A 331,597-nucleotide genomic window follows, 5' to 3' on the forward strand; every position below is an offset into this window, starting at 1 on the left:
TCGTGTCGATGGAGGCGCATTATAGGGGGCCGCCGAGGAATGACAAGCGGAAAAATGCATTTTTATTTCAACCGCTCATCTTTTCGCCAAAAAGGCTATTTTTGGTGCTTTTTAATCTCTTTTGGTAGATCGGCCAGACTATTAATCACCCAATCCGCTGCACTCTCTGCTTCTGGCGTCACTGGCTTACCGGTGCGAACTAATATTTTGGTCCCTACACCCGCTGCTGCTGCTGCCTGCATATCTTCCAGTTTATCGCCCACCATATAAGAAGCAGCCATATCAATGTGCAGGAACTCCTGTGCAGAGATGAACATCCCAGGATGCGGCTTACGGCAATCACAGGTCTGGCGATACTCTTCTACTGTTCCTTGCGGATGGTGCGGACAATAGTAGATGCCATCAAGATCCACACCGCGGTCAGCCAGCGACCAGTCCATCCATTCCGTCAGCGTCTCGAACTGCGCTTCAGTGAATTTACCGCGTGCAATACCGGACTGGTTCGTCACAACCACCAGCGCATAGCCCATCTCTTTCAGCTGGCGCATGGCATCAATTGCGCCCTCGATAAACTCGAACTCATCAATCTCATGGACATAACCGTGATCCACATTAATAGTGCCGTCACGATCGAGAAAAATTGCGGGTACTGATTTTGCCACCGGTTTGCTCCTGAAAAAGGCATGTTCGACTAGTATCTCATGAATTGCAGCGCAATAAAGTGCTCATCGTACAGAGTTGGATTGATTTAGACGTCTGGATGCCTTAACATCCGTTTTGTTTACGGTCATCACCCGTATCTGGCAGAAGAAAATGCCACGGCTAACTTACATACGATAAAAATAATCTAATGATTAAACTTTCCAATATCACCAAAGTGTTCCAGCAGGGGAACCGAACCATTCAGGCGCTGAACAACGTCAGCCTGCATGTTCCTGCTGGTCAAATTTATGGCGTCATTGGCGCATCGGGTGCAGGTAAAAGCACGCTGATTCGTTGTGTTAACCTGCTTGAGCGCCCAACCCAGGGCAGCGTAGAAGTTGGCGGCCAGGAACTTACCGCCCTCTCAGAGAAAGAACTCACCAAAGCGCGTCGTCAGATTGGCATGATCTTCCAGCACTTTAACCTGCTGGCCTCCCGCACCGTGTTCGGCAACGTTGCCTTGCCGCTTGAGCTGGATAACACGCCAAAAGAAGAAGTGAAGCGTCGCGTCACCGAGCTGCTCGACCTTGTGGGTCTGGGCGACAAACATGATAGCTACCCGGCAAACCTGTCCGGTGGGCAAAAACAGCGTGTGGCCATTGCCCGCGCGCTGGCAAGCAATCCTAAGGTGCTGCTGTGTGATGAAGCCACCAGCGCTCTGGATCCGGCAACCACACGTTCGATTCTGGAACTGCTGAAAGATATTAACCGTCGTCTGGGCCTGACGATCCTCCTTATTACACACGAGATGGATGTGGTGAAACGCATCTGCGACTGTGTGGCGGTCATCAGCAACGGTGAGCTGATCGAGCAGGACACGGTAAGTGAAGTGTTCTCGCACCCGAAAACCCCGCTGGCGCAGCAGTTCATCCAGTCCACCCTGCATCTGGATATCCCGGAAGATTATCTGGAACGCCTGAAAACCGAACCAACGGCAGACAGCGTCCCGATGCTGCGCATGGAGTTCACCGGTCAGTCCGTTGACGCTCCCCTGCTTTCCGAAACCGCGCGTCGCTTTAACGTGAACAACAACATCATCAGCGCGCAGATGGATTACGCCGGTGGCGTGAAGTTCGGCATCATGCTGACAGAAATGCACGGTACACAAGAAGAAACCCAGGCCGCGATTGCCTGGCTGCAAGAACACCATGTAAAAGTAGAGGTACTGGGTTATGTCTGAGCCGATGATGTGGCTGCTGGTTCGCGGCGTTTGGGAAACGCTGGCAATGACCTTTGTCTCTGGCTTCTTTGGTTTTGTGATTGGCCTGCCGGTCGGCGTATTGCTGTACGTGACGCGTCCGGGTCAAATCATTGAGAACGCGAAGCTGTACCGTACGCTTTCTGCGCTGGTGAACATATTCCGTTCTATTCCCTTCATTATTTTGCTGGTGTGGATGATTCCGTTTACCCGCGTGATCGTCGGAACGTCTATCGGTCTGCAGGCGGCCATCGTTCCGCTGACCGTAGGGGCTGCGCCGTTTATCGCCCGTATGGTGGAAAACGCCCTGCTGGAAATTCCAACCGGTTTGATCGAAGCCTCACGTGCGATGGGCGCCACGCCGATGCAGATCGTGCGCAAAGTCCTGCTCCCGGAAGCACTGCCAGGCCTGGTGAACGCGGCAACTATCACGCTCATCACGCTGGTCGGTTATTCCGCAATGGGCGGTGCTGTTGGCGCTGGCGGTTTAGGTCAGATTGGTTACCAGTACGGCTATATTGGATATAACGCTACCGTGATGAATACCGTTCTGGTATTGCTGGTTGTTCTGGTTTATCTAATCCAGTTCTCTGGCGATCGCATCGTCCGGACCGTTACTCACAAATAACGTTACACACAACACAAACTCTACGAGTTAAGGATAAAACATGGCGTTTAAATTAAAGACCTTTGCAGCAGTAGGCGCGCTGATCGGCTCTCTGGCACTGGTGGGTTGCGGTCAGGATGAAAAAGATCCAAACCACATTAAAGTGGGCGTTATCGTGGGTGCAGAACAACAGGTTGCTGAAGTTGCCCAGAAAGTGGCGAAAGAAAAATACGGTCTGGACGTTGAGCTGGTGACCTTCAACGATTACGTTCTGCCGAACGAAGCGCTGAGCAAAGGCGATATCGACGCCAACGCCTTCCAGCATAAGCCATACCTGGATCAGCAGATCAAAGATCGCGGCTATAAACTGGTGGGCGTGGGTAACACCTTCGTTTATCCAATCGCCGGTTACTCTAAGAAAATTAAATCGCTGGACGAACTGCAGCCGGGCTCTCAGGTTGCCGTCCCTAACGACCCAACTAACCTTGGCCGCTCCCTGCTGCTGCTGCAGAAAGTGGGCCTGATCAAACTGAAAGATGGTGTTGGACTGCTGCCAACCGTTCTGGATGTCACCGAGAACCCGAAAAATCTGAAAATTGTTGAACTGGAAGCACCGCAGCTGCCACGTTCTCTGGACGATGCGCAGATTGCCCTGGCCGTTATCAACACCACTTACGCCAGCCAGATTGGCCTGACGCCAGCCAAAGACGGTATCTTCGTTGAAGATAAAGACTCCCCGTACGTGAACCTGATCGTGACTCGCGAAGACAACAAAGACGCGGAAAACGTGAAGAAATTCGTTCAGGCTTATCAGTCTGATGAAGTTTACCAGGAAGCCAACAAAGTGTTTAACGGCGGCGCTGTTAAAGGCTGGTAATCTCACCTCAGTGTAATATCATCAGGACGGGCTTATGCCCGTCTTGTCATTTGTGCAGTCAACTGATTCAATATCTGACGTTTTGATTATCCATTGAGGAAATATTATGCGTGCTTTACCGATCTGTCTTTTAGCACTCATGCTGGGCGGCTGTTCTATGCTAAGCAGATCTCCCGTTGAACCTGTTCAAAGCACGGCAACCCCGCCAAAAACCGAGCCTGCGAAACCGAAAGTGGTTCGCCCTGCGCCGGTTCGTATTATCACTAAAGCAGACGAACTCGTCGGTAAACCGTTCCGTGAACTGGGCGAAGTGAGCGGCGAATCCTGTCAGGCGACCAATCAGGACTCACCACCGAATATTCCGACAGCGCGTAAACGTATGCAGATTAATGCCGCAAAAATGAAAGCCAACGCGGTTCTGCTGCACAGCTGCGAAGTCACCAGCGGCACGCCGGGCTGCTATCGTCAGGCGGTTTGCATCGGTTCTGCGCTGAACATCACGGCGAAATGAGTGCATTTCAGTTCGAGCAGATAGGCGTCATCCACTCGCCTTATAAAGAGAAATTCGCCGTCCCCCGCCAGCCCGGTCTTGTGACCAGCGCAAGCGGTGAGCTTCACCTGATAGCGCCATACAATCAGGCGGATGCAGTACGCGGGCTTGAGGCTTTCAGCCATTTATGGGTGGTGTTCGTGTTTCACCAGACGATGGAAGGCGGCTGGCGTCCTACCGTGCGTCCTCCTCGTCTTGGCGGAAATGCGAGAATGGGCGTGTTTGCAACGCGCTCGACCTTCCGCCCAAACCCGGTTGGCATGTCGCTGGTTGAACTGAAAGGCATACGCTGCCAGAAAGATCGGGTGATACTGGAGTTAGGTAGTCTGGACCTGGTAGACGGCACGCCGGTAATCGACATTAAACCCTATTTGCCTTTCGCTGAAGCGCTCCCGGACGCGCGTGCAAGCTATGCTCAGGACGCACCGCAGGCGGACATGCCTGTTTATTTTACGCCTGAGATAACCGCGCAGCTCGGTCAACTGGAGAAACGCTATCCTCGCTTACGGAATTTCATCACTGAAGTTCTGGCACAGGACCCTCGTCCGGCCTACCGTAAAGAAGAGGAAGCAGGAAAAACGTACGCCGTCTGGCTGCTCGATTTCAACGTTCGCTGGCGCGTCACTGAGGCAGGTTTTGAAGTGTTTGCCCTTGAACCCAGGTAATTTTGTTCTCCTCTCTTTTGGCATCTTTGCCACACTGGTAAACTAAACCACTTTTTTTGTGTCAGGCTGGTGTTTCAGCCTGTTCCAATCGTCGAAATGGAACCGTAACAACATGCGTACTAGCCAATATCTGCTCTCCACTCTGAAGGAGACGCCTGCCGACGCCGAAGTGATCAGCCATCAGCTGATGCTGCGCGCCGGGATGATCCGCAAGCTGGCCTCCGGGTTATACACCTGGCTGCCGACCGGCGTGCGCGTCCTGAAAAAAGTCGAAAACATCGTGCGTGAAGAGATGAACAACGCCGGTGCTATCGAGGTGTCCATGCCCGTGGTTCAGCCCGCTGACCTGTGGCAGGAGAGCGGCCGTTGGGAACAATATGGTCCTGAACTGCTGCGCTTCGTCGATCGCGGCGAGCGTCCGTTCGTTCTCGGCCCAACGCATGAAGAAGTCATTACCGACCTGATTCGTAATGAGCTGAGCTCTTACAAACAGCTGCCGCTGAACTTCTTCCAGATCCAGACCAAGTTCCGTGACGAAGTTCGCCCACGTTTCGGCGTCATGCGCTCTCGCGAATTCCTGATGAAAGACGCCTACTCTTTCCATACTTCTCAGGAGTCGCTGCAAGAGACTTACGACGCAATGTACGCGGCCTACAGCAAAATCTTCTCCCGCATGGGTCTGGATTTCCGTGCTGTGCAGGCTGATACCGGCTCCATCGGCGGTAGCGCATCCCATGAGTTCCAGGTACTGGCGCAGAGCGGTGAAGACGATGTGATCTTCTCTGACTCTTCAGACTACGCGGCGAACATCGAATTTGCAGAAGCGCTGGCGCCAAAAGAACCACGCGGTGCGGCAACGCAAGAGATGACGCTGGTTGATACGCCAAACGCGAAAACCATTGCCGAGCTGGTTGAGCAGTTCAATTTGCCCGTTGAAAAAACGGTTAAAACGCTGCTGGTGAAATCCGCCGAAGGGAGCGCTTACCCGCTGGTTGCCCTGCTGGTGCGTGGCGACCACGAACTGAACGAAGTGAAAGCCGAGAAGCTGCCGCAGGTAGCCAGCCCGCTGACGTTCGCGACGGAAGCGGAAATCCGCGCCGTGGTCAATGCCGGCCCTGGTTCACTGGGGCCAGTTAACCTGCCGGTGCCGGTTGTCATTGACCGCACGGTAGCCGCGATGAGCGACTTCTCTGCAGGTGCGAACATCGACGGTAAACATTACTTCGGCATCAACTGGGATCGCGACGTGGCGACGCCGGAAGTGGCTGACATCCGTAACGTGGTTGCAGGCGATCCAAGCCCGGACGGTCAGGGTACCCTGATGATTAAGCGCGGCATCGAAGTGGGTCACATCTTCCAGTTGGGCGATAAATACTCTCGCGCGCTGAACGCCGCTGTTCAGGGTGAAGACGGCCGTAACCAGATCCTGACCATGGGTTGCTATGGTATCGGGGTGACGCGCGTGGTGGCTGCGGCAATTGAGCAGAACTACGACGAGCGCGGCATCGTCTGGCCGGACAATATTGCGCCGTTCCAGGTGGCTATTCTGCCAATGAACATGCACAAGTCTTACCGCGTGCAGGAGCTGGCCGAGAAGCTGTATGCCGAGCTGCGCGCTCAGGGTATCGTAGTGCTGATGGATGACCGTAAAGAGCGTCCAGGCGTGATGTTCGCCGATATGGAACTGATCGGTATCCCGCACACCGTCGTCATCGGCGACCGTAACCTCGACAGCGATGAGATTGAATACAAATACCGTCGCAGCGGCGAAAAACAGATGATCAAGACCGGCGACATTCTTGATTACCTGGTGAAAGCCATCAAAGGCTAAAAAAAAACCCCGCTCAGGCGGGGTTTTTTAATGGCTCAGCGTCAGCTTATTTACTGTTACAGTCTTTACCCGCGACAAACTTCGCGTCTTTATCTGCCACCAGAGTTTTCACCATCTCTCCGCTATCCGGGTTTGGCTCCAGCGTAAAATGACCGTCAACCGTCAGCAATACCGGCTTGCTGTCATTGCCGCGTGCCACAGCGTAATCACGTTCAAGCTGCGCATTGTTTGCCACGCTGACCTTCCTGCCGGTTGCGCAGTCGGTAAAGATCGCCGCATCCGCCATATAGAAGTACATCCCCCGCATTGCCATCGGCGTTGCGGGCAGGGCCGCTTTCACCGGTGCCAGCGTGTAGTTGAACTGGGACTGAATAGGGTTGCCTTCGCGGTCGAGCATCTCCATCCCTTCGCCTTTGGCGCGGAAATAAGTTTTCTCGCCGGAGGTATCCGTCAGGACCAGCTTCTCTGCCGTTCGCGCCCATGTTCCGTAAGTCGCAAACGAAGAAGGCTCTTGAGCGCCCTGATAGCGCTGATTCATCACCCAGGTGCCATCTTTTTGCAGGAACAGAGACGTTTCAATACCTTCGCAGTCAGCGCAAGGCAATACGCCGCGCCAGCTTTGCTGCATCGGTTTCAACTCTTCCGTTTTCGAGGGTTGTAAAACCTGCGTTTCGGAGCGGTTGTTACACCCGAAAAGCGCAAACAGCGTACTTACTGCCAGCGCTGACCATAATACTTTTTTCACAATGAATTCCTTATGAAAAGTGTGTTCCCTTTCGTCACTCTGTCGGGCGACGAACTTTACCGCGTAGTGCTTTCACTGTGGATTTTTGGGCCTTAGAGGACAACCGACGCTCTTTCGATGCGCGGGTTGGCCGCGTTGCCCGGCGGCTTTTTTGTACTGTCGTTAACTCTTTGATGACCGCCACCAGCCTGGCTATCGCCGCTTCCCGGTTGAGCTCCTGGCTGCGGTACTCCTGGGCTTTGATCACCATCACGCCATCGCTGGTGATCAGGTGATGACTGGCGGCAAGCAGGCTTTCTTTATAATACTCTGGCAGGCTTGAGGCCCGAATGTCAAAACGCAAATGGATAGCCGTCGACGCCTTGTTGACGTGCTGTCCACCAGCCCCCTGCGCACGGATGGCGGTGATCTCCAGCTCGCTGTCAGGGATGCTGACGTTTCGGGACAAGACGATCATGACGCGGGTTGCCACGCCGTTAAATGAATTTCCAGATTATTCTGAGAATCAGAGAGCCAGATGGCGCCATCCTGAATCGTCGCCTGCAAAATCATGGTCCGGCTGGCAAACTCGCTCAACTGCGCCAGCTGCTCATCATCCAGATACCAGACCGTGAGATTTTTAAACTGTCCGCACTTGCTCTTGTTTTGCTGCCACCAGATCTCCGCAGCGCGCTGATTATACGCGAATAAGGCCACTTCAGCGGACTGGGTGCAGGCCTTTTTAATTCTGCGCTCGTCAGGCAGGCCGAGTTCGATCCACAAATCGATACCCAGATGATCGTTGCGCAGCCAGGCTTCAGGCTCGTCTTCTGCGCTTAACCCACGGGTAAACTGCAGTCGCTCGTCGGCATACTTAATCCACGCCAGCAGGCGCAGCATCATACGCTCCTGGGTTTCGGAGGGGTGGCGTGCCAGCGTAAGCGACGCGTCGAGGAACTGGTTGCGATCCAGATCGGCCACATTGACCACTGCTTTATAAATTGTCGCTTTCAGCGCCATGAGAGAACTCCATTCGAATCAGGCGCACATTGTAGCGAAAACCGCGGCAAAAGGCTGTTACAGGGTGTTAAATACACCGCTATCAAGGCTCTGATATTGCTTAAATGAGTATGGTATAGTCACCTTGCTAAACCGAGTTTATCTTCGTAGGCTTAATGATATCTCACAGTAAGTCAGTGCGCTGGCGGGAGGGGATGTGAATAATTATTGTGAGTTAATTCGCAAACGGTATGCGGAAATCGCCAGCGGAGATCTGGGGTATGTCCCGGACGCGTTGGGCTGTGTATTGAAAGTGCTTAATGAAGTGGCCTCTGATGAGAGCCTTTCAGAGTCGGTCAGGGAAAAAGCAGCGTATGCTGCGGCGAATTTACTGGTGAGCGATTATGTCGATGAATGATACTTATCAACCCATCAATTGTGATGACTATGACAACCTCGAACTCGCCTGCCAGCATCATTTATTACTGACGCTGGAGCTAAAAGATGGCGAAGTGTTGAAGGCGAAAGCCAGCGATCTGGTTTCACGAAAGAATGTGGAATACCTGATAGTGGAAGACGCCGGTGCGACGCGTGAGCTGCGTCTGGACAAAATAGCCAGCTTCAGCCACCCGCAAATCGGCACCGTTGTGGTGAGCGAATCCTGATGACACTAACGGGCAGCCTGGCTGCCCGTTACGCTTTCTGCCACTCAAAACGCCCCCCCTCTTCTGACCACCCCTCTTCCGTGATGAACACCCCCGCCGCAGCGATAAGCGTTTCACCGTAGAACAGTAGCGGCGTGGTGTCACGCAGCCACGGCGGCACGTTACACTCCTGCCATATTTTCTTCAGCTTCCGTCCCCCGTTGCGCCCGACGATATGCAGCATGCCGCCGGCCTTAAAGCGCACGGTGACCGGTTCGCCGGGCTTCGGCAGCCGCACATGACCAGACGACAGGAGAGAGACGCGTCCTGCCTCACAGGGCAATATCAGCGGTGCGTAAGGAGAAAGCCAGTCGAGCACCACATCGGTCAGCGAGGGCATGGATTTTATCCACCAGAGCTCCTCTTTATAGCGTCTCACCTCAAACCCGTTCAGGTGGACGCACGGGGAAGCATCATCCCGCGCCAGAGCGACTTCGTCCCAGATACGGCTCAGCATCGCCCGCGACGGCATCGCGGCGCGATGAGAGGCCAGCCAGCGTCGTAGCAGCGCGGCCCGACGTACCGGGCTCATCGCTTTCATCGGTGCGATCGCCAGCGCCCCGTCTTTAGAAATCAGTTCAGCCAGCTCTTCGCTCAGCAGCTCATCCAGCAACGACTCCTGTTCGGCGCACAGCATGGCGCTTCTTGCCGTCGCGTCGGCGAAATGCGGCCAGCGCTCGCCTAAAAGCGGGAGGACGCGCAGGCGCAGGAAGTTACGGTCATAGCCGTCATCCTGGTTACTCTCATCTTCGATCCAGTTCAGCTGATGTTCTCGCGCCCAGGCTTCCAGTGAGGCACGCGTCTCGCCAAGCAGCGGACGCAGTAGCGTTGTGCCGGCAAATTCAGAACGCGCCGGCATGGCAGAAAGCCCCGCCGGGCCGCTGCCCCGCTTAAGCGCCAGCAGAAAGGTTTCACACTGATCGTCCAGATGCTGGGCCGTGACCAGCGCTTCTCCAGTACGTAATGCCCCGGAAAACGCGGCATAGCGGGCTTTACGCGCCTGCGCCTCGATGCCCAGCCCTTCCTCCATAATCGCAACGCGCTCAACGATGAGCGGGATCGCCCAGGCCGCACACAAGGCTTCGCAGTGTGCCACCCACGCCTCTGCGTGAGGACTTAATCCGTGGTGGATGTGTATAGCCCGAAGCTGGACGTCAGGTTCCCGATCGCGCCAGCACTTGAGGCGATGCAGCAACACGGTGGAATCCAGGCCACCACTAAACCCCACCAGCAGCTGGCGGTACGGTGAAACGGCTTGTGCGATAGCGGGTGAGGTCATAGGAGATTACACATAAAAAATGCCCGAACTGAGCGGGCATTATCACACAGGACAACTATTACTGCTGATAAAGCTCCAGCGGCAGGCCGTCCGGGTCGTTGAAAAAGGTAAACCGCTTGTCGGTGAACGGATCGACGCGTATCGCTTCGCACGTCACGTCGTGCGCTTCCAGATGCTTTACTGCACTATCCAGGTCATCGACGCTGAAGGCAAGATGACGCAGGCCACAGGCTTCCGGGCGGGACGGACGCGCAGGCGGAAAAGGAAAAGAGAACAGCTCAATCACATATTGCCCGTTTAACGCCAGGTCGCCCTTCCAGGAGTCGCGCTCCTCGCGGTACGCCTCGCTCAACAGCGTAAAGCCGAGAATGTCGCAGTAGAAGGCCTTACTTTTTGCGTAATCGGTGGCAATGATCGCAATATGATGAACAGCTTTTAAACCCAGCATAGCTTCTCCTTTTTATGATGCCTGAACGTTACAACCGAAAACCCGCGCCTGGCAAGCGGTCCCCCTTATTTTAGGACTCGCACCCAGTAAACGCCGTTCTCGTCGCGCTTCGCACCGTGGATATCCGTCTCAAAGCCCGGATAATGGCGCCCGACAGAGCAGAGCATCAGCAGGAAATCGAGCACGGCCCGACTCTCTTCGGTGATCATCTCTCCCGGCATAAGGAGCGGTACGCCAGGCGGGTAAGGCAGGATCATGTTGGCCGATACGCGCCCGACCAGGTTTTCCAGCTCGACGGTTTCGACCTCCCCTTTCACCTGGCGCTGCCATGCCTTGTGCGGGGTAAACTTCATCTCCGGTAATACATCGAAAGCCTGAAGCATCAGGCGCGGCAGATCGTGCTGACGGATCAGCCTGTGGATCCCCTGGGCCAGATCCTGAATGCGCATATTACGGTAGAAGTCAGGATCCTCCGCGTAGAGATCCGGCAGCATGTTTTTCACCCGCAGGTTGAGATCGTAGGCGCGCTTAAACTCCATCAGGCCGCGCAACAACCCCATCGCCCGGGTTTTGTCGATCCCGATGCTGAACAGGAACAGCAGGTTATAGGGACCGGTTTTCTCCACCACCACGCCACGTTCATCCAGGAATTTCGCCACCAGCGCGGCCGGAATGCCCGCATCGCCCATCTTGCCCTGCTCATCCATGCCCGGCGTCAGGATCGTCACTTTGACCGGATCGAGGAACATATGGCCGGCATCGGCATCCCGGAAGCCATGCCAGTCTTCGCCGGGGGAGACGGGCCAGCATTCGGCTTCATCAATCTCTTCCGGCTGCCAGATATCAAAGAACCAGCCGTCGGCTTCATCTTTCAGCCGCTGAACTTCTTTGCGGAAATGCAGCGCGCGTTCTACCGAACGATTAATGAGGCGTTTGCCCGGATTGCCGCGCAGCATCGCCGCGGCCGTTTCAATGGAGGCCACCAGCGGATAGCTCGGTGAGGTGGTGGTATGCATCATAAAGGCTTCGTTGAACGTGTCTTCGTCGTACTCGCCTTTGATGTGAATAAGCGAAGCCTGAGAAAACGCCGCCAGCATTTTATGCGTCGACTGCGTTTCGAAGAACACTTTACCCGGCACGCGTTCACCGCTCATGCCGCTTTTACCCGCGTAAATCGGGTGGAAATTGGTGTACGGCACCCATGCGGAGTCGAAGTGGATCGACGGCACGTCCAGCGTCTCTTTGATCCAGTTCGTGTTGTACAGCAAACCGTCATAGGTCGAGTTGGTGATCACCGCATGGACAGGCCAGCTTGCGCCAGGAATTGCCGCGACCTTACTTTCAATGGCGTCATGGGTGAACTCCCGGCGCGGAATGCCGCCCAGAATACCGAGCGCGTTACGCGTGGGCGATAGCCAGAGCGGTACGACGTCGCTCATCATCAGCAGGTGTGCCAGCGACTTATGGCAGTTACGATCAATCAACAAGGTGCTGCCAGCGGGCGCAGCGTACATCCCGACGATTTTGTTCGAGGTCGAGGTGCCGTTGGTCACCATATAGCTCTGCTCGGCGCCAAAGGTACGGGCAATATACTCTTCGGCCTCCAGGTGCGGGCCGGTGTGATCCAGCAGAGAGCCTAATTCGGTGACTGAAATCGACACGTCCGCTTTCAGCGTGTTGCCACCGAAGAAATCATAGAACAGGCAGCCCACCGGACTTTTTTGATAGGCCGTTCCCGCCATATGACCCGGCGTACAGAAGGTATATTTGCCTTCCTTCACGTAGGTGAAGAGCGCCCGGGTAAACGGTGGGGTAATGTTATCGAGATATTCGCCGGTATACTGCTGAATGCGGGTCGCAATATCTTCCGCCACGCCGAGGGAATATTCAAAAAACCACAGCGCCATACGCATATCATTGGCGCTGACGTCCATGGTGGAGTGGGTATTAATAAAGGCGTACAGCGGGAGGTATTCGTTCAGCTTGTTGATATCGCTGCACAGTTCGAGATCATATTCGTCCCAGTCGAAGATCACGCCGCAGATACGCGGGTTATGCTCGATGAACTTCAGCAGGTCGGCGCTGTTGTGCGGCCAGATTAGCTGATACCCGCGCGACTGCAGGGCTTGCTCCAGCTCCTTAATCGGCTCATCTTTATAAAAGACGCCGTGCGGCCCCATAACGGCAATGATATTCATGGGCTTCCTCCTTAAAAAACATTAGCTAAGCATAGTCCGGCTAAACCGCAGGTATAAAAAAAGCCGCAACAGTGTGCGGCTTTTCAGATAATTGTGAAGCTTACGCGTAACCGTAGGTCATCAGACGCTGGTAACGGCGGTTGAGCAGATCGTCTTTGCTCAGCGCGTCCAGATCCGCCAGGTCAGCCAGCAGCTGCGCTTTCAGAGAAGCCGCCATCGCTTCCGGCTTACGATGCGCACCGCCCAGCGGTTCCGGGATGATGGAGTCGATCAGCTTAAGCTCTTTCAGGCGTGGCGCAATGATGCCCATTGCTTCTGCTGCCAGCGGCGCTTTGTCGGCGCTTTTCCACAGAATGGACGCACAGCCTTCCGGGGAGATAACGGAATAGGTGCTGTACTGCAGCATATTCACTTTATCGCCCACGCCAATCGCCAGCGCACCGCCGGAACCACCCTCACCGATAACGGTACAGATAACCGGCACCTTCAGACGAGACATCTCGCGCAGGTTGCGCGCGATGGCTTCAGACTGACCGCGCTCTTCCGCGCCCACGCCTGGGTATGCACCCGGGGTGTCGATGAAGGTGATGATTGGCATGTTGAAACGCTCAGCCATCTCCATCAGACGCAGGGCTTTACGGTAGCCTTCTGGTGCTGGCATACCAAAGTTACGACGGATTTTCTCTTTGGTTTCACGACCTTTCTGATGACCAATGATCATCACCGGGCGTCCGTCCAGACGCGCGATACCGCCAACGATAGCTTTATCGTCAGCATATGCGCGATCGCCTGCCAGTTCGTCAAATTCGTCAAACGCCAAGCGGACATAATCCAGGGTGTACGGACGCTGTGGATGGCGAGCCAGCTGGGCCACCTGCCATGCGCCGAGATCGGCAAAGATTTTGCGCGTCAGCTCTACGCTTTTCTCGCGCAGACGATGCACTTCTTCGTCGATGTTAATATCCAGTTTTTCATCCTGACGGCTTACCGCTGTCAGAGAATCGATTTTCGCTTCCAGCTCAGCAATCGGCTGTTCGAAATCAAGGAAATTCAGACTCATAGTATTCCTGTATTAGTCAAACTCCAGTTCCACCTGCTCCGAACCAATGAGGCCACGGAGATCGTTCAGTAAACGATCGCTCGGAGAGACACGCCACGTTGCACCAAAGCGCAACCGCGCACGTGCATCCGCCCTCTGATAGTAGAGATGTACTGGAATTGTCCCCGAGCGGTGGGGTTCCAGAGACTGACGGAGTCGGTTTAAAAGCTGGTCATCAATTTGCCTGTCCGTCAGCGAGATAGCAAGCCCGCGAGCATATTTTTCCCGGGCTTCGTCAATGTCCATCACTTCGCGGGCGGTCATTTTAAGCCCCCCACTGAAGTCATCAAAGCTGACCTGTCCGCTGACGATAAGTATGCGGTCTTTTTCCAGCAATTGCTGGTATTTATCCAGCGCGTCGGTGAACAACATCACCTCCAGACGCCCGGAACGGTCATCCAACGTACAGATGCCGATACGATTGCCGCGCTTGGTGACCATAACCCTTGCGGCAATCACGAGCCCCGCAGCCGTGGTGATTTTACCACGTTCTGTCGGATGCATGTCTTTAAGCCTGTGGCCGCCGACATAGCGCTCAATTTCTTTGATGTACTGGTTGATCGGGTGCCCCGTCAGGTACAAGCCTAACGTCTCACGCTCCCCATCCAGTACCACCTGTTCTGGCCACGGCTGGCAGTTGGAATACGACTGCTCGATCTGCTCTGGCTCTTCCGCCAGCACCCCGAACATATCCGCCTGACCAATGGCTTCCGCTTTTGCATGCTGATCCGCCGCTTTCAGCGCGTCGCCGAGGGAATTCATCAGCGCGGCGCGGTGCGGCCCCAGCCTGTCAAACGCGCCGGACATGATCAGTTTTTCCAGCACGCGGCGGTTCAGTTTTTTGGTATCGGTACGGGCGCAAAGATCGAACAGCTCGCGGAAATACCCGCCGTTGTTACGCGCTTCGATGATCGCCTCGATCGGACCTTCACCCACGCCTTTGATCGCACCGATCCCGTAAACGATCTCTCCATCGTCGTTGACGTGGAAATGGTAGAGCCCTGAGTTAATATCCGGCGGCAGGATCTTAAGCCCCATGCGCCAGCACTCGTCCACCAGGCCCACCACCTTCTCGGTGTTGTCCATATCGGCCGTCATTACCGCCGCCATAAACTCAGCAGGATAGTGCGCCTTCAGCCACAGCGTTTGATACGAGACCAAAGCATAGGCGGCAGAGTGGGATTTGTTAAACCCGTACCCGGCGAATTTTTCTACCAGGTCAAAGATCTTGATCGCCAGTTCACCATCAATGCCGTTTTTTCTCGCACCCTCTTCGAAGGTGCCGCGCTGCTTGGCCATCTCCTCGGGCTTTTTCTTACCCATCGCACGACGCAGCATGTCCGCGCCGCCGAGGGTATAGCCAGAGAGCACCTGCGCAATCTGCATGACCTGTTCCTGGTACAGGATGATGCCGTAGGTTGGCTCCAGTACCGGCTTCAGGCTTTCATGCTGCCACTGCACGTCCGGGTACGAAATCTCTTCGCGCCCGTGCTTACGGTCGATAAAGTTATCTACCATCCCTGACTGCAGTGGGCCCGGACGGAACAGGGCCACCAGTGCGATCATATCTTCGAAGCAGTCGGGCTGCAGACGTTTAATCAGATCTTTCATGCCGCGGGATTCAAGCTGGAAGACGGCTGTCGTCTCCGAGCGCTGCAGCATGTCGAAACTTTTCTTGTCATCCAGCGGGATGGCGGCAATGTCTATCGGCTCAAGGCCCTGCTTCTCCCGGCGCGGGTTGATCATCTTCAGCGCCCAGTCGATGATCGTCAGCGTACGCAGGCCGAGGAAGTCAAACTTCACCAGCCCGGCGTATTCCACGTCGTTCTTATCAAACTGAGTAACCGGATGCTCACCCGCTTCATCGCAGTAGAGCGGCGCGAAATCGGTAATTTTGGTCGGCGCGATAACTACGCCCCCCGCATGCTTACCGGCATTACGCGTGACGCCTTCCAGCTTGCGCGCCATGTCTATCAGCGCTTTCACTTCTTCGTCAGCTTCGTAGATTTCCGGCAGCTGAGGTTCGGCTTCAAACGCTTTTGCCAGCGTCATTCCCGGATCGGGCGGCACCAGCTTAGAAATACGATCGACAAACCCGTACGGATGGCCCAGCACGCGGCCGACGTCACGGATAACCGCTTTCGCCGCCATCGTACCGAACGTAATAATCTGCGATACCGCATCACGGCCGTACATATCGGCGACGTGCTCGATCACCTGGTCGCGTTTCTCCATGCAGAAGTCGACGTCAAAGTCGGGCATGGAAACACGTTCCGGGTTAAGGAAACGTTCGAACAGCAGGTCAAACTCCAGCGGATCGAGGTCGGTAATTTTAAGCGCATAGGCCACAAGCGATCCTGCACCGGAGCCACGCCCCGGTCCGACCGGTACGCCGTTATCCTTCGACCACTGGATAAACTCCATTACGATCAGGAAGTAGCCCGGGAAGCCCATCTGGTTGATGACCTGGAGTTCAATATCCAGGCGCTCATCGTACGGCGGGCGCTTCTCTTTGCGGACAGCCTCATCCGGGAACAGGAATTCCAGACGCTCTTCCAGACCTTCTTTTGATTTCATGACCAGGAAATCTTCCGTGGTCATATCACCCGTCGGGAACTGCGGCAGGAAATATTCGCCGAGACGGACGGTAACGTTACAGCGCTTGGCAATCTCTACGCTGTTTTCCAGCGCTTCAGGGATATCGGAGAAGAGTTCACACATCTCCTCCTCACTGCGCATGTACTGTTGAGCGGAGTAGTTACGCGGCCGTTTAGGATCGTCCAGCGTGAAGCCATCGTGGATCGCCACGCGAATTTCGTGGGCGTCAAAATCACCCGGCTCGAGGAAACGCACATCGTTTGTCGCGACGACGGGCAGGCCGCGTTCTTCTGCAAGTGCGACCGCCGCATGCAGATAACTCTCTTCATCCTGGCGACCGGTGCGGATCAGCTCCAGATAATAACGATCCGGGAAATACTCTTCATAGAACGAGACGCATTGATCCACCAGCGCGCTGTTACCGCGCAGCAGGCATTTGCCGACATCGCCCATACGGCCGCCAGAGATCAGCAGCAGCCCTTCGTTGAGCTCAGCCAGCCAGTCTCTGTCGATCCACGGGCCCAACGCACCGTATCCGCGCTGATAGGCTTTTGAAATAAGCAGAGTGAGGTTTTGATAGCCCGTGTTGTTCATCGCCAGCACGGAGATTTGCGTCATTTCATCGCCGATGAGATCGCTCTGCACATGAAAATCTGCGCCGACGATAGGCTTCATCCCCGCGCCGTGCGCCGTTCCGTAGAACTTCACCAGGCCACACAGATTGGTAAAATCGGTGATCGCCAGCGCGGGCATGCCAAGGGAGGCCGCCTTTTTTACCAGCGGCCCGGTCTTCGCCAGCCCATCGATCATGGAGTAGTCGCTATGCACCCGCAGGTGTACGAAACGTGGTTCAGCCATCTTCAGATTCCGCGTTACTTAATTGCTTGCGTATTGATTCAGGACACCCGTCCCAGCGCGCGTTTCACCGGGCCAAAACTGCGCCGGTGGTGTTCGGTTGCGCCATGTTCAGCCAGCCTTTCCAGATGGAAAGGGGTGGGATACCCCTTATGCTGGGCGAAACCATACTGAGGGTAAGTGAGGTCCAGCGCGGCCATTTCAGCGTCGCGCGTCACTTTGGCAATAATAGAAGCTGCGCTAATTTCTGCGACCCGGCTATCGCCTTTGACGACCGCCATTGCAGGCATGGGCAATGCAGGACAGCGGTTGCCGTCAATCAGAACATATTCCGGGGAAATTTTCAGACCCGCTACCGCACGCTGCATCGCCAGCATCGTGGCATGCAAAATATTCAGCTCGTCTATTTCATGCGGTTCAGCGCGCCCCAGGCTCCAGGCCAGCGCCTTCTCCTGAATCTCACCAAACAGCGCCAGCCGGCGCTTTTCAGATAATTTTTTTGAGTCGTTCAGCCCGATAATCGGGCGAGCCGGATCGAGGATCACCGCGGCGGTCACCACGGCCCCGACCAACGGGCCACGACCCACTTCGTCCACGCCCGCCACAAGGCGAGTGTGAGGATAAACAAATTCCATCATTTTGCTAACTCCAGCACCGCATCAGCCGCTTGCTCATCAGCATTACAGCGGATCAGTTGATGCAGTTCGCGGAAGGTATCGTGCATCTGGTGGCTGGTCTTGCCGTTGGCGAGCAGCGGCAGCAGTGCATCGGCAAGCGCCTGCGGCTGGCACTCATCCTGCAGCAACTCTTTCACCAGCTCGCGCCCGGCAAGCAGGTTTGGCAGGGAGACATAATCCGTTTTCACCAGACGTTTTGCCAGCCAGAAGGTGAACGGCTTCATGCGATAACCGACCACCATCGGGCATTTCGCCAGCATACATTCCAGCGCCGCCGTACCGGAGGCTAAAAGCGCGGCATCACTCGCATACATCGCTTCCCGTCCTTTACCGTCCAGAAGACGCACGTGGAGATCCGGGGCAACTTCCGCTTTGATGCGCTCAAACTGCTCGCGGCGTTTGGCATTCACCAGCGGAACAACCACTTCAAGGTCAGGATAGGTCTGGCGAAGAATTTGCGCTGTTTTAAGGAAATCGGCGCTCAGCATCTCCACTTCTGCGCCACGGCTGCCTGGCAGCAGTGCCAGACAGTGCACATCATGCGGGATGCCCAGCGCGTCGCGCGCCGCGTTTTTATCCGGATCCAATGGCATCGCATCCGCCATGGTATGACCGATAAAACGGCACGGAACATTAAATCTGTCGTAAAACGCTTTTTCGAAAGGCAGAAAAGCCAGCACCAGGTTGGTGGACCGTCCAATTTTGAAAACGCGTTTCTGTCGCCACGCCCAGACGGACGGACTGACGTAGTGAATGGTTTTTATGCCCTGCTTTTTCAGATTCCCTTCGAGGGTAATGTTGAAATCAGGTGCATCAATACCGACAAACACATCGGGTTTAAGTTCGGTAAAGCGGCGGGTGAGATCGGCACGGATGTGCAGCAAACGGCGTAGCCGTCCCAGCACCTCAACGATGCCCATCACGGCGAGCTCTTCCATTTCATACCAGGCTTCACAGCCTTCCGCCTGCATCAGCGGGCCAGCAACGCCGACAAAGCGAGCATTGGGTACACGCGCCTTAAGCGCGCGGATGAGACCGGCACCAAGAATATCGCCGGAGGTTTCTCCGGCGACCAGGGCTATCGTAAGCGGACGACTGTCGACCATTAACGAATCAGACCCCTTGTTGAACGGTCAAAGAATTCCATGAACGCGTTCACTTCCGGGTGCTTATTCGCCAGCTCGGCAATTTCCGGCTTCGCCTCTTCCAGCGTTTTACCGCTACGGTACAGCAGTTTGTACGCGTTGCGGATGGCAGTAATCGCTTCGCGACTAAAACCACGACGCTTGAGACCTTCGATGTTCACGCCAAACGGCGTGGCATGGTTGCCCTGCGCAATCACATACGGTGGAACGTCCTGCGCCACACCGGAGCATCCGCCAACCATCACGTGCGCACCAATGATGCAGAACTGATGGACTGCGGTCATGCCGCCAATAATGGCGAAGTCATCAACCGATACGTGTCCTGCCAGCGTTGCGTTGTTGGCAAGAATACAGCGGTCACCCACGGTACAGTCGTGCGCGATATGCGCATTAACCATGAACAGGTTATCGCTGCCCACCTTCGTCAACCCACCACCTTGTACTGTTCCACGATGAATGGTGACGCTTTCGCGAATACGGTTACGATCGCCAATTTCCAGACGGGTCGACTCACCAGCATATTTCAGATCCTGGTTAACTTCGCCGATGGAGGCGAACTGATAGATCTCGTTATTGCAGCCAATGGTCGTGTGACCATTCACGACAACGTGAGATTTCAGTACTGTACCCTCACCAATTTCGACATGGGGTCCAACAATACAAAACGGGCCAATGTGGACGTTAGCGCCAATGATGGCACCGGTTTCCACAATAGCGGTAGGATGAATAAAGGCGGATTTATCAATCACGTATCAGGACTCCCGGCTACGAGCACACATCATCGTCGCTTCGCAAACAACTTTGCCGTCAACCAGCGCTACGCCTTTGAAGCGAGTCAGGCCACGACGCGTTTTTTCAAAAGTGACTTCCATGATCATCTGATCACCAGGCACGACAGGGCGCTTAAAGCGCGCTTCATCAATACCCGCGAAGTAATAGAGCTCACCTGGCTCCAGTTTGCCGACGCTTTTAAACGCCAGAATACCGGTAGCCTGAGCCATCGCTTCCAGAATCAACACACCCGGGAAGATAGGCTTACCAGGGAAGTGCCCCTGGAAGAACGGCTCGTTCACGGAAACATTTTTCACTGCGCGCAGAAAACGACCTTCTTCAAAATCCAGCACACGGTCTACCAGCAGAAACGGGTAGCGGTGCGGCAGAAGTTCTAAAATCTCTTCAATATGCAGAGTATGAGTGTCAGTAGTCAAAATACTCTTCCTGTCAAAATGTACTGATAACAATAATAACACGGCCTGCCGGTTTATTAGAAAGCCGACAGGCCGGGAAAAATAGCGTTAAACGGATGACGCTTAATCTTGTTGATCGATTTTGCGCTCAAGAGACTTGAGGCGCTTGCTCATATCATCAATGTTCATCACCAGAGCTGCTGTTTTACGCCATACCTTGTTGGGCTGTAGCGGAATGCCGGAGGAATAGACGCCAGGTTCAGTGATAGGACGCATTACCATGCCCATGCCCGTCACCGTTACCTTGTCGCATATTTCCATATGGCCATTAATCACGCTCGCGCCGCCAATCATGCAATAACGACCAATTTTCAGGCTGCCCGCCATGATGACGCCCCCCGCAACCGCGGTATTGTCGCCAATCACAACGTTATGCGCAATCTGGCACTGGTTATCGATGATAACACCATTGCCAATGATCGTGTCGTCAAGTGCACCACGGTCAATCGTGGTACAGGCGCCGATCTCCACGCGATCGCCAATAATAACGCGACCAAGCTGCGGGATCTTAACCCAGTTACCGCGATCGTTCGCGTAACCAAAGCCATCAGAACCGATCACGGTACTGGACTGGACGAGGCAATTTTCACCGATTTCAACTTCATGATAAACGGACACATTGGCCCATAAACGGGTTCCAGCGCCGATTTTCGTATTTTTCCCAACGAAGCAACCAGGGCCAATAACGACGTTATCGCCCAGCACAACGCCAGATTCGATAACCGCATTTGCGCCAATAGCGACGTTGTTACCCAGCTTAGCCGTCGAGTCAATCGCTGCACTGGCAGCAATGTTCTGCGCCGGCTGCGGCGTGGTATCAAGAATTTGAGCCATGCGTGCATACGTCAGGTAGGGATTTTTCACTACCAGCGCGCTTCCAGTGGCAAAGGGAAGATCGTCCTGCGTCAGAACAACAGCTGACGCCTGGCATTGAGCCAGTTGTTCACGGTACTTAGGGCTTACCATGAAGGTTATCGTGCCAGCTTTAGCAGATTGCATGGACGCAACAGCGGTGATGACGATATCGCCATCACCGTGTAATTCTGCATCCAACTGCTGAGCTAAATCAGCCAGTCGAATTGAAGGCATTACTTATTTAACCTGTTTCAGAACGTCAGCGGTGATGTCTTTAACATCGCTGCTGTTGAAAGCTACGGCGTTCGCATCAACAACCAGATCGATGCTCTGATCGGCAGCCACTGCTTTAACAGCGGTCTGAATGCGAGTCACCAGCTTGCCGCGTTCTTCGTTAGAACGACGCTGACGATCCTGCTCGAAAGCCTGTGCTTTCTGGGAGAACGCCTGGCGCTGAGCCATTACGTCTTTTTCCAGCTTGCTGCGGTCGCTTGCTTTCATGGTAGAACCATCACGCTGCAGACGCTGCATTTTGGACTGAAGATCGTTTTCCATACCCTGCAGTTCGCTTGCACGGCCTTTGAATTCGTTTTCCAGAGTCGCAGAAACACCCGTTTTCTGTGCAACCTGCTGGAACAAATTACCCATGTTGACGATTGCAATTTTGTCTGCTGCCTGAGCAGAAGTTGCCATCGCTAAACCGAGACCTGCAGCTAATAACCACTTTTTCACAATTAACTCCTTACCATCCCATTGGCACCAGAAGGTACCGTTCTTTGCGTGGCAAGGCGACCGTGTTACCGATCGCCAGTTGTCAGCGCTACACTGCCAACGCATTCCATTGCAGCGGATTATTACCAGGTTTTACCAATGTTAAACTGGAATTGCTCCGCTTTGTCTCCATCGTATTTCTTAAACGGCTGGGCGTAAGAGAAGACCAACGGCCCCAGCGGTGACATCCATTGTAATGCGATACCGGCAGACATGCGAATATTGCTCGGATCGCTGTAGTCTGGAACGCCAGCTGCACGCATCTGGGCAGTGTTCTCCCAGTTGGTATCCCACACCGTACCTGCATCCCAGAAGAAGGATGTACGCACGGAGTTTGCGTATTTATCACTGATAAACGGCGTTGGCGTGATGAACTCCAGGCTGGCAACGGCCATGGCGTTACCGCCCACCGCGTCATCAGAGCTACAGACTTCGGATGAAGAAGACTTATTACAGTTATCTTTGTCGTTCCCGCCGTAGTAAACCGCTTTCGGACCAATGTTATTGGACTGGAAACCACGAACGGTGCTGGAGCCACCCGCATAGAAGTTTTCATAGAACGGCAGTTCTTTGCCACCCAAGCCGTCGCCATAGCCCCAACGGGTACGACCCAGAACCACCCACTTATGGTCGTCATCGATTGGGAAGTAGGACGCGGTATCCAGCGTCACCTTATAGAACTCGTTATCGGAACCCGGCACGGTAACTTTACCGTTCAGGTTGACGCGAGAACCTTCCGTTGGGAAGTAACCACGGTCGAGACGGTTATAGGTCCAGCCGTAGTTGAAGGTGAAGTCATCCGCAGCGAAACCGTTGTTATCGCTGTTTTTGCTCGCCGACTGACCGATTGAGTCCAGATAACGCCACATGGCCACCTGCGGTTGCATATTGGACAGGTCGTTATGCACGTAACCTAAGCCCGCACGCAGGGTGTTGTATTCGTTAACCGGGAAGCCAAGCGTACCGTCGACACCGTAACTCTTGTTAGTGTAAGAAGACAGGTCCGCGTCGTCTGCTTTAAAGTCGTTATAGAAGATACGACCGCCCAGGCTCACACCGTCAACGGTGAAGTATGGGTTAGTCACAGATAACTCAGAGTAGGTCTGGTAGTCGTTTTTGGTGCCGTTAATACCGACAGAGTAACCCGTACCCAGCCAGTTATCCTGCTGCACGCCAACCTGGAAGCTGACGCCGCTTTCAGTACCGTAGCCCACACCGAAGTTGAAGCTACCGGTGTTACGCTCTTTAACTTTATAAACGACATCAACCTGATCCGGGCTGCCCGGCACGCGCTGGGTATCGGTATCCACCGTTTCAAAATAGCCCAGACGGTTCAGACGCTCTTTACCCTGATCAACGAGGTCGCTACCCAACCATGCGCCTTCCATCTGACGCATTTCGCGACGCAGAACGGAATCTTTGGAGGTGTCGTTACCGACGAAGCGGATCTTACGCACGTAGAAGCGGTTGCCCGCGTCAACATTCACGTGCAGCTTAACGGTTTTATCCGCATCGTTGATTTCAGGCTGAGTCTGTACGCGCGGATAAGCATAACCATAGCGGCCGAGCAGCTTTTTAATGCTGTCTTCCATTTTGGTTACCTTGGAACCGCTATACAGGTCGCCTGGCTGAATTTTGGTCAGAGATTCGATTTCAGCAGAATGCCCCGCCAGGTTGCCACTCACCTCAACACCCGAAAGCTTGTACTGCTCGCCTTCAGTAATGTTGACCGTAATGTAGATCCCTTTCTTGTCCGGCGTCAGGCTTACCTGAGTCGAGTCAATGTTGAAGCGCGCATAGCCACGATCGAGATAGTAGCTGCGCAGGGTTTCAAGATCGCCCGCCAGTTTCTGTTTCTGATATTTGCGATCGCCTACCACGTTCCACCATGGCACTTCATCGCGCAGCTGGAAGGTGGAGATCAGTTCGTCGGTGCTGAACGCGTGGTTGCCGACAATGTTGATCTGTTGGATCTTCGCAGAAACACCTTCCTGGAAGACCAGCTTCAGGTCAACACGGTTACGCGGCAGCGGAGTGACAACCGCTTTCACGCTGGCGCTGTATTTACCGACGCTGTAGTAGAAGTCTTCCAGACCTTTTTCAATGTCTGAAAGGGTTGTGCGGTCCAGGGATTCACCCACACGAACACCGGATGCTTCAAGGTTCTGCTTGAGCATGTCATCTTTCACCGACTTGTTACCGGAGAAAGTGATACTGGCGATCGTTGGACGTTCTTTTACCTGTACCAGCAGCGTATCACCATCGCGCAGAACGCGAACGTCCTCAAAGTTGCCAGTGGCAAACAGAGCACGGATGGTGTTACTGATATCTTCATCATTAACCGTATCGCCGGGGCGTACAGGCATACTGAGGAGGGCCGCACCAACGGCGACACGCTGGAGGCCTTCGAAATGAATGTCTTTCACTACGAACCCGTCAGCACCGTATACGGTGGCGCTGCTAAACAGCAGCGACGCTATGAGCAACTTTTTCATCGCCATCGTTATTATGCGTTCTTCCTAACACTCTCTTACAACCGAGAGAAATCATTGAAAAGTGCAAGCCCCATTAACAGCACCAGCAAAATCGAGCCAATGCGATAACTAAAGTCTTGAACTCGCTCGGATACCGGTCCGCCTTTTAGCTTTTCAATCGCTAAAAACAGCAGATGACCCCCGTCTAAAACGGGAAGCGGGAACAGGTTGATTATCCCAAGGTTCACGCTAATGAGCGCGAGGAACATGAGATAGTAAATCACCCCGAATTCCGCTGACATCCCAGCCCCCTGAGCAATCGAAATTGGCCCACTGAGGTTGTTCAGTTTCACATCACCGGTTATCAATTTCCCCAACATGTTGACCGTCAGCTTCATCAGTTGCCATGTTTTATCCGTGGCTTCAAGGATGGCGCTGAACGGCCCATACTGGCGTATTGTCTTGTACTCATCTGGCAGCGGGATCACTTTTGGCACAACGCCTGCAAACCCTTCTGCCTTTTTGCCGACCGACTTCGTATCCGGGATCAGCGTCAGCGAAAGCGGACTGCCTTGCCTTTCAACTTCCAGCGCGAGAGACGTTCCCGGATTATCGCGCACCAGAGTAACAAAGGTCATCCACTCTGTTAATGGTTGACCATCGACTTTAACGATCCTGTCGCCCGCTTGCAAACCCGCTTTGCTCGCCGCCGAATTTGCCTGTACTTCGGCCAATACCGGCTCGATCTGCGCGCCGCGTGGACGAATACCCAGCGCAGCGACGGGATCTTCTTTGTCTGGCTCGAAACGCCAGTGACGTAAATCGAGTACTTTGTCCTGACGCGTATCTGAACCAAACGGCGATACGCTGATGGTGGTCTGCGGATCGCCGATTTTGGCTACCAGCTGCAGTCGCACGGCATCCCAATCAGGGGTTTCGATGCCATCAATCGCTTTAAGTTCCATCCCGGATGTAATTTGCGCACTCGCCGCGATGGAGTTGGGGGCAATTTCTCCCACCACCGGACGCACGCCAGGGACGCCGATGATAAACACCAGCCAGTAAGCGAAAATCGCAAAGATGAAGTTGGCTACCGGTCCGGCAGCAATGATGGCGGCGCGTTGTCCAACGGTTTTATTGTTGAATGCGCTGTGTCGCAGCTCAGGAGCGACAGGCTCGACGCGTTCGTCGAGCATTTTGACGTAGCCGCCCAGCGGGATAAGGGCGATGACAAATTCCGTGCCGTGACGGTCGGTGCGCGTCCAGAGTGATTTACCAAAACCGATGGAAAACCGCTCCACGCGCACGCCACAGCGGCGAGCAACCCAGAAATGGCCAAATTCATGCACGGTAATCAGTACACCCAGTGCAACAATGAACGCCGCCAGATTCCAGAGAATGCTCAGCATAAAACCTTCCGTTAAATCGTCCCGAATACCAGTAAAAGCAAACACGCAAACACTGGAACAGCCGCTGTCAGGCTATCAATGCGATCCAGTATACCGCCATGCCCTGGAATCAGGTGTCCGCTGTCCTTAATCCCTGCTTCACGCTTAAACATACTTTCGGTTAAATCACCGAGCACGGAGGCAAGCGCAGCAAAAATTGAGCACACCAGCAGTATTGACGGTGCCACTTCAAGATTCGCCCAGACGCCGTAGCCCCAGGAGATGATCGCTGCCGTAAACAGGCCGCCGATGAATCCTTGCCAGGTTTTGCCCGGAGAAACCTTCGGTGCCAGCTTATGTTTGCCAAACAGTTTACCAAACATATAGGCCCCGGAGTCAGCCCCCCAGACCAGAATCATCACATAAAGCAGCCAGATCGCACCGCTGTAGTGGTTTTCGTCGTAGTGCCAGGCGCGCAGCGCAACCATACCCCAGAAAAAAGGAATAATTGTGAGCAAACCAAAAATCAGTCGCAGCACTTTTGAATTACGCCATAACGCCGCGGAACCTGGATAAAAAAGAACCAGCAACAGCGCGGCAACCCACCAGGCCAACGATATCCACAAGGAACCGGCAACCAGGGGCTGATGAATATCATGGTGATATTCAGGCAACGTAAACAGCATTATGGCCAGGATAAAGCCACAAAGTACCGCAAGCCATACTCGCTGAGTGCGCGAGGTAAAGCCGCTAAACTGTCCCCATTCCCACGCGGCGAGCATGCACACCACCAGCGTGACAATAGCGAATCCCACCGGGGGCAGTAAAAACAGCGCCGCAATGACAATGGGTATTAATACAAAAGCGGAAATCAGGCGATACTTCAGCAAAAGCTACCCCCATCAGGCTTTGTCGCCACCAGGCTCGGTGCCGCCGAAACGACGCTCTCGATTGGCAAAGGCATGCAGCGCACCTTCAAAGTCTTGTTCATCAAAATCGGGCCAAAGAACATCCGTAAAGTAAAGTTCGGCATAGGCAATTTGCCATATCAAAAAGTTACTTATGCGATGTTCCCCCCCTGTCCTAATTACCAAATCCACAGGTGCCTGTTCATTCATGCAGATTTGCTTGCTCAGCGCCTCTTCATCAATTTGGTCGGGTCTCAACAGCCCTTCCTGAACCTGTTCGGCCAGATGCCGAACGCCCTGGATAATATCCCAGCGTCCGCCGTAATTCGCCGCGATATTCAGCGTCAGACCGGTGTTATTTTCCGTCAGCGCTTCTGCTTTGCGAATCCGTTCCTGCAAACGTGAGTTAAAACGACTGGTATCGCCAATGATACGCAGGCGGACGTTGTGGCGGTGCAGGCTTTTTACTTCGCTGTCTAGCGCCCACACAAACAATTCCATCAACGCAGTCACTTCCTGCAGAGGCCGATTCCAGTTTTCACTGCTAAAAGCATAGAGCGTTAACGCATCAATGCCGTTGTTGGCGGCAAAAGAAACGGCGCGGCGAACGGATTTCGCCCCCGCTTTATGCCCAAAGGCTCGTATCTTCCCTTGTCTTTTCGCCCAGCGGCCATTGCCATCCATAATGATTGCTACATGACGGCAGCCATGAGCTGGCAAATTTTCGCTTATTGGTTGATTCGCAGACAACATAACGCGTTTTTTGTCCCTGAAAAGGATTTAACGGTACTCAGGAATACTGAAGCCTATACATAAAAAAGCCGTGTCAAACCACGGCTCACCTGACCACATTAAGTCAAATACCTGCGATCAGGTGGCGCAGACTATATCACTGAAGCCCAACGCTAACAAATAGCACGACGACTAGTGCTTGCTTTATCACCAGCTTGCGAGACGTGTCACCTGTTGGCGCGCAATATTACGCGCAGCTGCATCCACCGCCAGCACCTCTTCCACGCTCTGTGGTTCGCGCAAATCCATCATCTCCAGTACCGATAAATTTAACGACGCAATATCGGTAAAACGAATTTGCTGATTCAGAAATGCCTCAACGGTAATTTCATTGGCTGCATTAAGTGCCGTCGTCGCCGCCTGCCCCTGGTCAAAGGCATTCATCGCAAGCTTCAGACAAGGATAGCGCTCGTAGTCTGGTTCACTGAACGTCAGGGAACTTAGCTTGCAGAAATCAAGCGGCTTCACGCCGGATTTCACTCGATTTGGCCACGCCATTGAATGGGCAATCGGCGTACGCATGTCCGGCTCGCCCAGCTGTGCCAGCACGCTGCCATCCTGATAACGCACCATCGAGTGAATCACCGATTGCGGGTGAATCAGTACTTCCATCTGTTTCGCTGACGCATTAAACAGCCAGCGCGCTTCAATGTATTCCAGACCTTTGTTCATCATGGTGGCAGAATCAACGGAGATTTTACGCCCCATCGACCAGTTCGGATGACGGCACGCCTGATCCGGCGTCATGGCGCGCAGTTCAGACAGTGGTGTTTCACGGAACGGGCCACCAGACCCGGTAAGCAGAATAGACACTACGCCATTCTGCTCCAGATCAGCGTACCCCAGGTTCTGTTGAAAAGGTTGCGGTAAACTCTGAAAAATCGCGTTGTGCTCGCTGTCGACCGGCAAAAGGCGCGCGCCGCGCTGCTTCACCGCATCCATAAACAGGCGTCCGCAGGTGACCAGCGACTCTTTATTGGCCAGCAGGACATCCTTACCGGCGTCAATCGCGGCAAGCGTCGGCAATAATCCTGCCGCCCCGACGATGGCCGCCATCACCTGATCCACCTCATCCAGCGCCGCCATCTCGCAGGCCGCCTGCTGGCCACACAGCACCTCGGTTCGACTGCCCCTTTCACGCAGCTGTGCTTTCAGCAGACGCGCGCTCTCTTCGTCATCCATCACCGCATAGCGGGGCGCAAACTCCAGGCACTGCTCGACCATTCGCTGCACATTCTTTCCGGCCACCAGCGCTGTCACGGTGTAAAGTTCAGGATTATGGCGAACAACGTCGAGAGTGCTGCAACCGATAGAGCCGGTCGAGCCGAGGAGTGTTAAATGCTTCATGAGATGCCCGAAAAAAGTTAGACCAGATAAAAGCAAAACGCCGCCAGCAAGACCCGAAGTCCCTCTGAACGGCGTTTATCAGTGTACGACAGAAATCAGAACTGCATCAGTTCCGCTTCTTTATCTGCCAGCGCCGCATCAATTTTCTTGATGGCAGCGTCGGTCATTTTCTGAATGTCGTCCTGAGAACGACGATCGTCATCTTCACTGATCTCTTTTTCTTTCAGCAGCGCTTTTACTTTATCGTTCGCGTCGCGACGGACGTTACGCACGGATACACGACCCTGCTCAGCTTCGCCACGAACCACTTTGATCAGATCTTTACGACGCTCTTCCGTCAGTGGAGGCAGTGGAACGCGGATGTCAGCGCCCGCAGAGCTTGGGTTCAGTCCGAGGTCAGAGGCCATGATCGCTTTCTCAACGGCCGGGCTCATAGAACGATCGAACACGTTGATTTTCAGCGTACGGGTATCTTCTACCGTTACGCTCGCCAGCTGACGCAGAGGGGTTGGCGTACCGTAGTATTCTACGATGATGCCATCCAGCAGGCTTGGAGAAGCACGGCCAGTACGGATTTTGCTGATTTGGGTTTTGAACGCTTCTACGCATTTTTCCATGCGTACTTCAGCATCTTTTCTGATGTCGTTAATCACGTTACGAATCCTTGAAAACTTGTCTCAGGCAGACTATCCGCCAGCACAGCGCTACAGGTGTGCTAAGTATAGTCGCGTTTAATTCATGACAACGCCAAAGGCGCGTCCGGGTAAGATACCACTACAAAATAAAGCGGAATCTTACCTGTATTTATCGTCAACGGAAATTATTCCGTGATCAAAGTGCCTTCTTTTTCGCCCATGACCACGCGACGCAGTGCGCCAGGCTTGTTCATGTTGAAGACACGGATCGGCAGTTTGTGGTCGCGAGCCAGCGTGAAGGCGGCAAGATCCATCACTTTCAGCTCTTTATCCAGCACTTCACTGTAGCTCAGCTGATCGTACATGGTGGCAGAAGGATCTTTTGCCGGGTCGGCAGTAAACACGCCGTCTACTTTGGTCGCTTTCAGTACCACATCGGCTTCGATCTCGATACCGCGCAGGCAGGCAGCGGAATCGGTTGTAAAGAACGGGTTACCCGTACCGGCGGAGAGGATCACCACGCGGTTGTTGCGCAGCAGGCTGATGGCTTCTGCCCAGCTGTAGTTATCGCAAACGCCATTCAGGGGAATCGCGGACATCAGGCGGGCATTCACATAGGCGCGATGCAGTGCATCACGCATTGCCAGGCCATTCATGACGGTTGCCAGCATACCCATGTGGTCGCCCACAACGCGGTTCATCCCCGCTTTCGCCAGACCAGCACCACGGAAAAGGTTGCCACCGCCAATGACCACGCCAACCTGGATACCCAGTTCGACCAGTTCTTTGATTTCCTGTGCCATGCGATCAAGGATGCTTGCGTCAATACCGAAGCCTTCCGTTCCCTGCAGTGCTTCGCCACTCAGCTTAAGCAGAATGCGTTTGTACACGGGTTTTGCATTGGTAGCCATGTTTCTTTCCTGAGACTGTCAACGATTAAGATGGGGGTTAATTCTGGCGACATGATATGCCGCAAATCAGCACAGCGATACTGGAGCCTGTCTGATTTCCTGTGACGGGTGACAAAAAGAAGCCGCCCTCAGGCGGCTCCTTTTCAATCATTAAGACTGCTTGGACATTGCAGCAACTTCTGCTGCGAAGTCAGTCTCAACTTTCTCGATGCCTTCGCCCACTTCGAAGCGGATGAAGCCAGTTACGTCAGCGTTGTGCTCTTTCAGCAGCTGAGCAACAGACTTGCTTGGGTCCATTACGAATGGCTGGCCAGTCAGAGAAACTTCGCCGGTGAATTTCTTCATGCGGCCTTCAACCATTTTCTCTGCGATTTCTTTTGGCTTACCAGACTGCATCGCGATGTCCAGCTGTACCTGGTACTCTTTCTCTACCACTTCAGCAGACACGTCTTCTGGCTTAACGAATTCTGGTTTGCTTGCAGCGATGTGCATAGCCAGCTGTTTAACCAGCTCTTCGTCAGCGCCTTTAGCCGCAACCAGAACACCGATACGTGCGCCGTGCTGGTAAGAACCCAGTACTTCGCCTTCCAGAGAAGAAACGCGACGAATGTTGATGTTCTCACCGATTTTAGCAACCAGCGCAACACGCTCTTCTTCGAACTGTGCTTTCAGAACTTCAACGTCAGTGATTTTACCCGCAACAGCTGCGTCCAGAACTTTGTTAGCAAATGCCTGGAAACCGCCATCTTTAGCAACGAAGTCAGTCTGGCAGTTAACTTCCAGAATGATGCCGTAGTTGCCGTCGATTTTAGTGATGATCACGCCGTCAGCAGCAACGTTGCCTGCTTTTTTAGCTGCTTTGATCGCACCGGATTTACGCATGTTTTCGATTGCCAGCTCGATGTCGCCGTTCGCTTCAGTCAGCGCTTTTTTGCAATCCATCATGCCTGCGCCAGTACGCTCGCGCAGCTCTTTTACCAGGGATGCGGTAATTTCAGCCATTCTTAAATCCTCGGGAGATGTGAACTGCCCGGCCGGGGGCCAAACAGTGTAAATTGAAAAAAGGGGCCGGTAATGGGCCCCTATTCATACACGGTACTAATAAGGGGTAAAACCTTATTATTCAGCTTCTACGAAGCTTTCTTCCGCCTGAGAAGCCAGATCCTGGGAACGGCCTTCACGAACGGTAGCAGCTACAGCGCTCAGGTACAGGCTAACAGCACGGATTGCGTCGTCGTTACCCGGGATAACGAAGTCAACACCGTCCGGATCGGAGTTGGTATCAACGATAGCGAATACCGGGATACCCAGGTTGTTAGCTTCTTTGATAGCGATGTGCTCGTGGTCTGCATCGATTACGAACAGCGCGTCTGGCAGGCCGCCCATATCTTTGATACCGCCCAGGCTGTTTTCCAGCTTGTCCAGTTCACGAGTGCGCATCAGCGCTTCTTTCTTAGTCAGCTTGTCGAAAGTACCGTCCTGAGACTGGGTTTCCAGATCTTTCAGGCGTTTGATGGACTGACGAACAGTTTTCCAGTTGGTCAGCATGCCGCCCAACCAGCGATGGTTCACGAAGAACTGGTCGCAGCTGTTAGCAGCATCTTTCACAGCTTCGCTTGCAGCGCGCTTAGTACCAACGAACAGAATCTTACCTTTACGGGAAGAGATCTTGTTCAGCTCAGCCAGGGCTTCGTTGAACATTGGTACAGTTTTCTCAAGGTTGATGATGTGAACTTTGTTACGCGCGCCGAAGATGAAAGGCTTCATTTTCGGGTTCCAGTAACGGGTCTGGTGACCGAAGTGAACACCAGCCTTGAGCATGTCGCGCATGGAAACAGTTGCCATGTTTAAAACCTCTATATTGAAAGTTGGGGTTATGCCTCCACGTATCCCATATTACCGACCCCGAAGGGCACCCCGGAATATGTGCCGATACGTGTGTGTTGTTACACAAAGTGAGATTTGTCGCTTCCGTCCAGCCTGTGTATCTGAGATGGATCGGAAGTCCGGCGCGCTTTATACCACAAAACACGACCAGAAACCAACAGTTGTTGGCGGAGTGTGCTGTTAATGATTCTCAATTTGGCACGGAGCGTGCCTGACTGATACCATTGACGACACTTAGACTAGTATTGTCGAAAAAATCGACACCGATGGACAGATTACATGGCTATCTCTATTAAGACACCTGAAGAAATTGAAAAGATGCGCGTCGCCGGTCGTCTGGCCGCGGAAGTGCTGGAAATGATTGAGCCGTTCGTGAAGCCGGGCGTTAGCACCGGTGAACTTGACCGTATCTGTAACGACTATATCGTGAACGAGCAGCACGCGGTTTCCGCCTGCCTCGGCTACCACGGTTTCCCGAAATCCGTCTGCATCTCTATTAATGAAGTGGTGTGTCACGGCATCCCGGACGACGAAAAACTGCTGAAAGATGGCGACATCGTCAACATCGACGTGACCGTCATTAAAGACGAGTACCACGGTGACACCTCAAAAATGTTCATCGTTGGCAAGCCGACGATTCTTGGCGAGCGTCTGTGCAAAGTGACGCAAGAGAGTCTCTATCTGGCGCTGAAAATGGTTAAACCGGGTATTCGCCTGCGTACCATCGGTGCAGCAATCCAGAAATTTGTGGAAGCAGAAGGTTTCTCCGTGGTGCGCGAGTACTGCGGCCACGGCATTGGTCGCGTCTTCCATGAAGAGCCGCAGGTCCTGCACTATGATGCCGATGACGGCGGCGTGGTGCTGCAAAAAGGCATGACCTTTACCATTGAGCCGATGGTCAACGCAGGTGATTACCGCATCCGCACCATGAAAGACGGCTGGACGGTGAAAACCAAAGACAGAAGCTTGTCTGCGCAGTACGAGCATACTATTGTGGTAACAGACAACGGCTGCGAAATTATGACGTTGCGCAAGGATGACACCATCCCGGCGATACTGACGCACGATGAATGATAAAAAAGCCGGCGAATGCCGGCTTTTTTAATGGCTATAGCTTTTTCTTATGGGTGGCGCACGATGAGTAATCTTTTACCCGAACAGTATGCTAACACAGCACTTCCCACCCTTCCCGACCAGCCCGATAACCCGGGCGTCTGGCCGTCGCACGAGCTGACCTGCGCGCATATTAAAGCCCATATGGATGTCTTCCATCGCTGGCTGGGCAGCGCGTTCGACGCGGGCGTATCGGCCGAGCAGCTCATTGAAGCGCGCACCGAATTTATCGACCAGTTGCTGCAGCGTCTGTGGATTGATTACGGGTTTGGGCAAGTCAGCGATGTTGCGCTGGTTGCCGTCGGGGGCTATGGCCGCGGTGAGCTGCATCCGCTTTCCGATATCGATCTGCTGATCTTAAGCCGCAAAAAGCTGCCGGACGAACAGGCGCAAAAAATTGGCGAACTGCTGACGCTGCTCTGGGACGTGAAGCTGGAGGTCGGCCACAGCGTGCGCACCCTGGAAGAGTGCCTGCTGGAAGGGTTATCGGACCTGACCGTTGCCACTAACCTGATTGAAACCCGCCTGCTGATTGGCGACGTCGCCCTGTTCCTGGAGCTGCAAAAGCACATCTTCAGCGACGGCTTCTGGCCGTCAGAAAAGTTCTTCGCCGCGAAGGTCGAGGAGCAAAACCAGCGCCACCAGCGCTACCACGGCACCAGCTATAATCTTGAGCCCGATATTAAAAGCAGCCCCGGCGGCCTGCGCGACATCCATACCCTGCAGTGGGTCGCCCGCCGCCATTTTGGCGCCACCTCGATGGACGAGATGGTCGGCTTCGGCTTCTTAACCGAGGCAGAGCGTAACGAGCTGAACGAGTGCCTGCACCTGCTGTGGCGCATCCGGTTTGCCCTGCATCTGGAAGTCACCCGCTATGACAACCGCCTGCTGTTTGATCGCCAGCTCAGCGTGGCGCAGCGCCTGAATTATCAGGGCGAAGGCAACGAGCCGGTTGAGCACATGATGAAGGATTTCTTCCGCGTCACCCGCCGGGTGACCGAGCTGAACCAGATGCTGCTGCAGCTGTTCGACGAGGCCATTCTGGCCCTGACGGCGGACGAGAAACCGCGCCCGATTGATGATGAGTTCCAGCTGCGCGGGACGCTTATCGATCTGCGCGACGAAACGCTATTCATCCGCGAGCCGGAAGCGATTCTGCGGATGTTCTATACCATGGTGCGCAACAGCACCATCACCGGGATCTACTCCACCACCCTGCGTCATCTGCGCCATGCGCGCCGTCATCTGACGCAGCCGCTGTGCTATATCCCGGAAGCGCGCTCGCTGTTCCTGAGCATGCTCCGCCACCCGGGCGCCGTCAGCCGCGGGCTGCTGCCGATGCACCGCCACAGCGTGCTGTGGGCCTATATGCCACAGTGGTCCCACATTGTCGGGCAAATGCAGTTCGATCTGTTCCATGCCTACACGGTGGATGAACACACGATCCGCGTGATGCTCAAGCTGGAAAGCTTTGCGAAAGAAGAGACGCGCTCCCGCCACCCGCTGTGCGTGGAGCTGTGGCCGCGCCTGACCCATCCGGAACTGATCCTGATTGCCGCTCTGTTCCACGATATCGCCAAAGGTCGCGGCGGTGACCATTCGGTGCTTGGCGCGCAGGACGTGCTGAAATTTGCCGAGCTGCACGGCCTGAACTCGCGTGAAACGCAGCTGGTGGCCTGGCTGGTACGCCATCACCTGCTGATGTCGGTCACCGCGCAGCGTCGTGACATTCAGGATCCTGAAGTGATCAAGCAGTTCGCGGAAGTGGTTCAGACGGAAAACCGTCTGCGCTATCTGGTTTGCCTGACGGTGGCCGATATCTGCGCCACCAACGAGACCCTGTGGAACAGCTGGAAGCAGAGCCTGCTGCGCGAGCTGTACTTCGCCACTGAAAAACAGCTGCGTCGTGGGATGCAAAACACCCCGGACATGCGCGAGCGCGTGCGTCATCACCAGCTCCAGGCGCTGGCGCTGCTGCGGATGGACAACATTGATGAAGAGGCACTGCATCAGATTTGGGCCCGCTGCCGTGCCAACTATTTTGTCCGCCATAGCCCAAACCAGCTTGCGTGGCACGCGCGGCACCTGCTGAAGCACGATCTGTCCCAGCCGATGATCCTCCTGAGCCCGCAGGCTACCCGCGGCGGGACGGAGATTTTCATCTGGAGCCCGGACCGACCTTATCTGTTTGCTGCGGTCTGCGCCGAGCTGGACAGGCGTAACCTGAGCGTTCACGACGCGCAGATTTTCACCACCCGCGACGGCATGGCGATGGACACCTTTATCGTGCTTGAGCCGGACGGCAGCCCGCTCTCGTCGGACAGGCATGAAGGGATACGTTTTGGTCTGGAACAGGCGATTACCCAGCGCAGCTGGCAGCCCCCGCAGCCGCGCCGCCAGCCGGCGAAATTGCGCCACTTTACCGTCGATACCGAGGTCAATTTCCTGCCGACCCACACCGACCGTAAATCGTTCCTGGAGCTGATCGCGCTCGACCAGCCGGGGCTGCTCGCCCGCGTCGGCCAGGTTTTTGCCGATCTGGGAATTTCGCTCCATGGGGCCCGAATTACAACGATTGGCGAGCGAGTAGAAGATTTATTTATAATCGCGACAGCGGACCGGCGTGCCCTTAATAATGACCTGCAGCTTGAAGTGCAACAACGGTTGACAGCAGCCCTCAATCCAAACGATAAAGGGTGATATGTTTTTTAGTGAAATGGAAAGAGTAAACAATGCAGCAGTTACAGAACGTTATTGAGTCCGCTTTTGAGCGTCGCGCCGAGATTACCCCGGCAAATGTGGATACCGTGACCCGTGAAGCGGTAAACCAGGTGATTTCCCTTCTGGATTCCGGCGCGCTGCGCGTGGCAGAAAAAATCGACGGTCAGTGGGTCACTCATCAATGGCTGAAGAAAGCCGTGCTGCTCTCTTTCCGTATCAACGATAACCAGGTTATCGACGGAGCTGAAAGCCGCTACTTCGATAAAGTCCCTATGAAATTCGCTGACTACGACGAAGCGCGTTTCCAGAAAGAAGGGTTCCGCGTGGTACCGCCTGCGGCAGTACGTCAGGGCGCATTCATCGCACGCAACACCGTGCTGATGCCATCCTACGTGAACATCGGTGCCTACGTTGACGAAGGCACCATGGTTGACACCTGGGCGACTGTCGGTTCATGCGCGCAGATCGGTAAAAACGTTCACCTGTCCGGCGGCGTGGGCATCGGTGGCGTTCTGGAGCCACTGCAGGCTAACCCGACCATCATCGAAGACAACTGCTTCATCGGCGCGCGCTCTGAAGTAGTCGAAGGCGTGATCGTGGAAGAAGGCTCCGTGATCTCCATGGGCGTTTACATCGGTCAGAGCACCCGTATTTACGATCGTGAAACCGGCGAAGTTCACTACGGTCGCGTACCGGCGGGTTCCGTGGTGGTTTCCGGCAACCTGCCGTCAAAAGATGGCAAATACAGCCTGTACTGTGCGGTTATCGTGAAGAAAGTGGATGCGAAAACGCGCGGTAAAGTGGGCATCAACGAATTGCTGCGCACCATCGATTAATCGGGTATAACAAAAAGCGGGGGCAACCCCGCTTTTTTTATATCTGAGGGTGGCGAAAATAGATTTTTTCGTTAATTATTCAAAGGTTATGTTGAGATCAAGGGTACCGCTATGTACGATAATCTGAAAAGTCTGGGCATTACCAATCCTGATGAAATTGATCGTTACAGCCTCCGTCAGGAAGCCAATAACGATATTCTGAAAATCTATTTTCACAAGGACAAAGGAGAGTTTTTCGCCAAAAGCGTGAAGTTTAAATATCCGCGCCAGCGTAAGACCGTTGTTGCTGACGGTGTAGGACAGGGATACAAAGAAGTACAGGAAATCAGCCCTAACCTGCGCTATGTGATCGATGAACTCGATCAGATCTGCCAGCGCGACCGCACCGAAGTCGATCTTAAACGTAAGATCCTTGACGATCTGCGTCACCTTGAAAGCGTTGTAACGAATAAGATCAGCGAGATTGAAGCGGATCTTGAGAAATTAACTCGCAACAAATAAGTTGGGTGCGGCCTGATGCCCTCACCCCGGCCCTCTCCCCATGGGAGAGGGAGAAAACCATCATGTAGGCCGGGTAAGGCGAAGCCGCCACCCGGCAAACAACATCATCGCTGCTCATCCAGCTGCAGCGCCACATACAGCAGCAGCCTGTCGTCAAAGTTTCCCAGGTCCAGCCCCGTCAGCTCCGAAATCCGGTTTAACCGATACTCCAGCGTATTGCGGTGAATAAACAGCGCCTTTGAGGTCGCCAGCGGCTGCACGTTATGGCGGAACCACGCCTGCAGCGTCCGGCGCAGCAGGCCGTTGTTATCCATGGCTTTCAGACGCGCTAATGGCCGCGCCAGCTCATTGGCCTGCCAGCCCCCGCGCAGGCTGTCGAGCAGCACCGGCAGCATCAGATCCTGATAGAAATAGCTGCGGCTCTCCGGCATGCGCTGCTTGCCCACCATCATGGTGGTGCGCGCGGTACGCCAGGAGCGAGCGATACTGCCCGGCCCGGTAAAGTAGTTGCCCAGCGCAACGCGAAAACGCAGCTGACCATTCTCCTTCATCCGGGAAATCAGCAGCTCCACGCGACGACGATGATCTTCCGCATCCCAGCGGCCGAACGCGTTAAGCGCCGGTTTGAGCACCACCATTTCCGTCAGAGAAACGATCGCCACCAGGTTGTCGCGCTCCGGCGTCGCCAGCGCGTTTTGCAGCTGCTGCAGTTCGGCCATCGCGCTGTCTACGCCAAGCTGGCCGCTATCGACCTCAATGACCGCCACCACGCGCGGCTGGTTCAGATCGATCCCCAGACGCTGCGCCCATTCGCTGAGCGCAGGCGTATGATCTTCCGCCTGAATAAGGTTCATCACCAGCTCTTCACGCAGGCGGCTGTCCTGGGCAAGCAGGTGCATCAGGCGCGACTGCTCCAGCATCATCTCTGCCGTCATACAGACCAGCTCACCGTATTTTCGCAGTGACTCGGGCTCGCCGGTCAGGCCGATTACCCCCACAATTTCGCCTTCAAGGCGCAGCGGTAAATTGATGCCCTGACGTACGCCGTGCAGGTGTTTCGCTACCGCATCGTCGATATCCACGACCCGCCCCTGGGAGAGCACCAGCAGCGCACCTTCGTGCAATTCCCCAATACGCTCGCGATCGCCGCTGCCAATAATGCGCCCGCGGGCATCCATTACGTTGATATTGGTATCAATGATGCGCATAGTGCGCGCCACGATATCCTGCGCCATTTTGGTATCAAGATGCCAGCCAGCCATAGAATCCTCCCGTGAGCAGAGCTCAAGCATAGGGAAGTTCAGCGACGGCTGCATTGTGCGAATGCACAAAGAGAGAGGGAGAAGTATGGAGTTGTGGCAAGAATCACAGAAACGAGAAAGCCCCTGCGAACAGGGGCTTCAGAGGATTACTGCATCAGCAGATAAAGCGAAGTATCACCACGCTGGATATTCAGCGCCAGCACGGAAGGCTTGCTGTCGAGGATCTTGCGCAGTTCAGCGATGTTTTTCACTGGTTGCTGGTTAGCGCCCATAATCACATCGCCTTTTTTCAGGCCGATACGGGCTGCCGGTGAATTCGCTTTCACGTTGTTCACCACCACGCCTTTGTCTGCGCCTTTATTGCTCATCTCGGCACCTTCAATACCGCTGAAGATGGTGCTGGAATCCACCTGATTCTGGCTGCTCTGCTGCAGTTCCAGGCTCACGTTAACCGGCTTACCGTCGCGCAGCAGGCCGAGGGTCACTTTGCTGCCAATCGGCATTGAGCCCACTTCGGCACGCAGGGCGGCAAAGCTGCTGATCGGCTTACCGTTCAGGGAGGTGATCACATCACCCGCTTTAATGCCCGCTTTCGCCGCAGAGGAATTTGGCATCACCTGGCTGACGAATGCCCCGCGCTGGGCGTCAACTTTCATCGCCTTCGCCAGTTCGGAGTTCAGCTCAGTCCCGAGGATACCCAGCTCGCCGCGTTTCACCTGGCCATACTGCACCATCTGCGAGGTCAGGTTTTTCACCATGTTACTTGGGATAGCAAAGCCGATCCCGATGTTGCCGCCGTCCGGTGCCAGGATCGCGGTGTTGATACCGATCAGCTCACCGTTCAGGTTCACCAGCGCACCGCCGGAGTTACCGCGGTTGATCGCCGCATCCGTCTGGATGAAGTTTTCATAGTTCTCGGCATTGAGGCCGCTACGGCCCAGCGCAGAGACGATACCCGAGGTCACGGTTTCACCCAGACCGAATGGGTTACCGATCGCCACGGTATAGTCGCCCACGCGCAGCGCGTCGGAGTCGGCAATTTTAATCGCCGTCAGGTTTTTCGGATCCTGAATTTGAATCAGCGCGATGTCGGAGCGCGGGTCTTTACCCACCACTTTGGCGTCGAACTTGCGGCCATCGCTCAGCTGAACCTTAATGCTGTTAGCGTTATCAACCACGTGGTTGTTGGTGACGACGTAGCCTTTCGCGGCATCAATAATCACCCCCGAGCCAAGCGCCATGAATTTCTGCTGCTGGCCGCCGCCCTGGCTGTCATCCCCGGCACCGCCGCCCTGACAGAACGGTGAACTCTGGAATGGCGAACCGTCCTGGCAGAACGGTGAGTTATCACCGAAGAACTGCTGGAAGTTACGCGGCATACGCGGCGTATTGACGGTCGTGCTGCCCTCAACGTTAATACTCACCACCGATGGCATCACTTTTTCGAGCATCGGTGCCAGGCTTGGCATCTGCTGCGCGGTTGCTGCCGACGACGCGGTCTCGGCTGCAGTAGCAGTCAGAGGAGACAGCGCTAAACCTAAACTCAGAGCCAGTGCACTCATTGCTAATGTGGTTTTTTTCATGTTTCTCAATCTCGATTTACAGGTAACGCAAAATTGCTGTGTAACTCAGATTCGTTTTATACCGCTTAGTTCCGGTGATAAGTTTATGGAAAAGGTAAAAATTTATTGGCCGTCTTTACAAAACTCAGGGATTATTCCACCGCCATCAGCTTGCGGTATTCATCCCAGGCATACAAATCCGTCATGCCGCTGATATAGTCCTGGATAAGACGGCAGCGATAATAATATTCCATCACCGGCCATTGGGAAGCGTGGCGATCCAGCTTGCCAATCGCTTCGACATACGCCAGACGATGCCGGGTAGAGAGTTTCTGATAAAGCCGCGATTCGATAGGTATTCGGCGCACGCGCTCATGTTCCACCAGCTCGCTGAACTCGTCGAACGACAGCTGGAGCAACGGGGAATAAATTTCCAGTAACCCACTGATTACCCGATAGCCCTGCAGTTCCAGCTGCTCAACATCCGGATGGCTAAATACATGCCGCATCGCCACCTGTTTATAAAGCTCAAGGAGTTGACTGAAACTGCTGTCATCTTCCAGCAGCGCGTGGTTGAATTCCCCGCTGAAGATCAGCGGTAAATTATCAATAAAGCGCGACGCCGCATACGGCACCAGTTTATTTAATGTATTGACCCGCAAATACATAAAGAATTGGTCTTCCGTACTGCGGCTTAACGTATTTGAGCGCGATTTTTCCCAGGCATTTTCGACAACCTGCGCAAACAGCGAGCCTTTTTCATGAGTCCCCCAGGCCGCATAAAGATGCTGATAAAGCTCCTCGACGCTGAAGATTCTTTTCTCAACGGCATCCTCCAGATCGGCTACGCAATAGGAAATATCATCGGCGGCTTCCATAATCCAGGTCAATGGGAAGCGGCCGTTTGGCGTCAATGAAAGTTCTTTACGTAACCGTTCAATATAGGCCTCTTCAGAAAGGTAATAGCCCGGTTTTTTCATTAAATAGCTGTGGGACGCAGGCGTATCCCCCATCCACCACGCGGGGCGCGTATATTTCAGAATGCAGCCGACCTGTGCCCAGGTCAGGTTCATGCGCATCAGGGAATGGACCAGCCGGATCCCCTGCGCGTTGCCTTCGAAGTGACACAAATCCTGGCGCACTTTGCGGCGCAGGTCGTTCAGCCGCTCTTCACCTTCACGCAGGCGTAAATCGCGTACGATGCAGCGGTCATCGCTGAGGGGCTGGCTTACCGCATCCGAAGGATAAAGCCGCTGCTTAAACCAGTCATTGATAGCCGCCTCACCAAAGTGACCGAAAGGCGGGTTGCCGATGTCATGCATCAGGCAGGCCATCTCAACGATGCTCTCGAAGGGCCCCGTCAGTTCGTCCAGACCGTAGGTTTCCAGTAAACGCTGCTCTTTGAGACGGCTTAAAATCTCTTTGGCAATATAGCGCCCGACCTGCTGCACTTCCATTGAGTGGGTTAAGCGGGTGCGCACCGCGGCGTTACGCTCCAGCGGGAATACCTGGGTCTTTTGCTGCAGACGGCGAATGGCGGGCGAGTTAATAATCCTCCCGCGATCGCTCTCGAAGATACGCAGGATCTCATGCTCGCTCTTGTCGCCCTGCGGCGAACGGAAACGTCGGTGCCAGTTAATTTTGGTGCGAAAATCGATTGGTGCCATGTGCTCCCCCGCGTGAGAATGCGTTTCCCCTTAACCGCATGATAGACTATGCATCTTAACAAGGCACATCGCGAGTAAATCTATGAAAATCGGCATTATTGGTGCAATGGAAGAAGAAGTTACGCTGCTGCGTGACAAAATTGAGAACCGTCAGACACTCTCTCTGGGTGGTTGTGAGATCTACACCGGCCAGCTGAACGGCGTTGACGTGGCTCTGCTGAAATCAGGCATCGGTAAAGTAGCTGCTGCGCTGGGTGCAACCCTGCTGCTCGAGCGCTGCAAGCCGGACGTGATCGTGAATACCGGCTCTGCGGGCGGCCTGGCGCCGACGCTGAAAGTGGGTGATATCGTTGTCTCCGACGAAGCGCGTTACCACGATGCCGACGTCACCGCGTTCGGTTACGAGTACGGTCAGCTTCCGGGCTGCCCTGCGGGTTTTAAAGCTGACGACAAACTGATTGCGGCGGCAGAGGCCTGCATCGCAGAACTCAACCTCAACGCGGTACGCGGTCTGATTGTCAGCGGTGATGCCTTCATCAACGGCTCCGTTGGGCTGGCGAAAATCCGTCATAACTTCCCTCAGGCGGTTGCCGTTGAGATGGAAGCGACCGCGATCGCTCATGTTTGCCATAACTTCAGCGTACCGTTCGTGGTGGTTCGCGCCATCTCTGACGTGGCAGACCAGCAGTCCCACATCAGCTTCGACGAGTTCCTGACCGTTGCGGCAAAACAGTCCACCGTGATGGTGGAACGCCTGGTGCAGAATCTGGCACGTGGCTAAACATACCGTCAGGGCGCTGGCCGCCCTGCTTCTTCTCGCTCCGCTGTGGCTCTATGCTGTGCCGCGTGTGATTACGCTCTCTCCCGCGAATACGGAACTGGCATTTGCCGCCGGGATCACCCCGGTTGGCGTGAGTAGCTATTCGGATTACCCACCACAAGCCGCGGATATTGAACAGGTGGTAACCTGGCAGGGGATGAACGTTGAGCGCATCGTGGCGCTTAAACCCGATCTCGTGCTGGCCTGGCGAGGCGGCAACGCCGAGCGGCAGGTCAACCAGCTCACCTCGCTTGGCATAAAAGTGATGTGGATTGATGCCGTCAGCATTGAGCAGGTCGCTCAGTCGCTGCGCGCCCTGGCACCCTATAGCCCTACCCCCAAAAAAGCCGAGGCTGTGGCGAAGCAAATGCTAAGCGACTATGCCGCGCTGAAATCCCGGTACGATACCCCAGTTAAAAAGCGCATCTTCCTGCAGTTTGGCAGCCAGCCGCTGTTCACCACCGGAAAAGGGTCGATTCAGAACCAGGTGCTGGAGGTCTGCGGCGGGGAAAATATCTTTGCTGCCAGCCGGGTACCGTGGCCTCAGGTGAGCCGTGAGCAGGTTCTGGCGCGCCAGCCGCAGGCCATCGTCGTGGTCGGAAATGCGAGCGAAATTCCCAAAATTGAGCAATTCTGGCAAAAGCAGCTAAAAATACCGGTAATACCCCTCAACAGCGACTGGTTTGAACGCGCCAGCCCGCGTATTATCCTCGCCGCAAAACAGCTCTGTGCCGCGCTGGCAGAGAGTCACTAACATAAGACCCTTTTCGAGGATTTAACGATGCTCGTTTATTGGCTGGATATTCTTGGCACAGCCGTTTTTGCTATCTCCGGCGTCCTGCTCGCCGGAAAACTGCGCATGGATCCGTTTGGCGTGCTGGTACTGGGCGTCGTGACCGCCGTCGGCGGCGGGACTATCCGTGATATGGCGCTGGCAAATGGCCCGGTGTTTTGGGTCAAAGATCCTACCGATCTGGTGGTGGCGATGGTCACCTGCCTGTTGACCATCGTACTGGTTCGCCAGCCCCGCAGATTACCCAAATGGATATTGCCGGTACTGGATGCCGTCGGTCTGGCCGTGTTTGTCGGTATTGGCGTCAATAAGGCGTTTAATGCGGGTACCGGTCCGATGGTGGCAATCTGTATGGGCGTATTAACCGGCGTAGGCGGTGGGATCATTCGCGATATTCTGGCGCGTGAAGTGCCGATGATCCTGCGTACTGAAATTTACGCAACGGCCTGCATTGTGGGCGGGATTGTTCACGCGACCGCGTACTACACCTTTGCCCTACCGCTGGAAAATGCCGCGATGCTGGGGATGGTCGTGACGCTGGTGATACGTTTAGCGGCGATACGCTGGCACCTGAAGCTGCCGACGTTTGCGCTGGATGAGAATGGCAGGTAAATGCAAAACGGTAACCATCAGGTTACCGTTTTTAGCGTTTTGCCGGGGTGAGGGCATCAGCCCGCACCCTCTTAAATACTGAACGACGAACCACACCCGCAGGTGCTTGTCGCATTTGGGTTGGTGACCACAAAGCGCGAACCTTCCAGACCTTCGGTGTAATCAACCGAACCACCCACCAGATACTGCAGGCTCATCGGGTCAACCACCAGCGCGACGCCCTGTTTCTCGATAGTCATATCGCCATCGTTAACCTGATCGTCAAAGGTAAAACCATACTGGAAGCCGCTGCAGCCGCCACCGGTAATATAGACACGCAGTTTCAGATCCGGATTGTCTTCGTCGGCAATCAGGACTTTCACTTTGTTGGCTGCTGCTTCGGTAAATTCGAGCGGTACAGCTACTACGTCATCACTCATCTTATGCTCCCATGAATACTGCCATTGGGTAAAATTCACCCAATTCTTTGTGTCATTATCTAATACCCTGGTAATTCATTCAAGTATTCTGCGCGGCGGCCCGCTCCGCCTCTTGTTTTGCCAGGGTACGCGCAAGGATGGTGGAGTATAGCGGTTTTCCACCCAAGAACTGGGCTAATAGTGTCGCCCCGAGACAGGTAATGATCATTGGCAAAATGAGCTGGTAATTGTCCGTCATCTCCAGCACCAGCACGATCCCGGTCAACGGCGCACGCAGTGACGCGGCCAGCAGCGCCCCCATTCCGGCGACGGCAAAGGTCCCGGCGTCAAGATGATAGGCGGGAAACCCCACTTCAGCCGCCATACCAAACGCGGTGCCCAGCAATGTCCCCAGCGCCAGCATTGGGGCGAAAATCCCGCCGGGTGCGCCGGACGAGAAGCACAGCACCGTCGTGATGACTCTAGAAATAAACATAAACAGCAGCAGACCCACGCTGAAATTCCCCGCCGCCGCTATGGGAATCAGCCCGAACCCGCCACCTGCGGCATTCGGCTCAATAAACCCGAGTACGCCACACATGCCGCCCAGCAGCCCCCCCATCAGCACCCATTTCGTGGTGTTCCCGCCGTGAATGCGCTGGAACATATCCTGAGTTCGCAGGATAAAGGTGTTAAACAGCGGCCCCACCACGCCAAAAATCATCCCGAGGATCAGGTAAAGCCACAGGGTGTTGACCGGCGCGTTGGTCAGTTTACCCACCTCTATGACCGCGCCCTCGCCATTAAAGAGGCGAAACACGATGCTCGACATAATAACGCCGGTAAACACCGCTTTAATCGAGATCAGGTTGTAGCGAAACTGCGCGCGCATCTCTTCGATTATGAACAAAATGCCCGCCAGCGGCGCGTTAAATGCGGCGGAAAGCCCCGCCGCCGCGCCGGTTGCCAGCAGCGTATGGCGTGCTTCGGCGCTTCGCATCCGAAACAGATCGCCCACCATGCGGCCGACGTTTCCCCCCAGCTGTACCGTAGGCCCTTCCCGGCCAAGCACCATGCCCGCGCCCAGGGTACCCATGCCGCCGATAAATTTAACCGGAATCACCCGCCACCAGCGCACCGGACGCAGCTCCTCCAGCGCACCTTCAATTTCCGGGATGCCCGAGCCCCCCGCCTCCGGCGCGAATTTACGCACCAGAAAATACCCCACCATCGCAAACAGCGCAGACAGCCCGAATGCCCAAACCCAAACCAGCCATTCGCTATCGGCGAAACCGGCCACGGTGCCCACTCGCCAGTTGAGTACGGCATTAACCGCTTTTTCAAACGCCACGCCAACCAGACCCGCGAGAGTCCCCACCACGGCAGCGGCCAGCAGGATCGCCAGCGGCGTTTTATCGCGATTGAGCAGCCGCCGGATACTGATTCGGTGCTGGGCGCGCGTAAACTGTTGTTCTTCAAAAGACGGAGAATCTGATTTCATGTTCTGTTCTTATTCGTCATACAAAAACCGCAAGGATTTTACCAGAGACTGCCCTACCGTCTCCTGAAAATTACTTTACAAATCTTAAAGCATTACCCGGCTAAAAATTTCATAACCTTCCCCGAATCACTTAGAATAGTGGGCTTAATCATTTTATACGAACCAGGAACGACGCCATGAGCAAGTCTGAAAACCTCTACAGTGCAGCCCGCGAGCTTATTCCGGGTGGCGTGAACTCACCTGTGCGCGCCTTCACCGGCGTGGGCGGTACGCCGCTGTTTATCGAACGTGCTGACGGCGCGTATCTGTATGATGTCGATGGCAAAGCCTATATCGATTATGTGGGTTCCTGGGGTCCGATGGTGCTGGGGCACAACCACCCGGCGATTCGTAACGCGGTAATCGAAGCCGCCCAGCGCGGCCTGAGCTTCGGCGCGCCAACCGAAATGGAAGTGAAAATGGCGGAGCTGGTGACCGAACTGGTGCCCACCATGGACATGGTACGCATGGTGAACTCCGGCACCGAAGCCACCATGAGCGCTATCCGCCTGGCGCGCGGTTTTACGGGTCGCGATAAAATCATCAAATTCGAAGGCTGTTACCACGGTCATGCGGACTGCCTGCTGGTGAAAGCCGGTTCCGGCGCGCTGACGCTCGGCCAGCCTAACTCGCCTGGCGTACCGGCAGATTTCGCGAAGCACACCCTGACCTGCACCTACAACGATCTTGCTACCGTTCGCGCGGCGTTCGAGCAGTATCCGCAGGAGATCGCCTGCATCATCGTTGAGCCGGTGGCGGGCAACATGAACTGCATCCCACCGCAGCCTGAGTTCCTGCCGGGCCTGCGTGCCCTGTGTGACGAGTTCGGCGCACTGTTAATCATTGATGAAGTCATGACCGGCTTCCGCGTAGCGCTGGCGGGTGCCCAGTCTTACTACGACGTTGAACCGGACCTGACCTGCCTCGGCAAAATCATCGGCGGCGGCATGCCGGTCGGCGCATTCGGCGGGCGTAAGGACGTGATGGAAGCCCTGGCACCAACCGGTCCGGTTTACCAGGCGGGCACGCTCTCCGGTAACCCTATTGCCATGGCGGCGGGCTTTGCCTGCCTGACCGAAGTGGCACAGCCTGGCATTCACGAAACCCTGACCGACCTGACCTCGCAGCTGGCAAACGGTCTGCTGGAGGCCGCAGAAGAGGCCGGTATCCCTCTGGTGGTCAACCACGTGGGCGGCATGTTCGGGATTTTCTTCACCGATGCGAAAACCGTGACCAGCTATCAGGACGTGGTGAAGTGCGACGTTGAACGCTTCAAACGCTTCTTCCACCTGATGCTGGACGAAGGTGTATACCTCGCGCCGTCCGCGTTCGAAGCGGGCTTTATGTCCGTGGCGCACAGCGAAGAAGATATCAATAACACCATCGACGCGGCGCGTAAGGTGTTTGCGAAGCTGTAAGGGCATTGCCGGGTGGCGCTAACGCTTACCCGGCCTACGATGCTCTCCCTCTCCCCGTGGGAGAGGGCCGGGGTGAGGGCATCAGCCCGCACCTGACTACCGGCTCTGCTTTCTCAACAGATAAATAAAGTACGGCGCACCGATAAAGGTCGACAGCAGACCCGCCGGGATCTGATACGGGAACAGCACCATTCTTCCGCACCAGTCCGCGAACACCAGCATCACCCCGCCCGTCAGAGCCGACATCAAAATATGCGGCATCGTCCGGCGAAATCCCATCATTCTGGCAATGTGCGGGGCCATTAATCCGACAAAACTCAGCGGTCCAATCGTCAGGGTTGCCACAGCCGTCAGGCACGCCGCCAGCAGCAGCAAGGCTACGCGCGCTGGCGTCAGCGCCATTCCTACCGCACGCGCGGTTTCACCGCCAAGCGGCAGAATGGTCATCCAGCGACGGCACAGCGGCACCATCGCCAGCAGCACGATCATCACGAGCCCGGACCAGACCACCTGGCTGCCTGTGGCGCCGTACGTTGAGCCGGAAATCCAGGTCAGGATCTTCGCCATACGCGGATCGCCGCTGGCCTGCAGCATCATCAGCAGCATCGTGAACGCGGTACTGAGCGCCATGCCGGCCAGCAGCATGCGGTGGGGTGAAAACCCGCCGCGACCGGCGGCTATCAGAATAATCATCAGCGTGACTGCCGCGCCAATACTGCCGGCAGGCATCAGCCAGCCAAACGCATTGCCCGGCACGAAGAACAGCATCAGCACCACGCCAAAGGCGGCGCCAGAGCTGATCCCAAGCACTTCCGGGCTTGCCATCGGGTTGCCGGTCAGACGCTGAATAATGCACCCGGCCACCGCCAGCATTACCCCTGCGATTAGCGCAGCAAAGATACGCGGCCAGCGCCACTGCAGCAGTTCGTTGAGTAAATCACCCGTTGCCCAGTGCCAGCCCGAGGCATCGCGTCCGAATGAGAGCGCCGCGAACGAGGCAATCATCAGCACCGCCAGACCGGCAAGGCTACACCACAGCACCGACCGACGTTCAGCGTAGACTTTATCGCCCGCGTCCATCGCCGGTGCGCTCATGCTGCGCAGGCGCGGGAGCAGCCACAGCAGCAGCGGTGCTCCGATAAGCGCGGTCACAGAGCCGGTGGAGACTTCCCTCCAGACCTGCGCCAGCCAGAGAATAAGCTGATCGGAAAGCCAGAGGATCAGCGCCCCAATCAGCGGCGCCAGCATCAGACGCGTCAGTAAACGACGCGCCCCGAGCATTTTTGCCAGCAGCGGCGCAAACAGGCCGATAAACCCGATGATGCCGACCGCGTTCACCAGCAGGGCACTTAATACAATCGCCAGCGTCAGCGCCGCCAGGCGAGCCAGCGACAGCGCCAGCCCCAGGTTACGGGCCACGCCATCATCCAGCCCCATGAGCGTCAGAGGCCGCAAGAGCAGCAGCGTCAGCACAACGCCGCCAGCCAGCTGCGGCCAAAGGCGTTGCACAATGCTCCAGTCGGTCTGGGTGAGCGTGCCGGTACTCCACAGGAACATGCTTTGCAGCTGATCGTGGTGGAACAGCACCAGCAGCTGGTTAATCGCGCCACAGTAGAGGCTCACCACCAGCCCGGCCAGAATAAGCGTTACCGGAGAAAGGCGCTTGCCCCAGGCCACGCCAAAGACCAGCGCGCCCACCACGCACGCCCCCGCAAGAGCCGCAAACTGCGAGGTTAACGCTCCCGGCAGCGCCCACAGCGTGGTGACGGTGATCCCAAGCTGTGCGCCGGTCGCGACGCCGAGCGTGGTTGGCTCTGCCAGCGGGTTACGCAAAACCTGCTGGAACAGCACGCCCACCAGCCCTAAACCGGCGCCGACTAAAAGGGAAACTGCCAGACGCGGCAGCAGGCTGTAGTGGAACAGCATCTGCTGAATATTGTCGATATCCGGCGAGGCCAGAGCGGTCCCCCACTGCGCGCGGGGTAATGCCGTCGAGAGGTTGAACCCGGTTAATACCAGCGCAACCAGAAAAAGCAGGGATAACAGCAGCGCCGGGAAGCGGGCGATACGCGTACTCATGCTTTACCTCCCAGGGCGTTATCCAGCACGCGGGCAAAATGCATGGCCGACAGCGTCGCACCGTAGAACCAGACCGCCGGGGCGCGCTGGAAGCGTTGCTCACGCACAAACGGCATCGCCTGCCAGAGCGGCGTCACCATCAGGGTTTGCATGGCGCGTTCGTTGCCGTGGTCGAAACACAGCACATCGACATCGCGAAACGCCGCCAGACGATCGATACCCACGGCGGTACTGCCCCAGAACGACATTTCCCCTTCCCAGGCATTGCGAATGCCGAAGCTGTCCAGCACTTCCTGGAACAGGCAGTTTTTACCGAAAACCAGCATATGGCGGGCATCCAGCAGCGTCACCATCAGCAGCGGACGATCGCCCCGGTGAGCAAACCGCGGCTTCAGAGCGTCAATCAGGGCATCAAATTCGTCGAGATGTTTTTTGGCCTCGACCTCGCGGTTGAGGAAATGCGCCATCTCGTTAATCGAGTTTTTCGCCATCGCCAGCGGTTGTTTACCGTCGCTGAAGGCGAATCCACGTCCTGGTGCAATGCGCGCCATGATCTCCTCTGACGGACCGTAGCCCGCTGACCAGAACAGGAATGACGGTTTCATCTGGGTCAGCAGCTCAAGGTTTGGCTCCGTACGCAGACCGATGTCGATCACCGAGTCCGGCAGCTTCGGCTCGTTTACCCAGAGGTTATAGTTAGGGATGTCCGCCACGCCGTAGGGCGTGACGCCGAGCGCCATCATCAGCTCGACCGGCAGCCACTCTAGGGCCACAATACGGTGCGGATCGACGGCGGCGGCACGCGCCGTATTCATTTTGAACAGCAGCGGTGAGAGCGCCATCGCCGTCAGCAGGCGACGGCGGCTAATGCGTGTGTTATCCAGCATCAGTAGACAAAGCTCACCGGTGCAGCCCCGGCAGGGTGAGGCAGAATACCCATCGGAATACCGTAAATATGTTCCAGCGTTTCGCTGCGCATCAGCTCTGCCGGTGTGCCCTGGGCAATCATCTCGCCCCCGCGCAGCGCGACGAGGTAGTCACAGTAACGCGCGGCCATGTTGATATCGTGCAGGACCGCAATGACCGTCAGACCACGCTGCTGGCTCAAGCGATGCACCAGCGCCAGGACGTCGACCTGATGCGCGATATCCAGCGCAGAGGTCGGTTCATCCAGAAGCAGACAGCGGCTGTCCTGCGCCACCAGCATCGCAATCCACGCGCGCTGACGTTCGCCGCCGGACAGGCTATCCACCAGACGGTGCGCCAGCGGTTTTAGCCCGACCAGCGCAATCGCCTCTTCCACCTTCTCTCTGTCGGCGACGCCGAAGCGCCCAAGCGCCCCGTGCCACGGATAACGCCCAATCGCCACCAGCTCACGCACCGTCATCCCTTCCGCCTGCGGCAGTTGCTGCGGCAGATAGGCCACTTTGCGGGCAAAGGCTTTGCTGCTCCAGCTCTCCAGCGGTTGGTCATCCAGCAGAATATCGCCTTCTGAAGGCGGCTGATGGCGCCCCAGCATCTTGAGCAGCGTGGATTTACCGGAACCGTTGTGACCAATCAGGCCCGTCACTTTACCGGCGGGGAACGTCAATGAGAGCGGATGCAGCAGAGTGCGCCCGGGTACGCGAAAGGAGAGATGATTGAGCGTAAAGGTGGTGTCGGGTTGCGTTTGAGTATCCTGCATATCAGCCAACTTAAATAAAAAGGGCACGGCGAACCGTGCCCGAAGAGAGATTAGAAGCGGAAGGTCGCGGTGGCAACAACCTGACGTCCAGCTCCCCAGTAGCATGCATATTCGCTATAGCAGCTGGAAACGTACTCGCGGTCAAAGATGTTGTTCACGTTGACGCCGACTGAAGAGCCTGGCATTCCGAAGCGCGCCAGATCGTATTTAACCGTCGCATCTGCCAGCGCGTAACCCGCCACATTAAACGACTCGTAGGCTTTCGGCGACGCGGCGGAGTAGTAGGACACGGTATTGCCGATATAACGGGTACCCGCGCCGACAGTCAGCCCGCTTAGCGCCGTTTCGTGGAAGGTGTAATCTGCCCACAGAGAGGCCATGTTGCGAGGTACTTCTGCCGGGCGACGGCCTTCATACCAGGTATCGTGCGTATATTCCGCATCGGTGTAGCTGTAGGATGCCGTCACGTTCACGTTGGCAGACACGGCCGCTTTTGCTTCAAGTTCGAAGCCACGGGAACGGATTTCTCCACCCTGTACGCTAAAGCCGCTGGTCGGGTTCGCAGGATCGGCGGTCAGATTGTTATTTTTGGTCAGCTGGTACACCGCGGCAGTGACAACAACAGGCAGATCTTTCGGGACATACTTCACGCCCGCCTCGTACTGCTTGCCGCGAGCCGGATCGAACGGCTTACCGCTCTGGGTCGTTCCGGAAACCGGTTCGTAAGATTCGCTGTAGCTAAAGTACGGCGTGATACCGTTGTCGAACAGGTAGTTAATGCCCCCGCGCCAGGTGAATGCCTGGTCGTTAATTTCCGCGGTGGTTCCGCTAGCGCGGTTCAGAGCTGACGTTTTTGCAAAATCATAGCGTCCCCCCATCGTGAGCACCCACTTATCCCACTCGGCCTGATCCTGAGCGTACAGGCCCGTTTGCTCCTGACGGTTAAGCATCTGATACAGGTAGTAAACATCGACGTTCGGATTACCGTACTCAGGCTTCGTCATGCTGATAGGATCGGCTGTGCCATAGTCAGCATTAATGTCATTACGCATGCGGAGGTAATCGACACCCGTCAACAGAGTATGATCAACTGCACCGGTCGCAAATTTGGACTGAAGCTGCGTATCAACGGTGAAAGAATTCAGATTTTCATCAGAACGGACATAGGCGCGGCTGATCTGTCCCGGAGCGATATAGCCATTGCCGTAGACTGAGCGGTAAAGGGTATTGATTTTGCTGTAGCGCAGATTTTGACGCACGGTGAAGGTGTCATCGAATTGATGCGAAAAGCTATATCCCACCATCTTCTGACGACGGGAGATCTTATTATCTTCCTCGCCTTCATTGAAGTCTGTCGGCAGTTTATGCGCTTTGCCGTTTACGTCGTAGTAAGGCACAACGGTGCCTTCCCGCGGCAGCCAGCCGTAATAGCCTGCATCCGGATCGCTCTGGAAGTTGCTCAGGAAAGTAAAATCGGTTTTATCATCAGGACGCCAGCTGAAGGAAGGCGCAATCGCGTAGCGGGTAGACTTCACCATTTCCTGCTGCGCATTTTCGCTGCGCCCCAGACCGGTGAGGCGATATGCCCATACGCCGTCATCGTCAATCGCATCGCTGAAGTCAAACCCGGTTTGCCACAGGTTATCCGTTCCCATTTTGAACTGGACTTCTTTCAACGGCTCCGTGGTTGGGCGCTTGCTCACCATACTCACCACTCCGCCCGGATGGCTTTTACCATACAGCACGGACGTTGGGCCACGCAGCAGTTCAACGCGCTCAAGGAAATAGGGATCCATAGAGGCTTCAGAATAGTTATCACCCTGCAGCTTCATGCCATCCAGATACTGGTTGGTGTTTACGGTGCTGGAGGTGGTGAAGCCACGAATAGAAACTACATCATAGGTCGTTGATGCGCCGCGCGTTGAAAATACGCTCGGCGTATAGGCCAGAGCCTGTTTAACCGTACCCGGCTGTTTCATGTCCATTTCTTCACGTGTTACCACGGAAATGGACTGCGGGGTTTTCTCAATGGGAGTATCGGTTTTGGTCGCTGTCGCGGTCCGTTTTGCTGCAATTGTCGGCGCTGGTCCCCAGGCACTTTCTTGCGCAGCAGGTGCGGCAGTAACGGTGATAGTTTCTTCTTTTTTCGGGGTTTCGGCAGCCTGTGCGTAAGTAGACATGCCAGCAACCGCTGTGGCTACGACAACCGCGATTTTACGCAGCGACGTGTTAATTGGCTGAGCAGTATTGGAAAGCGCCATGTTGTTCTCTGATGGAAAAGTGAATGATAACGTAAACGAGAATTATTATTATGAGCGCCAGAATAATATGCGAAACGCTGGTTGCATAGCAAGCAGTAAGCGGCCCTACAAGATTTAAGGGTTTAAGAATTAACCAGATGAAAAGAGAGGGTTAATGAGGTTAGCGAAATGATCGCTAAAGCCCGCCGAAACGGGCAGAGGGGATTAACGGTAAAACACTTCGAACGTGGCGACGGAATCGACTTTGCCCGCTTTAACCTCCCCCGTTTTGACGTAGCGCGCCTTGAGGGGAATTTCGACGGGGACTTTGTCCTGCGTGCTGGCTATCGCCGTGTAGTTCTGGTCAAACTGCAGCACCGTATCGTTCTTGTCGAGAATTTGGATGCCGACACCCGCAGCGGCGGCATCTCCTGCGGCAATGCCGAGGATATTACCGTTCGTCACCCCCGTCGAACCCGCGCTGGTGAACTGATAATCGACCTTTGTCCCCGCCGCGCAGTCGGTGATTTCAATCTTAAAACTGCCGTCGGTGAGAATGTCTGAGTATTGTCCGTTGAAATCCTGCACATTAACCATTTTTAGGGGCACATAGATGTTACGGTCGACCAGATTACAGGTGTTGGTGGTGATATGAACGCTGGTGGGCGAAAAACGCATTTCACCGATCACGACTCCCCCTAACGTATCCTGAGCGGTTAACCGCGAGGTATCGAGATACCCCTCCTGGACATCGCCTATGACGATGAGCTGCGCAGCGGCACGAAAAACGGATGTGGAATGAGAATAGCCGTGAATCGATCCAACGCTATGCCACGGGCGAGTCAGGTTTTCTTCAGTATAATCAGGGGATTGCTCGGAAGAAGAGGCCGCGCGGATCCCAATCCCCGGCACGTTCGTTTTATACACTCCCGGCAACACATCTTCGCGAGCATCCCCCTCCGTTAGCGTCAAATACCCTCGTCGAATCTGGGCGTCAGCGCCGCCGCAATCTACTCTGACTTCGCCGCTTTCCACATTGTTGTCATAAATCACCGTCCCCACCGGCGTATCGGGATCGAGAACGATCGCGGGCGGGATTTGGAACGTAACCACCCCGTCCTTTCCCCCCTCTCCTGTGAAGGTGCAGTTAGCATACGCCGGATGCAGAAAAACGGTGGCGATCAGCAGTGCAACCCCTGCGCACAAGGAGTGTATCGTCATACGTTGGCTCATCGGGTTTCCTTATTCACCTGCACGTTACCGTTGCCTTAACCATGTCAGTCACGCCGTCGTCGGGCATGTCGATTTCCCCCTGACACTGTTGTTCAGCCTCTTCTCCCCACTGCACGCTGAACGTCGTTTTGTCATGAAGCCCCGTCAGATAGGCTTCTCCGCCATCTCCGACAATGGCAGTGGTGGTATCCAGCGCAACCACTGCGCCAAACGGAACAGGCTTGCCCGCAAAGAGCAGGGTCACCAGCGCGCGCCGTCCAACGCGTGCATCGAACGAGACCTTTATGGCTGCCCCTTTCGTCGGCACGCGATCCTGTGTTGCCGCGTCAATATCAATATCCTGCCGATCCTGAGTATTCACCGTGATGGCGTTGTGTCGATAGGCCGTCAGAGAGGGGACAATCGCATTGCCAAATAGGTCGGTATAAATACCTCTCCCGTTTTGTACTTTGACGTTATCGCCCTTATTGATGTGCACAATGGCGAAGGCGTCACGCACCGGTTGCCCCAGCGTCACGCCATGCTCATGGGCAACAACCGAGCCCTGCGCGCTGTAGTTCCACTGTCGGTTATCGCCACCGTAGCTGTACCCCATCCCGACCTCACCGGAAGCACCACGGTAACGCCCGGACAGGCTGCCGCCGTAACCAGTGTTCTGATTGGCATAGCTCTGCTGGAGGTTGTAGCTCAGCTTGTTGTCCTCCAGCGCGGTGCCGCCAAGCCCGGCCTGATGCGAGACAAACCCACCGCTGGCGGTATTCGCGCTGTAGGTTGCCCAGGTATCAGGCAGCCACTTTGAGAACGGAATATTGACCGTCAACGCCATTTGCCGGTCGGTATCGGCATCCGGCGTGCGGGTCAGGTTGTAGCTTATCGACCAGGTGATATCGCGCCAGCTGGAGCTCAGCCCGGCGCTGACGCTACGCTCATGGCCGTCCATATCCCAGTAATCCTGCTGATAGCCGTTGAGATACGCCGAGCCCCAGTCTGAAATACGCTGAGAAAGGTTTAGCTGCATGCGGCTACGGCGGTTGTTGGTTCTGCGGTAGGTATAAATGCCGTCATCGATCTCGCTGTCACGCCGATCGATAGCCTCCTGAAAGGTATAAAACCCCGAGGTAGAGTAGCGGTAGCTGGCAAGCGTGACGGTCGTATCCGTGTCGGGAATATCTTTTGCGTACTGAGCCCGCCACGATAAACCGCTGGCATCGTCACGCCCATCGTGGAACGCGGTACGCGCGGTCGTTAGATCGACGGATGCGGAGCCGAAGTGCCCCAGGTCGGCACCCAGCCCCAGCAACAGCGCATGATACAGTGATGCTCCCAGCGCGCCGGTATAGGCGGTAACACCGTAAGGCAGACCATAGATAGCCGTGCCTTGCGCAAAGATAGGTTCATCTTCACCTTCGTTACCACGATAGCGCCCTGCGGCCAGCGAGTACTTAAAACCGCCTTCTCGCTGTAATACCGGCACCGACGCGCTGGCCTGTATGAAGCTGTGCTCGCTACCATCCGCCTCTTCGACGGTCACTTCCAGATCGGCGCCGGATGTTACCTGGCTCAAGTCGCGGATCTCAAAAGGACCCGGCGAGACGTTTGTTTGATAGATGATGTAGCCGTTTTGCTTGATGGTGACTTTCGCGTCGCTATTAGCAATACCCCGCACAACAGGCGCAAAGCCTTGCTGGCTGACGGGCAGCATAGCGGTGTCCGTTTCCAGCTTAACGCCGGTCATCTGGACGCTGTCAAAAAGCTCGCCATTGGTATAGGTCTGCCCCATCTCAAGCTGGCTTTTCAACGCTTTGATGTCACGCTGCAACGTGCTGGCGATAGCCTCCCAGCCGGAAGCGTCGCTCCAGGTGCTGTTATTGCGCAGTCGCCACGCCCCAAGGTTAATCCCCGACTCCAGACCGAGCCAGGTTGAAGAGGTATTGCCCGAGCTATAGTGCTGCTGAGAACCGCTGAGCTGATAGCTTGTCCAGGCGGCAGGCGCACCGTCATCCCAGAATTTCGGGTTAATCGCCCCGGCGGCGGCGCGATCGCGATAGATCTGCGGAATGACCAGCTTCAGGGTCTGGTTATCCTGATCGTAATCGTAGCGTGCATTTTCAATGAAATGAGAGATGTCCCGAACGTAAGCCTGGTCGTCCAGTTCTTTCAAATCCGGGATCGTGTCGACTTTCACGCCGTATTCACGCAGGTCCGCTTTGGTCAGTTCCGGCAGCAGATGCTGTTTATCGACAGAAAGCACATAGGTGAGCGTACGTATATCCAGCACGTCCCGATCCCACATAATCGTCGTGGGGTAGCTCCCCGCAAGTAACCCGTTATCATTGATGAAGTTTTTGAGCGTGGAGGTATTTTCGAGAGGGGTATCCAGTTCAAGGATCCGCAGGTTGAATTCGTCATCCGCATTTGCAGGCTGGATCGCGGCGAGCAGCGCCAGCGCGATCCCGGACAGTACCTGTTTGTGAAGTAAAGATGACGACATAACTTACCAACATGATCGATTTAAAGAGCCTGCTTGCGTTGAGGAGTCTGGGCGCCGAAATCATTAATAGCCGTCCAGGTCACCGCGCCATTTGTCGCTTTTGGTAGCGCGAAACTCTGCTTGCTAAACGGCGCAACCATCATTGAAATGGCACCCGGCGTGGTTTTGGTCTCTTTCACCGGTACACTTTTTCCGCCAACGGACAGTTCGCCAAAAGAGACGTAAAAAGGCGTAGGGTTGTTTGCGATTAGCGTGTCACCCTGACGATGGAACGTGATTTTTTCATAGGCGCCCAGGGCATCAGCTTCCTTCAACTGAGCGGGACGCCAGAAAAGCTTCAGGCGCGTTTTCATAGCGAACTGCAGGGTATTCTTCTCTTTCAGATCGGGAGACAGAGCAGAGACAGATTTCACATTCGCCAGAAACAGTGATTCGCGATCTGCCGGCAGGCTGTTTTTATCACCGGTAAAAATAACGTGTAACAGCGTCTGACGATTTTCCTGCAACTTATAGACAGGCGGCGTAATAATAAAGGGGGCTTTTGCATCATTGGGATAACTGACCCAGCTTTGCACCAGATAACGCGTATGAGGATCTTTATTTTTAAGTGCGATTTGTACTTCAGATTTATTCGATGAATAAATAATTCGCGTACCACCGAGAACAACGCTTGCCTGCACTGAACAGCAAGAAGCAATTAAACAACCACATAACAATTTAAATAACGTCTTCATACAGCTTTCCAGAAGGCAGCCATTCAGGCTGCCAATAATTGCTTAGCGATAGACAACCTCAAATGTGGCCGAGGAAGAGTAATGACCCGCGGTTGGCGCGGTATCACCAACCTGAATCACTTTCGCGGTGTAGTTAAAGACAGATGCCGCTGCGCCGGTCGCATCGTTAGCCACGTCGGTGCCCGCATCCGGTACTGAACCGTCGAAGACCACATCGCCTTTGGAGCCGTTGTCATTGCTGACAATGATGCCAACGTTAGTGGCGTTGCCTGCACCGGAGAGATCGTTCTTCAAACGCTTGTACGCAGCGTCTGTTGTTGTGCCGCTGAACTTGAGGTTCAGTTTGGCGACCAGCGGGTCACATTTTTTCACTTCAATCTTAAACGCTTTAGACGTCCCGACCTGGCCGTCGATGCCAAAATCTGAAGGGTAAGTATCTGCAAATGTAACGGTGGATGTATTGGTCCCCGTACCATCAACATTGATCTCGCATGTATCCGCCACAATTTTTCCGGCGAAATTTACCGTACCTGAATCATTTGCCGCAAAGACCGGCAGCGATAAAGCCGCCATAATGCTTCCGGCCAATAAAGAGGAAATAAATGTCTTATTCATAACAACATCCTTATATGCTTATAATGGAATCCATTCCTGGAAAAAATACTTTTCGCCAGAATGCTTTGTAAAACGAGACATCACTTAGACCCGAGAGACCATTAATAAGAACATCCCATGAGGAAAGTGAAATTCACGAACTTAATTACATCAGATTAATCTTTATCGTGTCCAGCGGGCTGGCGAGTAAAAGAGTTTAAAGTGGCACCAACACACTGATTAAACTAATAAAACTTACGCATTAATAATTCTTAATTAGACATTTACTAAAATTAAAATAAGAACAAATGTAAAGACAAAAAAAAGCCGCTTATTACTAAGCGGCTTTTTTATTCAGGAAACTAATCAGTTTCCGCCAAACATGTCCTTAATCCAGCCGGCTACGCCATCGCTGTCTTTCTTCTCATTCTGCTGCTGCGGCTGCTGTTGCTGTTGCTGCTGCGGCTGAGAAGACTGATCGAACGGATTGCCCGTCGGCTGTTCAGGCTGGCTTTGCTGGCACAGCGAGTCCGGATTGGCCGTCCAGACCGGCAGGGTACGCATCCCGCCGCCGCAGACAAAGTTACCGGAACTGTCCACGCCCATATCGACGATATCTTCCGGCGCGACCAGGTTCAGCGGCACCGGGGACTGATTGGCCAGATAGCGCTGGTAAATCGACATCGCCCCGCTCGCCCCGTACAGCTTGGTCGGCTGGTTGTTATCGCGGCCTACCCAGGTGATCACCACTTCACGGCCATCAATACCGGCAAACCAGGTATCGACGTTGTTGTTGGTGGTACCAGTTTTACCCGCCAGATGCAGACCCGGATACTTCGCACCCAGCTGGCGCCCGGTACCGCGCTGAACAACCTGCTGCATCGTCCACAGCGTCATATAGGCGGCCTGAGCTGGAACGGCACGCTCCGCCTGCGGGAAGCTCTGATACAGCACGGAGCCATCTTCGGCAATCACCGAGCGCAGGGCAGACAGCGGTGCGCGGTTGCCCCCGCTGGCAATGGTCTGGAACGCCTGCGCCACTTCGATTGGCGTCAGGTTAAGCGCCCCGAGGATCATCGCCGGCACCGGGTGCAGCTGATCTTTCGACACGCCCAGTTTTTGCCAGGTATCGACAATCGCCGGCAGTCCCAGCGACATGCCCAGGTTCACCGTTGGCACGTTCATGGAACGCGTTAACGCGTCCACCAGCATCACCTGGCCGCTGAACTGTTTATCATCGTTCTGCGGCGACCAGACCTGGCCGTTAGGCTGGCGCAGGGAGATCGGCGCATCCGCAATCCAGGTATTCAGGCGATACTGATTTGGCTGACTCAGGGCAGTGAGGTAGGTTGCCGGTTTTGCCAGAGAGCCGATTGAGCGACGCGCCTGCATGGCGCGGTTGTAGCCTGCATACTGCGGCTCGGCACCGCCCACCATGGCGCGAACCTCGCCGGAGTTACGGTCAACCACCACCATCGCGGTTTCAAGATCGGAGAGCTTACGCTGTTTCTTCAGCGCCGGAATGCCTTCCACCGCCGCTTTTTCTGCTGCATCCTGCGCCACGGAGTCAAAGGTGGTAAAGATCTTCACGCCGGAGAGATCTTTCACCTTATCGCCGAGCTTGCTTTGTAGCTCCTGACGCACCATCTGCATAAACGCAGGCTGCGGGGAGATCACGCCGCCGCGCGGCTGAACGCCGAGTGGACGCGCGCTCAGCATGTCGTACAGTTCCTGGTCGATCACCTGCTGTTGTTGCAGCAGACGCAGCACCAGGTTACGACGCTCCAGCGCCAGTTTCGGGTTACGCCACGGGTTATAGATGGACGCCCCTTTCACCATGCCCACCAGCAGCGCCTGCTGGTCAAGGCTCAGCTCTTCCACCGGACGGCCAAAGTAGTACAGGCTCGCCAGCGGGAAGCCGCGGATTTCGTTATCGCCGCTCTGACCGAGGTACACCTCGTTCATGTAGAGCTCAAGGATACGATCCTTGCTGTAGCGCGCATCCATCAGCACGGCCATGTAGGCTTCGTTCGCTTTACGCCAGTAAGAGCGTTCGCTGGAGAGGAACAGGTTTTTCACCAGCTGCTGGGTCAGCGTACTCGCTCCCTGCACGGTGCGACCGGCCGTCAGGTTAGCCAGTACCGCACGGCCAATCGAGTAGAGGCTGATGCCATCGTGCTCGTAGAAGTGACGGTCTTCGGTTGCCAGCAGGGTATCTACCAGCAGATCCGGGAAGCCGTTACGCGCCACGAACAGGCGCTGCTCGCCGTTAGCCGACGAAAGCATGGTGATCAGACGCGGATCGAGACGGAAGAAACCGAACTGACGGTTGTTATCCATGTTCTCGATGGTGTCCAGACGATCGCCGTCAAAGGTCAGACGCGCGCGCACCTGCCCCTCTTTGCTGTCCGGGAAATCAAACGGACGACGGATCATCTCAATGCTGTTGGACTGCACGGTAAATTCGCCAGGACGCGTCATTTTTGACACCTGACGATACTGGGTGGCTTCCAGCAGTTTAACCATCTCGTTCTTCGTGATGGACATATCTGGCTCAAGGTTCACCATACGGCCATACACTGCCGCAGGTAGCTGCCAGACTTTACCGTCGATACGGCTGCGGATCTTCTGATCCAGATACACGCCGTAAATCGCCATCAGCACAACAAAAACAATAAACAGCTTCAGCAGCAGCCAGAACCAGCCGCGCTTGCCCCGAGGCTTACGCCCTTTGCCTTTTCCATTACGCGGCATCGGTTCTTCATCCTCATAATCGTCTTCATAGTCATCGTCATAGTCCTCATCTCTGAGGCGACGACGGCTTACCTTTTCTTTCGCCGGACGCGTGGGTTTTCCCTTACGTCCTATTGGCTCGCGGTCATTCCCCGCCATGCTTTTTCTCCGCAACTTTCAGGCGCAAAGGCCAGATTTTCTTTTCTTTCACAGGCCTGTGAAAGAAGAAATCTCTCAAAATTTGTTTTCTCCCTCTCCCCGTGGGAGAGGGCTGGGGTGAGGGCATCAGGCCGCACTCCCCTTTTACGAATATTTCTTCGTTCGCCGCGTCGGCGCCGTATTCGCCGGATCGTCCGGCCAGACGTGTTTGGGATATCGCCCCTTCATCTCTTTTTGCACTTCACGGTAGCTTCCCGCCCAGAACGCCCCCAAATCTCGGGTGATTTGTAATGGACGGTGCGCAGGCGACAGCAGCTCAAGCACTAACGGCACACGCCCTTCCGCAATGGACGGCGTGGTGGCCTCACCAAACATCTCCTGCATCCGAACCGCCAGCGCCGGCGGATTATCCTCATGATAACGGATGGCAATCCGGCTTCCGGTCGGCACAGTGTAATGCCCAGGCAGTTCACTATCCAGACGTTGACGTAATGACCAGTCCAGTAAATTCTGTAACGCGGTCTTAACATCAAGCGCCTTAAGGGCTCGCAGGGAGTGCACGCCGCTCATTTGCGGCAATAACCAGTGCTCAAGCGTAGCAAGCAGCGTCTCGTCATCCACCGCAGGCCAACCGTATTCCGGAAGCCACTTCGCGGCGCAGTGCAGACGAATGCGGTACTGCTCGGCTTCCGGCGTCCAGTTAAGGGCGCTCAGTCCTTTTTCCCGAATGCCGTTCAGCATGGCCTGATGGAGCTCTTCTTCCGACGGCTTCGCCAGCGGCTTCGTCCCTAACGTCAACTTTCCAATCTGGCTGCGACGAAACGCCTTCAGCGTGCCCTGGGCGTCATCCCATTCCACGGTATCAGATTGCTGAAGCAGCTGCGGACAGGTACGCGTCAGGGCGTCAATCTCTACGGCAATCGCCTGCAGGATACGCGCATCCGGGGAATGACTCCCCTGCAGCAACAGCGGCGCAATCAGCCACTCATGACGCGTCAGCGCATCATCGCTGTCCAGCATCGCCCCCATGCCGTTTGCCAGCTGGTAGCGACCGTCCAGCCCGCGCCGACGCGCAATCCTGTCCGGGAAGGCCTGTGCCAGCAGGAAGGCAATCTTATCGCTGTCAGGCGCTCCCCCCCGGCTATTCAGGCGTTTGCACAGCTGCAGCGCCCGCTGCTGCCAGTTCCCCTGGCTGCGCGAAAACGCCTGCCCCAGATCGCTGCTGCCACCGCGAGGCGGCTCCTCAAGAATAGCCGCCAGTTTTGCCGCCGTGGCAATTTCATCTTCCCCCTGCGCGGCCACCAGCATCGCGGCCAGACGCGGATCGTTGCCCAGCGCCGCCATTTTCTGGCCGCGCGCCGTCAGACGCTCGCCTTCCAGCGCGCCAAGCTGCGTCAGCAACGTGCGCGCAGCGGTGAGGTTTACGACGGGCGGAGGATTAAGCCAGGTGAGCTGCTCAGGGTTCGGGCAGCCCCACTGGAGCAGATCCATCACCAGGCCAGACAAATCGCTTTGTAAAATTTCCGGCGTGCTTTGCTGTGCGGCGCGTTCTGCCTGTTCCGCGCTGGTCAAATGCAGGCAGATACCCGGCTCAAGACGCCCCGCACGGCCCGCGCGCTGCACCATCGACGCCTGGCTAATGCGCTGCGTCAGGAGTTTAGTCAGCCCGGTACGCGGGTCAAAGCTTGCCACCCTCTCCTGCGCGCTATCCACCACCAGCCGAATCCCTTCAATGGTCAAACTGGTTTCAGCAATGTTGGTTGCCAGCACCACCTTGCGCTGCCCCACCGGGGCCGGAAGGATAGCTTTACGCTGCTCCTGTAGCGACAACGCGCCGTAGAGCGGGCAAAGCAGCACATCGCCGCCTACGCGGGCAGAAAGCTGCTCCTGCACGCGCTGAATTTCACCGACGCCCGGCAAAAACAGCAGCAGGGAACCGGCCTCCTGGCGCAGCAGCTCAGCCGTAGCAATGGCGACGGCCTCGTCAAAACGCTGATGGGTGGGAAGCGGTTGATAGAGGCGTTCAACCGGAAACGCCCGCCCCTCTGAGCTGATGACCGGCGCATCGGGTAACGCCTGTCGTAGCCGCTCGTTATCCAGCGTGGCCGACATAATAAGCAGACGGAGATCGTCGCGCAGCCCCTGCTGCACATCCAGCAACAGCGCGAGGGCCAGATCCGCCTGCAGGCTGCGCTCGTGGAACTCATCGAGGATCACCAGCCCGACGCCGGTCAGCTCCGGATCGTTTTGCAGCATGCGGGTGAGAATGCCCTCGGTGACCACTTCAAGACGCGTGGTCGGGCCAACGCAGGTCTCGGCGCGCATCCGGTAACCTACCGTTTCGCCCGGTTTTTCATTCAGCAGTTCCGCCAGACGCTGTGCAACGTTGCGCGCGGCCAGCCTGCGCGGCTCCAGCAGGATAATTTTCCCGCTGATGTTTCCGTCTTTCAGAATCTGCAGCGGCAGCCAGGTGGACTTACCCGCGCCCGTAGGGGCATTCAGCAAAACCTGCGGGGCATGGTGTAAGGCAGCGAGAAGTTCAGGAAGGACAACGGCGACCGGCAATGAGGACACTAACAGCTCCAGAGGGTTAACATTAGTCGGCGTACATTGTAGCATCGGCGCATATCATTACCGAGTCCTCCGTATGCCTGAGTCGAAACGGCTGTTTTTTGCCATTGAAGTGCCCACCGCGATACAGCGTCAAATTGTTCGCTGGCGCGCCGATTGCTTCCCGCCGGAGGCAGGCCGTCCCGTAGCGGCGGCCAACCTGCACCTGACGCTGGCCTTTTTGGGCGACGTCAGCGCCGAAAAGCAGCGGGCGTTAGCCGCAATGGCCGGGCGTATTGCCCAGCCGGAATTCACGCTGCACCTCGACGACGCGGGCCAGTGGCTGCGTTCGCGCGTGGTCTGGCTGGGAACGCGCCAGCCACCGCGCGGATTATTGCAGCTAGCGAATATGCTGCGCGCGCAGGCGGCGCGCAGCGGCTGTTATCAGAGCCCACAGCCGTTTCATCCTCATATCACGCTGCTGCGCGATGCCGGTCAGGCCGTTACCATCCCGCCGCCGGGCTTTCACTGGGCCTTTCCGGTCAACGGATTCGCGCTTTACGAATCCGTCTTTGCACAGGGACGCACCCGCTATACGCCGCTACAGCGCTGGACGCTGGGCAACACCGAAAGGAATTCTGATGAAGTTTAGTCCTCCCCTGCAGCACGCTACGCTTGTCCAACGCTACAAACGCTTCCTCGCCGACGTGATCACCCCAGAAGGGGTACAGCTCACCCTGCACTGCCCCAATACCGGTGCTATGACGGGCTGTGCGACGCCGGGTGACAGGGTCTGGTATTCGACATCAGAAAATACTAAACGCAAATATGCCCATACCTGGGAAATGACTGAAACCCAAAATGGGGCATTTATTTGCGTTAACACTCTGCGCGCAAATCAACTGGTTAAGGAAGCGCTGACCCATGGCACAATTCCTGAACTGGTAGGATATGGCACGCATAAAAGTGAAGTGAAATATGGCGATGAAAGCAGCAGAATTGACTTCATGTTACAGGCGGAAGACAGGCCTGAGTGCTATATTGAAGTGAAATCAGTGACGTTAGCGGAGCAGGAAAATGGCTACTTCCCGGATGCGGTAACGCTACGTGGCCAAAAGCATCTGCGAGAGCTAATGAGTGTTGCGGCGGCGGGCAAACGCGCCGTATTGCTGTTTGCGGTGTTGCATTCAGCCATTGAACGTTTCTCCCCTGCCCGCCATATTGATCCTAAATACGCGCAATTGTTGAATGAGGCACAAAAGCAGGGGGTAGAGGTTTTCGCTTATAAAGCGGAACTTTCTGCCGATAATATGACTCTGAGATCCTCTCTTCCCATTGTCTTATAAGGGATTAGACGATTGACGATTAAGTGTTCTGGCCGCGTGCGCAAATACGCTTTTCCTCACAGGCTTGTCAAGTGTTACGTTTAGATAATTGCCATCCGGAAAAGCATCTGCTATTTATAGCGACCTGATTTTTCCCCCAACACGGGGATCGATAGTGCGTGTTAAGGAGAAGCAACATGCAAGAAGGGCAAAACCGTAAAACATCGTCCCTGAGTATTCTCGCCATCGCTGGGGTGGAGCCGTATCAAGAGAAGCCGGGCGAAGAGTATATGAACGAAGCCCAGCTGTCGCACTTCAAGCGTATTCTTGAAGCATGGCGTAATCAACTCAGGGATGAAGTCGATCGCACCGTTACTCATATGCAGGATGAAGCTGCTAACTTCCCGGATCCGGTAGACCGTGCCGCTCAGGAAGAAGAGTTCAGCCTCGAACTGCGTAACCGTGACCGCGAACGCAAACTGATCAAAAAGATCGAGAAAACGCTGAAAAAAGTCGAAGACGAAGATTTTGGCTACTGCGAATCCTGCGGTGTTGAAATCGGTATTCGTCGCCTGGAAGCGCGTCCAACTGCCGATCTGTGCATCGACTGTAAAACGCTGGCCGAAATCCGCGAAAAACAGATGGCCGGTTAATACCAGCGCTGTTTACACACTCCAAAGGCGGGAGTCTCTCCCGCCTTGTTACTGTTGATATGTCTGAATCACACTATATTGGGCGCTTCGCGCCATCTCCTTCCGGTGAATTACACTTCGGCTCATTAATTGCCGCGCTCGGCAGCTACCTGCAGGCTCGCGCCCGCCTGGGAAAATGGCTCGTACGCATTGAAGATATTGACCCTCCACGTGAAGTTCCCGGTGCTGCAGAGACGATTCTGCGTCAGCTGGAACATTACGGTCTTCACTGGGATGACGAGGTTCTCTGGCAGTCAAAACGTCACGAGGCTTATCGTGAACGTCTGGCCTGGCTTCGCGATCGGGGGCTTTCCTATAACTGCACCTGCACCCGCGCGCGTATCCAGAGCGTGGGTGGCGTCTATGACGGCCATTGCCGCACGCTTAATCTTCCCCCGGAAAATGCGGCCGTACGTATAAAGCAGCGCTCCCCGGTGACGCGCTTTACCGATCTCCTCTCCGGTGAGATTCATGCCGATGAACGTCTGGCGCGTGAGGATTTTATTATTCACCGCCGTGACGGCCTGTTTGCCTATAACCTGGCGGTGGTCGTCGACGATCGTTTTCAGGGCGTGACGGAAATTGTGCGCGGGGCGGATCTGGTCGAACCGACCGTTCGACAAATATCGCTTTATCATCAGTTTGGCTGGACGGCACCGGACTACATTCATCTGCCGCTGGCGGTCAATGCGCAGGGCTTTAAATTGTCAAAGCAGAACCATGCCCCGGCCCTGCCAGACGGCGATCCGCGTCCTGTTTTGATCGACGCGCTGCGATTTCTCAACCAGAATGTAACCAACGAATGGCAGGATCTGCGTATTGACGAACTGCTGAAAATGGCCGTTGCCAACTGGACGCTCGCGGCAGTGCCAAAAATCCAGCATTCTCAAATGCGTTGCGCTGAGCTATGATTAGCCGCTTTTTTCATAACAAAACACACTACGAGGTGTACCATTTTTACCCGAGTCGCTAATTTTTGCCGTAAAGTGCTAAGCCGCGAAGAGAGCATGGCGAACGATGCTATTGCGCAGCCACACATGTCGGTTATTCCGCGTGAGCAGCACACTATTTCCCGCAAAGATATCAGTGAAAATGCCCTCAAGGTGCTCTATCGTCTGAATAAAGCGGGCTACGAGGCCTATCTCGTGGGCGGTGGAGTGCGTGATTTACTGCTGGGCAAAAAACCAAAAGATTTCGACGTGACGACCAGCGCCACGCCTGAGCAGGTGCGCAAATTATTCCGCAACTGCCGTCTCGTTGGCCGTCGTTTCCGTCTGGCTCACGTGATGTTCGGGCCGGAAATTATCGAAGTGGCGACCTTCCGCGGCCACCACGAAGCGGGCGCATCCGATCGCACGACGTCACAGCGCGGCCAGAACGGCATGCTGCTGCGCGACAATATCTTCGGCTCTATCGAAGAAGATGCCCAGCGTCGCGACTTCACTATCAACAGCCTTTATTACAGCGTGGCGGATTTCACCGTGCGCGATTACGTCGGCGGCATGCAGGACCTGAAAGAAGGTCTGATCCGTCTGATTGGCACGCCGGAAACGCGCTACCGTGAAGATCCCGTGCGTATGCTGCGCGCCGTGCGTTTCGCCGCCAAGCTTAACATGCGCATCAGCCCGGAAACGGCAGAGCCGATTCCGCGTCTGGCGACGCTGATTAACGACGTACCGCCTGCCCGCCTGTTCGAAGAGGCGCTGAAGCTGCTGCAGGCTGGCCACGGCTTTGAAACCTACAATCTGCTGCGCGAATACAACCTGTTCCAGCCCCTGTTCCCGACCATTACCCGCTACTTCACCGAAAGCGGTGACAGCCCAATGGAGCGGATGATTGCGCAGGTGCTGAAAAATACCGATACCCGTATTCGCAACGACATGCGCGTCAATCCGGCGTTCCTGTTTGCGGCGATGTTCTGGTATCCGCTGCTGGAAACGGCCCAGCGTATTACCCAGGAAAGCGGGCTCGCCTATTATGATGCCTTCGCGCTGGCCGCAAACGACGTGCTGGACGAAGGGTGCCGTACGCTCGCTATTCCGAAACGTATAACCACCCTGGTGCGCGACATCTGGCAGCTTCAACTGCGCATGTCCCGTCGTCAGGGCAAACGCGCCTGGAAGCTGATGGAGCATCCAAAATTCCGCGCCGCCTTCGATCTGCTGTCGCTGCGTGCGGAAATTGAACGCAATCAGGAGCTGCAGCGCCTGTCCCAGTGGTGGGCCGAATTCCAGGTTTCCGCTCCACCAGAGCAAAAAGATATGCTTACCGGGCTGGATGAAGAGCCGGAACCGCGTCGCCGTCATCGACGTCCGCGCAAACGCGCGCCACGTCGTGAAGGGACAGCATGACCCTCGCGTACATCGCCATCGGCAGCAATTTAGCCTCTCCGCTGGAACAGGTTAACGCTGCCGTACAGGCGCTGGGCGAGATCCCGCTGACCCGGATCGTAGCGGTCTCCTCGTTCTACCGCACCCCGCCGCTGGGTCCGCAGGATCAGCCTGATTATCTGAACGCCGCCGTGGTGCTTGAAACCGCTCTTAGTGCCGAAACGCTGCTGGATAACACCCAGCGCATTGAACTGCAGCAGGGGCGCGTACGCAAAGCCGAGCGCTGGGGACCACGCACGCTGGACCTCGACATTATGCTGTTTGGTCACGAGATCATTAACACTGAACGTCTCACCGTTCCGCATTACGACATGAAAAATCGCGGGTTTATGCTCTGGCCGCTCTTTGAAGTCGCTCCCGATCTCACCTTCCCGGACGGCACACCACTCAAGTCCATTCTGGACGGCCTCAACGCGGAAAGACCCGCTCGCTGGTGATCCTGTTCCCCTGCTGATTAGCCTCAAAATAATTGTGGCTAATCGATTGCCTAAAATCATTGTTCCCTCGAATGTTACTGTTAGAATGCGCAAAGATTCGCTTTTGGGCTATCAGGAAACAGTATGAAACCAACCACCATCTCCTTACTGCAGAAATGCAAACAGGAAAAAAAACGCTTCGCCACCATCACCGCGTATGACTACAGCTTCGCCAAACTCTTTGCCGAAGAGGGGATCAACGTCATGCTGGTCGGAGATTCGTTAGGGATGACGGTACAAGGACATGATTCCACCCTGCCGGTGACGGTTGAGGATATCGCTTACCATACCCGCGCCGTGCGCCGTGGCGCCCCAGCCTGCCTGCTGCTTTCCGATCTGCCGTTTATGGCCTACGCCACGCCGGAACAGGCATTCGAAAACGCGGCGGCAGTGATGCGCGCCGGTGCCAATATGGTCAAAATTGAAGGCGGCGCCTGGCTGGTTGATACGGTGAAGATGCTCACCGAGCGCGCCGTGCCGGTCTGCGGCCATTTAGGCCTGACGCCGCAGTCCGTGAATATCTTCGGCGGCTATAAGGTGCAGGGTCGCGGTGATGCCGCCCAGACGCTGTTTGATGATGCCCTGGCGCTGGAAGCCGCAGGCGCGCAGCTGCTGGTGCTGGAGTGCGTGCCGGTTGAGCTGGCGAAGCGTATTACTGAAGCCCTGTCCATTCCGGTGATTGGTATTGGCGCAGGCAACGTGACCGACGGTCAGATTCTGGTGATGCACGACGCCTTTGGCATCACCGGCGGGCATATTCCGAAGTTTGCCAAAAATTTCCTCACCGAAGCGGGCGACATGCGCGCTGCGGTCAGGCAGTATATTGCCGACGTTGAATCCGGTGTTTATCCGGGTGAAGAACACAGTTTCCATTAAGGAGTCTCGTTGTGCTAATCATTGAAACCCTGCCGCTGCTGCGCCAGCATATTCGTCGCGCGCGTCAGGAAGGTAAACGTATCGCACTGGTCCCGACCATGGGCAACCTGCATGACGGCCATATGAAGCTGGTCGATGAAGCCAGGGCTCGTGCAGATATCGTAGTGGTCAGTATCTTCGTTAACCCAATGCAGTTTGACCGCGCCGACGATCTGGCACGCTATCCTCGCACCCTGCAGGAAGATTGCGAGAAGCTCAAAAAACGCCATGCGGATATTGTCTTCTCTCCGGCGCCGTCGGACGTGTATCCGCAGGGTACGGAAGAGGCTACTTACGTTGACGTACCGGGCATTTCCACCATGCTGGAAGGCGCGAGCCGTCCGGGTCATTTCCGCGGCGTATCGACCATCGTCAGCAAGCTCTTTAACCTGGTGCAGCCAGACGTTGCTTGCTTCGGTGAGAAAGATTTCCAGCAGCTGGCGCTGATCCGCAAGATGGTGGCGGATATGGGTTACGATATCGAGATTGTCGGCGTACCGATTGTACGCGCCAAAGACGGTCTGGCGCTCAGCTCACGAAATGGCTACCTAACCGCGGACCAGCGCAAAATCGCGCCGGGCTTAAGCAAGGTGATGAACGCTATGGCGGAACAACTCCTGGCGAAAGAGTTAAGCGCAGAAGAGATTGTTGCCCTTGCAGAGCAGGCCCTGAATGATAAAGGATTCCGCGCTGACGATATTCAAATACGCGACGCAGATACCCTGCTTGAACTGACGGAGACCAGCAAACGTGCGGTCATCCTCGTGGCGGCATGGCTCGGTCAGGCTCGCCTAATCGACAATAAAGTGGTTGAGCTGGTGTAGTTCTTCACCCTTGATAATTAAAGGTAAACGTAATGATTCGCAAAATGCTGCAAGGTAAACTTCACCGTGTGAAAGTCACCCAGGCCGACCTGCACTATGAAGGCTCCTGCGCCATCGACCAGGATTTCCTTGATGCTGCGGGCATCCTTGAAAACGAAGCGATTGATATCTGGAACGTTAACAACGGCAAACGTTTCTCAACCTACGCGATTGCCGCCGAGCGCGGGTCTAAAATCATTTCCGTTAACGGTGCTGCCGCACATTGCGCGGACGTAGGTGATATCGTCATTATCGCCAGCTTTGTCATGATGTCTGACGAAGAAGCGCGTCGCTGGCAGCCAAAAGTCGCTTATTTCGACGGTGACAATGACATGAAACGCACCGCGAAGGCGATTCCGGTTCAGGTGGCGTAAGCGTATCTAAGATATAATTAAATTACCCGGAGAGCACTTCGGGTAATGAATTCATAATTCCAAGAAATAAATAAAACACATTAATATAAATTTATTATTGTTATACCACTAATCTCTATTCACGCCATACCTCACCTATAATTGATAATTATCAGCTACCTATAAATACATTTTTTAACTAAAAAATCGTTTAAGTAATTCTAATGGCAAATGACTTTCCATCGCCATCCCCCCTCAATTAGAATCCTTTTCCCGAAACATGAGTTCGGAACAAACATAGGCTTTGCGTATGTTTAATTTCTAGCATTTAATATGGATATAAAAAATGTCTTTTAATAAATTAGGTCTGGCAACTGTAGTAGCAATGGTTCTGAGCGCGGGTTCTGCAATGGCGGCTGATCCAATTCCTTCAGATACAGGTACCATTACTTTCCACGGTATGGTTTCTAACAACACCTGTAAAGTATCCCTGGATCAGAAAATTGACCAGGACGGTAACGATTTCGACGTTAACCTGGATACCGTGTTTGTAAAAGATTTCGCCAATCCACTGAGCACCGACAGCACCCTGGGCGAGAAGAAATTCGCTCTGACGCTGACTGGCTGTGATTCTGCTACCGTTTCTCAGGCATCTGCTCAGTTCGATTCATGGGCGGGTTCTTCTTCCACTTCCGGCGGCCTGCTGGTTCCACCAACAAACACCCAGGGCGCAGCTAAAAACGTCAACCTGGTTCTGTCAAACGATGGCAACTCCGCTACCGATCAGATCAAACTTGATCAGACCAACAATACCCAGAAAGCCACTATTGATAGCAATGGCGCAGGCGCACTGTACTACCGTGTAGCTTACACCCAGGGTCAGGGCTGGGACGCAAGCAGCAACCCAGTAACTGCGGGTGTTGTTCAGGCTCAAGCTGCTTTCACAATGATCTACGAATAATTCATAAAACGTAGTTCAAGAGTACTATTCATCCCCTGACATTCGTCGGGGGATTATTTGATATCATTCCAACAGGAAGTGGAAAAATGTTAAGTACATCATTTTATAAGGGATTAAAAGTAGCCTGCCTTGCTGCTGCTGTTTTTGCATCATTCCAGGCAAGTGCAGATATCGTTATTTCAGGTACGCGTATTGTTTATCAGCAATCGCAGAAAGATGTGATTGTTTCTTTAGATAACCGTGGTAAAAAACCGCTATTGGTACAGTCATGGCTCGATGATGGCCGCGATGATACTAACCCACAAGAATTAAAATTACCGTTTATTATCACTCCACCTGTATCCAGAATTGATCCGCAAAAAGGTCAATCCGTTCGTATTTCTTATCTGGGCGGTTCATTGCCTAAAGATCGAGAATCCTTATTCTGGTTCAATGTGCTTGAAATCCCACCAAAATCAAAAGTAAAAGACGGTGAAAGCCCAAACCAGCTTCAGTTAGCATTCCGCACGCGTATTAAACTCTTTTTCCGTCCTGACGGCCTGAAAGGTACGCCAGGAGATGCCGCAGCCAAAGTAACATGGTCGCAGCAAAAACAAGGCAGTACGGTTAACCTGGTCGCCCACAATGATTCACCTTTTAACGTTTCAATTTCGAACGTCACATTGAAATCCGCAGGCAAAGTATACCAGGTTGATCATAAATCAATTTTACCTTTTAGTACTCAAGCCATGCAGATAAAAGGCCTCAGCAATACGACTGCCGGTACTGTTGCTTACGACACGATTAACGACAATGGCGGCTCTGATAATTTCGAAGCCAAAGTCAATTAATCAATACAACACCGCCACATTATAAAAATAAAACGTTTGAATGTTGTGAAGCATTCGAACGGCGACCTGTCTGGATGAAGCATGCTATTTCAACGTTCACTTTTATGCCTCGCTATCTGTGCAGCACTACCGCTGCACGCCAGCGAGAATGGAAAAAATAATGTAGACACCGCTTCCGAATCAGAATCGGCCATTGAATTTAATGACCAGTTCCTTATCGATAATGGTGGAAGTATCAACGTTGAGCGTTACGCTTACGGCAACCCGGTATTGCCGGGCACCTACCGTGTAAAAGTGAATTTGAATGGCAATTCAAAATCCACGGTTGAGATGACATTCGTTGATAATAAAACGCCTCGCGCCTCAGCATGTCTGACAAAACTCATCTTGGCTCAATCAGGTATAGATACCAGCAAATTAGGCGATGACGTCAAGAAGGATGACGCGGCCTGTGTGGATATTAAGAAATATTATCCTGGTGCATCCGAGCATTTTGACAGCAGTAAGCAGGAAATGGATCTCGATTTCCCGCAGATCTATGTGCTTAAACTCCCTGCGGGGTATGTCGATCCCTCATTATGGGATGACGGCGTTACCGCTGGATTGCTCTCATACGATCTCAATACCTGGCACAGCGAATCTAACGGAACAAACTCGGATACTGCCTATGCAGGGCTGCGCTATGGCCTGAACATGGGGGCATGGCGTTTACGTTCTCGCGGCAGCATGAACTGGGACAGCGATAACGGTTCGCACTATTCAAGCCAGGATATCTATCTTCAGCGAGACATTACACCGCTTAACGCACAGATGGTTTTGGGTGATTCCTACACCCGCGGCGATATCTTTGACTCGGTGAGCCTGCGTGGTACGCGGATGTTTAACGATGACCGCAGGCTCCCACAAGGTGCTACTGGCTATGCGCCCGTGATTCGCGGCGTGGCAAACAGCAACGCTAAAGTCAGCGTAATGCAAAGCGGTAACAAGATTTATGAAACGACCGTTCCACCGGGTGCTTTTGAGATCAATGACCTCAGTACGACAGGCTATGGCAATGATTTGATTGTTACCGTTGAAGAAGCTGATGGAAGTAAACGGACGTTTACCGTTCCGTTCTCTTCGGTCACGCAAATGCTCCGCCCGGGTTCCAGCCGGTGGGATGTCGGTTTAGGCGAGCTGAACGATGATTCGCTGCATGACAAACCCAAAGTCGGTTATGCAACCTATGCGTATGGCCTGAATAATACCTTTACCGGCTACGTTGGCGCGCAATATACAGATATGGATTTCTATGCCGGCCTGCTTGGTCTGGCAATGAACACCCGTATTGGTGCATTTGCATTCGACGTGACGCAGTCCTATGCCGATATCGATGGGCTCGACACGCTTAAAGGACAGAGTTACCGGCTGACCTACAGCAAAATGCTGGAAGCGACTAATACCTCCCTGAACGTGGCAGCCTATCGCTTCTCAACGGAGGATTACCTTAGCCTGAATGATGCCGCCTCTTTGCAGGACAGTATCCATCATCAGGAATACGGTAACCGTTCCTATGACAGCAATGCGCAACTGTATGCTGACTATCAGCGTACAAAAAACCAGGTTCAGGTCAGTCTTAACCAGCCGTTAAATGTAAGCGGTGAGGAATACGGTTCTCTCTATATTAGCGGCACCTGGGAGGATTACTGGAACGATAGCAGTTCAACTTCTGACTACAGCGTGGGCTACAACAATAGCTTCGCTTACGGCAGCTATAGCGTTTCACTCCAGCGTACCTATAACGAATCGGGTGAGAAGGATGACAGCGTATACGTCAACCTCAGCGTCCCGTTCAGCGTTTTTGATAAAGACCATACGCAGTCAGGCGGGTTTAACAACGTCAACATGAGCCTGCGCTCAGATTTGAAAGGCGGTACCAGCTTCAACTCTACGGCGAGCGGTAACACCAAAAACAGTGACGTCAGTTACTCCGTCAGCGCCTCTTCAAGCGGCGGAAATTACGGCAATCTCAACCAGATCAGCGGTTTTAGCTCATGGAACAGTCCTTACGGCCCGCTCGGCGTCTCGGCGTCCTTTGGTGATGACAACAGTAAGCAATATTCCGCGAGCTACAACGGTGGGATGGTTGTTCACTCAGGTGGCGTTGTATTTACGCCAGGCAGTATCGGCGAAACGGATTCACTGGCGCTGGTTAAAGCGAGTGGCGCGACGGGGGCTCGCCTGGGTTATGGCCAGAGCCGTATTGATAGCTCCGGATACGGCATTATGCCGTATATGTCTGCCTACAGAGAGAACCGGGTTTCAATTGATATCAGCACCCTCGAAGCGGATGTCGAAATTAAAAACACAAGCGCAGTTGCTGTTCCGCGTAATGGCTCCGTTGTATTAGTGAATTTTGAAACGGACGAAGGCCGTTCGCTTGTTCTGGAATTACAACGTTCTGATAAGGGCTTTATTCCGCTGGGCGCAGATGTGCTGAACGAGAAGAATGAACCAATTGGAACAGTAGGACAAGCTGGGCAAGCGTATGTTCGCGGTGTGGAAGATAAAGGTGTCCTGAGAGTGGTATGGGGCAGCGATAGTACCAGTTCTTGTACCGTACATTATCAGATCCCAGCGAATGCGCAAAAAGCGGGTCTCACGACCCTTCTGAGTAATCAGCAGTGCCAAATGCAATGATATTTACAACAGGGAATCACACCCATGGGAAATAATATGAAGAAACAACGTTGCGGTTATTCATTAATCGCATTAGCAATGTTAGCGATGACAGGATCTGCTGCGGCAACCGATCTGAATGTTAATTTCACGGCCAATATTCGCGAAACCACCTGCGATATGAAGCTAGTTGGCGGAGAAGGTTCAGATACGCAGCAAACGCTGACTCTCGGTACTAACGGTCAGGTGCGTTTGGATGATGTCAAAGCCGGAACGGCGAATGCCGCATTCAAAATCGTGATGGTTGAATGCCCAGCATCGCTGACCTCATTAAAAACAACCGTAAAAGGAACTAAATCAGGTTATTTGGCGAGCGGCCTTGTTAACCAGATAGCAAAAACTAACGGCGGCTCTGATTTCTCTGCGGCCGAAATTGCCAGAGCGGATGCTCCGGATGCGCCATTTATCGTTAACTCTACCGTAGATGCAGAACGCCTGGTCTGGAGCCCATCAGAAATCCAGAATAAGGAAGTTAATCTGGTAGCCACCTTACGTGAAACCAAAGAAAACAGCATGACAATTGGCGATTTTCAAACCGTAGCAACCTTTGAATTCAGCTACGAGTGATTGGTGCAGGAAAACGGAGCAACATTATGAAAATGAAATCAACTTTTATCGCCCTGTCCGTTTCTACCCTTCTGTTCTCTGGAATGGCAAGTGCAGCAATTACAGGTACCGGCAGCGTCGAACTGACGATTAAAACAAAAGTGGTGTCTGGCACCTGTACAGCAAAAGTGCTTAACGGTGCAGGAACTGCATCCAGTGAGATTGCTTTTGGCGACGTATATAAGTCCGATCTGGTGAATAAAACCCGCGTCGAGCCGTTAAAAATTGCCTTTACAAACTGTTCTGGAGTAAGCAAGGCGACGGTATCCGCGGCGAGTGGTGCTGGTGCTGGTAAGGGATGCTCAGGTCTCAATGCGGACGGAGATTCTTATGCCGCAGGGTTGGCGACAGGTTTCGAAATTTGGTCAGGATCTGTCGATACAGGCGTAATGCTGAGCTGCAAAAGACCTCCGGCGGCACAGGAAGTCACCATTGCTGACGGTGCAGCGGAATTCCCGATGAGCTCGCGTATCGTGATTGCGAAAGACAAAAAGATTGCTGATGTTGGCACAGGTGCCGTTACCGCACCGGTAACCTTCACTGTCACCTACCCATAATTCCAGGAACCATCATGCAACAATCACCGTTTACATTATACCAGCCCGGTCTTGTGTTGCTTATGGCTCTGGCTGGCAGCATCCTGCCTGGCGTAAGCCAGGCAGGCTCTGGGCTCGACGTCAATCTTACGGCCAATATTGTTAATAGCACCTGTAAGTTAAGCGTTGAGAATGGCGGAGAGATCTATCTCCCCAACGTGATGCGGAATTGGTTTTATAACGCTGATGGTAGCGATCGCTATACGGCTACCGATGATGCAGGCGGCACCCCTTTTAAGATCCATGTTGATGATTGCTACGGAGACAGCAGCACCGCTAAAAAGCTGAATTTTAGCTTCTCGCCACAATCAGGATTCTGGCCGGGGCAAAACCAGGTATTTAAAAGTGAAGAGACTGCTGCCGGGGCTGCCAAAAATGTTGGCGTTGTCCTTTTCTCTGAGAAATATAAAACGAATGTGTTAAACAACGACGGTACGTCAAAAGTCATTTATGACGTAAGCGACCAGGGTACTGCATTTTTAACGGATTATCAGTTCTATGCCCGCTATCAGAACACTGGCGTAGTGGCTGGCGGTATCGTCACCAGTAAAGTACGGGTTGACGTCACTTACGAATAATAACCAGAACAGGAAAAGGATGAGAATGTTCAACGCTTTCAGAAAGGGTTTCACTTTTAAAGGCCCAATGGCATTTGCCATGGCGAGCTTATTGTTATCCCTTAGCCAGACAGGCTGGGCAGGGGAGTGCCGAATGAACGATGGGCATGGCGGCACCACTACCCTGATCAACGCCGAGTACTCAGGCGGCCCCATCCGCCTTCCACCACCAGGGAATTACATCAGCGCCCTTTTTAACGTTAACCTCACACCGGGCATTCAGGCCCAGTGTGGTGCAGGAAACGATGGCTATAACCTCATGTCGCAAACAGACCCGTCCGTGTACGTGGGGAGCCACTATGGCGAGGCCATGTTTGAAACGAATATTCCCGGCATTCATTATTCCGTGAGGGTTCACACTGCCGAAAGCGATGGTGGCATGGGAGCCTATTTCGGAACGAATACCACCGGCTGGGCCATGGTTTCTCATTCCGATAATGCTGACCCCTGGGATGGCAAATGGATTAATACCTCAGTTCATATTTATATTGATGATGGCTATCAAGGCAACCCGAATAAAGAAACCTTCATCAAACCCAAACCAGGGACCCTGGGTAGAATGTCGATTGGCGATCCAAATGACAGTAACAACCAGCCATGGACATTTATGGTCAATGAGAGCTCATTCCAGATCCCTATCGTTCTTCCAACCTGCGACATTGCCATGCTTTCGGATGGGACTAACGATGTTGACCTGGGAGAATATTATGTCTCAGACATCAGAAACAATCGGGTCAAGGATGTGCCGTTTTCCATCAGGCTGGATAACTGCACCAGCGTGGCAAACTTCACAACCAAGCTGACCACGACAAAATTAACCGGAACTAACAACGACCTTCTTGGTAACACATTGTCGTCCGGAGCTGAGGGGGCTGGCGTAAGAATAATGTATAACGGGACGTCCCAGCTTATGCCGAATAATCCTAACTCAACCTATGTCGTAACCGACTACTCCACGCCGGTTTCAAAGCAAATTGATTATGTTGCCCAGCTGGTAGCCAATGGCAGCACGGTGAAGCCGGGCTCGTTTAAAGCCACTGGCGTGTTCACCCTTTCTTACGATTGACCCCTACCCCTGCGGCTGATTGCTGATCAGCCGCGACATCGTCTCCAGCGAATCCGTTCTTAAGATATACAGGCGTTTTAGCAAGAACGGATTATCCCCCGGCTTCACCTTCCCTTTCACCGTTGTTACCGCCAGGTGAAAACCGGCATCGTTCGCCGCCTTTATCGCCTTATTGTCGTACCCGCCAAAGGGATAAGAGACATACAGCACGTGCGGGTTGAACTGCGCCAGCGCGCGTCGCGAGCGTTCAAAATCAAACAGGATCACGTGGTAGCTGCGGCTCAGTAAAATCGGATGCTTGTTACCATCAACGCGGTGCAGGAAGTGCGTGTGGGACTGAATATCAAACACATCCTGAATGCCCTTAATCTCATGAACGCTCATAAACTGCAGCGATTTCGGGTCCCACTTCTGCGCATGGCCTTTAATACGTGACGATATGATAAACGCCGTCGCGTTAAAGCCGTACTCTTTCAGAATGGGATACGCATAGCGGCTGACCGATTTCAGGCCATCATCAAAGGTGATCACCACCGCCTTCGCGGGCAGGTTCATCTTGTTACGCACGTACCCTTCCAGCTGGTACATCGTCAGCGTGGCATAGCCCTGATCGCGCAGCCAGGCCATCTGGTTGTTGAACGCGCGCACACTGGTGGTCGTGGAGGTATGACGAAAACGCGTGTTCTCTTCATCACGCAAAATATGATGGTAGGTCAGGACCGGCAGGCCGTTATCTTCCTGTGCATCCAGACTACTGACCCACGCCAGACGGTTGCCGATGCGGATCTGATACCAGGTCTGGTTCAGACGATCTTTGAGCTTGTTCAGAATCGGATAGCGGAGATTGGCGCTTAATGTGCCGAAGGGCGCGCTCCCGCTATTGGGGGCGTTATACACCGGCGTGTCTTTCCAGGTGATCAGATTCTGATTGCTCAGCGGTTTGTTGAGATCGCCAAGGCTGTCTTCTACACGCTGCTTGCCCTGCACATTTTCAAGGTGCTCTTTGTCAATAAACCCCGTGCCAAAGCCAAAACGAAACTCGTAGTAGTCCGCAGAGGTCGGCACAACGGCAAGGATCTGCCCCGCGCGCACGTTACCCACGTTGATCACGCTGTTCCCCACCTGCGCCCAGATCGCTGCATCTTCGGTGGTTTGCATATAGCGGGCCGGTAGCCCTTGTTGGCTAATCAAACTGGCAGATGTACCGCCGGAAATCAGCAGCAATAGCAGGAACAGAACGCGCATAAACATGGGATTTAAATCGATACCAGGAATGAGTCGCCATTGTAGCAAAAGCGACACCAATACCAATGTTTAATTCTTATACAAATCATGGAGCAAGACAAAAGGCGGATTTTTCTGCTGCTGATGCCAAAGGCTGCTTACGCCGGGTATGTGCTTATCAACGATAGTATTGCGAAATTCGGCACTGCTTAAAGTTTCACGAAATGGGATCATTAATTCCAGCAACGCATAATTAATGCCTGAGATCACCTCACAATTCTCATGCTTGTGACTCAGTAACGCCGCAGAACGATAAGGTGCTGCCCCGGATTTATCAGTGAGAAAGATAACGCCATCACCGGTGTCGGTTTCATGCAGGGCATCGCACATCATTCGACTGAGCATGTTGGTACTCAATCCGCGCCAGTAGTTCACCGCGCGGCACTGCGCCAGCGGACCAAATTTGGCCTCAAGTTTCTCCAGCATATCCTGCGCATGTTCATCGTGGCAGGTGATAACCCATCCCAGCATCACTCCCTCCTTAGCAGGCGAGTAGTTTAGCGGAGTGAAGGTTAGCTTACGGTGATAACTGTCAAAGAAAAGTGCCCGGCAAACAGATTGTCGCCGGGCAGAGGATTAGCTGCGCAGACCGCGTCCGCGCTGGATCAGATACCAGCACAGCAGGTAGAAGGCGATGATGAACACCACCAGCACCGCCACCGTAGTGAACAACGGCACATCGGTAATGCCAAGGAAGCCAAAGCGGAAGCCGCTGATCATGTAGACAATCGGGTTCAGGTGCGACAGCGCCTGCCAGAACGGCGGCAGCAGCGTCAGGGAGTAGAACACCCCGCCGAGATAGGTCAGCGGCGTCAGCACGAAGGTCGGGATCAGGCTGATGTCGTCGAACGTTTTGGCGAACACCGCGTTCAGCAGGCCCGCCAGCGAGAACAGGATCGCGGTCAGCAGGAGCGTCAGCGCGACAAACAGCCAGGAATGCACCTGGAACGGCACAAAGAACAGCGAAATGGCCGTGACCAGGATCCCCACGCACAGCCCGCGCGCCACGCCGCCGCCAACATAGCCAGCGATAATGACGTGCGTCGGCACAGGCGCGACCAGCAACTCTTCAATATTGCGCTGGAACTTGGCGCTGAAGAATGACGACGCTACGTTGGCGTAGGCGTTAGTAATCACCGCCATCATGATCAGGCCCGGCACAATAAACTGCATATAGGTAAAGCCGTGCATTTCACCAATCCGGGAACCGATCAGGTTACCGAAAATAATGAAGTACAGCGTCATGGTGATCACCGGCGGCACCAGGGTTTGCACCCAGATGCGCATAAAGCGGTTAATCTCTTTCGCCCAGATACTTTTCAGCGCGACCCAGTAAAGATGCGTCATGCCTTGTCTCCTTGTTTGTCCTGTACCAGAGAGACAAACAGCTCTTCCAGTCGGTTCGCTTTGTTACGCATGCTTAAAACCTGAATCCCCTGCGCGCTCAGCTGCGAGAAAACGCTGTTAATTCCCTGCTCGCGCAGCACTTCCACTTCCAGCGTCGAGGTATCGACAAGACGATACTGATACCCTTCGAGCTTCGGTAACGGGCTTTTCGCCGCCAGATCGAGAATAAAGGTTTCGGATTTCAGCTTGGAGAGCAGATTCTTCATCGAGGTGTTCTCCACCAGCTCACCGTGCTGAATAATGCCGATGTTGCGGCACAGCATCTCAGCTTCTTCGAGATAGTGGGTGGTCAGAATAATGGTAGTGCCTTTGTCGTTGAGATCTTTCAGGAAGCCCCACATGGAACGACGAAGTTCGATATCAACACCCGCAGTCGGTTCATCGAGGATCAGCAGCTTTGGCTCGTGCATCAGCGCACGGGCAATCATCAGGCGACGCTTCATCCCGCCGGACAACATGCGCGCACGTTCGTTACGCTTTTCCCACAGGTCGAGCTGCTTGAGGTATTTTTCGCTACGCTCCAGGGCCTCTTTACGCTCAACGCCGTAATAGCCCGCCTGGTTAACGACGATCTGCTGCACCGTCTCAAACGGGTTGAAGTTGAACTCCTGCGGTACCAGCCCCAGCTGACGCTTGGCGTTCACCACATCTTTTTGCAGGTCGTACCCAAAGACGCTCACCCGGCCGGACGTTTTATTGACCAGCGAGCTAATAATCCCAATGGTGGTCGATTTCCCCGCCCCGTTCGGCCCCAGAAGCGCGTAAAAATCGCCGGCCTCTACCTTAAGATTTATTCCGCGTAGCGCCTGAACGCCACCCGAATAGGTTTTTTTAAGCTGCTCAAGCTCCAGTGCAATTGCCATGAAATTAACTTACCTTCAGTTCTTACACACGTTGTGTGGTTTCATTAAAAGTCGGGTTACCCTATAGTAGCGCAACGCAATAACTCGGTTACAGGTCGCTAACCTCCATGAACAACATAGATACACTCATCAGCAATAATGCACTATGGTCAAAAATGCTGGTGGAGGAAGACCCCGGATTTTTTGGAAAACTCGCGCAGGCTCAGAATCCACGCTTTCTCTGGATTGGATGTTCCGACAGCCGCGTACCGGCGGAGCGCCTGACCGGCCTTGAACCCGGCGAACTGTTTGTTCACCGTAATGTCGCCAATCTCGTCATCCACACCGATCTCAACTGTCTTTCTGTTGTTCAGTATGCCGTGGACGTTCTGCAAGTCGAGCACATCATCATTTGCGGCCATTATGGCTGCGGCGGCGTGCAGGCGGCGGTTGAAAACACGGAACTGGGGCTCATTGATAACTGGCTGCTGCACATCCGCGATATCTGGTTCAAACATAGCTCACTGCTGGGCGAAATGCCGCAGGAGCGTCGCATGGATACCCTTTGCGAACTCAACGTGATGGAGCAGGTATATAACCTGGGCCACTCAACAATCATGCAATCAGCGTGGAAACGCGGGCAGAAGGTCTCTATCCACGGCTGGGCGTACGGTATTCACGATGGCCTGCTGCGCAATCTGGAAGTGACCGCCACCAACCGCGAAACGCTGGAGCAGCGTTACCGTTCGGGGATTGCCAACCTTCAGCTTAAGCATGTGAATCATAAATAAAGCCGGGGATGTTCTCCCTCTCCCTGTGGGAGAGGGCCGGGGTGAGGGCATCAGCCCGCAACTACTCGTCCAGCAATACTACTTTCCCAACATACGGCAGATGACGATAACGCTGCGCGTAGTCAATGCCGTAACCGACGACGAATTCGTCCGGAATCGAGAAGCCCACGAACTCTACCGGCACCTGCACTTCACGACGGTCAGGTTTATCCAGCAGCGTACAAATCGCCAGCGATTTTGGCTCACGCAGGCTCAGGATCTCGCGCACTTTTGACAGCGTGTTGCCGGAGTCAATAATGTCTTCAACGATCAACACATCTTTGCCACGAATATCTTCATCCAGATCTTTCAGGATTTTCACATCACGGGTGGTGGACATGCCGCTGCCGTAGCTGGAGGCGGTCATAAAATCGACCTCATGGGGCACATGCACTTCACGGCACAGGTCTGCCATGAACATGAAAGAGCCGCGCAACAGACCGACCAGCACCATTTCGCTGCCGCTGTCCTTGTAATGTTCGGTGATTTGACGACCCAGTTCGGCGATACGCGCTTTGATCTCGGCTTCCGGGATCATCACTTCAACAGTATGTTTCATATTACTAACCAAATGATTTTAATGAAAATCTCTCAATGCAGGTGAATGTATTTCCGGCATCGATACGCAAGCCCGCCATTATATCAGCAAATGGATAAGCCTGGCGTATGAGTTATAAAAAGCAAATATTGTGATTCCGATCACACTTGTTAATACCTATAATTAGTTGCTAGCAAATTATTAACAAAAACTGACGAGTACACTTTCTATGGCTGAAACAAACGCTAAACAGCCGCGTCTACTGGTGACATTAACAGCCGCTTTCGCAGCCTTCTGCGCGCTGTATCTGTTAATCGGTGGCGTCTGGTTGGTCGCTTTAGGCGGCTCCTGGTACTACCCGATTGCGGGTCTGGTTATGGTTGCCGTAACCGTCCTGCTGTTACGTAGAAAACAATCTGCACTGTGGCTGTATGCCGCACTCCTTCTTGCCACCATGATCTGGGGCGTCTGGGAAGTCGGGTTCGACTTCTGGGCACTGACGCCGCGCAGCGACATCCTGGTCTTCTTCGGTATCTGGCTGATCCTGCCGTTCGTGTGGCGTCGCCTGATTGTGCCTTCAAGCGGTGCTGTGGCGGGCCTGGTAGTTGCTCTGCTGATTACCGGCGGCATTCTGACCTGGGCCGGTTTTAACGACCCACAGGAGATCAACGGTACGCTGAACGCGGAATCCACGCCTGCTGCGGCTATCTCGCAGGTGGCGGACGGCGACTGGCCTGCGTACGGTCGTAATCAGGAAGGTCAACGCTACTCTCCGCTGAAGCAGATCAACGCGGATAACGTTAAGAACCTGAAAGAAGCCTGGGTATTCCGTACCGGCGACCTGAAGATGCCGAACGATCCGGGCGAGTTAACCAACGAAGTGACGCCAATTAAAGTTGGCAACATGCTCTACCTGTGTACGGCGCACCAGCGTCTGTTCGCGCTCGACGCGGCCACCGGTAAAGAGAAATGGCACTTCGATCCGCAGCTGAACTCCAACCCGTCCTTCCAGCACGTTACCTGCCGCGGTGTCTCTTACCACGAAGCGCGTGCCGATAATGCCAGCCCGGAAGTCATCGCCGACTGCCCGCGCCGCATTATGCTGCCGGTGAACGATGGCCGTCTGTTCGCCATCAATGCCGAAACGGGCAAGCTGTGCGAAACCTTTGCCAACAAAGGTATCCTGAACCTGCAGACCAACATGCCGGACACCACGCCGGGTCTGTATGAGCCCACCTCACCGCCAATCATCACCGATAAAACCATCGTGATTGCCGGTTCGGTAACGGATAACTTCTCCACGCGTGAAACCTCCGGCGTCATCCGTGGTTTCGACGTGAACACCGGTAAACTGCTGTGGGCCTTTGACCCGGGTGCGAAAGATCCAAACGCGATCCCGTCGGATGAACACACCTTTACCTTTAACTCGCCAAACTCCTGGGCGCCAGCGGCGTATGACGCGAAGCTGGACCTGGTCTACCTGCCAATGGGTGTGACCACGCCAGATATCTGGGGCGGTAACCGCACGCCGGAGCAGGAGCGCTATGCGAGCGCTATCGTGGCGCTGAACGCGACCACCGGTAAGCTGGCGTGGAGCTACCAGACGGTCCACCACGATCTGTGGGATATGGATATGCCGTCCCAGCCGACGCTGGCGGACATTACCGTTGACGGCAAAACCGTGCCGGTGATTTACGCTCCGGCCAAGACGGGCAACATCTTCGTCCTGGATCGCAGCAACGGTAAGCTGGTTGTGCCTGCACCGGAAAAACCGGTTCCGCAGGGCGCCGCAAAAGGCGACTACGTCAGCAAAACCCAGCCGTTCTCTGACCTGAGCTTCCGTCCGAAGAAAGACCTCAGCGGTGCAGACATGTGGGGTGCCACCATGTTTGACCAGCTGGTGTGCCGCGTGATGTTCCATCAGCTGCGCTACGAAGGCATCTTCACGCCGCCGTCTGAGCAGGGCACGCTGGTCTTCCCGGGTAACCTGGGGATGTTCGAGTGGGGCGGGATCTCCGTCGACCCGAACCGTCAGGTGGCAATTGCCAACCCAATGGCGCTGCCGTTCGTTTCCCGTCTGATCCCACGCGGTCCGGGTAACCCAATGGAGCAGCCGAAAGACGCGAAAGGTTCTGGCACCGAAGCTGGCATTCAGCCGCAGTACGGCGTGCCGTTTGGTGTAACCCTGAACCCGTTCCTGTCTCCGTTTGGTCTGCCGTGTAAACAGCCAGCCTGGGGTTATATCTCCGGTCTGGATCTGAAAACTAACCAGATCGTATGGAAAAAACGTATTGGTACGCCACAGGACAGCATGCCGTTCCCGATGCCGGTTCCGGTGCCGTTCAATATGGGTATGCCGATGCTGGGTGGCCCAATTTCCACCGCCGGTAACGTGCTGTTCATCGCGGCAACCGCAGATAACTACCTGCGCGCGTACAACATGACCAACGGTGAAAAACTGTGGCAAGGCCGTCTGCCAGCGGGTGGACAGGCCACGCCGATGACCTATGAAGTGAATGGCAAGCAGTACGTTGTCATCTCTGCGGGCGGTCACGGTTCGTTTGGCACGAAGATGGGCGACTATATCGTCGCGTATGCACTGCCTGACGAAAACAAGTAACTGATAAGCCCGGTGGCGCTGCGCTTACCGGGCCTACGGGTGCCCTATGTAGGCCGGGTAAGGCGAAGCCGCCACCCGGCTTTTTTTATACGGTAAAGCCCAGCATCATCCCCGTATCCTCATGTTCCAGCAGGTGACAGTGCGCCATATAGGCAAACTCCTTCGGCGCGTCGTGGTCAAACTTCACGAGCACCTCGCTGACGCCGCCCTCCACTCTCACCGTATCTTTCCAGCCCGCGCGATGCGCATCCGGCGCTTTGCCGTTCTCTGAAAGAATGCGGAACTGGGTACCGTGGATATGGAACGGGTGCAGCATCATGTCCCCTTCGCCCGAAATCACCCAGCGCTCAAACTGCCCTTTCGCGGCAGCAAACATCGGCGTGTTCATGTCAAACGCTTTGCCATTGATCATATTGGCGTTGTGGAAATCAAAGCCATGGTCGCCGTGATCCATGTTCCCCATGCCGCCCATTTTGCCGTGATCCATATTCATGTGGCCCATCATCTGGCCGTGGTGCATCCCCGCCATCGCCTTATCGCCATATTTCGCCATCAGCGCCTGCATGCCCATCATATCGAGCATGGGGTTCATGGAGAGCTGGAGCTTGCGCTGGGTAAGCCCGTCAAGCGACGGGAGTGCTGGCAGCGTGGTTAACGTATCAGGCAGCGTGCCGGAAGCGGCCACCAGCAATGGCTGAATACGCAGCACCGGATGCGGCTTATCAAACGGCGCAACCGCCATCCCCATCTGGCTCACCGGCAGGGTTACGAGGTCAAACGGCTTGCCGTCGCTGATATCCACCAGCACCTCAAAGCGTTCGCCCATGAGCATCGGCAGCTCGCTCACTTTCACCGGCTCCGGCAGCAGGCCGCCGTCGCTCGCGACCACGTACAGCGGGCGTTTATCGCTGGCGGCGAAATTCAGCGAGCGTGCGTTACAACCGTTGAGCAGGCGCAGGCGCAGCCAGCCTTTCGGCGCGGCATGCTGAGGGTAAATGGCGCCGTTGGTCAGCAGCGTGTCGCCAAACCAGCCTACCGCCGCGCTCATCACGTCCAGCTGGTAGTCAATTTGACCGTCAGCGTTGAATTTCTTGTCCTGCACAATCACCGGCACATCGTCGATGCCCCACTGTTTCGGCAGGCGCAGCAGGCGGCTTTCGTCGTCTTCAATCAGCACCAGCCCCGCCAGCCCCATCGCCACCTGATGGCCCGTTTTGCCATGCTGATGCGGATGGAACCAGCAGGTCGCCGCGCGCTGGTCAGGCGTAAAGGTGACGCTGCGCGTGCCGCCCGCTTTGATGATGCCCTGCGGCCCGCCGTCCACCTCACCCGGCACTTCCAGCCCGTGCCAGTGCAGCGTCGTCTCTTCGGCGAGCGTGTTGTGGATATCCACCGTCACCGCTTTCCCTTTCCGTAGCTGAAGCGCCGGACCGAGCAAATTGCCGTTATAGCCCCACGTCGTGGCGTTGTGCTCGCCGAACGTCGTTTTGCCGGCCTGTACAACAAGCTGGATACGGCTGCGGGCGTCAGCGGTCAGTAAGTCAGGGATGGGTAAGGCAGGCCTGTCAGCCGCGAACACCGCGCGGCTCCAGAGAGGTAATGCGCTGGCAGCCCCCAGCACAGCGGAATATTTTAAAAAATCACGACGTTGCATGTTCATTTCCTTATTTCCAGCAGGCGATCTTTTGAGCATAAACCCTCCCCTTACCGGAAGGTCAAGTCAAGCGGCAATAATAAAGATCGTCGCACCGGCATCAAGTATGCTAACGTTAATTTTCCGTGAAGAAGTGGTAGAAGCAATGAAGACGTTTTTCAGGACAATTTTGTTCGGTAGCCTGATGGCAATGTGTGCGAACAGCTATGCGCTAAGTGAAAATGAAGCGGAAGATATGGCCGATTTAACGGCGGTTTTTGTATTCCTGAAAAATGATTGTGGCTACCAGAATTTACCCAACGGGCAGATTCGCCGCGCGCTGGTCTTTTTTGCCCAGCAGAACCAGTGGGATCTCAGCAACTACGACAGCTTCGACATGAAGGCGCTCGGCGAAGACAGCTACCGTGACCTAAGCGGTATTGGTATTCCCACTGCCAAAAAATGCAAAGCGCTGGCTCGTGATTCACTCAGCCTGCTCGCCTACGTGAAATAACCTTCCCGACGCCCCTGTTGAACCTCTGGCCGTGCAACCACGGTTAGAGTTAGCTATCATGTTTCGCTCATTTTTTGTGAGCGTAATGGATGTTTACACAGGAGGAGTTCGCTATGGCCGACCACACGTTGTGGCATGAAACACTGCATGACCAGTTTGGTCAGTACTTTGCCGTTGATAACGTGCTCTATCATGAGAAAACCGATCACCAGGATCTGATCATCTTCGAGAATGCCGCCTTTGGCCGCGTGATGGCGCTGGACGGCGTCGTGCAAACGACCGAACGGGATGAGTTTATCTATCATGAGATGATGACCCACGTCCCGCTGCTGGCGCACGGTCACGCAAAGCATGTCCTGATTATCGGCGGTGGCGACGGCGCAATGCTGCGTGAAGTGTCCCGCCATCGTTCCATTGAAACCATCACCATGGTGGAAATTGATGCAGGCGTCGTCTCTTTCTGCCGCCAGTACCTGCCCAACCACAATGCCGGTAGCTATGACGATCCGCGCTTTAGCCTGGTGATTGACGACGGCGTTAATTTTGTTAACCAGACCTCGCAAACCTTTGACGTTATTATCTCCGACTGCACCGATCCTATCGGCCCTGGCGCGTCGCTGTTTACCTCCTCCTTCTACGAAGGCTGCAAGCGCTGCCTGAACCCAGGCGGGATCTTCGTCGCACAAAATGGCGTCTGCTTCCTGCAGCAGGATGAAGCGCTCGACAGCCATCGTAAGCTCAGCACCTATTTCGATGATGTCAGCTTCTATCAGGCGGCCATTCCGACGTACTACGGCGGGATCATGACCTTTGCCTGGGCAACGGATAACGACGTATTACGCCATCTCTCTACCGAAATTATTCAGGCCCGCTTCCATCAGGCCGGTCTTCAGTGCCGATACTACAATCCGGCAATTCATACCGCAGCGTTTGCTCTGCCGCAGTACCTGCAAGACGCATTATCCACTAAGGGGGTGAGCTAATTGAAAAAGCTTAAACTGCATGGCTTTAACAACCTGACGAAAAGCCTGAGTTTTTGTATTTACGATATCTGCTATGCCAAAACAGCGGAAGAACGCGATGGTTACATCGCCTATATCGACGAACTCTACAACGCCAACCGTCTGACCGAGATCCTGTCAGAAACCTGTTCCATTATTGGCGCAAATATCCTGAACATCGCCCGACAGGATTATGAACCTCAGGGCGCCAGCGTGACCATTCTGGTCAGCGAAGAGCCGGTCGACCCGAAGCTTATCGACAAAACGGAACACCCGGGCCCGCTGCCGGAAGTGGTGGTTGCCCACCTGGATAAAAGCCATATCTGCGTGCACACCTACCCGGAGAGTCACCCGGAAGGCGGATTGTGTACGTTCCGCGCCGATATCGAAGTGTCGACCTGCGGCGTGATTTCCCCGCTGAACGCGCTGAACTATTTAATCCACCAGCTGGAATCGGACATCGTCACCATTGATTATCGCGTGCGTGGTTTTACCCGCGATATCAACGGCATGAAGCACTTCATCGACCACGAGATCAATTCTATTCAGAACTTTATGTCCGACGACATGAAATCGCTGTACGACATGATGGACGTGAACGTGTACCAGGAAAATATCTTCCATACCAAGATGTTACTGAAGGAATTCGACCTTAAGCACTACATGTTCCACACGAAGCCGGAAGATTTAAGCGAAGAAGAGCGTAAGGCGATTACTGACCTGCTCTGGAAAGAGATGCGCGAGATTTACTACGGCCGTAATATTCCGGCCGTGTAAGAGCAAGCCGGAGCAGGGATGCTCCGGCCTGTTATTTCTGTTTCATGAAGTCTCGGTAGGCGTTCACGACCTGAAGGAAGTCTTCCACGCCGCACATCGACAAGCTCTCTTCGTCATAGTAGCTCATCCCCTCTTCCATCTCGTCGCCTGAAAACTCGAGCTGGTTGGCGCGCACCATCACCTCTTCACCATCCATCCACAGCGTATATTCATGCCCGGCGCGCTGCCAGGATCGTTCACTGCCTTTCACCGTATTTGCCGCCTGTTCAACCTCATCAAGAAGTGCGAGATTTTCTTTCACCTCTTCGTTAAACCAGTGTCCAACGGCTTCGTGGCCCATCGACATACGCACTTTCACCACTCCGGTGATGTCGCGCAGAAATTCGTAATCCATAGTGTTTTCCTCTGCAAAGCCATTAGGGTAATTATCGCAGCAGCGAGGAAGAAAAAAAGCGTGAGAGGTGGGAGGAATGAAAATAAAAAACCCACCGACGTTGCGGTGGGTTTTGTAGGCCCGGTAAGCGTAGCGCCACCGGGCAATGGGTCAGGTGCGGTCTGGTGCCCTCACCCCCAGCCCCTCTCCCACGGGAGAGGGTAGCATTTATACTGCCGTCTGGAAGATAACCCCGTCAGCCTTCTCGGTGTACTGAGAGAGCTGGTCAAAGTTCAGATAGCGATAGGTATCCACCGCCGTCTTATCAACCTGCGCCACAAAGGTCTGGTACTCTTCCGGCGTTGGCAGTTTGCCAATCAGCGCCGCAACCGCCGCCAGCTCCGCAGAGGCCAGGAAGACGTTTGCACCGGTACCTAAACGGTTCGGGAAGTTACGGGTAGAGGTGGAGACCACCGTCGCACCGTCGGCTACGCGCGCCTGGTTGCCCATACACAGGGAACAGCCAGGGATTTCAATACGCGCACCGCTCTTACCAAACACGCTGTAGTAGCCCTCTTCTGTCAGCTGAGCCGCGTCCATACGGGTTGGCGGCGCCACCCACAGACGGGTTGGCAGCTGGCCTTTATGGGTATCCAGCAGTTTACCGGCTGCACGGAAGTGACCGATGTTGGTCATGCAGGATCCGATAAACACTTCGTCGATCTTCTCGCCCTGAACCTCAGACAGCGGACGCGCGTCGTCCGGATCGTTCGGTGCACACAGGATTGGCTCTTTGATATCCGCCAGATCGATGTCGATCACCGCCGCGTAGTCTGCGTCAGCATCGGCTTCAAGCAGTTGCGGATCGGCCAGCCATTTTTCCATGCCCTGGATACGACGCTCCAGCGTACGACGATCGCCGTAGCCTTCTGCAATCATCCACTTCAGCAGCACGATGTTAGAGTTCAGATACTCAATAATCGGCTCTTTGTTCAGCTTGATGGTACAGCCCGCCGCAGAACGCTCGGCGGAGGCATCGGTCAGCTCGAACGCCTGCTCAACCTTCAGATCCGGCAGACCTTCAATTTCCAGGATGCGGCCAGAGAAGATGTTTTTCTTCCCTTTCTTCTCAACGGTCAGAAGGCCCTGTTTAATCGCATACAGCGGGATCGCGTGAACCAGGTCGCGCAGGGTGATACCCGGCTGCATTTTACCTTTGAAGCGCACCAGCACCGATTCCGGCATATCCAGCGGCATCACGCCGGTCGCAGCAGCAAACGCCACCAGACCGGAGCCCGCCGGGAAGGAGATACCGATTGGGAAACGGGTATGGGAGTCTCCGCCGGTACCCACAGTATCCGGCAGCAGCATGCGGTTCAGCCAGGAGTGAATGACGCCGTCACCCGGACGCAGAGAAACGCCGCCGCGGTTCATGATGAAGTCTGGCAGCGTGTGGTGCGTGGTCACGTCAACCGGCTTCGGATAGGCCGCCGTGTGGCAGAAGGACTGCATTACCAGGTCAGACGAGAAGCCCAGGCACGCCAGGTCTTTCAGTTCATCACGGGTCATTGGGCCAGTGGTGTCCTGAGAGCCTACTGAGGTCATTTTCGGCTCGCAGTACGCGCCCGGACGAACGCCGGCGACGCCGCAAGCGCGACCGACCATTTTCTGCGCCAGAGAGTAACCGCGGCTGCTTTCCGCCACGTCTTTCGCCTGACGGAACACGTCGGAGTGCGGCAGACCGAGCGCTTCACGCGCTTTGGTGGTCAGGCCACGGCCGATGATCAGCGGGATACGGCCACCGGCACGCACTTCGTCGATCAGCACGTCGGTTTTCAGCTCGAAGCTTGCCAGCAGCTCGTTGGTTTCGTGGTTACGCACTTCACCTTTGTACGGGTAAACGTCAATCACGTCGCCCATGTTCAGGTTGGAGACGTCCACTTCGATCGGCAGTGCGCCCGCATCTTCCATGGTGTTGAAGAAGATTGGCGCAATTTTGCCGCCGAGGCACAGGCCGCCACCGCGCTTGTTTGGCACATGCGGGATATCGTCACCCATGAACCACAGCACGGAGTTGGTCGCGGACTTACGGGAAGAACCGGTACCCACAACGTCACCCACGTAGGCCAGCGGGAACCCTTTTTTCTGCAGGGCTTCAATCTGTTTGATCGGGCCGACGCTGCCCGGCTGATCCGGCTCAATGCCTTCACGGGCGTTTTTCAGCATCGCCAGGGCGTGCAGAGGGATATCCGGGCGAGACCACGCGTCCGGTGCCGGAGAGAGGTCGTCGGTGTTGGTTTCACCGGTCACTTTAAAGACGGTAACGGTGATTTTTTCAGCCAGAGCAGGACGGTTCAGGAACCATTCGGCATCAGCCCAGGACTGCATCACCTGCTTCGCATAGACGTTGCCTGCTTTGGCTTTTTCTTCTACGTCGTAGAAGTTATCGAACATCAGCAGCGTGGAAGAGAGCGCTTTAGCGGCAATCGGTGCCAGCTTGTCGTTATCCAGCGCGTCGATCAGCGGATGAATGTTATAACCACCCTGCATGGTGCCGAGCAGTTCAATGGCTTTTTCAGGAGTAACCAGTGGGGAGGTGGCTTCGCCTTTGGCGATAGCAGCAAGGAATCCGGCTTTTACGTAGGCAGCTTCATCTACGCCAGGCGGTACGCGGTTGATCAGCAGATCTAACAGGAATTCTTCTTCGCCCTTAGGCGGGTTCTTCAGCAGCTCGACGAGCGCGGCCATTTGGGTTGCATCTAAAGGTTTGGGTACAATTCCCTCGGCGGCACGTTCTGCTACGTGCTTACGGTATTCTTCTAGCACGACGGTTCTCCTCGCTCTCATTGTCATATGCGGCGGGCGTTCTCTTCACGCTCCTGTGAGACAGCAGTTTGTAGGGTAAATGCCCGATACCGCGTCGGGCAGCATAGCAGGATTTCTGCACAGTGTTAATCCGTTTACAAAAAAGCAACATTAAAAAATTTGCTGAATCGTTAAGCATGGTGTAGCGGGGATTCAGGGCATCATTTTGCGACATCTTCTGCACCGTGACGCTTCAGTTTTTTCTTCATCAGATATAATTGTGTAATAAATACTCACACTCTTTATCCGGACGTACCGGACGCTTCCCAAGAAAAGTCAAAACAGTAAAAGACGGGTGAATAATACTCACGCCAACCGTAACGCCTCACGGCACAGCGCTTGTCTCGTTGGAGTCATTTTATGAAGTTGCCCTTTAAGCCACATCTGCTCGTCCTTCTGTGCAGTGCCGGGCTGTTTGCCGCCTCAGGCGTCATGTTTGTCAAAGGCCGCGCTACGGAGCCTGCTGCACCGGCCCCCGTCGCACAACAACCGGTTGCACCAGCGGCGCCTGCCGCAGCCCAGCCCGCCCCTGTTGTCGCGCCAGCCTACACTGCCGCGCAAATCGATCAATGGGTTGCTCCCATCGCGCTCTACCCGGATGCCCTGCTGTCGCAAATTTTAATGGCGTCGACCTATCCGGCCAACGTGATTCAGGCGGCGCAGTGGTCCAAAGACAACCCGAAGATGGAGGGAGACGCCGCCATTCAGGCCGTTGCCAGCCAGCCCTGGGATCCCAGCGTAAAATCGCTGGTTGCGTTTCCTCAGCTGATGTCCCTGATGGGCGAAAACCCGCCGTGGGTACAAAATCTGGGTGATGCGTTTCTCGCGCAGCCGAAGGACGTAATGGATTCTGTTCAGCGCCTGCGCGCGCTGGCACAGAAGACGGGCGCTTTACAATCCACTCCTCAGCAAACGGTCACCACCGTAACAAAAACGGCGCCAGCGAAAACCAGCACCACCGAGACAACGACAACGACGACGGCCGCGCCCGCCCCAACGGTAATCAAAATTGAATCTGCCGATCCGCAGGTTGTTTACGTCCCCACCTATAATCCCAATACGGTTTACGGGACCTGGCCAAACACCGCCTATCCGCCCACCTATCTCCCGCCTACACTCGGGGAGCAGTTTGGCAACAGCTTCGTAAACGGTTTAGGCTTCAGCCTGGGCGTCGCCACAACCTATGCCATCTTCAGCAACATCGACTGGGATGATGACGATGACTGGGATCATCACCATGGCGACGGGGATAATCACGGCGGCTATAACCGCAACGGTGATAACAACATCAATATCAACGTTGAGAACTTCAATAAAATCAGCGGACAGCGCCTGACGGACGCCAACCGCACCTGGCAGCACAACCCGGCCTATCGGGAAGGCGTGCCCTACCCGACCAACCAGCTCAACACTCGCTTCCACTCCACCAACACGGCGACAGGGCTCAGCTCAACGCAGCAAAAACCGGTTAACCGCGATAGCCAGCGTCAGGCCGCTCTGAGCCAGATGGAGAAATCCACGGGCAAAACCTTCCCCCAAACGGCGCGCACCGGAACGAAAGATGTGCAGCGCCAGGCCTCAAGCGAACAGCTGAAGCAGATTTCGCAGCGCAATAACTACCGTGGCTACGACACCAAACCGCAGACGGCGAAGCGCAGCAGCGCTCAGCAACGAGAAAACCGCCAGACCACCGCGCAGAGACAAGAGAAGCGGGCTTCACAGCCCGCGCAGCAACGCCCTCTCCAGCAGCGAAACAGCCAGCCGCGGGCCAATGCGCTGAGCGGTAACGACAGCCGCTCCGCGAACTGGCAGGCGCAGCAGCAGCGTGGCGCGCAAAGCAGACAGCTCGCTGCTCGCCAGCAGCAGCCGCGTCAGCCGTCTGGTGGACGTGCTGAACGCCGTGAAATTCGACATCGCTAAGGGAACCGACATGAAAAGTAAACTACTCAGTGGAATGGTGTTGTTCATGCTTTCGGCCCCGGTGATGGCGCAGCAGTCCTTTAGCACACCCGATCGGGCAACCGATGCGCTGACCAAAGCCATTAGTGAGCAAAATGAGAGTGCAATGACCAACCTGCTCGGAGAGAACTGGCGTGATTTTCTGCCCCCTGAAGGCGTTGACCCTGATGCTGTCGATCGCTTCCTGCGCGACTGGAACGTCCGGCACAACACGGTTGTCGAAGGGGATACGGCGCATCTGGTTGTCGGAGACAGCGGCTGGCAGCTCCCCATCCCGGTGATCAAAACCTCTGCCGGCTGGCAGTTCGATATCAAAGAAGGGGCTGAAGAGATCCTCACCCGCGAAATCGGGCGTAACGAGCTCGCCGCCATTGAAGCCTTACATGCCTATGTTGATGCGCAGCGAAGCTATTTTGCGCTGAACCAGCAATACGCGCAGAAGATTGTCAGCTCGAAAGGCAAAAAAGACGGCTTGTACTGGCCAGCCTCGCCCGGCGAAGCGCCCAGCCCGCTCGGCCCGGCATTTAGCCCGAAAGAGCCAGGGACCGGCTATCACGGCTATCGCTTTCGAATTTTGCCGGATAATCACGGTTTCGCGATGGTTGCCTGGCCGGTCAGCTATGGCCAGACGGGCGTAATGAGCTTTTTGATAAACCAGGACGACAAGGTGTACCAGAGCGATCTCGGCAGTGATTCGGAGCAAAAAGCCCGGGCGTTAACCGCATATCACCCTGATAAAACCTGGCAGCCCGTCGCGCCCTGAATAGCGTCAACGGACCACGTTTTGCAAGCCGGGTATAGCGAAGCCGCCACCCGGCTTTTTAACTTACAGAATATTTGCGACAGATTTTGCCAGCTGAGCTTCCAGAACCGGTTTGGCTTCTTCAAACTTCAGGTTTACTTTGTTAGCGTTCGACACCACGCGGGTTTGATACTTCGCGCGGTCACCCTGCTCGGAGCTGGTTTGGAGCTTCACGCCAGACGTTCCCTGACGCAGCGCCGCGATGTTGTCCGTGGTCACCTTCGCCTTGCTGCGCTCGGAGATCTGCAGGTCGGTCACCATGGTATAGTTTACGTCTTCCACCATCGCATCTGCCGCCATGCCGATCAGCCCCGCAGCCAGCCCCACGCCCAGCGCTGCGCCGGAGGAGTTGCTGTTGTAGGCCGTAATACCGGCCCCCAGCGCGGCACCCACAGCGGCACCTTCATAGCCCGTTTTCAGGTAGCCCTGAGTTTCACGCAGGTCCATTTTGTCTGCTTTCAGAACGTTAGCCTGCACCCAGTAGTATGCGCTGTCAGGTGAGCTGGTGACCTTGTATCCCTTGGCACTCAGATCGTTTGCCAGCAGCGTCTGCAGGTTGCTCATATCTTTATCAGAGGTGTTTTTAACCTGAATGTAGACCGTTTTTTCACTGGATGGCTCAAGCCAGATGGTTTCACTCATCTGCGTTTTTACTTCCAGGTTGCGCTTTTTCACCGCCGTCGTCATCGCACCGCACCCGGTCAGCGTCATCACTGCCGCTAATAAGCCAATCCCCATCACTTTCTTCAAAGACATGTTATTTCCTTTTTGTGTGTAATCAAAAGTCCAGAATCGTTAACCGTGCGGCCAGTAGCTACACAATGGTGCAAAAGGTATCGGCAGACAGATGAAAATTTTTAGGGGAAATAACAATAAGTTACCTACCATAACGGGTAGTTTTCAGGCAAAAAAAACGCCTCCAGAGGAGGCGTTAGCAATCAGGGAAGAAACTTATTTCTTCTTCGCTTTCGCGTTTGGCAGGTCAGTGATGCTACCCTCAAACACTTCTGCCGCCAGGCCCACGGACTCGTGCAGAGTCGGGTGAGCGTGGATGGTCAGCGCGATGTCTTCAGCGTCACAGCCCATTTCGATAGCCAGACCGATTTCACCCAGCAGCTCGCCGCCGTTGGTACCGACAATCGCACCACCGATCACGCGGTGAGTCTCTTTGTCGAAGATCAGTTTGGTCATACCGTCAGCGCAGTCGGACGCGATAGCACGGCCAGAAGCAGCCCACGGGAAGGTGGCGGTTTCGTAGCTGATGCCTTTCTCTTTCGCTTCTTTCTCGGTCAGACCCACCCATGCCACTTCTGGCTCGGTGTACGCGATAGATGGAATGACTTTCGGATCGAAGTAGTGCTTCATGCCGGCGATAACTTCAGCGGCAACGTGACCTTCGTGAACACCTTTGTGTGCCAGCATTGGCTGACCGACGATATCGCCGATAGCAAAGATGTGCGGCACGTTAGTGCGCAGCTGTTTGTCAACGCGGATAAAGCCACGGTCGTCCACTTCCACGCCAGCTTTGCCCGCGTCGAGGTTTTTACCGTTCGGCACGCGGCCGATAGCCACCAGCACGGCGTCGTAACGCTGTGGTTCGGATGGGGCTTTTTTGCCTTCCATGGAAACGTAAATACCGTCTTCTTTTGCTTCAACGGCAGTCACTTTGGTTTCCAGCATCAGGTTGAATTTCTTGCTGATGCGTTTGGTGAAGACTTTAACGATGTCTTTGTCGGCAGCCGGTATAACCTGGTCGAACATTTCAACCACGTCGATCTCTGAACCCAGCGCATGGTACACGGTACCCATTTCCAGACCGATGATACCGCCGCCCATGACCAGCAGACGCTTAGGAACGGTTTTCAGCTCCAGGGCATCGGTGGAATCCCACACGCGTGGATCTTCATGCGGAATGAATGGCAGTTCGATTGGGCGAGAGCCTGCCGCGATGATCGCGTTGTCGAAGTTGATCACGGTTTTGCCGTTTTCGCCTTCCACTTCCAGGGTGTTCGCACCGGTGAATTTACCCAGACCGTTTACCACTTTCACTTTACGGCCTTTGGCCATACCCGCCAGACCGCCGGTCAGCTGAGTGATAACTTTCTCTTTCCAGGTACGAATTTTGTCGATATCGGTTTTCGGCTCGCCGAAGACGATACCGTGTTCAGCCAGCGCTTTGGCTTCTTCGATAACTTTCGCTACGTGCAGCAGCGCTTTAGAAGGGATACAGCCGACGTTCAGACAAACACCGCCGAGGGTGCTGTAACGTTCTACGATGACGGTTTCCAGACCTAAATCCGCTGCACGGAATGCTGCGGAGTAACCTGCCGGGCCTGCCCCAAGTACTACGACCTGAGTTTTGATTTCTGTGCTCATCATGACCTCTTAATTTATACCCGTCGTCCACCGGGTCGTTCTATCCGCCCGCAGTTTACAAAATTGTTAACAATTTTGAAACAACAAACGGCTCACGAATTGTCGCTTTCGCCAATAACCTCACAAACACCGTGAGATTATCAGAAAAAAGCCGGCCGACTGGCCGGCTTTTCGATTACATCACCAGGCGGCGAATGTCGCTCAGGGTGTTGTTGATGATGGTGATGAAGCGCGCACCATCAGCACCGTCGATCACGCGGTGGTCGAAGGACAGAGAGATTGGCATCATCAGACGCGGCACGAACTCTTTGCCGTTCCACACCGGCTCCATCGCGGACTTGGACACACCGAGGATAGCCACTTCCGGCGCGTTAACAATCGGCGCGAAGTGGGTGGTACCCAGGCCGCCGATGCTGGAGATAGTGAAGCAGCCGCCCTGCATTTCGCCGGCAGTCAGCTTACCATCACGCGCTTTCTTGGAGATGGTGGTCAGTTCACGGGACAGCTCAGTGATGCTCTTCTTGTTCACGTCTTTGAAGACCGGAACAACCAGACCATTTGGCGTATCAACCGCAACACCGATGTTGATATATTTCTTCAGCGTCAGCTTCTGGCCGTCTTCAGACAGAGAGCTGTTGAAGCGTGGCATCTGCTCAAGGGCAGCGGCAACGGCTTTCATGATGAAGACGACTGGGGTGAATTTCACGTCCAGCTTACGCTTCTCAGCTTCGGCGTTCTGCTGTTTACGGAACGCTTCCAGATCGGTGATATCGGTTTTGTCGAAGTGCGTAACGTGCGGGATCATCACCCAGTTACGGCTCAGGTTAGCACCAGAGATTTTCTGGATGCGGCCCAGCTCCACTTCTTCGATTTCGCCGAACTTGCTGAAGTCCACTTTCGGCCATGGCAGCATGCCCGGGATACCGCCGCCAGCGGCTGCAGCTGGTGCAGCTTCGGCGCGTTTCACCGCGTCTTTCACGTAGGTCTGAACGTCTTCGCGCAGGATACGACCCTTACGGCCCGTTCCTTTCACTTTCGCCAGGTTCACACCGAACTCGCGCGCCAGGCGACGAATCAGCGGAGTCGCGTGGACGTAAGCGTCGTTTTCAGCGAACTCAGATTTTTCTGCTTTAGCAGCAGGGGCAGCAGCTGGTTTAGCCGCCTGAGCCGGTGCAGCAGCCGGTGCTGGAGCAGCCGCGGCAGCCGGAGCTGCGGCAGGCGCAGCGCCTTCCACTTCGAAGACCATGATCAGGGAGCCGGTAGACACTTTGTCGCCGGTGCTGATTTTGATCTCTTTAACGGTGCCCGCGAACGGCGCAGGGACTTCCATGGAAGCCTTGTCGCCTTCAACGGTGATCAGTGACTGTTCAGCGGCAACTTTGTCGCCCACTTTAACCATCACTTCGGTCACTTCAACTTCGTCACCGCCGATGTCCGGTACGTTAACGTCTTTCGCACCGCCGGCAGCGGCTGGTGCAGCGGCCGGAGCCGGAGCAGCGGCCTGCGCTGGCGCGGCAGCAGGTGCAGCACCCGCCACTTCGAAGATCATGATAAGCGACCCGGTAGACACTTTGTCGCCGGTGTTGATCTTGATCTCTTTAACGGTACCGGCGAACGGAGCCGGCACTTCCATAGAGGCTTTGTCGCCTTCTACGGTGATCAGTGACTGCTCGGCCGCAACGGTGTCGCCCACTTTCACCAGGATTTCAGTGACTTCTACTTCGTCACCGCCGATGTCAGGCACGTTGACTTCTTTCGCGCTCGCGGCAGCGGCTGGAGCAGCGGCGGCCGGAGCGGCTTCTTTCTTCTCTTCCTGCGCAGGTGCAGCAGCTGCTGCACCGTCGGCGGAATCGAAAATCATGATCAGTTTGCCGGTCTCGGTTTTATCGCCAACAGAGACTTTGATCTCTTTAACGATGCCAGCCTGAGGAGACGGGACTTCCATAGAGGCTTTATCGCCTTCTACGGTGATCAGCGACTGTTCAGCTTCAACTTTGTCGCCTACTTTGACCAGGATCTCGGTGATTTCAACTTCATCAGCCCCGATGTCCGGTACATTGATTTCGATAGCCATTATTCTTTTACCTCTTACGCCAGACGCGGGTTAACTTTTTCTGCATCGATGTTGAATTTGGTGATTGCGTCCGCAACCACTTTCTTATCGATTTCGCCACGTTTAGCCAGTTCGCCCAGTGCTGCTACAACCACGTAAGAAGCATCAACTTCGAAGTGGTGACGCAGGTTTTCGCGGCTGTCAGAACGACCGAAGCCGTCAGTACCCAGTACGCGATAATCATCCGCTGGAACGTAAGTACGAACCTGCTCAGCGAACAGTTTCATATAGTCAGTAGACGCCACCGCTGGCGCGTCGTTCATCACCTGAGCGATGTACGGAACGCGTGGAGTTTCCAGTGGGTGCAGCATGTTCCAGCGCTCACAATCCTGGCCATCACGCGCCAGTTCAGTGAAGGAAGTCACAGAGTACACGTCGGAACCCACACCGTAGTCTTTCGCCAGGATCTGCGCTGCTTCACGGACGTGACGCAGGATAGAGCCGGAGCCCAGCAGCTGAACTTTACCTTTGCTACCTTCGAGGGTTTCGAGTTTGTAGATACCTTTACGGATACCTTCCTCGGCACCTGCTGGCATTGCCGGCATGTGGTAGTTTTCGTTCAGGGTGGTGATGTAGTAGTAAATGTTCTCTTGCGCTTCACCGTACATGCGCTGCAGACCGTCATGCATGATGACTGCTACTTCGTACGCGTAAGACGGGTCGTAAGAGATACAGTTAGGGATAGTCAGAGACTGAATGTGGCTGTGGCCATCTTCGTGCTGCAGACCTTCACCGTTCAGAGTCGTACGACCGGAGGTACCGCCTACCAGGAAGCCGCGAGCCTGCTGGTCGCCTGCCTGCCAGCACAGGTCACCGATACGCTGGAACCCGAACATGGAGTAGTAGATGTAGAACGGGATCATCGGCAGGTTGTTGGTGCTGTAAGAGGTCGCAGCAGCCAGCCAGGATGCGCCTGCGCCCAGCTCGTTGATACCTTCCTGCAGGATCTGACCTTTCTCGTCTTCTTTGTAGTATGCAACCTGCTCACGGTCCTGCGGGGTGTACTGCTGGCCGTTCGGGCTGTAGATACCGATCTGACGGAACAGACCTTCCATACCGAAAGTACGCGCTTCGTCAGCGATGATTGGAACCAGACGATCTTTGATCGACTTGTTCTTCAGCATCACGTTCAGGGCACGAACGAAAGCGATAGTGGTAGAGATCTCTTTATTCTGCTCTTCCAGCAGCTGAGAGAAGTCTTCCAGCGCTGGCAGTTCCAGCTTCTCGGTGAAGTTAGGCTGACGGGCTGGCAGGTAGCCTTTCAGCGCCTGACGACGTTCGTGCAGGTACTTGTGCTCTTCAGACCCTTCCGGGAAGGTGATGTAAGACAGGTTTTCTACCTGCTCATCGGTCACTGGAACGTTGAAACGGTCGCGGATATAACGCACGCCGTCCATGTTCATTTTCTTAACCTGGTGAGCGATGTTTTTACCTTCTGCGGTATCACCCATGCCGTAACCTTTGATGGTATGGGCCAGGATGACAGTCGCTTTACCTTTGGTTTCGCGCGCTTTTTTCAGTGCAGCGTAAACTTTCTTCGGATCGTGACCACCGCGGTTCAGAGCCCAGATCTGCTCATCAGTCCAGTCTGCAACCAGTGCTGCGGTTTCAGGATATTTGCCGAAGAAGTGCTCACGCACGTAGGCACCGTCTTTGGATTTGAAGGTCTGGTAGTCACCGTCAACGGTTTCGTTCATCAGCTGGATCAGTTTACCGCTGGTGTCTTTACGCAGCAGCTCATCCCAACGACCGCCCCACATGACTTTGATCACGTTCCAGCCAGCACCTGCGAAGATGCCTTCCAGTTCGTTGATGATCTTGCCGTTACCGGTTACCGGACCATCCAGACGCTGCAGGTTACAGTTGATGATGAAGCACAGGTTGTCCAGCTTCTCACGGGTAGCGATGGTGATCGCACCTTTGGATTCTGGCTCATCCATTTCGCCGTCGCCCAGGAAGGCGTAAACGGTCTGCTCAGAGGTGTCTTTCAGACCACGGTGTTCCAGGTATTTCAGGAATTTAGCCTGATAGATCGCACCGATTGGGCCCAGACCCATAGATACGGTCGGGAACTGCCAGAATTCAGGCATCAGTTTAGGGTGCGGGTAAGAAGACAGACCTTTACCGTGAACTTCCTGACGGAAGTTGTTCATCTGCTCTTCAGTCAGACGACCTTCCAGGAATGCACGTGCATAGATGCCCGGAGAGATGTGGCCCTGGAAGTACACCAGATCGCCGCCGTCTTTCTCGTTCGCTGCACGGAAGAAGTGGTTGAAGCACACTTCGTAAACGGTTGCAGAAGACTGGAAGGATGCCATGTGGCCACCCAGTTCCAGGTCTTTCTTGGATGCGCGCAGAACGGTCATGATGGCGTTCCAGCGGATTGCAGAACGGATACGACGTTCCAGATCCAGATTGCCCGGGTATTCCGGTTCGTCTTCGACGGCAATCGTGTTTACGTAGTTGCTAGCCCCTGCACCTGAAGCAACCTTCACGCCGCCTTTGCGGGCTTCAGAAAGCAGCTGATCAATCAGATACTGAGCGCGCTCAACACCTTCTTCACGGATGACCGATTCGATCGCCTGTAGCCAGTCGCGAGTTTCGATCGGATCCACGTCATTTTGGAGACGTTCTGACATGGGGGTATTCCTTATCTATCTAATACGTTGATTTGTCTGGAACCTGTCCCATTGTGCTCTTGGGCAAGAACACAATAAGACAGGTTCTGCGTTTAGTTGCCGCGCTCTAAAAGTACCTGGCGCTTAATCCTTTCGTTGCTGTATGCGGCGTAATGAACGTTCGCGACGCGATTGTTCACGGCTGCGGTCCAGCAAGATTTCCTCAATGAAAGCCAGATGTCGGTGCGACGCTTCACGCGCCTGCTCCGGTTCCCCGGCCATTATCGCCTCGAATACTCGGGTGCGATGGTTGCTTACCAGTGGGAGCATGTCCCGACGGGCATACAACAATTCAAAATTCTGACGAACGTTCTGGGCCAGCATGGGCTCCATGCAGCGTAGCAGATGGAGGAGCACCACGTTGTGGGCCGCTTCGGTGACGGCGATTTGATACTGGACGACGGCGCTGGACTCGGCGTCTAAATCGCCGGACTGCTGTGCCCGTTCAATGGCCTGATGCAGTTCGCGGATACGCACGCGATCTTCATCAGTGCTGCGAAGGGCGGCGTAATAGGCCGCAATACCTTCAAGCGCGTGACGGGTCTCAAGCAGGTCAAACTGGGATTCTGGGTGGTCAGAGAGAAGTTCTACCAGCGGATCGCTGAAGCTCTGCCACAGGCTGTTTTGCACAAAGGTTCCGCCGCCCTGGCGACGAAGCAGCAAGCCCTTTGCTTCGAGACGTTGAATCGCCTCACGCAGAGAGGGACGTGAAACGTCGAACTGTTTTGCCAGCTCGCGTTCTGGCGGAAGTTTCTCACCCGGGCGCAGAGTCCCTTCGAGGATTAAAAACTCCAGCTGCTGCTCAATCACATCAGATAGTTTTGGTTGGCGAATTTTGCTGTAGGCCATATTCCCTGTCTTACGCCTTTTTGCCCGGAGTCAATTGGTCTTACCAATTTCTATTTCGTATCGCTAAAGTAACAAAGTATTCACCTTCTGTCCATATTGGTTTTGATTGAAATCAGTAAACCCTGCACATTTTAACAACCTTACAGAAATAACGTTTCAGAAATGTAACTTTGCACAAATGAGTTGATTACTCCCAAAGAGGGAGTTTTAACCATAATGAAACGAGGGTTTTTGCAATCTGAAGCGATTCAACAAGGCAAATAATGAAAAATCGCCCACTTAAGGCGCATTTCTATTCTATAGGTTGGGTTAGGAAGAATGAGCGGGCCGATTTACAAATGCTTTCTTTTTATTCAAGTCGTCATCACCCCTTCATAAAGCAGGTGCATTCGCAGGCGCTTACCACTATTCTTGCGCTTACGGAAGCCATCTCCGCTTTTTTCGGTCTCGTTAACCGTAAAGAAATAAATACAGAATATGGATTTTCATAATTACACACGCACAGCGTGAACATAACAACCACACACGAGGTTTCAAATGGAAGCTCAACAGCACGGCGATCAGCTAAAGCGCGGGCTTAAAAACCGCCATATACAGCTCATCGCACTGGGCGGTGCGATTGGTACCGGCCTGTTTCTGGGCAGCGCATCCGTTATCCAGTCAGCCGGTCCCGGCATTATTTTGGGTTACGCGATAGCCGGTTTTATTGCCTTTCTGATTATGCGCCAGCTGGGTGAAATGGTCGTTGAAGAGCCGGTCGCTGGCTCCTTCAGCCACTTTGCCTATAAATACTGGGGCAGCTTTGCCGGTTTCGCCTCGGGCTGGAACTACTGGGTGCTGTACGTTCTGGTTGCCATGGCTGAGCTTACCGCCGTCGGGAAGTACATTCAGTTCTGGTATCCTGAGATCCCAACCTGGGCCTCCGCAGCGGCGTTCTTCGTCATTATTAACGCCATTAACCTGACCAACGTAAAAGTGTTCGGTGAGATGGAGTTCTGGTTTGCCATCATTAAGGTTATTGCCGTGGTGGCGATGATTATCTTTGGCGGCTGGCTGCTGTTCAGCGGCAACGGCGGCCCGCAGGCAACCGTGCGCAACCTCTGGGAACAGGGTGGATTCCTGCCTCACGGCATGACGGGCCTGGTGATGATGATGGCCATCATCATGTTCTCCTTCGGTGGTCTGGAGCTGGTGGGCATCACCGCCGCTGAAGCCGACAACCCGGAGCAGAGCATTCCAAAAGCCACTAACCAGGTTATCTACCGCATTCTGATCTTCTATGTGGGCTCGCTGGCCGTGCTGCTCTCCCTGCTGCCGTGGACCCGCGTGACCGCTGACACCAGCCCGTTTGTATTGATCTTCCACGAGCTGGGCGACACCTTTGTGGCCAACGCCCTGAACATCGTGGTACTGACCGCAGCGCTCTCCGTTTACAACAGCTGCGTATACTGCAACAGCCGCATGCTGTTCGGCCTGGCCCAGCAGGGGAACGCGCCAAAAGCGCTGCTCAACGTCGATAAGCGCGGCGTGCCGGTAAACACGATTCTGGTTTCGGCGGTTGTGACCGCGCTGTGCGTGCTCATTAACTACATGGCGCCGGAATCGGCGTTTGGCCTGCTGATGGCACTGGTGGTCTCTGCCCTGGTCATCAACTGGGCGATGATCAGCCTGGCACACATGAAGTTCCGCCGCGCGAAACAGCAGCAGGGCGTGACTACGCGCTTCCCTGCCCTGCTCTATCCCCTGGGTAACTGGGTGTGCCTGCTGTTTATGGCAGCCGTGCTGGTGATCATGCTGATCACGCCGGGCATGGCGATTTCCGTCTACCTGATCCCGGTCTGGATTGCGATCCTGGGCGTTGGCTATCTCTTCAGCCAGAAAAGCCGTAATGCGATGAAAGCACACTAAGCCTCTCTCCGCGGCGCCTGCTTTTGCGGGTGCCGCGCGTTGTTACCTCCCTCACACTTTCACGCCAACAGCGCATTTATCCATATCACCGCCCTGATACTGCAACGCATATATTCCTTTGCCAGCGAATAATTCTCTCCATACCGTAAACCGGAGAGCTGTCGATGGATAACAACACACTGTCAGTAAAAGAAAAGATCGGCTATGGGATGGGCGACGCGGGATGCAACATCATCTTCGGTGCCATCATGCTGTTTGTTAACTATTTTTATACGGATATCTTTGGCCTCGCCCCTGCGCTGGTCGGCGTGCTGCTGCTTTCCGTGCGCGTCATTGACGCCGTAACGGACCCGATCATGGGCGCGATTGCCGATCGTACCCGCAGTAAATATGGCCGGTTTCGTCCATGGCTGCTGTGGATTGCCTTCCCCTACGCGCTGTTTAGCATCCTGATGTTCACCACGCCGGAGTGGAGCTATAACAGCAAAGTTATCTATGCGTTTGTCACTTACTTCCTGCTCTCTTTGACCTATACGGCAATCAACATCCCTTACTGCTCCTTAGGCGGGGTGATCACCAACGATCCAAAAGAACGCGTGGCCTGCCAGTCGTATCGCTTCGTGCTGGTCGGCATCGCCACGCTGCTGCTCTCATTAACGCTGCTGCCGATGGCCGACTGGTTTGGCGGGGATGACAAAGCCAAAGGCTATCAGATGGCGATGACCGTCCTGGCGCTAATTGGAGCCTGCATGTTCCTGTTCTGCTTCGCCACCGTGCGCGAGCGCGTGCGCCCGGCGGTACAGACCAACGACGAGCTGAAAAACGATCTGAAAGACGTGTGGAAGAACGACCAGTGGGTACGCATTTTGCTCCTGACCCTGTGCAACGTCTGCCCAGGCTTTATCCGTATGGCGGCCACCATGTATTACGTCACCTGGGTGATGGGCCAGAGCACCCACTTCGCCACGCTGTTTATCAGCCTGGGCGTGGTCGGTATGATGCTCGGCAGCGTGCTGGCAAAAGTGCTGACCGACCGCTGGTGCAAGCTGAAGGTCTTCTTCTGGACCAATATTGTGCTGGCGATTTTCTCAACCGCCTTTTATTTCCTCGACCCGAAAGCCACCGTCACCATCGTGGTGCTCTACTTCCTGCTGAACATCCTGCACCAGATCCCGTCTCCGCTTCACTGGTCGCTGATGGCCGACGTGGACGACTACGGCGAGTGGAAGACCGGGAAACGCATCACCGGGATCAGCTTCTCCGGCAACATCTTCTTCCTGAAGCTAGGGCTGGCGATTGCCGGGGCGATGGTTGGTTTCCTGCTCTCCTGGTACGGTTATGACGCAGGTGCAAAATCGCAAAGCGCGGACGCCATTAACGGCATTGTGCTGCTGTTTACCGTTATTCCCGGCGTTGGATACTTAATTACCGCTGGCGTGGTACGTCTGCTGAAGGTTGACCGTGAAACGATGAAACGCATTCAGGAAGACCTGGAGAAGCGTCGCGCTAACTACCGCGAGCTGAATGATTTACAGGAACTCAAAGCCGCTGAGACTAAATAAGGAAAGCCGAATGCAAACCTGGCCAAACCCGTTTATCGAACAACGTGCCGATCCGTACATTTTACGTCATGAGGGGCAGTACTACTTTATTGCCTCCGTGCCGGAGTACGACAGGCTGGCACTCCGCCGCGCGGACTCGCTGGAAGGCTTACGTAATGCCCAAGAAGTCGTGGTCTGGCGCAAACCCGACACCGGCCCAATGAGTCAGCTGATCTGGGCACCAGAACTGCACCACATTGACGGGAAGTGGTACATCTATTTTGCCGCGACGCACACCCAGGCGCTCGACGCGCTCGGGATGTTCCAGCACCGTATGTTCGCCATCGAATGCACCGGCGGCGATCCGCTCACCGGCGCGTGGGTGGAAAAAGGGCAGATCAAAACGCCTTTCGACACCTTCGCCCTGGACGCCACCACCTTTGTTCATCAGGGGAAACGCTGGTATCTGTGGGCGCAAAAAGCGCCGGATATCACCGGAAACTCCAATCTTTATCTGTGCGAAATGGAGAACCCCTGGACGCTGAAAGGCGAGCCGGTGATGCTCAGCAAGCCGGAGTATGACTGGGAGTGTCGCGGATTTTGGGTCAACGAAGGCCCGGCGGTGCTGGTTCACGGCGATAAGCTGTTTATCAGCTATTCCGCCAGCGCCACCGACGAGAACTACTGCATGGGGCTACTGTGGATAGACCTGAATGCCGATCCGCAAAACCCGGCAAACTGGCACAAATCCCCGCATCCGGTGTTCGTTACCAGCTATGAGAACCGCCAGTTCGGCCCGGGCCACAACAGCTTTACGCAAACGCCGGAAGGGGAAGATGTGCTGGTGTATCACGCGCGTAATTACACCGAAATTGAGGGCGACCCGCTGTACGATCCGAATCGCCATACCCGCCTGAAGCTTGTCCGCTGGAATGAAAACGGGATGCCTGATTTCGGCATCCCGCCCGCGGATACGCTGTAGCCTTTGCGGCGCGCTGGCTTACACCAGCGTGCCGTAAATCGTCAGCAGCGCCACGATAACCACCACCACAAACGAGGTTTTTTTCGCCATCGAAACTGCGGCTTTCGGCGTCTCAATCTTGTCGGTATGCGGCTCACGCGCCAGCGAGAACTGCGCCAGGCGCGTTAGCACCTGGTACTGCGACGTATGGCGATCGGCAAGAGACGCGAACCATGCGGGCAGCGCTTTTTCACCGTGACCAATTAACGCGTACACCACGCCCACCAGACGCACCGGGAGCCAGTCGAGCACGTGCAGGATGGCATCAATGCCGGACTGCAGGCGTTCGTGCGGCGTCAGATACCGGGCAAGCCAGGTCTGCCAGGCGCGCAGAAACGCATACCCCATCAGCAGCACCGGCCCCCACGGACCGCCCACCACAAACCAGAACAGCGGTGCCAGGTAGTAACGGAAGTTAATCCACAGCAGCGCGTTTTGCAGCTCGCGCAGAAACTCGCGCTCGTCGCAGTCCGGCGGCACGCCGTGGATCATGGTCAGCTCGCTCGCCATGGCACCGCGCGCATGGGCATCGTCACGGGAAGCGGCTTTCAGGTATGCGTGATAGTGTAAACGCACCTTGCCCGCACCAATGCACAGCACGCCGAGCAGGATCCACACCACCAGCAGCGGCACGTTGAAAAAGAGTCCGTGCAGCGCGCGCAGGAGCAGGAACGTAATGACCATCACCCCCGCCATCATCAGCAGCGTACGCAGCATAGAAAAATGCTTAATCCGGCGGAATAACACCTCCAGCCTGTGATCCAGATGCCAGTGCTCGCCGAGCTTGAACAGGCGTTCAGCGATGATAACCAGCAGCATGGTAAACAACGTCATGGTATCTCCTTATTCTGACGACGCGGCGAGCATGGCGCGAAAACGGGGCCAGTCAAAGGCCGGACCGGGATCGGTTTTTCTCTCCGGGGCTATATCACTGTGTCCCGTGATATTGTCGGCGATAGCCGGGTAGAGTCCGATAAGCGTGCGGGTCACTGCCGCTAGCTGTTGATACTGTGAATCGGTGTAGGGCGTCGTATCCGTGCCTTCCAGTTCGATCCCGATAGAAAAATCGTTGCACCGTTCGCGCCCGTGATACATCGACACGCCGGCATGCCAGGCGCGCTTGTCAAAGGGAACATACTGAACCACTTCACCATCGCGACGGATCAGGCAGTGAGCCGATACGCGCAAATGTGCAATTTCAGCAAAAAAGGGATGAGCATCGGGATCAATCGTTCCCGTGAATAACGCATCGATCCACGGACCGCCAAACTCACCCGGCGGGAGACTAATATTATGAACCACCAGCAGTGTGGGCTTTTCATCCTCCGGGCGGCAATCGTGGTGCGGCGAGGGCACACGCCGCGCATCCACCAGCCATCCGTTTTCTAACAACATGCTGGAACTCCTTCTTTATGGTGCAATGACTCGGTTCAGAGTAGCATGTTTCAATATTATGATTCGTTACCAATTTGGAGTTTTATCATGCCGCCTCGCCGCTACAACCCCGACCACCGACGTGAAGCGCTTCTGGAACGTATTAATATGGATATTCCGGCAAGCGTCTCCCATGCTTTGAAAGAAGATCTGGGCGGTGACGTTAATGCTGAAAAGGATATTACCGCACAATTGTTGCCAAAAGAGACACGCTCCCACGCGGTCATTATCACCCGTGAAGACGGCGTCTTTTGCGGAAAACGTTGGGTTGAAGAGGTCTTTACCCAGCTGGCGGGCGATGATGTACAGGTCACCTGGCATGTTGAAGACGGCGATGCAGTCACGGCCAACCAGCCGTTGTTCGAACTGGACGGTCCTTCCCGCGTCTTGCTGACCGGCGAACGTACCGCGCTCAATTTTGTACAAACGCTCTCAGGCGTGGCCAGTGAAGTGCGTCGCTACGTTGACCTGCTGGCCGGCACCCGGACCCAGCTGCTGGATACCCGCAAAACGCTGCCGGGCCTGCGCACCGCGCTGAAGTATGCGGTGCTCTGCGGCGGCGGCGCAAACCATCGCCTGGGTCTGTCCGACGCCTTCCTGATTAAAGAGAACCACATTATTGCCTCTGGCTCCGTGCGTCAGGCGGTGGAGAAAGCCTTCTGGCTGCACCCGGATGTGCCCGTGGAGGTGGAAGTCGAAAGCCTGGAGGAGCTGGAGCAGGCGATTAAGGCCGGGGCCGATATCATCATGCTCGATAACTTCGAAACGGAGCAGATGCGCGAGGCGGTAAAACTGACAAACGGCCGGGCCCAGCTTGAAGTGTCCGGGAACGTCACTTTCGAAACGATCCGTGAATTCGCCGAAACCGGCGTGGATTACATCTCCGTCGGCGCGCTGACCAAACACGTTCGCGCCCTCGACCTCTCAATGCGCTTCAAGTAACGCATTCTCCCCTCTCCACCCGGAGAGGGGAATTTCAGCCCCGCTCGCATATCCGCTGTTCTTCCCTGCAACACTGAATAAATTCTCTGAAGCCCCCTTCCCGTTCCTTTTTTTGCCCCTCGTTTCTGCACTTTCCCGCTGACAAAGTAGCACCACTTTGCACAAGGAGCAGATATGGACAGACAACAAGGCTTCACACTCATTGAGCTGATGGTGGTCATTGGCATCATTGCGATTCTGAGCGCCATCGGGATTCCCGCCTATCAGAACTACCTGCGCAAGGCGGCGCTGACCGATATGCTGCAAACCTTCGTTCCCTACCGTACGGCCATCGAGCTATGCGCGCTGGATCACGGTGGCGTGGAGAGCTGCGATGCCGGCAGTAACGGTATCCCTTCCCCCACCACGACACGCTACGTTTCAGGAATGAGCGTGGCGAAAGGGATTGTGACCTTAACAGGACAGGAGAGTCTTACCGGGCTGACGGTAACCATGACGCCACGGTGGAGCGACGGCAACGGTATGACGGGCTGGACGCGTGACTGCAACATCAGTGCTGACAGCGCCCTGAAGCAGGCCTGCGAAGACGTTTTCCGCTTCGACAATAACTGAGGAGCGGATGATGAATACCGATCAACTCGTGGCGCTTTGTCTGCGCCATCACGCTCTGCTGCTCACCAGCGACAGTGACATGGTCAGCATCGCCGTCGTGGGCAGTCCCGCGGCTGAACTTATGGAGGCACTGCGCTTCGCGACCCAGAAACGGATTGATATTGAGTGCTGGAGCGCCGAGCGCATGGAAAAACACCGGCAGCTAACGTCACAATCGCATCTGCCCGTCGTTTCGCAAACACACTCAACGGTGGATATCCTCAACCACACGCTGCAGCAGGCAATCAACCAGCGCGCCTCCGACATTCATATCGAACCGATGGAGCACGCGTGCCAGATCCGTTTACGCATCGACGGGGTTCTTTGTCCCCAGCCTCCGCTTGCCGCCTCGCTGGCAAGCCTGTTCAGCGCACGTTTAAAAGTGCTGGGTAACCTGGATATTGCAGAACGTCGTTTACCTCAGGACGGCCAGTTTACGATTGAGCTGGCAAACGAGCCGGTCTCGTTTCGAATTGCGACGCTTCCCTGCAGCGGTGGCGAGAAAATTGTGCTGCGTCTTCTGCATCAGGTTCAGCAGGCACTCGAGCCAAAAGCGCTTGGCATGAGTGCTGAACAGCTGGCCTGTTTTAATGAAGTCCTCCACCAGCCGCAGGGGCTAATTCTGGTCACCGGCCCTACCGGCAGTGGCAAAACCGTGACGCTGTATAGCGCACTGCAGGTACGTAACACCCCTGACGTCAACATCTGCAGCGTGGAGGATCCCATTGAGATCCCCCTTGCGGGATTAAACCAGACGCAGATTAATCCCCGGGCGGGTTTAACATTCCAGAGCGTGCTGCGGGCATTGCTGCGTCAGGATCCAGACATCATTATGGTCGGTGAAATCCGTGACGGTGAAACGGCAGACATTGCCATTAATGCCGCCCAGACCGGGCATCTGGTGCTGTCGACGCTGCACACCAACTCGACGACGGAAACCCTGATTCGCCTGGAGCAGATGGGCGTGGCGCGCTGGATGATATCTTCCGCGCTGTCGATGGTGATTGCCCAGCGGCTGGTCCGGCGTCTGTGCCCACATTGTCATCGGGAAGCCAGCGAACATGCTGAATTACCGCGCGCCGTATGGCCCAGACCGCTTCCACGCTGGCAGCCCACCGGCTGCGATCGCTGTTATCACGGTTTTTATGGCCGCGTGGCCATTTTTGAAGTACTCGCGATCGACAATGTCCTGCGGCAGGCCATTGCCAGCGGGGCAGGAACAGAAGTAATAGAGTCGGGCGCCCGGCAGGCGGGAATGATTTCTCTTTTTGAGCACGGCTGCATGGCCGTCGAACAAGGGCTGACCACGATCGAAGAGCTGGTGCGCGTCCTGGGTATGCCGGATGGCTGCTAATCAACTCTGGCGCTGGCGAGCGCTCACCCAGGAAGGAGAACCCCGAAGCGGGACGCTCTGGGCCACAGACCATGCAGCCGCCTTCACCAGGCTGATGCGTAGCGACCTCCATCCACTGACGCTGACCCGATGCGCTCAGCGACACCGCTGGCGGCCACAGCACTGCTACGAGATGTTTCGCCAGCTCGCAACGCTTCTGCAGGCCGGGCTGACACTGTCCCACAGCCTGCAGATGCTGGCAGAGCAACATCCGTTAAAACCGTGGCAGGCGCTGCTGCAAAGCATTGCCGATGAGCTCAGTGAGGGAGCCCCCTTTTCTGAGTCGCTAACTAAGTGGCCAGCCGTTTTTAGCCCACTGCATGTCTCGATGGTGAAAACCGGTGAGCTAACAGGGAAGCTGGAGGAGTGCTGTCGTCAGCTCGCAAAGCAGCAAAAAGCGCAGCAGCAGCTCAGTGCGAAGGTGAGAAAGGCGCTGCGCTACCCGGCGATCGTCCTGACCCTGGCCGTGCTCGTGGTGCTGGCGATGGTCACCCTGGTCTTGCCCGAGTTTGCCGCTATCTACAAAACGTTTAACACTCCGCTTCCGCTACTGACGCAAATGGTCATGGGGATGGCCGCATTTATGCAGTCATATGCCCTCACGTTGTTCGCCGCGTTATTAGCGCCCTTAGCCGCCGCCTGGGCTCTGCGACAGAACCCTCGCTGGCAGCGCATGCTGATGCAGACACCCGTGTTGGGCGCACTGGCAAAAGGTCAAAAGCTGGGACACATCTTTACCGTGCTGTCACTCACGCAGCAGGCAGGTATTCCCTTTTTACAGGGCCTGGAGAGCGCAGAGGAGACCGTTGAAAGTTGTTACTGGCGGGGAATACTTCGCAGCGTTCGGGAGGAGATTGAAAAAGGTCTCCCCGTCTGGTCATCCTTTCAGAAAGCGGCCATCTTTACCCCGCTGTGCATTCAGCTTTTACGAACCGGCGAAATGTCAGGTGCGCTGGACATCATGCTGGCAAACCTCGCCCGGCATCACACGGAACAGACCTTCCAGCGGGCAGATAATCTGGCGGCACTTCTCGAGCCGGTGCTTCTGATTGTGACAGGGGTCATCATCGGCACGCTGGTGGTGGCAATGTACCTGCCGATTTTCCATCTGGGGGATGCGATGAGCGCGGGTTAGTGCAGAACAGTGCTGGCGCACGGGCATGCGCCAGCTGAAGCCATTACAGGCTATTGAATACGCGGTTTTCCTGTTCCTGAACGCGAATAAACGTTGTACGTTTCGTCAGCTCTTTCAGGCGGGATGCCCCAACGTAGGTGCAGGCCGAGCGCAGGCCGCCGAGGATATCGCGCGCGGTGTATTCAACCGGGCCGCGCAGAGGCAGCTTCACGGTTTTGCCTTCTGCCGCACGGTATTTTGCCACGCCACCGACGTGACGGGTCATCGCGGATTCAGAACTCATGCCGTAGAACAGCATAAATTTCTCGCCGTTTTCTTCAACAACGGTACCACCGCTCTCTTCGTGGCCTGCCAGCATACCGCCGAGCATCACGAAGTCCGCGCCGCCGCCGAAGGCTTTTGCAACGTCGCCCGGCATGGTACAGCCGCCATCGCTGATGATCTGGCCGCCCAGACCGTGCGCCGCATCGGCACATTCAATGACTGCGGAGAGCTGCGGATAACCGACGCCGGTTTTGACGCGTGTGGTGCACACGGAGCCCGGGCCAATACCCACCTTCACGATATCTGCACCGGAGAGGATCAGCTCTTCACACATTTCGCCGGTCACCACGTTGCCCGCGATGATGGTTTTCGTCGGCCAGGCCTCACGCGCCTTGCTGACAAACTGCACGAAGTGTTCGGAGTAACCATTCGCCACGTCAATACAAACGAAGTTGAGCGCCGGGTTAGCGTTCAGGATCTGTTTGGTCTTCTCGAAATCCGCATCGGAGGTACCGGTGGAGACCATCACATGCTTCACCACGTCAGCAGACGCGGACGCAACAAACGCATTCCACTCTTCAGGGCTGTAGTGTTTGTGAACGGCGGTGAGAATGTCGAACTGTGCCAGGGCGGTTGCCATCTCAAAGGTTCCCACAGTATCCATGTTGGCAGCGATGATCGGCACGCCAGACCAGGTCTGACCCGAATGCTTAAAGGTGAATTGACGTTCGAGTTCAACGTCTGAGCGACTTTTCAGTGTAGAGCGTTTAGGGCGGATAAGAACGTCTTTGAAACCTAACTTCAGATCTTCTTCGATACGCATGTGCGGATTCCTGGGGTTAGAGGCAAATATGTTAAAAGCACAACTCCAGTGACGTTATCATACGCACTAATACCTGCTCCGCAAGACTGCGAAATTCTCTTTTTTTACGCTACAATCCTATAAATTTACCTGGTAAAAAGCCGGTAAACGGGGCTAAACAGTTGCTGGCGCACCTAAGAGTTTTAATCAACTGATTTTAATAATGAATAATTCCCAGGATTTGATTTAATGGGGTATATCGTCGCATTAACCGGCGGCATCGGTAGTGGCAAAAGTACCGTTGCGGACGCGTTCTCTCGTCTGGGCATCACGATTATTGATGCCGATATCATTGCCCGCCAGGTGGTAGAGCCCAATACACCCGCGCTAAAGGCCATCGCAGAACATTTTGGTTCGGCCATCATCAATACTGATGGCACACTGAATCGCCGCCAGCTTCGTGAATGCATTTTTTCCGATTCTGCAGAAAAAGTCTGGCTTAATGCCCTGCTCCACCCCATCATCCACCAGGAAACTCAGCGTCAGATTGCCGCAGCCCGCTCGCCCTATGTCCTGTGGGTAGTTCCGCTACTGGTTGAAAATCAGCTGCAGAAGAAAGCCGATCGGGTGCTGGTGATTGATGTCTCTCCCGAAACGCAAATTCAGCGAACCATGACGCGCGATCGCGTCTCGCGGGAGCATGCTGAAAAAATTCTTGCCGCTCAGGCTACGCGCGCTCAGCGCCTTGCCGTGGCGGATGATGTCATTGATAATAACGGCGCACCAGATGCCATTGCATCGGATGTTGCCCGTCTGCACGCGCAGTATCTGACGTTCGCCGCGCAGGCCGTTGCACAGGAAAAACCATAATGTCGACACACATCCTTTTTGAGCATCCGCTCAACGAAAAAATGCGCACCTGGCTGCGCATCGAATTTCTTATTCAACAGCTTTCACAACATCTGCCTGTTAACGATCATGCCACGGCGCTGCATTTCTTCCGCAACGTGGGCGATCTGCTGGATGTGATTGAACGCGGCGATGTCCGCACAGAATTACTCAAAGAGCTGGAGCGCCAGCAGCGTAAATTGCAGGCATGGACAGAGGTCCCCGGCGTAGATCAGAGCCGTATCGATGCGCTCCGCCAGCAGTTGAAAAGCAGTAGCGCCATCCTGATGGCCGCGCCGCGCGTCGGGCAGTTCTTGCGTGAAGATCGTCTGATCGGCCTGGTGCGCCAGCGTCTTAGCATCCCTGGCGGCTGCTGTAGCTTCGACCTGCCGACGCTGCACATGTGGCTACATATGCCACAGGCGCAGCGTGACGCGCAGGTGAACAGCTGGCTGGCAAGCCTGGAGCCAATGCACCAGACGCTGTCGCTGATCCTCGATCTGATCCGTAACTCTGCGCCGTTCCGCAAGCAAACCAGCCTGAATGGTTTCTTCCAGGATAACGGTGATGATGCCGATCTTCTGCGTCTCAATCTGTCTCTTGGCGAACAGCTTTACCCGCAGATTTCCGGGCATAAGAGCCGCTTTGCGATTCGCTTTATGCCGCTGGACAGTGAAAATGGCACCGTGCCGGAACGTCTCGATTTTGAACTGGCCTGTTGTTAAGGAGTGCCGATGTCTGATGTCACCACCGTAAGCTGCCCGACCTGTGGCAAAACCGTTGTCTGGGGCGAAGTGAGTCCGTTCCGCCCATTCTGCAGCAAGCGCTGTCAGCTCATTGACCTGGGCGAATGGGCGGCGGAAGAGAAACGCATTCCAAGCGAAGGCGATCTCTCGGACAGCGATGACTGGAGTGAAACCCAGCAGTAATCTGTAAAGCCTGCTGGCGCTTCGCTCAGCAGGCCTACGGTTGCGCGACTAACCGCAGGATCACGGGCTCATTGGCTGGCGGGAATTTTTCGGCATCACTTGCCTGAAGTTCCACCCAGTTACCCGGCTGTCCCTCTTTTCCCCAGGGTTCACCTTCCCAGTTTTCCACCAGCCAGAACCACAGCGTGATGTGCCTGTCCGGGAACTGGTATTCAAGCTTATCAAACAGCGTTGCGCCAAGCGGAGTGATCCCCACCTCTTCCTGAAGCTCCCGAACCAGCGCCTCTTCCGGCGTTTCACCTGACTCGATTTTACCGCCCGGAAACTCCCACTTGTTCGCCATATGGGCGTCGGCAGCGCGCTGGGTGATGAAGATTTGGTTTTGCGGGTTGCGAATAATCCCAACGGCAATTTGCAGTATTTTCATATTGTCACTTCCATAAAAAAGGCGCAGAAATCTGCGCCTTTTTGTTTTTTTTATGAATTTAGCTCAGACGGCCGTGGCACGCCTTGTACTTTTTACCGGAACCACACGGGCACGGATCGTTACGACCCACTTTACGATCGCCGGTCTGCGCGGCGATCGCCGCTGCGGCTTCGCTGTCGTCGGTCTGATGACTCAGCTGCTGCATTTGTGCCAGACGCTCTGCTTCTTCACGACGCTGCTGTTCCATCGCTTCCACTTCTTCCGGCATACGCACCTGAACCTTGCTCAGGGTGCTGATCACTTCATACTTCAGTGATTCCAGCATAGAGGCAAACATGGAGAAGGATTCACGCTTGTATTCCTGCTTCGGATCTTTCTGCGCATAGCCACGCAGGTGGATACCCTGACGCAGGTAGTCCATCGCCGCCAGGTGCTCTTTCCACAGGGAGTCCAGGGTCTGCAGCATCACGCCTTTTTCGAAGTGACGCATCATCTCAGCGCCAACGACCTCTTCCTTACGCTTGTAAACGTCCAGCGCGGTTTCAAAGATACGTTCACGCAGGGTCTCTTCGTGCAGCTCAGGCTCTTTATCCAGCCACTCTTTGATTGGCAGATCGAGATCGAAGTCGTTCTTCAGGCGTTCCTGCAGGCCTTCAACATCCCACATCTCTTCCAGAGACTGCGGCGGAATATGCGCGTCGATAGTGGCTTTAAACACATCTTCGCGGATGCTGTTGATGGTTTCGCTCACGTCGGACACGTCCAGCAGTTCGTTACGCTGGGTGTAAATCGCGCGACGCTGATCGTTAGCCACATCATCATATTCCAGCAGCTGCTTACGAATATCAAAGTTGCGGCTTTCCACTTTACGCTGTGCGTTAGCGATCGCTTTAGTCACCCACGGGTGCTCAATCGCTTCGCCAGGCTTCATGCCCAGCTTACGCATCATGCCGGATACGCGGTCGGAGGCGAAAATACGCATCAGCGCATCTTCCATAGACAGGTAGAAGCGGGATGAACCGGCATCACCCTGACGACCTGCACGGCCACGCAGCTGGTTATCGATACGACGGGATTCATGACGCTCTGTACCAATGATGTGCAGACCGCCGGAAGCCAGAACGGCGTCATGACGAACCTGCCAGTCGGCTTTGATCTGCGCAATCTGTTCTGGCGTTGGGTTTTCCAGCTCCGCCACTTCAGCCTGCCAGCTACCGCCCAGCATAATATCGGTACCACGACCCGCCATGTTGGTGGCGATAGTCACGGCAGCCGGATAACCCGCCTGCGCAACAATGTCTGCTTCTTTGGCGTGGAATTTGGCGTTAAGAACGTTGTGTTTGATACCCGCTTTAGTCAGCTCGTGCGAAACCACTTCGGATTTCTCGATGGAGATGGTCCCCACCAGAACCGGCTGGCCATTGGCAGTACGGTCGCGAATATCTTCGATGATCGCCTGAATTTTTTCCGCTTCGGTCATATACACCAGGTCCGGCATATCCTTACGGATCATCGGACGGTTGGTTGGAACAACCACGGTATCCAGCTTGTAGATTGAGCTGAATTCAAACGCTTCGGTATCAGCAGTACCGGTCATGCCCGCCAGCTTCTCGTACAGACGGAAGTAGTTCTGGAAGGTGATAGACGCCAGCGTCTGGTTTTCATTCTGAATATCCACACCTTCTTTGGCTTCCACAGCCTGGTGCAGACCGTCAGACCAGCGACGTCCCTGCATGGTACGGCCGGTGTGTTCATCGACGATGATCACTTCGCCATCTTTTACGATGTAATCGACGTCGCGGGTGAACAGCGCGTGGGCGCGCAGTGCAGCGGTCACGTGGTGCATCAGCATAATGTTGCTTGGGGAGTAAAGGGACTCGCCCTCTTCCATGATGCCTTCAGCGACCAGCAGCTCTTCAATTTTCACCAGACCGCGTTCGGTCAGGTTCACCTGACGCGCTTTTTCATCCACGGAGAAGTGGCCTTCACCCTGGAAGGTATCCGAGTCCTCTTTCTCCTGACGCAGCAGGTGTGGAATAATTTTGTCGACCTTACGGTACATCTCGGAGCTGTCTTCAGCCGGGCCGGAGATGATCAGCGGGGTACGCGCTTCATCGATCAGGATGGAGTCCACCTCATCCACCAGCGCATAGTGCAGTTTACGCTGTACGCGCTCTTCCGGGCTGAACGCCATGTTGTCACGCAGGTAGTCGAAGCCGTATTCGTTGTTGGTGCCGTAGGTAATGTCCGCGTTGTACGCTTCGCGCTTGGCTGGCGCAGGCAGGCCGGACATGTTGATGCCGACGGTCATACCGAGGAATTCGAACAGTGGACGGTTGTTTTCGGCGTCACGCTGCGCCAGATAGTCGTTGACGGTAACGACGTGAACGCCTTTACCGGTCAGCGCGTTCAGGTAAGCCGGCAGCGTTGCGGTCAGGGTTTTACCTTCACCGGTACGCATTTCCGCGATGCAGCGCTCGTTAAGCACCATACCACCCAGCAGCTGAACGTCGAAGTGACGCATGCCGAATACGCGCTTACTCGCTTCGCGCACGACAGCAAACGCTTCCGGGATCAGGCTTTCTAAGGTTTCGCCTTTTTCCAGACGCGCACGGAATTCCGCCGTTTTCGCTTTAAGCTCGTCATCAGAGAGCTTCTCCATCGCCGGTTCCATACCGTTGATGACGGCAACTGCTTTACGCATACGGCGCAGGGTACGATCGTTACGACTACCAAACACTTTAGTTAACAATTTGATTAGCATAATAAATTCTCAAACGCCCCATCGTGGGCAGATAAATTAAGGTATTGAAAAAGTTAATTTAGCTGAGGCGTTGCGGCCCGGCGCGAATGCCGTGGGCCTGGCTAATCCAGGTTGAAACAGCGAATGAAACAGGTGAAACAAACGCACGTTGCGTCGTCTGGCGAACCATGACCGGCGGCTGGCTGTCCTGCGTGAGCAGCGCGTTGAGCGTGTCCAGCAGGGCAAGATGCTGAGCCTGCACCGGCAGCGTCTCTTCCGCAACAGGCATGGCCTGCGGCGCCATCGCGAAGGACAGATGGCGGATAACCGTGCGGATAGCGTGCTGGTGCCAGTAATCAACGGAGAAGTTTGGGCGGCGGTTGGCTTCAAGCCACGCGAGGTTAGTAAAGTTAACCCGCGTGTTGAGATCGTGTTTGGTGGTAGAGGTTTTTGCGGGCGTCGCCGCTTCGGCACTGCTGCAGAGCGCAGGCAAGCCGAAACTCGCCGCGACCATCCCTAATAAGAGATGCGGCCAGAAGTAACGTCTGCCAAATTGTCGCCAGCGCGTCAGTATTCCGCTCACCTGCTCCACCCAATAAGCCAGCCTTGCAGAGGCTGAGTTCAGTTATTCTTTTTAGCGCCCAGATAGTACCACTAAAGCCACTATACATCAGCAGGAATGAGGTGCCGCCGCGTGGAAAAACGGTCAAGAATGCAGCTAACGCACACATTTTCTGCGTAAGACAAACGAGAGATAACGCTGGGGCAAACGAAGAAGGGTAAAAATAAAAACGACTGGTCTTCCTGGTCGGAGAGAGTACCAGGTTAACCAGTCGATTTTTTTACGAAACGGTTTGAACCGTTACGCCAGAACCATGCTTGGTGCTTTGAAAGCCAGCGGCAGTTCAGCTTCGTCTTCGAAAGTCACATATTCCCAGGCTTCCTGTTTCGCCAGGACGGCCTGCAACAGTTTGTTGTTCAGCGCATGACCGGATTTAAACGCGGTAAATGCACCAATGATGTTGTGACCACACATGAACAGGTCGCCGATAGCATCCAGCATTTTGTGACGAACGAATTCATCTTCGAAACGCAGGCCGTCTTCGTTCAGTACGCGATAATCGTCAACAACGATGGCACAATCGAAGCTGCCGCCCAGGCACAGGCCGCGGGACTGCAGATATTCGATATCACGCATGAAGCCAAATGTACGGGCTCGGCTGATCTGGCGCATAAACGCATCGGCAGAGAAGTTCATCGCATAGCGTTGGGTGCTGGAATCAATCGCCGGATGGTTAAAGTCGATGGTAAAGTCCAACGAGAAACCATTGTACGGTTTGAATTCAGCCCACTTGTCGCCATCTTCGACGCGAACGGTCTCTTTGATGCGAACAAATTTCTTCGCGCAGTTCAGTTCTTCGATGCCGGCATCCAGCAACAGATAGACGAACGGTGCAGCACTGCCATCCATAATCGGGATTTCTGGCGCATCGACTTCAACAATAATGTTGTCGATACCCAGACCCGCCAGGGCGGCGTTCAGGTGCTCTACGGTAGAAATCCGCACGTCATGCTCGTTCACCAGACAAGTACAGAGCATAGTATCACGCACAGATTTGGCATCGGCCGGAAAATCTACCGGTGGATTCAAGTCGGTGCGACGATAGATGACCCCGGTATTGGCCGGCGCAGGGCGTAACGTCAGCGTGACTTTCTTGCCGGTATGTAAACCGACACCCGTCGCCTGAACGATACGTTTAAGTGTCCTTTGTTTGATCATCGTATAATCTCGCCAAATTAACTATCCAACCGAGAGTGTATATCACTAACGGTGGGCCAGTTTAGCACAAAGAGCGCAAATCCCCTAATTCCAGCCAATTCTTAGTCAGCTTGCTTACGCAGGAACGCCGGGATATCCAGATAATCTGGCTCTTTCGCCGTTTGCGGCGTTGGATCGTTCACTACTTTCGCGGCAGGTTTCTGCTCCTGAGTCAAAGGAGACATACCGTGCTGCTGGTAGCGATCCATTACCGGTTGCTGAGTCTGCTTGTTGGTCACTAAGGTGATCTCAGGACGCTTGTCCATACCGATACCGGTCGCAACAACGGTAACACGCAGCTCGTCGTTCATTTCAGGGTCAAGGGAAGTACCGATCACCACGGTAGCGTTGTCGGAGGCGAACGCACGGATAGTGTTACCCACGGTTTCGAACTCATCCAGACGCAGGTCAAAGCCAGCGGTAATGTTGACCAGCACGCCGCGCGCACCAGACAGATCGATATCTTCCAGCAGTGGAGAAGAGATAGCCATTTCAGCCGCTTCTTCTGCACGATCTTCACCGCTCGCCACGCCAGAGCCCATCATCGCGTAGCCCATTTCGGACATCACGGTGCGAACGTCTGCAAAGTCAACGTTCATCAGGCCAGGACGGGTAATCAGTTCAGCGATACCCTGAACCGCGCCTTTCAGCACGTCGTTTGCTGCACCGAATGCGTCCAGCAGGGAGATACCGCGACCCAGAACTTTCAACAGTTTGTCGTTCGGGATGGTGATCAGCGAGTCCACATGCTTGGACAGCTCGGTGATACCCTGCTCCGCGAAGGCCATACGCTTCTTGCCTTCAAAGTTGAAAGGCTTGGTCACGACAGCAACGGTCAGGATACCTAAATCTTTTGCCACTTCAGCCACAACAGGTGCTGCGCCGGTACCCGTACCGCCACCCATACCTGCTGCGATGAAGACCATGTCCGCACCTTCCAGTGCAGCGCGCAGGGCTTCACGATCTTCTTCAGCCGCATTGCGACCGACTTCCGGGTTAGCCCCTGCTCCCAGCCCTTTGGTGATACCACCGCCGATCTGGATAGTCTGGCCTACAGCCGTCTTACGCAGTGCCTGCGCATCGGTGTTAACTGCGAAGAATTCAACACCTTCAATGCGTTCACGCACCATATGCTCTACGGCGTTACCGCCGCCGCCACCGACGCCGATGACTTTAATCACCGCGTCGTTGGTCAGTTCCATAGGTTCAAACATAATTTCTCTCTCCGTTGTGCCTGTCGCCCGAGACCGCTAATTCTCTCCGGTCTCTTAAAAAAATTAAAACTCTTTTCGCAACCAGTTGTTCAGTCGTTTGACCCACGACCCCACTGAGACGCGTTTTTCCACTTCCGCTTCACCACTGAGATGAGATTCCTTCCCGTAGTGGAGCAGGCCCACAGCCGTTGAATAATACGGCTCCTGAGCATAATCCGTTAAACCGGTGATATTCAGCGGCGCACCAATACGCACTTGCGTATGGAACACGCGCTGTGCACAGGCCGCAAGACCTTCAATTTGCGCTGCACCGCCGGTTAATACAATCCCCGCCGCAAGATGATGCTTAACGCCCTGCTGACGAAGCTGTTCCTGTAACTGTAAAATCTCTTCGTTGACCAGGTTGAGCAGCTCGGTATAGCGCGGCTCAATCACCTCTGCCAACGTCTGGCGCTGCAGGCTACGCGGTGGACGACCACCAACGCTCGGCACTTCAACGCTCTCATCTTTGCCAACGATAGACCCCAGCGCACAGCCGTGGCGCACTTTAATCGCTTCTGCATCGCTCGGCGGCGTACCAAAAGCGTAAGCAATATCGCTGGTCACAACGTTCCCGGCATAAGGGATCACTTTAGTGTGGCGCAACGCACCGCCGGTATACACGGCGATATCCATTGTACCACCACCAATATCGACCACACAGACACCCAGTTCACGTTCATCTTCGGTCAGCACGGAATAACTTGCCGCCAGACCGGCGAAAATAAGTTGGTCAACTTTCAGGCCACAACGTTCAACGGCTTTTACAATGTTCTTCGCCATATCGTTGTGACATGTGATCAGGTGCACTTTTGCCTGCATACGTACGCCAGAAAGACCGACCGGGTTTTTGATCCCTTCCTGGTAGTCAATCGCATATTCCTGCGGGATGACATGCAGCACGCGATGTTCGTCGCGGACGCGCACGGATTTCGCCGTGTGCACGACGTTTTCAACGTCTTCCTGCGTCACTTCTTCTTCAGAAATCGGCACCATACCGATTTCGTTCTGGCAGCTAATGTGCTTACCAGAAAGGGCCAGATAGACAGAAGAAATCTGGCAATCTGCCATCAATTCAGCCTGATCGATGGCGCGCTGAACGCATTTCACCACCGACTCAAGATCGTTTACCCCACCTTTATCCATACCACGGGACGGGCAACTGCCTACGCCAATGATATTGACCATACCGTCGGGCAGAACTTCCCCTACTAAAGCGGCAACCTTCGCGGTGCCAATCTCCAGTCCAACTACCAGTTTTCTGTCCGTCGCCTTGATCATTGTTGTTCTGCCTGTACCTGTGCCTGATTCTGTTGCTGATTAGGTTCCTCGACCGGAGCCGGTACCCAACCGACTGCTGCGCCTGAGTCATAGCGCAAATCAACGTAGCTTATCCGTTTGCCGTCAGTCTGTGCCTGCTGCTGTAAAACCGGGTAAAGTTCGACAAAACGCGCCAGACGCTTCATTGTGTCGCCGCGTCCCAGGTTGAGCTTAATGCCGTTCGTTAACGTCAGCTGCCAGGAACGGCGCGCCGTCATGGCTGCATCTTTTAACGTAAACCTGTCCTTCGCCAGCACCTGACCCATTTCACGAAAACCTTGTAACACTTCGTTTTCGCTGCCTTCAGGGCCATACAACATCGGTAAATTTTGCTTGTTGACACGATCGGCCGGGACGCTGAAGGAATTTCCGTCGACGTCAACCATGTGCTGATCATTCCAACGCGCAATGGGCACATATTCAACCAGATGAATCTTCAATTCATCAGGCCATTGCTTTCTTACGCTCGCCTGTTTTATCCATGGCAGACGTTCTATCTGACTCTGGATAATATTGACGTCCTGCGTCATAAAGGTGCCAGGCGAGCCCAGCGCCAGAATTGACTGGCGAATATCGTCGTTACGCGTGTAGTGACGCTCACCGGTGACCACCAGCTTAGAAAGCGGCAACCGCTGCGCATCTTCCATCCAGCCCAGGACCATCCAGCCGCTGATAAACACGGTGCACAGCACCCCGAGCAGGAAAATGATGCCTGCAAGACGCGTTCCATTACTGCGGCGTGAAGAGGTGTATTCGTCCTCGTCATCGCGGTTGCGCGTGTTCAATGCAGCCTGAGACATATCAGCCCGCCTGGTCCAGAATGCGTACGACTAACTGCGAGAAACTCATCCCCGCCTGACGCGCTGCCATCGGCACAAGGCTGTGGCTGGTCATTCCCGGAGAGGTATTCGCTTCCAGCAGATAAAATTGTCCATCACTGTCCTGCATCACGTCGATGCGTCCCCAGCCGCGGCAACCCAGAACATGCCAGGCTTTAAGCACCAGGGACTGTAAATCTGCTTCACGCTCAGCTTCCAGACCACAAGGGCAGAAATATTGCGTCTCATCAGAGAGATACTTTGCCTCATAATCATAGAAGGTTCCGGCCGGTTGGATACGGATTGACGGTAAAATTTCTTCGCCAAGCATCGCGACGGTAAATTCCGGCCCGCTGAGCCATTTTTCAATCAGAACTTCTTCATCATGTTGAAATGCCAGTGCTAAAGCGGACGAGAGATCGTCAGCTTTGTCGACTTTGGACATTCCCACGCTGGAGCCTTCCCGGCTGGGCTTTACAATAACCGGTAAGCCCAGTTCAGCAATGCGTGCATTAACGCTATCCGGCAGGCCCAATTCAAATTCGCGACGCGTCAGCGCAACCCATGGCGCAACGGGTAACCCCGCGCCCTGCCACAGAAGCTTGCTGCGCAGTTTATCCATAGAGATAGCGGAGGCCATCACGCCGCTGCCGGTGTATGGCATGCCGATCAGATCCAGGAGGCCCTGCAGGGTGCCGTCTTCACCGCCGCGACCATGCAAGGCGATAAAGACTTTATCGAAGCCCATGGCTTTTAATTGCGTCACGTCAACCTCTTTTGGGTCGACCAGGTGAGCATTGAGGCCGCCTTCGCGCAGGCCAGCCAGCACGGCCGCGCCGGAGTTCAGGGAAACCTCGCGCTCGGCGGAGGTGCCGCCAGACAGGACAGCAATCTTATCAGCCATGATGCTCATCCTCCTGATTTTGCGGCTTCAGTTTGATTTCAGCTAAGGTACGGGCGATTTTGCCGATATTTCCCGCACCCTGAATCAGAATCAAATCGTTACCCGTCAGGACCGGCGCCAGAATCTCCGCCACCTGCACAGGGTCAGAAACCAGAATAGGGTCCACTTTACCGCGTCCACGGATGGTGCGACATAAAGAACGACTGTCTGCGCCTGGAATCGGAGTTTCGCCTGCTGAATAAACATCCAGCATTAACAGGGTATCGACCTGGGACAGGACGCTGGCGAAATCGTCATACAGATCGCGAGTACGCGTGAAGCGGTGCGGCTGGAAGACCATCACCAGATTTTTGTCAGGCCAGCCTGCACGTGCGGCTTTAATGGTGGCGTCCACTTCGGTCGGATGGTGACCGTAGTCGTCCACCAGCATCGCTGTGCCGGCTTTACCGTTCACGGCGTCCAGCGGGAATTCACCGAGGAAGTCGAAACGACGGCCGGTGCCCTGGAAGCTTTCCAGCGCGCGCAGAATCGCATCATCATCAATGCCTTCTTCCGTCGCAACGGCTACTGCCGCTGCGGCATTGAGGGCGTTATGGCGACCTGGCGCATTCAGCGTGACGTGCAGCAGTTCTTTGTCCTGACGCGCCAGGGTGAAGTGCCCCTGCGCACCAATCTGTTTGTACTCTTCCACGCGGACGTCAGCGTCTTCGCTGAAGCCGTAAGTGGTGATTTGACGGCCCACGCGCGGCAGCAGCTCGCGGATCACCGGATCGTCTACGCACATCACCGCGCGTCCATAGAACGGCAGATTGTGCAGGAAGTTGATGAAGGTCTGCTTTAAGTTCTCGAAGTCACCCTGGTAGGTATCCATATGGTCAGCTTCGATGTTAGTGACAATCGCAACCATCGGCTGCAGGTGCAGGAACGACGCGTCGCTCTCATCCGCTTCGGCAATCAGATAACGGCTGTGGCCCAGACGCGCATGTACGCCTGCGGCTTTGACCAGACCGCCGTTGACGAACGTCGGATCGAGACCCGCTTCTGCATAAATACTGGAAACCATCGCCGTGGTCGTGGTTTTACCGTGGGTCCCGGCAATGGCGATGCCGTGACGGAAACGCATCAGTTCCGCCAGCATTTCTGCACGGCGGATCACCGGAATGCGCGCTTCATGCGCGGCAACGATTTCCGGGTTGTCAGAGGAGATGGCGCTGGAGACCACCACCACGCTCGCATCGCGCACGTTTTCCGGACGATGGTTGAAATAAATAGTCGCCCCAAGCGACGCCAGCTGCTGCGTAACAGGGTTTGGCGCCAGGTCAGACCCGCTGATCTGATAGCCTTCGTTAGCTAACACTTCGGCAATACCGCCCATGCCAGCACCACCGATGCCAACAAAGTGAATGTGCCGGACGCGACGCATCTCGGGCACGATTGAACGCAGTTTTGCCAGTTGTTGTGTATTCATTCTCTAAACGCCATCGACTACTTAAAATTCATGCAGCGCAACACGCGCTGCGAGGGTTAAGCCTGGGCTGCCAGGCTCACTTCTTTTGCCACCCGTTCCGTCGCATCAGGGATAGCGGCCGCGCGCGCGCGTTGCGCCATCTCCAGCAGTGCGTCTCTGTTCCAGCCCGCCAGGGTGGTGGCGACCGCGTCGGCGGTAAATTGTGGCTGCTCAAAAATTTTCGCGGCACCGGCTTTCTCAAGCGGCAGCGCATTCCAGTACTGCTGCCTGTCTTTGTGCTGGAACGGCACAAACAGGGCCGGCAGACCGGCGGCGGCGATCTCGCTCACCGTCAGCGCGCCTGAACGACAGACCACGACATCGGCCCAGGCATACGCTGCCGCCATGTCGTCGATAAACTCTGTGACTTTATGCTGCGGCTGACCTTCGTCTGCGTAAGCCTGCTCAACGGTCTGCTGAGCGCCTTTTCCGCTCTGATGCCAGATGGTCACGGCATCCCCCAGCTTTGCGGCAACCTGCGGCATCGTCTGGTTTAAGATGCGCGCGCCCTGAGAGCCGCCGACGACCAGTACACGCACCGGCCCTTCACGGCCCGTCAGGCGAGCGTCCGGCAGCGGGAGCGCCAGCACGTCCACACGCACCGGGTTACCCACCACGTCCGCTTTCGGGAACGCGCCGGGAAACGCCTGCATGACTTTGGTGGCAATTTTCGCCAGCCATTTGTTGGTCAGACCGGCAATACCGTTCTGCTCATGCAGCACGACGGGAATACCTAACGACCACGCCGCCAGCCCGCCAGGACCCGAGACATAGCCGCCCATGCCCAGCACCACATCGGGCTTAAAGCGCTTCATGATGGTGCGGGCCTGACGCCAGGCGTTAAAAATACGCACCGGTGCCAGCAGCATTGCCTTGAGGCCTTTGCCCCGAAGGCCGGAAATACGAATAAAGTCGATCTCGATACCGTGCTTCGGTACCAGATCTGCTTCCATGCGGTCTGCGGTTCCCAGCCAGCGTACCTGCCAGCCCTGATCCATTAAATGGTGCGCAACCGCCAGTCCCGGGAACACGTGTCCGCCGGTACCGCCTGCCATCACCATTAACCGCTTCGGTTGATTCATCGTGAACCTCGTGTAAACGCCTGGGCTTTTTCCAGACGCGTTTCATAATCTATGCGCAACAAAAACATGATGGCTGTCGACATAATCAACAGACTCGAACCACCATAACTGATCAACGGCAACGTCAGACCTTTGGTCGGCAGCATACCCGCTGCGGCCCCGACGTTAACCAATGCCTGGAAGCTAAACCAGATACCAATTGAACAGGCTAAGAATCCTGAGAAGCGGTGATCGATCTCCAGCGCTTTCCGGCCGATGGACATGGCGCGGAAAGCGACGAAGAATACCATTAATAGCGCTAATACCACACCGATATAACCCAGTTCTTCCGCAATAATGGAGAAGATGAAGTCAGTGTGCGCTTCCGGTAAATACTCCAGTTTCTGTACCGAGTTACCCAGACCCTGCCCCCAGACTTCACCGCGACCAAAGGCCATCAGCGACTGCGTCAGCTGGTAACCGCTGCCGAACGGATCTTCCCACGGGTTCCAGAACGAGGTTACACGGCGAATACGGTAAGGCTCGGCGAGGATCAGCAGCACAACCGCCGAAATCCCCATCCCGATGATAGCGATGAACTGCCACAGCTTCGCGCCCGCCAGGAACAGCATGGCCAGGGTAGTAACGAACAGCACGACAACGGTACCGAGGTCAGGCTGCGCCAGCAGTAATACCGCCAGCACCAGAATCACGCCCATCGGTTTTAAGAAGCCGCGCAGGTTGTTACGCACTTCATCTACCTTACGCACCAGGTAGTTAGCCAGGTAGCAGAACAGGGAGAGCTTGGTAAATTCCGCAGGCTGAATACGCAGCGGGCCAAAGGCGATCCAGCGTGATGCCCCGTTAACAGAGCTCCCCACCACCAGGACGATCAGCAGCATAATAATCGAGGCGATCAGCATCGCCGTACTGTGCCGCTGCCAGAACTCCATCGGTAGACGCAAGGTCACCAGCGCCAGACAGAACGCCAGGATGATGTAAAGACCATCACGCTTGGCAAACAGGAAAGGATCGTTCGCCAGACGCTGCCCGACAGGCATTGAGGCTGACGTCACCATAATAAAGCCCACCGCCGCCAGCCCCATCGTGAGCCAGAACAGCGTGCGATCGTACATGACCAGGCTGTCGTTATCTTTTTGACGAGAGCCCATCACCCAGCCTTTGAGCGCCGCAAACACCCATGCCAGGATCCCAAATCCTGGCAGGCGCGGCATTTTCAGGCGAGGGAGAGATAAACGCATTAGCCTAACTCCTTCGCCAGGCGGGTAAAGACATCACCACGCTGTTCGAAATTCTTGAATTGATCGAGGCTGGCACAGGCCGGAGAGAGCAGCACCATATCGCCAGGCTTCACGCGAGGAGCAATCAGCCGCATCGCCTGTTCCATGGTTTCGGTTTGCTCAGCAACCTCAGGGCGCAGTTCAGCCAGCTCGCTGCCGTCACGGCCGAAGCAGTACAGACGGACGTTATCTCCGGAGAGATACGGCTTCAGGGAGGAGAAATCAGCGGATTTACCGTCGCCGCCCAGCAGCAAATGCAGCGTGCCGTCAACGTGCAGGCCGTTCAGTGCGGCCTCCGTGCTTCCTACGTTGGTGGCTTTGGAGTCGTTGATCCAGCGCACGCCGTTGTGCTCCAGCGCCAGCTGGAAACGGTGTGCCAGGCCGGAAAACGTGGTTAACGCTTTCAGGCTGGAAGAGCGCGGCAGCCCGACTGCATCCGCCAGCGCCAGCGCCGCCAGGGCATTGGTATAGTTGTGCTGACCAGTGAGCTTCATCTCTTTCACGTTCAGCACTTTCTCACCCTTCACGCGCAGCCAGGTTTCGCCCAGCTGGCGGTTCAGGTGGTAATCCCCCATCGTGATACCGAAGCTGATACAGCGATCGTCTGCACCACGCACAGGCATAGTCAGCGCGTCATCGGCGTTAACCACGCAGACTTTGGCATTTTCATAAACGCGCAGCTTGGCGGCACGGTACTGCTGCAGGCCAAATGGATACCTGTCCATATGATCTTCAGTCACGTTGAGGATCGTCGCAGCCGCAGCGTGCAGGCTGGAGGTTGTTTCCAGCTGGAAGCTGGAAAGCTCGAGAACATACAGCTCGCAGCCTTTATCCAGCAGCATCAGAGCGGGTAAACCAATGTTACCGCCAACGCCGACGTTCACGCCCGCCGCTTTCGCCATTTCACCCACCAGAGTGGTGACGGTGCTTTTACCGTTAGAACCGGTAATGGCGATAACGGGTGCCTGCGCTTCGCGGCAGAACAGCTCGATATCGCCGACAATCTCAACGCCCGCATCCGCGGCAGCGCTCAGCGAAGGGTGCGCCAGCGCCATACCTGGGCTGGCGACAATCAGATCGGCTGCAAGCAGCCAGTCATCATTCAGACCACCAAGGTGGCGTTCAACCTGTTCCGGCAGTTTGTCCAGACCCGGCGGAGAGACACGCGTATCCATCACGCGTGGCGTCACGCCGCGTGCGAGGAAAAAGTCCACGCAGGAGAGCCCCGTGAGGCCCAACCCGATGATAACGACTTTTTTGCCCTGGTAATCTGCCATGATTAACGTACCTTCAGCGTTGCCAGGCCAATCAGCACCAGCATCAGCGAAATAATCCAGAAGCGCACAATCACGCGCGGCTCCGGCCAGCCTTTCAGTTCATAGTGGTGGTGAATCGGCGCCATACGGAAGATACGCTGACCGCGCAGCTTGAAGGAACCGACCTGCAAAATCACCGACAGGGTTTCAACCACAAACACGCCGCCCATGATCACCAGCAGGAACTCCTGACGCAGCAGTACGGCGATAATGCCGAGCGCACCGCCCAAAGCCAGAGAACCAACGTCACCCATAAAGACCTGCGCCGGATAGGTGTTGAACCACAGGAAGCCCAGCCCCGCGCCGACAATTGCCGTACAGACGATCACCAGTTCACCCGCGTGACGCAGATAAGGGATATGCAGGTAGTTCGCGAAGTTCATGTTACCGGTCGCCCACGCCACCAGCGCAAAACCGGCGGCCACAAAGACGGTTGGCATAATGGCCAGGCCATCCAGACCGTCGGTCAGGTTAACGGCGTTGCCGGTACCGACAATCACAAAGTAGGCCAGCAGGATGTAGAACAGCCCCAGCTGTGGCATCACATCCTTAAAGAACGGCACGACCAGCTCGGTGGCTGGCGTGTCTTTCCCGGCCAGATACAGCGCGAAGGCAACGCCCAGCGCGATCACCGACATCCAGAAATATTTCCAGCGCGCGATCAGGCCCTTAGTATCTTTACGAACGACTTTGCGGTAATCATCAACAAAACCGATGATCCCGTAACCCACCAGTACCGTCAGAACGCACCAGACGTACGGGTTGGAGGGATAGGCCCACAGCAGCACGGAAACGACGATGGCGGTCAGGATCATGATCCCGCCCATGGTCGGCGTGCCGCGCTTGCTGAAGTGCGATTCCGGACCGTCGTTACGTACAACCTGGCCGAAAGAGAGTTTTTGCAGACGGGCAATCATGCGCGGGCCCATCCACAGCGAGATGAACAGCGCAGTCAGCAGGCTGACGATGGCGCGAAACGTCAGATAGGAAAAGACGTTAAAGCCTGAATAATATTTGACCAAATGTTCGGCCAGCCAAACTAACATGTCCCGTTCTCCTGTAATGCGTGCACAACCTCTTCCATGGCGGCACTACGTGAACCTTTCACTAACACAGTCACAATTTGTTTTTCTGTAATCAACGCCTTAAGGCGCGCTATCAACGCGGCTTTGTCAGCAAAATGCTCGCCAACGCCGCTGGCATGGCTAATCGCCTGGCTCAGTTTTCCCGCGCTCAGCACGCAGTCCAGCCCCGCCGCTTTCGCCGCTTCACCGACCTGGGTATGACAGGCTTCGCTTTCGTCGCCCAGCTCTGCCATATCGCCAACCACCATGATGCGGTAGCCCGGCATTTCAGATAACACCTGCACCGCCGCCGTCATCGAGCCAACGTTCGCGTTGTAGGAGTCATCCAGCAGCAGCTTGTTTTCCGAAAGCTGAATCGGGAACAGGCGTCCCGGTACGGCTTTCAGGTTCGCCAGCCCGGTTTTAATCGCCTCATGCGACGCGCCCACCGCCGTCGACAACGCCGCCGCCGCAAGCGCATTAGCGATATTATGGCGGCCCGGCAGCGGCAGCAGCACATCAACGCCACCCGTTGGGGTGGTGAGGGTGAACTCCGTGCCGTGCGACGTCACATGGATATTGGTCGCGGTAAAATCACTGTTGGCCGCATTCGGCGAGAAACGCCAGGTTTTGCGCGAACCAATGATGCTCTGCCAGTTCAGCCAGTCGTTGTTGTCGGCGTTCAGGATGGCGATACCGTCATCCGGTAGACCGGTGTAAATCTCACCTTTGGCTTTCGCTACGCCTTCCAGCGAGCCAAAGCCTTCCAGATGCGCAGCCGCGAGGTTATTCACCAGCGCGGCTTCCGGGCGAGTCAGGCTCACGGTCCAGGCGATTTCGCCCTGGTGGTTTGCTCCTAACTCGATCACCGCAAACTCATGTTCTTTGGTCAGGCGGAGTAATGTCATCGGCACGCCGATGTCATTATTGAGGTTGCCCGCGGTATAAAGCGTATTGCCGCACTGGCTGAGGATCGCCGCCGTCATCTCTTTCACCGACGTCTTGCCTGATGATCCGGTCAAGGCGACAACGCGCGTAGGGACCTGCTGGCGAACCCAGGCGGCCAGCTCACCGAACGCGAGACGCGTATCTTTCACCACAATTTGCGGCAGATTGAGATTGAGCTTGCGGCTGACCAGCAGCGCACCGGCGCCGTTCTCTTTGGCCTGTTCAGCAAAATCATGCGCGTCAAAACGCTCGCCTTTCAGCGCCACAAACAGACAGCCAGCGGTGATTTTGCGGGTGTCCGTCGTGACGGCATCAATCGTCAGGTCTTGCCCGTGCAGGTCGCCCTGCAGGACGGCAGCGGCCTGGCTTAACGTGATGCTAATCATGCCACGACTCCCAGCAGACGCGCTGCCGTTACGCGATCCGAGTAGTCCAGACGGCGATTGCCAACGATCTGATAATCTTCATGGCCTTTACCCGCCAGCAGGACAACATCATTCTCCCGCGCCTGCATGATGGTGTTGGTCACGGCTTCCGCACGCCCTTCCACCACGCGAGCGCGGCCCGCGTCCAGCATGCCCGCCAGAATGTCATTGATGATGGCGCGCGGCTCTTCGGTACGCGGGTTGTCATCGGTCACAACTGGAATATCCGCGAACTGCTCGGCAATAGCCCCCATCAGCGGGCGTTTGCCTTTATCGCGATCGCCGCCGCAGCCAAACACGCACCAGAGCTTACCGGTGCAGTGCAGACGCGCCGCCTCCAGCGCTTTTTCCAGCGCATCCGGCGTGTGGGCATAATCAACCACAACGGTCGGTTTGCCCGGCGCGCTGAACACTTCCATACGGCCGCAAACCGGCTGCAGACGCGCTGAGGTTTTCAGCAGTTCAGCCATCGGATAACCCAGCGCCAGCAGCGTTGCCAGCGCCAGCAGCAGGTTGCTGACGTTAAAGGCGCCCATCAGGCGGCTTTCAATTTCACCTTCACCCCAGGAAGAGGCAAAGCGGATTGTCGCCCCGCTGTCGTGGTAATTCACCTCAACCGCCTTCAGCCAGCGGCCGTGGCAGTTTGGATTGATATGGTCTTCCATCGACACCGCAACCGCATCCGGCAGTTTCGCCAGCCAGCGGCGGCCCACTTCGTCGTCGGCGTTGATGATGGCTTGTCCGTAATGGTGAGTAGAGAACAGCAGCCATTTCGCGGCTTCGTAATGCTCCATATCACCGTGATAATCAAGATGATCGCGGCTCAGGTTGGTAAACACGGAAGCGGCAAATTTCAGCGCCGCGACGCGGTGCTGTACCAGACCGTGGGAAGAGACTTCCATCGCAGCAAAGGTTGCCCCCTGCCCTGCCAGACCGGCAAGCACGTGCTGTACATCTACCGCCGAGCCGGTGGTGTTTTCCGTCGGGCTCACTTTGCCCAGCAGGCCGTTGCCCACGGTTCCCATCACCGCACCGGTTTCACCCAGCAGCTGGGCCCACTGCGCCATCAACTGCGTAGTAGTGGTTTTACCGTTGGTACCCGTCACGCCAACCAGACGCAGCTGGTCGGAAGGTTCGTGATAAAAACGTCCCGCCAGCGCGGAAAGACGCTCGTTTAACTGGCTGAGATAGATAACAGGCACCCCGTGCATTTCACGGATCTCCCCGTCGGTTGCCTCATCTTTCGCCTCAGCAATAATGGCAGCCACACCTTGCGCAATCGCCTGCGGGATATAACGACGCCCGTCCGCCTGATGACCGACCACCGCCACAAAAAGATCGCCAGAAGCAGCCACGCGGCTGTCCAGTACCATCTCTCGCAGTGCTCGCTCCGGTGCATTTGGCACCCACGGAGCGAGAAGGTCGCGCAAATTACGATCTGCCACCTGTACCCTCGCCTTGATTAATTACAAATTCACTTTTTTCGCCCGTCGCCAGCGCATCCGGTTCAATGTTCATGGTGCGTAACACGCCGCCCATGATAGCCCCGAACACAGGCGCGGAGACGGCGCCGCCGTAGTATTTACCCGCCTGTGGATCGTTTATTACGACCACCAGCGCAAAACGCGGATTGCTTGCAGGCGCAACGCCTGCGGTATAGGCAATGTATTTGTTGATATAGCGGCCGTCCGGCCCCACTTTCTTCGCCGTACCGGTCTTGATGGCGATGCGATAACCTTTGATTGCCGCCTTCACGCCGCCGCCGCCAGGCAGCGCCACGCTTTCCATCATATGAACAACCGTACGGACGGTCGATTCCGGGAAGATACGCTCACCGGGAACCGGTGGATCAACTTTGGTGATCGACAGCGGACGATAAACGCCATAGCTGCCGATCGTTGCGTAGACTCGCGCTAACTGTAACGGTGTCACCATTAGCCCGTAGCCGAAAGAGAAGGTGGCCCTCTCTATGTCAGACCACCGTTGTTTTTGAGGATATAAGCCACTGCGTTCTCCGACCAACCCCAAATTGGTCGCCTTTCCAAGCCCAAAACGTGAGTAAGTCTCTACTAACGCTGAGGACGGCATCGCTAACGCCAGCTTTGAAACACCGACGTTACTCGACTTCTGTAACACCCCGGTCAGGGTCAATTCGCTATAACGCGCCACGTCTTTGATTTCGTGACCGTTAATACGGTAAGGAATGGTATTCAGAACGGTATTTTCATTAACGATACCGCGCTGAAGTGCAGTCATAACCACCATCGGCTTAACGGTCGAACCCGGTTCGAACACGTCGGTGATGGTACGGTTACGCATAACATCCTTCTGCGTACCGGTGAGATTATTAGGGTTGTAGGACGGGCTATTGGCCATCGCCAGCACTTCACCCGTGTTGACGTCGACTAACACGGCACTGCCCGATTCCGCTTTGTTGAAGGCCACGGCGTTGTTCAGCTCGCGGTAGACCAGCGCCTGTAAGCGCTCATCGATACTCAGCGCAAGGTTGTGCGCGGCCTGACTGTCCGTTGAGGAAATGTCCTCGATCACGCGACCATAGCGGTCTTTACGCACAATGCGCTCGCCGGGCTGGCCGGTGAGCCATTTATCAAAGCTTTTTTCAACACCTTCAATCCCCTGGCTATCAACGTTAGTAAAGCCAATGAGGTGAGCAGTCACTTCGCCGGATGGATAGTAACGACGGGATTCTTCACGCAGATGGATCCCCGGCAGCTTTAATTTTTTAATGTAATCAGCCATATCAGGGTTCACCTGACGCGCCAGATAGATAAAACGCCCTCTCGGGTTGCTATTCACGCGTGAAGCTAACTGGTCCAGCGGCATCTTCAGCGCGTCCGCAAGCGCCTTCCAGCGGTTATCAAGCGTGATACCGCCAGCGTCGTGCAGCTCTTTCGGATCGGCCCAGATCGCCTTCACCGGCACGCTCACCGCCAGTGGACGACCCGAGCGGTCGGTGATCATCCCGCGGGAGGTCGACACTTCCTGGACGCGCAGAGAGCGCATATCGCCCTGGCGTACCAGCATGTCAGGGGCGATGATTTGCAGCCAGGCCACGCGTCCCAGCAGAAAACCCAGCGCGAGTAAAATGCAGCCGCAAAGCAACGCAAAACGCCAACTGACAAAGTTGGCCTGTTCTTCCTGACGTTTTGGTTTTAGCGTTTTTGCCGCTGCTTTCATGCGTCGCGTTTTCCCTTATTTTTGTACTACGATATTTTCCTGCGAAGGATCAACATGCTGCAGCTGCAGCTTTTCCGTTGCGATCCGTTCAACCCGGCTGTGATCGCCGAGCGCGTTTTCTTCAAGGATCAAATTTCGCCATTCAATATCCAGCGCATCGCGTTCCAGTACCATCTGCTCGCGTTGCGCAGTCAATAAACGTGTATGGTGGGCGGTGGTCACCACCGTAACTGCCGTGACAATGATGCAAATGAACAGACAGAGTGGCAGTTTCCCAAACCGCAAAAGATCGTCGCCGATCACGCCAGGCAAGGCATGGCGCTCGTTGCTTCCTAACGAATCCTTAACTTTGCTTAGGGTCTCTGTCACTCTGCCGATCATGCGTTCGTCCTCTCTGCAACACGCAGCACTGAACTACGGGCGCGTGGATTCTCTGCCACTTCTTCTTCGCCCGGCATCAACTTGCCTAATGCTCGCAACTGACGGCCACCCAGCTTCCTGAGTTGTTCTTCCGTCATCGGCAGCCCCGCTGGCACCTGAGGACCGCGGCTTTGTTCACGCATAAAGCGTTTCACAATACGGTCTTCCAGCGAATGGAAGCTGATGATGGATAACCGCCCACCCGGGGCCAGCACGTCGAGCGAGCTTTTTAGCGCCAGCTCTATTTCCTCCAGTTCACTGTTTACCCAGATGCGAACCGCCTGGAAGGTACGGGTCGCGGGATGTTTGTGCTTATCCTTCACCGGCGTCGCCGCCGCGATCACTTCGGCCAACTCTTTGGTGCGGGTCATTGGCTCAATGCGATTGCGCTCAACGATGGCGCGCGCAATGCGTTTGCCAAAGCGCTCTTCGCCGAACGTTTTGATGACCCATGCAATATCTGCTTCGTCAGCGGTCTGTAACCACTCAGCGGCAGACTGGCCGCGCGTCGGGTCCATCCGCATGTCCAGCGGACCATCACGCATAAAGGAGAAACCACGTTCAGCATCATCGAGTTGGGGTGAAGAGACGCCAAGATCGAGAAGAATCCCGTCGATCTTGCCCGTCAGGCCGCGCTCAGCGACATAGTCCGCGAGCGCAGAGAAAGGTCCATGCACGATGGAAAAGCGTGGATCATTGATGGTCTGTGCAACGGCAATAGCCTGCGGATCGCGATCGATTGCCAGCAGACGTCCTTCCTCTCCAAGCTGGGAGAGAATCAAACGCGAGTGACCACCGCGACCAAACGTGCCATCAATGTAGATGCCATCCGGACGAATATTCAGGCCGTTAACGGCCTCGTCCAGTAACACCGTTTTATGTTTATAATTTTCCATCATATTTATAGAGACAAGTCCTGCAGCCGTTCCGATAATGTCGCGGAATCAGACTGCTCAGCGTCGATATCTTCCTTGACCTGTTGATACCAGGTCGTTTCATCCCACAGTTCAAACTTGTTGAACTGCCCGACCAGCATCACTTCTTTGGTCAGACCGGCATGTTGCCGCAACACAGGGGCAATCAGTAACCGCCCTGCGTTATCCATCTGACATTCACTGGCATGTCCCAATAACAGCCGCTGTACGCGGCGTTCCTGCGGGTTCATGCTCGACAGTCGCGACAGCTTTTGCTCAATAATTTCCCATTCAGGCAAGGGGTAAAGCAGCAGGCAGGGGGAGTTAATGTCAATGGTGCAAACCATTTGACCCGCAGCGTTCTCAATCAGCCGATCGCGGTATCGGGTTGGTACCGATAAACGCCCTTTGCTGTCGAGATTGACTAACGTAGCTCCACGGAACATGCCAGTCTCACCCCTCCTCACCACTTTAACCCACAAATTCCCACCTAAAGGAGTTTACGGAGCGAGGGAAAAGCTTGTCAAGCCAGGACTCTCCGTATAAGGACTCGAAAGCCCTCTATTTACAGAGATAAACAGTCCTGGTTAATAACTGCACAACTGGCGAGGCAAAATTAACGTTATGAATATTTGTAAGAAAAAAACCGAATATGCACACTAGCGTTAAAGCTCACTCAATATCATCGCAGATAAATATAAAGTGTCAGTTTGCGACGCGGGCAGCATTTTATGACAGATTCACAGGGGATAACAGCGCCAGATTCACCCAGATACACGGTAAGCACGGCGGTTGCCACGTAAGCTGGCAAAGGAGAAGGAAAAACGTCTGAATATTCATCGACCGAAGAGGGTTTGTAACAAAATAATACAAAGAATACTGTTTAAAATCGCCCGGGCGTTCTTTAAAGGAACAATTTAAAAGCCAGAATGAATTATCAAAAATAGGTGATTATGATCCCTCAAGAATTATCCTAATTTCTCTCCGGGAATTATCTGCACGAATTAACGCAACACAATGGGGCAGATTTCTCCGCCCCAGTCATTTCATTTTTGGCGGCTTAAAATTCCGCGATGGTAGAGATTACGTTTGATACGCGTCAGGCCCGGCTTCGGCTTGCGCGGCTCATCCAGGCTTGCCAGCACAATCTCAAGCACGCGTTCAGCGACATCGCGGTGACGCTGTGCTACCGCCAACACCGGACACTGGAGGAAGTCGAGCAGCTCGTTATCCCCGAACGTGGCAATCGCCAGGTCGGAGGGCAGTTTCCCTTCACGGCGTAAGGTCACATCCATAACGCCCTGCAAGAGCGCGAACGAGGTGGTGAAAAGCGCCTGAGGCATCGGGTGCGTTTCCAGCCATTTCTCGAACAGCTGCGCGGCGGCTTCACGCTCGTAGCTGTTAGCATAAAGGTAATGAACCTCGCGCGGATCGTCTTTCCAGGCGGTTCTGAACCCCTGCTCGCGCAGGAAGCTCACGGAAAGCTCGGGCAGCGCGCCAAGATACAGCACCGTTTCAGCGGGGAATGTTCTCAGCTCTGCGGCCAGCATTTCTGCATCATCCTGATCCGCACCCACGACGCTGGTGAAATGCTCGCGATCGAGCGCACGATCCAGCGCAACAATTGGGAACGGGTCGTTCGCCCAGCGCTGGTAGAACGGATGTTCTGGCGGCAAGGAGGTCGACACGATGATGGCATCCACCTGGCGCTGGAGAAGATGCTCAATGCAGCGCATCTCGTTGTCGGGCTGGTCTTCAGAGCAGGCAATCAGCAACTGATAGCCGCGCTGACGCGCCTGACGTTCAAGATAGTTGGCGATACGGGTATAGCTGGTGTTTTCCAGGTCAGGGATCACCAGACCAATAGAGCGGGTACGCCCGGCACGCAGACCGGCTGCGACAGCATTCGGATGGTAGTTATGCTCACGAACCACCGCCATAACTTTTTCAACGGTCTTGTCGCTGACACGGTACTGCTTTGCTTTACCGTTAATCACATAGCTGGCCGTTGTTCGTGACACGCCGGCTAGCCGGGCGATTTCATCCAGTTTCACAATTGCCCCTTAAAAAAAGAAAAGAGTCCATGGCCCTGTCAAGGTTATGGTTAAATCTTTTAACATCTAAACGCAGAAAAGCCTTCGCGGCAACCGCTTTTATCTGCGTTGTCGGCTGATTACACAAAAAAAAGCCCGGCTTTGGCGACCGGGCAGAAAGAGGCGAACCTTTTTGACAACTAACGCATGATTTTCTCGCCGCGTGACAGACCAACTACACCCGATCTCGCTACCTCGACAATTTTTGCGACATCCCGCACGGACGCCAGGAAAGCATCCAGCTTGTCGCTCGTCCCGGCCAGCTGAACCGTATAAAGAGAAGGCGTGACGTCGATAATCTGTCCGCGGAAAATATCCGCATTGCGTTTGACTTCATCACGCCCGTAGCCGCTGGCCTGGATTTTCACCAACATGACCTCACGTTCAACGTAGGCCCCCTGCCCCAGCTCGCTCACGCGCAGTACGTCGACCAGCTTATGCAGCTGTTTCTCAATCTGCTCAAGCACTTTGGCATCGCCGACGGTTTGGATCGTCATGCGCGACAGCGTGGGGTCTTCCGTCGGGGCAACGGTCAGGCTTTCAATGTTATAGCCGCGCTGCGCAAAAAGGCCAATGACGCGCGACAGTGCGCCAGACTCGTTTTCCAGTAAAACAGATAATATCCGGCGCATATCAGGTTCTCTCCGTTTTGCTTAACCACATTTCATCCATACCACCACCACGAATATGCATCGGATAAACGTGCTCGGTTCCATCAACAATCACATCCATAAAGACGAGGCGGTTGTTTTTAACGTGCTCAAGCGCTTGTGCGAGCTTCGTTTCCAGCTCAGCCGGATCGGTCACCCGCATGCCTACATGTCCGTAAGCTTCAGCAAGACGAACAAAGTCCGGCAGCGATTTCATATATGACTGAGAATGACGGCCGGAGTAGATCATATCCTGCCACTGCTTCACCATACCGAGATACCCGTTATTCAGGTTCAGTACCAGTACCGGCAGTTCATACTGCAGCGCGGTAGACAGCTCCTGAATGTTCATCTGAATACTGCCATCTCCGGTCACGCAGACGACGGTTTCATTCGGCAGCGCCAGCTTCACGCCCAGCGCGGCAGGCAGACCAAAGCCCATGGTTCCTAAACCACCGGAGTTGATCCAGTGTCGCGGTTTATCAAATGGGTAATACAGGGCAGCAAACATCTGGTGCTGCCCCACGTCTGAGGTCACGTAAGCCTCACCTTTCGTCAGTCGCCACACCGCTTCAATGACCGCCTGCGGCTTTATGTTTTCACTTTGGGTGTCATATTTCAGGCACTGACGCGCGCGCCACTGTTCAATCTGCTGCCACCAGTCGCGGATCTCATCCAGCGGCTGGGTTGTACTCTCCTGGGTCAGCAGGTCCAGCATTTGCTCCAGAACCTGACGGGCATCGCCGACGATTGGCACATCAGCCGACACCGTTTTTGAAATTGACGTAGGATCGATATCAATGTGCAGCACGGTGGCGTTTGGGCAATACTTCGCCAGGTTGTTGGTGGTGCGATCGTCGAAACGCACGCCGACGGCAAAGATGACATCGGAATGATGCATCGTCATGTTGGCTTCATAGGTACCGTGCATACCCAGCATCCCCAGCGCCTGACGATGGGTGGCAGGAAACGCCCCCAGCCCCATCAGCGACGACGCAACGGGAAGGTTAAGCTTTTCAATCAGTTCACGAAGCTGGACTTCACAGGCAGCGTTGATCGCCCCGCCACCGACATAGACCACCGGTTTTTTGGCTGCCAGAAGCGTTTGCAATGCCCGCTTGATCTGCCCTTTATGCCCCTGCGTTGTGGGGTTATAAGAGCGCATACTGACCGATTCCGGCCAGACATAAGGAAGCTTGTTTGCCGGGTTCAGAATATCTTTAGGCAGATCGACCACCACCGGTCCAGGGCGTCCACTTGCCGCCAGCCAGAAGGCTTTTTTCAGTACGCCGGGAATGTCTTCTGTTTGCTTGACCAGGAAGCTGTGCTTCACAACGGGACGCGAAATCCCGACCATGTCGCACTCCTGAAACGCATCGTAGCCAATCAGTGAGGTTGCCACCTGCCCGGAGAGGATCACCAGCGGGATAGAGTCCATGTAGGCCGTCGCAATACCGGTAATGGCGTTTGTCGCGCCGGGGCCAGACGTAACTAACACCACGCCCACTTCACCCGTCGCACGCGCCAGGCCGTCAGCCATGTGCACCGCCGCCTGCTCGTGACGTACCAGAACATGGTCAATGCCCCCTACCGTATGCAGCGCATCATAAATATCGAGGACCGCACCGCCAGGGTAGCCGAACACTTGCTTTACGCCCTGATCGATCAGCGACCGAACGACCATTTCCGCGCCAGACAACATCTCCATGCTTTGCCTCCAGGCATTTTGTTATAGACGGACTGCCGAATTCATTTCCGCACCGTCTTACGATTGGGATAAACCAATCTTATATTTTGCAGAGTGTTCTTTACCTTAACCGCTCGTTATGAGGCAGGCAATTAGCAAACCCGGGGAGATAAACGGCACGCAAAGCAGAAAAAGCAGCCGTTAACAGAAGATATGGTTAATTCCTCTGGGAATAGAGGATGGGGTGATAAATCATCGCTGAAAAGCACGACAATGCAGGAAATCATCTATTTTTGCGTGCCGTAGAGCAGCCTGAAAAAAATCACAGAAGAACAAAATAGCAATTATCCAAAAGAAATCAGGATAAATCACATAAACCGATGCAATTTATCCTGATGCGTTTATCGGCGACAGATGCCAACCAGCAGCTCTTCCATCCACTGATGTCCTTTATCCCGGCCCGCAGCTTCATGCCAGGAAAGATAACAGGTACGGCTGTTTAGCTTGAGCGGTAGAGGCAAAATTTGCAGATTTAAAGGGTCAGAAAACTCTTCTGCCAGCCAGCGCGGCGCAATCGCCACCAGATGCGTCTGGGAGACCACGTTTAATACGCTGACCATGGCCATGCCCTGATAAGCCACGCTTGCCTGTTTATCCGCAGTGTCATACCACGGCAGGCTAAAGGACGCATATCTGTCTAGCGCAACAACGGCGTGCTGCTCGTTATAAACATCGTTTTCTCGCAGCGGAGAATTAAGGCGCGGGTGTTTTTTACTGGCGACCAGAACCATTTCATCTTTAAACAGCGGCACGCAGGAAAATTCTGGACGACGGAACTCTTCATATCCCAGAACAAATTCGATCTCCTGATAGCGTAACTGATGTTCCGTGTTTTGATTCAGGGATGATTTAAAAACCAGATTGATATTGGGTGCGATCTCTTCAACTTTATTATAAATAATCGATGTTAAATAATTATCTAAGGGGCTACAGACGCAAAGATGGAATACGCGCTCGCTGCTTAAGGGTTCAAAGCCCGATCCCGGCAGCTCGTTTTGTACCAACTGCAACGCCTGGCGGATAGAGCCAAACAGTTGAAATGCGCGCGCTGTAGGCTGAATCCCCCTCCCGTAACGGACAAATAACTCGTCGTTAAACATGACCTTAAGTCTGGCAACGGCATTACTTACGGCAGGTTGAGACATCCCCAACGTTTGGGCCGCGCGGGTGATATTCTGTTCCTGCATGACAGCATCAAACACCGTCAGAAGATTAAGATCCACCGTGCGTAACTGCGGTTTAATCCCATCAGTAACTTGAGGTTGTTTAATATTATTTTCTGACACTTCTGACTCCACTGTCACGCTACACTCCCTTTGCCATCGTACGGTAATAATCTCGAAAAATATGATTTATCATGCAAATACGAACAGCGAAAGAGAATTATTTAAAATTCGGAATATATAAAGACTCAATATAAACGAAAATTAATGAGCGCAAATGATATGTTTGACTTTAGGATTTGAATGAAACCATAAACCAAACAAATATACAATTGCCGTCAGGTTAATGATGACTTAAGTATTATTAAACTGTTATTGCTATCCCCCCACAATTAGTTAACAACCTGTTATCTCTGTTCGCTTTTCAACATTATGGAATAGATTCACAGCATTTATAACTTGATGATATCAAAACCTTTTAATCATAAAGGATCGTCTTCAGGGCATTTTACGCATTTTAAACAATAATATTTATTTGTTTATGCAACGCTTTTCTTAAGTCCAAAATTAGACAATTAGTCTGGTCGAGAAAGCTAAAACCAGCACAATTAGCTAAAGCGGTCACCCTGTCAATTCCGTCTGTCGGGCGCGTTTTCATCGTCAGGGGTTGACATGAACGGGCGTATCCAGTACCACTAAAAGCATATTGAATTTAACGGAGCACGATTCATGATTCGCACCATTCGTTTCACCGGTCTACTACTACTAAACGCATTCACTGTGCGCGGTAGACTGGCGGGCGAAATTCAGCGTTGAATCGTCACCAGTAAGACTAAAAACCCGCGCCACTGCGCGGGTTTTTTTATGCTCGTAGCAAGGCGCCCTAAGACTGACAAGGACCTAACCCATGAGCCAGCAAGTCATTATTTTCGATACTACTTTACGTGACGGTGAACAGGCATTACAGGCAAGCCTGAGTGTAAAAGAGAAACTGCAGATCGCGCTGGCTCTCGAACGTATGGGTGTCGACGTGATGGAGGTCGGTTTCCCGGTCTCGTCTCCGGGTGATTTCGAATCCGTCCAGACTATCGCTCGCACGATTAAAAACAGCCGCGTATGTGCCCTGGCGCGCTGCGTAGAGAAAGACATCGACGTTGCTGCCGAGTCATTGAAAGTGGCCGAAGCATTCCGTATCCACACCTTTATTGCGACCTCGCCTATGCACATCGCAACCAAGCTGCGCAGCACGCTGGATGAGGTGATTGAGCGCGCGGTCTACATGGTTAAGCGCGCACGCAACTATACCGATGACGTTGAATTCTCCTGTGAAGATGCGGGCCGTACGCCAATCGAAGATCTGGCGCGCGTCGTAGAAGCCGCCATCAACGCGGGCGCGAAAACCATCAACATCCCGGACACCGTCGGCTACACCATGCCGTTTGAGTTCTCCAACATCATCACCGGTCTGTATGACCGCGTACCAAATATTGATAAGGCAATTATCTCCGTCCACACCCACGATGATTTGGGTCTGGCCGTGGGTAATGCCATCGCTGCCGTCCACGCCGGGGCGCGTCAGGTTGAAGGCGCGATGAACGGTATCGGCGAACGCGCGGGCAACTGCTCGCTGGAAGAAGTGATCATGGCGATTAAAGTGCGCAAAGACATCATGGACGTGCACACCCGCATCAATCACAACGAAATCTGGCGCACCAGCCAGACCGTCAGCCAGATTTGCAACATGCCTATCCCGGCTAACAAAGCGATTGTCGGTACCGGTGCCTTCGCACACTCCTCCGGTATTCACCAGGATGGCGTGCTGAAGAACCGTGAAAACTACGAAATCATGACCCCGGAATCCATCGGCCTGAATCAGGTGCAGTTGAACCTGACCTCCCGTTCCGGCCGTGCAGCGGTTAAGCATCGTATGGAAGAGATGGGCTATAAGGACAGCGATTACAACATGGATCAGCTGTACGACGCGTTCCTGAAGCTGGCCGACAAAAAAGGCCAGGTGTTCGACTATGACCTGGAAGCGCTGGCCTTTATTAACAAGCAGCAGGAAGAACCGGAGCACTTCCGTCTGGATTACTTCAACGTGCAGTCCGGCTCCAGCGACATCGCCACCGCCTCGGTCAAACTGGCCTGCGGTGATGAAATTAAAGCAGAGGCCGCTAACGGTAATGGCCCTGTTGATGCCATCTACCAGGCGATTAACCGCGTCACCGAGTACGACGTTGAGCTGGTGAAGTATGACCTGACGGCCAAGGGCCACGGTAAAGATGCACTGGGTCAAGTGGACATCGTGGTCAATTACAACGGCCGTCGCTTCCATGGCGTGGGCCTGGCGACCGATATCGTTGAATCCTCCGCGAAAGCGATGGTGCACGTTCTGAACAACATCTGGCGCGCCGCCGAAGTCGAAAAAGAGTTGCAACGCAAAGCTCAGAATAAAGAGAACAACAAGGAAACCGTGTAATGTCGAAGAATTACCATATTGCTGTGTTACCGGGCGACGGTATTGGTCCGGAAGTGATGGCACAGGCGCTGAAAGTACTGGAAGCCGTTCGCGCGCGTTTTGCGATGAAAATCACCACCAGCCACTACGATGTGGGCGGTATTGCAATTGATAACCACGGTACGCCACTGCCGAAAGCGACCGTGGAAGGCTGCGAAAATGCCGATGCCGTGCTGTTTGGTTCCGTCGGTGGCCCGAAATGGGAACACCTGCCGCCAGCAGAGCAGCCAGAGCGCGGCGCGCTGCTGCCGCTGCGTAAACATTTCAAGCTGTTCAGCAACCTGCGTCCGGCGAAGCTGTATCAGGGTCTGGAAGAGTTCTGCCCGCTGCGCGCGGATATCGCCGCCAACGGTTTCGACATTCTGTGCGTGCGTGAACTGACCGGCGGGATCTATTTCGGTCAGCCAAAAGGGCGCGAAGGCAGCGGACAACACGAGAAAGCGTTCGACACCGAGGTGTATCACCGCTTCGAAATCGAACGTATCGCCCACATCGCGTTCGAGTCGGCGCGCAAACGCCGCCATAAAGTAACCTCCATTGATAAAGCGAACGTGCTGCAGTCTTCCATTTTGTGGCGCGAGATCGTCAGTGAAGTGGCTAAGCAGTACCCGGACGTCGCGCTGTCGCACATGTACATCGACAACGCAACCATGCAGCTGATTAAGGATCCGTCCCAGTTTGACGTGCTGCTGTGCTCCAACCTGTTCGGCGATATCCTCTCTGACGAGTGCGCGATGATCACCGGCTCCATGGGGATGCTGCCCTCCGCAAGCCTGAATGAAGAAGGCTTTGGCCTGTACGAGCCGGCAGGCGGCTCCGCGCCGGATATCGCAGGCAAAAACATTGCCAACCCGATTGCGCAGATCCTCTCCCTGGCCCTGCTGCTGCGCTACAGCCTGGATGCAGGCGATGCGGCAACCGCAATTGAAAACGCCATTAACCGGGCGTTAGAAGAAGGCGTCCGTACCGGCGATTTAGCACGCGGCACGGCGGCAGTCAGTACCGATGAAATGGGCGACATCATTGCCCGCTATGTCGCTGAAGGGGTGTAATCATGGCTAAGACGTTATATGAAAAGTTGTTTGATGCGCACGTTGTTTACGAGGCACCAAACGAAACCCCGCTGCTGTACATTGACCGTCATCTGGTGCACGAAGTGACCTCTCCTCAGGCATTTGACGGCCTGCGCGCGCACAAGCGCCCGGTACGTCAGCCGGGTAAAACCTTCGCGACGATGGATCACAACGTATCCACCCAGACCAAAGACATTAATGCTTCGGGTGAGATGGCCCGTATCCAGATGCAGGAGCTGATTAAGAACTGCAAGGAATTTGGCGTTGAGCTGTACGACCTGAACCATCCATACCAGGGGATCGTCCACGTGATGGGGCCTGAGCAAGGGATCACCCTGCCGGGCATGACCATCGTCTGCGGAGACTCCCATACCGCGACCCACGGCGCGTTTGGCGCCCTGGCGTTCGGTATCGGCACGTCCGAAGTGGAACACGTGCTGGCAACGCAGACCCTGAAACAGGGCCGCGCCAAAACCATGAAGATTGAAGTGAAGGGTAAAGCCGCACCGGGTATTACCGCAAAAGACATCGTGCTGGCCATCATCGGTAAAACCGGCAGCGCGGGCGGCACCGGTCATGTTGTTGAATTCTGCGGTGAAGCCATCCAGGCGCTGAGCATGGAGGGACGCATGACCCTGTGCAATATGGCCATTGAGATGGGCGCAAAAGCCGGTCTGGTCGCCCCGGACGAAACCACCTTTAACTACGTGAAGGGTCGTCTGCACGCGCCGAAAGGTCAGAATTTTGACGACGCGGTCGCGTACTGGAAAACCCTGAAAACCGACGATGGCGCAACGTTTGATACCGTTGTCACGCTGCAGGCTGAAAAGATTGCGCCTCAGGTGACCTGGGGCACCAACCCGGGCCAGGTGATTTCCGTCAATGACGCCATTCCCGATCCAGCCTCCTTCGCCGATCCGGTCGAGCGCGCCAGTGCGGAAAAAGCGCTGGCCTATATGGGGCTGAAGCCCGGCGTGCCGTTGACCGACGTTGCCATTGATAAAGTCTTTATTGGTTCCTGCACCAACTCCCGTATCGAAGATTTGCGTGCCGCCGCCGAAATTGCCAAAGGCCGCAAAGTGGCACCGGGCGTGCAGGCGCTGGTGGTACCTGGCTCCGGTCCGGTGAAGGCCCAGGCGGAAGCCGAAGGTCTGGATAAGATCTTTATCGAAGCGGGCTTCGAGTGGCGCCTGCCTGGCTGCTCCATGTGTCTGGCCATGAACAACGACCGCCTGAATCCGGGTGAGCGCTGCGCCTCCACCAGCAACCGTAACTTTGAAGGCCGTCAGGGCCGCGGTGGGCGCACCCATCTGGTCAGCCCGGCAATGGCCGCCGCTGCGGCAGTCACCGGCCATTTCGCCGATATTCGCAGCCTGAAATAAGGAGACAATCATGGCAGAGAAATTTACCCAACATACGGGCCGGGTTGTCCCGCTGGACGCCGCTAACGTCGATACTGACGCTATTATTCCGAAACAATTTCTGCAGAAAGTAACGCGTACCGGTTTCGGCGCACACCTGTTTAACGACTGGCGTTTCCTGGACGATAAGGGCGAAGTGCCTAATCCGGAATTCGTTCTGAACTTCCCGGAATACAAAGGCGCCTCCATTTTGCTGGCGCGGGAAAACTTTGGCTGCGGCTCATCTCGTGAACACGCGCCGTGGGCGCTCACCGACTACGGCTTTAAGGTGGTCATTGCCCCAAGCTTCGCGGATATTTTTTACGGCAACAGCTTCAACAACCAGCTGCTGCCCGTCACGCTGAGCGATGAACAGGTCGATGAATTGTTCGCGCTGGTTAAGGCGAATCCGGGCATTTCGTTTGAAGTGGATCTGGAAGCGGAAGTGGTGAAAGCCGGGGATAAGACTTACAGCTTCAGCATTGATGCGTTCCGCCGTCACTGCATGCTGAATGGTCTGGACAGCATTGGTTTAACTCTCCAGCACGACGCGGCGATTGCCACTTACGAAAACAAGCAACCTGCATTTATGAAATAATCCTCCGGCCTGCAGTCCATTCTGCAGGCCGCATTTTATCCCGATACCCGCCACCTTCGGTAAATACGTCCCAAACCCAGCCAATAATGACGTTATATTTAATGTCAATTTAATGTTTCCTGCGCAGAATAACCGCTCAATCAGCTGGCAGCGGAAATAATCATGGAAAAGAAAAATGGCAATGAGTCTCATATCCGTTCTCGGGAAATACATAAATGCACATTAGTAAGCGTGATAATAAATAGTTTACTCACCGCCTTTCAGATACTTGCAGGAATATTTTCCGGCTCGCAGGGTTTAATTGCTGATGGGATTCATTCTCTTTCCGATTTATCCTCCGACTTTGTCGTTTTGATTGCGAATAAAAAGAGTCAGAAAGCTTCTGATATCGATCATCATTACGGTCATCTGCGTTTCGAAAACGGTGCAAAGCTCATTATTGGCGCTATTCTGCTGCTTGTTGGCGTCGGGATGCTCTGGTCCGCAGGGAATAAACTGCTTCACCCCGAGACGCATCAGCTGGTGAACGGGGCCGCGTTGTGGGTGGCAATACTGGCGCTGGTGGTGAAGGAAAGCCTGTTCAGATACATGTTTGCCACGGGAAAACGTATTCAGTCCTCGCTGCTGATAGCCAATGCCTGGCATGCCCGCTCTGACGCAGCCTCGTCAGTGGTCGTCGCCATCGGCATTGCCGGGAATTTAGTGGGTTTTCACGCGATGGACCTGATTGCGGCCCTGATTGTCGGGATTTTCATCGCCCATATGGGTTACAAATTCTCTGCCGATGCCCTGCACGACCTGATGGACCGCTCGCTTGAGCCCGAACTGGAGCACGACATCAAAACGTGTCTTCTTGCAACCGAGGGCGTCACCGGGCTCCATGATTTAAAAACCCGCAAGATGGGCGACTTAGCCCTTGTCGATGTCCATCTGGAAGTGAACGGCGAATTAAGCGTAAAAGAAGGACATCAGATTGCTGTGAATGCCAGAAACAATGTAATGCAAAAATTCAATGTACTGAACGTGATGACGCATATTGATCCAGCCCACTAATCAGAACGCATAAATACAGTGTGACGCAAGCGATCGTTAAGGTTTCGTTAATTAATCTGCGTCACACTGCATCGCATGAGCACTCTCATTATTGAGGTAAAAAGCGATGAACCCAACATTACGCGATACGCTTCCCCATAAAGAAACGCCTTTTCTTCGCATACTACACATTCTCGTGGCCGTACTGGTCCTGGCCCAGATTATCAATTCTAATTTCACCGAAAGTGAAGCCCTCCACGAATCCGGGTTAAACGGAATTGTCACCTGGGTCCATGTTATCTCCGGATTTGGTTTAATTTTTTGTGGCATTGCCATGATGGCATGGATGTTAACCCAGCGCGGATTTAAGTATTACTTCGCCTGGCTGGCGCTGGATTTTCGTGGAATTGTTGACGATATTCGCACCCTCGCGCAGCGTCAGCTTCCTGACGCGCATGCCGGCGGCATGGCGGCAACGGTGCAAGGTCTGGACGTGCTGGCGCTGCTGGGCGTTGCACTCTGCGGCGCGGCCTGGTTCGTGCTGAACGCCACGCTCGGGCCGGTTTCGTCCGTCACGGAATCCGTCCTGGATTTGCATAAATTCCTGACGGTCTTTATCGAGACATATTTCTGGGCACACGGTTTCATGGGCCTCGTTCATATGTACCTGACGCTACGCGCACAGCGTAAATATCAGTATTCAGAATAAAACAGTTCGCAGAGCCCGGCGTTCCCGGGCTCCGTTTCACTCATCCAATCACACGTCTTTTACGCGGCAGGTCAGCAGGAGCGTCACGACGGATAGCGCCGCAATCATCCAGTAGACAGACGCATGCCCATAGCTTTGCGCCAGCGCCCCCTGAATCACGCCAGCCAGAATCACTCCGGTTGAAATACTGTTGGTAAAAAGCGTGGTCGCCGAACCTGCACGACCGGGCATGAGATCCTGAAACCAGAGCATGCCGATCCCGGCAACAATCCCAATAAACACGGCGTTAAACAGCTGAAGAGCCAGCAACGCTTCTCGCGAATGGAAAAGGATCAGCCCCGCGTAGAACAGCACCCCGGCCGCCACGGCGACGATCATCATCCTGCGCTTTCCAAAGCGCTTAACGTAGTAACCCGCCAGAATCATTGCCGGAATTTCCAGCCCGGCGGCAGTTCCCATTAAGATCCCCGCGAGTTTGTCCGGTAAACCCAGATCGCTGCTGATCCACAGCGGCATATCGATGATGTACATGGTGTTGCAGGTCCACATCAGCGTGGAGGCAATAAACAGCATGCGGACGTTTTTGTCCTGCCAGCCGCTCACCTGGGTGACAGGTTTATCCGTCGCCTGTTCGACGCGCGCCATGGACGGCAGCGCAAAGGCAATCAATACCAGGCTGATGACAAAAATCCCGGCGGCAATGGAAAACATGGTGGTAAAGCCGTAGTTCAACGCCAGCATGAAGGCCAGCGGTGGGCCAATGACCCACGCCAGCGAAAGCTGGGCACGCATCACCGAGCTGAACATCACCACTTCACGCGCCGAGTTATCCGCATATTCACGGGCCAGCGCGAACAGCTGCGGCATGGCGGTGTTCGCCAGCGACGCCAGCAGTACGCCGCAGGTAATCAGCGTCAGGTAGTGGCGGTTGAAGGCAAAGAGCAGCGCGTTACCCACGGCCATGGCGCAGCAAAAGAGGATCAGCTTACGACGATCGCCCTGGCTATCCGATCGTTTCGCCAGCGCGAGGCTGACCAGGATCCCCGCAATCGCGTTGACGGTATAAAACAGGCCGACCCAAAACGGCTGTGCCCCCACCTCGCGGCTGAGAAACAGGCTCAGCGTCGGCGCCTGCAGCGCCCCCGCCACGCCCATCATAAAGGCCACCAGCATAAAAGCGGCATACACGCCGTTCAGGCGTCGCCCCATCGTCATCAACCACAGCATGCGCAAGTCCTTGTGAAAGCGAATCGAAATTGGGTGAAAGAATAAACGAAAAAAGCCAGCAAAAACATTTTGCTGGCGGGTGATTAGCACCAATACTCAGTCACACATGATCGAGGCGAGTTAGCGGGAAGAGGTCGGTGTTGTAACGTCCCACTGCATCAATTCTTCTAACGTTTTCAGCCGTTGCTCGGCACACCGGCGGGCCAGCCAGGACGATCCCTTCGTCGCTGAAAAGTACTGCTGATAAAACTGACGTGCGGTAGACCTCTTCATAATTTACCTCCTCGCTTCATCGAGGAGAATTATTGGCCTAATATAGGGATAAATAAATTGCTGGTTTTTTGTCAGGAGTTCCCCTTTTATGCCTTCCGGTCGTCTGCAACAACAGTTTATCCGCCTCTGGCAGTGCTGCGAGGGGCAATCGCAGGAGACCACGCTCAACGAGCTGGCTGACCTGCTTAGCTGCTCCCGCCGCCATATGCGCACGCTGCTCAACACCATGCAGCAACAGGGCTGGTTAAGCTGGGAAGCGGAGGCGGGACGCGGCAAACGTTCGCGGCTGACCTTTCTCTATACCGGGCTGGCGTTGCAGCAGCAGCGCGCGGAAGACCTGCTTGAGCAGGACCGCATCGATCAGCTGGTACAGCTGGTGGGTGACAAGGCCGCCGTGCGCCAGATGCTGGTTTCCCATCTCGGACGCAGCTTTCGTCAGGGCCGACACATTCTGCGGGTGCTCTACTACCGTCCGATGAAAAATCTTTTGCCCGGCACGGCCTTACGCCGCTCTGAAACCCACATGGCCCGGCAAATCTTCAGCGGCCTGACGCGGATAAATGAGGAAAATGGGGAACTGGAGGCGGATATCGCGCACCACTGGCAGCAGGTTTCCCCGCTTCACTGGCGCTTTTTTTTACGCCCCGGCATCCACTTTCACCACGGCCGCGAGCTGGAAATGCACGACGTCATCGCGTCTCTGGAGCGAGCCCGCAAGCTCCCGCTCTACTCGCATATCTCCCGCGTCCACTCCCCCACGGCCTGGACGCTGGATATTGAGCTGTCGCAGCAGGATAAGTGGCTTCCTTGGCTGCTGGGCTACGTGCCGTCGATGATTCTGCCCGGCGAGTGGGAAACATTGAACAATTTTGCCAGCCTGCCAATTGGCACCGGGCCCTACTCCGTCTCCCGCAATAACAGCAACCAGCTGAAAATCCGCGCGTTCGATGACTACTTTGGCTATCGGGCGCTGATCGACGAAGTGAACGTATGGGTATTACCGGATCTCAATGAAGACCTGAGCTGCGGGCTGACGCTTGAAGGCCCCACCACCGGAGAAAAGGCCGTGGAGAGCCGCCTGGAGGAGGGCTGTTACTATCTCCTCTTTGACCGCCGCACCCACCGTGGGGCAAACCAGGCCGTCCGCAAGTGGATCAGCCACGTTTTGTCCCCTTCCAATCTGATTTACCATGCGGAAGAGCAGTACCAGACATACTGGTTCCCGGCGTACGGCCTGCTTCCGCGCTGGCACCACGCCCGCCCGGTGCAATGCGACAAACCCGCAGGGCTGGAGTCCATCACCCTGACCTACTACCGCGAGCACGTAGAGCATCGTTTTATCGCCAGAATCATGACCCGACTGCTGGCAGCCGAGGGGGTCAGGCTGGAGATCAGGGAAGTGGACTATGACGAATGGCATCAGGGGGAGATCGCCAGTGATATCTGGCTCAACAGCGCCAACTTTACCCTGCCGCTCGATTTTTCCCTTTTCTCGCATCTGTATGAAGTGCCTCTCATCCAGCACTGCATCGACCGTGACTGGCAGCAGGACGCCGCCCAGTGGCGTGCGGGAGATATGAATCTTGCAGCGTGGTGCCAGCAGCTGCTGGCCGAGCAGGCGATCGTCCCGTTGATCCACCACTGGCTGATGATCCAGGGCCAGCGCAGCATGCGCGGCCTGCGGATGAATACCCTGGGCTGGTTTGATTTTAAATCCGCCTGGTTTGCGCCGCCGGAGCCATAACGCTTTCGTAATATTCACCAAATCATTACAATAGCGCCGTTCTCAACGGGGTGCTGCATCACAGATGTGCGCTGAGATAATACCCGTCGAACCTGATCCGGATAACGCCGGCGAAGGGATTTGAGGCTGTTGCTCAAAATCCTTTGCCACTCAACTTTGAGGTGCAAAGTGTTAAAAAAAGTTCTTCCCCTGCTGGCGCTGTTTGCGCTGCCTGCTTTTGCCAAGCCCGTCCTGACGGTCTACACCTATGACTCTTTCTCTGCCGACTGGGGCCCTGGCCCGGTGGTTAAAAAAGCCTTTGAAGCGGACTGTAACTGCGAGCTGAAGTTCGTGGCGCTGGAAGATGGCGTGTCGCTGCTCAACCGTCTGCGCATGGAAGGGAAAAACAGCAAGGCCGACGTGGTGCTCGGGCTGGATAACAACCTGCTGGACGCCGCCTCGCAAACCAAACTGTTTGCCAAAAGCGGCGTCGCGGCAGATGCCGTTAACGTGCCGGGCGGCTGGAAAAACGACACCTTTGTGCCGTTCGATTACGGCTACTTTGCTTTTGTTTACGACAAAAATAAGCTGAAAAACCCGCCGAAGAGCCTGAAAGAGCTGGTCGAAAGCGATCAGAAATGGCGCGTGATTTATGAAGACCCGCGTACCAGTACGCCTGGCCTGGGCCTGCTGCTGTGGATGCAAAAGGTCTACGGGGATAAAGCGCCGGAAGCGTGGCAGAAGCTGGCCGCCAAAACCGTCACCGTCACCAAGGGCTGGAGCGAAGCCTATGGCCTGTTCCTGAAAGGTGAAAGCGACCTGGTGCTGAGCTACACCACCTCTCCGGCCTACCACATTATCGCCGAGAAGAAAGATAACTACGCCGCCGCTAATTTTGGTGAAGGACACTATCTGCAGGTGGAAGTCGCCGCGCGTACCGCCGCCAGCAAACAGCCGGAGCTGGCCGAGAAGTTCCTGAAGTTTATGGTTTCACCGGCGTTCCAGAATGCGATTCCCGCAGGCAACTGGATGTATCCGGTCACTAACGTTACCCTGCCCGCAGGTTTCGAGCAGTTGACCAAACCAACAGCCTCGCTGGAGTTTACGCCGCAGCAGGTCGCCGCGCAGCGTGCAGCATGGGTAAGTGAATGGCAACGCGCCGTCAGCCGCTGATTCCCGGCTGGTTACTTCCCGGGCTGCTCGCCGCCATAGTGATGGTGGTGGTCAGCCTGGGGGCTTTTCTTGCACTGTGGTTCAACGCGCCAGAGAGTGACCTGCTCGCCCTCTGGCACGACGGCTACCTCTGGCACGTTATCCGGTTCTCCTTCTGGCAGGCGTCGCTTTCTGCCCTGCTGTCGGCGATCCCGGCCATTTTTCTGGCGCGCGCCCTGTATCGGCGGCGTTTCCCCGGCAGGCTTGCCCTGCTGCGGCTGTGCGCCATGACGCTGATCCTGCCCGTGCTGGTGGCGGTATTTGGTATTCTGAGCGTTTACGGTCGCCAGGGCTGGCTGGCCTCGCTATTCGGCCTGCTTGGTCTGGAATGGTCATTCTCGCCTTACGGCCTGCAGGGCATTCTGCTGGCGCACGTCTTTTTCAATATGCCGATGGCAACGCGCCTCTTTTTGCAGGCGCTGGAAAATATTCCCGGCGAACAGCGTCAGGTTGCCGCCCAGCTCGGCATGCGCGGCTGGTCATTCTTCCGCTTTGTCGAATGGCCGTGGCTGCGCCGCCAGCTTCCCCCCGTGGCGGCATTAATCTTTATGCTCTGTTTTGCCAGCTTTGCCACCGTGCTGTCGCTCGGCGGCGGGCCGCAGGCTACCACCATTGAGCTGGCGATTTACCAGGCGCTAAGTTACGACTACGATCCCGGTCGCGCCGCGCTGCTGGCGATGGTGCAGATGGTGTGCTGTCTGGCGCTGGTGTTACTCAGCCAGCGGCTGAGCAAAGCGATCCCCGCAGGAAGCAATAATCTTTCTGGCTGGCGCGATCCGCAGGACAGCCTGCACAGCCGCATCTCGGACGTGATGCTGATCGCGCTGGCGCTCCTGCTTCTGCTGCCGCCGCTGCTGGCCGTGATCGCCGATGGCCTCAACAGGAATGTGGTGTCGGTACTGCAACAGCCGGTCCTGTGGCAAGCCACATGGACCTCGTTGCGCATTGCGCTGGCAGCCGGGCTACTGTGCGTGACGCTGACCATGATGTTGCTCTGGAGCAGCCGCGAGCTGTACGCGCGACATGCCCGTAAAGCCGGACACGCGCTGGAGCTGACGGGCATGCTGATCCTGGCGATGCCGGGAATCGTGCTGGCGACGGGCTTCTTTTTACTGTTCAACAGCACCATTGGCCTGCCGGAAAGGGCCGACGGCATCGTGATTTTCACTAACGCCCTGATGGCCATCCCCTACGCGCTCAAAGTGCTGGAAAACCCGATGCGCGACGTCAACAGCCGCTACGGTTTGCTGTGCCAGTCGCTGGGCATGCAGGGCTGGCAGCGGCTGAAGGTGGTCGAACTCCGCGCGCTGAAACGTCCGCTGGCGCAGGCGCTGGCGTTTGCCTGCGTGCTGTCGATTGGCGATTTTGGCGTGGTGGCGCTCTTTGGCAATGACGATTTCCGCACGCTGCCATACTGGCTCTATCAGCAGATCGGCTCTTATCGCAGTCAGGACGGTGCGGTCACCGCGCTGTTACTGCTGCTGCTGTGCTTTGCCTTATTTACCGTTATCGAAAAACTTCCGGGGCGTGATGTTAAAACTGACTGATGTAACCTGGCTTTACCAGCATCTGCCGATGCGCTTCACGCTCTCCGTGCGTCAGGGAGAGATGATCGCCGTACTTGGCCCAAGCGGCGCGGGAAAAAGCACGCTGCTTAATTTGATTGCCGGTTTTCTGCAGCCGGCAAGCGGCGCGATCGTCATTAACAATCACGATCATACCCACACGCCGCCCGCAAAACGTCCTGTCTCAATGCTGTTTCAGGAAAACAACCTGTTTACCCACCTGACGGTGCGGCAAAACATCGCGCTGGGAATGCATCCGGGACTCAGGCTGAACGATGCCCAGCGCCAGAAGCTGGAGATCATTGCCGCCCAGATGGGGATCACCGAATTCATTGACAGGCTGCCGGGCGAGCTTTCCGGCGGCCAGCGTCAGCGCGTGGCGCTGGCACGTTGTCTGGTACGCGAGCAGCCGATCCTGCTGCTGGATGAGCCGTTCTCGGCGCTCGATCCCGCACTGCGCCAGGAGATGCTGGCGCTGGTGCAGGACGTCTGTCAGCGCCAGCAGCTGACGATGCTGATGGTGTCGCACAGTATCGAAGATGCCGCCCGCATCGCGCCGCGATCGGTGGTGATTGCCGAAGGACGTATTTTGTGGGATGGGAAAACAGAAGAACTGCTGAGCGGTAAAGCGGGGGCGTCTTCACTGTTGGGCATTCGTGCGGTCTGATGCCCTCACCCTGCCCCTCTCCCACTGGGAGAGGGAATAAACCTTAACGGCTCACCACCTTCAACAGGATCTCGCCGTATACCGGCATCAGCGGGTGGCGAATCAGCGCGACCAGCGCCACCACGGCCACACCCAGCGTCAGCGGAGCCAGCCACAAAAGACGAGAGCGCGGAAGATAGCGCGTCAGGCGATCGACGCTGGCTTTCGCGCTGCGCCACAGCCGCCAGCAGAGCCACGCAGCCAGCCACAGCAGCACAGCCGTGCCCAGCAGCAGCCACTTAAACTCACCGCTCTGCATCCCGTCAGGAATATCAATGGCAGCACCCGCGAGGATCCCCGGCAGGAAGTAGAACGGCGGCCAGAAGACGCAGCCGATAATGTTCGGTACCACGAATTTCGCGACGGGCAGATCCAGCATTCCCGCCACCATCGGCACCAGCGGACGCGTTGGTCCCACAAAGCGGCCGACGAGAATGGTAAACATGCTGTGCTGGTGCAGCGCATGCTCGGTTTTATCCAGCAGGGCTTTGTTCTTTTTCATGAACGACCAGCGGTGCAGCGGCTTCTTAAAGCGCCAGCCCAGCCAGAAGGAGATCCAGTCACCCAGCAAACAGCCGATAATCCCGGCCAGCCACGCCTGCCAGAAATTGACCTCACCGCTGCCAATCAGCGCCCCAAGCCCCGCCATCATCACGGTGCCGGGCAGGATCAGCCCAACCAGCGCCAGCGATTCCAGAAACGCCACCAGCGCCACGGCGATGAGCGAGTACATAACGGACTGGGTAATAAAGTGTTCCAGCAATGCCTGCATAACTATTCCGGTCAGAAAACGAATCAGCGATTCTGCTTAGCGCCCCGCACCGCGTCAAGGCATCAATTGTCTGAATAGTTTACAAGATGCGCCTGAAGTTCACCTGAATGTTTACCGTTTATTCACATCCCGCGCGGAATTCACTCGGGCTGGCGCCGGTACATTTTTTAAATACCCGGGAGAAATAGAGCTGATCCTCAAAGCCCACGTTGCGCCCCACGGTGGCGATGGGCATCCGGGTGGTGCTGAGCAGCAACTTCGCCTGGCTGATGCGCTGATCCTCGCGCCAGCTCAATACGCTGACGCCCAGCTGCTGACGGAACAGATGCGACAGCCGCGACGGCGACAGGCAGACGTGCTGCGCAACGCTGGCGATATCAAACTGGCTATCGGCCAGGTGGTCGCTGATGTACTGGCAGGCGTCGCGCACGCGGTTATCCAGCGGCGGGTTAAGCGACTCGTTTATCGCCTCCATCCGTCGCAGCAGCAGTTGTTCGAGCAGGTTAATCGCCAGCAGTTCAGCGTAGCGCCCACCGGCCTGTCCCGCCTCGATAATCTGCGCAAAAAGCTCGCGAAACTGCGCCAGATGAACCTCATCCGGACGATAAAAACCGGTGTGCGCAAAAATAGCCGGCCAGGAAAGCCATTCCTGCCAGTAGGCGCGCGGACGGAAGTAGACCCACTGGTGATACCACTCTTTGGCATCCGGATGACGGCCATAGTGGTGGATCTCCCCCGGCGGGAACAGCAGGATATCGCCGGGGCGGCAGACAAACTGCTGGTCACCGTTCTTGATGATCCCTTCTCCTCGCACGGTCAGATTGAGGATATACCCTTTCATCCCGAGCGGTCGGTCGACGTAAAAGTCGAGATATCCCTCAGCCTCGATAGGGGTCAGTCCCGCCACAAGGTGCGCGTTAAACGAGTATCCCGGCAGAAGGGGATCGTTTTGCGTTTCGGCCATAGATTCAGTTCTCCCAAGGGTCCTGAAGGAAACCAATTGTCCATATCATTAAAAGCAGGTTAAAAATGGCCCGCGAAAAGATCCAAAAAGCATCACGCCGCTTTTACGTCCGCCATGTTTCAGCCTTTCCCCCTGATTTCTCCGCCAGAGCAGGCAGATAACCAGTAACAAAAGTGTCTATAAGTGCGGCAGAAATGTCCACATTGAATATTTGCACGGCGTCACACTTTCCGCTGTAACAGCAATTTAGTCCATAAGATTAGCGGATCCTGCCTGACGACTTTTGTCCCCAGTCTCTAATGTTCTTCCATACCTGTTTTTTCGATGGAGCAACACCATGGCAATTGCGATTGGCCTCGATTTTGGCAGCGATTCAGTTCGCGCGCTGGCAGTGGACTGTACGACTGGCCAGGAGATAGCAACCAGCGTTGAGTGGTATCCGCGCTGGCAAGAGGGGCGCTACTGCGACGCGCCAAACAACCAGTTCCGTCACCACCCGCGCGATTACATTGAATCGATGGAAGCGGCGATCAAAACCGTGCTGGCTGAACTGACGGACGCCCAGCGGGCCGATGTCGTGGGGATTGGCGTTGACAGCACCGGCTCAACGCCTGCTCCTGTCGATGCCGAAGGCCGCGTACTGGCGCTGCGACCGGAGTTTGCCGACAACCCGAACGCCATGTTTGTGCTGTGGAAAGACCATACCGCCGTGGAAGAGGCCGAAGCCATCACCCGCCTGTGCCATCAGCCGGGCAAAACAGACTACTCGCGCTACATCGGCGGGATTTACTCCAGCGAATGGTTCTGGGCCAAGATCCTCCACGTTACCCGCGCCGACGCCGCCGTTGCACAGGCAGCCGCATCGTGGGTTGAGCTGTGCGACTGGGTGCCTGCCCTGCTCTCCGGCACCACGCGACCGCAGGATATCCGCCGCGGCCGCTGCAGCGCCGGGCATAAATCCCTGTGGCATGAAGGCTGGGGCGGCCTGCCTCCGGCCGCGTTCTTCGATGAGCTCGACCCGATCCTCAACAAGAACCTGACATACCCGCTGTTTACTGACACCTTCACCGCCGATATTCCGGTCGGCACCCTCTGCGAAGAGTGGGCGACGCGCCTCGGCCTGCCGCAGAACGTGGCGATCTCCGGCGGTGCCTTTGACTGCCATATGGGCGCCGTGGGCGCGGGCGCACAGCCAAACACGCTGGTCAAAGTCATCGGAACCTCCACCTGCGACATCCTGACGGCGGATAAAGGCACCGTCGGCGACCGCGCGGTGAAAGGCATCTGCGGTCAGGTTGACGGCAGCGTGGTACCCGATTTTATCGGCCTCGAAGCGGGTCAGTCCGCCTTCGGCGATATCTACGCCTGGTTTGGCCGCGTGCTGGGCTGGCCGCTGGACCAGTTGGCGGCGGCGCATCCTGAACTGAAAACACAGATTACCGCGAGCAAAAAACAGCTCCTGCCGCAGCTCACCGAAGCCTGGGCAAAAAATCCGTCTCTCGACCACCTGCCGGTGGTGCTGGACTGGTTCAACGGTCGCCGCACGCCGTTTGCCAACCAGCGCCTGAAAGGGGCGATCGCGGATCTCAACCTGGCAACCGACGCGCCTGCGCTGTTCGGCGGCCTGATTGCCGCAACGGCCTTCGGCGCCCGCGCCATTATGGAGTGCTTCACCGAGCAGGGCATCGACGTGAACAACGTGATGGCGCTGGGCGGCATCGCCCGTAAAAACCCGGTGATTATGCAGGCCTGCTGCGACGTGCTGAACCGGCCGCTGCAGATTGTGGCCTCCGATCAGTGCTGTGCGCTGGGCGCGGCGATTTTCGCGGCCGTGGCCGCAGGCGTTCATGCCGACATCCCGACCGCGCAGCAGCACATGGCAAGCGCCGTCGAAAACACACTCCAGCCGCGTGTCCAGCAGGCACAACGCTTTGAACAGCTTTATCAGCGCTACCAGCAATGGGCAAAAAGCGCCGAACTTCACTATCTCCCTGTCGCCGCCCCGGCCAAAAGCACCGCGGACACTACGGCAACCCTGACCCATTAAGGACACGATGATGACCATTTTTAATAACTATGAAGTGTGGTTTGTGATTGGCAGCCAGCATCTGTACGGACCGGAAGCCCTGCAGCAGGTGACGAAACACGCGGAGCACGTGGTTAACGCGCTGAACGCGGAAGCCAAACTGCCGTGCAAACTGGTTCTGAAGCCGCTGGGCACCACGCCGGACGAAATCACTAATATCTGCCGTGACGCCAACTACGACGACAAATGCGCAGGGCTGGTGGTGTGGTTGCACACCTTCTCGCCGGCCAAAATGTGGATCAACGGCCTGTCTATCCTCAACAAACCGCTACTGCAGTTCCATACCCAGTTCAACGCCTCCCTGCCGTGGGACAGCATCGACATGGACTTTATGAACCTGAACCAGACCGCGCACGGCGGCCGCGAGTTTGGCTTCATCGGCGCGCGTATGCGTCAGCAGCACGCGGTGGTCACCGGCCACTGGCAGGATGGCAAGGCGCAACAACGTATCGGCTCATGGATGCGTCAGGCGGTCTCTAAGCAGGATACCCGCCACCTGAAAGTGGTGCGTTTCGGCGACAACATGCGTGAAGTGGCGGTCACCGACGGTGACAAAGTCGCCGCGCAGATCAAGTTCGGCTTCTCCGTGAATACCTGGGCCGTGGGCGATCTGGTGCAGGTGGTGAATGAAATCAGCGACGGCGACGTAAGCGCGCTGGTCGACGAGTACGAAAGCCGCTACCGCCTGACGCCTGCGGCACAAATCAACGGCGACAAGCGCCAGAACGTGCTGGACGCGGCGCGCATCGAGCTGGGCATGAAGCGCTTCCTGGAACAGGGCGGCTTCCACGCCTTTACCACCACTTTTGAAGACCTCCACGGTCTGAAACAGCTGCCGGGTCTGGCGGTACAACGTCTGATGCAGCAGGGCTACGGCTTTGCGGGCGAAGGCGACTGGAAAACTGCCGCTCTGCTTCGCATCATGAAGGTGATGTCGACCGGTCTGCAGGGCGGCACCTCCTTTATGGAGGACTACACCTACCACTTCGAGAACGGCAACGACCTGGTGCTCGGCTCCCACATGCTGGAAGTGTGCCCTTCTATTGCCGTCGAAGAGAAACCGATTCTGGACGTGCAGTATCTCGGCATCGGCGGTAAAGCCGATCCGGCGCGTCTGATCTTCAACACCCGTACGGGCCCGGCCATCAACGCCAGTCTGATCGATCTGGGCGATCGTTTCCGCCTGCTGGTGAACTGCGTTGATGCGGTTGAAACCCCGCACTCCCTGCCGAAACTGCCGGTTGCTAACGCCCTGTGGAAAGCACAGCCTGACCTGCCAACCGCCTCAGAGGCCTGGATCCTGGCCGGCGGCGCGCACCATACGGTGTTCAGCCACGCGCTGGATCTGAACGATATGCGTCAGTTCGCCGAGCTGCACGATATCGAACTGACCGTCATTGATAACGATACACGCCTGCCTGCGTTCAAAGACGCGCTGCGCTGGAACGAAGTCTATTACGGTTCAAAACGCTAAGCCCTGAATGCCCGGTGGCGCTGCGTTTACCGGGCCTACGGTTCCGTAGGCCGGATACGCGAAGCGCCATCCGGCAGGAGATAACAATGTTAGACGATCTCAAACGTCAGGTGCTCGAAGCCAACCTGGCGCTGCCGAAACATAATCTGGTGACCCTGACCTGGGGCAACGTCAGCGCCGTTGACCGGGAAAAAGGCGTGTTCGTGATCAAGCCTTCCGGCGTGGATTACGCGGTAATGACCGCAGACGATATGGTGGTGGTCAGCCTCGAGACTGGGGAAGTGGTCGAAGGTAAGAAAAAACCGTCCTCCGATACGCCGACTCACCGCCTGCTGTACCGGTCATTCCCAACCATTGGCGGCATCGTGCATACCCATTCGCGCCATGCGACCATCTGGGCGCAGGCGGGCCAGTCCATCCCGGCGACCGGCACCACCCACGCGGACTACTTTTACGGCACCATTCCCTGCACGCGTCTGATGACCGATGCGGAGATTAACGGTGAGTACGAGTGGGAAACCGGCAACGTGATTGTTGAAACCTTCGAAAAACAGGGGATCGACGCGGCGCAAATGCCCGGCGTGCTGGTGCATTCCCACGGCCCGTTTGCCTGGGGTAAAAACGCAGAAGACGCGGTGCATAACGCCATCGTGCTCGAAGAGGTGGCCTATATGGGGATCTTCTGTCGCCAGCTGTCGCCGCAGCTGCCGGATATGCAGCAAACCCTGCTGGATAAGCATTACCTGCGCAAGCACGGTGCGAAGGCCTATTACGGGCAGTAGCTCATCGCCCGTTGGCGCTGCGCTTACCGGGCCTACGGAACCTGTAGGCCGGATAAGCGCAGCGCCATCCGGCAAAACCAGCACTGTATAAAACCCCAGCAAACACCCCTTAACCAGGCTATAATCAGGCCTGGTTTTATTTTCTGGGATAACGGCGTGGCGCAGGCGCAAGAAGGTTTTTTACTGACCCGACACTGGCGGGATACTCCTCAGGGCACCGAGGTCGCGTTCTGGCTGGCAACCGACAACGGTCCGCTGCACGTTACGCTGCCCCCCCAGGAATCCGTGGCCTTTATTCCTGAAGCCCACGTCGAGAAGGTGAAGCAGCTGCTGCGCGGCGAAAACGGCTGGCGCATCACCCCGCTTGAACTGAAAGATTTCCACCGCCAGCCGGTTTATGGGCTTTACTGTCGCGCCCATCGTCAGCTGATGCGCTATGAAAAACTGCTCCGCGAGGCGGACGTGACGCTCTACGAAGCCGATATCCGCCCACCGGAACGCTTTCTGATGGAGCGGTTTATTACCGCCCCGGTCTGGGTCGACGGCACCGCGCATAGCGGCAGCCTCGTTAACGCGCGCCTGAAGCCGAATCCGCACTATCGCCCGCCGCTGAAGTGGGTCTCCCTGGATATCGAAACCACCCGTCACGGCGAGCTTTACTGCATTGGCCTGGAAGGCTGCGGCGATCGGGTTGTCTATATGCTCGGGCCGCCGAATGGCGATGCGTCCGCGCTGGATTTCCGGCTTGAGTACGTCAGCAGCCGCCCGCAGCTGCTGGAGAAGCTAAACCAGTGGTTTGCCGACTACGATCCCGATGTTCTGATCGGCTGGAACGTGGTGCAGTTTGACCTGCGCGTGCTGCAAAAACACGCCGAGCGCTACCGCATCCCGCTGATGCTGGGGCGCGGAAACAGCGAGCTGGAATGGCGCGAGCACGGTTTTAAGAACGGTGTTTTCTTTGCACAGGCTAACGGTCGCCTGATTATTGACGGCATCGAGGCGCTCAAGTCCGCCTTCTGGAACTTCTCTTCATTCTCCCTTGAAGCGGTGGCGCAGGAGCTGCTTGGCGAAGGCAAATCCATCGACAACCCCTGGGACAGAATGGACGAGATCGACCGGCGCTTTAACGAAGATAAGCCCGCGCTCGCCACCTATAACCTGAAAGACTGCGAGCTGGTCACGCAGATTTTCCACAAAACCGAGATTATGCCGTTCCTGCTGGAGCGCGCGACGGTGAACGGACTGGCTGTCGACAGGCATGGCGGCTCCGTGGCGGCCTTTAGCCACCTCTATTTTCCGCGGATGCACCGCGCAGGATACGTCGCCCCCAACCTCGGGGACGTACCGCCGCAGGCAAGCCCCGGTGGATATGTCATGGACTCCCGACCAGGATTGTACGACTCCGTTCTGGTCCTGGATTACAAAAGCCTCTACCCGTCGATCATCCGCACCTTCCTGATCGATCCCGTCGGGCTGGTTGAGGGCATGGCCCAGCCGGATGATGAGCACAGCACTGAAGGCTTCCTCGGCGCACGCTTCTCGCGGGAAAAACACTGCCTGCCTGAAATCGTGGGAAACATCTGGCACGGTCGCGATGAGGCCAAGCGCCACGGCAACAAGCCCCTTTCTCAGGCGCTGAAAATCATCATGAACGCCTTTTACGGCGTGCTGGGCACCAGCGCCTGCCGCTTCTTCGACCCGCGTCTGGCCTCCTCGATCACCATGCGCGGACACGAGATCATGCGCCAGACCAAAGCGCTGATTGAGTCCCGGGGCTATGACGTCATCTACGGCGACACGGACTCCACCTTTGTGTGGCTTAAGGGTGCGCATTCAGAAGACGACGCCGCGCAAATCGGCAAAGCGCTGGTCGCCTTCGTGAACGACTGGTGGCAAGAACATTTGCAGAAAGAGCGGTTAACCAGCGCGCTGGAACTGGAATTTGAAACCCATTTCGCCCGCTTTTTAATGCCCACCATTCGCGGCACCGATCAGGGTAGCAAGAAGCGCTACGCCGGGCTGATTCAGGAAGGCGACGCGCAGCGGATGGTGTTTAAAGGCCTGGAAACGGTGCGCACCGACTGGACGCCGCTGGCGCAGCAGTTCCAGCAGACGCTCTATCTGCGGGTGTTCCGCAATGAGCCGTATCAGGACTACGTGCGCGAGACGATAGCCAGCCTGATGGCGGGCGAACTTGACGCGCAGCTGGTGTACCGCAAGCGTCTGCGCCGCCCGCTGGCCGAGTACCAGCGTAACGTTCCTCCGCACGTACGCGCCGCGCGTCTGGCGGATGAAGAAAACGTCCGCCGCGGCCGCGCGCCGCAGTATCAAAACCGGGGAACCATCAAGTACGTCTGGACAATTAGCGGCCCGGAACCCGTGGATTATCAGCATTCTCCTCTGGATTACGAACACTATCTGACCCGTCAGCTTCAGCCGGTTGCCGACGGAATTTTGCCCTTCATCGACGACGACTTTGCTACACTAGTGACAGGGCAACTTGGCCTATTTTGACGCGTGACGAAATGGCTGCCATCCAGTACCATAGCGCCCTTTCCATTCCCGGACCCATTTTTCGATGACCGTCTTTTTTGACGGGGGTCGAACTATTGCCTGCAATTAAAGATTAGAGCCGAACAACTATGCCTTTTACACTTGGTCAACGCTGGATCAGCGATACAGAAAGCGAACTTGGATTAGGAACCGTCGTAGCAATCGATACGCGTATGGTTACCCTCCTTTTCCCAGCCACCGGTGAAAACCGTCTGTACGCTCGCAATGACTCCCCTGTAACCCGCGTGATGTTTAATCCGGGTGACACCGTGACCAGCCATGACGGCTGGCAGCTCAAGATTGAAGACGTAAAAGAAGAGAATGGACTGCTCGCCTACATTGGGACTCGCCTGGACACCGACGAGGCCAATGTCATCCTGCGTGAAGTGCTGCTCGACAGCAAACTGGTGTTCAGCAAGCCGCAGGATCGCCTGTTTGCCGGGCAAATCGACCGTATGGATCGCTTCTCCCTGCGCTATCGCGCGCGTAAGTTCCAGAGTGAACAGTACCGCATGCCCTGGAGCGGCCTGCGCGGCCAGCGCACCAGCCTCATCCCCCACCAGTTGAATATTGCTCATGACGTGGGCCGTCGTCATGCGCCGCGCGTGCTGCTGGCAGATGAAGTGGGCCTGGGGAAAACCATCGAAGCGGGCATGATCCTGCATCAACAGCTGCTTTCCGGCGCTGCCGAACGCGTGCTGATTGTGGTACCAGAAACCCTGCAGCACCAGTGGCTGGTTGAGATGCTGCGCCGCTTTAACCTGCGTTTCTCTTTGTTCGATGACGAACGCTATGCCGAAGCGCAGCACGATACCGACAACCCGTTTGAAACCGAACAGCTGGTCATTTGCTCCCTGGACTTCGTGCGCCGCAGCAAGCAGCGTCTTGAGCACCTGTGCGATGCCGAGTGGGACATTATGGTCATTGACGAAGCGCACCATCTGGTCTGGAGCGAAGATGCGCCGAGCCGCGAATACATGGCTATCGAGCAGCTTGCCGAGCGCGTGCCTGGCGTTCTGCTGCTGACCGCAACGCCGGAACAGCTGGGTCTGGAAAGCCACTTCGCCCGTCTGCGCCTGCTCGATCCAAACCGTTTCCACGACTTTGCGCAGTTCGTGGAAGAACAGAATAACTACCGCCCGGTCGCGGATGCCGTCGCTATGCTGCTGGCGGGCAAGCGTCTTTCCAATGACGAACTCAACACCCTGAGCGATCTGATTGGCGAGCAGGACATTGAGCCGCTTTTGCAGGCCGCGAACAGCGAGAGCGACAACGCGGAATCCGCGCGTAAAGAGCTGATCGACATGCTGATGGACCGCCACGGCACCAGCCGCGTGCTGTTCCGAAACACCCGTAACGGCGTTAAAGGCTTCCCGAAACGCGAGCTGCACACCATCAAGCTGCCGCTGCCGACGCAGTATCAGACGGCGATTAAAGTCTCCGGCATTATGGGCGCGCGCAAAACCCAGGAAGAGCGCGCGCGTGACATGCTCTACCCGGAACAGATTTATCAGGAGTTTGAAGGCGACACCGGCACCTGGTGGAACTTCGATCCGCGCGTGGAGTGGCTGATGGGCTATCTGACCGCGCACCGCTCCCAGAAAGTGCTGGTAATCTGCGCCAAAGCGGCCACCGCGCTGCAGCTGGAGCAGGTCCTGCGCGAGCGCGAAGGTATTCGTGCCGCCGTGTTCCACGAGGGCATGTCCATCGTCGAGCGCGACCGCGCCGCGGCGTGGTTCGGGGAAGAAGACAGCGGCGCACAGGTTCTGCTGTGCTCGGAAATCGGCTCTGAAGGCCGTAACTTCCAGTTCGCCAGCAACCTGGTGATGTTCGATCTGCCGTTTAACCCGGATCTGCTGGAGCAGCGTATCGGCCGTCTGGATCGTATCGGTCAGGCACATGATATTCAGATCCACGTGCCGTATCTGGAAAAAACCGCGCAGTCCGTACTGGTACGCTGGTTCCACGAAGGTCTGGACGCGTTTGAACATACCTGCCCGACGGGTCGCACCATTTACGATCAGGTACATGGCGATCTGATCGGCTACCTGGCCGCGCCGGAAAACGCGGAAGGGTTTGACGATCTGATCAAGTCCTGCCGTGAGAAGCACGACGCGCTGAAAGCGCAGCTGGAGCAGGGCCGCGACCGCCTGCTGGAGATCCACTCCAACGGCGGTGAAAAAGCGCAGGCGCTTGCCGAAAGCATTGAAGAACAAGATGATGACACCAGTCTGATCAGCTTCTCCATGAACCTGTTCGACATCGTCGGCATCAACCAGGACGACCGCGGCGAGAACCTGATTGTCCTGACCCCGTCCGATCACATGCTGGTTCCGGATTTCCCGGGCCTGCCGGAAGATGGCTGTACCATCACCTTCGAACGTGATGTGGCGCTGTCACGCGAAGACGCCCAGTTTATCACCTGGGAGCACCCGCTGATCCGCAACGGTCTGGATCTGATCCTGTCCGGCGATACCGGCAGCAGCACCATCTCTCTGTTGAAAAACAAGGCGCTGCCGGTGGGTACCCTGCTGGTGGAGCTGATCTACGTTGTGGAAGCGCAGGCGCCGAAACAGCTCCAGCTCACCCGCTTCCTGCCGCCAACGCCCGTCCGCCTGCTGCTGGACAAAAACGGCACGAACCTGGCCGGACAGGTCGAGTTCGAAAGCTTCAACCGACAGCTGAGCGCGGTGAACCGCCATACCGGCAGCAAGCTGGTTAACGCGGTTCAGCAGGACGTGCATGCTATTCTGCAACAGGGCGAAACCCAGATTGAAAAAGCGGCCAGAGCGCTGATTGACGCCGCGCGCAGCGAAGCCGACGAGAAACTGTCCGCGGAGCTGTCCCGTCTGGAAGCGTTAAAAGCCGTCAACCCGAACATCCGTGACGACGAGCTGGCGGCGATTGAAAGTAACCGTCAGCAGGTGCTGGAAAGCCTGAATCAGGCGAGCTGGCGTCTGGATGCCCTGCGTCTTATCGTTGTGACGCATCAGTAACCGGAGCGCAAGATGGTGATGGAGCCGTACAATCCGCCGCAGGATCCCTGGCTGGTTATTCTGTATCAGGATGAACACATTATGGTGGTCAACAAGCCCAGCGGGCTGTTGTCCGTGCCGGGGCGTCTGGACGAGCACAAAGACAGCGTGATGACGCGCATCCAGCGCGATTATCCGCAGGCGGAGTCCGTCCATCGCCTGGATATGGCCACCAGCGGCGTGATTGTGGTGGCGCTGAATAAAGCGGCGGAACGCGAGTTAAAGCGCCAGTTCCGCGAGCGCGAGCCGAAAAAGCAGTATGTCGCCCGCGTCTGGGGCCACCCCGCGCAGGCGGAAGGGCTGGTAGATTTACCGCTGATCTGCGACTGGCCGAACCGGCCAAAGCAGAAGGTGTGCTACGAAACCGGCAAGGCCGCGCAGACCGAGTATGAAGTGCTGGAGTACGCGCCGGATAATACCGCGCGCGTCCTGCTCAAGCCGATTACCGGACGTTCACACCAGCTGCGCGTGCATATGCTCGCCCTGGGTCATCCGATTCTGGGCGACCGCTTCTACGCGCCGCCCGAAGCGCTGGCCTTAGCGCCGCGTCTGCAGCTGCACGCCCAGACGCTCACCATCACCCATCCGGCCTTCGGTAACGCGATGACGTTTAAAGCCCCGGTGGATTTCTAAAAAAAAGCCCGACACCGTCGGGCTTTTTCTTATTTGAAACCTTTCTTCTCTTTAATGAGCTCGTACGCCTTCTGGATTTCCTGCGCTTTTTGCTTCGCCATCTCCATCATTTCCGGCGGCAGGCCTTTCGCGACCAGCTTGTCCGGATGATGCTCGCTCATGAGCTTACGATAGGCACGTTTAATCGTGGTCTGATCGTCAGAGGGCTTTACGCCAAGCACGTTGCAGGCATCTTCCAGCGTCGGACCACGCTGCGCCTGCTGCCAGGCGCCGCCGGACGACTGCTGGTGATAGCCGCCGCCAAACTGCGCCCCGCCCTGCATCATGCGCAGGAACTGATCGAACTGCATGCGGGAGATGCCCAGCTCTTCCGCAATGACGTACAGCACGTCACGTTCATTAGGGTGAAGTGACCCGTCGGCGAAGGCCGCCTGGATTTGAATTTCCAGAAACATCCGAATTAAATCAAAACGTCCAAAGCAGATGCTGCGGAACTGACGCATTTTTTCGCGAAGCGGATAATTATCCGATTTACCGATGCGAAACGCATTTTGTGCTGCCAGACGGGAATCACCGTGCAGGTTCATGCGATCCATAAAGACGCTGGCAATCTGAATATCGGCTTCTGTGACACGCCCTTTGGATTTGGTTAAGTGCCCCATCACCTCAAAGGTGGTGGAGAAAAAGAGTGACTGACGCTCGCGCTGATTGGCAAACCAGGCCATTTTGCGGCTGCGCGCCTTATCAAACATATGGCCGATAATAAGCCCAAGCACAATCCCCCAGAACCCGGCACCCATGATGATGGCGAACGCAACGCCGATTATTTTACCCCAATACTGCATATACTCCCCGGATAGTCATATTCCTGGCCGACGCAACGTCATCATCACTGTGTTCAAGTCACGGTCAATTGAAGGACATCGCCTATAATTTGCTTTATCATACTCGTCATTCGATAGCGAGCCTAACACTCTGGCACGCAAACGGGCAGGATTAACGCTGGTACTGCGCAGATGAGTAAGATAGTCTCTGAGCGTTTGTAAGCCGTAGCCACTGATGACGGAACAATAAAATACAACGTATGAAAAAACGTATCCCCACCCTCCTGGCCACAATGATTGGCTCCGCCCTGTACAGTCAACAGGGGCTGGCGGCCGATCTCGCCTCGCAGTGTATGCTTGGCGTCCCAAGTTATAATCGCCCACTGGTGAGTGGCGATACAAATAGCTTGCCGGTAACCATTACTGCCGACAGTTCGAAAGGGACTTACCCTGACAATGCCACGTTTACGGGCAATGTTGATATTAACCAGGGCAATAGTCGCCTGCAGGCAGACGAAGTGCAATTGCACCAGAAGCAGCCGGAAGGTGCGGCCGAGCCGGTACGAACGGTGGATGCGCTGGGTAATGTGCACTATGACGACAATCAGGTCATCCTGAAAGGTCCGAAAGCCTGGTCAAACCTGAATACCAAAGATACTAACGTCTGGAAAGGTGATTACCAGATGGTGGGTCGCCAGGGGCGCGGTGACGCAGACCTGATGAAACAGCGCGGTGAAAACCGCTATACGATCCTGGAAAACGGTACGTTCACGTCATGTCTGCCGGGTTCAAATACCTGGAGCGTGGTCGGGAGCGAGGTTATCCATGACCGCGAAGAACAGGTCGCAGAGATCTGGAACGCCCGCTTCAAGCTGGGTCCGGTGCCGATATTCTACAGCCCTTATCTGCAGCTTCCCGTGGGTGACAAACGTCGCTCCGGTTTCCTGATCCCGAATGCCAAATACAGCACGTCGAACTACTTTGAGTTCTACCTGCCGTATTACTGGAACATCGCGCCAAACATGGATGCGACGATTACGCCGCACTATATCCACAAGCGCGGCAACATCATGTGGGAGAACGAATTCCGCTATCTGACCCACGCCGGTGCGGGTCTGATGGAGCTGGATTATCTGCCGTCAGATAAAGTCTTCCAGGACGAGCATCCGACCGAAGGTGATAAGCACCGCTGGTTATTCTACTGGCAGCACGCCGGGGTGATGGATCAGGTGTGGCGCTTTAATGTTGACTACACCAAAGTCAGCGATTCGTCTTATTTTAACGACTTCTCGTCCAAATACGGCTCGAGTACCGATGGCTATGCCACGCAGAAATTCAGCGTTGGCTATGCGATACAGAACTTTGACGCGACCGTCTCGACCAAGCAATTCCAGGTATTTTCTGACCAGTCCACGCCTACCTATGGCGCAGAGCCACAGCTGGACGTTAACTGGTATCAGAATGATGTGGGTCCATTCGACACTCACGTCTACGCTCAGGCGGTACATTTCGTTAACACGGATTCGGACATGCCTGAAGCCACGCGAGTTCACCTTGAGCCGACGGTCAATCTGCCATGGTCTAACGACTGGGCAAGCCTGAATACCGAAGCCAAGCTGATGGCGACACACTATCAGCAAAAAAATGTTGATAACTACAACGCAACAAACGATACGCATCTGGCAGAGTCGGTCAACCGCACGCTCCCGCAGTTCAAAATGGACGGCAAGCTCATCTTCGAGCGTGATATGGCCCTGTTGGCGGATGGTTATACCCAGACGCTCGAACCGCGTATGCAGTATCTGTACGTGCCGTACCGCGATCAAAGCAAGATTCAGAACTACGACTCCTCTTTACTCCAGTCTGACTACAGCGGCCTGTTCCGTGACCGTACCTACGGTGGTCTTGACCGAATCGCCTCAGCAAACCAGTTGACGACCGGCGTCACAACCCGTGTATATGATGATGCCGCCGTTGAACGTTTTAACGTTTCTGTTGGTCAAATCTACTATTTCACCGAGTCACGCACCGGTGATGACAACATTAACTGGGAGAAAGATAACAAAACGGGATCGCTGGTTTGGGCAGGAGATACTTACTGGCGTATGACTGACCGTTGGGGTCTGCGCGGTGGTGTGCAATATGACACTCGACTCGATAATATTGCGACAAGTAGCGCTGCTATTGAGTACCGCCGTGATGAAGACCGTATGGTGCAGCTGACGTATCGTTACGCCAGCCCTGAATATATTCAGGCAACATTGCCATCTTATGCTGGCTCAGAACGCTATAAAGACGGTATTTCGCAGGTGGGTGGTGCAGCAAGTTGGCCAATCGCCGACCGCTGGTCAATCGTAGGCGCTTACTACTTTGACACTAACGCCAATAAATCTGCTGACCAGATGGTGGGTCTGCAATATAACTCCTGCTGTTACGCGCTGCGTGTCGGCTACGAACGCAAACTTAACGGCTGGGATACTCAAAACAATCAGAGCAAATACGATAACGTGATTGGCTTTAACTTCGAGTTACGCGGCCTGAGTTCCAACTACGGTCTGGGTACGCAGAAAATGCTGCGCTCGAATATTCTGCCGTACCGTAGCGCCTTGTAATGTGCTTGATTTGCAACGTAATCCGCTTTGCGGTTAATTGAAATGGAAAAAGTATGAAGAACTGGAAAACGCTGCTGCTCGGTGTCGCTATGGTTGCGAATACCAGCTTCGCGGCCCCCCAGGTTGTTGATAAAGTCGCTGCTGTGGTTAACAACGGCGTCGTGCTTGAAAGTGACGTTGACGGTCTGATGAAATCGGTGAAGCTCAATTCGGGCGAAGCCGGTCAACAGCTTCCGGATGACGCCACGCTGCGCCACCAGATCCTGGAGCGTCTGATCATGGATCAGATCGTTCTGCAGATGGGGCAGAAAATGGGTGTGAAGGTCACTGACGAGCAGCTCGATCAGGCGATCGCTAACATCGCGAAGCAGAACAATATGACTTTAGATCAGATGCGCAGCCGTCTGGCCTATGACGGCATTAGCTACGCCACCTACCGTAACCAGATCCGTAAAGAGATGCTGATTTCGGAAGTGCGTAACAACGAAGTGCGTCGCCGCGTCACCATCCTGCCTCAGGAAGTGGACGCGCTGGCAAAACAGGTGGGTAATCAGAACGATGCGAGCACAGAGCTGAACCTGAGCCACATTCTGATCCCACTGCCAGAGAACCCAACGTCCGATCAGGCTGCGGAAGCAGAAAGTCAGGCGCGTTCTATTGTTGAACAGGCGCGTAACGGCGGCGACTTTGGCAAACTGGCAATCACTTACTCCGCTGACCAACAGGCGCTGAAAGGTGGCCAGATGGGCTGGGGACGTATTCAGGAGCTGCCATCCATCTTTGCCCAGGCGCTGAGCACGGCGAAGAAAGGGGATATTGTCGGTCCTATCCGTTCAGGCGTGGGCTTCCACATTCTGAAGGTGAACGATCTCCGCGGCCAGAGCCAAAATATCTCCGTCACCGAAGTTCACGCTCGCCACATTCTTCTGAAGCCGTCACCGATCATGACTGACGATCAGGCGCGGATGAAGCTGGAGCAGATCGCAGCTGACATTAAGAGCGGTAAAACCTCGTTTGCGAAGGCAGCAAAAGAGTTCTCTCAGGATCCAGGCTCTGCTAACCAGGGCGGCGATCTGGGCTGGGCGGCTGCGGATATTTACGATCCCGCCTTCCGCGATGCGCTGATGAAGCTGAACAAAGGCCAGATCAGCACGCCGGTCCACTCTTCGTTTGGCTGGCATCTGATCGAGCTGATGGATACCCGTAACGTTGATAAAACGGATGCGGCACAGAAAGACAGAGCCTACCGTATGCTGTTTAACCGTAAGTTCTCAGAAGAAGCAGCAACCTGGATGCAGGAACAACGCGCCAGTGCTTACGTGAAAGTTCTGAGCAACTAATGAAACAGCATCGTGTTGTTATCACGCCCGGCGAACCCGCCGGGATTGGGCCTGACCTCGTTGTCCAGCTCGCCCAGCGCAGCTGGCCGGTAGAACTGGTTGTCTGCGCCGATGCAACACTGTTACAAGACCGGGCAACGCTGCTCGGTCTGCCTTTAACGCTCATTCCTTACGTTGAAGACCAACAGCCAGCGCCGCAGCAAGCCGGTACGCTCACCCTTCTTTCCGTTCCCCTACGTACGCCGGTCATTCCGGGCCAGCTCAGCACAGAAAACGGCCACTATGTCGTTGAAACCCTTGCGCGCGCCTGCGACGGTTGCCTGAAGGGCGAATTTGCCGCCCTGATTACCGGCCCCGTTCATAAAGGCGTCATCAACGAAGCGGGTATACCGTTTACCGGGCATACGGAGTTCTTCGAAGAGCGCTCGCACAGCCCGAAAGTGGTGATGATGCTGGCGACGGAGGAGATGCGCGTTGCGCTGGTGACAACCCATCTGCCGATCAAAGCCATTCCTGACGCGATCACCCCTGAACTCCTGCGCGAGATCATCGGGATTTTGCATCACGATCTGCAGACAAAATTTGGGATCCCGCAGCCGCACGTGCTGGTCTGCGGCCTGAATCCGCACGCCGGAGAAGGCGGGCACATGGGGACCGAAGAGATCGACACCATTATTCCGGTGCTCGACGAAATGCGGGCGAAGGGGATGAACCTCAGCGGGCCGCTGCCTGCGGATACCCTTTTCCAGCCGAAATACCTGGATAATGCCGACGCCGTGCTCGCGATGTACCACGATCAGGGCCTGCCCGTGCTAAAATACCAGGGCTTTGGCCGCGGAGTGAATATCACCCTCGGTTTACCCTTTATTCGAACGTCCGTTGACCACGGTACTGCGCTGGATCTGGCAGGCCAGGGGAAAGCGGATGTCGGCAGTTTTATTACGGCGCTTAATCTCGCCATCAAAATGATTGTTAATACTCAATGACTAATCGAGTCCACCAGGGCCACTTAGCCCGTAAACGTTTCGGGCAAAACTTCCTTAACGATCAGTTCGTGATCGAAAGCATTGTCTCGGCTATTAATCCGCAAAAAGGTCAGGCGATGGTCGAAATCGGCCCGGGCCTTGCCGCGCTGACCGAGCCGGTAGGCGAACGCCTCGACGCGCTGACCGTCATCGAACTGGACCGCGATCTGGCCGCACGCCTGCAAACGCACCCGTTCCTCGGGCCGAAGCTGACCATCTATCAGCAGGACGCCATGACCATGAACTTTGGCGAGCTGTCGGAAAAAATGGGCCAGCCGCTGCGCGTCTTCGGCAACCTGCCGTACAACATCTCCACGCCGCTCATGTTCCACCTCTTTAGCTATACTGATGCCATTGCCGACATGCACTTCATGTTGCAAAAAGAGGTTGTTAACCGTCTGGTTGCAGGCCCGAACAGTAAAGCGTATGGTCGTTTAAGCGTGATGGCACAGTATTACTGCAACGTGATCCCGGTACTCGAAGTACCGCCGTCAGCGTTCACACCGCCACCGAAAGTGGATTCAGCGGTTGTGCGCCTTGTGCCGCACAAGACGAAACCGTATCCGGTTAAAGATCTGCGCGTACTGAGCCGCATTACCACTGAAGCCTTTAACCAGCGCCGTAAAACGATCCGTAACAGCCTGAGCAATTCGTTTACCGTTGAGGTGTTAGCCGAGCTGGGGATCGACCCGGCAATGCGTGCGGAGAACATTTCCGTAGAGCAGTACTGCAAGCTGGCTAATTACATCAGCGATAATGCGCCGCCGAAGGAGAGTTAAGCCATGATTGATTCGCCCCGCGTATGTGTCCATGTACAAAGCGTCTATGTTGAATCACAGTCCTCCCCGGAGGAAGAACGTTTTGTTTTCGCTTACACCGTGACCATTCGTAATCTGGGGCGGATGCCCGTGCAGCTGCGCGGGCGCTACTGGCTTATCACTAACGGCAATGGCCGCGAAATCGAAGTTCAGGGTGAAGGTGTGGTCGGTGAGCAGCCCCATATCGCCCCTGGCGAAGAGTACCAGTACACCAGCGGCGCGGTGATTGAAACGCCGATGGGTACCATGCAAGGCCATTATGAAATGGTCGACGTCGATGGCAATGATTTCCGCGTTGCCATTCCTGTGTTCCGTCTCGCCGTAACCACACTCATTCATTAATCTAATGTCTACATATCTGATTGGCGACGTTCACGGTTGCTACGATGAACTGATCGCATTATTAAAACAGGTCGACTTTACGCCAGGACAGGACACGCTCTGGCTGACGGGCGATTTAGTCGCGCGTGGCCCCGGCTCCCTTGAAGTATTACGTTTCGTCAAATCGCTGGGCGACAGCGTGCGCATGGTGCTGGGCAATCACGATCTGCATCTGCTGGCGGTTTTCGCCGGGATCAGCCGCAACAAACCTAAAGATCGCCTCACCCCATTGCTGGAAGCGCCGGACGCGGACGATCTGATTAACTGGCTGCGCCGTCAGCCCCTGCTGCAGATCGACGAAGAGAAAAAGCTGGTCATGGCGCATGCCGGGATCACCCCGCAATGGGATCTTGAGACGGCAAAAACCTGCGCGCGTGACGTTGAAGCGGTGCTGGCGAGCGACTCGTATCCTTTCTTCCTTGATGCCATGTACGGCGATATGCCGAACCACTGGAGCGAGGAACTGAGCGGTCTGGCCCGTCTGCGCTTTATCACCAACGCGTTCACCCGCATGCGTTTCTGCTTCCCGAACGGACAGCTGGATATGTATTCCAAAGAGACGCCGGAAAGCGCGCCCGCTCCGCTCAAACCGTGGTTTGCCATTCCGGGGCCGGTGACAAGCGAGTACAGCGTGGTGTTTGGTCACTGGGCTGCGCTGGAAGGAAAAGGAACACCGGAAGGGATCTACGGTCTGGATACCGGATGCTGCTGGGGCGGAGACTTAACCTGCTTACGCTGGGAAGATAAAGCTTACTTTGTGCAGCCGTCCAACCGACAGCTGGACTTAGGAGAAAGTGAGGCCGTCGCCTCCTGATACGTTATTCCCTCTCCCGGCCGGGAGAGGGAAAATCACTTAACGACGTTCCAGAATCTCGAAGCAGTAGCTATGTGAGTTCTGTGCATCCGCGTCGTGGAATTCGCTGAATACCGATTCCCACTCGTCCGGATCGTAGTCCGGGAAATGGGTATCCCCTTCCACTTCTGCATCAATGTGGGTCAGATAGAGCTTCTGCGCTTTTGGCAGGAACTGCTCGTACACGCGCCCACCGCCAATCACCATGATCTCTTCGGCATTGCCGCAAGCAGCAATCGCCTCGTCTACTGATCTAACCCATTCGACGCGATCGTCAGTGCCTGGCTGGCTACTGATAACGATATTCTTACGGCCCGGCAATGGACGACCAATCGACTCCCAGGTCAGGCGGCCCATCACTACCGGCTTGTTTAACGTAGTACGTTTAAACCATGCGAGATCGGCAGGCAGGTTCCACGGCATGGCATTTTCCATACCGATAACGCGGTCCACCGCCAGCGCTGCAATCAGACTGATCATTGAAAATTTCCCGGATGCAAAAAATTGCCGCCACTATACGGAAAGCTTAATCTTTCGTCGACTGGCGGCAGGGTAAAGATAAAGAAATTTTTTATTATTGCTGGCAACTCCACTTCACGCGGAAGGTTTACTCTCGGGCTCGTCAGCCGGATCGCCGGTATGCTTGCCCTCTTCCGTGCCCTGCCAGCCATGACGCTGGATCAGCGACAGGTGGTTACGGTCCTCGTTAATGATTTCCGTCAGCATCGCGCTGGTGCGTTTGAACACCGCCGCACGCTCGGTGGCCGTACTGCCGGCCATCGCCGCCATCTCTTCCACCATCTCGGTATTAAAGCGGCGGAACAGGTCCGCGCGTTCGCGCGCTTCATACGCGCCGAGCCCCAGATTTTCCAGCGCCATACGGCCAGACTTCAGCGCACCTTCGAACGTTTCACGCTCCGGCGCGTCTACGCCCGCCTGTCGCAGCCTGATGTAGTGATCCACATCGCGCGCGCGGGAGATAATGGTCAGCGCCGGGAAATGTTCTTTTACCAGCTCCACCATCTGCATGCTGGTTTCCGGATCGTCAATGGCGTTAATCAGTACCTCGGCTTTTGCCGCCCCGGCGGATTCCAGCAGATCGACGCGGGTCGCATCCCCGTAAAACACCTTCATATCGAATTTACGCAGGGTATCAACATGGTCGGGATCGTGATCGAGGATGACCATTTTCACCCCGCTGGAGAGCAGTAAACGACCGACGATCTGCCCGTAGCGGCCAAATCCGGCGATGATGACGCGCGGCTGCTCCTCGTCAATCTCATCGGCTTCGCGCTCCTGCTCGCTGTCCGATTTTTCCAGGCGCGTCAGCACCACCAGCAACACAGGCGTCGCCGCCATCGACAGTGCGACCGCCAGCGTCAGCGCTTTCGCCCACTCGGGATCGAGTACGTTTGCCATCTGCGCGGCGCCAAAGACCACGAACGCAAATTCACTCCCCTGCCCCAGCAGCACGGCAAACCAGCGGCGCTGCCTGCCCGGCACGTTCAGTGGACGAGCAATCAGCCACAGCATCACCATTTTAATGACCAGGAATCCAACGAGCAGGATGACGATCCGCAGCGGGTGCGTCACCAGCGTGCCGAAGTCGACGGACATCCCGACGCCGATGAAAAACAGCCCCAGCAGCAGCCCTTTAAACGGCTCAATATCGCTTTCCAGCGCGTGACGGTATTCAGAGCTCGCCAGCAGAACGCCTGCGAGGAACGCCCCCATCGCCATCGACAGCCCGGCTTCCTCCAGCAGCAGACCGAAGCCAAACACCAGAAACAGCGCCACGGCGCTGAACACTTCGCGCAGGCCAGAGCGGGCAACAAACCGCAGCAGCGGGCGGGTCACGTAGCGGCCAAGCAGCACCACCAGCGCCAGCGCGCCCGCCACCTTCAGCGCCGACAGCGCGAAAGCGCCCAGCGTCGTCGAGGAACCGCTGGCCGCCAGCAGCGGGATCATCGCCACCAGCGGGATAGCGGCAATGTCCTGGAACAGCAGCACCGAGAACGCGCTGCGTCCCATCTGGGAGACCGTCAGATTTCGCTCGTTCATCGCCTGCATGGCAATGGCCGTTGAAGAGAGCGCCAGCGTCATGCCGATGAGTTCTGCCACTTTCCAGTCCATACCCAACAGGATGCAGAACCCGCCCAGCAGCAGGCCGCAGGCCACCATCTGCAGCGCCCCACCGCCAAATACCGAGGCGCGGAGCTTCCACAGCCGCTGCGGATCGAGCTCCAGGCCAATCACAAACAGCATCAGCACTACGCCGATTTCAGCGAAATGCAGAATAGCCTCTGCATCCGTGACCAGTCGGAAGCCCCACGGCCCAATGACGCAGCCCGCAATCAGGTAGCCGAGAACAGAGCCCAGCCCCAGGCGTACCGCCACGGGCACAATCAGCGCCGCCGCGCCGAGGTAAATCAGCGCCTGTATCAGCGTATGGCTATCCATGGTGCGCCTCCTGCCACTCAAGTAAGCGTTGTTTATAATGGCGAGCCTGCGCCTGCAGCGTTTCATCGTCGCAAACAAACGTGCAGTGCATCGCAAAAGGCGGGAGCCAGTTCAGACCGCAATAGAGCGCGGTCGCCTGCAGCGGTTGCGCCAGGACGTCAAAACCCGGGAAGGAACCGATATCAAAGTGGCTTTCCCCTCCGCCGGTGGTGACCGCCCACATCAGGCTTTTCCCTTTTAGCGCATCGCCGTTGTGGCCGTACGCCCAGCCGTGGGAGAAGACTTTATCAATCCACAGTTTCAGGAGCGGGGGCGTGCTGTACCACTGCATGGGATGCTGCCAGATAATCAGATCGGCACGGGAAAGCGCCTCCTGTTCGGCGGCGATATCAATATTAAAATCGGGATAGAGTTGATAGAGGGAACGTATCTCTACGTTATCAAGCGTCCTTACCTGCTCAAGCATCCGCTTATTCGCATGCGAGTGCTGCGGATAAGGATGGGCATAAATTATCAGAATCATTGATTAGCCTGTTGTTACTGCTTTCTTTTAACAAAAGAGTGTAGTCAGTAATTCAACAGGCTAATAGTGAATATTATTGACGGGCTTACGTCAGAATTCTGAATTAGTTATCCAGCTCGCCCATGGATTTTACCTGGTCACGGTTGATCTGCTCGGTTTGACCGGTTTCGGCGTTCTTGTACGACACCAGACCGGTATCGTCATCCACCTGCGGTTTGCCGTCGGTGACAATGGTTTTGCCATCGGTGGTTTTTACGGCCTGATTAGACGAACAGCCCGCAACGGTAAACATTGTCGTGGCAGCCAGAACGGAAGCGATCAGTAATTTATTTTGCATGGTGTTTTCCCCTGCTCTCAGTTGAATTTCGTTATCGACCTAACCATTTTAGGCTAACTGACTGAAAGCGGATGAAAAACCAGAAGGTTCTGAAGATGGGGAAAATGCCCGGCAGCCGAACGGCACCGGGCATTTTGACTTACTTGCTAATCTGCGCGTGCATTTCCTGCACCGAAATCACCTTCTCGGTGGCATCCGCGTTCAGTGCCATGGCCGTCGCGAACCCGCCGTTCAGGGTGGTGTCGTAGTGCACTTTGTACTGCAGCGCGCTGCGGCGAATCAGCTTGGAGTCTTCAATCGCCTGGCGGCCTGCGGTGGTGTTGATGATGTAGGTGTATTCGCCATTCTTGATACGGTCCTGAATGTGCGGACGACCTTCATGCACCTTGTTCACCAGACGCGGGTTGATGCCGGCTTCGCCCAGCACAATCGCCGTACCGTGGGTTGCGTCCAGCTCGAAGCCCTGTTTCAGCAGCTTGGCGGCCAGGTCAACCACGCGCTCTTTGTCGCCTTCGCGAACGGAGAGCAGCGCACGGCCTGATTTTCTCATGGTGGAGCTACTGCCCAGCTGCGCCTTCGCGAACGCTTCTGCGAAGGTGCGGCCCACGCCCATCACTTCCCCGGTAGAGCGCATTTCTGGCCCTAACAGCGGGTCAACGCCCGGGAATTTGTTGAACGGCAACACCACTTCTTTCACCGAGTAGTACGGTGGAATGATCTCTTTGGTCACGCCCTGCTGCGCCAGCGTCTGGCCCGCCATCACGCGCGCCGCCACTTTCGCCAGCGGTACGCCGGTGGCTTTGGAGACGAACGGTACAGTACGTGCCGCGCGCGGGTTAACTTCAATCAGGTAGACTTCGTTGTCTTTCACTGCGAACTGGACGTTCATCAGACCGCGAACCTGCAGCTCGAAGGCCAGCTTCTGCACCTGCTGGCGCATCACGTCCTGGATTTCCTGGCTCAGGGTGTACGCTGGCAGAGAACAGGCCGAGTCACCGGAGTGCACGCCCGCCTGCTCGATGTGCTCCATGATGCCGCCAATCAGCACCATTTCGCCGTCGCAGATGGCATCAACGTCCACTTCTACCGCATCGTCGAGGAAGCGGTCGAGCAGCACTGGCGCATCGTTGGAGACGCTTACCGCGGTCTGGAAGTAGCGGCGCAGGTCGGCTTCGTCATACACGATTTCCATCGCGCGGCCGCCCAGCACGTACGAAGGACGCACCACCAGCGGGTAACCAATCTCTTTCGCCTTCTCCACCGCTTGTTCAATGGCGGTGACGGTGGCGTTCGCCGGCTGTTTCAGCTTCAGACGGTCAACCGCCTGCTGGAAACGCTCGCGGTCTTCCGCACGGTCAATCGCGTCCGGGCTGGTGCCGATAACCGGCACGCCTGCTGCTTCCAGCGCGCGCGCCAGCTTCAGCGGGGTCTGGCCGCCGTACTGCACGATAACGCCTTTTGGCTTCTCGATGCGCACGATTTCCAGCACGTCTTCCAGGGTAACCGGCTCGAAGTAGAGGCGGTCAGAGGTGTCGTAGTCGGTAGAGACGGTTTCCGGGTTACAGTTGACCATGATGGTCTCGTAACCGTCTTCGCGCAGCGCCAGGGAGGCGTGTACGCAGCAGTAGTCGAACTCGATGCCCTGGCCGATACGGTTTGGACCGCCGCCCAGCACCATAATCTTGTCGCGGTCGACGGACGGGTTCGCTTCGCACTCGTCTTCATAGGTGGAGTACATGTACGCGGTGTCGGTCGAGAATTCAGCCGCACAGGTGTCCACGCGCTTGTAGACCGGGTGCAGGTCGTACTGGTCGCGCAGCTTGCGGATTTCCGCTTCACGCACGCCCGCCAGCTTAGCCAGACGCGCATCGGCAAAGCCTTTACGCTTCAGCACGCGCAGGAAGTCAGCGTCCAGGCCGTTGATGCCCAGCTCCGCCACTTTCTCTTCCAGACGCACCAGCTCTTCAATCTGCACCAGGAACCAGCGGTCAATGTTGGTCAGGTTGAACACGCCGTCGACGGACAGGCCCGCGCGGAAGGCATCGGCGATGTACCAGATACGCTCTGCGCCCGCGTCTTTCAGCTCGCGGCGGATTTTGGTCAGTGCTTCCGGGTCGTCCAGGCTGACTTTCGGGTCAAAGCCGGTCGCGCCCACTTCCAGGCCGCGCAGCGCTTTTTGCAGGGATTCCTGCTGCGTGCGGCCAATCGCCATGACTTCACCAACAGATTTCATCTGGGTAGTCAGACGGTCGTTGGCGCCGGCGAATTTCTCGAAGTTGAAGCGTGGAATTTTGGTGACAACGTAGTCGATGGACGGCTCGAAGGACGCTGGCGTGCGGCCACCGGTGATGTCGTTCATCAGCTCGTCGAGGGTGTAACCCACCGCCAGCTTCGCCGCCACTTTCGCAATCGGGAAGCCGGTCGCTTTAGAGGCCAGCGCGGAGGAACGGGACACGCGCGGGTTCATTTCGATAACAATCAGACGGCCGGTTTTCGGGTTCACGGAGAACTGCACGTTAGAACCGCCGGTTTCCACGCCGATTTCACGCAGTACCGCCATCGAGGCGTTACGCATGATTTGATACTCTTTGTCGGTCAGGGTCTGGGCTGGCGCAACGGTGATGGAGTCACCGGTGTGGATGCCCATCGCATCGAAGTTTTCGATAGAGCAGACGATGATGCAGTTGTCGTTTTTATCACGCACCACTTCCATCTCGTACTCTTTCCAGCCAATCAGCGATTCATCAATCAGCAGCTCTTTGGTTGGGGAGAGATCCAGACCGCGTTCGCAAATCTCTTCGAACTCTTCGCGGTTGTAGGCGATACCGCCGCCGGTACCGCCCATGGTGAACGATGGACGGATAATGCACGGATAGCCCACGTCAGCCGCGACGGCCAGCGCTTCTTCCATATTGTGTGCGATACCAGAACGCGCGGTGTCGAGGCCGATTTTCTTCATCGCCACGTCGAAGCGGCGACGGTCTTCTGCTTTATCAATCGCGTCGGCGGTCGCACCAATCATGGTCACGCCGAATTCGGCCAGCACGCCCTGACGCTCCAGCTCCAGCGCACAGTTCAGCGCCGTCTGGCCGCCCATGGTTGGCAGCACCGCGTCCGGGCGCTCTTTCTCGATAATTTTACGCACCACTTCCCAGTGAATCGGCTCGATGTAGGTTGCATCGGCCATTTCCGGGTCGGTCATGATGGTTGCCGGGTTAGAGTTCACCAGGATAACGCGGTAACCCTCTTCACGCAGGGCTTTACATGCCTGCGCGCCGGAGTAGTCGAATTCGCAGGCCTGGCCGATGACGATCGGTCCAGCGCCAAGGATCAGGATGCTTTTTATGTCTGTACGTTTTGGCATTGTCTTCTCGGCTCCTGATTATTTAGCGGTCTTACGGTATTGCTCGATAAGTTCGATGAAGTGATCGAACAGCGGCGCGGCATCGTGTGGGCCCGGGCTGGCTTCCGGGTGACCCTGGAAGCTGAATGCTGGCTTATCGGTACGGTGGATACCCTGCAGGGTGCCATCGAACAGCGACTTGTGGGTCACGCGCAGGTTAGCCGGCATCGAGGCTTCATCGACGGCAAACCCGTGGTTCTGCGCGGTGATCATCACCGTGTTGTTATCAATGTCTTTCACCGGGTGGTTACCACCGTGGTGGCCGAACTTCATCTTAACGGTGTTCGCACCGCTCGCCAGCGCCAGCAGCTGATGGCCAAGGCAGATGCCGAATACCGGGATGTCGGTTTCCAGGAAGGACTTGATGGCGGCGATGGCGTAATCGCACGGCGCCGGGTCGCCAGGGCCGTTGGACAGGAAAATACCGTCCGGATTCATCTTCAGCACGTCTTCGGCAGACGTTTGTGCCGGAACCACCGTCAGGCGGCATCCGCGGTCAACCAGCATGCGCAGGATGTTGCGCTTGGCGCCGAAATCGTAGGCCACCACGTGGAACGGCAGCTCGCTCTCTTTTTTCGCTTCCGGCAGGTCGCCTTCCAGCGTCCAGCTACCCTGCGTCCAGCTGTAGGCTTCAGCGGTAGTTACTTCTTTCGCCAGGTCCATGCCGTTCAGGCCCGGGAAGGCTTTCGCTTTTTCCAGCGCCAGGGCCGCATCGAGGTTATCACCCGCGATGATGCAGCCGTTTTGTGCACCCTTCTCGCGCAGCAGACGCGTTAACTTACGGGTATCAATATCGGCAATCGCCACGATGTTATGGCGCTTCAGGTAAGAAGAGAGGTCTTCGGTATTGCGGAAGTTGCTGGCAATCAGCGGCAGGTCGCGGATGACCAGGCCTTGCGCATGTACCTGAGAAGATTCTTCGTCAGCCGCATTGGTGCCGACATTGCCGATATGAGGATAAGTAAGAGTAACGATTTGGCGAGAATAGGAAGGATCAGTGAGGATTTCTTGATAACCGGTCATTGAAGTATTGAAAACGACTTCCCCAACCGCCGAACCCGTTGCCCCTATGGCCCGACCGATAAACTGGGTTCCGTCTTCCAGAACCAATAGCGCTGACTTAATCAAAACACCCTCCAGAGAATATTCACTCACTTTATTTGCATATTAATTCATAACCATATCATGAATCAATGCAAATGTGTTGCCAGCGGATTTTTGGCAAACGGCGGCATTCTGGGGATTTGGTGGGTAAAAGTCAACTTAAAACGGATATTTTGTTTAGTCTTTTGCAGGCCTGGTGAAAGGAATGCAGCTTAAGCGACAAAAAGATCAGGTAAATCACTGCGGAAAACGCTTGCGCGCCTGGTTTAATAAAAAGTAACGCGATGGAGCTTAATAAAGTGGACCAAATGGTCAAAATTTACATTCCAGTAACGTAAAAATGCAGCAAGAGATAGCGTTTTATTGGCTTAAATAAAAATACACCACGAAACAGGTAAAATAAAAGGGCAATAAAATATTGCCCTATGCAATCAATCAATTACGACTGCAATAACCACATCACGATGGGTAATAATGCTTACAAATTGTTGAGATCGAGCACATCTCGCATATCAAAAAGGCCATCTTTCTTGTTTTTCAGCCACAAAGCGGAACGCACGGCGCCGTTGGCGAACGTCATTCGACTGGAGGCTTTATGCGTAATTTCGACACGTTCGCCAATATCGGCGAACATCGCCGTGTGTTCGCCGACGATGTCACCCGCTCGCACGGTTGCGAAACCAATGGTGCCCGGGACGCGTTCGCCGGTGTAACCTTCACGGGTATAAACCGCGCAGTCTTTTAAATCTTTATCAAGTGCATGAGCAATCGCTTCGCCCATCGCCAGCGCCGTGCCTGATGGCGCATCAACTTTGTAACGGTGGTGAGCTTCTACGATCTCAATATCGGTATAGTTGCCCATCACCTTCGCGGCCTTCTCCAGCAGCTTCAGCATGACGTTAACGCCCACGCTGAAGTTTGCGGCGAAGACAATTGCAATCTCTTTTGATGCATCCTGGATAGCCTGCTTACCCGCATCGTCAAAACCGGTGGTGCCGATCACCATCCCCTTGCCGTGCTGGCGACAAAAAGCCAGATGCGCGAGCGTCCCTTCCGGGCGGGTAAAATCGATGAAGACATCGAAGTCCTCTTTTACCGCCTCAAGGCTGCTTTGCACGGTAACGCCCGTGTGGCCTGCGCCCGCCAGCTCACCGGCATCGGTCCCCAGAAGCGATGAACCTTCACGCTCCAGGGCCGCGCCAAGCGCGACGCCATCCATCTGAAGTGCCGCCTGAATAAGCTGACGGCCCATACGTCCACCCGCGCCCGCAATGGCGACACGGATCTGTGCATCATGCATAGTTATTCTCTTACGTTAAAATGATGTAAACCGTTTTCAGATTAACCAGCCTTGAGAAGCACTGCCAACTGAAAACACCGATAATTAGAATTTAACGTGAAACCGACTTAAATATCAGTAAAAGACATGATTTTGTCGTCACGATAAAGTAACGAGTAAAAAAAAGGCCAGCACAGGAGGTGCTGGCCTTTCATCAGAAAAAGGACTATTCGACTTCGCGGGCGTCGATGCGCAGTTCTTTCGGGACTTCGAAAACGATGTTCTCTTCACGTCCTTCCAGCGGCACCGCTTCGCCACCACCCAGCTCCTGCAGACGGGAAATGACGTTCTGTACCAGAATATCGGGCGCAGACGCCCCGGCCGTCACGCCGACACAGGTCGCGTGCTTAACCCACTCTTCCTGAATATCTGACGCATCATCAATCAGGAAAGCCATTTTCCCCATACGCTGCGCCAGTTCGGCCAGACGGTTGGAGTTAGAGGAGTTTTTGGAGCCGACCACCAGCACCACATCCGCCTGTTCAGCCAGTGCGCGCACCGCTTCCTGACGGTTAGTGGTCGCGTAGCAGATATCATCCTTACGCGGACCGACGATTTTCGGGAAGCGCTGGCGCAGGGCGTCAATCACGTCTGAAGTATCGTCTACGGAGAGCGTCGTCTGGGTCATAAACGACAGACGGGCTTCATTTTTTACGTTCAGCGTAAAGACATCTTCCGGCGACTCGACCAGATACATGCCCCCTTCCGGGTTACTGTACTGACCCATGGTGCCTTCAACTTCCGGATGACCGGCATGGCCAATCAGAATCGACTCTTCACCGCGACGGCTGGCGCGCGCCACTTCCATATGCACTTTTGTCACCAAAGGACAGGTGGCATCAAATACGGTCAGGTCGCGGCTTTTCGCCTCGTTGCGTACCGCCTGAGAGACGCCGTGCGCGGAGAAGATCAGGATCGCACCGTCCGGCACTTCGCTGATCTGCTCAATGAATATAGCGCCGCGCTCGCGCAGGCTGTCGACCACGTAGCGGTTATGCACCACTTCGTGACGCACATAAATCGGCGCGCCGTAAATCTCCAGCGCGTTTTCAACAATGCTGATAGCGCGGTCTACACCGGCGCAAAAGCCGCGCGGGTTAGCCAACAGGATCTGCATTTCAGGCCTCCAGTGCAGGATCGATTTCCAGCACTTCAACATCAAAATGAACGGTACGCCCGGCAAGCGGATGGTTGAAGTCAACGGTAATAGAGTCACCGTTGATTTCGCGGATCACGCCAGGCATTTCGCTGCCGTCCATAGCGGTAAAGAGCATAATCGCTCCGATTTCCGGTTCACCCGCGTCCATAAACTCGCGGCGCGAGAAATACTGGATCAGGTCCGGACTCGGCACGCCAAACGCGGCATCCGGCTCCAGCGAAAAGGCTTTTTTCTCACCCTCTTTCAGACCGAGAAGCTGCTGCTCAAGACCTTCAGACAGGGAGGTATCACCAAGACGAAACAGGGCCGGTTTGCCGTTGTTGCGGGTGGATTCGGCCGTGGAGCCGTCATCCAGCTTCAGCGTGAAGTGAACAAGAACCGCGCTGTTGCTCTGTACGGATTTAGACATGCAAATTGCTCGCTTGTTTTGGGTCACCTGTTGCCCGGTGGCGCTGCGCTTACCGGGCCTACGGGAGGCCACAAATTCTGTAGGCCGGGTAAGCGCAGCGCCACCCGGCATTGACAATTAAGCCTGCTCTTTCGCAGCCGGTTTAGGCAAGAAGCCTTCCAGCACGATTAACGCGGCGCCTACGCAAATTGCGGTGTCGGCCAGGTTAAAGGTCGCGAAGTGCCAGTCGCCGACGTAGAAGTCGATCATATCGACCACAAAGCCGTGCCACAGGCGGTCAAACAGGTTGCCCAGCGCGCCGCCAATGATCAGCGCGTAGGCGATGTTATTCAGCTTTTGCGTCGCCTTCGAACGGTACATCAGCACCGCGAGGATCACGCAGATACCGAGAGCGATACCCGCAAAGAACCAGCGCTGCCAGCCACCGCTGTCGGCAAGGAAACTAAACGCTGCGCCGTAGTTACGCGCGTAGTGCAGGTTAAGCGACGGGAACAGCGGGACCGTCTCCCCCAGAGCGAAATTCTGGAGGATCAGGAATTTGCTGCCCAGATCGATAATCAGCACCACCACAACCAGCCACAGCCAGCGCAGTCCTGTTGAACAGAGAGTTTTACTCATCAGGCAAACTTACGTTTTTCGCCGTCACCGGCGACGTTGCTTACACAGCGTCCGCAGATGTCTGCGTGTTCCGCCACCTGGCCAACATCGGTGGTGTAATGCCAGCAACGCGGGCATTTCTCACCGTCGGCTTTGCTCAGCGCGACTTTCAGTCCTTTGAGCAGTTCGCTCTGCTGAGCATCAGCAGAAGCCTCGGCATAATCCGCAACTTTCGCGCCCGAGGTCAACAGGACAAATCGTAATTCATCGCCCAGCGCCGTCAGTTTCGCCGCCAGCTCCGGTTCGGCGTACAGCGTGACTGCCGCTTCCAGAGAGCCGCCGACTTTCTTGTCCGCACGCGCCTGCTCGATAACCTTGTTCACTTCACCACGCACTTTCAGCAGCTCGTCCCAGAAGGCATCGTTCATTGCTTCGGTGCTGGAGAGATCGAACAGCCCCTCGTACCACTCGCCCGTGAACACATACTTCTCACGATCGCCCGGCAGGTAGCCCCAGATTTCGTCCGCGGTGAAGGACATGATCGGCGCCATCCAGCGCACCAGCGCTTCTGCGATGTGGAACAGCGCGGTCTGGCAGCTACGACGCGCCACGCTGTCCGCTTTCGCGGTGTACTGGCGGTCTTTGATGATGTCGAGGTAGAACGAGCCCATCTCGATAGAGCAGAAGCGCATCAGGCGCTGCACCACTTCGTGGAAGTCGTAAGACTCATAGGCTTTCAGGATATCTTCCTGCGCCGCTTTCGCGCAGCCTACCGCCCAGCGATCCAGCACCACCATCTCTTCCGGTTTCACCATGTCTTTTGCCGGATCGAACCCGTTCAGGTTCGCCAGCAGGAAGCGCGCGGTGTTACGGATACGACGATAGCTGTCGGCGGCACGCTTCAGGATCTCGTCAGACACCGCCATTTCGCCGGTGTAGTCGGTCGACGCCACCCACAGACGCAGAATGTCTGCGCCCAGCTTGTTCATCACATCCTGCGGAGAAACGGTGTTACCGATAGATTTGGACATCTTGCGGCCCTGACCATCCACGGTGAAGCCGTGAGTCAGTACCTGACGGTAAGGCGCTTTACCCTTCATGGCGGTGGAGATCATCAGAGATGACATGAACCAGCCGCGGTGTTGGTCGGAGCCTTCCAGATACATATCGGCAGCGTGACCGGCAAATTCCGGACGCACGTCAACCACGGAGGAGTGGGTAGACCCGGAGTCGAACCACACGTCCAGGGTATCCGGCACTTTTTCGTAGCTGTCTGCGTCAGCGCCCAGGATGTCGCGGGCGTCGAGATCCCACCACGCCTGAATGCCGTCAACTTCGACGCGCTTCGCCACTTCTTCCATCAGTTCCAGCGTGTTCGGGTGCAGCTCCTGCGTCTCTTTATGTACGAACAGAGACATCGGCACGCCCCAGGTACGCTGACGGGAGATACACCAGTCAGGACGGTTAGCCACCATGGATTCGATACGCGCCTGGCCCCAGTCAGGGATCCACTGCACGCCTTTGATCTCTTTCAGAGACTGCTCGCGCAGGCCTTTCTGATCCATGCTGATGAACCACTGCGGGGTCGCACGGAAGATGATTGGGGTCTTGTGACGCCAGCAGCACGGATAGCTGTGCTGCATTTTTTCAACGTGCAGCAGCGCGCCGCTGGTGCGCAGCATGTCGACGATGATGTCGTTCGCTTTGAAGACGTTGATGCCGTCCAGCGCCGGATAGGTGCCTGGCAGGTAAGATCCGTCCGGGCCAACCGGGTTAGCGATTTCCAGGCCGTACTTCAGGCTGATGTTGTAGTCGTCAGGACCGTGGCCACCGGCGGTATGTACCGCACCGGTACCCGCTTCCAGCGTCACGTGGTCGCCCAGGATCGCCGGAACGTCGAAGTCCAGGAACGGGTGTTTGAAGCGCATCAGCTCCAGCGCGTCGCCTTTCACGGTGCCCAGCACGGTGTAGTCGGTGATATGCGCGCGCTTCAGCACGCTCTCAACCAGATCTTTCGCCAGGATAACCGCCTGACCTTCAACCTGAACCAGCGCGTATTCGAACTCACCGGACAGGGAGATCGCGCGGTTGGCTGGCAGGGTCCACGGGGTGGTGGTCCAGATAACCAAAGAGATCGGGCCGTTAATGGACGACACGCCAAATTTGGCTTTCACCGCATCCTGATCGACGGCATGGAACGCCACGTCGATAGACGGAGAGGTTTTGTCGTAATACTCAACTTCCGCTTCTGCCAGCGCAGAGCGGCAGTCCACGCACCAGTGCACCGGCTTAGCGCCTTTGTGCAGGTGGCCGTTACCGATGATTTTACCCAGCGCACGGATGATGTTGGCTTCAGTTTTGAAGTCCATGGTCAGGTACGGGTGCGACCAGTCGCCCAGCACGCCCAGACGGATGAAGTCAGCGCGCTGACCGTCAACCTGCGTCGCGGCGTATTCGCGGCACTTCGCACGGAACTCGGCGGCGGTGAACTTCTCACCCGGCTTGCCAAACTCTTGCTCCACTTTCAGCTCGATTGGCAGACCGTGGCAGTCCCAGCCCGGAACGTAAGGCGAGTCATATCCCGTGAGGCCTTTGGACTTCACGATAATGTCTTTCAGAATCTTGTTAACCGAGTGACCAATATGAATGCTGCCATTCGCATATGGAGGGCCATCATGCAGAATGAAGGATTTTTTGCCTTTTTTGGCTGCACGAATGATGCCGTACAGGTCATCATCGGTCCAACGCGCCAGCATTCCCGGTTCGCGCTTGGCGAGATCGCCGCGCATCGGGAACCCTGTTTCCGGCAAATTCAGGGTTGATTTATAGTCACTCATCAGATTCTCGGTTCCGTATTTATCACGTAGGCAGTTAAGCCGGGTTCAAAGCCCAAAAAACTCGCGGGCCGTCAATTCATCTCGCGCAATTTGCGCTTTTAGTTCATCCAGCGAACCAAATCGCTGCTCGTTGCGTATTTTTTTACGCAGTATCACATCTATATGGCGACCATAGAGGTCCATTACAACGTCCAGCAGGTGCACTTCTAGCTGTTGACGCACACCGGCGACGGTCGGACGCGTGCCAATGTTGGCGACGCCGTAAAACGGCCTATCGCCCAGTCCTGCCACTTCCACCGCATACACCCCTTTAACCGGGGAAACCTGACGACGCAGCGGTATATTCGCCGTCGGGAAGCCTATCGTGCGGCCCAGCGCATCGCCATGGACCACGCGACCAGAGATGGTGAACGGATGTCCCAGCAGGTTTTCCGCCGTATCCAGTTCGTCATCAGCCAGTGCCCGGCGAACCGCCGTGCTGCTGACGCGCACGCCGCCTTCGCAGAAGGTCATCGCGCTGGTGACGTCAAATCCGTACTCCAGACCAGCCTTCTGTAATAGCAAGAAATCGCCCTGACGACCAGCGCCAAAGCGGAAATCATCGCCCACGGCGAGAAACTGCACGCCAAGACGCTTAACCAGCAGGTCGCTGACGAAATTTTGTGCTGTCAGCGCGGCAAAACGGCGATCGAAACGTACACACAATACATAGTCCACGCCGGACTCCGCCAGATAGCGCAGCTTCTCGCGCAGGCGAGTGAGGCGGGCGGGAGATTTATCGCCCGCGAACAGCTCCAGCGGCTGCGGTTCGAAAATCATCACAACAACGGGCAGGCCACGGGCCTCCCCTTCTTTACGCAATCCCTGCAACAGCGCCTGATGACCACGATGCACGCCGTCGAAATTACCAATGGTCAGCACGCACCCGTGTGGCGCGCTGCTGAGATTATGTATGCCGCGTATCAGCTTCATGTCTGGCTCAAAACAGTGAAAATCGCCAAAGTATACCTTGTACAGCGGTTAAGGTTAACCGGCGATTGTTCGCGCAAAACAGAAAGCCGTAATGATTTCATCAGGCTGACCTTTCGCAGCGAAAAAATCTGCTCGTGAACTGCGATTTTTATGCCGAAAGGCTGTATTCAGGGAAGACAAGCTGGTAGAATCCTGCGCCATCACTACGTAACGTAGCGTCGCTAATTAACGGCGCTTATTTGCACAAATCCATTGACAAAAGAAGGCAAAGAGGGCATATTCCTCGGCCTTTGAATTGTCCACATAGAACATATTTGGGAGTTGGACTTGGCTAATATCAAATCAGCTAAGAAACGTGCCGTTCAGTCTGAAAAGGCTCGTAAGCACAACGCAAGCCGTCGCTCTATGATGCGTACTTTCATCAAGAAAGTATACGCAGCAATCGAAGCAGGCGACAAAGCTGCAGCGCAGAACGCATTTAACGAAATGCAACCAATCGTGGATCGTCAGGCTGCTAAAGGTCTGATCCACAAAAACAAAGCAGCGCGTCATAAAGCAAACCTGACCGCGCAGATCAACAAACTGGCTTAATCGCTACTTGTTGTTGCTTGTTTAAAGAACCCGCTTAACGCGGGTTTTTTTATGCCCTCAGATTGCCGGTGGCGTAAACAGCGCCGCGTAGTCACGGTTACAGATTCGCTGTACCGCCGGGTGCTGAATCATCCTTTCGGCAAATATGGCGTGATACTCCTCCATCACGTTATCCACTCTGCCTATCTCCGTAATCTTATCGTCCGAATAGAGATCGTGCGCGTACAGCGTCGGCGCAACGAAGATCGCGTTATGCGCTTCGCCAAAGGCTTTCATCAGCGCCGCATCGTCGAACTCACCGAGGATTTCTACCTTTAGCCCCTGCGAGTTAAACCAGTTCAGCAGCTTGCGTCCGAGCATGGAACGCCTTCCCGGCACCAGCAGGCGGCGCTCTTCAAGGCACGCGGGGAACGGTTTTTCCGGCGGCGGGTTAATGCACCAGAAGCTGACGCCGCATTCGCCAATCTTTACCGAGAACAGCCCTTCCTGCTGGGTGGAGTCAATCGGACAGTCCGAGATAATCATGTCCAGCTTGTGCTGGCTCAGCTGTTCCAGCAGCATTTCGTGGGTGGATTCAAAGCAGCGCAGGTGGATTTGCTCATCTTCCACCACCGCCGCATCCAGCACGCCGCTCACCAGCCGCTTGGACAGCGCATCCGCCACGCCCACGTCAAAGAGCAGGTTCGACTCTTTGCGGTAGTTGACGATATCCAGCATCTCCTGGCTCAGGGTGAACATTTTGTCCGCATAGCGGAACACCAGCTCACCCAGTTCGCTGGGTTCAATCCCACGCCCTTTACGCTTGAACAGCTTGCCCTGCAGACGCTCTTCCAGGGCTTTGATTTGCCCGGTGATGGTTTGCGGCGTCAGGTAGAGCGCCTCTGCGGCCCCCACCACCGAGCCCTGTTTATAGACGTGCCAGAAGTAGTACAGATGGTTGTAATTTAAATGAGACATCGTGTCTTCTCTCCCTGAGTGTGTATCGGGAGAAGGCTCGCCTCCTCCCGGTGTTCCGCTATGCCTGGACGGCCTGTCCGGACAATTTCACCTTCAACAAGGTATAACCGATTATCGCGGCCAGTAATGACCCGATGAGGATGCCGAGTTTCGCCCAGACGATAAGCTCAGGCGCATGCGCACCAAACGCCAGCGTCGAGATAAAGATCGACATCGTAAACCCGATGCCACACAGCACGCCGACGGCCATAATCTGCGTAAACGTGGTGCCGTGCGGCAATGACGCCAGCTTCAGCTTCGTCGCCAGCCAGCAGAAGAGGCTAATGCCCAGCGGCTTACCGATAAACAGCCCGGCAATGATGCCCAGCGGCAGCACGGACGTCAGCCCGTCCAGCGTCACGCCCCCCAGGGAAACACCGGCGTTAGCAAACGCAAACAGCGGCAGGATCATAAAGGCAACCCACGGGTGCAGCACATGCTCCAGCTGTTTGGCAGGCGACCTGCCGTCCTGTGGCTTAAGCGGCACGAAAAAGCCGACGATCACACCAGCCAGCGTAGCGTGCACGCCCGATTTCAGCACCGCCGTCCACAGCACCATCCCCACCAGGATATAGATACCGATGCGGCGAACATTGAAGATGTTCAGCAGCGCCAGCACCGCAATCGCCCCGGCGGCCACGCTCAGGGACAGGATCGACAGATCGCTGGTGTAGAACAGCGCAATAATCACGATCGCGCCCAGGTCATCAATAATCGCCAGCGCCATCAGGAAGATTTTCAGCGCAACCGGCACGCGGCTGCCGAGCAGGGCTAAGACACCGAGCGCAAAGGCGATATCCGTCGCAGCCGGGATCGCCCAGCCGTCACGCGCTACAGGATCCTGCCAGGTGAACGCCAGGAAAAGCAGCGCCGGAACGACCATTCCGCCAATGGCGGCGATCACCGGAAACGCCGCGCGCTGGCGGCTGGCAAGCGAGCCCAGAACCAGCTCACGCTTAACCTCAAGCCCGACGAGCAGGAAGAACACCGCCATGAGGGCATCGTTGATCCACAGCAACATGTTCTTGTTAATTTCCAGCGCCCCGACCTTCAGCTCAACGGGCGTTTCCAGAAATGCATGGTAGAGATCCTGCGTGATGCCAAGGTTAGCCAGCACCATCGCGGCCGCTGCAGCAATAATCAGGATCACGCCACCGGACGCCTCACTGCTAAAGAAACGGTGTAGTAATTTCATTTAAGTTCTCTCTTTTACAACAATACCTCGATAAAACCATAATACCAAGCCAAATAACTCGGCAAAAACAGATTAATGTTGAGTATAGACTCAGTTTAACCGAGCTATACGCGCAAATAAAAAGCCCGGAATCGCTTCCGGGCTTTTGCGGATGAAAACCTGAGAACAGATTAACGGGTCAAATCATCGAAGAATTTTTTGACGCCATCGAAGAAGCTTTTGGAACGCGGGCTATTTTTTTCACCCGTCGGGCCGCCAAAGCTCTCCTGCAACTCTTTCAGTAGCTGTTTCTGCCTGTCGTTCAGGCCAACCGGCGTTTCCACGACGACGCGGCACAGCAGGTCGCCCTGCGCGCCACCGCGAACGGATTTAACGCCTTTCCCGCGCATGCGGAACAGCTTGCCGGTCTGGGTTTCGCCCGGCACTTTCAGGTTCACGCGACCGTCCAGCGTAGGCACTTCGATTTCACCACCGAGTGCCGCCATCGCGAAGTTGATCGGCACTTCGCAGTACAGGTTATTACCTTCACGCTCAAAGATGGCGTGCTGCTTGACCTGAACCTGAACGTACAGATCGCCTGCCGGTGCGCCGTGCTCCCCTGCTTCACCTTCACCCGCCAGACGGATGCGGTCGCCCGTATCGACGCCAGCCGGGATTTTAACGGACAGGGTCTTGGTTTTCTCAACGCGACCGTGGCCGTGGCATTTGGTGCACGGATCTTTAATCAGCGTACCGCGACCATGACAGTGCGGACAGGCCTGCTGCACCGCGAAGAAGCCCTGGCGCATCTGCACCTGACCGGAACCGTGACAGGTTGGACAGGTCTGAGGCTGCGTACCCGCTTTCGCGCCGCTGCCGTGGCAAACGTCACACTCTTCCAGCGTCGGGATACGGATCTCTTTGGTGACGCCGCGAACGGCCTCTTCCAGCGTCAGCTCCATGTTGTAGCGCAGGTCCGCGCCGCGCGCCGCGCGCTGACGACCACGGCCGCCGCCGAAGATGTCGCCAAACACATCGCCAAAGATATCGCTGAAGTCAGCGCCGCCGCCAAAGCCGCCGCCGCCGAATCCACCGCCGCCCATGCCGCCCTGTTCAAAGGCTGCGTGACCGTACTGGTCATAGGCCGCACGTTTTTGTGCATCGGTCAGGACTTCGTAGGCTTCTTTGATCTCTTTAAATTTGGCTTCAGCCTCTTTGTCACCCTGATTACGGTCCGGGTGGAATTTCATGGCCAGGCGCTTATACGCCTTTTTGATTTCACGCTCTTCCGCAGTTTTCGGAACGCCTAAAATCTCGTAATAGTCTTGCTTTGCCATTGGTTTTTTTAAGCCCCTTAACATGCGAGCACGGGCGTGGAGAATTCTCCTACGCCCGTGCCGATTAATTACCCTGCATCAGGGCGATTATTTTTTATCTTTAACTTCTTCGAACTCAGCGTCGACAACGTCGTCGTCTTTCGCGTTGTTCGCCGAAGCGTCAGCGCCCGCCTGCTGTTGAGCGTGCTGCTGCTGAGCGATTTCCATCAGCTTCTGAGAAGCCTGCGCCAGCTCCTGCATCTTCGCTTCGATGTCCGCTTTATCTTCACCTTTCAGTGAGGATTCCAGCGCACTCAGTGCAGCTTCGATAGCAGTCTTGTCTTCCGCTGGCAGTTTATCGCCTGCTTCTTCAACCTGCTTACGGGTACTGTGCAGCAGATGGTCACCCTGGTTGCGGGTCTGAACCAGCTCTTCGAACTTACGGTCGGATTCCGCGTTAGCTTCGGCATCACGAACCATTTTTTCGATTTCCGCTTCGTTCAGGCCAGAAGATGCCTTGATGGTGATCTTCTGCTCTTTACCGCTGTTTTTGTCTTTCGCAGACACGTGCAGGATACCGTCAGCATCGATGTCGAAGGTCACTTCGATCTGCGGCATGCCGCGCGGTGCCGGGTTAATACCGTCCAGGTTGAACTGACCCAGAGATTTGTTATCCGCCGCACGCTTACGCTCACCCTGAATCACATGGATGGTTACCGCAGACTGGTTGTCTTCAGCGGTAGAGAACACCTGGCTGTGTTTCGTTGGGATGGTGGTGTTTTTGTTGATGAGCGCAGTCATCACACCGCCCATGGTTTCGATACCCAGAGACAGCGGGGTAACGTCCAGCAGCAGTACGTCTTTAACTTCACCGGTCAGTACGCCACCCTGAACCGCAGCGCCGATTGCAACCGCTTCGTCCGGGTTAACGTCTTTACGTGGCTCTTTACCAAAGAACTCAGCCACTTTCTTCTGAACCATTGGCATACGGGTCTGACCACCCACCAGGATAACGTCCTGGATATCGGATACGGACAGGCCAGCGTCCTGCAGAGCAACTTTCAGCGGCTCGATAGAACGGTTCACCAGGTCTTCTACCAGGCTTTCCAGTTTCGCACGGGTCACTTTGATGTTCATGTGTTTAGGACCGGTCGCGTCTGCGGTGATGTACGGCAGGTTCACGTCGGTCTGCTGAGCGGAAGACAGCTCGATCTTCGCTTTCTCAGCGGCTTCTTTCAGGCGCTGCATGGCCAGCGGATCGTTACGCAGGTCAATGCCCTGATCTTTCTTGAACTCGTCAACGAGGTAGTTGATCAGACGGGTATCGAAGTCTTCACCACCCAGGTGGGTATCACCGTTGGTTGCCAGAACTTCGAAGGTTTTTTCGCCGTCAACTTCGTCGATTTCGATAATAGAGATATCGAAGGTACCACCACCCAGGTCGTAAACCGCGATAGTGCGGTTGCCAACTTCTTTATCCAGACCGTAAGCCAGTGCAGCAGCGGTTGGTTCGTTGATGATACGTTTTACTTCCAGACCTGCGATACGGCCAGCATCTTTGGTTGCCTGACGCTGAGCATCGTTGAAGTACGCAGGAACGGTGATAACAGCTTCAGTTACCGGCTCACCCAGGTAATCTTCAGCGGTTTTCTTCATTTTTTTCAGCACTTCAGCAGAAATCTGCGGTGGTGCAGTTTTGGTGCCTTTCACATCAAGCCATGCATCGCCGTTATCTGCCGCGATGATTTTGTAAGGCATGATGGAAACGTCACGCTGAACTTCTTCGTCCTGGAAGCGGCGGCCGATCAGGCGTTTAATCGCAAACAGGGTGTTTTGCGGGTTTGTCACTGCCTGACGTTTAGCCGGCTGACCAACCAGAGTTTCACCATCCTGGGTATAAGCAATGATAGAAGGCGTGGTGCGATCGCCCTCGGCGTTCTCCAGCACGCGTGCAGTAGTGCCATCCATAATCGCTACACAAGAGTTGGTAGTACCCAGGTCGATACCAATAATTTTACCCATCTAAACGTCTCCACTAAAAATTCAGTCAACATGTGGTTGTGTACCTGTAATAAGGGCAGAACGTGCTTTTTCAACTGCCCAGATTTGATTTTTTTCAGGTCCACACACTGCGGTTGACTACAAGATGGGGTCGCGACGGCATCCATCAAGGGGCAAGCATAAAAAAAATTTTAATTTCACCCTGATGAGATCATAGACGCCATCAATTGCGCCCATTATGATGCCGCGCCCAGTCAGGGAGTACTGACGCGGGTTTAACCATTTCACCATATTAATGATGATTTTTTTTGAGGACTTATGGGCAACACTAAGTTGGCTAATCCGGCTCCGCTGGGCCTGATGGGTTTTGGCATGACCACTATCCTGCTGAACCTGCACAATATCGGGATGTTCCCGATGGATGGCATCATCCTGGCGATGGGCATTTTTTACGGCGGTATCGCGCAAATCTTCGCGGGCCTGCTGGAATATAAGAAAGGCAACACCTTCGGCTTAACCGCCTTCACCTCTTACGGTTCTTTCTGGCTGACCCTGGTTGCCATTCTGCTGCTGCCTAAAATGGGCATGGCGGACGCGGCAAACGCCCACTTCCTGGGCGTTTATCTGGGCCTGTGGGGCGTCTTCACCCTGTTCATGTTCTTCGGTACCCTGAAAGGTAACCGCATGCTGCAGTTCGTCTTCCTGAGCCTGACCGTGCTGTTCGCCCTGCTGGCGATCGGTCACCTGGTGGATAACGAAGGCATCGTTCATGTTGCAGGCTGGATTGGTCTGGTTTGCGGCGCAAGCGCTATCTACCTCGCAATGGGTGAAGTGCTGAACGAGCAATTTGACCGCACCATTCTACCGATTGGTGAAAAACACTGATCCCTCTGTCGTGCCCGCCTCGCGGGCACGACATCCCCCCGCCTGACGAAGCCAAAATCCTAATACCAGCCCCATCAGCGAGAGCGCGAGTACATACCAGGCTGGCGCCATCGGCGACACGCCCATCAGTACGGTAACCGCAATCGGCGTTAGCCCGCCGAAAATGGCATATGAGACGTTATAAGAGAACGAGATCCCGGTGAAACGAACTTCCGGCGGGAAAGCTCGCACCATGACGTAAGGCACAGCACCCACTACGCCTACGCACAGCCCTACCACGCCGTACAGCAGAAACAGCTGTTCAGGATGGCTGCCCGCCAGATGGTAAAACGCCCAGCTTGATGCGGCCAGTAACAGGCTGCCGACGATAAAGGTCACGCTGGCACCGAAACGATCTGCCGCCAGCCCGGCGGCCAGACAGCCGAAGCAGAGCATGATTGTCGCGATACTGTTCGCCTGTAGCGTCACGGCAGGGGCGAAGCCGTACTGCTTTTGCAGCCACACCGGGGACATCAATATCACCACCACAATGCCCGCCGAGAGCAGCCAGGTGAGCAGCATCGACACCACCACCGCTTTTTTATGACGTACCACGACCGCCTTAACCGGCAGCTCCTGCGCCAGCGCTTTGCGCTGCTGCATCTCGAGGAAAATCGGCGTCTCCTGCAGCCAGCGGCGCAGGTACATCGCGACCAGACCAAACGCCCCACCCAGCAGGAACGGAATACGCCAGCCCCAGTCGTGCACGGCCTGCTGCGTCATGCTGGTATTCACAATCGTTGCGACCACCGAACCCAGCAAAATCCCTACCGTTAAACCCGCCGTTAAGGTTCCGCAGGCGATACCAATGCGGCGCGCCGGAACATGCTCCGCGACAAACACCCACGCGCCCGGCACTTCACCGCCAATCGCCGCCCCCTGAAGGACGCGCATCAGCAACAGCAGCAGCGGAGCAAGGATACCCATCGAGGCATAAGTGGGCAGCAGACCAATGGCCAGCGTCGGCACGGCCATCAGCAGGATGCTTAGGGTAAACATCTTCTTACGCCCGACCAGATCGCCAAAGTGGGCCATGATAATGCCGCCCAGCGGACGCGCCAGATACCCGGCGGCAAAAATGCCGAAGGTTTGTACCTGACGCAGCCATTCCGGGATATCCGCCGGGAAGAAGAGTTCTCCCACCACGGCGGCGAAGAAGACGAAGATGATAAAGTCGTAAAACTCCAGCGCGCCGCCTAGGGCCGCGAGCGTGAGGGTTTTGTAGTCCTGTCGATTCAGAGGTCGGGTGTTATGTGACATAGCGAACCATTATGCGTTTATTGTGGATTTATTTTTACAGTAATCGTAAAGAAAAAATTACTATACCGTAAAAGCGTTACCACGCTATCGCCGCTTCAGCTAATGTCACATATTAGTTAATTTCAGGAGATTGTTTCGCGACGTGCGTTTTTCGGACGAAAAGCTGCTACCACTTTCTCATCGGTTTCCACATAGGGACCGTCAAGCAGCTGTATACAATACGGTACACATGCAAAGATGCCGTGAACGAGGACGCTGCCATCTTCTGCTTTCAGCCCTTCCAGCGTCTCTTTGATCGATTTCGGCTGGCCCGGCAGGTTCAGGATCAGCGCCTGTTTGCGGATCACCCCGACCTGACGGGAAAGAATGGCCGTCGGGACAAAGTGTAGACTGATCTGGCGCATCTGCTCACCGAAGCCCGGCATTTCACGATCGGCGATAGCCAGCGTCGCGTCCGGCGTCACGTCGCGGCGCGCGGGGCCGGTTCCGCCCGTCGTCAGAACAAGGTGGCAGCTCATCTCATCCACCAGCTCGCAAAGCGTCTGCTCGATGATCGGCTGCTCGTCAGGGATCAGGCGAGTCTGGATCTCAAACGGGGTAGTCAGCGCACTGGCAAGCCACTCTTCCAGAGCGGGGATGCCTTTATCCTGGTAAACGCCGCTGGAGGCGCGGTCAGAAATCGACACTAAGCCGATGCGTAAGGTATTCATATCCATTCCATTCAAAGAGTACTGATTAAAGGGAATGATACACGCACAGAGGAAATTCAGACAGAGGCGGGGGTAAGACGCGTGACCGGGAGCCCGGTCACGCAGAATGATTACAGCAGGTCGCCGATCATTTTTTCCAGTTTGCCCTGGTCAACAGCAAACTTACGGATACCGTCCGCCAGTTTGTCTACCGCCATTGGATCCTGGTTGTGCTGCCACAGGAACTCGGATTCAGTGATGCGCTCTGGGCGTGCTTTCACTTCACCGGTGTAGGACAGCTTACGCTCCAGGGTACCTTCGCTTTCAGCCAGCTCTTTCAGCAGTGCAGGCGCGATGGTCAGGCGGTCACAGCCAGCCAGCTCGATGATTTCACCGACGTTACGGAAGCTCGCGCCCATAACCACGGTCTCATAGCCGTGCTGTTTGTAATATTCGTAGATTTCAGTCACGGAAACCACGCCTGGATCTTCAGCCGGTGCGTACTCTTTCTTATCGGTGTTGGCTTTGTACCAGTCCAGAATACGGCCCACGAACGGAGAAATCAGGTATACGCCTGCTTCCGCACATGCACGCGCCTGCGCGAAGGAGAACAGCAGGGTCAGGTTACAGTTGATACCGTCTTTTTCCAGCTGCTCTGCCGCGCGGATGCCCTGCCAGGTAGAAGCCAGTTTGATCAGGATACGATCGTTGCTGATGCCCGCATCGTTGTACATTTTGATCAGACGTTTGGCTTTCGCGATAGACGCTTCGGTGTCGTAGGAGAGACGCGCATCCACTTCGGTAGAGATACGGCCAGGAACCAGCTTCAGGATTTCCAGACCGATGTTCACTGCCAGCTTGTCGGTGGCATCCACAACCTGCTGCGCGCGGTCGTTGCTCTGTGCTTTCGCCCAGGTCACTGCGTCGTCAATCAGTTTGCGATACTCAGGGATCTGTGCGGCGTTAAGGATCAGAGAAGGGTTAGTTGTGGCATCCTGCGGCTGGTACAGCTTCATTGCCGCGATATCTCCGGTGTCAGCTACGACAGTGGTGAACTGACGAAGGGAGGTCAATTTATCCGTCATGATAGTGTTTCTCTTTTAACGTGCCCTGGATAATTCACGCTACCGACAGCATGCCTGCAGCGGAAAAATGACAGGTTTACTTGTTAGGGGGATGTAACCGGTCTGCCCTGATGATAACACGACGGAGGGGTAGCGCAACCGCAGACAGTGCGCTTAGGCAGAGTATGGTAAACTCGGAATATTAACAGGCTGCTAAGCAACAGCATGCCCAATCAGTGGTAGCGCTTACATATTCACTTTGGCATCAACAAGAGGGACGTTAATGCCTGATTTCTTTTTCTTTATTAACGAAGTCCTCTGGGGTTCGATAATGATTTACCTGCTTCTGGGAGCAGGTATTTGGTTTACGCTACGCAGTGGGTTTATCCAGTTTCGTTATATTCGCAAGTTTGGCAGAAGTCTGAAAAACAGCGTCACGCCCCAGCCGGGCGGATTAACGTCGTTCCAGGCACTCTGTACCAGCCTGGCGGCACGACTCGGCAGCGGGAATCTGGCGGGCGTTGCGCTGGCCATCAGCGCCGGTGGGCCAGGCGCGGTCTTCTGGATGTGGGTAACGGCGCTTCTCGGGATGGCCACCTCCTTTGCCGAAAGTTCGCTTGCACAACTCTATAAAGAGAAAGATAAACACGGCCAGTTTCGCGGCGGTCCTGCCTGGTACATGGCGCGTGGCCTGGGGATGCGCTGGATGGGCGTCCTGTTCTCGCTTTTTTTACTGCTCGCGTACGGCCTCATTTTTAATACCGTCCAGGCAAATTCTGTCGCCAATGCCCTGAGCTACGCCTTCTCCTGCCCGGAGTGGGTCGCCGGTATGACTTTAGCCCTTGTCGTACTGCTCACTATTTCTACCGGTCTCAGGGGCATCGCCCGCCTGATGCAGTGGCTGGTTCCCGTTATGGCGCTGCTCTGGGTTGCCGCGAGCCTGTTAGTCGCCGCACTGCATATCGAGCTGGTGCCTGGCGTGATTGCGACCATCGTCAAAAGCGCCTTTGGCTGGCGCGAGGTGGCCTCCGGGGCGCTGGGCTACACCTTCAGCCAGGCGCTGATGGCGGGTTTTCAACGGGGAATGTTTTCCAATGAAGCCGGTATGGGGTCAACCCCCAACGCGGCAGCCGCCGCCTCTTCCTGGCCGCCGCACCCGGCCGCACAAGGCATTGTGCAGATGATTGGCGTCTTTACCGATACCATCATCATCTGTTCCGCCAGCGCCATGATTTTGCTGCTGGCAGGTCCCGTACCGCATTCCTCAGGAACCGCAGGGATACAGCTTCTCCAGCACGCGCTGGTGAACCTGACCGGCGGCTGGGGCGCGGGGTTTGTCTCACTCATCCTGGTGTTATTTGCCTTCAGCTCGATTGTGGTGAATTACCTCTACGCCGAAAATAACCTTATTTTCCTGAAGCTCGACTCCCGCGCCGCAATCGGAACCCTGCGTCTGGGGGTCATACTGATGGTGATAGCAGGCTCCCTGCTCAGCATGCCACTGGTCTGGCAGCTGGCCGATATCATTATGGCGCTGATGGCGATCACTAACCTCACGGCGATCCTGCTGCTCTCGCCCGTTGTGACCCTGATTGCCAGAGACTATCTGCGTCAGCGCAAACTCGGCGTTCCGCCGGTATTTGATCCCGCCCGCTATCCCGATATTAAGGCGCAGCTTGCCCCCGGCACGTGGGATGATTTGCCGCGGCAATAACAGCTATCGATCAATTCAGGGCGATTTTTTGCTAAAGTCGCTCTAAATTTCCTGCAAGGACTGGATATGCTGATTCTGATTTCACCTGCAAAAACGCTCGACTACCAGAGCCCGCTCGCCACCGAGCGCTATACCCAGCCTGAACTGCTGGACTACTCGCAACAGCTGATCCGCGAAGCGCGTAAACTTTCTGCGCCGCAAATCGCCTCGCTGATGAGCATCAGCGACAAGCTGGCCGATCTTAACGCGACCCGCTTTCACGAGTGGCACCCGGATTTCACCCCGGCTAACGCTCGCCAGGCGATTCTGGCGTTTAAAGGTGATGTCTATACCGGCCTGCAGGCGGAAGATTTTAGCGAAGCCGATTTCGATTTTGCCCAGCAGCATCTGCGCATGCTGTCGGGTCTGTACGGCGTACTGCGCCCGCTGGATCTGATGCAGCCGTATCGTCTGGAGATGGGGATTCGCCTGGAAAATGCCAATGGCAAAGACCTGTACCATTTCTGGGGCGATATCATTACCGACAAGCTGAACGCGGCGCTGCGTGCCCAGGGCGATAACGTGGTGATTAACCTGGCATCCGATGAGTACTACAAGTCGGTGAAGCCGAAAAAGCTGGATGCGGAGATTATCAAACCGGTGTTCCTCGACGAGAAGAACGGTAAGTTCAAAGTGATCAGCTTCTACGCCAAGAAAGCGCGCGGCCTGATGAGCCGCTACATCATCCAGAACCGCCTGACGAAGCCGGAGCAGCTGACCGCCTTCAACAGCGAAGGCTATTTCTTTGACGAGTCGTCGTCGGGGAAAGGCGAGCTGGTGTTTAAGCGCCACGAGCAGTAAAAAAAACCCCGCCAGCTGGCGGGGTTTTGCATTAATGGTGTTTCCAGTCCGGGCCGCGATCGTCGTGGTGGTCATCGTGATGATGGTCGTCGTGACGATCGTCGTGTTTACGATGCTCGTCATGTGGACGCCAGTGGTTATCACGCCAGTCATAATGCGCCTTCCACCAGTCGTGGTCGCGCCAGCGGCCGCCGTCCCAGTAATGCCCGTTGTTATCCTGGTCGCCAATCTGCAGTTTTACCGCCGGTACGAGGGTAATTTCAGATGCCTGAACCGCCATGGGGGCGACCAGTACCAGTGAAAGCGCGATGAGTGCATGTTTCAGTGTAGACACAGGTGACTCCTTATTCTTCTTGCCCAACGTGGGCCGATGTAAGGAGAGTACGCGAGGGGAACGGGGGATGTTATTCTCTGCAATCCTAAACGCTAAGTGGCCGCATTTATTGGGAATTTCTACTTTTTTCCTGCTTTATTTCTCCTTAATTTCTTCACAAAAAAAGCCGGGTGGCGCTGCGCTTACCCGGCCTACGTTCTGAGCCGTTGTAGGTCGGGTAAGGCGTAGCCGCCACCCGACAAAATTTATGCTCGGGTCATCATCAGCTTACGCAGCGCGGCAAAATCTGCCGGCAGTTCATGAGACAGCAGCGGCAGGTCGGCACGCTCGGCCAGCTCTTTCGGCAGCGGCAGCGTTTCGTCCAGGATCGCTTCCACGCTCTCTTTGAACTTCGCCGGATGCGCGGTGCCCAGGAACAGGCCATATTCCCCCGGGTTAAGCTGGTCGCGCAGCGCACGGTAGGCAATCGCCGCGTGCGGTTCAGAGGTATACCCCACCGCCTTCAGCTCGCGCATGGTCTCTTTGGTGGTTTCATCCGTCACCGCGGCGTAGCCCAGGTCACCCAGACGCCAGATCTTACGGCGGAACAGCTCTTCCACGCGCGGCCAGTTGTTTGGCTGCGATACATCCATTGCGTTAGAGAGCGTTGCCTGCGTGGCGTTCGGCGCCCACTTTCCGTCTTTCAGGAAGCGCGGCACGGTGTCGTTGGCGTTGGTCGCGGCGATAAAGCGTTTCACCGGCAGACCCAGAGATTTCGCCAGCAGGCCCGCCGTCAGGTCACCGAAGTTACCGCTCGGCACGGAGATCACCAGCTGGTTGCGCGCTTCCTGCGGCAGCTGCGCCACCGCTTCGAAGTAGTAGCAGATCTGCGCCAGCAGACGGCTGATGTTGATGGAGTTAGCTGAGTTCAGACCCAGGGCCACCTTCAGCTCTTCGTCGTCGAAGGCCTGCTTGACCAGCGCCTGGCAGGCATCGAAGTCGCCGTCAATTGCCACGGTTTCAATGTTGCCGCCGAGCGTACAGAACAGTTTTTCCTGCAGCGGGCTAATTTTGCCTTTCGGATAGAGGATCACCACGCGGACGTTTTTCAGGCCGTAGAACGCGTGCGCCACCGCCGCACCGGTATCGCCGGAGGTCGCGGTCAGGATGGTTACCGGTTTATCGCCGCTGATGTGGGTCAGCATCTGCGCCATAAAGCGGCCGCCGAAGTCTTTAAACGCCAGGGTCGGGCCGTGGAACAGTTCCAGGCAGCCAACGTCAGGCTCAACCTGCTTCACAGGCGCCGGGAAAGCGAACGCCGCACGCACGCGCTCTTCCAGCAGCTCCTGCGGGATTTCGTCGCCGATAAACGCCGAGAGAATTTTGGTGCTGCGGGTGACAAAGTCCTGCTTTAGCAGTTCGTCGATGTCGGTCAGCTGGAATTCCGGCAGGTCATGCGGGAAGAACAGCCCCTGATTTTTGCCCAGCCCCTGAGTTACCGCCTGCGCGAAGCTGACCTGCTCGTTATGATCTTTAAGGTTATAGAGTTTCATTAATTATCCCAGTACTCGTGCGCCAGCCGTGTCCAGACGGCAAATATGAACAAAGCCTTCCTGATTTTGCAGGTAGTGTTTAGAGAGCCAGTCCGCCACGCGCTGCGCGGTGTCAGGCTTGTCGCACAGGGCGAACAGCGTCGGGCCGGAGCCGGAGATGCCGCACGCCTGCGCGCCGATATCCATGGATGCCTGTCGCGCCTCGTTAAAGCCCGGCAGCAGCTTCGTGCGGTACGGCTCGGCAATGACGTCCTTCATCAGCTTCGCCGCCAGCTGCGGCTGACGGGTGTAGCAGGCGTGGATAAAGCCCGCCAGATGACGCCCGTGGGCGATACAGTCCTGACGACGATACTGCGCGGGCAGGATCGCACGCGCTTCCGCAGTTGACACTTTAATGCCCGGATAGGCCAGCACCCACAGCCACTCGTCAAACCCTGGCACCTGCTGGCTGATGATGCCATTTTCTTCGATCATCAGCTGCATGCCGCCGAGGAAGCACGGCGCGACGTTGTCATAGTGAATGCTGCCGGAGATGCGCCCTTCCAGCTCGCCCATTAGCCCCAGCAGGCGGTTGTTGTTCAGCGGCTTGCCGCAGTGCTCGTTCATTGCTACCAGCGCGGCGACCACCGAGCAGGCGCTGGAACCCAGGCCCGAGCCAATCGGCATGCTTTTTTCCAGCGTCATGGCGACCGGCACGTTTTTGCCGATCTCCTGACAGAAGCGTTCCCAGCACTGATAGACGATATTCTCGCGCGGGTCGGACGGCAGTTTGCTGGCGAAGCGGCCCACGTTATTCAGGCTGAAGCTGTCTGCCGCTTCCACCGTGACCGTATCGCCCAGCAGCGAACCATCCACCGGCGTCACCGCCGCACCCAGCACGTCAAATCCGACGCTCATATTCGCGCTGGAAGCCGGGGCATAAACTTTGACCATGTTAAACTCCTAACTTCCATGACAGGGTACGCAGCAGATCGGCAAACACGCCCGCCGCCGTAACATCGTTCCCTGCGCCATAGCCGCGAAGCACCAGCGGCAGTGGCTGATAATAGTGGCTGTAAAACGCGAGGGCGTTTTCGCCGTTTTTGACTTTGTACAGCGGGTCGTTGCCATCCACTTCGGCAATCTTCACCCGGCACACGCCATCTTCTTCAATGTTGCCAACATAGCGCAATACCTTACCTTCATCACGGGCTTTTGCAACGCGCGCGGCAAACGCGTCGTCAAGCTGCGGCAGCCTGGCCATAAAAGCGCCAACATCACCGCTGCTGTCAAATTCTGCCGGCAGGACCGGTTCAATCACGATATCGGAAAGCTCAAGCTCACGGCCCGTTTCGCGGGCTAGGATCAGCAGCTTGCGCGCCACGTCCATACCGGAAAGGTCGTCACGCGGATCCGGCTCGGTATAGCCCAGCTCGCGCGCGGCGCGGGTCGCTTCCGACAGGCTCATCCCTTCATCCAGCTTGCCGAAGATAAACGACAGCGAGCCGGAGAGAATGCCGGAGAAACGCTGCAGTTCGTCCCCTGCGTTGAGCAGGTTTTGCAGGTTCTCGATAACCGGCAGCCCCGCGCCCACGTTGGTGTCATACAGGAACTTGCGGCGCGACTTGCTCGCCGCCAGACGCAACTGGTGATAGTAATCCATCGACGAGGTGTTGGCCTTTTTGTTCGGCGTCACCACGTGGAAACCTTCGCGCAGGAAGTCCGCGTACTGATCGGCCACCGCCTGGTTCGAGGTACAGTCGACGATCACCGGGTTAAGCAGGTGGTACTCTTTCACCAGACGGATCAGGCGGCCCAGGTTGAACGGCTCTTTCGCCTCGTTCATCTCGGCCTGCCAGTTCTCCAGGTTCAGGCCGTGAACGTTGGTGAGTAGCGCTCTGGAGTTGGCAATCCCGCAGACGCGCAGATCGATATGTTTCTTCTTCAGCCATTCCTGCTGACGCTTCACCTGCTCCAGCAGCGCGCCGCCCACGCCGCCCACGCCAATGAGGAACAGCTCGATGACCTGATCGGTGTTGAACAGCATCTGATGCACCACGCGTACGCCGGTGGTGGCGTCATCGTTGTCCACGACAACGGAAATTGAACGCTCTGACGATCCCTGGGCAATCGCCACGATATTGATATTGGCGCGCGCCAGCGCGGCAAAGAACTTGGCGGAGATACCGCGCAGCGTGCGCATGCCGTCGCCGACCACGGAGATGATCGCCAGACGCTCCTGAATGGCGAGCGGCTCCAGCAGCTCTTCTTTTAGCTCCAGATAGAACTCTTCCTCCAGCGCTCGGCGGGCGCGCAGGCAGTCAGCCTGCGGCACGCAGAAGCTGATGCTGTATTCGGAAGAGGATTGGGTGATCAGCACCACCGAGATACCGTTGCGGGACATGGCCGCAAACACGCGCGCCGCCATGCCGACCATCCCTTTCATCCCCGGACCGGAGACGCTGAACATCGCCATGTTGTTGAGGTTGGAGATGCCTTTCACCGGCAGACCGTCTTCATCGGTGCTCGCGCCAATCAGCGTACCCGGCGCCTGCGGGTTACCGGTGTTTTTAATCAGGCAAGGGATCTGGAACTGGGCAATCGGGGAGATGGTACGCGGATGAAGCACTTTGGCGCCGAAGTAGGAAAGCTCCATTGCTTCCTGGTACGACATCGACTTTAGCAGCCTGGCGTCCGGAACCTGGCGCGGGTCGCAGGTATAGACGCCGTCGACGTCAGTCCAGATCTCACAACAGTCCGCGCGTAAACAGGCGGCCAGCACGGCGGCGGAGTAGTCGGAGCCGTTACGGCCCAGCACCACCAGTTCGCCCTTCTCGTTACCGGCGGTGAAGCCTGCCATCAGAATCATGTGGTCAGCGGGAATTTTGCTCGCGGCGATACGGCGGGTTGATTCGGCAATATCAACGGTAGATTCGAGGTAGTGGCCCACCGCCAGCAGTTTTTCAACCGGGTCGATCACTGTCACGCTATGGCCGCGCGCTTCCAGCACGCCCGCCATGATGGCGATAGAGAGTTTTTCGCCCCGGCAGATCAGCGCCGCGTTGATGCTGTCCGGACACTGGCCGAGAAGGCTGATGCCGTGCAGGACGTGTTTGATTTGCGCGAATTCCTGCTCAACGAAGGCCTTCAGCTGAGCGTGCGGGAAGCCGGGCAGCGCCTCTGCCAGTCCTTGCAGTAAGTCAGCAAAGATACGCTCTGCGTCGCTGATGTTCGGGAGTGCATCCTGGCCACCGATGGTTTTTTCAATCATCGCCACCAGATGGTTCGTGATTTTTGCCGGGGCAGAGAGCACGGTCGCAACCTGCCCCTGCCTGGCGTTGCTTTCCAGGATATCGGCAACACGCAGAAAACGTTCTGCATTTGCCACTGATGTACCGCCGAACTTCAACACTCGCATGGTTCTACCTCGTTTCCTTTAGCCGAAAAAAAAGCCCGCACTGTTCAGGTGCGGGCTTTTTTCTGTTTTTCCTGTACGCGTCAGCCCGCATCGTTACCTGTGGTAATGATGATGGTTGTGGTAATGGTGGTGATGCTGATGCGTTTCATGGATGTTGTGTACTCTGTCATTATTATCTGTCTGTGCTGTATTCTTTTAGGGTTAAAGGATCGGGCACCTTAAGTCAACGAATTTTTAATTTGATCACAATTCGTGAGACTCTCACGTCCCGCTGCCTGCAGTTTTATTTTCATCCTATTCGCCCAGGTGCAACCCTTCCAGACAGACTTATTCGCCATAGTAAAAACTTATGACAGTATTTTACTCGGCCAATTTTTTTTCAATATCGTGCAGCAAACGGTGCAGCATTGCGGTGTCCCGCTGCTCAAGACGCCCCAAACGCTGCTGCAGCCAGTCAGCCATTTTTTGATCGTCCGCCACTCCCAGCTGAGACAAGAGTTGCTCAACGCGTGCCCGCAGCGCGGCCAGCTGATTTTCATTCGCCCCTTCTGCCTGAGGTTGGGGGATTTGTATTAGGGAGGCTAATTGATAGCAGTAGACCATGACCGCCTGACCCAAATTCAGGGAGGGGTAATCGGCTACCATCGGCGCACCGGTAAGAACGTCCGCCAGCTCCAGCTCTTCGTTGGTTAACCCGGAATCCTCGCGACCAAACACCAGCGCCGCTTTATCAAGCCACTGGCTTTTCTCGCTCAGCATCGGCACCAGCTCCGCTGGCGTGGCGTAGTAATGGAACTTCGCCCGGCTGCGCGCGGTGGTCGCAACGGTAAACGAAATGTCGTGCAGCGCATCTGCAAGCGTCGCGTAAGTGGTTATATTATCGAGAATATCGCCCGAACCATGTGCCACCCAACGTGCCGCAGGCTCCAGGTGAGCCGTGCTGTCCACGATACGTAAATCGGTAAAACCCATGGTCTTCATGGCACGCGCGGCAGCGCCTATATTTTCTGCTCTGGCTGGGGCAACCAGTACAATCGACAGATGCATTTATGCTCTCTTTTTAGTCAGTTAGCGGGTAAAAATGTGATGCGCTTCAACATATTACGCAGCGCGAATTTACAAAATTGCAACACAAATCACCGAAATAGCGTTTCATAACAAATTAAAAACGCTAAACTATTCCTTGTCTGAACAATCAGTTAGAATGTTAACAGAACACTATTATCCCCATGTTTTATAATGATAATGGTGATATGAATACTCTATTCTGATTGGATTCACTTCGTTTATAAATCAATGTCCGCAACTAGTTGGTTTATTGAAAAATTGTGACAAAGGCTAGCATTCGGCTACGATGATTTCATCAAACTGTTAACGTGCTACAATTGAACTTGATATATGTCAACGAAGCGTAGTTTTATTGGGTGTCTGGTGTCACTTAGCCTGTTATGTTGCTGTTAAAATGGTTAGGATGACAGCCGTTTTTGACACTGTCGGGTCCAAAGGGAAAGTACCCAAGACCAAGCTAATGATGTTGTTGACGTTGATGGAAAGTGCATCAAGAACGCAATTACGTACTTTAGTCACGTTAAGCCGATCATGTTAATTTGCGACATGCATCAGGCAGGTCAGGGACTTTTGTACTTCCTGTTTCGATTTAGTTGGCAATTTAGGTAGCAAACATGCAGACCCCGCACATTCTTATCGTTGAAGACGAGTTGGTAACACGCAACACGTTAAAGAGCATTTTCGAAGCAGAAGGCTACGATGTCTTTGAAGCGACCGATGGCGCAGAGATGCATCAGATCCTTTCTGAAAATGATATCAACCTGGTGATCATGGATATTAACCTGCCGGGCAAAAACGGTCTTCTTCTGGCGCGCGAACTGCGCGAACAGGCGAACGTCGCGTTAATGTTCCTGACGGGCCGTGATAACGAAGTTGATAAAATTCTTGGCCTGGAAATCGGTGCGGATGACTACATCACCAAACCGTTCAATCCTCGCGAGTTAACCATTCGTGCACGCAACCTGCTGTCCCGCACCATGAACCTGGGTACGGTCAGCGAAGAGCGTCGTAGCGTAGACAGCTACAAATTCAACGGCTGGGAACTTGATATCAATAGCCGTTCGCTGATTAGCCCGAACGGCGAGCAGTATAAACTGCCGCGCAGTGAATTCCGCGCGATGCTGCACTTCTGCGAAAATCCGGGCAAAATTCAGTCCCGTGCAGAGCTGCTGAAGAAAATGACCGGCCGTGAGCTGAAACCGCACGACCGTACCGTAGACGTGACCATCCGTCGTATTCGTAAGCATTTCGAATCTACGCCAGATACGCCGGAAATCATCGCCACGATCCACGGCGAAGGGTACCGTTTCTGCGGTGACCTGCAGGAGTAATCCCGCAGTTAACGCATTAAAAAACGGCGCATTGCGCCGTTTTTTTTATTTCCAGATCCGCATCGTATCGTCATCCGGTGCTGCGGGTGGCTCAGGTCGCTTCGGCTGAGAGAGCGAGTACCAGTCGAAATGCCGGGTCAGGTACATCACCGCAAACAGCGCCAGCGCGAGAACCGCTGACCCCAACAGCAGCGCGCTGTCCTCCGAGCGCAGCAGGAACCACATCACCACATCCAGTCCGAGGAGTGCCAGCACAAACATTCCGCTACGCTTCCAGCTTTTCAGCACCGCCTGCAGGTACATTCCGTTCATCGCCGCCCCAACGAGGCTTGCGACAATCCAGGCAGGGGTAAACCCGACGTGTTCAGACAGCGCCAGCAGCACCAGATAGAACAGGACCAGCGACAGCCCCACCAGCAGATACTGCATCGGGTGAAGGCGTAATCCGGTTAAGGTTTCGAAGACAAAGAAGGCCATAAACGTCAGCGCAATCAGCAAAATAGCGTACTTGATCGCACGGTCAGTCAGCTGATACTGGTCGGCTGGCGTCGCTACCGTGACGCTAAAGGCCGGGAGCGCCTCCCACTCCGGCGACTCCTTGTCGTAGAACCAGCTCTCAAGGTTATTTGCAAACCAGCTGCTCTGCCAGTTCGCCTGGAAACCGGACTCGCCTATCTGATGCTTAACGGGGAGATAATCGCCCATAAAGCCCGGATGCGGCCAGTTGCTGTTGAGCGTCATTTCGCTATTACGCCCTACCGGTACCACCGCAAAACTGCCGGTTCCCGCCAGGCTGAGGGACATCTCAAGCGCAAACGTTTTGGCTTCCAGCGCTTTGTCGGTCAGCGGAATGTGGATCCCAGCAAGCGCCCCGTAGACGCCTGAGCCGGGTTCCACGCTTAGCGTCTCACCGTTGATTTTAGAGATACTGACCGTACCGATGCCCCGCGCGTCGCCAACGCCCGTCACGATAAACGGCTGCCCTGTTGTTATCGTTTCCCCTCTCAGCTGTTTTAGCTCTTCGGTATTAAACTGCGCTTTTATCTTCAGGTCAGTGTTCCAGATTTGCCCGTCGTAGATGCCAATATTTCGGGACTCCACGCGCTGGTTACCTTCCACAACCAGAGATTCCGGCAGAATGAAATGCATATAGCTTTTCTTGTATTCGACCTTCTTCTCGTCCTCTATCTTGTAGAAGATCTCCGTCATCGGAATCGCAATCATCGGACCGACCAGCTTTTGCGGTCCGCTGGTGCTCTGACGCAGCGTATTTTCAACATCGTTGCGGTAGCTCTCACGCTCTGATATCAGGTTACTGACCATAAAAAGCGGGACTAACAGCAGCAGGATGCACCCCAGCAGGGTGCTTACTTTCCAGAACAGGGGGGATTTCATCATTACGTCTCCTTTGTGATGAGGAGAGCGTAACCAGGCCGTGTGGGGTCAGTTTGAAGCTATGTGAAGGGACGGTGAAGCGTCAGCGTGGCCATCACGCCGCCTTCCTCACGATTACGCAATGCAATCTCTCCCTGATGCAGACGCGCCACCTCCTGAACAAACGCCAGCCCAAGTCCGCTGCTCTTCAATCCGTTCTCGCGAGGCAGGGAATAAAAGCGCTCAAAAATACGCGCCAGCGCATAATCCGGGATACCGCTTCCGCTGTCGGTGACGATAAGCTGTATCTGCCCCTGCTCTTCCCGGGCCGCCAGTCCAATGGCACCGCCCTGCGGCGTAAAATCAATAGCGTTATCCAGCAAATTGCCAAGCGCCTGTTCGAGCAGGTCGGGATCGCCTTCAACATGAAGCGAAACGGGCTGGAGGGTCAGCACAATCTCTTTTGCCGCCAGCAGCGCCGAGCGCGCGTCGGCAAGACGGGTAAACAGCAGGTCGACACGGACGGTCTGAGGCGTAATCTCGACCCGATTTTCAAGCCGTGCCTGAGTGAGCAATTTTTCAACCAGCGACTGCATACGCGCGTTTTGCACCAGAATATTATCGATAAACCGCGCGGCCACCTGCGGCGGCGGCTGCTCGGCGAGAATTTCCGCCGCGCCGCGTATGGCGGCGATCGGGCTTTTCAGCTCGTGGGTCAGCGCATGGACATAGTGTTCAATGTAGTTTTTCCCTTCCAGGCGAATGCGCATATTCTCCAGCGCCTGGGCCAGCTTGTGCAGTTCGCTGCTGCCAGGATTAGGCAGCGGAAGAGGCGTATCCGTAGTCACCGAGTCGGCATAGCGCGATAACGTACTGATAGAACGATTGATCCACCAGGCGACAAGAAGACCGATCAGCAGGGCAATACCGAGCAGCGCCCCGCCTGCCCACAGGATCCGCCGCTCGCTGCGATGGATAACCGGTGCCATCGCGCTGTTCGGTTTCCCGACCGACAGCACGCCGATAATCTTGCCCTGCTCCACAACCGGCGCGGCAACATACATCACCGTGCTCTCCGGGTCGTCGGGATGGCTCTGGGTACTGCGCGCGCCGTATTCGCCGCGAAGCGTCAGCCAGACATCGTTCCAGCGCGAGTAATCTTGACCCACGGCCAGACCGGCGGAATCAAACACGACGCGGCCCTGCGCATCGGTCATGTAGACGTGGTATTCGTTACGCACTTTATGAATCCCGCCGATATTGGCGCGGAAAGGGCGCTGATGTAGCTGAGAAAAGGCCTGCGCCAGTTTGCCCTGCTGCGCATGGCCCGAAAGCAAATCATCACGCCCAATTTCAGCCAGCAGGGTCGCGGTGTCGATCAACGTGCCCTCGGTTGCCCTGCGCACGCCGGGCTTCACTTCCTGAACAAAGATCGACAGTACGAACCACGCGGCGATGGCGACGATCAGGAAATACCCCAGCAGCAACCGCATCCCAATGCGCATCAGTAAAGGCCCAGACTGTAGCCCATACCGCGATGGGTGCTGATGGGTGACAGTTCCTCATTCACCGCCCGCAGCTTGGCGCGCAGGGTTTTGATGTGGGTGTCCACGGTACGATCGAAACTGTCGCCGTCTTCACCCCACACCTTGTCCATGAGCTGCTGACGAGAAAAGACCCGCCCGGGAGCCTGTAACAAGGTTTTGAGCAGCAAGAATTCGTAGCGGGTCAGGGGCAATGCTTCACCGCACCAGCTGATTCGCGCGGCAGGTTCGTTAAGTTCAAACTGGCCGATGCGCACAATCTCCGAAGGCGCGGCGGATTTTTGCATGCGCCGTAAAATTGTCCGCACCCGCGCACAGACTTCACGGGGTGAGAAAGGTTTAGCCACGTAGTCATCGGCCCCCATTTCCAGGCCAAGCAGCTTGTCTACCTCATCACTGCGCGCCGTCAGAAACAGCACAGGCAGCGAGGGATGCTGCGCCAGCAGCCGGCGGCAAAGCTCAAATCCACTGATGTCCGGCAGCCCGACGTCCAGAATGGCGAGCGCCGGAACCTGCCGCCGCGCCTCCTCCAGCACGGGTAAACCGCGTTCAAACGCCTTTACCGCGAATCCTTCCTGCTGAAGCATGTAGATCAGCGTATCGGCGATACTGGTTTCGTCTTCAACCAGCCAGACCACAGGTTGTTGCATGATTCATCCCTGAATTAATGCCACGGCATAATCGGCACCGCGCTGATCGCGTTTTTCGGCGAACCTTCCACCACTTTGTCGGAATAGGCCAGGTAAGCCAGCGTATTGCGTTTGGCATCGTAGAAACGCACCACCTGCAGCTTTTTGAACACCAGCGAGGTCCGTTTCTGGAATACCACGTCGCCCTGCGCTTTGCCGTTTTTAATTTTATCGCTCAATTCAACCGGGCCCACCTGCTGGCAGGAAATCGCCGCATCGGAGGTATCTTCCGCCAGCCCCAGTCCGCCTTTGATACCGCCCGTTTTCGCGCGGCTGACGTAGCAGGTGACGTTTTTCACGTCCGGATCGTCAAACGCCTCCACCACGATTTTGTGGTCTGGGCCAAACATTTTGAACACGGTATCGACGGAGCCAATCTGTTCTGCCTGCGCCGCGCGTCCGACCATCAGCATCAGCGCGGTGAAGATCAAAGTCTTGTATTTCATATTGTTACCATTCTTTAAAATTACACTGAGCGATTATTCAACACTTTAGATAAAAATGTAGCAAGATCACAGGATTAGAATATATCTGCCTGTAATGTGCTCTAAAAAGCATGAATGCGCAAAAAAAACACTGAATGCTAAAACATCAAAAAATGCTATTATCCGCTAACCTGTTATCAGGCACCTGCTGTTTTAAGGATGAGGATAGTATATGGATCAGGCTGGAATTATTCGCGACCTGCTCACCTGGCTGGAAGGTCATCTCGACCAGCCTTTGTCACTGGATAATGTGGCGGCTAAAGCAGGCTATTCCAAGTGGCATCTGCAAAGGATGTTCAAGGATGTCACCGGTCATGCTATCGGGGCCTATATTCGCGCACGTCGTTTATCTAAATCTGCTGTGGCACTACGCCTGACCGCGCGGCCGATTCTGGATATTGCCCTGCAATATCGTTTCGATTCACAACAGACTTTTACCCGCGCCTTTAAAAAACAGTTCTCGTTGACGCCTGCGCTTTATCGTCGCTCGCCTGACTGGAGCTCGTTTGGCATGCGTCCGCCGCTGCGTCTGGGCGAGTTCGCGATGCCGAAATATGAAATTGTCGCGCTGCCGGAAACCCATCTGATCGGCACAACCCAGAGCTACTCCTGTTCACTGGAGCAGATTTCTGAGTTCCGTCATCAGATGCGCGTTCAGTTCTGGCGTGATTTCCTGAGCCACGCACCGGCGATCCCGCCAATCCTGTATGGCCTCAACGAAACGCACCCAAGCCAGGAAAAAGACGACGAGCAGGAGGTGTTCTACACCACCGCGCTGACGCCAGAGATGGCCAATGGGTACATTCAGGGTTCGAAGCCTGTCGTACTGGAAGGCGGCGAGTACGTGATGTTCTCGTATGAAGGGCTGGGGACGGGGGTTCAGGAGTTTATCCTGACCGTTTACGGGACCTGCATGCCGATGCTAAATCTGAATCGCCGTAAAGGTCAGGACATTGAGCGCTACTACCCGGCGCAGGATGCCAAACCGGAAGAAGGCCCAATCAATCTGCGTATGGAATTCTTGATTCCGATACGTCGTTAACGCTGCAGTTCGTCAAGCGCAGGGGCATCAAGATGCGAAATGTCCCCTGCCATCTCCACTACCCAGCCCGACGCCAGCCACGCGCTCTCCTGATAATCAATCCGGGAAATGGAGCAGTTGCGCAGACGCAAGCGGCGCTCGGCGTAAGCCGGTAACCCCAGAATGGTGCTCACCAGGCAACCCAACGCAATCCCGTGACTCACCAGCAGCGGACGGCTTCCCGCCGGAAGCTTCAGGCATTCCGCCAGTGCAGCATGCATGCGCACGCTCAGCTCCTGCATGGATTCGCCTTCAGGAATACGGCCATCTTCGGTGCCGTTCACCAGCGTGCGGCGCCAGCCCTCCTCCGTTTCCGTCAGCGTATCAATATGGCGTTTTTCCAGCACGCCCATATCCAGCTCGCGCAGGCGCGGCTCCAGCATGACGTCACAGCCGCAGGCATCTGCAATGATGCGCGCCGTCTGCTGTGTGCGACCTAAATCGCTGGTAATCACGTGGGTAATGCCCAGCGTTCTGGCGCGTTCCGCCACCTGCCACGCTTGCTGCACGCCCTTCTCAGTAAGAGGACTGTCTGACTGGCCTTGAATACGTCGCTCGGCGTTCCACTGCGTTTCACCGTGGCGAACAAGGTATACCTGTAACATGCTTTTTTTCCGTTATACTGCGATGAGTTTTTTTTGAATCGAGCTTAATTATGCACCATGTTGTCTCTGCTACCACTAATCCTGCCAAAATTCAGGCAATTCTAAGGGCATTTGACGAGATCTTCGGCGCAGGATCCTGCCATATTGAGGCCATCGGCGTCGAGAGTGGCGTTCCTGAACAGCCGTTTGGCAGCGAGGAAACGCGCGCTGGCGCACGAAATCGCGTGGCAAACGCTAAGGCCGCAGCACCGAATGCGGACTTTTGGGTCGCGATTGAAGCAGGTATCGACGAAGGCGCAACCTTTAGCTGGGTGGTCATCGAAAGCCGCGAGCAGCGCGGTGAAGCGCGTTCGGCCACCCTGCCGCTGCCGGAGATCATTCTGGAAAAAGTCCGTGCGGGTGAAGCGCTCGGGCCGGTGATGTCGCAGTACACCGGCATCGATGAGATTGGCCGTAAAGAAGGGGCGATTGGCGTCTTTACCGCAGGCGCGCTGACGCGTTCAGGCGTTTACCACCAGGCGGTGATTCTGGCGTTAAGCCCGTTCCATAACGCGATTTATCGGTAAGTTTCCAGGCCGGATAAGGCGCAGCCGTCATCCGGCGTTTTTCAGCAATACCGCTTCCAGCCACTGGCGCAGCTCAACCGGCGCAGACTTCAGGCTGTTCGAGCCGCGGGTGATGGTTGCAATGCCCGCGCCGAGCTCATTTTTCAGCTCGCGCTGGCTCATCTCACCGCGCAGCAGCTCCTCAATGATCCGCACGCGCGTGCCCAGCGCCTCGCGCTCGTCCGGCGTGAGCATCAGCTGCATCAGGGGTAAGTGCAGATCCTGTTCGTAAGACTGGCGAAGCAGCTCCACAAAACGAAGCCACTCCTGATGACGTTGTTCGGCCATTGCCGAGGAATACGGGGAATGCTGGGTCATGTTATGCTGCCTCTTGTACTCATTAGCGAGTACAGCATAACACAACCCACGCCGATCAGTAACGTCTCTGCCACTCGGCATCGCTCATCAGGGTATCTTTCTGCCCCATGAAGTAGCGATAGTAAGCGTCATAGGCCAGCACGTTCTTCACGTAGCCGCGCGTTTCCGAGAACGGGATGCTCTCGACAAACGCCACGGCGTCGATGCGTCCGGCGCTGTTGCCGAGCCAGGTACGCACGCGTCCAGGCCCCGCGTTATACGCCGCCGAAGAGAAGATGCGGTTATTGCCGAACTGCTGATACACGTACTGGAGATAGCTGGTACCGATGTTGATGTTGGTATCCGGATCCAGGAGCTGTGACGGGCTGCTGTACCCAGGAATATTAAACATCTTCACCGTGTGCGTCGCCGTGCCCGGCATAATCTGCATCAGGCCGCTGGCACCCACCGGGGAACGGACTTTCGGGTTCCAGGCGCTCTCCTGGCGGGCAATCGCCATCGCGTAGCTTTGCGGGATATCTTTGCCGCTGGTGTAGCGATCGAACAGATCTTTGTACGCCAGCGGGAAACGCTCTTCGAGATGATCCCAGAGCTTGCCGGCGATCGTCGCCTGCACGCTGAGATCCCACCAGTGATTATCAAAGGCGTAGCGGGCAAGCTGGGCTTTCTCGTCGGTGGTGCGGCTGGTGACCAGATTCGCCCACTCGCTGCGCGCGGTGTTATCCATATTCCAGTACATCAGCTCGCGAACGCGCGCCATTTCTGGCCCCTGCGTCAGCGCCGGGTTCGCGTTAGCAGGCGCTTTATCAATGCGGAAGGTATACTCCTCGCCCAGACGCTGCGCGGCTGCCATCGGGTAAAATCCGCGCTGCTGCATCAGCGTATGGAGGATCTCTTTGGCCTCATCATCACGACCGCGCTCCATCAGCAGATCGGCCTGCCAGTAGCGCCATTCGTCCTTCTCTTTGGCCTCCATCGGCAACCGCGCGAGCCAGGTATTCAGCCCACGGCGATCGCCCGTGCCCAGCGCCATGCGCACGCGGCGTTCCACCAGCGACGTGGAGTTCGAACGCATAATGGCATCGTCACGCCAGCGCGCCTGTTCATCGGTCACGTCGGTGCCCATCAGTCGCCACGCTACGATATCGCGCAGCTCCTGGGTTTGCTCCTCATTAAGCTGCTGCGCCTGCACCAGCTGCGGGATCATCAGCCGCGCGTTTTCCACATCGTCACGCGCCACGCTGGCAAAGGCCACCGCCGCCATCTGGCGGGTAAAATCGGTCGCGCCCGTACTGCGGGCAAAGGTCAGCACGCTGTTCGGATCGTTAGCCAGCGAGATAACCGCGGTAGAGATCGTCTGGTAATCGGACGGCATCTGCCCCGCCAGCGTGGTCACCAGACGCGTGTTGCCCGCTTTCATCGCCAGGCGAATGCGCTCGAGGTAGGCCAGCGGATCCTGCTTGCCGGAAGCACGCCATGCCCCAAACAGGGAATCACAGGCGTTCGGCTGGTTTTTCCCGGTAAGCCACAGATCTTTCGCCCCGGCCCAGGCCTCTTCCTGCTGGCCGGTCGCCCATTTCGCGTAGTAATAGTTACACTGGGCTTCGGTGGTATTCGGTTTTTCAGGGCTGAACGCCAGCAGCCCGCGCCAGTCTTCGCGACGCGCCAGCTCATTCACAAAACGAGACTGGAGATTTCGGGCTGGCGGCAGGGTCGGGTTCGCCTGAATGAAGTTATTCACGGTGACGGTAGGCTGGTTCATCAGATCGTCGGTTATCTGGCGATACTCCAGATACGGATACAGCGGATAATCCTTTAGCGTCGGCATAAGCGCCTGTACGGTATCCATCTGCTTGTTGTCCCACGCCTGTTTAATCTGGGCGTAGCGGTTACGTTGTTCATCCAGTGAATCGGCATGCACCGCCTGGCTTACCGCCATTACGCATACGCTGGCAGCCAGCAGACGCCAGACCACCCGTTTGGCTTTTTCCACAAGCTCTTCCTCATTGTTTTTTCGTCAATTGCAGCGTCTTGCCACGTCAAAGTCTAATTAACTTATGCTAACCAGGCATTCTTCAACGCGCCACGTCATGGACACTTTTTTACCTTTCTTGCGCGTTTTAACACTCCCGACGTTCCTGGCTGGGATTAGGACGTGAAAAAGGCTACACTTCGAGGCTGAAATTCCTTCTCATTATGATAAAAGAGGCGAAGTCCAACGTGGCTCAATTCGTTTATACCATGCATCGTGTCGGCAAAGTTGTCCCGCCGAAACGTCATATTCTTAAAAATATCTCGCTGAGCTTCTTCCCGGGCGCAAAAATCGGTGTTCTGGGTCTCAACGGTGCCGGTAAGTCCACCCTGCTGCGCATCATGGCCGGGATTGATACAGACATCGAAGGTGAAGCCCGTCCGCAGCCTGGCATCAAGATTGGTTACCTGCCGCAGGAACCTCAGCTGAACCCGGAACACACCGTTCGCGAATCCGTTGAAGAAGCGGTGTCCGAAGTGGTTAACGCCCTGAAAGGTCTGGATGAAGTGTATGCCAAATACGCCGAGCCGGATGCGGACTTCGACAAGCTGGCCGCGCAGCAGGGCAAGTATGAAGAGATTATCCAGGCGCACGACGGCCACAACCTGAACGTGCAGCTGGAGCGCGCGGCGGATGCCCTGCGTCTGCCGGACTGGGATGCGAAAATCGCGAACCTCTCCGGGGGTGAACGCCGCCGCGTGGCGCTGTGCCGCCTGCTGCTGGAAAAACCAGACATGCTGCTGCTCGACGAACCCACCAACCACCTGGATGCGGAATCCGTGGCGTGGCTGGAGCGCTTCCTGCACGACTTCGAAGGCACCGTTGTGGCGATTACCCACGACCGTTACTTCCTCGACAACGTCGCTGGCTGGATCCTGGAGCTGGACCGCGGCGAAGGTATTCCGTGGGAAGGCAACTACTCCTCCTGGCTGGAGCAGAAAGATCAGCGTCTGGCGCAGGAAGCTTCTCAGGAAGCGGCGCGTCGTAAGTCTATCGAGAAAGAGCTGGAGTGGGTTCGTCAGGGCGCGAAAGGCCGTCAGTCTAAGGGCAAAGCCCGTCTGGCACGCTTTGAAGAGCTGAACAACACCGAATACCAGAAACGTAACGAAACCAACGAACTGTTTATTCCGCCTGGAGCACGTCTGGGGGATAAAGTGGTTGAAGTCAGCAACCTGCGCAAGTCCTACGGCGACCGCCTGCTGATTGACGACCTGACCTTCTCCGTACCGAAAGGCGCTATCGTTGGCATCATCGGTCCGAACGGCGCGGGTAAATCGACCCTGTTCCGCATGATGTCCGGTCAGGAACAGCCTGACAGCGGCTCTATCACCCTGGGTGAAACCGTGAAGCTGGCCTCCGTTGACCAGTTCCGTGACGCGATGGATAACAGCAAAACCGTGTGGGAAGAAGTCTCCGGCGGTCTGGATATCATGCGTATCGGCAACACCGAGATGCCAAGCCGCGCCTATGTTGGCCGCTTCAACTTCAAAGGCACCGACCAGGGCAAACGCGTGGGCGAGCTGTCCGGCGGTGAGCGCGGTCGTCTGCACCTGGCGAAGCTGCTGCAGGTGGGCGGTAACGTACTGCTGCTCGATGAACCAACAAACGACCTGGATATCGAAACCCTGCGCGCGCTGGAAAACGCCCTGCTGGAGTTCCCGGGCTGTGCGATGGTTATCTCGCACGACCGCTGGTTCCTGGACCGTATCGCGACCCACATTCTGGACTACCAGGATGAAGGCAAAGTGGAGTTCTTCGAAGGTAACTTTACCGAATACGAAGAGTACAAGAAACGCACGCTGGGCGCCGACGCGCTGGAGCCGAAGCGTATTAAGTACAAGCGTATTTCTAAGTAAGTGCCCAAAAAGCCGGGTGGCGCTCACGCTTACCCGGCCTACGGTTCTGCGCTGTTTGTAGGCCGGGTAAGGCGAAGCCGCCACCCGGCTTTTTTATTTGTCCACGTAATACCGCTTCACCTCATCAAACTGCATCGCAAAGTCGATATAGCTCATCAGCGCGGGCGAGTTCAGCTTGCGGCTCGGGTAGGCAAGCCACAGATCGTTACCTTCAACGCTCCACTCCGGCAGCACCTTCACAAGCGCCCCCTTTTCGACCTTATCCTCCAGCAGAAACGCGGGTAAGAGCGTGATCCCCGCGCCGGCAATCGCACACTCGCGGGCGTATACCAGATTATCGGTCATGTGCGCGTTATCCGGCAGGTAGCGGTAATCCTCGCCCTCGCTTCGCAGAAGCCACTCCGACCACGCCCGGTGCGTAATGCAGCGGTGTTCCACCAGCTGACGGGGATGAATTAACGGCTCCCGACGCGCCAGATAGTCCGGCGAGGCCAGCATGTAGCGCGGGCAGTGCCCGATTATCCGGCCAATCAGAGAGGAGTCCTGCGGCTTGCCGGTGCGCAGCGCCACGTCAAAACCGGCCTCGACCAGATCCACCACGTCGTCAGAAATAGACACATCCAGCGAAACGTCAGGATAGCGAAGCTGGAACTCGGCATTCATGTGCGCCAGCAGCGTCGCCCCAATCCCCGCCGGACAGGTGATCCTTAGCCGCCCGCTGGGGTTATCGCGCAGCCGCTGAATGGCGTACTCCGCCCGCTCGCTGGCCGCCAGCATCTCGCGGCAGTGCACCAGATAGTGCTCGCCCGCAAACGTCAGGCTGATCCTGCGCGTGGTGCGGTTAAGCAGGCGGATACCCACCTGCTGCTCCAGCTGGCTAATTCGCTGGCTAACGCTGGATTTCGGCAGTTCGGCTTTCTGAGCCGCCGCGGTAAAGCTCCCCATCTCCGCCACCAGTGCGAACAGCGCCATATCCTGCAGCTGTTTAAACATGATTGTTCATCCTGTACGAACGCTGAGTTCTTGATTGTCCATCTTATCACGCAGCTGGCCACTTAATAGACTAGCCTCAATAAAACGCATGCCATTGAGGAGCACACCATGTCAGTTAAAGCCATTGCCGTTAACCCGGAAAATCCCTCTGCTTTCATTGAAATCACTCCGCCGATGCCGCAGCCCGGCGAGCACGATCTGCTGGTGGAGGTGAAGGCCGTCTCCGTTAACCCGGTCGATACCAAAGTCCACGCGGGCATCGCTAAAAACGGGCTGAACGAGCCGCGCATTCTCGGCTGGGATGCCAGCGGGATCGTCAAAGCGGTAGGGGCTGGCGTCACCGGATTCAAACCGGGTGACGAGGTGTGGTACGCGGGCGATATCACCCGCCCGGGCAGCAACACCACGCATCAGCTGATCGATGCGCGGATTGTCGGGCGCAAGCCCGCCAGCCTCGGCTGGGCGGCTGCCGCTGCGCTGCCCTTAACCGCGCTCACCGCGTGGGAAGGCCTTTTTGAACGGCTGAATATTCAGGATGCAGGGGCGGACAAAACGCTGCTGATCATCGGCGGCGCGGGCGGCGTGGGATCGCTGGCGATCCCCTTTGCGAAGCACAACAGCAAGGTGAAAATCATCGCGACAGCATCAAGAGAAGATTCCGCCCGGTGGTGCCGCGATCGCGGGGCTGAGGTTGTCGTAAATTACCGCGACCTTAAAGGCGAGCTGGCGAAACAGGGGCTTACCTTTGTGGATTACATTTTCATCCTCAACGACACCGACGGGCACTGGGATGCGGTCAGCGACCTGATTGCGCCGCAGGGGCATATCTGTTCCATCGTTGAGAATGAACGTCCGCTGAACCAGGACAAGCTGAAGTCCAAATCCGCCGCGCTGCACTGGGAGTTTATGTATACCCGCAGCATGTACCAGACGGCGGATATGGCGCGTCAGGGTGAGATCCTCAATGAGGTGGCGAAGCTGGTGGATAACGGCGTGGTGGAAAGTTCGCTGAGTGAAACGCTGCACGGGCTGAGCGTGGAAAGCATTACCGAGGCGCACCGTAAGGTGCTGGAGGGGCATATGCGCGGGAAAGTGGTGGTTGAGTTCTGAGTGGTTTGATGCCCTCTCCCACAGGGAGAGGGTGGTTAACGCTTACCCCTGCTCTCCCATCATTTCCTTCACCAACTCGACGCAGCGCAGGAAGCGGGAGTCGTAGTCCGACTCTTCCACATGCACAAACTCAACGTTGTTCTCATTGAGCATCTCCACGAGCATGGTCTGAAACTCTCGCCTGTCCACGGAGCTGCCGAGGCTGCGCATGCCGTCAGCGACCCACGGAGTGTTGTTCTCCAGCAGGATCACCAGGTCAAAGCGATATTCGTCAATCAGCGCCTGCACGAACGGGTGCTCGCGCCCTTCGTATTTTTTACAGAACGCCTGCGTGGTGACGAAATCGGTATCGATAAACGCCACCTTGTTGGCATATTTCACCGCAAAATCAATGTACTGAGCATGACCAAGCGCGATTTTGTCATAGTCGGAATACTGCAGCGCCATCTCGTCGCCGCCGAGGTGCGAGAAGACATAATCGCGGCCATACTCCCACGCGCTGGTGGTATTGAAGATGTTCGCCAGCTTGTTGACCAGCGTCGATTTACCGCTCGACTCGCCGCCGAGGATCGCCACCGTACGCACGAAGAACGGCTTCACTTCGGTCGGAATGTAATCCCAGTAGCGGAACGGATTCTCGCGGATCTGCGCCCCGCTGATGTTCATGAAGGTGCGTTTCGGGTCGATCAACACCGTCTCGATGCCCAGATGCTCGCGGAACTGCGGCGCGTCGGACTCTTCAGAGGTGTAGATCCAGTTAGGCGCAATGCCCTTCTCTTCCATAAACGCTTTGATGCCGTTGCTCCACACGTCCCAGCCGTGTGGATACGGCTCCATGCCCTCTTCGTTAAAGGCATGAATACGAATGTTTTTCTGATACTTAAAGGTCTGGAGCAGCCAGCGCAGGCGGTCCGGCACGGTCGGCTGCTGCGACATGGCGCTGTCTTCAAACAGCTGACGGTCGCGGGTTTCGTCGTAGCCCATGATGATGTGCAGCTCGTCCACCTGGCTACAGGCGCGCTGGATCAGATAGATATGCCCGGTATGCAGCGGGTAAAACTTGCCGAACACCACGCCGATGTTCTTTTGCATACGCGGGAATTCCAGCCCCAGAAAGCGGTGCAGCGCTTCCAGCTTCTGCGCGCTGGGGCTTTTGATTTTGGCGTTCAGCAGCTGGCTCAGGTAGCCTTTGGTCATGCCGCTGGCGTCCGCCACCTGCTGCAGCGTGCAGCCCTTCTGGCGGATTGCGGTCTTGATGTAGTCAAATGATGACATAAATTACGGTGCCTCCTGCAAAATCGAATACGTAATTATAAGTCGTCAAAGACATTTAACGCATCTGCGAGTTTCTTCACGCCAAATACCTGCATCCCTTCCGGGATTTTTTTCGGCACGTTGGCGGCGGGAACGATCGCCCGGCGGAAGCCGTGTTTTGCCGCTTCGGATATACGCTCCTGCCCGCTCGGCACCGGGCGAATCTCCCCGGCCAGGCCCACTTCGCCAAAGACGACCAGATCCTGCGGCAGCGGTCGGTCGCGCAGGCTGGAGACCATTGCCAGCAGCAGCGCCAGGTCTGCGCTGGTCTCCGTGACTTTGACGCCGCCCACCACGTTCACGAAGACGTCCTGATCCGCCATCTGCAGCCCGCCGTGACGATGCAGCACCGCCAGCAGGATCGCCAGACGGTTCTGTTCCAGACCGACCGCCACGCGCCGCGGGTTGCCCATCATCGACACGTCCACCAGCGCCTGAATTTCAACAAGCAGCGGGCGCGTCCCTTCCCATAGCACCATCACCGAGCTGCCGGAGGTGATCTCATCGCCACGGCTCAGGAAGATGGCCGACGGGTTGCTGACTTCACGCAGCCCCTGTTCGGTCATGGCAAACACGCCCAGTTCGTTCACCGCACCAAAGCGGTTCTTGTGGCTGCGCAGGGTGCGGAAGCGGGAATCCGCGTCGCCGTCGAGCATCACGGAGCAGTCGATACAGTGTTCAAGCACCTTCGGCCCGGCCAGCGAGCCGTCTTTGGTCACGTGGCCGACCATCACAATCGCCACCCCGCGCGTTTTGGCAAAGCGCGTCAGGTAGGCCGCGGTTTCACGCACCTGCGCCACGCTGCCCGGCGAAGACTGAATGTCCGCCATGTGCATCACCTGGATGGAGTCGATCACCATCAGCTTCGGCTGCTCTTCTTCGGCGATCATGCAGATCTGCTCGATGCTGGTTTCGGAGAGCATATTCAGGTTGCCGGTCGGCAGGCCCAGACGGTGCGCGCGCATCGCCACCTGCTGCAGTGACTCCTCGCCCGTGACGTACAGGGTTTTCATCTGTTCAGCGAGCTTGCAAAGCGTTTGCAGCAGCAGGGTCGATTTACCCGCGCCCGGGTTACCGCCAATCAGAATGGCGCTGCCCGGCACCACGCCGCCGCCGAGCACGCGGTCAAACTCTTTGAACCCGGTGGAGAAGCGCGGCAGCTCTTCGAGGCTGATGTCCGAGAGTTTTTGCACCTTCGCCACGCCCGCGTTACCGGCATAGCCGCTCAGGCGCTCGTTGCGGGCCACGCTCGGCGAAGCCGCCACACCACGCACTTCGGTGATGGTGTTCCAGGCATGACAGGCGCTGCATTGCCCCTGCCAGCGCGGATAATCCGCACCACATTCATTACAGACAAATGCGCGTTTTGGAGCTTTCGCCACGGTTTACCTCGTTATTTCTGTGCAGCCTGCGTGCCGGGTGGCGCTTACGCTTACCCGGCCTACAAAGCAGACCGTTATTTCTGATTAATGCTGCCGGAGAGAATGCAGAACACCCCCATCAGGTCAGCGTGACGGATAGTGACTTCCGTCTTTTCATTGACCTTTGGCTTGGCATGGTAGGCAATGCCCAACCCGGCCGCTTTGATCATCGGCAGGTCGTTCGCCCCGTCCCCGATGGCGACGGTCTGGACGACCGGAATTTCATATTTTTCCGCGAGACGCGTCAGCGTATTGGCTTTGTACTGGGCATCTACGATATCGCCGATCACCTGGCCGGTCAGCTTGCCGTCCATGATCTCCAGCTCATTGGCCACCACGGTGGTCAGATGCAGTTTTTCCCGCAGATAATCCGCGAAGAAGGTGAAGCCACCGGAGGCGATCGCCACTTTCCAGCCCAGCGACTGCAGCTTCAGCACCAGCTGCGTCAGCCCAGGCATCAGCGGCAGCACGTCGCGCACCTGACGCAGAATGTTAGCATCGGCCCCTTTCAGCGTCGCCACGCGCTGGCGCAGGCTGGCGGCGAAGTCCAGCTCGCCGCGCATCGCACGCTCGGTGACTTCCGCTACCAGCTCGCCGCTGCCCGCCAGCTTCGCAATCTCGTCAATACATTCGATCTGAATGGCGGTTGAGTCCATGTCCATCACCAGCAGGCCCGGGGTTTTCAGGTGCGGAATTTTACCCAGCGGCGCGACGTCCAGCCCGGCGTCATGCGCCAGACGCGTTGCGCGCTGCGTCAGGGAACCCGCCAGGCGAATAACCTGGTAGTCTTCCACGCACCAGGCGGCGACGATAACCATCGCGGCGCCCAGCTTGCTTTGATACTGGGTCAGGCGTTGCTTATCCAGACCGCGTCCGTAGAGGAGCCAGCCGCTACGACCGGCGTGGTAATCCAGAGGCATCACCTCATCGCCACTTAAAGAGAGCGGCAATCCTGGCCATAAAGAGACATCCGTTGGCAGGTCACACCAGGTAATGTTCGGCATTAAAGCTCCTGTAATTTCGTTCGCGCCGGAAGGTTGCAGAGGGAAAATAACGCATGAGGCTACCCTGTAACCATCACTTCTGGCAACATTAAGCCGTAAATTTTCAGCAGGTGGAATATGGCTCGCGCAAAACTGAAATTCCGGCTTCATCGCGCCGTGATTGTCCTCTCCTGTCTCGCACTATTAGTGGTGCTGATGCAAGGGGCATCGTGGTTTAGCCAGAACCATCAACGGCAACGCAACCCGCAGTTTGAAGAGCTGGCCCGCACGCTGGCGCGCCAGGTGACGCTCAACGTCGCGCCGTCCATGCGTACCGAAACGCCGGACGATAAGCGAATAGGCCAGGTTTTACGCCAGCTCACGGAGAACAGCCGCATTCTTGATGCCGGCGTCTATGATGAGCAAGGCAACCTGATTGCCCGCGCGGGCGAGCACGTCGACGTGCGCGACAGGCTGGCGCTGGACGGTAAAAAAGCCGGGGGCTATTTTAACCAGCAGATCGTCGAACCTATTCAGGGGAAGAATGGTCCGCTGGGCTATCTGCGCCTGACCCTCGATACCCACACCCTGCCTACTGAAGCCAAACAGGTCGATAATACCACCAATATTCTGCGCCTGATGCTGCTGCTTTCACTCGCCATCGGCGTTGTGCTGGCACGCACCCTGCTTCGGGGCAAGCGCTCGCGCTGGCAGCAATCCCCGTTCCTGCTGACCGCCAGCAAATCCGTCCCCGAAGACGAAGAGAGCGAGAAGAAAGATTAGTGATAAAGTAGGCGAACGATTCGGAAAAGGAACTTTGCCATGACGACGTTACGCCTGCTTATCTCTGACTCTTACGATCCCTGGTTTAATCTCGCGGTAGAAGAGTGCATCTTCCGCCAGATGCCCGCTACCCAGCGCGTACTGTTTCTCTGGCGTAACGCCGATACGGTGGTCATCGGCCGCGCGCAAAACCCGTGGAAAGAGTGCAACACGCGGCGTATGGAAGAGGATAACGTCCGCCTCGCGCGCCGCAGCAGCGGCGGCGGCGCGGTGTTTCACGATCTGGGCAATACCTGCTTTACCTTTATGGCGGGCAAACCGGAATACGACAAAACCATCTCAACGTCCATCGTCCTCAACGCGCTCAATTCACTCGGCGTGACGGCGGAAGCGTCCGGGCGTAACGATCTGGTGGTGAAAACCCCCGAGGGCGACCGGAAGGTCTCCGGCTCCGCCTACCGCGAAACGATGGATCGCGGCTTCCACCACGGCACCCTGTTGCTGAACGCAGACCTGAGCCGTCTGGCGAACTACCTGAATCCTGATAAGAAAAAGCTCCAGGCTAAAGGGATTACCTCCGTGCGTGGGCGCGTAGCGAATCTGGTAGAACTGTTGCCGGGGATTACGCACGAGCAGATATGCGATGCGATCCGCGAGGCGTTCTTTGCGCACTACGGCGAGCGCGTGGAAGCGGAGGTAATCTCTCCAGATAAAACCCCGGATCTGCCAAACTTCGCGGAAACCTTCGCCCGCCAGAGCAGCTGGGAGTGGAATTTCGGTCAGGCACCGGCGTTTTCACACCTGCTGGATGAGCGATTTACCTGGGGCGGCGTGGAGCTGCATTTTGACGTCGAGAAAGGCCATATCACCCGCACGCAGGTGTTTACTGATAGCCTGAACCCGGCACCGTTAGAGGCGCTGGCTGCTCGTTTGCAAGGCTGTTTGTACCGGGCGGATATGCTGCAGCAGGAATGCGACGCGTTGATTGGGGATTTTCCGGAGCAGGAAAAAGAGCTGCGGGAGCTGTCGGCGTGGATTGCGCAGGCCGTGCGCTAGTAAAAAAGCCCGCTGGCGCTGCGCTTAGCGGGCCTACAATACCGTAGGCCGGGTCAGGCGAAGCCGCCACCCGGCACAACAGCGCTTACTCTTTATCGCCCAGCAGAACGGATTCCAGCGCGATTTTGATCATGTCGTTGAAGGTCGTCTGACGCTCGGCAGCGGTGGTCTGCTCGTGGGTACGGATATGGTCGGACACGGTGCAGATGGTCAGCGCTTTCGCACCAAACTCAGCCGCAACGCCGTAGATACCCGCCGCTTCCATTTCCACGCCCAGAATGCCGTATTTTTCCATCACGTCGAACATCTCGCCGCCGTCCGGTGCATAGAACAGGTCAGCAGAGAAGATGTTACCCACGCGCGCTTCAACGCCCAGCGCTTTTGCCGCGTCAACCGCGTCACGCACCATGCCGAAGTCAGCAATCGCCGCGAAGTCATGGTCTTTAAAACGCATGCGGTTCACTTTGGAATCGGTGCAGGCACCCATACCGATAACGATGTCGCGCAGCTTAACGTCCATGCGCACCGCGCCGCAGGAGCCAACGCGGATGATTTTCTTCACGCCGAAGTCGGTGATCAGCTCTTTGGTGTAGATAGAGCAGGATGGGATACCCATACCGTGGCCCATCACAGAGATTTTGCGACCTTTGTAGGTACCGGTGAAGCCCAGCATGCCGCGAACGTTGTTCACTTCACGCACGTCTTCCAGGAAGGTTTCAGCAATGTGCTTCGCGCGCAGCGGGTCGCCCGGCATCAATACGACGTCAGCGAAATCACCCATTTCTGCATTAATGTGAGGAGTTGCCATCTTCAGTTCCTTTTCATTTGAGTTTTTTTGCCCGGTGGCGCGCAGCGATCCGGGCCTACGGTTTTGTAGGCCGGGTAAGGCGCAGCCGCCACCCGGCAATGACCTCAGAACATAGCCTTGCCATATTCCATGTCAGACGTACCAAAGTATTTCGCGATAGTCTGGCCGATGTCCGCGAAGGTTTCACGGTGACCGAGCGAGCCCGGCTTCACTTTCGGGCCGTACACCAGCACCGGAATGTGCTCACGGGTGTGGTCGGTACCGGTCCAGGTTGGGTCGCAGCCGTGGTCCGCGGTCAGGATCAGAATGTCATCTTCACCCACCAGCTCCATCAGCTCCGGCAGACGGCGGTCGAACAGTTCCAGACCGGCCGCGTAGCCCGCTACGTCGCGACGGTGGCCCCAGGAGGAGTCGAAGTCCACGAAGTTGGTGAAGACAATGGTCTTGTCGCCCGCTTCTTTCATCTCTTTGATGGTGGCATCGAACAGCGCATCCAGACCGGTGGCTTTCACTTTTTTGGTGATGCCGCAGTTGGCGTAGATATCCGCGATTTTACCCACGGACACCACGTGGCCGTCTTTCTCTTCAACCAGCTTCTGCAGCACGGTTGGCGCCGGTGGCTCAACGGCCAGGTCGTGACGGTTACCGGTACGCTGGAAGTTACCCGCTTTGTCGCCGATAAACGGACGCGCGATCACGCGGCCAATGTTGTAGCCGCCTTCGGTCAGCTCTTCACGGGCGATTTCGCACAGCTCGTAGAGTTTATCCAGGCCGTAGGTCTCTTCGTGGCAGGCAATCTGGAAAACGGAGTCAGCAGAGGTGTAGAAAATCGGCTTGCCGGTTTTCATGTGCTCTTCGCCGAGCTCGTCCAGAATCACGGTACCGGAAGAGTGGCAGTTACCGAGGTAGCCCGGCAGGTTGGCACGCTTCACCAGCTTGTCCAGCAGCTCCTGCGGGAAGCTGTTCTCATGATCGGAGAAATAACCCCAGTCGAACAGCACCGGCACACCGGCGATTTCCCAGTGGCCAGACGGGGTATCTTTACCGGAAGAGAGCTCGTGCGCCCAGCCGTAGGCACCCACGACTTCCGCGTTGCCGTCCATACCGGCTGCGATTTTACCGGTAGAGCCTTCATGCGCTTTCACCAGACCGAGGCGGGTCAGGTTAGGTAGAGTCAGAGGGCCTTTACGACCGTTGTCCGCTTCGCCTTTCGCACAGGCTTCCGCGATGTGACCCATGGTATCGGAACCCACGTCACCAAAACGTTCTGCATCTTCGGTTGCGCCGATGCCGAATGAGTCCAGCACCATAATAAATGCACGTTTCATAATTGTTCTCCGTACGTAGTGCTTAAAAATGATTGATCAGATCAGTATACCGCTATTCGGTGATACGGCGATAGACAGTCGGTGTGGTTTCCGGCGCTTTATCGTCAAGCGTAATGGCCGCTTTCACCGCTTTTGCCGCGTCCTGCCAGCTGGCTTCGTCTTTGGCGTGGATCACCGCCAGCGGACGTTGACCGTCAACGCTGTCGCCCAGACGGGCCATATCGGTAAAGCCGACGCTGTAATCAATGGTGTCTGATGCCTGACGACGGCCGCCGCCCATCGAGACCACCGCCATGCCGAGCGCACGGGTGTCCATTGCAGAAACGAAACCTTCGCTATCGGCATACACCGCTTTGCTGAGCGTCGCGGTTGGCAGGTATTTCGCGTAGTTCTCGACGAAATCGGTCGGGCCTTTCTGCGCCGCGACCATACGGCCGAAGATTTCCGCCGCTTTGCCGTTGTCCAGCACCGCCTGCAGTTTCGCGCGCGCTTCAGCATCGTCTTTGGCCAGCTTGCCGGAGATCAGCATCTCAACGCACAGCGCCATGGTGACGTCGAACAGGCGCGGGTTACGGTATTCACCGGTGAGGAACTGTACCGCTTCACGCACTTCAACCGCGTTACCGGCGCTGGACGCCAGCACCTGGTTCATGTCGGTGAGCAGTGCGGTGGTGCGCACGCCCGCGCCGTTGGAGACGCCAACGATCGCTTCGGCCAGCGCAGCAGAAAGTTCATAGGTCGGCATAAACGCGCCGCTGCCGACCTTCACGTCCATCACCAGCGCGTCCAGCCCTTCCGCCAGCTTTTTGGCAAGAATAGAGGCGGTGATCAGCGGGATGGAGTCAACGGTCGCGGTAATATCGCGGGTTGCGTAAAAACGTTTGTCTGCCGGAGCAAGAGAGCTGGTCTGGCCGATAATCGCCACACCAACGTCTTTAATAATGTCGCGGAAGCGGTTGTCATCCGGGAAGATATCGAAGCCCGGAATGGCTTCCAGTTTGTCGAGCGTACCGCCGGTGTGGCCAAGGCCGCGCCCGGAGATCATCGGGATGTAACCGCCACAGGCCGCCACCATTGGGCCGAGCATCAGAGACGTCACGTCGCCCACGCCGCCGGTGGAGTGTTTGTCCACAATTGGGCCGTTAAGGTTAAGGCTTTTCCAGTCCAGAACGGTTCCTGAATCTCGCATCGCCATGGTCAGCGACACGCGCTCAGGCATCGACATATCGTGGAAGAAGATAGTCATCGCCAGAGCCGCAATCTGCCCTTCTGAGACGGTGTTATCACGAATGCCGTTGATGAAGAAGCGGATCTCTTCATCGCTTAATGCATGACCATCACGTTTTTTACGAATAATTTCTTGTGCGAGAAACACGGTAACCTCCATGCGGAATCGGGGGAGTTGTGGCGGGTGGCACTACGCTTACCCGCCCTACGATCCTGTAGGCCGGATAAGCGAAGCGTCATCCGGCGTTGTCTGGCAATCAGTAGCTGCTTGCGCTCTTACCGTCGCCGTGGCCCAGCGCTTTCAGCAGGCTGGCCAGCAGGCTGGACGCGCCGAAGCGGTAGTGACGGGAATCGGCCCAGTCGGCACCAAACAGCTCGTCGGCAATCGCCAGGAACTGCTGCGCGTCTTCGGCGGTACGCACGCCGCCCGCGGGTTTGAAACCAACGGTTTTGGACACGCCCATATCGCGGATAACTTCCATCATGATGCGCGCGCTTTCTGGGGTCGCATTCACCGGCACTTTACCGGTAGAGGTTTTGATGAAATCGGCACCGGCTTTGATGGAGATTTCAGACGCCTTACGAATCAGCGCCTCTTCTTTCAGCTCGCCGGTTTCGATGATCACTTTCAGCAGCACGTTTGCCGCCGCACACGCGTCTTTACAGGCTTTCACCAGATCAAAACCGACCTGCTCGTTGCCGGCGATCAGCGCGCGGTACGGGAATACCACGTCAACTTCGTCTGCGCCGTAGGCAATCGCCGCGCGGGTTTCTGCCAGCGCAATCTCGATATCATCGTTGCCATGCGGGAAGTTAGTTACGGTAGCAATGCGCACGTCCGGCGTACCCTGCTCTTTCAGCGTCTTACGGGCAATCGGGATAAAGCGCGGGTAGATACAGATGGCTGCGGTGTTACCCACCGGCGTTTTCGCCTGATGGCACAGGGCGATGACTTTTTCATTGGTGTCGTCATCGTTCAGGGTGGTCAGATCCATCAGCTTCAACGCGCGCAGGCTGCTTGCAGTTAAATCGGTCATAACATTCTCCAACGGCAGTACCGTATAAATTTTACCTTGCGGGTCTGTGAGTATTCTAACATTCACCCGCATCCACACTTCGACATTCATCACAGTTAATGAAAACTGCGTACAAATTTGCATTACTGTAATGAGATCTTCTTCAAACTTTAGCGCGTAAATTGTCTACTAAAGCAGCGATACCCCCTGTCGGATCAAAAGCCCCGACAGGCTGGCTTCCTACAATCCGTTCATCATCCGCAGAACACTCAAGGAAGCGAATATGCCCCACTCCAGCCCCGACGCCCTGCAACAACGTTGCCAGCATATTGTGACAAGCCCGGTGTTAACCCCGGAACAAAAACGTCATTTTCTGGCGCTGGAAGCGGAAAACAACCTGCCTTATCCGGCACTTCCTGAGGCCGCGCGAGCCGCGCTGGACGAAGGGTTTATCTGCGACATGTTCGAAGGCCACGCGCCTTACAAACCCCGTTACGTTCTGCCGGATTACGCAAAATTTCTGGCTAACGGTTCAGAATGGCTGGAGCTGGAAGGGGCGAAAGATCTCGACGATGCCCTCTCGCTGTTAACCATCCTCTACCATCATGTTCCGTCCGTCACATCGATGCCGGTCTATCTCGGTCAGCTTGATGCGATCTTAACTCCATATGTTATAATTCTAACACAAGAAGAGATCGATAGCCGAATAAAACGTTTCTGGCGCTATCTCGACCGTACGCTCCCGGATGCGTTTATGCACGCCAATATCGGCCCGGCGGATACGCCCGTCACACGCGCCATTTTGCGTGCCGATGCAGAGCTGAAGCAGGTCGCACCGAATCTGACCTTTATCTACGATTCCGATATCACCCCGGACGACCTGCTGCTCGAGGTGGCAAAAAACATATGTGAATGCAGCAAACCGCATATTTCTAATGGCCCGATGAATGATAAAATTTTCACAAAAGGCCGTTACGGCGTGGTGAGTTGTTACAACTCCCTGCCACTGGCGGGCGGTGGCAGTACGCTGGTGCGCCTTAACCTAAAGGCTATTGCCGAACGCAGCGCATCGGTTGACGACTTCTTCACCCGCACGCTACCGCACTACTGCCAGCAGCAAATTGCCATCATCGACGCCCGCTGCGGTTTCCTGTACGAGCAATCTGGCTTCTTTGAGAATAGCTTCCTGGTAAAAGAGGGGCTGATTGATGCCGATCGGTTTGTGCCAATGTTTGGCATGTACGGCCTGGCGGAAGCGGTAAACGTGCTCTGTGAGAAAGCAGGCATTGCAGGGCGTTACGGCAAAGATGAGCAGGCCAACGCGCTGGGCTATCGCATCAGCGAACAGCTAGCGGCGTTTGTGGAAAACACGCCGGTGAAGCACGGCTGGAAGCACCGCGCGATGCTGCACGCGCAGTCGGGGATCAGTTCCGATTCGGGCACCACGCCGGGCGCGCGTCTGCCCTACGGCGACGAGCCGGATCCCATCAGCCATCTGCTGGCCGTTGCACCGCACCACAGACATTATCACTCCGGAATCAGCGATATTCTCACCCTGGAGGAGACGGTTAAACGCAACCCGCAGGCGGTGGTTCAGCTTTGCCTGGGCGCGTTCAGGGCGGGAATGCGTGAATTTACCGCCAACGTAGCGGGTAACGATCTGGTCCGCGTGACCGGCTACATGGTTCGCTTGTCGGATCTGGAGAAATACCGGGAAGCCGGATCGCGCACCAATACCACGTGGCTGGGCGAAGAGGCCGCGCGCAATACCCGTATTCTCGAACGTCAACCGCGCGTGATTAGCCATGAACAGCAGATGCGCTTTAGTTAGTCAGGTCATTCCTTTTTCCTGCGTGGACGGGCCGGGCAGCCGCCTGGCGCTGTTCCTGCAGGGCTGCAACCTGCGCTGTAAAACCTGCCACAACCCGTGGACGATTGGCCGCTGCAACGACTGCGGGGACTGTGTGCCCCACTGCCCACACGACGCGCTGACTATTCAGGCCGGACGCGTCTGGTGGCAGGAGAGTGACTGCCAGCAGTGCGACACCTGCCTGCACCTGTGCCGGCAGCAGGCAACGCCTATGGCGCACCGCTTCAGCCTGGACGAGATCCTCACTCAGGTCCGCAAATCCGCACCGTTTATCGAAGGGATCACCGTGAGCGGCGGCGAAGCCACAACGCAGCTGCCGTTTTTAGTGACGCTATTCTCAGCGATCAAAGCCGATCCTGCCCTGCGTCACCTGACCTGTCTGGTAGACAGCAACGGTATGTTAAGCGAAACGGGCTGGCAAAAGCTGCTGCCGGTACTGGATGGCGCGATGCTGGATCTGAAGGCGTGGGGGAACGAGCATCACCGCTTCCTGACCGGGCGCGAGAACCCGCAGATTAAGCAGAGCATCCGCTGGCTGGCAGATCGTCGCCGTTTGACGGAACTCCGCTTATTGGTCATCCCAGAGCAATGTGATTACCTGGAACATCTCAAGCCGCTAACGACCTTTATCCACGGGCTTGGAAATGTGCCGGTGCGCATCAACGCGTTTCATGCGCATGGCGTCTACGGTGAGGCGGCGTCATGGCGCAGCGCCACGCCCGAGGACGTTGAACCGCTGGCGCAGGCGCTGGAAAAACAGAAGATAACGGTGATCCGCCCGGCGCTTTACCTATAGCGTGATGCCAAATACCGAACGGGTATTTTCAAGCAGCGCACCGGCAATCACCTCTTCAGGCTCCTTTCGCAGTTCACACAAGGTGGTAAACACGCGCGCCGCCTGTTCCGGACGATTCGGCTGGCCCTGAAAACCATTCAGCGGCATATCGGGGGCATCGGTTTCCAGCAGAAGCGCCGACAGCGGCAGCTGGGCCATCACGTCCCGGGTTTTACTGGCGCGCGGATAGGTGATGGTGCCCCCGACGCCGATTTTATAGCCTAGCTCAATAAAACGCTGCGCCTGCTGCAGGCTACCGGAGAAACCGTGCACAACGCCCCTGCGAGGCAGATCGATGCGTTTCAGGTGCATCGCCAGCTTATCGTGCGTACGTCTTGAGTGGAGGATCACCGGCAGATCGTGGCGCTTCGCCAGCCTGAGCTGCGCGTCGAGTATCGTCTGCTGGCGCTCAAACTGCGGATCCTCGCGATAAAGATCGAGGCCGATCTCACCGATGGCGACAAGTTTGTCTCCTGCGGTCTGCACTGCCTCATCAAGCCTTTCAATGTGCTCATCAAGATGCCGCTCAATCACAATCGGATGCAGGCCGAGCGCGGCATAGAGCGCGGGGTGTCGCATAGAAAGATCCAGCACCCGGGAAAAATAGGCCGCTTCCACTGCCGGCACAATGATGGCCTGAACGCCTGCCTCAGCCGCTTTCGCAATACTTTGCGCTTCATCTCCCGTAAACGGCGGGAAATCAAAGTGACAGTGCGTATCAACAAAGCGGTGCGTCACGCCAGATCCTCGTTATCCAGTAAAGCGTCATTTGCCTGCGGAATATCCACCAGCGGCACCGTCAGGGCGTCGTTGGCAACAATCGCAGGCGGCGTAATAATGCGTTTATGTCGATGAAGCGGCGGTTGCTCCGCCAGCATTTTCCCCACCGTCGCCAGGAAGTAACGCCCGCACAGCCGCCCCGTTTTGTAATCCATGCGCAGCGCAGGAACGCGGCTACCCAGCGCCATGCTCAGCAGCGGCTTAGGCGGATAAATTTCAAAAATACGCAGCTTACCCGGTGGTTTTTCAATGAAACGCTGCATCGCACCGTAGGTGGTTTCATGCTGCTTCGCGATATTCACCAGCGGCTGCAGGCTGCTATCGCCCAACCAGCGCTCCATCCGCTTAAACCACTGCGGGGTGTAATACATTTGCGACGGCACGGTACGGATCACCACAATGGTTTTCGCCCCGCGCCGGGCGGCTTCCTGCACCGGCACCGCGTCACTGATCCCCCCGTCCAGATAGCTAATGCCGTCCAGCAGGGCGCCGGTACGATAAAAGCCGGGGATCGCGCTGGAGGCGCGGATGATGTCCAGCCAGTTCTCCTTCTGAGGAGAAAAATAGCCCGGCGAATAATCATCGCCCCGGCTGGCACACATCCAGAACTCTTTGCCGCTATCAAACAGACGGGCAGCGGTATCCATGGCAAGCGGCATCTGGCTGGAGGTCGACTCCAGCAGCCAGTCGAGATCGATCAGGTTGCCGCCGCGCACAAAGCGCACCGGGTTAAAAAATTCTTTCGCCGTGGTGTAGCGCATAATGACCTTTCGCGCGTATCCGGGCTGGTTACAGACATAGGCAGAGAGGTTCTGCGCCCCGGCAGAGGTGCCGAAGTAAAGATCAAACGGGTTGAACTGCGCGCGCATAAATTCATCCAGCACGCCGGCGGTGAAAATGCCGCGCTGTCCTCCACCTTCGCAGACCAGCGCGAGTTGACCTGCGCGAAACGGCTTTAACGTCAGCGGCGCAATATTGCCGAGCGTAACGGGAATTCGTTGCCCCACCTCTGCTTTCCTGTTTTGATTATTTTATAACACCACAGTAACGCACCCGGCCTGTTACGCAAATAAGAAAAAGCCAGTCGCAGTGACTGGCTTTATTTTGTTGAAGGAATATTGCGTTTGCTACGGACGTCTGCGACCCGTAAACAGGCTGACCAGGAACAGAATAATACCGACAACGAAGACAATTTTAGCTGCCCATGCCGCTGTACCTGCCAGTCCACCAAAGCCCAATGCGGCGGCAATTAACGCGATAACCAGAAATATAATGCCCCAACGAAACATAAGCTTCTCCTTTACCATAGTTAATGTCGGCCGCTAAACGTGAGCGCTCAGGTCACTCACCGGCGTTTTTCCAGAGTCGTTCTTATTTCGCCCGCTGGAGTCAGCCAGACGGGCGAATGGTCCAGATTTACTTCGTTTTAAGATCGTTTTTAACGCTTTTCACACCGTCAATCGCTTTCGCGATGGACTCGGCACGTTCACTTTGTGCCTGCGAATCTACCGTACCGGAGAGCTGAACCACACCATCGGTGGTTTCTACTTTCACCTTGCGGGATGGCACGATGTCATCTGCTAAAAGTTTAGCTTTGATTTCGCTGGTGGTCGCAGCATCACCGGCATAACCTTTCACCGACGCGTTTTTGGCGTCACGTACGTGCAGCTTATCGCTGACGGAGGCAACACCTTCGACGCCCTTCGCCACTTTCACCGCCTGTTCGGCCTGAGCCTGGCTTTCCACAAAGCCGCTCAGCGTGACCACTTTCTTGTCGGTCTTAACGGAAATATCGGTACTTTTGATGGATTCATCATCCACCAGTGCGGCTTTCACTTTTGCTGTGATTGAGCTGTCATCCATGAAGTTGCCGACTTTATTCATAGAGCTATCGATTTTTTGCCCTGCGCTATCGGCCGTGGACTGTGCTTTATCCATGGTGCTGCTTTCCGCCAGAGCAGAGCCGCTCACCAGAACGCTACCCAGGGTTACAGCCAGCAGAGTTTTCGAAATCTTCAGTCTTGTCATATTCATCGATCTATTCCTGTGTTGACCCGTTATTCGGGCTACATACTTCCTTAGTAGTTTTATATATTGCGAATAAACACACGGGCAAAATGGATAACCTAAAGTCATGCATTGAACAGTTAATTTATCCACGCCCGGTGTTAAACACTGAGTTAAATATAGATCACTCTCACAGAGCCGCTTTCAGAATTGGGTAAAAAACGCGCGAATAGCGTGAAATTGCGTTGAATTAAGAACATTCCGCAAGGGATTAATAAGACAGGAATTAAAGAAGAGCACGGCGGCAGCCGTGCTCTGAGAGGGGATTAGTGCTCGCGGGTTTTACGGAACTGAACGTCAGGATAACGTTCCTGCGTCAGGTTCAGGTTCACCATGGTTGGTGCGATATAGGTCAGGTTATCGCCGCCATCCAGCGCCAGCTGAATTTCGTTCTTACGCTTAAATTCTTCGAATTTCTTCACGTCAGAACACTCAACCCAGCGCGCGGTCGCGACGTTCACAGACTCGTAAATCGCTTCCACGTTGTACTCACTCTTCAGACGGGCAACAACCACGTCGAACTGCAGCACACCGACTGCGCCCACGATCAGATCGTTGTTCGCGATTGGGCGGAACACCTGCACGGCGCCCTCTTCGGAGAGCTGAACCAGGCCTTTCAGCAGCTGTTTCTGCTTCAGCGGGTCGCGCAGACGGATACGACGGAACAGCTCCGGTGCGAAGTTCGGAATACCGGTGAACTTCATCATTTCGCCCTGGGTGAAGGTATCGCCGATCTGAATCGTACCGTGGTTGTGCAGACCGATGATGTCGCCCGGATACGCCTCTTCAACGTGCGAACGATCGCCCGCCATAAAGGTCAGCGCGTCGGAAATCACCACGTCTTTACCGGTACGCACCTGGCGCAGCTTCATGCCCTTTTCATACTTACCGGACACCACGCGCATAAAGGCCACGCGGTCGCGGTGTTTCGGGTCCATGTTGGCCTGAATTTTGAAGACGAATCCGGTGAATTTCTCTTCTTTTGCTTCCACTTCACGGGTGTCGGTTTTACGCGGCATCGGGCGCGGCGCCCACTCCACCAGACCGTCCAGCATGTGGTCAACGCCGAAGTTACCCAGCGCGGTACCGAAGAAGACCGGGGTGATTTCACCGCTCAGGAACAGCGCTTTGTCGAACTCATGAGACGCGCCCTTCACCAGCTCCAGCTCGTCGCGCAGCTGCGCGGCCAGCTCTTCGCCGACTGCCACGTCCAGCTCAGGGTTATCCAGGCCTTTCACCACGCGAACGTCCTGAATGGTGTGGCCTTTACCGGTCTGATACAGATAGGTTTCGTCTTTATAGAGGTGATACACCCCTTTGAACAGCTTACCGCAGCCAATTGGCCAGGTGATTGGCGCACAGGCGATTTTCAGCTCGCTTTCCACTTCGTCCATCACTTCCATCGGGTCACGGATGTCACGGTCGAGTTTGTTCATAAAGGTGAGGATCGGCGTATCGCGCAGACGGGTAACTTCCATCAGCTTACGGGTCCGGTCTTCTACACCTTTCGCGGCGTCGATCACCATCAGACAGCAGTCCACCGCCGTCAGGGTACGGTAGGTATCTTCGGAGAAGTCTTCGTGGCCCGGGGTGTCCAGCAGGTTCACCAGGCAGTCGTGATACGGGAACTGCATCACGGAGGTGGTAATCGAAATACCACGCTGCTTTTCCATCTCCATCCAGTCAGATTTTGCATGCTGGCTGGAGCCACGGCCTTTAACGGTACCCGCAGTCTGGATCGCCTGTCCGAACAGCAACACCTTCTCGGTGATGGTCGTTTTACCGGCATCCGGGTGCGAGATAATGGCAAAAGTGCGGCGCTTGGCCACCTCTTGCAGATAAGGAGACAACGTCATAATTAAATCTTCTTTTATAAGCGCGGCAGCACGCCACGCATCATGGAATACAAAATTGCGGCTATTTTACCCATCAATGGGGGGCAGGCAATCATTGTTTACACAGGAGTTGCTCCAGTTCGTTCAACGACGTCACGGTCCAGGTCGGCTCGATGCCTTCAGGCTTCACGCGGCCATGCGCGTTGAGCCAGACAGTCGACAGACCGGCATTCATGCCGCCCAGGATATCTGACTCTGCCGTATCACCCACCATCAGGACGCGATCGCGGTCAGGATTACCGGACTGCGACAGCGCATAATCGAAAATACGCGGATCCGGTTTAGGTACACCCACCTCTTCGGAGATCACCAGCGTGTCGAAATGATCGCGCAGGCCGGTGCGCTCGAGGCGGATCTGCTGCAGGGCGGTAAAACCGTTGGTGATGATCCCCAGCTTCACCTTGCCTTTCAACGCATTCAGCAGGGAAACCGCCCCCGGCAGTGGCGCACAGATATCGGCCATCGCGTTCAGGAACGCCTCGTTCAGCGTCCCCGGACTGACCTTTAAGCGTTCCGCCCAGACGTCAAAGCGCTGGTGCTGAAGCTGTAACGCGGTGATGGCACCGTTCTGGTAATCCACCCACAGCGGCTTGTTTACCGCCTGATAGTCCTGAAAATCTTCAGCGGTGAAGGTCACGCTATAGTCGAGAAACATCCGCTGTAGTCCGCCGAACGAATCGAACGTAAACAGCGTTTCGTCGGCATCAAAGAAAATCCAGTCCCATTTCATCGTTACAACCTTATTTTTTATTATCCAATCGGCAGAGCCATTATGATGGCGTCTTCACGTCCCTCTGCGGTGGGGTAGTAGTTACGGCGGATTGTCGCCTCGTTAAAGCCTAAGCTTTCATAGAGCGCGATGGCGGCGACATTCGACGCGCGCACCTCCAGCCACAGGGTGAAAACGTCACGGGTTTCGAGCTCACGGATGAGGTGCTCGAGAAGTTCTCTTCCCAGCCCACGGCGCTGGAACGCGGGATCAACCGCGATATTAAACAGCGTCGCTTCATCAAGAACAACCTGCGTGATCGCGAAGGCGGCCATGGTGCCGTCAACGTCCAGGCGGTAGTTCAGATACCGTTCACCCTGATTGCTGGCGAAGGTTTTTTCGCTCCACGGAAAGGCGTGGGCGCGTGTTTCAATCGCAAACGCGGTGGTCAGGTCAGGCGTCGTGAGGGAAGAAATCGTGTTCATATTCGCAGATTTGTTGCCATAGCGCGCTGCGCGCTTTTGGGTTGGCTTTCAGTTCGTCCAGCGCTGGCGTGCAGATCTGGCTCCCCTGGAGGGGGATCTCGTTTGTCTCTCCGATACGCCAGCTGTTACAGCGGCTATCAGGAGGAAGCATCGCGACACGCTCTGGCGTCAGCTGTAAAACCTGGTCGGCCGTCATCTTCAGGCTGCGAAGGACATCATCGATCAGGGGTTCATTCAGGGCAGGCAGTTCTTCCGCCACCATCACCAGGCGTACGTGCGCAGGGATGGAAATGGCGATTTCGCCCTGCAACGCCGTCGGGCGACGCAAAGCCCACTGGGTAATGCCCAGCTGCTGCAACTGCCAGTCTCGTCGGGATGTCATAGGGAAAACTCCTGTCTCTCAGGCGCGCAAATATAGCAAATGTGTCGAAAGTGCGCCATCTACCTACTATAATCCCCGCCTGAGTTTATTGAGGAACAATTCATGTCTGCATTTACCCCGGCAAGTGAAGTCTTGCTGCGTCACAGTGATGATTTCGAAGAAAGCCGTATTCTGTTTGCCGGAGATATGCAGGATGACCTGCCTGCGCGTTTCGACTGTGCTGAAAGCCGTGCCCACACCCAATACTACCACCACTGGCAGGTGCTGAGCCGCCAGATGGGCGAGCGCGCGCGCTTTAGCCTGGTGGCGGAGCAGAGCGATATCGCCGACTGCGATACGCTGATTTACTACTGGCCGAAGAACAAACCGGAAGCCCAGTTCCAGCTGATGAACCTGCTCTCCCTGCTGCCGGTCGGCTGCGATATTTTCGTGGTGGGTGAGAACCGCAGCGGCGTGCGTAGCGCTGAACAGATGCTGGAAGGCTACGCGCCGCTGAATAAAGTCGACAGCGCTCGCCGCTGTGGTCTGTACCATGGCCGTCTGGAAAAACAGACAACGTTTGATGCACAGGCTTACTGGGACGAGTACCAGCTTGACGGCCAGACCATCAAAACCCTGCCGGGCGTGTTCAGCCGTGACGCGCTGGATACGGGCAGCAAGCTGCTGCTCTCCACCCTGACGCCGCACACCAAAGGCAAAGTGCTGGACGTGGGCTGCGGCGCGGGCGTGCTTTCTACCGTGCTCGCCAGCCATTCACCAAAAGTGCGCTTAACCTTGTGTGATGTCAGCGCCCCGGCGGTAGAAGCCAGCCGCGCAACGCTTGCTGCAAACGGCATTGAAGGCGAGGTGATCGCCAGCAACGTCTTCTCTGACGTCACCGGTCGCTTCGACATGATCATCTCCAACCCGCCGTTCCACGACGGCATGGAGACCAGCCTGGAAGCCGCGCAAACGCTGATCCGTGGCGCAACCCGTCACCTCAACAGCGGCGGCGAGCTGCGTATCGTTGCGAACGCCTTCCTGGCGTATCCGAAAGTGCTGGACGAAACCTTCGGTTTCCATGAAGTGATCGCCCAGACCGGCCGCTTTAAGGTCTACCGTACCGTAATGACGCGTCAGGCGAAGAAATAATTCGCCATGCAATGCTTGCCGGGTAAGCGCCAGCGCCATCCGGCAAGCAGGCGTCCCCGTTCCGGCCATTTTTGCAGCAATCAATAAAAGGCGCGCACTTTTCTGTTGACGTAAAGCTGAAAACATCTAGAATGCGCCTCCGTGGTTACGATACTTTTACAGTATCGATGGTATGCGAAGGTGGCGGAATTGGTAGACGCGCTAGCTTCAGGTGTTAGTGTCCTTACGGATGTGGGGGTTCGAGTCCCCCCCCTCGCACCATAAATCACAATGATATTGCTCGCACTGGGCGAAGGTGGCGGAATTGGTAGACGCGCTAGCTTCAGGTGTTAGTGTCCTTACGGATGTGGGGGTTCGAGTCCCCCCCCTCGCACCAACGAGGCGATATCAACAATAGTAAGATGACTGTGCGAAGGTGGCGGAATTGGTAGACGCGCTAGCTTCAGGTGTTAGTGTCCTTAGGATGTGGGGGTTCGAGTCCCCCCCCTCGCACCAATTATCTTGCATCCCTTCTGAAGTTCCTCTTGTTTTCCCTGTTATTTCAAGCTCATCAGTATCACCAGAATTCCACTGACCAGTGCTACACAGGATGGCAGTAAAACAAAGTGGCGCAGCTGCTTATGCCAGATCATGCCTGACGTGACTAACAGTCCTGACACAATGATCGTTTTCCAGGTATCAAGGGAGAGATCGGCAAACATCAACCCGCCGAGAATGGCTCCCGGTAGCAATACCCCCCAACCACTTCCCAGCGCCCTGTTCAACATGATCTGCCCTCTCACAACGATAATGATAACCAATATCATATGACATAGATTATCATTTGTCATCTGAATGAATCAAAATCCATCGACCTTTACCTTTCCCGTAATGACAGGAATTGCCTAAGGTGATAAATTGCACACCTGTTAACAACACCTAAAGATTTTCTGATAATTACTCTTTGAGTTTTTTGCATGTTTTATTGCGAAACAGCACCTACTTATTTGTTTTAATTAAATTTTAATAAAACGCACGACTATGACATCACAATCCTGGCGGTCTTTGGTTCACAGAAAATATCAATTGTCGTTACGTTTATTTTTATTTCTGAACGCAACCTCGGCAGTGTTCTCGGTAACAAATCCGCTCAATTCTGTACGCCTGTTATCTGCCCCACTTATTGCTATTTTCTCCATCAGCACCGGCCTGTTCGTCTGGCACTGGAGAAAGCGCGCGCGGAAGATAAATATTCCTGCCGTTTCAGGGATCTTCGGTATTTTATGGGCGTGGCAAATCGTGTCGAAATTCGCCTTAATTACCCACGACCATGCGACATATTTGTTAATCGCCCTATTAACGGTGCTTTTTATCGGAACGCTGGCATTCGCCAGTAATATCAAAGCATTTACGCTGCACTCATTGCCCACCTTTATTGTCTGCTTGTGGCTAGGCGATCACGATATATGGCTGAGAATGACCTATTCTTTCGCACTTCCTGTGGTGGCAATCGCTATTCATAACATTTTGCAAAGACGTAACGATCGTTTCGCTCAGGAATTGCTCTCTCGCCTGCTGGAAGAGCGAGAAACCCTGACCGATCTCAGCATGATGGACCCGCTTACCGGGCTTTATAATCGTCGCGGTCTGCAAAGCCGTCTGGAGAACCTGCCGACGGTAGAAAATGGCGAGCACTTTGTCCTGCTGATGGATATCGACCACTTTAAAGCCTATAACGACCATTACGGCCATATGATGGGCGACCAGGCATTGAAACGCGTCTCTGCGGCCATCCGCGACGCCGTGCGTTCTCGCGATATTGTGGCGCGTTTTGGCGGGGAAGAGTTTATGGTGCTGCTGACCAATATTTCACTCGAACATGCTCGCCTGACGGCCGAGCGGATCCGCCAGAAAGTCTACGATTTGAAAATCCCGCATCTGTTTAACGAGAGCGTCGCGACAAACGTCACCATCAGCATTGGTATTGCCATTTTCGAGGATGAAGATGTGGAAGGCGCGCTGGAAAAAGCGGACAAAGCCCTCTACGAAGCAAAGCATATGGGGCGTAATAACATTCTGTTGAGTGAAGAGCTTCAGACGGCGTAAACAATACGGCGATGTCACCAGGACAAAAGTCTTGCCATTGGTATGAGCAATAGTTAGGATTGGCAATCATTATCATTTAGATTTCTATCTATACTATGGCCACGCATACCGCACACATCGTCGAACCCTTACTCTGGCGAGCGCCCCTCACCAGCGGGGATGCTTCGCTTGCGGATGCCATACGAGATAAAATTGCGGAGACGCGCGCCCACCTGCTGGACTTTATCCGGCTTGATGAAGCGCACCCGAACCATGCTATGACGCTCTCAGAGTGGCGACAGCCGGCAAAACTGCGATCGCTGCTGGCCACCTACTCTAACCATATCTATCGCAATCAGCCTACCCTTACGCGGGAAAATAAACCTCTGCTCTCACTCTGGGCACAGTGGTATATCGGGCTGATGGTGCCTCCTCTCATGCTGGCGCTGTTAACGCAAAAGAGCATGCTGGAACTCTCGCCGGATAATTTCCACGTCGAGTTTCACGAAACCGGGCGTGCAGCCTGCTTCTGGATCGATCTTCACGAAGACCAGAGCGCGGAACGCCTGACGGCTCAGGAACGTATGGAGCGGCTTATCACGCAGGCCCTGATCCCGGTCGTGGACGCGCTTGAAGCGACGGGAGAGATTAACGGGAAGCTTATCTGGAGCAATACCGGCTATTTAATCCACTGGTATTTAACGGAAATGAAGCCTCTGCTTGGTGATGAGAACGTTGACGCCCTCCGTCAGTCCTGTTTCTTTGCAAAACAGCTTTCCGATGGCCGTGACAACCCGTTATTCCGTACCGTCGTGCTCCGTGATGGGCTTCTGGTTCGCCGCACCTGCTGCCAGCGCTACCGCCTGCCGGACGTTAAGCAGTGCGGGGATTGCACGCTGAAGTAATGCAATGAATTGCCCGGTGGCGCTTCGCTTACCGGGCCTACAAAAACAGGCCCGGCCTGATGCCTTCACCCTGACCCTCTCCCACAGTAAGAGGGAACAAACACTAAAAACGGCAACATGCGTTGCCGTTTTGGTTTTACCTAGGCCACCTGCTGATTGTCCTCTTCCGCGTTACGCTGCGCTTCTTCCGCTTCCTGCTCCAGCAGCTGCTTCTCGTACACTTTGAAGAACGGGTAGTAGATGATTGCCGATACGCAGGCCAGAACCACAACCAGAATAGCCGCGCGGAAATCCCAGCCCAGAGCCCACGCTGCGCCTATCGGCGCCGGTGCCGTCCAGGGGACCACAGAGATGACGCGGCCAATCAGGTCAAACGTCATCGCCGCCCAGGCCAGCACGGCATTTACCATCGGTGCCAGCAGGAACGGAATAAAGAACACCGGGTTCATCACAATCGGCGTACCGAAAATGACGGGTTCGTTGATATTAAAGAAGCTGGGGACCACGCTCAAACGCCCGATAGAACGTAAATGCGCTGAACGGCTACGCAGATAACAAATCACCAGCCCCATCGTGGCGCCCGACCCGCCAATCACGATAAAGAACGTCCAGAACGCTTCCATAAAGATATGCGGCAGAGGCTGGCTGGCGGCCAGCGCGGTCTGGTTAGCGCCAAGGTTAGTCAGCCAGAACATCTGCAGCATCCCTGAGACGATGGCGGCGCCGTGGATCCCGGCGAACCATAGCAGATGGCCAATCAACACGGCCAGCAGGATCGCAGGCAGGGAATCCGCTGCGGAAACCAGCGGTTTAAAGACCGACATAATGGCCTGTGGGATCAGCATGCCAAACTGAGACTGAATGACCAGGCTCAGAGGATAGAGCGTTAACACCACTACCAGCACCGGGATCAGCAGATCAAAAGAGTTTTTGATCATCGGAGGAACCTGGTCTGGCAGGCGAATACCGATGTTATGCGCCTTGAGGAAACGCATCATCTCAACGCAGTAGATCGCCACCAGAATCGCGGTAAAAATCCCCGTTCCACCCAGGCTGTCGACGGGAAGCGAGCCTTTGGTTTTCGGTGCCGCAACCAGCAGAAACGCCATCAGCGACAGCATGGCGCACATGAACGGATCTAGCTGGTGCGATTTAACATAGTGTTTGCCAAGGTTATAGGCAATGGCCGCACAGATATAAATGGACATAATGCCCATCGTCATATCAAACGGCGTCAGGATCTGGCCTTCAAACTGCTTCGCCATATCCAGCCAGGCGCGGGCGAAACCCCAGGTGGTATCAGGCGAAAAAGGTGGGTAAGCGAACACTAATAAAAATGAACCCACAATCATAAATGGCATCGCGGAGATGAACCCATCACGAATAGCCATGACGTGACGCTGGGAAGAGATCCGCCCGGCAATTGGGCTCACGTAATTTTCAACGAAACGGAATATCAGGTTAAACGCAGCATGGTTGGCAGACATGGCAGATCTCCTGTCAGACGTTTGTTACGGGCACTTTCGCGCCGCACGTGGTTCCATTAATCAACTTCACAACCTTGCTGGCTTGTGTACCAGTGGTACTGCTCAGACGAAATGGTTTCATAATTTGCTCTTATTATTGGATACAGGGGACGTTACGTACTCAGTATTAATCGACGCAACACGGTCTGCAACCGGTTACTGTAACCGGTTTCTGTGATTGTGAAGAGGATCCAGAAATCAGCCGTTCGGGATATTTGTTACGTAAGAGATATTTACACAGCATAAATTCTTATGACAGATTACGCAGGATATTTGTCAGGAGGAAACAATGAGTTTGCAGTCTGTACAGCAGTTTTTTGCCGACAACGCGCCGGATATCGACGTAATTGAACTTAGCCAGAGTACCGCTACCGTTGCGTTGGCTGCTGCCGCCCATCGTGTTGAACCGGGACAAATCGCCAAGACCTTGTCTTTAAAGGTGAAAAATGAGGTGATTCTGGTGGTAGCGAAAGGCGATGCGCGTCTGGATAACAAAAAGCTGAAAGACACGTTTGGTGCGAAAGCGCGCATGCTCAGCAGTGATGAAGTGGTGACCATCACCGGTCATCCCGTTGGCGGCGTGTGCCCGTTCGGGCTGGAAAACCCGCTCGCGGTTTACTGCGATATTTCATTAAAGCAGTACGCCGAAGTCCTGCCCGCCGCAGGTGCAATTCATAGTGCCGTGCGTATTTCACCTGACAGAATGGCAGAGCTGACTTCTGCAAAGTGGGTTGATGTTTGCATCTGATTGATGCGCCAGAACCTGTCTGGCGCGCAACGGACAGGTTATAAAAAGGTCGGCTTGCTGAGTGCCAAACTTCGCGGTTCTCTTGCCGGAAGGTGAGTAATAATATCCGCCGCATCGAGCAACCCGACGTCAGAATTCACCCCCAGCTTCACCATCGCATTAAACTTATGCGCCCGGATGGTCTTAATATTACGTTCAAGCTGCGCCGCAATTTGAGGAATAGAATAGCCGCAAGACATATAACGCAATATTGCCCGTTCCGTTGGGCTTAACATTCTGTTTTGACTCCGGTACCAGTGATTCATCATATTGTCATTGATGCGCACCGTTTCACTCAACAACACCATGAGTTTCTGCTGCAGGTGCTCAAGCATCAGCGATTTACTGACCACACCGTGAAGGCGTGACGGCGAAAGGTGGCTAATTAGCCGTGCTTCCGTCTCATCAGCGACCAGGATAATGCGCTGAATATGACCATGCGAAAATGCGAGATCCCGCAGGTGTGCCAGACAGTTACGACGTTCTTCTCGCGCATCGGAAAGTGAATAGATTAGCGAGAAAAAATTGACGTGCTGAAGTGCTTTCTTAAAGCTGTCAAATTCGCTAAACAGATGCAGCTGATAATGATTCAGGCCGGGCAGCGCAAAAAGATGCTGTAGCCCAACAGCACTCATCGTGCAATTTTCGACGATGGCGATATGTCTTGTTGAATCGGTTTTTTCCATTCCTCGAACTCTCCATAGGCTGACATCAAACTCAGCTCTCTCATTCCCTGCGTACTGTTGATCCAGGCGTACATATCGGCATTACTGCGTAATGACAGCCGTCGCATCGCACTGTTTTTCTGCGCACTAATGGTTTTATTGCTCTTCTTGAGCAATGTGGCGATTTGGTTAATCCCCCATCCTTTACCTAACAGACGCAGGACCTTACGTTCGGAGTGCGTGAGCTCGATAACGTGTTCGTTTTCATCCTCCGTACTTTGAGGTTCCGGGGTTAACAACGTCTGGCTTATTCGCTCTGCCCGCTCGCTCCCTGCCCGAATAGCGTTAACCACGCCTTCAATAGGCTCCATATCAGACAGCAAGGTACTTTCCGGGCGCATAAGTAACTCAACCGCAATAGGGTAAAGCGGCCGCGAGACTAAAAAGATCCAGTGAATGTCCCGATATTGATTCAATAAACCGTAGTACTCTTCGAGGGTGCCCCGGGGATTTCGGTATTCGCCTGAAATATCAGCAATAATGACGTCTGCGCGGCGTAACTGGAGCAGCGTTAACTCCTGCAGTGAGCGGCAATAGGTCAATTCAAAATCCGGGAAATGGCATGCCATCACGCCCCCTAACCCGTTTTGCATCACGGGTATCCGGCTAATGACAACGCCGTGCTTACCATGCAATGACAACATAGACCCTCCGTGTCCATTCTTCATTTGATGAGTAACATTAAAACGCATCAATGTATGAGTATTTTCGTCCCTGAGTGTAAAACTGATTAATACAAGCAGAAGATGAGATATGTTCTTTGTTTAAGAAATGCCTAAAACAGCCGTAATATCTCATAAAGCGCAAATAAGTTTAATTGCGGAGCCATTAAAATAACGACAATATAAAATTAGAATAACTAAATACAAATATTCTATATTTTCATATTAATAATTCACCGCATTGATAAATTGAGTCAACGTCCCTTTCGCGATACGGGTGAGACTGTTTGCATAAACCTTGATCTGGCCCACAGCAAGAGGCACTGCACTTTGTGCTAAAAGTAATCACTATCGGCCAACCGGCAACTTTCCATCTTCTTCAGGACAATACATGCAGGCAGATCGGTCAACGCAGCGTGCTATCACGCGGCTATGTATTCAGTGCGGTCTTTTTCTGCTCCAGCACGGCGCGGAAAGCGCGCTGGTTGAGGAGCTTTCCACCCGGCTGGGTGTGGCGCTGGGTATGGATAGCGTGGAAAGCGCGATCTCATCCAACGCCATTGTGCTGACCACGATCAAAGACGGTCAGTGCCTGACCTCCACCCGCAAAAACCATGACCGCGGCATTAACATGCACGTCGTGACCGAAGTGCAGCACATCGTGATCCTTGCTGAACACAAGCTTCTCGATCTCCATGAAATTGAAAAACGGTTCAACCAAATTAAGCCGTTACGTTATCCGCGCTGGCTTGTCGTGTTGATGGTAGGGCTGTCGTGCGCCTGCTTTTGTAAGCTCAATAAAGGCGGCTGGGACGGTGCCATCGTCACCTTTTTTGCCAGCAGCATCGCCATGTATGTTCGCCAGCTGCTGACGCACCGGCAGCTGCATCCGCAAATTAACTTCTGCATTACCGCGTTTGTCGCCACTACGGTTTCCGGTCTGCTTCTGCGCCTGCCGCAGTTTGCTAACACCCCGACGATTGCCATGGCCGCCAGCGTGCTTCTGCTGGTCCCGGGCTTTCCGTTGATCAACGCCGTCGCCGATATGTTTAAAGGACACATCAATACCGGTCTGGCGCGCTGGGCTATCGCCAGCCTGCTGACGCTGGCGACCTGCATCGGCGTGGTTATGGCTATGACACTCTGGGGGTTACGCGGATGGGCGTAATAGATTTTCTGCTGGCGCTGGCGCAGGACATGCTTCTGGCCGCCATTCCTGCCGTCGGCTTTGCGATGGTATTTAACGTTCCGCAACGCGCGCTGCCGTGGTGTGCGCTGCTGGGGGCGATTGGCCATGGCTCGCGAATGATGATGATGACCGCGGGTTTTAACATCGAATGGTCAACATTCATGGCGTCCATGCTGGTCGGCAGTATCGGCATCCAGTGGTCGCGCTGGTATCTGGCGCATCCCAAAGTGTTCACCGTCGCCGCCGTGATCCCGATGTTTCCGGGCATATCTGCGTATACGGCGATGATTTCCGCGGTGAAAATCAGCCATTTTGGCTACACCGAGCCTCAGATGATCCTCCTCCTGAGCAACTTTCTTAAGGCGTCGTCCATCGTCGGTGCGCTCTCTATCGGGCTGTCGATCCCCGGACTGTGGCTGTACCGCAAACGCCCACGCGTTTGATATTTGTGTTATTTCGCTGCCATGGAGATAATCCTTCTGGTCCGTTTGGTGAAAATAAGGAAAGGATGTGGCTAACCCTGGCAGCGAACACCCCGAGCACGGCGAAGAATCCAGCCTGAAAGAGAAAATTTTTCAGAGCGCCATCGCGCTTTTTGCCGAGTATGGACTGAATGGTGCCCGTATGGAGCAGATCGCGGAGAAAGCGGGTACCACCAAACGCATGGTGGTTTACCATTTTAAGAATAAAGAGAACCTCTATCTCCTGGTACTGGAACATGTTTACACCCAGATTCGCGCCAGTGAAAAAGCGCTAAGCCTGGCGGGAATGCCCCCTGTCGAAGCGCTGGTCGACCTGGTTGAAGCCACCTTTGACTATCATGCCGACCATCCCGACTACATTCGGATTATCTGCATGGAAAACATGCAGCGTGGTCGCTTTATGCAGCAGTCGAGCTATCTTCGCCAGGTCAACCGCAGCGCGCTCGACCTGCTGGAGGAGATCCTGCGCCGGGGCAAAGAAAAACAGCTCTTCAGCCAGACGGTTGACGCCCGCGATCTTCACCGCCTGATAAGCAGCTTCAGCTTTCACTACGTTGCCAACAGCTACACCTTCACGCTCCTGTTTGAAGACGGTGCGGACGAACAGGCTCAGCGCCAGCACTATCGCAAAATGGCCGTTCAGGTAGCGCTCCGCTACACCTGCCCATAAAATTGCTTGCAATTAAATTGTGCACTATCTATATTCATTTCATGAACGCGAAAACGAACGACGCAACCGCTGCGCTCAAGCTGGATAACCAGCTCTGCTTTGCCCTCTATTCGGCAAACCTGGCGCTCAATAAGCTGTACCGGCAACTGCTGGCACCGCTGAACCTGACCTACCCGCAATACCTGGTGATGCTGGTGCTGTGGGAGCAGGATGACATGACGGTGTCGGACATCGGCGAACGGCTGTTTCTGGACTCTGCGACCCTGACGCCGCTGTTGAAACGGCTGGAAAGTGCCGGGTTAATCAACCGTCACCGTTCGCGCCGGGACGAACGTCAGGTCGCCGTCACCCTGAGCGAAGCGGGACGTGAACTGCAGCAGCAGGCATTGGGTATCCCCCATGCGGTGGGTTGCGCAGCGCAGTGTGATACCGACACCCTGCTGGCGCTCAAACAGCAGCTCGAACTTTTGCGACAGCAGCTACACCGGGCGTAAGGCTATACTTTACGCGTGATTAATACCCATATACATCGCACGCTATTTAATAGCGCACACTTAAGCAAGATGAGGAACCTGCCATGTCTTTAGAAAAAGTTGTTTATACCGCCAAAGCCAAAGCAACCGGTGGCCGTGACGGTCGTGCCACCTCTTCCGATGGCGTACTGGACGTAAAACTGGGCGTGCCAAAAGAGATGGGCGGCATGGGGGGAGAAGTAACGAACCCTGAGCAGCTGTTTGCTGCCGGCTACTCTGCCTGCTTCCTGGGCGCGATGAAGTTTGTGGCGGCGCGCGACAAATTCATCCTGCCAAAAGAGGCCTTTATTGAAGGTGAAGTGGGTATTGGCCCGCTGCCAACCGGTTTTGGTATCGAAGCGAAACTGAACATCCACGTTGAGGGTATGGATCCTACGGAAGCCAAAAAGCTGGTCGATGCGGCACACATTGTTTGCCCGTACTCTAACGCGACCCGCGGCAACATCGACGTGACCCTGAATATCATCGCGTGATAAATGCCTGATGGCGCTGCGCTTATCAGGCCTACGACTGTAGCCCCGGTAAGCGCAACGCCGCCGGGGAAATCCCCTCCTTCCCTTTCCCCTCTCTGTGCTACCATAACCCCATATCACGCCCGTAGTAATCAGTAGAGTAAGCGTTATGTCCTCCAGAATTCTGACCACCAGCATTGCTGGCATTGATGCCTTTATGCGCGACCCACGCGGGGTGTTGACCCACGCCGAAGGCGGCACGGTTGCGGTTTTTGCCGACAACGCGCCGGCGTTTTACGCAATCACGCCGGAACGTCTGGCACAGCTTCTGGAGATCGAAGCGCAACTGTCACGCCCGGCGAGCGATGTCGCGCTGGACAACCAGTTCTTTGATGAACCGGTCAACGTCCCCGCGACCATTCCGATGGGGAAATTTGCCCTGTACGCGGGCTGGCAGCCGGATGCGGATTTTCAGCGGCAGGCGGCGCTGTGGGGCATAGCGTTAACCCAACCGGCCACCGCGGAAGAGCTTGCCGCGTTTACCGCCTGGTGGCAGGCGGAAGGTAAAGTCTTTACCCACATTCAGTGGCAGCAAAAGCTTGCGCGTCATCTTCAAATTACCCGCGCCGGCAACAACGGCCAGCCCAAACGCGATATCAACGCGTTTTCAGAACCGGATAAACAGATCCCCAGCGGATTCCGAGGTGCGAAATGAAGAACGTCGGCGACCTGATGAAACGTCTGCAAAAAATGATGCCTGCCAACGTGAAGCCCGCTTTCACCACGGGTGAAGAGCTGCTGGCGTGGCAAAAAGAGCAAGGTGAGATCCGCGCCGCCGCGCTCGCCAGGGAAAACCGGGCGATGAAAATGCAGCGCACCTTTAACCGCTCCGGTATCCGTCCCCTGCACCAGAACTGCTCGTTCGATAACTATAAAGTCGAAACCAACGGGCAGATGAACGCCCTTGCGGCCGCCCGTCAATACGTGGATGAATTCGATGGCAATATCGCCAGCTTCATCTTTAGCGGCAAGCCGGGCACCGGAAAAAACCACCTGGCAGCCGCCATCTGCAACGAGCTGCTTCTGCGGGGTAAATCGGTGCTTATCATCACCGTGGCCGATATCATGTCCGCGATGAAAGACACCTTCAGCAACCGCGAAACCAGCGAAGAACAGCTGCTTAACGATCTGAGCAATGTGGATTTACTGGTCATCGACGAGATTGGCGTTCAGACGGAATCCCGCTATGAAAAAGTGATCATCAACCAGATTGTCGATCGCCGCTCTTCGTCCAAGCGCCCCACCGGCATGCTGACGAACCACAATATCGACGAGATGACCCGCCTGCTGGGGGAACGCGTCATGGATCGCATGAAGCTGGGTAACAGCCTGTATGTCATCTTCGACTGGGAAAGTTACCGCAGCCGCGTCACCGGCAAAGAGTATTAAGACAGTTCCAGGAATCGCCGGTCGGGTACAGGTATATACTGGAACCCCATCCGCCCCAAAACGGACCTTTTTGAGAGAGCCATGATGAAAAAACAGTTTTTAATCAGCACCTTTTTAGGCGCGCTGCTGGTGACCGGCGCAGCGCAAGCGGCGTCCTGGCAGGAATCCCTGTCAAGCGCGGCAAATGAGCTGAGCAAAGAGAGCAGCAGCTCTCAGGGTGGACTTTCCGCCTCTTCCCTCACCAGCCTGCTGGGCAACAGCTCCCAGAGCCTCAGCGCGGGCACGATGAACAACGCGGCGGGGATTCTGGAATATTGCGCGAAGCAAAAGCTGGCCTCCGTGACCGACGCGCAAAACGTGAAAAACCAGGTGCTGGGTAAACTGGGTCTGGATACCCAGGAGCAGAAGGCGGACACCAACTATATGGACGGCATTCAGGGCCTGCTTAACGCGCAAAACGGCCAGCAGCTGAACCTGAGTACCCTCGGCAACTCTTCTCTGGCAAAACAGGTGAAAACCAAAGCCTGCGATCTGGTGCTGAAACAAGGCGTTAATTTCCTCTCCTGATCCATCCCATTTTCTGCCACAACACGCCGCGTTTAATGCGATAGTCTTGCAGCGCGGCGCTAAACGAGCGTTTTTCCTGGTTGCCACCGTCTCAGCGTCCGTTTGTCAGGATGTGTCCATCTTCATAAAAACGATTTTCTAAACCAAATCCTAACAACAGCACACTTTCGTGACACTAAAATTGCAGCTGAACGACATCGCAATTACATTGTATCACCCAAAAAATAAACAGTTAGCCAGCGAACCATCTGGCGTTTTGAGGATATGCTGTTGTCTGAATTCCTGTCTCTTATCCTTTTTCTGGCTTCTGTCGGCGTTTACGCCTGGAAAGCCGGCCGTCACACCTGGTGGTTTATCGCCACGCTGGTGGTGCTCGGCATTTTTATTATTTTAAACATTACCTTATACGCCAGCGATTACTTTACCGGTGACGGTATTAACGATGCGGTGCTCTACACGCTGACGAACAGCCTGACGGGCGCGGGTGTGGGCAAGTACATTCTTCCGGGGCTCGGCATTATTGTCGCGCTGGTGACGATTTTTGGCGCGCTGGCCTGGGTGCTGCGCCGCCGCCGCCATCTTCCGCACCATCATGGCTACAGCCTGCTGGCGTTATTCCTGGCGCTGGCCTCCGTCGACGCCAGTCCGGCGTTCCATCAGATCACCGAGCTGGTGAAATCCCAGTCGCGCGACGGCGATCCTGATTTTGTGGCTTACTACAAAGAACCGTCAAAAACGATCGCCAACCCGAAGCTCAACCTGGTCTACATCTACGGTGAAAGCCTGGAACGCACGTACTTTGATAACGATGCCTTCCCGAACCTGACGCCAGACCTGGGTGCGCTGAAAAATGAAGGTCTTGATTTCAGCCACACCATGCAGCTGCCCGGCACGGATTATACGATTGCCGGGATGGTTGCCTCCCAGTGCGGTATCCCGCTGTTCGCGCCTTTTGAAGGTAACGCCTCAGCCTCAATGTCGACGTTCTTCCCGCAGAATATTTGCCTCGGCGATATCCTGAAAAACTCCGGCTACGAAAACTATTTTATGCAGGGGGCAAACCTGCGCTTTGCCGGAAAAGACGTGTTCCTGAAATCCCACGGTTTTGACCACCTGTATGGCTCAGAAGAGTTAAAAACGACGGTTGCCGATCCGAGCTATCGTAACGACTGGGGCTTCTATGACGATACGGTACTCGACGAAACGTGGAAGAAATTCGAGGAGCTTTCCCGCGCGGGCAAGCGCTTCTCCCTCTTTGCGCTGACGGTGGACACCCACCACCCGGACGGGTTCGTCTCGCGTAGCTGCAAGCGAAAAAGCTATGACGTTGACGGCAAAAACAACAAGTCTTTCAGCGCCGTTACCTGCAGCCAGGAGCACATTGCCGCGCTGGTCGAGAAAATCAAAGCCTCGCCCTGGTTCAAAAACACCGTCATCGTCGTCTCGTCTGACCATCTGGCGATGAAAAACAGCGCCTGGGATCAGCTCAACAAGCAGGATCGCAGCAATCTGTTCTTCGTCCTGCGAGGCGATCAGCCGCAGCAGGAGGTGATTGCCACCAAACGCAACTCCATGGATAACGGCGCAACCGTGCTGGACATTCTGGGCGGCGACAACTTTATTGGCCTGGGCCGCAGCACGCTGTCGGGGCAATCCCTGTCGGAAGTGTTCCTCAACATGAAGGAAAAAATCCTCGCCTGGAAGCCAGACATCATCCGCCTCTGGAACTTCCCGAAAGAGATGAAGGACTTCACCGTCAATCGGGATAAAAACACGATTGCCTTCTCGGGCAGCAACTTCCGTCTGCCGCTGCTGGTGCGCGTGTCGGAGGGGCGCGTTGAGCCGCTGCCGGAAAGCGAGTACTCCGCGCCGCTGCGCTATCAGCTGGCCGATTTTGCGCCACGCGATAATTTCGTCTGGATTGACCGGTGCTACAAAATGGGCCAGCTCTGGTCGCAGCCACTGGCGCTTTCTACCGACTGGTGCGTCTCTCAGGGGCAGCTTGGCGGGGAGCAAACCGTGCAGCACGTGGATAAAGCCCAGTGGAAAGGCAAAACCGCGTTTAAAGATACGGTGATTGATACCGCACGCTATCAGCGTAACGTCGACATGCTGAAAATCGTCGATAACGATATTCGCTATAAGGCAGACAGCTTTATCTTTAACGTGGCCGGCGCGCCGGAAGAAGTGAAGCAGTTTAGCGGCATCTCGCGGCCGGAGTCCTGGGGGCGATGGTCCAACGCGCAGCTGGGCAACGAGGTGAAAATTGAGTACGCCCATCCCCTGCCGGAACGGTTCGACCTGGTGATCACCGCCAGAGCGTATGGCCCTAACGCTAACAAGCCCGTACCAGTGCGCGTGGGCGATCGGGAGCAGACGCTGACGCTCGGGAACGATGTGTCCACGCACACGCTGCATTTTGACAACCCATCGCGCAGCAATACGCTGGTGATTGTGCCGCCAGAACCGCAGTCGACGAATGAAGGGAATATCCTTGGACACTCACCGCGCGAGATCGGGATTGGCATGGTCGAAATCAAAATCGTCGGTACGCAAGGCTAACGCGCAAGTGCCCGGCATTCTGCCGGGCACTTGTGAAATAAATAATTCTATAAAATCATTATAAATTAGACAAAAACACTTTATATAAGCCAGTTTAATTTATAAATATCCCACAAAAAGACAAATCCATAACATGTGCAGCTCCATAAGTTACCACGGAGCATTACGCACTTTTATCATGCTAACCGGCTATAAGTTCGAATCCATCCGGGCACTGCGCAGCGAAAATGTGATTGCCTGGGAGGTATTGTCCACGGCAAAGCCCCACGTCGATCTTGAAGACTATTTTAGCGCGATGTCCTCGACGCAGCGTAAGGCGCACTTCTTTGCGCAGCTTCGTCATGCCATGTATTGCGAGGCGGGCGACAAGTATTATCTCAACGCAACATCGGATTTGCTGCTGGAAACGGACTTCCTCGACAGGCTAAAAGAAGAGACCCCCTGCCCGGAGAGGCTTGCTATCGAGGTCACCGACCTCCATACGCTGGTACAGCTCGACGACACGCAAAGCCGGGCTCTGCGGATATGCATCGCGACGCTCCATCAGTGGGGGATCGAAGTGTGGGCTGACGATGTCTGCGAAGACATTCTTCCCGATCTTCTGACCAGCCAGATCCGCTTCTGCGGCGTCAAAATAGATAAACATACCTTCTGGAGCGGACGCATCGAGCAGGCGAAGTTCCTGCATCTCACCCGCCAGTGCAAGCGCGTCGCCAGCAAGGTGCTGATAGAAGGCATCGAAACCGCAGGGGATTTCGCGCTGGCCCGTGCCAGCGTGGCCGACTACGGCCAGGGCTATCTGTGGGGCAAAAAATGACGCCCTTCATTCCTAATGCTGGCTATCAGGTCATCGTTCTGAGCGGCAATGCGTTTTTATGGCTTGGCCTCCAGTCGATGATTTCGATGGCTGTTACACCCCGTCCTGAGATGTATTGGATCAACAGCGTTGATCCGCAAGGGCTTACCCTCCTTCAGGAACGGCTGCACAGCGCGTCCGTCGCACAGAACTGGCTGATTTTTACGGATGCGGCCTGGGTCAGCGACATTAACGCCTGGCTGCGCAGCGAGCGGGTCAAAGTGGTGGCGGACAACCTGTCTCTTGCACAGCTGAGCCGCTGCTTTAGCGACACGACATTTTCCTTCGAAAACGCCGCCACGCTCTCGTATCAGGAGATGCGGGTTTGCATGCTGTTACATAAAGGATTCAGCCCGGTTCGTATCGCAAAAATTCTCAATAAGTCACCTAAAACGATCTACACCCACAAGCGTAACGCGATGAACAAATTTTGCTGTCACAGCCTGGCGGAATTCCATCGAAAACTCTGCCTGCTGGACGCTCAGTCATTCTCTTTGTAATTGCATTGTTACTCACGTCAGGAAATAAGATCATGAAAATTATCACCACTGCTGTATGTTGTTCCGCTCTCCTGCTTCCTGCCGCCGCGATCGCCGCAGACAGTACCGCAAGCGCGACGATGCACGTCTCACTTGAGGTCGTGAAGTCGTGCACCCTCAAAGCCAACGACCTCAATTTCGCGCGCCACGGCTCGGATGAATCAAGCGAAATACAGGCCAGCACGCAGGTCGATATTGTCTGTACCAACGGTACCCCGTTCACTCTCTCCGCCACCAGCAACGACAGCAGCGAGAACGGCACCTTCTGGCTGAAGCCGGAAAACGGTGAAACGGGCGCACAGAAGATTGCCTGGAAACTCTTTGCTGACGAGGGCAAACAGACGCAAATCACCAGCACCGATGGGCTAACCGACACCGGCAACGGTCAGGAGCAGAAAGAGACGCTCTATGGCGTGATTGACGCAGGCGCCCTGACGACCGCACAGGCAGGCGCCTACAGCGACGACATCACCTTAAACCTGGTGTACTGATCGTGCGTCGCTATCTTCCCTGCCTCATTCTGTGGCTCATGATGCTGACGCTGCTGTCACGCTACGCGCTGGCCGCCACGCTGCAGGTGGCGCCCGTCACGCTCGATCTGCAAAGCGGTCAAAGAGCAACAGCGGTCACCCTCAGCAACACTGGGAAAGCGGCCATTCATGCGCAGATACGGGTGTACGAATGGACCCAGAAAAACGGTCAGGATGTCTTAGTCGCCACCAATGAGGTCGTCAGCAGCCCGGCGATGACCGCGCTGGCGCCGGGCCAGCAGCAGCTGGTGCGCATTATCGTCATGCAGCCTGGCATCCATACACAGGAGCAAAGTTACCGGCTGGTCATCGACGAACTGCCGGACGCCACGTCCCGTGCCGCCAATCCCAATGCGGTGCACTTCCTGCTGCGCTATTCGATTCCGGTATTCATTGCCGGACCCCAGAATGCCCCCGTCGGCCACGATGCCCTGAGCTGTGAACAGGCGGACAGCCCGGCGACGATCCGCTGCTATAACGCCGGAAAAAGCCATATTCGCCTGAGCCATCTTGAGGCCCTGACGGCCAGTGGGCAGGTTGCGGGATCGGTTAAAGGACTGGCGGGCTATGTACTGCCGGGACAGACCGCCCTTGTGAAACTTAAGCAAGCGTCACGCCATACGCTCAGCGCGTTACGCGTCTACCTCAACGATGACCACCATGCCAGCCAGATACCCCTGCGCCCCCTCGCTTCTCGCGCTCCTGCTTTGGCTACCGTTGATGCTGTCAGCCCGCACTGAAGGACCCGCCAACACCGTACAATGGCTGGCCATCACCGTGAATCACGCCCCGCAAGGGGATCTGTGGGCCTGCCGGGTGGTGGACGATGCGCTGTGGATGAGCGACAGCGATATCAAAAAACTGGGGCTCCGCGCCCCGGACCATCGCGCCGGATGGGTAGAACTCACTGCCCTGCCGGGCCTGAAGGTTGATATCGACCTGCTTGCCCAGCAGGTGGCGATTACGGCCGAGGCAAAGGCGCTCGCCGGAGAGCAGCATCTGACGTTCGAAAAATCGTCCCCGCAGTACGCCTATCCTGAGGCCCAGCCCATCAGCGCGTTTACGCTCGGCTACGCCCTCTACACCAGCGATGCGCAGGGTAAACGCCAGCTGAATGCCCAGACCCAGCTGACCGCGTCCGGGCTGCTGCCCGGAACGTTCAGCAGCAGCTTTTCAAGCCATGCCGGTGAGGAAAACAGCGCCGGTCGACCTGCCCACACGCGTCTCGAAACCCGCTGGCAGTGGGACAACACCGATTCGCTGACTACCCTTGCGCTGGGCGACAGCATCACCACCGGTACCCGCTGGAGTCGGCAGGTGCGCTTTGGCGGGCTGCACTGGGCGCGTAATTTTGAACTCGATCCGCAGCTCAATACTGAACCGCGCAGCCGCTACAGCGACACGGCCGTGCTGCCTTCCACGGTCGATTTGTATATCGACGGCCTTAAGCAGAGCAGCCAGCGCGTGACGCCGGGGGCGTTTACGCTGGATACTCTGCCGGCCTTCACCGGAAGCGGGCAGGCGCAGGTGGTCATTACCGACATCAACGGCCAGCGTCGCACCGTACAGCTCGACGTGTACGGCGCACCGTACAGCTCGACGTGTACGGCGCACCGGGAATGCTGGCCGAAGGGCTCAGCAGCGGCTCGCTGGATATCGGCTGGATGCGGCAAAACTACGCCCAGCGCTCCGACGACTACGCCGCGTCGCCGATGCTCGACGCCGGCTGGCGCTATGGGGTCAATAACCACCTGACGCTGGCGCTGCATACGGAGCAGCAGCGTAAACTGCGCAATCTCGGGACAGGCGTTGACTGGTTGATATCCCCCGACGCAGGCATTATCAGCCAGCACGTCGCGGCGAGCGACAGCCCCTACGGTCAGGGAATGCAGTGGGGCCTTGGCTGGCAGTGGAACGGCGGCGGGACGGGCATTTCTGCCAGCACCGTGCGTACCGATGCCGCCTTCGCCGATAATGCCCGCATGAGCGGTGCCGTACCCGTCAGGCGCAGCGATAGCGTGTGGCTAAGCCATTCATTCTCCCACGTCGGTACGCCGGGCGTGGGCTGGGTACAACAAGACATTCAGGGCAACAAACAACGCTATCTCAACGCCTCCTGGTCCGTTTTTTTACCGGCGCATCTCTCCGCCACGCTGAGCTATACCCGCTCGTTTACGGACGCGTCGAGCAACGTTCAGCTTATGCTCTCTCTCCCGTTGGGCCGCCAGGACACCCTCTCACTCCAGGCCAGCCAGGACTCTCCGCGCATGGACTATCGCCATCAGCCAGACGATCGGACCGGCGGCTGGTCATGGCAGCTGGGGCAAAGCGTTGGTGAACGCCGGGAAAAGTATGCTGACGTGGGCTATCTGGGCCACGCCGGAGAGTGGCATGTGGGGCTGGAGCAAGGCGCTAGCGTAGGTAATCAGTATGCCTCAGCCGAAGGCAGCCTGACGCTGCTGGATAATAGCCTGCACGCCTTGCGCAACAGCGAGCAGGGCCTGGCACTGGTCTCTACGCGCGGCATCGGGCACGTACCGGTGATGCTGGAAAACCGCCCAGCCGGTGAAACGGATGAGGATGGTTATCTCCTGCTGACCGACCTGCCGCGTTACCACAACAGCAAAGTGAGCATTAACCCGCTCGATCTGCCTGCCGATGTGATTGCTCCCGTCACCGACATGCATGCCAGACCGGGCAACAGCAGCGCGGTCAAAGTCGATTTTAACGTCCATCACGCCGTCACGGTTCAGGCCAGGCTGGTCGACGGTCGCGGCAGGCCGCTCCCGCTGGGCAGCGTCGTATCAACGCCGCAGGGTGCCACCATCGTGGGACGCGACGGCTTTATCTGGCTTGAAGATCCGCCCCTGCCAGGTGAACTGATGGTGAAGACCGGTGAGGGAGAGTGCCGGGTCACGCTTCCGGCGCCGCGTACCGCGTCATCTATACAGAATATCGGAGAACAGCTGTGTCATTAAGAGCGCCGTTATTATTGCTGCTCGTCCTGTCCGTGAAGGCGATGGCGGCAGCCTGCTGGATAACCTCTACGCCCGCCATTAACTTTGGCAACGTCGTGGCGGGCAATGCCACCTCCGTCAACACCGAGGTAAAATTTAGCTGCCAGGCCGACAACGAGGGCAGGACGGAATATATCAACGTCTGCCTGAGCAGCGTAGACGCCCCGCCCTTTGAGATGATCTCGCCGGGGGACCAGGAGGGGAAACAGTACACCCTCCTCTTCCGCCTGCTTAACGGCGCAGCGCGCGCTCAGGAGCTGGGGCCTGCCGGCAGCGGGAACCTGATTCAGCAGACCCTGGCCGCGGAAAGCAATGCCAACGTCAGCGGTACCTTTCCGCTTATCGCTACCATTCCGGCAGGGCAAAGCCAGCTTCCGGCCTACCACTATTACAACTACAACATGAATCTGCGCATCGCCTGGCACAGCGCCATGCGTCAGGATGCGCTGCAAAACTGCTCGGACGGTTCCGCAGAGGGAGAGCAGGTGCAGGGCGGCACCAACGCGCAGGCCGAAATCAGCCAGGGATGCTACATCGAGCGCGTGACTCCGCTTAACTTCGGTACCCTGACCAGCACCGCGACCCTGCGCCCGACGCGATCCTCCGCCACCCTCACCACGCGCTGTCCGGCCGGAACCGCGTTCACCCTTGCCATGGGCAAAGGCAACCATGCCAGCGGTAATCAGCGTCAGCTCTGCAACAACGAGGGGCAGTGCCTGCGCTACGGGCTCTGGCAGGATGAGGCGGCCACGCAACGCTGGGGGGATCAAAGCAGCGGCGATGCGCTGCAGGTCACCCATCCCGCTGGCGGCACCCAGAACTACACCGTTTACGGCGAAGTCCCGGCACAGCCGCTAACCGGTACCGGGGAATTTATTGATGACGTGATTATCACGCTGACTTATTAAACCACCCAAAATCCTGTCTGGATCAATGTTATCGGTAACAGTGGCGTTAAAATAGCCAGCAGTGCTGCCCGGAAGGCATAAACCTTCTCTTTTTATTTGTTATCTCTGTCTGTATTACAACAACTTATGAAATACCTGCTTGCTGACGCCATCGTCTATAACGACGAGGACGGTTCTGTTTCTCTTATCAATGCGCCGGATGAGGATGCGCAGGTCCTCACCTGCACGGCCAATACCATCCTGAGACTGCTGGTTCAGCATCATGGGAACGTGGTCGAACGGGAAACCTTTCTGCATGAAGTCTGGGATCGGCGAGGGCTCCAGGGGTCTAACAACTCCTTAAACCAGTACATCAGCATTCTGCGCAAGATGCTGGCGACCCTGCTTCCCGACGAGCTGTTTATCGTTACCGTACCGAAAACGGGCTTTATGCTCAGCGCAGACGTTACGGTCACCCCGCTTGAGGAAGCCCCACCGGCCGACGAAAAGGCGAAACCTGCCTGGCGCGTTCGCCCGGAATGGCTGTTCTGCGGCGCACTCACGCTGGTCGTCGTCGCGCTGTGCATCGGGATCGCGCTCATCAAGCCAGAAAACTCGCAGAGGGAGATCCACCTGCTGACCCATATCGGCACCTGTCCGGTCTACACCTTTACGCCGCTGGCGGACGTGTTCCATGAGAAGGCGATTGGGCTGGCGCAGACGCTTCAGCAGGACGGCCATCTTCCGTGCCTGAAAAATTCCATTTTCTACATGCACATTCAGAGAACGCTTTTCTACGGCCACGAAGGGCGGCTGGTACTCTCCCAATGTTCGCTCACGCGGGGTAAAGCCAGCGCCTGTCGTACGCTTTACTATTACGAGTGGTGATATGAGACACAAAAAAGTTTGGCTAATTCTGATCCTGAACCTGCTGTTGCTGGGCGCCGCGCTGGCGTGGTACTTCCACACGCCCCCGCTCTCGGTAGCCTGCGATGGAAACCTGACCTTCTCCGACAGGCGCGACAGCCACGACTTCACCTTTGACGGCGAGATCATTATGCGTTTTCATCCCGACAAAACGGGGTACATCACGCTAAACGGCAGCGTGGTGAATGCACCGCGCAGCTGGGAGGTTTCCCGCCAGGAAATGTTTAAATGGCGTCACGTGGAGGGCGAGCTGTATGAGATTGTCATTCAAAAAGTGGAGCGTTTTAGCCACGATGCCATGCCGCCAGGCGTCTTTGAAAAGTACGTCGCGGGCCTGACGCTGGGCAATAAAAGGCTTCTGACGATAGAGCGCACGCCGGAAGACGCGCTGGTGATCAGCAATTTTTACTCGCCGGTGCTGATCTGCTCGGAATAGTGTCGACGGGTCAGGCTATACTTCCCGCCATGAATATTCGCATTCGCCCCACCACCCTCAACGACATTATCGCCCTGCCCGCCATTGAACGCGCGGCGGGCGAGCGCTTTCGTGAAAGCCCGGATCTCGCCTGGCTTGCCGACGGCGAGGTCATTTACGCTGAGCAGCACCTTGAGTATGTCGAACGTGGGCTAAGCTGGGTGGCGCTGGCGAACGACCAGCCCGTCGGGTTTATCCTTGCCGAGGCCCATCCTTCATCACTGTTTATTGTCGAACTTTCGGTTGATCTGGACTGGCAGGGAAAAGGGATCGGCAGGCAACTCATCGCCTGCGCGGCAGACCATGCCCGCACGCTGGGGCTGGCGTCGCTGACGTTGACGACGTTCCTGGACGTACCGTGGAATGCGCCGTTCTATGCAAAGCTGGGATTTGAATACGTCACTGAACTCACGCCCGAACTGCGTGAAAAACGTGAAGAAGAAGCAGCGCACGGCTTAGCGTATGAAACGCGCTGCGCCATGCGCCTGCCTCTGTAATATCGCCCGGTGGCGCTGCGCTTACCGGGCCTACAAAACCCTGAACCGTAGGCCGGGTAAGGCGCAGCCGCCACCCGGCAAAACCACGAACCGTAGGCCGGGTAAGGCATAGCCGCCACCCGGCAAAACCACGAACCGTAGGCCGGGTAAGGCGCAGCCGCCACCCGGCAAAACCACGAAACGTAGGCCGGGTAAGGCGTAGCCGCCATCCGGCAAAACCACGAAACGTAGGCCGGGTAAGGCGTAGCCGCCACCCGGCAAAACCACGAACCGTAGGCCGGGTAAGGCGTAGCCGCCATCCGGCAAAACCACGAAACGTAGGCCGGGTAAGGCGTAGCCGCCACCCGGCACAACGCACCGAGTTAGAACGTTTCCCAGTTATCGCCTGAATCGGCCGTCGCGGTTTTACGCGCCATCACGGGCGTGGAAACCGCTTTAGCCGCAGCGAATTCGCGCGCTTTCATCTGCTCCTGCTGAATGCGGAACACCGCCACGGCCTGCGTCAGACGGCTCGCCTGCTCTTCCAGGGCGGCCGCCGCTGCGGCTGATTCCTCAACCAGCGAGGCGTTCTGCTGGGTCACGCGATCCATCTCCGCGACCGCCAGGCCGACCTGATCGATACCGCGACTCTGCTCGTCAGACGCAGACGCAATTTCACCCATGATGTCCGTTACGCGGGTTACCGCATTCACGATCTCACCCATGGTTTCACCGGCGCTTTCCACCAGCGTCGAGCCGACTTCCACGCGGCCCACGGAGTCTTCAATCAGGCTCTTGATTTCACGAGCCGCCTGGGCGCTGCGCTGGGCCAGGTTACGCACTTCACCTGCCACCACCGCAAAGCCACGGCCCTGCTCGCCCGCACGCGCCGCTTCTACCGCCGCGTTCAGTGCCAGAATGTTGGTCTGGAAAGCAATGCCGTCGATCACGCTGATAATATCGGCAATTTTCTGCGAACTGCCCGCGATATCGCGCATGGTCTGCACCACATTATCCACCACTTTGCCGCCTTTCTGCGCGGTTTCAGAGGCGCTCAGCGCAAGATGACTCGCCTGACGGGCGTTTTCGGCGTTCTGCTTAACGGTCGCCGTCAGCTGCTCCATGCTGGCAGCGGTCTCTTCCAGGGAAGCGGCCTGCTGTTCAGTACGGGAGGAGAGGTCGTTGTTGCCCATCGCAATTTCGCTCGCGCCGCTGTAGATAGCGTTCGCGCCGTTACGCACGTCGCCGACGGTACGCACCAGCTCACCCTGCATATGGCGCAGCGAGTCGGCCAGTTCACCCATCTCGTTGGTGCCCTGAACCTCAATGCGCTTCACCAGGTCGCCGCTGGCGATATGACGAATGTTGTCGATCAGACGATTCAGCGGAGAGATCAGCGTCTGCTTGATGTTCAGCCAGACGGCCACAATCACCACCAGCACGGCAATCAGGACGCTGATCAGCACCCAGATAGCCTGCGTGTAAGAGCTGTTACTGTCTTTGACCGCCGTTTCGTACAGCTTGTCGTTCTGCTGCAGGTAGCTCACGTACTGCTTCTCAAAACCGTCCTGATAGCTCTGGGTCGGCTGGTCGAAGAAGGCGTTGATTTTGCCTGCACCCAGCAGCTGAATCAGCTCCGCCAGCGCGCCGTGGTAAATATCATAGTTACGCTTGATCTCCATGGCATCCGCATCGCTTTGACGCGGATCGCGCGGCAGGGCTTCGTAGGCAGCCCAGTTCTTTTCCGCCTGTTTCAGAGACGTAGACGCGATTTGCATCAAATCGTTAACGGTCGCGCCGCTGCCGATATTGCTCTGATCCATCATGTAGCGAATACCCGCACGGTTCAGGGTATTACGGGTTTGCAGCAACGCGACCCAGCTGGCGTTCAGCGTGGACTGTTGCTGGCGAATGGTTTGCAGGACGGTGAAATTCTCTTTGTCATTCTTAAGGGCATTAAAGAAAAGACCACCGGATGTGAGTTGTAAAAGGCCAAATATCGCTAAAACCAGCATTAAGCTGGTGACAATCTTGATACGGTTTAACATGTTTTCTCTTTCCTCAGACAGATACAGAATTTTCGGCCTGGAAAGAGAAAACTTTACGAAAATCATCCTGGAATTTGGGGTTTTTACTCTTCTTCCCGCGCTGCGTTATGCCGGTTTCCGAGTTCAATAAACTCTTCCAGCAGCGCCGTCAGCTGTTTCATCTTCTCCGGCGTGTATTCCGCCTCAATTTGCTGATACGCCTCTTCGACCTGCGCCTGGGCGTGTTCATACAGCGCATTCCCCTCTTTGGTCAGCGACACGTACAGCTTGCGCTGGTCGTTCACCGGCTTTAAGCGCAGCACCAGGCCGTCGCGCTCCATGCGCGTCAGAATACCGGTCAGGCTCGGGCGCAAAATGCAGGTGCGAAACGCCAGATCGTGAAAATCCATCGACGGATGCTCAGCCAGCACGCGCACAATGCGCCACTGCTGCTCGGTCAGATTATGGCGCTTTACGATCGGGCGGAAGTACGACATCGCCGCTTCCCGCGCCTGCAGCAGCGCGATGGTTAATGAATCATGCATAGCCTCTCCCCTTCACATCATTAACAAGTAAACAATCACTAAAAGATGCTTTTATAAACAACAGGTTTTCCGTCAAAAAGTCTAACAGAAACCATTAAATTTTATTAACCATATGATTTAAATATAAATAAAATTCAACATGTAAATTTATTGTTATTCATATCACAAATTTTTCACTTCTGATTGCGAAATAAACAGCAAAAGCATAAAACCAGATCATTAACATATTAACGAAATCATAACCCGGACCACCGGGCTGAGGAGTATGTGAATGAAAGGTACCGTTTTTGCCGTCGCCCTCAACCATCGAAGCCAGCATGAAGCCTGGCGTGAGGCGTTTGAAAAAGCCCCCTACACCACGCCGCCGAAAACAGCCGTGTGGTTTATCAAGCCGCATAACACGGTGATCCGTGCAGGCGAGCCGATCCCCTTCCCGCGGGGGGAAACGGTGCTCAGCGGCGCGACGGTGGCGCTGGTGGTGGGCAAAACCGCCAGCAAAGTGTGCGTGGAGGACGCCGCGGACTACATCGCGGGATACGCGCTGGCCAACGAGGTGAGCCTGCCGGAAGAGAGCTTCTACCGCCCGGCCATCAAGGCCAAATGCCGGGACGGATTTTGCCCGCTCGGCGAACCTGTCGCCATTGATAACGTGGATAGCCTGACCATCATCACCGAGATTAACGGTCGCGAAGCGGACCACTGGAACACGGCCGATCTTCAGCGCAGCGCCGCCGAACTGCTGAGCGCCCTGAGCGAGTTCGCCACCCTCAATCCCGGCGATGCGATCCTGCTCGGTACCCCGCAAAGCCGCGTTGAGCTGCGCCCGGGCGATCGCGTGCGTATCCTGGCGGAAGGTTTTCCGGCGCTGGAGAACCCGGTGGTGGATGAACGCGACGTCGCTATCGCCCACGGCGCGCATCCGCACCCCACGCTGTTTGCCCTCGGCCTGAACTATGCCGATCACGCCAGCGAGCTGGACTTCAAGCCGCCCACCGAGCCGCTGGTATTTATCAAAGCGCCAAACACCTTCAACGGCGACAACCAGACGTCGGTGCGCCCGAACAATATCGAATACATGCACTACGAAGCGGAGCTGGTGGTGGTCATCGGTAAAACCGCGCGTAAGGTTAGTGAAGCCGAGGCGATGGACTACGTGGCGGGCTATACGGTCTGCAACGACTACGCCATCCGCGACTACCTGGAGAACTACTACCGCCCGAATCTGCGGGTGAAAAGCCGCGACGGGCTGACCCCCATTTCCCCCCACATCGTGCCGAAAGAAGCCATTCCCGACCCGCACAACCTCGCCCTGCGCACCTTCGTTAACGGCGAGCTGCGTCAGGAAGGCACCACGGCGGATCTGATCTTCAGCATTCCGTTCCTGATTGCATACCTGAGCGATTTTATGACCCTGCAGCCTGGCGACATGATTGCCACCGGCACGCCGAAGGGGCTGTCCGACGTGGTACCGGGGGATGAAGTGGTAGTAGAAGTGGAGGGCGTGGGGCGCCTGGTGAACCGAATTGTCAGCGAGGAGACTGCAAAATGAAAAAGATTAACCACTGGATCAACGGTAAAAACGTTGCCGGAAGCGAGTACTTCCACACCACCAACCCGGCTTCCGGCGAGGTGCTGGCAGAAGTCGCCGCCGGCGGTGAAGCTGAGGTTCATCAGGCCGTTGCCGCCGCCAAAGAGGCGTTCCCGAAGTGGGCTAACCTGCCGATGAAGGAGCGCGCGCGCCTGATGCGTCGTCTGGGCGACCTGATCGACCAGAACGTGCCCGAGATCGCCGCCATGGAAACCGCCGACACCGGCCTGCCGATCCACCAGACCAAAAACGTGCTTATTCCGCGCGCCTCGCACAACTTCGAGTTCTTCGCCGAGGTGTGCCAGCAGATGAACGGCAAAACCTACCCGGTCGACGACAAGATGCTCAACTACACCCTGGTGCAGCCGGTGGGCGTCTGCGCGCTGGTGTCGCCGTGGAACGTGCCGTTTATGACCGCCACCTGGAAGGTCGCGCCGTGCCTGGCGCTGGGTAACACCGCGGTGCTGAAGATGTCCGAACTCTCCCCTCTGACCGCCGACCGCCTGGGCGAGCTGGCGCTGGAGGCGGGTATTCCGGCAGGCGTGCTGAACGTGGTGCAGGGTTATGGAGCCACGGCAGGCGACGCGCTGGTGCGCCATCATGACGTGCGCGCCGTCTCCTTCACAGGCGGCACCGCCACCGGGCGCAACATCATGAAAAACGCCGGGCTGAAGAAATACTCCATGGAGCTGGGCGGCAAATCCCCTGTGCTGATTTTTGAAGATGCCGACATCGAGCGCGCGCTGGATGCCGCCCTGTTCACCATCTTCTCCATCAACGGCGAGCGCTGCACCGCAGGCTCGCGCATCTTTATCCAGCAGAGCATCTACCCGGAATTCGTCAAGCGTTTTGCCGAGCGCGCCAACCGCCTGCGCGTGGGCGACCCGACCGATCCGAACACCCAGATTGGCGCACTCATCAGCCAACAGCACTGGGAGAAAGTTTCCGGCTACATCCGGCTCGGCATTGAAGAAGGCGCGACCCTGCTGGCGGGCGGGCCGGACAAGCCGGGCGATCTGCCTGCGCACCTGAAGGGCGGCAACTTCCTGCGGCCAACCGTGCTGGCGGACGTCGACAACCGCATGCGCGTGGCGCAGGAGGAGATCTTCGGGCCGGTGGCCTGCCTGCTGCCGTTTAAGGACGAAGCGGAAGGCCTGCGCCTGGCGAACGACGTGGAGTACGGCCTGGCGTCGTACATCTGGACCCAGGACGTCAGCAAGGTGCTCCGCCTGGCGCGCAGCATCGAAGCGGGCATGGTGTTCGTCAACACCCAGAACGTGCGCGACCTGCGCCAGCCGTTTGGCGGCGTGAAGGCCTCCGGCACCGGCCGCGAGGGCGGCGAGTACAGCTTCGAAGTGTTCGCGGAGATGAAGAACGTCTGCATCTCCATGGGCGACCATCCGATTCCAAAGTGGGGGATCTGATCATGGGTAAATTAGCGTTAGCGGCAAAAATCACCCACGTTCCGTCAATGTACCTCTCCGAGCTGCCGGGGAAAAACCACGGCTGCCGCCAGTCGGCCATCGACGGGCATAAAGAGATCAGCAAGCGCTGCCGGGAGCTGGGCGTGGACACCATCATCGTCTTCGACACCCACTGGCTGGTGAACAGCGCCTACCACATCAACTGTGCGGACCATTTTTCGGGCGTCTACACCAGCAACGAGCTGCCGCACTTTATTCGCGACATGACTTACGACTACGACGGCAACCCGGAACTCGGCCAACTGATAGCCGACGAGGCGGTGAAGCTTGGCGTGCGCGCCAAAGCGCACAACATTCCGAGCCTGAAGCTCGAGTACGGCACGCTGGTGCCGATGCGCTACATGAACGCGGATAAGCACTTCAGGGTGGTCTCCATCTCGGCGTTCTGCACGGTTCACGACTTCGCCGACAGCCGCAGGCTGGGCGAGGCCATCGTCAGCGCCATCGAAAAATACGACGGCACCGTGGCGGTCCTCGCCAGCGGCTCGCTGTCGCACCGCTTTATCGATGACCAGCGCGCCGAGGAAGGAATGAACAGCTACACCCGCGAGTTTGACCGCCAGATGGACGAGCGCGTGGTGAAGCTGTGGCGCGAGGGGCAGTTCAAAGAGTTTTGCAGCATGCTGCCGGAATACGCCGACTACTGCTACGGCGAGGGCAACATGCACGACACGGTAATGCTGCTGGGCATGCTCGGCTGGGACAACTACGACGGCAAGGTGGAGTTTCTCACCGAGCTGTTCGCCAGCTCCGGTACCGGCCAGGTTAACGCCGTTTTCCCGCTGCCCGCATAAGGAGCCACCATGCCGCACTTTATTGCTGAATGTACCGACAACATCCGCGAGCAGGCCGACCTGCCGGGGCTGTTCGCCAAAGTCAACGAGGCGCTCGCCGCCACGGGCATCTTCCCCCTCGGCGGTATCCGCAGCCGCGCCCACTGGCTGGACACCTGGCAGATGGCCGACGGCAGGCACGATTACGCCTTTGTGCATATGACGCTGAAGATTGGTTCCGGGCGCAGCCTGGAGAGCCGGGAAGAGGTCGGTGAAATGCTGTTTGCGCTGATCAAAACGCACTTCGCGGAGCTAATGGCGGGCCGTTATCTGGCGCTCTCTTTCGCCATGGAAGAACTCGATCCGACGCTGAACTACAAACAAAACAACGTGCACGCATTGTTTAAGTAGACATCTTTTTCGCCCGGTGGCGCTTCGCTTACCGGGCCTACAACGGCTCGAACGTAGGCCGGGTAAGCGAAGCGCCACCCGGCACCAGCCGCACAAAGGATATCGCCATGCTCGACAAACATACCCATACCCTGATCGCCCATCGCCTGCATCAGGCGGAACAATCCCGGGAGCAGATCCGCGCGATCTCGCTGGACTATCCGGAGATCACGATTGAAGACGCCTACGCCGTTCAGCGCGAATGGGTCAGCCTGAAGATTGCCGAAGGCCGCGTGCTGAAAGGCCACAAGATTGGCCTGACCTCGAAAGCGATGCAGGCCAGCTCGCAGATTAGCGAACCGGACTACGGCGCGCTGCTGGACGACATGTTCTTCCACGACGGCAGCGACATTCCCGTGGATCGCTTTATCGTCCCACGCATCGAGGTAGAGCTGGCGTTCGTGCTGGCAAAACCGCTGCGCGGCCCGAACTGCACCATCTTCGACGTCTACAACGCTACGGACTACGTGATACCCGCGCTGGAGCTGATCGATGCCCGCTGCCACAACGTTGACCCGGAAACCCAGCGTCCGCGCAAGGTATTCGACACCATCTCCGATAACGCCGCCAACGCGGGGGTGATCCTCGGTGGCCGCCCGATTAAGCCCGACGCGCTGGATCTGCGCTGGATCTCCGCCCTGCTCTACCGCAACGGCGTGATCGAAGAGACCGGCGTGGCCGCAGGCGTGCTTAACCACCCGGCGAACGGCGTGGCGTGGCTGGCAAACAAGCTGGCGCCGTACGACGTGCAGCTTGAGCCTGGCCAGATCGTTCTCGGCGGCTCGTTTACCCGCCCGGTGCCCGCCAGCAGAGGCGACACCTTCCACGTGGACTACGGCAACATGGGCTCCATCAGCTGCCGCTTTGTGTAAGGAGACAACCATGCAAAACGCATTTAAAGCGGCGCTGAAGGCAGGCCGTCCGCAAATTGGCTTATGGCTGGGGCTCACCAGCAGCTACAGCGCCGAACTGCTGGCCGGAGCAGGCTTCGACTGGCTGCTGATCGACGGCGAGCACGCGCCGAACAGCGTGCAGACCGTCTTAACCCAATTACAGGCCATCGCGCCGTACGCCAGCCAGCCGGTGGTGCGCCCGTCGTGGAACGATCCGGTGCAGATCAAGCAGCTGCTGGACGTGGGCACGCAAACTCTGCTGGTGCCGATGGTGCAAAACGCCGACGAAGCGCGGCTGGCGGTACGTGCCACCCGCTACCCGCCCGCGGGCATTCGCGGCGTCGGCAGCGCCCTGGCGCGCGCCTCGCGCTGGAACCGCATCCCGGATTACCTCCAGCAGGCTAACGACGCCATGTGCGTGCTGGTGCAGATCGAAACCCGCGAGGCATTGAAAAACCTGCCGCAGATCCTGGACGTGGAAGGGGTCGACGGCGTGTTTATCGGCCCGGCGGATCTGAGCGCCGACATGGGCTTTGCCGGCAATCCGCAGCACCCGGAGGTGCAGGCCGCCATCGAGCAGGCGATCGCGCAGATTCGTGCGGCCGGTAAAGCGCCCGGCATCCTGATGGCGAACGAGGCGCTGGCAAAACGCTATCTCGACCTCGGCGCGCTGTTTGTTGCCGTCGGCGTTGACACCACCCTGCTCGCCCGCAGCGCGGAAGCGCTGGCGGCACGCTTTATCGAACAACCGGTTACGTCAGTTAATAACAATAAATCCGTCTACTAAACGTAAGATCTGGAGCGCACCATGACGACCTCTACCCTGCAAACTCATGATAATAAAGCTGTTGAACATCGCGCCATTAACAAGCTGTTCCGACGCCTGATCGTCTTTCTCTTCATCCTGTTTGTTTTCTCGTTTCTCGATCGCATCAATATCGGCTTTGCCGGGCTGACGATGGGCAAAGATCTGGGCCTTACGTCGACCATGTTTGGCCTGGCCGCGACGCTGTTTTACGTCACCTACGTGCTGTGCGGGATCCCGAGCAACATCATGCTGGCGAAGATCGGCGCGCGCCGCTGGATCGCCGGGATCATGGTGGTGTGGGGCATCGCCTCCACCTGCACCATGTTCGCCACCAGCCCTGAAACGCTCTACGTCCTGCGCATGCTGGTGGGTATTGCCGAAGCCGGCTTCCTGCCGGGGATCCTGGTCTATCTCACCTGGTGGTTCCCGGCGTATCACCGCGCCCGCGCCAACGCGCTGTTTATGATTGCCATGCCGGTGACCATGATGCTCGGCTCGATCCTCTCCGGGTACATTCTGGCGATGGACGGGCTGTGGAACCTGAAGGGCTGGCAGTGGCTGTTCCTGCTGGAGGGGCTACCGTCGGTAGTGCTCGGCGTGGTGACCTGGTTCTACCTCAACGACACGCCGGATCAGGCCACCTGGCTGGATGACGACGAAAAACAGGCGCTGAAAACGATGATCGCCCGCGAGCAGGAGCTGGCCGTAACGCAGCCTGCCTCGGCACGCTCAACCCTGCGCGAAGTGCTGACCCCGGCGGTGCTGCTCTACACGCTGGCCTACTTCTGCCTGACCAACACGCTCAGCGCGATCAACATCTGGACGCCGCAGATCCTACAAAGCTTTAACACGGGGAGCAGCAATATCGTCATCGGCCTGCTGGCGGCGATCCCGCAGTTTTGCACCATTCTCGGGATGATCTGGTGGAGCCGCCGCTCCGACAGGCTGAAAGAGCGAAAAAAGCACACCATCCTGCCGTACCTGTTCGCCGCGGCGGGATGGATGCTGGCCTCAGCCACCGATCACAGCCTGATCCAGCTGCTTGGCATCATCATGGCCTCAACCGGATCCTTTACCGCCATGGCGATATTCTGGACCACGCCGGATCGGGTTATTAGCCTGCGGTCCCGCGCCGTGGCGCTGGCGGTAATCAACGCCATCGGCAACGTCGGATCCGCCGTCAGCCCATTGCTGATTGGGATCCTGCGCGACGCGACCGGCAGCTTCAGCTCCGGGCTGTGGTTTGTGGCCGGACTACTGGTGGTCGGCGCGCTGGTGCTGACGCGCATTCCGATGACGCAGCGGGATCAACAGAGGAACGATCATGTGCCAGAGCCCTATCGCCAACATTGATATCAGCAAGGAGTACGACGAAAGTCTGGGCACCGACGACGTGCACTACCAGTCGTTCGCCCGCATGGCGGCCTTTTTTGGCCGCGACATGCAGGCGCATCGTCACGACCAGTATTTTCAGATGCACTTTCTCGATACCGGGCAGATTGAACTCCAGCTCGACGATCACCGCTACTCGGTGCAGGCGCCGCTGTTCGTCCTCACGCCGCCGTCGGTGCCGCACGCGTTTATCACCGAATCCGACAGCGACGGGCACGTGCTGACGGTGCGCGAGGATCTGATCTGGCCGCTGCTGGAGGTGCTCTACCCCGGCACGCGGGAAGCATTTGGCCTGCCGGGGATCTGCCTCTCGCTGGCGGATAAGCCGGACGAGCTGGCGGCGCTGAAGCACTACTGGCAGCTGATTGCCCGGGAATCCACGGAACAGCTGCCGGGGCGCGAACACACGCTGGTCCTGCTGGCGCAGGCGGTCTTTACCCTGCTGCTGCGCAACGCGAAGCTTGACGACCACGCTTCAGGCGGCATGCGCGGCGAGCTGAAGCTGTTCCAGCGCTTTACCCAGCTGATTGATGCCCACTACCACCAGCACTGGACGGTGCCGGCATACGCCAGCGAGCTGCACCTGACCGAATCCCGCCTGACCGACATCTGCCGCCGCTTCGCCAACCGCCCGCCGAAGCGGCTGATCTTCGACCGACAGCTGCGTGAAGCGAGGCGGCTGCTGCTCTTTTCCGACAGCACAGTGAGCGAAATTGCCTGGCAGCTGGGGTTTAAAGATCCGGCCTATTTCGCCCGCTTTTTTAACCGCTTAGTGGGATGCTCGCCCAGCGCGTACCGGGCGCAGAAAGTACCGGTTTCCTGAACGCATCACGGTTCGTAGGGCGGGTAAGCGCAGCGCCACCCGCCGAAAAGCCACACCGATCACAAAACCACATCCCACCCGAAAAGTACCCGCCGTTGTCCCAAACGTCCCTTCACGTTACGCCCCGCTCAGGCTTCAATTAAACAACAAAAACAAAACATAAATTTAACAACACTATTCCGATACGAGGTCCCTATGAAGCCTGAAGATTTCCGCGCTGATGCCAAACGTCCGTTAACCGGCGAAGAGTATTTAAAGAGCCTGCAGGACGGCCGTGAGATTTACATCTACGGCGAGCGCGTCAAAGACGTCACCACCCATCCGGCGTTTCGCAACGCGGCGGCCTCCATCGCGCAGATGTACGACGCGCTGCACAAGCCGGACATGCAGGATACCCTCTGCTGGGGCACCGACACCGGCAGCGGCGGCTATACCCACAAGTTCTTCCGCGTGGCGAAAAGCGCCGACGACCTGCGCCAGCAGCGCGACGCCATCGCCGAGTGGTCGCGCCTGAGCTACGGCTGGATGGGCCGCACGCCGGACTACAAAGCCGCGTTCGGCTGCGCGCTCGGCGCCAACCCGGCCTTCTACGGCCAGTTCGAACAGAACGCCCGCAGCTGGTACACCCGCATTCAGGAAACCGGCCTGTACTTCAACCACGCCATCGTTAACCCGCCGATCGACCGCCACAAGCCGGCGGACGAGGTGAAGGACGTCTACATCAAGCTGGAGAAAGAGACCGATGCCGGGATCGTTGTCAGCGGCGCGAAGGTGGTGGCAACCAACTCGGCGCTGACCCACTACAACATGATCGGCTTCGGCTCCGCGCAGGTGATGGGCGAAAACCCGGACTTCGCGCTGATGTTTGTCGCGCCAATGGACGCCGAGGGGGTGAAGCTGATCTCCCGCGCCTCTTACGAGATGGTGGCAGGCGCAACCGGCTCCCCGTACGACTACCCGCTCTCCAGCCGCTTTGATGAAAACGATGCGATCCTGGTGATGGATCACGTGCTAATCCCGTGGGAAAACGTGCTGATCTACCGCGATTTCGACCGCTGCCGTCGCTGGACGATGGAGGGCGGCTTTGCGCGAATGTACCCGCTGCAGGCCTGCGTGCGCCTTGCGGTGAAGCTCGACTTCATCACCGCCCTGCTGAAGAAATCCCTGGAGTGCACCGGTACCCTGGAGTTCCGCGGCGTGCAGGCGGATCTCGGCGAAGTGGTGGCCTGGCGCAACATGTTCTGGGCGCTGAGCGACTCCATGTGCTCCGAAGCCACCCCGTGGGTCAACGGCGCGTATCTGCCGGATCACGCCGCGCTGCAAACCTACCGCGTGATGGCGCCGATGGCCTACGCGAAGATCAAGAACATCATCGAGCGTAACGTGACGTCCGGGCTGATCTACCTGCCGTCCAGCGCCCGGGATCTGAACAACCCGCAGATCGACCAGTATCTGGCGAAATACGTGCGCGGCTCCAACGGTATGGATCACGTTGAACGCATCAAGATTTTGAAGCTGATGTGGGATGCCATCGGCAGCGAGTTTGGCGGTCGTCACGAGCTATACGAAATCAACTACTCCGGAAGCCAGGATGAGATCCGCCTGCAGTGTCTGCGCCAGGCGCAGAGCTCCGGCAACATGGACAAGATGATGGCGATGGTCGACCGCTGCATGTCTGAATACGACCAGCACGGCTGGACGGTGCCGCACCTGCACAACAACAGCGATATCAACATGCTCGACAAGCTGCTGAAATAGCGCAGCGGGAGGTTGCAATGCATTTAGATGAACAACGCCTGCGTTTTCGCGACGCAATGAGTAGCCTGTCGGCGGCGGTCAATGTGATCACCACCGAGGGCGAGGCGGGCCGCTGCGGCATTACCGCCACCGCCGTCTGTTCGGTCACCGACACCCCGCCGTCGGTCATGGTGTGCATCAACGCCAACAGCGCCATGAACCCGGTATTTCAGGGCAACGGCAGGCTGTGCGTTAACGTGCTGAATCACGAGCAGGAGATCATGGCTCGCCATTTCGCCGGGATGACCGGTATGACGATGGAGGAGCGCTTTACCCTCTCCTGCTGGCAGAAAGGCCCGCTGGCGCAGCCGGTGCTCAAGGGCGCGCTCGCCAGCCTTGAAGGTGAGATTAGCCAGGTGCAAACCATCGGCACGCATCTTGTCTACCTTGTTGAAATTAAAAATATCATTCTGAGCGATGCGGGACACGGCCTCATCTACTTCAAGCGCCGTTTCCACCCGGTCATGCTGGAGGCGGAAGCCGCCGTGTGATCTCCCCTCGCGCTGGCCTTTTTTCCGGCCAGCGCCGCTTTCTACAAAAAATCCTAAGGTTTCCGCTAAATCACGCCGTTATATACCCATAAGAGAAATTTTCTGTGACTGAATACTGACACCCTTTGTCAGTGCACCCGCATCATTCAGCGCATACCTAAATATACAGGATGACCTTATGGCTAAAACGACGCGGAGCCGCTCGGCTGAACGTCTGGTCGATATTCTGGTTGAGCTACATTTAAACGGTGTGGTAAACCGCAGTGCGCTAATGGAGAAATTTAAAATTACCGAGCGTACCGTCTACCGGGATTTAAATGCCCTCTCACCCATTGTTGAACATACCGGTAACGGGCTATATCGACTGATCCATTCCGCACAATCGCCCGGTGGACAAGGCTTACATCACACCCTTGCTAACTTCCTGAATGCTGACAGCTTTTTCCCTGAAAGAAATACGGAATTCTGGCAGAATCTTGAGACGCGCGTTGACGAAAACCATATTCTTATTCTTGCGAATGAAGCTGAACACACGGTCCAGCGCGATATTCGTCGTCATTTAACGAAAATCGAGAGATCGATTAAAAACCATAATGTTTGTCAGATTGTTTATAAGGGAAAAACCCGTCTGATTAATCCCTATAAACTCATTAACAAAAAAAATATATGGTATTTACAAGCCACCGAAAATAGCCGCCTGAAATCCTTCTCACTGAGCCAGATTAGCTGGTTTGATATTCAGAAAACGACCTTCACCCCGGAAGATAATGTCCTTGCGCTGCTGGAAAAAAGCCTCGACCCCTGGGTCTCTGAAAATACTTTCGCGGTGAAAATATTCATCAAAGATAATATTTCACATTACTTCCTGCGCCGCGATCTTCTGCCGGAACAAGAGCTGCTGGAGGAGCAACAGGGCGGCGTCACGCTGCGCTGCCAGGCGGCGCACGAGAACCAGATCCTGCCGCTGCTGTTCTACTGGCTGCCCCATATTCAGATTCTGGAGCCGAACTGGCTGAAGGAAAAACTGATCGGAACGCTGGAGAGCTATCTGGCGGTGGAACGCAACCCGAATAATCAAGTGATCTCAATCACATAATTTCGCCCCCAGGCGGCGAGCCGGAACCGCTCGTCGCCCCCTTTGACCGCTCACCTGTCACTTTCAACCACTCATTCATTTACCGTCCTTTACACGCGCGGGGATCTGGCACGATCGCTCCAGCATTAATCAATACCTCCTCACAACGAACCCTGACCCTTTTTTCTTTACATAAAAAACCAGGTCTTACTATGGATACTAAAAAACTACTGAAGCACGTGCCCTGGGCCTTACTCGGGATCCTCGGCGCTTTTTGTCTGGCGGTTGTCGCATTACGCCGGGGCGAACACGTAAGCGCCCTGTGGATCGTGGTCGCGTCCGTTTCCGTCTATCTTGTTGCTTATCGCTACTACAGCTTGTACATCGCGCAGAAGGTCATGAAGCTCGACCCGACGCGCGCCACGCCGGCGGTCATTAACAATGACGGCCTGAACTACGTGCCAACCAACCGCTACGTGCTGTTTGGTCACCACTTTGCCGCGATCGCCGGCGCAGGCCCGCTGGTGGGCCCGGTGCTGGCCGCGCAGATGGGCTACCTGCCGGGTACCCTGTGGCTGCTCGCGGGCGTCGTGCTGGCGGGTGCGGTGCAGGACTTTATGGTGCTGTTTATCTCTTCTCGCCGTAACGGCGCTTCTCTGGGTGAGATGGTCAAAGAAGAGATGGGCCGCGTGCCGGGGACTATCGCCCTGTTCGGCTGCTTCCTGATTATGATCATCATCCTCGCGGTGCTGGCCCTGATCGTGGTGAAAGCGCTGGCCGAAAGCCCGTGGGGTGTCTTCACCGTCTGCTCAACCGTACCGATTGCGCTGTTCATGGGGATCTACATGCGATTCCTGCGTCCGGGCCGCGTGGGTGAAGTGTCGGTGATTGGTATCGTGCTGCTGGTAGCGTCTATCTACTTCGGCGGCGTGATTGCGCACGACCCGTACTGGGGCCCGGCGCTGACCTTCAAGGACACCACCATTACCTTCGCGCTGATTGGCTATGCGTTTATCTCCGCGCTGCTGCCGGTCTGGCTGATTCTGGCCCCGCGCGACTACCTGGCCACCTTCCTGAAAATCGGCGTTATCGTCGGTCTGGCGATCGGCATCCTGCTGATTAACCCGGACCTGAAAATGCCTGCGGTAACGCAGTACATCGACGGTACCGGCCCGCTGTGGAAAGGCGCCCTGTTCCCGTTCCTGTTCATCACCATCGCCTGCGGTGCGGTCTCTGGCTTCCACGCCCTGATTGCGTCCGGCACCACGCCTAAGCTGCTGGCGAACGAGAAAGACGCGCGTCTGATCGGCTACGGCGCGATGCTGATGGAGTCCTTCGTGGCGATCATGGCGCTGGTTGCAGCCTCCATTATCGAACCGGGTCTGTACTTCGCGATGAACACCCCGCCTGCGGGCCTCGGCATTACCATGCCAAACCTGCACGAGATGGGCGGTGACAACGCGGCGCTGATTATGGCGCAGCTGAAGGACGCGAGCACACACGCGGCAGCGACCGTCAGCTCCTGGGGCTTCGTGATTTCGCCTGAGCAGATCATGCAGACCGCGAAGGACATCGGCGAACCGTCCGTGCTGAACCGCGCCGGTGGCGCACCGACGCTGGCCGTCGGTATCGCGCACGTGTTCCACAAAGTGCTGCCGTGGGCGGACATGGGCTTCTGGTACCACTTCGGTATTCTGTTCGAAGCGCTGTTCATCCTGACCGCGCTGGACGCCGGTACCCGTGCGGGCCGCTTCATGCTGCAGGACCTGCTCGGTAACTTCGTGCCATTCCTGAAGAAAACCGACTCTCTGGTGGCGGGCATTCTGGGTACTGCGGGCTGCGTCGGCCTGTGGGGCTACCTGCTGTATCAGGGCGTTGTCGACCCGCTCGGCGGCGTGAAGAGCCTGTGGCCGCTGTTCGGTATCTCTAACCAGATGCTGGCCGCCGTGGCGCTGGTGCTCGGTACCGTGGTCCTCGTGAAGATGAAACGCACCAAATACATCTGGGTAACGGTTGTTCCTGCGCTGTGGCTGCTGCTCTGCACCACCTGGGCGCTTGGCCTGAAGCTGTTCAGCGCCAATCCGCAGCTGGAAGGCTTCTTCTTCATGGCTAACCAGTACAAAGAGAAGATTGCCGCAGGCGGCGCGGATCTGACCGCGCAGCAGATTGCCAACATGAACCATATCGTGGTGAACAACTACACCAACGCGGGTCTGAGCATTCTGTTCCTGGTGGTGGTGTACAGCATCATCTTCTACGGCATCAAAACCTGGATGAACGTGCGCAACGCCGACGGTCGTACGGATAAAGAAACCCCGTACGTGCCGGTGCCGGAAGGCGGCGTGAAGACCTCTTCACACCATTAAAAAAATGGCGGGTGGCGCTGCGCTGACCCGCCCTACAACGGTACTGTAGGCCCGGTAAGCGTAGCGCCACCGGGCTTTTTCTGTCTGGAACCCACAATGTTTGGTAACTTAGGCGAAGCAAAAAAATACCTCGGTCAGGCGGCGAAAATGCTGATTGGCATTCCGGACTATGACAACTACGTTGAGCATATGAAGACCAACCATCCGGATAAGCCGTACATGACCTACACCGAATTCTTCCGCGAGCGTCAGGAAGCGCGCTACGGCGGAAGTGGAGAAGGCGGCGTCCGCTGCTGCTAAAGGAGAGACCATGACCCCGATTGCCGTTACCCTGCTGACCGGTTTTCTCGGCGCCGGCAAAACCACCCTGCTGCGCCACATCCTGAATGAACAGCACGGCTTCAAAATCGCCGTTATCGAAAACGAGTTCGGTGAGGTCTCCGTTGACGACCAGCTGATCGGCGATCGCGCCACCCAGATCAAAACCCTCACCAACGGCTGCATCTGCTGTACCCGCTCTAACGAGCTGGAAGACGCCCTGCTGGACCTGCTCGACAGCCGCGACCGCGGTGACATCGACTTCGACCGTCTGGTGATCGAGTGCACCGGCATGGCCGACCCCGGCCCGATTATTCAGACCTTTTTCTCGCACGACATTCTTTGCCAGCGCTACCTGCTGGACGGCGTTATTGCCCTTGTCGATGCGGTCCACGCCGACGAGCAGATGAACCAGTTCACCATCGCCCAGTCTCAGGTGGGCTACGCCGACCGCATCCTGCTGACCAAAACCGACGTGGCGGGCGGAAGCGAAAAACTGCGCGAGCGCCTGACCCGCATCAACTCCCGCGCGCCGGTTTACACGGTGACGCACGGCGACATCGATCTGTCTCAGCTGTTCAACACCAACGGCTTTATGCTGGAAGAGAACGTGACCGCAAAACCGCGCTTCCACTTTATGGGAGATAAGCAAAACGACGTGGCGTCGATTGTGGTGGAGCTGGACTACCCGGTGGACATCGGCGAGGTTTCGCGCGTGATGGAGAACCTGCTGCTCTCGTTTGCCGACAAGCTGCTGCGCTACAAAGGGATGCTGTGGATTGACGGCGAGCCGAACCGCCTGCTGTTCCAGGGCGTACAGCGCCTGTACAGCGCCGACTGGGACAGACCGTGGGGCGATGAAACGCCGCGTAGCGTGATGGTGTTTATTGGCATACAGCTGCCGGAAGAGGAAATTCGGGCGGCGTTTGCGGGTCTGAAGAAATAGCCTCCCCGCTTAACTATGCGCTCCGAACAATCCCCTCTCCCCTGTGGGGAGAGGGTTAGGGTGAGGGGGGAGCGGTAAACCTATTTCACCGCTTCCGGCAGCGTCACAATCCACAGCTCGCTGTCCGACTCCGGCTTCTTCAGCGGCTTCACGCTGAGGGTGGTTTCAACCGGTTTATCATCCAGCGTCAGCTTGCCTTCTGCGTTCACCCGGTAATCCTTGAGCTTCTTGCCCTCGACCGGGTTTTGCATCGCCACCTTCACGCCAAAGTCGTTATCGTTCGCCACCGCAAGCGTTTTGCTGTCGATCAGCGCCAGCCCTTCGGCCTTCTCCTGCTGCCAGCCCAGCGCGCGCAGATCGACAACCTGCGTTTTAGCCGCAAGCGTTATGCCGCGCTGCGCCAGGGTTTTCTCATCATCAAACTCCGGGTACTCACCCGGCTTGTCAAAGGCGGAAAGGTCGCTCGCCTTGCTGAGATCCACTTTGTAAATCAGGTTGCGCATGCCGTCGTTTTTATCGCTTCCCTGCTCAATCAGCAGGATATGCTGGTCATCGAGCGCCACAATGTCGCCGATTTTGGCGTCGCTGTTTTTACCGTAGGCCGCGCTGTCGATTGGGTAGCCGTACATCGCGGTTTTCCCGGTCGCCGGGTCGAAGCTCACCAGACGCGTAAACAGCGCCTGCTTTTTGCTCTTACCGTTAATATCCAGCGTACTTTGCACGGCGGCGATAATCCGCCCGTCCGGCATGCGGGTCAGGCCTTCAAAGCCCCGATTCGCCTGGCGCCATTTGATAATGTTTGGCAGACCGCCCGCGATGGACTTCTCCCCTTCCGCCGCCTGCGGCCCGTGGATCGCGAGGATCTTGCCTTTGCTGTCGACGTTAATCAGGAACGGGCCATACTCGTCGCACAGCCAGTATCCGCCTTTACCGTCCGGCGTGATGCCTTCGGTATCCAGCCCGCGGTTGTCACCCTTCAGGATCGTTAAGGTGTCGCTGAGCGCCACTTCATTGGTGGAGCCAATCACGCCGCTTTGCAGCGGCAGACCGTTAATCGCGCCTTTATCATCATGCAGCGGGCGGGCATCGACAGCCTCCGCTTTGCCGTTTTGAACGCGGATGGTCATCAGCAGCGGCGCGAAATCTGGCGTGACAAATATTTTAGCCTCGTTTTTACCCATTTTTGGCGCATCGGCGTTTGGACCGCGATCGGTCACGGTCGCAAAGGTCAGGGCGTCGCCCTGTTTGCCCGTAAACAGCAGGCCGGAACCGATTCCCACGGGCAGTCCATTCGGAAACGCGCTGGCAAACGCGCCGCTGTAGCTCACGTGTGAGCCTTCAGGGAAGCTGACGACATAGCGCTCAGCAGTGGGCTGCGCCGCCAGGCCAGAGAAAGAGAGCGCACAACCGATTAGCACAGGAATAATTTTTCTTTTCATATTGTTAGCATCCAGTTAGTGAAGCCAACAACGTAATGAAGAATCGTGTCAGAAAAATGACACAGGCGGGACGCTGACCCACGCAGCGGCACGTATATCCCTCTTCAGAAATGTAAACTTACGTCTTTATCTATGACAACTGAAACACTTCTGGAAATTATTAGAAATTCAATTAATTCATCTCAAAGGGCTTTTTTCTCCTCGTTCAAACGTCGTTTAGCAAACTCTTTAAACTTTTCCTAAACGCGAATTTAATTGCCATTGACGGCTCGCCAAACAAACAATTCAGCAACAGATAAAAACTAAATAACTAACAAAATCAGCATAAAACCACGACATGCATCACATTTGCAGTCATAAACATCACTTGTTAAGGTTCCCTCAGATTAATTTAATGACGAGGAAAAACTCATGAAAAAGCTTAACGTTCTCATCCTCTCCGCTCTGACCGCTGTCTCTGGCTCCGCACTGGCGATGGGTGGCAGCATTGAGCAGGGTAAAAACTTTACCAACCTGAATGTGGAAATGGGTAAATCGACCTCCGGCCTGTATACCGAAGGCAGCTGGCTGAAAAATACCGATGACGGCACCACAACCGGTGGCGTAGGTGCTGGATACAACTTCGAAGTCGGTCCGGTGATGTTGAACGCAGGCGCTAAGGCCCTCTACGTTGGCCCGAAAAAAGGCGATAACGGCGTAGCGTTCCCAATCGGTGGCGGCGTGAAGGTTGCCCTGACCGACAGCATCAACGTCTTCGGTGAAGGCTATGTGGCGCCAGACGGGCTGAACAACAGCGTCAAAAACTACGTTGAAGCGAACGGCGGCGTAAGCTGGACCCCAATCAAACCGGTTACGCTGAAAGTGGGTTACCGCCACGTGAGCGTTGACGGCAAAGACGGCCGTCCAAACCACACCCTGATCGACGGCGCATACGTGGGCGGCGGCGTGAGCTTCTAAGCCAACGAACAAACAAAAAAAACCTGCCATGCGGCAGGTTTTTTTTGTCTCGGGTATTACTTGTGTACCACCACCAGCTTCTGGTTCACAAACTCTTTGATCCCCAGATCCGACAGCTCGCGCCCGTAGCCGGAGCGCTTCACGCCGCCGAACGGCAGCTCTGGCGCGGTATCGGTGAGCCAGTTGATATACACCATCCCGGTCTCAATGCGCGACGCCATTTTCTTCGCGCGCTCGATATCCTGGCTGAATACCGCCCCGCCAAGGCCGTAGTGGGAGTCGTTCGCCAGCGCGACCGCTTCGTCGTCGTTTTTCACCACATACACCTGCGCCACCGGGCCAAAGAACTCCTCGAAGTACGCCGGGTTGTCGCGGGAGATATTCGTCAGGATGGTCGGTTCGAAGAAACTCCCGTCGCGCTGAACGGGCTTGCCGCCATAGTGCAGCGTCGCACCGTTTTTCACCGCCTCGTTAACCTGTTTGGTCAGCGTTTCCAGAGCATCTTTAGACGACAGCGGCCCCAGCGTGGTGCTTTCGTCCAGCGGGTCGCCAATCTTCACCTGCTTAAACGCCTCGGTGAATTTGCTCAGGAAGGCATCGGCGATCTTTTCATGCAGGATAAAGCGCTTCGCCGCGGTGCAGACCTGTCCGGCATTGTTAAGCCGCGCATTCACGCCAATCTTCACGGCTTTGTCCAGATCCGCATCATCCAGCACCACGAATACGTCGTTACCGCCCAGCTCCAGCGTGGATTTCTTGATGTGCTTCGCCGCCTGCGCGGCCACCACGCTGCCCGCCTTTTCGGAGCCGGTTAATGCGGCACCCTGCACGCGGTCATCGGCGATGATGTTCGCCACCTGCTCGGACGAGATAAACAGGTTAGTCCACGCCCCCTCCGGCGCACCCGCCTCGCGCACCAGGTGGGCAAAGGTCTCGGCGCAGTGCGGCACGATGCTGGCATGCTTGGCGATCACCGGGTTCCCCGCCGCCAGGTTTGGCGCCAGGACGCGCATCAGCTGGTAATAGGGGAAGTTCCACGGCTCAACGGCCATCAGCACGCCGATGGGGTGATGCTCCACCCACGCTTCCCCAAGTTCAGATGGGTACTTCACCGGGGCCAGGAACTGCTTCGCGTTATCCGCATAGTAGCGGGCGATCTGCGCGCACAGCTTCACCTCGCCGCGGCTCTGTTCGATGAGCTTACCCATCTCCTGGCTGGCGATTTTCGCCAGCTCCTCGGTGCGCTCGTCGATCAGGTCGGCGAGCTTATGCAGCACCGGCAGGCGCTGGCTGATGTCGCCTTTCGCCCAGTCTGAATGATAAAGCGCATCGGCCACCTTCAGCGCCGCTTCGATATCCGCGTCGGTATGTGAGGGGTATTCTTTGATGAGCTGGTTAGTGGCAGGATTTACTGTCTGATAAGCCATGTCGAATCTCCTTGTTTTACCGCTTAGGGTATTAAGGGTAGTCAACATGACTGGCTCTGGACGTAAAGTTGGGTATATCCGGAAGGTTCTTAATGAAGCACTGCCCGACGGTTCGCGGCCGTGGTATAAAAAAGCGCCAGAAGGAGCGCCTATGACCGATACCCGACATGTCCGCCAGACTTTTCACCGCGCCTCAGGCCTTGAGCTGCGCAGCACGTGGCAGAGCACCCAGGCGTACAAACGCCATAGTCACCCTCAGCTCTCCATCGGCGCGATTGTGGAGGGCCAGACCTGCTGCGTGTGTCACGACAGAGAGTACACCCTTAACCCCGGGGACCTCATCGTGATCCCGGCCTGTGCGCCGCACAGCTGCAACCCCGTCGCCGGGCAACCGCGCAGCTACCATATGCTCTACATCGATACCGATCTTCCGCTGGCGCTACAGGTGATTCGTAGCCCAATCCTGTTTGCTCACTACCTGGACGTTGTCGAGACACTGTCTCCAGCGTCCCTGGACACGCTGCTTTCTGCCCTTCCCTACTGTGCGGATAACGCAGACGCGCTTCGCTCAACCAGCCAGCAGGTTCAGGAGGCATTTCTTGCCGATCTCGCCAGCCCGCCTTCTCTCGACGAGCTTGCTCAACGCTTCTCGCTGCGCAAGGAGACGCTGATTCGCACCTTCAAACAGGACACCGGCCTGACGCCTGGCAGCTTCCTTAACATCTCCCGCGTGGAGTACGCCAAGACGCGACTGCGCGCCGGGGATGATATTGCCGACGTCGGCTACCAGAGCGGGTTTGCCGACCAGAGCCATTTTCATAAGACCTTCGTCAGCTATACCGCCGCCACGCCGCGCCAGTACGCCACGGGCCGATCAATATCCGACAATAAATAGCGTTGGCATCACCGTAGTCTGACCTCAGATTTTCACACTGAGGTCGCTATGGAACTGTTCTTCCCTTCCGCTTTTCTCGCCCTGGCGCTGGCGCACTTTGTTGCCCTGCTAAGCCCGGGCCCGGATTTCTTCCTGCTGGTGGGCTACGCCGCGCGCTATCGGCTACGCGGCAGCGCTGGACTGTGCCTCGGCATCGCCGCGGGTAACGCGCTTTATATTCTTCTGGTGATTATCGGCTGGAGCGCGCTGCGCCAGTTTACGTGGCTGTTTACGCTTATCGAGCTTTGCGGGGCGCTGTACCTGCTGTGGATCGGCTCGCATCTGGTGCGCAGTCAGCCTCAGGCGCTGGCGCTGAATGAAACCCACCAGCGCTTTCCTTCGCTGCGCAAGCAGATCCTGCTGGGGCTCGGTTCGGCGCTGCTAAACCCGAAGAACGCGCTGTTCTATCTGGCGCTGATGACGGCGCTGCTGGGGCCGGACGTGACGCTGCTTCAGCAGGCGACCTGCGGCGTCTGGATGGTGATGGTGGTGCTGACGTGGGATCTGGCGCTGGTGTCGCTGATGGGGCTGCGAGCGGTGCAACAGAAGATCAGCCCTTCGCTGTGGTGGATTGAGCGCACGGCGGGGGTGGTGCTGATGGGATTTGGGGGATGGGTGCTGTGGCGGTTGATATGAAAGAATTTACAGGGCTGCTTTCAAGCCCCTAACCGATAATCCCAGTCATCCGAATGAATCACGTTACCGTCACGGTAATGCCAGGCAATCTTTTCATAACGAAGTAAAACAAGCTCAAGATGCCCCTGCTTTTCATGGTAAGTCTCTTTCACGTCATGCATTAATGAAAACAGCGTGACGACTTTTACCGCTTCCAGCGCGATCGTGAAATAGATTTCTTCCTGCCCGGCATCATTAATTCTGTACAGGTCTATAGTCGCTTTTCTGAGCGTGCCCCCCGTGCTCAGCGCTTTATAGAGAAAAACGCTGGAGGCATCAATTTCCTTCTCAATAAGAAAGGGGCGATGCTGGCGTTTGCTCAGCGCTCTGCCATTGTGCAGGTCTGAGTTATAACTCACATTATGATAGAGTCCCAAAACCTCAATCTGGTTTTCACGATCTTTGATTGTCACGCTGCCTTTTATAATATTACCTGCATCGTCAGTTAATGACATATATCCCGGAATGGCCATTTAAATATCCTTATCGAATGGAACAGAGTGTTCAACGGTGGCGATCATAACAGCGAGGCATCTTTTACCCTTCGGGCTGTTAACTTTAAACATCTCCCTGATGGAATCGACATAAAGCTTATTACTTTCTGCTTCCGTCTCAGGGAAATTGGTAAAAGCGCAGACTTGTTCAATAGTGAGCAACGGTTTATCGTCTTTTAAGATTGCTAAGACACCTTCAGGGTTATGCGGGATGGCTTCAGAAAGTGCCGCCTTTAAATCTTCAGCCGTACTGGCGTCCACTCCGGGTTCAAGGGCACTCGCTACGGCTAACCATGCTTGTGTGCCGCTCCTAATTTTCGGGATGATATGATTCCACCACTCCGACTCACCGTTATCATTTGAATCCAGTTCACTTACAACGGTTCTGGCACCTTTGTCATTTATCATTTGCAATATCTGTTCAGGAGTGTGGTTTTTGGCAAATAAACCCACCGGCAAGCACAAAAAGAATAGCGCAATAATATACTTCATTATCGCACCACCAGTATTGTGTCACCTGAATCATAAATCATATGACGTTTGTCCTGGCCGTTCATAATGATGCAACCTGCTGATGCCGAACCTGGCGGTTGACCTTTTTTATCCCCATGAATCTGGAAATGATCTCGGCCAAAAGTATTAGTGCCAGCTATAGGTTCAAGAACAATGGCCTCTGCACTTTTGTGATTATTCCATCCGGCAATAAAATAAATACCTCTGGGAATCGGTCCTCTGTTTCGTTGACTTTCACACTCAGGCTTATCTTTCGATTCACCCGCACCGCTGTAGCAGTGAGCAACAAACTCGCCGTTATGGCTCAATACTCCTGTCGATACTTTATATTCCCATGTCATTAATACCGTCTCCTTGTGCGGATAGTCCTTTATCTTATGACTCACAAGAAAATCGAAATTACCGTGTCGGTCACAAAACCTTACTGTCGAGAATAAATAAGCACAAAAATATAGAAAAATGAATAATAGATAACTTTGATATATATATTTTTAATATAATAGCCGTTTGTTTGCACAGAGGCTGCGTCTCCCTCCTCTTACACCAGCTTTGCACTTTTGGTGCACAACCCTCTATCCTTAACCCATGGAAAAACATACCGAACTCAAACGCGCCAAGCTTCTGGCGCTGTCGCTGCTGCTGGTTGCCGCCGCGGCGTTTATCACCACCCTGCTCCTGCCGCAGACCTTCTGGGTGCGCGGCGTAAAGGCCATTGCCGAGGCGGCGATGGTCGGTGCGCTGGCGGACTGGTTTGCCGTGGTTGCGCTGTTCCGCCGGGTTCCCATTCCGTTTATCTCGCGCCATACGGCGATTATCCCGCGCAATAAGGACCGAATCGGCGACAATCTCGGCCAGTTCGTGCAGGAGAAGTTTCTGGATACCCAGTCGCTGGTGGCACTAATCCGCCGCTATGAGCCCGCGCAGATGATCGGAACCTGGTTCAGCCAGCCCGACAATGCCCAGCGCGTCGGGCAGCATTTGATTCAGGTGATGAGCGGTTTTCTGGAACTCACGGACGACGGGCGCATTCAGCGATTGCTCAAACGGGCGGTACACAAGGCGATTGATAAGGTCGATTTCACCGAAACCAGCGCCGTGATGCTGGAGAGCATGACCAAAAACAACCGCCACCAGGTGCTGCTGGACGCCATCATCAACCGCCTGATTACCCTGATTCAGCGGGAAAGCACGCGGGAGTTTATCTCCGATCAGATTGTCCACTGGCTGAAGACCGAACATCCGCGCAAAGCGATGGTGCTGCCCACCGAGTGGCTGGGCGATCAAAGCGCAGAGATGGTGTCGAACGCGGTGAACACGCTGCTGGACGATATCAGCCACGACCGCACGCACCAGATCCGCCAGGCGTTCGACCGCGCCACGCTGAAGCTTATCGACAACCTGAAAAACGATCCGGAGATGGCGGCGAAAGCCGACAACATCAAGCACTATCTGAAAAACGATGAGGCGTTTAACCGCTATCTGGGCGAGATGTGGGCTGACCTGCGCCAGTGGCTGAAGGCGGATATGCAGAGTGAAGACTCGCGGGTGAAGCAACGCATCGCCAACGCCGGGCTGTGGTTTGGCGAAACGCTAACAAACGACGCCAGCCTGCGGGCGTCGCTGAACGAGCATCTGGAGCAGGCCGCGCACCGCCTCGCGCCGGATTTCGCCGCGTTTCTGACCCGCCACATCAGCGACACGGTCAAAAGCTGGGACGCCAAAGACATGTCCCGCCAGATTGAGCTTAACATCGGTAAAGACCTGCAGTTCATCCGCGTCAACGGCACGCTGGTGGGCGGGACGATTGGCCTGATACTGTTTTTACTCTCGCAGCTGCCTGCCGTGCTGGGACATTAATCTGCTTTAAGTGGCGCGATGACGTAGCGCGTCGCCTCAAAGCGGTTGAGGATCAGGTGCACCAGGAAGACCATCGTCAGCGTTGCGACCAGCGAAAAGGTGACGGAGGTGATGCGATAGAGATCGCTGAACACCAGGTCAGTGTCCGGGTGCATGTTCTGCCCGAACATAATGCCGATGGTGGTGATGCTGGAGAACCCCACGCCCGCGCCCACCTTCTCCATCACGTGGAGTCGCGCGCCAAACGCCAGCCCGAGGCCAATCAGGGGCATCATCAATAGCATATGGCTGCTGTGATCGTAGAGGATCAGCTGCACCACCAGAATATAGAGGCAGCCCAGCACCACGCCGACCACGCGCCAGATAGAGCTCATCACCGAACCGCGGTAGTGCATCGGGAACAGGATCAAAATCCCCGCCATCAGCGCCGAAAGCGAATCGCTTAAGTCGCTAATCTGAAACACCACGAATATCAGCGTCGCGACGGTGCCGGAGAGCAGCGATTCGTGGCGCACGCGCGCATCGTCTTTCTCAATCAGCGGCGGCGGCTTGCGGGGTTCCACGTCAGGCAGGAGATAGTTCATCAGCGCGCTCAGGCACACCGCCATCACGCTCGCTTCGATGTTGGAAAACAGCAGCGTGTGCCAGCTGGTGGTGGGGTAGCTCATAAAGTTGAGCATCACGCTCTGGCATACCACGCCCATTGAGCCAAACAGGAACAGCGGCCCCTTGCTCATAAAGCGAAAGCGCATCACGTACAGGGCAAACACCACCAGCGTCATAATGACCGGCCATTGCGACAGATAGCCGATGATGAAGATCATTTCGACGCAGTTTAGCGCGGCGCTGAAGATAAACTGCTTCGCCACGTGGCGGTTAAAGACCGGCACCAGCGACAGCAGCATGATCGGATAGACCACGAAAAACACGCCGTAGCTGGTGTTGTAGAAGCTGGAGATGCTGAGCGCAATCATCCCGGCAAAGACGATGCGCAGGGTCTGGCGAAAGTCGTTTGCCGTATAGACGATGTTGCCGTGCGGGGTAAACACCCGCGCCAGGGTGCTAATAGACATAATGCAGCAGGCTCACCAGGTGGATCTGCATCCCGGAGAAAAAGCGCGCAAACGGCCCCTCGCTGTTGTAGAGCTGCACGGTCGCGCGCGCGCCGGTCGGCAGATGCTTCGGCAGCGCCTCGTCCAGCGCGACGTGAATGCGCATGCGTTGGGCGTCACGCACCCAGCGGTTGGAGGTCTCCGGTTCGGAGAGTTGACCGTTCACGGCCTCCTGACCCGCCAGTATCCCCGCGTCACTGCTGGTCACGTGGGCGCGGAAAACGTGCCCCGGGAAGGCGTCGAACACCACGGCGGCGTCGGTGCCCTGATGGGTGTGACGCAGGCTCTTCTCGCGGAAATCGGCCACGATATCGGTCTGGTTGTTCACCAGCGCCAGCGCGGCGGAACCCGAGGAGGCGTAAAAGCCCGGGCTTAACTGCAGGTTACTGACCGTGCCGTCCGCCTGGGCGTAGACCTTCGTCCAGCCGAGGTTGAGTTCCGCGTCATCCAGCGCGTTGCGGTATTTTTGCAGCGTCACGTTGCGGTGCTCGTCCCGCTCGCCGCGCTGAATGCGCAGGTTATGGATGTTGGCCTGGATGGAGCTGACGGACTGCTCGCTGCTCTGCCAGGTGGTGCGGACCTTATCCAGATCCGCCTGCGAGACGTTCTGCAGGGTGCTCAGCTTCAGGTAGCGGTCGAAAGTCACTTTGTCGTTACGCGCGGTCAGCACGGCGGTTTTCAGGCTGGCCTGCGCGGCGGCGATCTGCGCGTCCAGCTGTTCGTTGGACAGGCGGGCCTGCTCAAGCGCGATTTGCGCCGCTTCCACCTTATTGCGAAACGGCGTGTCGTCGAGCTCAAACAGCAGATCGCCTTTCTTCACCTGGCTGTTGTTGTGGACGTGTACCGCCGCCACATAGCCGGAGACGCGCGGAGAAACCGGCGTCACCACGCGCATCACGGTGGAGTCCGGCGTCAGCGGGATCCAGATATCCGCAACGATAAAGTAGACAAACATCAGCAGGAAAGAGGCAATACTCACCCTTACCCAGCGGGCAAACTTTTGTTCAGGAGTCATTATTTTTCGGTCTTGTTATCTTCTTCGCGGATTGTCCGCAAATTGCAGGCGATTTGATTCAACGTGGCGCTGAAAATCTCGATATGTTCCGGCGCGATGTTTTGCGATACGCGCGCCTGATAGGTCTCAATCACCTGAGTGAGCCGTTTTAATATGGCTTTTCCCTCAGGCGTCAGCGTCAGAAGCCGGATGCGCTTGTCATAAGGCGATACGGCGCGCAGCAGGTAACCCTGCTTTTCCAGCTGTGTCAGGGTGCGCATCAGCGGCGGCAGTTCAATACCCTGCACCTCCGCCAGCTCACTCATGGAGACGTTATCCCCGAGCTGATGCAGCTGCATCATCACCGTCCAGCTCGACTGGGTTAACCCGGTATCGAGAATGGCATCGTCAATGACGGCACGCCACTGGCGCACGATCATCGCCATCCGCATACCCATCGGCCTGCGGCAGAACAGTTCTTCTTCACTCATGGGGGAACCTCTCGAAACACGCAGCCACGATAATAGTTATCAGGGTAAGTATCAAGAAACGAGAGGTAAAAGCGCAGGAATTGCGAAAGGCGTTATGGGAGGCGATTTACACGTAGGCCCGGTAAGCGCAGCGCCACCGGGCTTTTTTTAACTGCTAAAAAGTCTCTGAACGGCACTTTTCCCCGAAGCCGTCATCACCACCTCCCTGTACCCCGCCACGCGCTGGATCCACCCTTTGCTTTCCAGATAAATCAACAGCGCCGCGCCCGCCTCACCGCCAAGATGAAACCGCCGCTCGCTCCAGTCCAGGCAGGCGCAGCAGGCCTTCCGGCGCGGATGAGCGCTTAACGGAATACCGAGCGCCTGGAACTGCTCCCGGCCATAGAGTGTCAACGCTGAACCGTCTGCCTCCAGCCAGCCTTCCGCCTGCATAAAATCATAGATTTGGACCGCAACCGTTCCGGCAAGATGGTCGTAGCAGGTTCGCGCTTCGCGCATGGCTTTCGGCGCGGTGGTTTCCGGCGGGGTGATGCGGCTCCAGGAGAGCCCCATCATCTGCTCGACCAGCGACGCCACGTCGTGCCCCGCCAGGCGATAGTAGCGATGCCGTCCCTGAGACAGGCAGGTGATCAGCTTTCCCTCCACCAGCCGGACGAGATGCCCGCTGGCGGTCGACGGCGCAACGTCTGCCGCCGCGCTCAGCTCTGTAGCCGTCCACGCCCGCCCGTCCATCATGGCACAGAGCATCTTCACGCGCGACGGATCGGCCATCGCCGCCGCTACCGCCGCAACGGCCTGTTCCAGCGCCGCGCTGTTATCAGGGGGTAAGCTCGTTTTTAACATGTGTCGCCCAGGGTTCGGTGATCTCTGCAGCCAGCTTATCATCATCCGTCAACAGAATTAGGTGATTCGCGTGGTCGCTGTACTGGGTAAGGATAGACACGCCGCGTGCCGCCAGCGCCGCCGCGATTTCACCCAGCTCGCCGGGGCGCTCCTGCCTGAGTTTCCGGATCACCGGCTTACGCAACGCCTGCACGGTAAACCCGGCGTCGACCAGCACGCGCCGCGCTTTTTCCCCGTCTTCCACCAGAAAATGGGCATCGGTACCAAATACGCCGCCGCCCTCCAGCCCCACGCCGTTGCGCCCCAGCAGCTGTCCAAAGCGCGCCAGCTCGCCGGGCCTGTCGCTAAAAATCACATGAACGTCATACATGTGCGTGTCCTCCGGTTTCGGAACTGTATTCCCGCACCAGCTGCGCCACCCGAATACGGTAGAAAGAAAAAATCGACTCCCGCCCTTCGGCCTGCGCCGCCTGATGGAAGACGTTCTGCTTCCAGCGTCGGACGGCCTCTTCATCCTGCCACCAGGAAAGGGACAGGATTTTGCCGTCGGTTGTCAGGCTCTGGAACCGTTCGATATCAATAAAGCCGTCGACGTCGGACAGCAAAGGCTTAAGCTCTGCGGCAAGCTGAAGATAGCGCGCCTGATGTGCAGGCGCGGCTTTAGCTTCGAAAATGACTGCAATCATGATGGTCTCTCCGTGGTGATGTTGGGGAGAGAATGCAGGATAGAAAAGCACAATGCTTCGGCAAGGAGCGAAGTGTTGCGCCGGATGGCGTAGGCCCGGTAAGCGCAGCGCCACCGGGCAGGCGAGCGCAGAATTATTCCAGGTTAGCCTTATTCAGCCCATAAGCCGCGTCAAGCGAGCCGGGTTCCATGCGGGAGGTGATCCCCAGACGGTTCCAGGCGTTGATCGCCACGATGGCGAAGTTCAGCTCTGAAATCTCCACGTCCGAGAAGTGCTCCGCCACGCTGCGATACAGCGCGTCGCTCACGCCGTGAACGCCAATCTGGGTCAGCGCTTCGGTGAAGGCCAGCGCGGCTTTCTCGCGGGCGCTGAACAGCGGGGATTCGCGCCAGGCCGCCAGATGGTACAGGCGCAGCTCGCGCTCGCCGGCGATTTTGGCCTCTTTCGAGTGCATATCCAGACAGAAAGTACAGCCGTTCAGCTGCGACACGCGAATGTCGATCAGGTGCTTCAGCGCCGGGTCGATGGAGGTTTTTGCCACTTCCATGCTCAGGGCGGACAGGGCGTTGGCGAGGGCAGGTGTAACTTTATGGTGGTTGACGCGAGTGCTCATGGTCTTTCCTCTTTTTGTGCGGCATATGTCATGCGATGAGGCAAATCTACGCCGTTCATGACATAGTAAAAAGATACAAAACGCGTGAAACTAGGTAGGACATGAAGCCGGGCTATCACGAGATTTATTCCCGCTATCGCGACAACATCACGCGCGGCGTGCTGAAGCCGGGCGATAAGGTGCCTGCCATCCGCGTGCTGGCGGAAGAGCTGAAGGTGGCGCGTAAAACCGTCGAAACGGCGTACGCCATTCTGACGGGTGAAGGGTATCTGGTGAGCCAGGGCGCGCGCGGCACGCGGGTGAACCCGGATTTACTGTTGCCGGATAACAGTGCCCCTGCGGAACAGCCCACCGGCACGCTTCCGGCATCGCTCATCAGCCAGCGCGAGCGGGCGGGGTTTCTGCGCCCCGGCATCCCGGCCCTCGACAGCTTCCCGTATAAAAAATGGCTGCTGCTGGCGGGCCAGGCGACGCGCGCCATGCGTCAGGAGGAGATGCTCAACCCGCCGGTGCTGGGCTGGTATCCGCTGCGCCAGGCGATCGCCAGCTATCTGAACATCTCGCGCGGGCTCTCCTGCACCGCCGAGCAGGTGCTGATCACCAGCGGCTACAGCGGCAGCCTGCGGCTGATCCTCGACACGCTTGCCAGCCGCAGCGACAAGGTGGTGTTTGAGGATCCGGGCTATTTTATGGGCCAGCAGCTGCTCAAGCGGATCGTGCCGCGCCTGCACACGGTGCCGGTCGATCGCTGCGGTATCGACACGGACTACCTGCTCCGTCACCATCGCGACGCCCGTTTCGCCATCGTGACCCCGTCGCACCAGAGCCCGCTGGCGGTCACGCTCTCCCTGCCACGCAAGCAGCAGCTGCTCGACTGGGCCAGCCAGAACGCGGCGTGGATTATTGAAGACGATTACGACGGCGAGTTTCACTACACCCGCAAGGTGCTGCCATCGCTAAAAAGCCTCGACCAGCACGACCGGGTGATTTTTATGGGGACCTTCAGTAAAACCATCATGCCGTCGCTGCGCATGGGCTACGTGGTGATGCCCGCCAGCACAGTTGGGGCCTTTACCGACTGCGCGGACATTACCACCAGCGGCCAGCCGGTGCTGACGCAAAAGATCCTCACCGCGTTTCTCAACGAAGGGCATTTTTTCCGTCATCTGAAGAAGATGCGCGCCCTGTATCAGACCCGCCGCGACTGGATGATTGCCGCCCTGCGCGAGGTGTATGGCGATCTGTTTTTCACCGAGCAAAACGACGGCGGGATGCATGTTGTGGCGTTTCTGACCAGAGGAAGCGGTGACCGGGAAGTGGCGCGCTGCTGGCAGGAACAGCAGCTGCAGGTGAATGCGCTTTCGGAGTGGTATCGCGGGTCGGGCAAACGCTACGGGCTGGTGATGGGCTATAACAACGTGCGGTCGTATGAAGAGGCGGTTGAGCTGCTGGAAAGGCCGAAATGTCAGACGTTTGAAATATTACTCTGAAATCAGATATCTGCCCAATTAGCACCGATTTAAAATATCGATATAATCTGATGGCTTTTTTACATTTCTAAGGAAAAGAAAATGAAATCAATTTTGGGATTTGATTATTTATTAACACCACGCGTGCTGGTCTTATTTTACTGGATCGCCATGCTGCTTATTTTTGCAGGCGGTGTGTATACCATGTTCAGCGACCATCTCATCACCGGCTTTATCGGTACGGTATGCAGCCTGGTCGGATGCCGCGTGATGTTCGAACTGATTATGGTTGCGTTCAAGAACAACGAATATTTGCGCCGCATCGCTGAAAACACGTCGATAAAATCTGCCGAATAATCCGCTTGTTATATGCCGGGTGACGGCTTCGCCTTACCCGGCCTACTCGATCCCGTAGGCCCGGTAAGCGAAGCGCCACCGGGCGATAAATGCCTCACACATCATGCCGCGACAACCCAACGTCCTTGAGCTGCTCGTCGCTCATCTGGCTCAGGATGCGGCGGGTACGGTTGATGCGATACCAGTTGCAGATCGTTTTGCCGATCCAGACAAACACGACGAACGGACGTTTTGAACGGTTCTCATAGAATTCCATGATGCTCTCCTCACTGTACCAGTGGGGTTATCATCCTGGAAATCGGCCTGTACAATACAGATGCAAAAACACCTTTTGTTTAACATACAGATCCGCTAAAACAGTATCTGCATGCCATTTTTTACGGCAATCTGTACTGGTTTTACAATCTGTATGGTGAAAACAAAGGATACAGCATGACGCGCTATCAACATCTCGCCAACCTACTGGCAGAACGCATTGAACAAGGGCTGTATCGCAGCGGCGAACGTCTGCCGTCGGTACGCACGCTGAGCCAGGAGCACGGCGTGAGTATCAGCACCATACAGCAGGCCTATCAGATCCTCGAAAACCTCCAGCTGATCACCCCTCAGCCGCGCTCCGGCTATTTTGTTTCGCAGCGCAAAGCCCAGCCGCCCGTCCCGGCCATGACGCGCCCGGTGCAGCGCCCCGTGGACGTCACCCAGTGGGATGAGGTGATGATGCTGCTGGATGCCCGCGCCGACAAAGAGATGATCTCCTTTGGCGGCGGCTCGCCGGATATCAACCAGCCAAGCCTGAAGCCCCTGTGGCGCGAGATGAGCCGAATCGCGCAGCATAACCCGAGCGAGATGCTGAGCTATGACGTGCTCGACGGGCGCCTGGAGCTGCGCGAGCAGATCGCCCGCCTGATGCTGGACGGCGGCTCGACCGTGGCAGCGAACGAGATTGTCATCACCAACGGCTGCCACGGCGCGCTGTCGATCGCCCTGCTCTCGGTGTGCAAGCCGGGGGACATCGTGGCGGTGGAGTCGCCGTCGTTTCACGGCACCATGCAGATGCTGCGCGGGTTTGACATCAAGGCGATTGAAATCCCTACCGATCCCGAGACCGGAATCAGCATCGAGGCGTTAGAGCTGGCGCTGGAGCAGTGGCCGATCAAGGCGGTGATCCTGGTACCCAACTGCAATAACCCGCTCGGGTTTATCATGCCCGAAGCGCGGAAAAAGCAGGTTTTAGCCTTAGCCCAGCGGCACGATATCGTGATCGTGGAGGATGACATTTACGGCGAGCTGGCGGCGGAGTACCCGCGCCCGCGTACCATTCACTCGATGGATATCGACGGCCGCGTGATCCTCTGCAGCTCGTTTACCAAAACCGTGGCGCCGGGCCTGCGCGTCGGCTGGATTGTGCCGGGGCGCTATTACGACCGGGTGATGCACATGAAATACGCCGCGGGCGGGTTTAACGTGCCGGGCACGCAGATGGCGGTGGCGGCGTTTATTCGCGACGGCCATTACCATCGCCACGTGCGCCGTATGCGTCAGATTTATCAGCAGAATATGGAAACCTACACCTGCTGGGTGCGGCAGTATTTTCCGGCCGAGATTTGCGTCACGCGCCCGCAGGGCAGCTTCCTGCTGTGGATTGAGCTGCCGGAGAAGGTCGACATGGTGTGCGTCAGCAAGCAGCTGTGTCGGCTGAAGATCCAGGCCGCGGCCGGGTCGCTGTTTTCCGCCTCCGGGAAGTACCGCAACTGTCTGCGGATCAACGTGGCGCTGCCGCCGACGGAGAAGAATCGCGAGGCGTTGAAGAAGATGGGAGAGGCGATTGTGATTGCGATGGAGGAGTAGTGTTTTGCCGGGTGGCGGCTTCGCCTTACCCGGCCTACGTTCTTGCCGTTGTAGGCCCGGTAAGCGCAGCGCCACCGGGCAACAGGCCGCACTACTCGTCGAAGTACCAGTACCCCTGGTTAATCAGCCCGGTGAGCTCTTCAACAAACGCCGGGTTGTTCAGCGCATCGCCCAGCTCGGCCTGGCCGAGTTCGGTGTCGCGGCACAGCGCATCCGCCGCCTTCGCGTCTACCGTCTCCAGCTGTTCGCTGTTGATGAAGAAGCTGCCGTTGACGTTCAGCACGCGCAGGCCACTCAGGCGAGACAGCGTTTCGCCGCCCTGCAGCGCGTCCAGCACCTCTTCCGGCGCATACGGCGGCTCGGCGGCGGCGATATCCAGCTCGTGGCGCGGCGTGGAGACAAAGCTGCCGAACCATTTTGTGAAATCTTCCGGCTTGCCGATCATGTCGATCATCATCTGGCGAATGCGATCCAGCTCGTACTGCTCCACGCGGCCCGGGTGTTCGCGACAGGTCAGATCCGGATCGCTGTAATGCTCGCCGCCCAGATCGTTTTCCAGCGCGTAATCGGCGAAGCTGCTGATCAGATCGCGACCGTTCGGCCCGCGGAATCCGACGGAATAGTTGAGCGCCGTCTCATGGGTAAAGCCGTCGTGCGGGAATCCAGGCGGGATGTAGAGGATATCGCCCGGGGCCAGATCTTCGTCGATGATCGGCTCAAACGGATCGACATGCAGCAGCGCCGGATGTGGGCAGAACTGACGCATCGGCAGCTTGTCGCCCACGCGCCAGCGGCGGCTGCCCATCCCCTGAATGATAAACACGTCGTACTGATCGATATGCGGGCCCACGCCGCCGCCCGGCACGGAGAAGGAGATCATCAGGTCATCCAGACGCCAGTCCGGCAGGACGCGGAATGGACGCACCAGCTCCGCGGCGGGCATGTGCCAGTGGTTCACCGCCTGCGCCAGTAGCGACCAGCCGGTTTCGCCCAGATCGTCAAAGTGCTCAAAGGGACCATTGCTGGCCTGCCATTTGCCGTTGAAATGGCTCACCAGACGGCTATCGACTTCCGGCTCCATCGCCAGCCCTGCCAGCTCGTCCGGGGTAATCGGGTCGACAAAATTCGGGAAGGCATTTTTCAGCACTACGGGTTGTTTTTGCCAGTATTTCTCAAGAAATTCCGGCCAGTTCAGGTTCAGTTGATACGCCATAGGTAGCACCAGTGAGAGGGGAAACAGGCGCGATTATGGAAGAGAGCAAGCGTGAGCGCTTTGTCGTGGGTCAAGCGAGGGTAAAAAGCGTGTAGGTCGGGTAAGGCAAAGCCGCCACCCGACACAAACACGCCGCGAAAACTTAATCCAGCTTCAGCTCGTCATAATGGGTAATCAGTTTACCCACGATGCCGTAGTCTAGCGCTTCTGCCGGAGACATCCAGAAGTTGCGATCGGTGTCTTTTTTCACTTTTTCCAGCGGCTGGCCGGTGGCGTCGGCGATCAGCTTGTTCACGCGATCCAGCATGCGGATGATCTCGCGCGCTTCGATCTCAATATCCGTTGCCTGACCGCGCACGCCGCCCAGCGGCTGGTGGATCATAAAGCGGGTGTTCGGCAGCGAGTAGCGGTGCTCTTTTTTCGCCGCCAGGAAGATGGTGATCCCGGCGCTCGCCACCCAGCCGGTGCCGATGACGTGCACTTCCGGGCGGATGAATTTGATGAAGTCGTGGATGGTATCGCCCGCTTCCACGTGGCCGCCCTGGCTGTTGATGTACAGCTTGATCGGATCGTTGCTCACGCTTTGCAGCAGGATCATCTGGGTAATGACCTTCTGCGCCAGCTCCTGGTTGATCTCACCGGAGATCACAATCGAACGGGACTCCAGCAGTTTTTGCTGCAGAGCGCCCGCGCCGTTCGACCCTTCCGCTTTATCCTTGTCGCTTTCTTTCAGTGTGTAGTGCATTGTCTTTTCCTCAGCTTGTCGCGCTCAAAACCAGAGTGTAGCCTGTTTTACCGGTGAAAGTCCTCACCGACAAATAACGAGGGAGCTTATGCATATTGCCCATGTTGCACTCTGGACCCGCAGCCTGAACGCCCAGGTTCAGTTCTGGGAAACGGTTTTTAATGGCCGCAGCAACGAACGCTACGTCAGTAAAAACCGTCCCGGCTTCGAATCACACTTTATTACGCTGGATAACGGGCCGACCATCGAGCTGATGACGCTGCCGGAGCTGCCCGACGCCCCTGCGCACCCGGAGTTTATCGGCTGGGCGCATATCGCCATCAACGTCGGCAGCAGGGCGCAGGTCGACACCATGGCCGAGCGGGCGCAGGCAACCGGCACGCTGCTCAGCGCCCCGCGCATGACCGGGGACGGCTTCTATGAAGCGGTAATTGCGGACCCGGACGGCAACCGCATCGAGCTTGTGGGTGCATAAAATCAGCGTTTCGTTGCTTAGCCGCCCCGGTCACGTATCGCTATACTTCATCTTCATACGGTTATCATATTGTTAAATGATAATAATAGTTAATGTGTTAAGATGAAAGTCAGCATAAACAGTCTCTTACGTAAGCGTCGGGACTGTTTGCATCCTCGACATGTCAATCAGCACCGGGGCGGTGAATGGAACACATTGTGTATGTGGTAGATGACGATGACGCAGTCAGGCAGTCCGTGATCGGGCTGCTGGATTCGGCGGATCTGAACGCCGTCGGCTTTTCATCGGCAGAAGCGTTTCTTCAACACCGCTTTGAGGATCTGCCGTCGTGCGTGGTCCTCGATATGCAAATGCCCGCCATCTCGGGCTTTGAGGTGGCTGACGCCCTCAAGGACAGCGGGCGCGAGATCCCGATTATTTTCCTCACTGGCCACGGCACCATCCCGATGTCGGTGCGCGCCATTAAGGGCGGCGCGTACGAATTTCTCACCAAGCCCGTCGAATCCACCGCGCTTATCGACGCCATCGAGTCCGCGCTTCAGCTGGCGGAACACAACGCCGTGCGCAATAAAGAGCACTACGCCCTGAAGCAGCGCCATCTGTCCCTCACCCCCCGCGAACACGAGGTGCTGACGCTGGCGATCAGCGGCATGCTGAACAAGCAGATTGCCGCCGAGCTGGGCGTTAGCGAGATCACGGTGAAGGTGCACCGCCGCCGCGTGATGGAGAAAATGCAGGTGCGCTCCGTGGCGGAGCTGGTCAGGGCCGTTGAGCGCCTGACCTAAAGCCTGCCCGCGGAGTAACCTTTACCCTTCCTGCGCCGCCTGCGGCAGCGCAAACGCAAACACCGTGCCGTACGGCTCCCGGCGGCGCGCGCTCAGCTTCCCGCAGTGGCGCTCGATGATGCTGGCGCTGATGGTCAGCCCCATCCCCATCCCCTGCGCCTTGGTGGAGTAGAACGAATCAAAAATCTGCTCCAGCCGCTCGGGCTCAATGCCGCTCCCGGTATCGGCGATCTCGACGATCACTCTCCCGTCCGCGTTGGCGGTGCTGAGGGTAATGGTGCTGGCGCGATCCTTCACCTCGGCCATCGCCTCTACCGCATTCATCACCAGATTGAGCAGCACCTGCTGGATCTGCACGCTATCGCCGGTGATAAAGCTCTCCTGCGCCCTTAACAGATAATCAACGCTAATGTGTCGCTGCTCCAGCTCGCTGCGCGAAAGCGTGATGATATGGTGGATCAGGTAGTGCATGTCGATGCGCGAGAAGGTGGGATCCTGCTTGCGCGTCAGGGACTGGATGCTGCGAATGATCTCCCCCGCCCGCGCGCCTTCCGCGGCGATCTCCTCCAGCCCTTCCCGCACTTTGTCCAGCCGGGCGGGCTCGCGGTTGAGCCAGCGCAGGCTCGCCCCGGCGTTCGAGACGATCGACATCAGCGGCTGGTTGATCTCGTGGGCGATGGAGGAGGTCAGCTGCCCGACGGTGGTAGCCCGGGAGACCCGCGCAAGATCCGCCTGCGCGACCCGCATGGCATCCTCCGCGGCGCGCTGGCTGGTGATATCGGTGATGATGCCGTAATACTCGTTCACCTCGCTGCCCACGCCCACCGGATCGCCAATCCCGAGTATGTAGCGCGTTGCGCCGTCGGTACGCTTCACCCGAAACTCCGCGCGCATGGAGAGCCCGTCGCGCACGCTCCGGGTGACGATGGCGCTGATGCGGGCGTAATCGTCCTCATGAACGAAGGTTAAAAACTCCGCCATGGAGATCATCTTTTGCCGCTCGGGCAGGCCGAGAATGCGGGCGTACTCTTCCGAGACAAACATCAGATCCTGCTCCAGCTCCCAGCGCCAGCTGCCGGTGTGGCTGATCTGCTCGCCGAGCATCAGCGAGGTCTGGCTGGATCGCAGCTCTTTCTCCACCCGTCGGCGCTGGATGTTCTCCGCCAGCAGCTCGGCGTACAGCCGCGCCGTCTCCAGGGATACCGCGGCCTGCGCGCCCAGCAGGCTCACCACGCGCGAGTGCTCGGCGGTGAAGACCTCCGGCATCAGACGGTTTTCCAGGTACAGCACGCCCACCAGCCGCGCCTGTTTGAACATCGGGACGCACATGACCGCCGCCCCGGAGGTCACCAGATAGGGGTCCTGACTGAAGGGATGGAACTCCTCCGGCCTGCCGGTGCGGATCTCCTGCCCGGTGCGGATCACCGCCGCCAGCACCGACAGCGGCAGGTCGGTCGCCGTCGGCACGTCTTTCAGGATCCGCACCCGCACGCCCTCGGTGCTGGTCCAGGCGCTGGCCTCGATCTCCGGAATGAGGCTCTCGCTCACGCGAAGCAGCAGGCCGCGCTGCGCCCCGGCGCGTTCGAGCAGGATGGTCATCAGGTTTTCGATTAAGCGCTCCAGGTTGATCTCTTCCGACAGCGCGCGGGAGGCTTTGATCACGCTCTGCAGATCGCGGATGGTCTCGTTCTGGGCGAACGCCACCGTGTCGTAGGCGCTGGCCTGCCCCGAGGCCAGCAGGTGCGGGAAATCCTGCTCCAGCTGGCGGATTTTGGCCTGCGCCCCCGCGCGGCCCCAGGCGGCGATGGCCCCGCGGAAGTGCGCGTCAGAGGCGGTCGGGTAGCCGCAGGCCAGCGAAAAGCGCCCAGCCAGCTCGTGGGCCAGGGCGTTGATCGGGTTAAACCCGCCCTCGCGGGAGAGCCGGACCGCCTTCTCATACTGCTCCAGCGCGATGCTGTTCATCCCGTCCAGACGCACGATTTCGGCGTAGATCAGCGCCTCTTTATCCGCGAACGTGCCGGGATTAACGCGCGCCCAGAGGGCGATTTTGTCGTAGTGGGCGTGAATGCTGCGGCGGTGATTCGCCGAGAAGGTCTCCGGCGTTAGCTGACGTGACAGCGCCAGAGCGCTGTAAAGATGGTAATCCAGCAGATGGATGTGCCCCGGCGCAGACCACGCGTACCAGCCCGCCATCTCAAGATCCGCCTGCGCATCGGCATATTCGCCGCAGGTAAAGTGCGCCATGCCGCGATACAGCCAGTACCAGAACAGCATGGTGGCGTTCTTCTCCGGCGCCTGCTCCGGCGACGCGGGAAGCAGCGCCTCCGGCAGCACCTGCGCCGCGGTCCAGGTGCCGATGACCGGCGTGCGCAGGAACTCAACGTAGCCGCGCTGAACCATCAAAATAGTTTCCACGTCCTGGAAGTGGGTTTTACGCACGAACGCCAGGCCGCGATCGATGCTGGTCAGCACCCCGTCCAGATGATCGCCCCGCGAGAGGAAGTTAATCACCTGGTGGCAGGCCGCAAAGCAGGCCATCGTCATATCCCCGTGGGTCACCGCCGAGGTGAAGCAGGCCTTCGCGCACTCGATGGTAAACGATAAAGGCTGGGTCCAGACGCTGAGCTGGTCGAGCGGCAGCAGGGTTTTGGCTTCGAAGGCATCGTAGCCGTGGCGATTGACCAGCTCGCGGGCCAGGGTGCCGTACTGGAACCCGAGGCGGTACTCGGCGTAGCGGTGGCCCATCAGCACGCCAAACCAGGCCATCGCCGTGGTGGACGCGCCGGTGATGCCGTGGTCGAGGGTCAGGTGCATCATGCGGCAGAGCAGCAAAAAGTGCAGGCGCGGGCAGATGAAGCTGGCGCAAATGCTGGCGCTGTAGAGCAGGTTCATCACCGCTTCGGTTTCCGGGTTATCCATCCGCGACAGCTGGGCAAACAGGTTTTGCGGCGCGTCGGCCGTGCGGTTGCAAAACAGCGCCCAGGCCTCGTCGCAGTCGGCATCTTCCGGATAGCGGCTAATCTGGATCCCGAAAATCCCCAGCCAGCAGAGCGCCGCCTCCAGCGCCAGACGGCTATCCGACTGGCGAATGTAGACTTCCACCAGCAGGTTGGCCGCCAGCGCCTTTTCGGTCAGCCCGCCGGGGCAGCCGAGAATGGCATCACACAGCTCGCGAGTGCGCTCCAGATGCCCCAGCGCAAACTCGCAGCCCGCCTCTTCGATATCGAGCATAAAGTCTGACACCGTCCCGGCATTGCCCAGCGCTCTGGCGGTCTGGATATAGCCGAGCGCCGAAAGGTAATCTCCCGAACGCTTCGCGCGTCGCGCGGCCAGCAGGCTCAGCTCGCGGAACATCTGGCGCTGCGGCGCGGGCTGGATGCTGTCCAGCGCGGCCGTGACGTGGTGAACGGCGCGGAACAGCAGCTCGTTCCCCGCCGCCTGACGCGCGGCGTCGGCCAGCAGGCTGGCGGTGGTCAGGTGAATATGGCTTTTCTCATGCCGATCCAGCAGCGCAAAGGCCGCCTCCTGCACCCGGTCGTGGGTGAAGGCGTACTTTTTTTCCGTCAGCACGATGAGCTGGGCCATCACCGCCGGGTGTAGCGCATAGCGCATTTCCGCCATCGACAGGCCAACCACGCGGCAGATCATCTCCATCTCGCCCGTGCCGCCGAGGCAGGCGATGCTGCCCAGCAGGCGGCGCGTCTCGTCGGGCTGCTCTTCGAGCTGCTCCAGCACCAGAGTGACGACGTTTTCGGTGTAATGCCTGGCGCGGATCGCCTGCAGATCGTAGTGCCACTTGTCCTGATATTTGTTGTGCACCACCAGGCCGTCATCGACGATGCGGCGGAAAAACTCATGCACAAAGAGCGGGTTGCCGCCCGTCTTCTCGTGGATCAGCGTGGCGAGGTCGGTCGTCGTCGCGCTGCGGGTGCGAAATACCGTCGCCAGCCAGCGCGCCACCGCTTTGACGGAGAGCGCCTGCGGGACAATCTCGCTCGCGTTTTGCGCCGCCTCCGGCAGGCCTGCCAGCAGCGCCTGCAGGGCGGCGTCGGACACGGAACCGATATCCCGGTGGGCCGCGACCACCAGCAGCGGAACAGCGCCGCAGTTCATCAGCAGATATTTGAGCGTATGCAGGCTGGCGGCGTCGCTCCACTGGAGATCGTCGAGCACCAGCACCAGCGGACAGCCCTGCGAGGCAAAGGTTTTTACCAGCGCCAGCACCATATGGCTAAAACGCGCCCGGGCATCAATGGAAAACGTATCCGCCGAGAAGCGCGGCTTGCTCTCCAGCAGCAGGCCCAGCTCGGGCACCAGGCTGACGGCCAGCGCCTCGTGCCCCTCCAGGGCGCGAGACAGGCGGATTTTCCACTTCGCCACGTCGTCTGCGGGCAGCCCCAGCAGGTGCAGCGTCAGGGTGCGGAACGCGGAGCTTAATACGCCGTAGGGCAGCGACGGTGAAAACTGATCGACTTTGCCCACCGCCAGCAGCACCGTACGCTGCTGCAGCGTTTTGAGCGCCGTCGCGATGATCGAGGATTTGCCGATCCCCGACGGCCCGCCGATCGTCACCAGCTCCGGCACCAGGCTCTGCCCCACCCGCTCAAACGCGGCAATGACGTCGTTCGCCTGCGGATGCGTCGCGAACAGGGAGTCCGCCAGATGGATCGCCGGGGTGCGGTCCTGCTGGCCGGGCGTAAAGGCGACGATCTCGCCCTCGCAGGTCAGCGTTGCCTGGCAGCGGCGGAGGTCGGCAATCAGCCCGTCTACCGTCTGGTAGCGGTTATCGGGGTGCTTTTCCAGCAGCTTCAGGATGATGGTCGACAGCATTCCCGGCACGTCCGGGCGGATCGCGTCCGGGGCCAGCGGCGCGGAGGCAATATGGTAGTGCGCCCAGTTGTCCCGATCGTCCTCACCCAGCTCAAACGGCAGGCGTCCGGTCAGGAGTTCATACAGCACCATCCCGAGGCTGTAGAGATCGCTGCGGCCGTCGACGGGGCGCCGGGTGCGGGTGGTGTGCTCCGGCGACATATACGCGGGCGTACCGCCTGAAACGGCAAGCCGGGTCTGGGTGACGGCATCGGAGAGGCTGCTGGAAAGGCCAAAGCTGCCCAGACGGCAGGTGGCATCGTGATGAACAAAAATAGTGCCGGGCTTGATATCGCCGTGGATCAGGTTTTGCAGGTGCATCTGGCGCAGGGGAGCGCAGATCTGGATCGCCATCTCGATAAAGCGCGTGATGCCCGAGATCGCCCTGCCCGCGCGCCGCGCCAGCAGCTCAAACGCAAACGGCGCATATACCAGCGCGAAGCGCCCCCGGTACTGGGTGGAGGCAACGGCGCGGATGGCCCAGCTGTCCTGCAGCGCGTCGCGCAGCGCAAACTCGTTTTTGAGCAGCCGCGTGGCCCGCTCTTCCTCTTCGTCGCTCACCGCGGTGGCGATAATGAACGAGCCGCCGGAATGAGGATGCCGCGCGTGCATCCAGGCGATACCGCCCTCCTGCGCCAGCACGGTAAAAATTACATCCTCTTTAAGGACAAAAACCCGCCCCTGGTGAAGATTCCCCGGGGCGGGCCAGAATGCAGGCTGCTCGTGTTCGTTCATCCGCGATCCTTATTGTCGGCGGGCCATCTCCCGCTGAATATGATCCAGCAGAATATCGATGTTAATAGGCTTACGCAAAAATGCAGCGGCGCCCAGATCAAGAGCGTACCGCTGCATATTTTCATCAGCATGACCGGAGATAAAGAGCACGGGCGGAGGCGGTACGGCCAGCAGCCGCAGCTTGTCAAACAGCTCCAGGCCGCTCATGCCCCGCAGCTTGATATCGGTGATGACCAGCGCCGCGCCGGACAGGGCGAACGGATGGCTCAGAAATACTTCTGCCGAATCAAACGTATCGGTCGAATACCCTTCCGACTCCAGGAGATTACTCAGCCCGCTGCGGACGGAACGTTCGTCATCAATGATGGCAATGCGCCACGGCAGCGTCATGCTCTCTTTCCTCTCACAAATCATTAAACGTCGCGATCGTCCTTCGCGGGCGCAGGAGGCGCCGTGCCGCTGATTTTCGGCACGCATTCGTGACGAAACCAGGCGAGGGTAAGCGGTTCGCGACTCAGTAAACGCCGTCCCACCGGGATGAGCTGTTCGCCCACCAGCATGCCAAACAGGCCAAGCAGGGCGACAACCGGCGGTGCCGGGGAATGGACGTCGAGCAGGGCGTAAATTACCCCAGCAGCCACGCCGCACACCAGCGAAATTATCCATGCTTTCATGACGACGCTCCCGTCTGCGATGTCGCCTGCGGAACGGTCACCTGAGGCGGCGCGGCGTCGCGGGATAACAGATGGCGCGTCGCCTGTTCACCCGCCAGCATCCCCAGCAGGCCAATCAGCGCCAGCGCGGGCGGCGCGGGGGAGCGCACCTTCAGCACGGCATACATCAGGCCAATCAATACGCCTGCCGCAAGGGATATCAGCCCAGTACTCATTGTGAACTCCAGAGAAAGAGGCAGCGGCGAGCCGGATGAGGGACCAGCCCGCCAGCGGAACTTAGCGAGCCGGGACCGGCGCTAAGGTGCGGTGTTCGCTCTTCTGGCGAGACGGCGCTTTGTGCACCATGGTGTAGGCGTAATCGACGCCCATGCCGTACGCGCCGGAGTGCTCGCGCACGATGTCCATCACCGCGGTGTAGGTCTCTTTACGCGCCCAGTCGCGCTGCCATTCCAGCATCACCTGCTGCCAGGTCACCGGGATCACGCCCACCTGGATCATACGCTGCATCGCGTAGTCGTGGGCTTCTTTGGAGGTGCCGCCGGACGCGTCCGCCACCATATAAATTTCGTAGTCGCCTTCCAGCATCGCGCACAGGGCAAAGCTGTTGTTGCACACTTCGGTCCACAGGCCGGCAACCACCACCTTCTTCTTGCCGTTGGCCTGCAGCGCGTCGCGCACCTTCTGGTCGTCCCAGGAGTTCATGGAGGTACGCTCCAGAATGTCCTGGCCCGGGAACACGTCCAGCAGTTCCGGATAGGTGTTACCGGAGAAGCTTTCGGTCTCTACGGTGGTGATGATGGTCGGGATGTTGAACACTTTGGCCGCTTTCGCCAGCGCCACGGTGTTGTTTTTCAGCACCTGGCGGTCAATAGACTGCACGCCAAACGCCATCTGAGGCTGGTGATCGATAAAGATTACCTGACAGTTCGCAGGGGTTAACACTTCGAGCTTTGAAGAGGTCATAGCATTTTCCAGTGGTTAAGGGTGAAATCGCCGCGAGCGCCGCGACGATAAAATCATCCTCATCCTGCGGTTTTCCGCCCCTGCGCGTAATTATCTCTTCGTATAGTTAACCTTAGGTATAGTTATACTTTGGTATACCTATCCTATTGTATAACTGGATCTTTGCCGAAACCGGTTCCCATAATCCTGACCATTCCCCTCTCAGTCAGGAGCAGTTTATGGTTACCCTCGGTAAAGCCGATCTCATTCTGGTTAACGGCCAGTTTCACACCGTCGATCGCGAGAACCCCGTCGCGGAAGCCGTTGCCGTGCGCGACGGAAAATTTCTGGAAGTGGGTACCGTCGCCGAGGTGATGCAACACCACTGCGACGCCACCTTAGTGGTGGATTTAAAAGGCCACACCGCCATCCCCGGCCTGAACGACTCGCACCTGCACCTGATCCGCGGCGGGCTGAACTACAACCTTGAGCTGCGCTGGGAGGGCGTGCCGTCGCTGGCCGACGCCCTGCGGATTCTGAAAGAGCAGGCCCTGCGCACGCCGTCGCCCCAGTGGGTGCGCGTGGTGGGCGGCTGGACCGAGTTCCAGTTTGCCGAGCGCCGCATGCCGACGCTGGACGAGATCAACGACGCAGCGCCGGATACCCCGGTCTTCATCCTGCACCTGTACGACCGCGCCCTGCTCAACCGCGCCGCGCTGAATGTGGTCGGCTACACCAAAGACACGCCAAACCCGCCGGGCGGGGAGATCCAGCGCGACGCCAACGGTAACCCGACCGGGATGCTGATTGCCCGTCCGAACGCCATGATTTTGTACGCCACGCTCGCCAAAGGGCCGAAGCTGCCGCTGGAGCAGCAGGTCAACTCCACGCGCCAGTTCATGCGCGAGCTGAACCGTCTGGGCCTGACCAGCGCCATCGACGCGGGCGGCGGCTTCCAGAACTACCCGGAAGATTACGAGGTGATCGCCGAGCTGCACGAGAAAAAGCAGATGACCATCCGCATCGCCTACAACCTGTTTACCCAGCGTCCGGGCCACGAGCTGGAAGACTTTGAAAAATGGACCGACATGCTCACGCCGGGCCAGGGCAGCGACTTCTTCCGCCACAACGGCGCGGGCGAGATGCTGGTCTTCTCCGCCGCCGATTTTGAAGATTTCCTTGAGCCGCGCCCGGACCTCGCGCCGGGCATGGAGGACGAGCTGGAGCGCGTGGTGCGCCATCTGGTGGAGCACCGCTGGCCGTTCCGCCTGCACGCCACCTATAACGAATCCATCAGCCGCATGCTGGACGTCTTCGAGAAGGTGAACCGCGACATTCCGTTCAACGGCCTGCACTGGTTCTTCGACCATGCGGAAACCGTCACCCAGGCCAACATCGACCGCATTAAAGAACTGGGCGGCGGCATTGCCGTCCAGCACCGCATGGCCTTCCAGGGCGAATACTTTGCCGAGCGCTACGGCATCGAAGCCACCCGCCACACGCCGCCGGTGGCAAAAATGCTCGAGACCGGCGTGCCGGTGGGCCTAGGGACGGACGCCACCCGCGTGGCGAGCTACAACCCGTGGACCGCGCTCTACTGGCTGGTCTCCGGCCGCACCGTCGGCGGGATGCAGATGTACGACCACAGCGCCCGTCTGGATCGCGATACCGCCCTGATGCTCTGGACCCAGGGCAGCGCATGGTTCTCCAGCGAGCAGAGCCAGAAGGGGCAGATCAAGGTCGGCCAGCTCGCCGATCTGGCGGTACTCAGCAAAGACTACTTCCGCGTGCCGGAAGAGGAGATCAAGGGCATCGAGTCCGTCCTGACGGTGGTCAACGGCGACATCGTTTACGCCGCAGGCAGCTTTGGCCCGCTCGCGCCGCCTGCCATTCCGGTTCTGCCCGAGTGGTCCCCGGTGGTCAAGGTGCCGGGCCACTACCGCAGCGCGCCGCCGCAGGCCGCACGCGTCGGCATGAGCCCTATCCACCACTGCAGCGGCCCGTGCGGGGTTCACAGCCACCAGCATGATTTCGCCCGCACGTCAGAGATGCCGGTGTCCGACGATAACGCTTTCTGGGGGGCGCTGGGCTGCAGCTGCTTTGCATTCTGATGAAAAACACCTTTGCTCCGCCCCGGGTCGACCTGGGGCTGTTCTTCCTGCGCCTGACCGGCAGCTTGCTGCTGCTGTACGTGCACGGCCTGCCGAAAGTGCTGCACTTCAGCGAAGAGCTGACGCGCATTGAAGATCCGTTCGGCTTCGGGCCTTACGCCAGCCTGATCCCGGCGATTGTCGCCGAGGTGATCTGCCCGCTGTTTATCATTGCGGGCGTATACACCCGCCTGGCGTGCCTGCCGATTATCGCCGTGCTGCTGGTGGCGATGCTGGCGGTCCACCCGAACTGGTCGATTGCCGAAGGGCAGTTTGGCTGGCTGCTGCTGATTATCTTCACCACCCTTGCCCTCACCGGGCCGGGCCAGTGGCGGCTGCAGCGTAAGGCAGCGGAGAGGTTCGCATGACTCAGGTTAACGACGTTCGCGACGCACACGTCGAGACGACGCCCGCATCGACGGTTTCGCCCTGGCAGCCGCTGAGCCAGCCGGTGTTCCGCATGCTGTGGATCGCCACGGTGGTCTCTAACGTCGGCTCATGGATGAGCGACGTCGGCATCAACTGGAGCATGCTGACCCTGAGCGCCGATCCTTTAGATATCGCGCTGGTGCAGGCGGCCAGCAGCCTGCCGATGTTCCTCTTCGCCCTGCCGTCCGGGGTGATGGCGGACATCGTCGACCGACGTAAATATCTGCTCTTCTCCCAGCTGTGGGTGTTCATTGCCGCCGCCGGGCTGACGGTGCTCTCCTTCACCGGACACGTCACCCCCACCGTTCTGCTGGTGGCGACGTTTCTGCTGAGCGTGGGCGCGGCGATGAGCTCGCCGCCGTTCCAGGCCGTGGTGCCCGATCTGGTGAGCAAGCCGGAGCTGGGCGCCGCCGTGGCGCTCAACTCGCTCGGGGTGAACATCAGCCGGGCGATTGGCCCGGCGCTGGGCGGTTTTCTGCTGTCGCTCGCCGGGCCGTGGATGGTGTTTGCCCTCAACGCGCTCTCCGTGGTCGGCGTGGCGTGGGTGCTGTGGCGCTGGCGTCCGGCGCCGTCCATACAGCGCCTGCCGCCGGAGCACTTCTTCTCTGCGGTGCGCTCCGGGATTCGCTACGTGCACGCCGCGCCGGTGCTGCGCAACGTGCTGGTGCGCACCGTGGCCTTCTTCGTTTTCGGCAGCGCGGGCTGGGCGCTTCTGCCGCTGGTGGCGCGCCGCGAGCTGGGCTTAGGTCCGGCTGGCTACGGCGTGATGCTGGCGTGCATTGGGCTGGGGGCGATTGCCGGGGCGATCCTTCTGCCGCGCCTGCGCCAGCGGCTCGACGCCGACCGGCTTATGGTGGCCGCTAGCCTGACCTTTGCCCTCACCATGCTGGCGCTGGCGTTCGTGCGCCACGTCTGGCTGCTCAACCTGTTTGAGTTCTTCACCGGCTTCGCGTGGATTGCGGTGCTTTCAACGCTGAACCTCGGCGCGCAGCGCAGCGCCGCCCGCTGGGTGAAGGCCCGCGCGCTGGCGGTCTACCTGACGGTGTTCTTCGGCTCGATGACCGCGGGCAGCGCCATCTGGGGGCAGATCGCCTCCCGGTTCGGCACCCCGACCTCGCTGGTTGTCGCCACGCTGGGGATGGTGCTGGCGAGCGCGACGGTGTTCCGCTGGAAGCTGGGCAAAGATCCGGACCTGAACCTCGACCTCAGCGGCCAGCCGCTGGACGGCGTGGAGATCGACCTGCCGAACGAGCGCGGTCCGGTGCTGGTGTCGCACGAGTACATCATCGACCCGCACAACGCGAAGGCCTTCCTGGAGGCGGTCCACGAGCTGCGCCGGGTGCGCCGCCGCGCCGGGGCGATGAGCTGGGCGGTGTACGAAGATATCGAGCGCCCCGGCCTGTTTATCGAGACCTTCCTGATGGGCTCCTGGATTGAGCATCTGCGCCAGCAGGAGCGCCACACCATGAATGACCTCCTGCTGCAGAGCCGCGTTCTGGCTTTTCATCAGGGCACAACATCACCGGCAATTCGTTATCTGGTCGCGCCGGTCTGAACATAACAATCACCTGTAGAGGAACACACTATGGCAACGTTTAAGGCAAAAGATGGTACGCAGATTTATTACAAAGACTGCGGCGCGGGCAAACCGGTTCTTTTCAGCCACGGCTGGCCGCTGGACGGGGACATGTGGGACAGCCAGCTGAACCACCTGGCCGAGCGCGGCTACCGCACCATCGCCTTTGACCGTCGCGGGTTTGGACGTTCAGATCAGCCGTGGAACGGCTATGACTACGATACCTTTGCATCCGACATTAACGACCTGATCACCACGCTGGATCTGCGCGACGTGACGCTGGTGGGCTTCTCCATGGGCGGCGGCGACGTAACGCGTTACATCAACAACTACGGCAGCGAACGCGTGGCCGGTCTTGCCCTGCTGGGCGCGGTAACGCCCATTTTCGGCAAATCCGAAAGCTACCCGGAAGGGGTCGATCAGAGCGTGTTCAGCGGGATTCGCGACGGACTGCGTAAAGATCGCGCTCAGTTCATCAGCGATTTCGCCACCCCATTCTACGGCACCAACGCCGGGCAGACCGTTTCTGCCGGTGCCCTGACGCAGACGCTGAACATCGCCCTGCTGGCGTCCCTGAAGGGCACCATCGACTGCGTAACCGCCTTCGCCGAAACCGACTTCCGCCCGGATATGGCGAAAATCGACGTGCCGACGCTGGTGATCCACGGCAGCAACGACCAGATCGTGCCGTTTGAAACGACCGGCAAGCTGGCAGCGGAGATGATCAAAAACGCCACGCTGAAGGTGTACGACAACGCGCCGCACGGCTTTGCGCTGACCCACCAGGACCAGCTCAACGAAGATCTGCTGGCGTTTGTGAAGTCGCTGTAAGTTCCCGGGGCTGACGCCAAAAGGCGTCAGCTATTCCCGTTCATTCCCCCTGAACAGGCAGTGACGCTTCACAGATAATTCTTATAAGATGAGGAAAATATTCGCCTCTTTTCGCTCTGGAGCAGGTAATGGTTCAGGAACATACCGACTTACTCTCATTTTTCACCTCTCACACGGCCAATAACGATACTTATAGCCCCGAGTGGGGACCGTCTTTTCGCGCGCTTCGTCAACAAGTTCAGAATGAACGACCCAACTTCTCAGACGAGACGCTTCATGAGCTTTGGTACAATCGCTCCAATGGAGTCGCCAGTGTCAAGCAAGGCGGCATGTCGATAAATGAATTTAACGGCGCAATAGAGGAGCTACGCGAGCTTTCTCGCCAGATGTCTAAAGAATGTACACGCACCAACTATGAGCAGGTGATTGGACAACTCAAGGCGCTCAAAGACCAAAAGATCCTGAAAAAAGTATACTGGGCTCTTTGTCATCGTGCGTTTGCCGTTATGTATCCAGAGCATATAAGCAATATCGTCAACACTGACGCATTTTTCCGGATCTACAACTACTGTAACAACCGCTTTGATTTGGGCCTGTCTGGCGAGGGCGATTGGTTTGACCTCAACATGGAGCTTAAAGAGGCATTAAACCAGGCGATCGGATCTGAGATTGATTCCATCACGCTAAATATGTCGCTCTGGCATCTGTACGCACATTTCATCCTTGAGAAAAATGATACCCTGGTGACGCCTGACAGTACGGGTGATGATGAAGACGAACAAGGCTCCGAACCCCACGATCTTCAGCTCCCCAAAAACCGCATCCTGTATGGACCTCCAGGTACAGGTAAAACCTATAAAACCATCGATATTGCCGTGCGCGCCTGCGAGCCTCAGGCATATGCCCGACTGGACGGAAAAGAAGAGAGTGAACGCCGACGCGAGCTAAAGAAAATTTATGACCGCCTGATGGGAGAAAACCGAATCCGCTTTATTACTTTTCATCAGAGCTTCGGCTACGAAGAGTTTATCGAAGGATTGCGGGCAGAGACTACCGATGACGGCAACGTACGTTACGACATCAAGCCGGGAATTTTTAAACAAATTTGTGATGACGCCGCCTTTGGCAACGCAGGTGCGCTGCGGACTTTGGATAACGCACTCGTACAGTTACAGGAGCGGCTTTCGGAAGGAGAGAGCATTACGCTCCGCACCCACAACGGCAATCCGTTCCGTGTGACCTACAAAAGTGAAACCGCTTTTGGGATTTTCCCGGAGCACAGTAAAAAAGAGGATCTGGGTCAGGGCTATAATGCGTACCTCAAGGACATTCGCGCCTGGTATCAGGATAACAATGCCAAAATCCATAACGTTTCTTATGTACGAGGGATCCTCGCGTATCTGGTCGAAAAGAGTGAGATTCCGCCCACACCTGCGCAGTCAACAGGCGGTAAACGGCAAAATTTCGTGTTGATTATCGACGAAATTAACCGCGGCAATATTTCTAAAATTTTCGGCGAACTCATCACGCTGATTGAAACTTCTAAGCGTGCAGGCGAAGCAGAGGAACTCAGCGTTTCACTTCCCTATTCTGGTACATCGTTTAGCGTTCCCAATAATCTCTACCTTGTCGGTACGATGAATACCGCAGATCGCTCCCTGACGGCGCTTGATACCGCTTTCCGCCGCCGCTTTGAGTTCGTTCCTATGTTACCTGACACCAGCCTACTGGCAGGCACGACGATCAAGGGAATTGAGCTTGAACGTCTGCTGGAAACTCTTAACGCAAGGATCCAGGCGTTGTATGACAATGAACATACGCTGGGGCACGCCTTTTTCATGCCGGTTATCCAGGTTAAACATGACGAAGACGCCGCCTTCGATCTGCTTAAACGCATTATGAAAAACAAAATCCTCCCGTTACTGGAGGAGTATTTCTACAACGACTGGCAAAAAATTCGCCTGGTTCTTGGAGACAACCAGAAAAAGGACGATAGCTTACAGTTCGTTTCATCGATAAACAGTGAAGGGAACTTCCTGCGGTTGTTCGGTGCTGATGCAGCTGAGGATTTGCAGGAAGCAGGGATTAGCTATCACCTTTCCAGCGAGTCGAAACCGGTATGGAATGATCCGCTTGCTTACCGCCAGATATACGCCCCAGCAGCCATTCGCCAGGAGAGCGAGGAATGACACCCGGTCGTTACTGGACGATTTTTGAGCATGGTTATGTGATTAGCGATAACGATCGGAGCCGCGTCGAGCATGCGATCGCACTGCCGAATACGCTTTTTCAATGGCTTGTACAACGCTGTTTAAGTGATAACGCAGAGTATGACGGCCGGCTGCTTACCCTTCGTTCTGTGGGTCGGGTTCAGGCATTGCAGGTCAAAAACTACGTAGGCGTAATTGCGCTGCCGGGCGGTGCGTTTATTGAAGTGTTGCCGAAAACGGGCAATGACAACGCACGAGAACAGTTGATGATGATGCTGCGTACCCTGAAAACCTTCCGACATATTGCAACGACATCCGCCAGCATTCAGACCTCGCGTATGCCACTGATGGATATTTTTATTCAACAATTTATCAGCAGCGTTCAGTCGATCCTCCAACAGGGTCTTAAACGGGACTACCTTCGCCAGCAGGATAATCTTGCCTGGATGAAAGGCAAATTACTGATTTCAGCGCAGCTAACTAAAAACAGCGTTCGGCGCGATCGTTTTCAGGTGGAATATGACGAATACAGCGTCAATCGGCCCGAAAACCGCCTACTGAAAACGGCTATCGATAATGTCTCCCGCCTGACCCGCAACGCTGAACTCGTCAGACAACTTCAGTCGTTACGATCAACCTTTGAGACCATTCCGCCCGTGGTAGATGTCGCGTATGCTTTTAGTCAGGTTCGCCTGGACAGGCATATGCATCATTATGAGCAGGCACTGGAATGGGCAAAACTCATATTACTGGGCGAGTCTCCTCACTGTATGCAGGGTCATGCCAATGCCATATCGCTACTCTTTCCAATGGAAGCGGTTTTTGAATCCTTCGTTGCCGCATGGATGCGGCATCATCATCATCGACATTATCGGATTGATACTCAGGCCAAAGCGCACAGTCTCGCTCGCTACCACACGAAGGATATGTTCAGGCTCAAGCCAGATATCTGGCTTCGCCCGCATAACGACACGACGCATTCTGCAGTTATCTGCGATACGAAATGGAAGAAGATTAAGCCTCATAAACCTGGCTTTAATATTTCACAACATGATCTGTATCAGATGCAGGCCTACGGGGTGAAATATCTCGATAACCGTGGCGATATGTTACTCATCTATCCTGAATACGAAGATTTTAGTGATGCTCTCCCTCATCCCTTTGAACTTCATAATCTGGAGGGTCATGCGCTACGTCTGTGGGTCGTCCCCTTTGCCATCGGAACCAGCATTCTGAACTCGACACTCTACCTCCCTAAAGCATTGAATCTTTAAAAGCGAAGCCTGATGGCGCTTCGCTTATCAGGCCTACAAGGGCTGGTCCTGTAGGCCGGGTAAGGCGCAGCCGCCACCCGGCGCTTTCGCAGACGCGTTCCGCTCCGCCAGCAGCCGACAAATCTCCGCGTGCTTCTCCTCGGTAAAGGTAAAGCGCGACATAAACACGATGCGGATCAGCGACCCTATCGCCGGCAGCAGGCAGATCCCGAAGAACAGCCCCGACAGCACGCCCTCGCTCTGGATTTGCGCCTGCGGCACGTAGCCGATCATCGTCAGAAACACGCCGATCAACCCGCCGCCCACCGCCACCGACATCTTGCCGGTAAAGGTCTGCCCGGAGAAGGTGATCGCCGCGCAGCGCTTGTGGGTGTGGTACTCCGCGTACTCGATGGTGTCGGCAATCATCGACGAGGTGAGGATGTTGGTCATCATCACGAACAGCGTGCTCAGGCCGAGCAGAATAAACAGCATCGTCACCTGCTGATACCCGACAAACCACATCACCACGCGCACCGCCACGTCCAGCCCGCAGAGGATCATAAACAGCTTCCGCTTCTGCATCCGCCGCGTCAGCATCGGCGCGACCAGGCACAGCACCGCCGCGATAATCCCCATCACGCCAATCGCCATCTGCAGGCTGCCATCGCCCAGGTTGTTGATAAAGAAGTAGATATACAGCCCACCCGCCACGTTGTGGAACACGCAGAAGAAGAACGACAGCAGGACGATAAACAGCGGCTTGTTCTGGCGCAGGTTGTGGAAGGTATCGCGGATGGTCACCTTTTCCGGGCTCGGCGGCACGCGCTCTTTGATCTGCATAAAGCCGTTGAGCATCAGCGGCAGGCCCACCAGCATCATCACCAGCGCCGCCATAAAGTAGCCTTTATCGTTGCTGTACTGGGCGAAGAACGCCGCCAGCTTCGGGAAGAAGATGTTGGCGCAGGCAATCCCGGCGTTCACCCCGAGCATCGCCGCCGTCACCGCACGGGTGCGCTGGGCGGAGTCGTTGGTCATCACCGACGACATCGACCAGAACGGAATATCGGAGATGGCGTACAGCGTCCCCCACAGGATATACGTCACCCCGGCGTAGAGGATTTTGGTGGTCATGTCCGCTTCGATTTTATAGAACGACAGCAGCGTGACGCCGGTGATCAGCAGCGGCGCGATCAGCAAAAAGTGGCGAAACTTGCCGAACCGGCTGTTAATGGTGTCCATAATGCTGGCAAACAGCGGATCGTGAACCGCGTCCCACGCGCGGGCAATCAGGAAGATGGTGCTCGCCGCCAGTGCCGAGATCCCCAGCACGTCGGTGTAAAAATAGTTAATAAACGAACCCACTAAACCAAAGCTAAAACACTGACCTAATCCATAACCAAAATAAGACCACAGCTCGCGAGACGGTATTTTCATTGTCGTTGCCATTGATATATGCCTGCCTGGTTGCCCGGCGGTGGTCCGCCGGGTCGATATTATTAGCCCTGAACTTTCGGGGCGATCTTGCGCAGCTGCTGCATTAATGCGATTTCACGGCGCGAGAACGGAATGCCGTTCTCCTCGAACACGTCGTGGAACCAGAGGCGGCAGTAGTCCGTGGACTCCTTCATCACCACCGGCCACGGCAGCCACGTCTGGGTTTTGCCACGCACCAGCCCCCACTGGTACGGCGCGACCTTCGCCGCGTACATCAGCGGGAGCTGCTCCTCGATGGTGCTGCCCACGTGGCGCGCCAGCCATTCGGTGCAGAACAGCGGGCGACCAAGCTGTTGCAGCTGCTGGATAATCGCCGTCATGCGCCCGGTGTGGGTGTAGGCGTGGAAGCTCACCACGTCCGAGAGCGCCAGCGCGGTCTGGTCCAGCGGGTGCTGGAAGAACGTCTCGCCCTCCTCTTCCGGCGGCAGACGCCACGCGCAGACGGTGAGCGGCTGGGTCGGGTCTTCTTCACGCACCCACTGGAACGCGAGCTTCATCAGCGCGTGGGCGCAGGTCTCCAGCTTCGCGTCGTACTGCACCTCCTGCGTGCCGGTCGCGAAAATGCCGCGGTTGCCCGGCTCGTTATAGAGATCCCACAGCAGCACGCGCTTATCGTCGCGGAACTGGCGGACAACGTCGCGGATATAGCGCTCAATGTCTGCCCAGCAGTCGGGATCGCATACCTTGTCGCGCCCCGGGCTGGCCGCCGCCTGGCTGTTGTGCTTGCCCGGCACGGGCGGCTTTTGCGGGCCGAGGTACGGCTCGTCGCCGGAGAAGCCGCAGTCGTCCATCAGGGTCAGCATGGTGCTGAACCCGCGGTCGTCGGCAATCGTCAAAAACCGGTCGATGCGCGCCATCAGCCCGTCGCGGTCGTGCTCCCAGACGATAAACGGCAGGTTGATGCGCAGGGTGTTGTAGCCCGCGTCCGCCGCCCAGCCCAGCTCGCGCTCGATGGTGGCGGCATCGAAGGTCTCTTCCTGCCAGATATCGGTCCAGTTCACCGCCGTCGACGGCAGATAGTTAAACCCGCACAGCCAGTCTTTTTGCTCATACCACGCCTGTGCCTGCTCCCTGCTCCACTGCTCTTTCATTACGCGTCCTCTTACTGATAATATTTAGCTAATAAATATTAGCTGCAGGATAAATGCGCAAATCACGGCGTTTAGAAAAGCGATGCCCCTCACAAAGTTCACGCTTCGATGAATGAGAAACGTGATCGACGGCGCTAAAGCGTGCGGTTAGGGTATGATGCGAAGTCGCGAAAGGGAGAGGACGGATGAAGCGAAAAACGAAAGTGACGATGAACGATATTGCGCGGGCGGCGGGCGTGTCGCAGGCGACGGTATCGCTGGTGCTTAACCAGTCCCGCAACATCAAGCTCAGCGACGACACCCGCCAGCGGGTCATTGGCGTCGCTACCGAGCTCGGCTACGACCGCCTCCCCGCCGTTCACGCCCCGCGCAACCAGGAAGAGATCGCCTTGCTGGTCAGCTCTATGCAGAGCTTCGACCCGTTTATCGACGCCATCAGCCAGGCGCGGGAAGCCGCGTGGCGCAACGAGACGTTGCTCACCGTGTACGACTACGGCGACGACATTGAGCTGGCGCTGAACATTATCCGCCAGCTGGAGAAACGCAACTGCATCGGGATTATTCTCGCGTCCCCGGTCACCACGCTGGTGGACATGACGGCCTTCCAGGACTGCACCCGCATCCCGCTGGTGCTGCTCAACCAGCGCGACCCCGGCTCGCCGCTGCTGCCGTCGTTTATCCCGGACGACTACGCCAATGCCTTCCAGGTCACTAAACACCTCATCGCCTGCGGGGCCACGCGCATCGCCCACATTACCGGGGAGAGCTGGATGGAGGCATCGCGCCAGCGTCTGGCGGGCTACCAGGCGGCATTACAGCAGGCCGGACTCGCGTGCGAAGACGGCCTGGTGCGCCAGACCAACTGGCAGTTCAGCGAGTCCTTTACCGCCACCACCTCTCTGCTGGAACTGGCCGAGCGTCCGGACGCCATCTTCTGCGCCAGCGACTGGCTGGCGATTGGCTGCTATCAGGCGCTGGCGGTGAACGGCGTGCGCATCCCGCAGGATATGCTGCTGGCGGGCTACGACGACCAGAAGATCTCCGAGCAGCTCACCCCGCCGCTGACCAGTATCCAGCTGCCCTACAGCGAGCTGGGACGGCTGGCGGTGGAGTACCTGTGCAATCAGGAAGATGCCGCCACGCACGTGACGCTGGCGGGCAGGCTGAAGGTACGCGCCTCAAGCCTCGTCTGAGCTAAACACCATGCCCGCATAGGGCTTCTCGCGACACGCCGCCAGCCGCGCGGCGAGGCTGCCCACGCGCAGCTCCAGCTTGTGTCCGTCCGGGTCGAGAAAATAGAACGACGCCCCCTCGCTTTTGTTCTGCTTCCAGACGGTGACGCCCGCCTGCTTGAGCCTTTGCGAGAACGGTTCAAAATCTTCTTCCGCCACGGTAAACGCGTAGTGGGTGTAGTCGCTCTCCTGCGGCGGCACGTACTGGCGCGCCTCGTCGTACGACAGACAGACCCACAGGTCGCCGCAGGTGAGATAGGCCCCGGTATTCCAGCGGGCGTGCAGCGCAATCCCCAGCAGCTCGTGCCAGAAGGTGATGCTTTTTTGCAGGTCGCTGACCGCGAGGGTCAGGTGGTTGAGTGATTGCAGCATGACGTGCCCTTTTGTTTTTCGCGCCGGACGTGATACGGTAAAAGCATGAACATAAACCACGCCGTGCTCACCGTAAACCGCTGGTGGCTGCCTTCTTAAAGGCGGCACGGAGTAGTTTTCCCCATTTTCAGATAGCCGCCGAAAGGCGGCTTTCACATTTCTAAGACCCCTTTCGGCTTTACAACGTTAAGGAGTCTTTATGAACCCGCAGACCATCCTCACCGGCGACCGCCCAACCGGCCCGCTGCACCTTGGCCACTTCGTCGGATCGCTGCGCCAGCGCGTGGCGTTGCAGCAGACGCACAACCAGTTTGTGCTGATTGCCGACCTGCAGGGGCTGACCGACAACGGCAGCAACCCGCAAAAAATTCGCGACAACATCCCCGAAGTGCTTGCCGACTACCTCGCCGCCGGTATCGACCCGAACCTGACCACGATCTGCCTGCAATCCGCCCTGCCCGCCCTCGCCGAGCTGACGATGCTGTATATGAACATCGTCACCGTCGCCCGCGTGGAGCGTAACCCGACGGTGAAAAACGAGATTGCGCAGAAGGGTTTCGCCCGCTCGCTGCCGGTCGGGTTTATGGCCTACCCCATCAGCCAGGCGGCGGACATCACCGCGTTTAAGGCCGAGTGCGTGCCCGTCGGCGACGACCAGCTACCGATGATTGAGCAGACCAACGAGATTGTGCACAAGATGAACAGCCTGCTGCCCGCCCCGGTGCTGCGCCACTGCAAGGCGATGCTGAGCGACACCAGCCGCCTGCCCGGCATCGACGGCAGCGCCAAGATGTCGAAATCGCTCGGCAACACGCTGCACCTGTCGGCCAGCGAAGAGACCATTCACCGTGCGGTCAGCGCCATGTACACCGACCCGAACCACCTGAAGGTGAGCGACCCGGGGCAGATTGAGGGGAACGTGGTGTTTACGTACCTCGACGCGTTTCATCCGGACAAAGCCAAAGTGGCGGCGATGAAGGCGCACTATCAGGCGGGCGGGCTGGGTGACCGGGCATGCAAGAACGAGCTGGAGGGGTGTTTGCAGGAATTGATTGCGCCGATGCGGGAGCGCAGGGCGATGTATATGCGGGACAAGGGAGAGCTGATGGCGATGCTGAAGCGCGGGACCGAACGGGCGCAGGGGGTGACGCAGGCGACGTTGAGGGAGGTGAAGGTGGGGCTGGGGGTGCCGGTGTTTAGTTAAGTTAGATTTAGCGGTGGAGTGCGTGGAATTGGCATGAAGCCGCTAACCCGCTTATTACTAAAATAAGCGAGGTGCAAAAATTCTTAAATGCGTTATTAGCCAATGTCGTTTGTCATTCTGTTGAGAGCGCTATATTCATAGACTCTTTATATTTTAAACGTCGCGGCAACTGTTATGAGCAAGTTTATTATTTCCATGCTGAATACGTTACTTTGTGTTTTTGTGATTGTGTTATGCCTCATATGTGTGGGCGTCACTGATAACTGGAAAGAATGCACTATAGCTATAATCATCACTTTAGGATGCGCACATTTCATGGCCGTTTTACTGAATCGTGTATTGCCTCATAAGTTAAATATTTTCGATGGGATAGTAGAATTAGTAGGAGGACCGCTATTAGTTATAGGCGCAATTGTGTGCTTTGATGTATTCGAACCCTGGCCGCTAAAAATCATTGGGATGTTTGCTTGGATTGTTTTGATTTTCTTTGTACCTTCAATAATAAGTCCCAGGCGTTAACTCGGTCTATTAATCAATGTCTACGTCATATCTTCACCCACGGAATCCAACATAATGCACCCCACTCTTTCGCAGGTCATTGAGGTTGTACGTCAGTCCTCTGGACATCATCGCAAGCGCATCGATGAAAACACCCTAATCGAAGCCGACCTCGATATCTGTGGCATGGATGGCGATGCCCTGATTGAAGACTGCGAGGAAGCGTTTGGCGTTACGCTCGTCACTGAAGAAGATGGCTATGAAAAAACTTTTTCCCTCGCTGAAAACGAGTTTCTTTTTAGCACCGAGGGCATAGATTACTTTGGTATCTGCCGCTTGATTCGCAGGTTGCGAGGCATTCCGGAACCGGTGATACGCGATTTAACCATTGGCGAGCTTCATGCTGTGCTGGTTAAGGCTGTGAAAGAACAAATACATCATGATTGAATTACTTTTAGCGTAGTGCGGGCATGTGCTCATATGCCCGCACTCGTTAGTCTTAAGTTTAAACGGCCTTCCCACTCCCCCGCTTAATCACCGGAACATCACCTGTATCATTCAGCGCTCCCGGAAAGGTCTTCAACCACTGTGCGACTTTCTGCTTATTGATATTCACCACGCTCATACCCTCCAGGCATCCCCATAATTCTCTTGTATGCTGCGGCGTAATCACAATGCAATCTTTCATGGCGCGGATTTTTACGGGCATGCCGTTGATGAAACCCGCGCGTTTTAACCAATCGCCACCCAGAAGAAGGTATTTCATGTCTATGCGAGCATAGAGTTCGCAGCAGGCGGCACTGTCCTGCGGCGTTTCCGCGCGGGGATGAACGGGCGCCGCGTTGGGCGGGTTGCCGTGCAGACGGCGGGCGCTGTTTTTGCGTACCAGCTCGCGGTTTTCAATCATGCCGGTGAAAGCGTCTGATTCTGTTTTGCAAACAGTAAACTCTGGCTTAAAATTCGTCGCAGCCATTTTCAACTCCTTCATAGTTGTTTGTGGTTAGCGGTATGGGGGTGTTGCAGCACCTTCATATCGCGAATTCATCTTTATATTTTCTTTGATAGTTTCTTTGCCATTCGGCGTAATTTCTGATGCTCATTATACAGGACTGATTATAAATACAGCGGTTTGATGCGGGGGAAATTTAAAAAAATGCGAGAGGGCTTCAGAAAATAGATACTAAGAAGAACAGTCTCTAGCTATGTAAAGATACATTGAGCAGGATAAAATATTAAACAGAGGCTAATTGCTTTAAAATCAGCAAATTACATCGATAACAAGAAGCATTGAGTAATACTTACTTACCAATTCTGCTACTAAAAAACATGATAATGTCTATAACAATATGAAAAATCAATTATAGTACCTACCAAACAATTAGGCTCACAAAGTAATAACCAGTCCTCAAGTTCAAAATTAACAAAACCCTCAGACTCGAAGTATTAAACCCAAAGAAGATCTTGTTCAAAGTTATATAATTCAACAAGCTCTCTTTCAACACCAATCCTTTTTTCAATCATAAAATCAGAGAGTTGCTGCCCGTCGATTAAAATTATTGGAACACATGACGGCTTAAAAGATAGCTCAGCGGCTTCTTTGGTGAAACTACTCGTTGTAATGAAAATACCCTGTTCAAATTCACCAGTAATATTCCCTCTGAACTCAGAAATAGCGCGCCTACCAACTTTATTGGACGGTGAGTATTTTTTACATTGAACTGCGACACGCATATAAGACAAGCCAACTTTCAGAGCTCCTTTGACATCTATACCACCATCACGGCCTCTGCTCGTTAATTCCATTTCAAGAAAGCCATATTTTGTTAGAAATATCCGGCAAAACTCTTCGAACTGGTCCGGATGAAGTTGGACAAGGCATTCTAAAATCTCGCCTTTAACTTTACCCCTCTGCACAGAGGCTAAGGAATAAATATCTCGAATTGAACTCTCAACTTCATCAGCTTTGCTCTGCAAGCTCTCTTCCATAACATTCTTTTCTGTGAAAGAGATACTCACTAGTAATTCATAACAGCCATCTATAATTTTTTTATAGTACCGTTTCTGATGCATAACACCCAGATTTTTATTAATGCAGTGTCTATCAAGCGTTATCCTCAAAACAGATTTTGGATCTTTCGCACCAAACACGCACAAATTATTACTTATGATAGTTTCATATAATTCATCTATCGATGCAGCTTTTCCAATTATTGTAGAGGCCTTAATAGCAGCATCAATTATTGTCTTAGACATCACATTAACCCTTTGATTCGCTCATAAATCAAATCAAACGGAATATTTTCTGTCATATAGCACCAAGATATGCGAATGGCATTTTCTATCCGCTCATCATCAAAGCCCATCGAAGCAAGCACATGGCTTGCTGTGTAATTTTGCGATGTACAGGCTGACCCATTAGAAATTGAGATCAGTCCTTTCAAAGCAACCATGGCTGCTTCAGAATTAACATGCGGTATAGATATATTTAAAACATGGCTAGCGGTATTTGAGCCATTAATCTCGCCCCCCAAAGAGTCAAATAGCTTTATCATGGATAATTTAATTTCTTCGCATTTAGAACGCCAAATTAAATAATTTTGTTGTGCATCTAAGCATGCCTGACCTAAACCGGCGATTAATGCGACAGGCAAAGTACCTGGGCGCAATCCTTTTTCCTGCCCACCACCAAACATTAAAGGCGCCAACGGAATTTTTGAAAACCCCCTTCTTCTGATTATAAGTGCACCAATGCCTTTTGGGGCATATAACTTATGGCCGCTTATACTAATCATATCTATACGAGGATTAATTAAATCCTCAGGGTACTTACCGTATCCTTGAGCGGCATCTACATGAAAATAAGCATCGTGGTTTTCTAATGCATTACAAATAGCGTTGATCGGTTGGATTGACCCTGTCTCATTATTTATATGCATTATCGAAACGAGGATAGTGTCTTCTCTCAATGAATTTTCGAGTGTGACAGGATCTAAGACTCCACTCTCTCCGACATCAAGGTACGTCACTTCAAAACCATTTGATGCGAGAAATTCAATAGGCTCAAGGACAGCTTTATGTTCTATACGAGTAGTAATTATGTGCTTTTTACCAGACTTTCGTGCTTCTGCCTGCAGGCCAAGAATAGCAATATTATTGCTCTCGGTAGCACCACTCGTGAAAACCACCTCGGACTTATCTGCATTAGCTAATGAGGCAACTTGGCTGCGAGCTTTTTCAACTGCCTGTTTTGCGACCAGTCCGAATTCATGTGTACGGCTACCTGCGTTACCAAATTCTTCATTTATAAAATGTGTAACTACTTGTGCTACAGAAGAAGATACTGGTGTAGTTGCGTTGCAATCCAGATACACGCTCATAAAATTTCCATTCACAAAGTTTGTTTAAGTCCATAAGTATGCTGACATACTCGCTAGAACGCAGCAAGTTACTGTTAGCTGACAACCAGCCAAATACTGTACATACATATAGTATTTTTTGCGGTTTTGTACTTGACGCACGCTGCCATAACCTTAAGATAATCACCATGAAGTACAGCTAAGCTAGCCATCTTAATCTTGATACATCTTGTTGTAATCGGCTAGGCGCACATAATGTTCAAGCGCCCCTCTTGAGTAACTCCCCCAGGACCTCATACATTGCTAGTGAGAGACAAAGCACTCCTTACATAGTAAAATGATCGGTTTGATTTTACACCAGATGTCCCAACGCCT

304 protein-coding genes, 3 tRNA genes, 2 pseudogenes, 1 riboswitch and 1 other annotated feature are annotated in these 331,597 nt (G+C 56.1%); of the genes and pseudogenes, 144 read left to right on the forward strand and 165 right to left on the reverse strand.

Translation table 11 applies throughout. The annotated features are described in order from the left end of the window. Positions 1–95: 95 nt before the first annotated feature. Positions 96–662 carry a D-glycero-beta-D-manno-heptose 1,7-bisphosphate 7-phosphatase gene (gene gmhB / locus N037_RS17285; RefSeq protein ID WP_032642465.1) on the reverse strand — a complete coding sequence of 189 codons (567 nt, stop codon included), beginning with the start codon at positions 660–662 and terminating at the stop codon, positions 96–98. Between the two features lie 188 nt (positions 663–850). Here gmhB and metN point away from each other — a divergent pair, with 188 nt between their 5' ends. From metN to proS, 6 genes are all read left to right on the forward strand, one after another. Continuing rightward, positions 851–1,882 carry a methionine ABC transporter ATP-binding protein MetN gene (gene metN, locus N037_RS17290; protein WP_023334590.1) on the forward strand — a complete coding sequence of 344 codons (1,032 nt, stop codon included), beginning with the start codon at positions 851–853 and terminating at the stop codon, positions 1,880–1,882. Next, the gene (locus tag N037_RS17295) at positions 1,875–2,528 is read left to right on the forward strand and encodes a methionine ABC transporter permease MetI (RefSeq protein WP_014168730.1); all 654 of its coding nucleotides are present in this window, start codon (positions 1,875–1,877) and stop codon (positions 2,526–2,528) included. Before metN ends, N037_RS17295 begins: the two co-directional genes overlap by 8 nt. Before the next feature lie 40 nt (positions 2,529–2,568). Further along, positions 2,569–3,384 (forward strand): methionine ABC transporter substrate-binding lipoprotein MetQ, encoded by an 816-nt coding sequence (gene metQ, locus N037_RS17300; protein WP_014168729.1) that lies wholly within the window; start codon positions 2,569–2,571, stop codon positions 3,382–3,384. 106 nt (positions 3,385–3,490) lie between these two features. Next, the gene (gene rcsF / locus N037_RS17305) at positions 3,491–3,895 is read left to right on the forward strand and encodes an Rcs stress response system protein RcsF (RefSeq protein ID WP_023334589.1); all 405 of its coding nucleotides are present in this window, start codon (positions 3,491–3,493) and stop codon (positions 3,893–3,895) included. Continuing rightward, the gene (tsaA, locus tag N037_RS17310; RefSeq protein WP_023334588.1) at positions 3,892–4,599 is read left to right on the forward strand and encodes a tRNA (N6-threonylcarbamoyladenosine(37)-N6)-methyltransferase TrmO; all 708 of its coding nucleotides are present in this window, start codon (positions 3,892–3,894) and stop codon (positions 4,597–4,599) included. The genes rcsF and tsaA overlap by 4 nt, the downstream gene beginning before the upstream one ends. A 112-nt stretch (positions 4,600–4,711) precedes the next feature. Then, a complete protein-coding gene (gene proS, locus N037_RS17315; RefSeq protein WP_032642467.1) occupies positions 4,712–6,430 on the forward strand; it encodes a proline--tRNA ligase in 1,719 nt (572 codons plus the stop codon). A gap of 46 nt (positions 6,431–6,476) precedes the next feature. Here the strand turns inward: proS and nlpE are convergent, their stop codons facing one another. The 3 genes from nlpE to N037_RS17330 are packed head-to-tail and all read right to left on the reverse strand — an operon-like array spanning position 6,477 to position 8,174. Then, the gene (gene nlpE / locus N037_RS17320; protein WP_023334586.1) at positions 6,477–7,175 is read right to left on the reverse strand and encodes an envelope stress response activation lipoprotein NlpE; all 699 of its coding nucleotides are present in this window, start codon (positions 7,173–7,175) and stop codon (positions 6,477–6,479) included. Between the two features lie 34 nt (positions 7,176–7,209). After that, positions 7,210–7,632 carry an alternative ribosome rescue aminoacyl-tRNA hydrolase ArfB gene (arfB, locus tag N037_RS17325; RefSeq protein ID WP_023334585.1) on the reverse strand — a complete coding sequence of 141 codons (423 nt, stop codon included), beginning with the start codon at positions 7,630–7,632 and terminating at the stop codon, positions 7,210–7,212. After that, positions 7,629–8,174 (reverse strand): YaeQ family protein, encoded by a 546-nt coding sequence (locus N037_RS17330; protein WP_032642470.1) that lies wholly within the window; start codon positions 8,172–8,174, stop codon positions 7,629–7,631. Before N037_RS17330 ends, arfB begins: the two co-directional genes overlap by 4 nt. Before the next feature lie 196 nt (positions 8,175–8,370). Here N037_RS17330 and N037_RS24265 point away from each other — a divergent pair, with 196 nt between their 5' ends. Together N037_RS24265 and rof are read left to right on the forward strand one after the other, a co-directional pair. After that, entirely contained in the window at positions 8,371–8,571 is a 201-nt protein-coding gene (locus tag N037_RS24265; RefSeq protein ID WP_008501889.1) for a YaeP family protein, read from the forward strand. Continuing rightward, on the forward strand, positions 8,558–8,818 hold the full coding sequence (gene rof / locus N037_RS17335) for a Rho-binding antiterminator (RefSeq protein ID WP_008501890.1): 261 nt from the start codon (positions 8,558–8,560) through the stop codon (positions 8,816–8,818). Before N037_RS24265 ends, rof begins: the two co-directional genes overlap by 14 nt. A gap of 28 nt (positions 8,819–8,846) precedes the next feature. Here the strand turns inward: rof and tilS are convergent, their stop codons facing one another. The 20 genes from tilS to rpsB form a co-directional block, all read right to left on the reverse strand. Further along, entirely contained in the window at positions 8,847–10,136 is a 1,290-nt protein-coding gene (gene tilS, locus N037_RS17340) for a tRNA lysidine(34) synthetase TilS (RefSeq protein ID WP_032642471.1), read from the reverse strand. Positions 10,137–10,194: 58 nt separating this feature from the next. Further along, positions 10,195–10,584: a VOC family protein gene (locus tag N037_RS17345; protein WP_032642473.1), complete on the reverse strand. Its 390-nt coding sequence runs from the start codon at positions 10,582–10,584 to the stop codon at positions 10,195–10,197. Between the two features lie 65 nt (positions 10,585–10,649). After that, a complete protein-coding gene (locus N037_RS17350; protein ID WP_032642475.1) occupies positions 10,650–12,782 on the reverse strand; it encodes a lysine decarboxylase LdcC in 2,133 nt (710 codons plus the stop codon). 100 nt (positions 12,783–12,882) lie between these two features. After that, positions 12,883–13,842 carry an acetyl-CoA carboxylase carboxyl transferase subunit alpha gene (gene accA, locus N037_RS17355; protein WP_023334581.1) on the reverse strand — a complete coding sequence of 320 codons (960 nt, stop codon included), beginning with the start codon at positions 13,840–13,842 and terminating at the stop codon, positions 12,883–12,885. A 12-nt stretch (positions 13,843–13,854) separates the two neighbouring features. Continuing rightward, the gene (gene dnaE, locus N037_RS17360) at positions 13,855–17,337 is read right to left on the reverse strand and encodes a DNA polymerase III subunit alpha (protein ID WP_032642477.1); all 3,483 of its coding nucleotides are present in this window, start codon (positions 17,335–17,337) and stop codon (positions 13,855–13,857) included. A gap of 38 nt (positions 17,338–17,375) precedes the next feature. Next, positions 17,376–17,972, reverse strand: a complete 597-nt coding sequence (gene rnhB, locus N037_RS17365; RefSeq protein ID WP_023334579.1) for a ribonuclease HII — start codon at positions 17,970–17,972, stop codon at positions 17,376–17,378. Further along, positions 17,969–19,117 carry a lipid-A-disaccharide synthase gene (gene lpxB / locus N037_RS17370; protein WP_023334578.1) on the reverse strand — a complete coding sequence of 383 codons (1,149 nt, stop codon included), beginning with the start codon at positions 19,115–19,117 and terminating at the stop codon, positions 17,969–17,971. Before lpxB ends, rnhB begins: the two co-directional genes overlap by 4 nt. Then, a complete protein-coding gene (gene lpxA, locus N037_RS17375) occupies positions 19,117–19,905 on the reverse strand; it encodes an acyl-ACP--UDP-N-acetylglucosamine O-acyltransferase (RefSeq protein ID WP_023310462.1) in 789 nt (262 codons plus the stop codon). The genes lpxB and lpxA overlap by 1 nt, the downstream gene beginning before the upstream one ends. A gap of 3 nt (positions 19,906–19,908) precedes the next feature. Then, positions 19,909–20,364 (reverse strand): 3-hydroxyacyl-ACP dehydratase FabZ, encoded by a 456-nt coding sequence (gene fabZ / locus N037_RS17380; protein WP_010426706.1) that lies wholly within the window; start codon positions 20,362–20,364, stop codon positions 19,909–19,911. A gap of 102 nt (positions 20,365–20,466) precedes the next feature. Beyond that, complete coding sequence (gene lpxD / locus N037_RS17385) at positions 20,467–21,492, reverse strand: UDP-3-O-(3-hydroxymyristoyl)glucosamine N-acyltransferase (protein WP_023334577.1); 1,026 nt, start codon at positions 21,490–21,492, stop codon at positions 20,467–20,469. 3 nt (positions 21,493–21,495) lie between these two features. Then, on the reverse strand, positions 21,496–21,990 hold the full coding sequence (gene skp, locus N037_RS17390; RefSeq protein WP_023334576.1) for a molecular chaperone Skp: 495 nt from the start codon (positions 21,988–21,990) through the stop codon (positions 21,496–21,498). Between the two features lie 122 nt (positions 21,991–22,112). Then, positions 22,113–24,530: an outer membrane protein assembly factor BamA gene (gene bamA / locus N037_RS17395; RefSeq protein ID WP_023334575.1), complete on the reverse strand. Its 2,418-nt coding sequence runs from the start codon at positions 24,528–24,530 to the stop codon at positions 22,113–22,115. Positions 24,531–24,559: 29 nt separating this feature from the next. After that, positions 24,560–25,912, reverse strand: coding sequence for a sigma E protease regulator RseP (gene rseP, locus N037_RS17400; RefSeq protein ID WP_023310458.1), 1,353 nt, complete (start codon positions 25,910–25,912; stop codon positions 24,560–24,562). Positions 25,913–25,923: 11 nt separating this feature from the next. After that, complete coding sequence (gene cdsA, locus N037_RS17405; RefSeq protein ID WP_023310457.1) at positions 25,924–26,781, reverse strand: phosphatidate cytidylyltransferase; 858 nt, start codon at positions 26,779–26,781, stop codon at positions 25,924–25,926. Between the two features lie 12 nt (positions 26,782–26,793). Continuing rightward, positions 26,794–27,552 carry a (2E,6E)-farnesyl-diphosphate-specific ditrans,polycis-undecaprenyl-diphosphate synthase gene (ispU, locus tag N037_RS17410; protein WP_024907522.1) on the reverse strand — a complete coding sequence of 253 codons (759 nt, stop codon included), beginning with the start codon at positions 27,550–27,552 and terminating at the stop codon, positions 26,794–26,796. A gap of 186 nt (positions 27,553–27,738) precedes the next feature. After that, positions 27,739–28,938 (reverse strand): 1-deoxy-D-xylulose-5-phosphate reductoisomerase, encoded by a 1,200-nt coding sequence (gene ispC, locus N037_RS17415; RefSeq protein WP_023334574.1) that lies wholly within the window; start codon positions 28,936–28,938, stop codon positions 27,739–27,741. A gap of 95 nt (positions 28,939–29,033) precedes the next feature. Next, positions 29,034–29,591: a ribosome recycling factor gene (gene frr / locus N037_RS17420; RefSeq protein ID WP_023334573.1), complete on the reverse strand. Its 558-nt coding sequence runs from the start codon at positions 29,589–29,591 to the stop codon at positions 29,034–29,036. A gap of 167 nt (positions 29,592–29,758) precedes the next feature. Further along, positions 29,759–30,484, reverse strand: coding sequence for a UMP kinase (gene pyrH / locus N037_RS17425; RefSeq protein WP_006173609.1), 726 nt, complete (start codon positions 30,482–30,484; stop codon positions 29,759–29,761). A gap of 150 nt (positions 30,485–30,634) precedes the next feature. Beyond that, positions 30,635–31,486 carry a translation elongation factor Ts gene (gene tsf / locus N037_RS17430; protein ID WP_023334572.1) on the reverse strand — a complete coding sequence of 284 codons (852 nt, stop codon included), beginning with the start codon at positions 31,484–31,486 and terminating at the stop codon, positions 30,635–30,637. A gap of 117 nt (positions 31,487–31,603) precedes the next feature. Next, complete coding sequence (gene rpsB, locus N037_RS17435) at positions 31,604–32,329, reverse strand: 30S ribosomal protein S2 (protein ID WP_003856207.1); 726 nt, start codon at positions 32,327–32,329, stop codon at positions 31,604–31,606. Positions 32,330–32,650: 321 nt separating this feature from the next. Here rpsB and map point away from each other — a divergent pair, with 321 nt between their 5' ends. The 4 genes from map (at position 32,651) to N037_RS17455 (ending at position 37,542) form a co-directional block, all read left to right on the forward strand. Beyond that, positions 32,651–33,445, forward strand: a complete 795-nt coding sequence (map, locus tag N037_RS17440) for a type I methionyl aminopeptidase (RefSeq protein ID WP_023310454.1) — start codon at positions 32,651–32,653, stop codon at positions 33,443–33,445. Positions 33,446–33,508: 63 nt separating this feature from the next. Further along, complete coding sequence (glnD, locus tag N037_RS17445; RefSeq protein ID WP_023334571.1) at positions 33,509–36,184, forward strand: bifunctional uridylyltransferase/uridylyl-removing protein GlnD; 2,676 nt, start codon at positions 33,509–33,511, stop codon at positions 36,182–36,184. Positions 36,185–36,216: 32 nt separating this feature from the next. Further along, positions 36,217–37,041, forward strand: coding sequence for a 2,3,4,5-tetrahydropyridine-2,6-dicarboxylate N-succinyltransferase (dapD, locus tag N037_RS17450; protein ID WP_008501915.1), 825 nt, complete (start codon positions 36,217–36,219; stop codon positions 37,039–37,041). Between the two features lie 111 nt (positions 37,042–37,152). Next, positions 37,153–37,542, forward strand: coding sequence for a DUF3461 family protein (locus N037_RS17455; RefSeq protein WP_008501916.1), 390 nt, complete (start codon positions 37,153–37,155; stop codon positions 37,540–37,542). 104 nt (positions 37,543–37,646) lie between these two features. Here N037_RS17455 and cdaR read toward each other — a convergent pair whose 3' ends face one another. From cdaR to dgt, 3 genes are all read right to left on the reverse strand, one after another. Beyond that, positions 37,647–38,804 (reverse strand): DNA-binding transcriptional regulator CdaR, encoded by a 1,158-nt coding sequence (gene cdaR, locus N037_RS17460; protein WP_032642484.1) that lies wholly within the window; start codon positions 38,802–38,804, stop codon positions 37,647–37,649. Between the two features lie 146 nt (positions 38,805–38,950). Next, positions 38,951–40,387: a serine endoprotease DegP gene (gene degP / locus N037_RS17465; RefSeq protein ID WP_023334569.1), complete on the reverse strand. Its 1,437-nt coding sequence runs from the start codon at positions 40,385–40,387 to the stop codon at positions 38,951–38,953. Between the two features lie 131 nt (positions 40,388–40,518). After that, a complete protein-coding gene (gene dgt, locus N037_RS17470; protein ID WP_032642486.1) occupies positions 40,519–42,033 on the reverse strand; it encodes a dGTPase in 1,515 nt (504 codons plus the stop codon). 82 nt (positions 42,034–42,115) lie between these two features. On the opposite strand from dgt, the gene mtnN reads away from it, so the two are divergent. From mtnN to N037_RS17485, 3 genes are read left to right on the forward strand one after another with little or no spacing between them, the layout of a single operon-like run. Then, complete coding sequence (mtnN, locus tag N037_RS17475; protein ID WP_032642488.1) at positions 42,116–42,814, forward strand: 5'-methylthioadenosine/S-adenosylhomocysteine nucleosidase; 699 nt, start codon at positions 42,116–42,118, stop codon at positions 42,812–42,814. Further along, a complete protein-coding gene (btuF, locus tag N037_RS17480) occupies positions 42,807–43,607 on the forward strand; it encodes a vitamin B12 ABC transporter substrate-binding protein BtuF (protein ID WP_032642490.1) in 801 nt (266 codons plus the stop codon). Before mtnN ends, btuF begins: the two co-directional genes overlap by 8 nt. A gap of 27 nt (positions 43,608–43,634) precedes the next feature. After that, positions 43,635–44,258 (forward strand): TRIC cation channel family protein, encoded by a 624-nt coding sequence (locus N037_RS17485; RefSeq protein ID WP_023334566.1) that lies wholly within the window; start codon positions 43,635–43,637, stop codon positions 44,256–44,258. A 71-nt stretch (positions 44,259–44,329) separates the two neighbouring features. Here N037_RS17485 and erpA read toward each other — a convergent pair whose 3' ends face one another. Then, positions 44,330–44,677 (reverse strand): iron-sulfur cluster insertion protein ErpA, encoded by a 348-nt coding sequence (gene erpA, locus N037_RS17490; protein ID WP_023310446.1) that lies wholly within the window; start codon positions 44,675–44,677, stop codon positions 44,330–44,332. A 79-nt stretch (positions 44,678–44,756) separates the two neighbouring features. Continuing rightward, entirely contained in the window at positions 44,757–46,157 is a 1,401-nt protein-coding gene (clcA, locus tag N037_RS17495; protein WP_023334565.1) for a H(+)/Cl(-) exchange transporter ClcA, read from the reverse strand. Positions 46,158–46,333: 176 nt separating this feature from the next. On the opposite strand from clcA, the gene hemL reads away from it, so the two are divergent. Beyond that, positions 46,334–47,614 carry a glutamate-1-semialdehyde 2,1-aminomutase gene (gene hemL / locus N037_RS17500; protein WP_032642491.1) on the forward strand — a complete coding sequence of 427 codons (1,281 nt, stop codon included), beginning with the start codon at positions 46,334–46,336 and terminating at the stop codon, positions 47,612–47,614. Between the two features lie 96 nt (positions 47,615–47,710). Here hemL and fhuB read toward each other — a convergent pair whose 3' ends face one another. From fhuB to hrpB, 10 genes are all read right to left on the reverse strand, one after another. Continuing rightward, positions 47,711–49,693, reverse strand: coding sequence for a Fe(3+)-hydroxamate ABC transporter permease FhuB (fhuB, locus tag N037_RS17505; RefSeq protein WP_032642493.1), 1,983 nt, complete (start codon positions 49,691–49,693; stop codon positions 47,711–47,713). Next, positions 49,690–50,580 (reverse strand): Fe(3+)-hydroxamate ABC transporter substrate-binding protein FhuD, encoded by an 891-nt coding sequence (fhuD, locus tag N037_RS17510; protein WP_032642496.1) that lies wholly within the window; start codon positions 50,578–50,580, stop codon positions 49,690–49,692. Before fhuD ends, fhuB begins: the two co-directional genes overlap by 4 nt. Next, a complete protein-coding gene (gene fhuC / locus N037_RS17515; protein WP_023334561.1) occupies positions 50,580–51,377 on the reverse strand; it encodes a Fe3+-hydroxamate ABC transporter ATP-binding protein FhuC in 798 nt (265 codons plus the stop codon). Before fhuC ends, fhuD begins: the two co-directional genes overlap by 1 nt. 50 nt (positions 51,378–51,427) lie before the next feature. Next, the gene (gene fhuA / locus N037_RS17520) at positions 51,428–53,638 is read right to left on the reverse strand and encodes a ferrichrome porin FhuA (protein ID WP_032642498.1); all 2,211 of its coding nucleotides are present in this window, start codon (positions 53,636–53,638) and stop codon (positions 51,428–51,430) included. A gap of 204 nt (positions 53,639–53,842) precedes the next feature. Then, the gene (locus tag N037_RS17525) at positions 53,843–54,850 is read right to left on the reverse strand and encodes a fimbrial protein (RefSeq protein ID WP_082440902.1); all 1,008 of its coding nucleotides are present in this window, start codon (positions 54,848–54,850) and stop codon (positions 53,843–53,845) included. A 13-nt stretch (positions 54,851–54,863) separates the two neighbouring features. Next, positions 54,864–57,341: a fimbria/pilus outer membrane usher protein gene (locus N037_RS17530; RefSeq protein ID WP_032642500.1), complete on the reverse strand. Its 2,478-nt coding sequence runs from the start codon at positions 57,339–57,341 to the stop codon at positions 54,864–54,866. A 20-nt stretch (positions 57,342–57,361) separates the two neighbouring features. Next, positions 57,362–58,075 carry a fimbrial biogenesis chaperone gene (locus N037_RS17535; protein ID WP_032642502.1) on the reverse strand — a complete coding sequence of 238 codons (714 nt, stop codon included), beginning with the start codon at positions 58,073–58,075 and terminating at the stop codon, positions 57,362–57,364. A gap of 42 nt (positions 58,076–58,117) precedes the next feature. Then, positions 58,118–58,690, reverse strand: a complete 573-nt coding sequence (locus N037_RS17540; protein WP_023334556.1) for a fimbrial protein — start codon at positions 58,688–58,690, stop codon at positions 58,118–58,120. A 345-nt stretch (positions 58,691–59,035) separates the two neighbouring features. Further along, a complete protein-coding gene (mrcB, locus tag N037_RS17545) occupies positions 59,036–61,561 on the reverse strand; it encodes a bifunctional glycosyl transferase/transpeptidase (protein WP_032642504.1) in 2,526 nt (841 codons plus the stop codon). Positions 61,562–61,705: 144 nt separating this feature from the next. Next, the gene (gene hrpB, locus N037_RS17550) at positions 61,706–64,135 is read right to left on the reverse strand and encodes an ATP-dependent helicase HrpB (protein WP_032642506.1); all 2,430 of its coding nucleotides are present in this window, start codon (positions 64,133–64,135) and stop codon (positions 61,706–61,708) included. 73 nt (positions 64,136–64,208) lie between these two features. On the opposite strand from hrpB, the gene thpR reads away from it, so the two are divergent. The 16 genes from thpR to N037_RS17630 all read left to right on the forward strand — a co-directional run bounded on the left by thpR (position 64,209) and on the right by N037_RS17630 (position 78,519). Beyond that, on the forward strand, positions 64,209–64,763 hold the full coding sequence (gene thpR, locus N037_RS17555) for an RNA 2',3'-cyclic phosphodiesterase (RefSeq protein ID WP_032642508.1): 555 nt from the start codon (positions 64,209–64,211) through the stop codon (positions 64,761–64,763). Further along, entirely contained in the window at positions 64,753–65,457 is a 705-nt protein-coding gene (gene sfsA / locus N037_RS17560) for a DNA/RNA nuclease SfsA (RefSeq protein ID WP_023334552.1), read from the forward strand. The genes thpR and sfsA overlap by 11 nt, the downstream gene beginning before the upstream one ends. A 176-nt stretch (positions 65,458–65,633) precedes the next feature. Beyond that, the gene (gene dksA, locus N037_RS17565; protein WP_001155232.1) at positions 65,634–66,089 is read left to right on the forward strand and encodes an RNA polymerase-binding protein DksA; all 456 of its coding nucleotides are present in this window, start codon (positions 65,634–65,636) and stop codon (positions 66,087–66,089) included. 59 nt (positions 66,090–66,148) lie between these two features. Beyond that, positions 66,149–67,039, forward strand: a complete 891-nt coding sequence (gene gluQRS / locus N037_RS17570; protein WP_032642510.1) for a tRNA glutamyl-Q(34) synthetase GluQRS — start codon at positions 66,149–66,151, stop codon at positions 67,037–67,039. 42 nt (positions 67,040–67,081) lie between these two features. Next, positions 67,082–68,479 carry a polynucleotide adenylyltransferase PcnB gene (gene pcnB / locus N037_RS17575; protein ID WP_072164014.1) on the forward strand — a complete coding sequence of 466 codons (1,398 nt, stop codon included), beginning with the start codon at positions 67,082–67,084 and terminating at the stop codon, positions 68,477–68,479. Beyond that, complete coding sequence (gene folK / locus N037_RS17580) at positions 68,476–68,955, forward strand: 2-amino-4-hydroxy-6-hydroxymethyldihydropteridine diphosphokinase (protein ID WP_023334549.1); 480 nt, start codon at positions 68,476–68,478, stop codon at positions 68,953–68,955. The genes pcnB and folK overlap by 4 nt, the downstream gene beginning before the upstream one ends. 123 nt (positions 68,956–69,078) lie before the next feature. After that, a complete protein-coding gene (panB, locus tag N037_RS17585) occupies positions 69,079–69,870 on the forward strand; it encodes a 3-methyl-2-oxobutanoate hydroxymethyltransferase (protein WP_014882600.1) in 792 nt (263 codons plus the stop codon). A gap of 11 nt (positions 69,871–69,881) precedes the next feature. Next, on the forward strand, positions 69,882–70,733 hold the full coding sequence (panC, locus tag N037_RS17590; protein ID WP_032642512.1) for a pantoate--beta-alanine ligase: 852 nt from the start codon (positions 69,882–69,884) through the stop codon (positions 70,731–70,733). Between the two features lie 32 nt (positions 70,734–70,765). Continuing rightward, complete coding sequence (panD, locus tag N037_RS17595; RefSeq protein WP_023334546.1) at positions 70,766–71,146, forward strand: aspartate 1-decarboxylase; 381 nt, start codon at positions 70,766–70,768, stop codon at positions 71,144–71,146. 325 nt (positions 71,147–71,471) lie between these two features. Continuing rightward, positions 71,472–72,086, forward strand: coding sequence for a fimbrial protein (locus N037_RS17600; protein WP_032642514.1), 615 nt, complete (start codon positions 71,472–71,474; stop codon positions 72,084–72,086). Positions 72,087–72,172: 86 nt separating this feature from the next. Then, positions 72,173–72,916 carry a fimbrial chaperone gene (locus N037_RS17605; RefSeq protein WP_032642516.1) on the forward strand — a complete coding sequence of 248 codons (744 nt, stop codon included), beginning with the start codon at positions 72,173–72,175 and terminating at the stop codon, positions 72,914–72,916. A gap of 81 nt (positions 72,917–72,997) precedes the next feature. Then, the gene (locus N037_RS17610; RefSeq protein WP_032642518.1) at positions 72,998–75,595 is read left to right on the forward strand and encodes an outer membrane usher protein; all 2,598 of its coding nucleotides are present in this window, start codon (positions 72,998–73,000) and stop codon (positions 75,593–75,595) included. A 36-nt stretch (positions 75,596–75,631) separates the two neighbouring features. Beyond that, positions 75,632–76,201: a fimbrial protein gene (locus N037_RS17615; RefSeq protein ID WP_032642750.1), complete on the forward strand. Its 570-nt coding sequence runs from the start codon at positions 75,632–75,634 to the stop codon at positions 76,199–76,201. A 26-nt stretch (positions 76,202–76,227) separates the two neighbouring features. Continuing rightward, on the forward strand, positions 76,228–76,797 hold the full coding sequence (locus N037_RS17620) for a fimbrial protein (RefSeq protein ID WP_032642520.1): 570 nt from the start codon (positions 76,228–76,230) through the stop codon (positions 76,795–76,797). Positions 76,798–76,811: 14 nt separating this feature from the next. Next, positions 76,812–77,414 carry a fimbrial-like protein gene (locus N037_RS17625; protein ID WP_032642522.1) on the forward strand — a complete coding sequence of 201 codons (603 nt, stop codon included), beginning with the start codon at positions 76,812–76,814 and terminating at the stop codon, positions 77,412–77,414. A 25-nt stretch (positions 77,415–77,439) separates the two neighbouring features. Further along, a complete protein-coding gene (locus N037_RS17630; protein WP_072164018.1) occupies positions 77,440–78,519 on the forward strand; it encodes a fimbrial protein in 1,080 nt (359 codons plus the stop codon). A 3-nt stretch (positions 78,520–78,522) separates the two neighbouring features. Here N037_RS17630 and N037_RS17635 read toward each other — a convergent pair whose 3' ends face one another. The 4 genes from N037_RS17635 to N037_RS17650 all read right to left on the reverse strand — a co-directional run bounded on the left by N037_RS17635 (position 78,523) and on the right by N037_RS17650 (position 82,073). Continuing rightward, positions 78,523–79,770, reverse strand: coding sequence for a polysaccharide deacetylase family protein (locus N037_RS17635; RefSeq protein WP_032642524.1), 1,248 nt, complete (start codon positions 79,768–79,770; stop codon positions 78,523–78,525). Positions 79,771–79,833: 63 nt separating this feature from the next. Then, entirely contained in the window at positions 79,834–80,274 is a 441-nt protein-coding gene (locus N037_RS17640; protein ID WP_023334537.1) for a PTS sugar transporter subunit IIA, read from the reverse strand. 105 nt (positions 80,275–80,379) lie between these two features. Further along, positions 80,380–81,150: an ABC transporter permease gene (locus tag N037_RS17645; RefSeq protein ID WP_023334536.1), complete on the reverse strand. Its 771-nt coding sequence runs from the start codon at positions 81,148–81,150 to the stop codon at positions 80,380–80,382. After that, the gene (locus N037_RS17650; protein WP_032642526.1) at positions 81,147–82,073 is read right to left on the reverse strand and encodes an ABC transporter ATP-binding protein; all 927 of its coding nucleotides are present in this window, start codon (positions 82,071–82,073) and stop codon (positions 81,147–81,149) included. The genes N037_RS17645 and N037_RS17650 overlap by 4 nt, the downstream gene beginning before the upstream one ends. A gap of 107 nt (positions 82,074–82,180) precedes the next feature. Between N037_RS17650 and can the strand changes: the two genes are divergently transcribed. Next, the gene (gene can / locus N037_RS17655) at positions 82,181–82,843 is read left to right on the forward strand and encodes a carbonate dehydratase (protein WP_008501947.1); all 663 of its coding nucleotides are present in this window, start codon (positions 82,181–82,183) and stop codon (positions 82,841–82,843) included. A 61-nt stretch (positions 82,844–82,904) separates the two neighbouring features. Here the strand turns inward: can and hpt are convergent, their stop codons facing one another. Beyond that, positions 82,905–83,441 (reverse strand): hypoxanthine phosphoribosyltransferase, encoded by a 537-nt coding sequence (hpt, locus tag N037_RS17660; RefSeq protein WP_008501948.1) that lies wholly within the window; start codon positions 83,439–83,441, stop codon positions 82,905–82,907. A 208-nt stretch (positions 83,442–83,649) separates the two neighbouring features. Between hpt and N037_RS17665 the strand changes: the two genes are divergently transcribed. Further along, positions 83,650–86,040, forward strand: coding sequence for a glucose/quinate/shikimate family membrane-bound PQQ-dependent dehydrogenase (locus N037_RS17665; RefSeq protein WP_032642528.1), 2,391 nt, complete (start codon positions 83,650–83,652; stop codon positions 86,038–86,040). An 85-nt stretch (positions 86,041–86,125) separates the two neighbouring features. Here N037_RS17665 and cueO read toward each other — a convergent pair whose 3' ends face one another. Then, positions 86,126–87,694 carry a multicopper oxidase CueO gene (cueO, locus tag N037_RS17670; protein WP_032642530.1) on the reverse strand — a complete coding sequence of 523 codons (1,569 nt, stop codon included), beginning with the start codon at positions 87,692–87,694 and terminating at the stop codon, positions 86,126–86,128. A gap of 145 nt (positions 87,695–87,839) precedes the next feature. Here cueO and N037_RS17675 point away from each other — a divergent pair, with 145 nt between their 5' ends. The 3 genes from N037_RS17675 to speD all read left to right on the forward strand — a co-directional run bounded on the left by N037_RS17675 (position 87,840) and on the right by speD (position 89,965). After that, entirely contained in the window at positions 87,840–88,187 is a 348-nt protein-coding gene (locus N037_RS17675; protein ID WP_014882582.1) for a YacC family pilotin-like protein, read from the forward strand. Between the two features lie 113 nt (positions 88,188–88,300). Then, positions 88,301–89,170: a polyamine aminopropyltransferase gene (speE, locus tag N037_RS17680; RefSeq protein WP_023310424.1), complete on the forward strand. Its 870-nt coding sequence runs from the start codon at positions 88,301–88,303 to the stop codon at positions 89,168–89,170. Further along, entirely contained in the window at positions 89,171–89,965 is a 795-nt protein-coding gene (gene speD, locus N037_RS17685; protein WP_023334531.1) for an adenosylmethionine decarboxylase, read from the forward strand. Positions 89,966–89,996: 31 nt separating this feature from the next. Here speD and yacL read toward each other — a convergent pair whose 3' ends face one another. Together yacL and acnB are read right to left on the reverse strand one after the other, a co-directional pair. Next, complete coding sequence (gene yacL, locus N037_RS17690) at positions 89,997–90,359, reverse strand: protein YacL (protein WP_023310423.1); 363 nt, start codon at positions 90,357–90,359, stop codon at positions 89,997–89,999. A 207-nt stretch (positions 90,360–90,566) separates the two neighbouring features. Further along, entirely contained in the window at positions 90,567–93,164 is a 2,598-nt protein-coding gene (acnB, locus tag N037_RS17695; protein ID WP_023334530.1) for a bifunctional aconitate hydratase 2/2-methylisocitrate dehydratase, read from the reverse strand. Positions 93,165–93,563: 399 nt separating this feature from the next. On the opposite strand from acnB, the gene N037_RS17700 reads away from it, so the two are divergent. After that, complete coding sequence (locus N037_RS17700) at positions 93,564–95,123, forward strand: DUF3300 domain-containing protein (protein WP_032642533.1); 1,560 nt, start codon at positions 93,564–93,566, stop codon at positions 95,121–95,123. A gap of 10 nt (positions 95,124–95,133) precedes the next feature. Continuing rightward, the gene (locus N037_RS17705; protein ID WP_032642752.1) at positions 95,134–95,925 is read left to right on the forward strand and encodes a DUF2950 family protein; all 792 of its coding nucleotides are present in this window, start codon (positions 95,134–95,136) and stop codon (positions 95,923–95,925) included. A 63-nt stretch (positions 95,926–95,988) separates the two neighbouring features. Here the strand turns inward: N037_RS17705 and traT are convergent, their stop codons facing one another. The 5 genes from traT to pdhR form a co-directional block, all read right to left on the reverse strand. Beyond that, entirely contained in the window at positions 95,989–96,720 is a 732-nt protein-coding gene (gene traT, locus N037_RS17710) for a conjugal transfer complement resistance protein TraT (RefSeq protein ID WP_032642535.1), read from the reverse strand. Positions 96,721–96,915: 195 nt separating this feature from the next. Next, entirely contained in the window at positions 96,916–98,340 is a 1,425-nt protein-coding gene (gene lpdA / locus N037_RS17715; protein WP_003856313.1) for a dihydrolipoyl dehydrogenase, read from the reverse strand. A 175-nt stretch (positions 98,341–98,515) separates the two neighbouring features. Next, positions 98,516–100,414 (reverse strand): pyruvate dehydrogenase complex dihydrolipoyllysine-residue acetyltransferase, encoded by a 1,899-nt coding sequence (gene aceF / locus N037_RS17720; RefSeq protein ID WP_032642537.1) that lies wholly within the window; start codon positions 100,412–100,414, stop codon positions 98,516–98,518. A gap of 14 nt (positions 100,415–100,428) precedes the next feature. After that, positions 100,429–103,092: a pyruvate dehydrogenase (acetyl-transferring), homodimeric type gene (aceE, locus tag N037_RS17725; protein WP_023334524.1), complete on the reverse strand. Its 2,664-nt coding sequence runs from the start codon at positions 103,090–103,092 to the stop codon at positions 100,429–100,431. A gap of 123 nt (positions 103,093–103,215) precedes the next feature. Next, a complete protein-coding gene (gene pdhR, locus N037_RS17730; protein ID WP_008501960.1) occupies positions 103,216–103,980 on the reverse strand; it encodes a pyruvate dehydrogenase complex transcriptional repressor PdhR in 765 nt (254 codons plus the stop codon). A 263-nt stretch (positions 103,981–104,243) separates the two neighbouring features. Here pdhR and N037_RS24280 point away from each other — a divergent pair, with 263 nt between their 5' ends. The 4 genes from N037_RS24280 to N037_RS17745 all read left to right on the forward strand — a co-directional run bounded on the left by N037_RS24280 (position 104,244) and on the right by N037_RS17745 (position 108,411). Further along, positions 104,244–104,471, forward strand: coding sequence for a hypothetical protein (locus N037_RS24280; RefSeq protein WP_082440903.1), 228 nt, complete (start codon positions 104,244–104,246; stop codon positions 104,469–104,471). 46 nt (positions 104,472–104,517) lie between these two features. After that, positions 104,518–105,888, forward strand: a complete 1,371-nt coding sequence (gene aroP / locus N037_RS17735; protein WP_023334523.1) for an aromatic amino acid transporter AroP — start codon at positions 104,518–104,520, stop codon at positions 105,886–105,888. A gap of 164 nt (positions 105,889–106,052) precedes the next feature. After that, entirely contained in the window at positions 106,053–107,450 is a 1,398-nt protein-coding gene (locus tag N037_RS17740; RefSeq protein ID WP_032642538.1) for a glycoside-pentoside-hexuronide (GPH):cation symporter, read from the forward strand. Positions 107,451–107,460: 10 nt separating this feature from the next. Then, complete coding sequence (locus N037_RS17745; protein WP_032642541.1) at positions 107,461–108,411, forward strand: glycoside hydrolase family 43 protein; 951 nt, start codon at positions 107,461–107,463, stop codon at positions 108,409–108,411. 18 nt (positions 108,412–108,429) lie between these two features. On the opposite strand, the gene ampE is transcribed toward N037_RS17745, so the two are convergent. Beyond that, positions 108,430–109,284 (reverse strand): beta-lactamase regulator AmpE, encoded by an 855-nt coding sequence (gene ampE / locus N037_RS17750; RefSeq protein WP_023334520.1) that lies wholly within the window; start codon positions 109,282–109,284, stop codon positions 108,430–108,432. Between the two features lie 9 nt (positions 109,285–109,293). Further along, a complete protein-coding gene (gene ampD / locus N037_RS17755; protein ID WP_032642543.1) occupies positions 109,294–109,845 on the reverse strand; it encodes a 1,6-anhydro-N-acetylmuramyl-L-alanine amidase AmpD in 552 nt (183 codons plus the stop codon). An 87-nt stretch (positions 109,846–109,932) separates the two neighbouring features. Here ampD and nadC point away from each other — a divergent pair, with 87 nt between their 5' ends. The 4 genes from nadC (at position 109,933) to hofC (ending at position 114,005) form a co-directional block, all read left to right on the forward strand. Beyond that, on the forward strand, positions 109,933–110,826 hold the full coding sequence (gene nadC / locus N037_RS17760; RefSeq protein ID WP_032642545.1) for a carboxylating nicotinate-nucleotide diphosphorylase: 894 nt from the start codon (positions 109,933–109,935) through the stop codon (positions 110,824–110,826). 174 nt (positions 110,827–111,000) lie between these two features. Continuing rightward, complete coding sequence (ppdD, locus tag N037_RS17765) at positions 111,001–111,438, forward strand: prepilin peptidase-dependent pilin (protein WP_032642547.1); 438 nt, start codon at positions 111,001–111,003, stop codon at positions 111,436–111,438. A gap of 10 nt (positions 111,439–111,448) precedes the next feature. Next, positions 111,449–112,831 carry a type II secretion system protein GspE gene (gene gspE, locus N037_RS17770; RefSeq protein ID WP_032642549.1) on the forward strand — a complete coding sequence of 461 codons (1,383 nt, stop codon included), beginning with the start codon at positions 111,449–111,451 and terminating at the stop codon, positions 112,829–112,831. Then, the gene (gene hofC, locus N037_RS17775) at positions 112,821–114,005 is read left to right on the forward strand and encodes a protein transport protein HofC (RefSeq protein ID WP_032642551.1); all 1,185 of its coding nucleotides are present in this window, start codon (positions 112,821–112,823) and stop codon (positions 114,003–114,005) included. Before gspE ends, hofC begins: the two co-directional genes overlap by 11 nt. Before the next feature lie 43 nt (positions 114,006–114,048). On the opposite strand, the gene N037_RS17780 is transcribed toward hofC, so the two are convergent. Next, positions 114,049–115,092 (reverse strand): GMP reductase, encoded by a 1,044-nt coding sequence (locus tag N037_RS17780; RefSeq protein ID WP_023310407.1) that lies wholly within the window; start codon positions 115,090–115,092, stop codon positions 114,049–114,051. Between the two features lie 228 nt (positions 115,093–115,320). On the opposite strand from N037_RS17780, the gene coaE reads away from it, so the two are divergent. From coaE to yacG, 3 genes are read left to right on the forward strand one after another with little or no spacing between them, the layout of a single operon-like run. After that, the gene (gene coaE, locus N037_RS17785; RefSeq protein ID WP_032642553.1) at positions 115,321–115,941 is read left to right on the forward strand and encodes a dephospho-CoA kinase; all 621 of its coding nucleotides are present in this window, start codon (positions 115,321–115,323) and stop codon (positions 115,939–115,941) included. Further along, entirely contained in the window at positions 115,941–116,684 is a 744-nt protein-coding gene (gene zapD / locus N037_RS17790) for a cell division protein ZapD (RefSeq protein ID WP_023334512.1), read from the forward strand. Before coaE ends, zapD begins: the two co-directional genes overlap by 1 nt. Before the next feature lie 9 nt (positions 116,685–116,693). After that, positions 116,694–116,888 carry a DNA gyrase inhibitor YacG gene (yacG, locus tag N037_RS17795; RefSeq protein WP_023334511.1) on the forward strand — a complete coding sequence of 65 codons (195 nt, stop codon included), beginning with the start codon at positions 116,694–116,696 and terminating at the stop codon, positions 116,886–116,888. A 34-nt stretch (positions 116,889–116,922) separates the two neighbouring features. Here yacG and mutT read toward each other — a convergent pair whose 3' ends face one another. The 23 genes from mutT to leuO all read right to left on the reverse strand — a co-directional run bounded on the left by mutT (position 116,923) and on the right by leuO (position 144,102). Beyond that, positions 116,923–117,315 (reverse strand): 8-oxo-dGTP diphosphatase MutT, encoded by a 393-nt coding sequence (gene mutT / locus N037_RS17800; RefSeq protein ID WP_023310403.1) that lies wholly within the window; start codon positions 117,313–117,315, stop codon positions 116,923–116,925. A 58-nt stretch (positions 117,316–117,373) separates the two neighbouring features. Then, positions 117,374–120,079 carry a preprotein translocase subunit SecA gene (gene secA, locus N037_RS17805; RefSeq protein ID WP_023334510.1) on the reverse strand — a complete coding sequence of 902 codons (2,706 nt, stop codon included), beginning with the start codon at positions 120,077–120,079 and terminating at the stop codon, positions 117,374–117,376. Positions 120,080–120,137: 58 nt separating this feature from the next. Beyond that, complete coding sequence (gene secM, locus N037_RS17810) at positions 120,138–120,641, reverse strand: secA translation cis-regulator SecM (protein ID WP_072164019.1); 504 nt, start codon at positions 120,639–120,641, stop codon at positions 120,138–120,140. A gap of 279 nt (positions 120,642–120,920) precedes the next feature. Continuing rightward, positions 120,921–121,838: a UDP-3-O-acyl-N-acetylglucosamine deacetylase gene (gene lpxC, locus N037_RS17815; RefSeq protein WP_008501977.1), complete on the reverse strand. Its 918-nt coding sequence runs from the start codon at positions 121,836–121,838 to the stop codon at positions 120,921–120,923. 101 nt (positions 121,839–121,939) lie between these two features. After that, positions 121,940–123,091, reverse strand: a complete 1,152-nt coding sequence (gene ftsZ / locus N037_RS17820) for a cell division protein FtsZ (RefSeq protein ID WP_008501978.1) — start codon at positions 123,089–123,091, stop codon at positions 121,940–121,942. A 63-nt stretch (positions 123,092–123,154) separates the two neighbouring features. Beyond that, positions 123,155–124,411: a cell division protein FtsA gene (ftsA, locus tag N037_RS17825; RefSeq protein WP_023334508.1), complete on the reverse strand. Its 1,257-nt coding sequence runs from the start codon at positions 124,409–124,411 to the stop codon at positions 123,155–123,157. Then, positions 124,408–125,250, reverse strand: a complete 843-nt coding sequence (gene ftsQ, locus N037_RS17830; protein ID WP_023334507.1) for a cell division protein FtsQ — start codon at positions 125,248–125,250, stop codon at positions 124,408–124,410. Before ftsQ ends, ftsA begins: the two co-directional genes overlap by 4 nt. A 1-nt stretch (position 125,251) precedes the next feature. Next, complete coding sequence (locus N037_RS17835) at positions 125,252–126,172, reverse strand: D-alanine--D-alanine ligase (RefSeq protein WP_032642557.1); 921 nt, start codon at positions 126,170–126,172, stop codon at positions 125,252–125,254. Then, positions 126,165–127,640 carry a UDP-N-acetylmuramate--L-alanine ligase gene (murC, locus tag N037_RS17840; RefSeq protein WP_023334505.1) on the reverse strand — a complete coding sequence of 492 codons (1,476 nt, stop codon included), beginning with the start codon at positions 127,638–127,640 and terminating at the stop codon, positions 126,165–126,167. The genes N037_RS17835 and murC overlap by 8 nt, the downstream gene beginning before the upstream one ends. 56 nt (positions 127,641–127,696) lie before the next feature. Next, positions 127,697–128,761: an undecaprenyldiphospho-muramoylpentapeptide beta-N-acetylglucosaminyltransferase gene (gene murG, locus N037_RS17845; RefSeq protein ID WP_023334504.1), complete on the reverse strand. Its 1,065-nt coding sequence runs from the start codon at positions 128,759–128,761 to the stop codon at positions 127,697–127,699. After that, positions 128,758–130,002, reverse strand: a complete 1,245-nt coding sequence (gene ftsW / locus N037_RS17850; protein ID WP_023310395.1) for a cell division protein FtsW — start codon at positions 130,000–130,002, stop codon at positions 128,758–128,760. Before ftsW ends, murG begins: the two co-directional genes overlap by 4 nt. Then, positions 130,002–131,318 (reverse strand): UDP-N-acetylmuramoyl-L-alanine--D-glutamate ligase, encoded by a 1,317-nt coding sequence (gene murD / locus N037_RS17855; RefSeq protein ID WP_023334503.1) that lies wholly within the window; start codon positions 131,316–131,318, stop codon positions 130,002–130,004. The genes ftsW and murD overlap by 1 nt, the downstream gene beginning before the upstream one ends. A gap of 2 nt (positions 131,319–131,320) precedes the next feature. Continuing rightward, entirely contained in the window at positions 131,321–132,403 is a 1,083-nt protein-coding gene (mraY, locus tag N037_RS17860; protein WP_008501985.1) for a phospho-N-acetylmuramoyl-pentapeptide-transferase, read from the reverse strand. Further along, a complete protein-coding gene (murF, locus tag N037_RS17865) occupies positions 132,397–133,755 on the reverse strand; it encodes a UDP-N-acetylmuramoyl-tripeptide--D-alanyl-D-alanine ligase (RefSeq protein ID WP_032642559.1) in 1,359 nt (452 codons plus the stop codon). The genes mraY and murF overlap by 7 nt, the downstream gene beginning before the upstream one ends. Further along, entirely contained in the window at positions 133,752–135,239 is a 1,488-nt protein-coding gene (gene murE / locus N037_RS17870) for a UDP-N-acetylmuramoyl-L-alanyl-D-glutamate--2,6-diaminopimelate ligase (RefSeq protein ID WP_023334501.1), read from the reverse strand. The genes murF and murE overlap by 4 nt, the downstream gene beginning before the upstream one ends. Beyond that, positions 135,226–136,992, reverse strand: a complete 1,767-nt coding sequence (locus tag N037_RS17875) for a peptidoglycan glycosyltransferase FtsI (protein ID WP_023334500.1) — start codon at positions 136,990–136,992, stop codon at positions 135,226–135,228. The genes murE and N037_RS17875 overlap by 14 nt, the downstream gene beginning before the upstream one ends. A gap of 15 nt (positions 136,993–137,007) precedes the next feature. Continuing rightward, entirely contained in the window at positions 137,008–137,373 is a 366-nt protein-coding gene (gene ftsL, locus N037_RS17880; protein WP_008501989.1) for a cell division protein FtsL, read from the reverse strand. Continuing rightward, on the reverse strand, positions 137,370–138,311 hold the full coding sequence (gene rsmH, locus N037_RS17885) for a 16S rRNA (cytosine(1402)-N(4))-methyltransferase RsmH (RefSeq protein WP_021240527.1): 942 nt from the start codon (positions 138,309–138,311) through the stop codon (positions 137,370–137,372). Before rsmH ends, ftsL begins: the two co-directional genes overlap by 4 nt. A 2-nt stretch (positions 138,312–138,313) precedes the next feature. After that, the gene (mraZ, locus tag N037_RS17890; protein ID WP_032642561.1) at positions 138,314–138,772 is read right to left on the reverse strand and encodes a division/cell wall cluster transcriptional repressor MraZ; all 459 of its coding nucleotides are present in this window, start codon (positions 138,770–138,772) and stop codon (positions 138,314–138,316) included. Between the two features lie 600 nt (positions 138,773–139,372). Continuing rightward, the gene (cra, locus tag N037_RS17895; RefSeq protein WP_008501993.1) at positions 139,373–140,380 is read right to left on the reverse strand and encodes a catabolite repressor/activator; all 1,008 of its coding nucleotides are present in this window, start codon (positions 140,378–140,380) and stop codon (positions 139,373–139,375) included. A gap of 179 nt (positions 140,381–140,559) precedes the next feature. Next, on the reverse strand, positions 140,560–141,051 hold the full coding sequence (gene ilvN, locus N037_RS17900; protein WP_023334498.1) for an acetolactate synthase small subunit: 492 nt from the start codon (positions 141,049–141,051) through the stop codon (positions 140,560–140,562). Between the two features lies 1 nt (position 141,052). Then, a complete protein-coding gene (ilvI, locus tag N037_RS17905; protein WP_032642563.1) occupies positions 141,053–142,777 on the reverse strand; it encodes an acetolactate synthase 3 large subunit in 1,725 nt (574 codons plus the stop codon). 380 nt (positions 142,778–143,157) lie between these two features. Beyond that, entirely contained in the window at positions 143,158–144,102 is a 945-nt protein-coding gene (gene leuO / locus N037_RS17910; protein WP_032642565.1) for a transcriptional regulator LeuO, read from the reverse strand. 606 nt (positions 144,103–144,708) lie between these two features. Between leuO and leuL the strand changes: the two genes are divergently transcribed. The 7 genes from leuL to N037_RS17940 all read left to right on the forward strand — a co-directional run bounded on the left by leuL (position 144,709) and on the right by N037_RS17940 (position 151,309). Next, positions 144,709–144,795, forward strand: coding sequence for a leu operon leader peptide (gene leuL / locus N037_RS25440; RefSeq protein ID WP_071787438.1), 87 nt, complete (start codon positions 144,709–144,711; stop codon positions 144,793–144,795). A gap of 91 nt (positions 144,796–144,886) precedes the next feature. Next, positions 144,887–146,458, forward strand: a complete 1,572-nt coding sequence (leuA, locus tag N037_RS17915) for a 2-isopropylmalate synthase (protein WP_023334495.1) — start codon at positions 144,887–144,889, stop codon at positions 146,456–146,458. Continuing rightward, on the forward strand, positions 146,458–147,549 hold the full coding sequence (leuB, locus tag N037_RS17920) for a 3-isopropylmalate dehydrogenase (protein WP_023310385.1): 1,092 nt from the start codon (positions 146,458–146,460) through the stop codon (positions 147,547–147,549). Before leuA ends, leuB begins: the two co-directional genes overlap by 1 nt. A 2-nt stretch (positions 147,550–147,551) precedes the next feature. Further along, on the forward strand, positions 147,552–148,952 hold the full coding sequence (gene leuC, locus N037_RS17925) for a 3-isopropylmalate dehydratase large subunit (RefSeq protein ID WP_032642567.1): 1,401 nt from the start codon (positions 147,552–147,554) through the stop codon (positions 148,950–148,952). A gap of 10 nt (positions 148,953–148,962) precedes the next feature. Continuing rightward, complete coding sequence (leuD, locus tag N037_RS17930) at positions 148,963–149,568, forward strand: 3-isopropylmalate dehydratase small subunit (protein WP_032642569.1); 606 nt, start codon at positions 148,963–148,965, stop codon at positions 149,566–149,568. A 162-nt stretch (positions 149,569–149,730) separates the two neighbouring features. Continuing rightward, positions 149,731–150,621: a cation diffusion facilitator family transporter gene (locus N037_RS17935; protein WP_032642571.1), complete on the forward strand. Its 891-nt coding sequence runs from the start codon at positions 149,731–149,733 to the stop codon at positions 150,619–150,621. Between the two features lie 106 nt (positions 150,622–150,727). Continuing rightward, positions 150,728–151,309 carry a cytochrome b/b6 domain-containing protein gene (locus N037_RS17940; RefSeq protein WP_032642572.1) on the forward strand — a complete coding sequence of 194 codons (582 nt, stop codon included), beginning with the start codon at positions 150,728–150,730 and terminating at the stop codon, positions 151,307–151,309. Positions 151,310–151,357: 48 nt separating this feature from the next. On the opposite strand, the gene N037_RS17945 is transcribed toward N037_RS17940, so the two are convergent. Next, entirely contained in the window at positions 151,358–152,536 is a 1,179-nt protein-coding gene (locus N037_RS17945; RefSeq protein ID WP_032642574.1) for a sugar efflux transporter, read from the reverse strand. A 120-nt stretch (positions 152,537–152,656) separates the two neighbouring features. Beyond that, the gene (gene sgrT, locus N037_RS24290) at positions 152,657–152,809 is read right to left on the reverse strand and encodes a glucose uptake inhibitor SgrT (protein ID WP_023334488.1); all 153 of its coding nucleotides are present in this window, start codon (positions 152,807–152,809) and stop codon (positions 152,657–152,659) included. Between the two features lie 88 nt (positions 152,810–152,897). Here sgrT and sgrR point away from each other — a divergent pair, with 88 nt between their 5' ends. The 4 genes from sgrR to thiQ all read left to right on the forward strand — a co-directional run bounded on the left by sgrR (position 152,898) and on the right by thiQ (position 157,976). Continuing rightward, positions 152,898–154,553: an HTH-type transcriptional regulator SgrR gene (gene sgrR / locus N037_RS17950; RefSeq protein ID WP_032642576.1), complete on the forward strand. Its 1,656-nt coding sequence runs from the start codon at positions 152,898–152,900 to the stop codon at positions 154,551–154,553. Positions 154,554–154,589: 36 nt separating this feature from the next. Then, a riboswitch (TPP riboswitch) is annotated at positions 154,590–154,690 on the forward strand. A gap of 31 nt (positions 154,691–154,721) precedes the next feature. Beyond that, entirely contained in the window at positions 154,722–155,705 is a 984-nt protein-coding gene (gene thiB, locus N037_RS17955) for a thiamine ABC transporter substrate binding subunit (protein ID WP_032642579.1), read from the forward strand. Next, a complete protein-coding gene (thiP, locus tag N037_RS17960) occupies positions 155,681–157,291 on the forward strand; it encodes a thiamine/thiamine pyrophosphate ABC transporter permease ThiP (RefSeq protein ID WP_032642581.1) in 1,611 nt (536 codons plus the stop codon). Before thiB ends, thiP begins: the two co-directional genes overlap by 25 nt. Then, the gene (thiQ, locus tag N037_RS17965) at positions 157,275–157,976 is read left to right on the forward strand and encodes a thiamine ABC transporter ATP-binding protein ThiQ (protein WP_032642583.1); all 702 of its coding nucleotides are present in this window, start codon (positions 157,275–157,277) and stop codon (positions 157,974–157,976) included. The genes thiP and thiQ overlap by 17 nt, the downstream gene beginning before the upstream one ends. A 43-nt stretch (positions 157,977–158,019) precedes the next feature. Here thiQ and N037_RS17970 read toward each other — a convergent pair whose 3' ends face one another. Continuing rightward, positions 158,020–158,787, reverse strand: a complete 768-nt coding sequence (locus N037_RS17970; RefSeq protein ID WP_023334483.1) for a DedA family protein — start codon at positions 158,785–158,787, stop codon at positions 158,020–158,022. A 118-nt stretch (positions 158,788–158,905) separates the two neighbouring features. Beyond that, positions 158,906–159,751: an arabinose operon transcriptional regulator AraC gene (gene araC / locus N037_RS17975; protein WP_023310373.1), complete on the reverse strand. Its 846-nt coding sequence runs from the start codon at positions 159,749–159,751 to the stop codon at positions 158,906–158,908. Positions 159,752–160,088: 337 nt separating this feature from the next. On the opposite strand from araC, the gene araB reads away from it, so the two are divergent. The 6 genes from araB (at position 160,089) to rluA (ending at position 170,314) form a co-directional block, all read left to right on the forward strand. Continuing rightward, complete coding sequence (araB, locus tag N037_RS17980; RefSeq protein WP_032642586.1) at positions 160,089–161,798, forward strand: ribulokinase; 1,710 nt, start codon at positions 160,089–160,091, stop codon at positions 161,796–161,798. A 10-nt stretch (positions 161,799–161,808) separates the two neighbouring features. Continuing rightward, positions 161,809–163,311: an L-arabinose isomerase gene (gene araA / locus N037_RS17985; RefSeq protein ID WP_032642588.1), complete on the forward strand. Its 1,503-nt coding sequence runs from the start codon at positions 161,809–161,811 to the stop codon at positions 163,309–163,311. Positions 163,312–163,397: 86 nt separating this feature from the next. Continuing rightward, positions 163,398–164,093 (forward strand): L-ribulose-5-phosphate 4-epimerase, encoded by a 696-nt coding sequence (araD, locus tag N037_RS17990; RefSeq protein WP_023334480.1) that lies wholly within the window; start codon positions 163,398–163,400, stop codon positions 164,091–164,093. 156 nt (positions 164,094–164,249) lie between these two features. Beyond that, positions 164,250–166,607, forward strand: coding sequence for a DNA polymerase II (gene polB / locus N037_RS17995; protein WP_032642590.1), 2,358 nt, complete (start codon positions 164,250–164,252; stop codon positions 166,605–166,607). A gap of 128 nt (positions 166,608–166,735) precedes the next feature. Continuing rightward, positions 166,736–169,642 (forward strand): RNA polymerase-associated protein RapA, encoded by a 2,907-nt coding sequence (gene rapA, locus N037_RS18000; protein WP_032642592.1) that lies wholly within the window; start codon positions 166,736–166,738, stop codon positions 169,640–169,642. Between the two features lie 12 nt (positions 169,643–169,654). Next, complete coding sequence (gene rluA, locus N037_RS18005) at positions 169,655–170,314, forward strand: bifunctional tRNA pseudouridine(32) synthase/23S rRNA pseudouridine(746) synthase RluA (protein ID WP_008502014.1); 660 nt, start codon at positions 169,655–169,657, stop codon at positions 170,312–170,314. 29 nt (positions 170,315–170,343) lie between these two features. Here the strand turns inward: rluA and djlA are convergent, their stop codons facing one another. Further along, positions 170,344–171,159, reverse strand: coding sequence for a co-chaperone DjlA (djlA, locus tag N037_RS18010; protein WP_023310366.1), 816 nt, complete (start codon positions 171,157–171,159; stop codon positions 170,344–170,346). A 239-nt stretch (positions 171,160–171,398) separates the two neighbouring features. On the opposite strand from djlA, the gene lptD reads away from it, so the two are divergent. Genes lptD through apaH form a run of 6 tightly spaced genes read left to right on the forward strand, consistent with a single transcriptional unit; the run spans position 171,399 to position 178,128 of the window. Beyond that, complete coding sequence (gene lptD / locus N037_RS18015; protein WP_023334477.1) at positions 171,399–173,750, forward strand: LPS assembly protein LptD; 2,352 nt, start codon at positions 171,399–171,401, stop codon at positions 173,748–173,750. Positions 173,751–173,803: 53 nt separating this feature from the next. Further along, on the forward strand, positions 173,804–175,090 hold the full coding sequence (gene surA, locus N037_RS18020) for a peptidylprolyl isomerase SurA (RefSeq protein WP_032642595.1): 1,287 nt from the start codon (positions 173,804–173,806) through the stop codon (positions 175,088–175,090). Further along, positions 175,090–176,076 (forward strand): 4-hydroxythreonine-4-phosphate dehydrogenase PdxA, encoded by a 987-nt coding sequence (pdxA, locus tag N037_RS18025; protein ID WP_032642597.1) that lies wholly within the window; start codon positions 175,090–175,092, stop codon positions 176,074–176,076. Before surA ends, pdxA begins: the two co-directional genes overlap by 1 nt. After that, positions 176,073–176,894, forward strand: coding sequence for a 16S rRNA (adenine(1518)-N(6)/adenine(1519)-N(6))-dimethyltransferase RsmA (rsmA, locus tag N037_RS18030; RefSeq protein ID WP_023334474.1), 822 nt, complete (start codon positions 176,073–176,075; stop codon positions 176,892–176,894). The genes pdxA and rsmA overlap by 4 nt, the downstream gene beginning before the upstream one ends. Positions 176,895–176,897: 3 nt before the next feature. Beyond that, positions 176,898–177,275 carry a Co2+/Mg2+ efflux protein ApaG gene (apaG, locus tag N037_RS18035; protein ID WP_032642599.1) on the forward strand — a complete coding sequence of 126 codons (378 nt, stop codon included), beginning with the start codon at positions 176,898–176,900 and terminating at the stop codon, positions 177,273–177,275. A 4-nt stretch (positions 177,276–177,279) separates the two neighbouring features. Next, a complete protein-coding gene (gene apaH, locus N037_RS18040; RefSeq protein ID WP_032642601.1) occupies positions 177,280–178,128 on the forward strand; it encodes a bis(5'-nucleosyl)-tetraphosphatase (symmetrical) ApaH in 849 nt (282 codons plus the stop codon). Between the two features lie 39 nt (positions 178,129–178,167). Here apaH and folA read toward each other — a convergent pair whose 3' ends face one another. The 13 genes and pseudogenes from folA to N037_RS25275 form a co-directional block, all read right to left on the reverse strand. Next, complete coding sequence (gene folA, locus N037_RS18045; RefSeq protein ID WP_032642603.1) at positions 178,168–178,647, reverse strand: type 3 dihydrofolate reductase; 480 nt, start codon at positions 178,645–178,647, stop codon at positions 178,168–178,170. Between the two features lie 114 nt (positions 178,648–178,761). After that, the gene (gene kefC / locus N037_RS18050; RefSeq protein WP_032642606.1) at positions 178,762–180,627 is read right to left on the reverse strand and encodes a glutathione-regulated potassium-efflux system protein KefC; all 1,866 of its coding nucleotides are present in this window, start codon (positions 180,625–180,627) and stop codon (positions 178,762–178,764) included. Beyond that, positions 180,620–181,150 carry a glutathione-regulated potassium-efflux system oxidoreductase KefF gene (gene kefF / locus N037_RS18055; RefSeq protein ID WP_032642608.1) on the reverse strand — a complete coding sequence of 177 codons (531 nt, stop codon included), beginning with the start codon at positions 181,148–181,150 and terminating at the stop codon, positions 180,620–180,622. The genes kefC and kefF overlap by 8 nt, the downstream gene beginning before the upstream one ends. Before the next feature lie 103 nt (positions 181,151–181,253). After that, entirely contained in the window at positions 181,254–181,487 is a 234-nt protein-coding gene (locus N037_RS18060; protein WP_023310357.1) for a YgdI/YgdR family lipoprotein, read from the reverse strand. Between the two features lie 139 nt (positions 181,488–181,626). Next, a complete protein-coding gene (gene carB / locus N037_RS18065; RefSeq protein WP_032642610.1) occupies positions 181,627–184,851 on the reverse strand; it encodes a carbamoyl-phosphate synthase large subunit in 3,225 nt (1,074 codons plus the stop codon). Between the two features lie 18 nt (positions 184,852–184,869). Beyond that, on the reverse strand, positions 184,870–186,018 hold the full coding sequence (gene carA / locus N037_RS18070) for a glutamine-hydrolyzing carbamoyl-phosphate synthase small subunit (RefSeq protein WP_032642612.1): 1,149 nt from the start codon (positions 186,016–186,018) through the stop codon (positions 184,870–184,872). Positions 186,019–186,472: 454 nt separating this feature from the next. Continuing rightward, entirely contained in the window at positions 186,473–187,294 is an 822-nt protein-coding gene (dapB, locus tag N037_RS18075) for a 4-hydroxy-tetrahydrodipicolinate reductase (RefSeq protein ID WP_029740868.1), read from the reverse strand. Positions 187,295–187,499: 205 nt separating this feature from the next. Then, positions 187,500–188,450: a 4-hydroxy-3-methylbut-2-enyl diphosphate reductase gene (ispH, locus tag N037_RS18080; RefSeq protein WP_032642615.1), complete on the reverse strand. Its 951-nt coding sequence runs from the start codon at positions 188,448–188,450 to the stop codon at positions 187,500–187,502. 1 nt (position 188,451) lies between these two features. After that, positions 188,452–188,901 (reverse strand): FKBP-type peptidyl-prolyl cis-trans isomerase, encoded by a 450-nt coding sequence (fkpB, locus tag N037_RS18085; RefSeq protein ID WP_003856450.1) that lies wholly within the window; start codon positions 188,899–188,901, stop codon positions 188,452–188,454. Between the two features lie 117 nt (positions 188,902–189,018). Continuing rightward, positions 189,019–189,519, reverse strand: a complete 501-nt coding sequence (lspA, locus tag N037_RS18090; protein WP_023310352.1) for a signal peptidase II — start codon at positions 189,517–189,519, stop codon at positions 189,019–189,021. Next, a complete protein-coding gene (gene ileS, locus N037_RS18095) occupies positions 189,519–192,335 on the reverse strand; it encodes an isoleucine--tRNA ligase (RefSeq protein ID WP_032642618.1) in 2,817 nt (938 codons plus the stop codon). The genes lspA and ileS overlap by 1 nt, the downstream gene beginning before the upstream one ends. Positions 192,336–192,380: 45 nt before the next feature. Further along, positions 192,381–193,307, reverse strand: coding sequence for a bifunctional riboflavin kinase/FAD synthetase (ribF, locus tag N037_RS18100; protein WP_032642620.1), 927 nt, complete (start codon positions 193,305–193,307; stop codon positions 192,381–192,383). 7 nt (positions 193,308–193,314) lie between these two features. Further along, positions 193,315–193,533: pseudogene (locus N037_RS25275) on the reverse strand (DUF2575 domain-containing protein). Positions 193,534–193,634: 101 nt separating this feature from the next. Between N037_RS25275 and rpsT the strand changes: the two are divergent. Continuing rightward, positions 193,635–193,898, forward strand: coding sequence for a 30S ribosomal protein S20 (rpsT, locus tag N037_RS18105; RefSeq protein ID WP_003856458.1), 264 nt, complete (start codon positions 193,635–193,637; stop codon positions 193,896–193,898). Between the two features lie 57 nt (positions 193,899–193,955). Here rpsT and nhaR read toward each other — a convergent pair whose 3' ends face one another. The 4 genes from nhaR to dnaK form a co-directional block, all read right to left on the reverse strand. Beyond that, positions 193,956–194,855 carry a transcriptional activator NhaR gene (gene nhaR, locus N037_RS18110; RefSeq protein ID WP_029740864.1) on the reverse strand — a complete coding sequence of 300 codons (900 nt, stop codon included), beginning with the start codon at positions 194,853–194,855 and terminating at the stop codon, positions 193,956–193,958. Positions 194,856–194,913: 58 nt separating this feature from the next. Continuing rightward, entirely contained in the window at positions 194,914–196,089 is a 1,176-nt protein-coding gene (nhaA, locus tag N037_RS18115) for a Na+/H+ antiporter NhaA (RefSeq protein WP_032642622.1), read from the reverse strand. A 170-nt stretch (positions 196,090–196,259) separates the two neighbouring features. Beyond that, complete coding sequence (gene dnaJ, locus N037_RS18120) at positions 196,260–197,405, reverse strand: molecular chaperone DnaJ (RefSeq protein ID WP_023334462.1); 1,146 nt, start codon at positions 197,403–197,405, stop codon at positions 196,260–196,262. A gap of 87 nt (positions 197,406–197,492) precedes the next feature. Continuing rightward, entirely contained in the window at positions 197,493–199,406 is a 1,914-nt protein-coding gene (dnaK, locus tag N037_RS18125; RefSeq protein ID WP_023310346.1) for a molecular chaperone DnaK, read from the reverse strand. Positions 199,407–199,703: 297 nt separating this feature from the next. On the opposite strand from dnaK, the gene satP reads away from it, so the two are divergent. Beyond that, positions 199,704–200,270, forward strand: coding sequence for an acetate uptake transporter (gene satP, locus N037_RS18130; RefSeq protein WP_023334461.1), 567 nt, complete (start codon positions 199,704–199,706; stop codon positions 200,268–200,270). Here satP and N037_RS18135 read toward each other — a convergent pair. The 3 genes from N037_RS18135 to tal form a co-directional block, all read right to left on the reverse strand. Continuing rightward, positions 200,247–201,569, reverse strand: a complete 1,323-nt coding sequence (locus N037_RS18135) for an MFS transporter (protein ID WP_032642627.1) — start codon at positions 201,567–201,569, stop codon at positions 200,247–200,249. The genes satP and N037_RS18135 overlap by 24 nt on opposite strands. A gap of 122 nt (positions 201,570–201,691) precedes the next feature. Then, positions 201,692–202,279 (reverse strand): molybdopterin adenylyltransferase, encoded by a 588-nt coding sequence (mog, locus tag N037_RS18140; protein WP_032642629.1) that lies wholly within the window; start codon positions 202,277–202,279, stop codon positions 201,692–201,694. Between the two features lie 110 nt (positions 202,280–202,389). Then, positions 202,390–203,343, reverse strand: a complete 954-nt coding sequence (gene tal / locus N037_RS18145) for a transaldolase (protein WP_023334458.1) — start codon at positions 203,341–203,343, stop codon at positions 202,390–202,392. A 262-nt stretch (positions 203,344–203,605) separates the two neighbouring features. Between tal and N037_RS18150 the strand changes: the two genes are divergently transcribed. Beyond that, a complete protein-coding gene (locus tag N037_RS18150; protein ID WP_032642631.1) occupies positions 203,606–205,036 on the forward strand; it encodes an alanine/glycine:cation symporter family protein in 1,431 nt (476 codons plus the stop codon). A gap of 66 nt (positions 205,037–205,102) precedes the next feature. Continuing rightward, the gene (gene yaaA, locus N037_RS18155) at positions 205,103–205,876 is read left to right on the forward strand and encodes a peroxide stress protein YaaA (protein WP_032642633.1); all 774 of its coding nucleotides are present in this window, start codon (positions 205,103–205,105) and stop codon (positions 205,874–205,876) included. Between the two features lie 31 nt (positions 205,877–205,907). Here the strand turns inward: yaaA and N037_RS18160 are convergent, their stop codons facing one another. The 7 genes from N037_RS18160 to yjjY all read right to left on the reverse strand — a co-directional run bounded on the left by N037_RS18160 (position 205,908) and on the right by yjjY (position 212,726). Beyond that, a complete protein-coding gene (locus N037_RS18160; RefSeq protein WP_032642635.1) occupies positions 205,908–206,210 on the reverse strand; it encodes a DUF2502 domain-containing protein in 303 nt (100 codons plus the stop codon). Positions 206,211–206,455: 245 nt separating this feature from the next. Further along, a complete protein-coding gene (gene thrC / locus N037_RS18165; protein ID WP_023334454.1) occupies positions 206,456–207,742 on the reverse strand; it encodes a threonine synthase in 1,287 nt (428 codons plus the stop codon). Positions 207,743–207,745: 3 nt separating this feature from the next. Further along, complete coding sequence (thrB, locus tag N037_RS18170; RefSeq protein WP_023310337.1) at positions 207,746–208,675, reverse strand: homoserine kinase; 930 nt, start codon at positions 208,673–208,675, stop codon at positions 207,746–207,748. Between the two features lies 1 nt (position 208,676). Next, the gene (gene thrA, locus N037_RS18175) at positions 208,677–211,139 is read right to left on the reverse strand and encodes a bifunctional aspartate kinase/homoserine dehydrogenase I (RefSeq protein WP_032642637.1); all 2,463 of its coding nucleotides are present in this window, start codon (positions 211,137–211,139) and stop codon (positions 208,677–208,679) included. A gap of 24 nt (positions 211,140–211,163) precedes the next feature. Beyond that, positions 211,164–211,281, reverse strand: a sequence feature (Thr leader region). Beyond that, the gene (thrL, locus tag N037_RS24310; protein ID WP_015572623.1) at positions 211,220–211,288 is read right to left on the reverse strand and encodes a thr operon leader peptide; all 69 of its coding nucleotides are present in this window, start codon (positions 211,286–211,288) and stop codon (positions 211,220–211,222) included. Its footprint overlaps the feature before it by 62 nt. A gap of 211 nt (positions 211,289–211,499) precedes the next feature. After that, positions 211,500–212,186, reverse strand: a complete 687-nt coding sequence (locus tag N037_RS18180; protein ID WP_032642639.1) for a tRNA/rRNA methyltransferase — start codon at positions 212,184–212,186, stop codon at positions 211,500–211,502. 399 nt (positions 212,187–212,585) lie between these two features. Beyond that, positions 212,586–212,726 (reverse strand): protein YjjY, encoded by a 141-nt coding sequence (gene yjjY / locus N037_RS24945; RefSeq protein WP_085928893.1) that lies wholly within the window; start codon positions 212,724–212,726, stop codon positions 212,586–212,588. Between the two features lie 95 nt (positions 212,727–212,821). On the opposite strand from yjjY, the gene arcA reads away from it, so the two are divergent. Beyond that, entirely contained in the window at positions 212,822–213,538 is a 717-nt protein-coding gene (gene arcA, locus N037_RS18185; RefSeq protein ID WP_003856501.1) for a two-component system response regulator ArcA, read from the forward strand. 45 nt (positions 213,539–213,583) lie between these two features. Here arcA and creD read toward each other — a convergent pair whose 3' ends face one another. From creD to creA, 4 genes are read right to left on the reverse strand one after another with little or no spacing between them, the layout of a single operon-like run. Continuing rightward, positions 213,584–214,936, reverse strand: coding sequence for a cell envelope integrity protein CreD (creD, locus tag N037_RS18190; protein WP_032642641.1), 1,353 nt, complete (start codon positions 214,934–214,936; stop codon positions 213,584–213,586). A gap of 56 nt (positions 214,937–214,992) precedes the next feature. After that, entirely contained in the window at positions 214,993–216,417 is a 1,425-nt protein-coding gene (gene creC / locus N037_RS18195) for a two-component system sensor histidine kinase CreC (protein WP_032642643.1), read from the reverse strand. Continuing rightward, positions 216,417–217,106 (reverse strand): two-component system response regulator CreB, encoded by a 690-nt coding sequence (gene creB, locus N037_RS18200; protein ID WP_032642645.1) that lies wholly within the window; start codon positions 217,104–217,106, stop codon positions 216,417–216,419. Before creB ends, creC begins: the two co-directional genes overlap by 1 nt. A 14-nt stretch (positions 217,107–217,120) precedes the next feature. Further along, positions 217,121–217,591: a protein CreA gene (gene creA, locus N037_RS18205; RefSeq protein WP_032642647.1), complete on the reverse strand. Its 471-nt coding sequence runs from the start codon at positions 217,589–217,591 to the stop codon at positions 217,121–217,123. A gap of 211 nt (positions 217,592–217,802) precedes the next feature. On the opposite strand from creA, the gene robA reads away from it, so the two are divergent. Continuing rightward, entirely contained in the window at positions 217,803–218,672 is an 870-nt protein-coding gene (robA, locus tag N037_RS18210) for an MDR efflux pump AcrAB transcriptional activator RobA (RefSeq protein ID WP_014882475.1), read from the forward strand. Here robA and gpmB read toward each other — a convergent pair. Continuing rightward, positions 218,669–219,316, reverse strand: coding sequence for a 2,3-diphosphoglycerate-dependent phosphoglycerate mutase GpmB (gene gpmB, locus N037_RS18215; RefSeq protein ID WP_008502057.1), 648 nt, complete (start codon positions 219,314–219,316; stop codon positions 218,669–218,671). The genes robA and gpmB overlap by 4 nt on opposite strands. A gap of 50 nt (positions 219,317–219,366) precedes the next feature. On the opposite strand from gpmB, the gene yjjX reads away from it, so the two are divergent. Then, positions 219,367–219,882 (forward strand): inosine/xanthosine triphosphatase, encoded by a 516-nt coding sequence (yjjX, locus tag N037_RS18220; RefSeq protein WP_023334447.1) that lies wholly within the window; start codon positions 219,367–219,369, stop codon positions 219,880–219,882. Between the two features lie 27 nt (positions 219,883–219,909). Here yjjX and trpR read toward each other — a convergent pair whose 3' ends face one another. Together trpR and sltY are read right to left on the reverse strand one after the other, a co-directional pair. Beyond that, positions 219,910–220,239: a trp operon repressor gene (gene trpR, locus N037_RS18225; protein ID WP_010427104.1), complete on the reverse strand. Its 330-nt coding sequence runs from the start codon at positions 220,237–220,239 to the stop codon at positions 219,910–219,912. Between the two features lie 55 nt (positions 220,240–220,294). Next, on the reverse strand, positions 220,295–222,232 hold the full coding sequence (sltY, locus tag N037_RS18230; protein WP_023334446.1) for a murein transglycosylase: 1,938 nt from the start codon (positions 222,230–222,232) through the stop codon (positions 220,295–220,297). A 227-nt stretch (positions 222,233–222,459) separates the two neighbouring features. Here sltY and ettA point away from each other — a divergent pair, with 227 nt between their 5' ends. Continuing rightward, the gene (ettA, locus tag N037_RS18235; protein WP_032642754.1) at positions 222,460–224,127 is read left to right on the forward strand and encodes an energy-dependent translational throttle protein EttA; all 1,668 of its coding nucleotides are present in this window, start codon (positions 222,460–222,462) and stop codon (positions 224,125–224,127) included. Between the two features lie 93 nt (positions 224,128–224,220). Here ettA and N037_RS18240 read toward each other — a convergent pair whose 3' ends face one another. Next, entirely contained in the window at positions 224,221–225,120 is a 900-nt protein-coding gene (locus N037_RS18240) for a LysR family transcriptional regulator (protein WP_032642649.1), read from the reverse strand. Between the two features lie 108 nt (positions 225,121–225,228). Between N037_RS18240 and N037_RS18245 the strand changes: the two genes are divergently transcribed. Continuing rightward, positions 225,229–226,230, forward strand: coding sequence for a zinc-binding alcohol dehydrogenase family protein (locus N037_RS18245; RefSeq protein WP_032642651.1), 1,002 nt, complete (start codon positions 225,229–225,231; stop codon positions 226,228–226,230). A 42-nt stretch (positions 226,231–226,272) separates the two neighbouring features. Here N037_RS18245 and nadR read toward each other — a convergent pair whose 3' ends face one another. The 3 genes from nadR to serB all read right to left on the reverse strand — a co-directional run bounded on the left by nadR (position 226,273) and on the right by serB (position 229,969). After that, a complete protein-coding gene (gene nadR / locus N037_RS18250) occupies positions 226,273–227,505 on the reverse strand; it encodes a multifunctional transcriptional regulator/nicotinamide-nucleotide adenylyltransferase/ribosylnicotinamide kinase NadR (RefSeq protein ID WP_015572616.1) in 1,233 nt (410 codons plus the stop codon). Between the two features lie 35 nt (positions 227,506–227,540). Continuing rightward, on the reverse strand, positions 227,541–228,926 hold the full coding sequence (gene radA, locus N037_RS18255; RefSeq protein WP_014068810.1) for a DNA repair protein RadA: 1,386 nt from the start codon (positions 228,924–228,926) through the stop codon (positions 227,541–227,543). A 74-nt stretch (positions 228,927–229,000) separates the two neighbouring features. Continuing rightward, complete coding sequence (gene serB / locus N037_RS18260; protein WP_032642653.1) at positions 229,001–229,969, reverse strand: phosphoserine phosphatase; 969 nt, start codon at positions 229,967–229,969, stop codon at positions 229,001–229,003. Positions 229,970–230,086: 117 nt separating this feature from the next. Between serB and N037_RS18265 the strand changes: the two genes are divergently transcribed. Both N037_RS18265 and lplA read left to right on the forward strand, forming a co-directional pair. Further along, on the forward strand, positions 230,087–230,731 hold the full coding sequence (locus N037_RS18265; RefSeq protein ID WP_023334440.1) for a YtjB family periplasmic protein: 645 nt from the start codon (positions 230,087–230,089) through the stop codon (positions 230,729–230,731). Positions 230,732–230,770: 39 nt separating this feature from the next. Further along, the gene (gene lplA, locus N037_RS18270; RefSeq protein WP_032642654.1) at positions 230,771–231,787 is read left to right on the forward strand and encodes a lipoate--protein ligase LplA; all 1,017 of its coding nucleotides are present in this window, start codon (positions 230,771–230,773) and stop codon (positions 231,785–231,787) included. An 85-nt stretch (positions 231,788–231,872) separates the two neighbouring features. Here the strand turns inward: lplA and deoD are convergent, their stop codons facing one another. From deoD to deoC, 4 genes are all read right to left on the reverse strand, one after another. Then, positions 231,873–232,595, reverse strand: a complete 723-nt coding sequence (deoD, locus tag N037_RS18275; RefSeq protein WP_010427122.1) for a purine-nucleoside phosphorylase — start codon at positions 232,593–232,595, stop codon at positions 231,873–231,875. A gap of 104 nt (positions 232,596–232,699) precedes the next feature. Continuing rightward, positions 232,700–233,923 (reverse strand): phosphopentomutase, encoded by a 1,224-nt coding sequence (gene deoB / locus N037_RS18280; RefSeq protein WP_023334433.1) that lies wholly within the window; start codon positions 233,921–233,923, stop codon positions 232,700–232,702. Between the two features lie 52 nt (positions 233,924–233,975). Further along, complete coding sequence (gene deoA, locus N037_RS18285) at positions 233,976–235,298, reverse strand: thymidine phosphorylase (RefSeq protein WP_023334432.1); 1,323 nt, start codon at positions 235,296–235,298, stop codon at positions 233,976–233,978. A 109-nt stretch (positions 235,299–235,407) separates the two neighbouring features. Next, positions 235,408–236,187: a deoxyribose-phosphate aldolase gene (gene deoC / locus N037_RS18290; protein WP_023310320.1), complete on the reverse strand. Its 780-nt coding sequence runs from the start codon at positions 236,185–236,187 to the stop codon at positions 235,408–235,410. Positions 236,188–236,449: 262 nt separating this feature from the next. On the opposite strand from deoC, the gene N037_RS18295 reads away from it, so the two are divergent. Both N037_RS18295 and N037_RS18300 read left to right on the forward strand, forming a co-directional pair. Then, positions 236,450–237,997, forward strand: coding sequence for a YjjI family glycine radical enzyme (locus N037_RS18295; protein WP_032642656.1), 1,548 nt, complete (start codon positions 236,450–236,452; stop codon positions 237,995–237,997). Next, entirely contained in the window at positions 237,972–238,832 is an 861-nt protein-coding gene (locus tag N037_RS18300) for a YjjW family glycine radical enzyme activase (protein WP_032642657.1), read from the forward strand. Before N037_RS18295 ends, N037_RS18300 begins: the two co-directional genes overlap by 26 nt. Here N037_RS18300 and N037_RS18305 read toward each other — a convergent pair. From N037_RS18305 to N037_RS18335, 8 genes are all read right to left on the reverse strand, one after another. Further along, positions 238,827–239,609 (reverse strand): TatD family hydrolase, encoded by a 783-nt coding sequence (locus tag N037_RS18305; RefSeq protein WP_032642658.1) that lies wholly within the window; start codon positions 239,607–239,609, stop codon positions 238,827–238,829. The two genes, N037_RS18300 and N037_RS18305, sit on opposite strands and share 6 nt — an antisense overlap. After that, on the reverse strand, positions 239,606–240,658 hold the full coding sequence (locus N037_RS18310) for a patatin-like phospholipase family protein (protein ID WP_008502074.1): 1,053 nt from the start codon (positions 240,656–240,658) through the stop codon (positions 239,606–239,608). Before N037_RS18310 ends, N037_RS18305 begins: the two co-directional genes overlap by 4 nt. Before the next feature lie 120 nt (positions 240,659–240,778). Next, entirely contained in the window at positions 240,779–240,940 is a 162-nt protein-coding gene (locus N037_RS24320; RefSeq protein ID WP_003856556.1) for a DUF1328 domain-containing protein, read from the reverse strand. 127 nt (positions 240,941–241,067) lie between these two features. After that, the gene (gene osmY / locus N037_RS18315; RefSeq protein WP_023334427.1) at positions 241,068–241,685 is read right to left on the reverse strand and encodes a molecular chaperone OsmY; all 618 of its coding nucleotides are present in this window, start codon (positions 241,683–241,685) and stop codon (positions 241,068–241,070) included. A gap of 299 nt (positions 241,686–241,984) precedes the next feature. Beyond that, positions 241,985–243,574 (reverse strand): peptide chain release factor 3, encoded by a 1,590-nt coding sequence (gene prfC / locus N037_RS18320; protein WP_032642660.1) that lies wholly within the window; start codon positions 243,572–243,574, stop codon positions 241,985–241,987. Positions 243,575–243,665: 91 nt separating this feature from the next. Beyond that, the gene (yjjG, locus tag N037_RS18325; protein ID WP_032642662.1) at positions 243,666–244,343 is read right to left on the reverse strand and encodes a pyrimidine 5'-nucleotidase; all 678 of its coding nucleotides are present in this window, start codon (positions 244,341–244,343) and stop codon (positions 243,666–243,668) included. 20 nt (positions 244,344–244,363) lie between these two features. After that, positions 244,364–244,807, reverse strand: coding sequence for a ribosomal protein S18-alanine N-acetyltransferase (rimI, locus tag N037_RS18330; RefSeq protein ID WP_023334424.1), 444 nt, complete (start codon positions 244,805–244,807; stop codon positions 244,364–244,366). Beyond that, positions 244,776–245,189 (reverse strand): DNA polymerase III subunit psi, encoded by a 414-nt coding sequence (locus N037_RS18335; RefSeq protein WP_029740017.1) that lies wholly within the window; start codon positions 245,187–245,189, stop codon positions 244,776–244,778. Before N037_RS18335 ends, rimI begins: the two co-directional genes overlap by 32 nt. Before the next feature lie 102 nt (positions 245,190–245,291). Between N037_RS18335 and rsmC the strand changes: the two genes are divergently transcribed. The 4 genes from rsmC (at position 245,292) to N037_RS18355 (ending at position 246,815) form a co-directional block, all read left to right on the forward strand. Next, on the forward strand, positions 245,292–246,320 hold the full coding sequence (gene rsmC / locus N037_RS18340; RefSeq protein ID WP_032642664.1) for a 16S rRNA (guanine(1207)-N(2))-methyltransferase RsmC: 1,029 nt from the start codon (positions 245,292–245,294) through the stop codon (positions 246,318–246,320). A gap of 174 nt (positions 246,321–246,494) precedes the next feature. Beyond that, positions 246,495–246,581, forward strand: a tRNA-Leu gene (locus N037_RS18345). 28 nt (positions 246,582–246,609) lie between these two features. Further along, positions 246,610–246,696: transfer RNA gene (locus tag N037_RS18350), tRNA-Leu, on the forward strand. 33 nt (positions 246,697–246,729) lie between these two features. After that, positions 246,730–246,815 (forward strand) — tRNA-Leu (locus N037_RS18355). A 41-nt stretch (positions 246,816–246,856) separates the two neighbouring features. Here N037_RS18355 and N037_RS18360 read toward each other — a convergent pair. After that, positions 246,857–247,126: a DUF1435 domain-containing protein gene (locus N037_RS18360; protein ID WP_032642666.1), complete on the reverse strand. Its 270-nt coding sequence runs from the start codon at positions 247,124–247,126 to the stop codon at positions 246,857–246,859. 214 nt (positions 247,127–247,340) lie between these two features. On the opposite strand from N037_RS18360, the gene N037_RS18365 reads away from it, so the two are divergent. Continuing rightward, positions 247,341–248,405 carry a GGDEF domain-containing protein gene (locus N037_RS18365; RefSeq protein ID WP_023334420.1) on the forward strand — a complete coding sequence of 355 codons (1,065 nt, stop codon included), beginning with the start codon at positions 247,341–247,343 and terminating at the stop codon, positions 248,403–248,405. A gap of 95 nt (positions 248,406–248,500) precedes the next feature. Further along, positions 248,501–249,289, forward strand: coding sequence for a siderophore-iron reductase FhuF (fhuF, locus tag N037_RS18370; RefSeq protein WP_032642668.1), 789 nt, complete (start codon positions 248,501–248,503; stop codon positions 249,287–249,289). 140 nt (positions 249,290–249,429) lie between these two features. On the opposite strand, the gene N037_RS18375 is transcribed toward fhuF, so the two are convergent. Then, positions 249,430–250,776, reverse strand: a complete 1,347-nt coding sequence (locus N037_RS18375; RefSeq protein WP_023334418.1) for a PTS sugar transporter subunit IIC — start codon at positions 250,774–250,776, stop codon at positions 249,430–249,432. A gap of 328 nt (positions 250,777–251,104) precedes the next feature. On the opposite strand from N037_RS18375, the gene N037_RS18380 reads away from it, so the two are divergent. Beyond that, a complete protein-coding gene (locus N037_RS18380) occupies positions 251,105–251,563 on the forward strand; it encodes a YbaK/EbsC family protein (protein ID WP_008502085.1) in 459 nt (152 codons plus the stop codon). A 38-nt stretch (positions 251,564–251,601) separates the two neighbouring features. Here the strand turns inward: N037_RS18380 and bglJ are convergent, their stop codons facing one another. Then, positions 251,602–252,237, reverse strand: coding sequence for a DNA-binding transcriptional activator BglJ (bglJ, locus tag N037_RS18385; RefSeq protein WP_032642670.1), 636 nt, complete (start codon positions 252,235–252,237; stop codon positions 251,602–251,604). Continuing rightward, the gene (locus N037_RS18390; RefSeq protein WP_023334416.1) at positions 252,234–252,971 is read right to left on the reverse strand and encodes a helix-turn-helix transcriptional regulator; all 738 of its coding nucleotides are present in this window, start codon (positions 252,969–252,971) and stop codon (positions 252,234–252,236) included. The genes bglJ and N037_RS18390 overlap by 4 nt, the downstream gene beginning before the upstream one ends. Positions 252,972–253,380: 409 nt before the next feature. Between N037_RS18390 and N037_RS18395 the strand changes: the two genes are divergently transcribed. From N037_RS18395 to N037_RS18480, 19 genes are all read left to right on the forward strand, one after another. Next, positions 253,381–254,157: a threonine/serine ThrE exporter family protein gene (locus tag N037_RS18395; RefSeq protein WP_023334415.1), complete on the forward strand. Its 777-nt coding sequence runs from the start codon at positions 253,381–253,383 to the stop codon at positions 254,155–254,157. After that, positions 254,148–254,621 (forward strand): threonine/serine exporter, encoded by a 474-nt coding sequence (locus tag N037_RS18400; RefSeq protein ID WP_023334414.1) that lies wholly within the window; start codon positions 254,148–254,150, stop codon positions 254,619–254,621. The genes N037_RS18395 and N037_RS18400 overlap by 10 nt, the downstream gene beginning before the upstream one ends. A 67-nt stretch (positions 254,622–254,688) precedes the next feature. Continuing rightward, complete coding sequence (locus tag N037_RS18405) at positions 254,689–255,330, forward strand: TetR family transcriptional regulator (protein WP_023334413.1); 642 nt, start codon at positions 254,689–254,691, stop codon at positions 255,328–255,330. Between the two features lie 41 nt (positions 255,331–255,371). Further along, on the forward strand, positions 255,372–255,824 hold the full coding sequence (locus tag N037_RS18410) for a MarR family winged helix-turn-helix transcriptional regulator (protein ID WP_023334412.1): 453 nt from the start codon (positions 255,372–255,374) through the stop codon (positions 255,822–255,824). Between the two features lie 83 nt (positions 255,825–255,907). Continuing rightward, positions 255,908–256,336 (forward strand): organic hydroperoxide resistance protein, encoded by a 429-nt coding sequence (locus tag N037_RS18415; RefSeq protein WP_032642672.1) that lies wholly within the window; start codon positions 255,908–255,910, stop codon positions 256,334–256,336. A 148-nt stretch (positions 256,337–256,484) separates the two neighbouring features. Further along, positions 256,485–257,030 (forward strand): primosomal protein DnaT, encoded by a 546-nt coding sequence (gene dnaT, locus N037_RS18420; protein ID WP_032642674.1) that lies wholly within the window; start codon positions 256,485–256,487, stop codon positions 257,028–257,030. Then, positions 257,027–257,764: a DNA replication protein DnaC gene (gene dnaC, locus N037_RS18425; protein WP_023334409.1), complete on the forward strand. Its 738-nt coding sequence runs from the start codon at positions 257,027–257,029 to the stop codon at positions 257,762–257,764. The genes dnaT and dnaC overlap by 4 nt, the downstream gene beginning before the upstream one ends. 84 nt (positions 257,765–257,848) lie before the next feature. Next, a complete protein-coding gene (locus N037_RS18430; RefSeq protein WP_032642755.1) occupies positions 257,849–258,331 on the forward strand; it encodes a DUF2501 domain-containing protein in 483 nt (160 codons plus the stop codon). A gap of 270 nt (positions 258,332–258,601) precedes the next feature. Next, positions 258,602–260,893 carry a phosphatidylglycerol--membrane-oligosaccharide glycerophosphotransferase gene (opgB, locus tag N037_RS18435; RefSeq protein ID WP_032642756.1) on the forward strand — a complete coding sequence of 764 codons (2,292 nt, stop codon included), beginning with the start codon at positions 258,602–258,604 and terminating at the stop codon, positions 260,891–260,893. 178 nt (positions 260,894–261,071) lie between these two features. Further along, positions 261,072–261,710 (forward strand): EAL domain-containing protein, encoded by a 639-nt coding sequence (locus N037_RS18440; protein WP_032642676.1) that lies wholly within the window; start codon positions 261,072–261,074, stop codon positions 261,708–261,710. Continuing rightward, a complete protein-coding gene (locus tag N037_RS18445; RefSeq protein WP_023334405.1) occupies positions 261,707–262,249 on the forward strand; it encodes a helix-turn-helix transcriptional regulator in 543 nt (180 codons plus the stop codon). Before N037_RS18440 ends, N037_RS18445 begins: the two co-directional genes overlap by 4 nt. Before the next feature lie 32 nt (positions 262,250–262,281). Next, entirely contained in the window at positions 262,282–262,779 is a 498-nt protein-coding gene (locus tag N037_RS18450) for a Csu type fimbrial protein (protein WP_023334404.1), read from the forward strand. A gap of 2 nt (positions 262,780–262,781) precedes the next feature. Next, positions 262,782–263,558 carry a fimbrial biogenesis chaperone gene (locus N037_RS18455; RefSeq protein ID WP_032642678.1) on the forward strand — a complete coding sequence of 259 codons (777 nt, stop codon included), beginning with the start codon at positions 262,782–262,784 and terminating at the stop codon, positions 263,556–263,558. Next, positions 263,479–264,573, forward strand: coding sequence for a hypothetical protein (locus tag N037_RS25280; RefSeq protein ID WP_231686697.1), 1,095 nt, complete (start codon positions 263,479–263,481; stop codon positions 264,571–264,573). Before N037_RS18455 ends, N037_RS25280 begins: the two co-directional genes overlap by 80 nt. A 227-nt stretch (positions 264,574–264,800) precedes the next feature. Continuing rightward, positions 264,801–265,796, forward strand: a complete 996-nt coding sequence (locus tag N037_RS25285; RefSeq protein WP_231686698.1) for a fimbria/pilus outer membrane usher protein — start codon at positions 264,801–264,803, stop codon at positions 265,794–265,796. Then, a complete protein-coding gene (locus N037_RS18465) occupies positions 265,787–266,743 on the forward strand; it encodes a Csu type fimbrial protein (RefSeq protein ID WP_032642679.1) in 957 nt (318 codons plus the stop codon). The genes N037_RS25285 and N037_RS18465 overlap by 10 nt, the downstream gene beginning before the upstream one ends. Before the next feature lie 126 nt (positions 266,744–266,869). Next, positions 266,870–267,610, forward strand: a complete 741-nt coding sequence (locus N037_RS18470) for a winged helix-turn-helix domain-containing protein (protein WP_032642681.1) — start codon at positions 266,870–266,872, stop codon at positions 267,608–267,610. Between the two features lies 1 nt (position 267,611). Beyond that, the gene (locus N037_RS18475; protein ID WP_023334399.1) at positions 267,612–268,085 is read left to right on the forward strand and encodes a hypothetical protein; all 474 of its coding nucleotides are present in this window, start codon (positions 267,612–267,614) and stop codon (positions 268,083–268,085) included. Between the two features lie 29 nt (positions 268,086–268,114). After that, positions 268,115–268,621, forward strand: a complete 507-nt coding sequence (locus N037_RS18480; RefSeq protein WP_032642683.1) for a GNAT family N-acetyltransferase — start codon at positions 268,115–268,117, stop codon at positions 268,619–268,621. 362 nt (positions 268,622–268,983) lie between these two features. On the opposite strand, the gene tsr is transcribed toward N037_RS18480, so the two are convergent. Both tsr and hpaR read right to left on the reverse strand, forming a co-directional pair. Next, the gene (tsr, locus tag N037_RS18485; RefSeq protein ID WP_023334397.1) at positions 268,984–270,648 is read right to left on the reverse strand and encodes a methyl-accepting chemotaxis protein; all 1,665 of its coding nucleotides are present in this window, start codon (positions 270,646–270,648) and stop codon (positions 268,984–268,986) included. 83 nt (positions 270,649–270,731) lie between these two features. Further along, positions 270,732–271,172 (reverse strand): homoprotocatechuate degradation operon regulator HpaR, encoded by a 441-nt coding sequence (gene hpaR / locus N037_RS18490; RefSeq protein WP_023334396.1) that lies wholly within the window; start codon positions 271,170–271,172, stop codon positions 270,732–270,734. A gap of 271 nt (positions 271,173–271,443) precedes the next feature. Between hpaR and hpaG the strand changes: the two genes are divergently transcribed. The 14 genes from hpaG (at position 271,444) to yjiA (ending at position 286,376) form a co-directional block, all read left to right on the forward strand. Continuing rightward, positions 271,444–272,721 (forward strand): 4-hydroxyphenylacetate degradation bifunctional isomerase/decarboxylase, encoded by a 1,278-nt coding sequence (gene hpaG / locus N037_RS18495; protein ID WP_032642685.1) that lies wholly within the window; start codon positions 271,444–271,446, stop codon positions 272,719–272,721. Next, entirely contained in the window at positions 272,718–274,184 is a 1,467-nt protein-coding gene (hpaE, locus tag N037_RS18500) for a 5-carboxymethyl-2-hydroxymuconate semialdehyde dehydrogenase (protein ID WP_032642687.1), read from the forward strand. The genes hpaG and hpaE overlap by 4 nt, the downstream gene beginning before the upstream one ends. Positions 274,185–274,186: 2 nt before the next feature. Continuing rightward, the gene (gene hpaD, locus N037_RS18505) at positions 274,187–275,038 is read left to right on the forward strand and encodes a 3,4-dihydroxyphenylacetate 2,3-dioxygenase (protein WP_032642689.1); all 852 of its coding nucleotides are present in this window, start codon (positions 274,187–274,189) and stop codon (positions 275,036–275,038) included. 9 nt (positions 275,039–275,047) lie between these two features. Then, entirely contained in the window at positions 275,048–275,428 is a 381-nt protein-coding gene (locus N037_RS18510; protein WP_032642691.1) for a 5-carboxymethyl-2-hydroxymuconate Delta-isomerase, read from the forward strand. Between the two features lie 107 nt (positions 275,429–275,535). Next, positions 275,536–276,339 carry a 2-oxo-hept-4-ene-1,7-dioate hydratase gene (gene hpaH, locus N037_RS18515; protein WP_023615753.1) on the forward strand — a complete coding sequence of 268 codons (804 nt, stop codon included), beginning with the start codon at positions 275,536–275,538 and terminating at the stop codon, positions 276,337–276,339. Between the two features lie 10 nt (positions 276,340–276,349). Beyond that, the gene (hpaI, locus tag N037_RS18520) at positions 276,350–277,147 is read left to right on the forward strand and encodes a 4-hydroxy-2-oxoheptanedioate aldolase (RefSeq protein ID WP_032642693.1); all 798 of its coding nucleotides are present in this window, start codon (positions 276,350–276,352) and stop codon (positions 277,145–277,147) included. A gap of 21 nt (positions 277,148–277,168) precedes the next feature. Beyond that, on the forward strand, positions 277,169–278,521 hold the full coding sequence (hpaX, locus tag N037_RS18525) for a 4-hydroxyphenylacetate permease (RefSeq protein WP_032642694.1): 1,353 nt from the start codon (positions 277,169–277,171) through the stop codon (positions 278,519–278,521). Then, positions 278,493–279,383, forward strand: a complete 891-nt coding sequence (gene hpaA, locus N037_RS18530) for a 4-hydroxyphenylacetate catabolism regulatory protein HpaA (protein WP_032642695.1) — start codon at positions 278,493–278,495, stop codon at positions 279,381–279,383. The genes hpaX and hpaA overlap by 29 nt, the downstream gene beginning before the upstream one ends. 195 nt (positions 279,384–279,578) lie before the next feature. Then, the gene (gene hpaB / locus N037_RS18535; protein ID WP_023331946.1) at positions 279,579–281,141 is read left to right on the forward strand and encodes a 4-hydroxyphenylacetate 3-monooxygenase, oxygenase component; all 1,563 of its coding nucleotides are present in this window, start codon (positions 279,579–279,581) and stop codon (positions 281,139–281,141) included. 17 nt (positions 281,142–281,158) lie between these two features. After that, positions 281,159–281,671, forward strand: coding sequence for a 4-hydroxyphenylacetate 3-monooxygenase reductase subunit (locus N037_RS18540; protein WP_032642696.1), 513 nt, complete (start codon positions 281,159–281,161; stop codon positions 281,669–281,671). Between the two features lie 178 nt (positions 281,672–281,849). Further along, on the forward strand, positions 281,850–282,767 hold the full coding sequence (locus N037_RS18545) for a helix-turn-helix transcriptional regulator (protein ID WP_032642698.1): 918 nt from the start codon (positions 281,850–281,852) through the stop codon (positions 282,765–282,767). Positions 282,768–282,958: 191 nt separating this feature from the next. After that, a complete protein-coding gene (locus tag N037_RS18550) occupies positions 282,959–285,112 on the forward strand; it encodes a carbon starvation CstA family protein (RefSeq protein ID WP_032642699.1) in 2,154 nt (717 codons plus the stop codon). 96 nt (positions 285,113–285,208) lie between these two features. Continuing rightward, on the forward strand, positions 285,209–285,412 hold the full coding sequence (locus N037_RS18555; RefSeq protein ID WP_003856610.1) for a YbdD/YjiX family protein: 204 nt from the start codon (positions 285,209–285,211) through the stop codon (positions 285,410–285,412). Between the two features lie 10 nt (positions 285,413–285,422). Next, positions 285,423–286,376: a GTPase gene (gene yjiA, locus N037_RS18560; protein ID WP_032642701.1), complete on the forward strand. Its 954-nt coding sequence runs from the start codon at positions 285,423–285,425 to the stop codon at positions 286,374–286,376. An 80-nt stretch (positions 286,377–286,456) separates the two neighbouring features. Here yjiA and N037_RS18565 read toward each other — a convergent pair whose 3' ends face one another. Then, positions 286,457–287,815, reverse strand: a complete 1,359-nt coding sequence (locus tag N037_RS18565; protein ID WP_032642702.1) for an esterase-like activity of phytase family protein — start codon at positions 287,813–287,815, stop codon at positions 286,457–286,459. Positions 287,816–288,226: 411 nt separating this feature from the next. Here N037_RS18565 and N037_RS18570 point away from each other — a divergent pair, with 411 nt between their 5' ends. Further along, positions 288,227–288,772 (forward strand): YfaZ family outer membrane protein, encoded by a 546-nt coding sequence (locus N037_RS18570; RefSeq protein WP_023334381.1) that lies wholly within the window; start codon positions 288,227–288,229, stop codon positions 288,770–288,772. Between the two features lie 56 nt (positions 288,773–288,828). Here the strand turns inward: N037_RS18570 and N037_RS18575 are convergent, their stop codons facing one another. Beyond that, positions 288,829–290,199 (reverse strand): NAD-dependent succinate-semialdehyde dehydrogenase, encoded by a 1,371-nt coding sequence (locus tag N037_RS18575; protein ID WP_032642704.1) that lies wholly within the window; start codon positions 290,197–290,199, stop codon positions 288,829–288,831. A 151-nt stretch (positions 290,200–290,350) separates the two neighbouring features. Between N037_RS18575 and N037_RS18580 the strand changes: the two genes are divergently transcribed. Both N037_RS18580 and N037_RS18585 read left to right on the forward strand, forming a co-directional pair. Continuing rightward, a complete protein-coding gene (locus N037_RS18580; protein WP_032642706.1) occupies positions 290,351–291,094 on the forward strand; it encodes an AraC family transcriptional regulator in 744 nt (247 codons plus the stop codon). Positions 291,095–291,142: 48 nt separating this feature from the next. Next, positions 291,143–291,769: a LysE family translocator gene (locus tag N037_RS18585; protein WP_032642708.1), complete on the forward strand. Its 627-nt coding sequence runs from the start codon at positions 291,143–291,145 to the stop codon at positions 291,767–291,769. Positions 291,770–291,789: 20 nt separating this feature from the next. On the opposite strand, the gene tssD is transcribed toward N037_RS18585, so the two are convergent. The 3 genes from tssD to N037_RS24325 are packed head-to-tail and all read right to left on the reverse strand — an operon-like array spanning position 291,790 to position 293,156. Then, on the reverse strand, positions 291,790–292,281 hold the full coding sequence (tssD, locus tag N037_RS18590) for a type VI secretion system tube protein TssD (RefSeq protein WP_032642710.1): 492 nt from the start codon (positions 292,279–292,281) through the stop codon (positions 291,790–291,792). Beyond that, a complete protein-coding gene (locus tag N037_RS18595; protein WP_023334376.1) occupies positions 292,282–292,794 on the reverse strand; it encodes a hypothetical protein in 513 nt (170 codons plus the stop codon). It abuts the gene before it with no gap. Then, positions 292,794–293,156, reverse strand: a complete 363-nt coding sequence (locus N037_RS24325; protein WP_023334375.1) for a tlde1 domain-containing protein — start codon at positions 293,154–293,156, stop codon at positions 292,794–292,796. Before N037_RS24325 ends, N037_RS18595 begins: the two co-directional genes overlap by 1 nt. 244 nt (positions 293,157–293,400) lie before the next feature. Between N037_RS24325 and N037_RS18600 the strand changes: the two genes are divergently transcribed. Beyond that, positions 293,401–294,672, forward strand: a complete 1,272-nt coding sequence (locus tag N037_RS18600; protein WP_032642712.1) for a DUF445 domain-containing protein — start codon at positions 293,401–293,403, stop codon at positions 294,670–294,672. On the opposite strand, the gene N037_RS18605 is transcribed toward N037_RS18600, so the two are convergent. The 7 genes from N037_RS18605 to N037_RS18635 all read right to left on the reverse strand — a co-directional run bounded on the left by N037_RS18605 (position 294,669) and on the right by N037_RS18635 (position 299,411). Continuing rightward, positions 294,669–295,745 carry a DUF2955 domain-containing protein gene (locus N037_RS18605; RefSeq protein ID WP_032642714.1) on the reverse strand — a complete coding sequence of 359 codons (1,077 nt, stop codon included), beginning with the start codon at positions 295,743–295,745 and terminating at the stop codon, positions 294,669–294,671. The two genes, N037_RS18600 and N037_RS18605, sit on opposite strands and share 4 nt — an antisense overlap. Further along, on the reverse strand, positions 295,735–296,802 hold the full coding sequence (locus tag N037_RS18610; RefSeq protein ID WP_156369741.1) for an HlyD family secretion protein: 1,068 nt from the start codon (positions 296,800–296,802) through the stop codon (positions 295,735–295,737). Before N037_RS18610 ends, N037_RS18605 begins: the two co-directional genes overlap by 11 nt. Further along, on the reverse strand, positions 296,799–297,269 hold the full coding sequence (locus tag N037_RS18615; RefSeq protein ID WP_023334371.1) for a MarR family winged helix-turn-helix transcriptional regulator: 471 nt from the start codon (positions 297,267–297,269) through the stop codon (positions 296,799–296,801). Before N037_RS18615 ends, N037_RS18610 begins: the two co-directional genes overlap by 4 nt. 147 nt (positions 297,270–297,416) lie before the next feature. Continuing rightward, positions 297,417–298,112 (reverse strand): ArsR/SmtB family transcription factor, encoded by a 696-nt coding sequence (locus tag N037_RS18620; protein WP_032642718.1) that lies wholly within the window; start codon positions 298,110–298,112, stop codon positions 297,417–297,419. Continuing rightward, entirely contained in the window at positions 298,087–298,482 is a 396-nt protein-coding gene (locus N037_RS18625; protein ID WP_032642720.1) for an amino acid-binding protein, read from the reverse strand. Before N037_RS18625 ends, N037_RS18620 begins: the two co-directional genes overlap by 26 nt. After that, positions 298,475–298,798: an antibiotic biosynthesis monooxygenase family protein gene (locus N037_RS18630; RefSeq protein ID WP_032642722.1), complete on the reverse strand. Its 324-nt coding sequence runs from the start codon at positions 298,796–298,798 to the stop codon at positions 298,475–298,477. The genes N037_RS18625 and N037_RS18630 overlap by 8 nt, the downstream gene beginning before the upstream one ends. Before the next feature lie 133 nt (positions 298,799–298,931). Next, the gene (locus N037_RS18635) at positions 298,932–299,411 is read right to left on the reverse strand and encodes a carboxymuconolactone decarboxylase family protein (protein ID WP_023334367.1); all 480 of its coding nucleotides are present in this window, start codon (positions 299,409–299,411) and stop codon (positions 298,932–298,934) included. 101 nt (positions 299,412–299,512) lie between these two features. Here N037_RS18635 and pdxR point away from each other — a divergent pair, with 101 nt between their 5' ends. Together pdxR and N037_RS18645 are read left to right on the forward strand one after the other, a co-directional pair. Further along, entirely contained in the window at positions 299,513–300,901 is a 1,389-nt protein-coding gene (pdxR, locus tag N037_RS18640; protein WP_032642724.1) for a MocR-like pyridoxine biosynthesis transcription factor PdxR, read from the forward strand. 81 nt (positions 300,902–300,982) lie between these two features. Then, positions 300,983–301,237, forward strand: coding sequence for a DUF4282 domain-containing protein (locus tag N037_RS18645; RefSeq protein WP_023334365.1), 255 nt, complete (start codon positions 300,983–300,985; stop codon positions 301,235–301,237). Positions 301,238–301,331: 94 nt separating this feature from the next. Here the strand turns inward: N037_RS18645 and N037_RS24330 are convergent, their stop codons facing one another. Then, a complete protein-coding gene (locus N037_RS24330; RefSeq protein ID WP_032642726.1) occupies positions 301,332–301,493 on the reverse strand; it encodes a DUF1127 domain-containing protein in 162 nt (53 codons plus the stop codon). 176 nt (positions 301,494–301,669) lie between these two features. Here N037_RS24330 and N037_RS18650 point away from each other — a divergent pair, with 176 nt between their 5' ends. Next, positions 301,670–303,085 carry an aminotransferase-like domain-containing protein gene (locus tag N037_RS18650; protein WP_023334363.1) on the forward strand — a complete coding sequence of 472 codons (1,416 nt, stop codon included), beginning with the start codon at positions 301,670–301,672 and terminating at the stop codon, positions 303,083–303,085. A gap of 91 nt (positions 303,086–303,176) precedes the next feature. Here the strand turns inward: N037_RS18650 and N037_RS18655 are convergent, their stop codons facing one another. Continuing rightward, positions 303,177–304,298, reverse strand: coding sequence for a ribosomal protein uL16 3-hydroxylase (locus N037_RS18655; protein ID WP_032642728.1), 1,122 nt, complete (start codon positions 304,296–304,298; stop codon positions 303,177–303,179). Between the two features lie 142 nt (positions 304,299–304,440). Next, positions 304,441–305,049 (reverse strand): annotated as a pseudogene (locus N037_RS18660) (ATP-dependent Clp protease proteolytic subunit); the annotation flags it as partial. 82 nt (positions 305,050–305,131) lie between these two features. On the opposite strand from N037_RS18660, the gene N037_RS18665 reads away from it, so the two are divergent. Then, a complete protein-coding gene (locus tag N037_RS18665; RefSeq protein WP_032642731.1) occupies positions 305,132–305,518 on the forward strand; it encodes a VOC family protein in 387 nt (128 codons plus the stop codon). A 185-nt stretch (positions 305,519–305,703) separates the two neighbouring features. After that, complete coding sequence (locus N037_RS18670) at positions 305,704–306,303, forward strand: response regulator transcription factor (RefSeq protein WP_032642732.1); 600 nt, start codon at positions 305,704–305,706, stop codon at positions 306,301–306,303. 21 nt (positions 306,304–306,324) lie between these two features. Here the strand turns inward: N037_RS18670 and N037_RS18675 are convergent, their stop codons facing one another. The 5 genes from N037_RS18675 to N037_RS18695 all read right to left on the reverse strand — a co-directional run bounded on the left by N037_RS18675 (position 306,325) and on the right by N037_RS18695 (position 313,544). Then, the gene (locus N037_RS18675) at positions 306,325–311,907 is read right to left on the reverse strand and encodes an ATP-binding protein (protein ID WP_032642734.1); all 5,583 of its coding nucleotides are present in this window, start codon (positions 311,905–311,907) and stop codon (positions 306,325–306,327) included. Positions 311,908–311,916: 9 nt separating this feature from the next. Next, positions 311,917–312,297, reverse strand: coding sequence for a response regulator transcription factor (locus tag N037_RS18680; RefSeq protein WP_023334359.1), 381 nt, complete (start codon positions 312,295–312,297; stop codon positions 311,917–311,919). A 23-nt stretch (positions 312,298–312,320) separates the two neighbouring features. Beyond that, positions 312,321–312,581, reverse strand: coding sequence for a XapX domain-containing protein (locus N037_RS18685; protein WP_023334358.1), 261 nt, complete (start codon positions 312,579–312,581; stop codon positions 312,321–312,323). After that, positions 312,578–312,796, reverse strand: a complete 219-nt coding sequence (locus tag N037_RS18690; protein ID WP_023334357.1) for a DUF1427 family protein — start codon at positions 312,794–312,796, stop codon at positions 312,578–312,580. Before N037_RS18690 ends, N037_RS18685 begins: the two co-directional genes overlap by 4 nt. A 61-nt stretch (positions 312,797–312,857) precedes the next feature. Next, positions 312,858–313,544: a hydrolase gene (locus N037_RS18695; protein WP_032642736.1), complete on the reverse strand. Its 687-nt coding sequence runs from the start codon at positions 313,542–313,544 to the stop codon at positions 312,858–312,860. A 218-nt stretch (positions 313,545–313,762) separates the two neighbouring features. On the opposite strand from N037_RS18695, the gene N037_RS18700 reads away from it, so the two are divergent. From N037_RS18700 to N037_RS18725, 6 genes are all read left to right on the forward strand, one after another. Continuing rightward, positions 313,763–315,634: an amidohydrolase gene (locus tag N037_RS18700; protein WP_032642738.1), complete on the forward strand. Its 1,872-nt coding sequence runs from the start codon at positions 313,763–313,765 to the stop codon at positions 315,632–315,634. Then, a complete protein-coding gene (locus tag N037_RS18705; RefSeq protein WP_032642739.1) occupies positions 315,634–316,041 on the forward strand; it encodes a DoxX family protein in 408 nt (135 codons plus the stop codon). The genes N037_RS18700 and N037_RS18705 overlap by 1 nt, the downstream gene beginning before the upstream one ends. Then, the gene (locus N037_RS18710) at positions 316,038–317,657 is read left to right on the forward strand and encodes an MFS transporter (protein ID WP_032642740.1); all 1,620 of its coding nucleotides are present in this window, start codon (positions 316,038–316,040) and stop codon (positions 317,655–317,657) included. The genes N037_RS18705 and N037_RS18710 overlap by 4 nt, the downstream gene beginning before the upstream one ends. 30 nt (positions 317,658–317,687) lie before the next feature. Beyond that, complete coding sequence (locus N037_RS18715; RefSeq protein ID WP_023295858.1) at positions 317,688–318,509, forward strand: alpha/beta fold hydrolase; 822 nt, start codon at positions 317,688–317,690, stop codon at positions 318,507–318,509. 128 nt (positions 318,510–318,637) lie between these two features. Beyond that, entirely contained in the window at positions 318,638–320,698 is a 2,061-nt protein-coding gene (locus tag N037_RS18720; RefSeq protein WP_032642741.1) for an McrB family protein, read from the forward strand. Further along, complete coding sequence (locus N037_RS18725) at positions 320,695–321,993, forward strand: McrC family protein (protein ID WP_032642742.1); 1,299 nt, start codon at positions 320,695–320,697, stop codon at positions 321,991–321,993. The genes N037_RS18720 and N037_RS18725 overlap by 4 nt, the downstream gene beginning before the upstream one ends. Positions 321,994–322,026: 33 nt before the next feature. On the opposite strand, the gene N037_RS18730 is transcribed toward N037_RS18725, so the two are convergent. After that, positions 322,027–323,421, reverse strand: a complete 1,395-nt coding sequence (locus tag N037_RS18730) for an MFS transporter (RefSeq protein WP_032642743.1) — start codon at positions 323,419–323,421, stop codon at positions 322,027–322,029. A gap of 50 nt (positions 323,422–323,471) precedes the next feature. Further along, entirely contained in the window at positions 323,472–324,560 is a 1,089-nt protein-coding gene (locus tag N037_RS18735) for a cellulase family glycosylhydrolase (protein ID WP_023334350.1), read from the reverse strand. A gap of 185 nt (positions 324,561–324,745) precedes the next feature. Between N037_RS18735 and N037_RS18740 the strand changes: the two genes are divergently transcribed. Next, positions 324,746–325,753, forward strand: coding sequence for a LacI family DNA-binding transcriptional regulator (locus N037_RS18740; protein ID WP_023334349.1), 1,008 nt, complete (start codon positions 324,746–324,748; stop codon positions 325,751–325,753). Here N037_RS18740 and fosA read toward each other — a convergent pair. After that, entirely contained in the window at positions 325,739–326,164 is a 426-nt protein-coding gene (gene fosA, locus N037_RS18745; protein ID WP_032642744.1) for a FosA/FosA2 family fosfomycin resistance glutathione transferase, read from the reverse strand. The genes N037_RS18740 and fosA overlap by 15 nt on opposite strands. Before the next feature lie 199 nt (positions 326,165–326,363). Here fosA and trpS point away from each other — a divergent pair, with 199 nt between their 5' ends. Together trpS and N037_RS18755 are read left to right on the forward strand one after the other, a co-directional pair. Continuing rightward, on the forward strand, positions 326,364–327,368 hold the full coding sequence (gene trpS / locus N037_RS18750) for a tryptophan--tRNA ligase (RefSeq protein ID WP_032642745.1): 1,005 nt from the start codon (positions 326,364–326,366) through the stop codon (positions 327,366–327,368). 573 nt (positions 327,369–327,941) lie between these two features. Then, the gene (locus N037_RS18755; RefSeq protein ID WP_032642746.1) at positions 327,942–328,313 is read left to right on the forward strand and encodes a hypothetical protein; all 372 of its coding nucleotides are present in this window, start codon (positions 327,942–327,944) and stop codon (positions 328,311–328,313) included. A 58-nt stretch (positions 328,314–328,371) separates the two neighbouring features. Here the strand turns inward: N037_RS18755 and N037_RS24340 are convergent, their stop codons facing one another. The 3 genes from N037_RS24340 to dndA all read right to left on the reverse strand — a co-directional run bounded on the left by N037_RS24340 (position 328,372) and on the right by dndA (position 331,243). Further along, positions 328,372–328,839 (reverse strand): SymE family type I addiction module toxin, encoded by a 468-nt coding sequence (locus N037_RS24340; RefSeq protein WP_072164017.1) that lies wholly within the window; start codon positions 328,837–328,839, stop codon positions 328,372–328,374. A 470-nt stretch (positions 328,840–329,309) separates the two neighbouring features. Then, a complete protein-coding gene (locus N037_RS18765) occupies positions 329,310–330,119 on the reverse strand; it encodes a restriction endonuclease (protein ID WP_032642747.1) in 810 nt (269 codons plus the stop codon). Continuing rightward, positions 330,119–331,243: a cysteine desulfurase DndA gene (dndA, locus tag N037_RS18770; RefSeq protein WP_032642748.1), complete on the reverse strand. Its 1,125-nt coding sequence runs from the start codon at positions 331,241–331,243 to the stop codon at positions 330,119–330,121. The genes N037_RS18765 and dndA overlap by 1 nt, the downstream gene beginning before the upstream one ends. Positions 331,244–331,597: the final 354 nt, after the last annotated feature.

Source organism: Enterobacter sp. EGD-HP1, assembly GCF_000733275.2.
Classification (GTDB): Bacteria; Pseudomonadota; Gammaproteobacteria; order Enterobacterales; family Enterobacteriaceae; genus Enterobacter.

Bases quoted from the DNA above. Each gene is read 5' to 3' on its own strand.
- metN (WP_023334590.1), top strand. From the start codon at position 851: ATGATTAAACTTTCCAATATCACCAAAGTGTTCCAGCAGGGGAACCGA.
- N037_RS17295 (WP_014168730.1), top strand. From the start codon at position 1,875: ATGTCTGAGCCGATGATGTGGCTGCTGGTTCGCGGCGTTTGGGAAACG.
- metQ (WP_014168729.1), top strand. From the start codon at position 2,569: ATGGCGTTTAAATTAAAGACCTTTGCAGCAGTAGGCGCGCTGATCGGC.
- rcsF (WP_023334589.1), top strand. From the start codon at position 3,491: ATGCGTGCTTTACCGATCTGTCTTTTAGCACTCATGCTGGGCGGCTGT.
- tsaA (WP_023334588.1), top strand. From the start codon at position 3,892: ATGAGTGCATTTCAGTTCGAGCAGATAGGCGTCATCCACTCGCCTTAT.
- proS (WP_032642467.1), top strand. From the start codon at position 4,712: ATGCGTACTAGCCAATATCTGCTCTCCACTCTGAAGGAGACGCCTGCC.
- arfB (WP_023334585.1), bottom strand. From the start codon at position 7,632: ATGATCGTCTTGTCCCGAAACGTCAGCATCCCTGACAGCGAGCTGGAG.
- N037_RS17330 (WP_032642470.1), bottom strand. From the start codon at position 8,174: ATGGCGCTGAAAGCGACAATTTATAAAGCAGTGGTCAATGTGGCCGAT.
- rof (WP_008501890.1), top strand. From the start codon at position 8,558: ATGTCGATGAATGATACTTATCAACCCATCAATTGTGATGACTATGAC.
- tilS (WP_032642471.1), bottom strand. From the start codon at position 10,136: ATGACCTCACCCGCTATCGCACAAGCCGTTTCACCGTACCGCCAGCTG.
- N037_RS17345 (WP_032642473.1), bottom strand. From the start codon at position 10,584: ATGCTGGGTTTAAAAGCTGTTCATCATATTGCGATCATTGCCACCGAT.
- N037_RS17350 (WP_032642475.1), bottom strand. From the start codon at position 12,782: ATGAATATCATTGCCGTTATGGGGCCGCACGGCGTCTTTTATAAAGAT.
- accA (WP_023334581.1), bottom strand. From the start codon at position 13,842: ATGAGTCTGAATTTCCTTGATTTCGAACAGCCGATTGCTGAGCTGGAA.
- dnaE (WP_032642477.1), bottom strand. From the start codon at position 17,337: ATGGCTGAACCACGTTTCGTACACCTGCGGGTGCATAGCGACTACTCC.
- rnhB (WP_023334579.1), bottom strand. From the start codon at position 17,972: ATGATGGAATTTGTTTATCCTCACACTCGCCTTGTGGCGGGCGTGGAC.
- lpxB (WP_023334578.1), bottom strand. From the start codon at position 19,117: ATGGTCGACAGTCGTCCGCTTACGATAGCCCTGGTCGCCGGAGAAACC.
- lpxD (WP_023334577.1), bottom strand. From the start codon at position 21,492: ATGCCTTCAATTCGACTGGCTGATTTAGCTCAGCAGTTGGATGCAGAA.
- bamA (WP_023334575.1), bottom strand. From the start codon at position 24,530: ATGGCGATGAAAAAGTTGCTCATAGCGTCGCTGCTGTTTAGCAGCGCC.
- rseP (WP_023310458.1), bottom strand. From the start codon at position 25,912: ATGCTGAGCATTCTCTGGAATCTGGCGGCGTTCATTGTTGCACTGGGT.
- ispU (WP_024907522.1), bottom strand. From the start codon at position 27,552: ATGTTGTCTGCGAATCAACCAATAAGCGAAAATTTGCCAGCTCATGGC.
- ispC (WP_023334574.1), bottom strand. From the start codon at position 28,938: ATGAAGCATTTAACACTCCTCGGCTCGACCGGCTCTATCGGTTGCAGC.
- pyrH (WP_006173609.1), bottom strand. From the start codon at position 30,484: ATGGCTACCAATGCAAAACCCGTGTACAAACGCATTCTGCTTAAGCTG.
- tsf (WP_023334572.1), bottom strand. From the start codon at position 31,486: ATGGCTGAAATTACCGCATCCCTGGTAAAAGAGCTGCGCGAGCGTACT.
- rpsB (WP_003856207.1), bottom strand. From the start codon at position 32,329: ATGGCAACTGTTTCCATGCGCGACATGCTCAAGGCTGGTGTTCACTTC.
- map (WP_023310454.1), top strand. From the start codon at position 32,651: ATGGCTATCTCTATTAAGACACCTGAAGAAATTGAAAAGATGCGCGTC.
- glnD (WP_023334571.1), top strand. From the start codon at position 33,509: ATGAGTAATCTTTTACCCGAACAGTATGCTAACACAGCACTTCCCACC.
- dapD (WP_008501915.1), top strand. From the start codon at position 36,217: ATGCAGCAGTTACAGAACGTTATTGAGTCCGCTTTTGAGCGTCGCGCC.
- N037_RS17455 (WP_008501916.1), top strand. From the start codon at position 37,153: ATGTACGATAATCTGAAAAGTCTGGGCATTACCAATCCTGATGAAATT.
- cdaR (WP_032642484.1), bottom strand. From the start codon at position 38,804: ATGGCTGGCTGGCATCTTGATACCAAAATGGCGCAGGATATCGTGGCG.
- degP (WP_023334569.1), bottom strand. From the start codon at position 40,387: ATGAAAAAAACCACATTAGCAATGAGTGCACTGGCTCTGAGTTTAGGT.
- dgt (WP_032642486.1), bottom strand. From the start codon at position 42,033: ATGGCACCAATCGATTTTCGCACCAAAATTAACTGGCACCGACGTTTC.
- mtnN (WP_032642488.1), top strand. From the start codon at position 42,116: ATGAAAATCGGCATTATTGGTGCAATGGAAGAAGAAGTTACGCTGCTG.
- N037_RS17485 (WP_023334566.1), top strand. From the start codon at position 43,635: ATGCTCGTTTATTGGCTGGATATTCTTGGCACAGCCGTTTTTGCTATC.
- erpA (WP_023310446.1), bottom strand. From the start codon at position 44,677: ATGAGTGATGACGTAGTAGCTGTACCGCTCGAATTTACCGAAGCAGCA.
- clcA (WP_023334565.1), bottom strand. From the start codon at position 46,157: ATGAAATCAGATTCTCCGTCTTTTGAAGAACAACAGTTTACGCGCGCC.
- hemL (WP_032642491.1), top strand. From the start codon at position 46,334: ATGAGCAAGTCTGAAAACCTCTACAGTGCAGCCCGCGAGCTTATTCCG.
- fhuB (WP_032642493.1), bottom strand. From the start codon at position 49,693: ATGAGTACGCGTATCGCCCGCTTCCCGGCGCTGCTGTTATCCCTGCTT.
- fhuD (WP_032642496.1), bottom strand. From the start codon at position 50,580: ATGCTGGATAACACACGCATTAGCCGCCGTCGCCTGCTGACGGCGATG.
- fhuC (WP_023334561.1), bottom strand. From the start codon at position 51,377: ATGCAGGATACTCAAACGCAACCCGACACCACCTTTACGCTCAATCAT.
- fhuA (WP_032642498.1), bottom strand. From the start codon at position 53,638: ATGGCGCTTTCCAATACTGCTCAGCCAATTAACACGTCGCTGCGTAAA.
- N037_RS17525 (WP_082440902.1), bottom strand. From the start codon at position 54,850: ATGAGCCAACGTATGACGATACACTCCTTGTGCGCAGGGGTTGCACTG.
- N037_RS17530 (WP_032642500.1), bottom strand. From the start codon at position 57,341: ATGTCGTCATCTTTACTTCACAAACAGGTACTGTCCGGGATCGCGCTG.
- N037_RS17535 (WP_032642502.1), bottom strand. From the start codon at position 58,075: ATGAAGACGTTATTTAAATTGTTATGTGGTTGTTTAATTGCTTCTTGC.
- N037_RS17540 (WP_023334556.1), bottom strand. From the start codon at position 58,690: ATGAATAAGACATTTATTTCCTCTTTATTGGCCGGAAGCATTATGGCG.
- mrcB (WP_032642504.1), bottom strand. From the start codon at position 61,561: ATGGCGGGGAATGACCGCGAGCCAATAGGACGTAAGGGAAAACCCACG.
- thpR (WP_032642508.1), top strand. From the start codon at position 64,209: ATGCCTGAGTCGAAACGGCTGTTTTTTGCCATTGAAGTGCCCACCGCG.
- sfsA (WP_023334552.1), top strand. From the start codon at position 64,753: ATGAAGTTTAGTCCTCCCCTGCAGCACGCTACGCTTGTCCAACGCTAC.
- dksA (WP_001155232.1), top strand. From the start codon at position 65,634: ATGCAAGAAGGGCAAAACCGTAAAACATCGTCCCTGAGTATTCTCGCC.
- gluQRS (WP_032642510.1), top strand. From the start codon at position 66,149: ATGTCTGAATCACACTATATTGGGCGCTTCGCGCCATCTCCTTCCGGT.
- folK (WP_023334549.1), top strand. From the start codon at position 68,476: ATGACCCTCGCGTACATCGCCATCGGCAGCAATTTAGCCTCTCCGCTG.
- panB (WP_014882600.1), top strand. From the start codon at position 69,079: ATGAAACCAACCACCATCTCCTTACTGCAGAAATGCAAACAGGAAAAA.
- panD (WP_023334546.1), top strand. From the start codon at position 70,766: ATGATTCGCAAAATGCTGCAAGGTAAACTTCACCGTGTGAAAGTCACC.
- N037_RS17600 (WP_032642514.1), top strand. From the start codon at position 71,472: ATGTCTTTTAATAAATTAGGTCTGGCAACTGTAGTAGCAATGGTTCTG.
- N037_RS17605 (WP_032642516.1), top strand. From the start codon at position 72,173: ATGTTAAGTACATCATTTTATAAGGGATTAAAAGTAGCCTGCCTTGCT.
- N037_RS17610 (WP_032642518.1), top strand. From the start codon at position 72,998: ATGCTATTTCAACGTTCACTTTTATGCCTCGCTATCTGTGCAGCACTA.
- N037_RS17615 (WP_032642750.1), top strand. From the start codon at position 75,632: ATGAAGAAACAACGTTGCGGTTATTCATTAATCGCATTAGCAATGTTA.
- N037_RS17620 (WP_032642520.1), top strand. From the start codon at position 76,228: ATGAAAATGAAATCAACTTTTATCGCCCTGTCCGTTTCTACCCTTCTG.
- N037_RS17625 (WP_032642522.1), top strand. From the start codon at position 76,812: ATGCAACAATCACCGTTTACATTATACCAGCCCGGTCTTGTGTTGCTT.
- N037_RS17630 (WP_072164018.1), top strand. From the start codon at position 77,440: ATGTTCAACGCTTTCAGAAAGGGTTTCACTTTTAAAGGCCCAATGGCA.
- N037_RS17635 (WP_032642524.1), bottom strand. From the start codon at position 79,770: ATGTTTATGCGCGTTCTGTTCCTGCTATTGCTGCTGATTTCCGGCGGT.
- N037_RS17640 (WP_023334537.1), bottom strand. From the start codon at position 80,274: ATGCTGGGATGGGTTATCACCTGCCACGATGAACATGCGCAGGATATG.
- N037_RS17645 (WP_023334536.1), bottom strand. From the start codon at position 81,150: ATGACGCATCTTTACTGGGTCGCGCTGAAAAGTATCTGGGCGAAAGAG.
- N037_RS17650 (WP_032642526.1), bottom strand. From the start codon at position 82,073: ATGGCAATTGCACTGGAGCTTGAGCAGCTTAAAAAAACCTATTCGGGT.
- can (WP_008501947.1), top strand. From the start codon at position 82,181: ATGAACAACATAGATACACTCATCAGCAATAATGCACTATGGTCAAAA.
- hpt (WP_008501948.1), bottom strand. From the start codon at position 83,441: ATGAAACATACTGTTGAAGTGATGATCCCGGAAGCCGAGATCAAAGCG.
- N037_RS17665 (WP_032642528.1), top strand. From the start codon at position 83,650: ATGGCTGAAACAAACGCTAAACAGCCGCGTCTACTGGTGACATTAACA.
- cueO (WP_032642530.1), bottom strand. From the start codon at position 87,694: ATGCAACGTCGTGATTTTTTAAAATATTCCGCTGTGCTGGGGGCTGCC.
- N037_RS17675 (WP_014882582.1), top strand. From the start codon at position 87,840: ATGAAGACGTTTTTCAGGACAATTTTGTTCGGTAGCCTGATGGCAATG.
- speE (WP_023310424.1), top strand. From the start codon at position 88,301: ATGGCCGACCACACGTTGTGGCATGAAACACTGCATGACCAGTTTGGT.
- yacL (WP_023310423.1), bottom strand. From the start codon at position 90,359: ATGGATTACGAATTTCTGCGCGACATCACCGGAGTGGTGAAAGTGCGT.
- N037_RS17700 (WP_032642533.1), top strand. From the start codon at position 93,564: ATGAAGTTGCCCTTTAAGCCACATCTGCTCGTCCTTCTGTGCAGTGCC.
- N037_RS17705 (WP_032642752.1), top strand. From the start codon at position 95,134: ATGAAAAGTAAACTACTCAGTGGAATGGTGTTGTTCATGCTTTCGGCC.
- traT (WP_032642535.1), bottom strand. From the start codon at position 96,720: ATGTCTTTGAAGAAAGTGATGGGGATTGGCTTATTAGCGGCAGTGATG.
- lpdA (WP_003856313.1), bottom strand. From the start codon at position 98,340: ATGAGCACAGAAATCAAAACTCAGGTCGTAGTACTTGGGGCAGGCCCG.
- aceF (WP_032642537.1), bottom strand. From the start codon at position 100,414: ATGGCTATCGAAATCAATGTACCGGACATCGGGGCTGATGAAGTTGAA.
- aceE (WP_023334524.1), bottom strand. From the start codon at position 103,092: ATGTCAGAACGTCTCCAAAATGACGTGGATCCGATCGAAACTCGCGAC.
- pdhR (WP_008501960.1), bottom strand. From the start codon at position 103,980: ATGGCCTACAGCAAAATTCGCCAACCAAAACTATCTGATGTGATTGAG.
- N037_RS24280 (WP_082440903.1), top strand. From the start codon at position 104,244: ATGAAAAATCGCCCACTTAAGGCGCATTTCTATTCTATAGGTTGGGTT.
- aroP (WP_023334523.1), top strand. From the start codon at position 104,518: ATGGAAGCTCAACAGCACGGCGATCAGCTAAAGCGCGGGCTTAAAAAC.
- N037_RS17740 (WP_032642538.1), top strand. From the start codon at position 106,053: ATGGATAACAACACACTGTCAGTAAAAGAAAAGATCGGCTATGGGATG.
- N037_RS17745 (WP_032642541.1), top strand. From the start codon at position 107,461: ATGCAAACCTGGCCAAACCCGTTTATCGAACAACGTGCCGATCCGTAC.
- ampE (WP_023334520.1), bottom strand. From the start codon at position 109,284: ATGACGTTGTTTACCATGCTGCTGGTTATCATCGCTGAACGCCTGTTC.
- ampD (WP_032642543.1), bottom strand. From the start codon at position 109,845: ATGTTGTTAGAAAACGGATGGCTGGTGGATGCGCGGCGTGTGCCCTCG.
- nadC (WP_032642545.1), top strand. From the start codon at position 109,933: ATGCCGCCTCGCCGCTACAACCCCGACCACCGACGTGAAGCGCTTCTG.
- ppdD (WP_032642547.1), top strand. From the start codon at position 111,001: ATGGACAGACAACAAGGCTTCACACTCATTGAGCTGATGGTGGTCATT.
- gspE (WP_032642549.1), top strand. From the start codon at position 111,449: ATGAATACCGATCAACTCGTGGCGCTTTGTCTGCGCCATCACGCTCTG.
- hofC (WP_032642551.1), top strand. From the start codon at position 112,821: ATGGCTGCTAATCAACTCTGGCGCTGGCGAGCGCTCACCCAGGAAGGA.
- N037_RS17780 (WP_023310407.1), bottom strand. From the start codon at position 115,092: ATGCGTATCGAAGAAGATCTGAAGTTAGGTTTCAAAGACGTTCTTATC.
- coaE (WP_032642553.1), top strand. From the start codon at position 115,321: ATGGGGTATATCGTCGCATTAACCGGCGGCATCGGTAGTGGCAAAAGT.
- zapD (WP_023334512.1), top strand. From the start codon at position 115,941: ATGTCGACACACATCCTTTTTGAGCATCCGCTCAACGAAAAAATGCGC.
- yacG (WP_023334511.1), top strand. From the start codon at position 116,694: ATGTCTGATGTCACCACCGTAAGCTGCCCGACCTGTGGCAAAACCGTT.
- mutT (WP_023310403.1), bottom strand. From the start codon at position 117,315: ATGAAAATACTGCAAATTGCCGTTGGGATTATTCGCAACCCGCAAAAC.
- secA (WP_023334510.1), bottom strand. From the start codon at position 120,079: ATGCTAATCAAATTGTTAACTAAAGTGTTTGGTAGTCGTAACGATCGT.
- lpxC (WP_008501977.1), bottom strand. From the start codon at position 121,838: ATGATCAAACAAAGGACACTTAAACGTATCGTTCAGGCGACGGGTGTC.
- ftsZ (WP_008501978.1), bottom strand. From the start codon at position 123,091: ATGTTTGAACCTATGGAACTGACCAACGACGCGGTGATTAAAGTCATC.
- ftsA (WP_023334508.1), bottom strand. From the start codon at position 124,411: ATGATCAAGGCGACGGACAGAAAACTGGTAGTTGGACTGGAGATTGGC.
- ftsQ (WP_023334507.1), bottom strand. From the start codon at position 125,250: ATGTCTCAGGCTGCATTGAACACGCGCAACCGCGATGACGAGGACGAA.
- N037_RS17835 (WP_032642557.1), bottom strand. From the start codon at position 126,172: ATGGCTGATAAGATTGCTGTCCTGTCTGGCGGCACCTCCGCCGAGCGC.
- murC (WP_023334505.1), bottom strand. From the start codon at position 127,640: ATGAATACACAACAACTGGCAAAACTGCGTTCAATCGTGCCCGAGATG.
- murG (WP_023334504.1), bottom strand. From the start codon at position 128,761: ATGAATCAACCGAAGCGGTTAATGGTGATGGCAGGCGGTACCGGCGGA.
- ftsW (WP_023310395.1), bottom strand. From the start codon at position 130,002: ATGCGTTTATCTCTCCCTCGCCTGAAAATGCCGCGCCTGCCAGGATTT.
- murD (WP_023334503.1), bottom strand. From the start codon at position 131,318: ATGGCAGATTACCAGGGCAAAAAAGTCGTTATCATCGGGTTGGGCCTC.
- mraY (WP_008501985.1), bottom strand. From the start codon at position 132,403: ATGTTAGTTTGGCTGGCCGAACATTTGGTCAAATATTATTCAGGCTTT.
- murF (WP_032642559.1), bottom strand. From the start codon at position 133,755: ATGATTAGCATCACGTTAAGCCAGGCCGCTGCCGTCCTGCAGGGCGAC.
- N037_RS17875 (WP_023334500.1), bottom strand. From the start codon at position 136,992: ATGAAAGCAGCGGCAAAAACGCTAAAACCAAAACGTCAGGAAGAACAG.
- ftsL (WP_008501989.1), bottom strand. From the start codon at position 137,373: ATGATCGGCAGAGTGACAGAGACCCTAAGCAAAGTTAAGGATTCGTTA.
- rsmH (WP_021240527.1), bottom strand. From the start codon at position 138,311: ATGATGGAAAATTATAAACATAAAACGGTGTTACTGGACGAGGCCGTT.
- mraZ (WP_032642561.1), bottom strand. From the start codon at position 138,772: ATGTTCCGTGGAGCTACGTTAGTCAATCTCGACAGCAAAGGGCGTTTA.
- ilvN (WP_023334498.1), bottom strand. From the start codon at position 141,051: ATGCGCCGGATATTATCTGTTTTACTGGAAAACGAGTCTGGCGCACTG.
- ilvI (WP_032642563.1), bottom strand. From the start codon at position 142,777: ATGGAGATGTTGTCTGGCGCGGAAATGGTCGTTCGGTCGCTGATCGAT.
- leuL (WP_071787438.1), top strand. From the start codon at position 144,709: ATGATTCGCACCATTCGTTTCACCGGTCTACTACTACTAAACGCATTC.
- leuA (WP_023334495.1), top strand. From the start codon at position 144,887: ATGAGCCAGCAAGTCATTATTTTCGATACTACTTTACGTGACGGTGAA.
- leuB (WP_023310385.1), top strand. From the start codon at position 146,458: ATGTCGAAGAATTACCATATTGCTGTGTTACCGGGCGACGGTATTGGT.
- leuC (WP_032642567.1), top strand. From the start codon at position 147,552: ATGGCTAAGACGTTATATGAAAAGTTGTTTGATGCGCACGTTGTTTAC.
- leuD (WP_032642569.1), top strand. From the start codon at position 148,963: ATGGCAGAGAAATTTACCCAACATACGGGCCGGGTTGTCCCGCTGGAC.
- N037_RS17935 (WP_032642571.1), top strand. From the start codon at position 149,731: ATGGAAAAGAAAAATGGCAATGAGTCTCATATCCGTTCTCGGGAAATA.
- N037_RS17940 (WP_032642572.1), top strand. From the start codon at position 150,728: ATGAACCCAACATTACGCGATACGCTTCCCCATAAAGAAACGCCTTTT.
- N037_RS17945 (WP_032642574.1), bottom strand. From the start codon at position 152,536: ATGCTGTGGTTGATGACGATGGGGCGACGCCTGAACGGCGTGTATGCC.
- sgrT (WP_023334488.1), bottom strand. From the start codon at position 152,809: ATGAAGAGGTCTACCGCACGTCAGTTTTATCAGCAGTACTTTTCAGCG.
- sgrR (WP_032642576.1), top strand. From the start codon at position 152,898: ATGCCTTCCGGTCGTCTGCAACAACAGTTTATCCGCCTCTGGCAGTGC.
- thiP (WP_032642581.1), top strand. From the start codon at position 155,681: ATGGCAACGCGCCGTCAGCCGCTGATTCCCGGCTGGTTACTTCCCGGG.
- thiQ (WP_032642583.1), top strand. From the start codon at position 157,275: ATGTTAAAACTGACTGATGTAACCTGGCTTTACCAGCATCTGCCGATG.
- N037_RS17970 (WP_023334483.1), bottom strand. From the start codon at position 158,787: ATGCAGGCATTGCTGGAACACTTTATTACCCAGTCCGTTATGTACTCG.
- araC (WP_023310373.1), bottom strand. From the start codon at position 159,751: ATGGCCGAAACGCAAAACGATCCCCTTCTGCCGGGATACTCGTTTAAC.
- araB (WP_032642586.1), top strand. From the start codon at position 160,089: ATGGCAATTGCGATTGGCCTCGATTTTGGCAGCGATTCAGTTCGCGCG.
- araA (WP_032642588.1), top strand. From the start codon at position 161,809: ATGACCATTTTTAATAACTATGAAGTGTGGTTTGTGATTGGCAGCCAG.
- araD (WP_023334480.1), top strand. From the start codon at position 163,398: ATGTTAGACGATCTCAAACGTCAGGTGCTCGAAGCCAACCTGGCGCTG.
- rapA (WP_032642592.1), top strand. From the start codon at position 166,736: ATGCCTTTTACACTTGGTCAACGCTGGATCAGCGATACAGAAAGCGAA.
- rluA (WP_008502014.1), top strand. From the start codon at position 169,655: ATGGTGATGGAGCCGTACAATCCGCCGCAGGATCCCTGGCTGGTTATT.
- djlA (WP_023310366.1), bottom strand. From the start codon at position 171,159: ATGCAGTATTGGGGTAAAATAATCGGCGTTGCGTTCGCCATCATCATG.
- lptD (WP_023334477.1), top strand. From the start codon at position 171,399: ATGAAAAAACGTATCCCCACCCTCCTGGCCACAATGATTGGCTCCGCC.
- surA (WP_032642595.1), top strand. From the start codon at position 173,804: ATGAAGAACTGGAAAACGCTGCTGCTCGGTGTCGCTATGGTTGCGAAT.
- pdxA (WP_032642597.1), top strand. From the start codon at position 175,090: ATGAAACAGCATCGTGTTGTTATCACGCCCGGCGAACCCGCCGGGATT.
- rsmA (WP_023334474.1), top strand. From the start codon at position 176,073: ATGACTAATCGAGTCCACCAGGGCCACTTAGCCCGTAAACGTTTCGGG.
- apaG (WP_032642599.1), top strand. From the start codon at position 176,898: ATGATTGATTCGCCCCGCGTATGTGTCCATGTACAAAGCGTCTATGTT.
- apaH (WP_032642601.1), top strand. From the start codon at position 177,280: ATGTCTACATATCTGATTGGCGACGTTCACGGTTGCTACGATGAACTG.
- folA (WP_032642603.1), bottom strand. From the start codon at position 178,647: ATGATCAGTCTGATTGCAGCGCTGGCGGTGGACCGCGTTATCGGTATG.
- kefC (WP_032642606.1), bottom strand. From the start codon at position 180,627: ATGGATAGCCATACGCTGATACAGGCGCTGATTTACCTCGGCGCGGCG.
- kefF (WP_032642608.1), bottom strand. From the start codon at position 181,150: ATGATTCTGATAATTTATGCCCATCCTTATCCGCAGCACTCGCATGCG.
- N037_RS18060 (WP_023310357.1), bottom strand. From the start codon at position 181,487: ATGCAAAATAAATTACTGATCGCTTCCGTTCTGGCTGCCACGACAATG.
- carB (WP_032642610.1), bottom strand. From the start codon at position 184,851: ATGCCAAAACGTACAGACATAAAAAGCATCCTGATCCTTGGCGCTGGA.
- dapB (WP_029740868.1), bottom strand. From the start codon at position 187,294: ATGCATGATGCACAGATCCGTGTCGCCATTGCGGGCGCGGGTGGACGT.
- ispH (WP_032642615.1), bottom strand. From the start codon at position 188,450: ATGCAGATCCTGTTGGCTAACCCGCGCGGCTTTTGCGCCGGTGTAGAC.
- fkpB (WP_003856450.1), bottom strand. From the start codon at position 188,901: ATGTCTAAATCCGTACAGAGCAACAGCGCGGTTCTTGTTCACTTCACG.
- lspA (WP_023310352.1), bottom strand. From the start codon at position 189,519: ATGAGTAAAACTCTCTGTTCAACAGGACTGCGCTGGCTGTGGCTGGTT.
- ileS (WP_032642618.1), bottom strand. From the start codon at position 192,335: ATGAGTGACTATAAATCAACCCTGAATTTGCCGGAAACAGGGTTCCCG.
- ribF (WP_032642620.1), bottom strand. From the start codon at position 193,307: ATGAAGCTGATACGCGGCATACATAATCTCAGCAGCGCGCCACACGGG.
- nhaR (WP_029740864.1), bottom strand. From the start codon at position 194,855: ATGTCTCATTTAAATTACAACCATCTGTACTACTTCTGGCACGTCTAT.
- nhaA (WP_032642622.1), bottom strand. From the start codon at position 196,089: ATGAAATTACTACACCGTTTCTTTAGCAGTGAGGCGTCCGGTGGCGTG.
- dnaJ (WP_023334462.1), bottom strand. From the start codon at position 197,405: ATGGCAAAGCAAGACTATTACGAGATTTTAGGCGTTCCGAAAACTGCG.
- dnaK (WP_023310346.1), bottom strand. From the start codon at position 199,406: ATGGGTAAAATTATTGGTATCGACCTGGGTACTACCAACTCTTGTGTA.
- satP (WP_023334461.1), top strand. From the start codon at position 199,704: ATGGGCAACACTAAGTTGGCTAATCCGGCTCCGCTGGGCCTGATGGGT.
- N037_RS18135 (WP_032642627.1), bottom strand. From the start codon at position 201,569: ATGTCACATAACACCCGACCTCTGAATCGACAGGACTACAAAACCCTC.
- mog (WP_032642629.1), bottom strand. From the start codon at position 202,279: ATGAATACCTTACGCATCGGCTTAGTGTCGATTTCTGACCGCGCCTCC.
- tal (WP_023334458.1), bottom strand. From the start codon at position 203,343: ATGACGGATAAATTGACCTCCCTTCGTCAGTTCACCACTGTCGTAGCT.
- N037_RS18150 (WP_032642631.1), top strand. From the start codon at position 203,606: ATGCCTGATTTCTTTTTCTTTATTAACGAAGTCCTCTGGGGTTCGATA.
- yaaA (WP_032642633.1), top strand. From the start codon at position 205,103: ATGCTGATTCTGATTTCACCTGCAAAAACGCTCGACTACCAGAGCCCG.
- thrC (WP_023334454.1), bottom strand. From the start codon at position 207,742: ATGAAACTCTATAACCTTAAAGATCATAACGAGCAGGTCAGCTTCGCG.
- thrB (WP_023310337.1), bottom strand. From the start codon at position 208,675: ATGGTCAAAGTTTATGCCCCGGCTTCCAGCGCGAATATGAGCGTCGGA.
- thrA (WP_032642637.1), bottom strand. From the start codon at position 211,139: ATGCGAGTGTTGAAGTTCGGCGGTACATCAGTGGCAAATGCAGAACGT.
- N037_RS18180 (WP_032642639.1), bottom strand. From the start codon at position 212,186: ATGCATCTGTCGATTGTACTGGTTGCCCCAGCCAGAGCAGAAAATATA.
- arcA (WP_003856501.1), top strand. From the start codon at position 212,822: ATGCAGACCCCGCACATTCTTATCGTTGAAGACGAGTTGGTAACACGC.
- creD (WP_032642641.1), bottom strand. From the start codon at position 214,936: ATGATGAAATCCCCCCTGTTCTGGAAAGTAAGCACCCTGCTGGGGTGC.
- creC (WP_032642643.1), bottom strand. From the start codon at position 216,417: ATGCGCATTGGGATGCGGTTGCTGCTGGGGTATTTCCTGATCGTCGCC.
- creB (WP_032642645.1), bottom strand. From the start codon at position 217,106: ATGCAACAACCTGTGGTCTGGCTGGTTGAAGACGAAACCAGTATCGCC.
- creA (WP_032642647.1), bottom strand. From the start codon at position 217,591: ATGAAATACAAGACTTTGATCTTCACCGCGCTGATGCTGATGGTCGGA.
- robA (WP_014882475.1), top strand. From the start codon at position 217,803: ATGGATCAGGCTGGAATTATTCGCGACCTGCTCACCTGGCTGGAAGGT.
- gpmB (WP_008502057.1), bottom strand. From the start codon at position 219,316: ATGTTACAGGTATACCTTGTTCGCCACGGTGAAACGCAGTGGAACGCC.
- yjjX (WP_023334447.1), top strand. From the start codon at position 219,367: ATGCACCATGTTGTCTCTGCTACCACTAATCCTGCCAAAATTCAGGCA.
- trpR (WP_010427104.1), bottom strand. From the start codon at position 220,239: ATGACCCAGCATTCCCCGTATTCCTCGGCAATGGCCGAACAACGTCAT.
- N037_RS18240 (WP_032642649.1), bottom strand. From the start codon at position 225,120: ATGTTTAAACAGCTGCAGGATATGGCGCTGTTCGCACTGGTGGCGGAG.
- N037_RS18245 (WP_032642651.1), top strand. From the start codon at position 225,229: ATGTCAGTTAAAGCCATTGCCGTTAACCCGGAAAATCCCTCTGCTTTC.
- nadR (WP_015572616.1), bottom strand. From the start codon at position 227,505: ATGTCATCATTTGACTACATCAAGACCGCAATCCGCCAGAAGGGCTGC.
- serB (WP_032642653.1), bottom strand. From the start codon at position 229,969: ATGCCGAACATTACCTGGTGTGACCTGCCAACGGATGTCTCTTTATGG.
- N037_RS18265 (WP_023334440.1), top strand. From the start codon at position 230,087: ATGGCTCGCGCAAAACTGAAATTCCGGCTTCATCGCGCCGTGATTGTC.
- lplA (WP_032642654.1), top strand. From the start codon at position 230,771: ATGACGACGTTACGCCTGCTTATCTCTGACTCTTACGATCCCTGGTTT.
- deoD (WP_010427122.1), bottom strand. From the start codon at position 232,595: ATGGCAACTCCTCACATTAATGCAGAAATGGGTGATTTCGCTGACGTC.
- deoB (WP_023334433.1), bottom strand. From the start codon at position 233,923: ATGAAACGTGCATTTATTATGGTGCTGGACTCATTCGGCATCGGCGCA.
- deoC (WP_023310320.1), bottom strand. From the start codon at position 236,187: ATGACCGATTTAACTGCAAGCAGCCTGCGCGCGTTGAAGCTGATGGAT.
- N037_RS18295 (WP_032642656.1), top strand. From the start codon at position 236,450: ATGCCCCACTCCAGCCCCGACGCCCTGCAACAACGTTGCCAGCATATT.
- N037_RS18300 (WP_032642657.1), top strand. From the start codon at position 237,972: ATGAACAGCAGATGCGCTTTAGTTAGTCAGGTCATTCCTTTTTCCTGC.
- N037_RS24320 (WP_003856556.1), bottom strand. From the start codon at position 240,940: ATGTTTCGTTGGGGCATTATATTTCTGGTTATCGCGTTAATTGCCGCC.
- osmY (WP_023334427.1), bottom strand. From the start codon at position 241,685: ATGAATATGACAAGACTGAAGATTTCGAAAACTCTGCTGGCTGTAACC.
- prfC (WP_032642660.1), bottom strand. From the start codon at position 243,574: ATGACGTTGTCTCCTTATCTGCAAGAGGTGGCCAAGCGCCGCACTTTT.
- yjjG (WP_032642662.1), bottom strand. From the start codon at position 244,343: ATGAAATGGGACTGGATTTTCTTTGATGCCGACGAAACGCTGTTTACG.
- rimI (WP_023334424.1), bottom strand. From the start codon at position 244,807: ATGAACACGATTTCTTCCCTCACGACGCCTGACCTGACCACCGCGTTT.
- N037_RS18335 (WP_029740017.1), bottom strand. From the start codon at position 245,189: ATGACATCCCGACGAGACTGGCAGTTGCAGCAGCTGGGCATTACCCAG.
- rsmC (WP_032642664.1), top strand. From the start codon at position 245,292: ATGTCTGCATTTACCCCGGCAAGTGAAGTCTTGCTGCGTCACAGTGAT.
- N037_RS18360 (WP_032642666.1), bottom strand. From the start codon at position 247,126: ATGATATTGGTTATCATTATCGTTGTGAGAGGGCAGATCATGTTGAAC.
- N037_RS18365 (WP_023334420.1), top strand. From the start codon at position 247,341: ATGACATCACAATCCTGGCGGTCTTTGGTTCACAGAAAATATCAATTG.
- fhuF (WP_032642668.1), top strand. From the start codon at position 248,501: ATGGCCACGCATACCGCACACATCGTCGAACCCTTACTCTGGCGAGCG.
- N037_RS18375 (WP_023334418.1), bottom strand. From the start codon at position 250,776: ATGTCTGCCAACCATGCTGCGTTTAACCTGATATTCCGTTTCGTTGAA.
- N037_RS18380 (WP_008502085.1), top strand. From the start codon at position 251,105: ATGAGTTTGCAGTCTGTACAGCAGTTTTTTGCCGACAACGCGCCGGAT.
- bglJ (WP_032642670.1), bottom strand. From the start codon at position 252,237: ATGAGTGCTGTTGGGCTACAGCATCTTTTTGCGCTGCCCGGCCTGAAT.
- N037_RS18390 (WP_023334416.1), bottom strand. From the start codon at position 252,971: ATGTTGTCATTGCATGGTAAGCACGGCGTTGTCATTAGCCGGATACCC.
- N037_RS18395 (WP_023334415.1), top strand. From the start codon at position 253,381: ATGCAGGCAGATCGGTCAACGCAGCGTGCTATCACGCGGCTATGTATT.
- N037_RS18400 (WP_023334414.1), top strand. From the start codon at position 254,148: ATGGGCGTAATAGATTTTCTGCTGGCGCTGGCGCAGGACATGCTTCTG.
- N037_RS18410 (WP_023334412.1), top strand. From the start codon at position 255,372: ATGAACGCGAAAACGAACGACGCAACCGCTGCGCTCAAGCTGGATAAC.
- N037_RS18415 (WP_032642672.1), top strand. From the start codon at position 255,908: ATGTCTTTAGAAAAAGTTGTTTATACCGCCAAAGCCAAAGCAACCGGT.
- dnaT (WP_032642674.1), top strand. From the start codon at position 256,485: ATGTCCTCCAGAATTCTGACCACCAGCATTGCTGGCATTGATGCCTTT.
- dnaC (WP_023334409.1), top strand. From the start codon at position 257,027: ATGAAGAACGTCGGCGACCTGATGAAACGTCTGCAAAAAATGATGCCT.
- N037_RS18430 (WP_032642755.1), top strand. From the start codon at position 257,849: ATGAAAAAACAGTTTTTAATCAGCACCTTTTTAGGCGCGCTGCTGGTG.
- N037_RS18440 (WP_032642676.1), top strand. From the start codon at position 261,072: ATGCTAACCGGCTATAAGTTCGAATCCATCCGGGCACTGCGCAGCGAA.
- N037_RS18445 (WP_023334405.1), top strand. From the start codon at position 261,707: ATGACGCCCTTCATTCCTAATGCTGGCTATCAGGTCATCGTTCTGAGC.
- N037_RS18450 (WP_023334404.1), top strand. From the start codon at position 262,282: ATGAAAATTATCACCACTGCTGTATGTTGTTCCGCTCTCCTGCTTCCT.
- N037_RS25280 (WP_231686697.1), top strand. From the start codon at position 263,479: ATGCCAGCCAGATACCCCTGCGCCCCCTCGCTTCTCGCGCTCCTGCTT.
- N037_RS25285 (WP_231686698.1), top strand. From the start codon at position 264,801: ATGAGCGGTGCCGTACCCGTCAGGCGCAGCGATAGCGTGTGGCTAAGC.
- N037_RS18470 (WP_032642681.1), top strand. From the start codon at position 266,870: ATGAAATACCTGCTTGCTGACGCCATCGTCTATAACGACGAGGACGGT.
- N037_RS18475 (WP_023334399.1), top strand. From the start codon at position 267,612: ATGAGACACAAAAAAGTTTGGCTAATTCTGATCCTGAACCTGCTGTTG.
- N037_RS18480 (WP_032642683.1), top strand. From the start codon at position 268,115: ATGAATATTCGCATTCGCCCCACCACCCTCAACGACATTATCGCCCTG.
- tsr (WP_023334397.1), bottom strand. From the start codon at position 270,648: ATGTTAAACCGTATCAAGATTGTCACCAGCTTAATGCTGGTTTTAGCG.
- hpaR (WP_023334396.1), bottom strand. From the start codon at position 271,172: ATGCATGATTCATTAACCATCGCGCTGCTGCAGGCGCGGGAAGCGGCG.
- hpaG (WP_032642685.1), top strand. From the start codon at position 271,444: ATGAAAGGTACCGTTTTTGCCGTCGCCCTCAACCATCGAAGCCAGCAT.
- hpaE (WP_032642687.1), top strand. From the start codon at position 272,718: ATGAAAAAGATTAACCACTGGATCAACGGTAAAAACGTTGCCGGAAGC.
- hpaD (WP_032642689.1), top strand. From the start codon at position 274,187: ATGGGTAAATTAGCGTTAGCGGCAAAAATCACCCACGTTCCGTCAATG.
- N037_RS18510 (WP_032642691.1), top strand. From the start codon at position 275,048: ATGCCGCACTTTATTGCTGAATGTACCGACAACATCCGCGAGCAGGCC.
- hpaH (WP_023615753.1), top strand. From the start codon at position 275,536: ATGCTCGACAAACATACCCATACCCTGATCGCCCATCGCCTGCATCAG.
- hpaI (WP_032642693.1), top strand. From the start codon at position 276,350: ATGCAAAACGCATTTAAAGCGGCGCTGAAGGCAGGCCGTCCGCAAATT.
- hpaX (WP_032642694.1), top strand. From the start codon at position 277,169: ATGACGACCTCTACCCTGCAAACTCATGATAATAAAGCTGTTGAACAT.
- hpaA (WP_032642695.1), top strand. From the start codon at position 278,493: ATGTGCCAGAGCCCTATCGCCAACATTGATATCAGCAAGGAGTACGAC.
- hpaB (WP_023331946.1), top strand. From the start codon at position 279,579: ATGAAGCCTGAAGATTTCCGCGCTGATGCCAAACGTCCGTTAACCGGC.
- N037_RS18540 (WP_032642696.1), top strand. From the start codon at position 281,159: ATGCATTTAGATGAACAACGCCTGCGTTTTCGCGACGCAATGAGTAGC.
- N037_RS18545 (WP_032642698.1), top strand. From the start codon at position 281,850: ATGGCTAAAACGACGCGGAGCCGCTCGGCTGAACGTCTGGTCGATATT.
- N037_RS18550 (WP_032642699.1), top strand. From the start codon at position 282,959: ATGGATACTAAAAAACTACTGAAGCACGTGCCCTGGGCCTTACTCGGG.
- N037_RS18555 (WP_003856610.1), top strand. From the start codon at position 285,209: ATGTTTGGTAACTTAGGCGAAGCAAAAAAATACCTCGGTCAGGCGGCG.
- yjiA (WP_032642701.1), top strand. From the start codon at position 285,423: ATGACCCCGATTGCCGTTACCCTGCTGACCGGTTTTCTCGGCGCCGGC.
- N037_RS18565 (WP_032642702.1), bottom strand. From the start codon at position 287,815: ATGAAAAGAAAAATTATTCCTGTGCTAATCGGTTGTGCGCTCTCTTTC.
- N037_RS18570 (WP_023334381.1), top strand. From the start codon at position 288,227: ATGAAAAAGCTTAACGTTCTCATCCTCTCCGCTCTGACCGCTGTCTCT.
- N037_RS18575 (WP_032642704.1), bottom strand. From the start codon at position 290,199: ATGGCTTATCAGACAGTAAATCCTGCCACTAACCAGCTCATCAAAGAA.
- N037_RS18580 (WP_032642706.1), top strand. From the start codon at position 290,351: ATGACCGATACCCGACATGTCCGCCAGACTTTTCACCGCGCCTCAGGC.
- N037_RS18585 (WP_032642708.1), top strand. From the start codon at position 291,143: ATGGAACTGTTCTTCCCTTCCGCTTTTCTCGCCCTGGCGCTGGCGCAC.
- tssD (WP_032642710.1), bottom strand. From the start codon at position 292,281: ATGGCCATTCCGGGATATATGTCATTAACTGACGATGCAGGTAATATT.
- N037_RS18595 (WP_023334376.1), bottom strand. From the start codon at position 292,794: ATGAAGTATATTATTGCGCTATTCTTTTTGTGCTTGCCGGTGGGTTTA.
- N037_RS24325 (WP_023334375.1), bottom strand. From the start codon at position 293,156: ATGACATGGGAATATAAAGTATCGACAGGAGTATTGAGCCATAACGGC.
- N037_RS18600 (WP_032642712.1), top strand. From the start codon at position 293,401: ATGGAAAAACATACCGAACTCAAACGCGCCAAGCTTCTGGCGCTGTCG.
- N037_RS18605 (WP_032642714.1), bottom strand. From the start codon at position 295,745: ATGTCTATTAGCACCCTGGCGCGGGTGTTTACCCCGCACGGCAACATC.
- N037_RS18615 (WP_023334371.1), bottom strand. From the start codon at position 297,269: ATGAGTGAAGAAGAACTGTTCTGCCGCAGGCCGATGGGTATGCGGATG.
- N037_RS18620 (WP_032642718.1), bottom strand. From the start codon at position 298,112: ATGTTAAAAACGAGCTTACCCCCTGATAACAGCGCGGCGCTGGAACAG.
- N037_RS18625 (WP_032642720.1), bottom strand. From the start codon at position 298,482: ATGTATGACGTTCATGTGATTTTTAGCGACAGGCCCGGCGAGCTGGCG.
- N037_RS18630 (WP_032642722.1), bottom strand. From the start codon at position 298,798: ATGATTGCAGTCATTTTCGAAGCTAAAGCCGCGCCTGCACATCAGGCG.
- N037_RS18635 (WP_023334367.1), bottom strand. From the start codon at position 299,411: ATGAGCACTCGCGTCAACCACCATAAAGTTACACCTGCCCTCGCCAAC.
- pdxR (WP_032642724.1), top strand. From the start codon at position 299,513: ATGAAGCCGGGCTATCACGAGATTTATTCCCGCTATCGCGACAACATC.
- N037_RS18645 (WP_023334365.1), top strand. From the start codon at position 300,983: ATGAAATCAATTTTGGGATTTGATTATTTATTAACACCACGCGTGCTG.
- N037_RS24330 (WP_032642726.1), bottom strand. From the start codon at position 301,493: ATGGAATTCTATGAGAACCGTTCAAAACGTCCGTTCGTCGTGTTTGTC.
- N037_RS18650 (WP_023334363.1), top strand. From the start codon at position 301,670: ATGACGCGCTATCAACATCTCGCCAACCTACTGGCAGAACGCATTGAA.
- N037_RS18655 (WP_032642728.1), bottom strand. From the start codon at position 304,298: ATGGCGTATCAACTGAACCTGAACTGGCCGGAATTTCTTGAGAAATAC.
- N037_RS18665 (WP_032642731.1), top strand. From the start codon at position 305,132: ATGCATATTGCCCATGTTGCACTCTGGACCCGCAGCCTGAACGCCCAG.
- N037_RS18670 (WP_032642732.1), top strand. From the start codon at position 305,704: ATGGAACACATTGTGTATGTGGTAGATGACGATGACGCAGTCAGGCAG.
- N037_RS18675 (WP_032642734.1), bottom strand. From the start codon at position 311,907: ATGAACGAACACGAGCAGCCTGCATTCTGGCCCGCCCCGGGGAATCTT.
- N037_RS18680 (WP_023334359.1), bottom strand. From the start codon at position 312,297: ATGACGCTGCCGTGGCGCATTGCCATCATTGATGACGAACGTTCCGTC.
- N037_RS18685 (WP_023334358.1), bottom strand. From the start codon at position 312,581: ATGAAAGCATGGATAATTTCGCTGGTGTGCGGCGTGGCTGCTGGGGTA.
- N037_RS18690 (WP_023334357.1), bottom strand. From the start codon at position 312,796: ATGAGTACTGGGCTGATATCCCTTGCGGCAGGCGTATTGATTGGCCTG.
- N037_RS18695 (WP_032642736.1), bottom strand. From the start codon at position 313,544: ATGACCTCTTCAAAGCTCGAAGTGTTAACCCCTGCGAACTGTCAGGTA.
- N037_RS18700 (WP_032642738.1), top strand. From the start codon at position 313,763: ATGGTTACCCTCGGTAAAGCCGATCTCATTCTGGTTAACGGCCAGTTT.
- N037_RS18705 (WP_032642739.1), top strand. From the start codon at position 315,634: ATGAAAAACACCTTTGCTCCGCCCCGGGTCGACCTGGGGCTGTTCTTC.
- N037_RS18710 (WP_032642740.1), top strand. From the start codon at position 316,038: ATGACTCAGGTTAACGACGTTCGCGACGCACACGTCGAGACGACGCCC.
- N037_RS18715 (WP_023295858.1), top strand. From the start codon at position 317,688: ATGGCAACGTTTAAGGCAAAAGATGGTACGCAGATTTATTACAAAGAC.
- N037_RS18720 (WP_032642741.1), top strand. From the start codon at position 318,638: ATGGTTCAGGAACATACCGACTTACTCTCATTTTTCACCTCTCACACG.
- N037_RS18725 (WP_032642742.1), top strand. From the start codon at position 320,695: ATGACACCCGGTCGTTACTGGACGATTTTTGAGCATGGTTATGTGATT.
- N037_RS18730 (WP_032642743.1), bottom strand. From the start codon at position 323,421: ATGGCAACGACAATGAAAATACCGTCTCGCGAGCTGTGGTCTTATTTT.
- N037_RS18735 (WP_023334350.1), bottom strand. From the start codon at position 324,560: ATGAAAGAGCAGTGGAGCAGGGAGCAGGCACAGGCGTGGTATGAGCAA.
- N037_RS18740 (WP_023334349.1), top strand. From the start codon at position 324,746: ATGAAGCGAAAAACGAAAGTGACGATGAACGATATTGCGCGGGCGGCG.
- fosA (WP_032642744.1), bottom strand. From the start codon at position 326,164: ATGCTGCAATCACTCAACCACCTGACCCTCGCGGTCAGCGACCTGCAA.
- trpS (WP_032642745.1), top strand. From the start codon at position 326,364: ATGAACCCGCAGACCATCCTCACCGGCGACCGCCCAACCGGCCCGCTG.
- N037_RS18755 (WP_032642746.1), top strand. From the start codon at position 327,942: ATGCACCCCACTCTTTCGCAGGTCATTGAGGTTGTACGTCAGTCCTCT.
- N037_RS24340 (WP_072164017.1), bottom strand. From the start codon at position 328,839: ATGGCTGCGACGAATTTTAAGCCAGAGTTTACTGTTTGCAAAACAGAA.
- N037_RS18765 (WP_032642747.1), bottom strand. From the start codon at position 330,119: ATGTCTAAGACAATAATTGATGCTGCTATTAAGGCCTCTACAATAATT.
- dndA (WP_032642748.1), bottom strand. From the start codon at position 331,243: ATGAGCGTGTATCTGGATTGCAACGCAACTACACCAGTATCTTCTTCT.